The organism is Bradyrhizobium sp. USDA 3397 (assembly GCF_054060965.1).
In genome coordinates, this window is record NZ_JBSSDS010000001.1 from 3,201,944 (window position 1) to 3,663,316 (window position 461,373).

327 protein-coding genes, 1 tRNA gene, 39 pseudogenes, 1 riboswitch and 1 other annotated feature (1 of these 369 running past the window's edge) are annotated in these 461,373 nt (G+C 58.9%); of the genes and pseudogenes, 146 read left to right on the plus strand and 221 right to left on the minus strand.

The annotated features are described in order from the left end of the window. The first annotated feature begins 6 nt into the window (after positions 1-6). Both ACVWYQ_RS15095 and ACVWYQ_RS15100 read left to right on the plus strand, forming a co-directional pair. The gene (locus tag ACVWYQ_RS15095; RefSeq protein ID WP_404543572.1) at positions 7-912 is read left to right on the plus strand and encodes a helix-turn-helix domain-containing protein; all 906 of its coding nucleotides are present in this window, start codon (positions 7-9) and stop codon (positions 910-912) included. 346 nt (positions 913-1,258) lie between these two features. Then, positions 1,259-1,870, plus strand: a complete 612-nt coding sequence (locus ACVWYQ_RS15100) for a LabA-like NYN domain-containing protein (protein WP_036035558.1) — start codon at positions 1,259-1,261, stop codon at positions 1,868-1,870. 23 nt (positions 1,871-1,893) lie between these two features. Here ACVWYQ_RS15100 and pcaG read toward each other — a convergent pair whose 3' ends face one another. Both pcaG and pcaH read right to left on the minus strand, forming a co-directional pair. Beyond that, positions 1,894-2,520 (minus strand): protocatechuate 3,4-dioxygenase subunit alpha, encoded by a 627-nt coding sequence (pcaG, locus tag ACVWYQ_RS15105; RefSeq protein WP_404543574.1) that lies wholly within the window; start codon positions 2,518-2,520, stop codon positions 1,894-1,896. Positions 2,521-2,525: 5 nt separating this feature from the next. Further along, complete coding sequence (gene pcaH / locus ACVWYQ_RS15110; RefSeq protein WP_036026596.1) at positions 2,526-3,314, minus strand: protocatechuate 3,4-dioxygenase subunit beta; 789 nt, start codon at positions 3,312-3,314, stop codon at positions 2,526-2,528. Positions 3,315-3,404: 90 nt separating this feature from the next. Here pcaH and ACVWYQ_RS15115 point away from each other — a divergent pair, with 90 nt between their 5' ends. The 3 genes from ACVWYQ_RS15115 to ACVWYQ_RS15125 all read left to right on the plus strand — a co-directional run bounded on the left by ACVWYQ_RS15115 (position 3,405) and on the right by ACVWYQ_RS15125 (position 7,379). After that, complete coding sequence (locus tag ACVWYQ_RS15115; RefSeq protein ID WP_404543576.1) at positions 3,405-4,334, plus strand: LysR family transcriptional regulator; 930 nt, start codon at positions 3,405-3,407, stop codon at positions 4,332-4,334. 99 nt (positions 4,335-4,433) lie between these two features. Continuing rightward, entirely contained in the window at positions 4,434-5,738 is a 1,305-nt protein-coding gene (gene pncB, locus ACVWYQ_RS15120) for a nicotinate phosphoribosyltransferase (RefSeq protein ID WP_456725791.1), read from the plus strand. 327 nt (positions 5,739-6,065) lie between these two features. Then, positions 6,066-7,379, plus strand: a complete 1,314-nt coding sequence (locus tag ACVWYQ_RS15125; RefSeq protein ID WP_404543577.1) for a GGDEF domain-containing protein — start codon at positions 6,066-6,068, stop codon at positions 7,377-7,379. Between the two features lie 8 nt (positions 7,380-7,387). Here ACVWYQ_RS15125 and ACVWYQ_RS15130 read toward each other — a convergent pair whose 3' ends face one another. Next, positions 7,388-8,008, minus strand: a complete 621-nt coding sequence (locus ACVWYQ_RS15130; RefSeq protein ID WP_404546344.1) for a TetR/AcrR family transcriptional regulator — start codon at positions 8,006-8,008, stop codon at positions 7,388-7,390. A gap of 662 nt (positions 8,009-8,670) precedes the next feature. Between ACVWYQ_RS15130 and ACVWYQ_RS15135 the strand changes: the two genes are divergently transcribed. Continuing rightward, a complete protein-coding gene (locus ACVWYQ_RS15135; RefSeq protein ID WP_404543579.1) occupies positions 8,671-12,075 on the plus strand; it encodes an acyl-[ACP]--phospholipid O-acyltransferase in 3,405 nt (1,134 codons plus the stop codon). Between the two features lie 27 nt (positions 12,076-12,102). Here ACVWYQ_RS15135 and tcuB read toward each other — a convergent pair whose 3' ends face one another. Both tcuB and tcuA read right to left on the minus strand, forming a co-directional pair. Then, a complete protein-coding gene (tcuB, locus tag ACVWYQ_RS15140; protein ID WP_404543581.1) occupies positions 12,103-13,203 on the minus strand; it encodes a tricarballylate utilization 4Fe-4S protein TcuB in 1,101 nt (366 codons plus the stop codon). Continuing rightward, positions 13,190-14,581: an FAD-dependent tricarballylate dehydrogenase TcuA gene (gene tcuA / locus ACVWYQ_RS15145; protein WP_404543583.1), complete on the minus strand. Its 1,392-nt coding sequence runs from the start codon at positions 14,579-14,581 to the stop codon at positions 13,190-13,192. Before tcuA ends, tcuB begins: the two co-directional genes overlap by 14 nt. A gap of 140 nt (positions 14,582-14,721) precedes the next feature. Here tcuA and ACVWYQ_RS15150 point away from each other — a divergent pair, with 140 nt between their 5' ends. Further along, on the plus strand, positions 14,722-15,399 hold the full coding sequence (locus ACVWYQ_RS15150) for a GntR family transcriptional regulator (protein ID WP_404543585.1): 678 nt from the start codon (positions 14,722-14,724) through the stop codon (positions 15,397-15,399). Positions 15,400-15,416: 17 nt separating this feature from the next. Here the strand turns inward: ACVWYQ_RS15150 and ACVWYQ_RS15155 are convergent, their stop codons facing one another. The 7 genes from ACVWYQ_RS15155 to mobB all read right to left on the minus strand — a co-directional run bounded on the left by ACVWYQ_RS15155 (position 15,417) and on the right by mobB (position 24,033). Then, positions 15,417-16,502, minus strand: coding sequence for a HupE/UreJ family protein (locus ACVWYQ_RS15155; RefSeq protein ID WP_404543586.1), 1,086 nt, complete (start codon positions 16,500-16,502; stop codon positions 15,417-15,419). A 16-nt stretch (positions 16,503-16,518) separates the two neighbouring features. Next, complete coding sequence (ybaK, locus tag ACVWYQ_RS15160) at positions 16,519-16,992, minus strand: Cys-tRNA(Pro) deacylase (protein ID WP_157285465.1); 474 nt, start codon at positions 16,990-16,992, stop codon at positions 16,519-16,521. A gap of 226 nt (positions 16,993-17,218) precedes the next feature. Further along, complete coding sequence (gene fdhF / locus ACVWYQ_RS15165) at positions 17,219-19,987, minus strand: formate dehydrogenase subunit alpha (protein WP_157285464.1); 2,769 nt, start codon at positions 19,985-19,987, stop codon at positions 17,219-17,221. After that, positions 19,984-21,690: an NADH-ubiquinone oxidoreductase-F iron-sulfur binding region domain-containing protein gene (locus tag ACVWYQ_RS15170; RefSeq protein ID WP_456725792.1), complete on the minus strand. Its 1,707-nt coding sequence runs from the start codon at positions 21,688-21,690 to the stop codon at positions 19,984-19,986. Before ACVWYQ_RS15170 ends, fdhF begins: the two co-directional genes overlap by 4 nt. A gap of 268 nt (positions 21,691-21,958) precedes the next feature. Next, positions 21,959-22,192: a sulfurtransferase TusA family protein gene (locus tag ACVWYQ_RS15175; protein WP_157285462.1), complete on the minus strand. Its 234-nt coding sequence runs from the start codon at positions 22,190-22,192 to the stop codon at positions 21,959-21,961. Between the two features lie 47 nt (positions 22,193-22,239). Beyond that, positions 22,240-23,496 (minus strand): molybdopterin molybdotransferase MoeA, encoded by a 1,257-nt coding sequence (locus ACVWYQ_RS15180; protein WP_404543589.1) that lies wholly within the window; start codon positions 23,494-23,496, stop codon positions 22,240-22,242. Between the two features lie 9 nt (positions 23,497-23,505). Then, the gene (gene mobB, locus ACVWYQ_RS15185; protein WP_036011416.1) at positions 23,506-24,033 is read right to left on the minus strand and encodes a molybdopterin-guanine dinucleotide biosynthesis protein B; all 528 of its coding nucleotides are present in this window, start codon (positions 24,031-24,033) and stop codon (positions 23,506-23,508) included. Between the two features lie 209 nt (positions 24,034-24,242). On the opposite strand from mobB, the gene fdhD reads away from it, so the two are divergent. Beyond that, positions 24,243-25,133 (plus strand): formate dehydrogenase accessory sulfurtransferase FdhD, encoded by an 891-nt coding sequence (gene fdhD / locus ACVWYQ_RS15190; RefSeq protein WP_036026616.1) that lies wholly within the window; start codon positions 24,243-24,245, stop codon positions 25,131-25,133. Continuing rightward, entirely contained in the window at positions 25,114-25,770 is a 657-nt protein-coding gene (gene mobA / locus ACVWYQ_RS15195) for a molybdenum cofactor guanylyltransferase MobA (protein ID WP_456725793.1), read from the plus strand. Before fdhD ends, mobA begins: the two co-directional genes overlap by 20 nt. Positions 25,771-25,775: 5 nt before the next feature. Here the strand turns inward: mobA and ACVWYQ_RS15200 are convergent, their stop codons facing one another. Beyond that, complete coding sequence (locus tag ACVWYQ_RS15200) at positions 25,776-26,075, minus strand: hypothetical protein (RefSeq protein WP_157285459.1); 300 nt, start codon at positions 26,073-26,075, stop codon at positions 25,776-25,778. 110 nt (positions 26,076-26,185) lie between these two features. On the opposite strand from ACVWYQ_RS15200, the gene ACVWYQ_RS15205 reads away from it, so the two are divergent. After that, positions 26,186-26,416, plus strand: coding sequence for a hypothetical protein (locus tag ACVWYQ_RS15205; RefSeq protein ID WP_036011421.1), 231 nt, complete (start codon positions 26,186-26,188; stop codon positions 26,414-26,416). Positions 26,417-26,460: 44 nt separating this feature from the next. Here ACVWYQ_RS15205 and ACVWYQ_RS15210 read toward each other — a convergent pair whose 3' ends face one another. From ACVWYQ_RS15210 to ACVWYQ_RS15220, 3 genes are read right to left on the minus strand one after another with little or no spacing between them, the layout of a single operon-like run. Next, complete coding sequence (locus ACVWYQ_RS15210; protein ID WP_456725794.1) at positions 26,461-28,410, minus strand: molybdopterin biosynthesis protein; 1,950 nt, start codon at positions 28,408-28,410, stop codon at positions 26,461-26,463. 13 nt (positions 28,411-28,423) lie between these two features. Then, on the minus strand, positions 28,424-29,530 hold the full coding sequence (locus ACVWYQ_RS15215) for a molybdopterin-binding protein (RefSeq protein WP_456725795.1): 1,107 nt from the start codon (positions 29,528-29,530) through the stop codon (positions 28,424-28,426). 60 nt (positions 29,531-29,590) lie between these two features. Beyond that, a complete protein-coding gene (locus tag ACVWYQ_RS15220) occupies positions 29,591-30,418 on the minus strand; it encodes a substrate-binding domain-containing protein (protein WP_404653535.1) in 828 nt (275 codons plus the stop codon). Positions 30,419-30,699: 281 nt separating this feature from the next. Here ACVWYQ_RS15220 and ACVWYQ_RS15225 point away from each other — a divergent pair, with 281 nt between their 5' ends. Together ACVWYQ_RS15225 and ACVWYQ_RS15230 are read left to right on the plus strand one after the other, a co-directional pair. Next, positions 30,700-31,593: a helix-turn-helix transcriptional regulator gene (locus ACVWYQ_RS15225; RefSeq protein ID WP_271538656.1), complete on the plus strand. Its 894-nt coding sequence runs from the start codon at positions 30,700-30,702 to the stop codon at positions 31,591-31,593. 101 nt (positions 31,594-31,694) lie between these two features. Further along, positions 31,695-32,909 (plus strand): ABC transporter substrate-binding protein, encoded by a 1,215-nt coding sequence (locus tag ACVWYQ_RS15230; protein WP_456725796.1) that lies wholly within the window; start codon positions 31,695-31,697, stop codon positions 32,907-32,909. A gap of 68 nt (positions 32,910-32,977) precedes the next feature. On the opposite strand, the gene ACVWYQ_RS15235 is transcribed toward ACVWYQ_RS15230, so the two are convergent. Beyond that, positions 32,978-33,940 carry a TAXI family TRAP transporter solute-binding subunit gene (locus tag ACVWYQ_RS15235; protein ID WP_271538658.1) on the minus strand — a complete coding sequence of 321 codons (963 nt, stop codon included), beginning with the start codon at positions 33,938-33,940 and terminating at the stop codon, positions 32,978-32,980. Positions 33,941-34,047: 107 nt separating this feature from the next. Here ACVWYQ_RS15235 and ACVWYQ_RS15240 point away from each other — a divergent pair, with 107 nt between their 5' ends. Beyond that, entirely contained in the window at positions 34,048-35,022 is a 975-nt protein-coding gene (locus ACVWYQ_RS15240; RefSeq protein ID WP_456725797.1) for a Bug family tripartite tricarboxylate transporter substrate binding protein, read from the plus strand. Positions 35,023-35,358: 336 nt separating this feature from the next. Next, positions 35,359-35,434, plus strand: a tRNA-Ile gene (locus ACVWYQ_RS15245). Positions 35,435-35,448: 14 nt separating this feature from the next. Here ACVWYQ_RS15245 and ACVWYQ_RS15250 read toward each other — a convergent pair. The 3 genes from ACVWYQ_RS15250 to ACVWYQ_RS15260 form a co-directional block, all read right to left on the minus strand. Then, on the minus strand, positions 35,449-36,702 hold the full coding sequence (locus ACVWYQ_RS15250) for a tyrosine-type recombinase/integrase (protein WP_456725798.1): 1,254 nt from the start codon (positions 36,700-36,702) through the stop codon (positions 35,449-35,451). Positions 36,703-37,446: 744 nt separating this feature from the next. After that, on the minus strand, positions 37,447-37,650 hold the full coding sequence (locus ACVWYQ_RS15255; RefSeq protein WP_456725799.1) for a hypothetical protein: 204 nt from the start codon (positions 37,648-37,650) through the stop codon (positions 37,447-37,449). A 1,741-nt stretch (positions 37,651-39,391) separates the two neighbouring features. Beyond that, positions 39,392-39,574: a hypothetical protein gene (locus ACVWYQ_RS15260; protein ID WP_456725800.1), complete on the minus strand. Its 183-nt coding sequence runs from the start codon at positions 39,572-39,574 to the stop codon at positions 39,392-39,394. 1,525 nt (positions 39,575-41,099) lie between these two features. Between ACVWYQ_RS15260 and ACVWYQ_RS15265 the strand changes: the two are divergent. Together ACVWYQ_RS15265 and ACVWYQ_RS15270 are read left to right on the plus strand one after the other, a co-directional pair. Then, a pseudogene (locus ACVWYQ_RS15265) lies at positions 41,100-41,336 on the plus strand (septal ring lytic transglycosylase RlpA family protein); the annotation flags it as partial. Between the two features lie 157 nt (positions 41,337-41,493). Next, positions 41,494-41,733 carry a hypothetical protein gene (locus ACVWYQ_RS15270; RefSeq protein WP_456725801.1) on the plus strand — a complete coding sequence of 80 codons (240 nt, stop codon included), beginning with the start codon at positions 41,494-41,496 and terminating at the stop codon, positions 41,731-41,733. 794 nt (positions 41,734-42,527) lie between these two features. Here the strand turns inward: ACVWYQ_RS15270 and ACVWYQ_RS15275 are convergent. Together ACVWYQ_RS15275 and ACVWYQ_RS15280 are read right to left on the minus strand one after the other, a co-directional pair. Then, entirely contained in the window at positions 42,528-42,713 is a 186-nt protein-coding gene (locus ACVWYQ_RS15275; protein WP_157285449.1) for a hypothetical protein, read from the minus strand. 1,071 nt (positions 42,714-43,784) lie between these two features. After that, a complete protein-coding gene (locus tag ACVWYQ_RS15280; RefSeq protein WP_456725802.1) occupies positions 43,785-44,270 on the minus strand; it encodes a CBS domain-containing protein in 486 nt (161 codons plus the stop codon). Between the two features lie 439 nt (positions 44,271-44,709). Between ACVWYQ_RS15280 and ACVWYQ_RS15285 the strand changes: the two genes are divergently transcribed. Then, positions 44,710-45,708 carry an IS4/Tn5 family transposase DNA-binding protein gene (locus ACVWYQ_RS15285; RefSeq protein WP_456725803.1) on the plus strand — a complete coding sequence of 333 codons (999 nt, stop codon included), beginning with the start codon at positions 44,710-44,712 and terminating at the stop codon, positions 45,706-45,708. Between the two features lie 11 nt (positions 45,709-45,719). Then, positions 45,720-46,154, plus strand: a complete 435-nt coding sequence (locus tag ACVWYQ_RS15290; RefSeq protein WP_456725804.1) for an IS4 family transposase — start codon at positions 45,720-45,722, stop codon at positions 46,152-46,154. 147 nt (positions 46,155-46,301) lie between these two features. Here the strand turns inward: ACVWYQ_RS15290 and ACVWYQ_RS15295 are convergent. Further along, a pseudogene (locus ACVWYQ_RS15295) lies at positions 46,302-46,512 on the minus strand (transposase domain-containing protein); the annotation flags it as partial. Positions 46,513-46,763: 251 nt separating this feature from the next. Here ACVWYQ_RS15295 and ACVWYQ_RS15300 point away from each other — a divergent pair. Further along, positions 46,764-47,945 carry an IS110 family RNA-guided transposase gene (locus ACVWYQ_RS15300; protein ID WP_456727147.1) on the plus strand — a complete coding sequence of 394 codons (1,182 nt, stop codon included), beginning with the start codon at positions 46,764-46,766 and terminating at the stop codon, positions 47,943-47,945. A gap of 23 nt (positions 47,946-47,968) precedes the next feature. On the opposite strand, the pseudogene ACVWYQ_RS15305 reads toward ACVWYQ_RS15300, so the two are convergent. The 5 genes and pseudogenes from ACVWYQ_RS15305 to ACVWYQ_RS15325 all read right to left on the minus strand — a co-directional run. Further along, positions 47,969-48,183 (minus strand): annotated as a pseudogene (locus tag ACVWYQ_RS15305) (IS66 family transposase); the annotation flags it as partial. Positions 48,184-48,309: 126 nt separating this feature from the next. Further along, positions 48,310-49,860, minus strand: a complete 1,551-nt coding sequence (locus ACVWYQ_RS15310; RefSeq protein ID WP_456725805.1) for an acyl-CoA dehydrogenase family protein — start codon at positions 49,858-49,860, stop codon at positions 48,310-48,312. A 1,479-nt stretch (positions 49,861-51,339) separates the two neighbouring features. Beyond that, positions 51,340-51,546, minus strand: a complete 207-nt coding sequence (locus ACVWYQ_RS15315; RefSeq protein WP_456725806.1) for a cold-shock protein — start codon at positions 51,544-51,546, stop codon at positions 51,340-51,342. Positions 51,547-52,770: 1,224 nt separating this feature from the next. Beyond that, on the minus strand, positions 52,771-52,947 hold the full coding sequence (locus ACVWYQ_RS15320; RefSeq protein ID WP_456725807.1) for a hypothetical protein: 177 nt from the start codon (positions 52,945-52,947) through the stop codon (positions 52,771-52,773). Between the two features lie 725 nt (positions 52,948-53,672). After that, on the minus strand, positions 53,673-53,810 hold the full coding sequence (locus ACVWYQ_RS15325; protein ID WP_456725808.1) for a hypothetical protein: 138 nt from the start codon (positions 53,808-53,810) through the stop codon (positions 53,673-53,675). Positions 53,811-53,911: 101 nt separating this feature from the next. Between ACVWYQ_RS15325 and ACVWYQ_RS15330 the strand changes: the two genes are divergently transcribed. From ACVWYQ_RS15330 to ACVWYQ_RS15385, 12 genes are all read left to right on the plus strand, one after another. Then, a complete protein-coding gene (locus ACVWYQ_RS15330) occupies positions 53,912-55,387 on the plus strand; it encodes an acetyl-CoA carboxylase biotin carboxylase subunit (RefSeq protein ID WP_456725809.1) in 1,476 nt (491 codons plus the stop codon). A gap of 1 nt (position 55,388) precedes the next feature. Next, positions 55,389-55,892, plus strand: a complete 504-nt coding sequence (locus tag ACVWYQ_RS15335) for a biotin/lipoyl-containing protein (RefSeq protein ID WP_456725810.1) — start codon at positions 55,389-55,391, stop codon at positions 55,890-55,892. Between the two features lies 1 nt (position 55,893). Then, positions 55,894-57,501 (plus strand): acyl-CoA carboxylase subunit beta, encoded by a 1,608-nt coding sequence (locus tag ACVWYQ_RS15340; RefSeq protein WP_456725811.1) that lies wholly within the window; start codon positions 55,894-55,896, stop codon positions 57,499-57,501. A gap of 548 nt (positions 57,502-58,049) precedes the next feature. Next, the gene (locus ACVWYQ_RS15345) at positions 58,050-58,355 is read left to right on the plus strand and encodes a hypothetical protein (protein WP_456725812.1); all 306 of its coding nucleotides are present in this window, start codon (positions 58,050-58,052) and stop codon (positions 58,353-58,355) included. A 955-nt stretch (positions 58,356-59,310) separates the two neighbouring features. Beyond that, on the plus strand, positions 59,311-60,324 hold the full coding sequence (trpD, locus tag ACVWYQ_RS15350; RefSeq protein ID WP_456725813.1) for an anthranilate phosphoribosyltransferase: 1,014 nt from the start codon (positions 59,311-59,313) through the stop codon (positions 60,322-60,324). Between the two features lie 14 nt (positions 60,325-60,338). Continuing rightward, positions 60,339-61,157, plus strand: coding sequence for an indole-3-glycerol phosphate synthase TrpC (gene trpC / locus ACVWYQ_RS15355; protein ID WP_456725814.1), 819 nt, complete (start codon positions 60,339-60,341; stop codon positions 61,155-61,157). 480 nt (positions 61,158-61,637) lie between these two features. Then, positions 61,638-62,093 (plus strand): flavin reductase family protein, encoded by a 456-nt coding sequence (locus tag ACVWYQ_RS15360; RefSeq protein WP_456725815.1) that lies wholly within the window; start codon positions 61,638-61,640, stop codon positions 62,091-62,093. Between the two features lie 69 nt (positions 62,094-62,162). Next, on the plus strand, positions 62,163-62,462 hold the full coding sequence (locus tag ACVWYQ_RS15365) for a hypothetical protein (RefSeq protein WP_456725816.1): 300 nt from the start codon (positions 62,163-62,165) through the stop codon (positions 62,460-62,462). Then, on the plus strand, positions 62,462-62,656 hold the full coding sequence (locus tag ACVWYQ_RS15370; protein ID WP_456725817.1) for a hypothetical protein: 195 nt from the start codon (positions 62,462-62,464) through the stop codon (positions 62,654-62,656). The genes ACVWYQ_RS15365 and ACVWYQ_RS15370 overlap by 1 nt, the downstream gene beginning before the upstream one ends. Before the next feature lie 97 nt (positions 62,657-62,753). After that, on the plus strand, positions 62,754-64,289 hold the full coding sequence (locus ACVWYQ_RS15375) for a class I adenylate-forming enzyme family protein (protein ID WP_456727148.1): 1,536 nt from the start codon (positions 62,754-62,756) through the stop codon (positions 64,287-64,289). Positions 64,290-65,747: 1,458 nt separating this feature from the next. Then, positions 65,748-66,848 (plus strand): histidinol-phosphate transaminase, encoded by a 1,101-nt coding sequence (gene hisC / locus ACVWYQ_RS15380; RefSeq protein ID WP_456725818.1) that lies wholly within the window; start codon positions 65,748-65,750, stop codon positions 66,846-66,848. A gap of 188 nt (positions 66,849-67,036) precedes the next feature. Next, complete coding sequence (locus tag ACVWYQ_RS15385) at positions 67,037-68,065, plus strand: LLM class flavin-dependent oxidoreductase (RefSeq protein WP_456725819.1); 1,029 nt, start codon at positions 67,037-67,039, stop codon at positions 68,063-68,065. Between the two features lie 835 nt (positions 68,066-68,900). On the opposite strand, the gene ACVWYQ_RS15390 is transcribed toward ACVWYQ_RS15385, so the two are convergent. Beyond that, entirely contained in the window at positions 68,901-69,524 is a 624-nt protein-coding gene (locus ACVWYQ_RS15390) for a biliverdin-producing heme oxygenase (protein WP_456725820.1), read from the minus strand. 434 nt (positions 69,525-69,958) lie between these two features. Between ACVWYQ_RS15390 and ACVWYQ_RS15395 the strand changes: the two genes are divergently transcribed. Beyond that, the gene (locus tag ACVWYQ_RS15395; protein ID WP_456725821.1) at positions 69,959-70,258 is read left to right on the plus strand and encodes an LrgB family protein; all 300 of its coding nucleotides are present in this window, start codon (positions 69,959-69,961) and stop codon (positions 70,256-70,258) included. A gap of 704 nt (positions 70,259-70,962) precedes the next feature. On the opposite strand, the gene ACVWYQ_RS15400 is transcribed toward ACVWYQ_RS15395, so the two are convergent. From ACVWYQ_RS15400 to ACVWYQ_RS15415, 4 genes are all read right to left on the minus strand, one after another. After that, positions 70,963-72,156, minus strand: coding sequence for an MFS transporter (locus ACVWYQ_RS15400; protein ID WP_456725822.1), 1,194 nt, complete (start codon positions 72,154-72,156; stop codon positions 70,963-70,965). Positions 72,157-72,274: 118 nt separating this feature from the next. Then, positions 72,275-72,649 (minus strand): hypothetical protein, encoded by a 375-nt coding sequence (locus tag ACVWYQ_RS15405; RefSeq protein WP_456725823.1) that lies wholly within the window; start codon positions 72,647-72,649, stop codon positions 72,275-72,277. Positions 72,650-72,799: 150 nt separating this feature from the next. Then, positions 72,800-72,901 (minus strand): hypothetical protein, encoded by a 102-nt coding sequence (locus ACVWYQ_RS15410; protein ID WP_456725824.1) that lies wholly within the window; start codon positions 72,899-72,901, stop codon positions 72,800-72,802. A 322-nt stretch (positions 72,902-73,223) separates the two neighbouring features. Beyond that, on the minus strand, positions 73,224-73,769 hold the full coding sequence (locus tag ACVWYQ_RS15415; RefSeq protein WP_456725825.1) for a GNAT family N-acetyltransferase: 546 nt from the start codon (positions 73,767-73,769) through the stop codon (positions 73,224-73,226). 253 nt (positions 73,770-74,022) lie between these two features. On the opposite strand from ACVWYQ_RS15415, the gene ACVWYQ_RS15420 reads away from it, so the two are divergent. After that, the gene (locus ACVWYQ_RS15420; RefSeq protein ID WP_456725826.1) at positions 74,023-75,114 is read left to right on the plus strand and encodes a LacI family DNA-binding transcriptional regulator; all 1,092 of its coding nucleotides are present in this window, start codon (positions 74,023-74,025) and stop codon (positions 75,112-75,114) included. 237 nt (positions 75,115-75,351) lie between these two features. Here ACVWYQ_RS15420 and ACVWYQ_RS15425 read toward each other — a convergent pair whose 3' ends face one another. From ACVWYQ_RS15425 to ACVWYQ_RS15440, 4 genes are all read right to left on the minus strand, one after another. After that, entirely contained in the window at positions 75,352-77,625 is a 2,274-nt protein-coding gene (locus ACVWYQ_RS15425; RefSeq protein ID WP_456725827.1) for a CehA/McbA family metallohydrolase, read from the minus strand. Between the two features lie 533 nt (positions 77,626-78,158). After that, positions 78,159-78,401 carry a hypothetical protein gene (locus tag ACVWYQ_RS15430; protein ID WP_456725828.1) on the minus strand — a complete coding sequence of 81 codons (243 nt, stop codon included), beginning with the start codon at positions 78,399-78,401 and terminating at the stop codon, positions 78,159-78,161. After that, complete coding sequence (locus ACVWYQ_RS15435; protein WP_456725829.1) at positions 78,368-78,907, minus strand: MFS transporter; 540 nt, start codon at positions 78,905-78,907, stop codon at positions 78,368-78,370. The genes ACVWYQ_RS15430 and ACVWYQ_RS15435 overlap by 34 nt, the downstream gene beginning before the upstream one ends. After that, positions 78,850-79,482, minus strand: a complete 633-nt coding sequence (locus ACVWYQ_RS15440) for an MFS transporter (protein ID WP_456725830.1) — start codon at positions 79,480-79,482, stop codon at positions 78,850-78,852. The genes ACVWYQ_RS15435 and ACVWYQ_RS15440 overlap by 58 nt, the downstream gene beginning before the upstream one ends. Positions 79,483-80,165: 683 nt before the next feature. On the opposite strand from ACVWYQ_RS15440, the gene ACVWYQ_RS15445 reads away from it, so the two are divergent. Then, on the plus strand, positions 80,166-80,948 hold the full coding sequence (locus ACVWYQ_RS15445; RefSeq protein ID WP_456725831.1) for an enoyl-CoA hydratase-related protein: 783 nt from the start codon (positions 80,166-80,168) through the stop codon (positions 80,946-80,948). Between the two features lie 42 nt (positions 80,949-80,990). Here the strand turns inward: ACVWYQ_RS15445 and ACVWYQ_RS15450 are convergent. Beyond that, a pseudogene (locus tag ACVWYQ_RS15450) lies at positions 80,991-81,946 on the minus strand (cytochrome-c peroxidase); the annotation flags it as partial. A 1,026-nt stretch (positions 81,947-82,972) separates the two neighbouring features. On the opposite strand from ACVWYQ_RS15450, the gene ACVWYQ_RS15455 reads away from it, so the two are divergent. Continuing rightward, a complete protein-coding gene (locus ACVWYQ_RS15455; protein ID WP_456725832.1) occupies positions 82,973-83,380 on the plus strand; it encodes a hypothetical protein in 408 nt (135 codons plus the stop codon). Between the two features lie 1,208 nt (positions 83,381-84,588). Next, positions 84,589-84,909, plus strand: a complete 321-nt coding sequence (locus tag ACVWYQ_RS15460) for an integration host factor subunit beta (protein WP_456727149.1) — start codon at positions 84,589-84,591, stop codon at positions 84,907-84,909. 645 nt (positions 84,910-85,554) lie between these two features. Here ACVWYQ_RS15460 and ACVWYQ_RS15465 read toward each other — a convergent pair. Together ACVWYQ_RS15465 and ACVWYQ_RS15470 are read right to left on the minus strand one after the other, a co-directional pair. Next, positions 85,555-86,697, minus strand: coding sequence for an IS630 family transposase (locus tag ACVWYQ_RS15465; RefSeq protein ID WP_456725833.1), 1,143 nt, complete (start codon positions 86,695-86,697; stop codon positions 85,555-85,557). A gap of 99 nt (positions 86,698-86,796) precedes the next feature. Continuing rightward, entirely contained in the window at positions 86,797-89,052 is a 2,256-nt protein-coding gene (locus ACVWYQ_RS15470; protein ID WP_456725834.1) for a hypothetical protein, read from the minus strand. A gap of 847 nt (positions 89,053-89,899) precedes the next feature. Here ACVWYQ_RS15470 and ACVWYQ_RS15475 point away from each other — a divergent pair. Continuing rightward, positions 89,900-90,949: pseudogene (locus tag ACVWYQ_RS15475) on the plus strand (IS256 family transposase); the annotation flags it as partial. A gap of 760 nt (positions 90,950-91,709) precedes the next feature. Here the strand turns inward: ACVWYQ_RS15475 and ACVWYQ_RS15480 are convergent. The 3 genes from ACVWYQ_RS15480 to ACVWYQ_RS15490 form a co-directional block, all read right to left on the minus strand. Next, entirely contained in the window at positions 91,710-92,144 is a 435-nt protein-coding gene (locus tag ACVWYQ_RS15480) for a hypothetical protein (protein WP_456725835.1), read from the minus strand. Positions 92,145-93,871: 1,727 nt separating this feature from the next. Next, positions 93,872-95,617: a T3SS effector NEL-type E3 ubiquitin ligase NopM gene (gene nopM, locus ACVWYQ_RS15485; protein WP_456725836.1), complete on the minus strand. Its 1,746-nt coding sequence runs from the start codon at positions 95,615-95,617 to the stop codon at positions 93,872-93,874. A 683-nt stretch (positions 95,618-96,300) separates the two neighbouring features. After that, the gene (locus ACVWYQ_RS15490) at positions 96,301-97,443 is read right to left on the minus strand and encodes a hypothetical protein (RefSeq protein ID WP_456725837.1); all 1,143 of its coding nucleotides are present in this window, start codon (positions 97,441-97,443) and stop codon (positions 96,301-96,303) included. Between the two features lie 476 nt (positions 97,444-97,919). On the opposite strand from ACVWYQ_RS15490, the pseudogene ACVWYQ_RS15495 reads away from it, so the two are divergent. From ACVWYQ_RS15495 to ACVWYQ_RS15520, 6 genes and pseudogenes are all read left to right on the plus strand, one after another. Next, positions 97,920-98,531 (plus strand): annotated as a pseudogene (locus ACVWYQ_RS15495) (IS256 family transposase); the annotation flags it as partial. Between the two features lie 521 nt (positions 98,532-99,052). Further along, a complete protein-coding gene (locus ACVWYQ_RS15500; protein WP_456725838.1) occupies positions 99,053-99,214 on the plus strand; it encodes a hypothetical protein in 162 nt (53 codons plus the stop codon). 1,984 nt (positions 99,215-101,198) lie between these two features. After that, positions 101,199-101,888 carry a response regulator gene (locus ACVWYQ_RS15505; RefSeq protein WP_456725839.1) on the plus strand — a complete coding sequence of 230 codons (690 nt, stop codon included), beginning with the start codon at positions 101,199-101,201 and terminating at the stop codon, positions 101,886-101,888. A gap of 26 nt (positions 101,889-101,914) precedes the next feature. Beyond that, positions 101,915-103,369, plus strand: a complete 1,455-nt coding sequence (locus ACVWYQ_RS15510) for a type II and III secretion system protein family protein (protein WP_456725840.1) — start codon at positions 101,915-101,917, stop codon at positions 103,367-103,369. Between the two features lie 10 nt (positions 103,370-103,379). Continuing rightward, on the plus strand, positions 103,380-104,012 hold the full coding sequence (locus tag ACVWYQ_RS15515; protein WP_456725841.1) for a CpaD family pilus assembly lipoprotein: 633 nt from the start codon (positions 103,380-103,382) through the stop codon (positions 104,010-104,012). A 268-nt stretch (positions 104,013-104,280) separates the two neighbouring features. Continuing rightward, the gene (locus ACVWYQ_RS15520; protein WP_456725842.1) at positions 104,281-105,390 is read left to right on the plus strand and encodes an IS630 family transposase; all 1,110 of its coding nucleotides are present in this window, start codon (positions 104,281-104,283) and stop codon (positions 105,388-105,390) included. Between the two features lie 2 nt (positions 105,391-105,392). Here ACVWYQ_RS15520 and ACVWYQ_RS15525 read toward each other — a convergent pair whose 3' ends face one another. The 11 genes from ACVWYQ_RS15525 to ACVWYQ_RS15575 form a co-directional block, all read right to left on the minus strand. After that, entirely contained in the window at positions 105,393-106,433 is a 1,041-nt protein-coding gene (locus ACVWYQ_RS15525) for an EscU/YscU/HrcU family type III secretion system export apparatus switch protein (protein ID WP_456725843.1), read from the minus strand. Beyond that, positions 106,430-107,245 (minus strand): type III secretion system export apparatus subunit SctT, encoded by an 816-nt coding sequence (gene sctT, locus ACVWYQ_RS15530; RefSeq protein WP_456725844.1) that lies wholly within the window; start codon positions 107,243-107,245, stop codon positions 106,430-106,432. The genes ACVWYQ_RS15525 and sctT overlap by 4 nt, the downstream gene beginning before the upstream one ends. Positions 107,246-107,830: 585 nt before the next feature. Then, on the minus strand, positions 107,831-108,106 hold the full coding sequence (locus ACVWYQ_RS15535; RefSeq protein WP_456725845.1) for an EscS/YscS/HrcS family type III secretion system export apparatus protein: 276 nt from the start codon (positions 108,104-108,106) through the stop codon (positions 107,831-107,833). 1 nt (position 108,107) lies between these two features. Further along, positions 108,108-108,773 (minus strand): type III secretion system export apparatus subunit SctR, encoded by a 666-nt coding sequence (sctR, locus tag ACVWYQ_RS15540; protein WP_456725846.1) that lies wholly within the window; start codon positions 108,771-108,773, stop codon positions 108,108-108,110. After that, positions 108,766-109,821 carry a type III secretion system cytoplasmic ring protein SctQ gene (gene sctQ, locus ACVWYQ_RS15545; RefSeq protein ID WP_456725847.1) on the minus strand — a complete coding sequence of 352 codons (1,056 nt, stop codon included), beginning with the start codon at positions 109,819-109,821 and terminating at the stop codon, positions 108,766-108,768. Before sctQ ends, sctR begins: the two co-directional genes overlap by 8 nt. Positions 109,822-109,878: 57 nt before the next feature. Then, a complete protein-coding gene (locus ACVWYQ_RS15550; RefSeq protein WP_456725848.1) occupies positions 109,879-110,415 on the minus strand; it encodes a hypothetical protein in 537 nt (178 codons plus the stop codon). After that, on the minus strand, positions 110,391-111,746 hold the full coding sequence (gene sctN, locus ACVWYQ_RS15555; RefSeq protein ID WP_456725849.1) for a type III secretion system ATPase SctN: 1,356 nt from the start codon (positions 111,744-111,746) through the stop codon (positions 110,391-110,393). Before sctN ends, ACVWYQ_RS15550 begins: the two co-directional genes overlap by 25 nt. Further along, complete coding sequence (gene sctL / locus ACVWYQ_RS15560; protein ID WP_456725850.1) at positions 111,743-112,366, minus strand: type III secretion system stator protein SctL; 624 nt, start codon at positions 112,364-112,366, stop codon at positions 111,743-111,745. Before sctL ends, sctN begins: the two co-directional genes overlap by 4 nt. Continuing rightward, positions 112,363-112,983, minus strand: coding sequence for a nodulation protein NolU (locus ACVWYQ_RS15565; protein ID WP_456725851.1), 621 nt, complete (start codon positions 112,981-112,983; stop codon positions 112,363-112,365). Before ACVWYQ_RS15565 ends, sctL begins: the two co-directional genes overlap by 4 nt. A gap of 19 nt (positions 112,984-113,002) precedes the next feature. Continuing rightward, positions 113,003-113,857, minus strand: coding sequence for a type III secretion system inner membrane ring lipoprotein SctJ (gene sctJ / locus ACVWYQ_RS15570; protein WP_456725852.1), 855 nt, complete (start codon positions 113,855-113,857; stop codon positions 113,003-113,005). A gap of 17 nt (positions 113,858-113,874) precedes the next feature. Continuing rightward, positions 113,875-114,366, minus strand: coding sequence for a nodulation protein NolB (locus ACVWYQ_RS15575; RefSeq protein WP_456725853.1), 492 nt, complete (start codon positions 114,364-114,366; stop codon positions 113,875-113,877). A gap of 204 nt (positions 114,367-114,570) precedes the next feature. On the opposite strand from ACVWYQ_RS15575, the gene ACVWYQ_RS15580 reads away from it, so the two are divergent. The 10 genes from ACVWYQ_RS15580 to ACVWYQ_RS15625 all read left to right on the plus strand — a co-directional run bounded on the left by ACVWYQ_RS15580 (position 114,571) and on the right by ACVWYQ_RS15625 (position 124,865). Beyond that, positions 114,571-115,272 (plus strand): secretin N-terminal domain-containing protein, encoded by a 702-nt coding sequence (locus ACVWYQ_RS15580; RefSeq protein ID WP_456727150.1) that lies wholly within the window; start codon positions 114,571-114,573, stop codon positions 115,270-115,272. Between the two features lie 1,522 nt (positions 115,273-116,794). Beyond that, positions 116,795-118,573, plus strand: coding sequence for an HrpF/NolX family T3SS translocon protein (locus ACVWYQ_RS15585; protein ID WP_456725854.1), 1,779 nt, complete (start codon positions 116,795-116,797; stop codon positions 118,571-118,573). Positions 118,574-119,106: 533 nt separating this feature from the next. After that, a complete protein-coding gene (locus tag ACVWYQ_RS15590) occupies positions 119,107-119,427 on the plus strand; it encodes a hypothetical protein (protein ID WP_456725855.1) in 321 nt (106 codons plus the stop codon). Between the two features lie 54 nt (positions 119,428-119,481). Next, positions 119,482-119,778, plus strand: coding sequence for a hypothetical protein (locus tag ACVWYQ_RS15595; RefSeq protein WP_456725856.1), 297 nt, complete (start codon positions 119,482-119,484; stop codon positions 119,776-119,778). A 38-nt stretch (positions 119,779-119,816) separates the two neighbouring features. After that, on the plus strand, positions 119,817-120,083 hold the full coding sequence (locus ACVWYQ_RS15600; protein ID WP_456725857.1) for a nodulation protein NopA: 267 nt from the start codon (positions 119,817-119,819) through the stop codon (positions 120,081-120,083). 114 nt (positions 120,084-120,197) lie between these two features. Continuing rightward, entirely contained in the window at positions 120,198-121,088 is an 891-nt protein-coding gene (locus tag ACVWYQ_RS15605; protein WP_456725858.1) for a SctD/MshK family protein, read from the plus strand. 33 nt (positions 121,089-121,121) lie between these two features. Beyond that, a complete protein-coding gene (locus tag ACVWYQ_RS15610; RefSeq protein ID WP_456725859.1) occupies positions 121,122-121,661 on the plus strand; it encodes a hypothetical protein in 540 nt (179 codons plus the stop codon). A gap of 2 nt (positions 121,662-121,663) precedes the next feature. Next, a complete protein-coding gene (sctY, locus tag ACVWYQ_RS15615; RefSeq protein ID WP_456725860.1) occupies positions 121,664-122,086 on the plus strand; it encodes a type III secretion apparatus assembly chaperone SctY in 423 nt (140 codons plus the stop codon). A gap of 8 nt (positions 122,087-122,094) precedes the next feature. Then, positions 122,095-124,236 carry a type III secretion system export apparatus subunit SctV gene (gene sctV, locus ACVWYQ_RS15620; protein WP_456725861.1) on the plus strand — a complete coding sequence of 714 codons (2,142 nt, stop codon included), beginning with the start codon at positions 122,095-122,097 and terminating at the stop codon, positions 124,234-124,236. Between the two features lie 83 nt (positions 124,237-124,319). Then, a complete protein-coding gene (locus tag ACVWYQ_RS15625; RefSeq protein ID WP_456725862.1) occupies positions 124,320-124,865 on the plus strand; it encodes a tetratricopeptide repeat protein in 546 nt (181 codons plus the stop codon). Positions 124,866-125,001: 136 nt separating this feature from the next. On the opposite strand, the gene ACVWYQ_RS15630 is transcribed toward ACVWYQ_RS15625, so the two are convergent. From ACVWYQ_RS15630 to ACVWYQ_RS15650, 5 genes and pseudogenes are all read right to left on the minus strand, one after another. Beyond that, positions 125,002-126,191, minus strand: a protein-coding gene (locus ACVWYQ_RS15630) for an IS3 family transposase (protein ID WP_456725863.1) whose coding sequence is annotated in 2 segments (ribosomal slippage) — positions 125,002-125,942 and positions 125,942-126,191 — 1,191 coding nt in all. Because the reading frame shifts where the segments join, the coding sequence is not laid out codon by codon here. Between the two features lie 533 nt (positions 126,192-126,724). Next, positions 126,725-127,348 carry a host specificity protein gene (locus ACVWYQ_RS15635; RefSeq protein ID WP_456725864.1) on the minus strand — a complete coding sequence of 208 codons (624 nt, stop codon included), beginning with the start codon at positions 127,346-127,348 and terminating at the stop codon, positions 126,725-126,727. 575 nt (positions 127,349-127,923) lie between these two features. Then, a pseudogene (locus tag ACVWYQ_RS15640) lies at positions 127,924-128,102 on the minus strand (CCE_0567 family metalloprotein). Next, a pseudogene (locus ACVWYQ_RS15645) lies at positions 128,065-128,298 on the minus strand (transposase); the annotation flags it as partial. The pseudogenes ACVWYQ_RS15640 and ACVWYQ_RS15645, both read right to left, overlap by 38 nt. A gap of 2 nt (positions 128,299-128,300) precedes the next feature. Then, positions 128,301-128,705 (minus strand): annotated as a pseudogene (locus ACVWYQ_RS15650) (IS3 family transposase); the annotation flags it as partial. Positions 128,706-128,773: 68 nt separating this feature from the next. On the opposite strand from ACVWYQ_RS15650, the pseudogene ACVWYQ_RS15655 reads away from it, so the two are divergent. Next, positions 128,774-129,827: pseudogene (locus ACVWYQ_RS15655) on the plus strand (IS110 family RNA-guided transposase). 239 nt (positions 129,828-130,066) lie between these two features. Here the strand turns inward: ACVWYQ_RS15655 and ACVWYQ_RS15660 are convergent. The 7 genes and pseudogenes from ACVWYQ_RS15660 to ACVWYQ_RS15690 form a co-directional block, all read right to left on the minus strand. Beyond that, a pseudogene (locus tag ACVWYQ_RS15660) lies at positions 130,067-130,330 on the minus strand (transposase); the annotation flags it as partial. Positions 130,331-130,474: 144 nt separating this feature from the next. After that, a complete protein-coding gene (locus ACVWYQ_RS15665) occupies positions 130,475-130,621 on the minus strand; it encodes a hypothetical protein (RefSeq protein WP_456725865.1) in 147 nt (48 codons plus the stop codon). Beyond that, positions 130,618-130,884 (minus strand): hypothetical protein, encoded by a 267-nt coding sequence (locus ACVWYQ_RS15670; protein ID WP_456725866.1) that lies wholly within the window; start codon positions 130,882-130,884, stop codon positions 130,618-130,620. Before ACVWYQ_RS15670 ends, ACVWYQ_RS15665 begins: the two co-directional genes overlap by 4 nt. Positions 130,885-131,339: 455 nt before the next feature. After that, a pseudogene (locus ACVWYQ_RS15675) lies at positions 131,340-131,632 on the minus strand (efflux RND transporter permease subunit). Then, a pseudogene (locus ACVWYQ_RS15680) lies at positions 131,602-132,336 on the minus strand (efflux RND transporter permease subunit). The pseudogenes ACVWYQ_RS15675 and ACVWYQ_RS15680 overlap by 31 nt, the downstream one beginning before the upstream one ends. Further along, positions 132,224-132,556: an efflux RND transporter permease subunit gene (locus ACVWYQ_RS15685; protein WP_456725867.1), complete on the minus strand. Its 333-nt coding sequence runs from the start codon at positions 132,554-132,556 to the stop codon at positions 132,224-132,226. The pseudogene ACVWYQ_RS15680 and the gene ACVWYQ_RS15685 overlap by 113 nt, the downstream one beginning before the upstream one ends. Before the next feature lie 2,405 nt (positions 132,557-134,961). Continuing rightward, positions 134,962-135,204: pseudogene (locus tag ACVWYQ_RS15690) on the minus strand (IS256 family transposase); the annotation flags it as partial. Positions 135,205-135,463: 259 nt separating this feature from the next. Between ACVWYQ_RS15690 and ACVWYQ_RS15695 the strand changes: the two are divergent. The 4 genes from ACVWYQ_RS15695 (at position 135,464) to ACVWYQ_RS15710 (ending at position 141,184) form a co-directional block, all read left to right on the plus strand. Beyond that, a complete protein-coding gene (locus ACVWYQ_RS15695) occupies positions 135,464-136,681 on the plus strand; it encodes an IS110 family RNA-guided transposase (protein ID WP_456727151.1) in 1,218 nt (405 codons plus the stop codon). A 488-nt stretch (positions 136,682-137,169) separates the two neighbouring features. After that, positions 137,170-138,702 carry an IS21 family transposase gene (gene istA, locus ACVWYQ_RS15700; RefSeq protein WP_456725868.1) on the plus strand — a complete coding sequence of 511 codons (1,533 nt, stop codon included), beginning with the start codon at positions 137,170-137,172 and terminating at the stop codon, positions 138,700-138,702. After that, a complete protein-coding gene (gene istB, locus ACVWYQ_RS15705; protein ID WP_126259290.1) occupies positions 138,699-139,541 on the plus strand; it encodes an IS21-like element helper ATPase IstB in 843 nt (280 codons plus the stop codon). Before istA (ACVWYQ_RS15700) ends, istB (ACVWYQ_RS15705) begins: the two co-directional genes overlap by 4 nt. A gap of 143 nt (positions 139,542-139,684) precedes the next feature. Continuing rightward, positions 139,685-141,184, plus strand: a complete 1,500-nt coding sequence (locus ACVWYQ_RS15710) for an ISNCY family transposase (protein WP_456725869.1) — start codon at positions 139,685-139,687, stop codon at positions 141,182-141,184. 181 nt (positions 141,185-141,365) lie between these two features. Here the strand turns inward: ACVWYQ_RS15710 and ACVWYQ_RS15715 are convergent. Next, positions 141,366-142,431, minus strand: a pseudogene (locus ACVWYQ_RS15715) (IS256 family transposase); the annotation flags it as partial. 237 nt (positions 142,432-142,668) lie between these two features. Here ACVWYQ_RS15715 and ACVWYQ_RS15720 point away from each other — a divergent pair. Together ACVWYQ_RS15720 and ACVWYQ_RS15725 are read left to right on the plus strand one after the other, a co-directional pair. Beyond that, positions 142,669-142,823, plus strand: a pseudogene (locus ACVWYQ_RS15720) (tyrosine-type recombinase/integrase); the annotation flags it as partial. A gap of 357 nt (positions 142,824-143,180) precedes the next feature. Next, positions 143,181-143,342 (plus strand): hypothetical protein, encoded by a 162-nt coding sequence (locus ACVWYQ_RS15725; RefSeq protein WP_456725870.1) that lies wholly within the window; start codon positions 143,181-143,183, stop codon positions 143,340-143,342. Positions 143,343-143,351: 9 nt separating this feature from the next. On the opposite strand, the gene ACVWYQ_RS15730 is transcribed toward ACVWYQ_RS15725, so the two are convergent. Genes ACVWYQ_RS15730 through ACVWYQ_RS15745 form a run of 4 tightly spaced genes read right to left on the minus strand, consistent with a single transcriptional unit; the run spans position 143,352 to position 147,766 of the window. Further along, positions 143,352-145,130 (minus strand): FAD-dependent oxidoreductase, encoded by a 1,779-nt coding sequence (locus ACVWYQ_RS15730; RefSeq protein ID WP_456725871.1) that lies wholly within the window; start codon positions 145,128-145,130, stop codon positions 143,352-143,354. A gap of 30 nt (positions 145,131-145,160) precedes the next feature. Beyond that, positions 145,161-145,991, minus strand: coding sequence for a phosphoenolpyruvate hydrolase family protein (locus ACVWYQ_RS15735; RefSeq protein ID WP_260383744.1), 831 nt, complete (start codon positions 145,989-145,991; stop codon positions 145,161-145,163). Continuing rightward, positions 145,978-147,222: a Tm-1-like ATP-binding domain-containing protein gene (locus ACVWYQ_RS15740; RefSeq protein ID WP_456725872.1), complete on the minus strand. Its 1,245-nt coding sequence runs from the start codon at positions 147,220-147,222 to the stop codon at positions 145,978-145,980. The genes ACVWYQ_RS15735 and ACVWYQ_RS15740 overlap by 14 nt, the downstream gene beginning before the upstream one ends. A gap of 34 nt (positions 147,223-147,256) precedes the next feature. Further along, positions 147,257-147,766, minus strand: coding sequence for a hypothetical protein (locus tag ACVWYQ_RS15745; RefSeq protein ID WP_456725873.1), 510 nt, complete (start codon positions 147,764-147,766; stop codon positions 147,257-147,259). Between the two features lie 225 nt (positions 147,767-147,991). Here ACVWYQ_RS15745 and ACVWYQ_RS15750 point away from each other — a divergent pair, with 225 nt between their 5' ends. Then, positions 147,992-148,939 (plus strand): S1/P1 nuclease, encoded by a 948-nt coding sequence (locus ACVWYQ_RS15750; protein WP_456725874.1) that lies wholly within the window; start codon positions 147,992-147,994, stop codon positions 148,937-148,939. 1,946 nt (positions 148,940-150,885) lie between these two features. Here ACVWYQ_RS15750 and ACVWYQ_RS15755 read toward each other — a convergent pair. Beyond that, on the minus strand, positions 150,886-168,177 hold the full coding sequence (locus ACVWYQ_RS15755) for an amino acid adenylation domain-containing protein (protein ID WP_456725875.1): 17,292 nt from the start codon (positions 168,175-168,177) through the stop codon (positions 150,886-150,888). Positions 168,178-169,069: 892 nt separating this feature from the next. On the opposite strand from ACVWYQ_RS15755, the gene ACVWYQ_RS15760 reads away from it, so the two are divergent. From ACVWYQ_RS15760 to ACVWYQ_RS15775, 4 genes are all read left to right on the plus strand, one after another. Further along, a complete protein-coding gene (locus tag ACVWYQ_RS15760) occupies positions 169,070-169,936 on the plus strand; it encodes a Fe(II)-2OG oxygenase family protein (protein ID WP_157287969.1) in 867 nt (288 codons plus the stop codon). A gap of 700 nt (positions 169,937-170,636) precedes the next feature. After that, the gene (locus ACVWYQ_RS15765; RefSeq protein WP_456725876.1) at positions 170,637-170,807 is read left to right on the plus strand and encodes a hypothetical protein; all 171 of its coding nucleotides are present in this window, start codon (positions 170,637-170,639) and stop codon (positions 170,805-170,807) included. Further along, entirely contained in the window at positions 170,797-171,516 is a 720-nt protein-coding gene (locus tag ACVWYQ_RS15770) for a recombinase family protein (RefSeq protein WP_456725877.1), read from the plus strand. Before ACVWYQ_RS15765 ends, ACVWYQ_RS15770 begins: the two co-directional genes overlap by 11 nt. Next, entirely contained in the window at positions 171,512-172,201 is a 690-nt protein-coding gene (locus ACVWYQ_RS15775; RefSeq protein WP_338122905.1) for a recombinase family protein, read from the plus strand. The genes ACVWYQ_RS15770 and ACVWYQ_RS15775 overlap by 5 nt, the downstream gene beginning before the upstream one ends. Positions 172,202-172,368: 167 nt before the next feature. On the opposite strand, the gene ACVWYQ_RS15780 is transcribed toward ACVWYQ_RS15775, so the two are convergent. The 3 genes from ACVWYQ_RS15780 to ACVWYQ_RS15790 all read right to left on the minus strand — a co-directional run bounded on the left by ACVWYQ_RS15780 (position 172,369) and on the right by ACVWYQ_RS15790 (position 175,517). Next, on the minus strand, positions 172,369-172,836 hold the full coding sequence (locus tag ACVWYQ_RS15780; protein ID WP_456725878.1) for a hypothetical protein: 468 nt from the start codon (positions 172,834-172,836) through the stop codon (positions 172,369-172,371). A 48-nt stretch (positions 172,837-172,884) separates the two neighbouring features. Continuing rightward, positions 172,885-174,429 (minus strand): tyrosinase family protein, encoded by a 1,545-nt coding sequence (locus tag ACVWYQ_RS15785; RefSeq protein ID WP_456725879.1) that lies wholly within the window; start codon positions 174,427-174,429, stop codon positions 172,885-172,887. A gap of 461 nt (positions 174,430-174,890) precedes the next feature. Beyond that, positions 174,891-175,517, minus strand: coding sequence for a J domain-containing protein (locus tag ACVWYQ_RS15790; RefSeq protein WP_456727152.1), 627 nt, complete (start codon positions 175,515-175,517; stop codon positions 174,891-174,893). A 545-nt stretch (positions 175,518-176,062) separates the two neighbouring features. Here ACVWYQ_RS15790 and ACVWYQ_RS15795 point away from each other — a divergent pair. Continuing rightward, the gene (locus ACVWYQ_RS15795) at positions 176,063-176,410 is read left to right on the plus strand and encodes a hypothetical protein (protein ID WP_456725880.1); all 348 of its coding nucleotides are present in this window, start codon (positions 176,063-176,065) and stop codon (positions 176,408-176,410) included. A gap of 528 nt (positions 176,411-176,938) precedes the next feature. Beyond that, positions 176,939-177,235 (plus strand): hypothetical protein, encoded by a 297-nt coding sequence (locus ACVWYQ_RS15800; RefSeq protein WP_456725881.1) that lies wholly within the window; start codon positions 176,939-176,941, stop codon positions 177,233-177,235. A gap of 686 nt (positions 177,236-177,921) precedes the next feature. Here the strand turns inward: ACVWYQ_RS15800 and ACVWYQ_RS15805 are convergent. Further along, a complete protein-coding gene (locus ACVWYQ_RS15805; protein WP_456725882.1) occupies positions 177,922-179,070 on the minus strand; it encodes a TlpA disulfide reductase family protein in 1,149 nt (382 codons plus the stop codon). 959 nt (positions 179,071-180,029) lie between these two features. On the opposite strand from ACVWYQ_RS15805, the pseudogene ACVWYQ_RS15810 reads away from it, so the two are divergent. Both ACVWYQ_RS15810 and ACVWYQ_RS15815 read left to right on the plus strand, forming a co-directional pair. Then, positions 180,030-180,194: pseudogene (locus tag ACVWYQ_RS15810) on the plus strand (hypothetical protein); the annotation flags it as partial. Between the two features lie 116 nt (positions 180,195-180,310). Next, positions 180,311-180,454: a transposase domain-containing protein gene (locus ACVWYQ_RS15815; protein WP_456727153.1), complete on the plus strand. Its 144-nt coding sequence runs from the start codon at positions 180,311-180,313 to the stop codon at positions 180,452-180,454. 19 nt (positions 180,455-180,473) lie between these two features. Here ACVWYQ_RS15815 and ACVWYQ_RS15820 read toward each other — a convergent pair whose 3' ends face one another. Beyond that, on the minus strand, positions 180,474-180,743 hold the full coding sequence (locus ACVWYQ_RS15820) for a hypothetical protein (protein WP_456727241.1): 270 nt from the start codon (positions 180,741-180,743) through the stop codon (positions 180,474-180,476). Here ACVWYQ_RS15820 and ACVWYQ_RS15825 point away from each other — a divergent pair. After that, positions 180,624-181,135, plus strand: a pseudogene (locus tag ACVWYQ_RS15825) (IS4/Tn5 family transposase DNA-binding protein). The gene ACVWYQ_RS15820 and the pseudogene ACVWYQ_RS15825 sit on opposite strands and share 120 nt — an antisense overlap. On the opposite strand, the gene ACVWYQ_RS15830 reads toward ACVWYQ_RS15825, so the two are convergent. Beyond that, positions 181,080-181,487, minus strand: coding sequence for a hypothetical protein (locus tag ACVWYQ_RS15830; protein WP_456725883.1), 408 nt, complete (start codon positions 181,485-181,487; stop codon positions 181,080-181,082). The pseudogene ACVWYQ_RS15825 and the gene ACVWYQ_RS15830 sit on opposite strands and share 56 nt — an antisense overlap. 795 nt (positions 181,488-182,282) lie before the next feature. Between ACVWYQ_RS15830 and tnpB (ACVWYQ_RS15835) the strand changes: the two genes are divergently transcribed. Further along, positions 182,283-182,420, plus strand: coding sequence for an IS66 family insertion sequence element accessory protein TnpB (gene tnpB, locus ACVWYQ_RS15835; RefSeq protein ID WP_456727154.1), 138 nt, complete (start codon positions 182,283-182,285; stop codon positions 182,418-182,420). Further along, positions 182,356-182,790: an IS66 family insertion sequence element accessory protein TnpB gene (gene tnpB, locus ACVWYQ_RS15840; protein WP_456725884.1), complete on the plus strand. Its 435-nt coding sequence runs from the start codon at positions 182,356-182,358 to the stop codon at positions 182,788-182,790. The genes tnpB (ACVWYQ_RS15835) and tnpB (ACVWYQ_RS15840) overlap by 65 nt, the downstream gene beginning before the upstream one ends. 279 nt (positions 182,791-183,069) lie before the next feature. On the opposite strand, the gene ACVWYQ_RS15845 is transcribed toward tnpB (ACVWYQ_RS15840), so the two are convergent. Further along, entirely contained in the window at positions 183,070-183,639 is a 570-nt protein-coding gene (locus ACVWYQ_RS15845; RefSeq protein ID WP_456725885.1) for a VirK family protein, read from the minus strand. Between the two features lie 198 nt (positions 183,640-183,837). On the opposite strand from ACVWYQ_RS15845, the gene lptD reads away from it, so the two are divergent. Together lptD and ACVWYQ_RS15855 are read left to right on the plus strand one after the other, a co-directional pair. Further along, on the plus strand, positions 183,838-184,311 hold the full coding sequence (lptD, locus tag ACVWYQ_RS15850) for an LPS assembly protein LptD (protein ID WP_456725886.1): 474 nt from the start codon (positions 183,838-183,840) through the stop codon (positions 184,309-184,311). Between the two features lie 65 nt (positions 184,312-184,376). Further along, positions 184,377-185,417: pseudogene (locus ACVWYQ_RS15855) on the plus strand (IS110 family RNA-guided transposase). A gap of 157 nt (positions 185,418-185,574) precedes the next feature. Here the strand turns inward: ACVWYQ_RS15855 and ACVWYQ_RS15860 are convergent. The 8 genes and pseudogenes from ACVWYQ_RS15860 to ACVWYQ_RS15895 form a co-directional block, all read right to left on the minus strand. Continuing rightward, positions 185,575-187,431 (minus strand): phosphoenolpyruvate hydrolase family protein, encoded by a 1,857-nt coding sequence (locus ACVWYQ_RS15860; RefSeq protein WP_456725887.1) that lies wholly within the window; start codon positions 187,429-187,431, stop codon positions 185,575-185,577. Next, positions 187,385-188,497, minus strand: coding sequence for an ABC transporter ATP-binding protein (locus ACVWYQ_RS15865; protein WP_456725888.1), 1,113 nt, complete (start codon positions 188,495-188,497; stop codon positions 187,385-187,387). Before ACVWYQ_RS15865 ends, ACVWYQ_RS15860 begins: the two co-directional genes overlap by 47 nt. Continuing rightward, the gene (locus tag ACVWYQ_RS15870; protein ID WP_456725889.1) at positions 188,497-189,288 is read right to left on the minus strand and encodes an HAD-IIA family hydrolase; all 792 of its coding nucleotides are present in this window, start codon (positions 189,286-189,288) and stop codon (positions 188,497-188,499) included. Before ACVWYQ_RS15870 ends, ACVWYQ_RS15865 begins: the two co-directional genes overlap by 1 nt. Positions 189,289-189,306: 18 nt before the next feature. Continuing rightward, positions 189,307-190,077 carry an SDR family NAD(P)-dependent oxidoreductase gene (locus ACVWYQ_RS15875; protein ID WP_260380550.1) on the minus strand — a complete coding sequence of 257 codons (771 nt, stop codon included), beginning with the start codon at positions 190,075-190,077 and terminating at the stop codon, positions 189,307-189,309. Beyond that, positions 190,074-191,016: pseudogene (locus tag ACVWYQ_RS15880) on the minus strand (ribokinase). The gene ACVWYQ_RS15875 and the pseudogene ACVWYQ_RS15880 overlap by 4 nt, the downstream one beginning before the upstream one ends. Beyond that, on the minus strand, positions 191,013-191,873 hold the full coding sequence (locus tag ACVWYQ_RS15885) for a carbohydrate ABC transporter permease (RefSeq protein ID WP_157286210.1): 861 nt from the start codon (positions 191,871-191,873) through the stop codon (positions 191,013-191,015). Before ACVWYQ_RS15885 ends, ACVWYQ_RS15880 begins: the two are co-directional and overlap by 4 nt. 9 nt (positions 191,874-191,882) lie before the next feature. Continuing rightward, on the minus strand, positions 191,883-192,845 hold the full coding sequence (locus ACVWYQ_RS15890) for a carbohydrate ABC transporter permease (RefSeq protein WP_456725890.1): 963 nt from the start codon (positions 192,843-192,845) through the stop codon (positions 191,883-191,885). Positions 192,846-192,901: 56 nt separating this feature from the next. Next, positions 192,902-194,287: an extracellular solute-binding protein gene (locus tag ACVWYQ_RS15895; RefSeq protein WP_456725891.1), complete on the minus strand. Its 1,386-nt coding sequence runs from the start codon at positions 194,285-194,287 to the stop codon at positions 192,902-192,904. Between the two features lie 939 nt (positions 194,288-195,226). Here ACVWYQ_RS15895 and ACVWYQ_RS15900 point away from each other — a divergent pair. Beyond that, a complete protein-coding gene (locus ACVWYQ_RS15900; RefSeq protein WP_456725892.1) occupies positions 195,227-195,838 on the plus strand; it encodes a cupin domain-containing protein in 612 nt (203 codons plus the stop codon). A 908-nt stretch (positions 195,839-196,746) separates the two neighbouring features. Here ACVWYQ_RS15900 and panB read toward each other — a convergent pair. The 7 genes from panB to bioB all read right to left on the minus strand — a co-directional run bounded on the left by panB (position 196,747) and on the right by bioB (position 204,370). Next, entirely contained in the window at positions 196,747-197,619 is an 873-nt protein-coding gene (panB, locus tag ACVWYQ_RS15905; protein WP_456725893.1) for a 3-methyl-2-oxobutanoate hydroxymethyltransferase, read from the minus strand. Between the two features lie 649 nt (positions 197,620-198,268). Continuing rightward, positions 198,269-198,727, minus strand: coding sequence for a methyl-accepting chemotaxis protein (locus tag ACVWYQ_RS15910; protein ID WP_456725894.1), 459 nt, complete (start codon positions 198,725-198,727; stop codon positions 198,269-198,271). A 736-nt stretch (positions 198,728-199,463) separates the two neighbouring features. Continuing rightward, on the minus strand, positions 199,464-200,726 hold the full coding sequence (locus tag ACVWYQ_RS15915) for an adenosylmethionine--8-amino-7-oxononanoate transaminase (RefSeq protein ID WP_456725895.1): 1,263 nt from the start codon (positions 200,724-200,726) through the stop codon (positions 199,464-199,466). Continuing rightward, positions 200,726-201,358, minus strand: a complete 633-nt coding sequence (gene bioD / locus ACVWYQ_RS15920) for a dethiobiotin synthase (RefSeq protein WP_456725896.1) — start codon at positions 201,356-201,358, stop codon at positions 200,726-200,728. Before bioD ends, ACVWYQ_RS15915 begins: the two co-directional genes overlap by 1 nt. Positions 201,359-201,744: 386 nt before the next feature. Next, positions 201,745-202,881: an 8-amino-7-oxononanoate synthase gene (locus tag ACVWYQ_RS15925; RefSeq protein WP_456725897.1), complete on the minus strand. Its 1,137-nt coding sequence runs from the start codon at positions 202,879-202,881 to the stop codon at positions 201,745-201,747. 91 nt (positions 202,882-202,972) lie between these two features. Continuing rightward, positions 202,973-203,326: an aspartate 1-decarboxylase gene (panD, locus tag ACVWYQ_RS15930; RefSeq protein ID WP_456725898.1), complete on the minus strand. Its 354-nt coding sequence runs from the start codon at positions 203,324-203,326 to the stop codon at positions 202,973-202,975. Between the two features lie 51 nt (positions 203,327-203,377). Continuing rightward, a complete protein-coding gene (gene bioB / locus ACVWYQ_RS15935) occupies positions 203,378-204,370 on the minus strand; it encodes a biotin synthase BioB (protein WP_456725899.1) in 993 nt (330 codons plus the stop codon). Positions 204,371-204,483: 113 nt separating this feature from the next. Here bioB and ACVWYQ_RS15940 point away from each other — a divergent pair, with 113 nt between their 5' ends. From ACVWYQ_RS15940 to ACVWYQ_RS15960, 5 genes are all read left to right on the plus strand, one after another. Further along, a complete protein-coding gene (locus tag ACVWYQ_RS15940) occupies positions 204,484-205,122 on the plus strand; it encodes a GntR family transcriptional regulator (protein WP_456725900.1) in 639 nt (212 codons plus the stop codon). A gap of 96 nt (positions 205,123-205,218) precedes the next feature. Next, on the plus strand, positions 205,219-205,539 hold the full coding sequence (locus ACVWYQ_RS15945) for a Dabb family protein (protein WP_275497650.1): 321 nt from the start codon (positions 205,219-205,221) through the stop codon (positions 205,537-205,539). 128 nt (positions 205,540-205,667) lie between these two features. Beyond that, complete coding sequence (gene pabB / locus ACVWYQ_RS15950; RefSeq protein WP_456725901.1) at positions 205,668-207,062, plus strand: aminodeoxychorismate synthase component I; 1,395 nt, start codon at positions 205,668-205,670, stop codon at positions 207,060-207,062. Further along, positions 207,059-207,643 carry an anthranilate synthase component II gene (locus ACVWYQ_RS15955; protein WP_157286223.1) on the plus strand — a complete coding sequence of 195 codons (585 nt, stop codon included), beginning with the start codon at positions 207,059-207,061 and terminating at the stop codon, positions 207,641-207,643. Before pabB ends, ACVWYQ_RS15955 begins: the two co-directional genes overlap by 4 nt. A 445-nt stretch (positions 207,644-208,088) precedes the next feature. Then, positions 208,089-209,147, plus strand: coding sequence for a pyridoxal-phosphate dependent enzyme (locus tag ACVWYQ_RS15960; RefSeq protein WP_456725902.1), 1,059 nt, complete (start codon positions 208,089-208,091; stop codon positions 209,145-209,147). A gap of 78 nt (positions 209,148-209,225) precedes the next feature. On the opposite strand, the gene ACVWYQ_RS15965 is transcribed toward ACVWYQ_RS15960, so the two are convergent. After that, positions 209,226-209,738 (minus strand): hypothetical protein, encoded by a 513-nt coding sequence (locus tag ACVWYQ_RS15965; protein ID WP_456725903.1) that lies wholly within the window; start codon positions 209,736-209,738, stop codon positions 209,226-209,228. 2,308 nt (positions 209,739-212,046) lie between these two features. Between ACVWYQ_RS15965 and ACVWYQ_RS15970 the strand changes: the two genes are divergently transcribed. Continuing rightward, positions 212,047-212,976 carry a TauD/TfdA dioxygenase family protein gene (locus ACVWYQ_RS15970; RefSeq protein ID WP_456725904.1) on the plus strand — a complete coding sequence of 310 codons (930 nt, stop codon included), beginning with the start codon at positions 212,047-212,049 and terminating at the stop codon, positions 212,974-212,976. A gap of 912 nt (positions 212,977-213,888) precedes the next feature. On the opposite strand, the gene ACVWYQ_RS15975 is transcribed toward ACVWYQ_RS15970, so the two are convergent. The 6 genes from ACVWYQ_RS15975 to ACVWYQ_RS16000 are packed head-to-tail and all read right to left on the minus strand — an operon-like array spanning position 213,889 to position 221,848. Beyond that, on the minus strand, positions 213,889-215,226 hold the full coding sequence (locus ACVWYQ_RS15975) for a glutamine synthetase family protein (protein WP_456725905.1): 1,338 nt from the start codon (positions 215,224-215,226) through the stop codon (positions 213,889-213,891). After that, positions 215,226-216,512: an ATP-grasp domain-containing protein gene (locus tag ACVWYQ_RS15980; protein WP_456725906.1), complete on the minus strand. Its 1,287-nt coding sequence runs from the start codon at positions 216,510-216,512 to the stop codon at positions 215,226-215,228. The genes ACVWYQ_RS15975 and ACVWYQ_RS15980 overlap by 1 nt, the downstream gene beginning before the upstream one ends. Further along, positions 216,509-217,522, minus strand: a complete 1,014-nt coding sequence (locus ACVWYQ_RS15985; RefSeq protein ID WP_456725907.1) for an EamA family transporter — start codon at positions 217,520-217,522, stop codon at positions 216,509-216,511. Before ACVWYQ_RS15985 ends, ACVWYQ_RS15980 begins: the two co-directional genes overlap by 4 nt. Next, a complete protein-coding gene (locus ACVWYQ_RS15990) occupies positions 217,519-218,352 on the minus strand; it encodes a gamma-glutamyl-gamma-aminobutyrate hydrolase family protein (RefSeq protein WP_456725908.1) in 834 nt (277 codons plus the stop codon). Before ACVWYQ_RS15990 ends, ACVWYQ_RS15985 begins: the two co-directional genes overlap by 4 nt. After that, positions 218,349-219,404 (minus strand): dhydrorhizobitoxine desaturase, encoded by a 1,056-nt coding sequence (rtxC, locus tag ACVWYQ_RS15995; protein WP_456725909.1) that lies wholly within the window; start codon positions 219,402-219,404, stop codon positions 218,349-218,351. The genes ACVWYQ_RS15990 and rtxC overlap by 4 nt, the downstream gene beginning before the upstream one ends. Before the next feature lie 32 nt (positions 219,405-219,436). After that, positions 219,437-221,848 (minus strand): 2-aminoethylphosphonate--pyruvate transaminase, encoded by a 2,412-nt coding sequence (locus ACVWYQ_RS16000; protein ID WP_456725910.1) that lies wholly within the window; start codon positions 221,846-221,848, stop codon positions 219,437-219,439. Positions 221,849-223,625: 1,777 nt separating this feature from the next. On the opposite strand from ACVWYQ_RS16000, the gene ACVWYQ_RS16005 reads away from it, so the two are divergent. Then, entirely contained in the window at positions 223,626-223,871 is a 246-nt protein-coding gene (locus ACVWYQ_RS16005) for an LLM class flavin-dependent oxidoreductase (RefSeq protein ID WP_456727155.1), read from the plus strand. A gap of 79 nt (positions 223,872-223,950) precedes the next feature. Here ACVWYQ_RS16005 and ACVWYQ_RS16010 read toward each other — a convergent pair whose 3' ends face one another. The 4 genes from ACVWYQ_RS16010 to noeE all read right to left on the minus strand — a co-directional run bounded on the left by ACVWYQ_RS16010 (position 223,951) and on the right by noeE (position 229,720). Then, positions 223,951-224,151: a hypothetical protein gene (locus ACVWYQ_RS16010; protein ID WP_456725911.1), complete on the minus strand. Its 201-nt coding sequence runs from the start codon at positions 224,149-224,151 to the stop codon at positions 223,951-223,953. A gap of 1,245 nt (positions 224,152-225,396) precedes the next feature. Further along, entirely contained in the window at positions 225,397-227,283 is a 1,887-nt protein-coding gene (cysN, locus tag ACVWYQ_RS16015; RefSeq protein ID WP_456725912.1) for a sulfate adenylyltransferase subunit CysN, read from the minus strand. Then, a complete protein-coding gene (cysD, locus tag ACVWYQ_RS16020; protein WP_456725913.1) occupies positions 227,283-228,182 on the minus strand; it encodes a sulfate adenylyltransferase subunit CysD in 900 nt (299 codons plus the stop codon). Before cysD ends, cysN begins: the two co-directional genes overlap by 1 nt. Before the next feature lie 263 nt (positions 228,183-228,445). Beyond that, positions 228,446-229,720 carry a nodulation protein NoeE gene (gene noeE / locus ACVWYQ_RS16025; RefSeq protein WP_456725914.1) on the minus strand — a complete coding sequence of 425 codons (1,275 nt, stop codon included), beginning with the start codon at positions 229,718-229,720 and terminating at the stop codon, positions 228,446-228,448. 1,493 nt (positions 229,721-231,213) lie between these two features. Here noeE and groES point away from each other — a divergent pair. Then, positions 231,214-231,528 (plus strand): co-chaperone GroES, encoded by a 315-nt coding sequence (gene groES, locus ACVWYQ_RS16030; RefSeq protein WP_260380585.1) that lies wholly within the window; start codon positions 231,214-231,216, stop codon positions 231,526-231,528. An 85-nt stretch (positions 231,529-231,613) separates the two neighbouring features. Next, the gene (gene groL, locus ACVWYQ_RS16035; protein WP_456725915.1) at positions 231,614-233,254 is read left to right on the plus strand and encodes a chaperonin GroEL; all 1,641 of its coding nucleotides are present in this window, start codon (positions 231,614-231,616) and stop codon (positions 233,252-233,254) included. 688 nt (positions 233,255-233,942) lie between these two features. Here groL and ACVWYQ_RS16040 read toward each other — a convergent pair. Continuing rightward, complete coding sequence (locus tag ACVWYQ_RS16040) at positions 233,943-234,290, minus strand: hypothetical protein (RefSeq protein ID WP_456725916.1); 348 nt, start codon at positions 234,288-234,290, stop codon at positions 233,943-233,945. 485 nt (positions 234,291-234,775) lie between these two features. Beyond that, complete coding sequence (locus ACVWYQ_RS16045; RefSeq protein ID WP_456725917.1) at positions 234,776-236,890, minus strand: prolyl oligopeptidase family serine peptidase; 2,115 nt, start codon at positions 236,888-236,890, stop codon at positions 234,776-234,778. Positions 236,891-237,888: 998 nt separating this feature from the next. Between ACVWYQ_RS16045 and ACVWYQ_RS16050 the strand changes: the two genes are divergently transcribed. After that, positions 237,889-238,626, plus strand: coding sequence for a carbonic anhydrase (locus tag ACVWYQ_RS16050; protein WP_456725918.1), 738 nt, complete (start codon positions 237,889-237,891; stop codon positions 238,624-238,626). A gap of 1,251 nt (positions 238,627-239,877) precedes the next feature. On the opposite strand, the gene tnpC is transcribed toward ACVWYQ_RS16050, so the two are convergent. From tnpC to ACVWYQ_RS16080, 6 genes are all read right to left on the minus strand, one after another. After that, positions 239,878-241,356, minus strand: coding sequence for an IS66 family transposase (tnpC, locus tag ACVWYQ_RS16055; RefSeq protein WP_456727156.1), 1,479 nt, complete (start codon positions 241,354-241,356; stop codon positions 239,878-239,880). A 122-nt stretch (positions 241,357-241,478) separates the two neighbouring features. Then, a complete protein-coding gene (tnpB, locus tag ACVWYQ_RS16060) occupies positions 241,479-241,835 on the minus strand; it encodes an IS66 family insertion sequence element accessory protein TnpB (RefSeq protein WP_063980520.1) in 357 nt (118 codons plus the stop codon). Beyond that, the gene (gene tnpA / locus ACVWYQ_RS16065; protein WP_456725919.1) at positions 241,832-242,269 is read right to left on the minus strand and encodes an IS66-like element accessory protein TnpA; all 438 of its coding nucleotides are present in this window, start codon (positions 242,267-242,269) and stop codon (positions 241,832-241,834) included. Before tnpA ends, tnpB (ACVWYQ_RS16060) begins: the two co-directional genes overlap by 4 nt. 475 nt (positions 242,270-242,744) lie before the next feature. Then, on the minus strand, positions 242,745-243,392 hold the full coding sequence (locus ACVWYQ_RS16070) for an FkbM family methyltransferase (RefSeq protein ID WP_456725920.1): 648 nt from the start codon (positions 243,390-243,392) through the stop codon (positions 242,745-242,747). A gap of 1,107 nt (positions 243,393-244,499) precedes the next feature. Further along, positions 244,500-244,919, minus strand: a complete 420-nt coding sequence (locus ACVWYQ_RS16075; protein WP_456725921.1) for a DUF7694 domain-containing protein — start codon at positions 244,917-244,919, stop codon at positions 244,500-244,502. Beyond that, the gene (locus ACVWYQ_RS16080) at positions 244,901-245,086 is read right to left on the minus strand and encodes a hypothetical protein (protein ID WP_157286246.1); all 186 of its coding nucleotides are present in this window, start codon (positions 245,084-245,086) and stop codon (positions 244,901-244,903) included. Before ACVWYQ_RS16080 ends, ACVWYQ_RS16075 begins: the two co-directional genes overlap by 19 nt. 1,798 nt (positions 245,087-246,884) lie before the next feature. On the opposite strand from ACVWYQ_RS16080, the gene ACVWYQ_RS16085 reads away from it, so the two are divergent. Then, on the plus strand, positions 246,885-247,052 hold the full coding sequence (locus tag ACVWYQ_RS16085) for a hypothetical protein (protein WP_456725922.1): 168 nt from the start codon (positions 246,885-246,887) through the stop codon (positions 247,050-247,052). A 330-nt stretch (positions 247,053-247,382) separates the two neighbouring features. On the opposite strand, the gene ACVWYQ_RS16090 is transcribed toward ACVWYQ_RS16085, so the two are convergent. After that, the gene (locus ACVWYQ_RS16090; protein ID WP_456725923.1) at positions 247,383-247,637 is read right to left on the minus strand and encodes a hypothetical protein; all 255 of its coding nucleotides are present in this window, start codon (positions 247,635-247,637) and stop codon (positions 247,383-247,385) included. 839 nt (positions 247,638-248,476) lie between these two features. On the opposite strand from ACVWYQ_RS16090, the gene ACVWYQ_RS16095 reads away from it, so the two are divergent. After that, positions 248,477-248,782: a hypothetical protein gene (locus ACVWYQ_RS16095; RefSeq protein WP_456725924.1), complete on the plus strand. Its 306-nt coding sequence runs from the start codon at positions 248,477-248,479 to the stop codon at positions 248,780-248,782. 814 nt (positions 248,783-249,596) lie between these two features. Continuing rightward, positions 249,597-249,924 (plus strand): annotated as a pseudogene (locus ACVWYQ_RS16100) (anthranilate phosphoribosyltransferase); the annotation flags it as partial. Between the two features lie 2,665 nt (positions 249,925-252,589). Here the strand turns inward: ACVWYQ_RS16100 and ACVWYQ_RS16105 are convergent. Next, positions 252,590-253,066: an Lrp/AsnC family transcriptional regulator gene (locus ACVWYQ_RS16105; RefSeq protein WP_456727157.1), complete on the minus strand. Its 477-nt coding sequence runs from the start codon at positions 253,064-253,066 to the stop codon at positions 252,590-252,592. A 1,389-nt stretch (positions 253,067-254,455) separates the two neighbouring features. On the opposite strand from ACVWYQ_RS16105, the gene ACVWYQ_RS16110 reads away from it, so the two are divergent. The 4 genes from ACVWYQ_RS16110 (at position 254,456) to ACVWYQ_RS16125 (ending at position 258,524) form a co-directional block, all read left to right on the plus strand. Further along, positions 254,456-255,109: a hypothetical protein gene (locus tag ACVWYQ_RS16110; protein WP_456725925.1), complete on the plus strand. Its 654-nt coding sequence runs from the start codon at positions 254,456-254,458 to the stop codon at positions 255,107-255,109. A gap of 567 nt (positions 255,110-255,676) precedes the next feature. Beyond that, positions 255,677-257,260, plus strand: coding sequence for a hypothetical protein (locus ACVWYQ_RS16115; RefSeq protein ID WP_456725926.1), 1,584 nt, complete (start codon positions 255,677-255,679; stop codon positions 257,258-257,260). A gap of 14 nt (positions 257,261-257,274) precedes the next feature. Further along, complete coding sequence (locus tag ACVWYQ_RS16120) at positions 257,275-257,955, plus strand: HAD family hydrolase (RefSeq protein WP_456725927.1); 681 nt, start codon at positions 257,275-257,277, stop codon at positions 257,953-257,955. Between the two features lie 11 nt (positions 257,956-257,966). Further along, on the plus strand, positions 257,967-258,524 hold the full coding sequence (locus ACVWYQ_RS16125; protein ID WP_456727158.1) for an NAD(P)-binding domain-containing protein: 558 nt from the start codon (positions 257,967-257,969) through the stop codon (positions 258,522-258,524). 297 nt (positions 258,525-258,821) lie between these two features. On the opposite strand, the gene ACVWYQ_RS16130 is transcribed toward ACVWYQ_RS16125, so the two are convergent. The 13 genes and pseudogenes from ACVWYQ_RS16130 to ACVWYQ_RS16190 all read right to left on the minus strand — a co-directional run bounded on the left by ACVWYQ_RS16130 (position 258,822) and on the right by ACVWYQ_RS16190 (position 277,659). After that, positions 258,822-259,661 (minus strand): electron transfer flavoprotein subunit beta/FixA family protein, encoded by an 840-nt coding sequence (locus ACVWYQ_RS16130; protein WP_456725928.1) that lies wholly within the window; start codon positions 259,659-259,661, stop codon positions 258,822-258,824. A gap of 622 nt (positions 259,662-260,283) precedes the next feature. Next, positions 260,284-262,037, minus strand: a pseudogene (gene nifA / locus ACVWYQ_RS16135) (nif-specific transcriptional activator NifA). 238 nt (positions 262,038-262,275) lie between these two features. Continuing rightward, complete coding sequence (locus ACVWYQ_RS16140) at positions 262,276-263,064, minus strand: SDR family NAD(P)-dependent oxidoreductase (RefSeq protein WP_456725929.1); 789 nt, start codon at positions 263,062-263,064, stop codon at positions 262,276-262,278. A gap of 986 nt (positions 263,065-264,050) precedes the next feature. After that, on the minus strand, positions 264,051-266,381 hold the full coding sequence (gene metE / locus ACVWYQ_RS16145; protein ID WP_456725930.1) for a 5-methyltetrahydropteroyltriglutamate--homocysteine S-methyltransferase: 2,331 nt from the start codon (positions 266,379-266,381) through the stop codon (positions 264,051-264,053). Positions 266,382-266,484: 103 nt separating this feature from the next. Further along, positions 266,485-266,685, minus strand: a riboswitch (cobalamin riboswitch). Positions 266,686-267,290: 605 nt separating this feature from the next. Continuing rightward, on the minus strand, positions 267,291-268,280 hold the full coding sequence (locus ACVWYQ_RS16150) for a nodulation protein NodZ (protein ID WP_456725931.1): 990 nt from the start codon (positions 268,278-268,280) through the stop codon (positions 267,291-267,293). A 263-nt stretch (positions 268,281-268,543) separates the two neighbouring features. Continuing rightward, the gene (locus tag ACVWYQ_RS16155) at positions 268,544-270,616 is read right to left on the minus strand and encodes a carbamoyltransferase family protein (protein ID WP_456727159.1); all 2,073 of its coding nucleotides are present in this window, start codon (positions 270,614-270,616) and stop codon (positions 268,544-268,546) included. Between the two features lie 289 nt (positions 270,617-270,905). Next, positions 270,906-271,694: an ABC transporter permease gene (locus tag ACVWYQ_RS16160; protein WP_456725932.1), complete on the minus strand. Its 789-nt coding sequence runs from the start codon at positions 271,692-271,694 to the stop codon at positions 270,906-270,908. A gap of 3 nt (positions 271,695-271,697) precedes the next feature. Further along, positions 271,698-272,612, minus strand: a complete 915-nt coding sequence (nodI, locus tag ACVWYQ_RS16165) for a nodulation factor ABC transporter ATP-binding protein NodI (protein ID WP_456725933.1) — start codon at positions 272,610-272,612, stop codon at positions 271,698-271,700. Positions 272,613-272,619: 7 nt separating this feature from the next. After that, positions 272,620-274,329, minus strand: coding sequence for a nodulation protein NodU (gene nodU / locus ACVWYQ_RS16170; RefSeq protein ID WP_456725934.1), 1,710 nt, complete (start codon positions 274,327-274,329; stop codon positions 272,620-272,622). A 25-nt stretch (positions 274,330-274,354) separates the two neighbouring features. After that, positions 274,355-274,966, minus strand: a complete 612-nt coding sequence (nodS, locus tag ACVWYQ_RS16175) for a nodulation methyltransferase NodS (protein ID WP_456725935.1) — start codon at positions 274,964-274,966, stop codon at positions 274,355-274,357. A 33-nt stretch (positions 274,967-274,999) separates the two neighbouring features. After that, on the minus strand, positions 275,000-276,358 hold the full coding sequence (gene nodC / locus ACVWYQ_RS16180) for a chitooligosaccharide synthase NodC (RefSeq protein WP_456725936.1): 1,359 nt from the start codon (positions 276,356-276,358) through the stop codon (positions 275,000-275,002). Between the two features lie 12 nt (positions 276,359-276,370). Further along, positions 276,371-277,030: a chitooligosaccharide deacetylase NodB gene (gene nodB / locus ACVWYQ_RS16185; protein ID WP_456725937.1), complete on the minus strand. Its 660-nt coding sequence runs from the start codon at positions 277,028-277,030 to the stop codon at positions 276,371-276,373. Further along, positions 277,027-277,659 (minus strand): NodA family N-acyltransferase, encoded by a 633-nt coding sequence (locus ACVWYQ_RS16190; RefSeq protein WP_275513112.1) that lies wholly within the window; start codon positions 277,657-277,659, stop codon positions 277,027-277,029. The genes nodB and ACVWYQ_RS16190 overlap by 4 nt, the downstream gene beginning before the upstream one ends. A 684-nt stretch (positions 277,660-278,343) precedes the next feature. Here ACVWYQ_RS16190 and nodD1 point away from each other — a divergent pair. The 5 genes from nodD1 to ACVWYQ_RS16215 all read left to right on the plus strand — a co-directional run bounded on the left by nodD1 (position 278,344) and on the right by ACVWYQ_RS16215 (position 284,345). Then, on the plus strand, positions 278,344-279,288 hold the full coding sequence (gene nodD1, locus ACVWYQ_RS16195) for a transcriptional regulator NodD1 (protein WP_456725938.1): 945 nt from the start codon (positions 278,344-278,346) through the stop codon (positions 279,286-279,288). A 600-nt stretch (positions 279,289-279,888) separates the two neighbouring features. Further along, positions 279,889-280,902 (plus strand): LysR family transcriptional regulator, encoded by a 1,014-nt coding sequence (locus tag ACVWYQ_RS16200; RefSeq protein WP_456725939.1) that lies wholly within the window; start codon positions 279,889-279,891, stop codon positions 280,900-280,902. Positions 280,903-281,373: 471 nt separating this feature from the next. Then, entirely contained in the window at positions 281,374-281,583 is a 210-nt protein-coding gene (locus ACVWYQ_RS16205; protein WP_157286270.1) for a hypothetical protein, read from the plus strand. 120 nt (positions 281,584-281,703) lie between these two features. Continuing rightward, entirely contained in the window at positions 281,704-282,417 is a 714-nt protein-coding gene (locus ACVWYQ_RS16210; protein ID WP_456725940.1) for a MerR family transcriptional regulator, read from the plus strand. A 1,460-nt stretch (positions 282,418-283,877) separates the two neighbouring features. Then, a complete protein-coding gene (locus ACVWYQ_RS16215; protein WP_456725941.1) occupies positions 283,878-284,345 on the plus strand; it encodes a NolY in 468 nt (155 codons plus the stop codon). 1,174 nt (positions 284,346-285,519) lie between these two features. Here the strand turns inward: ACVWYQ_RS16215 and ACVWYQ_RS16220 are convergent. After that, positions 285,520-286,260 carry an outer membrane protein gene (locus tag ACVWYQ_RS16220; RefSeq protein ID WP_456727160.1) on the minus strand — a complete coding sequence of 247 codons (741 nt, stop codon included), beginning with the start codon at positions 286,258-286,260 and terminating at the stop codon, positions 285,520-285,522. Between the two features lie 901 nt (positions 286,261-287,161). On the opposite strand from ACVWYQ_RS16220, the gene ACVWYQ_RS16225 reads away from it, so the two are divergent. The 3 genes from ACVWYQ_RS16225 to ACVWYQ_RS16235 all read left to right on the plus strand — a co-directional run bounded on the left by ACVWYQ_RS16225 (position 287,162) and on the right by ACVWYQ_RS16235 (position 288,424). Beyond that, complete coding sequence (locus ACVWYQ_RS16225) at positions 287,162-287,380, plus strand: hypothetical protein (protein WP_456727242.1); 219 nt, start codon at positions 287,162-287,164, stop codon at positions 287,378-287,380. Continuing rightward, positions 287,347-287,499, plus strand: a complete 153-nt coding sequence (locus ACVWYQ_RS16230; protein WP_456725942.1) for a hypothetical protein — start codon at positions 287,347-287,349, stop codon at positions 287,497-287,499. The genes ACVWYQ_RS16225 and ACVWYQ_RS16230 overlap by 34 nt, the downstream gene beginning before the upstream one ends. Before the next feature lie 181 nt (positions 287,500-287,680). Further along, the gene (locus tag ACVWYQ_RS16235) at positions 287,681-288,424 is read left to right on the plus strand and encodes a hypothetical protein (RefSeq protein WP_456725943.1); all 744 of its coding nucleotides are present in this window, start codon (positions 287,681-287,683) and stop codon (positions 288,422-288,424) included. A gap of 268 nt (positions 288,425-288,692) precedes the next feature. Here the strand turns inward: ACVWYQ_RS16235 and ACVWYQ_RS16240 are convergent, their stop codons facing one another. Continuing rightward, entirely contained in the window at positions 288,693-289,436 is a 744-nt protein-coding gene (locus tag ACVWYQ_RS16240) for a LuxR family transcriptional regulator (protein ID WP_456727161.1), read from the minus strand. Positions 289,437-290,287: 851 nt separating this feature from the next. After that, positions 290,288-291,010, minus strand: coding sequence for a hypothetical protein (locus ACVWYQ_RS16245; RefSeq protein WP_456725944.1), 723 nt, complete (start codon positions 291,008-291,010; stop codon positions 290,288-290,290). Positions 291,011-293,107: 2,097 nt separating this feature from the next. Here ACVWYQ_RS16245 and hemN point away from each other — a divergent pair. After that, the gene (gene hemN, locus ACVWYQ_RS16250; protein ID WP_456725945.1) at positions 293,108-294,439 is read left to right on the plus strand and encodes an oxygen-independent coproporphyrinogen III oxidase; all 1,332 of its coding nucleotides are present in this window, start codon (positions 293,108-293,110) and stop codon (positions 294,437-294,439) included. 1,319 nt (positions 294,440-295,758) lie between these two features. Next, entirely contained in the window at positions 295,759-297,306 is a 1,548-nt protein-coding gene (locus ACVWYQ_RS16255; protein WP_456725946.1) for a carbohydrate porin, read from the plus strand. A gap of 712 nt (positions 297,307-298,018) precedes the next feature. Here the strand turns inward: ACVWYQ_RS16255 and ACVWYQ_RS16260 are convergent. Together ACVWYQ_RS16260 and ACVWYQ_RS16265 are read right to left on the minus strand one after the other, a co-directional pair. Continuing rightward, positions 298,019-299,011, minus strand: coding sequence for a pectinesterase family protein (locus tag ACVWYQ_RS16260; RefSeq protein ID WP_456725947.1), 993 nt, complete (start codon positions 299,009-299,011; stop codon positions 298,019-298,021). Between the two features lie 200 nt (positions 299,012-299,211). Beyond that, complete coding sequence (locus tag ACVWYQ_RS16265; RefSeq protein WP_456725948.1) at positions 299,212-300,507, minus strand: glycoside hydrolase family 28 protein; 1,296 nt, start codon at positions 300,505-300,507, stop codon at positions 299,212-299,214. Positions 300,508-300,931: 424 nt separating this feature from the next. Here ACVWYQ_RS16265 and ACVWYQ_RS16270 point away from each other — a divergent pair. After that, positions 300,932-301,600 (plus strand): annotated as a pseudogene (locus ACVWYQ_RS16270) (transposase); the annotation flags it as partial. A gap of 600 nt (positions 301,601-302,200) precedes the next feature. Here ACVWYQ_RS16270 and nolL read toward each other — a convergent pair. Both nolL and ACVWYQ_RS16280 read right to left on the minus strand, forming a co-directional pair. After that, positions 302,201-303,325 (minus strand): nodulation factor fucose acetyltransferase NolL, encoded by a 1,125-nt coding sequence (nolL, locus tag ACVWYQ_RS16275; protein WP_456725949.1) that lies wholly within the window; start codon positions 303,323-303,325, stop codon positions 302,201-302,203. A 2,076-nt stretch (positions 303,326-305,401) separates the two neighbouring features. Beyond that, positions 305,402-305,587 (minus strand): hypothetical protein, encoded by a 186-nt coding sequence (locus ACVWYQ_RS16280; RefSeq protein ID WP_456725950.1) that lies wholly within the window; start codon positions 305,585-305,587, stop codon positions 305,402-305,404. Positions 305,588-306,413: 826 nt separating this feature from the next. Here ACVWYQ_RS16280 and aepX point away from each other — a divergent pair. The 4 genes from aepX (at position 306,414) to ACVWYQ_RS16300 (ending at position 310,457) form a co-directional block, all read left to right on the plus strand. Next, the gene (gene aepX, locus ACVWYQ_RS16285; protein ID WP_456725951.1) at positions 306,414-307,406 is read left to right on the plus strand and encodes a phosphoenolpyruvate mutase; all 993 of its coding nucleotides are present in this window, start codon (positions 306,414-306,416) and stop codon (positions 307,404-307,406) included. A 303-nt stretch (positions 307,407-307,709) separates the two neighbouring features. After that, positions 307,710-308,513 carry a phosphocholine cytidylyltransferase family protein gene (locus ACVWYQ_RS16290; RefSeq protein WP_456725952.1) on the plus strand — a complete coding sequence of 268 codons (804 nt, stop codon included), beginning with the start codon at positions 307,710-307,712 and terminating at the stop codon, positions 308,511-308,513. Between the two features lie 7 nt (positions 308,514-308,520). After that, the gene (locus tag ACVWYQ_RS16295; RefSeq protein WP_456725953.1) at positions 308,521-309,126 is read left to right on the plus strand and encodes a CDP-alcohol phosphatidyltransferase family protein; all 606 of its coding nucleotides are present in this window, start codon (positions 308,521-308,523) and stop codon (positions 309,124-309,126) included. Positions 309,127-309,347: 221 nt separating this feature from the next. Further along, a complete protein-coding gene (locus ACVWYQ_RS16300) occupies positions 309,348-310,457 on the plus strand; it encodes a pyridoxal phosphate-dependent aminotransferase (protein WP_456725954.1) in 1,110 nt (369 codons plus the stop codon). Positions 310,458-310,643: 186 nt separating this feature from the next. Here the strand turns inward: ACVWYQ_RS16300 and ACVWYQ_RS16305 are convergent, their stop codons facing one another. The 5 genes from ACVWYQ_RS16305 to ACVWYQ_RS16325 form a co-directional block, all read right to left on the minus strand. Then, positions 310,644-311,120, minus strand: coding sequence for an Lrp/AsnC family transcriptional regulator (locus tag ACVWYQ_RS16305; RefSeq protein WP_456727162.1), 477 nt, complete (start codon positions 311,118-311,120; stop codon positions 310,644-310,646). Between the two features lie 333 nt (positions 311,121-311,453). Beyond that, positions 311,454-312,605 carry a hypothetical protein gene (locus tag ACVWYQ_RS16310; RefSeq protein WP_456725955.1) on the minus strand — a complete coding sequence of 384 codons (1,152 nt, stop codon included), beginning with the start codon at positions 312,603-312,605 and terminating at the stop codon, positions 311,454-311,456. Between the two features lie 46 nt (positions 312,606-312,651). Further along, positions 312,652-313,998, minus strand: coding sequence for an MFS transporter (locus ACVWYQ_RS16315; protein WP_456725956.1), 1,347 nt, complete (start codon positions 313,996-313,998; stop codon positions 312,652-312,654). A gap of 286 nt (positions 313,999-314,284) precedes the next feature. Then, positions 314,285-315,067 carry an enoyl-CoA hydratase/isomerase family protein gene (locus ACVWYQ_RS16320; protein ID WP_456725957.1) on the minus strand — a complete coding sequence of 261 codons (783 nt, stop codon included), beginning with the start codon at positions 315,065-315,067 and terminating at the stop codon, positions 314,285-314,287. Between the two features lie 13 nt (positions 315,068-315,080). Further along, positions 315,081-316,673 (minus strand): acyl CoA:acetate/3-ketoacid CoA transferase, encoded by a 1,593-nt coding sequence (locus tag ACVWYQ_RS16325; protein ID WP_456725958.1) that lies wholly within the window; start codon positions 316,671-316,673, stop codon positions 315,081-315,083. Between the two features lie 305 nt (positions 316,674-316,978). Between ACVWYQ_RS16325 and ACVWYQ_RS16330 the strand changes: the two genes are divergently transcribed. The 4 genes and pseudogenes from ACVWYQ_RS16330 (at position 316,979) to ACVWYQ_RS16345 (ending at position 321,089) form a co-directional block, all read left to right on the plus strand. Then, positions 316,979-318,028 (plus strand): LacI family DNA-binding transcriptional regulator, encoded by a 1,050-nt coding sequence (locus ACVWYQ_RS16330; protein ID WP_157287413.1) that lies wholly within the window; start codon positions 316,979-316,981, stop codon positions 318,026-318,028. 348 nt (positions 318,029-318,376) lie between these two features. Continuing rightward, complete coding sequence (locus ACVWYQ_RS16335) at positions 318,377-319,306, plus strand: dihydrodipicolinate synthase family protein (RefSeq protein ID WP_456725959.1); 930 nt, start codon at positions 318,377-318,379, stop codon at positions 319,304-319,306. A gap of 92 nt (positions 319,307-319,398) precedes the next feature. Continuing rightward, positions 319,399-319,925: pseudogene (locus tag ACVWYQ_RS16340) on the plus strand (aldehyde dehydrogenase family protein); the annotation flags it as partial. 144 nt (positions 319,926-320,069) lie between these two features. Continuing rightward, positions 320,070-321,089, plus strand: a complete 1,020-nt coding sequence (locus tag ACVWYQ_RS16345) for a LacI family DNA-binding transcriptional regulator (protein ID WP_456725960.1) — start codon at positions 320,070-320,072, stop codon at positions 321,087-321,089. Between the two features lie 168 nt (positions 321,090-321,257). Here ACVWYQ_RS16345 and ACVWYQ_RS16350 read toward each other — a convergent pair whose 3' ends face one another. The 7 genes from ACVWYQ_RS16350 to ACVWYQ_RS16380 form a co-directional block, all read right to left on the minus strand. Further along, positions 321,258-321,566 (minus strand): group II intron maturase-specific domain-containing protein, encoded by a 309-nt coding sequence (locus ACVWYQ_RS16350; protein ID WP_456725961.1) that lies wholly within the window; start codon positions 321,564-321,566, stop codon positions 321,258-321,260. Continuing rightward, positions 321,551-322,633: a group II intron reverse transcriptase/maturase gene (gene ltrA, locus ACVWYQ_RS16355; RefSeq protein WP_456725962.1), complete on the minus strand. Its 1,083-nt coding sequence runs from the start codon at positions 322,631-322,633 to the stop codon at positions 321,551-321,553. The genes ACVWYQ_RS16350 and ltrA overlap by 16 nt, the downstream gene beginning before the upstream one ends. A gap of 666 nt (positions 322,634-323,299) precedes the next feature. Then, positions 323,300-323,953, minus strand: coding sequence for a hypothetical protein (locus ACVWYQ_RS16360; protein ID WP_456725963.1), 654 nt, complete (start codon positions 323,951-323,953; stop codon positions 323,300-323,302). Next, a complete protein-coding gene (locus ACVWYQ_RS16365) occupies positions 323,950-324,564 on the minus strand; it encodes a c-type cytochrome (protein ID WP_456725964.1) in 615 nt (204 codons plus the stop codon). The genes ACVWYQ_RS16360 and ACVWYQ_RS16365 overlap by 4 nt, the downstream gene beginning before the upstream one ends. 63 nt (positions 324,565-324,627) lie before the next feature. Beyond that, positions 324,628-326,415 carry a PQQ-dependent dehydrogenase, methanol/ethanol family gene (locus ACVWYQ_RS16370; protein ID WP_338122878.1) on the minus strand — a complete coding sequence of 596 codons (1,788 nt, stop codon included), beginning with the start codon at positions 326,413-326,415 and terminating at the stop codon, positions 324,628-324,630. Between the two features lie 88 nt (positions 326,416-326,503). After that, positions 326,504-328,825 (minus strand): molybdopterin cofactor-binding domain-containing protein, encoded by a 2,322-nt coding sequence (locus ACVWYQ_RS16375; RefSeq protein ID WP_456725965.1) that lies wholly within the window; start codon positions 328,823-328,825, stop codon positions 326,504-326,506. A 2-nt stretch (positions 328,826-328,827) separates the two neighbouring features. Continuing rightward, a complete protein-coding gene (locus tag ACVWYQ_RS16380; RefSeq protein ID WP_456725966.1) occupies positions 328,828-329,280 on the minus strand; it encodes a (2Fe-2S)-binding protein in 453 nt (150 codons plus the stop codon). A 1,058-nt stretch (positions 329,281-330,338) separates the two neighbouring features. Here ACVWYQ_RS16380 and ACVWYQ_RS16385 point away from each other — a divergent pair. Together ACVWYQ_RS16385 and ACVWYQ_RS16390 are read left to right on the plus strand one after the other, a co-directional pair. Further along, positions 330,339-331,359: pseudogene (locus ACVWYQ_RS16385) on the plus strand (IS5 family transposase). An 84-nt stretch (positions 331,360-331,443) separates the two neighbouring features. Further along, positions 331,444-331,660, plus strand: a pseudogene (locus tag ACVWYQ_RS16390) (hypothetical protein). Positions 331,661-331,871: 211 nt separating this feature from the next. Here ACVWYQ_RS16390 and ACVWYQ_RS16395 read toward each other — a convergent pair. From ACVWYQ_RS16395 to ACVWYQ_RS16430, 8 genes are all read right to left on the minus strand, one after another. Beyond that, positions 331,872-332,294 carry a transposase gene (locus ACVWYQ_RS16395; protein WP_456725967.1) on the minus strand — a complete coding sequence of 141 codons (423 nt, stop codon included), beginning with the start codon at positions 332,292-332,294 and terminating at the stop codon, positions 331,872-331,874. Positions 332,295-332,391: 97 nt separating this feature from the next. Continuing rightward, positions 332,392-333,174, minus strand: coding sequence for an IS701 family transposase (locus ACVWYQ_RS16400; RefSeq protein ID WP_456725968.1), 783 nt, complete (start codon positions 333,172-333,174; stop codon positions 332,392-332,394). A gap of 84 nt (positions 333,175-333,258) precedes the next feature. Beyond that, the gene (locus ACVWYQ_RS16405) at positions 333,259-333,984 is read right to left on the minus strand and encodes an FkbM family methyltransferase (protein WP_456725969.1); all 726 of its coding nucleotides are present in this window, start codon (positions 333,982-333,984) and stop codon (positions 333,259-333,261) included. A gap of 865 nt (positions 333,985-334,849) precedes the next feature. Continuing rightward, positions 334,850-336,577, minus strand: coding sequence for an outer membrane beta-barrel protein (locus ACVWYQ_RS16410; RefSeq protein ID WP_456725970.1), 1,728 nt, complete (start codon positions 336,575-336,577; stop codon positions 334,850-334,852). Between the two features lie 807 nt (positions 336,578-337,384). Beyond that, entirely contained in the window at positions 337,385-338,887 is a 1,503-nt protein-coding gene (locus ACVWYQ_RS16415) for an alkaline phosphatase family protein (RefSeq protein ID WP_456725971.1), read from the minus strand. 847 nt (positions 338,888-339,734) lie between these two features. Continuing rightward, positions 339,735-341,144: an MATE family efflux transporter gene (locus ACVWYQ_RS16420; RefSeq protein WP_456727163.1), complete on the minus strand. Its 1,410-nt coding sequence runs from the start codon at positions 341,142-341,144 to the stop codon at positions 339,735-339,737. Positions 341,145-341,990: 846 nt separating this feature from the next. Then, on the minus strand, positions 341,991-342,125 hold the full coding sequence (locus ACVWYQ_RS16425) for a hypothetical protein (RefSeq protein WP_275519953.1): 135 nt from the start codon (positions 342,123-342,125) through the stop codon (positions 341,991-341,993). A 345-nt stretch (positions 342,126-342,470) separates the two neighbouring features. Further along, positions 342,471-342,794, minus strand: a complete 324-nt coding sequence (locus tag ACVWYQ_RS16430) for a hypothetical protein (RefSeq protein WP_456725972.1) — start codon at positions 342,792-342,794, stop codon at positions 342,471-342,473. Positions 342,795-342,943: 149 nt separating this feature from the next. Between ACVWYQ_RS16430 and ACVWYQ_RS16435 the strand changes: the two genes are divergently transcribed. After that, a complete protein-coding gene (locus ACVWYQ_RS16435) occupies positions 342,944-343,150 on the plus strand; it encodes a cold-shock protein (protein ID WP_260380644.1) in 207 nt (68 codons plus the stop codon). A 591-nt stretch (positions 343,151-343,741) separates the two neighbouring features. Here ACVWYQ_RS16435 and ACVWYQ_RS16440 read toward each other — a convergent pair. From ACVWYQ_RS16440 to ACVWYQ_RS16480, 9 genes and pseudogenes are all read right to left on the minus strand, one after another. After that, positions 343,742-344,134: a type II toxin-antitoxin system HicB family antitoxin gene (locus tag ACVWYQ_RS16440; RefSeq protein WP_456725973.1), complete on the minus strand. Its 393-nt coding sequence runs from the start codon at positions 344,132-344,134 to the stop codon at positions 343,742-343,744. A 52-nt stretch (positions 344,135-344,186) separates the two neighbouring features. Beyond that, positions 344,187-344,375, minus strand: a complete 189-nt coding sequence (locus ACVWYQ_RS16445) for a type II toxin-antitoxin system HicA family toxin (RefSeq protein ID WP_456727164.1) — start codon at positions 344,373-344,375, stop codon at positions 344,187-344,189. A 412-nt stretch (positions 344,376-344,787) separates the two neighbouring features. Next, positions 344,788-346,311: pseudogene (locus ACVWYQ_RS16450) on the minus strand (ISL3 family transposase). Positions 346,312-346,851: 540 nt separating this feature from the next. Then, a complete protein-coding gene (locus tag ACVWYQ_RS16455; RefSeq protein WP_456725974.1) occupies positions 346,852-348,075 on the minus strand; it encodes a hypothetical protein in 1,224 nt (407 codons plus the stop codon). A 20-nt stretch (positions 348,076-348,095) separates the two neighbouring features. Next, entirely contained in the window at positions 348,096-349,331 is a 1,236-nt protein-coding gene (locus ACVWYQ_RS16460; protein ID WP_456725975.1) for an ATP-grasp domain-containing protein, read from the minus strand. Next, the gene (locus ACVWYQ_RS16465; RefSeq protein WP_456725976.1) at positions 349,261-350,457 is read right to left on the minus strand and encodes a saccharopine dehydrogenase C-terminal domain-containing protein; all 1,197 of its coding nucleotides are present in this window, start codon (positions 350,455-350,457) and stop codon (positions 349,261-349,263) included. Before ACVWYQ_RS16465 ends, ACVWYQ_RS16460 begins: the two co-directional genes overlap by 71 nt. 3 nt (positions 350,458-350,460) lie before the next feature. Further along, positions 350,461-351,699, minus strand: coding sequence for an ATP-grasp domain-containing protein (locus ACVWYQ_RS16470; RefSeq protein ID WP_456725977.1), 1,239 nt, complete (start codon positions 351,697-351,699; stop codon positions 350,461-350,463). Further along, positions 351,696-353,591: a class I tRNA ligase family protein gene (locus ACVWYQ_RS16475; protein ID WP_456725978.1), complete on the minus strand. Its 1,896-nt coding sequence runs from the start codon at positions 353,589-353,591 to the stop codon at positions 351,696-351,698. Before ACVWYQ_RS16475 ends, ACVWYQ_RS16470 begins: the two co-directional genes overlap by 4 nt. Then, positions 353,588-354,850 (minus strand): lysine N(6)-hydroxylase/L-ornithine N(5)-oxygenase family protein, encoded by a 1,263-nt coding sequence (locus ACVWYQ_RS16480; protein ID WP_456725979.1) that lies wholly within the window; start codon positions 354,848-354,850, stop codon positions 353,588-353,590. The genes ACVWYQ_RS16475 and ACVWYQ_RS16480 overlap by 4 nt, the downstream gene beginning before the upstream one ends. Positions 354,851-355,528: 678 nt before the next feature. On the opposite strand from ACVWYQ_RS16480, the gene ACVWYQ_RS16485 reads away from it, so the two are divergent. Together ACVWYQ_RS16485 and ACVWYQ_RS16490 are read left to right on the plus strand one after the other, a co-directional pair. Next, entirely contained in the window at positions 355,529-355,798 is a 270-nt protein-coding gene (locus ACVWYQ_RS16485) for a transposase (RefSeq protein WP_456725980.1), read from the plus strand. Between the two features lie 214 nt (positions 355,799-356,012). Further along, positions 356,013-356,618: pseudogene (locus ACVWYQ_RS16490) on the plus strand (IS3 family transposase); the annotation flags it as partial. Here ACVWYQ_RS16490 and ACVWYQ_RS16495 read toward each other — a convergent pair. Together ACVWYQ_RS16495 and ACVWYQ_RS16500 are read right to left on the minus strand one after the other, a co-directional pair. After that, positions 356,588-356,983: a hypothetical protein gene (locus ACVWYQ_RS16495; protein ID WP_456725981.1), complete on the minus strand. Its 396-nt coding sequence runs from the start codon at positions 356,981-356,983 to the stop codon at positions 356,588-356,590. The pseudogene ACVWYQ_RS16490 and the gene ACVWYQ_RS16495 sit on opposite strands and share 31 nt — an antisense overlap. Positions 356,984-357,682: 699 nt before the next feature. Continuing rightward, entirely contained in the window at positions 357,683-358,366 is a 684-nt protein-coding gene (locus ACVWYQ_RS16500; RefSeq protein ID WP_456725982.1) for an effector protein NopP, read from the minus strand. A 916-nt stretch (positions 358,367-359,282) separates the two neighbouring features. Here ACVWYQ_RS16500 and ACVWYQ_RS16505 point away from each other — a divergent pair. Then, a pseudogene (locus tag ACVWYQ_RS16505) lies at positions 359,283-359,778 on the plus strand (DDE-type integrase/transposase/recombinase); the annotation flags it as partial. Here the strand turns inward: ACVWYQ_RS16505 and ACVWYQ_RS16510 are convergent. The 7 genes from ACVWYQ_RS16510 to ACVWYQ_RS16540 all read right to left on the minus strand — a co-directional run bounded on the left by ACVWYQ_RS16510 (position 359,748) and on the right by ACVWYQ_RS16540 (position 366,655). Next, the gene (locus ACVWYQ_RS16510) at positions 359,748-360,290 is read right to left on the minus strand and encodes a hypothetical protein (RefSeq protein WP_456725983.1); all 543 of its coding nucleotides are present in this window, start codon (positions 360,288-360,290) and stop codon (positions 359,748-359,750) included. The pseudogene ACVWYQ_RS16505 and the gene ACVWYQ_RS16510 overlap by 31 nt on opposite strands. A 565-nt stretch (positions 360,291-360,855) precedes the next feature. Then, positions 360,856-361,692, minus strand: coding sequence for an ABC transporter permease (locus ACVWYQ_RS16515; protein ID WP_275502975.1), 837 nt, complete (start codon positions 361,690-361,692; stop codon positions 360,856-360,858). Positions 361,693-361,734: 42 nt separating this feature from the next. Then, positions 361,735-362,667 carry an ABC transporter permease gene (locus tag ACVWYQ_RS16520; RefSeq protein WP_275502977.1) on the minus strand — a complete coding sequence of 311 codons (933 nt, stop codon included), beginning with the start codon at positions 362,665-362,667 and terminating at the stop codon, positions 361,735-361,737. Beyond that, the gene (locus tag ACVWYQ_RS16525; protein WP_456725984.1) at positions 362,667-363,665 is read right to left on the minus strand and encodes an ABC transporter ATP-binding protein; all 999 of its coding nucleotides are present in this window, start codon (positions 363,663-363,665) and stop codon (positions 362,667-362,669) included. The genes ACVWYQ_RS16520 and ACVWYQ_RS16525 overlap by 1 nt, the downstream gene beginning before the upstream one ends. Continuing rightward, the gene (locus ACVWYQ_RS16530; RefSeq protein WP_275502978.1) at positions 363,662-364,672 is read right to left on the minus strand and encodes an ABC transporter ATP-binding protein; all 1,011 of its coding nucleotides are present in this window, start codon (positions 364,670-364,672) and stop codon (positions 363,662-363,664) included. Before ACVWYQ_RS16530 ends, ACVWYQ_RS16525 begins: the two co-directional genes overlap by 4 nt. A 41-nt stretch (positions 364,673-364,713) precedes the next feature. Further along, entirely contained in the window at positions 364,714-366,303 is a 1,590-nt protein-coding gene (locus ACVWYQ_RS16535; protein ID WP_275502895.1) for an ABC transporter substrate-binding protein, read from the minus strand. 181 nt (positions 366,304-366,484) lie between these two features. Beyond that, the gene (locus ACVWYQ_RS16540) at positions 366,485-366,655 is read right to left on the minus strand and encodes a hypothetical protein (RefSeq protein WP_456725985.1); all 171 of its coding nucleotides are present in this window, start codon (positions 366,653-366,655) and stop codon (positions 366,485-366,487) included. A gap of 28 nt (positions 366,656-366,683) precedes the next feature. Here ACVWYQ_RS16540 and ACVWYQ_RS16545 point away from each other — a divergent pair. The 3 genes and pseudogenes from ACVWYQ_RS16545 (at position 366,684) to ACVWYQ_RS16555 (ending at position 370,173) form a co-directional block, all read left to right on the plus strand. Then, positions 366,684-367,882, plus strand: a pseudogene (locus tag ACVWYQ_RS16545) (pyridoxal phosphate-dependent aminotransferase). Between the two features lie 12 nt (positions 367,883-367,894). After that, positions 367,895-368,224 carry an isocitrate lyase/phosphoenolpyruvate mutase family protein gene (locus ACVWYQ_RS16550; RefSeq protein ID WP_456725986.1) on the plus strand — a complete coding sequence of 110 codons (330 nt, stop codon included), beginning with the start codon at positions 367,895-367,897 and terminating at the stop codon, positions 368,222-368,224. A gap of 812 nt (positions 368,225-369,036) precedes the next feature. Continuing rightward, complete coding sequence (locus ACVWYQ_RS16555; protein ID WP_456725987.1) at positions 369,037-370,173, plus strand: D-cysteine desulfhydrase family protein; 1,137 nt, start codon at positions 369,037-369,039, stop codon at positions 370,171-370,173. A 451-nt stretch (positions 370,174-370,624) separates the two neighbouring features. On the opposite strand, the gene ACVWYQ_RS16560 is transcribed toward ACVWYQ_RS16555, so the two are convergent. Together ACVWYQ_RS16560 and ACVWYQ_RS16565 are read right to left on the minus strand one after the other, a co-directional pair. Continuing rightward, positions 370,625-371,008, minus strand: a complete 384-nt coding sequence (locus ACVWYQ_RS16560; protein ID WP_456725988.1) for an ABC transporter ATP-binding protein — start codon at positions 371,006-371,008, stop codon at positions 370,625-370,627. Positions 371,009-371,561: 553 nt separating this feature from the next. Beyond that, the gene (locus ACVWYQ_RS16565; protein ID WP_456725989.1) at positions 371,562-373,103 is read right to left on the minus strand and encodes a hypothetical protein; all 1,542 of its coding nucleotides are present in this window, start codon (positions 373,101-373,103) and stop codon (positions 371,562-371,564) included. 2,131 nt (positions 373,104-375,234) lie between these two features. Here ACVWYQ_RS16565 and ACVWYQ_RS16570 point away from each other — a divergent pair. Further along, positions 375,235-376,413 (plus strand): MFS transporter, encoded by a 1,179-nt coding sequence (locus tag ACVWYQ_RS16570; protein ID WP_456727165.1) that lies wholly within the window; start codon positions 375,235-375,237, stop codon positions 376,411-376,413. Positions 376,414-376,893: 480 nt separating this feature from the next. Here ACVWYQ_RS16570 and asnB read toward each other — a convergent pair whose 3' ends face one another. From asnB to ACVWYQ_RS16595, 5 genes are all read right to left on the minus strand, one after another. Then, the gene (gene asnB, locus ACVWYQ_RS16575; protein WP_456725990.1) at positions 376,894-378,783 is read right to left on the minus strand and encodes an asparagine synthase (glutamine-hydrolyzing); all 1,890 of its coding nucleotides are present in this window, start codon (positions 378,781-378,783) and stop codon (positions 376,894-376,896) included. 280 nt (positions 378,784-379,063) lie between these two features. Next, on the minus strand, positions 379,064-379,666 hold the full coding sequence (locus tag ACVWYQ_RS16580; protein WP_456725991.1) for a CDP-alcohol phosphatidyltransferase family protein: 603 nt from the start codon (positions 379,664-379,666) through the stop codon (positions 379,064-379,066). Between the two features lie 759 nt (positions 379,667-380,425). Continuing rightward, positions 380,426-381,022 carry a hypothetical protein gene (locus tag ACVWYQ_RS16585; RefSeq protein WP_456727166.1) on the minus strand — a complete coding sequence of 199 codons (597 nt, stop codon included), beginning with the start codon at positions 381,020-381,022 and terminating at the stop codon, positions 380,426-380,428. 1,776 nt (positions 381,023-382,798) lie between these two features. Next, entirely contained in the window at positions 382,799-383,056 is a 258-nt protein-coding gene (locus ACVWYQ_RS16590; RefSeq protein WP_456725992.1) for a Y-family DNA polymerase, read from the minus strand. A gap of 205 nt (positions 383,057-383,261) precedes the next feature. Then, positions 383,262-383,510: a hypothetical protein gene (locus tag ACVWYQ_RS16595; protein WP_456725993.1), complete on the minus strand. Its 249-nt coding sequence runs from the start codon at positions 383,508-383,510 to the stop codon at positions 383,262-383,264. A 410-nt stretch (positions 383,511-383,920) separates the two neighbouring features. Between ACVWYQ_RS16595 and ACVWYQ_RS16600 the strand changes: the two genes are divergently transcribed. The 3 genes and pseudogenes from ACVWYQ_RS16600 to ACVWYQ_RS16610 all read left to right on the plus strand — a co-directional run bounded on the left by ACVWYQ_RS16600 (position 383,921) and on the right by ACVWYQ_RS16610 (position 386,009). Beyond that, the gene (locus ACVWYQ_RS16600; protein ID WP_456725994.1) at positions 383,921-384,877 is read left to right on the plus strand and encodes a toll/interleukin-1 receptor domain-containing protein; all 957 of its coding nucleotides are present in this window, start codon (positions 383,921-383,923) and stop codon (positions 384,875-384,877) included. A 3-nt stretch (positions 384,878-384,880) separates the two neighbouring features. After that, positions 384,881-385,360 (plus strand): hypothetical protein, encoded by a 480-nt coding sequence (locus tag ACVWYQ_RS16605; RefSeq protein ID WP_456725995.1) that lies wholly within the window; start codon positions 384,881-384,883, stop codon positions 385,358-385,360. Between the two features lie 12 nt (positions 385,361-385,372). Beyond that, positions 385,373-386,009 (plus strand): annotated as a pseudogene (locus ACVWYQ_RS16610) (SOS response-associated peptidase). A 149-nt stretch (positions 386,010-386,158) separates the two neighbouring features. On the opposite strand, the gene ACVWYQ_RS16615 reads toward ACVWYQ_RS16610, so the two are convergent. After that, complete coding sequence (locus ACVWYQ_RS16615; RefSeq protein WP_456725996.1) at positions 386,159-386,395, minus strand: hypothetical protein; 237 nt, start codon at positions 386,393-386,395, stop codon at positions 386,159-386,161. Between the two features lie 855 nt (positions 386,396-387,250). On the opposite strand from ACVWYQ_RS16615, the gene ACVWYQ_RS16620 reads away from it, so the two are divergent. From ACVWYQ_RS16620 to ACVWYQ_RS16630, 3 genes are all read left to right on the plus strand, one after another. Next, positions 387,251-388,450, plus strand: a complete 1,200-nt coding sequence (locus tag ACVWYQ_RS16620; protein WP_456725997.1) for a pyridoxal phosphate-dependent aminotransferase — start codon at positions 387,251-387,253, stop codon at positions 388,448-388,450. 12 nt (positions 388,451-388,462) lie between these two features. After that, complete coding sequence (locus ACVWYQ_RS16625) at positions 388,463-389,335, plus strand: isocitrate lyase/phosphoenolpyruvate mutase family protein (RefSeq protein ID WP_456725998.1); 873 nt, start codon at positions 388,463-388,465, stop codon at positions 389,333-389,335. A 359-nt stretch (positions 389,336-389,694) separates the two neighbouring features. Continuing rightward, the gene (locus tag ACVWYQ_RS16630) at positions 389,695-390,603 is read left to right on the plus strand and encodes a LysR family transcriptional regulator (RefSeq protein ID WP_456725999.1); all 909 of its coding nucleotides are present in this window, start codon (positions 389,695-389,697) and stop codon (positions 390,601-390,603) included. 219 nt (positions 390,604-390,822) lie between these two features. Here the strand turns inward: ACVWYQ_RS16630 and ACVWYQ_RS16635 are convergent, their stop codons facing one another. From ACVWYQ_RS16635 to ACVWYQ_RS16645, 3 genes are all read right to left on the minus strand, one after another. After that, positions 390,823-391,179 (minus strand): DUF2285 domain-containing protein, encoded by a 357-nt coding sequence (locus ACVWYQ_RS16635; protein WP_456726000.1) that lies wholly within the window; start codon positions 391,177-391,179, stop codon positions 390,823-390,825. Positions 391,180-391,409: 230 nt separating this feature from the next. Continuing rightward, on the minus strand, positions 391,410-391,604 hold the full coding sequence (locus ACVWYQ_RS16640; protein WP_157286709.1) for a transcriptional regulator domain-containing protein: 195 nt from the start codon (positions 391,602-391,604) through the stop codon (positions 391,410-391,412). A 173-nt stretch (positions 391,605-391,777) separates the two neighbouring features. Further along, a complete protein-coding gene (locus ACVWYQ_RS16645) occupies positions 391,778-392,056 on the minus strand; it encodes a DNA -binding domain-containing protein (RefSeq protein WP_456726001.1) in 279 nt (92 codons plus the stop codon). A gap of 428 nt (positions 392,057-392,484) precedes the next feature. Between ACVWYQ_RS16645 and ACVWYQ_RS16650 the strand changes: the two genes are divergently transcribed. Further along, positions 392,485-392,766, plus strand: a complete 282-nt coding sequence (locus ACVWYQ_RS16650; RefSeq protein WP_157286710.1) for a helix-turn-helix domain-containing protein — start codon at positions 392,485-392,487, stop codon at positions 392,764-392,766. A gap of 6 nt (positions 392,767-392,772) precedes the next feature. On the opposite strand, the gene ACVWYQ_RS16655 is transcribed toward ACVWYQ_RS16650, so the two are convergent. From ACVWYQ_RS16655 to ACVWYQ_RS16665, 3 genes are all read right to left on the minus strand, one after another. Then, positions 392,773-392,952, minus strand: coding sequence for a hypothetical protein (locus ACVWYQ_RS16655; RefSeq protein WP_456726002.1), 180 nt, complete (start codon positions 392,950-392,952; stop codon positions 392,773-392,775). Between the two features lie 266 nt (positions 392,953-393,218). Then, the gene (locus tag ACVWYQ_RS16660; protein WP_456726003.1) at positions 393,219-393,356 is read right to left on the minus strand and encodes a hypothetical protein; all 138 of its coding nucleotides are present in this window, start codon (positions 393,354-393,356) and stop codon (positions 393,219-393,221) included. 1,649 nt (positions 393,357-395,005) lie between these two features. Further along, on the minus strand, positions 395,006-395,656 hold the full coding sequence (locus ACVWYQ_RS16665) for a hypothetical protein (RefSeq protein ID WP_456726004.1): 651 nt from the start codon (positions 395,654-395,656) through the stop codon (positions 395,006-395,008). A gap of 1,083 nt (positions 395,657-396,739) precedes the next feature. Here ACVWYQ_RS16665 and ACVWYQ_RS16670 point away from each other — a divergent pair. From ACVWYQ_RS16670 to ACVWYQ_RS16710, 9 genes are all read left to right on the plus strand, one after another. Beyond that, positions 396,740-397,789 carry a class I tRNA ligase family protein gene (locus ACVWYQ_RS16670; protein ID WP_456726005.1) on the plus strand — a complete coding sequence of 350 codons (1,050 nt, stop codon included), beginning with the start codon at positions 396,740-396,742 and terminating at the stop codon, positions 397,787-397,789. Then, positions 397,702-398,394: a class I tRNA ligase family protein gene (locus ACVWYQ_RS16675; protein ID WP_456726006.1), complete on the plus strand. Its 693-nt coding sequence runs from the start codon at positions 397,702-397,704 to the stop codon at positions 398,392-398,394. The genes ACVWYQ_RS16670 and ACVWYQ_RS16675 overlap by 88 nt, the downstream gene beginning before the upstream one ends. 1 nt (position 398,395) lies before the next feature. Further along, a complete protein-coding gene (locus ACVWYQ_RS16680; protein ID WP_456726007.1) occupies positions 398,396-399,613 on the plus strand; it encodes an MFS transporter in 1,218 nt (405 codons plus the stop codon). A 24-nt stretch (positions 399,614-399,637) separates the two neighbouring features. Then, the gene (locus ACVWYQ_RS16685; RefSeq protein WP_456726008.1) at positions 399,638-400,996 is read left to right on the plus strand and encodes a lysine N(6)-hydroxylase/L-ornithine N(5)-oxygenase family protein; all 1,359 of its coding nucleotides are present in this window, start codon (positions 399,638-399,640) and stop codon (positions 400,994-400,996) included. Between the two features lie 8 nt (positions 400,997-401,004). Continuing rightward, on the plus strand, positions 401,005-401,346 hold the full coding sequence (locus tag ACVWYQ_RS16690; RefSeq protein WP_456726009.1) for a cupin domain-containing protein: 342 nt from the start codon (positions 401,005-401,007) through the stop codon (positions 401,344-401,346). Continuing rightward, complete coding sequence (locus ACVWYQ_RS16695) at positions 401,343-402,431, plus strand: NAD(P)/FAD-dependent oxidoreductase (protein WP_456726010.1); 1,089 nt, start codon at positions 401,343-401,345, stop codon at positions 402,429-402,431. Before ACVWYQ_RS16690 ends, ACVWYQ_RS16695 begins: the two co-directional genes overlap by 4 nt. 11 nt (positions 402,432-402,442) lie before the next feature. Next, complete coding sequence (gene alr, locus ACVWYQ_RS16700; RefSeq protein WP_456726011.1) at positions 402,443-403,594, plus strand: alanine racemase; 1,152 nt, start codon at positions 402,443-402,445, stop codon at positions 403,592-403,594. A gap of 11 nt (positions 403,595-403,605) precedes the next feature. Then, a complete protein-coding gene (locus ACVWYQ_RS16705; RefSeq protein ID WP_456726012.1) occupies positions 403,606-404,322 on the plus strand; it encodes a hypothetical protein in 717 nt (238 codons plus the stop codon). Between the two features lie 1,475 nt (positions 404,323-405,797). Next, positions 405,798-406,040: a hypothetical protein gene (locus ACVWYQ_RS16710; RefSeq protein WP_456726013.1), complete on the plus strand. Its 243-nt coding sequence runs from the start codon at positions 405,798-405,800 to the stop codon at positions 406,038-406,040. Positions 406,041-406,349: 309 nt separating this feature from the next. On the opposite strand, the gene ACVWYQ_RS16715 is transcribed toward ACVWYQ_RS16710, so the two are convergent. Together ACVWYQ_RS16715 and ACVWYQ_RS16720 are read right to left on the minus strand one after the other, a co-directional pair. Beyond that, positions 406,350-406,523 carry a hypothetical protein gene (locus tag ACVWYQ_RS16715; protein WP_456726014.1) on the minus strand — a complete coding sequence of 58 codons (174 nt, stop codon included), beginning with the start codon at positions 406,521-406,523 and terminating at the stop codon, positions 406,350-406,352. A 199-nt stretch (positions 406,524-406,722) separates the two neighbouring features. Continuing rightward, the gene (locus ACVWYQ_RS16720; protein ID WP_456726015.1) at positions 406,723-406,854 is read right to left on the minus strand and encodes a hypothetical protein; all 132 of its coding nucleotides are present in this window, start codon (positions 406,852-406,854) and stop codon (positions 406,723-406,725) included. Positions 406,855-407,794: 940 nt separating this feature from the next. Here ACVWYQ_RS16720 and ACVWYQ_RS16725 point away from each other — a divergent pair. Continuing rightward, positions 407,795-408,523, plus strand: a pseudogene (locus tag ACVWYQ_RS16725) (class I SAM-dependent methyltransferase). A 159-nt stretch (positions 408,524-408,682) separates the two neighbouring features. Here ACVWYQ_RS16725 and ACVWYQ_RS16730 read toward each other — a convergent pair. From ACVWYQ_RS16730 to ACVWYQ_RS16780, 11 genes and pseudogenes are all read right to left on the minus strand, one after another. Further along, the gene (locus tag ACVWYQ_RS16730) at positions 408,683-410,740 is read right to left on the minus strand and encodes a hydantoinase/oxoprolinase family protein (protein WP_456726016.1); all 2,058 of its coding nucleotides are present in this window, start codon (positions 410,738-410,740) and stop codon (positions 408,683-408,685) included. 2 nt (positions 410,741-410,742) lie between these two features. Next, positions 410,743-412,413, minus strand: a complete 1,671-nt coding sequence (locus tag ACVWYQ_RS16735; protein WP_456726017.1) for a hydantoinase B/oxoprolinase family protein — start codon at positions 412,411-412,413, stop codon at positions 410,743-410,745. An 89-nt stretch (positions 412,414-412,502) separates the two neighbouring features. Continuing rightward, on the minus strand, positions 412,503-413,819 hold the full coding sequence (locus ACVWYQ_RS16740) for an aspartate aminotransferase family protein (RefSeq protein ID WP_456726018.1): 1,317 nt from the start codon (positions 413,817-413,819) through the stop codon (positions 412,503-412,505). Between the two features lie 18 nt (positions 413,820-413,837). Continuing rightward, positions 413,838-415,033 (minus strand): annotated as a pseudogene (locus tag ACVWYQ_RS16745) (IS3 family transposase). Continuing rightward, positions 414,633-414,749: a sequence feature (AL1L pseudoknot), on the minus strand. Its footprint overlaps the pseudogene before it by 117 nt. 74 nt (positions 415,034-415,107) lie before the next feature. Further along, positions 415,108-415,986, minus strand: coding sequence for an ABC transporter ATP-binding protein (locus tag ACVWYQ_RS16750; RefSeq protein ID WP_456726019.1), 879 nt, complete (start codon positions 415,984-415,986; stop codon positions 415,108-415,110). Between the two features lie 4 nt (positions 415,987-415,990). Beyond that, complete coding sequence (locus ACVWYQ_RS16755; protein ID WP_456726020.1) at positions 415,991-416,971, minus strand: ABC transporter ATP-binding protein; 981 nt, start codon at positions 416,969-416,971, stop codon at positions 415,991-415,993. Next, a complete protein-coding gene (locus tag ACVWYQ_RS16760) occupies positions 416,971-417,837 on the minus strand; it encodes an ABC transporter permease (protein ID WP_456726021.1) in 867 nt (288 codons plus the stop codon). Before ACVWYQ_RS16760 ends, ACVWYQ_RS16755 begins: the two co-directional genes overlap by 1 nt. Continuing rightward, entirely contained in the window at positions 417,834-418,796 is a 963-nt protein-coding gene (locus ACVWYQ_RS16765) for an ABC transporter permease (protein WP_456726022.1), read from the minus strand. Before ACVWYQ_RS16765 ends, ACVWYQ_RS16760 begins: the two co-directional genes overlap by 4 nt. Before the next feature lie 13 nt (positions 418,797-418,809). Continuing rightward, entirely contained in the window at positions 418,810-420,474 is a 1,665-nt protein-coding gene (locus tag ACVWYQ_RS16770) for an ABC transporter substrate-binding protein (RefSeq protein ID WP_456727167.1), read from the minus strand. Positions 420,475-420,624: 150 nt separating this feature from the next. Then, entirely contained in the window at positions 420,625-422,058 is a 1,434-nt protein-coding gene (locus ACVWYQ_RS16775) for an amidohydrolase family protein (RefSeq protein ID WP_456726023.1), read from the minus strand. A gap of 224 nt (positions 422,059-422,282) precedes the next feature. After that, on the minus strand, positions 422,283-422,534 hold the full coding sequence (locus ACVWYQ_RS16780) for a hypothetical protein (RefSeq protein WP_456726024.1): 252 nt from the start codon (positions 422,532-422,534) through the stop codon (positions 422,283-422,285). Between the two features lie 1,005 nt (positions 422,535-423,539). Between ACVWYQ_RS16780 and ACVWYQ_RS16785 the strand changes: the two are divergent. Next, positions 423,540-425,072, plus strand: a pseudogene (locus ACVWYQ_RS16785) (MFS transporter). A 550-nt stretch (positions 425,073-425,622) separates the two neighbouring features. Here ACVWYQ_RS16785 and ACVWYQ_RS16790 read toward each other — a convergent pair. From ACVWYQ_RS16790 to ACVWYQ_RS16800, 3 genes are all read right to left on the minus strand, one after another. Then, positions 425,623-426,042 (minus strand): methyl-accepting chemotaxis protein, encoded by a 420-nt coding sequence (locus ACVWYQ_RS16790; protein ID WP_456726025.1) that lies wholly within the window; start codon positions 426,040-426,042, stop codon positions 425,623-425,625. 391 nt (positions 426,043-426,433) lie between these two features. After that, entirely contained in the window at positions 426,434-426,937 is a 504-nt protein-coding gene (locus ACVWYQ_RS16795; protein ID WP_456726026.1) for a hypothetical protein, read from the minus strand. 799 nt (positions 426,938-427,736) lie between these two features. Then, a complete protein-coding gene (locus ACVWYQ_RS16800; RefSeq protein ID WP_456726027.1) occupies positions 427,737-429,032 on the minus strand; it encodes an IS5 family transposase in 1,296 nt (431 codons plus the stop codon). Positions 429,033-429,434: 402 nt separating this feature from the next. Between ACVWYQ_RS16800 and ACVWYQ_RS16805 the strand changes: the two genes are divergently transcribed. Next, positions 429,435-430,460, plus strand: coding sequence for an IS110 family RNA-guided transposase (locus tag ACVWYQ_RS16805; protein ID WP_275503643.1), 1,026 nt, complete (start codon positions 429,435-429,437; stop codon positions 430,458-430,460). Positions 430,461-430,781: 321 nt separating this feature from the next. Here the strand turns inward: ACVWYQ_RS16805 and istB (ACVWYQ_RS16810) are convergent. The 11 genes and pseudogenes from istB (ACVWYQ_RS16810) to ACVWYQ_RS16860 form a co-directional block, all read right to left on the minus strand. Beyond that, positions 430,782-431,524 (minus strand): annotated as a pseudogene (istB, locus tag ACVWYQ_RS16810) (IS21-like element helper ATPase IstB). Positions 431,525-431,535: 11 nt separating this feature from the next. Continuing rightward, complete coding sequence (gene istA, locus ACVWYQ_RS16815; protein ID WP_456727168.1) at positions 431,536-433,074, minus strand: IS21 family transposase; 1,539 nt, start codon at positions 433,072-433,074, stop codon at positions 431,536-431,538. A 508-nt stretch (positions 433,075-433,582) separates the two neighbouring features. Then, positions 433,583-434,902, minus strand: coding sequence for an aspartate aminotransferase family protein (locus tag ACVWYQ_RS16820; protein ID WP_456726028.1), 1,320 nt, complete (start codon positions 434,900-434,902; stop codon positions 433,583-433,585). 59 nt (positions 434,903-434,961) lie between these two features. Continuing rightward, positions 434,962-436,509, minus strand: coding sequence for an aldehyde dehydrogenase family protein (locus ACVWYQ_RS16825; protein ID WP_456726029.1), 1,548 nt, complete (start codon positions 436,507-436,509; stop codon positions 434,962-434,964). 87 nt (positions 436,510-436,596) lie between these two features. Beyond that, the gene (locus ACVWYQ_RS16830) at positions 436,597-437,346 is read right to left on the minus strand and encodes an acetoacetate decarboxylase family protein (RefSeq protein WP_456726030.1); all 750 of its coding nucleotides are present in this window, start codon (positions 437,344-437,346) and stop codon (positions 436,597-436,599) included. Between the two features lie 27 nt (positions 437,347-437,373). Beyond that, entirely contained in the window at positions 437,374-439,161 is a 1,788-nt protein-coding gene (locus tag ACVWYQ_RS16835; protein ID WP_456726031.1) for an ABC transporter permease subunit, read from the minus strand. Continuing rightward, positions 439,158-440,261 carry an ABC transporter ATP-binding protein gene (locus ACVWYQ_RS16840; RefSeq protein ID WP_456726032.1) on the minus strand — a complete coding sequence of 368 codons (1,104 nt, stop codon included), beginning with the start codon at positions 440,259-440,261 and terminating at the stop codon, positions 439,158-439,160. The genes ACVWYQ_RS16835 and ACVWYQ_RS16840 overlap by 4 nt, the downstream gene beginning before the upstream one ends. Before the next feature lie 31 nt (positions 440,262-440,292). Then, positions 440,293-441,366: an ABC transporter substrate-binding protein gene (locus tag ACVWYQ_RS16845; RefSeq protein WP_456726033.1), complete on the minus strand. Its 1,074-nt coding sequence runs from the start codon at positions 441,364-441,366 to the stop codon at positions 440,293-440,295. A gap of 463 nt (positions 441,367-441,829) precedes the next feature. Then, positions 441,830-442,069 carry a hypothetical protein gene (locus tag ACVWYQ_RS16850; RefSeq protein ID WP_456726034.1) on the minus strand — a complete coding sequence of 80 codons (240 nt, stop codon included), beginning with the start codon at positions 442,067-442,069 and terminating at the stop codon, positions 441,830-441,832. Between the two features lie 257 nt (positions 442,070-442,326). Further along, positions 442,327-442,914: a hypothetical protein gene (locus ACVWYQ_RS16855; protein WP_456726035.1), complete on the minus strand. Its 588-nt coding sequence runs from the start codon at positions 442,912-442,914 to the stop codon at positions 442,327-442,329. Between the two features lie 515 nt (positions 442,915-443,429). Further along, positions 443,430-444,962, minus strand: a complete 1,533-nt coding sequence (locus ACVWYQ_RS16860; RefSeq protein WP_456726036.1) for a porin — start codon at positions 444,960-444,962, stop codon at positions 443,430-443,432. Positions 444,963-445,442: 480 nt separating this feature from the next. Here ACVWYQ_RS16860 and ACVWYQ_RS16865 point away from each other — a divergent pair, with 480 nt between their 5' ends. Then, complete coding sequence (locus ACVWYQ_RS16865; RefSeq protein WP_456727169.1) at positions 445,443-445,925, plus strand: MarR family winged helix-turn-helix transcriptional regulator; 483 nt, start codon at positions 445,443-445,445, stop codon at positions 445,923-445,925. Between the two features lie 247 nt (positions 445,926-446,172). Here the strand turns inward: ACVWYQ_RS16865 and ACVWYQ_RS16870 are convergent, their stop codons facing one another. The 6 genes and pseudogenes from ACVWYQ_RS16870 to ACVWYQ_RS16895 form a co-directional block, all read right to left on the minus strand. Beyond that, positions 446,173-446,769: an alpha/beta hydrolase family protein gene (locus tag ACVWYQ_RS16870; RefSeq protein ID WP_456726037.1), complete on the minus strand. Its 597-nt coding sequence runs from the start codon at positions 446,767-446,769 to the stop codon at positions 446,173-446,175. A 284-nt stretch (positions 446,770-447,053) separates the two neighbouring features. Next, positions 447,054-448,508: pseudogene (locus ACVWYQ_RS16875) on the minus strand (NAD-dependent succinate-semialdehyde dehydrogenase). A gap of 199 nt (positions 448,509-448,707) precedes the next feature. Then, positions 448,708-450,396, minus strand: coding sequence for a thiamine pyrophosphate-binding protein (locus ACVWYQ_RS16880; RefSeq protein WP_456726038.1), 1,689 nt, complete (start codon positions 450,394-450,396; stop codon positions 448,708-448,710). Between the two features lie 438 nt (positions 450,397-450,834). Next, positions 450,835-451,587, minus strand: coding sequence for an SDR family NAD(P)-dependent oxidoreductase (locus ACVWYQ_RS16885; RefSeq protein ID WP_456726039.1), 753 nt, complete (start codon positions 451,585-451,587; stop codon positions 450,835-450,837). A 112-nt stretch (positions 451,588-451,699) separates the two neighbouring features. Next, entirely contained in the window at positions 451,700-453,088 is a 1,389-nt protein-coding gene (locus tag ACVWYQ_RS16890) for an aminotransferase (RefSeq protein WP_456726040.1), read from the minus strand. Between the two features lie 8 nt (positions 453,089-453,096). Then, positions 453,097-454,611: an NAD-dependent succinate-semialdehyde dehydrogenase gene (locus ACVWYQ_RS16895; RefSeq protein WP_456727170.1), complete on the minus strand. Its 1,515-nt coding sequence runs from the start codon at positions 454,609-454,611 to the stop codon at positions 453,097-453,099. Positions 454,612-454,768: 157 nt separating this feature from the next. On the opposite strand from ACVWYQ_RS16895, the gene ACVWYQ_RS16900 reads away from it, so the two are divergent. Further along, positions 454,769-455,245: an Lrp/AsnC family transcriptional regulator gene (locus tag ACVWYQ_RS16900; protein ID WP_456726041.1), complete on the plus strand. Its 477-nt coding sequence runs from the start codon at positions 454,769-454,771 to the stop codon at positions 455,243-455,245. 495 nt (positions 455,246-455,740) lie between these two features. Beyond that, positions 455,741-456,730: pseudogene (locus tag ACVWYQ_RS16905) on the plus strand (MFS transporter); the annotation flags it as partial. 309 nt (positions 456,731-457,039) lie between these two features. Here the strand turns inward: ACVWYQ_RS16905 and ACVWYQ_RS16910 are convergent. Continuing rightward, a pseudogene (locus ACVWYQ_RS16910) lies at positions 457,040-458,099 on the minus strand (IS5 family transposase). 122 nt (positions 458,100-458,221) lie between these two features. Between ACVWYQ_RS16910 and ACVWYQ_RS16915 the strand changes: the two are divergent. From ACVWYQ_RS16915 to ACVWYQ_RS16925, 3 genes and pseudogenes are all read left to right on the plus strand, one after another. Continuing rightward, a pseudogene (locus tag ACVWYQ_RS16915) lies at positions 458,222-458,861 on the plus strand (MFS transporter); the annotation flags it as partial. Between the two features lie 830 nt (positions 458,862-459,691). Further along, on the plus strand, positions 459,692-461,113 hold the full coding sequence (locus tag ACVWYQ_RS16920; RefSeq protein ID WP_456726042.1) for an amidohydrolase: 1,422 nt from the start codon (positions 459,692-459,694) through the stop codon (positions 461,111-461,113). Between the two features lie 87 nt (positions 461,114-461,200). Continuing rightward, positions 461,201-461,373 carry the 5' portion of a hypothetical protein gene (locus ACVWYQ_RS16925; RefSeq protein WP_456726043.1) on the plus strand. The gene runs 94 nt beyond the window's last position, so 173 of the gene's 267 nt are visible here — the first part of the coding sequence; its start codon is at positions 461,201-461,203; the stop codon falls past the right edge of the window.

The window sequence follows — 461,373 nt, forward strand, 5'->3', positions numbered from 1 at the left end:
AGACCGATGGAGGGTTTCGCCTTTGTCTTGTACTATTCGAACATGAAAAGCGCGGCCCCCGCCCCGGCCATCCGGGTCTACAATCTGTTCGGCGAGTCCGGCGATCTGCCCGATGTCGTGCATTGCGAGACGATCGCCTCGCGTTCGGTGCTGCACGACTGGACGCTGGCCGTGCACCGCCATGCCCGGCTGCACCAGGTGCTGCTGATCGAGCGCGGCGGCGGCGAGGCGACGCTCGACGGGCGCGTGGTGCCGCTGAGGCCAATGCAGGTCGTCAACGTGCCGGTCGGCCACGTCCACGGCTTCCGCTTCGTGCCCGATACGCAAGGGTGGGTGTTGACCATCGCCGCGGAGATTCTCGATGAAGCGCTGCTCGCCGCCGAGGGCCTGCGCGGTGCGCTGTCGCGGTCGGCCGTGGTGCGCGGCACGCCGCAGATCCGCGCCACGATGAAGCAGATCTTCGCCGAGCACGCCGCGCGCGACTTCGGCCGTGCGCATGTGCTCCGCGCCTTGTCGTCGGCCATGATCGGGCTCGTGGCCCGCGCGCTCACGGGCGAGGCCGGCGGCAACGGCACCGCGGAAAGCGGGTTGTTCCGCCGCTTCGAGGCGCTGCTGGAGCAGCATCATCTGGAGCGCTGGAGCGTCGCCGACTATGCCGAGGCGCTGTCGGTAACGCCGACGCATCTCAACCGGATCACGCGGGCGGCGACCGGCGACACCGCCTCGCATCTGATCCTCAACCGACTGATCCGGGAGGCGCGGCGCAACCTCGTCTACACCAACCTGCCGGTCTCGACGATTGCCTACGCCCTCGGCTTCGAGGACCCCGCCTATTTCAGCCGGGTCTACGCCGCCGCCACGGGCGTTTCGCCACGCGCGTTTCGCGCGCGGCTCCATGGCGGCGAAGGCTGAGGCACCGGACAAAGGACCGGGGCATGTCTGATCGACGCGCCGCGCAGAACCGCGATGTCTCTCGTTGCCACTTACCTTCGTATATAGCGCCCCATCCTTTGGATAGAGGCGCTTTACCTCCGTACAATTGAGCGGGGCACGCCCTCGCCCTAGCGTCACAGCATTCGGCGCCCTGGCGCTGGTGGCATGGAACCTCCCTAACCTCGGCGCAAGGCGGCCAACCCTGTCCGGTCGTCTGCGCCGCTTTTTCAGCAAGCCATCGGCGCGCTCAAGTATTTCCCGCCGATACGCCGCGCCATTTCGGCTGGACGGTCGGCTTTCGTGCCGAACCTGGGAGTTGTGCATAATGTCTTCGCTTGGGAAGAGCGCGCTCTTTATCGACGGCTCCAATTTCCATGCCACCGCTAAGGCGCTCGGCTTCGAGATCGACTACAGACGCCTGCTCAGTGAATTTCAAAGCCGAGCTACGCTGTTACGGGCCTTCTACTACACGACGATCATCGAGGATCAGGAATATTCGTCGATCCGCCCCTTGATCGATTGGCTCGACTACAACGGCTTCACCGTCGTCACCAAACTCGCCAAGGAGTTCGTCGACTCCGCTACCGGCCGCCGCAAGGTGAAGGGCAGCATGGATGTGGACCTCGCCGTAAGCGCGATGGAGCTTGCCCAGCACGTCGATCAGATCGTGTTGTGCTCGGGCGATGGGGACTTCCGTTCGCTGGTCGAAGCCTTGCAACGCCGCGGCGTCCGCGTGACCGTCGTCTCCACACTCTCCACTCAGCCGCCCATGATCGCCGACGACCTGCGCCGGCAGGCGGACATATTCATCGATCTGGTGGAGTTGAAACCAAAAGTGGGGCGCGATCCACCCGATCGACCTGTATCGCGCGAAATGCGGCAGCCACCGCAATTCCTCGCGCGCGGAACGATCAGGCGCGACGACCGGGTGGAATGATCGAAGGACGGCGGCCCGACACCTCACACGTCGAAGAACACCGTCTCCTCCGGCCCCTGCAGATTGATCGTGAAGGAATACACGACCTTGCCGGCGCGGTCGGTGCGCTTTGCGATCAGCGTTGCGCGCCGGGCCGGCTGCTCGATGAGGTTGAGCACGGGATCGGCGGCGTTGGCCGCTTCCTCGTCCGAGAAGTAGAGCCGCGTGTTGAGGCCGATGTTGATGCCGCGGGCGACGATCCAGAGGTTGACGTGCGGCGCGCATTTGCGCCCCGTCCTGTCGGTGATCGCGCCCGGCTTGATGGTCTCGAAGGTGACGAGGCCGCTGTCGAAGTCGGAGCCGGCGCGGCCCCAGCCGCGAAACTCGTCCTCCAGCGCGCCGGCGGAGCGATCGGCGGGATGGTTGTAGCGGCCGGCCGCATTGGCCTGCCAGATCTCCAGCAGCACGTCGCGCAGCGGCGTGCCGGTGCCGTCGAGCACCTTGCCCTCCAGCGTGATGCGCTCGCCTTTGGTGTTCGGGCTCACCAGCACGTTGGAAAAATTCGTCTCGAAGATGTCGAAGCCGGCCATCGCAGGGATCAGGCCGATATGGACGTAAGGCCCGGCGGTCTGCGAGGCGGTTTCCTTGAGATAACTGAGCGGTTGCGGCATGGACGTTAGTTCCCCGCGGTGCGATTTTCGAAATAGGTGGAGCGCTGGCCCCGCAGCACGATGTCGAAGCGGTAGGCGAGCGAGTCGAACGGCGTCGAGGCGTTGAGATCGAGCGGCGCCACGAGGCGGTCGAGCGCGTCCTTGTCCGGGATCGTCGTCAGGATCGGGCAGACCGGGATCAACGGATCGCCCTCGAAATACATCTGCGTGATCAGCCGCTGGGCAAAGCCCGAGCCGAACACCGAGAAGTGGATGTGGGCGGGGCGCCAGCTGTTGACGTAGTTGCGCCAGGGATAGGGGCCCGGCTTCACGGTGCGGAAGTAATAGTAGCCGGTGTCGTCGGTGAGCGCGCGGCCGCAGCCGCCGAAATTGGGGTCGATCGGCGCCAGATAGGTGTCCTTCTTGTGCCGGTAGCGGCCGCCGGCATTGGCCTGCCAGAACTCGACCAGCGTGTTCGGAACGCCCCGGCCGGTCTCGTCCAGCACGCGGCCATGGACGATGATGCGCTCGCCGACGGGATCGCCGTCCTTGGCGTAATTGCGGATCAAATCATTGTCGAGCGGGCCGAGATCGTTGTGGCCGAACACCGGCCCCGTGATCTCCGAGATCGAGTTCTCCAAGGACAGCAGCGACTGGCGCGGCGAGCGCAGCACCGAGGACTTGTAGCCTGGCGCATGCGCCGGCGGATGGATCGCGCGGTCGCGCTGGAAGAAGCCGCCGTCGCCGAGCGGCGGCGTCAAGGGCTCGGGACGATTGAGGCGGGGATCCCGCAAGGCTGGCGCCTGGGCATTCATCGGCGTTGTCTCTCCCTGGGAGCCCGGGGTCGGGCGGCTTATCGGGAGAGCATGAGCCAGCCTATTCTCAAGATAAATAGATGAATTATAATGAATTACATGAAGGAAATCGATCATTTGGCCCTCGACGGCCATGCCCTCGAGCTGTTCCTGGCGGTGCTGGAGGAAGGCTCGGTGACGGCGGCAGCGACGCGGCTCGGCCTCACCCAGTCTGCCGTCAGCCACGCCCTGAACAAGCTGCGACGCATTGCCGGCGATCCGCTGTTCGCCAAATCCGGCCGTGGCATCGTTGCGACGGCCCATGCGCAGGCACTGGCCAGCAAGGCACGCGCGCTGATCGACGAGATGCGCAGCTTTGCCGGTGGTGTCAGCTTCGCGCCGGAGGAGGCCCAGCTGTCGCTGACGATCTCCGCCAACGACTTCCAGCGCGACCTGCTGTTGCCGCGGTTCTTCGATCACGTCGCCGCACAAGTGAAGAGCCTGAACCTGCGCGTGATCCCCTCGCAATCGCCCTCGCCCGCGATGCTGCGCGAAAACCGCTGCGACCTCCTGATCACGCCGCTGCCGCCGTCGGGCGTCGACATCGTGCAGAAGCGGCTGCTGAGGGATCACTACGTCTGCTACTACGATCCCAAAGCGCGCGCCGCGCCGGCCAGCCGAAATGCCTATCTCGCGGCGCGTCACATCACCGTGGTCTATACCGACAATGAGCGGCTCGACTTCGACCGCCGGCTGGCAGCGAACGGGCTCCACCGCGACATCGCGATCTCCGTGCCGAGCTTCTCGGGCGTGCCGTCGTTTCTGCGCGGCTCACAGATGCTGGCGAGCATGCCGAGCCTGCTCGCGTCCGACGTAATGCGCGGCTTTGCGCAAACACCGATCCCGCTGGCGTCCCGCACGAAGACCCTGGCCGAGCTGCCGATGTTCATGGTCTGGCACCAGCGCTACCAGAAGGACCCGGCCCACCGCTGGGTCAGGAGCCAGCTCGAGGCCGTCGCGGCGACGGCCGCCACGTTCTGACCTGCCGTTCTCATGGCTTGAGATCAGGCGCCGCGCTCCGCAAGACTGCCCTTCCCAAACCCACTGGTTGCGCAGGGGGAGCCGCGCTAAAATCCCCCCATGACAGTGACTGACATTGCGAACCGGACCTACAATCACAGCTGGCGGCTGGATCCCATTATCCGCAGCCTGCTCGATACCGACTTCTACAAACTATTGATGTTGCAGATGATTCGGGAGGACTACCCGAGTCAGAATGTGACCTTCTCGGTCATCAACCGCTCGCGCCATGTGCGGCTTGCCGAGATCATCGACGAGGGCGAGCTGCGCGCCCAGCTCGACCATGCCCGCACCATCCGCTTCACCAAGAAGGAGCTGATCTGGCTGGCCGGCAACACCTTCTACGGCAAGACCCATATGTTCTCGGCGGATTTCATCCGCTGGCTGGCGGAATTCCGCCTTCCCGAATACGAGCTGCGCAAGGTCGAGGGCCAGTACGAGCTGCATTTCCACGGACCCTGGACCCACACCACGATGTGGGAGATTCCGGCGCTTGCGATCCTCAACGAGCTGCGTTCGCGTGCGGCGATGAAGGGCCGCGGCCGCTTCGAGCTCGACGTGCTCTACGCCCGCGCCAAGGCCAAGTTGTGGACCAAGGTCGAACGGCTGCGCCAGCTCGAGAGCCTGCGGCTCTCCGACTTCGGCACGCGTCGCCGCCACGGCTTCCTCTGGCAGCGCTGGTGCGTCGAGGCGGTGAAGGAAGGCCTCGGCCCCTCCTTCATCGGCACCTCCAACGTGCTGCTCGCGATGGACAACGATCTCGAAGCCATCGGCACCAACGCGCACGAGCTGCCGATGGTGGCCGCCGCGCTCGCCAGGGACGACGAGGAATTGCGCTGGGCGCCCTACCGCATTCTCGACCAGTGGCGTCAGACTTACGGCGGCAACCTCCTGATCGCGCTGCCCGACGCCTTCGGTACCAGGACCTTCCTCCGCGATGCACCGGAATGGGTCGCCGATTGGACCGGCTTCCGCCCCGACAGCGCGCCGCCGATTCAGGCCGGCGAGGAGATCATCGCCTGGTGGCAGAAGCAGGGTCGCAACCCCAAGGACAAGCTGCTCGTCTTCTCCGACGCGATGGACGTCGGCTCGATCGAGGACACCTATCGCCACTTCGCAGGGCGCGTGCGGCTCTCCTTTGGCTGGGGCACCAACCTCACCAACGATTTCGTCGGCTGCACGCCGGACGGCTCAATCAGCCTCGATCCGATCTCGCTGGTCTGCAAGGTCTCATCGGTCGACGGCCGTCCGGCCGTCAAGCTCTCCGACAATCCGGAGAAGGCGACCGGCCTGCCCTCGGAAATCGAGCGTTATCTGCGCGTGTTCGGCGACGCCGGTCGCGTGCGCAAGCCGGTGCTGGTGTAGGACACACGTCCACGGAGAGTGTGTAGCGCCCGTCCGCCGCTACGTCGTCATTGCGAGGAGCTCTTGCGACGAAGCAATCCAGAATGATGCCGCGGAGGCAGGCTGGACTGCTTCGCTGCGCTCGCAATGATGAAGCATTGGTTCGCGATATCGCATCAGCTCCGATTTCGCGGCATTTGAAACGATCTGCGCGCATCCACGTCACATTACCTTCACCCTCCGTCACAATCCCTCGCGCGTTTCAGGTCGAGTTAAGCAACCATCTCGTCTACTTTGCGTTGCAGGCGCAACGCCCTCTAGGGCGCGTCGATCGACTTGGGGACTGGTGTGTTTCGCAGAACAGCGGCGTCGGCGGAGGGCGGCAACCTCCTTCACGTCATCAAGCTCGTCTCGCCTTTCGTGATGGTCGTCGTGCTGCAGGCGGCGATCGCCGGATTCAGTCTCGAGGTGATGTCGTCAGTCCGCGCCTATGTCGCCGGCGAAGCACTCTGGTCGCGCTCGCAGAAGAACGCAGTCTACTTCCTCAATCTCTATCTGCATTCGGGCGAACCGAGCCAGTTCGCGCAATATCAGGCTTCACTCGCCGTCCCCATCGGCGACGAGTTCGCACGCTGGGCGCTGGAACGCGATCCGGTCGACGTCGAGGCCGCCCGCGTCGGCTTTCTGCAAGGCGGCAACCATCCCGATGACGTCCCGGGACTGATCTGGCTGTTTCGCTATTTCAATCGCGTCAGCTTCCTCCAGGACGCAATCAGGGAATGGGCCGCCACCGATCCCATGCTGCTGGAGCTCAGCGTGTTCGGCGAGGTCATTCGATCCGAGCTGAAGAAAGGTCCCATTCAGGACGACGACCGCCTGCAATTCCTGTCGTCGCGGCTATCGGAGCTCAATGCCCAGTTCACGGTGCATGCCAAGCAATTCTCCACCGTCCTCGGCGAAGGATCCCGGGCGATCAAGCTGACGCTGACGGGCATCAACATCCTCACCGCCGCGGCGCTGATCCTGCTCCTGATCTGGCATACGCGGCGCCTGGTGCGGCAACGGCAGACCTTCGAAGACGCCTTGCATGCCGAGAAGGAGCGCTTGGCCTGGCAGGCATCGCATGATTGGTTGACCGGCCTCTCCAACCGCCGCGCCTTCGAGGCGCGCCTGCAAGCCGAGCTGGACAATGCCGCGGCGGGTGCGCTCGCCCTCATCCTGCTCGACCTCGACCAGTTCAAGAGCGTCAACGACAGTTGCGGCCACCTCGCCGGCGACCGCCTGCTCTGCCAGGTCTCGCGCCTGCTGCAGCAGGACCGGCATGCGCATGATCTGGTGGCCCGGCTCGGCGGCGACGAATTCGGCCTGATCCTGCCGCGATGCTCGCCCTTCGATGCCGTCGACATCGCCGAGCGTCTGCGCCGGTCGCTGGAGCTGTTCAATTTCGCCTGGGACGACCGTTGCTTTGCCGTGACCGCCAGCATCGGCGTCGCCTGCATCGCCGACGGCAACATCACGCTCGAGGATGCGATGCGACGCGCGGATGCCGCCTGCTACCGCGCCAAGGAAAAGGGCCGCAACCGCGTTCAGGTCGAGAATGGGCGATCGGACGTTGTCGTCGTTGCGCCGCGCCCGCGCGAAGCGGTCGCGGCACGAGGGTAATGGCGTCGTCACCGCAGGGGCCGAATTCCAAGTCCTGCGAGATGGGTGTCGATGAATTGTTCGATCTGCTGGCGCAGCATCTGCGACGGCACGGCCACCATGCGCTCCTCTAGGCCGAGCGAGATGATGCCATGCACGGCGGAAAACAGCGTGCGTGACAGCAGCGCGATCTTCACGTCGTCCGCATCCGGCAATAGCCGCACCAGGGGCGGATGCATCAGCGCGAACGCATCCATCACCATCTGGAGGATGTCGTCCGGATAGGGGCGATCGTCCTCCATCCGATGCTCGAACAGGGAGCGCAGCAAATTGGCGTGCGCGGCGAAGAAGTCGAGATAAGTCTCGGCGAGCCCATAGAGCTGGCGGACCGGATCCTCGGCAGGAACAGCACGGAGTCGGGCCGTGAGCGCCTGAACCGTTTCCCGGTTCACCGTCAGAATGACCCCGTCGAAGTCGCCAAACTCGTTATAGACGCTGCCGACCGAGCAGCCGGCAGCCTCGGCAACATCCCGAACCTTCAATGATCTCAACCCCTTAGCTGAGATGATGCCGCGGGCGATCTCGACGATATGGAGCCGGCGGCGAAATTTTTTCTGATCGCGCCGCGATTCTTCTTGAACATTGTTCATTTTCAAGCTACTCATGTGAACATTGTTCAATTTAACCTGGAGACCTGGAAAATGCAAACCCTTGCTGTCGAGATCGCCACCACCTTCGTCGATGACGCCGCCGCCCTTGTCGCCGGCTTTGGCCGGGCCCTGCTGCGGCTGGCCATGGCGCCGATCAATCGCATCGCCAATGCCTGCGACGTCGCAGGTGTGCTCGCCGAGCGCCGGGCGACCTTCCGGCTGTGGCGGACCAATCGTGCCCGTGCGCGTCAGGAGCAGCGCCGGTTCAGCCTGCTCGGCCGCTTCTCGCCGTTTCGCCACCTCGCCCATCTCACCTGAGGCACGTGCACGCGGGTCGGCTCGAATGCAAGCGCCGGCTGCAAGGATGGACTTAACCATGTCCGGACGGGCGTGGCCGATCCGGCGGATTTCGACGATGCGGGTCAGTCTTTCCTTCATCGCCCGGCGCCATATCCGGGCGAGCGAGGCCGCTCCGCCCGGCCTCGACCGGATATTTGCGAACCTAACGATGCCGATTGGAGACCAACAGGATCGGAGGAACCGAGGGGACAGAGCAGGCCAGCAACTTGGTTGCCGCGCAATCGTTCGCCCTATGCTTCCGGTCGTGACGTTTCACAGACAACGTAACAACCTCAGTCTGCCTTGCCAAAACAGGACTAGTCATGATCAGGGAATTGATGTCGTCACGCCGCTTCGCGCCGCTGTTCTGGGCGCAATTCTTCTCGGCGCTCAATGACAACGTGCTCAAGAACGCGCTCGTCATCATCCTGCTCTACAGCGCCGCGACGAGCCATGGCGATGCGCTGGTGACGGTGGCAGGCGCCGTCTTCATCTTCCCCTACTTCATCCTGTCCGGGCTCGGCGGCCAGCTCGCCGACAAATACGTCAAATCCGTCGTCGCAAGGCGGCTCAAATTCGTCGAGATCTTCGCAGCTTGCTTCGCCGCTGCCGGCTTCTTCCTGCATTCGGTGCCGCTGCTGTTCGCGGCGCTCGCGCTGTTCGGCACCATCGCCGCCCTGTTCGGTCCCGTGAAGTATGCGATGCTACCGGACCAGCTCGAGCTCGGCGAACTCGCGACCGGCAACGCGCTGGTCGAAGGCGCGACCTTCATGGCGATCCTGCTCGGCACCGTCGCCGGCGGCCAGTTCGTGGCCGGCTCCGCGCATATGGGCTGGGTCGCATCGGCCGTGGTCGGGCTGGCCGTGTTGTCGTGGGCGTTCGCCTCCCGCATCCCGCAGACGACGCCCTCCGCGCCTGAGCTGCCCGTCGATGCCAATCCCTGGACCTCGACGGTGAGCCTGCTCAGGACGCTTCGTGCCGACCATCGCCTCTGGGACGGCACCGTGATCGTCTCCTGGTTCTGGCTGGTCGGCGCCATCGTGCTGTCACTGCTGCCGGCGCTGATCAAGGACGTCGTCGGCGGCACCGAGGGCGTGGTGACGCTGTGCCTTGCGATCTTCGCGATCGGCATCGCCATCGGCTCGCTGTTTGCCGCCAGCCTCAGCCACGTTCGCCCGAACCTCGCGCTGGTGCCGATCGGCGCCATCATCATGGGCTTTGCGGGCCTCGATCTCGCCTTCGCCATCGGCGTCACCGCCAAGGGGCAGGACATCACCGCGCTCGGCTTTGCGACCTCGTTCGCCGGCTTGCGCATGCTGGCCGACTTCGTCGCCTTCGCGTTCGGCGGCGGCCTGTTCGTCGTTCCGTCCTTTGCAGCGGTGCAGGCCTGGTCGCAACCTTCCGAACGCGCCCGCATCATCGCCGCCGGCAACGTGCTGCAGGCCGCCTTCATGGTGGTCGGCTCGCTGTTCGTCGCGCTGCTGCAGGCGGCCGGTCTGCATATCGGCTGGATCTTCTTCGGCCTCGGCGTCGCCAGCTTCGGCGCGGTGTGGTTCGTGCTGACCAAGTGGGGCAAGGAGGGCGTGCGCGACGCCGGCGGGCTTCTGTTCCGTGCCCTGTTCCGTACCGAGGTGCGCGGCCTCGAAAACCTGCCGCCTCCGGGAACGCGCATGCTGATCGCGCCCAACCATGTCAGCCTGATCGACGGCCCGTTGCTGCACGCCGTGCTGCCGATCGACGCGAGCTTTGCAGTCGATACCGGCATCGCCAAGGCCTGGTGGGCCAAACCGTTCCTGCGCGCCGTCAAGCACTACACCATGGATCCGACCAAGCCGCTGGCCGCACGCGACCTGATCAAGCTCGTCGCCGCGGGCGAGCCCGTCGTGATCTTCCCGGAAGGACGGATCACCGTCTCGGGCTCGCTGATGAAGGTGTATGACGGCACCGCGATGATCGCGGACAAGGCCGACGCCGTGGTCGTGCCGGTCCGCATCGAAGGCGCGCAGCGCTCCTATCTCAGCTATCTCAACTCCAGCCAGATCAAGCGGTCCTGGTTTCCGCGCGTGACGGTCACGATCCTGCCGCCGGTCAAGCTTCCGGTCGACGAAACGCTCAAGGGCAAGGCACGCCGCAACGCCGCCGGTGCCGCGCTGCAGGACGTCATGATCGACGCCCTCGTCAAGAACGCCATGCTCGATCACACGCTGTTCGAGGCACTCGGACACGCCTATCGCGACCGCGACACCGGCAAGGTCATCATCGAGGACGCGCTCGGCACCAAGCTGACCTATCGCAAGCTGATCCTCGGCGCGCAGGTGCTGAGCCGGAAGCTGGAGAGCGGCACCGCAATCGGCGAGAATGTCGGCGTGCTGCTGCCGAACTCCGCGGGCGTTGCCGTCGTCTTCATGGCGCTGCAGAACAGCGGCCGGGTGCCGGCGATGCTCAACTTCTCGGCCGGGCCGGTCAATGTGCTCGCCGCGATGAAGGCCGCGCAGGTCAAGACCGTGCTGACGTCGAAGGCCTTCATCGAGAAAGGCAAGCTCGACAAGCTGATGACCGCGATCGCGGCGGAAGCGCGCGTCGTCTATCTCGAGGACGTCCGCGCCTCGATCGGCCTCGCCGACAAGATCAAGGGCCTGCTTGCCGGCACCATGCCGCGCGTGCCCCGCCAGGCCAACGATCCCGCCGTCGTGCTGTTCACCTCGGGCTCGGAAGGCACGCCGAAGGGCGTGGTGCTGTCCCATCGCAACATCCTCGCCAACGCGGCGCAGGCGCTGGCGCGGGTCGACGCCAATGCCAACGACAAGGTGTTCAACGTGCTGCCGGTGTTCCACTCGTTTGGACTCACGGGCGGAATGATGATGCCGATGCTGGCGGGCATTCCGATCTACATGTATCCCTCGCCGCTGCACTACCGGATCGTGCCCGAGCTGATCTACCAGACCGGCGCCACGATCCTGTTCGGCACCGACACGTTCCTGACCGGCTATGCCCGCTCGGCGCACGCTTACGACTTCCGCACCCTGCGCCTCGTCATCGCCGGCGCCGAGGCGGTCAAGGATCGCACGCGACAGGTGTTCATGGAGCGCTACGGCATCCGCATCCTCGAAGGCTATGGCGTCACCGAGACGGCGCCGGTGCTGGCGATGAACACGCCGATGGCCAACCGTCCCGGCACCGTCGGGCGCCTGTCACCGCTGATGGAAAGCCGTCTCGATCCGGTCCCCGGCATCGAGGAAGGCGGACGCCTCTCGGTGCGCGGCCCGAACGTGATGCTCGGTTACCTCAGGGCCGAAAATCCCGGCGTGCTCGAAACGCTCCCCGACGGCTGGCACGACACCGGCGACATCGTTTCGATCGACGCGGCCGGCTTCATCACCATCAAGGGCCGCGCCAAGCGCTTTGCCAAGATCGCGGGCGAAATGGTCTCGCTGTCGGCAGTCGAAGCCATCGCGGCGTCGCTATGGCCGCAGGCGGCATCCGTCGCCGTGTCGATCCCCGACCAGCGCAAGGGCGAGCGCATCGTGCTGCTGACGACCGAGAAGAACGCCGAGCGCAGTGCGATGCAGGCCCAGGCCAAGGCGATCGGCGCCTCCGAGCTGACCGTGCCCGCTGCGATCATGGTGGTCGACAAGGTGCCGTTGCTCGGCACCGGCAAGACCGACTATGTCACGGCCACGACGATGGCGCGCGAGCAGGCATCCCCGCCGGAGCGCGAGGTGGCGTAAGAGGTTGCGAGACGGGCGGCGCGCGGGTCACGCCGCCGTCCGCCGCTCCTGCGCATAGCGCACCAGCGCGGCGAAGCGATAAAGGCCGTGCACGAACTTGCCGTAGGGCATGGTGATGAACAATGCGAACACGGCACCGAGATGCAGCGCGAGCAGCGGCCCCATCGCGCTCGTCTCGCGCAGCACCAACAGCAGCATTCCGGTGAGCCCGGTCAGGAACAGCATGGCGATGAAGCCGACATCCATGCCGTAGCTGACCTCGTCGAGCAGCGCGGGGTCGCGCCGCATCCTGGCGGTGAACAGGCCGATCGGCCCGACGATCAGGCCGATGCCGCCGAGCGTGCCGAGCACCACAGGCAGGTCCCACCACGGATAGGGCGCCTCGCGGCCGAGCAGATAATGATAGAGCGTCGCCACCGAGGTCGCTGCGAAGCACAGCAGGAAGCCGTAGAAGGTCAGGTGGTGATAGAGCTTGCGCCGATCGGTGGGCTTGTCGTCCTCGTTGTAGCAGCCGACGCCGCCGCCATGGAGATAGCGCAGCTCGCCGGCGTCGCGGACCGCCTGAAAGATCGAGCCGCCGTCAGCGCGGCCGCCGATCGGTGTGCCGATGTCGCGCCAGAAGGCACGCACGCTCATGACGAGTGCGAGGATCGCGTAGAGGAATGCGGCGCCAAACAGCGCGACCATCGCGTTGTGCGGCATCAGCTTGTAGAAGGCGCCGGGGCCGGTATGCACGCCGAACAGCACGCTGCGGTCGTTCACGGCCACAAAGCCGAGGATGAAGGCAGCCATGCTGAGCGCGGCGGTGATGCTGATGACGAGGCCGTTGCGCGCAAATGTGCCGGAGAGCGCCCGCGGCCAGGCATAGGCCGCATAGGACTCCGCGCGCGCAACCGCCAGCGTCTTCGGGACGTTGACGTTGAATTCGTGAGGCGGCGAGAACTGGCAGTCGACATAGCAGGCGCCGCAGGAATGGCAGAGATTGGCGAGGTAGTTGAGATCGCCGTCCGAGAAGGCGCGGCGCATCTCCATGGCCGGAAACACCGCGCACAGGCCCTCGCAATAGCGGCAGGAATTGCAGACCGTCATCAGACGGTCGGCTTCGTCCAAAATTCTAGTTCCGTGCATGTTTCGCCGCTTCCCGTCCTGCGATCCGCCCGAAAACGCTGCCGATGGTCATGCCCATGCCGGCCGCATAACCCTTGCCGAGCACATTGCCGGCCATGATCTCGCCGGCCGCGAACATGTTAGCGGACGGCTTGCCGTCCTTCATCAGCATTCGCGCCTCCTTGTTCACGCGCGTGCCGAGATAGGTGAAGGTGATGCCGGGCCGCACCGGATAGGCGAGAAAAGGCGGCGTCTCGATCCGGCGCGCCCAATGCGTTTTGGGCGGCGTAATGCCCTCCGTCACGCAATCATCCAGAATGGTGTGGTCGAAGGTCCCGGGCCGCACCGCGGCGTTGAACTCGGTGATGGTCTTTTCCAGCGCGACCGGATCGAGCGCGAGCTTGCCGGCGAGCTCCGCAATCGTCTGCCCGGCGATAGGCGAAAACAACGTCGGCATGAAGCTGGTCACGACGGTGGAATCGAAGATGATGTAGGCGATCTGGTCGGGCTGCGCCGCGACCAGCCGGCCCCAGATCGCGTAGCGCTTCGGCCAGATGTCCTCGCCCTCGTCGTAGAAGCGCTGGGCGTGCTTGTTGACGACGATGCCGAACACGACGGAGTCGTGCCGCGTGATGATGCCGCCGTCGAATTTCGGCGCGCGGGCATCGATCGCGACCGCATGACATTGGGTGGGATCGCCGACCTCCTGCACGCCCTTGTCGAGCAGCATCTTCAGGATGGAGCCGCGATTATACGGCGTGCCGCGGATCAGGAAGTTGTCGGCGGCCTCGCCCCAATATTGCTTCAGCCATTCGATGTTGGCCTCGAACCCGCCGGCCGCCGCAACCAGCGAGGTAGCACGGACTTCGGTCTCGCCCTCGATCGGCCGCTTCAGGCGCGCGGCGAGGAACTGGCCGTCCTCGATCACGAGATCGGTCACCTCGGCGTCGTATTCGACGGCGACGCCGAGCCGCTCGGCGGTCAGATACAGCGCGTTCAGCATGGCCCGGCCGCCGCCGAGGAAAAAAGAATTGGTGCGGCCGAGGCCGAGCGTGCCGCCCAGCGAAGGCTGCCAACGCACGCCCTGCTCCACGATCCAGTTCAGGATGTCCTTGGATTCGCGGATCATATGGCGCGCCAGCACCTCGTCGGTTTGCCCGCCGGTGACGCGCAGCAGGTCCTCCCAGAACTCCTCCTCGGTATAGGGTCCAGTCAGGATTTCGGTCGCGGCGTCATGGGCGCAGCGCATGTTGCGGGTGTGCCGGGTGTTGCCGCCGCGGTAGAATTTTGGTGCGGCCTCGAGCACCAGCACTGACGCTCCGCCGCGCCGCGCGCTGATCGCCGCGCACAGGGCCGCATTGCCGCCGCCGATCACCAGCACGTCGTATTTGCTGCTCATCCCGTCTGCCCGATGCGGCGAAGTTGGAGACATTTTTCCCGCAATCGGCCTCAATCCGCCATTGCGCACTTTTGTATACAAAGATATACATTGATGGTGCAAGCGGCGTCTCTGCATGGCAGGATGCGCGTCGAGGGATAATGGCCAGGCGTCCGGCAGGCTCAAGTGGAACGATCGCACGCGGCGGCGGCGTTGCGCTCGGCGAAGCCGTGTTCCGCTCGCTGTGCGAGGCGCTCCAGGCCGGCAGCTACCGCGCCGGCGACCGGCTGCGCGAGGAAGAGGTCGCCCGGCGGCTGAAGGTCAGTCGCACGCCGGTGCGGGAAGCGCTGGGCCGGCTCGCCGCGCGCGGCTTCGTCGCGCCTGCCGGCGGCCGCGGGCTGATCGTGCGCAATCTGGACATTTCCGAAGTGCTCGAGCTCTACGCCATGCGCGAGATCATGGAAGGCGCCGCCGCGCGCCTGGCCGCCGCGCACGCTTCTCCGCCGGAGATCGACGCGCTCCGCGATATCGAGCAGGCCTTCGTCGAAGCGAACGATGCCGCCGAAATGGCAAGGCTCAACCGTGGCTTCCACGAGACCATCTGCCGCGCGGCGCGCAACCGCTATCTCGACAACGCCTCGCGGGAATTGCAGGACTGGATCGCCCTGCTCGGCCCGACCACGTTCACGGTCACTGGCCGCCCCAGGACGAGCCATGGCGAGCATCAGGCGATCATTGCAGCCATCGCCGCGCGCGACGGCGACAAGGCCGAGCAGCTCGCTCGCGCGCATATTCGCGAGGCGCTGCGCTGCCGGCTGAAATTGTTGCAGAAGCAATAAGCCGATCGCCGACGCGATCACGCCTCGAACACACGTATCAGGAGCCAATATCCGCCGAGCAGACCGATCCCGCCGGACATGGCGTACACCAGCCCCGCCGCCCGCGCCGGCTCCTCCCGGCCGGCCGCGGTCAGCCTGTCCAACAAGCCGAGCGCCGGCAACATCAGCGCGACGATCGCGATCTGCCCGATCTCGACGCCGACATTGAAGGCAGCCAGCGCTGGAACGATCGCATCCGGCGGCAGGCCGATCTCGCGAAGCACGCCGGCGAAGCCGAAGCCGTGGATCAAGCCGAACAGAAAAGCCACACGCCAGCGCCGGTCGACGTCGCGCGAAAAGAAGTTCTCGACCGCGACGAACACGATCGAAGCCGCAATCGCGGGCTCCACGATGCGGCTCGGGATGACCAGGATGTTCAACGCCGCCAGCGACAACGTCAACGAATGGGCGATGGTGAAGGCGGTGACGATCTTGATGACCGGAACGAGCCTGCGTGCCCACAAGACGACTGCAACCAGAAATGCGATGTGATCGTAGCCGAGGAAGATGTGCTCGATTCCGGTGACGACATAGCGCTGCATCGTCGTCCACAGCGACGGCGGCGCGGTTGAAAGCGTGACCGTCGTGTTGCCGACATCGAGCAAGGCCTGTTTTTCCGACCGGCCCTGGGCAATCAGCACGATCTGACGCGCGGCCGGGTCCTTTTCGGTCAGCACGGTGGAGCGATAGATGATATCGCCGGCGGCGGCGGCGCAGGCAAAGCTATTGCGATAGATGATACCGTCGCCGTCGGCCAGGATCGCGGCATCTCCAGCAACACAGGCCTTGGCACCGCCTGTAACAGCCAGGTGCGTCCTCATATAGGCGAGGATGGCGGATCTGGCCGCTTCCACCGCGGCAGGATCGACCGCATCCCGTCTCGCATCATAGATCTTCCTACCGACCAGACGATCGACATCGCTGCCCTTCAATCCGAGCTCGACGTTCACCGTGCGATCAGGGCTCAGCGCTACCCGCGCCGTGACGAGGTTGACCTCATGCGCCTCTGCCGGAAACGCAAGGCCGAGCAGCACCGCGAGCCACGCCAGAAGCGGCTGCCTCATGATCCTGCTCCATCGCTCATGCCAGCACATCCGCCACGACCGCCTTCAGAACATCCCGCACGCCGGTGGGCTTCATCCGCACCTGCAAGCCGCGCTGGCCACCGTTGAGATAGACGAGATCATGCGCAAGCGCGCTCTGCTCGATCACGGTGCGCACAGGCTTGCGCTGCCCGAACGGGCTGATGCCGCCGACCTTGTAGCCGGTGACGCGCTCGGCCTCGGGCGGCTTCATCATCTGCGCCGACTTGCCGCTCGCCGCCGCCGCCAGCTTCTTCATCGAGACTTCCTGGTCGGACGGCACGACCACGCAGACCGGCTTGCCGTCGACCAGCGCCATCAGCGTCTTCAGGACGCGCGCCGGGTCCTCGCCGAGCGCGGCCGCCGCCTGGAGCCCGATGCTCTCGGCGTCGGGATCATAGTCATAGGTGTGAACGGTGAAGGCAACACCGGCGGCCGCGAGTGCGCGTGTGGCGGGGGTGACTTTGGACATGGACGGTATTTACCACCGTCATTGCGAGGAGCGAAGCAACGAAGCATCGACTGTGTGGGACAACCTAGCACCGCAATAGCTGTCATCGCCCGGCTTGACCGGGCGATCCAGTATTCCGCGACGTCTGCGATTGAACCGAAAGGCCGCGGTGTACTGGATTCCCCGCCGTCGCGGGGAATGACACCCGTTTTGTGGCAAGCCTCGTGCGCGATGACGAGGCATCCCCTTATTCCGCGGCGTCCCGCATCTCGGCGCGCTCGGCCCGCGCTGCGCAGAACTTGAACTCCGGGATCTTGCCGAACGGGTCCAGCGCCGGGTTGGTGAGCAGGTTCGCCGCCGCCTCGGCGTAGCAGAACGGCATGAACACCATGTTCTCCGGCACGTCGCGGTCTGAGCGGACCTTGACCTCGACGGCGCCGCGGCGGGTCTCCAGGCGAATGAAATCGCCGGGCACCAGCTTCTTCTTGCGCATGTCCTTTGGCGACATGAACGCGACCGCCTCGGGCTCGATCTGGTCGAGCACCTGGGCGCGGCGCGTCATCGAGCCGGTGTGCCAGTGCTCCAGCACGCGGCCGGTCGAGAGCACCATCGGATATTCGTCGTCGGGAATCTCGTCCGGCGGGATGACCTTGGCCGGCACGATCTTGCCGCGGCCGCTCGCGGTCGGGAAGCCCGTGGTGAAGATGATCTCGTTGCCGGGCTTGTTCGGATCGTCGACCGGATAGGTCACCGCGCCTTCGCGCACCAGCCGCTCCCAGGTGATGTTCTTCAGCGACGGCATCAGCTCTGCCATCTCGGTGAAGACGTCGCCGGGTCCGGCATAGTTCCACGGCAGGCCCATGCGCTTGCCGATCTCCTGGATGATCCAGAGATCCTGGCGCGCATCGCCGGGCGGCTTGATCACCTGACGCGCCAGCTGCACGCGGCGGTCGGTGTTGGTGAAGGAGCCGTCCTTCTCGGCGAAGGCCGAGGCCGGCAGGATCACGTCGGCGTGGAACGCAGTCTCGGTGACGAAGAGGTCCTGCACCACGAGATGATCGAGCATTGCGAGCGCCTGGCGCGCGTGCTGCAGATCGGGATCGGACATCGCGGGATTCTCGCCCTCGATATACATGCCCGTGATCTCGCCGGCATGGATCGCGTTCATGATTTCGACCACGGTCAGGCCGCGGACGGGATCGAGATCCTGCTGCCAGAGCTTTTCGAAACTGCCGCGCAGATCGTCGCGGCCGACCGGCTGGTAGTCCGGCAGGAACATCGGGATCAGGCCGGCATCGGAAGCGCCCTGCACGTTGTTCTGGCCGCGCAGCGGATGCAGGCCGGTGCCGGGACGGCCGACCTGACCGGTGATCAGCGCGAGCGCAATCAGGCAGCGTGCATTGTCGGTGCCATGGACGTGCTGGCTGATGCCCATACCCCAGAAGATGATCGACGATTTCGCGCGCGCATAGGTGCGCGCCACCTCGCGCAAGGTCTGCGCGGGGATGCCGCAGATCGGCTCCATCTTCTCCGGCGTGAACTCCTTGATCTTCTCCTTGAGGTCCTCAAAACCCTCGGTGTAGCCGGCGATGTACTGGTCGTCGGTCAGGCCTTCGGTGATGATCGTGTTGATCATCGCGTTCAGCATGGCGACGTCGGACCCCGGCTTGAACTGCAGATGCTTGGTCGCATGCCGCGACAGCGACTGCCGGCGCGGATCCATCACGAACAGTTTTGCGCCGTTCTGCTTGACCGCGTTCTTGATGAACGTCGCCGCAACCGGATGGTTCACCGTCGGATTGGCGCCGATCACGATGATGACCTCGGCGTCCATGGCAGCAGAGAACGGTGCCGACACCGCGCCCGAGCTGAGGCCTTCGAACAGCGCCGCCACCGACGAAGCGTGACAAAGACGCGTGCAGTGGTCGACGTTGTTGGAGCCGAAGCCGGTGCGCACCAGCTTCTGGAACAGATAGGCCTCTTCGTTCGAGCCCTTGGCCGAACCGAAGCCGGCCAGCGCTTTCACGCCCTTCTCGTCGCGGATCTTGACGAGGCCCTTGGCGGCGATGTCGAGCGCTTCCTCCCAGCTCGCCTCGCGGAAATGCGTGAACGGATTCGCCGGATCGACCTGGTCGTTGGCGTCCTTCTTCGCGTTCGGCAGCCGCACCAGCGGCTTCGTTAGGCGATGCGGATGGTGGATGTAGTCGAAGCCGAAGCGCCCCTTCACACAGAGGCGATTGTGATTGGCGGGGCCGTCGCGGCCTTCCGCATAGATCACCTTCTCGTCCTTGACCTCATAGGTGACCTGGCAGCCGACGCCGCAGAACGGGCAGAGCGAATCGACCTTCTTGTCGGCATAGGTGACGCGCGTCTGCTTGTCGTCGAGCATCACGGCCGGCATCAAGGCGCCGGTCGGGCAGGCCTGCACGCATTCGCCGCAGGCAACGCAGGTCGACTCGCCCATGGGGTCGTCGAAGTCGAATACGATCTTGGCGCCGGCATTGCGGTAGGCCATGCCGATGACGTCGTTGACCTGGACCTCGCGGCAGGCGCGCACGCAGAGGCCGCACTGGATGCAGGCATCGAGATTGACGCGCATCGCCGGATGGCTGGCATCGGTGGCCCAGCGCTCGGCGGCGGGAAAGCGGCTCTCGGTGACGCCAGTAGTCTCGGCCCAATGCCAGAACTTCGAATCCGGATCGTGGCTGGTCTCGCGCGCCGGCTGGTCGGCGACGAGCAGCTCCATCACCATTTTTTGCGCAGCAGTCGCGCGGGCGCTCTCGGTCTTCACCTTCATGCCGACCGACGGCGTGCGCTTGCAGGATGCGGCGAGCACGCGCTCGCCCTCGATCTCGACCATGCAGGCGCGGCAATTGCCGTCGGGGCGATAGTCCGGCGCCGGCGAATAGCAGAGGTGCGGAATGTCGCGGCCCTGCCGCTTTGCGACCTGCCAGATCGTCTCGCCGGGCTTGGCCTCGACCTGCTTGCCATCGAGTTCGAACGTAATCTTGGTCATTCGGCCGCTTCCTTGAACTCGTCAGGGAAATATTTGATCACGGAAGACAGCGGATTCGATGCCGCCTGTCCGAGCCCGCAGATCGAGGCATCGCGCATCGCCTGGCTCAATTCTTCCAGCAAGGCACGGTTCCAGACCGGCCTTTGCATCAGCAGCGCCGCCTTCTGGGTGCCGACGCGGCACGGCGTGCACTGGCCGCAGCTCTCGTCCTCGAAGAACTTCATCAGGTTCAGTGCGGCCGACCGCACGCTGTCCTTGTGCGACAGGATCACGATCGCAGCCGAGCCGATGAAGCAGCCGTATTTCTCCAGCGTGCCGAAATCGAGCGGGATGTCGTCCATCGCTGCAGGCAAAATGCCGCCAGACGCACCGCCCGGCAGATAGGCGTAGAACTGGTGGCCGTCGGCCATGCCGCCGCAATATTCCTCGATCAGCTCGCGCACGGTGATGCCCGCGGGCGCGAGCTTCATGCCGGGATTCTTGACGCGGCCCGAGACCGAGAAGCTGCGCAGGCCGTGACGCTCGTGGCGGCCATGGCCCTTCCACCAATCGGCACCCTTCTCGACGATGTCGCGCACCCACCACAGCGTCTCGATATTGTTGATCAGCGTCGGCAGGCCGAACAGGCCAACCTGGAACGGGTAAGGCGGCTTGTGCCGGGGCAGGCCGCGCTTGCCCTCGATGCTCTCCAGCAGCGAGGATTCCTCGCCGCAGATGTAAGCGCCGGCGCCGCGCCGCAGATGCAGCGTCGGGCCGCCCGGCGGAAGCTTGGCGATCTCGCGCTGGAGGATCTCGCGCGAGGCCGGATATTCGTCGCGCAGATAGATATAGACGTCGGATGCCTGCACCACGTGGGCGCCGATCAGCATGCCCTCGATGAAGCGATGCGGATCGGTTTCGAGGTAATAGCGGTCCTTGAACGTGCCGGGCTCACCCTCGTCGCCGTTGATCGCCATCAGCCGCGGTCCGGGCTCGCCGAGCACGGCGCGCCATTTGCGCCCGGTGGGGAAGCCGGCGCCGCCAAGGCCGCGCAGCGAAGCGTCGTCGAGCGCTTTCAGGAGATCGTCCTTCGACAATTCGCCGGAGCGCAGACGATTGAGCAGCTTGTAGCCGCCACCGGCAACGTAGGAATCGTACTCGGTATACTTGGGCAGATGCGTATGAGTATCGCCGACCTTTGCCGCCGCCATCACATCGGCGACGGTCGCGTGGTCGACGAAATTGTGCCCGACCTCGGCGGCCGGCGCTGTGTCGCAGCGGCCGACGCAGGGCGCGCGCACGACGCGGATGCCGGGACCTGACGCGCTCTGTAGATCTTCGAGCAGGTTCTCGCCGCCAAGCATCGCGCAGGTGAGCGAATCGCAGACGCGGATCGTCAGCGGGGGTATGTCGGGCTCGCCTTCCTTCACCACGTCGAAATGCGCGTAGAAGGTCGCCGTCTCGAACACCTCGGCGAAGGCGAGCTTCATCTCGTCGGCGAGTGCGGCCAGATGCGCCGCCGAGATCTGGTGATACTTGTCCTGGATCAGGTGCAGATATTCGATCAACAGATCGCGTCGTCGCGGCCTGTCGCCGAGCAACAGCTCGATCTCGTGCGCGGCCGTGGGATCGACCTGCCGCCCCTTGGGAGTCGCCTTGGCGCGTCGGCGTCCCTCACCGGGATGCTCGAAGGAGCGGACCTTGTGCACGTCCTCATGGCTCATCGCTTCGTCTCGATCTCGTCCTTATCAGGACTCCACTTCTATCCCTTGGCATGCCAGATGCCAAGAAAATTATCACGCTGGCGGAAGTGGTTACGCTGCACGGCTCAACGGAGCCCAGCACGGCCCTGCGTTCTTGAGCAAGGCCGAGCCAAGCCCGAATTGGCCGGGAGATCAATAAAGGCGTCTCATGCTGCGATAGCGAAGTCCTATCGACTTCGCTTGAGGCGCGGCGGGAGCGCAAAGGCCGCCGCCGTGAACATTCGCCTTTCTACCGGGCGTCGCTCTTTTCGACCAGGAACACGATGCGCGCCTCGTTGCGCTCGGTGATCTCGACCTTGTCGCCGGTCTCGCGGATCAGATTGGGAATATCGATCACCGAGAGTGGATCGGTGCAGTGAACTTCGAGCTGGTCCCCTGCCTTGAGCGGCTTGAGCGCCTTGCGCGTCTTGAGGGCCGGCAACGGGCATTTCAGCCCGGTGAGATCGAGTGTCGTCCTGGTCATGGCCGCACCATGGCGAGGCGGAGCGGCTGCGTCAACGGCAGGAGGCGTCAGATCAGGCTGGCATAGGGCAGGAAGCCGACGTCCTGCCCCGGCTCGACATTCGTGATGTCCTCGCCGAGTTCGACGAGGCCATCGGTCTCGACCAGCGAGGATAGGAGCCCTGCCCCTTCGCGCGGGAACTTGATCGCCTCGAGCCCGCCGTCCTGCGCGCGCCGCAGCGAGGCGCGCACATATTCACGCCGGCCGGACTTCTTCTTGTAGGTGAACGCCGCGCGCAGCGGGATCGGCAAGAGCGGCTCCGGCAAGGCGCCCGCCAGCGCCAACACCGTCGGGCGCACCACGTGGACGAATGTCACGAAGCTCGCGACGGGATTGCCGGGCAGTCCGATCAGCGGTGTGCCGTCGATGATGCCCATCGCCACGGGACGACCGGGCTTGATCGCCATCCGCCACAGCACCAGCGAGCCGATGCTCTCCACCGCCGCCTTGACGTGATCCTCCTCGCCGGTCGAGACGCCTCCAGTGGTGAGGATCAGGTCATGGTCGCCTGCGACCTGCTTCAGGCCGCACGCCAGCGACGCTCGCTCATCGCGCAGAATGCCGAGATCGCTGACCTCGCAGCCGAGCCGCCGCAGCATCGCCATCAGCATGAAGCGATTGGAATCGAACAATTGCGAGGCGGCGCGCGGCTCGCCGGGCGAGGCGAGCTCGTCGCCGGTCGAGAACACGGCGACACGGATGCGCCTGACGACGTCGAGCTTCGCCAGGCCGAACGCGGCGGCAAGGGCGACATGCTGCGGCCGCAGGCGCTGGCCGGCGCGCAGCGCGACCTGACCTTGGGGAATGTCCTCGCCTGCAGGCCGCACATTTGCGCCGGGCTTCAGCCCCGGCGGCAGCACGATCCTGCCTGAAGCATCGATGCGGACGTCCTCCTGCATGAAGACGGTCTCCGCATCCGGCGGCATCGGCGCGCCGGTGAAGATGCGCGCGGTGTGGCCGGGCTTGATCGGCGCTTGCGCAAGGCCGCCGGCCTGGATGCGGCCGTCAAGCGGGAAGGCCTGCTCTGCGCTTGCCGGAAGGTCGGCGTTGCGCACGGCGTAACCGTCGACGGCGGAGTTGGTGAACGGCGGCAGCGGCAAAGGCGCGGCCACATCGCGCGCGAGCACGCGCCCGTCGGCATCGACCAGCGCCACCGTCTCGAGATCGACGATGGCGTTGACGCGCGTCGTGATGAGGTCGACGGCTTCGTCGACCGACATCATCGGGCCGCCAAAGGCAAAGCAATCGTCCGACAGTTGCGCCATGGTGCCTCGTCAGCGTGTCGCGGCGCTTCTTGCTACCGCTTCCTCGACCGGCATCGCCGCCCGTAGCATCAATGCCGCGGCGCCTTCGATATCGTCGAGATGGACAGTCGGGAGCCTCGTGTCAATCGCGACGTCGGTCGCAATCCCGGCAATTCCGGGATCGTCCGGAAACAGCAGCGGCTTGCCGTTGGCGGCACGATGCACCTCGATCTTGCGGTGCGGCTCGCGCTTGAATCCCTCGACCACGACGAGATCGACCGCAGAGAGCTTGTCGAGCAGCTCCGGCAGCCGCGGCTCCGCCGCCCCGCGCAGCTCATGCATCAGCGCCCAGCGTTTCGACGAGGCCACCAGAACCTCCGCCGCGCCGGCCTCGCGATGGCGCCAGGAATCCTTGCCGGGCACGTCGACGTCGAACTGGTGATGCGCATGCTTGATCACGGAGACGCGCAGGCCCTGCGCGTTGAAATGCGGGATCAGCCGCGTCAACAGCGTGGTCTTGCCCGCACCGCTCCAGCCTGCAAGGCCGATGACTTTCATTCCAGCTCTCTTTTCCAGCAACCAGCGCTCGCCGATGGAACCACCATCCCCTCCCCGTCATTGCGAGCGGAGCGAAGCAATCCAGACTGCCGCTGCGGAAAGATCCTGGATTGCTTCGCTGCGCTCGCAATGACGACAAGGCGGCATTTCGCTCTCTCCCCGCCATGCTTATATCGGCTTGACCCGAATGTCATGCTAACCTCGCCGCCATGATGAAGATCGACAAAGCCCCGGTGCCCCTGATCGTCCCCAATCCGGACGACCCGCGCCTGACCCAGAGCGTGACCGGCACCGACCAGACCGGCGCCAGGGTCGAGATCAAGGTGCCGATGGAGCGGCCGCTGACGCTCTATCTGAACGCGCAGGAGATCGTCACCATGATGACGATCGGCGACTATCCGGAATATCTGGCGCTCGGCTATCTGCTGAACCAGAACATGCTGAAATATAACGACGTGGTCACCGAGGTCGAGTACGACGACGACCTCCAGGTGGTCGTCGTGCGCACCTCACACCACACCAATTTCGAAGCCAAGCTGAAGAAGCGCACGCAGACCTCCGGCTGCGCGCAGGGCACCGCCTTCGGCGACCTCTTGGAGGCGGTCGAGAGCGTCGCGCTGCCCAAGGCGGAGCTGCGCACCTCCTGGCTCTACCAGATGACGCAGACCATCAACACCATGCCCTCGCTTTATCTGGAGGCCGGCGCGATCCACGGCTGTGTGCTGTGCAAGGAAGGCACCCCGCTCTGCTACACCGAGGATGTCGGCCGCCACAACGCCGTCGACAAGATCGCGGGCTGGATGTACCGCCACGGCGTCGACGCGTCCGACAAGATCCTCTACACCACGGGACGCCTCACCTCGGAGATGGTGATCAAGACGGTGCGCATGGGCATTCCGATCCTGGTGTCGCGCTCCGGCTTCACTGCCTGGGGTGTCGATCTCGCAAGGCAGGTTGGGTTGACGCTGGTCGGACGCACCCGCGGCAAGCGCTTCATCGTGCTCGCAGGCGAAGAGCGCATCGTCTACGACCAGAACCTCGCTTATGTCGAAGAGGAATCGGCCAAGCACAAGCGCAAGGGTGAAGGCGGTGACGACTGACCTGTCCGCGGCGCGTGTTCCGCCGACTCTCGGCGTGCTGCTCGCCGGTGGGCTCGCGCGGCGCATGGGCGGCGGCGACAAGCCGATGCGCACCATCGGCGGCCGCACCATTCTGGAACGCGTGATCGCGCGCCTTGCGCCCCAGTGCAGCGGACTGATCCTCAACGCCAACGGCGATCCCGCCCGCTTTGCCGCGTTCAGCCTGCAGGTCGTCGCCGACGACGTGCCCGGCTTCCCCGGTCCCCTGGCCGGCATCCTCGCGGCGCTCGACTGGGCCGCGGCGAACCGGCCGCAGATCGAATGGGTGCTCAGCGCCGCCGGCGACTGCCCGTTCCTGCCGCGCGACCTCGTCGCGCAGCTGCATGAGGCGCGCGCGCGTGAGAATGCGCAGCTTGCGGTCGCAGCCTCAGGCGAGCAGTCGCATCCGGTGATCGGCCTGTGGCGCGTCGCCTTGCGCGAGGAGCTGCGCCACGCGCTCGTGGACGAAGACCTCCGCAAGATCGACCGCTGGACCGCGCGCTATCCGCTCGCAACGGTGACCTGGCCGAACGAGCCGCTCGATCCGTTCTTCAATGCCAACACGGTCGAGGACATTGCCGAGGCCGAGCGGCTGGCGGCGCTGGATGACGCGTCCTAGCGGCTCTATGATTTCGGAAACTCGTTGAGGAGCTGCGCCCAGATGATCGCGAAGGCGATCAGGCCGCAAATGCCGACGGCAGTGGTGAAGCGCGGCAAACGGCCGATCGCAACCAGCACCCAGGCCGGCAGGAAGAACGCCGCGAAGACCATGCCCAGCGGAAACACCGCGAGCCATTGAAAGCCGCTGCCGTCCCCGGGCGGGACATTCGCGATGTAATGGAAGGTGTAGAGCCAGAACAGCGTGCCGGCCGCCGCGACGAGAGCAGCGATCTTGCGGAAATTGAGGGGCGTCGATGCAGTCATGACCTGGCTCATGTTCGTTGGTCGCTGCGGCGCCCCGCCAAGTTCATGACGTCTTGAACCGGACCTAGAACGGGAGCGACCACAGGTCTGGACATTCCCCGGACGAAGCCATGGCCGCCCCTCTCTTGAATACGATCTTCGAATTCGTCGATTTCGTCTTCGACCTCTCCGAGACGATCGATCGCACGAGGCAGCTGAGCAAGCCTGACATCGTCGAGGTGCCGCCGGATCCAAAGCCGCTGCCGCCCGCCGCGCGGCGCGCGCTTGCGGAGGCCGAGGATCGTGAACGCAAGCGGGAGCAGGCCGCTCAGGCGGCCAGCCGTACCGACCAGGCATCCTAGCCGTAGACCTCTCCTGGCTCGAACGCCGCGTCGTGGTCCCTCGTCTATGCGGGCCGGAAGCCCGCTCGCGCGAGCGACGCGCGTACCTCGTTCGAGCCGAGTGCGTCGAGAAAAGCCTGCACTGCCGATCGTTGCTTTCGCGCACTCACCAGGGCGAAATCGTAGTGCTCTTCGGCCAGCGGAATGAAACCGAGGCCGACGGCGTGGGCGACCGGCGCAATGGTCATGCCCCAATCGGCCCGGTGCTGCGCGACGGCCGCCGCGACCGCATTGTGCGAACGCGGCTGGTTCCAGTAGCCTTCCGGCCGCGCGCCGCCGAGCAGCCGGTCGATCAGGATGCGGGTGCCGGCGCCCTGGTTGCGGTTGACCATGATGCAGGTGGGGTCGGCGAGTGCTGCGGCAACAGCGTCCTTTGCGCTCAGGCCCTCGAAACGTGTGTCGCCCTTGCGGAAGACGATGCCCTGCATTCGCCGCCAGCCGGCGACCAGCTCGAGTCCCTCGACGAGATAGGGCGTGTTGTAGGTCTCGCTGCGATCGTCGAACAGATGGATCGGCGCGAGATCGCATTCGCCACGCTTTGCCGCCGCCAATCCTCCGAGGCTGCCGACCGCTATCGAGCGTACGGACAGGCCGGCATGCGCCAGCTGTGCCGTGACGAGATCGAGGCCGGTGCAATGGCTGCCGACGATGACGAGATCCGGCACGCGCACATGCGGCGTGAAGAGCGTCACCTCGGTTTCGGTGCCGGCCGGCATCTGGTCGGCAAGTGCATCGATGCGAAGAAAGCCGTCTGCCTGCGCAAAGGACGTGATCGCACCAGAGCCCTTGCCGGAGGGATAGGCGATGAGGCCCTCCCTGCCCTGGACCAGCGAGACCATGACGAATTCGGTGCGGCCGAGCTCGGAGGCGATGCGCACCGGCACGGTCGCGTTCACCTTGGCATCGGAGCGCGGCGACAGTCCGGCCATCCTGCGCAGCACCGGCACGATCATGTCGTGGAAGGTGAACATCGCCGATGTTGGAAAGCCCGGCAGGATCACGACAGGCTTGCCGTCGCACACCGCAAGACACAACGGCTTGCCAGGCTTGAGCGCGACGCCATGGGCGATGATGCCGGGTGCGCCGAGCCGGCCGATGATGCGATGAGAGAGATCGCCGGCGCCTTTCGACGTGCCGCCCGACAGCACCAGCATGTCGGCTTCCGCAAGCGCGTTGCGCATGGCGGCTTCGAGCCTGGGTTCGTCGTCCGGAACGGCGCCGAGGAAGACCGCCTCGCCCCCGTTTTCGTCGATCGAGGCCGCGACGATGGCGCCATTGGTATCGTAGATCTCGGCAGGCGCGAGCACTCCGCCGGGCTGAACCAGCTCATCGCCGGTGGAGATCACGGCAACCCGCGGCCTGCGCACGATACTCACCTCGGCGATGCCGCAAGCCGCCAGCATACCGATCTCGCGCGAGCCGATGATGGTGCCGGCGCGCAGCAGCGCCTCGCCGCGCGCGATGTCGGAGCCGGCATACGAGACGAATTGCCCCGGCGAGACGGCGCGACGGACGTCTATCGCATCCTGGCCGGCCGGCTGGGTGTGCTCGACCATGACCACGGCATCGGCGCCGCGCGGCAACGGACCGCCGGTGGCGATCGCCGTTGCGGTTCCGGCCGCCACCTGCAGCGTCGGCGCGGTCCCGCAATGAACGGTCTCGCCATTCAGCGCGAGGCGCACGGGCGCGCCCTCGCCGGCCGCCGCAAGGTCGGCGGAGCGCACGGCAAAGCCGTCGACATTGGAGCGGTCGAACGGCGGCACGTCGATCGCTGCCGTGATATCTTCGGCGAGGGCAGCGCCCAGCGCGGCTGCGAGCTTGCGCGTTTCAGTTCGAAGTGCGCGCGGGAACAAGGCCGCCTCGAAGCGCGCCAAGGCCTCTTCCCGCGAGAGGATCTTGAGGAACTGCTCCTGCTCGAGCGCGCTGCGGTCCGGTGATTTCGGGATCATCGTCATGCCAGAACCCTTATCACGCCCGCATCAGATACGCATCGATCGGCGTACCTGCCGCAAATCCCTCGTCGGCGGCGGAAATGAGCAGCCATGCGTCCGCACGGGCGATGGCCTGAAGCGACCATTCGCCCACGGCAAGCGGCATCCAGGCGCGATGTTCCTCAGCCAGCAAAGCGATCTCGGTGATGCCGACGCTGGAGGCGATTTTTCGCGCAAGCGGCAGCGACACTTTTCGACGCGGCCGGCGCGCCGACAAACCGTCGACGAGCGGCAGCACGAGTGCAAGCCAAGCTGCAAGCGCATGATCGGGCGAGCCGGGCAAGGCGACGACGGGAACCCGCCCCAGCCGTCCGACCGCAGCGGTGCGCCCCGGCTGCAGCGCAAGGCCGTGCGCCATCACCTCGCCGCGCCCGGCGAGGGCGGCGATGGCGGCGTCCTGGCGGCCGACGCCGCTACCGCCGATGGTCAGCAGGACATCGCAGGAGGACGCATCTAGCGCATCGGCGATCGACGCTTTATCGCGTGCATGCGCTTGATGCGTTTCCACATCCAATCCCGCTGTGTGCGCGATCCCGGCAATCGTCTGCGCTGTAACCGTTCCACCCGGCACATTGACGATGCGCAGCCGCGGCCGCCTTACGGCGAGTTTCTCCACGCCCGCCACACGCGCCAGCAACAGGTCCGCCGCACGGATGGGATGGCCGGCGTCCCCCACGGCCCTGCGCGCGGCGATGTCGCGGCCTGCACGCCTGACACCCTGCCCCGGCGCGCCCTCCGCAAGCACCTGGGCAAGCGGCCCCGACGTCTCCACGGCGTCGACATCGAGCACGCAGTCGCATCCCGCCGGCATCGCCTCACCCGCCTCGACCCATAAGGGGGCCATTGCCAGCGGCACAGGCGAGTAAGCGGACGCCCCGACGAGATCGTTGGCAGATAGCGCCCAACCGTCGACGGCCGCAACGTCCCGCGAAGGATAGGCGGCAAGCAGCGGCGCACCCGCCGCGATGCAGCCGATTGCGTCCGCCAGCGGCACCTCCACCGGCGCGACGGGATCAACGCCCCGCAGCAGCGCGGCGAGCGCGGTGTCGAGCGGCGTGAGCGAAGGTGGCAGGCGCTGGGTCATGCGCCATGAGGACCATGCATCGTCCGGTTTGGCAACCGCCGGCGGTGCCGGCCTCAACCCTCAGCCGCCCGACCTATCCGAATTGGGGAAGAACAATTGCTGTCCGTCCACCTTGTAGCCGGCGATCGCCGTCTGCCCCTCCGGCGACGTCAGCCAGTCGACGAAGGTCTGCGCGAGGTCCTTCTTCACGTTCGGGAACTTCGCAGGATTCACCAGCATCACGCCATATTGGTTGAGCAGCCGCCGGTCGCCTTCGACGACGATGTCGAGATCGCCGCGATCGCTGAACGCGATCCAGCTGCCGCGATCCGCAAGCACATAGGCATTGGCGGCGCGCGCGGCCCCGAGCGATGCGGCCATGCCGGGGCCGGCCTCGCGATACCAGGCGCCCTTGGCGCCGGCAATGTCGATGCCGGCGACGATCCAAAGCGCGAGCTCCGCGGCATGAGTGCCCGACCGATCGCCACGCGTCACGAACGGCGCGCCCTTGGCTTCGATCGCCTTCAGCGCCGTCGCGATGTCCTTGCCCTTCACGCCCGCGGGATCGCTCTTCGGCCCGATCAGCACATAGTCGCTGTACATCACGTCGTAGCGCTTCACGCCAAAGCCGTCGGCGACGAACTTCTCCTCCTGAGGCCGCGCGTGCATCAGCACGACGTCGACCTCGCCCCGCCGCGCACCATCGAGCACTTCGTCGGCGCGCCGCGCGATCACGGTGACGTCGATGCCGGTCTTGTCGCGGAAGATCGATAGCAGATAGTCGAGCAGCCCGGATTCCTGAGTCGCCGTCGTCGAAGCGAGGACGATGCTGCGTTCCTCCGCGGCCGACGCCGCAACGCCTGCGGCAAGGCCGCAGAGAAGCGCAAGTGCAACGGACAGGCGGCCCATGATCGGGTTCCCTCAGGTTTGACGCCGTCATGATGATGATCGATTGCGCCGCACTCGTGACGCGTTTTGCGCTGCCGGCCGGGAAATTTCGGCAACTTCATCGCGGCGCACCGCCCGCGCGATCTCTCTAGGATCGTTCACCAAAGCAGAGATCGCGCGTCGTGACGTGTTGCAAAGCAGCGAGATGATCGGGCATGGTTCCCCGCGACAAATATCTGAAATGCAGAATTCCACCTGCGTCGGACGTCAAAAAGAAGCAAGAATTTGCATAGGAATGCAGGATGGAATTCCTGACCACCAGCGAAGCCGCCGACTACCTTCGGCTCGGCGAACGCAAGCTTTACGAACTCGTCACCACCGGTGCGATCCCCTGCAGCAAGGTGACGGGAAAATGGCTGTTCCCACGGCACGAGCTCGACCTTTGGGTCCTGTCGGGCCTTGCGCGCCCGGCCGGCATGTTGATCGCCGAGCCGCCGCCGGTCGTCGGCGGCAGCCACGACGAACTGCTCGATTGGAGCCTGCGCGAGTCCGGCTCGGGGCTCGGATCGATGAACGAGGGCAGCGCGCGCGGGCTCGAGCGCTTGCAGCGCAATGAGGTGATGGCTGCGGCGGTGCACTTCCACGCGCTCGACGCCGGCGACAATGTCGCCAGCGATGCCAGCATCGAAGCGCTGCGGACCACGCCAGACCTGCATGATGCGGTGCTGATCGCGTTCGTGCGCCGCGAAGAGGGTCTCCTGCTGCCGCACGGCAATCCCAAGCACCTGCACAGCCTGACCGACGTGCTCGCAGCCGGGGCCCGGATGGCGATGCGGCAACAGGGCACGGGCGCGCAGATGCTGCTCGACGTGCTGCTCAGGCGCGCCGGCGCCTCGATGCGGGACTTGCGCCGGATCGAGCCGCCGGCGCTGACCGGCCCGGATCTGGCCGAGCTGGTTCGCGCCGGCCAGGCCGATTGCGGCATCGCGACGCGCTCCGCGGCGCGCTCGGCCGGTCTCGATTTCGTGCCGCTGGTCTGGGAGAATCTCGACCTCGCGATGCGGCAGCGCAGCTATTTCCGCCCCGCCATGCAGGCCTTGCTCCGCTTCCTGAACGAGCGGCGGCTGCGCCAGCGCGCGGAGGAGCTGACCGGCTACGATCCCTCCCCCGCAGGACAGATCCGCTTCGCAGCCTGACATTGACGCCAGCCCCCTAATAGTTGCAAAAGAAACCAATTCGACCGGGCCATACCCGGACAAGCAACACCGGCCAATGAGCCGGATCAGGGAGGAGAAACGTGAACCCAATCAGATTTGGAGTGCCGGTCGCGGCCGCCTTGCTGGCGACCCTGCTGTCCGGCGCGGCGTCGGCGCAGGTTTCCGACGACGTCGTCAAGATCGGCGTGCTCACCGACATGAACGGCCCGGCCTCGGCGCCGACCGGCCAGGGCTCGGTGACCGCGGCGCAGATGGCGATCGACGATTTCGGCGGCAAGGTGCTCGGCAAGCCGATCAGCGTCGTGATCGGCGACCACCAGCTCAAGGCGGACATCGGCGCTTCGCTGGCGCGGCGCTGGTTCGACGTCGAGCAGGTCGATCTGATCGTGGACGTGCCCGTTTCGGCGGTCGGGCTCGCGGTGCAGACCATCGCCAACGAGAAGAAGCGGCTGTTCATCACCCACTCCACCGGCACCGCGGACTTCCACGGCAAGTTCTGCTCGCCTTACGCGATCCAGTGGGTGTTCGACACCCGCGCGCTCGCGGTCGGCACTGCGGATGCGGTGGTCAAGCGCGGCGGCGACAGCTGGTTCTTCATCACCGACGATTACGCCTTCGGCCATTCGCTGGAGCGCGACGCTTCCGCCGTCGTCACCGCCAATGGCGGCAAGGTGCTGGGCTCGGTGCGGCCGCCGCTGGCGACGCCCGATCTCTCGTCCTTCGTGCTGCAGGCGCAGGCCTCCAAGGCCAAGATCATCGGCATTGCCGCCGGTCCCCCCAACAACATGAACGAGATCAAGACCGGCGCCGAGTTCGGCGTGTTCAAGGGCGGCCAGCAGATGGCGGCGCTGCTCGCGCTGATCACCGACATCCACGGCATCGGCCTGCAGGCGGCGCAAGGCCTGCTGCTGACCACCTCGTTCTACTGGGACATGGACGACAAGACGCGCGAATGGTCGAAGCGCTATTTCGCCAAGATGAACCGGATGCCGTCGATGTGGCAGGCCGGCGTCTATTCCAGCGTGATGCACTATCTCAACGCCATCCAGGAGACCGGCAGCGACGATCCGCTGAAAGTGGCAGCCAAGATGCGCGAGAAGCCGATCGAGGATTTCTTCGCCCGCAAGGGCAAGCTTCGCGAAGACAATCTGATGGTGCACGACCTCTGGCTGGTGCAGGTGAAGACGCCCGAGGAGAGCAAATATCCATGGGACTATTACAAGATCCTCACGACGATTTCCGGCGACAAGGCGTTCGGCCCGCCGGACCCGGCCTGCCCGCTGGTGAAGAAGTGAGATTGGCGAGTGGCGAATAGGGAGTGGCGAATGGAAGCTTCCATTCGCTATTCGCAATTCGCCACTCGCTACTTCACCACCCCGATCTCGCGGAAATACTTCAGCACGCCCGGATGAATCAGCTCCGGCCTCGGCGCGGCCGCGACCGTGTTCGCGGCTTTGGTCTCGCAGGCCTGCGCGAGCTTCCTGCAGAACGTCGCTTCGATACCGTGCAGCGTCTTGGCGAGGCGGTAGGCGACGTCGTCAGGCAGATCCTCGCGCGTGAGGATGAAGCTCCAGGAACCGAGCGAGGGGATCGGCTCGGTCTGCTTCGGGTAGGAGCCGGCCGGCACGGTCAGCGGCTTGAGAAACGCATGCTTGGCGCGGATGCGCGCGATCTCGTCCGCGCTGGGCGCGATGAAGCGCGCGCCCGACGCGCTCGCGGCGACCGCGGCAAAGCCGGGCCAGCCGATGCCGGCGCCCCAGAGCGCTGCGACGCGGCCGTCCTCGACCATCGCGGGGCCGTCGCCGGCGCGGTCGAGATAAACAGCCTTGAAGTCCTCGTCCTGCTTCAGGCCGAGACCATCGAGCACATAGCGCGCCAGGATCGGCAGGCCGGAGCCCCTGGCACCGAACGCAACGGGCTGACCGACGAGATCGCGGATGGTCGTGTATGGGCTGTCGGCGCGCACCACGAACATGCCGGGGTTGGAATAGATCGCGGTGAGGATCTTCAGCGCTACCTTCGCACGGCCGATGCCGGCGAAGGCTTCATAGGCCGGCTCGCCCGCGACCAGCGCGAGATCGAGCTCACCCTTCTCTAGAAGCGGGATGTTCTCGCTGCTGCCCTTGGTGTTGCGCGGGACGATCGTGATTTGCGGATCGGCCGCGTTCATCAGCTCCGCGAAGGCGTTGCCATAGAGCGGGAAGCCGCCGCCGGGTGTCGCGGTTCCCAGGCTGATCGTCGCGGTCGGAATGGCCGTGCCTCCGGTCTGGGCGGCGGCGGGGCTGGCGAACAGCGCCGCACCGAGAAGGATCATCGCGAATCTCATGGTTGTCCCTGACGGGCCTGCGTCAACACCGACTTGCGGCGATGTAGGCAGCCGCCGGTTTTTATGAAAGCATGCCGCGCAACGACAATAGAACAATGGGAGGTGTCATGTTGCGAATTTTGCGTCACGGTGTTTTCGGACTCGCAGTCCTGTTGGGTCTTTTCAGCGCCACCCCTCCCGCCGCCGCAGCCTATCCCGATCGTCCCGTACACTGGCTGATCGGCTTTTCCCCCGGCGGCCCAGTCGACATCGTGGCGCGGATCATGGCGCAGTGGCTGTCGGAGCGGCTCGGCCAGCAATTCATCGTCGAGAACCGCACCGGCTCCGGCGGCAACATCGCCGCGGCCGCGGCGATCAACGCCCCGCCGGACGGCTACACGCTGCTGTTCGTCGCGCCCAACAACGCGATCTCGACCTCGCTCTACAAGAAGCTGCCGTTCGACTTTTTGCGCGACACCACCCCGGTCGCGAGCATCATGCAGCTCACCAACATGCTGGTCGTCTCCAACGCGTTTCCGCCGAAGTCGGTTCAGGAGTTCATCGACTATTGCAAGGCCAATCCCGGCAAGATCACCTATGCCTCCTCCGGCAACGGCACCTCGGTGCACATGTCGGCGGAGCTGTTCAAGGTGATGACGAAGTGCGACATGGTGCACGTGCCCTATCGCGGCTCGGCCGTCGCGTTCCCTGACATCATCTCCAACAAGGTGCAGCTGATCTTCGACAATTTGCCCTCGGCGATGGAGCAGGTGAAGGGCGGCAATGTCCGCGCGCTCGGCGTGACCTCGCCGCAGCGCTGGCCGAGCGTGCCCGACGTGCCCGCGATCGCCGAGACCGTGCCGGGCTTCGAATCGGTCGGCTTCTACGGCATCTCCGCGCCGAAGGGCACGCCGCCGGAAGTGATCGAGATCCTCAACAAGGCCGTCGGCGAAGCGCTGAAGGACCCGAAGCTGGTGGCAAAGCTCAAGGACGTCGGCGGCCTGCCCAAGCCGATGGCGCCCGCCGAGTTCGGCAAGCTGGTCACGGACGAGACCGAGAAGTGGCGCAAGGTGGTCGAGTTCGCCGGGGTCTCGGTGGACTAGGCAGCGGCCGTGCCGCAGAGCGCAGCCGCACCATGTTCGAGGGGGCCAACAGGCCCCCTCAAACAAATTGCAAAAACAACCCCATGCACAGTAGACGAGGCCAGTGATTTCAATGGGTTACCGCCCACGTCGAAAAAACCTGCGAAAACGCGGTTTGCTTCGTCGGGCAAAACAGGTTTATACCGGCATCATCGCTAATTTCGGTTATTCGAAATTTATCAATGATGCCGTGCCGGCGTTCCCATCCACCAGCGCCAGCATTGCACCCCCGCCTCAGGCCCTGTAAACGAACCGCGCACCGTTGCCGGCCGCGCTACCTGCGGCCGCCTCGCGGCGGGGCCTGTAGCTCAATGGTTAGAGCCGGCCGCTCATAACGGTCTGGTTGCAGGTTCGAGTCCTGCCGGGCCCACCAATGAAATCAAAGACTTACGAAGATTCGTTTCGCTTCATCGGGATCACCGCACCAGTCACCGCACCAGAAACGTGCTCCTTTCGTTCGCCGGCTGGTCCCCGCTTGGCTATTTTCTCAACCGCATCGGACAAATAGTCGGGATGGTGATGGCCGTACGTGTTGAGTAGCACCTCGAGCGACATTCCGAGATAACCTGCGGCCTGCCAAGGATCCGCACCTCTCTGCATGAGCCAAGTCGCTGCGGTGTGCCGCAAAGTGTGAGGTGAGATTCCTGGACCAATTCCGGCAAGCCTAACGGCAGTCCTGAATGCCGTTTTTACCGAGCTCACAGGCTTTGAGTTGTACTCGACAAAGTGCTTTGCCTCTGGATCAATCCGATGCCAGCGCCGCAGGTGAGCAAGCAAGCGCACCGGGATCGGCACAGTCGGCTGTCGCTTGTTGGTTTTCGCGGCGCCCTGCTTCAGACGGTAATAGCGACCTCGCTCCAGATCCACGTATGAGCGACCAAGCGCTGGGATAGGAGATGCAGCTGCGATAGCGCCCGCACGGGTGCCGCTGTAAATTCCCAATAAGATGAAGCGAGCAAGATGTCGGAGTGGGCGTTTGCTCGTTGGGACCTTTATATCAATAAACGGCTGACGCGAGCCCTTCTGCATTTCGCGATAGCGCCAGCAGGTCCAGATCAGTTTGGCCGCATCGCTGCGCGTCAACCACTTGTCTCTCGGCTCCCCCTTCTCAGGCAGAGAGACCTTCACGATTTCCCGATGATACCCTTCGTCTGCATGGTGACCGATGGCGGCACGGAGATCTTCAAGGTCTCGGCGAGCACCGCCCCTTTGGCGACGTTTTTTGGTGTAGGAGCGACATGCTTCACCATTGACCTCGCCAAGCATTTTTGCGCCCCACCAATCATTCAATCGTTCGATTCGCTTCTTGAGCTTACGGACGTCGGGGATGGTATTTTCGTTTTCGAAGTGGACATTGAAGCGACTGCGAAGCTTGTCTAGTTGCGCATCCAAATAAATCGAGAGGACATCTGCAATTGCGATATCGTCTATGTGCCGAACTCGTCGCTTCGGGGTGTGCTTGGAGGTTATGTAGTCCCTTAGTCTTTCTTCTGCGACCGCAATCTCATCTGGAGCGCAGCCTGTGCTGACATCCCGTCCGTTGTCTCTGATGATCCATGTTGCTTGGTGAGTGACCTTTCCGTTTTTATCGCGGCGGGTGGCCTTGAGCTGGAGTCTGGCGCCCTTGCTTCTTCGCGGCATAGCTCTCGCATCCGTTCGATATACGCCAGCGTTGTAAATTCCTTGCCGGCAATCTTCTCGATGATCAACCGGCTACGATCACGCTCACGGCGCAATCCCGCGACAGTCATTCCTCCTAGAGGAAACGCTATCTTCACGGCATCAGCAAGGCGAAGGGGTGTATCAGGTGTAATTTCAGGTTGCGCTCGATCTGGCATCGATGCTTTTCAGCTGTGGTGGAGCTCATACGAGCAGACCAATCATCATTTGCAGAGACTTACATTCGCATAAAGTATCCACTCTCCTGCATCGCATGATTGGGCACGTCCTCGCTCAAACGATCAGGAAAGCGTAGAAGAGAGAATGGATCGGTCCCTGTGAAGGGGACTTGGGCGCCAGGGCTTCTTTACGAGGGAGTGCTCCCATTCACTTGTGGCTTTGGTCACCACAATCATCCCGCGGCAGGACGAACAAATTTCGACAAACGATGACTGAAATTCCACTCTTGGCCCGCCCCCTCGATCTGACTCAAACCTCTTGCCGGCCAAAAAGCGTCTGACTGGCATTCCCTCTGCCGTGGTCCCCTTCCTGGCGATCTGCCGACGAGGCCATTGCCTCGGTTCAGATGTAGACCGCGCCGCACTGACAAGATCGGTGAGAATCGCGCATGCCCGTTTATGCCTCCGCAAAACAGGTCCCTCAAATTCGAACTAGGCCGCTAAAGGTCGGAACAGATCAGCGCCGGAGCTGCCTGCTGAAGCGGCCTTACTGCCCCAGCTCTCCGAGGATTCGGTCACGGTCTGCGATGTGCTGCATATGAGATTCGTAGAAGTTATCGAGCAGCTTTTGGGCCTGGGTCGTATCATAGCCATTGCGGACAAAATTCGCGACCCTCTGCTCTTGCTCTGCAATGTGCCGGGTTACCTCGGGCGACATGCCGCTCGGCTTCGCCTGAATGACGAGCTGCATTGACCGATCCATGTGCTTTCCTCGTTTCGGTAGGCGGCAGCGCGATGGGTGGCCGCCAGGGCCTACGGGAAGAGCCTCGGCCGTTGATGCGCTCGTATGGCATTCTCCGAAGAACTACGGGCACGGGGGCGGCCGGAGGGTTTATTGCATCGCCTAAGGGTAATGGCTCTTGAGCCCTGTGCCCCAAGAACGTATCCGGCGGGTTATGGGTTTTGAGACCCTTCACTGATTCCGCAATGTCGTTGCGAGCTTCTTCGACGGCTTTCTTGTCGCACAGTTCATGCGGGCGGAAAAAATGAAAACTCCCGAAGGCGGCGTGGTCGCCTCCACGAGAGAGTTGGTGGACGTGCCTACACTAAAAAGTAAATTGGATCAGCAGAGTAGGCCAGGTGCCCAATGGTGCGTAAGAACATCCCGCGGAACCGAAACACAGGCTCGCCACCGTGAACTGGCGGGCCGCCCGTTAGTGCCTCACCTGGAGCTGCTCCAATCCCTCCTCGATCACTCGGAGATCATCAAGTAAAGCATCCCGAGAGTCAGTTGGATTAATGCCTGATGTGGACCGTAGCTGCTCGAGCAAGTGGCGCCGAAGGTCTCGCATATTTTCCAAGGCTTGCCGGTTCTTCAGACGAACATAAGCCGAAACGATCGATTCAATGCTTGTTGCCATGGGTAGGTCCAAATACAAAATTCTAAAGTAGGTTGCATCGTAGCCCATTGGAGAAAACCCGCAACCCGACGTCATTACAGAACTCGGTGATCATCAGGCCCAAGGTGTCCTTTGGGACGGGGCCGCGGGGGACATACGCGGCCTTGTCCTTTGGGAGAAGGCCGGCCCAGCGCCCAGAACTCGTAGCGCACGAGCCTGAATCGTTCTCTCGTCCTTAGCTGCCTGATAGCCTACCAGCCGCCACGCTTCGAATGGGCCACCGGCCGACGTGACCAATCTTTCTCTTCACTTGGTGATCACCCCGCCGACCAGCCGAAGGAAGAACAACGTCTCTTCGACGGTCGGATCGAAAGAGGTGATCCCGGTTAGAAGTGCCTGCTGTCGCCGCTGTGATCCATCACGATTTGCGTCGCCATGATGAGGCTCCCGATTGCGTCTAAAAGGAATGTGGAAGCCCAGAGCTCGTTCCTAACTTCGCAAAGACGCCCGTGAGACTTTCCATCGCGCGGCATCATCGGCCCGGGACGGCGTATCCGCCTGATGGATGTGGCGGGCGATCGCTTCTAGTCATTGCTGAAGTGGATATCTGCGATCGCGGCGGCGTGGCGGAGTAGTTCCGGGCCGAAACGATAGGCTATTGTTTTCTCGTTCCGCAGGCTTCGTCACCCGGGCAACATCATCCGAAGCGCCCAGTTGCTGCACGCAACGGAATCGTGCGGATCAATTCTGGAACGGGGCTCTTGCACTTGTCCCGGCTGCTACTATTCGTGTGTCTTGCTTAGTGAAACGGCAAGTGCAGAAGGTCGCTCTGCGCCATAGCTGATTTCATTCCCTGCAATGGCGTTATCTGTTATTTGAAGCGCACGCCGGAGCCGGAGTAATTTCGAGGATCGTAAGATGGGTGGGGCCGGCCTCCCCTAACCCGCAGAACATTCTGTCCGTCGGTCGTGGTCTCGTTACCTTGTCCGTGCCCTAGGAAGGAAGCATGGCTGCAGCGTTCGACTGTCCAACCCCGTGGTTTCATGCGGCGGTCATTTGAGTTAGATCAAGGGCATGGCGCCAACTAAGGCGTTACTCGGCGGCGTCCTGCACGGTTCGAATTTGCTCGGCGCGCTTGGCTAGTTCATCGTAACTCTGGGCAGCCTTGCGCAATGTTTCTCGGACCTGACTATGCTTGGCGTTGTCCGCCTTGGTGCGAAACTCCTCAGCGCGCATTTGCCAATATCTGGGCGTGTGCATCCGCTCGATACCCATGGCCACTCCCCGATTGGTTCGTTTACGCAATTAATGGACCTTCAGTCCAAGTGTTCCCTGCTAGTTCCTAATCGGGATGGGGTGAATCGCCCCAGGTGAGCTTCTGGCAATCGGCGCACTTGTAAATGCGAACAGGTTGTCGGAGCGAGCTTTCCACTCGGCTCAGTCGACCGCGTAGTGTCCGCAGGTGCGGAATTGATGGTGTCCGGGGATGCGGGAGCGAGGAAAAGCGGAGCACAAGCCGTTAGCTTCTCAACAATTAACCTAAGCTAGCTCACCGGCCGAAGGTTTCTTTGGAAGTTCATCAATTTTCACATCTGCTCCGCAACCCCTGCTCCCGAATGACATTGATCAACATGTGCTTAGGCGCAAGGCTATGCAGTCCATAGCCCGAGCGGCCCCAGCCCTGGGTCCTTGATCCAGGCCTGGGGTCGTTCTTTCTGCGCGCTCGGGCTTAAGGCACGCCGCGAGAGAGTGAGGTCGATCAGTTCGACATCTGCCGAAGAACACGTGATCTCCATGAAAGCGGACCTATGTACTTATGTGCGGCTGCTGGAAGGAAAAGACTTGCCTTGGGCGTGGACCACACCGGCCCAGGCTTTAAGGTTTTCGGATCGACAACGAGCTGGACCGAGTGGTCTGCCGCTGTCTGGTCGGCAAACGCCGTCCCCGTGCAAAAAACATCCCTTGCGCATTCAACTTTGTGAATCGGACGCAAGATGAAGACCCCAGCCGGGGGAACTGCGGCCTCGTTGGCAACATGTCCTTGCGAAAGTATGGGCACGCAAGACTGAAGCTTGAACTGGCTGCGAAGACGCTCGTTCCTAAGAATAAAGGATGCCCCGCCGGTCAGCCCTTCTTACGGCTGCTGCCCAGCCGGTTTCTTCAAGGCCAATCGGCGCGTCTTCTTCGCTTCGTACTGCACCTCATAGTCCTGTCCACCCGCGACGCGGGCACGAGCGGCGTGGCATTTAAGGTCGCCTCCGTTCTCGTCGCCCAGGCTGAGCTCCGGAACGTTCTGAGGGCGCGCGCTCGGGGAATAATGGCGAACTCCATCATCCTCATTCCCCCGCATGCTTAAGCCGCTGCGGCTCGCGCGCGTCTAACGGCTTTTTTTCTGACCGAGCGCCGAGATGGCGTATATCACCCAGGCGGCAGCCAACCGGCATGTTCGTTACGATTGGCGCAGAATATGGTTGAAGGTGGTTGGCTCGTAAAGCACGGGCAGCGCTATGAGTCCACGGAGCAGGGTCTGAACGCCGCAGAATGATCTAACAGCGCAAAGGCCTCACCGCTTGCACCGGGCTTCACGCGACCTCTGCTGTCGGGCAAACGTTCAATGACAGATGGTCCATCATCCCAAAGGCTCACGCGAGCCCGCTCCTGAAGGACTCGATGAGACAAAAAAGGATGAGCCGCAAGCCCAAGCTCCGAACGGATAAGGCCCTTGAATGATCGTACAGGCACTCCGTATTTCAATAGAGTCTTTTCCAGAAAGGCCTCATAGTATTGTTATACCAAACGCAAGACAGCGAGCGGTCCATCGTTTGATCGGAAGCTGCTGACCGAGGTGCACCGCCATCTGCCGTTCGGGACGAAAATCCGCGTCATTGATCTTGACAGGAATAAGTCGGTGATGGTTCGTATCACCGACCGCGGACCATGGGTCCATGGCCGCCTCCTCGGATATCTCGCTAGCCGCCGCGGGCAGCTTGCGGATTTGGATCGCGGCGTGGCTCAGGTTCGTGCCGAGGTGCTTTAGTGCACGTCGGTCGCCCTGCGAAACACAAGCAATCACCGACCGCGGACACACCGAATCTACCGTGCCTCTCAAGTATCCTGACGCAATCGCGGCCGTCGTATCGGCCCTTAGGCACGTCCATGGAGACGGAGTCGCGCGAACCAAGCTCGTGGAGGGTATGAGCCTTGCCACGCTGATGGACACGATGTTCTCCGCGCCGATAGCGCATCGCGATGCCGTTCGATACATCGCGACTGCGTTAGATGACCTCGCCATTACACCGGAACTCGGTCCGATCTGGCACCTTCGCTACCTGTATGATGACCAGCCGGGGTCATTGCGCGTCGTCGATATGGAGATAGCAACTCCGGCGGGTACGTTGTCCAGCAACGACGTTTGGCTTCGGCTGCCCGTCTAACGACTCACAGCCGGTAAGCAAGAACTAAGAGCACGCTATTCAGGCTGATAAATCGTGCTGAATGTGTCGCGACAACAATCCGCATCCTAACGCCTGTGAGCTCATGAACCTTTCCAGCCGGAGTATTAGTGACTATGCAGAAGCAGATCTCAATTGGCGATTGTTGACATGAGGCATCGCCGCGCGAACGAAAAAGATCGCCAGCAGCCAATAGATCCCTTTCCGGACGGCTGATGGTCTTCGCGGTGAGAAGCTCCTTCAAGAGGTTATCTCGAGCTAAAGAACAAAGACCCCAAGTAACATCAACGCGAAGAACGACACTTGACCGGCCAAGGCACTTTTATCTTTTCGCTGCCGCCTAGAAGGGCACTGTCCGGACTGATTAAGGCCAGAAGACAAAGCGCGGCGGTACCAAGGAATGTCAGCCCGATGCGCGTGAGTTGAGCGACGGTCTCATTTGTTGCCTTGCCGAAAAGATCTCCGCGATATACACAACGTTCGATGTGTTCGCGTTTATTGACATTCCCCAAGGCGTATTTACCCGTTCTGGACCGGACCCGCATCACGTTCCGCGTCCAGGACCTGACGAACAAGCTCAACGCGCCCTGGCTACACCAACAACGTCAACCGGGTCGTGAAGTTACGAGGCGCCAGCTTCCAAGCGGTAGGACACCGCGCACGTCTTGCGACCGCTCGCCGCTAACGAGGCGATCTACTAAGCTGACGCCGCCGAAGTTATTATGCACAAGAGGGAAGGCCACGCAGCCTACTCGCTGCGCAACTCCTCAGCTTTGTTAGCGCTGATGACCCAGGCCGATGCCCAATACGAGTGCCTTTTGACGAAGTGAGCCGGCAGTTCGCTTCATCTCCTTCGATATTCTCGAAACCGGTGTTCGATCCTTTGAATGCTTCTTGAGAACCCGCAGATCTGCGGGCGTCCACTCGCGTCGCGTTGGCTTCTTTTTGGTAGGACGTTTCAACTTGTTAGCTCCTTACTCCTCGTTAGGCGACGCTGTTAGCACAGCTAGCGGAATTTTCAACCAACGAGTATGTCATAGCGATCCATGTCTACAATTCGTGTAACCTGCAGACGCGAGCAAAGTTTCAGACTTGAGCGCGCGAATTAGTAGCTCTGTACGGCGACCGTGGTTCCATTCCGCGTCTCGGAAAGCCGCGGCTCCAGCTCGACGAAGGCTTTCATGAACGCCCTGCCGCGTGGCGCGATCTACAGCATTCCATAGGGTTGGTTGAGATGTTGCGCCGTGGACATCGGCGCTTTGCGACAGATGACGCGTCGCTTTCGCTCGAGAATGGGCCAACTTTCGAAGCGCTAAGGCCTGATCAACGATAAAACCATTGCGGCTCATGCAGTAGATCGCTTCGTTCGGGCGCGAAGGAACTGCGGAAGGCAATAGCGAACAGTGCACGCCGACAAGCGCTATTTCCGTCGCATAGCGCTTGCGCGTCTTATCTCCGCATCCAGCTCCGGTAGTGCAACGGTCCAGGAGGAGCACGCGGTAATTCTCAAACCGATGCGCGCCAAGCATGAGATGATTTCTGCGACGCGGCTTGACGATCACGTGCTAGCGCATGGCAAGCAGTTCCCGACATGGCGCTGGAATCGAACCGGCCAAATAGGAAGGTAGAATGTGAAGAGATTATGCTCGTTTGCGCGCCCTTTAGTCCTATGGCAGACGGAGCAGCACTCCCTCGCGCCAAGAGGAGAGCGTCAGTAGCCTGACGTTGGCGCCAGCGGCGACGGAGTGTTCGCTGATGCGCAGTGCTGCCAGCCACCAAGGCGGGGCTTCCGCTCGCGCTCGTCTCAGATGATTGCGATCTAGAACTCGGTCACCTCCGCTAAGGCGTCTCACGCCGCTGCGACCTCCCGTGCAGACCCAAGTCGGGCGTCGGGTATAACTTTGGACGGCCGAAGCTGTGCTTGTACACCCAAATCACTAGCGAAGCTGGTGCTAAGACACTGCGACTTGGACGCCATCTTTCTGGCCTTGAGCTTATAGAGTAGAGCTAAGTGTTTGCCTTAACTTGAATTGCTAATCGAGACCGGGTGAAGGTGAGCTAGCCCCGAGTTCAGATGCCTTTGACCAGGACTGCGCTGCTTGCGCGCAATCCTGGACGGCGTGCAAGACATCTTCCCGGGAAATAATGCCGGCGAGCCGCTGATCCGCCTCGAGCACCGGCACGCTCCTGAGATCATGGCTGACCATCAGCTCAAGTACGCGCGTGAGCTTGGTGTCCGGGGCAACATAGATGAATTCTGAGGTCATTACATCGGCTACCGTACGCTGCATCAGATCGGGGTATCTCGGAACCATGCGCGCGGCCGAGAAGATAAAGCAGGATAGGTAGTCGAACTTTGAGACTATGCCGAGCACCCGCCCGTCATCCGCGGCTGGATAAGCGTTGAAGTCTTCCTTCTTGAAGAGCTCGCCGAGCTCGCGCATCGTCGTGTCGCGCCTGACCGTCCTCGGCTGACGTGTCATGTAATCGGCAACTATTTGCTCGAGGAGTTTGTACAAGGCCTACGCCCTCGCTTTCGTTTAGCCTACATTCTAGCATACTTTGCGGCAGACGATATTGACCTATGTCAACACCCATCGTGCAACGAGCAACACTTGCCAAATGAGATGAGCCGATGCGTCACGTAACGAATGGCCTTCTTCGCAGGTTGGGAATGTCTATAGGTGCCAACAACGACGAGGCCGGCGCGAGTGGAGGCAATTTCAAGCTGCGGCACAGCTACGGTGCGTTCGACACGCCCGAGGCCCGTATACCATAGGGCGCCGGCCATGCCGAAACGTCGTGCAGGCGAGTCCAGGCAGATGCCCCCTTCTATGTACGCATACGACGAAGCTTACGATTACCCACATTCTTTGAGGTGTACTGAGCCGAAAAACTTGAGTCGCCAGAATCACTTGTGATTCTTTGATGGGCACCTGATTCGAGAAGAGGTGCTCTATGGGACTGACTTCACGCGCCCGGGATGAGAAGTCGCATCGTTTGGCGTCTGACGCGGTGACTTGGTTTGATCGTGAAGCTGCGCTGTGCGAATTCCAGGACGCTCGACTTGGCGAGAGATTTCGCATGCTGCTGAAGCAGATTGGTGGAGACATCGGACAGAGCATTCCGATGGTTTGCCAAGACTGGGCGAATACCAAGGCGGCCTATCGTTTCTTCTCCAATGAACGAGTAAGCGAGGCTGACATCCTGTCTGGTCATTTTAAATCGACGCGGGAACGTATCGCGGCTGCGAAAGGGCCTGTTCTTGTTCTGCATGATACGACCGAATTCACCTATCAAAGGGAGCGCCCGGATCTGATCGGGATGATTAAGCGCATCCCCAAAAGCAACTCTCGAAGATTGGACGGAAAACCCCAAACGTACACGACATGCGGAATATTGATGCATTCGAGCCTTGCGGTGACCCTTGAGGGGCTTCCACTGGGGCTCAGCGCCGTGAAGTTCTGGACCAGAAAGAAATTCAGAGGGGTCGCTGCGCTCAGGCGCGAGGTCAACCTGACACGGATCCCCATTGAAACCAAGGAGAGCATTCGTTGGCTGGAGAACCTCAAGCAATCCACGGAGCTTTTTGAGAAGCCATCGAAGTGCATCCATATCGGTGATCGTGAGGCCGATATTTATGAGTTGTTTTGCGCCGCCCAAGAGGTTGGAACGCATTTCGTGGTTAGGACCTGTGTCAATCGCCTGGCAGGCGATGGCGATCATACCGTTGCAACGATAATGGACGAGGTCGCGGTCAAAGGTCTCCACCGGATCGAAGTCCAGGATAGCAAGGGCAATCCAGACCAGGCTGTTCTTGAAATCCGGTATCGTAAACTCCGTATTCTGCCACCGATAGGCAAGCAGTCGCGGTATCCAGCTTTGACTTTGACAGTGATCCACGCTGTGAAAGAGGAGCGCCAAAGAACAGAAAGGAGATTGAATGGAAACTCCTGACCGATCTTCCGGTGCAATCGCGCGGGGACGCCATCGAGAAACTTGAATGGTATTCCCTGCGATGGAAGATCGAGGTCTTCCACAAGATACTTAAATCCGGCTGTAGGGCAGAGGACTCGCAACTGCGGACTGCTCAGCGATTGACGAATCTGATCTCGGTGTTCTGCATTGTGAGCTGGCGCATTTTTTGGATGACGATGCTCAATCGTTCAGCACCAAATGCCTCACCGGAATTTGCGCTGACCAAAGCTGAAATCCAATTGCTTGATCGGCTCGTCAAAGACAAGAATCCAGTCAGCAAACGAAAGACATTGTCGCATTATCTCATCAAGATCGCCAGGCTCGGCGGCTATCTCGCCCGCGCCAACGATCCGCCACCAGGGAATCTCATCATGTGGCGCGGATTATCGCGATTCATCGATATCGCAACGGGAGCGAAGCTCTGACTCAAAGATGTGGGTAATCGTAAGACGACGAAGGCCGCCTGATTGACGCATGTGCGCGGGCACAACGAGCTCTACGATCAGCTTTGTGAAGGTCAGGCGGCCTGCTGACCGGCGGGCTTTATCGGCCTGGCGCAGGAGCTTCTATTCCTAGGGCAGCAGTTCGTGCAGGCGTGTCGCGGGAAGGTCGGCGATCCGGACCAGGACCTCGGCGAGACAGGCCTTGGGCTCGACGTCGTTGAGGCGACAGGTCCTGATCATCAACATGATGGCGGCACGGTCGGCCCCCCGCCGGCTACCGCAAAAGGTCCAGTTGCGCTGCCAACGCGATGCCTCTCAATGCGCGCTCAGCGCAATTGTTAAAGGTCATGATGTTTTCAGCGCTCAAACCCGGTGGAGAGGACCGGTCGTCCGGATTAGTCTGTCCAAGCCGGGATAGGGGCGCTGGAGCACGAAACGGTGGCAGGCCGCCATGACCATGAGCTGTGAGCTCGCTTTGTTACTTGGCCGCCCCTACGACTTGCCCGGCTGCGCTGCGAGCGCGGATCCGTAGATGTCGTGCAAGCCACTGGCTCCTGAGACAAAGGAGAACCAAGCATGCAAATCGTCGGCATGGACATCCACCGATCCTTCGCCCAGGTGGCGATCTTGGAGGACGGAACAATAATCCGACAGCTCCGCGTTGATCTCGTCCACGATCGGCTTGTCGCCTTTGCCAAGACACTCAGCCTCGAGGATGAGGTGGTCATCGAGGTGACGGGCAACAGCGCGGCGGTCGAACGTATTCTGCGCCCGCACGTTAAGCGCGTCGCGGTCGCCAATCCGAGGCTCGTTCGGGCGATCGCCTATGCGCGAGTCAAAACGGACAAGGTCGATGCTGGGACCCTGGCAAAGTTGCATGCTGCTGGCTTCTTGCCGGAGGTCTGGGTTGCTGACGAGGACACCTACAGCCGCCGCCGCCAGATGGCCGAGCGCGCTGGCGTCTTGGCGCAGATCATCCGGATCAAAGGACGCATGAAGGCTATCCTGCATGCCAACCTCATCCCGCCCTACAAAGGCTATCTCTTCGGCAAGCGCGGACAGCATTGGTTGGACAGTCTGCCTCTTCCATCGGAGGAGCGTGCGATGCTCCAGCGTCTTATCACGGAACTCGAACGCGTGACGAAGCAACTGTGGGAAATCGACAAAGTCGTGGCCCAGCAGGCTCTGGACGATCCACGGGCTCTCAAGCTGATGACGATCCCCGGCGTGAGTTTGGTCGTCGCATCGAGTGTACTGGCCTCCATCGGCGACATCGCACGCTTCCAGTCACCGCATAAGCTCAGCAGCTACTTCGGCTTGACCCCTCGAGTTCGGCAATCGGGAGAGCATCCGGCACGGCATCGTCGTATCTCGAAACAGGGCAATCGTGACGCCCGCAAGATGCTGGTTGAAGCGGCTTGGTCCGCCAAGACGGCGCCGGGGCCGCTGCGGGCCTTCTTCAACCGCATGCAGAAGAAGCATGGGCCTGGAGTCGCGGCCGTCGCCACGGCACGTAAGCTCGCAGTGATGATCTGGCACGTCCTGACGACCGGGAAAGATTATGCTTACGCACGACCGGCGTTCACAGCGATGAAACTCCGGAAGGTGGCACTCAAGGCTGGAGCGCCTCGTGCCTATGGCAAGGCTGGCCCGGGTCGGGACTACTGGATCAAGGAACTGCGTGACCGGGAAGCTGGCTATGTCGCACGTGTCGAGCAGGCGTACGAGCGGATGGTGGCGGCCTGGAAGGAGAAGCCAAAAAAGTGGCATTGAACTGACGACAGGGCTTCGTTGCGGAAGCGGGCGAAGTCGTCCCAGCGCCTGAGCATGTTATTTCGTAGGCTTCAGGACCTCGGAGGAGGGCGAGAGGGTTTCGCGCCCCGCAACCACGTGCATGTGCTCAAGAAGCGGCTTGCTCTTTTCGTGGCGGACGGCCGGTCACGTCGGCGTCCCGGCCGTTGATGGTGAGCTGGATATCGAACGACGCATCGAGGTGTCTCACCGCGATTAGGTTAGGCCCTCATAGCAGCCTGCCGGAATTAGACGTGGCAGTGCATCAGGGATGCTTCGCCTTTCCGCGGTTGCATCGTCGCGCGCGGGACCACCAAGTGGAAAGACGTCCGGCATCGGCCAGATGTCAGACATACTGTACCAATCTAAGGTAATCGTCCGTGAGGACAGGTGAGCGAATCGAACAAGCCGCGTCTTCAAGGAAGGTGGTGAGAGTCCGACTAGCCCAATTGCGGACTTCGACAGATTGCCGGACCGGCGCGCGAGTGCGGAGAGTTGCAAGTTCGGAACTGACGAGGTGAGCCGCCGCTGCGGCGCAATCTGAGGCAGAGAAGCAGCCAGCAGACATGACAGCTTTTGCCAGCCCCAATGTGGTGAGCCAACCCGCATAGATCAGCACGGCACCGTCTGTCTCATTGAGCCCAGAGAGCTCCTCAATTGCAGCACCATGGACTGATGCCGCTCCAACTGATCGAAAGAGATCGGCTATTTCGTCGCGCGTGGCTTTAGAGAGGAGGCAGCGACCGAGATGCGATAGGAGCGCCTCAGTCGGACCTTCGAAGATGCGAAGGATGCGAGCGTCTCGATAGATTTTGGCTAAAGGTGCTCCCTCGTCGTAACCACGGCCACCTAACAGCTGGACGCATTGATCAGCGACAAGGCCGCACCACTCCGATGACAACACCTTCGTTGCCGACGCAAGGTGGACGTTTGGCGCGCCCTGCGCTGAAACGAGTTGGCATGATGCGGCCAGCATCGCCTTCACGACTTCCCGCCGCAGCACCATCTGTCCAAATAACTGCTCGATGTAGCTGTTCTCGATCATGCGCAGTTTACCGAGTCGGCGATGGCTTGCATAAGAGGCTGCGACCTGGATAGCGCGCTCAAGGGCTCCAAGACCCATAGCAGCCACACCGATACGGCCGCGGTTCATGCTAGATGAGGCAGCGCCCCAGCCGTCTTGATCGCGAGAGAGCACGTAAGAACGCGGCACCTCAACATCGTGGAACTCCAGGGTATTCTGAATGATGCCACGCAGACCCAGTGTGCGATGCTCGTGCGTTACCTTGAGGCCTGGAGCCTGCCTGTCAACGAGTACACCAACGAGCCGACCTTTCGCATCGGGTCCAGACGCGCGCGCAAAGCAAACGATCCAGCGAGCCCAGTCAGCGAGGCCGATCCAGATCTTGCGGCCAGAGATACGAACTTTGTCTTCGCGCATGAGCGCCGAAGCCTCTATGTGCCTCGGGGCCGAGCCAGCTCCGGGCTCCGTCAAAGCGAAAGCGCAGAGATCGCCGCGTGTTGCACCCCAAATGATATGCTTTTGTTTCGGGATGTGCGGTGCCGCTTGGATGCAGGGCAAGGCCAGGAAGTTATGGATGACGAGGGTAGAGGCAGCGGAGACATCGAAGGATGCAGTGGCAGAGATGAGGTTGATGGCCTCCTCTAGGGGAAGAGCTAATCCGCCGTGCTCTCCTGGTGTGGTGAGCCCGAACAGCCCATGCCTTGCCAATATGCTGTGTAGGGTTGGAGGGAATGCTCGGCGGTCATCCGCGTCGGCGAAATTTAGCTGACTGAGGTCAGCGATCAAATTGGAGTATAGTGCAGCTGCACGGCGTTCGGCCGTGCGTTCCTGCGCCTCCCGGAATTGGGCATAAACCTGAGTATACATGGCCATAAGGCCCACAATGAACCCGGTCGCGCTTCATGCCAATTCATCCCCGCGGCTATCTCGGTTACACATTGGTATAGTGTGGATGTAAGCCTTCTATTCGCGCTGCGCGTGGAGAAAGGCGCACAAAGGTTGTGCCGACTTCATGCGTCAGTCGAGGGTGATGTCCCCACGATGTCATTCTCATCCTGACTGGATGCGCCCGACATCGGACTCGAATTTCGCTACACGCGTGTAAACACGCAAGATAGCACCTATGCCCTTTGGGACCGGGATCTATAGTCCGAAGCAGGTCTGTTCCAGGATTGCCTGCTCTCGCTGCATCAAGCTTAATTCTGCAACTCGATTGCAGAGTCTCTGCGAACCATTACCGTCTTAGCGGGGGAAATTGCCGACCGGCTCCAGCCTAGGCAAAGTCGCCGCGCCAACATATTCGACGCGGCGCTTCGTTTAATTGCAGGCCGTTTCCATTGAAAAAGCAGCCGGATCACGTACAGCTCGGTCTCATGGAGGCGCACCGGCAACTCACCGTACAGCGTTCACAACATTCCGACGATCTTATAACTGCGACGCTCTTGAACCTTCTCGTGAAGATCGCATTTCTAACCGAGCCAACAGACTTCAAGCACGCGGAGTATCTTCAGACCGAAATCAACAGAGAGTTTGCAGAGCTTAAAGAGATTAGTGCATCGGCCAAATCCAACTGCGCACTTTCGCCGGATGATTGGCCGGTATTCCCCCGTAACCTAATAATCAGAACGTGTTGCGGCTGACTGCAACGACCCCGATGCTCAAGCGTGCATGTCTCGCGTACCCGCGCCTTCCCGGCGAGGAGCCGCCGCTAACGCGGCTCTACTAATCGATCTTTTGCCCCAGCGCAATTTTCGGCGGCCGCTGCGCGCCTCATGGTCGGCGGCACCGCAGCGCCCCCAGCGGCCGAACGCCAGCTGGTGATTTCCGGGCGATACGCCGTCCTCATTTGCGCTCCATTTCCTACGAGCCCTACTGGCAGGCTGGTGAGTTTTTCGCCCCGGAAGCGATAATCCCGAAAGAGGGCGTGGTCCGCGCGTGTACCAACCACCCAATCGCGCCGTCGAATTGGGGAAGGCACGAGCCTCCCGCACTGTGACGACAGCGCGCCAGTGAGTGTAACTTTCTTGCCCGCGAACCACCTCGCTTAGCGAGCGATGGTTTGCGAACAGGTGCGTTGTTCGAGCTTGCAGTGGGAGTTACGCGTCCCAAGCTTCGCTCGCTGGCGCCATGCTTGCACGGGCGCTGCATCTTCGCGCCGATCGCAATCAGGCTTGGGTTTTCCGGCGCCCGACTCAGAGGGATTGTCTGCAAGTCTTCGACGCCAATCACGCTCCCGCTCGCTGCCTATTATGCGGATCGCTGTTCATATTCTCGCTGCGACTTGCTACCGTAGCGCAGGCGCAATCCCTACCCATGCCGCGCGTCACCATCGAGGCCGCACGACAGCAGAGCTTAATCAGTGCGCAAGTTTTCGGCTGATGTTTTGCCATGGCGGCCGGTCACTGGTTCGTAGCTGATCTTGCGTCCTTCTGGCAGCTCGGTCAGTCCTGCTTTCTTCACCGCAGAGATGTGCACGAACACGTCAGGACCGCCTTCGTCTGGTTTGATGAATCCATAGCCTTTGATCGCATTGAACCACTTCACAGTTCCCATCGCCACTTCAGTCGCTCCTCAAAAACAACGCCTTAGTGAACATGATCGTTCGCTCGGCGTGACGGCGAGCCGATGGCTAAACACCGACGCACACTTCGTATAGCTACGTTCGCTCCATCGCAACGGAAAACCTAATTGGATCGGGATCGGGATCATAGGTACCTTTTCCCTCCGTTGTACGGATCGTCTCTGATTCAAGCCGCCGGTGTTTGAAAGCCGACGACGGCGATAACGGTCCGTCGATCGTGCGGTCAATATTCTCTTTCCATTTTCAATGTAGTGCCAACAGCCCAACCGAAACCGAACCGATCGTCGCGAGGCATGCAACATCGTTGTGGCAATCACAGCATCCTGTATGTGAAAATCGAGAAACCTGTCCTGATTTTCGGGCCGAAGTCACATTCCGCAGCCGCAGCAATTGTGCGGATCACGTCACGCAACAAGCTCGCTCACGTGAGCGACCGCTGTGTTGTGTAAACCCGAGCGTTATCCAGAGGGGCTCTCGGCTGGGATTTCGTCATGGCTGGCGGACAGTATTGCAAGCCCTGTGTCTCACTCGCAATGCAAAGAGGAGACGTGAATAGCGCAACACAAGACCCGGCCTTGATGGCGACCGCCCTGTTCGCGTGCAGAGTTCCGAAGCATCGCAGTCGCGGACCGCTTCAGATGTTTCGGTGCTTGCGGCGATCATGCTTGGCGGCACTGGTCTTCGGCGGTCTTCGCTTTTCTGCCGGGGCTCTATCATGAGGGAAAAGGCGCTGCAAGCGGCCGGACTTTGGATACGTTTGCCGCACTTACGAGTCGTACTGGGTCCTTCTCGCGCCGCAGATCGCCCTACCCGGTCCAAGCGCAGGCCAACGCGTCGCTATGCCAGCTCCGCGGGCTGTTGGGCAATCCGGCGTAAGCTTGGCTGAGACTCCAGTCCAGCGCGACAGGTGGCCAGCCAGCGCTGGCAGCACGGATCGGGCGTCTTCCGTGCACGAAGCTCGTCATGCCGGCGGCGCATTACCCAGCAAGCGATGATCAACTCATCGCTATACCGACCAATAACGCTATGGCCGCACGAGCCCCCCTTGCTCATCGGAACACTTTAGATCGCCGAGCTGCCATCGCGCCGTAGTCTGGCGCGGACATGGACGTCCTCGCCAGACCTGAAAGTCTATGCGTGCAGCTCGCCTGACACTTTTCTCGACGGCGATGAAGCGCCAGATCTAGCGATCAACACTCTGGCTAATTATCATTCCCCTGCCGCCCCTCCGCTAATCGGGCCAGCTTCTCGTATTCCTCGGCGATCTTGATGAGCCTGTCTCTGGATCTTTCGCTGTCAAGGGACGCGGCTTTCGTCCGCGTCGCTTCCGCGCGACGGCGCCAGTGTTTGGCATCGCAGAATGTTTTCTTTTCTTTCATGCAGACGAACATGCATTCGATATATCAAGAAAGTGCGACACGTGGCCTACGTAAGATCCCGTAGGTCGCGTTTCACAATGCAGCCCCATTTGTCATCGTCTGTCGATCACTTCCAAAGATGGCTTGGTATTTGGTAAGCCGCGTAGCAAGGGGTCAAGCGCCTCGAACAAGCTTTTTCGGATCCCGGGTCCGCTTGACCAACCGCTTGGACATCTCCGCGGCAACCAAGATGAGCCTCGTCTGCCGGTCTTTCAGACAATCGTCGTGAAATGTGCGAGTCTCGACATAAAGCTTGAATCGCACGTGGCGTCAGATTGTAGGGTTCTAATCAGGTGACGGCCGTGCCTGGCCATTCAACCGCTTCCGTCTAATGAGAATTGCGATGTCTCACAATCTTGCACTCACATTGCGCCCCGGTGCACCGGTTTTCTGGTTTCATGCCCCGGCGTCTGGCGAGTCTCGTCAAATGCTTCAGCCAGTGGCCGGACGCGGCTCTTCGCCAGTAGCAATCGCCGAGGAGCTTCTGCGCGCGCCTGTCAGATTTCCGACTTTAAAGACCAGGAGCTTGCGCATGTAGCGCATTTGTTTCAGCAATGCCGAGAAGAGTCATCTTCCAGCAATCATCGTGCTGCTTGCCGAGGACGCCGATCCCCAAGCCAACAAGACACAGAACAGGAGCGCGCGGTCAGTGGTTTTACCAGGTGGCCAGACGTAGCGAACTGTAATCAAGCTTCAATGGCCACCGGCGGATTGAGTGAGCTGCGCGACAGGACGTCTTGCAAATAGAGCGCCTCGAACTCGATCAGCCGGAGCCCCCCGAGTCTCTCGGCCACGTCAGCTCCGATGAAATTCAACTCTCCCAAGTGACCACTCCCCGGGCTGGCCTCCGTCGCGTCTGACGACAGCACCCCCGGCTTGCGAACGAGGCGATCGTGGGCTTGGTTTTTGACGAACGATCTGGAAAATGAAGCAGTTGCCCTTTGATACAGTTTTGATCGCCAATAGGGGCGAGATTGCTGTACGTATCATCAAGACCTTACACAAGCTCGGCCTTCGCTCTGCTATCGTATACCACGAGGTCGATGCGTGCACTCTCGCCGTCTCCATGGCCGACATCGCTATCCCCATTAGCGGGCGTACGCCCATTGCGGCTTATCTCGATATCGCCCAGATCATCGCTGCTACCCACAAAGCGCGTGCCGGCGCTCTTCATCCTGGTTACGGCTTTTTATCGGAGAATGTAGAGTTCGCCCGCGAGGTGATGAAGGCCGCCATCACGTTCGTGGGTCCAGCTCCCGAAAGCATAGCACTGATGGGCGATAAGATTCGGGCTCGCAACTTCGTCCAGCGGAACGGATTTCCGGTCGTACCTAGCGCAGTTGAAGAGGACGATCCGGGAACATTCTTAAGCCGAGCTCGAGCAGTTGGCGCGCCTTTGCTCGTCAAACCTTCGGCGGGGGGTGGTGGCAAGGGCATGCGGATTGTACGCGAACTCGTTTCGCTGGAGGACGCGATTGCACAAGCTCGCAGTGAGGCTCAACGGTACTTCGGAGACGGTCGGCTCTACGTCGAACGATACGTCGAACGCCCCCGGCATCTTGAAGTTCAGGTGCTCGGCGATACGTTTGGACACGTGGTGCATCTTTTCGAGCGCGAGTGCTCAGTCCAGCGACGATTCCAAAAGATTATCGAGGAGACGCCGTCGCCGGCGCTGTCCTCCGAGATGCGACAGCGGCTGTGCAACGCTGCGGTCGGAATCGCGCGTGCCGCCGATTATCGTAATGCTGGCACTGTCGAATTCATTTTCGACGGAGTAGACTTCTATTTTCTCGAGATGAACACGCGCTTACAGGTCGAGCATGCAGTGACGGAGATGATCACCGGCATCGATCTTGTTGCTGAACAGATCTATGCCGCCGCTGGTTACCGCCTCGGATTTGCGCAATCCGACATCGTGCAAAATGGGCATGCGATCGAAGCACGGCTGTGTGCGGAAGCGCCGGAACGCGGGTACGCCCCCACAACCGGCAGGATACTTATGCTCGATTACCCAGAAGGCGATGGCGTGCGGATCGACAGTAGCATCTTGGAAGGTCAGCGAATTACGACAGCGTTCGATCCCTTGCTCGCGAAGATTATCGTACATTCGCCCACCCGCATCGAAGCTGCGCAGAAGGCGTGTCGCGCCATACGGGAACTTGTACTTCTTGGCTGTGAAACAAACGCGAACTTCCTGGCGCGCATCCTAGCAGACGACGGATTTTTGCGCGGGCAAGTTCATACGGGATACCTGGACGAGAACCCTTCGCTTGCCGAGGGCGACTGCGCATCCGCACTCCCAGCTTTCTTGGCGGCAGCCGCTCTGCTGACAAGACCGGTCCGTGACTCGGCAGATGCCGTGCCCGAGCTTCACGCAGCGCTAGGCAGCTGGAGAAATTGAGGTGAAACACTGCTTTGAGATCGATGGCATCAGTTATCCGTTATGGCTGGTACGCTGCAAGGAGGGATATCGTCTTCGATTGGAAAATGGGGTGATTGCCTCATTAAGTTTCTCACGCCAAGGGGAGGGTCGCGGTACTCTCACCATCGCGGGCGAACGCGAGCCAGTCAGGTTCGTCATCGATGGTGAGACAATCCATTTGCATATGCGCGGACTGACGCGCAGTTTGCGTTATCGTGATCCGATGCGAGCTCTCGCTTCGGCAAGCCGGGAAGCCAATCATCTGATGGCTCGCGCGCCAATTCCAGGGATCGTGGTTTCGATCACCATTTCGCCTGGGCAATCCGTGTCCACCGGCACGGCCTTGATGACCATCGAGAGCATGAAATTGGAAACCACTATACGCGCTCCAAAGGACGGCGTTGTCAGCCGCATTCACTTCAAAGAAGGTGAAAGCTTCGAGCGTGACGCTTTGCTGGTTAGCCTTTCAGAGGAAGGAATCTAGAATGCAGAGGATCGCCTCTCTGGTAGACCCAAGATCGGAAGCGTTTCGGCTCAACGAACTTCACAATAAGCAGCTTGCAACCGAATTGAAGGCACTCCAGCATGCCATCCGCTTCGACCGGCCGGCGCGAGAAATCGAGCGGCTGCGGCAGCAGAACAAGATGTTTGTTCGTGATCGGATCGAGGCCTTGCTTGATCCTGATACGCCGTTCCTGGAGCTTTCGACATTAGCTGGCAACAGGGCGTACGACGGTGAGGTGCCGGGTGCGGCCCAAGTCGTCGGTCTAGGAATCGTTGCCGGCCGCGAGATCATCGTTCATGCGGATGATCCGAGTGTGAAAGGCGGGGCTTGGTATCCGCATTCGGTCAAGAAGATCGTGCGAGCTTTGGACATTGCGATCGAGAATCGCCTGCCCGTGGTTCATTTGTGTGACTGCGCCGGCGGCTTCCTACCGATGCAAGCGGAGTTCTTTGCAGACAAGTATCATGCCGGACGAATCTTTCGGAACCAGTCCATACTTTCGAAGATGGGAGTGCCGCAGGTCGCGATCGCTATGGGTCATTGCACCGCAGGAGGCGCCTACGTTCCGGCACTCAGTGACTACAACATTATCGTCGAGGGCACGGGAGCGATTTTTCTCGGCGGCCCTCCGGTCGTCAAGGCTGCCACTGGCGCGGTAGTTTCCGCCGAAGAGCTTGGCGGCGGTCGCGTGCACACCAGCGTGTCGGGGACGTGCGACTATCTCGCAAGGTCCGAGGCACATGCAATTGCGATCGCTCGGGACATCGTCGCTCGTTTCGATCAACCCGCGAAGACCCTTATCAATCGAGCCGCTTCGGAGCCTCCAGCCTACGACGCATCAGAACTTTACGGCATCCTTCCAAGGGATCCACGCGTGCAGCTAGACATGCGAGAGATCATCGCTCGTCTGGTCGATGGCAGTCGATTCCATGAGTACCAAGGGTGTTATGGCGAAACTCTGGTGTGTGGCTTTGCACAGCTCCATGGCTATCAAATCGGTGTCCTGGCCAACAATGGCGTGCTCCTGAGCGAAAGCGCACTGAAAGGTGCACATTTCATTCAGCTGTGCGACAAGAACCGAACACCCCTTGTCTTCCTGCAGAATGTCACCGGCTTCATGGTTGGCCGAGATTACGAAAGGCGCGGCATAACGAAGGATGGCGCAAAGTTGATAATGGCCGTCGCTGGAGCCTCTGTGCCCAAATTCACGCTCGTTTGTAACAGCTCCCACGGAGCCGGTACCTACGCCATGGCAGGACGGGCTTTCGATCCACGCTTTTTGTTTTCATGGCCGCAGTCTCAAATCTCAGCAATGGGCGCCGAACAAGCGGTGGGCGTGCTCACACATGTCAAGGCAAAACAACTGGCGCGCCACGGTAGACGCCTTTCGGACGAGGAGCTGGCGGCCATTCGCCAGCCCATTGTGGAAGAGTATCGAGAGCGCTCGAACGCCTACTATGCGACCTCCGAGATATGGGACGACGGAATTCTTGATCCGGTGGACACGAGGACTGCTCTTGCGATCGTTCTTAGCGCCTCACTGAACGCGCCGATCGAGGCACCCCATTACGGCGTCTTCAGAATGTAGCGGTGGGTACCAGAGATCAAGATCAGATGAAGGAAAAGCCACGGTGTTCCTCCGCTACATCAGAGCCGGCGTGCCATTCCCGTTCCAAAACGGGCTCATCCAAAGCACCGCGCTATCGGCACTCAAGAATGAGGACCTCGCGTCATGGAAAGTTTGAAACACCGTCGGGGTAACACTTGGATCGCGAGCTACCGTTACGGGCCACACATCGCCTTGCGCTCGGCTCGAGGACAGGAGCGAACACTCCCTTGGCTTACGGGAGGATGGCAGATCCCGTTTAATGACAATAATTCAACCGAACGTGGATCGACCTTTCTTAGCGCCGGTCCTTGACACTCCCTCCTACTTGCCTTGTTCGCGCTGGTTACTCACGCATCAAATTGGGAGACACGGCTTTCTCCGTCCGTTGGATTCCTACCGCGCTCGTCTCGATCGTGTTGTTCGTTCCTGGACCTGCAAGGTGGTTGTTCAATCTCAGCGCTTTCGCGGACGTAGAGCAGCTAAGCAGTCGTCCAGCTGACCGCCACATCTTGCGAAGTTCAGCCGTCATGGAATCCACGTCTATGCTGTGCCCGAAATGCCACGCAGATAAATGGTGCCAGGGCGCCTTGCACGATCCCTGGACTGGCCGGCCGGTGATCGCCTGTAGTGCTTGCGGCGAGTATGCCGATTACGACTGCGCGTCGCGCAACAAAGCGCTTGCGCTCATCGCCGGCGTGCTATCGGTTGACCTGAGTGAAGAGCACCAGGGCAGCCCGCGAGTGGTTGCAGGCAAGATCTTGGATGCTCTCGAGAAGGCCGGCCTGACGATCGCTCGCACGGAGACAATCTTGACACGTCTTTGGCGCAGTTAGGTCCCCTGCCCCCATCAGGCAGCGTTCTGCCCCGATGGACGCTGACCTCCAGCCGTCGCGCATGATGGCTCTTGCCATGTCCAGACCAGGATCGTCATTAGGCGCGCCGCGCTGCGGTACGAGTGAAAATGACGCGATGGCGGGATGTCGCGGCTCGGCACGGCTAATTCGCGTCATCTCAAAGGCAGCGCAAATGCCGACACCGTCGAATTTGCAAGCGTGGTTTGGCGAACCAAACGATTGCACCGGCACTCCAAGTTGAAACCAGGGTTCACCTCCGCAAGACGATCTAGCGCTTCTCGTTCTCACCTTGACGCAAAGCCCAACCTTTGTGCGCTCTGGCGCTATTCTCGGAAAGATCGCCATCGTACGACGATATTCCGGTACAGCCGATAGCCGCTTCGTCCGCGACGCCTAATTCTTCTACTTGCCCGTGGTTGGCGTCGGCAGCTGCATTGTTGGTTTGCGAATGTGAACGATCCTCCGGCAGAATAGACCGCTGAACGGCATCGCAGGACTTGAACCGCACGTTGCGTCAGGTCGTAGCCTGAGGGTGATCGTGACGCTAACCTCAAACCAGAGCGCCGACAGTGCCAGCGCGATTGCGCGCATAAGAGCCGCATAGAGGAAGAACCCTTGGGCATCGAACTAATAGCCTTGACACCGACAGACCGCGAGCACCGGCGCACTCTCATGAGCCAGGCACCGGGCGGTACGCCGCGCAACACACCGGAACGGACGCAGCCGAAAGCGTCACCTTGCCTGCGGGTTCGACGAGCTGCAGCAAGAACGAAAAGAAACGCCGCGAACAGATATCGCAGCCTGGCTTTCCGAGCGCATGTTCGGCTTTAGCCGATGAGATGAAGAGCTGACAACTCTCTGCGTGCACCCGACTGCCCAGATCACCCATCAACTTTCGCGACCAGCAGCAACCAAGGTACGGCTCGCAATCACCATGGATTCACTTAAGTCTATCATTGGGAAAGTCGCCACCGGCGCCGGGCTGACCCGCGAAGAAGCGGCGTCAGCGTTCGAGATAATCATGTCCGGCGAGGCCACGCCTTCACAAATCGGCGGTCTGCTGATGGCGCTCCGGGTGCGGGGCGAAACCGTAGAGGAGATCACCGGAGCGGTTTCGGCCATGCGCAGCAAAATGCTGCGGGTGAGCGCGCCCGCTCAGGCGATCGACATTGTCGGGACGGGAGGAGATGGTTCCGGTTCGGTGAACGTGTCGACCTGTGCCGCTTTCATCGTCGCAGGCGCCGGTATACCGGTTGCAAAACATTGCAATGGAGCAGCCTCCTCGCGCTCAGGCGCTGCCGATGTCCTCGCATCGCTCGGCGTAAAGCTCGATCTCGATCCTGACCACGTTGGTCGCTGTGTGCGCGAAGCTGGTATTGGATTTATGTATGCGCCCGTGCATCATCCCGTGATGAAGCACGTCCGCTCGACACGGGTGGAGCTTGCGACCCGCACGATCTTCAATATGGTGGGCCCGCTGGCCAATCCGGCAGGGATCACGCGGCAGCTGGTTGGAGTTTTTTCGCGCCGCTGGGTGCAGCCTTTCGCGCAAGTGCTGAAGGCTCTTGGCGCTGAGTCGGCGTGGGTGGTGCATGGTTCGGACGGGCTCGACGAGATCACTCTTACCGGCTCGACTTTTGTCGCCGCACTTGACGAGGGCTGTATCCGCACATTCCAAGTGACGCCGGAGGAAGCAGGCCTCACCCGCTGTAGCGAAGAAGACCTAAGGGGCGGCGATGCTGAGGCCAGTGCAGTCGCGCTACAAGGCGTGCTGGACGGCAAACCGAGTCCGTATCGCGACATCGCGACTTTCAACGCGGCCGCGGCGCTGGTTATCGCCGGCCACGCCAAGACCCTAAAGGAGGGCGTCGCCATTGGACAGCAATCGATCGATACGGGCGCTGCAGCGGCACGACTGAAACGTCTGATTGACGTGTCAAACGCATGACAGCGGGATAGCCAATGTCTGACTTTCTACGCAGGATCGAGACCTATAAGCGCGAAGAGATTGTCTACGCCAAGCGAGCGGTGCCGCTATCGGAGATCGAGGCGCTCGCACGGCGTGCTCCGGCGCCACGCGGATTTGTCAGCGCGGTTCGCGGCAAGCATATTGCGGGCGAGTACGCACTTATCGCCGAGATAAAAAGGGCTTCTCCCTCCAGAGGCCTCATTCGCTCCGACTTCGACCCGTCTTTGCTGGCGAAGGGCTTTGAGGCCGGTGGAGCGGCCTGCCTCTCAGTCCTGACGGATGGGAAGTCCTTTCAGGGACATCTCGATTTCATGACGGCAGCGCGAGCTGCAACAAGTCTGCCGATACTGCGCAAGGACTTCATTTTCGATACCTATCAGGTCGTCGAGGCGCGCGCCTATGGATCTGATTGCATCCTGATCATCATGGCAGCTCTCGACGACGGCGCTGCCCGCGAGATCGAAGCCGCCGCACACACATATGGTATGGACGTCCTAATTGAGGTCCATGGTCGAGAGGAGCTAGACCGCGCGCTAACACTTCGTTCGCCACTGATTGGCATCAACAATCGGAACTTGCGTACTTTCGTTACGACGCTAGCGACCACCGAAAGGCTGGCGCCGCTGGTTCCTGGAGACCGTCTAACTGTCTCCGAAAGCGGCATCTTTTCGAATGCTGATCTACACAGGCTCTCACGGGCTGGCGTCTCAACCTTTCTCGTCGGCGAGAGTCTGATGCGGCAGTCCGATGTCACGGCGGCAACCCTTGCGCTGGTATCACGCGAGCCTGCCGTTAAGCCCGGAACGCATTGATGGCGCGCAGACTGTTTCGCTCCGGCTTCATCATCTCCGGCTTCCGTTCGGCAAGACGGTCATCGGCCTTTTGGTGGCAATCTGCTCGACTCGGGACTCCATGAGTTGCCGGCTGTCGCGACGCGCCCTGGCCGATATGCATCGTCCAACCCACCTTGTCACAGATCACCCAATGATGAATCACACTGATTGCATGGTTCACACCATTAACCGGCAACCTCGAGCAACGGTGGTGCCTGCGCCAATTGCGGGTTCTTTGGAGCCGAGTTACGGTCGCAGACTCACCGTACCGATAGCAGCTGGCGCGCGGCTGTCGAGGGCGAACCGGGCCGGGTTTGAGACCCCTCGCGCGCCGATGCAGTCTCCCGCAGCGCAGTTGAAGAGGATGAAGAATGACTTCATAGGCGCGCCATGACTTGGCACTTGCCTTCGCCTCTAGGCGATATTCCGTCCGTCGACGCGAACGAATTTCGCCAAGCCATGCGGAATCTAGCGAGCGGTGTAGCCATTGTGGCTTCGGGTACAGGGCCCGACCGACGAGGGCTAACGGTCAGTTCTATCACCTCGCTCAGCCTGGAGCCCCCCTGTTTACTGGTCTGTATTGGTACGAGTTCCGAGACTTACACTGCCATACTCGCCAACGGCGGCTTTGGCGTCAGCCTTCTTGCCAGGGATCAGCAAGACCTTGCACTACGTTTCGCCGGCCGAGTCGGTGCCAAAGGCGTTCATCGTTTTGAGGAAGCCTCTTGGGATGAAGGCCTGATGGGCATACCGGTCCTATCAAGCGCAATCTGCGTGCTCGAATGCGTCTTGCATCACCATCAAATGGTTGGCACGCACGGAATCTTTGTTGGGCGAATCGTCGCGGCGCGAACGAGAGAGGGCCAGCCGCTGGTAAACTTCAGGGGCGCGCTCCGAACGTTGACCGAGTGCTGAGTACTATTTCGGCCGCACAGAACCACTCCCATCAATGACGGCCTGGCCGATCTTCCCACACACATCGCAATGATCATCGAGTACTCACCTAAACGTGGCCTACACCTGCGGGATCCCTTCGATTTCGATAAGCTTAAGCTCGCGTTCAACGCCGAAGCCACTGTTGGATCGCCTTCCTTAAGAGGGATTGTGATCGTGGACCGGGATAATGCACTGGTGCCTATTGATCTTATTCCTGTTTTGCCGGGCCGGCCGGACGACAAATCCTGGGAAACGTCCTACCGAAAGATGATCGCATCGGCTGCCGCGCTTAACTGGATCGATGTCGACGCAAACGCAATTCGCGTGCACATCGAGAGGACATTCTGATGATGAACAACGATTTCCGTACCGAGGCAGCCTATCCGGTAGACGTCGTTCCTACGGTTGCCGCAGGTATTCTGTCGCGAGCGGTCATTGGGGAGCAAAGAGAGCGGCCTAGTGGCGGTACAAACGGGATCCTCGACGGGCTCGCCGTCGCGGCCCGGCGATCGCCCGGAAGCCGCTCGTCAATCGAGCAATGAGAGCGCAATCGAGCCCTCGAAGCACGATCGGAATCTCACATTTTGAGCGCGTCGGAACGAAGACGATGTCAACGTCAAAAGGAGCGGGCGACTGATGATTAATCTTAGCACACTGATCGAGCGCAGCGCGGCGTTTGAAGGCGACAAAGCGGCAATCCATTTCGAGGGGACGACTTTGAGCTATGTCGCTTTCCTCCGTCGTATCGAACAGGCCGCGCGCGCTTTGAAAACCCGGCTCGGCGTCGAGAGAGGGGACCGCATTGCGATCCTCAGCTTGAACCGGCCCGATTATCTGGTTCTGCTGTATGCTTGCGCGCGACTCGGCGCAATTCTCGTGCCATTGAACTGGCGGCTTGCGATCGCGGAGCAGCTCTTCATCCTGTCCGATGCTGGTATCAAAGTCCTCGTGCTAGAACAGGCCTTCCACGGAATTCTGCCGACGGTGGCGGAGGAGTTGCCCTTTGCGGCCATTGTCGGACTCGACTTTGATCCCGTCGGCGGAAGCAAGTGGTGTGAGCTGCTCGAGGAAGCGCGCGGTGATGATTCCAACGCGTATGTCGATCTGTCCTGTCCACTCCTGATCGTCTATACGTCGGGGACTACAGGACGACCCAAGGGCGCTGTGCTGCGCCAGGAAGCGTTGTTTTGGAATGGCGTCATGAGTCGGCACATGCATGAGCTCAGCCCGACCGACCATATCCTATCCGTGTTGCCGTTGTTTCACGTCGGCGGCCTCAACATTCTGACCACGCCCGCCTTGCATTACGGCGCGACAGTTACGCTCCACAGCCGGTTTACGCCAGAAGCAACCCTTGCAGCGTTTGAGCGCGATCGGCCCACGTTAACCGTACTGGTGCCAGCTACGATCCAAGCTCTGGCCGATCATCCCCGATGGCCGAGGGTCGACGTATGCTCCCTGAAGGCCATCTCCACGGGTTCAACCATGGTGCCGCGGCACGTTATCGGACAATTGGCCGAACGCGGGATAACCGTGCTGCAGGTTTATGGCTCCACGGAAACCAGTCCTATTGCTCTCTATACAAGGCTACGCGGCGATCTCACGCGCGATGGCTCGACCGGACGAGCCGGCGTATGCTGCGAAGCGGCAATCACGAATGATGCCGGCGATAAGCTACCGCCCGGCACTGCGGGCGAGATTGCGGTACGCGGGCCCAATCTCTTCTGCGAATATTGGAACAACCAACACGCAACCCGCGAGGTTTTGCGCAACGGCTGGTATTATACTGGCGACATCGGACGAAGCGACGCGGATGGATATTTTTGGGTGCTCGATCGCAAGAAGAATATGATCATTTCCGGCGGAGAAAACATTTACCCGGCGGAGGTGGAGCGTGTGCTTACGGAGCATCCGGATGTCGCGGAATGCGCCGTTGTCGGCCGGCCCGATCCTCGTTGGGACGAAGTGCCGGTCGCCTACGTGGTCAAGCAGCCTGGAGCTCGGATTGAGGCGGACGTGCTGATCGAATATGTGAGAACGCGGCTCGCACGCTTCAAGGCGCCACGCGAGATCATCTTTACTGACGAGTTGCCCCGAACGGAGTTGGGCAAAATCCAGCATTTCAAGTTGAAGGACCTCGATGCCCGCTCGGGCAATCACACCGAGGCAAATTGATTGTCTAGGATTGGGCGCCACCGGTCAGTATCTACCTGGCGGGCCCGATCGGCCGCGACTCAAACCGTTATGACCCCGCGTCTGGCGTAGCGGGACACAAGATCGCGATATTCGGTTCGGATCTGATTGGCCGATGACGGCTCGACAGTGGAACGCCCTGGAAGCTCGCCTTTGATCTGCGGTCGCCACCCGCCGTTTCTGTCCTGAGATCAACACGCTGAGCTTTTAATCGGGCGGTACGTAGCCGCGATGGCCTTTGTCGCGGACCGCGCGCTCGATGGTATTTGATCAGCACCTCCATCTGGAGGATGACGGTTGCAAGTGTCGCCGTCAAAGCTATTGCACGGCTTCGCTTTCACATTGGCTACGAACTGCCCGTCCTGACGTGCGCCGATGGCGACCCAGAACTTGACGCCGAACTCGTACAATCGCTGTGCTCTGCTCCTTCTGACGGAGCCCACCTCCGGCTCGTGCAACGAGTAGACCTTCGGTGGGGCTCTGCTCAAGAACGCTTCGCGCTCGCGGCAGCCTCGCTCGAACGCTTTCGACCCTGTGGAGGCTAGTAAATCAGCGCTAGGGGCTTGAATCGCACGTGGCGTCACATTGTACGGTCTAAGACAACGAGGCGGTGGCGCAAGACCGGACGAACTCCGGCTAAGCCGCGGCTTGGGTCGCAGAGGCGCCACTTCGGCACTTCTCGACAAGAGGTGTCGGTGGAGCGGATGAGTCGTCGACCACCAGGATAATCGCCCACAAACTGCTCGGGCGCAAAGGATCGAGGAATGTACTGGACAGCGAGACGATGATCGATATGGCTCCAGTCTCTGGACGAGAGACTTCGCCGGACAAGCCATGCGGATCCGCTCGTCCGCGGCTGATACTCATTGATTCTGCCGGTAACAGGCTCCGCCTGCTCGTAACAAGCTGCCTTAGTCAAGCATCATTGTGCCGGACTGCTGGTACCGCGGCAGGAACGAGAAGGTTGACTGCGAGGTCTGCGCAACATCTGGAGCAACAAATGTCAGCTTTTCGCAAGTACCCATTCAGCTGACTGCCCTGTTCAGAGCAACGCATGGTCATCGTAGACAGCCGACGAGGATCAGCATTGCTTCCAGCTAGTCAACTGAAGAGCGCGTCACTCGTTGAAGAACTCGACCTCAGGATCCTTTCAGGAACCTGTCTGATGCGGGAACACATCGGTACGCTCAATCCTTGCCGAGCTCAAGACAACGGACAGCGAACGTGTCTCGACAGTCCAGATCAATTGAGAGTGTCGCCTCTGCTTACAACATTGGAGATAACTCGCCCGCCCAGGTGAATTCAGCCGACCTTTGCCGGCCCTGACCCGATGCGCGACCCCAACTGAGGCTGCTTAGTTCAAACACTCCAGCCGCCAGCTAGCCGCGCTTGCGGCGCCTCTCGCGCAAACACCTCTACCGATGGAAACGGGAAACAATCATGACGGACGCAAAATTACGAGATCTGTTGTCGTCGCTTACTCCGATGGCTCGCGAATTGGACGCTCTCCCGGCTGGCCGGCCAGCCCCGGATGATAGTTACGTGAAGCTAAATACGAATGAGAATCCATTTCCGTTGCCAAGCATCGTGATGCGAAGTGCAATTGCAGCCCTAGAGCGGCACTACCTGTATCCTGAGAATGACAATGTCAGCCTGAGGGAAGCAGCGGCCGCTGCCTATGGCATGTCCGCAGATCACGTCATGGCTGGTAATGGATCATCTGAACTTCTTAGCCTAATTTATAGAGCTTTTCTTGCTCCGGGTGACAGCGTCGCGATGATCTCTCCAGGGTTTTCGTTCAACCGCAAGCTTGCCATGTTGCAAGGGGCACAGTTTCTTGAAGTCCGCTGCAACGAACTTGGCCGCCTGCCGATCGATGACTTGCTGTTCGGCCCTGCTAAACATGCCAAGTTCATTCTGTTAGCTAATCCGAACAATCCAACGGGCGCCTTCGTGCCGGTAGCTGAGATCGAGCGCCTCCTAGCGCAATGTAACCGATTAGTCGTGCTGGACGAGGCCTATATCGATTTCGCACCTGAGAGCGGACTGCATCTGGTGAATCGTCATTCGAATGTTCTGGTGTTGCGTACGTTCTCCAAGAGCTACGCAGCTGCGGGCATTCGCGTTGGCTTCGCGTTCGGCCATCCCGAGCTGATCGGGAGGCTTCGGAACATCCAGAATGTGTTCAACATGAATGTGGTTGGTCATGCCGTCGGCATGAGCATCCTTCAGCATCGTCGCGCTTATGACGAGAACCATAGCCACATCAAGCATGAACGGCAGCGAGTTTCGGGCGCGCTCTCCGACTTCGGGTTCTCTGTAATGCCCTCGCACGCGAATTTTCTGCTCGCCCGTGTGCCTTCGGGTCAGGACGGCAGATGGTGGCATAGCGCTTTGGAAAGTCAGAAAGTCCTTGTCGCCTCCTTTCCGGATGACGGCCTGGAAGATTGCATTCGCGTTAGCATCGGCACGAGAGAGCACATGGACGCTTTTCTTACAGCCGTCGGCACGGTCCGTCGGGGAGCAGACCGCTCTTCTTGATGACCGACCACTCATCCGAGCGTCTGGCACGTGCGACGGACGATTTTGGGGCGTGCTTCGCTCTGGATCCATAGAGTTATCGCCGCAGGCGATGAATACCGGCCTGCATCATAAGCAACGCATTCCGTTTAGGGCCGCTACGGCGTTTGACAGTCAGCGGACCTCAACTTCTCGCTGGAGATAATCGAGTGACTAACATCCTTTCTTCAAATCTAACTTGCGGCATCTTCGATCATTTTGATGAGGATGGGCGCAATATCGCCGAACAATACGCGGACCGTCTGGTCTTGGCCGAGGCCTACGATCGGCTCGGTTTCTACGCGTATCATCTTGCTGAGCATCACTGTACACCACATGGACGAAGCCCCTCGCCGAACTTGTTTCTGTCCAGCGTCATACAGCGCACCCGGCGGCTTCGTGTCGGTCAATTGGTCATGCTGCTTAACCTCTATCACCCCTTGCGTGCGTTCGAGGAGATCTGCATGTTGGATCACTTGAGTAATGGCAGACTTGAAGTGGGTATTGGTCGTGGCTCCCTCCCGATGGAGCTGACTTATTTCGGGGTGGATGCGGAAGTGGCTTCTAGTCGTTACGAAGAAGCTTCCCAAATACTTGTTAATGCGATGAATGGCGGCCTTCTAAACTATCGGGGGCAGCATTTTGTTCTCGACGGTGTTCCTTTGACCCTTTCGCCTCACCAGCGTCCGCACCCCCCGACATGGGTCGCCACAAATCGGCCAGAGTCAGCCAGTTGGGCGGCGGCCAATGGCGCAAACCTTGCGTGTGTGGGGCCGTCCTCTGTTGTTCGCAAAGTCACCGACGTGTTTCGCGCCCATGGAAACACCAAGCGTCCCGCCGACGGTAGGGACCTGTTTATTGCTTTGCTCCGCATGATCGTGATTGGACGTTCTGAGGCAGAGGCCCATTCGCTCGCCGCACCTGCTTACGAACGCTGGCTCAGCAGCTTTAAGTTCCTTTACGAGTTGAACAACATATCACTGCCGGGCAACCTTCCCCCGACCTTCGAGGCCGCAATCGAAAGTGAACTGTGCGTCGTAGGAACGCGGGCTTCTGTACGGCAGACCGTTCTTAATCATCTGGAGGAGGCCGGCGCGAACTATCTTCTTTGTCAGCCCGCATTTGGAAATCTATCAGTCGATGCAGCCGTTAGTACCGCAGCTGCGATCCATTCTGAATTCATCGCGCCAGACCGGTGACTGGTTTCGATGTCCACTCAACTGGAACCTTTGGTGTGGGATACTTGACGAAATACAGGTGCTACTTACCGAGAGCGCTCCATGCATTCGCCAAGCCGTTCAGTCGGACCGGTAACGACAGATCGGTGAGATGTTTGTGGATCACGCGAGCCGCGTGAGGTCAGCGCGAGACCAACACGTAAAGATCCCGCATATTCTCGCGCCGGACCAAAATGATTGAGCCAGCCTGCGCCTGCATGCTGGCAATTCGGGCCCGACCGGATTATCGTGGGGCCTGCGGCGCGTTGAAGACGAGGCCGATATTTGAGCGTATCACCTGATATCGGCCTCTTCGTCATCCGCATGTAGTGGAGTTCACGCACTACTTCGAACGCCCACTCTCTGCAAGTGGACGCCGCGACCAGGATCGATCTCGCTGAGCTCGACGATAACTCCGCCGAGAAAAGCGCTCGCTCCATGTCTTGCTTAGTCGATCCTCCGTTTTCCTTGAAGGCTGATCACGTCGCATTTGCGATAAGGCCTGAGGGCTGGATGAGGCCGGTGTCTTGTGTACAGTCGCACAATCCTCTTCCTCTCCGTTCACCGGCCGTGTGAAGCCCATGCTCTCATAGAATGCGACGAGCCTCTCGGCGACGGCCGAAAGAAGAGATACCTCGACCACCGCCCCGGCGCTCGCGCTTCGCGGTCCGGGGCAGCCAGAAGCCGCCTCTCAGGTTGAGCCGAGCGATAGCGTGGATCAACCCGAGACTCCTGCAGGATGGGCCTGAAGCCCCGACAGCGGTGACTTGGGAGAGGCTTATGCTGATCAATTCGGCTGCCTGCAGCAAAGCTCCTGTCAAATTTCCGCCGCCGGTCGGTGCAGGTCGGACACCAGTTCCTGCACATGGGAGAAAGCGGCTCGCGCCCCGGCGACGGCGCGTTCGTCCTCGGAAACAGACAGGTCCACGGCGTCTAGCGCCCTCGTGAACGCCCTCCAATGCGCAGCGCGCCCCTCTCGGGCTGCCGCCAGATGACGCGCTCCGAAGGACTCCGACAGCCCAAGACTTCCGGCCGCTTTGAGTAGAGATGCGGCGCCGAGATTCGAGCCTTCCGCGACATAGAGCCAACCGATCGCCGTCGGCAGGTCGATTTCGGCGCTCTCGCAGCCGAGTTCGAACGTATGGCGAGGGCTTGCCGCCGCGATGCCAAGGTCGCAAAGGTCCTGCTCGATCAGGCCGAGGCGCCGGCGCGAGGAGAGACCGGGCAACCATCGGCCGAGCTCGTGAGAGACATACAGACCATCGATGGCCCGGTGGAATTCACGTTGCACGGTCACGAAGCGACCATACCGTTCGCGGTTCGCAAATGGGTTCTGTGCCATGATCTGTTTGTCGATGCTGTCATGCTGACTGCTCGTTGCGGCTTTCAGGCGTCTTGCCCGGCTGGCATCGAGAGGCTTTTCGACGTCGATCGTACTCATTGTAGCTAGTTCTCCGTGAAGGCTGGACTGATCCGAAACGAGAGTGGCTTGACGAGGTATGAGATCGCAGTGTGCTCGCCGATCTGGACACTGCAGGATCAGGACGGCGTACGAGATATTCCCTTCACAATTTCTGCCATATGCTTCTCTGCCACGAGTGATCTAGTCGCGTGCAAACTCGATCGCGGATCTTGGCAAAAACCTGTCGGAGCGCGCCTTAGCGCACAGAATACCGCGGGTTGGAGGGTCGGTGCTCAATCCTTGAGCTAATCTGTGTACCCGAGGCCAAGACTAACGTACATAAGCCAACACTTGCCATGTGCCATGCCCTCGATCAAATCACTAGGTCCGGTAGTTGACCAGCGCGGAAGCTTAGCAAGCAGCTAGAGAACTAGCATTAAAGGCTGTCCGGCGCTGACTTCCGTAATTCGCGAATGTCAGTTTCTGGAACGCGGCTGTCGCCCTCTTTCGCTCAGTTGGATCGCGAGCCAGCTAGGCCAATTTACGAAGCATCATTAAGTGCAACTCGGCGGAAAGAGATGATAAGCCGAAGCGGGATCAGTGACTATCGGGCGCGGGGCTTTCCGGCGGGCGTAGTGGCACACGGTATCGGTACAGCGCGCGCATTCCAGGTTGATGAGATTGCTGGCGTCTGTTCGAGCCTCGGCATGGGTATGAATGCACTTGTCACCTCGTTTCTGGTGCCGCTCGCGGTCACAGCGCCGACCCAATAATGCAGCCGTCACATCATCATTTGGCCCGAAGAGGTCGGTTGAATTGAAGTGATCAGGACGATCAACATGGCGATTTGGACGGCTGATTGAGCATCATTCAGTGGGAAAGGCGCTGCACACCCCAGGCTTGCTGAATTCATCGCGCCAGACCGATGACTGGTTTCGATGTCCACTCAACTGAATCTTTGGCGTGGGATGCGCGTTGAAATCCAGACGCTAAACCAATGGAAATCGCAGCATGCATTCGCAAACCCGTTCAGCGGGATGGTCGCGACAGATCGACATGTTTCTGGATCACGCCCGATTGAGACCACGATGCCAGATTTGCTCGCGCACCGGCCAAACATGATTGAGCCAGCCTGCGCCTGCACGCTGGCGATGCGAGTGGCCCAAGGGAATTCTCGTGGCGCCTGCGGCGGGTTCAAGAGGAGGCCCGATATTTGAAGCGTATGCCCTGGTATCCGGGCCTCTTCCTCATCCGAGTGCTTTCACGGACTACTTCGTACGCCTACTCTCAGCAACCGCCAACGTGGCGTCGGCGGCCAGACGTCTTAAGACATCCGACACAGCCGGCATTTTTTCGATTCCAGCGCGACGTGATCGCCGACTGTTGGGCGCCTCTTTGAGCGGCTGTCTGCGTTACGGAAATCTTCTGGTTTGGCAAACGGCAAAATCTCGCGCGCTGACACGCGTCCGCCACTCGTCTATCCTGTACATTCCCCACTCGCAGCTTTCGCCGGTTCTCGCACGAAGGCAACAGCAAGCCCTATGCCGACAAGGCCAATCAGGATGGACGCCGGGGCCAGGAATTTGACCCCACGGATCTCGACGATAACTCCGCCGAGAAAAGCGCCGATAGCGATGCCTGCGAAGGTTGTCGAGCTATTCATCGCCAGAACCAGCTTGGACCTATCCCCGGCTACGCCGAGGAGCCGGTGCTGGATGGGGACCAGATACATGTAGCTTACATTGCCCCAGAGGAAGGCGATGACCAGGGTGAGGAAACCATGTTGTCCGAAAGCGACAAGTCCTACCAACAGGAGTAGTTGTGCCCCGACCGCCGCGATGAGGACCATGTAGGGCCCGAAACGATCGGTCAGAAGGCCACAGGCTGCGTTTCCGGTCACGGCTCCGAATCCATAAGCAAGGAGCGCGGCCGAGAGCAGCGGGACCCCGGCAAGCAGAGAACCTGAGATGAAGACGCTGACGTAGGAATAGACGACGAATTCGGAGATGACGACGAACAGTGTCACGGAAAGGACACCATAGATGATCTTGGGGAACTCTTTCGAGGTAAGACCTTTTCCGTGCTCGGGCGCATTAGCAGGGATTCCAGACATCATGGGGGTGAAGATCAGCAATGCGAGAAGCCCCGCGATGACGACGAAGACGAAGGCATAGCGCCAGCCGATCGCATCTGCGATCCAGCTGGTGGCCGGAACGCCAGCAACCTGTGAAACGGTCATGCCGCCGAAGATGAGGGACAACGCGATCCCCTTGCGGGCGGGCAGCAGGAGCTCGGTAGCCAGCGCGGTAGCCGCCGGGGTGAACATGGCCGCGCCGTAGGCCGAAACGACCCGACCTGCCGCAAGGATTATGAAATTCGGCGCGATCGCGCAGACCAGATTGCCAACGATGAAAATCGAAACGGACAGGATCTGGACATTGCGGCGGCTCATGGTCCTAAACATCCAGGCATTCAGCGGCGCGAAAACGACGTAGCAGATTGCGTAGATCGAGATGATCGAGCCCGCCGCACCCGTTGAAATCGTGAGGTCACGAGAGATCACATCAAGCGCGCCAATGATGACAAAAGTGTCCAGGCCGATGGCGAAGGCACCAATGGTCAAAGCGACAAGGACGAGTTTCGTTCTTGCATCGGGAGGGGATGAGGTCATGACGGTCCTCTTCAGGTTCTTGTGAATTTTCAGGGCAGCGCGTCATGCAACTCAGGATAGAGACTGCGGATGATCGTACCGGAATAGCGGAGACGCGGGCCATATAGCAGCCAGGTCGTCACCACCTCGCCAATCTCCTGTATGCCTCGATCTCGTCGGGATGTTCGAGCGCCGATCTGCTGTAAGCGACGCCGGCATCATACACGCCTTCAAGGAGTTTTTTCTCAACAACCGGCTTTGTCGTTTCTAAAATCAGCTGATTCCAAGCATTCGTGTCGATATACCCCATTGTTGGTTCAGGAAGACCCAGCGTCCGAGGCTCTTGCACGTCCTTGCGTTTGAGAACCGCGATGCTCTGTGTGGGCAGTATGAAGGTGTCGACAACCTGCAGACGATCGCGATATTGCTCCGTCACGAGGTGGACATTCAGGTACGCGCTACATTGGAGGACATAGCTGTCTCGGCAATCCGCAGCCTCAGCCGCTTCAGCCACGAGATCGTCTACCAGTACGATGTCTCATGCCTCGAAGTTGCATGATGGTGACAGCTTCTCGCTGGGCCGAGCGTGTAGATGCGGACCATCAGGAGATGGCCTTTCGCTCGTCTATGATCATGGCTTCGAGCTCGCAGGCTTCTCCTATGATCAGCGCATAGAGATTTTCATAAAATCCCTGCGCAGCCCGCGTTCGGTCCCGATCTTGGCGCAACGAGCCTTTACCTCTGCAATACGAGACGGTTGCATCATCGCGATTCCGCGTTCCGTTTTGTAGCGTGCAACTTCAGCTCAGACGGAGAGTCTCTGGCTGAGAATCTCCACCAGCTGCTTGTCTAGCTTGTTGATGTGGTTTCGAAATAGAAGAAGGCCCTCATCAGGGCTGGAGACGTCAGTCATGCATGACTCCTGCCATCGAGGGATGTGTTCTGCGGTACGCCGAGCGCGGCATATCTTCTGGCAAGATCGGTGCTCTCGGGCTCTCGCGGATGAGGTCCACTCGTAGCGCCTTAAGATAGCCGGGATCATGAAGACTCATTAGAAGCGGCACCACGTTGTTTGTGACTTTGGTGAGCTAAAATGGACACCGGGCGAGCTCTCTAATCCGCTCCGTATCTTGCTTAGTCGATCCTCCGTTTCCGTTGAAGGCTTGATCGTCCCAGTCACACTTGCGAAAAGGCCCGGAGGGCTGGATGGGCCGGTGCCGTGTGTACAGATAGCCAGGTCGCACAATTCTCCGTCGTCTCCGTTCACCGGCCGGTGCGAAGCCCATGCTCTCATAGAATGCGACGAGCCTTTCGGCATCGGACCGGCCTGCCGAAGGAAGAGACACCTCGACCATCCACCCCCGCGCCCGCGCTTCGCGCTCAAGGGCAGCCAGAAGCCGCCTCCCATTTTGAGCCGAGCGATAGCGTGGATCCACCCAAAACTCCTGCAGGACGCCATATTGAGGCCCTGACAGCGGTGACCTGGGAGACGACAGCTCCGGTTGAAACGCACCGTCAGGCGCCTCGACGGCAATCAAATCCGCACCCAGATCTGCGAGAAACTGCGCGCCGACAGGGCCTATCAGGAAGTGATTGAAGCTCAGCACGCGAATGCCGCTTAGAAGATCGACCATGCTCTGTAGCCTTCAACTTTCTGAGGTGACGGTATTCTGTCATTGCATCTCTGAAATCGATTTCTAAAAAGACATTGTGAGCGGCGGAGTCAAGCGGCCTAAGAAGCGCCTACAACCGACGTGCCGCCGGATCGGACCAGCATTTGCGCACCGGAAAATGTCACCTGTCCGCACGCTGGGCTTGAGAAGTGTGGCAATCGGGTGGTTTATAGCGATCAGAGATCATGCCCTCTTTCGACTGATCGATGCCCAGATGAACAAGAAGCCAATAATCGAGCCCAAGGCCCGCCAACAAGCGCGTGTGAAGATTGAGGACGTCGCGCGCAAGGCAAATGTCTCGCCGGCGACAGTGTCGCGCGTCCTCAATCATCCTGAAATCGTCCGGCCGGAGCTACGCGACAAGGTGATGCGGCATATTGCCGACCTATCCTATACCCGCGACAGCGCTGCGAGGGCCTTGAAATCCGGGCGCATGCGTACGATCGGCGTGATCGTTCCGACGCTGGCGCTCGGTATTTTTGCCGAAGGCGTCGAAGCACTGCAGAACCGCCTTAGCGAAAGCGGCTACACCCTGTTCATCGCCAATTCCCAATATGACCAGCGTCGCGAATTGCAGGAGCTGCAGAGTCTCATCGAACGCGGCATTGACGGTATTGTGCTGGTCGGTGGCTCCCATGGACGCGAGCTGAGGGCGCTGATCGAACAAGCCGCTGTCCCCGTGATCACAACCTACGTTTCCAAGGCAGCTGGCGGCATTCCCGCGATCGGCATCGACAATGAAGGCGCCACCCGCGACATGACCGAATATCTCCTGGGGCTTGGGCACGTCCGTTTCGGAGTGATCGCCAATGTCAATTCTCCCTCCAACGACCGATCCCGTGCCAGGCTGGAGGGTATTCAGCGAGCACTTGCGAAAGTCGAAATCTCGCTCAAACCGACCCAGATCATCCGGACAGATTACTCGCTCGTCCAGGGGCGTAACGCGCTTCGTCAACTGCTCACTGACCATCCCGATACCACAGCGGTGGTGTGCACGACCGATACGCTCGCCATCGGTGCAATGGCGGAAGCCCGTAAAATGGGATCAATCGTCCCGGCGGCCCTTTCCATCACAGGATTTGACGATGTTGAGCTCGCGGCCCAGATGGACCCACCGCTCACGACAATTAGCGTTCCCGCGGCTGAAATCGGCCGGGGCGCAGCCGATTACCTCATCAATGCCATTGCGGGGACCCCGGTCCCCAGAAGTGTTCTGCTGCCGTATCGGTTGGTCATGCGGTCATCGACAGCGCCGCCAAGGCCGGGCGAACGCCCCGCAAGGCGGCAGCGGGCTCGCGGTCAGTGATCCTGCCGTCAGCGCGCCGGCAGCTGCTTGTGAAATCGGTCCTTCAAGGGCCGTTCATTGACGTTCGCCGAGCAATTCGAGGCTCGAACGAAGACTCAAGCTCCGCCCCGCACCTGCGCGTTTTGCTTACAACGATGCCTTGGCCGGGACCTGCTATGGCGCGGGTGCGCCGCAGAGCCGCAGGTTCAAGGTAGGCCGGAAGGGACCAGCAGGTGATTGTTCCAAAGCCTTCGTCATTTAATGCTCGCGTTTTACGTGAACGGAGTGAACCGGCGCATGTTCATGGCTGGCGCCGAGCTCGTGGAGCCGGTGATGCAGGCGATGATGTGCAAGCTCAATAGCAGCCCGTAGCCGCGAGTGCCGCGCTTCATCGGTCCTGGGAGCCAGCGTATCCATATAGGCTATCGATCCCTCGATCTGCGCGAGGACCGACACTGCGTCCGCGGTGGCAAAGATCGGTTGGTGACCGACTTGGACATACACCGCGCTGGTGTGGGCTGCGATGTCCGCCTCGCGCCCGGCGACACTGCCTCGAACGCGTATTGCGATCCAACAGGACTCGGTGAGCCGCAACGCGAGGTGACCCTTGCACGACAAATCGCCGCATCGAACTTCATCGACCACGGTGCCGTTGCGGATCAGCTCCACTCTTGTCGGGCGTACGCTGACCGACTCGATCCGCCAGCCGACGTCGACGATCCCGCCTGAAGGAGGAAGCGCAATCTTGCTCCCGGGGCGACGTCCTTCCACTGTCATGTCCACGAGCGGTCCGACCGTGATGAACGTGTCGCCGCTGCGTACGGCATCCATCCAGTTGCGATACGTGAAATCGCGCGCGCCCAGCTGAACATAGGTCCGCGATCCTCCGAGGAGCGCGGCCGCGTCCATCTTGTCGGACCCGGCGACCAGAGGCAGGTGATAACCGATGTTGAGGTAACGGTACCAGTCGGCCAGGCCAAATGCGCTGATCTGCGCCGTCCGCGGGTTGAACGACATCATTTCGATGGCGTCGACCAGGCCGAGCACGATATCGGCTGCTCGCTCGGCCTGCGGGTTGGGCGCGTGGGGCATCACGACAAGCCCGCGTTGCTGGCGGCAACGCTGCGCCCAGTCGGCCATGGTGGCTTCCAGGGGATCGCCTATCGCCGCTTCGTTGGATCCAGCGCAGGACAGCGGATGGATGATCTCGCCCTCATAGCCGAGAAGCGAGATGTGCCCGAGCACCTGCATCCGATTCTCTGTACCGACGCGGGCGAGGAACTCTCCATCCCCGCCGAAATCCTTCGCGCCGAGCGTCGTGCGCCCATCGAAATCGGCGACGTTGGTGAACAACTCGCCCCATTGCGCCGCGAGCAGGTTGACCACGTTGACGCCCTCCGCCTTGCCCTCCAGCAGGGCTGTCTGCGGGCTCAGGAAGTGGACGTGCGTATCCGAAGTGACCCAGCCCTGTTCGCGCCAGCGCAGCACCCTGTCCAGCTCGAAGGTGAGCTCGTCCGTGCTCGCGGTGATTTCAACGATGCGGCGCAGGGGCCGCACCTCGAAGCCCCTGCTGATCTCCACGAACACGGGCCCGATCGGCAGGTCCGCCATGCAGCTGCCATCCACATAGGCGTATTGGTTCAACCCGTTCGCAAACTCGCCGGCGAGGTCCTCGAACCTGCCGGTATTGACCTTGCGGTGGTGCCCCTTGGGCGGCAGATACTCCCCATCCGCGCCATGAATGTGCAGGCGCGCGGCGACAGGAACGCCATTGCCCTTGTCTACGATGCGAATCCTGACAGGCCTTGTCGCCGGCGCGATGGGCACCACCTCCAAGGAGCTGTCCGACGCGTTGCCGGCAGTCAGCGACCGTAGGTCGGCAACGTGCAAGCCGCCGTCCTCGGCGCGGAGGTACAGCCGTGCGTCGGGATGCGCGGAGTACTCGACGATGACCTCGTCCTCGGAGCGCAGGGGCTGCACGTCGTGCTCGTCACCGAGCCAGGCCGATCTCGTATAGTCGAGCACCGCGCGGGCGGAGATCACCGTGCCGAGATCGATGCCGATCTGTTCGCCGCGATGATCGACGTCGAGCTCGCCAAGCTTGTTCAGATGCACTCCGGGCGGCAGCCGCATCTTCAGCTTGCGACGACCCTGGAGGCGCAGCGGATGCTCGGTGAGGTTTGTCGTGGTCAGGGCAAAGACAAGCGAAACTTCTAGCTCGGCGCGCAGGTTTAGCGAGGTGAGCTCCTTCTGCGGATGCGGATTGGGGAGCGCATAAAGCCACACGTTTTCGCCTTGTCGATCCATCCGCCCCGATTCGGTACGGGTTTCGCCGTGGAAGAAGCTCTTGCCCGGCGCTCTGCCGAGCGTGAAATCTTCCCCGGTGCTTGCGTGCACGATGGGACCGCGCAACGGCAGGGCCGCAAACGCACTCGCGCTCCAGGAGATATGGTTCTGCTGGATCGCGAACCGCCGCAGCACCGGCACGTTGGCCTCGCTGCCGTCGGCGTAGCGGAGCACGTATGTCGCCATCCGATCTGCGAGCGAATTGCCTTCGGCGTCGCCGGCCCGACCTCCCCGAATCCTTGAGGGTTCGCAGGCCGATGGTCCCCCACCACTTGCACAAAGAGCACGTAGCTGGCCAAAGCGCGTGGCAGCGCGATCAGGACAGGAACCTCCCCAGGCCGCAAAGCGAGCACATCCGACCCGGCGTCGCTGCCGAACAAAAATGGCATGCCGCGATGCGTCTGCGGCCCCCGCAGGGAATCGATCCAGCCGTTATCGCCTGGACGGCTTTCGGATCCTTCGTAAAGCTCCAGGCGACTGGCGGTGAAATATCGCTGCAAGTCGACCGGTGTGAAGTGCGGCGATGATGGCGTTTTCATTCGATGGACTCCAATTCATGGACGTCATCGCCCATAAGCGGCCCGGGCTGCGATGAAGAACTGCTCACGTGTTCGGTGCTCGCGAAGACGCTCGCTCCGATCCCATGCTCCTTGCGACATGTTGTGCGTCTAATAATGAAAGCTCTGCGCGTGCCTTGGTGGCGCAAGTGGCAAAGGCGTTCAGTCACCAATGTAGACGCGGCCACGCCTCTTGGCGAAGTGGTAGACCGCTACGCTCAAGAGAGCTATCAACGATCCATAGACAGGAAACATCCAGGCCATGTGCTCGCGCTGCAACCACACAAGCAGATACGGCGAGGTCCCGCCAAACGATGAGACGCCGAGCGCATAGCCAAGAGCTACGCCGGTGGTGCGCACGGCACGCGGCATCAGGGTGGTAGCGATGAAGTTATAGAGGGCCATGTTGAAACTACGATGGCGCCGCCGAACACCGTGACAAGGAAGAACGTCGAGATACTCTTTTGCGAATAGAGCAATGTCAAAAAGAAGCATGGAATGAGCAGTAGGCGCAGCAGCGTGAATGCGCGCGAGGGGCGCACCTTATCCGCGAAGGCGCCGACAAGGGGGGCGGCAAGCATCCAGCTCAAGCCCATGAGCGTCATAATCCCGTATACCCAGGTGCTGTCCTCCTTGAATACGGTGTTGGCCATGTTGGGCAGGCCCGTATTCCATGCGTAATTGGCGATTTGCACCGAGCCGATCACCAGGATAACGGCGAGCAGCGAGAGCCGCACGCTCCAGAGCGTTTTCCACACACCGATGGTCGTTTCTTGAATGCGCGATAATTCATCTTGGCGATGCATAGCCCGATGGATCAAGGTCTCCGGCAAGCTTGTGCGCAAATAGATGACTAGCAGGCCGAGCACGCCACCGACAGCGAAGGGTAAACGCCAGGCCCACTCGCGCATCGCTTCTGGAGCACCGAGGCACTCACTAAAAAGGCGACCAGGCTGGATCCAAGGTAGCCTAGCTGAATGCACGTACCACCGATAAAACCCAGATAAAGGCCTTCCTTTCCCGGCGGGGCCAGTTCAATCGCGATGGCGTTTGCCACACCCGCCTCGGCTCCAGTGGCAAGCCCCTGAATGAGTCGCATGATAAGCAACGCCACGGCTGCCGTGAGACCGATGTCCTTGTAAGTCGGCAAGATCGAGATTAGCAGCGAGCATACGGCCATCGCGGTCACCGAGATCATCATCACCCGTTTGTGGCTAATGCGATCCGCGACCGGACCCAGCAAAGCCGCCCCCACTGGCCGCGAACAGAAACCCGCCCCGTACACCGCCAGCCCTGCGAGCAAAGACGTTGAGGGATCGTCCGAAGGGAAAAAGTGTGGCGAGAGAAAAGCCGCCATCACGCCGTATACACCCCAGTCGTACCACTCAAGGGCTACGCCTCCTCCGAGGCCGACAGTCATCCCTTTGAACGCAACTTGATTCTCAAGCTGAACGGATAGCGCACCGGGTTGAGCAATAATGTTCATGTGTTCTCGGGCTCGGTCAATGGCGTTAACGATGTGGCGGGTCGAGCAAGAGCAAGCAGTCGCTCGTTGGCTCTACTGCGCGAAGTGGTGCAGTGCCTATGGTATCCATCGAGTTGAGCGGGCGGCACGCAGCGATGGAGACGCAGGCGTCACGAGGCACCCAGAATGCCGCCCACAGGCTTGCTTGGTGGGCGATTAAGTCGCGCGACCCCACGGCCGGCTTTTGGGCCACCTTAGTCAAGTGATAATGAGCAGCGCTTCCGATTGGCGCGGCTGCTCAAGAGCAGACGCCGCAGAACGCATTGCGCATAAAACGCGTCCGAGCCTGTGTCCCATTTCCTTCCAGTTGATAAGCGCGCTTCTGAGAAGCTGTTGTTCTGTTGGTAGACGCCGCGCCGCCAAGAGATCCCTCAACAGCTGCACGCCCGGCGCTGCTGGCTAGCGGCCGCTGCCCACATTTATGAAATCGATTTCATTAACGTAGGCACATCGGATTAAGGAGGCAAGCCGCGAAACGAAGCGGTTTGGACTATATCAGCAGTAAAAGCTTGCCTTCGGGTGCTCAACGCAAAGCGCGCGCAGCAGCTGAAATGGATGAAATGAGCCGAGATAAGGCGCTATTGTGTCGAAATCGATTTCAGTCTAATCGCAGGATTTCTCATTTCTTTCAGGAGACACCCTCAATGACGGAGAAGTCCGATCTCATCCACTCGACCACTCCTAAGGCCCATGTGCGCGTTGCGACGTTGAACAGGGCGCCGAAACGAAACGCCTTGAGCAACGATCTGATCGCGGAGCTTGCAGCGACTTTGCGGCGTGCCGCGGCCGATCAGGATGTTCGTTGCGTCGTCCTTTGCGGGAACGAAGCGTTTTTCTCTGCCGGGGCCGACATCAAGGAGATGCAGCAGCGCGGGTTTGAGGCAATCGACAATCCCGCGCGACGTTCTGCGTGGCGGGACATCGCCAATTTTCCAAAGCCTCTTATCGCCGCGGTTGAGGGAATTTGCTTTGGTGGCGGTCACGAACTGGCCTTGCTTGCTGACATCGCCATTGCAGGCGAAGGAGCGCGGTTTGCACAGCCTGAGATCAGCATTGGGATTTTGCCAGGCGACGGCGCAACTCAGCGTCTAACGCGAGTGGCAGGGAAATCTATGGCCATGCTGATGATACTGACTGGCCAACCCATTTCTGCCCGTGCTGCGATGCAGGCTGGCCTCGTCGCTGAAGTTGTTGAAACCGGCATGGCAAAGGCGCGAGCGCTCGAAATCGCCGAAATGATCGCCCAGAAGCCGCCCCGTTCGACCGAGCTCGCCAAGGCAGCCGTCCTCGCCGCCTTTCAGACCACTTTGGATGCTGGGCTCGAATTCGAGCGGCAGGCAATTCGGTGCGCATTCGGCACGGCTGACCAGCAGGAAGGAATGAACGCCTTCTTGGAGAAACGATTGCCGAACTATCGCGGATATTAACCAACAATTATCGGCGCGCGGCGAGATGATCGGCACAGGCGGTAGCCTCGGAAACGTGGCAAGTGGCGAGGAAGCATTGAGGCTTTGAAGGAGGGCGACAAGGTCCTTCTTCTCGCCTGGCGTCAGAGACAGAGGTTTGATCGAGGGGGAGCGGCTTGGGCGGTCAATGCCACCCTTGTCGTAAAGCTCGATGACATCTTCCAAGGTCGCAACCGATCCATCATGCATATAGGGAGCGCGGCGAGCGACATCGCGTAACGTCGGCGTCTTGAATGCATACCGGAGCTTTTCGGACCGCGGGAACAGCCGTCCGGCCGCGCCAATATCGTGAAACGATCCGTCCGTGAAGGATGGTCCCTTGTGGCAGGTCGAACAGCCCGCCTTGATGGCGGTCTCGTCGCCGATGATCCAACGGTCAAACGGTGACTCGCCGGCCACGATGGTGCGTTGAAACGTTGCCAACGCCGCTTCGATCCGGGGCCGGCTGATAGCATCATCTCCGAACGCGCGAGTGAACGCCTCGCCATAGGCAGGGATAGCCGAGAGGCGCGCAATCAAGTCCGCTTCGGTGAGATTCATGTTCATCGGATTCGTGATCGGACCAAAGGCAACCGATTCAATATCGGCGAACTTCCCGTCCCACCCAACGGCTCAATGAAGGCCACATCGATCAGGCTCGGCGCACGAAGCGGCAGGCCTTTCGGATCCTCGCCGATGGCGTGCGCGAGGCCATCTCCCCAGGAAAGTGACGGGTTATGACACGTCGCACAGGAGCGCGTTTTCGACCGCGAGAGCAGCGGGTCGAAAAACAGCATTTCTCCCAGAGCAGCTTTCGCGTCCGAATAGGGGTTGCTGCTCGGAAATGGAATCACTTCCGGCCGACGATAGGTGGCGCGGACGGCCGCGAGTTCATCCGGCTGCTCTCCCGTGGTCAGAGCAAGAGACAGGCCCACCGGCAAAAATGCCACCAGATATGCCAAGCCGACCCAAAGCCTCATCGGACCCATCGGATGAGATGCTCGCTTATCACTATAACTAATCTTAATGCGCCGGCGCGCGCGATTGGCGCTCCGACCGAACCGGCGGCGAGATTGGCAAGCAGGCCACGGAGCCGTTACGCGGGACAAGCGACGGCTTCGGCATTCTCTTGTAAACGTTCTTACTTAATGATGCCCTAATTCAGGTCGCGTACTTGCTTTGACATTTCTGCACTAACAGAGGCCTGACGCGCGGCCGCCTGCGGGCATTCATCCGAAATCAACGTGGAGAGCTCGACGGTCCGATTTGCCGAGCTTGTTCGCGCCAAATACCCAGCGGGGCCTGTCCTTATTGGCTGCGGGAACCAAAACGAAGCAGTCGCCGCCAGGAAGTTCGGCAGGTTCATCCCAAAGCCGTATCGCGGCATTGCGCGGCTGATCGCAGCATCGATGCAATGAGGGCATCCGCTGTCGAAGCCGACCGTCCTGATGGTAGATTGCGACATACTGGTGCGCCAGCCGCTTGCCGAACACTCGCGCGGGTGCGGCTATCGCGTGCTGGCAGCGATCCATGCAGACGAGGCCCGCCAAGGATCGGGCCGAGGCGGGCAGATCGATGTTGCCCTCATCAAGGTTAGGCCGCGCCGAGCGAGGGATGGACGCCCTGGCGGGCTGGATCAGGTCTGGACACCCCGCCATCAAGGTCCTACTAGGATGAAGCACTGCAGCTCGCTGACGATCTTTGCAACGAAGGGCTAGAGGAACAATTTGTCCTATGCATCGGTGTTTGATGACATCCGGCGCCTTCTCACAGCTCGCAAGCAGGAATCGTTCTGATAGTGGCCTCCACACAGAAGATTCCGAGAGGGACGAACAGTGCGGCTGGGTGATTCTGACGCCCGCGAGCTCCTTTCTCGCCCAATCCTCGCGAATGTCATCTCATCTTCAAGCCGATCGAGCAGAAAGACAGCGGATGAAAGCGCCTCTACGCCGATTATCTCCGTAGCTGGCATGCTAACATCGGGTTGCTATTTATCCGGGGCCAGCATGTCATCGCAAGAACTTTCCACACCGTCGGCTGCTGCAGCTGATCGAGATCTGATCTTCGTCGTCATTCAGAAGCATCGCGAACTGTCCGCCTACTACGATGCCGCCGCGTCGGTATCGGCGAAACTTGAGAAAATCTGCGAATTTGAAGCCGCCGACGAAATCAGCGGCCAACGGAACTTGGCTCTGACGGAGCATGCAAATGTGCTCATTCGATCGGCCCCAACCACGATCGGGGGCGTTATCGCTCTCACCCGATACGTCGCCAGCCTGCGGGAGTGGGAGCTGCCTGATGATGATGCGTGGTATCAGGTCTTCTTACGAGGACTGGCGGACGCGATCGATGAAATCGCTATGGCGCAGCCGCATGGGCACCCACGCGGACCATATGTTTCGGCTCGGCCATGACACTGGTTTTCATAGTGCGGGGAATCGTTTTCTGGGGTGCCATCGCTTGGCTTCTCTATGTCCTTTGGAAATTGCCGTTCTGAAATTCGACGGTTCGTCAAAATTTAGCTGCCAGCTATCGGCAAGATGAACGCCACGTCGGCAAGCGTCGACCGGCCTAGCGAGTTCCGGGATATGGTGTGCATCCGGCCGATGCGCCCTTTGGCAGCGCGGATGATCTCGTCGATGCGAAGGCCGCTTTTAAGGCCAGCTCGGAGGGCGCATCTGCAAACCAAGACAGCCGCAATCCTTCGCATCATCAATATCCGGCGAAGTGGATGACCGGTGGGCAAGGGGCGGCCGATCGACGATCAGCTTGAGCTCGGCGGCCGACGCCTCGTGACGCTGGCAAGTATATCGGAGCCATGTCGGCGAAGGATCAGAAGGCGCTCCGTTTGACAGTGCGCCGAAGCCCCTGATCAGTTACGGAGGGCATCGCCCCCACCAACGCTCCTTCGAATTAGGATGATTCGCTCGCTCAATCTTGGCCGGCGACCGACGGCCCGATCAGCCACCGTGCCACGTTAAAAGCGCGGGGATAGTCGTCACCGACACAGGCCAGAAAACACCGGATCGCCTTGTCCCCAAAGTGGTGGCAATCGGGGCTGTCACAGGCGCGCTCAGATGAGACGACCCGAAAACCGAACTCTTCGGCGACAACGCTGGCTGCGCTTCGATTCGATACGTCGATTGACGTAGGGTTGAGATATCGCGCTCAATCGACCTTCCTGTTTGATTTTCGATTGCTCTGGATCCATCGATACGATCAACAACAGGTGCCGGTCGTCGCGGGCAATTTGGCATGCTGGCTTCGCACGTCAGACATCAGACTGTCCGTTCTCATTCCGGGGCCTCAACAGCACCAGCTCTCGGTCGTGAATATTTGGCAAGATTGTGCGATAATAGATGGAACGGCCTCCAAGTTTTGAGGATCAACGCAACACCACAACCACAAGCGAGCAAAAAGGAGCACAGTTCTAGCAGAGTCGTTGCAGGCACTTGGTAGATCCAAATACCAGCGCTACCTTGGTGATGCCAAATTTCAAATGCTTGTCATTTCAGCCGACTTGCGTTCGGCAGGTTCTGGTCGTTCGACCCAGCTGTGGCTTGACATGCGCCAGCGCTTTCGAGGAAATGATCGTTCATCAATGCTGTGGATGGTAGCGTCAATGATTAGGTCCGAACTCGTGGAGCGTATCGCCGGCCGACATCCGCACCTTTACCAGCGCGACGTCGAGAAAATTGTAGGCGTAATTCTCGGCGAGATCGTTGCTGCGCTCGAGCGCGGAGATCGGGTCGAGCTTCGCGGCTTCGGAATCTTTTCTACCAAGCAACGGCGGGCTCGCATGACCAGAAATCCGCGAACAGGCGAGCTCGTGCGAGTTGACGAGAAGCGCTTCCCGCACTTTAAGGCCAGCAAGGAGATGCACGGCCGCTTGAACGCGACGCGAGACCGAAAGTCGGCAAGTTTGCCGTCCGAGGCAGCCTAGGACTACGCGCATCAGCTGGCGCTGAACGCAAATTAGCTCTGCCTGACGCCACATACAGCTGCCCGTTGGCGCATGTCGGCCAACGTTCTTACTAGGCACGCACGATCGCCGTGCATCCGAATCGCATGGGCTAAGCTCGATCAACACAGGTACGTTTGGCGGAAGACTAACGACGCTGGTGCAGCGAACACGGTTGACGGAGGAACATTTCGGCGAATTGGTTGGTTACGAACCACTACCAGCTTGGGCATATCGTCCCACAAGCGCGGACCGCAATTACGTCATTGTTTTCATGATTTCTTCCCTTCAGGGTGCGATCAAATACCCCGACTCCAAGGCCGGGGCTAAGTTATGAAAGGAGGCAACACGCATGCGCCGGCGCGGAGGCCATCAGCGAAGCGGCGCCCGAAAGCCATGCGATGCGCGCCGACTTCATACGACCGCAGCGCTCCAATATCAGAGATCACTGAAAAGCTTTTGCTTCGCCGGCTTTCAAGGGCAACACTCCTGATATCTGAGGAGGCCTCGAAATGTTGGCTCTTCACGTCATCAGGATCCTGAATCGCTTATAGGCAACTCGGTCCCTGCGGCATTCCAGTTAGGCGGTATCTGCCCTAGTCGAGCGTTTCCTTGGTTCGAATCATATCAGGCGGCCTCGGCGAGTTTATAGGACCAGGTGTGGATGACCGGATGGCGGTTCACGTCGTCGATGCCGGCCATGATGCGTTGCTTCAGCTCGTGTTTTGATGTCACCCGGATGTGGCGCAACACCGAGCGAGCAAATTTGGAGAAGAAGCCCTCGATCAGGTTGAGCCAAGAGCCGTGCTTGGGGGTGAAGGTGAGCTCGAAGCGTCCGACGGGTCGGGCGTTGAGCCAGTCTGTGGTTTTTCTCGATATGTGCGCGGAATGATTGTCGAGGATCAGCTTGATTGCGGTGCCCCTCGGATAAGCGGCATCGAGCAGCTTGAGGAGTTCGATGAACTCTCGGCTGCGATGGCGATCTCTCACGAGAGCATGGACCTTGCCGGTCAGCAGATCGATCCCAGCCAGCAGACTGAGCGTGCCATGACGTTTGTACTCATGATCCCGCGCAAAGGTGGCGTGGACGCCAGGCTCGGGCGGCAAATCCGGCGCCGTCGTTGCGATAGCCTGGATTCCCGGCTTTTCATCACAGGAGACGATTGCCACCGGCTTGCCCCTCTTCGATTTGGCAGCGGCTTTTTTCAGAACCTCGACTTCACGATAGACACACAGAACCTCGGCCATCTTCTGTTCGAATTCGGCGTCGCGGTTCTCCAGATAGTAGCGCACCTTGTGCGGCTTGATTTCCTCTTTGCCGAGAATCTTGCACACCGTGCCCTGGACCAAATTGGCCAGACACTTGTGCCCGGCCGCCGGTCCGTGCTCGCGCGCATGGCGTGCCAGCAATCGCGTCGTCCACAATTCATGGGGATAGCCGTGATCCTTGGCCTTGTCGCACGCCAGCGACACCAGCCAGGCCTTGGCCTCCGGCGTGATCGTGGGCTCCTTGCCCGGCCGTGGCCGATCGTCGAGGGCTGCCAGCACTCCGTGGGCCAGCGCCCGCTCGACGCAGCGTTCGACGGTCTGGTGATGGACCCCAAGTCTGCGCCCCACGGCACAGAACGACCGATTGTCCCGGTAGGCCAGCAGCATCTGCGCCCGCGAGACCCGGCTCGATGGCTCGGTTCTCGACCGCGAAAGAGCCGCCAGCGCTTCAATCTCATCGTCGGTCATCGCCAATTCGACCGCTTGCCGCCATCCTGCCATGAAACCGCTCCTCGTTGCGCCAACCGCAACCGAGGAATCCGCCAACACTCAATCAGTTCCAGCGCAGGCTTCTTGGAATCGATCGTCTAGTGTATCGATTCAGCTGCGCGCCCCGCGCTCCGTTCCGGCAAAAGGATACCCTGGATAGCCGCTAAAAGCGGAACCTAACAGGGACTTGCAGAACGCAGGCGTGAGCTTGCCGCGATGGATCACGACGTCTTCGTGACCCTTTGCAGCTCGAGCGTTCTGCCAGAGGCGATTGTAGCCGCGCTGTTCGTTGGATTTCACGTGGCAAGCGGCGAACTCGGCGTCATCCAATGTCGTTAACTGCCACGCATAGACCGGCCGCTTCGTATGGATGTGCACCCACATCGGATTCACCGTACCATTGCGCAGTGGCGTAGGCTGCAGCTTGATCTCGAACAGCGTTCCTGGCTCACCCTTCAACGCGCGCGGTGACTCCAAGGGATCCAACTCCTCGGCCGCCTGCAACCGTTCGAGGTACTTCTGCGAGGGAAACGCATAGGTCTTCATGCAATCGATCTCGATTGAAGCCTTTCGCGCCTTCAAAGCATGTGCCTGCCCCTGAACCTCCGACAACATCGCCTTGAGGCGGACTATTTTGTCGTGCACTTCGGGCACTTGCATAGGCGTGAGTAGGCCGCGTCGGCGAGGTTCGTCCAGCGCGGCTACACAGGCCTCGATCTCCGCAGATTGGCTCTGCAGCCGCTCAACCACGGTGTCCACGACGTGGTCGGCATCTTCGGGCTTCATGTGACGCGCTTGCGAAATGGCTCTTTGCTCACGGCGCAGATCGAATTGCAAGAGTTCGTCCAATCGCGCGAGCAGGCGCGTCAGTGTCTCCTTCGATGGCGGAGCCTGCCATATCGCCAAGTGTTCCCTCGCCGACGAAGACATCCTCGTATGCGCCTCCTCCGCGCTCGCGAGTTTCTTCGTGCCCAGATCCGAGAGCACAATAACCTTGGTGGTTCGCGCCGTGTCGGCGTCACGCCTAGCGAGCTGCGGCTCGTGCTGCCCGGCTGCCGAACTCCCCACACCTCCGGCCTGCCTGCGCTTGCCCTTCCCTTTCCTGCGCGCTGGACTGCCTTCGGCCGCCGGGTCGTTGCCGGCAGCGTCGGCCGGTAACGCAAGGCCAGCCTCCGTTGGCGGTGCAATGATGGCTGGTATCTTCGGCTGCACTGCTAGGAGGCGCATGACCTCATGGGCAGTGACCCACGCTCCTTCCACGATCTGATCCAACAGATCCAACGGAAGCTCGGGACTTGCTCCCCTATGCCTTAGCTCGGCAACCATGTTCGGCAGTGCCGACGCAAATTCCGATAGCCGCTCCATGACCCCTTCCAGAACGGCGCAGTGCTCTGCGTCGAGGGCTTGTCCTTTGCTGTGCAGAACAGCGTCGCCCGTTGAGAGGAATGCCGGAACAACATCGCCCATGAAGGTTCCGAGTAGACGTGTCCGACCGTTCTCACCCAAGAGGATTTGCCTGACGGTCGGGTCGAGCGTGCTCGCGTGCGACTCAATCATGACCCGCGCGAGAAGGACTTGCGATTGCAGATGCACGCACCTCGTATTCAGTGCCCAGCCGGTATGCAGCCGTAGTGTCGCCTGTTCGGCCTGTCGCATTTCGGCCGTTGCACTTGACAAGTTGGCAGTGGCTGCGCAGACGGACTGCATCCGTTCAGAGCGCAATGCCTTCTTTTCCCACCACTCCGTGCAGGCCAAATAGTGTTTCGCCGCACTGGAAGCCGCTCGGATCAGTTGGTCGGGCGGAGCATTGGATTGGCGCATCCGCTCGAGTATCTTTCCCGCATTCTCCCTACGCTGCTCCAAGGCGTAGATAGTGGGTGCGGCCAGCGCGTTGCATTCGTCTCCCGCATACAGAGTCCGGTCACGAACTCGGCGGGCCTGATCTTCGGACAGAATGCTGCGCGCCACATTTGGAGACAGGCTCGCGTAGTAGTCCAGAACTGCTGCGCCTACTTTGACGACCTTATCGATCAGCTCTTGCGCCTCAGACGAGCTCTGAGCGCGCATGGCAGCACTGTGACAAGCATCAAGTTCCTCAAGCAGGTCGTCCATATTTTGCTTCGCTGCGTTGATCCCGTCACCGCTAGAGGAAATGGGGACAGCCACACCCGAACCTGAGGGCACGCTCGCGAGCGTCGCCATTCTATCTTCAGGCGCTAAGCACATCCGCTCCAAGACGGAGTTGAAAACTCGGTGGCCTTCCGCAGGGACAAAATTTGGCTCCGAATGCGGACTGCTCAATCCCGACGTGCTGTCGGCTCCTGCAGCCCCAACGTGCGGTTCGCCAGATCGGCCAATGCCCGTCATGTTCCATCCCCCATACGGTCAGCAATGCGCAGCGTCCCTGGATAGGCCGCCTGGCTGACGGTTGGCTGACGAAGGATGCTCTCCGGATGCACAATCCCGCCGTCCGAGTTCCAATTTCATGGAAGCTGTTGTGGTGCTGAGGTAGCAATATGGGATGGCCCATAAGGTGCGGGATGGTCGATTGTAGCGCCTGTCCGCATTCCGTTGCCTCGCCTTGACCAGTATGGAAATGTGCGCTGCCAGAAACAGCCCTGCCAAAGTCATTCCCGAATACCGAAAGCCGTCAGCATGGCGAACCGCAGGGTCGATTTTCAGACTTTCGGCAGCAGCAAAGCTCTTACTAACCGGGAGGAGATGCTATTGTTCGACCAAAGAGCTTCGGATCAACAATGCGTAGATCTGGCTCGATGTGGAACGTTCCGTCAAGACAACCTCTTCTTCTCGCGTTCGAGGAGCAGAACCTACGTTGCGTAAGTCTTTTTTCAGAATAGGACCTCGCCGAGGATGCTGCCCAGTTAAGCGCACTTAGAATAATAGCGCAGTAAGCGTGCCAAGCCCACCGAGCGCCAATCCGATATCGGCGAACCTTACCGTTGGCCCGTCTCGAAACAGCAGAGCGTGAGCATCGGTTCCACCACCAAAATTGCTCCCACCGATATCGCGAATATGCAGATAATTTCGAGCTGCATGTATCCCAGTGCATATCCGAAGACGAGAAGGATACCGCCGAATGGTATCAGCAGAAACATCGGCAAGAGCGTTGTCGAGAAAGTTGGTGACGGCGGGAATCGGAAAGGCGGCATATCGTGGGGGTGCTTGACGCCTCCACTTCTCCACCGAAGGAGCGATATGCCGTGTCCAACGTAGCGTCATCCAGCTGGTTCAGCCAGGAATCTTCGACGATCAACTCACAGAAGTCTTGCGCAACGGGGCGCGTGCCCTTCTCGCCAAGGCGGTCGAGGCCGAAGTCGCAGAGTTTCTCGGCCAGCATGCCGATTTGAAGACCGCGGACGGCCACCAGCGCGTCGTGCGCCACGGTCACCTGCCGGAGCGCGAGGTGATGACCGGCATCGGTCCGGCCGCCGTCCGCCAGCCGCGTGTACGCGATCGCGAGGCGGCCGCTACCGATCCTGGTCGCATCCGGTTCTCTCCATCGATCCTGCCGCCCGACATGCGCCGCTCGAAATCAATCGAGACGCTGCTGCCGATCCTTTACCTGAAGAGTATCTCCACCGGCGACTTCTCGGAGGCGCTGGCGGCGCTGCTCGGCAAGGATGCTGCCGGGTTGTCGGCATCCGCCATCGGCCGGCTGAAGGACGGTTGGATCGACGAGCACGCCGCGTGGCAGAAGCGCGATCTGTCGGCGAAGCGCTACATCTACATCTGGGCCGATGGCATCCATCTCCAAGCACGCCTTGAAGACGAAAAGCAGTGCATCCTGGTGCTGATCGGCGCGACGCCGGAAGGCCGCAAGGAACTGGTCGGCTTCACCGATGGCGCCCGCGAGAGCGCGCACGATTGGCGCAATCTGCTGCTCGACCTGAAGCGGCGCGGGCTCGACCTGGCCCCGCAGCTCGCCATCGCCGACGGCGCGCTCGGGTTCTGGAAGGCCGCCGGTGAGGTCTGGCCGAAAACGCGCGAGCAGCGCTGCTGGGTGCACAAGACCGCCAACGTGCTCGGCAAACTGCCGAAGAGGCAGCACCCGAAAGCCAAACGCGCGTTGCAGGAGATCTGGATGGCCGAAACCAAGGCCACAGCCGAGCTGGCGTTCGACGCCTTCATCGAGAGCTACACGCCCAAATACGAGAAGGCGGCCGACTGCCTGAGAAAGGATCGGGACACGCTACTGGTCGTAGCTGATTTGCCGAATGCAAAGCAGTGGCGCAGGAGTTCCACCAGAGCGAGAAAATCGCTCGGTGCCGGTGGTCGGCGTCCCGCCGCCGAAATGCACGTCGCTCACCGGCAGAGCGCACCTCTGTCGGGATTCGTGTTTTTTGCCGCTGGGCCCGGACTTAGCGCCGCCTCCGGATGAGGCTGTTCGCAGCGATAATCGGGGAATTCTAAAAACAGGCGTGCTCGTTCCTCCCTGTGCGGTATCAGTAAACGTGATGGTACAAGGTGACGTGAGCACCGGCTATTCAAGTGCGGTATCATGACAACTCTTGATGACGCTCGGCGCCGACTCATGGCAGCGAATGGGCGCGACGCGCTCCTGTTTCAGCACCACGCATACGGCACTGCCAACTAATGATGAAGCGAGACAATGAGGCAAATGAAGCGTGCAGGAGGGCGGTCGCCATGCAATTTGAAAGCTGCCAGATGTTGTCTCACATGCGAATTCTTGCAGGGCAGCGAGCCCCTGTATCCAAACTTCGCGTTGAATGAGTCGTTTGGCTCAATCGGGCTCACGCCGCGGTCGCTTGAGAGACTGTTGCTTTTAAACCTTTCGACCCAGGCTCGGCCCTGATGTACGGACAGCGGAGAGGTTGCCGCTTGAGAAAACTTACTGAGCCAACATCGCTATCGAGATCAGGCGTATATTCACGGCCCACTTCTGCGATCTACATCGATTGGGTGGATGGCCGGTCAAGCGCGGCGCGATAGAACATCTCGCGAGCTGCCCGCCGAGCATTTGGAATTGCAGCCAACTCGCTTCTTCACCGAGGTTCGGGGTAGACGTGAACGCGCTGGCGTCCTTCGCTTTCCACCAACTCGCCTCTATAAGGCATTCCGCGGATCTCGAAATGGGTCGGCCGCCCGGGCTGAGGCATGATGCGCTCGCCTTCCAAAACGCGCACGAGGTAAGGCGGCAGGAACCGCTCCCTATGCTCCCAGCCGCCCCGGATAAGATAGCCAAGATCGACTGCACCTTCCCCGGTTTGGCTTGCGCTTACGATTGGCGGTGGGCGATGCCGCGCCCGAGATGGCCCGGCTTCGTCCATCCCACCGGCGCGCGGGTGACCGATCAGGCGAATATCCCTGCGACCGCCCGGTCCAAATGTCGCCGAATAGCGCTCCCCATTGATTGCAAACTGACTTGGCCCGAATTGGTTTGGCAGCAGATTGAAGTTGCCCAATACATCGATCAGCACGTCCGAAGCCACCTGGGAGCCGTGACGTCAGTTGGCGCCAACGATCGCTCCAATGTCCCGGAGCTCCGGAGCCGCCGACGGCGGTCCTGCGAACGACGAGGCGGCCACAAATTCAGGTGCTGGCGCAGAGCGCGCATCGTCACGCAAGTCGTGGGGTGTGGGTGGATCCAGATCAACAAAGGACTCGAGATCACCGTAGATGTCTGACGATCGAGACCTCACGGACGAAGGCGATGCGGGTTCTTGCATCTGTTGCCCAAGCCAGGCCCAGGCTGCCCGACTCGGGGTGGCTGGAGTGGCAGGAAGCTCGAGCGGCGGGTGAGCTTGCGTTGCCCAGTGCGGCGCCGGCACTGGTGAGGCAGGTCCGTGGATTTGGTCGCCGAGCCAATCCCAGGCTCCCGCGCTCGGCGTCGCAGGAGTTGCGGGAAGCAGTTGGGACGAGCCGGCCTGCCATCCGCTTTGCGGCGCCGGCATCGTGAGCCAGATCCGTGCATTTGTTCTCCAACCCAATCCCAGGCTCCCGCGCTCGGCGTGGCTGGCGTTGCGGGAAGCGCCTGTGGCGAGTGGGCCTGGCGAGCAGCTTCCGCAGAAGGCTGACCGGGGGTCCTCTCAGGCGCGCGCTCAAATGGCGCAAATCGGCTGCCGCATTCTTGATGGTGCCGTCGCTGAGATTACCCGTTGCCTTGTTTCGGAACTCTTCAATGAGCTCCTCATCGGCCGCAGAGACCCCGCGCGTCCGGCCTGGCTGCCTGGCGTAATCAATTCGCAAATTCGTCGAAACGACGTCAGATTCCCCCGCATCGCGCGACGACCTTCCGCTACTGCTTCCGCCAGGGGCCTTGCTGATTCCCGACTTGAAACGCGACCATAATCCGCGGCTTTTTCCGCTCTTGGCCTGCTCGACCATCTCCTGCGGGGGCCGGATCGGGCGAAGTTGACTTGCTTTCATCAGACGGATCGAGATTCAAGTCCTGCAGCCGCCCTTCAAAGTCGCCCTGCTCGCTTGGGCTGCCCGCTCGCTGCCCAGTCCGCCCCTGCAGGGCGGCGTACTCCCGCATCCAGACTCCTGAATCGAAGAATGGGGTCAACCGGATCCATCCTGCTCTCCTCATGTTTATATAGACCCTGGAACAATCCATAGGGCCTGGGTTACGGCCAGATAGCAGCTCGTTCAGCAAGAATTAGATTCTCGATTCTTGTAGCCGCAACCTTTCGAAAAGCTGACGAGATCAGGATATTGGTGCGTGCGAGACCGGCCTCGCATCGGCACCCCCGTGATGACAGGACGGGAGATCGCTCCAATCTTGCCCACCTCTTCGCGGCCTCCAGTTCGAGCGGACGAAATTGGTCGACGGACGTAACAATGGATCGCTTGTCGATCGTGCGCCGAATTCAAGCATCCCCGCCCGAACAGTTAGCTGCCTCGTCAAAACGAGCTGGCTGGCTGCGGCAGCGCCTCCGCAACCGACGATTTCACCGCTGCTCGCCTTAATCTGCTCGACAACTTTTCGACCGAGGAGTCCCGAAGCGCCTTCGACTGGACGTAGATACGCCTCGCCTGTCACGCGCAAATTTTCGTCCTTCGGCAAGACCGAAAGACCCTCATCGACGGCAGCGCATTGCCAAAGCGCAAAAGCACCTTGGCAGCGATAGGCGAGGCGTCACGATCGATCTTTACGTACCGCCGCCGAGCAATGATAAGATATCTCTGCGGCGGCTTGGGAGCCTCATAGTTCGAGGCCACGCTCTGCGAGCACGCGGTGCATGACCTCGCCTTTGATCTCGCCAGCGATCTCGTTTCGGACCTGGGCTCCGAGCACCCGCTCGGCATCTGGATTGCCTAGAAGATCATGCTCGGCCAGTCGCTGACCCAAGCGCGTTTGAAACTCCTCGTCCATGGCTTCAACCACCCGGTCTCCCATCGCTGCATGTTCGTCCGGAGCGATGCGCCTCAGCACCGTGTCCCAGGGTTGCCAGCGGCTAGCCATGTAGTCGGTGAACTGGCTTGCTTCCCGCTCCCGGATCAGGTCGAGCGCCGCCTTCGCATCATCCTCACTTACGTGAGAGACCGCCAGGAAGCGCATGTCAGGGGCGAGATGACTGAGCTCCAGCGCCTCGCGCAGCCGATGTTGATAGGCCAGGTAGACTTCGATGTCGTCTACGTTCGGGTTGCCGCTGGCGAGCGAGTTGATCCTGTCGTGCGCGATCTCGTCCAACGCCTCCAAGCGGAAGGCCACGCGGCCGCGCTGAATCAGATCGCCAAGCCGATCGTCATATGCGCCGTCCTTGACGTCAGCGTTGATGCGCGCGGTCTGCAGACCATTCCAGTGCAAGGTCACGCGATCCTCGCAGCTCGTGTTGGCCTCGGAAGCCTGCGCAAAGAACTGCTCGCGTAATGTCGAATTGGCGGCCGCATGCCGCAGATCATCAGCCACTGCCTGCCCAAACTCGTTATTGCCGTAGTTCACGGTGCCTCGTAGCCTCACCAGGAACTGTGCGTAGTCTTGGGCGCCGGGCTCATCTGCAAAGTGCTGCCATTCGGCCAGCGTGGCCGGATCATCTGCGAGCCAGTGTGCGGCAGCCTCAGGCAGGGATTGCTGCGCAAGCTGCGGTGGCGCTTCAGCCGCCGCCAGATGAGCGAGGATGTCGTCAGGCAGCGCGTTATCCCCCAATTCGAGGCTCTCCAGATGCGGGTAGTAGAGGCTAATATTCGGCACAAGAGCATCTAAAAGACCTTCAGGCAGGCTGGTCAGCCGGTTACCGCTGACATTGAGTGATTGGAGCGTGCTGGGAAGAGGGTCGGGGAGGTTGGCCAACTGATTGCCGCTGACATTGAGTTCAATGAGCCACGAAGGGAGGGACGCGGGGAGCTCGGTCAGCTGATTGCCACTGACCGCAAGCGAGGTGAGCCCGCCCGGAAGAGCGTCCGGCAGGCTGGTGAGCCGGTTGTCGTTTGCGTTCAGGATCTGGAGCCCGGCCGGAAGGTTTGCCGGCAGGCTGGTCAAACTGTTGTCAGCGACCTCCAGCTCAGTGAGGGTCGCCGGAAGATCATCCGGCAAACTGGTCAAGCGATTATGGCTAATGAAAAGATGCTGGAGACCGGGTGGGAACATAGCAGGCAGGTTGCTTAGCTCGTTGTGCCTGGCGCGCAGTTCGAGCAACCTTGGCGGCAGGGCGGAGGGCAGAGCGGTCAGCGAGAGCGAGGACAAATCCAGCGAGCGCGAGCCTGTGCTATCCGAATTCCTGATTCGTCTGCGCCCCTGTCGCCTATTCTCGGCTTCGCCCTGCCCGCTTTCGGCAACCCAATTGTCCAGGATCTGCGCGCGCGCGGAGGCAGGGGTCCGATACCCTGTCACGGTTTCGACCAAATTCGCCACGGCACGATTGAAGCCGCCGAGGTAGCTTTCCTGGTCCGCGTGTTCAGAAGGCGCCGAGGAAGAACCTGCACTCCACCGTGCCTCTCCCGTGTTCATCAATTTCTCCATCGTCAGAACAAGAATACCCCCGCTTCCCAAGGCCGGGAAGCAGTTAGGTCCGCAGAGCAAATGATCATTCGAAGGCCTGTGCGCGCGGGCCGCGACTGCCGTCCAGCACCTCTTCGACACAGGCCGATACGAGCCCAACCTGGACAATAGATCGATACTGCTGCCCGCAGTCTGCCATCTCGTTGGCCAGATAAGTCCGGAGGTCCGTCAACGGTGGCAGCCTCCGCCCTTAGCAGGCCCACCTGTCGATCAGCTGACGAGTGTCGCTGCAAAAACACCCAGATCGTTGGGCTCGCCACCGAATGCGTCAATGCTTATTCGTTCCTGTGCCTTGCCAGAAAGAAAGTGGAGACATCGGCAGACACTATAACGACGAGCGGCCCCTGAGGGGTCGGCAGTCAACTCCGATTTTTTCTGCACGATCACCTCGCCGCAACCAGCCCGCAACGTGATGACACTGTTCACAAACAGGAAGGGGCCGTGGCTGTTCGGCTCAACAAGGAGCCGCTAAGCGATGGCGCCCGCAAGTTCGTTGGGGCCGGCAGTGCTTATCCGCACCGCCCTGAGCCCCACTAAGCTCGCAAGTGTCGCCCAAGCAAGCTATGGTCCATCACCAAGTCTGCTACCTGAGCTATCTGGAGCGGCCCCTGACGTAGCGATGTCCCTGGCCTCTACATTTGTGGATGATGGATGAGCCGAACGTCGTTGGGTCCTCCCGGCCCCAAGAGGGCGGTGTAACGCTCGCCGAGGAGGTCGTATTGCTTTATCGGCTGCGCTTCGTCCGGCAAGAGGCCCCAGCGGCCGAGCTTCGAAATCATCGTGATCGGGGCGGGTTGGGTGCCGTGCGAAAAGCCCTCAGGAACGGCGAATGATGCAGCGTAAACCTCGCGGGCCGCAGGCGCCGTCGCCGCAGCCCTGGCCGGAGCGGCTTGCTCCACCGTCCGTGCAAGCAGTGCTGGCGAGGGCAGATTCGCCGGTTGCGTGCTGGTCTGTGGAACGTCTTCCGGTCGAGATCCAAAACGAATGGGGGCGGCTGCGAGATTGAGTGGAGAGCTGCCCCTCATCGCCGCCGCGGGCACGAACAGCGCCGTGAAGCGGTCCTTATGAACTATGAAAGGAGCGGGTGGGGTGTCTTGGCTCGGCAGGCCGCTGCTACCCTCGAGCGGAGCTGACGCGCGTTGGTCGCCGTGCCGCGAGTGGACGGAACGAACGGTGGCTTCTAAATCCAGGGCCTGGTCATGACGCTCGGTTGGGGCGAGAGAGGACGATGAGCCGGCGTTTTCCAGCATCGCCCACAGCAGATCCTGATCGTAGCCTTCGGCAGGAAGGACCAACTGACCGCTCGGCTGAAACGATGTGCCGGCCTCTTCAATCAGCTCGCGAGCGGCTGATTTGGTAGGCTCGCTGGGCTGGTGCTCAATGGCATCGGGTTGCTCCTGGCTTAGTGTCCTCTGCCTCTTCGCGGGCCTCAACTGGCCGGTGTAGTCCTCACCCATCAGGGTAGCGGCGTCCTCGCGTCCGGTGACTGCGTGTTCAGGATGAGAACCGTGGGCCCTCTGGTGCTCAAGTCCGAAGGTCTCGGCGAGTCTAAGGCCTTCTTCCGAGAGATGAGGATAATAGGGATCAGTAGAAACAGGATCCTCTGCGATCGCAGAGGTGCCAACTTGCGGCACTTCATACAAGTACGGCTCAAAATCCGCTTGCTGCTGTTGCGCTTGCGGCACCGCGGCGCTGTAAGCAGAGAACTCTGGGTCGATTGGGTTGATGGTGTTAAATGGGTCCATTTCCGCCCCCGGTTCGAGTGTGTCGCTCACGCTCTATTAGGACCAGCTGTCGACAAGCTGACGCACTCAGAGAATTCTGTGAGCAAAATAGGCCTGCCCGATCGCCACATTCGGTCGAAAAACGCGCAAAAAAACGCGCAAGATGCCGGATTGCGCTTTATGCGGCACGCCTTGCCGCATTTCGCGGTATCCTGCTGGATCGAGGCCGGCCTGAACTAAAAGGAGTTCGAAACTTTGCCGGCCATAGCAGTCTTTAGGTCAAGGATCCTACGGGCCATCTGTTCAAATCGGACGACGACATGGTCGCGAGAAGTCCATTTGAGTCAAAGGCATAAGGGGTGGATCGCTCATCGATATGCCGCACTGGGCGGCGGCATTCAGCGGGTGTCTGATCCGCGCGAGTACCTATATCAAGCGGATCGATCGCAATGATCAAACACTCATGAACATGGTGAGCGGCTCGGCAACGGCGTCGTGTTCAAGCAACTTGGCTTTCTTGCGCGGCCGCCGTCCGCCAGCCGCGTGTACGCGATCGCGAGGCGGCCGCTACCGATCCTGGTCGCATCCGGTTCTCTCCATCGATCCTGCCGCCCGACAGGCGCCGCTCGAAATCAATCGAGACGCTGCTGCCGATCCTTTACCTGAAGAGTATCTCCACCGGCGACTTCTCGGAGGCGCTGGCGGCGCTGCTCGGCAAGGATGCTGCCGGGTTGTCGGCATCCGCCATCGGCCGGCTGAAGGACGGTTGGATCGACGAGCACGCCGCGTGACAGAAGCGCGATCTGTCGGCGAAGCGCTACATCTACATCTGGGCCGATGGCATCCATCTCCAAGCACGCCTTGAAGACGAAAAGCAGTGCATCCTGGTGCTGATCGGCGCGACGCCGGAAGGCCGCAAGGAACTGGTCGGCTTCACCGATGGCGCCCGCGAGAGCGCGCACGATTGGCGCAATCTGCTGCTCGACCTGAAGCGGCGCGGGCTCGACCTGGTCCCGCAGCTCGCCATCGCCGACGGCGCGCTCGGGTTCTGGAAGGCCGCCGGTGAGGTCTGGCCGAAAACGCGCGAGCAGCGCTGCTGGGTGCACAAGACCGCCAACGTGCTCGGAAATCCGCCGAGGCGAGCTGGAAACCGTGCGCTAAGCTGCTCAAAACGTGTGCGGAATCGGCTGTATTCTCTTTACTTCGGAACGAGATCGCACTTGCCGTGCAACAAGCAGCACGTTGGCCATCGGCGACCGACGCTGCCGTTGATCGAGATCGCGTATTCGACGACGTGGCGGGGTCGTCATATGTCACACTGCGGCGTTTTCAGAATCAGGATACTGATTGCAAGCCGCGCACGGAAGAAAACACGAGTGCAATATCTCATGTCCGCAACACGGCTCGGGATCATTCTTCCGTTGGATATCCTCTGGAGCGGTATCCCATGGACCGAGCCCGCCAAGCCGGCTGGCATATGCGAGGGAAGACAACAGCCTCACCCTTCGTATCGTTAGTCGAGGATCCGTCAAAACTCGTCGTCTCTCGCGATCCGTAGGCGAGAGCGATTGCCAACAGTGCGGACGCGCTACACACCTATACCGTACCGAAGACCACAATCTGGACCCCCGACGACGTGCTGAGTAGCATTGGGCTTGGAATGAACGCCGAGGATCAGGACAACATCGATGGGGACGTCGATTTGATGTGCTCACTGGGCAGAACGCCGACCCGGGAAACCGAGCGCCTGTTCCTTGAAGGCAATTTGGAAAGCTACCGCACCAGTAGCGAAGCAAATCCCTACAAGCGCGAGAGTCAATGAGTAGATGGTCGATCACGCCGTTTAGCAGGTTCGTTGGCGATCAAGCGCCACAACACACTGCAACGAAGAACTGAAAAGCGGCGCATGAGGTCCGCCTCATGCACAACAGATTAAGCGTAAAGGGAGCGACCGACGGCCCGGGAAGGCGCCGATCGAGCCGTACAGCGGTTGACAGTTCCGACGGAAGGTCAGAGGACACCGACCTTGTGCCCTTATCCCTTGCTCGTTCAAGCATCGTGGCATCTTGGATGCATTGTGATATCGCGAGGCAGACATTTATCAGCCCCTTCAGGGGTTGGCACGCGAATTTGGCGAGGTAAGCCGCTGAAGGCGCAGCATCCCTCGCGTTAGCTAATCCATTCTGATAATGATCGCGCGTCGACCAACAGTGTTTCGGCCGCGATCGCATCATTCATTCACTCACCAGTAGCAAGCGGCGCTATTGCATTACAGCCGATCCGTAACCTGGATGCGTTCCATCAAAACAATCGATTTTGCCGAGCATGCCTAAAGGCCTCATAGTCAATCGCAATGTATGGAGACCGCATTCAAGATGACTTCTGGCAATCGATTCTCTCCTCAGCCCCTTGCCGAACAACTTGGCTCGCGCGATCGGCAGTCTGCATTTCGGACGTTAGGTCCTGCGCGTCACATCGACGTCCCGCGCCGGCCCCGATTTTCCCACTAAATTGCCGAGTATGAGGCGGATCGGATTGGCCGATCTTTGGCGTCCTAGCCGAACGACTGCCTCTTCGCGCGCTTCAAGGCGTTATGGCGCTACGCTTGAAATGCTCACGACCTTGGACAGAGCGAGATTGACCTTCGCACAGCTCGACAGCATGGCCCGACTGTGTCGTCATTGCCTCACAAAGAGTCCGATGTTGATCGCGCCAATACAAAGAGCCCTTAAAGGCACTTGAATCTCACCCAGCGTCAGATTGTAGGATTTCCGACAGTCTCGCGACAAACTCCACTCGCGTGAACTCTTCCTGACAGGTAGCGACAATTGCGAACGTCTCAGAACCTCAATGCTCGGCCAATACGGCTTGTGACACCGCTCCACTGCTCCGATTCAGAGCTTACATCGTTAATCTGCTCTGTGATCGCAAGACGAAGCGCGCTCTTCGCAGACAGACCAGGATCAAGCGCGCGAGAACAAGGCGAGCAATCGCCGTACCGATCACAGGCTGAGTCCAAGCTCGAGACTAGATCGTTCTCGCGCCGTTCAACCCGTCTGATGAAATTGAGCCGGCGTCACCACCTCAGACGATGCGCCTTCCTTGGCAGCCCTCGCTCGGCTGGCGCGGAGAAGATCTCGGAGGCAACCGAGCTTCAAGACGGTTGACACCATGTTTGGCCATTATCACCGGCTGGCGAGACAATGTCTAACCCGCCGATGGGCGTGTTGATCGTTTCATCGCAGCTTGGCCTTTTACAGCCCGTCGTCCGACGCATAGCGCGTGAACTGTCTTAAACGCGGACAACTTGTATCGTAGTGACTTGACGACACTACAGGCTCAACAGCCTTGCAGGACTGACCGCGGATCAAGACGATTTGGGAGTTCCAATGTCGGTTTCGCAAGTCCGTTCGGCGAGAAATACAGCGGCTCTCGCCTGCGCTTTCCTTTCGCTCCGCCGGTTTGGCGCGATAGCCACTGGATGCGTTCGCGATGCAGCCACGGCTATGCTCGGCCCACAGCTGCACCAGCGCGTCGCCACGGCTCTCAGGCTCGTGAGGGATTGCAGATCTCTTGCCGGCATAAGGGAGATTTTGGGCCGCGCCGCGGGCTCGAACCATCCGCCGCAGACCGCCGCCTATCCGCTGACGATGGACGTGCAGAGATTGGCGGCCTGCCAACAGGCTCTTGCGTATCGCGCACGATCTTTCGAAATCACGCCAAAGCGCGATCCTCTGGGTTCCGCCGAACCTCGTGGTCAAGCGTGACACGCTCAAGTCCTGCCGAGGATTGACGAGAGGCGATGAATGCGAATTCTCCTGGTTGATCATCATGCGGACTTTGGCCGCGCCGTCAAGGAAGCGCTGCTGAACTGCGGGTTCGCCGTCGACGTGACGTGGACGCTGGATGAGGCGTCGGCCGCGTTGGATTGCGCGAACTACCACATGATACTGCTCGAATCCTTCTTGCCCGATGGAGATGGTTTGGACTGGTTGAAGCAGTTGCGGCGCGAAGGACGATCAATGCCGACTATGATGATGAGCAATCTCAATGATCTCAGTCGGCGGATTGCGATCTTCAACGCCGGAGCGGATGATTTTCTGCCCAAGCCCGTTTTTATCGACGAGCTCGTTGCTCGCATGCGAGCTATTCTGCGACGATCAACGCAGATGACGGCGCCGGTGGTGACATTCGGGAATCTGCATTTCGATTCGATCGCGAGGCAAGTCTCCGTCGGTGGACGAGTACTGAGAATTGCGCGCCGCGAAGTGTGCATTCTTGAACATTTGCTAAACCGCGCGGGCCGTACCGTGCCCCGCACAGCGCTCGAAGAAAGCTTGTATGCATTTGACGACGAGGTCTCGACCAATGCGCTGGAAGTCGGGATTTACCGCTTACGAGCGCATTTGAACCAGGCGGGGGCAACGCTCAGGATCGCGACCGCGCGCGGTGTCGGCTACACCCTTGAACTCATCGGCGCAGCATCGGCTGCCTAGCAGTCTCACTTGAAAGCAACAATCCCTTGAACGTCGTTAACAATGACGCCGGCGCCGATGAGCCGTCGCTGGCCGCCAGCAGCTCGCACTCTGCCGCTTTTCCCCGCCTCTGCTACGCCCTGTGCGCAGTCGCTCTGCTACTTCCGCTCGCTGCCGCAGCTCAGGTAAAGCGAGATGGCAAAGGAGAGCCGCCACGTGTGGCGCCTGGCAGCACCAGCGGCACGCTCAACCTTACCTCCTCACAGGGAAAGACAGTTCATCTGACCGGACCGGCTGCGAGCATTTTTATTGCCGACCCGGCCATTGCGGATTATCAGGCGCCGTCGAACACCACGATTTTCGTGTTTGGCAAAAAGTCGGGACGGACTAGCCTGTTCGCCCTAAACGACAACGGAGAGGCTCTCGCCCAGCTGCGTGTTGTCGTCACCCAACCGATCGAGGATCTGCGGGCCGCGCTGAAGGCCGAGGTCGGCGACTATCCGATTCAGGTCAGCTATACCCCGCGCGGCGCGATCCTTAGCGGTACGGCGCCTAATGCCGAGGTTGTCGAGACCGCCAGGAAGGTCACTGAGCAGTTTCTTGGGGCTGGCGCGCTGGTTGCCAACAAGATCCAGGTCGCCGGCTCATTACAGGTGAATCTCAGCGTACGGGTGGCAGAAGTCTCCCGCAGCGCCGTCAAGGATCTCAACATCAACTTCACCGCCTCGAGCCCAAACGGCGCTTTCCTTGTCGCCGGCAAAGGGGGAGGGTCCGGCGCAGCCGGCGGCGGTGGCACGATCGGGATTGGGTTTAGCGCCGGCAACACCAACTTGAGCGCTGTTCTGGACGCTCTCGCGAGCGAGCACCTCGCCTCAATCCTGGCTGAGCCGAATCTGACGGCGATGTCCGGCGAAGCCGCAAGCTTCCTCGCCGGCGGCGAATTCCCCATTCCGGTGATGCAGGACAACCGGCAGGTTTCCGTCCAATTTCGTCAGTTCGGCGTGAGCCTCGAGTTCGTTCCGACGGTTCTCAACAATAATCAGATCAATGTCCGTGTGAAGCCCGAAGTCAGCGAACTGTCGAGCGAAGGCGAAGTCAAAATCAATGGCATGGCGGTCCCTGCCCTCTCGACTCGGCGGGCGAGCACCGTGGTCGAGCTCGCCAGCGGTCAGAGCTTTGCAATCGGCGGCCTCATCAGGCGCAACTTCAACACTGATATCGGCGAGTTTCCCTGGCTCGGCGATGTGCCGATCCTGGGCGCGCTTTTTCGCTCCTCATCGTTTCAAAAACGTGAAACCGAGTTGGTCATTATTGTTACGCCCTACATCGTGCGGCCCGGACCGAATCCGAACCGGATGAGTGCGCCGAGCGACCGCATCTCACCGCCCTCAGACGCCGGGCGGATTTTGACGAACACGGTTGCCCGGCCGCCGCGAGAGCGCGATGCGCCTCGCGCCAGCGCACCAGGATTGACCGGCAGCGCCGGCTTTATTATGGAATGAGGATCGCCAAATGACTTTGCGACATCTGTGCTACCCGATCGCTATTGGAGCAACATTGGGGGGCTGCGCAAATACTGCCTCGATCCAGCCCGCGCCGGCTGACCAAGAGATCCAGGTCGAGCAGAAGAGTAGCGTGCTGTTCCTGCAGAGCCTTCGTGGCCCCGAACGGCATCGGCTGCGAAGCTTTATTGCAGCGACCAGTCGCGGCCGGCGGGATGCCCTCCATGTGGGTGTCATCGGCCCACCCAGACTCATTGCACAGGTGGCCCACGAGGCTCGCGCGATGGGCGTTGCCACCTACAACATCCACCTGTCCGCTTCTCGTGTAGATTTGCCGGCTCGTTCCGGGGTGAGGATCGAAGCGATCACCTTCGAAGCCCATCCTCCGGTCTGCCCCTCGCTCTCCATCGTCGGTCCTACAGTGAACGACAATTCGTTCAATCCAACCCTTGGCTGCTCAGTCCGGAATAACCTTGCGGTCATGGTCAATGAACCTGGCGACTTGTTAGGCAATGGCGCTGTCATGCCGACCAGTGGTGATCGTGCAGTGCTTCCCATCACCGCACGTGGGGCCACGTCGGCGGGCAACAGGAGTAATTTGGAGGATGAAACGCATAACAGGGTTGCGCCAGAAACCCAATAAGCGGCTCGTAAGTCCCGAGCAGCATGAAAGTCGGTTGGCCATTCTTGTCCATATCAGTCTTGGAATCGGCCGACGAGCCTCCTGGAGGCAAATCTTTGCTCGTCCTTTTTCTTGGGATCGTGCAGCTTGCAGATCAGGTTTTGGGACATTTGGGTCGTTGACCTGAGGTTTGAGCGCATCGCTGTTTTGTGCGACGCTAAACTAGTCATCCGGAACGCAAGTTCGTCACATTAGTTGATAGCTCGAATCTCGAGAGAGGAGAGCGCTTGTGGCGAATGCAGGTGGGAAAGGCCGGCCGATCGCGCCGTTGGTGCTGAGTCCGCAGGAGCGGGCGTACTTGGAGAGGCAGGTTCGTCGTCATCGTGTGGCCCGGTCGCTATCTGAGCGGTGCCGCGCGATCCTGCGGTGTGCAGATGGCTTGCCAAGCAAGTCTGTGGCTGCCGAACTTGGCCTCCATGAACACACCGTTGGCAAGTGGCGCCGCCGATTCTTGAAGGATCGCTGTGATGGCCTGCTTGACGAGGCCCGCCCTGGCCGCCCTCGCACCATCAACGACGATCGGGTTGCTGAGGTAATCGAGCGGACGTTGCGTACAACGCCGCCTGACGCGACGCACTGGTCGATCCGCTCGATGGCTGCGGAAACTGGCTTTTCTCACACCACGATCCGCCGAATGTGGACGGCGTTCGGCTTGCAGCCGCACCGCAGCCAGACATTCAAGCTGTCGAGCGATCCGCTGTTCGTCGACAAAGTGCGCGATATTGTCGGGCTTTACCTGTCCCCACCGAACCGAGCCGTTGTCCTCAGCATCGATGAGAAGAGCCAGATTCAGGCACTCGATCGCGAGCAACCGGTCTTGCCGATGATGCCTGGCGTGCCGGAACGTCGCACGCACAGCTACGTGCGGCATGGTACGACCACACTTTTTGCCGCGCTCGATATCGCTTCCGGGTTTGTCATTGGCAAATGCTACAAGCGCCATCGGGCGGTCGAGTTCTTGAAGTTCCTCAAAGAGATCGACGCTCAAATCCCTGAGGGGCTCGATGTCCATATCGTCATGGACAACTACGCCACCCACAAGACCCCCCAGATCAAAGGGTGGCTCGCCCGACGGCCGCACTATCATATCCACTTCACGCCGACTTCCGCCTCATGGATCAATCAGGTCGAGCGCTGGTTCGCTGAACTCACCAGAAAGCAGATCCAGCGAGGTGTTCACACCTCCGTCAGGCAGCTCGAGGCCGACATCCGCACCTTCATCGACCTGCACAACCAAAACCCGAAGCCCTTCAAATGGACCAAGTCCGCAGACCAGATTTTGGCTTCTGTCAAACGCTTCTGCCACAAAGCCCAGCAGACTTTATGTGGCGAACTTTAGTTTCACGTGACTAGGCCGGCGGCAAAGACTGCCTTTGCAACCCTCTCGAAACTCTCCATCGGAACGGCCTTGCCCATCGCACCTTTTCGGATCAGCTGACGCGCCAACACATGATCCTCGACAATGCTCAGACGTTGGGCGCGCGCCTCCGCCAGTAACTGTGAAGCCTTTTCGCCCTCGCCGCGGCACACCAGTACTGGGACGCCGGTCTCGCCCCGAACGTAGCGCAGCCCAATCAATGTCGCTCGCCCCGTCAGTATCAATGTCGCCCGATGGATGCCGAGCGGAGACTCGTTCGCCGACTCCCGGCGGAGCCTGCGGTGTTCACCCTTGATCTGCGGATTACCATCCTGTTCCTTGGACTCGCGCTTGGCTTCGCTCTGAGTCATGCGCATGTCGCGCAAGAACAACCAACGCTGAATGAGCAGATCGGCCAAGCCGCCAATCAGAAGAGCCCCGGCAGCAATCGCGATCAGCACTTTGAGCTCTCTAAAGACAAAACCAAAGCAGCTCAAATCGCACACGGGCAAGTATACCAGTGCCCCCCAACTTGCGAGCACACTGAAAACGAACGTAGCGCCAAGAACCAAAACTTTAACGATAGACTTTCCAAGCTCGACAACCGACCGCTGGGAGACAATCCGCTTCAGCCCTTTGACGGGGTCCAATTTCTCAAAGCTGGGTTTAAGCGGCTCAGCCGAAATCGTCAGCCCGCCGCCGGCCAAGACGCCGGCCAGAATCGCCGCGACAACCGCCGCACCTAGGATGGGAGCCACGGCTGTTATAGAAAGGTCCATTAATCCGACCAACGCCTGCCGGGCCGCACTGTTGAAGGGCTGTTCCTGCAGCTTGCCGGTGAGCCGCACGGCTTCGCGCCATCCGTCTTCGATCGGACCCGCCCTGAAGCACAGGCAGCCGAAACCAGCGCAAAGGCCTGCCGCGGTCACAAAGTCGGCGCTGCGCGGGCTCTGCCCTTTCTTACGCGCGTCCCTCAGCTTCTTGTGACTTGGTGGAAGTTTTTTCTCTTCGCTCGTGTCGCTCATTTCAAGAACTTCTCGAGCCACTCCAGCACGCCGTTGAACCGGATGATCTCTGCTCCCATATATTCGATCAGGAACACGGCGTAGCTGACCATAATGATGCCAAAAGCGGCATTCTTGATGGTCGGAGAGAGATCGTTCAGCTTGATTTGCGGCGCAAAGCGCCCGAGCAGCATGAGGGATACGTCGATCAGAAGCAGCAGAGCCAGCACGGGCCCGGCGACCACGAGGGTCGCATGCATGATATGGTCGAGAAGCCCAATAAACTCCATTGCCCCGTGGTGGGTCAGGGGCGGTAGCAGCCGATACACGGGCCAGATCAGATAACTTCCATAGAGGCATCTGACCATGGTCTGCAGACCTCCTGATACAACGAAGATCGTAACCGCGGCAGTCCCGAGAAAGAGCCCCATCGGGGCGGTTTGACTGCGTGTCGCAGGATCGTCCACCTGGCTGGAGATGCCACGCTGGGTATCAATGATGTCACCAACGGCCTGGATGCTCCAAAGTGGTATACTAAGCAGAAACCCGAACAGCAGGCCGATAAATATCTCCTTCAAACCGAGGAGCGAGACCGCAACCATACGGGTGCCCGGATCTAGTGTCTGCAAGCCGTTCCTGATCTGCGTCAAGCAAGGCAATCCAATCACAACCGTCGCGCTTGCGCGGATAATCCCGCCAATGTGCGGTCGCGTGAATACCGGAAGAACGAGCATAATGCCGAGGGCCCGAGCCGCGCCAAGACCGGCCGCAACGACGAACTCGACAGCAGTCTGAATCAGAGCTTGCGTCTCGGTGGGCGACAAGGCATCCATTTTGAGTTCAGCTCGTGGTCCCTTCAGCCAATGCAACCGTCGCACTCACGTCGCCATGATGTGAGACGTCAAGAACTCTGCAGATCTCGTGTCCCTGCGGTTGCAGAGCGACAGGCCTCCCAGGGCAGATGACTTCGGCTTCAACTATCCATATGACTACAGCCATCCGGCAGAGGTATGACCATTCGATGAGAGCACCGGCGAAATCGCGCGCGGCCTACAAGCAACGCTTCTTCCGCTCTCACCGGCTGCAGCGCGGTTTGGAGATCTGAGGGCCTCGAAGCTTCCATCAATTTCGCAGTCTATGGAGATCGGTCTCGAGCGGCACCTTCATTCGCAGGCTCATTCACCAGAATGCCAGAATCGTGGGGCCGCTTGCAATCAAAGCCGTTGCTCGTTCACTTGCGTCGTCCGAATACGGCAGGCTCATAGAGCCGAACAGGACAGTTCGGATGTCTATCCGTCCCATAATAGCGAGGCGAGCTTTCGATAAGCTGACGAACTCGCCCTTTTGTGGTTCGCAATGAAGGCTAACAAACGCGACCGCTATAGCTGACACTTAGACAGGCTTGCGTTCCGCGTGCACTAATACCTCGCTGTGAGCGCGGGGAACTCAGTGAATATACGCTGGGCTTGCTCGATCAGCGGCGCGCTCAGCACCGGAGCAAACAGAACGAGCACCGCGACGACGACGAGGAGCTTCACGGTAAGCGGCAAGGTTTGATCCTGAAGCTGGGTTGCTGCCTGCACGATGCCAATACCCAATCCGGCCACGAGGGCTGCCAGGAGCGGCGGTAGAACCCAGAGCATGAACAGGACTAATGATCGGCTCAGGTGGGTGAGGATGCTGGCCTCGTCCATCTCAGCCCCCCGGGGATGCGTAGCTTAAGACCAATCCGTGCATGAGGCGCGACCAGCCGTCGATTGTGACGAACAGAAAGAGCTTGAAAGGAACGGATATCATTGTTGGTGATACCATTGACATGCCCATGGCCATCAGAATTGTCGTCACAATCAGGTCGATCGTGATGAACGGAAGATAGAGCAGGAAACCGATTTCAAACGCACGCTTAAGCTCCGAGATCAAAAAAGACGGCACGAGGATCGCAAAATCATCGGCTGTTGCGTTGGCGCGCATCTCCTCCGACCAGATATGTTCCGTCGACGAGAGGAAGAACGTGCGCTGCTCCTCAGTGGTGAACTTTTTGAGATGGGCGCGCAGCGGCTCGCTAGCTTCCTTGGCGGCGGTCAACCAGTCATCGGCGGTTTGGTAACGAAGTTGCGTGTCGGTCACGCGGTTGTAGGTTTGCTCGAGTACTGGGGCGCCTATGAACACGGTAAGGATCAATGCAGCACCATACAGAACGATGTTCGGTGGTATGGACTGAGTGCCGAGCGCGTTGCGGATCAGGAAGAGAACGACGGAAACCTTGATGAACGCCGTTGTTGTGACAACTGCGAACGCCAGCAGGCCAAGACCGGCGGTCGCCGCAACAAGCGCAAGGATGCTCGGTTGAATGTCAACCATTGATCGCCAACTTGCTAAGTAACCGGATGCCCAACGCTTCGCCGACACGTACGATGTCGCCGCGGCCGATCAATTGACCATTGGCAACAATGTCGACCGGACCGTCCACCTCCCGGCCAAGCTCGAACACGTGCCCCTCGTTGATGCTTCTCAACGTACCGAGCGGGATGGGCCAGCGGCCGCATTCGAACACAAGCGTGATCTCAACACTGTCGATGTCGGCTTCCGAGGGCGGGATTGCTTGTTCAGCTTGGGGGCGTATTGTCATATTTGCATACCTTAGAGGATGGGACTGCAGGCGGAATGGTCCCCGAAGAATAAGTCTGTCGCCCGCGACCTGCGCCGGCGCCCACAACTTGTCCGCAGCAAGGATGAGCTGGCCATGGGCAAAGGGAATGACGTCGGGCAGCAGTGCGTCGCCGGGCTGTGCTTGGCGAAGAAGCTTGATGGGCGCGCGCAGCGAGCCGATCTCTCTCGCAACTACGACCGGCAATTCCGAAGAAATCTTACCTAAATCTCGTGGTAATTGGCCGATCAACTCGCCTAAGACACGAAACGCAGACGGAACCAGACCGTCAAGAGGCGCGAACAAGAACAGGCGAGCCTTGGCCGCCAGCGGCCCGAAAGTAACGTCGAACTCCAAATAGGGGTCTTTGGCCGCTGCGTCTTCGACGCGGATCAGCTGCAAATTCCGCGCGAGCACGATCTCTAATGCAGCGAGCCAGGGTTCCAGTGCAAGTTCGAGAAGGAGCGAGCGGGTTGGGTCGGAAGGTAAAGTAAGGCCATACTGGACCGTTGAAATCAGTGCCTCGACGAGAAGGCGGGGCAAGGACAACACAGCGGTCTCGCCTTCGGCGCAAAATACGCAGTCGAGCACCGATGTGGCATATGGCTCGGCCTGCCAAACAAGCCGGCTCATACGGATCGATAGCGGCTTATCGCCAATGCGGCTCTGCAGAACCGTGCGCGGTGCGGCGGTCTCGTTGAGCCAGGAGACCACTTCATGCGACAGCTTTGCCGCTGGCTGAAATAGTGCGGGTTCACCCATGGCATTTATCGACAGGTTCCGCGGGCGCAGCTCGCGATGTGATAAGAGAACCAGCCATTAGTTCGAGCCATCGACCGTCTGGCTGCGCGAACCGCCCTGATATCGGAGCAAAACCTCATCGTCGGCATCGATTTCGGCTGCAAACTCCGAACGGACAGCGGTAGTGCGCTGGACATCGCCCTCAATCTCCTGCCATTTCTGGCTCGCCGCCGAACGCTTGGCCCATATGGTCCGCGCCTCATTCACCGCCCGCTGGGCCTGCTCATGCGCGATGCGCGCCTGCTCACGGGCCCGGCGTGCCGATTCGATCTCTGCTGCCAGCCGCCCAAGGACGAGTTGACAGCGACGATCGAGCTCGGTCACGGACATCATCTCGAGCGACGCCAGCTCCTGATAAAGTTCAGCTTCGGCCTTGGCGCGACGATTCTCCGCGCCTTTAAGATTCTCAGACGCTCGCTGCAGCGCTGCGACCGCAATTTGGCGCCTGGCTTCCATGTTCGACAATTCACGAAGCGCGCTTCGCTCTCTCATGTCTTTCACCAGCCGCAATTTCGACGCTTGCACGAGATTCAGGCCGTTAGACGCGACATCCATGAAACGGTCTCCTCAAAGCTAGACGGCTCGTCCTGTCCCTGGCGCAAGAATGCGCGCAGTTCCTCGATTGACTCGATTGCCCGATCAGTCAGGGGATCGTTGCCCGGCTTGTATTCACCGACCTTGATCAGGAACTCAGCCTCATTGTAGCGCGAGAGCAGATCGCGAAATGCGGATGCCGCCTTGCGATGTGGACCAGAGGCGACCGCATCCATGACACGACTTCGGCTCGACAGCACGTCGATGGCGGGAAAATGCTCTCGCGAGGCCAGCGCGCGCGAAAGAATGATATGACCATCGAGAATGCCGCGCGACTCCTCGGCGATCGGATCGCCCGTGCCGTCACCTTCGACAAGCACGGTATAGAATGCCGTGATCGAGCCCCGCTCGCCCATACCGGCTCGCTCCAACAGACCAGGAAGCAGCGCAAAGACGGAAGGAGGAAAGCCGCGCCGGGTGGGGGGTTCTCCGGCGGCAAGACCGATTTCGCGCATCGCACGGCTAAAGCGCGTCAGCGAATCCATCATCAGAACGACCTGCAGCCCTTGATCACGAAAATACTCGGCAAGTGCGGTCGCCATATGAGCGCATTGCGCCCGCTCCATTGCCGATCGATCGGATGTCTCAACGACAACGATCGTGCGAGCGAGGGCATCTCCAATATGACGTTCGATGAATTCACGCACCTCGCGTCCACGCTCCCCTATGAGCGCAACCACGGTGACATCGGCGGCCGCGCCTTTTACAATTTGCGACATCAGCGTCGACTTACCGCAACCGGCATCTCCATAGATTCCGATCCGCTGACCTTCGCCACACGTCAGAAGTCCATCCAGCACGCGAACGCCGAGCGGAAACGGCTGCTCGATGCCACGCCGCCTCATCGGGTTGGGCGCCTTGCCGCGGAGCGGACAAGTGTGGACCGTCCTTATCGGCCCCTTGCCATCGAGTGGACGGCCGAAGCTATCGATCACGCGGCCGAGCAGGTCGGGCCCGACTGACACTTCCTGCTTGCGCCCGGTCGGGAACACTTCCGCGCGGTGGGACAAGCCTACCATATCGCCAATGGGCGTCAGCAACACCCCGTCCGGCAGCAAACCGATGACTTCCGCCTCAAGTGACCATCCGGAAGCGTGATCCTGCAATAGGCAAAGTTCTCCAACACGGGCCCCTGGCAACACGGCATGGAGCAAGGTGCCGATCGCACGCGTGATCCGTCCCCGCACGGCACGCGTATCGACATCCTTTGCTGCGAATCTCAGAGATGCTATCGCCGCATGCACATCTCCTTCTCCGCCGGCTTGATCATGGCCTGATTGTTGCGTCGTCACGGATAGCTTTCCTGAGACGATGGATTAAGGCCGAGACGCAATGTGCGGAGCTGCGCGGCAAGTCCTAAATCGACACTGCCGAACTCACTCCACAGAACGCACTGGTCCGGCCCCACGGCAGGGTCCGGAACAATTCTGACTTTCGGCCGACCATTCGTTCCATCGAACGCCAGGAATTCATGACTTAATGCATCAGCGTTCATAGGAGACACGTGAAGGCATACTTCTGCGCTGCCATATCTTTTCTCGACAGCGTGACGAACGGTCCTTATCAACATCTCACCCGGATCAAAGGAGCCCAACAAATCGGTCAATATCTCAATGACGAGCTGAGGTAACTCCTGTTGCAGAACGGCTTTTCGCGCGGCCACATCGGAAGCAGCTCGGGCAATCAGCTGTGCCACTTCGTCCGAGCCTGACCTTAGACCCTCGCAGTGCCCGCGCTCCCGCTCCTGCTGATAGGCCTTCCTTGCCCAACTGCGAACCTGCCGCAGGTAGCGCTCGGCTAGAGCGCGCGTCTGCACCGCATCGTACCAGATGCCAAGTTCCGCGGCTGGTATGAGCGGACCGAGCGGCCGTATCCGCGGGCTATATGGCAAGACTGTTTCATTGGCCGTCATGCCGCTGGCTCCTCCGTGGCCAAGTGGGCCACCACCAAAGACAGTAACTGACCCGCTGAGTTGTGGTGTTCGGCTGCTGGAGATTCGGCGGTGGTCCCCACAGGTAAGCGGAAAAGAACGCGCGCACGGTCAAGCTCTGATGCGTCCTTCAGCCAAGCGCCAAGGCAGGCAAATCCGTCATGTTCAATCTGGCTCGCCAGCTTCTGCGGATCGTCAATCGATGTGGTTGCGACGGCGCTGGATAAGTGTCGGATTGCGAAAGCATGTGCTTCGGCACCAATATTTTCAATCAGAATCGCTACATCATGCCTTGACACAAGCTTCAGCACCGAACGGGCATGCCAGATACTGCCAGCGAGCAGCGCCGCCCGACGCGGATCATGCCCGAGCAGAACGTCCCTACCCCAGTCGGTTCCGTTCGAAACCAGCTCACTACCTAGCAGCAATTCGACCAGTCTTTGCTGCAGTCTCGGAGACTTCTGCAACTGCAGCACTGTGGTGGCCGACAGGAGCCCATCAAGATGGCCGGCAAACCGGCTAGGATGGATCAAAGCCGCAAGCTCGCGCAGGCGATCGAAATGCGGGTTGAGCGAATAACTTGGGTTAGTGGATGCCATCGATACGGACCTGCTGCCGCTATTTCGAATCGGAGGAGAGCTTTTTGGCGGCGGACTGGACCGCTGGCTTGCTGGCATCTCTGCCGAAACTTGTCACTTTGAGCCAGGATTGACGAAGCCGTCGCCCACGTGTGCTCAGCAGCACGTAAGATAGAATGCCCAACGCGCCGAGCCCACCTCCTGCACCGATCGCAATGTGGGTTGCAATGAACTTGGTTGGTTCGGTGGAAGCTGCCGCTGGCACAACGGAGCCCTCATGCTGAGCCCGCTCAACCGGCACGAACACGACCGCCACCTTGTCGTATGATAGACCTTCGATGCTGTTGGCGACGAGCATCTTGATCTGCGGCAGCAAGGCTGAGAGCTTCGCGTTCGAGGCGTATCGAATGAACACCGACGCCGAAGACGGGGTTGCATCCTGTCGCAAAAGATCATTCTTCGGCAGAACGACATGAACACGAGCGGAGAGAACCCCATCGATATCGTTGATCGTGCGCGACAATTCTTCACTGAGAGCATAGACATAGCGGGCTCGCTCCTCAACCGGAGAGGCAACGAGGCCCGCCCCCTTGAACACCTCACCAAGGCTCTTGAAGGGTTGGCGCGGCAAGCCCTGGTCGTTCAGAAGCTGGATTGAGTAGGCGAGCTGCTTTTCTTCCACCTGAATTGTGCTGGTCCCATCCTTACCGACAACACGGATGGCATCGACGCCCTTGCTTAGGAGCAGCCCAAGCATCTCGTTGGCTTCGCGCTCTTGAACTTTGGTATACAGATCAGTTTTGCAACCGGCGAGGGTCAGCAAAAGCGGCAACAGGACGAGAGCATGAAGCCGCCTTCTTGCGGGACAGCCGTTACCGATCTTGTCTTTCGTCAAGACAACCAACGGCCCGCTCAGCCCGCCGATAGAAGCTTGTTCAGAGATGAACTGACAGAACCTGTGCCCTTGGAGAGGAGCGAAACCTGGATGACGCCGTTGTAAACATCCCGCAGATTCGCCAGCGCCGAATCGAAGAGATCCACACCTTCCGGTTTGCCCGCTGGATGTACCTCGACTTGCTGTACACGCAAGACTGGTTCCGCTGCCGGCCCAAGCTGGAGATCCTTGCTAGGATCAGGCTCGCCTGCACCCGACGGAAATGGTCTGCCCTGATGGATAGCAGAAATGCTCTGAAGGACACGATCGCCGAGCGGGCTCGGCGACATGACTGCACGCTGCACTTCCGGCAGCAATGGAGCTGGCGCGCGATCGGTTACAGAAGAGGCGGCACCTTGGTTCGAGGCCGCCTGCGCAAGACTCTCATCAAACTGGGCGTGTGCCGGCGAACAGCCGTTGGAGGCACACTCGACGCAGTTGCCAGGGGTCGACGTAATGCCAAACAACATGGAGGAAATCATTTCTGACACGTAGTGAGGTGAGCCATCAGTTCACACGAACCGGCCGGCACCTTAGAGAAGCAAGCTGACCAAAAACTGACGAGCAGCTGTCATCTAATGATCACGGTCAGCTTCCAATTTTCGACGAGGCAGCGGCTTCCAAATTTTGGGACGAATTCCAGTGCTTGTTCTCAAGTCGTAAAAATAGCAGGAATGCTCATTCCATCTACAAGGCGGCACATCTTGAAGAAACTTGTCTATGCTGGTGTTTTCATTTGCTTGGGCGTCGTCGAGGCGCTCGGCGCTCCCCTGGCGCTGCCGTCGACGCCTTATAGTTACACGGTTCTGGATCAGGACCTCGCGGCCGCACTGCAGGAATTCGGCAACAACCTAAATATCAGAGTCAATGTGAGCACCGGGGTGAAGGGGCGGATTCGCGGGCGAATGTCCGATCTCCCACCGCGAGAGTTCCTCGAACGGTTGATCAATCTCCACAATCTTCAATGGTATTACGATGGGCTGGTGCTCTATGTATCCGACGCGCATGAGGCGCAAAGCCGCATTTTGGTCTTAAGTCCAATCAGCTTTGATGCGTTCAAGGCGGCACTCGATGCGCTCAACATCTCCGACGAGCGTTACATCGTGAGAGCCGTACCGGGAGATGGCCTCGTCTTCGCCTCTGGTCCACCCCGCTTTGTCGCGCTTGTGGAGCAAACACTCAAAGGACTTGCGGCGGAGGCACAGGCACGGCGAAACCGGAGCGGTGACGAAAAGCCACCGCACGAGTCGGTTTTGATGCTGTTTCGGGGATCCTCCAGCGTGGTCGTTCGCGAAGGACGACCGAATGACGCTCCTTCGCCGGAGGCACCACATCAAGATGTCATGGTCCACCTACCCGATGCAGGTAAGAAATGACCTGATGACAATAGATCGCCTACGAAGAGGTGCAATGCGTCTGTTTATGCCCTCTGTCGGCTTTTCGAAAGCTACTGCTGCTATTGTCAGAGCGCGGATATGTAGATGGCCGATGCCGCGGGGCGGCGCAATAAACATCCAGGCCGGGGCCACGGATGCGAACCAGAGTCCTGGCCAGCAGCATGGGTGACCGTGCTTTGCCGCTTTAACGCCTCGTGCGAGCTTTTGAACAACTCTAAGAACTCTGCCATGCAAATGAGCTTCATCGCAAAAGCATGAAAGCCCCTCCGTTGTCCAAAAGGAGGAACAGGATGGACTTCAAACGCGCTAAGCTCGGCGGACAACAGCCCAGCGTCCCACTCGTCCTCGTCGCCCGCCGGTCCGGAGAGAGTCGCATTGCGTAAGATACCCGAATTCAGCCAGGACCTAATTTGGCAGGAACTCGGAGGTAGATCATCGCGTGTCGAGCCATCATTGAGCGGCGGCGAACGGACCAATTCCCAACAGCCGATCGCTCAGCACGCGTGGATGCCTCCGAGTTCGGCCACGATCTTGTTTGGCAAGATCCGGGTCACCTCACGCTGGACCGTCTCAAGCAAGAGCTCGCGTTGCGCACGGGTTGCTCCGCCGGAACTTGGAGATTTGCCATAGCGAACGGCCGTCGCGCCAGGGACGATTGGGTCTTCACTGGCCAAACCGCTACGCCTGCTCAGATCGAAATGCTAAAAAGCCGCGATCTCATACCGACCAGGGCTGCCCGGACAACCACGCTCACCAACCTGGGTGTGCCTCACAGGGCGGAATGGCGAGGAGAAGGTTTTATTCGTCTCAAACCATCGCTAGACTCTGACCTTTGGCCTGTAGGTTCGAGCGAACACTCGCCAAGCGGATAAGCATGATGACATAAAGAATGCCAGGCGCAGCTGAGCTTTGATCCGCTCGGGGCAACATGGTCTGCACAATACCGTCGGACTCTTTCGAGCATCTACGCCAGTCAATCTGATACGATCATTCTGTATCTGGCTCATCGGGCAGACGCCAACATTCTCGTTGGGCGCAGGCGCGAGGCCGCTAGGCGTGGGTGATTTCACCATAAGATGCTGCGGAGACCTGCGATGTTGTTGCAGGAATCAGCGCACGTGACCATCCGCAGAGCGGAAGACTCGGGTTCATTAACTCGACCTAATTGGCGTGGAGGCGAGCGATCGAAATAAAGCAGGCAAGCCGATTCCGATATCAAGAACCATCACCTCCATTCACACTGTCATTTCGCGACTCGTTATGAAACCCCTGAATGCCGTCAGCTTTTGGAAAGCTAGTCGAACTACCATACGGCGTGAATATCTAGAGGGCGATGTGCCTATAGATTGTAGCGGAAGAGTGCTGGGGCGCACTGAGCAATCGGAAGCAAGTGGTAGGTGCCATCGACTCCTATCAACATTTATTGCTCGTTGTTCGTCGCGATTCTCGGGCTGCGCCACATGACCGGCTTGTGGTGCGATCTCAAATCAGAGGACGTATAATGTCAGTCAACAACCTGTCGCTAATCGCCAGCTCCACTTTGTCCGGGCCGGCGCCCGGGCCCTCATCGGCGCGGGATCTTTCAAATTTCGAGGCGATGCTGGCTAGTTTCTCGTTGAAAGACAAGGTCGATGGCCATTCCGCACCGCGGGATCCGGCGGCTACAGTGTCAGCCAAGCAGCTGACGGAGGAACTCACGCAGGAGGCGCGGAACATCCTCCCGCCGGAGATCAAGGCCGCACTGGACGCATGTGAGCAGGCGCCAGAGCCATCCTCCACGGAGTCCTCCTCCGCTGCGAGCGCACCGAAGATTGCAGAGGCACCCGTACAAAGCTCCAGGATCACGTGGAACAGCGGCACGTTGACTGACGCCGAGCTGCAGATTGTGTCGGTGCTGAACCGACACAAAGACAAATGCCCGCTGGATTGGAACTCTCTTGGAGATTTGGCCAACGATCCCTCCATACCACCGGATCTAAAAGCGGCGATCGAGGCTCTGCAACAGGACCCAGAGCTCTTCTATGCGATAGGCTCGCAAGGTGACGGCCGCTGCGGCGGGAAGATTAAAGCAGATGATCTCTCCGGCTTCTCCGATCACCACCCTCAGGTTGGTGCGTTCCAGGAGCAGCGGGCAAAGAGCTATACGCAAAACTACATCCCTTCCGACGGCACCCGGAATGGCGAGCCATCGGTTATGACCCAGGCCGATGCATTGCGCGAGCTCTATCGGTATTCCGACAACCTGCCTAAGAACCTGAGCCTTGCGGATTTCAAGCGGATCGTCGACGGCGAAGCCAAAACCGGCAAATGCCCGCCACAGGTCCTCGCGGCCGCTCAATACTTCCTCGATCACCCGGATGAATGGAAGCAGTTGTATGGTGGCTCGATAGACAAGGTCCACAAAGAGGACTTCCTGCAGATTGCTTCATCATCGATGAATCTCACGCAAGCCGAGCTCGATACGCTCAATACGATCAACAAGAACCAAAGCGCTTTCTTCGGGAACGGTGATCTGACCCTGCAAAAGCTGGCGAGCATGGTCGATGATAAGAGCCTCACGCCCGAGGTGCGAAAGGCGGCCTCCCAGCTGCTCTCCGATCCTGTGTTGTTCGGGTTGATGAACAACGCGATTACGGGCTACAAAACCCACCATAAGTTCTTCGACTTCGGCGGCGGGCATACGGTCGATTCCGGCAACATCAGCAACAGCGACTTCAACCAGTTCTTCAACAACATGTCGGGTGCGAACCGCACCGTCCACCAAGTGAAGACGCATGCCGTCCGAACGCATGCCGAGCAGGACGCGGTCGCGGACATGACGATGGGCGTGGCAGACCAGCCCGACATCAAGTCTCCCAAAAAGAACGGTGGCGCCTTCATGCACGCACTTAATGACGCGCTCAAAGTTGGCTCTAAGGTATTCGACTGGGCCGCAACAGCAGTCGGTGTACTTGGCTTCATTCCAGGTTTGGGTGAATTGGCCGATCTGGCGTCAATGGTGCTCGAAGCCGAGGCGCAAGCTGCAAATCTTCTTCACACTGCCATCAGTGGCGGCAACATAAAGCAAGCGCTGGAAGAAGCCGGGCTGAGCCTTGCGGCACAGGCGGTGGGCTGCATCGCCGGACCTGAGGTCAAATTAGCAATGCGAGAAGGCTTGGTGAAGCAGGCAATTCAAGAAGCCGCGACGGCCGGCATCAACCTGCCGGTTTCGGTGGCCCAGTCCTACGCGGAGGATTATTTGAATAACCTGAAGGCTCGCATCGAGTCCGAGCGCTTGTAAACTGCAGGCGCTTACGCCTAGGCCGAGCGACGGCTATCCTCTCAGGATCACGCTGGAAACTGAGCTTGCGCGACCTGCCCGCGGTTGGGCCTCTCTGCCGAGCAGTAGGTCGCGCAAGCTCCACCAGCATACTTGAGACCGCACTCGATCCGAGGAACTTATTTCGGCCCTTCGCTGCGCACAAAACTATGTTGGCCGCACTCGATCGTCGATACCGACCTCAAACCCAGTCTGCCGCTGTGAAGTTCCATCGACTGCATACGCCGCCTGTCAACATCGCGATGCATTAACAATACCCGACAGACCGGCCACAGCCGCGGAGCCTGCCGGTTGCGCAAGGATTGAGAGCACATTGGTCCAGAGCGGTAGAGCCGAAGGGCTCTTTCTCGAGCAGCGGGCTCCTGCTCGGACTCCCTGAAATGGGTCGCGATTGACGGATCTGCCATGGGCCTGCCAGGTCCGATGGACCGCTCTGGCCGCTGAATCGGCCGTCACTCTGGCTTTCAGCCTCGCTACCGACGAGGTCAAGCTCCGTGCCGTATCGCCAGACCGCAAGCAAATTGTCGAAAGAGCTCGGAGGCATCGCAACAAGCCCGAGATTGCAGCACGTCGAGCCCAAAGCGCTTTTATTAGTGGCGGCTTTGACACTTCGGCAAATGAACGCTTTCGAAGCGATGAGCAACGTGCTCGCCCGATCAAGCTCCACGATTGTTTGTCTTAACCATCTGATCTCCGGCTTTCGCCGGCAATCGTTCAAATACGGTCTGCTGGTGAAGACGTTTAATGACGATCCAGCATCGGCTCATTGTATTTTCTACGACTCGTCAGCTTGTCGAAAGCTAATACTTGCATAGTGGAGGGTGGAAACTGCCTCCATTGGCACATCAAATTGACATAGGAGAAACCCGATGCGCGTTACGAGCTCTAGCGCCGCTGGGCACGTTGATGCTGACCTCCATGCGGCTGGCGGCAAAAGCGGCGTCAAAAAAGGATCTCACAAGCCTGGCGAGCGCGACGATCATGACCGATCGCCTGATGCAAACATTCCCGTAAACGGCGGCGCGTCCACTCCGGGCGGTAACTCGCATGAAGCCGCTATGCGGCAAGCGTTCAACGTCGCTCTGGGAGCCGTTGCTCTCCAATTTGCGAATAGTACAATGAGCCATTTCGACGATGTCATGGCCGAGACAGAGGAGGATTCCTGACGCCCGCATGTTGCGACGTTAGGAAATAGGAGCCGCACGTGGCGGCGAAATCGAGCAAACAGGAGAATACTATGCCTAAAGATGTTGGTGCGTCTCATACCTCGACTGCAGGTGGGGCAGCCGGCACCGTTACTGCTGCAGCAGGTTCCACGGCTGCTGAAGTTGCTGGAGAGGCGGCATTCCAACGGCAAATCGCCGCTCTGACTGCGACCAGCACAAAGGCTGCTGAGAGGGATGTGGAACTTCGCGTCGTCTCGACCGAGCTTTCGACTGTCAAAAAAGCGGCCGATGAGCGGGTGCAGTAAGGGATGAGTGGGGCGACGTCGCCGCCCCACTTTCCCCGGCTGCTTAGTCTGTGAAGTCGCAACGGGCCGTACGGTTTTGCCGTACGGTCCCGTTCGCTGTTCAGGAAACCGACCGTGAATGAACCAAATTGCCTGTATTTCGAAGTGCTGTCGGGGTGTTATTCCGGGCTGACAAGTAAAGTGAGGGGCGGATCGTGTCTGATTGGCAGCAGCCTCGATGCAGACTTAATCTTCGTCGAACAAGGCCTCGAACCGCGCCATCTTCGTGTCACCCCGCATTCCAATTCAATCGAGATCGAGGCCCTTGCGAGGGACGTCAGGATCGAGGGGCATGAGACTGTTTTAGCGAATGAGCCCATTGTTGTCCCTCTTCCTGTCGTTTTGCATGCCGGGGCGATGTCCATTCGCTGGACGATCGAGGACAACAAACAAGCTGGCTCCATCAACCGCCGGCGTATACCGCTCGCCGTTCTCACTTTTGTCCTGATCAGCTCTGCCGCGGTTGGCGCAGTCTCATCCAATTTTGTCCAGACCGACACCACCGTGGCGTCAAGTCGGTCGTCCCCTGCTACGGACATTGCACCCAAGCTGGCGCTCAGCGCTCCTGATGCTCTGGCCACCGATGCAGCTGCCGAGCGGCTGCAAGAGGAAGTCGACAGAGCGGGCCTTGTCAGCATCAAGGTCGGCTCTGGGGCCGGTGTTGTCACCGCCGACGGCACCGTTACGCCCGCCTCGCTCGCCACATGGCGAGACGTCCAGCAGCGGTTTGATCAAAACAGCAATGGCGCTTATACGCTGGTCAATGCGGTTGCCATCAAGGTCGAGAAGACGCCCCCCGCAATTGAGGTCCAAGCTGTTTGGCGCGGGAGCGAACCCTATATTGTCATTGCCGGTCAAAAGTATTTCGTCGGCGCGCTCTTGAGCAATGGATGGACCGTCTGCGGAATTGAGGAAGGGCGTGTTCTGCTGAGCCGGGATGGTCGGCTTGCCACCCTACCCTATTAGCGCTTTAGGCCGCAGGTAAGGAAGCAAAGTGCCATGACTAGGCTGCCCCCGAATCCCATCAAGACCGGCACCTCTTTTCAGGAGCCAAACGTCGATCATCATGCATCTGCCATCACGCCGCTTAGCTCTCGAGCCAAGTCCATCGGGATGGATCGGACGCGTGGCAATGATAACAAGAGCCACACCTCAATTTCTCGTCACAGCGACGTGCTGGATCCGTTGGTCGACGCCACGATCGAGAGCGCGCTCGAGCTCAGTTCGATCGATGCAGTTTCGCGCGTCAATCTCGACGAGGCGCGCGCCCCGCCAGGTCAGGTCGAGCCAGGTTCGGAACCCGCTTGGCTTAATGAGCCCAATCTCGCGCACAGTCTGCTCTCCTTCGTGACGCCGCGCTTACGTCATTCGCATGTTCTGCGTCCAGAGCAACACGGCCTTCTTCTGGAGCGTTTGGCTGATACGCTATCAGCCGCACCAGAGGATTTGGTTTCACGTGAAGGGGCCGCGCTTCTGCAACTGGAGCTGCAGCGATTAATCCTGCTCCGGCAGAGTCACAACGGCTTGATCAAAGGCTAGCGATGGCCGGGCCAGACAAAGTACAACACTTCACATCTACACAGCGCGTTTCCGAAGCCGGCGCTGTCGAGCTGATCTCCGGGCCGGAGCGAGATTTGCTCTGCGTTCTTTCTTATGTCTACCTTGCGTGCGGACAGAGCGCCAAGAGCCTGGCTCTGTTGCGGCTGGCCGCTCACGAACAGTCCCAAGATATCGGCCTGCTCCGCATCTTGGCCTACGCTCTCATCTTGGAGCGTCGCGGTGACGAAGCACTGTCGGTATTGGATCAGCTTGACAAGCTGGATGACGAGCCGTCTTCGTGTCTACCCTTGATGCTGATGCGCAGCCACGCGCTGCGTCACGCTGGCCGCATCACCGAAGCGCAAGCCGTCTTCAAACGCTATGTTTTGTTGCGGGGCAGCACAGCTGCAATCGAACAACAATAAGGCTTCTCATGGCCAACCATCTACGAGATCTCATCACGCGCGCGCCGACTCACCCGGATTTGATGGTCGCGTTGATGCTTCTTCTGGCGATCGGAATGATGATCATGCCGATCCCGATCATCGTGATCGATATGCTGATCGGCTTCAATCTAGGGTTTGCCATATTGCTGTTGATGGTAGCCCTGTATCTCAACACGCCGCTCGACTTTTCGTCCCTACCGGGCGTCATCCTGATCTCCACCGTCTTTCGTCTCGCTCTTACCGTTGCAACGACGCGACTGATCCTAGCCGAGGGCGATGCCGGCAGCATCATCCATACGTTCGGCGATTTCGTCATATCCGGCAACATCGCCGTCGGCATTGTCATATTCCTGATCGTGACCATGGTGCAGTTCATGGTTCTCGCCAAGGGCGCCGAACGGGTGGCGGAGGTATCGGCGCGCTTCACGCTCGATGCGCTACCGGGCAAGCAGATGGCGATCGACGCGGAGCTGCGCAACGGCCATATCGATCAGCACGAAGCCCGCAGCCGGCGCGGCGCGCTGGAGCGAGAAAGCCAACTGCACGGCGCGATGGACGGCGCTATGAAATTCGTGAAGGGCGACGCCATAGCCGGACTTATAGTCATCTGCATCAACATGATGGGTGGCATCACGATCGGATCACTCTCCAAGGGCATGTCCCTCGAGGAGGCGATGCATCAATACACCATCCTGACGATCGGTGATGCGCTCATTTCGCAGATTCCGGCCCTGCTGCTGTCAATTACCGCAGCAACCATTGTTACTCGTGTCAACGGTCCTTCCAAACTCAATCTCGGCGCCGATATCGTCAACCAACTTACGGCCAGCACACAAGCCCTACGCTTGGCCTCCTGTGTCTTGCTTGTGATGGGGCTCGTTCCTGGCTTCCCTTTGCCCCCCTTTGTCATACTGGCCGCGCTCTTCTCCGCCGCCAGCTTCCTCAAGGGTGGCGTGCGAGAGGGCAAGACCGCTCCCAAAGCCGGCGCCGGTCCCACCGGTTCGGCTCCCGCTTCCGCACAGGGTCAGAAGCAAGCCGTGCCCGCGGAGGCACTTCCAATTACGCTGTTGCTAGCGCCGAGCCTGATGCAGGCAATCGAGGTAGGGGAACTCGAGCAGTGCGTCGCTCGGGTTTCGGCACTGGTTTCAGCTGATCTTGGCATCACAATTCCACGCATTCCCGCCCAAAGCGCAAAGCACCTGGCCCAATTGCAATTCCGGGTGGATGTCGAAGGAGTGCCCGTGGAGGAGGGCGCCATTGACCCTACACAACTCTTACTTAATGACGACGTGGCAAACATTGATTTGAGCGGGATCCCCTTTTGGCACGACCCAGACACGAATCGGATCTGGATTAAACAAGTCCATGCGCCTGCTCTCAAAGCTGCCGGAATAGGGCACCACCGTCCGAGCGAAATCATCGCCTTACGCGTCCAGTCAACGTTGACACGCTATGCACAGCGCCTGGTTGGCATTCAGGAAACGCGTCAGTTGCTTGGCCGGATGGAGCAGGAATATGCCGATCTGGTGAAAGAGGTGCTGCGCACGACACCGATCCCTCGCATCGCGGATGTCCTACGTCGCTTGCTGGACGAGGGCATCCCGATCCGGAACACCCGTTTGGTTTTGGAGGCACTTGCAGAATGGAGCGAACGGGAACAAAATGCCGTACTGCTCACCGAGTATGTGCGCTCCGCTTTAAAGCGGCAGATCTGTCACCGCTACGCCAACGCCCATCGTGTTGTGGCGGCTTTTATCGTCGAGCGCGAGACCGAGGATATCGTGCGCAGTGCGGTGCGCGAGACCGCTGTCGGCCCCTATCTCGTTTTGGAGGATCGGCAAAGCGAGATGCTGCTTTCACAATTTCGCCAGATCCATTCGAGCATCGCACGCAGTCAGAACCAGCCAGTTATCCTGGGATCGATGGATATCCGGCGCTTCGTCCGCGGCTTTCTCACCCGCAATGGAATAGACCTACCTGTTCTCTCCTATCAGGATCTCGCCTCGGATTTCACCGTCCAGCCGATTGGCTCCGTCAAACTTGCGCCTGGGAAGGACAAGACTCCTACAGCCGGGCATCGTGACCTCCTCCCTGCCGGCCGGCTGACGAGCACAGGTTTGGGGTCGTGAGGTCACTTATGAACTCATGTAAGATTAACGTTCTGCGGCGCTGGCCTAACTTTCGTCGCCATTCGTGCTCGGCCTTTCTCCCCATGCTTGCCATCGTGCTGCTCGCAGGTTGCGCTAACTCGCACAAGTCGGGTCTTTCACAGCAGCCGACGTCTGCGGCAGAGCTGGTCGGGGCCAAGGAGGTCGATCCAGCTATGCGCGAGCGCATCGCTCTCGCCCTCGGTTGGGATGCTGACGAGCAGGCTTTGCGCGATGCGGTGAAGCAACGACCGGTCAATGTTGATGCCGCGATTCCTCTTGCACGGGCTTTGCTGGCACGCAAATGCTCGAATGATGCGCTTGAGGTGCTCGACGAGATCTTATTGGCAGCCCCTGGCGACCTGCGCGCATTGAATGCCAAAGCAGTTGTTCTCGATCACGAGGGCCGACATCGGGAGGCCCAAGAACTCTACCGCCAAGCTCTCGCAGCGGAACCCGCAAACCCAATGCTGCGCAATAATTTCAAACTGTCCCTGGCCCTTGAAGGTAAGACGGAGACCGGCGGCGCCAACCCAGCACCGCAGGCGGACGGCCCGCACTTTGCGGCGCTATCTCGAACGAGCCCATGCGGGAGCGGACCAGAGTTGTGACGTCTTGATGCTTAGATGTCAGCATGCCAACAGTTAGGCTTACCATCAACGCGGAACACTCAATCGGCGGCAGCCCCCGCGACCTCGCCGATGCAAATGGAAGGTTTCTTGTTTCAGCTGACCTTGCCCCCAAGTTTTATCCATTCCTGAGTTCGCCCCGGTCGTGGGAGTTGCCCCTTTGGGCGGTGGTAGCGACGGGAGCTGGCGCGGAGCCCTCAGCATAGCGCAGCGCCAGATCCCGTCGCGGGTTGCAGGTGGTGGCGAACTCGGACGGCGTCCTCCATCCGAGCCGTGAGTGTGGTCGTGTGTCGTTGTAATCGGCGCGCCAGCATCCGAGCGCGACGCGGGCCTGCGCCAGCGAGGTGAACAACGTCTCGTTCAACAATTCATCCCGCAGCCGGCCGTTGAAGCTCTCGATGAAGGCGTTCTGCATGGGCTTGCCCGGCGCGATGTAGTGCCAAGCGACGCGGCTCTGATCGGCCCACGTCAGAATGGCGTTGCTGGTGAGTTCGGTGCCGTTGTCGCTGACCACCGTCTTGGGCTTGCCGCGCCCGGTGATCAGGCGGTCCAATTCCCGCGCCACCCGGGCGCCCGAGAGCGAGGTATCGGCCACCAGCGCCAGACACTCGCGGGTGCAATCGTCGACCACGGTCAGAATGCGGAAGCGACGGCCGTCGGTGAGCTGATCCGACACGAAGTCGAGCGACCAACGATCGTTGGGGGCCAGCGGCGCCATCATCGGTGCCCTGGTCCCAATTGCCCGCTTGCGGCCACCACGGCGGCGTACCGCGAGCCTCTCTTCCCGGTAGAGCCGGAAGAGCTTCTTGTGGTTGACCAGATAACCCTCCCGCTTGAGCAGCACGTGCAGGCGTCGGTAACCGAAACGGCGACGTTCCTGGGCGATCGCCCTCATGCGCTGGCGAAGGCGGGCATCATCTGCGCGAGTCGCCTTGTATCTCATCGTCATGCGGCAGCAGCCGATGGCTTTACACGCCCGCCGTTCGCTCATTCCGTAGACGTCCACGAGATGGGCGACAGCTTTCCGCTTGGCAGCGGGCATCACCATTTCTTTCCCAGGAGATCTTTCAAGGCCGCATTGCCCAGCATGGCGTCGGCCAAGAGACGCTTCAGTCGTGTGTTCTCGTCCTCCAGGGTCTTCAGCCGCTTGGCCTCCGACACCTCCATCCCGCCGAATTTTGCCTTCCATTTGTAGATGCTGGCGTCACTGACGCCATGCTTGCGGCACAGATCGGCGACCGAAACGCCAGCTTCGTGCTCCTTCAAAATCCCGATGATCTGCTCTTCCGTAAAGCGACTGCGCTTCATGCTCTGGTCCTTATGTGGGCCAGAGCGAACTTCAAACTGGATTAAGCCCGTGGGGCAAGGTCACAGCGCACCAGCAATTTATCCCGAGGCCGATTAAAATGAGAACGAGCGCGACTGATGACCGGTACTACGCGCATCGCCAAGGATTCGCCGGATATACTCTCCTTCCTGAATTCGGCGCCATCGAGTTTCTCCTCTGAATCATTTTCGACTGCAATCCCGCCATACGCGCTGGTTGACGAGCCACCGCTGGTTGAGATCTCAAGATCTTCATTCGAGAACAAGCTGGCAGAGTTTTATGGCGGAGACATAGAGCATATTGCTGCGAATCCGCAGCGATACTCTAGGTCGGGTGTCCCGAAAAGCTTGACGTACAGCGGACGTTGCGTTTTGCTTCCGCACGAAGTCTAGTTCGGAGAAAGCGCAATATTTCAGCTAGGCGTGCGCCCCCTTTTTGGAGCAAGACCGTTGAGCCCGCGATAGAACGGTCAAATGTCCGTCATTTCAGGCCCGCTGCCGCTATTGCAGCCAATTTACTCCATGTGCATCCCCCTAAGAGCGCGCTCCAAGTAAAATGAAGGGTCATCGTCCGACGAGTCCGTTTGGTAGCTTCTCTGAGGACCGACATCACTGCCCCCATCTTTGGAAAGATACTTCGTAGGCTTGCCTACCCGCTGCCACTCGTCCTTCTCGTTCTTCGCCCATACATCGGGGCGCTGGTGAGGATCAAGCACCCAGTAGTTACGACCCACGTGAACAAAACCCATGTCCGTTAGACGAGGTTCCATGCCCGCTAGGGCCGGCCGCGACAAGATCAGCGGATGGTCCCCATCCTCTCGCAGTTGATGTTCTAGCAAGATATCGCCAGCGTTCTCGACAAGCGGATGAGTCACCCTAAGGTCTACGACGGATGTGATATCGTTGCGCCCAAACTGCTGCTGAAAATGGTCTCCTTTAATCAGAGCCGGGCCTCCTGCTCTTAGAAGCCCGACAATTTCGTGGCCCAACTGGTAGCTGTAAAATCGTGCTGGCTTATTTGGATCGTCGTACGTGTTGGCGTAACTTCCAGCAACCGTCGCTGCGCGCTCAGCCTTCTGGGAGACGAAGTCTGAGTACTCTTCTGGGTTCTCGGCGATGTGCCTGATATCGTTGCGCAAGAATCTCTCAACGCCGCGCAAGAAGGACTCTCGGTCGATCTCTCTAATGGGCGGTTCGGAAACGAGAGAGTATGACGCCGCTGGTTCGGATGACGACTCACCTCGCTCCAGTCCTGCAACTGTTTCCGCAAACCGGGGACTATCTCCCGCCTCTGCTGAATCGTCAGTTTGGTTACCGGTTGTGAACTGGCTGAATGAGCCAACACTTCTGCCATACATGAGAGCGTTCTCCTATCGGCAAAGTTTCCCGCGATCGAGCTCGTGCCGCGCAAGCTCTGTCGACTAGGATAGAATTCCTAGCTGACCACAACCTGACCAAAGCACTCTGCGCGCGTTGGCGTGACCACCCGACGCACTCTGCGGGTGAGTTACAGATACTCCCTGCGACAGGCCGCGTCCGTGGGGAATCGCAGGTAATGTCGCCGGCCGCCGGTCCGTGGCGAGGGACGGCGGCTCCGAGGGAATGGCTCGGCCGGACCCCATGATCAATTTTGCTGTACTTAAAGCACAGATCTCAAAGACACAGACGTCTGATAATGACAAGGAGGTCTCGTATCAGCAGATGGATAGCCCCTCTAAGTATTTTCCAGCGCCTTCAAGTCGAGGACTTGCGCTCAAGTTCGGCATAAGCATCGTCCGCCTTCTGCGCCACCACCATGATCGAGGTCCAGTTGATGGGCACTTCTTCCGAAAGGTCGCGGAGATCCACGGCGCTGCCTTGCTGCTCTATTTTTGCGGTGCGCGACCGCGGCAACCTTGAAGGGCCGTCTGGCGAGAAGCGCCTTCAGCCACCGCCGCCCCCGAGCGTCGTTTCGGACCACCCGCAAGACGGCCGTCGCTCCGACAACGAGCAGAGAGCGGAGTTCCGGATTTCACATCTTCGATCTTCCTCCCAGTCGTTCTTTGCCTCCGCTGGAATAAGGCCGCGGCGTCAATCCCAGCCAGGCGGCAAGAAGCGACGGCCATCGGTGAGCTGATCCGATACGAAGTCAAGCGACCAGCGGTCGTTGGGCGCCATCGGCACCGTCATCGGCGCCCGGGTCCCGATCGCCCGTTTGCGACCGCCACGGCGACCCACCGCGAGCTTCTCTTCCCGGTAAAGCCGGAACAGTTTCTTGTGGTTGACCAGATAGCCCTCCCGCTTGAGCAGAACATGCAAGCGCCGATAGCCGAAGCGACGACGCTCCTGGGCGATCGCCCTCATGCGTTGACGCAGGGAGGCATCATCCGCCCGGATTGTCCGGTATCTGATGGTCATGCGGCAATCGCCGATGGCTTTACACGCCCGCCGTTCGCTCATCTCGAATGCTTCTCGCAGATGGCCGACGGCTTTCCGCTTCCCCGCGGGCGTCACCACTAATGGGATGGTCCGCACCGTCCTCCTCCCTCATCATGGGGAAGGTCAGATCAATAGAGGAGAGTACGATGGCCCATCGCAATTTGCCGCGACCTGCGGCTGTCTATGGAATCGACATTGGCCAAGAACCTGTTCCACGTCGTTGGCCTGAGCTGCGACGGCACACCTGTTCAGAAAGTTCGCTTTCGACGGGACACTCTTCTTCAGTTCTTTGCTCGCGCACAACCAAGCATAGTTGGCATGGAATCCTGCGCCGGTTCACAGTGGCTCGCCCGGAAGATACAGGCACTTGGTCACAAGGTGCGCCTGATCCCCGCGCAATTCGTGAAGCCCTACGTGAAGTCAAACAAGAACGACATCATTGACGCCGAGGCGATCGCTGAGGCCGCGACGCGACCGACAATGCGCTTCGTCGCCGTGAAGGAGGAGGACCAGGTCGATCTTCAAGCGCTGCATCGAATCCGTGACCAGATGGTCGGCGCGAGGACACGCCTGATCAATCAGATGCGGGCTTTTCTGCCTCGAGTATGGCGTACCTTTGCGTCAGGGTGCTGTAAATTCAAGCTCGAGCTACCGCTCGCTTTGAAAGACGAAGGAAACGGTATATCACCGGTGATGCGGCGTCTGGTCGGCGATCTCTGCGCCGATCTCTGCCGCCTCGAAGAACGGATCCGCCAAGTGACAAGGGAGATCGAAGCGGTCGCTAACCGAGAGGACGTTACACGCCGGCTGATGACAATCCCTGGTATCGGCGCATTAGGTGCAACCGCTGTGCTTGCCGCGATCGGTGATGGGCTGCAGTTTCGCAAGGCTCGCGACCTTGCTGCCTGGCTGGGGTTGGTGCCCAGACAATACTGGACCGGCGGGAAGCAGACGTTGCTTGGCATCAGCAAACGCTGCAATCGTTATTTGAGAAAGCTTCTAGTGCATGGCGCGCGATCCTGCTTCCGGCATCTGGACCGAACGCGCGATCGCTTGGGAAGCTAGCTCGACGGACTCCAAGCTCGGATGCATCCGAATAAGGCCGTTGTCGCCCTAGCCGCCAAGATGGCTCGCATTGTCTGGGTGGTCTTGAACAAGCCAGGAGCACTCTACGAACGCAGGGATCCTGCTTTCACCTGACGACTTCTGGCGAGATTGCAAGGCTCGCGAACAGTGATGACGAAACAGTGGATCAACATGCCGTAAGCCCTGTGCAAAAAAGCGGGCTTCGTGCCCGAACCATTTATTGGGAACGGCGTGCGCGGATCTCATCATGGCCTGGCTGCAACAGCAGTCCACTCGCGACAGGCCGGATACATTTATGCAACTGAAAGCGTCATTTTCGCTGTTACGATCCCTTGCACGGACGGTGCGGACCATACATTCTTTCCCAAAAGATCCTTCAGCGCCGCATTGTCCAGCATGGCGTCGGCCAGCAATCGCTTCAGCCGTGTATTCTCGCCCTCCAGTGTCTTCAGCCGCTTGGCCTCCGAGACCTCCATCCCGCCGAACTTGGCCTTCCATTTGTAGATGCTGGCGTCGCTGACGCCATGCTTGCGGCACAGATCGGCGACCGAAACCCCGGTCTCGTGCTCCTTCAAGATCTCGATGATCTGCTCTTCCGAAAAGCGTCTGCGCTTCATGCTCCGGTCCTCGTGTGGGACCAGAGCGAACTTCAAACTGGATTAAGCCCGTGGGGCAAGGTCACGGCTTCTAGGAAATCAACAGCCTGTTCGATCGTGACGCCGGGCATCGGCACGGCCTGAAAGGTCGCGCAGTTGAGCTGATTATAGTGGGTGGGCGCGTTCGGCGGTCGCAGTCTCGGTTGAGACTACGGTAGACAGCGGAAGCATCGATCCCGTCGCAGTCTTCACATAATAGCTCCCGATTGCTTGCGACGCCATGCGTTCCTCTCGCGGCACCTGCGGGATCACCTGGTACGAGCGGCCCTGCAAACTGAAGCGGTTGACGTAGTTTCCCCCAAGCAACTGGCGAGCGCGTTGCCGATCGTCTGCATGGTAATGCCAAGCTCGCTAGCCTTGGACCAATCAACCTTGATTCCTACCACCGGCTGGTTGAACTCGAGATCGGAGTCGCTCACCACGAAAAGACCGCTCTTCTGCGCAGCATCCTTCAGCTTCGACATCTGCTCGTAGATGGATTGAAAGCTAAGCGTCGAATTGAGCACCATCTGCACTGGTAAGCCATCCGGACCGCCGGGAAGGGAGGTAAGTTAAAGGCAAACGCGTTGATGCCTTCGATTTTGGATAGCTCGGTCTGGACAAGCGACTTTAGTCCAATCGATGATCGCTTGCGCTCGTCCCAAGGCTTGGCATGCCGGCCATGCCACTCTGCTTTCCGGTAACGCCATTGAGCACGAAGCTCAAGTCAGTCTCTGGAAATTTCTTGAACACGTTTTCAAGCTTGGTGCCCTAATAGTCCAGGTAGTCGATATTGGCGTATTTCGGCGCCTGCGTTAGCGCGAATACGATACCTTGATCCTCCTCCGGCGCGAGCTCCTTGGATATTCATATAGGGAAAGCCGACAAGGCCCAGCATGGTCAGCGCAAACAGGCCCGGCAACTGGGCGATAGTCGAGCGAACGGTCGAGCTTGCAGCCGTACCATCGTGTTATGGCGCCGAAGCCGCGGTTCACAAGGCTTGCAAATCGCCCCCCTCGGCGCGCCTCAAGAATAGCGAGCACATCATGCGTGACAGCGTCAAAGCGATCACACCCGACACAATCACCGCTCCCGCTAGCGGGAATGCAAATTCGCGGAACAACGCACCGGCGAGGCCGCCGAGAACTCCGATTGGGGCATATACCGCAGCCAAGGTAATCGTCATGGAGATAACGGGACTGACTATCTCGCGTGCGCCGGTTGTGGCCGCCTGTCGGGCGGTGCACCTTCTTCTAAATGGCGATGAATGTTCTCCACCACCACAATCGCGTCTTCGACAACGAGACCGATCGCGAGTACCTCGCAAGGAGAGTCAGCAGATTAAACGAAAACCCGAGCGCCAGCATCATGCTGCAGACGCCAATGAGCGACAACGGAATGGTGACCACAGGAATGATGACCGACCGCAGCGAGGCCAGGAACAGAAAGATCACGACCACGACCGCGATGGCCTCAATGAGCGTCTTCTCTACCTCGTCGATCGATGACTGAATAGATGTGGTGGAGTCGTAGGCCACTTTCATCCTCACCCACGGTGGCAGGTTACGCTCAATTTCCGGAAACAGCGCCTTGCACTATGTTTAGCGGATTGCCCTGTGGGCTCGCCTGCACGCCGATAAAGACCGCAGCTCGCCGTTCATCGTGACGCTAGTGTCTGTCGTCTGCGCGGCAAGCTCCACCTTTGCAATGTCCTCCATGCGCACCAGTCCACCGTCATTGGCTTCGACGATCATGCGCGTGAAATCATCGACACTCCGCAGATCTGTATTTGCCGTAACATCAGAGATAGTGAAATAGCCTTTGGTCTGACCAACCGCGGTCTGGAAGTTGTTAGCGGCAATCGCAGCCGAAACCTCAGCCGGCGACACGCCGTGCCCAGCCATTTTCGCTGGGTCGAGCCATAGCCGCATCGCAAAACTCTGGCCACCCGGCGTCTCTGCCGTTGCGACCCCGTCGACGGTTGAGATAACCGGCTGCACCACGCGCGAGAGGTAGTCGGAGATCGCGCTCGCCGCAAGTGTCGGCGGTGGCACCAGGATAGGAAGTCGTGATATTGATGACCCTACTGGATAGCTTGGGATATTGCCGGATCGGCAGTAGGGTGGCGGCGCGCAGGCCGATCAGCAGGATCAGGAAACTGACGACGATAGACAAGACCGGGCGTTTGATAGAAAGCTCGGTAGTCATGTCGACTCGTCCTTCGAAAGTGAGATGCAAATTCGCCGGCAACGCACACCAGCGACGATCATCAATGCGGCGACTGTACCTAAAGACCCTAGCACAAGCGACGGGTCATTCGGCTACTCTAAGGGCTTACACACTCGCGAGCGCGGACGCCCTACTCTCCGCTTACAATTTCGTCGCTCGAACAAATGCCATTCCGCTGATCTGGTGGCTGATCGCGATCTCGATAGTGGCACCTTCTAGGAAGCTCTGGCCCTTTTTGCTGCAACGAGATGTTCGTCTCAACACATAATTGGAACGCGCCGACTTCTGGCAAGGCATCAGTTCAGACTTCGCAGTGAACCGCAGATCGAATGATCCAGGTTCGACATCGAAAGTACAAACGATCTAACCGGCGCTCAACTCTACCAAGGTAAGTGGGTGATATAGCATCGGCTACAAAGCACTATACAAGGTTTGTCGAATTGGCGGCTGATCGCCGCTGCAAGACTTGCGGGGCTTCCGAACACAAGGTTCCCGGCCCCACATATTCCGTGCGCACGCGCCGTCGCTTCGCTGACTCACGAACAAAGTCGTATCGGCGCTCGCCCTCTGCTACCATCTCGATACGCCTCTCGTAACAGTGGCTTGAGCGTTTCTTTCAGCTCGATATGCTGCGCACGGTTTGGCTACTCATTGTACTACCGAGTGGCCTCACAGACATCCTATTCGAACCACTTGCCCCCGCTGTGACCCCTCTAGAAGCGCGCGTATGCGCGCAGCGATCTGCCGTGCTTCCTTCGACCGCAGGTTGGGCTTCATGCAATCGAGTATGGCTAGCATCGCCTGAACTTCGTCGATGTTAAATGCGGCGGTGTTGCGATCTGATGGTTCCAGAGACTGATCGGCGGCACGGGCTTGATTGGCCGCAAGCACCGCAAGGGCTTGCGACCGCAAGGACGTGATATGCCGCTCGAATGTATGCATTTGTTGGCCTGTAGCTGCCCTGTGCGCATGGTGCCGCAGGCGCTGGCGGCCAACCCCGTCACGGAGACTGGAGCTGGCCACCTTTGCTCCCGAGAGGCTCAAATTCTCAAGGCTATCAACTTGTATCTTCTAGAAGTACCGAAGGGCACCTACCAAAATCGGTCGGTCCCATCCTCGTCGGCAGCTCTCTAGGTTGGGTCTTTGCCTGGGAGAAATTGGAGACACCAGCATGTCCAGACAGGCGCGCTTTGCATAAACAAGAATGACAGGCCAAACACGGACGCAAGAAATGTTGACGAAGTAAATCCAGACGGAACGCGATAGAAGCGGTCCCTTTGGAAAGATTATCCGAGACGCCGAAAGTCACGACAAGGAGTACCACGTCGAAGAATCGGCAACGCAGTCGGCGCCGTCGTCGCCACAAATGGCAGACACAATTGCACCAAGACAACAGCGGGCGGGCTTCGCAGGCAATCTCCTTCCCTTCCAGAGGGTTGGATGATTGTCACTGCCCGCCTCTACTGCTAGTTGCCCTTCGCACTCCGCGCTCGTCCCCCACGGGGCAGCGCTGTCCCTGCAACCCGCCAACCGGCTCCAAGCTCAGCTAGCGGTGGCAAGATGCTAATCGGGAGCTCCGCAAAACGAGTGATGCTGCCAGAACGAGACCTAACCCGAGTTGGAAGCAGTGCGAACGCGTCGACGCCTGACGGCCTGGGGGCAGCATGAGGCACGATCCCTGCCGCATCCGCGGTGCAATGAGTTTAACGGAAGCGCAACTCGGCCCATGGTGGTCCTTCAGCTCATGCGCTGTCCCGGCCACGCTCCCGTTAAACCCTGATTGTTTATCGGGGCTGGCTTACAGAAAGCTGACAGACCTGCGCAGCAATTTACATAATGAAAGCGGTCCATGTGGCCGCTTACCGCCGAGAGCAATATCGCGTTTACGCCTCATACAGTAGCCACTCGGCATGCTTGCGATCACCGACAGCCGCTCCGGGGCGACGCGCCGGATGGCGCGCAGCCAATCCACTGAACGTTTATAACTGATTGACCTAACGCCCCCCGGCTCGTGCGGCTCTTTGACCCCGCAGGACGGGCCATTCGGATCGCGCATCAGTTGCTTTCGAACCCCGAATACGTCGCGCCGCTTAGCAGGGCGCGCTCCACGCTGGGTTCTCGTACCGAAGACGATTGTGTTCGTTTCGTCAAAACGCGCTATCAAGCCTCATCACGCCCATTAGCGGTAGAACGTCAAAACTAGACTCAATCGGCGAGTTCGACAGAAAGCAGCGCGGATGCGACTCGGCGCCTATATTCACCCGGGGAGGGGTTGACAAATGCGCTACCTCTGCCGCATCCGCTTCGCCGGGCCAGCTAGCGGCGAGATGATTCAGCCCCATTGGAGGAGCTATCGCCACTTTTTTTGGCGACGAGCGGGCCGGTCAGGCGGCGGCGGTTGCGGGCTGACGGTCGGTCGGCTTGGCGATGACCTCGATCCTCTCGTTGAATGTCACACCGAGAACGAGTTTTGGCAACTGGTTGTGTCCGTCGAGCCGTCGCCAGCTTTTCTGTGCGCCCTCAAGCAATTTGAAGACCATTGCTAGGGCGGTCGTGTTGGACAGGCAGCCCTTCGATCGGATTGTGCGGTGGCGCACGGTGGCGAAGGTGCTTTCAATGGGATTGGTAACCGGTATGAGATGTCTCGGTGCCAACGTTCTGCCGCGGTGTCCTACACCGTAGCGTATGGTGCGACCATCGGGACAGAGGCACCGGGAGCACGAAGGTGCAGGCAGACCGATACACACGATGAGCCGATAGCTCGAGTTAGTAGCTGGCCGCCTCTGCGACTCGCCCGGTTGCGCCGAGAGCGCGAAGTAGTTGTCGTGTCGCCCGCAGCTCCCGTCATGTGTCAGGCAGGAGGTGCAAATGCGACGGGTGATTGGCATCGATGTCCACCGAACTTTCGGGGAGGTGGTGCTTTGGGAAGACGGCAGGCTCCGACGTGCGGGCCGCATTGATATGACGCAGACTGCGCTGGAGGGATTTGGCAAGAGCCTCTTGGCCAGTGATGAGGTGGTGGTTGAAGCGACTGCCAACAGCATGGCGGTGTCGCGGGTTCTGGCTCCGTTTGTGGCGCGGGTGATTATCGCCAATCCGTTGCAGGTGAAGGCGATCGCCCAGGCTCACGTCAAGACCGACAAGATCGATGCCGGCACGCTCGCCAGTCTTCAGGCGGCCGGGTATCTGCCGCAGATCTGGACGCCGGACGCGGAGACCGAACGGCAGCGCAGGCTGGTGGCACGGCGCTACCAGGTCGTGCGGCAGCGCACGCGGCTCAAGAACGAGGCGCATTCGATCCTGCACGAGCACCTGATCCCGAAGTGCCCGCATGCCGATCTGTTCAACGCCCGCGGCCGGGCGTGGTTGGCCGCTCAACAGTCGCCGGACGATGAACGCGCAGCGATCGATCGGCAGGTCCGTGAGCTTGACCGGTTGGCGGAAGACCTGGCCCGGCTCGACCGCGACATCGCGCAGGACGCAATGGACGATCCCGCGGTCAACAAATTGATGACGATAACCGGCGTCAATCTGGCGGTCGCCGCCGGGATCGTCGCGGCGATCGGCGACATCAGCCGGTTCAACAGCCCGCAGAAGCTGGTGAGCTATTTCGGGCTGAACCCGCGGGTGCGGCAGTCGGGACTGGGCGCCGCCCATCACGGCCGCATCAGCAAGATCGGCCGCAGTCACGCGCGCGCCATGCTGGTCGAGGCGGCCTGGGCAGCGGCCAAGGCGCCCGGTCCACTCCATGCGTTTTTCGTCCGCATCCGCGCCCGGCGCGGCCATCAGATCGCCGCGGTGGCCGTGGCTCGCAAGCTCACTGTGCTCTGCTGGCATTTGTTGACGAAGGGCGAGGATTACCTGTGGGCGCGCCCGGCGCTGGTCGCCAACAAGACCCGCGCGATGCAACTGCAAGCCGGACATCCGCAACAGAAAGGCAACCGGCGTGGAGCTGCCTATGCCTACAACATCAAGGCGCTGCGCGACCGCGAGATGGTGATTGCCGCCCAGGCGGAGCGAAACTACGAACAATTCGTGTCGCAATGGAAAGCGCGGCGGCCAAGAGCGGGCGGGCGGGCGCCTCAATTCGGCAAGACAACATAGGTAGTCCGGTGACGCTTGCAGCCGACGCGTCACGCTTCGCCACGAGGTCACCCGCGCCCGACAACCATAATCGCAGCTGACGGCCACTTCCAGCTTGGCCAGTCCCGTTCCATGCAGCGTGCCACCGTGGTCGGGCCGGTCAAGGCCAAGCCTTGCGGTGGCCGCAAGTGCGGCTAGCCTTGACCGCCCCTGTGGGCGGCGGCTGCAAGATTGATGGCCGGGACGGAAGAATGACCTGCGGCGCGGCCGAACAAAAGAATGGACGTGCAGCGATTTCCGCCAATCGTCGTCTCGGTGCGCGGCGGCGATCAGGGTGAGACTCCAGCGACAATCAAGGTGAGACTGCGCCGATGGGGACGGACCGAAGGGAGGGCGTAGCCCGACCGGAGGTCCGTCCCCATCGGCGTCGCGCGTTTTTGGACCCGTCTGGCGGCTGGGCGGGGCTGGTGCAAGCTTTTGATTCGTCTCGACAAGAGGGAATCGATGCCTTGCCTGGCCTTCACATCACCGACCACCAGATGAGGCTGTACATGACCTACCGACTGACATTGTCCCCCGAAGCGGCCGCGGCCAAGGCGGGGTTCTCGAAAGCGAGTGCGTATCGGATTGAGGGCGATGCGCGCCCGCCATCGCAGAAGAAGGCGCCGAGGGGCCGGCGACGATCCGATCCACTCGCGCCCTATTGGGACGCCGAGATCGTTCCGATCCTGAAGGCTGCTCCCGGCATCCGCGTGATCGGTGTGCTGGACGAACTGCGCCGGCGGCATCGCGACCTCAACCCCAACATCCGACGCACGCTGGAGCGGCGCATCAATGCGTGGCGGGCGCTCAACGGCCCCGAACAGGACGTGATCTTCCGCCAGGAGCACGAGCCTGGGCGGCTGGGTCTGTCCGACTTCACCGACGTGAGCGCGCTCGGCATTACCATCGTAGGTGAGCCACTCGATCACCGGCTCTATCACTTCCGGTTGGCGTTCTCCGGCTTCGAGCATGCCCATGTCGTGCTCGGGGGCGAAAGCTTCGTCGCCCTGGCCGAGGGCTTGCAGAACGCCCTGTGGGCGCTTGGCGGCGTTCCACGGGAGCATCGCAGCGACAGCCTATCGGCGGCGTTCCGCAATCTGGCGGCTGACGCGCGTGAGGATCTGACACAGCGCTACGCTGCGCTGATGGGCCACTATGGCATGGCACCAACACGCAACAATGCGGGCATTGCACACGAGAACGGCTCGATCGAGAGTGCGCACGGCCATCTCAAGCGCGCACTGGAAGATGCGCTGTTGCTGCGGGGGACGCGCGACTTCGCCAGTCTCGATGCCTACCGGGCTTTTGTCGACGAGATTGTCGGCCGGCGCAACGCCAACCTCGCCAAGCCGATCGCGCTCGAGAAGGAGGCATTGGCGCCGCTGCCGAAAGGCCGCACGACCGACTTCGACGAGAAAGTGATCCCGGTGACGTCGTCAGGCGGCTTCATCCTGCGGCGCGTGTTCTACACCGTTCCTTCAAGGCTGATTGGCCATCGCCTGCGTGTGCGCATCTTCGACGACCGGCTCGAATGCTTCCTCGGCGTCACGCCGGTTGTGACGTTGCGGCGCGGTCGGCCTGTGTCGGAGAGCCAGGGCGGGCATGTCGTCGATTACCGGCACGTCATCCATGCCCTGCGGCGCAAGCCGATGGCGCTCCTCAACCTCGTCTATCGCGACCAGCTCTTCCCGCGCGCCGCTTACAGACGCCTGTTCGAGACCTTGCGGGAGCACGGTGACGATCGGCGCGCCTGCAAGGTGACGGTCGAACTTCTAGCGCTGGCCCACGAGCGAGCCTGCGAAGCCGAGCTCGCCAAGGCGATCGCGATGGATCTGGACGCCGGACAGTTACCCGATCTTGCCGCGCTGCGCGACCGCTTCCGACCCGAGGCGGCCTCGATCCCGCGCGTCGCCGTCAAGCTGGCGCCGCTCGACGTCTACGATGAACTCGCCTCCGTCAGCGTCATGTCGGGCCGCTCGAACCTGGGAGAGGCAGCATGACCGGTATCGCCACCTCCGTCGATGCTGCTCGTGTCGAGTTGCTTCTCAATGAGCTCCGCCTGCCGGGCGTCAAGGCGATCTGGCCGAAGCTCGCTGCACAGTCGGACAAGGAAGGGTGGCCTGCCGCCCGCTTCCTCGCCGCCCTTGCCGAGCACGAGGCATCCGATCGCACCCGCCGTCGGATCGAGCGACACATGGTGGAAGCGCGTTTGCCCGCCGGCAAGACGCTCGCCACCTTCGACTTCGAGAGCGTGCCGATGCTATCAAAGGCACAGGCGATGGCGCTCGCCGCCGGCGACGCCTGGTTGAAGGCCGGCGCCAATTTGCTCTTGTTCGGTCCACCGGGCGGCGGCAAGACCCATCTCGGCGCGGCGATCGGCCTGGCTCTCGTCGAGAACGGTTGGCGCGTTCTCTTCGCGCGCACCACTGATCTGGTGCAACGGCTGCAGGTCGCGCGGCGCGAGCTGGCGCTGGAGTCCGCGATCGCCAAACTCGATCGCTATGACCTCCTGATCCTCGACGACATCACATATGTGAGCAAGGATCAGGCGGAAACCAGTGTGCTGTTCGAGTTGATCGCCGCCCGCTACGAACGACGCTCGCTGCTGATCACGGCCAATCAGCCATTTGGCGAATGGGGGCGTATCTTCCCGGACCAAGCAATGACGTTGGCTGCCATCGATCGTTTGGTCCACCACGCCACGATCCTCGAGATGAACGTCGAAAGTTACCGTCGAAAAGTTGCCCTCGATCGCAAGCGCGGTCCAGGCCGGCCGCCTGTTCACACTACCCCCAACGAACTCGACAAGACTGCGATTGACGCTGGCAGCGCCGCTTGATTGTCGCGCAGCGTCAATCAACGCTTGCCAAGCCGGCGGCCGCATTGCCTCACCTTAATTATTACCGGATGCTAAGCCGTTGCCTCACGTAAATTGCTCCCTTGGATCGGGAACGAGCGGGGGCGAAGGTGCGGCGGCTAAGCATGGCGACGCGGAAGGAACTGACGGCGGCGGCAGGCGCGCGCTATCGGACGTCGGATCGCGCGAAGAAGTCGCGGATATTGGATGAGTTCGTCGACATCACCGGATTCCATCGCAAGCATGCGATGCGGCTTCTTCGAGGTCAGGAAGACCCAGGCCCACGCCGGCGGGCGCGACGCCGGGTCTATAATGAGGCAGAACACAACGCGCTCGTGCTCCTTTGGGAGGCGTCAGACCGGATCTGCGGGAAGCGGCTGAAGGCGTTGATGCCTGCGCTGATTGAGGCGATGGAACGGCACGGCCACCTCGGCCTTGCCCCCGAGATCCGCGACAAACTTTTGGCAATGAGCGCTGCGACGATCGACCGCGCATTGGCGCGGGTCCGAGAAGGATTAGGTCGCAAGCGCCGACGGCACGCGACGCACTCGTTGCGTCGCAGTATTCCAATACGAACGTCGGCAGATTGGAACGATCCGGCGCCGGGGTTCGTCGAGGCTGACCTTGTAGCGCATAGCGGTCCATCGGCGCGCGGCAGCTTCATCCAGACCCTCGTGCTCACCGACATTGCTACCGGCTGGACGGAGTGCGCTCCTCTGATCGTGCGCGAACAAACTCTGTTGAGCACGGTGTTGACGGAATTGCGCAAACAATTGCCCTTTGCGCTGGTCGGCCTCGATACGGACAATGATACGGTGTTCATGAATGATACGCTGAAAGCCTACTGCGATGCGGCCAACATCGTCTTCACGCGCTGCCGGCCCTACCGGAAGAACGACCAGGCGTTCGTCGAGCAGAAGAACGGCGCCGTCGTGCGCAGGATGGTCGGCTATCGTCGGTTCGAGGGCCTGGAAGCGGCCAAGCTGCTGGCTGAACTCTATCGAGCGGCGCGGCTGTTCGTGAACTTCTTCCAACCCTCGTTCAAATTGATGACCAAGCAGCGCGACGGCGCTCGTGTGCGCAAGACATACAGCGCGCCGGCAACGCCACACCAGCGCTTGGCCGCCGACGCCCGCACGCCCGACGCGGTTCGCCACCATCTCCAAGAAATCTATGCCGCTCTCGACCCGGTCGCGTTGTTGCGCGACATCCGCGGCGCGCAGGAACGCCTCGCGGCGCTCGCGGATACCCAGCCAATCGCCAATCCTGCTGCGGCATCGCCATCGATCGATCTCTTCCTGGCAAGCCTACGAACCGCCTGGAAGGACGGAGCGTTGCGACCGACGGATCGGCCAATCGTGAAAGCGAAAAGAGGCCGGCGTCGTCCGGACCCGCTCATCCGGGCAACGCTAGATTTGCGAAAATGGTTTGAAGCCGAGCCATGGCGGACTGGTAGCGAACTGCTCTCCCGGTTGCAGGTGGAATATCCCGGAGCCTATCCGAACAAGCTCCTTCGAACGCTTCAACGTCGGCTTAGATCCTGGCGCAGCGAGCAAGCAAACGCGTTATTGTTCGTTCCTACGGAGAAAACGCTGCTGGGGCATGAGGTCACAACAACCCCATGATGTGCCAGGTGCCAGCGGAGGAGGCCGGGCGCTCCGAAACCTCGGCCATCTCCGCACCCGGCCTCCTCCTCAACCTCAAGCCGGGAGCAAAATAAATGAGGCAACCGATCGCACTCGGGAATATCGATAGGTGAGGCAATACGCGCTCTCATCCTGATTGTCGCGCTATATCTCGGTCAAAAAATCGCTTGTCCATCTCATCCGTCGTCCGCAGGTGTTTCCAGTGCTCGGCGGGGAAGTCGTAGAACGACCAGTAGCGCGTCCCGATCCTTGCTCAGGCAGTCGGCCGCTTTCTCGTATTTGGGCGTGTAGCTCTCGATGAAGGCGTCGAACGCCAGCTCGGCTGTGGCCTTGGTTTCGGCCATCCAGATCTCCTGCAACGCGCGTTTGGCTTTCGGGTGCTGGCTCTTCGGTAGTTTTCCGAGCACGTTGGCGGTCTTGTGCACCCAGCAGCGCTGCTCGCGCGTTTTCGGCCAGACCTCACCGGCGGCCTTCCAGAACCCGAGCGCGCCGTCGGCGATGGCGAGCTGCGGGGCCAGGTCGAGCCCGCGCCGCTTCAGGTCGAGCAGCAGATTGCGCCAATCGTGCGCGCTCTCGCGGGCGCCATCGGTGAAGCCGACCAGTTCCTTGCGGCCTTCCGGCGTCGCGCCGATCAGCACCAGGATGCACTGCTTTTCGTCTTCAAGGCGTGCTTGGAGATGGATGCCATCGGCCCAGATGTAGATGTAGCGCTTCGCCGACAGATCGCGCTTCTGCCACGCGGCGTGCTCGTCGATCCAAACCGTCCTTCAGCCGGCCGATGGCGGATGCCGACAACCCGGCAGCATCCTTGCCGAGCAGCGCCGCCAGCGCCTCCGAGAAGTCGCCGGTGGAGATACTCTTCAGGTAAAGGATCGGCAGCAGCGTCTCGATTGATTTCGAGCGGCGCATGTCGGGCGGCAGGATCGATGGGGAGAACCGGATGCGACCAGGATCGGTAGCGGCCGCCTCGCGATCGCGTACACGCGGCTGGCGGACGGACCGATGCCGGTCATCACCTCGCGCTCCGGCAGGTGACCGTGGCGCACGACGCGCTGGTGGCCGTCCGCGGTCTTCAAATCGGCATGCTGGCCGAGAAAGTCTGCGACTTCCGCCTCGACCGCCTTGGCGAGAAGGGCACGCGCCCCGTTGCGCAAGACTTCTGTGAGTTGATCGTCGAAGATTCCTGGCTGAATCAGCTGGATGACGCTACGTTGGACACGGCATATCGCTCCTTCGGTGGAGAAGTGGAGGCGTCAAGCACCCCCACGATATGCCGCCTTTCCGATTCCCGCCGTCACCAACTTTCAGCGATAGCTCTGAACTAACACTCCTGTCTTAGATCGAACAGATACCCGAGGTCGACGCAGGTCGGCTGATCCATGGTGAGCACTGCGATCTTTCGGATGATTTACGACTTCACTGCTTGCCCCTGCTTTATTCTGCTCGACCATCAGCCAGCGACCTACAAGAATGATCTCTTCGAGATCATCTGGACTGACGCCTGTTCTCGTTCAAGAACGCCTGCTCGGCCGAGATCGCCAATGCGGTCGATCTCGGCGGTCATACCGGCTTGCGTCTCGGCGATCTGCTTCGCCTGTCTTGGTCACGCGTCGCCGACGAGACAAGCGGATGCGCTTTCAATTTCACTTGGCCTTCTTGCCTCTTAGACACAGATGGCGCACCTTCACGCGAACCACCCATTGAGCGCATCGGCTCCGAGGCCGTTAAGCTGGGGTCCGCCACCGAGATGCTGATCGACGCTCCGGACAAAGCCCAATATCCAACCTGCGCCCGTTCCCCCATCCCTGCGTAGCCACCATCGGATTTGCCCAGCAACGAGTGCCTACAGCCGGACTGGCCGATGATTATGGGGACCAGCCGTGAGCGGGATCGTCATCGGCGTTTTTCGGCGGCTTGCCAACAGAGAGACTGTCCATACGCCCCATTCGCGAAGTTTCGCGCCTGCACTATAGCCTTGCTTGCCGAGGATTTCACGGGGCGCAAGGCCGCAATCAGGATCGCGTTACAAATGACGCGCATCTCGGCAATCAAGACGCTGGTTAGCGTCGACTTCTCGTTCCAACTGGCTTATCTGCGCCCGAACAGAGATCGCGCGATCGTGCCGCCAGGCCCCTGAATTTGACCATTAAGCTCCAGAAGCCGCAGCCTTTTGTCCCTGACGAGCCGAAGCGAGGATGCTATTGACAACGCGATATGCGAATACGATGGCAGGGCCAATTGTGATGCCTGCTCCGGGATAGACCCCACGCATTGGCGAGGTCATGTCATTGCCACAGGCATAAAGACCTGCGATTGGGCTGCCGTTTCGGTCCAAGACTTTGCCGTCAGTATCGGTTGCCAGCCCAGTCGCCGTACCTAGCGTTGCCGGGACGATCGCCAGCGCGACGAATGGGCCCTTTCTGATTGGTCCAAGATTTGGATTTTTCGTTCCCACGGCCGTATCGCCCAGCGTGCGATTGAAAGCCGATTCGCCACGATTGAAAAGCGGATCGCGCCCCTCGGCAGCGTGCGCGTTATGTTCCTCTATGGTCTTTTGTAGCTCAGCGGGATCAAGTCTCAACTGGCCCGCAAGCTCTGGAATGGTTTTCGCCACCTTGATGTAATCCAGGCGTGCATATTTGCTGATGCTCAAGGTCCAGGGCCAGGGGAGCAAATGTCCCATGCCTCTTAACCGGACGAATTCGCTGTCGCAAATGAAGTAGAATCGCTTGTCTGCCGGATATCCACCGTTGAACATTGCCAGGCAGATGTCATGGTACGAATTGGATTCGTTGACAAAACGCCTGGCATTTGGCCCCACCGCGATGACGCCGGGACGACCGCGGTCGAGCCAGCCGTACGGGACAGTGTGCGAGGCGCTGCCGCTCTTCAGAATTGACACGGGCGTCCAGAAGCCGGCAGAGGCCACATCATTGTCAATTGCAGCTCCGATCCTGGTCGCCATGCTGATGCCATCGCCCGTGACATCGGAATGGACCAGAGTGTCGTGATGCTGGTGACGGCCGCTTAGCTCGGCTCTCAAGCGGGCGTTACGAGCAAAGCCGCCCGTAGCCAAGATGACCGCATGCGAGGCGCGCACGCGAATGTCGGAATCGATCAGCTTGACGACTGCTCCCGTGACGCGTCCTTCTTCATTGATGAGATCTATGACGGAAGAGGCCGGCCATATGTCGACGCCATACTTGCGCAGGCTCACGAGCAGCCGCGCGATCAACGCGTTGCCTCCGCTGAGTTCGGTGCCACGCCTGTAAGCGAAGCGATCCCGCCCGTAACGGCTGAGACGACGCAAGACATGCTTGAGCGAAGCAAGAGATTGGAAAGGGTTCAAGAAGCTTCTCACCTCGCCAGAGGAGATCATCATCCCCCCGAGCACAACACGAATAGGATCACCGATAAGATCGAAGTCGGTGCCTAGAAGCCGTCCATCATAAGATGCAGGGCTGAGCGCCCGACCTCTATCGACGCCGCCGATCTGGCTCGAGTGATAATCAGGCGCAGACGCTAACGTAAACTCGACCTCTGTCCCGTTCTCAAGTGCTGAGAGCGCAGTTGGACCATCTTCAAGATAGGCCTCAACAAGGTCTCGTCGATAATGGGTGCCAAGTTCATGTTGCAGGTAAGTCCGGGCTTTCACAAGCGAGTCGTCGATTTGGGCGGACCGCGCCTGGGGCGAACACGGAACCCAGATCATGCCGTTCGACAGCGCCGTGGTGCCGCCAAGTCGCGGAGATTTCTCACACACCGTAACCCGCAGTCCGACCTTCGACGCATATAGCGCCGCCGATAGTCCGGCCGCGCCGCTACCGACCACAAGAACATCGGTCTCCCAATCATGGCCCGGACTTCTTCCTCGGGGCAATGCAATTGTCTTCTCATCGCCTGATTGACCAATCGGCTTGTCCATTCCATCCTCGCTGTAGATTTGCGATGAACGTCAGTGATTTTGCGGAAGCGGGACAGCTTTGAATTCCTCTGCCGCCCGCTTCACTGCGCGTTCGATGGGGACTCTTTCCATGGAGGAAGCGCCAACAAAGCCCACGCACTGCGTCGACCGGTAAACCTCGGCCGTATCCTGCGGCTCCGCGATCGCGCCGCCATGGCAAAGCAGGATGACGTCGGACCGGACGGTTCGCGCCGCCGTATTGATGGCATTGATGCGCCTGATCGCCTCTTGAATTGACTGTCCTTCCTCATGGCCAGCCAGGCCGCCGCGGGTTGCGCCGACATGTGGTACGATGCAATCGGCACCTGCACCTGCCATGGCTTTGGCGTCTTCGGCGCTTGCGACATAGGCAAGCGAGAAGATGTTCTTCTTGCGGGCAGTCGCAATCATCTCGACTTCGCGTTCGAAGCCCAGCCCGACGCGGCCACGGCGATCACGCCATTTTTCACCCATGGTGGAGATGGTGGGATAGTTGATGAGGCCGGAGAAGCCGGCTGCCCAGAACTTGTCGAGAAGCGCATCAAGGTCGAGCCGGAGAGGATCCCACGCCTCGACCCCGCCTATGACCGGCACAGAAGAGACGACATTGCGGATTTCCGCTGCAAGATTGAGCGTGCGTGCATTGGAATCGCCAATCCGGCTCGTCGGAAGCCCCATGAGGCGCGACAGCCCGGTGCTGTAGACCACCAGCATGTCGGCACCTCCGAGGACGGCACATTTGGCAACCAGGCCGCAACTGCTCCCGGCGGCAAGGACTGCCTTTCGTGCCGCGACCTGGCTTGCGATCTTGGACAGAATTTCGCCCCGCTCAAACATTCGCATCACGATCGGTCTCCGTGCCCAGCTGTTTAAGGATCCAGGTCGCTGCAGCCGCGGCAAACTCGGGATCGTTGATGTGGCAGTTCAGTTCGCGGACGGCGATCGCCGGCTCGAGACTGTCCTTGAGCGCATCGAGCCAAGCCTTGTCGGCCTCGGGATTGCGAAAAATGCCGCCCTCCCTGTCGTAATCGGAAACGCCCTTCGCAGGCCAAAGGACGACTGCAGGCCCCTTCGCGCGCGACAGCCGCTCCGCTGTGAGCCGGCCGATGCGCGCGTTCTCGGAAGGCGTCGTACGCATGAGCGTTGTGTAGGGTGTATGGGAGTAGAACTGGCGACCGCGAAATTGATCAGGGACGCTCGAGGGCGGCCCAAAATTGACCATGTCGACTGCACCAGGTGCGATCACTTGCGGGATCAATCGGTCTGACGCTGCTTTGAGCCGATCCGGCCCGGCGCCAGCTGTCCCCCCAAAGAGTTCGTCGGCGAGCTCTGTTGTGGTCAGATCAATGACTGCATCGAATTCGCCGGCCGCGATCAGCTGCTCCATTTTGCGGCCGCCCGCGCCGTTGGCGGGAAAGACAATCGCATCTACCCCGGACTCGGCAAGGTGCGCCACGCACTGATGTGCAGCGGGCGTCGTCACACCGAAGGCTGTGATCGCAATGATCTTCCTTTTGCGCACAGCTTGAGCCGGCCTATAGTGCATGGCCGCAACCGCCCGCCCTGCATTCTCCAGCACCCTTTCGGTAAAAGCGTTGATCCCGAAGAGATCGACGAGCGTTGGATAGAGGATGATGTCGTTATGAATCGCCAATTCGGCGAGTAGCGCAGGCCTTGCGCTGCTGACCAGCAGCTTGGGAAAGCCATAAGGCAAATCGGATACAACCGTGCCGAAAGCCGCACTCCCTTTCCCACCCGCAACGCCAACGATCGCGCTGATCGCACGTGATCGTACGAGATCACGAACCCGTGTGCGCGCTGTCGCCGCTATCTTCTTCAAGAGCTCGGCGGGTGAGGCGACGCGAGCGCTGCTGCCGGCGGTTCCGCCGGCCGCCCTCGATGTGCCGACGTCGATCAGGACGGTCTGGCGGCCGGATCTCGCAATGATATCGGCGAGGTGGGACGCTTCGCAGCCCTTGGTATCGAGCGTCGCTACAATCGCGACCGCGTCCTCAAGCTCGGGCGGATCACCATCGCGGACCGGCCCGTTGTCGCCCATGCAACGGTGAGACACGATCTTTCTCCCGACTTTCCTAATAGCGGGCGGTCTAGACCGAGCTGAAGCCGCGCATAAGATCGGTGAAAGGTGCAGGTGGGTAAGATTGGGTACCGCTAGAACTTTGGGTGCCGTCTGCGGATTTCTTCCGGAAGGCACCATGCTCCCCATGCTGATTTGACCGCGCTGGTCCGATCCGCGCTGACGCGCGCGAACTCAGCCGAAAACAAGAAAACTCGCAGATGGTCCAGGCCGCAGCACCGACCGTCTCGTCCTCGTCCTCAAAGCCGATGCCGAAGCGCGTGACCGCTGACTGCATGGCGCAGCCAATGGTGCGACGGCAAACGCAGGAAAGCTCGGCGCTTAAGATAACGATGTCGTCGACGTGACCAGCATGTTGTTCCTGCTCATGAACATCGGCAAAGGAGGACCGCCTTATCTGCATCTTTCGTGGGGGCTCGCACTTCGCCCTGTTTTCTTCAACGCGCCGGCCTCTTTTCTTTGCCCGACACGCAGCGGGATCTGGGCACTTTAAAAGCTGCGGCGTGCCCTTGACGGGCAAGTCATAACTCTCCATCAGCAAGACGCGCAGCGGCGTCGACTGCGGTTCTGGCAGAGCCTCCGTGTTGCCTCTCCAGCCAAATATTGTGGGCCAATTCACACAACCGAAGGCAGAATCGCGGATAGTATGCCTTCAAGCAGAGGCGACGTGTCATCAGCATTTCTTCCGAATCGTAGATGACGAGGAACAGATTCGGACCGTGGCCCGTACTCAAAGGAGATGAGCATGCGCTCCCTTGTCCATATCCCGGCACTCGCCCTGGCGTTGGCATCAATGGCTACGGAGGCATCCGCCTGGTGGGACGCCGGCCACATGCAAATCGCCTATGTCGCATACAAGAAGCTCGAAGGCCCGGTGAAGGACAAAGTCGACGCGCTCCTCAAGCTCAACAAGGATTATGCCAAGTGGACGGCAGGCGCGCCAGACGAGCGCACAGCAAAGCTCTACGCATTCGTGCACGCCGCAACATGGGCGGATGACATCAAAACAAAGGAATATAACTATACGCGCGACAAGGTCGACAGTCCGACTGCGGGACAGAACATCGGCTACACCGATCACAATCAGCACGCATACTGGCACTACAAGGATACGAATTTCTCGCCAGACGGCACACCGCTTCCACAGCCTGATCCCGTCGATCTCGTTACCCAGCTCAAGTTGATGATCGCGGCACTTCCGCCATCATCCGGCGCAACCGACGACGTCCGTTCGTACGATCTCGCCTGGACGTTGCATCTGGTCGGGGATGCGCACCAGCCACTTCATGCGATCGGCCGCTACACGCGACAAATCCCGAGCGGAGATGCAGGCGGTAACGCCGAGCAGGTGATTCCGGCCAACGGTGACACCATGGCGCTTCATGCCTACTGGGACAGCCTTTTCGGCGGGTATGTCTCTCCCTACGGCGCGGTCTTCGACGCCGACGATAAGGATGGCCTTGCGCATATCTCCGTCAACGAGGCTTCCGCGCAAATCTCCGATCCCCAGGCATGGATTGACGAGAGCGCGGAACTCGCCAAGCAATATGCCTATGCCGCCCCGGTGAGCCTGGGACCCAACCCGGTGCTCCTCACGCGCGACTACGAGACCAACGCTCGCAACATCGCACGAAGCCAGGCGGCGCTGGGAGCTGCGCGACTGGCGCGTCTCCTCAATGTTGCCCTGAAATAGCGGCCTTGGGGGCAACACGTGCGACACAGCCGCTCCGCCAGCGTCGGCGTACTTTATTTTCTCGGCGATGGCCGGACAAGAGCGGGAAGAGTGAGCCGAGCCGAACGCTCAGCGGCCGCTCACTGGGTGCGGAAGTCGTCTGGGACACAACCGTAAAGTGCCGATCGCACCCGACAATCGGCAACTTATCTAACCTGCCCCGCGATAAGCACGCCGCAAGCAAGCGGATCACGATCTGGGTGTCGGTGATGTCGACGACTTCCTTGCGCGTCCTGCCGTCATCGTACCGCAATTCGAACCTCACTTTCGATGCAGATGGGACAAAGGGCTCAGGCATAAGGCTTGTCCACCCCTCCCCAAAATCCAGAATGATCGGTCCGTCCGCCCTGAATCGGGCGTCAAGCAGCACGCCATCACGTGACCAGATACCCAGGGTGTGAGCGAACGTCTCCATGACGCCACCGTGACAGATCCGCCGGAAGACGGGTTCGTCGGCGGCTCAACGTGCGGCTCCAGTCTCTCCGATCGAACCTGGTGGGCAAGGATCGCCGCAGCCGCGCGGACCGCCCCACAAAGTCCCAGGTCGATCCCGCACGAGTATACCACGGTCCACGGATGCGGCTGATCGAGCCATGTGGTCCCGCTCGGCGCCGGCTCGAAGCGGCCACCGGCCGCGCCATCATTCTCCTCGCCCTGATACCAATAGCCATGACCGGCCGACGCAGGGCCGCTGTTCAGCAAGGCCACGCGCTGAGTTGTGAGACTTAGCGGAGACGAAGCATCGTTCAGCGCATGATCAGCAGCGCCCAGCCGCCCATTTGCGCCATGTAGGTCAGCGTATAGGCGTCGCCCGCAGCTCCACGATGATCGCTGCCTAGATAGTAATAAGCGGGTTGCAGCAAGGCAAGCGGCTCAAAAGCTCGGCTTCATTGCGAAGGGCATACGATGTCAAGGCCGTGCGCTGCAAAGGCCGCGCGCATGGCGCCAACATAAAGCATGACGCGCGTGAACCGAAAGATGATGGACCGCTGGAGATGTGGAGCAAGCGCCTGACGCACTGCTAGCCAAGTCGGCGCTGGGTTAGCACAAAGGCGTCGTCCCGGAGGATCTGGCAATCGTGTCGACGAGAGCTGGGGGTAACCCTGAGCTTTGTGACGAACAAGAGCCCGACGTCTTTAACCAGGGTTTGGATGCCTTGCTTGCGCAAAGAATCGTTAGGTGCGGGGAGGCGGAACACCCGATTATTGCGATTAATTGAACAGGAGATTTCTAAGCTTGTTCCATGAGCGAACTCCGACCGGGCCGCTGATTAAGAGTCGGCCCCGGGTTGAGAACAATCATGACTTACTGGTCGCACCACTGGGGCTTATCCGATCGAAAGAGGGCATTCGTCGCCCGATCATAGTGATTGCACTGCCTGATATCGCACCTGCGACCGAGCGGCGACGGACGCAGCCAAAAAAGGGAATCCGAGGTGTGAGGGTCGCGTGCGCAAGTGCCGGAACCGCGAATGCCGAGCCACCAGCTTTGTCCGCGACCCAGGCGAACGGTGGGCAAGCGGCCTCAGCGCACCAGCTGAAGCGGCTTCCGCTCGAGCGCATCATGAAGGAGATCCGGCGACCAACCCGTGTCGTCGGCGCCTTCCCCGACGGTCAATCCTGTCTCAACTTGGCGGCGGCCCGGCTGCGGCACATTGCCGGAACGGCGTGGTCGACCAAATGCTACATGAACATGCGACCGCTCTGTCAGCCACAACTCTCTGAAACAGGAGCCGTCGCCTGATCAAAAGTGCGAAAGATTCTGGACAGTACCGCCTGCTTCAGGATGAACGCCTTCTGGGCGTCCGAAAACTTCGAGGCCTTCATCGCCGTCGCTCCTCCCAGCCGGGTGGATTTACGCAGCGCAAACTCTAGCCAAAAATGGTCCAGTTTGCCGGCCTCAGATCATCACGTCGGTGAGCTATTTAAGGCTCTTGATAACGAGCGTGCCAGGACTTTGCGGTTTTCTGGAGTGTTCATCATCGTCGCGTGATTGCCTGGAATCGGTGTGGTATCAATGGCCGCTGCACTCAAAACCCTGTCCCAGCCTCGCATCGGCGAGCTCGTCTCTGGAGCTATTGAGCTCTTGTCTATTCGTGCGCGACAACTTACGGAAGAATCCGTCGCGTAAAACTGATGTACCTCAATTGGCAGCGACGGAGCCCGATATAGCTGCAGCGCCCTTTGAAACTGCTCAATTCTCTCGTACATCAAAGCATCATTGTGATCCGGAGGTATAGCTCCTATTTGATGAGCCTTCTCAAGTAGTTGAGAAATCGAACTGTGCCGTGCAAAGCGCTTTAATAGTTTAAAGTGCTCGTCCTCAAGGGGTTCAAGAGTTTCTAGCAGCACTTCGCATACCGTCTGGGTGGGCGTCATGCCGGCTGGCTTTGCGGGCAGCGTAACATCAATGAACGCCATAAATGAGACAGTTTCATTGAGGCTCAGTAACTGCTCGGCTATGGCGTAAGCCAATATTCCGCCTGATGAGTATCCAGCAAATCGATATGGACCTCGGGACCGTATCTCCCTGATCGCCGGAATGACTTGCGAGGCTATCGCTTCAAGAGTTGGTGAACAAACTTCACTGAAAGAAGGCCACGGTAGACCATAGATTGGACAGTCCGCGTCCATTTCCTCCACCAAGTTGAGGATATAGGAACAATCTCCTAAGCCCGTGGGAACAAAGAACAGCGGCGGCTGCGATCCGGTTGCGCGAACACAAATCACTCCCGGACTACTGGGCTGTGGCTCCAAATGAACCTTCAATGCAAGTTCCTTCAGAACAGGAGCTTGGAAGAGATCGGCGGCGGTAAACTTGAACCCGGCATCGAGCGCTCGACTGAGAAGCCGCACCGCTAGCAGTGAGTGCCCGCCCAGTTCGAAGAAGTCGTCGTGGCGTCCGACCCGCTCAACACCCAGAAGCTCGGCCCAGATCTGTGCCAGCGCGGTCTCGATCTCGCCTTGCGGCGGCTCATAGGCGCGATGCGCATACGCCTCATCGTCCGGCGCAGCCAGCGCCTTGCGGTCCAGCTTGCCGTTCACCGTCAGCGGCAGCGCCGCCAGCCGCACGAACGCCGATGGCACCATGTACTCCGGCAGGTGCGCACTTAGGTGCGCGCGCAAGGCGCCGGCAAGCTCGCTTCCCTCCAGCCCGTTCGAAGCTGCTTCCGGCGCGCACACCACATAGGCGACAAGACGCTGCTCGCCGCCGAGGCCCTCGTGCGCCACCACCACCGCCTCGCGCACGAACGGGTGCTCGCAAAGCCGCGCCGCGATCTCGCCCGGCTCGATCCGGAAGCCGCGGATCTTCACCTGCTCGTCGTTGCGGCCCAAAAACTCCAGATTGCCGTCCGGCAGGTAGCGTGCCAGGTCGCCGGTCCGGTACAGCCGGTCGCCCTCGACAAAGGGACTGGCGATGAACCGCTCCGCTGTCAGCTCGGGCCGGTTCAGATAGCCGCGCGCCACCCCCGCCCCGCCAATGTAGAGCTCCCCCACCGCGCCAAACGGCACCGGTGCCCCATGACCATCCAGCAGATACACCCGCGTGTTCGCAATCGGACGGCCGATCGGGACCACCGCCCCATCAAACCCATTGGGGCAACTCCAGGTCGCCGCACAAACTGTTGCTTCGGTAGGTCCATAAGCATTGATAATGGATGCTGGAGCTAGACTCCGGATGAGTTCTGCCTTCGGCAGCTCTCCAGCAAGAATGAGAACTTGCGATCCCAAGCCTTCCAGCTTCTGGCTTCCCTGAAGCAAGGCTGGAGGCAGCGTTGCGTGCGTGATGGCTTCGCTTCGCAGATAATCCGATAGCTTGTTACTCGATTGACGGAGCTCATCCGCAGGCAAATGCAATGCGGCTCCCGAACCAAACGCCATAACAAGCTCCGAGGCGCTTGCATCAAAACCGAAGGAGGCGAACTGCACCACGCGGCTGTTGCAACAAACGCCAAAAAGCCCGATCTGAGCCAAGCTGAGATTGACCAAGCCGCGATGCTCGACCATGACCCCCTTGGGGGTGCCTGTTGACCCGGAGGTGTAGATCACATAGGCGAGATGGCGCGAGGTCAGGCCGAGCGCACGCGGGTCCGGATCCGACGCCGGCAGATTTGCCCATTCCGGCGTCGCCGCCAGATCCACCAGCGTCAGATCGCGTAGCGCATCGTCGCCCAGCGCCGATCGCCCTGCTGCATCGGCCAGCAGCACTCGCGGCGCCGCATCGTCGAGAACCTGCCGCAGCCGCGCCGACGGATAGGCCGGGTCCAGCGGCAGGTACGCCCCGGCCGCCTTGAGGATCGCCAACAGCCCGACCACCATCGCCACGCTGCGCGCAACGCAGATCGCCACCGGCTGGTCCGGCTTCACCCCAATTGCGATCAGATGATGCGCCAGCTGGTTGGCCCGCGCATTGAGCTCGCCATAGCTGACGCGCTGGTCCTGACAGACCACCGCCACCGCATTCGGCGCCTGGCGCACCTGCGCCTCAAACAGCTCATGGATGCACTGCTCCACAGGATACGGCGCCGCCGTCCGGTTCAGCTCCTCCAGCAGATATGCGCGCTCGTCGGCTGGCAGCAGCTCAATCCGTCCGACCGGCTGCTGCGCATCGGCAACCATCGCCCGCAGCAGCGCCAGCAGATAACCACGCTGCCGCTCGATGGTCGCGCGATCGAACAGCGCCGTGGCATAACCAAGCGTGCCAGCGATCACCTCACCCTGCTCGCCAAGGCTCAACTCAAGATCGAACTTGACCTGATCGAAGCCGTCTGCCGCCGCCTCCACCATCAGCCCAGGAAGGTCGAACGTCCCAGCGGCGTTGTTCTGCCAGGCCAGCATCACCTGGAATAACGGCGTGTGATCAAGAGCCCGGGGCGGCTGCACGATCTCTACCACCTGCTCGAACGGCAGGTCCTGGTGCTCCTGCGCTCCCAAGGCCGTGCGCCGCGTCCGCTCCAACAGCTCCGACACGCTCGGCTCGCCCGACAGGTCCAGCCGCAGCGTAAGGGTGTTGACGAAGAAGCCGATCAGCTCTTCGATCTCGCGGCGACCGCGATTAGCGCTCGGCACGCCAATCGCAAGATCGTCCTGTCCCGACAGACACGACAGCACCGCAGCCCACCCCGCCAGCACCGTCATGAACAACGTCGTGCCTTGCTGCAGGCCCAGCCGCTTCAGCTCCCGCGTCAGCTCCGCATCAATAACGATCGGGACCGTCGCCCCCGCAAACGACTGCTGCGCCGGCCGCGGCCGGTCCGTCGGCAGCGCCAGACGGGCCGGCGCGCCAGACAGATTGTTGCGCCAATACTGCGCCTGGCGCTGCAGCCGCGCCCCCGACAGCCACTGCCGTTGCCAGGCGGCATAGTCCGGATACTGGATTGCAAGCGGCGGCAGCGGATCGCCTTCTCCGGCCACGAACGCCCGGTACAGCTGACTGAGTTCATGCGCCAACACGCCCAGCGACCAACCATCCGAGACAATGTGATGCTGCGTCAGCAGCAAGACGTGCTCCTCATCCGAGATCCGGATCAGGCGGCCACGGATCAGCGGGCCACGCGCCAGATCGAACGGCGTGCACGCCTCTTCCCTGCACAGACCCAATAGCGCCTCGTCCGCGTCCGGCCTGTCCCGCAGATCGTGCTCCACAACCGGCAGCCCCGCATCCTCCGGCAGCAGCTCCACCCAGGGCTTGCCCTCCGGCGCGACAAACACGCTGCGCAGCGCCTCATGGCGCGCCAACACACGGTCCAGGCTACGCTGCCAGGCGCTGCGGTCGAGCCCACCCTTGAGCCGCCACCCGAGCGGAATGTGATAGTTCGTGCTGCTCTGATCCAGCTGCGCCAAAAACCACAGCCGCTGCTGCGCAAACGACAGCACAAGCGGCGCGTCACGCGACACCGGCGCAATGGCTGGCAGGTCTTGCGCGCCGGAGCGGCTCAACTCATCCATGATATTCGCGGCCAGATCGGCCAGCACCGGTTTGGCAAACAGCGTGGTCAGCGGCAGTGTGAAGGCAATGGCCTGCCAGACCCGGCTCAACAGCTGCACCGCCAGCAGCGAGTGCCCGCCGAGCGCAAAGAAGTGGTCGTGGCGTCCGACCCGCTCAACACCCAGAAGCTCGGCCCAGATCTGTGCCAGCGCGGTCTCGATCTCGCCTTGCGGCTCCTCATAGGCGGCGCGCGCATACGCCTCATCGTCCGGCGCAGCCAGCGCCTTGCGGTCCAGCTTGCCGTTCACCGTCAGCGGCAGCGCCACCAGCCGCACGAACGCCGATGGCACCATGTACTCCGGCAGGTGCGCACTTAGGTGCGCGCGCAAGGCGCCGGCAAGCTCGCTTCCCTCCAGCCCGTTCGAAGCTGCTTCCGGCGCGCACACCACATAGGCGACAAGACGCTGCTCGCCGCCGAGGCCCTCGTGCGCCACCACCACCGCCTCGCGCACGAACGGGTGCTCGCAAAGCCGCGCCGCGATCTCGCCCGGCTCGATCCGGAAGCCGCGGATCTTCACCTGCTCGTCGTTGCGGCCCAAAAACTCCAGATTGCCGTCCGGCAGGTAGCGTGCCAGGTCGCCGGTCCGGTACAGCCGGTCGCCCTCGACAAAGGGACTGGCGATGAACCGCTCCGCTGTCAGCTCAGGGCGGTTCAGATAGCCGCGCGCCACCCCCGCCCCGCCAATGTAGAGCTCCCCCACCGCGCCAAACGGCACCGGTGCCCCATGACCATCCAGCAGATACACCCGCGTGTTCGCAATCGGACGGCCAATCGGGACAATGGCGCCATCAAACTCAGCCGGACAACTCCACGCTGTCACGTCGATCGCAGCTTCCGTCGGACCGTACAGATTGTGCAGGACCGTCCAAGGCAAGAGGCGCCGAACCTTATGCACACTGGCGGCTGGAAGCGCCTCGCCGCTGCATAAAACTCGTCCCAGCGATGTGCAGCGGTCAACACTCTTCGCATCCATAAAGCTGACCAGCATGGATGGCACGAAGTGAACCGTCGTAATTCGCTGGTTGATGATCAAGTCGACCAATGCGTCGGGATCTCTGTGCGCACCGGGCGGCGCCAGCACCAGGGTTGCCCCTTCAAGCAAGGTCCAGAAGAACTCCCAGGCCGAGACATCGAAGCTAAATGGCGTCTTCTGCAACACGACATCAGTTGCGTTGAGACCATAGGCGTTTTGCATCCAGATCAGGCGATTAACGATAGCCCGATGCTCATTCTGTGCCCCCTTGGGCGAACCGGTTGAGCCGGAGGTGTAGATCACATAGGCGAGATGGCGCGAGGTCAGGCCGAGCGCACGCGGGTCCGGATCCGACGCCGGCAGATTTGCCCATTCCGGCATGGCCGTCTCCAGATCCACCAGCGTTAGATCGCGTAGCGCATCGTCGCCCAGCGCCGATCGCCCCGCTGCATCGGCCAGCAGCACTCGCGGCGCCGCATCGTCGAGAACCTGCCGCAGCCGCGCCGACGGATAGGCCGGATCCAGCGGCAGATAGGCGCCCCCCGCCTTGAGGATCGCCAACAGCCCGACCACCATCGCCACGCTGCGCGCAACGCAGATCGCCACCGGCTGGTCCGGCTTCACCCCAATTGCGATCAGATGATGCGCCAGCTGGTTGGCCCGCGCATTGAGCTCGCCATAGCTGACGCGCTGGTCCTGATAGACCACCGCCACCGCCTCCGGCGCCTGGCGCACCTGCGCCTCAAACAGCTCATGGATGCACTGCTCCACAGGATACGGCGCCGCCGTCCGGTTCAGCTCCTCCAGCAGATAAGTGCGCTCGTCCGCTGGCAGGATGTCCAGCTCGCGCACCGGCGTGTTGGGGGCATGCTCCAGCGCCTGCGCCAGCTGCGCGAGCGTCTGCTGCATGTAGCCGCAGATCCGATCCGCCGAGATTGGCTCCACCCCCTGCGCCGTCAGCCCGAGCGCCTCGCCAAAATCCTCCACCGACAGGGTCACGGGATAGTTGGTGCGCTCCTCCTCGCCCAGCCATTCCACGCCGGACAGCGCATCATCGGCTGCGGAGGCGGTGACCGCCGCCGGCGTGTTGTGGCGGTAGTTCAACAGCGCGCTGAACAGCGGCGCCGGCGCCGCAACGCCGCTGCAGCGCTGCGCCAGCGCCAGCGAGGCATGCTCGTGCGCCAAGAGCTCGACCAGCCGGGCATGCGTGGTTCGCACGCTCGCCTCGACCGCGGTGCCGTCAAGATCAAGCCGCAGCGGCAGGGTGTTGATGAACAGGCCCATCGCGCGGTCGGCGCCCGCCCCGCCATGCATGCGGCCGAACAGCACCGTGCCGAACACCACCTGCTCGCGCCCGCTGCTGCGCGCCACCACCTGACCCCAGGCCAGATGGCACAGGCTGGCCAGGCTCACCCCCAGCCGCCGCGCCTGGCTGCGCAGCCGCGCGTTCAGCTGCTGCGGCAGCATCCGCTGCGCCTCTCGAACCCCGCCGCCGTCGCCGTAGACCTCGCTTAGCCCGAACGGCGTGGTCGGCTCGTCGATGTCGGCCAGCAGCTCCCGGAAGAACGCTTCATCCGCCTTGGCGTCAGCGCCGAGATGCGCCTGCGCCACCAGATTGCGGAACGGCTGTGGCTCGCTCAGCTCGTGCTCGCGTCTCTCCAGCACAGCCTGGACCTCGGCACGCATCACCTCCAGTGTCGTGTGATCCCCGATCAGATGATGCTGCAGCTCCAACAGCAGCCAGCGCCCGCTGCCGGGCTCGCGCGCAATCACAAACCGCAACAAGGGCGCTCGGCCAAGATCGATACGGTGCTGGCGCGGATCAAACCGATACTTAAGCTGCGCGGCGCCAGGACCAGCAGACCCGTCCAGCTCGACCTCGCTCACCTCCAGCGATGCGTGGCGCCAAACCACCTGGGCCGGCCGCGACAATCCCTCCCAGACAAACGAGGTACGCAGGATGTCATGTCGATCCACCACCCGCTGGACCGCGGCAAGATAGCGGTCCAACACGCCACGCTCGGCAAACGCCATCTGCGATACCAGCAGGTACGGATCGCCCTTTGTCGCCAACAGATGATGGAACAGGATGCCGTCCTGCAGCGGCGACAAGCCATAAATGTCCTGGATGTTGCCGATCCCGCCGGGTACCGTGGCGATGATCCGATCGATCTCGTCCTGCGCCAGCTCGATGAGCGGCAACATCTCTGGCGTGATCGCCGTACTCTGTTCGGTGATCCGATTGGCCGGGACCGCCACCTCCTGATGACTGCCCAGGCTTGCAGCCTGATCGGCCAGCACCGGCCTGGCGAACAGCGTGCGCACCTCAATCCCCAGCGACCGCCGCCGCAAACGCTCGATCAGTTGCACCGCCAGCAGCGAGTGCCCGCCGAGCGCAAAGAAGTCGTCGTGGCGTCCGACCCGCTCAACACCCAGAAGCTCGGCCCAGATCTGTGCCAGCGCGGTCTCGATCTCGCCTTGCGGCTCCTCATAGGCGGCGCGCGCATACGCCTCATCGTCCGGCGCAGCCAGCGCCTTGCGGTCCAGCTTGCCGTTCACCGTCAGCGGCAGCGCCACCAGCCGCACGAACGCCGATGGCACCATGTACTCCGGCAGGTGCGCACTTAGGTGCGCGCGCAAGGCGCCGGCAAGCTCGCTTCCCTCCAGCCCGTTCGAAGCTGCTTCCGGCGCGCACACCACATAGGCGACAAGACGCTGCTCGCCGCCGAGGCCCTCGTGCGCCACCACCACCGCCTCGCGCACGAACGGGTGCTCGCAAAGCCGCGCCGCGATCTCGCCCGGCTCGATCCGGAAGCCGCGGATCTTCACCTGCTCGTCGTTGCGGCCCAAAAACTCCAGATTGCCGTCCGGCAGGTAGCGTGCCAGGTCGCCGGTCCGGTACAGCCGGTCGCCCTCGACAAAGGGACTGGCGATGAACCGCTCCGCTGTCAGCTCAGGGCGGTTCAGATAGCCGCGCGCCACCCCCGCCCCGCCAATGTAGAGCTCCCCCACCGCGCCAAACGGCACCGGTGCCCCATGACCATCCAGCAGATACACCCGCGTGTTCGCAATCGGACGGCCAATCGTCTCAACGACAACGTCCCCCCTTCGCACGCAGATCCAGGTTGAGTACGTGGTGGTTTCAGAAGGCGCGTACAGATTACAAATCTTCTGGATCCGACTGCTCGCAAAGATCTTCTCGATCAGTTCCGCCGTCAGCCACTCGCCCGCCAAATTGACGACGCTGGTCGAAACCGGCACTGCTTTCCTGTCGACCAGAGCGGCGATCGCCGAGGGCACTGTGTTGATCAAAGAGATATCCAAAGACCTCTCGGCCAGCGCCAGCGCATTCTCGACAAGGTAAAGCGTGCTTCCTTGCGAAAGTGGAACGAAGCACTCATAGACGGACAGATCAAAACTGATCGAGGTGGCAAACAGCGTGCGGCTGATCTCTGATGCCGTAAACACGTCGCTGCTCCAATGCAGCAGGTTCACCGTGCTCGCATGCTCAATCATGACCCCCTTGGGGGTGCCTGTTGATCCGGAGGTGTAGATCACATAGGCGAGATGGCGCGAGGTCAGGCCGAGCGCACGCGGGTCCGGATCCGACGCCGGCAGATTTGCCCATTCCGGCGTCGCCGCCAGATCCACCAGCGTCAGATCGCGTAGCGCATCGTCGCCCAGCGCCGATCGCCCTGCTGCATCGGCCAGCAGCACTCGCGGCGCCGCATCGTCGAGAACCTGCCGCAGCCGCGCCGACGGATAGGCCGGGTCCAGCGGCAGGTACGCCCCGGCCGCCTTGAGGATCGCCAACAGCCCGACCACCATCGCCACGCTGCGCGCAACGCAGATCGCCACCGGCTGGTCCGGCTTCACCCCAATTGCGATCAGATGATGCGCCAGCTGGTTGGCCCGCGCATTGAGCTCGCCATAGCTGACGCGCTGGTCCTGATAGACCACCGCCACCGCCTCCGGCGCCTGGCGCACCTGCGCCTCAAACAGCTCATGGATGCACTGCTCCACAGGATACGGCGCCGCCGTCCGGTTCAGCTCCTCCAGCAGATAAGTGCGCTCGTCCGCTGGCAGGATGTCCAGCTCGCGCACCGGCGTGTTGGGGGCATGCTCCAGCGCCTGCGCCAGCTGCGCGAGCGTCTGCTGCATGTAGCCGCAGATCCGATCCGCCGAGACCGGCGCCGCCACCTGCGCCGTCAAGCCGAGCGCTTCGCCATAATCCTCCACCGACAGGGTCACGGGATAGTTGGTGCGCTCCTCGCTGCCGAGCCATTCCACGCCCGACAGGACATCATCCGGTCCGGGGCCGGGCGTGGCTGCCGGCCTGTTATGGCGGTAGTTCAACAGCGCGCTGAACAGCGGCACCGGCGCCGCAACGCCGCTGCAGCGTTGCGCCAGCGCCAGCGAGGCATGCTCGTGCGCCAAGAGCTCGACCAGCCGGGCATGCGTGGTTCGCACGCTCGCCTCGACCGCAGTGCCGTCAAGATCAAGCCGCAGCGGCAGGGTGTTGATGAACAGGCCCATCGCGCGGTCGGCGCCCGCCCCGCCATGCATGCGGCCGAACAGCACCGTGCCGAACACCACCTGCTCGCGCCCGCTGCTGCGCGCCACCACCTGACCCCAGGCCAGATGGCACAGGCTGGCCAGGCTCACCCCCAGCCGCCGCGCCTGGCTGCGCAGCCGCGCGTTCAGCTGCTGCGGCAGCATCCGTTGCGCCTCTCGAACCCCGCTGCCGTCGCCGTAGACCTCGCTCAAGCCGAACGGCATGGTCGGCTCGTCGATGTCGGCCAGCAGCCCTCGGAAGAACTCTTCATGCGCCTTGGCATCAACAGCAAGACGCGCCTGCGCCACCAGATTACGGAACGGCAGCGGCGCGGCCAGTTCATCGGCCCGCCCTGCCAGCATGGCCCGCACCTCGGCATGCATCACTTCCAGCGTCGTGTGATCCCCGATCAAATGATGCTGCAGCTCCAGCAGCAGCCAGCGCCCGCTGCCGGGATCGCGCGCGGTCACAAACCGCAACAAGGGTGCCCGGCCAAGATCGATGCGCTGCCGGCGCGGATCAAACCGGCGCCGGAGCTCATCGGCGGCGCAACCATCATAGCCCTCCAGCTCGACCTCGCTCACCTGAAGCGAGGCACGATGCCACACCACCTGGGCCGGGCTCGACAGTCCCTCCCAGACAAAGGCCGTGCGCAGGATGTCGTGCCGGTCCACCACGTGCTGAACCGCACCAAGATAGCGCTCCAACAAGCTGCGGTCGGCAAACGCCATCTGCGACACCAGCAGATAGGGATCACCCCCGCTGGCCAGCAGATGATGGAACAGGATGCCGTCCTGCAGTGGCGTCAGCGCATAAATGTCCTGGATGTTGCGGACGCCACCAGGCACCGTGGCGATGATCCGGTCGATCTCAGGCTGGGCCAGCTCGATCAGCGGCAGCATCTGCGGCGTGATCGCCGTACTCTGCTCGGTGATCAGGTTGGCAGGCACCGCCACTTCATGAGGACGGCCAAGGCTTGCGGCAAAATCGGCCAGCACCGGCGTGGCGAACAGCGTCGACAGCGGCAGTTCGACTCCAACAGCCTGCGACAGCCGGCTCGACACCTGCACCGCTAGAAGCGAGTGGCCGCCCAGTTCGAAGAAGTGGTCGTGGCGTCCGACCCGCTCCAGCCCGAGAAGCTCGGCCCAGATCTCTGCCAGCGCCGTCTCGACTGCGCCCTGCGGCGCCTCATAGGCCGCCCGTGCATAGGCAGCGTCAGCCGGCGGCGGCAGTGCCTTGCGGTCGAGCTTGCCGTTCACCGTCAGCGGCAGCCCCGATAGCCGCACGAACGCCGACGGCACCATGTAGTCCGGCAGCCGGCTACTCAAGTGCGCGCGCAAGGTGTTGGCAAGGTCAGGGCCATCCACCTCATCCGATTGAGCTTCGGGCGCACACACCACATAGCCGACAAGATACTTCTCGCCCGTGCGATCCTGTTGCGCCACCACCACCGCCTCGCGCACAAAGGCGTGTTCGCAAAGCCGCGCCGCGATCTCGCCCGGCTCGATGCGGAAGCCGCGGATCTTCACTTGGTCGTCATTGCGGCCCAGGAACTCCAGATTGCCGTCCGGCAGATAACGCCCGAGGTCGCCGGTCCTGTACAGCCGATCGCCGTCCACAAAGGGACTGGCGATGAACCGCTCGGCTGTCAGCTCGGGGCGGTTCAGGTAGCCTCGCGCCACCCCCGCCCCGCCAACGTAAAGCTCGCCCACCGCCCCGAACGGCACGGGCGCGCCATGCCCGTCCAGCAGGTACACCCGCGTGTTCGCAATCGGACGGCCGATCGGGACCACTGCCCCATTAAAATCAGCCGGACAATTCCAGACTGTTGCGCAGACTGTTGTTTCGGTCGGGCCATAAGCGTTGACAATTGATGCCGGGGCAAGACTTTGGATCAGTTCAGCCTTGGGCAGCTCTCCAGCAAGAATGAGAACTTGTGAAGTCAAACCTTCCAGATTCTTGCTTGCCTGAAGCATCGCTGGGGGTAGCGTCGCATGCGTGATGTCTTCGCTTCTGAGATAATCCGAGAGCTTGTCACTCGCTTGACGGATCTCGTCCGCAGGCAAGTGCAATGCGGCTCCAGAGCCAAACGCCATAACAAGCTCCCAAGCGCTTGCATCAAACCCAACGGAGGCGAACTGCACCACGCGCCTGTTGGAAGAAGCGCCAAAAAGACCGACCTGAGCCAACATCAGATTGACCAACCCCCGATGCTCGACCATCACGCCCTTTGGGTTTCCGCTTGACCCGGAGGTGTAGATCACATAGGCGAGATGGCGCGAGGTCAGGCCGAGCGCACGCGGGTCCGGATCCGACGCCGGCAGATTTGCCCATTCCGGCATGGCCGTCTCCAGATCCACCAGCGTTAGATCGCGTAGCGCATCGTCGCCCAGCGCCGATCGCCCCGCTGCATCGGCCAGCAGCACTCGCGGCGCCGCATCGTCGAGAACCTGCCGCAGCCGCGCCGACGGATAGGCCGGATCCAACGGCAGATAGGCGCCCCCCGCCTTGAGGATCGCCAGCAGCCCCACCACCATCATCGGACTGCGCTGCAGGCAGATCGCCACCGGTTGGTCCGGCTTCACCCCAATTGCGATCAGATGATGCGCCAGCTGGTTGGCCCGCGCATTGAGCTCGCCATAGCTGACGCGCTGGTCCTGATAGACCACCGCCACCGCATTCGGCGCCTGGCGCACCTGCGCCTCAAACAGCTCATGGATGCACTGCTCCACAGGATACGGCGCCGCCGTCCGGTTCAGCTCCTCCAGCAGATAAGTGCGCTCGTCCGCTGGCAGGATGTCCAGCTCCCGCACTGGCGTGTCCGGCGCCCGCTCCAGCGCCGCTGCCAGCTGCGCGAGCGTCTGCTGCATGTAGCCGCAGATCCGATCCGCCGAGATTGGCTCCACCCCCTGCGCCGTCAGCCCGAGCGCCTCGCCAAAATCCTCCACCGACAGGGTCACGGGATAGTTGGTGCGCTCCTCCTCGCCCAGCCATTCCACGCCGGACAGCGCATCATCGGCTGCGGAGGCGGTGACCGCCGCCGGCGTGTTGTGGCGGTAGTTCAACAGCGCGCTGAACAGCGGCGCCGGCGCCGCAACGCCGCTGCAGCGCTGCGCCAGCGCCAGCGAGGCATGCTCGTGCGCCAAGAGCTCGACCAGCCGGGCATGCGTGGTTCGCACGCTCGCCTCGACCGCGGTGCCGTCAAGATCAAGCCGCAGCGGCAGGGTGTTGATGAACAGGCCCATCGCGCGGTCGGCGCCCGCCCCGCCATGCATGCGGCCGAACAGCACCGTGCCGAACACCACCTGCTCGCGCCCGCTGCTGCGCGCCACCACCTGACCCCAGGCCAGATGGCACAGGCTGGCCAGGCTCACCCCCAGCCGCCGCGCCTGGCTGCGCAGCCGCGCGTTCAGCTGCTGCGGCAGCATCCGCTGCGCCTCTCGAACCCCGCCGCCGTCGCCGTAGACCTCGCTTAGCCCGAACGGCGTGGTCGGCTCGTCGATGTCGGCCAGCAGCTCCCGGAAGAACGCTTCATCCGCCTTGGCGTCAGCGCCGAGATGCGCCTGCGCCACCAGATTGCGGAACGGCTGTGGCTCGCTCAGCTCGTGCTCGCGTCTCTCCAGCACAGCCTGGACCTCGGCACGCATCACCTCCAGTGTCGTGTGATCCCCGATCAGATGATGCTGCAGCTCCAACAGCAGCCAGCGCCCGCTGCCGGGCTCGCGCGCAATCACAAACCGCAACAAGGGCGCTCGGCCAAGATCGATACGGTGCTGGCGCGGATCAAACCGATACTTAAGCTGCGCGGCGCCAGGACCAGCAGACCCGTCCAGCTCGACCTCGCTCACCTCCAGCGATGCGTGGCGCCAAACCACCTGGGCCGGCCGCGACAATCCCTCCCAGACAAACGAGGTACGCAGGATGTCATGTCGATCCACCACCCGCTGGACCGCGGCAAGATAGCGGTCCAACACGCCACGCTCGGCAAACGCCATCTGCGATACCAGCAGGTACGGATCGCCCTTTGTCGCCAACAGATGATGGAACAGGATGCCGTCCTGCAGCGGCGACAAGCCATAAATGTCCTGGATGTTGCCGATCCCGCCGGGTACCGTGGCGATGATCCGATCGATCTCGTCCTGCGCCAGCTCGATGAGCGGCAACATCTCTGGCGTGATCGCCGTACTCTGTTCGGTGATCCGATTGGCCGGGACCGCCACCTCCTGATGACTGCCCAGGCTTGCAGCCTGATCGGCCAGCACCGGCCTGGCGAACAGCGTGCGCACCTCAATCCCCAGCGACCGCCGCCGCAAACGCTCGATCAGTTGCACCGCCAGCAGCGAGTGCCCGCCGAGCGCAAAGAAGTGGTCGTGGCGTCCGACCCGCTCAACACCCAGAAGCTCGGCCCAGATCTGTGCCAGCGTGATCTCGATCTCGCCTTGCGGCGGCTCATAGGCGCGATGCGCATACGCCTCATCGTCCGGCGCAGCCAGCGCCTTGCGGTCCAGCTTGCCGTTCACCGTCAGCGGCAACGCCGCCAGCCGCACGAACGCCGATGGCACCATGTACTCCGGCAGGTGCGCACTTAGGTGCGCGCGCAAGGCGCCGGCAAGCTCGCTTCCCTCCAGCCCGTTCGAAGCTGCTTCCGGCGCGCACACCACATAGGCGACAAGACGCTGCTCGCCGCCGAGGCCCTCGTGCGCCACCACCACCGCCTCGCGCACGAACGGGTGCTCGCAAAGCCGCGCCGCGATCTCGCCCGGCTCGATCCGGAAGCCGCGGATCTTCACCTGCTCGTCGTTGCGGCCCAAAAACTCCAGATTGCCGTCCGGCAGGTAGCGTGCCAGGTCGCCGGTCCGGTACAGCCGGTCGCCCTCGACAAAGGGACTGGCGATGAACCGCTCCGCTGTCAGCTCAGGGCGGTTCAGATAGCCGCGCGCCACCCCCGCCCCGCCAATGTAGAGCTCCCCCACCGCCCCGAACGGCACCGGTGCCCCATGACCGTCCAGCAGATAGACCACCGAATTCCGGATTGGTCGTCCCAGTGGCACCCGCTGCTGGCCGTCGAAGCCAGCAGGCACCAGGTAGCAGAGACTGAAGGTGGTGTTCTCAGTCGGGCCGTAGCCATTTGAGATTCGCAGCGTCGGATGTCGCGTCTGACATGCTCTGATGGAACTGGCTGAGACCTCTTCGCCCCCGACTAGCAGTTGCTGCAGCCCACTGGTGCTCCGCCCCTCCCCGACATAGACGTCGAACAACCGCGCAGTCATCCAAGCGATAGTGATGCCTTGGTCTTGGATGATCCGGGCCAGCGTTGCCGTCGAGAGATAGCGTTCAGGATAGAGCACAACACTGGCGCCGTTCGCCAAGGCTCCCCAGATTTCGAACGTGGTCGCATCGAATGTCGGCGAGGAAGCGCTGAGAAAAACGTCCTGCGGCGAGATCTCGACGAAATCGTTCTCCGCCACCAGACGCACCACTCCGCGATGCTCGACCATGACCCCCTTGGGGGTGCCTGTTGATCCGGAGGTGTAGATCACATAGGCGAGATGGCGCGAGGTGAGGCCAAGCGCGCGCGGGTCCGGATCCGACGCCGGCAGGTTTGCCCACGCCGGCATGGCCGTCTCCAGATCCACCACGCTCACATCGACCAGCGCATCGGCGCCCAGCGCGGATCGGCCGGCCGCATCAGCCAGCAGGAGCCGCGGCGCCGCATCGTCAAGAACCTGCCGCAGCCGCGCCGGTGGATAGGCCGGGTCCAGCGGCAGGTACGCCGCGCCCGCCTTGAGGATCGCTAAAAGCCCGACCACCATCGCCACGCTGCGCGCAACGCAGATCGCCACCGGCTGGTCCGGCCTGACCCCGAGCCCGATCAGATGATGCGCCAGGCGGTTGGCCCGCGCATTCAGCTCGCCATAGCTTAGCCGCTCCTCCTCATGGACCACCGCCACCGCGTCCGGCGCACGGCGAACCTGTGCCTCGAACAGCTCGTGGATGCGCACGTCCGACGGATAGGCCGATGCCGTCCGGTTCAGTTCCTCCAGCAGATACGCGCGCTCAGCGGATGACAAGAGTTCAATCCGCCCCACCGGCTGCCGCGGATCTGCCTTCACAGCACATAGCAAATTTTGCAAATGCTGGGTCATACGGTCGATATGCTTGGGCTCCAAGCGACTTGCATCAAAGTGCCATCGAAAGCTGCCATCTAGAGCGCAAACCTCAAATGTTAACGCCTCACCGGGCAGGGCTGCCTCAGAAGTCGGGCTCGAAGCTAGGTCACCAGTCGCAGACTCGCCACTTACAGTAAGCATAACGCCAACGGGCCAGGGCCGGCGCAATCGTAACGCCTCCATACCGAGCAACGTTGGGCAGCGCGCGATAAGATCTCGCGCGAAGCTATCCTGCTCCTTCAGCTGAGCGAATTCGGCCGCCACCACCGTGCGCGCCTCTGCAAAATCATTCTCGAGATCGATGGTAATTGCCATCGGCACGACAGAAGCGACAAGCACCTCGAGCGCTTTCAAGCCCGCTCGCGATCCACTTGGCGCGGGAGTCCATCCCAATTGAAGCTCTAACTCTCCCGTGATGCGGGCTAGGTAGATCAGCCAAGCCGTTAGCAAGAATTCCGTGCGATTACTGGGAGACAGCTCAGCCAAAGCACCTGGAATTCGCCATGAACTCAACTGCCATTGAGGTGCAGCCAAAGCTACTGAAGACGACAAAAAGGAAAGCTGGGATGTTTTGAACTGTTCAAGCCGCCGTCGCCAAAAACTCTCACGAGGCGCCAACATTTCATGCGCAACCGTTATGCTCCGCGCCTCGTCATCGCTCAGAATCGGGAGGCGGTCGCCTACATCGGAATCAGAACGCCTCGCGAGTGCCCGCGCATCCAGAGCCCTACCATCCAAGCTGCTAAGCCAAATATCAACATCCTCTGTCTCTGTCGCCACACGCCAGTGGCTGGGGTGGATCTCAACTAAAGCCCCCGCAGCAAAACCCGAGCGCCGAGCCGTCACCTCCAAGCGCCTGACGACGACAACGTCATCGCCTACGAGAGCCTTGGACAACCCCAATGGATTGGTATGATACGGGCCAAAGTCTAAGGCGCGCGTCATCGCTTCCAGATCTTGTGCGGATCGATCCCATCGCAGACAGCCCGCAGCATCTGGGCGTCGACCTTTCGGGAAAAAGCTTCGGTCCGCTAGCGCTTGCGGACGAGCGCTAAGCTCTCCATTTGTTAAGCCAGTTAGAAGCTCGCGGAAGCCATCGATAGCAGCCTCATAACATTTGAGATTCAGCGTCAGCGCAGTATCGCTCGCCGCAATCAACACTCGGCGTTGGACGACCAGCTCACCAGTACCAATACCGTGATCGATACGATGCCACGTGATGCCATGTTCGGTCTCACGGGCAAGAAGCGCCCAAGACGTCGCATGAGTTCCGGCATATCGCGGCAACGGACCGTCGTGGTAATTGAAAGCGCCTCTACGCGCTTTCCCAAACACATCTGCTGGCAATATGAAAGGATTGGCAACGGAAAATATCCACTCGACTGGCTCGGCGTTGAGCAGCGCAGATAGCTCTTCAATGCTCGTCACACACAAGATATCGGCGAGAGCGGCCCAATCGCGGAATATGGCGTCGGCACACAGCGCCGCCCGGATCACGTGGCCCATCTCCATCGCTAGCTGAGCACATCTAACAGCTAGCGTACCACCACCAACAAAGATGCAAGAGCCAACCGGTGTAGCAAGTTTCATCTGAACTCTTAGACAGGGGTTACGATGAAGGCCGTAACGGATCACCCCGCATTTCAAGCAATCGCCATACCAATGACGTACTGCGAACGTTTCCTGAAGAAATAACGCGCGCCTCGCTCGGAATGCCGCCGTCGGACTTGGGACATCGACGTCCTGAACCAGACACAGCTCAGCACAACAATACGGATGTCATTGGCGACGATCACCGCATGGGCGTCCGCAAAGTCGTCGGAAGATCTGCAACAGCCGCCGTCATCACCGCGCGTACAGCAGACTCTCCTTGGCGCTCACGTTAAGTAGCGGACGCGCCCATGACCTTCTGCGAGCTCATTCTGAAGAAAACAATTCGCTTCTCGCCGGGCTGCCAGAATTTTGCCGTCATGCCGTCGGGCTTGGGACATTAACGCCTTGAACCGAACAGAGCTCAACACAACAGCACGCGCCGTCAACAGCGACGACCACTCAAGATCGGGCGCCCGCGCCTTGCCCGAATTGCCTTTGCGAGCCAAAATGCTCGCCGCTGCTTTCTCCAGGTGGTCTGCTCGTCGAGTGAGGGAGGGTCCTGCGGCAGGGATTCCGCTCGATGTTGCAAAGTTCGCCACGCATCGCGTTTTCGCAGATTGGCCGGGGCTCGGCACTAAGTAGCGTTTTCGCTTAATGCCCGCTGACGTCTGTGGCACGGCCCTTGCTCGCGAGGCGACGAATGCGACGAAGAACGGGTCCACGGCGAATGTCGCAACCGCAACTGACTCCTGATCTCTCACATCGGCGCATGCTGTTGACCCTTGGGTGCAGCGGCTTGGATGTGACTTGCGTGATCGAGGCACTCAGTCGAGACTGTGTCATTTTGATTCGTAATGTCTCACCGAGCGAGTCGGACCGCCTCGTACATCAAATTGCCGGCGAACTGGGATTGCAAAAAAAGCTAGAGCTGGAGGCCGGCTTTTCCGATTTTCTTGGTCATCGACGGCGGATCAACAAATACTTCATGAGCGTTAATTCCCGAGATGATTATCAGTTTGTCACCCCGCATTCCGAAGGAGATAGAATATCTAATATGCAGTTGTCGTGCTTTTATTGTTTCGAGAATAGTAAAGACGGAGGAGAAACAATCCTATTGAACATCGACGACACAAGTGAGGCATGGGGACTTTTACGAGAAAAAACGACAAAAATATTACCTGGATCAAAGCCATTGTCTCGGGGCATGATCACTCGTGCAAAAGCACTTTATCGTCTGAGCTCGCCGGATGACTATTTGGTACCAGATGACCAAATAGTAGCCGAGGTGAAATCCGAGATCCCGGGCCTTTTGCTGGCGATTGTTATGGCAAGACCGAAAAGAAGCTTTTCCCTTCTCCTAGGGCGCGATGTGAATGTCCTTTGGGATAACATTGGTAGTGTTGACCAAAGCTGTCTTCACTTTTTCGTTCGGATGTTGCAGGAGCGCGAACTTCTCAAGATCCCGCCGAACGGTTTTGAGTTGCACCAACTGGACCCCGTTAATGCAGGACGGAGCTGGTGTTCAGGCGCCGATTACGAAAAACTTTTTTGTGACGAGATTATTCTCAAGCTAAAACCAGGGGACCTTGTTATTCTGAACAACCTAACTTGGGCGCATGCGGTGAACAACTGGACATCGGCACCGGGGACTCGAAGGATAGCCGTGGCATTGGCCTAGCGTAGTCCCCACTTTTCCTGAAAGTTGAGTCTTACTTCAAGGGTGCATGAGCAGCATCCCCGAGCGACAGCGATTAGCCTGACGAATGGGTGACCTGCCACTGCTTTTCATCCAGTGGCAGTTAGAGTCTCGGGGGTTTTGTAGCGAGACCGAACTTTGGACCACCCAGAACTAGAGTTTTGCGCCTCTGTCACGTTGGCGGGCTGGTTGCGCCAACGTGGTGGTGCAGCAAAATCGGCGGTCAATTGCCGATCGCCCCATGGGGCCGTTCTTCGTTATACAACAAGGCTCAAGAACGCCCACAGGATCGTTCTTCGCGAGGTTCTTTATCGACATCATCCCTGGTTTGGTCGCCGAGTTTGCGTTCATGGAAGGGTCGAGAAGGCTAATGATGTCGCTTTCCGCTGCTCTCTTGATGGATCGAAAATAGATCGTTGCCTGGAAGTTCCAGCGTGGATGTTCGACCGGACGGCATGCCCTGACGCTGAGCCTTTGACAGCTCAGCCGTTTGTCAGCATTGACGCACTTGCTGCGCTCTCTGCGCTTCTCGATCTGGCGTTGAAGGATCGAACGCCATCAGCTGCCCTGCTTTCTGGCGCATCTAGCAGCCTCTCACGACCAGAATGGGGGAGAGACTCATGTCACGGCAGACGGCAGTGCGAGCGGATACCGACACAATCGACAACCGCGGCAGCAGCAGATGGATCTGTTCGGGAGTGGCCGGTCGAACGGCGCCATCGGCGCGCCCACATGGGTGGATCTGCCCGCAGAAGTGCGGGCAGCGCTCACGAGCCTGATCACGCAGTTGATCCCCGACCATGCAGCGATGACAGCGACGCCGCCCGCGAAGGAGGTCGATCATGATCTCTGACAAGATCAGGCCTCATCATCTGGAGAAGGCGATTCTGTACGTGCGTCAGTCTTCGGCCCATCAGGTGTTGCACAATCGCGAGAGCAGCGCGCTGCAATACGCCATGCGAGACCGGCTGACGGCCCTCGGGTGGTCAGAGTTTGAAGTGATCGATGATGATCTCGGTCGTTCAGCCGCCGGCGGCATACAACGTGCCGGATTCAAGCGAATGGTGGCGGAGGTCTGCCTCGGCAAGGTTGGTGCGGTTTGCGCCCGCGAGGTCTCGCGCTTCGCCCGCAACCGCCGGGCTTGGCAGCAACTCATCGAGATGTGCCGCCTGGTCGATACCGTTCTGGTCGATCAAGAGACCATCTATGCGCCAAGGCACGGCAACGACCGCCTGCTGCTCGGGCTCAAGGGTAGCCTCAACGAGTACGAGCTGGATCTGTTGCGCCAGCGCTCGCTCTCGGCCCGATACGAGAAGGCGCGCCGGGGCGAGTTGATTGTGACAGCGCCGGTCGGCTTCGGAAGGCCGGCGACCATTATGAGAAAGACCCGGATCGGCGCGTCCAGGAAGCAATCAACCTGGTGTTCGACGAGGTCGAGGAACTGGGCAGCGCGCGACAGGCGCTCTGCTGGCTCCACGAGTACAATCGATTTGCCGGTGCAGACCAACCGCCGACACGGCCTGACGGCGACCAAACTACTCCGCCATCCACCGGATCATTGAGAACCCGGTCTACGGCGGCGCCTATGCCTATGGTAAGACAGCTGTGGCGGCGGGATACAGCACCGCGGGCGTGAGCGTGAAGATCCGCCGGAAGGCGCGGAACGAATGGCTGACGCTGAAGCCCAACACTCACGAAGGGTATGTGAGCTGGGAGAAGTTCGAGGCGATTCGCACCATCAGCAGCAATGTTCCCACCGGTCGGCATCACGGCGCGCCCAAGCATGGTGACGCGCTGCTGGCCGGTCTGATCTGGTGCAAGCGCTGCGGCCGCAAGCTCACACTCCGGTACTCCGGCATGGCACTATATCACGCTACAGCTGCAGCCGCGCCTGGATGGACAATGGCGGGGCCCACTGCATCGCCTTCGGCGGATTGCGTGTCGATGATGCCCGCCGTGGCGGAAGAGTTCGTCACGAGCCTGCAGATAGCCCTGATCGCGTTGGCCGGTCGCGGCTTCTATCTGCTGCCGTCGCACGTGCATTTGAACATCTCGATCTCCGGGAAGCGGCCTCGCGTCAAGATCAACGAGAGCGGAATGGGCGACGGTACCGTGACAGTCGAGCTTGGAATTCGCGGAGAAATGCCCGGAGCGCACCTGCGTCGTTGGTCGTCCGAAACTCTCGCGCCGATCGCCGGAGCACTCAATTTGCTCTCGGTCGTCCCGATCGATCGTTGGAATCCATGACGAAGGAAACCTTTCTCGACGTCGCCGGCAAAATCCACGTCGCACTCCCTTAGCGCGAACTCCATCGAACGTGGGTCAGCCCATACTCAGAATATCTCTCGTAAAGTTGGCCGCACGCCAATTGCGCAAGCGGCCTTCCAATCGCACAACATGCCTCGTAATGCGGCTTACTGGATTTCCGCATGTCCGATCTCGAGTTGTGCGCCCTCTCCTGTTCCACGCGCCTTGTCAGGAACGACCTCGATTTTCAGCTTCACCGGATCAGCGGCCAGTTCCTTCGGAAGCGGGAAGCTGAACACTCTCGCCCGTGACGTCGCGGCCTTGAAAACCCTATCCGGAAACACGCCGAAGGTCCCGATCTCCTGCTCCGTCCCGTCAACCTTCTGCACCTTCACGACCCCGAGGACGGTGCCCTCCTGCGCGGGCTGGTAGCCGGTGACGTGAACCACGACGCGGGGCGGCGGCTTGTCCGCCGCAACAGCATCCGCCTGCGGCTTGGCCGCCGCCGCCGTCACGATCGCAGGTTTGCCGACGGTCGCGATCAATGGGTCACCCTCCGCGGGAAGCGCTGCGGTCACGGCAAAGATCGCGAGCGCACTTCCCGCACCAATGATCAAACTACGACGAACGTCCATGGCCCTGGTCCATCAGCTTTTGCGTCGCCAGCAATGCCTGATGTGGGATCACGCCGAGACGATTGCAACTTCCACGCTGGCCGGCTTGGCGCTGCCGTCCGCGTTGCCGCCCGCCCGCAGCGCTGCCGGCTGGATCTGCACCCGCAACTTGCCGGGGGGTGTCGCCGAGGGGCCGTAGACCCGCGAAATCGCCGCGGTGAGATCGACGCCGATGGAGGGCTTTTTCGGCTCGCCTCCGCCGTGGGCGTGGCCGCCGTGCGCGCCGAAGAAGCCGAACGATCCGACATAATGCCGGTCGGTGGTCGGCGTGCTCGCTGTCAGATAATCGCAGTTCAGGAACACGCGATATTCGATGTTGGTGTTCTTGCCGACATCAAAGTCGCGCAAGAAAGCAAAACAGCGCGGTCCATTGAGATAGTGCTGGCGAGCGCTGGCGAGGCTCAAAGTCTCGAAGCCGCTCGGCAGCGATGGGCGAGCGGCCACGGGCGCAAGCGCCGCGGCATCAACATCGACCGGGATCTCCAGATATTTCGCGACCGTCGCGGCCGGCTGCGTCACCGAAGCCGAATATGATGCTATGCCGGCAGGCCTGGCGGCACCCTTCGGCGTGGCCCAAAGGGCGGTAAATTTGTTGGATCGTAGAGCAAGCTCGGTCGACACGCCCGTGAGGGCTACCGTCGCGATGGGCGTCTCGACGTAGGTGTAACCAAGGGGCTCTGGCATCAGCAGATCAGACACCTGCGGCGAATAGCGCGAGCCGTCGGGATTGAAGAAGTTGTTCTGGAATGTCATGCCGCTCCACAGTGGATCGGGAGAATCCGCGCCCCCGCCCTGCTTCCATAGCCACCAGATGCGGTCGATATTGCAGTGGTGCGTCATGAAGATCGGGTCGCGCGATGAACCGACCCCAGCCATGATGCCGCCGACAAAATTGTGAACGTTGTTATGCGGGGTGCCCTCGAGCGTTCCCTGGATGCCACAGAACTCGCAAACGACCCATGACTGGTCGACATTATTCTGTCCGTCCGGGCGACTGGTACCAAAAGTCTCGAACGGCGACTCCCGGAGAATCTGGTTGATGACCCCCTGTCCTACGATGCTGTCCGGCAGGGCGTCGGCCGGAGTCGCATCGCGCTCCTGTTCAAACAGGGAATTTGGCTGGCCGTTGAACGTCTTGTCCGTGAACGCCTGCGGCATCTGCCGATCGAGGGTCCAGTCCCAGTAAGGTAAAGCGAAGTCGTTGTTGCCGGTGAGTTGGCGTACCGCGCGCTCGTACATGAGAAGGTAGGCGCGATGCCAGGGCAGGAAATACCAATTGCCGTGCGGACACAGACCCCAGCCTTCATCATTGCCATGAATCGCAGCAAAGCTGGCCCAACTGATATCGCCGTTGGCGGCCTTCAAGAGGCGGACGCCGTCGCGCCACGTCTGTAGGATCGGATCGTTGAGGGCCATGCCGTGAAGCGAGCGCCGCAATTTTGGCGCAGCAGGCGCGCCTTCCGCCCATGCTTCCATACCCGTAATGTTGGCCGCGATGACACCCGCACCGATCACGGCACCTTGCAGCAACACATCCCTGCGTGAAGTAGTCATGGCACCTCTCCCTGCAAATGCACCCAAAAATATATTGCCACACCAAACGCTACCCACGAGTGCACCACAAATTCACGCCGCTCACAAATAGAAATTTTGGATTCGTGCTCACTCGGATGATTTTCTGCGTAGCATTGGCATTTCGTGACGAAACTCATCTCAAGGTCGTGAAGCCAAGAGGCGCGGACCATCCCGGCGCAATCTCGATAGGAGCTTGCCAGCCTTCCGTTCATCTCAAAGGCACGCTTAGCGTCCAAACTTCCTTTACCGGCTCGAACCATCAGCCCGTAAGACAATCGCGCGGCGCTCTGCATGCCGATGACGCTCGCAAGACCCACAAAAGGTGACGGAAATCGCACCTCTACGTCGCCCGTTTGTCAGATCCATTTCAACCTCCCTGCTGAAGCGCGTCTTCATTTGAACGCTGTCGACAAAGGACACAACACTCTGGCTCAATAGGACTAGAGATCGCGCAGCACCGTCTTCAAGTAATTGTATGCCTTGATGATCTCGATCAGGCGATCTTCGGTGGAGCGGTCACCGCCATTGGCGTCGGGATGATGCCGCTTAACCAAGGCCTTGTACTTGGTTTTGACGTCGCCGAGCGTGGCGTTGTGGTCGAGGCCCATGATCTGGAGCGCCTTGCGCTCGGCATTCATGACCTTGCGCGTCTCGGCCTTGGACTGTGAGTCCGAGTCGTAGTTGGCAGGGCCATCTCTCTCCGAGAACATACTCGACGGATCGAAGGGACCGTCGATCGCCGCTTCCGCGGCCTTCTTGACGCCGCCAATTGCTCCCATCTTCCACGTCGGAAGGTGGCCGGTCAGCGCATCCTTCTGATAGCGCGCAATAGCTTCGGCATTCATGCCAGAGAAAAAATTGTAATTCTGGTTGTACTCGCGCACGTGAACCAGGCAGAAATGCCAATACTTGCCCGGATTTTCGCGGCCCTTCGGCGCGCGATAAATACCCTTGTTCTGGCAGCCGATCTTTTCGCAGGCGACCACAGTCTCGCGCGCCATGGCTTGCTGCTTGGCTCGCGGCTTGATGCGGATGGAGTCGAAGAACTTGGACGAATCGATCGGCATGCCTGATGGTCGAACTCCGCAAGGAACTATCAGCACCCCGTCGTCGAGCGCGGCGCGGTGAACTCGATTGCTGCATTCCGATCGAAATGCTCTACCTTCTTCGCTCGATGAACATTCTTTTAGTCGTGGCTCTATTTTCAACGTCTTCCTCAGCTCTTTAGCAACATGGGCGCCTTTGTCGCCTATCAACGCTAGCAATTGATTTGCATGGCAAGAACATGTCACATAATTGGTTATGAATGCCGCGCCTGCCAAAACGATCGCTTCAAGGGTTCGGCGTGCAAGATCAATCGCAACTTTTTTGATCAACCGCCTCCTTCGTCGCTTGCCACGCGGCAATTAAGATGAAGCGCGCGTTGGTTCACCAAAAGTGTTACGTCGTAACTTCCCTGTCATGTCCGGGACGGAGCCACCCGATTAGCTCGACGGCGGTTAGCAAGAAAGATCAGCGTCCGCGCGAACCGACAAATAACATCAGCCTCGCCAAGCGTTATCGAGCAGGCGGCAGGCTCGAGAAGGGATGGAGTACCGTTCGAGCTTTGCGAATGGCACGCCAAGCATGCGATCGGGCCCTTGTCAGTGAACAGATCATCGGAATTGGCCCGACCGCTGCGGCGTGCGGACCTTCCATTGGTGACGGAATGATTGTGCTATCGGACGCATCTGGCCGGCTTTGCTGCAGACGGCTCGTCACGATGATCTCGTTTCTTGGTCCCAGCCCTCGAACCGCACGGCAGATTGAAGCCTTTAGTCGATGTGCGGGTGTTGATTTGGAGGTGAGCGCGGGCAACGATCGCATCCTTCTTCAAGACGTTGAGGGCGCCGAGCCCTATCTCTTTCGCGGTGCCGAGCACATTCTTGACCGAAACAATGCATTGCTGCTTGAATGCTAGTGTCGCCGTCGTATTTGCGGATGGGCAGATATGATGGGAAGTTCATGTCCAACAGGAAGTTGCGACCGATCTCGATGTTCAACAAAGGCAACGCACCACCGCCGAGATGATGATTAGTTGCTGCTGCAGCAATTTTCTCTTCTCAAAGGCAATAAGCCGTGCAGGAAAGTCGCCCGCTGATGCATCGGCCGCGGTAATCCCGCGTCAAGAAGCGCGTAGAATCGGCGACCACAATGTGGATGTCCGCCTGCCAAGCGACATCCTTCACTTCGTCGTTCTCTCTCCGAGATGACGCTGTCCATCACTTCGGGGAGCTCGATATGCTCGCGGAGCTGCTTCAGCTGGCTCAGGCAGATTCAAACGGCGGCGGCGCGCCCGGTGCCCATGAAGCCGCCCCAACTGGTCTGCTTCGATCTTTCAGCCGGCTTCGAAGAAACCATCAGATCACAGGAATGTCCTTCTGCCGCTGCTCGGCGTCCTTGATCCTGTTCAAATTCCGTTGGCAAATACAAGAGAAACGATGAGCCTTTGCATCTCCTCGACTTCTCGATCGTGACTCGCCTCACCTTGCACCTCTCGCAGACTGTCGTGGTGATCGGAAGCGAACTCATGGATGTTTTGGTACCGCTCAACCTCTTATTGCCCGACCTTCAAGAGCGCAGCTTGTTTCCAAACATCAAATATTACTCGCAGAACCTCTCGCTTGAGCTGATGGTCGGCCAATGGCGGCCGCCGGTGCACCGCTTGCTCGACGGATTTCGCTTTGATCGACATCAATGGCCGAGCCCAAGAAAATGCTCGTTAGATGCATACTTCGGCTTTTGAACGAAAGTAGTAGCCCGCGAAGAGCCGCGATCGAGGCAAAGATTATAGGTAATTGAAAGCCCGGCTAAGCGCTTACAAATCAACGGCATGGACAAGAACCCAATGCGCTAGCCCGACGGGAGCTTCTCGATTCAGGGCGCCGCGGCTGAGCTTGGAGTGACCCGGATCGAGCTCTCAGACACAAATTACTCATCATCGCAACCGGGTACGAGGCACCGAGCGATCGAAGAACGAGGCACCATGAAGTCATCGGCTCTCCCATAGCTTTATGCCATGTATCCACGGGACTTGGCTGGCTACGATGGTGGAGGCATGGACATGGCGGTCCTCGAGCATCTTCAGTAGATCTCGCCGCTCGGCGGCGGTGAGCGCCGACAATCCACAATCGTCCAGTCACGTTGATCCTAACGTGACCCGACGACTGGGGACCCAAACCGCTCACCGCCGAACAGCGCCGAGATCTCCTCGAGATCGTCGATGATCGGCATTCTTCCGTTGAGGCCGTCGCCCTCGGCTTACGCCCACGCTTGCGCCGCGCCTGCCGAACCAAGCTTGTATGATCCTCTGCCATCTGCCGCTGTCGCGCTAAGCCTAAAAATAGCACTGCATCGTCGAGTACGGCGAGAACTCGCTCGGCAAAGCCCGCCTTCGCAAATCCGAAGGAATCACAGCCGGATCGAAATCACTCACTCATTTTCGGTCCGGCTCTCAGGAGGTTGCTTTGTTTGCGGAGCCGAACAAAACTCTCCGTAACAAGCTTTCTCACCCTTGTAGTTGGCCAAAGCCTGGACCAACCTAGGTACGTAGTCCTGTTTCCTTTCTTCCTGCATAGGATGCGGATCCTCCACTGATTTCAGTGCCAGCTCAATCAACTCGATCGCGCGTTCCTTGTTGCCGCTCTCGTAGTAATACTGAGCGACCGCCTCACATGCCCGGAACTTGTAGTAGTCGCCTGGCGGGGGTTTTAGGGCCAGCATCTGTTCGGACAGCTCCCTACCCATCGCAAAACGCTCGGCACGCGGGAGATGGGACGTGTCAATCGCCGGATCGAAGAGTTCGCTTATAGCTACGGTCATCCACTCCTGGGATTTTTGGTCGATCGCGTCGCGAACCAATTGGCGCATGGCAGGCAGGCCCGTCCGCATGTCGCGCATTTTGTGAAGCAACAGATTGACATGAAGCTGACGGAAGTCCATTCGATTGGGCATCAAGCCAAGGCCCTCTTCAACGGCCGAGAACGCGGTTTTCCAATCTTCGGCCTCCATCGCCGGCCGAAGTTTCGCGTAGATTGGCCCGATCACGGCTGTTTCGCGGGCAACGCGTTGGTCTGCGTCGATCCGGTCCGCATCGGCAGCTTTGGCTTGATCGCTAGTTCGCCAGATGCCGTCGAGAACTTTCGGCAAAACGCCGTCGAGTTGTCTCGGGTGTCCGATAAAGGCAATCCGGCCGTCACGGTCGACCACGAAGGAAGTGGGAATTCCGCAAGAAAAACTGGGCTCCATCCAGAGCTTGTCCATTTCGCCTGAGGAGTCGAACGCGATCCGATAGTTCAGCTTCGGAAACTTTTCGGTCAACCACGCGTCCAAACTGGTTCGGGCCTCTTTCGCGGTTGGAGCTCTTTCGCTCGCTGCGACTCCGACGACCTCAAGCCCCCTGTCTCTGTATTGCTCTTGCAGCCGCACCAGATGGGGCATAGCCTCCACACATGGCCCGCACCAAGTCGCCCAAAATTCGACAATGTACATCTTCCCGGATTGAAAGCTCTTCAGAGGTTGGCCACGCAGCCAGCTCTGCACTTTGATAGGTGGGGCCAGGGATTCCATGCGCAGCACCATGTTGCTCTCCAAAGCTATTGCTAAAGGTTGCTCGACATTCTCAGACTCGTTCTGCTCTCGCCGAAGGTGGCAAATGCTTCGGGATCAGTGCCCGCGCAACCAGCGCCTTGATCATGCAATAGTGGTAGTAACTGTGAGGAGATCCGGGGGCTCTGCGCCATGACAGCGACTGCCAGTTCCTCCTTAGATGAATCTTGAAGAACGTTCCGCCGTAGCCTGGATGCAAAGTTAAACCCGTCTTACCGGAAGCGTTGACGCCAACAGCATTACCCGCTGCAATCTTCGCCGGCTCTGTGGGGGGCGCGGTCACCGCCACATTGTTGTTCACCGCTCCCGCATTTCCGAGCATACACGAAGAGTTGCGTTGATCAGGATAAATCGAGCAAGTCTCATCGTGCAACTCTGGGGCGAAGTCGCCGGACCGTTTTGGCTGCGCGGCTCTTTGTTGCTCATACCAGCAATCTGCGTGCCACTCTCGGAGTCTGATGCCGTCTTGGTACAGGACAGTGAATTCCGCGTAGACCTCGGCCTACCATTCTGAAATGGCGGGCCGCCTTATTACGTTCCCCACATTGGCCGTCTTGAAGGTGACACGGACGACAAGAGAAGATCGAGCCTTAGCATAATGCCGGTCCCGTCCTCTAACCGTCTGCCGCATTTCGACAGAGGCGCGGCTCGCCGAAGGAGCGTCCGAGGATTGCAAGCCACCAGTCCTAGCCATGGGAAGCACTCTCGCAACAGCCCTTCGAAGGGATTGAACTCGCATGTAGCGTCAAGTTGTACATACCAGGGGAAGAACCTGTCCGCGAAAACATCGCCAAAGTGGCAAAGCCATTTCTTGCGACTGTATTATGTTCCGCTTTTGCTTAGTTGGGATGAGCGGGTTACCCTTGCTAACACAATCGGACGCTACAATTGCAGCGCTAGTAGCCGCTGCTCGAGAGTTGGTATGTGATCGAATGAACGCGACATTGTCGGTTTTCGATACATCTGTCGGCGCGGATGGGCTCTTGAACGAAGCCGTGCTTATAACCTCGAGCGGCTCGACGCTTGCTGAGGAAGTCCGCTACGCACCAATCATTGGGCCGGGACTGACGCAGTTACTCAATGACGGGCGTCTCGAGCTCGACCCCAATCCGGTTGAAAACGCGATTCGGCCGATCTGCATGATCAGAAAACAAGCGCGCTCTTCGCCGGTCACGAGGTCGGAGCCAAAAACTGGGCTTTGCTCGCATCCATCGTGCCGGCCTGCAAGCTCAACGACGTCAACCCGGTCACCTACATCGCCGAAACACTCGAAGCGATCATCGCCGGCCATTCACCAAGCAAAATTAACGACCTCATGCCATGGCGAATCCGCAAAAGGTCAAGCCGGCATCAATAGGGCTGCGGCTAACCTTCAATTACGCACATTTGACACCAGTTGTGAACGCCGCGCCGCGGGGGAAATCTCGAATCGGAAGAATCTGTGATTCGTTGTTGAGCACCTGATTCGCAAGCGTGGGGTGCTCGATGGGCTTGGTGAAGGACGCGCGGAGGCGCGTGCGCAGCGATTGACGACCGGTATTGAGACGTGGGCTGATCGGGAAGCTGCGGGATGCGAGTTTGAGGATGGGCGGCTTGGCCGCCGGTTCTGCAAACTGCTCGCACACATCGGGAGCGATATGGGACAAAGCATCCCGCTGGTTGTCAGGACTGGGCCAACACGGAGGCCGCCTATCGCTTCTTCTCCAACGAACGGGGCAACGAGAAGGGATCGAGCTTCGTTCTCCATCACACGACGGAATTCAGTTTTAAGCGCGAGAAGCCGGATTTGATTGGCTTTACGCGCAAGACGGCAGGGCGCACACAGTGCGGCATCCTGATGCATTCGAGCCTCGCCGTGACGACCGAGGGGCTTCCGCTCGGACTGGCGGCAAAGAAGTTCGAGGGGGACGACGGCGCCGAAGCGGAAGATCAATCCGACGCGTGTTCCGATCGAGAAGGAGAGTATCCGCTGGCTGGCGAATTTACGGCAATCTACCGACCTTCTCGCTGCCCCTGGACGATGCGTTCATATTGGTGATCGCGAGAGCGACATCTATGAGCTGTTTTGCTTGGCCGAGGAGGTTGCAACACATTTCTTGGTGCGAACCTGTGTTGATCGGCTTGCCGGCGACCCCTTTGATCCGATGTAGGCCTTTGACCGTAACCTCGTCCATTTCGTCGGCAATTGTATGATTGCCGCCTTGGAGCTTCCACTCGATCGTTTTTCGCCGCTTCGGCGTTGTCCGCTCTTGAGCATGGATCACGGTCAGAGTGAGTGCGGGATATTTCTTCTGCTTACCGACCGGCCGGCACAATTCGAAGCTTGCGGAAACGAATTTCGAGAAGTGCTTCATCCGGATCGCGTCTTCTGGATAACGATGCTCAATCACTCCTCGCCGAATGCCCTACCGCAGACGGCGCTGAGATCCCCAACTCAGTGCTTCTTGATCATTTGGTGAAAGACTGGGGTGGATCGCCGTCGACGAAGCACGCTCTCGCACTATGTCGTCAAGATCGCGCGGCTCGGAGGATATTTGGCCCGAGCAAGCGATCCGCGTCCAGGAAATAGCGTTAGCTGGCGCGGACTATCACGGCTGACTGATATCGAACTGGCAGCCGCGATCGAGGCAAAGATTGTGGTAATTGAGTCAGCCAACACCCTCGCTCCGGGGTTGGATAAGATGTGCGAAGAAGCCTCCGGCTTGAACGGAGGTTTGAGATGGGATTGGACGGCAAAAAAAGACGCGTGTTTGGACAGCTCATCAGTTGGATCTGAAGCAGTCAGCCGGCTTGAAGTGCTTGAAGGGCCGTCCGGGCGTCGTGTGCGTTCAGAGGCCGAGTGGGCTCGGATCCTCGGCGAAAGTCTGCTGCCCGGAGCTCAGACGCGGAGGCAGCGCGCAAGCACGGAGCGACGCGCTGGCAAATTTACCGTTGGCGACGACGCTTCCGACAGCGCGGCGAATTATCGTCGCGCGAGGCTCCGCAGCCGCCGTTCGCACCACTGGTCGTGGACGGGCCGTTAGAGAAGCGTCACGTTCCGGCAGTCAAGCTCGAGATTGCGATTGGCGACGTCGTCGTGCGAACGGATGCGGCGAAAACGGATGCGGCGATAGATGGGGAGCAGCTGTCTCGATTGATCCGCGCGGTGCGGGCGTCACGACATTGTCCTCGGCTCCGAACTGAAGATTTATATCGCGACGCGACCCGTCGACTTCCGCTGGGGGCACGATGGGCTTGCTGCGAAGGTGCAGGAGATGCTTGGTCTCGATCCGTTCAGCGGTACGGCCTTCGTGTTCCCGGTCGAAACGGGGGGACCGGATTAAGATTCTGGTGTGGGATCGAACGGACCTGGTGCGGGTGCAGAAACGCCTCGAGGCTTGCGAGTTCGTGTGGCCAAAACTTGCGGACGGCGTGGTGCGGATATCGCCGGCAATGTTCACCGCGCTGTTTGAGGGCCTGGATTGGCGGTTGGTCCGCCCGGAGGAAGCGCGGCGCCCACAGATCGCTCGATCAGTGCGGCAAAATGACTCTGTGCCGAGTTGTGCATGGCACCGTCAGCGCAGCAACGATGAACGTCTCCTCTCGGCGTGTCGCCGGGGATTCTCGGGAACGCCGTGCGCCTTGGTACAGCGCCCCCTACGGTCCGGCACTTGTCTTTCTTCGAGAGCCAACGACGGCGCTCCAGCTTCGTGATCACTTCCGGCCAATGCCGCTGTCACGTCAGACTTAAGCATGGGTCAAGTATAGATCCCTTCGAAGAGATCCCGAAACTCGCGTATCCCCATGTGCTGCGAGAAGTTTAAGGAAACGACGCTTAACTAAACACCTCACGGGCTTAGTAAAGGTGGTCGACCTGCTCGCAGGGCGACATCCGGCCAAGCTCCGCGTACAGGTTTCATGCCGAGGCTCCTCACGCCATAATTCAGTGGCGCAATGATTACCCAACTTTCTTCAACCGGCGAGACCAACTGGTTACCACATGAACTTCGCGCCCTCGGGAAGCTCGCAGACAAACTCGCCTTGATTCACGACATCGACTGTGCCGACCACAAGTTTAGATGCGCGCACGGTGAGTTTGCCCTCGCGGCTGAGGTTGTGCCGAATGTATTCCGTCACCGCGCGCCCCGAACTATCGAGGGTTTGATGTGTATTGGCGAAGCTGATGCCATTCTGGGGGGTCACCCGGAAAGCACTGATGGCCAACCCACCCTGCGTCGCCGGCCCTGGCTTTCCACCATCGGCGACTGTACAGCGACTCAGATCCATCACAACTCTCACGTTCTTTCCCGCCTGGAGGGCGTTCAGCACCTCGATGTATTTCGGCGAGGGCTCATCTGCCTTGACGAGCGTGCTCACGCTTACGGCCGCAATCAAGGACACAGCGATCGACAGGCGCGTGTTTCTAAACGTCCTGTAAAGTTCTACCTCTGATCGCTCAGCCACAAAGTTAGGCGCCAGGCGACTCTCTCGATGCCGCGCTGTAAACCACTTGCCGTTCTTGTGCGCGCTGGCTCGTGACTGTTCCGTTTCCACCTCGTCCACGCACCATTTTTCGATGGGCGAAACACTGCTTTGAATGCACATGCGATGACCGTTCTGTCTGCGACTTTGCGCGGCGTTGTCCGTCTATGGTCCTCGATAGTGGACCTAGCTGACGGCAAGCTGACACACACCTCGTCGCAAGTGGGAACTTGGCTTGGTTTGCGACCCACGAGTAGCGGTTCACATGAGCGTAAGCAGGTGCCGGTCGTCTATCCCGTGATCGATTATTCGGACGTGCTCAACTATCCGGCGTTCGGCGGCGGATTCAGCTTTAAGACCAATTTCGTGAAGCTGTCGCGTGACGCGGCGGTGTTCGATCCGATCACGACGCTCGCCAATACCAACAGCCTGTGCCACGACGGCATCAGCCCGATCCGCGCGGACGCCATCGCAATGCATGCTGCGGGGCTTCATCGAAGCCTCATCGCCGAAGCGCAGTGGCGCAAGTCCTTTACCGATCCAATCGGCCAGATCTGGACGCCGCTCGCCAGTCTTCGCGCCGACGCGATCAATTCCTCGAGCTCCAACCAGCTGGGCGTGTCGAACTACCCTTCCGTCGGCGACACCCAGGCGTTCCGCCTGATGCCGCCGTACGCCCGCCGTTCGCTTATCCCGTGGGCGTCCACGAGATGCGCGACAGCTTTCCGGCTCGCCGGCGGGCCTCACGATTAAAGGGAAGGTCCGCCCCGTCCTCCTCCCTCATCATACGGGAGGTCAGACTAATAGAGGAGAGCATCATGGCCCATCGCAGTTTGCCTCGCTCTGGGCTATCTATGGAATCGACATCGGTAAGAAACCTATTCTACGTCGTTGGGCCTGAGCTGCGACGGCACACCTGTTCAGAAGGTTCGCTTTCGAGGAGAAACACTTTTCAGTTCTTTACTCGCGCAGAGCCAAGCGTAGTCGGCATGGAATCCTGCGCTGGTACACAGGGCTCGCCCGGAAGATGCAGGCATCTTGGTCATAAGGTGCGCTTGATCCCCGCGAAATTCGTCAACCCCTTACGTGAAATCAACCAAGAACGATATCATCGACGCCGAGGCGATCGCAGAGGCCGCGACGCGGCCGACAATGCGTTTCGTCGCCGTTAAGGAAGCCGATCAGGTCGATCTCCAAGCGCTGCACCGAATCCGTGATCAGATGATGGGCTCGAGGACGCCTGATCAATCAGATGCGGGCTTTCTGCCGCGAGTACGGCGTATCTCTGCGTCAGGGTGCTGGGAATATCCAAAATCGAGTTGCCGCACGCTTTGAAGGACGAAGGGAACGACTTATCACCAATGCGTGCGGCGTCTGGTCGGCGATCTCTATGACGATCTCTGCCGCCTCGAAGAACGGATCCGCCAAGTCACGGGAGATCGAAGCAGTCCCTAACCGAGAGAGCATCGCACGCCGGCTGATGACAATTGGTGGTATCGGCGCATGAGGTGCGACTGCTGTGCTTGCCGCGGTCGGTGATGGGCTGCAGTTTCGCAAGGCCCGCGCCCGGCTGCGGTTGGTGCCCAGACAATACTCAACCGACGGAAAACAGACGTTGCTTGGCATCAGCAAACGCCGCAATCGTTATTTGAGAAAGCTTCTCGTGCATGGCGCGCGATCCTGCTTCCGGCATCTGGACCGAACCGCGATCGCCTGGCAAGCTGGCTCGACGCGCGCCAAGCTCGGATGCATCCGAACAAGGCCCTCGTTGCTCTAGCCGCCAAGATGGCTCGCACGTGTGGGTGGTCTTGAACAAGCCGGGAGCACTCTACGAACGCAGGGATCCTGCTTTCAGCTGATGCTTCTGGCTCGATTGCTAGGCTCGGGAACAGTGATGACGAAACAGTGGATCAACATGCCGTAAGCCCTGTGCAAAAAGCGGTCTTCGTGCCAAATTTGGCTCTCCAGTTGTAGATGCTGGCGTCACCGTCGCTGTGCTTCCGGCACCGCGGCAGCCTACTCCAGTATCCGCAGCTTCTTGATCTTGTTGTAGAGGGTTTTTCTTGAAAGCCCCAGAGAGCGGGCGGTCTTTCCGCGGTGAAGCCTGTTTCGTTTCAAGCCCTCGATGATCCACTCGCGTTCTGAGAATGGAGCTGTCGGCTTGGTGGGTGGCGACGTGTTCAAGAACGGCCTTAGGACCTCAGACGTGATGTGGGTGTCTGACAGTGTCACGAGCTGATTGACGATCTGGCGCAATTCCCTCAGGTTGCCAGGCCAATGATGGCCGGCGAGCGCCAGGAATGCAGAATTTTCCATTCCGAGCATTTGCGCGTTTGAATCTCCTTTCGCCTCCGCCGTGAAATGCTGAATGAGCTGCGGAAGATCCTCCAGGCGGTCCGGCAAAGCGGGCATCTCGATGTCTAGCCCAGCAAACAAGGCGAGAAGCCGGGGACAGATGACGCTTTGAAGACCTGCTCCGCGGGCAACGGTCGCGGTTGCAATGATCCGAGCAGTTGATCGCAAAACCGTTAGGCCGTTTAGAAGCGTGAAAGTGCCAGTCTCGAGATAATCGGCGAGACGCTCCTGCGCGTCCCGCGAAAGCTGATCGACATGCAGCAGCAAGACGGCAGTATTACTCGACGTTTCCAGGAGCGACAGTTGGCGCTTCGTGTTCTCATCGCGCTCGGCGCCGAACAGCGCACCCACGGTAGCGATTGCGGGACCCGGACGACAGTGAAATACCGCCGCCTTCACGTGCTTCCGGTCGCTGAAAGCATGAACAAGGCTCGCTATCCTGCGCTTCCCTGATCCCGCCTCGCCCCAAACCAGCACAGGATGGGAGCTGGCGCCCAGACGTCTTGCGGACTCCAGGGTACGCTTCATGACTGAGGACTGCGCGATCACACCATGTCTAAATCCACTCAACTGAAGCTGGCGCTCCAAGAGGTCTACCTTCTCGCGCAACAAGTGAATAGTTTTGAACCCCGACGTCACTTCCAGGACCGACATTTCTAGTGGGACGCGGTCGAGCGAAGAGCCGCCGATAAAACCCTGGACACCCGTGTCGCGGCAGATTCCCAAGAGTTCGTCGGGTTTGGTTACCGGCCCGCCCCCAAGCAGGCAGACCACGTTTTTGTTGAAAGACTGTGCGACGCGCGCAACTGCGCTGGTGCGCGCGGCGAGCTCCGCAAGACTCATCGATGGGTCAGATCCGTCTTCGATGCTCCGGTTAAGATTGAAGTTGATACAGATGGCCTCAGTGCCCGCTTCGACCATGCGCTTTGCCTCGGATCTGGTGCGGGTATAGGCGATCGTCATTAGTCCGCGTTTTGCCGCCTTCACCAGGAGCTCGATTTCCCGCTCGTAGCCAAGGCCGCACTTCTCAAGCAGTGACCTCCTGTAGTCATCGATGTGGATAACGGATGGGAAGTTGGTGACCCCGGAAAAGCCCCAGCTAATGATGCGCTCGAGCCACCGGTCGATGTCGAGCCGCGGATCGAAAGTACAAACCCCAACAAACACCGGCAATTTCGTACTGGTCAGGATCTCGGTCCGGCCGAAGCCGGCCACGAATTCGTTGCAGTTTCGGATCGGAAGAATTGAGGCCGGTGACGATCCGCCCATCGCTCGAAACCGACCGGCATTAAGTGCGAGCACGAAATCTGCGCCCGCGCGTTCGGCCGCTCTCGCGGTCATGCCCGATCCGATTCCCGCTCCCAGCACAAAGGAACGGGAGTTCCGGAAGAACTGCCTGATGCCGTCGCCCCTTACCTGGTCCGTCCGCGTGTGCATACCGGTCCCGCCTCCTGCACGGCAGGTCCGAAAATTAGCTCCAATTTGCGGGCGCGTGCAACCTTCGCAGCGACTTTCCATTGGTCATAAAGAGGTGGCAGTCGGCGGGCGAGGCTGCAAGACGAACCTTGCCGACCCCCTCGGGCGATCCGGCCTTCGGCGCCTTTGCAACCACTGATTCGTTTCTGGCGTTGCCGTAGATGTATGTGATGCTGCCGAGATGCTCGACAAAATCGACGTCGACTTCAATCACGATCTCCTTCCTCTCCGCCGAGGAGGGGGAGAAATCATCGGGCCGAATTCCGAGCGTGATCGGCTCGCCGACGAGCAGTTGATCCGGCTGAACGGGCACGCAGACCGTTGTCCCCGCTTCCAATTTGATGTCCAGGCCAGCCTCGTGTGCCGCCTCAATGTGGCCGTTCAGAAAATTCATCTTGGGTGAGCCAATGAATCCCGCCACAAACCGGGATGACGGATTGTGGTAGAGATCATGCGGGCTTCCCACTTGCTCGATATTGCCGTCCTTCAGCACGACGATCTTGTCGGCCATCGTCATGGCCTCGACCTGGTCGTGCGTCACATAGATCATGGTATTGCCAAGCTGCTTGTGCAGCTTGGCAATCTGGACCCGCATCTGCACTCGCAATTCCGTATCAAGGTTCGACAGGGGCTCATCGAACAGGAACACCTTAGGCTCGCGCACAATCGCGCGTCCGATCGCCACGCGCTGGCGCTGTCCCCCTGAGAGTTGTCGAGGTTTACGATCCAACAGATGATTGATCTGCAACAGCGAGGCCGTCTCAGCGACCCTGGTATTAATCTCGGCCCTCGCGGCCCTGGCCATGCGCAGGGGAAAGGCGAGATTTTCCCGCACCGTCATGTGCGGATAGAGAGCGTAGCTCTGAAAAACCATGCCGAGGTTACGATCGGCCGCGTCAACATCGTTCACGACTTCGTTATCGATCAAGAGCCGACCGCCGCTGATGCGCTCCAACCCTCCGATCATTCGTAGCAGCGTCGACTTGCCCGAGCCTGATGGCCCGACGAAGACGACGAACTCGCCATGATCGATGGTCAGGTCGATATTCCGCAGGATCTGGATCGTCCCGTAGGATTTATTCACGCCTTCCAGGCGAAGATTAGCCATCACCCTCTCCTCCGTCGCGAGCTGCCAAGCAACGCGGGCGCCACCTCGATCTCAGCCAGACTGGACACGACGAATTCGGGCGGCATCAGTGATGGATCGTCTCCAGGTGGCACGCCGGTGGTCACCAGCGCTGTCGGTAGCCCCGCACGCTTGCCGGCCTGAATGTCCGTCGAGATCTGGTCGCCAATCATCAATGTGGCATTGCGATCGGTGCCTAGACGCGCAAGTGCCGTCTCGATCATGTGCGGCTCCGGCTTACCAACGATCAGGGGCTCGACTTTCGAGGCAGCAGCCACGGCCGTGATCGCTGCGCCTGCACCCGGCTCGAAACCGCCCGCGGTCGGCAACAGGAGATCAGGGTTGGTACCGACGAACACCGCTCCGTTCAGGATCGCTTCGACTGCAATGCGCATCTTTTCATGCGTGATCTGGCGGTCTAGCCCCATGACCACGGCATCAGGCTTCTGATCGGTCACTTCGAACCCCACGTCGACGACAGCCTTCACCAGGGATGGGGCGCCGATCACAAATACACGCCCAAAATCAGGATATTTCGTGCGGAGGAGTTCGGCGGCAGCAATAGCGCTCGTAACAACGTCAGTTGGCGCTATGGCAAGGCCTACCGCCGCCAGTTTGCGGACGATGTCCTCTGGCGTGTGCGTTGAATTGTTTGTCACGAAGCAGAACGGCAACGCCGACGCCTGCCATTGCTTAAATACCTGGACAGCATCGACGATCGCAGCACTCCCGCGATAGACCACGCCATCCAGATCCGAAATGATCCCTTCCATTTGATGTGAGGGTCCGCGTCAGCCATTCATCAGCATCCCGCCATTCACGTGAACGATCTGCCCGGTCATGTAGGAAGCTGCAGGGCTTGCGAGAAAGACCGCAAGACCCGCGATATCCTCCGGCACCCCGACCCGTCCCAAGGGGATCCGGCCGCTATGGCGAGCTTCAGTCTCCTCACGCGGGCGTCCATGCATCGGCGTATCGATGATTCCGGGCGCGATTGCGTTCACATTGATGTTGAGGGGCGCGCATTCATAGGCAAGCAGCTTGGTCACGTCGTGAACGATTGCCTTAGACAAGCAATAGTCGGCGCCGCCGGCCTGGTAGTTGAAGACTGCCCCCTGTGCGGACAGCGAGGAGCCGACGTTGACGATCCGCCCCCCCTTGGCTTGCATGAAACGCTCGATCGCCAGTTTCGAGCATCGCAAAACGGCTATCGAGTTGATCTGGATCGTGCGCTCAATCTTTGCGGTGCTGCCGTTCAAGAGCGGCTGGGCAGATTTGATGCCGGCATTGTTGACCAGCACGTCGAGCCGGCCGAAGTTCTTGCCAATCTCATCGAGAACCCTGGTGACATCTTCCTCGCGCGCCACATCCATTGCCATGGGCACGACGCCGTTGCCATAGGGCAAGCTTGCCAACGTGTTCCTGAGGTTTGCCAGGTTGCTGTCGGTGGCAAGGACGTTCGCCCCTCCTGCCCGAAATGCATTCACAATGGCAGACCCGATGCCGCCTCCGGCTCCCGTCACGAGCACGGTTCTATCTGATACTGAGAACTGTTCAGTCATTCCAACTCCAAGATCGTTTGGGACTTCAGAAACTCGTCAACTGCCTCCGCGTTAGGCATGGAGCTTTGGGCGCCGCGCCGCGTCACACAAAGCGAGGCTACGGCTAGCGCCCTTCTCACTGCTTGCCTTAGAGGCAGCCGCTGGGCCAATGATGCGGCGAACGCTCCATTGAAGGCATCTCCCGCGGCGGTCGTATCGATCACCTTGACAGGGAAGGCCCGCAGCGAAAATGAGGTTTCCGTATCGGCATAGTATACGCCCTGTGCACCAAGGGTGATCAGCGCGGCACTTGGTCCGAGATCAACAAGCCTCATGGCAGCGTGCGCGGCACTGTCGAAATCGTACACCTCGATTCCCGTCAGCTCGAAAGCTTCCGTCTGATTCGGCGTCACGAAATCGACATTTCGCCAGGCCGCCGACGAAAGCCCCGGCCGCACCGGCGCCGGATTGAAGATGAGCTCAAAACCCTTCTCGGGCTTCATCTCGAAGAGCCGATTGAGCGCTCTGATCGGCATACTCCATTTCCGCAACGACGATGGTATCGGGCTCTATGAACTGCGCCGCGCTCTCGATCATATCTGGCGTCACGTTCAGATTTGCGGCAGGGTCGATCACAATCATGTTGGAGCCGTCGTCACCGACCATAACCATGGCCGACCCCGAAATCTCGCCGGCACAGATATCAATCGCATCCGCGCAAACGCCGGCTTCGCACAGCGACCGCAACAGGGTGTGACCGGCCTCATCGGCGCCAAGCCGCGTGTAGAAGTGAGGCTTGAGCCCGAGCCGGGCGGCGGCAACGGCCTGATTGGCACCTTTTCCTCCAGGGTTGCGGGTCAACGTGCCCATCAGGCTTTCACCTGGGGTTGGCAGTCGATCGACAGCGAAGCAGAGATCGAGATTTGTTGTTCCAAAGAACATTAATGGCCTGACACTCATTTTACCGCACCGAAGGTAAGGCCACGTTCGAGGTGACGCTGGCCGATAACGATCAGAATGACGGGAATGACCATTGTCACGACCAGGCCCGCGGCCATGACAGGGTAGAATTGTACGCCTGGGTTGAGCAGTTTAAGAAGGGCCACAGTCACCGGCGCCTTGGTCGAGCTGAGCATAAGACCGAGCGCGAAGTTGTGCCAGGCAAGCAGAAAGATGAGCAACGAGGCACCGATCAAGCCGGGCTTTAAGAGCGGCAGCACGATGTGCAACATGACCCGAAAGGGTTTGGCGCCATCCATCGCCGCCGCCTCCTCGATATCCTTTGGGATGTCTTCTATGTAGGAGCGGCTCAGCCAAACAATCATCGGCAGCGTGATGACCTGGTAGACCCAGATCATGCCGAGATAAGTGTCATACAGTCCGATCGTCTGGAGCACGCTGAAGAGTGGGATGACGACCAGCAGCACCGGCGCAAAGCGGAATCCAAGAATGAAGAAGGCGATGTCTTCCTTGCAGGGTAGATCGCGCCTCGCCAGAACGTATCCCGCAGGAACCCCCACCGCTAAGGAGACGGCAACGGAGCCGAGCGCTATTACGACACTGTTCGTGATTGGGGTAAGGAAGTCGACTTTTATGGTGCCGTAGCTCGTCGCACCCGCCTGCGCCACATCAAACAAGACACGGAAGTTGTCCAATGTCGGCGAGAACACGAAGCTTGGTGGCCAAGCCATGACCTCCGCCTGCTGCTTGAGCGACATCATCACAATCCAGACAAGAGGAAATGCCAGGATCAATGCGCATATACCGACGAGGACGTTTAGGACCAGATTGGCGGCGGCTGAACGTTTGAAGCGCATGTGTTCCTCTCAGCTGACGCGCTGCCGAACGAAGCGCCACAGCTTGACAGCGGCGAATGTCCCGACCAACACGACCATCCAATTGGCCACCATAATGGCAGCCCCACGCCCGAAGGCGAGATTCTGGAATGCAGTGATGTAGGCGCGCACTGAGAGCACGGCGGTACTGTTGCCGGGTCCTCCTTGCGTTGTGCCGAAGATGATGTCGAATTGATTAAGGGATTCGATCAACCGAAACACTGAGGCGATCAGGATGTAGGGAGCGACGAGCGGCAGCTCGATGTGCAGAAAGGTTGCCCATCCCTTGGCTCCATTGACGCGCGCCGCCTCCCTCACCTCATCATTTATACCCTGCAGTCCGGCAAAAATGATCAGCGCGAAGAACGGCGTGTAAGTCCAGACATCGATCAAGACGAGCGAAAACATTGCGGTCGCAGGGTCTGAGATCCAAGCAAAACGACTGATGCCGGCCAGCGACAGCAAATAGTTCATGATCCCGCTCTGTGGGTCCATCATCGTCGTCCACATCAGCGCGACGCTCATCGGAGGCAGGACGAGGGGCAGGAGAATGATGGGGCGCATCAGACGCGCAAGAAAGACGTCCGTGGCGAAGAGCTTAGCAAGTGCAAGACCAAACGCGGCTTGCACAACCACTGCCGATCCGGCGTAAACAATGGTGGCGCGGACGCTATTCCAAAAATCTGGCGTATTGACCAGAGTTACATAGTTGTCGAGGCCAATGAAGCGGACCAGCGGCCGCCCAAGTTTGAGATCAGTCAGAGATTGATAGACACCATAGAAGAACAAGAAAAGAAACCCGAGCAATATGGTGATAGCTGGAGCGATCGCAGCAATGCTCCACCAGTCGAGACGCGGCTCCTCAAGGCCAGTCGCCATCTGATGTTTTGCCGAGGCGAGTTGACTGGTCGAAGACTGCAGTCTGGCAATCCCGTCGGATCCGCGGAGGTCCATCGCATTTTCTCTAGAGGGCGAGAGGCGGCATTGGCACTGCCGCCCCTGCTTGTGCTTTACATTGAAGAACGGATCTCTGATGCGAGGTCGGCGAGGGTCGCCTTCACATCGGCTCCGTTGACCATCTTCTGCATGGCAACCGCCCAAGCATTCATTGCTTCAGCAAAGCCGACCCGGGGCGTAAAGGCTAATGCAGCCCTCTCCTGCACAGCTTTGAACGTGTCCACGAAATTGTTGAATTCAGGCTTGGCCGCGTAATCGAGCCAGGCCTTGTCAGTCCAGGTGGAGGCGCGCGGAGAGTTGACAAGCTTGCCGGAAATGGCACCGGTCAGCTCGACCTGCTTTGACGTTGCCCATTGGATGAACAGCCAGGCTGCACCTTTCTTCTGCGAAGCGGCGTTCATCGCGAGCGACCAGACCCAGATGTTGGATTCAAAATTATTGCTGTTCGGAGCACGCAAGGGCGGTGCGAAGGCGATCTTCCCCGAGGCCGGCTTGCCGGCTACGTCGTTCCAAAAACCGAACATGTTGGAATCGATTGCCATCGCTATTCGTCCTGAGTTGATGCCATCGACCACCTGATACCAGTTGTCGTTGGCAAAGGACGGTGCCGCACATTTCCTGATCATGTCCACATAGTCATTGTGGAACGCGATCGACTCTGGTGAGTCCAGACCTGTCTCGAGCTTGCCATCCTTGAGGAGGAAATCGTGCACTCCATAGGATTTGGCAATTGAGATCGCGGCGGTGTGGATGCTGCTCCAAAAGCGCACTCCGCGAACACCCAAAGGTGTAATCGCGCGGTCCGAAGCCTTCAGCTTCTCGCATGTCGCGGACATTTCCGGCGGGGTTGTCGGGACCTTGAGGCCGAACTTGTCAAGGATGTCCTTACGATAGAACAGTTGGATGTTCTCAAAGCCATGCGGGATCGCCCACACTTGCCCGCTTCCGGGCTCGATCTGTCCCTCCTTAACTCTCCAGGTCAGCGCATCCCGCAGGGCAGGGAAGAAGTCGTTGTAATCATAGCTGACAGCGGTGAGTTTGGGATCGTTCAGATAACCATCGAGCGGCTCAAGCAACTGGCCCGGCGCGAGATCCCAAGCGGGTTGAATCCCGGTGCCAACGACGTCCCAGCTTGGTGACTTTGTGCTGAGTTGGATGGTCAGCTTATTCCAATAGGCGTCGTCTGGATAAAGCTCCGGCGTTACCTTGATGCCCGTGAGCTTCTCGAACTCAGGCAATTGGACCGCGACGGCGTCGGCATACGGATGGATGTCGTAGGCCCAGACGATCGACGCACCTTCGAACTGCCGCCAGTTGACGTCGTCTGCCTTGGCTTGAGCAAACGTTATGGCCAACCCGGCCAAAAGCGTGGAACATATGAGCGTTTTTCCGGCAAAATTGGCCGAATGGCCGCGACCAGCGGCGAGCTTCCTTGACATGATTCCCTCCGATGGGCTCTTTGGCCCGTAAACCACGCGCCCCTCCTCTTCCGAAAGGCCGCAGTGGCAAGAAGGGTAGCCCTCATTCTTACGTCGTAACCGGCTTTTCGAACCAGGGTTGGGTAAGATTGGGTAACGTCGAAGAACGATGATTCAGGAGAGGAACTGCGGGCCGTCAGAAAGCTCCGCTGGCCGGCGGGTATATTGAACTCGGATGCATGGGAGCCAGCGCCTGCAAAACGGCAGGCCGCTGATCAGCTTGCCGCGCAAGCATAACACTGGTCGACTGACGCATCTATGATGGCTCCCACTCGACCGCTATGGCAATCCGCCGGTCCTTCCCATGAAGCAGCCCCGCGCTTGATGAACGAATCGAACGGGACATTTTGGGCCATATCCGTGCCTTATCGAAAGATGTGACCGTGCTGGCGATCACTGTCGAAGAGGTATTATTTCTGCAAGCGTCCTTGTGGTTGATCTGACCGGCTGCAGCTTGTCAGTGACATAGAATGGATCGGCAGCAATCCACGCTTGAAATCGCAACTGGTTGAGGAGCGGAATGCGACCGTGATCGCTAGAATTTCGCCTTCGGCACGAGAACTGGTCGCCCTGGGCCAAAGGCGGTTACCGAAACAGTCCACCTCGCCGCTGCGCGCACGCCGAGCTGGAAGAATTGCCGGCCATCCGGAAGCTGCAGTGTGCCAACGCCGGACTTGACCGTCTTCTGCCGCGACTCACTCTTCATTATGGGGCGCGGCGCCGCCTCCCGGCCCTCTAAGAACCGGCAGCACGACGGAGGTTGGCTTTCCTTCTAGATTTCTCCAGCCCAAATTTCGTCATGACGAAATATAGCTGGCAGTCACATGGTAGGATGCGCAACCTTTTCACTCCGACCGAAGCCCGCACCGCTGTGGCTGAGATGACGCATGGGAGAGCGACATGAATGGTCGCGGCGATACGAAGGATTCGAAGGACACCCCGGCGATCGAAGCCGACGATGCGGTCGACCAGCGCCTCGGCGAGACTGTGCGGCTACTGCGTCAGCGCGCCGGCCTCTCGATCCAGGACGTCGCCAACAAGACTGGCCTGTCCACCGGCATGATCAGCCAACTCGAACGCGCGCGCGTCATGCCGTCGATCCGCACGCTACGCCTGCTCAGCATCGTGCTCGATGTGCCCATCTCCTATTTTTTCGAGAGCAGCGATCCCGCTGATGGGCAGCGCTACATCGTGCGCAAGAATAACCGGCGGCTGCTGCGGCTCACCGCCAGCGGCGTGGTCAAGGAAGCGCTCACGCCCGACGGCAAGGGCCAGCTCGAGCTCTACCAGCTCACGCTCAACCCCGGCGCCTCCTCCGGCACCGACTTCCTGCAACACACCGGCGAGAAGGCCGGCTATATTCTCTCGGGCAGCCTGCGGCTGTGGCTCGACAATCAAGCCCATCTGCTGGAGGCCGGCGACAGCTTTCGCTTTCCAAGCATCGTGCCGCACATGTTCGACAACCCGACACAGCAGGCGGCGCGCGTGATCTGGGTGACGACGCTGCAGTAGCTTCGCGTCAATCGCTCCAAACAGCGACATTGATCGGCAGCTTGAGTGGAGATGTTCGAGATCCAGCTGATGAGTTCCCCGATCTCCTGGATTGCGAGAGAGGCTGCTTGGCCGAGTGGATACAGCGGCCTGATCTCGCCTTTAGCCGTTCGCAATCGCACGGAGCCAGTTATGGTCGGCCTCCTGCCGCTCTTTGAAACGAACCACGCATTTCTTGGAGCATAGGGCCGTTCGCCAGTGATAATAGCGGATGAGGCCAAATCCCCGACCGCACATTGCGCAGCACTGCACTGAGCAGTGCTGGGAACTATAGGGTCTGTCGTTCATTCTCGCCTCCCGTCGGCGTTACCTAGATGCCCCCTCCCCCTGCATTTCCTCCACCGCATCACCGGACTGCGGTTCGACGTGCCCGTCTCGCGACGGACGGTTGCCGCAAGCGTCCGAATCCGATGCGTCCTCCTTGGCGAAAACCGCACGTTCAATCGGTGGCTTGCCGTGACTGCTGACCCTAGCGATACTTCAATCTTAATTCATGCAATGAACAGCCCGTTAACTGTGAAATTCCGCGACTTGGCCCGCATTTTGGACGCAAATCAACACATTGGGCCGGCAGGAGGGCGTATGGCTGCGTTGCCTTGTGTGGTGAGTGCCGCCTCGCTTAAAGCGAACGATGTCCTTTCCGCCTGCAGTTGCTGTCATCCGGGCTATGAGCCGGGTGAGATGTAGATCTTACGGCTATTTGGCGAGACCGCGGCACCTTCTGCTCTTCAGAGAAGCGTGCGGAGCAGATCAAATGCCGCTCTGGGCGCACCTCCTATGCATTCGATGAGACAGGGCAGAATGGGCGAGCTTGCGATCGGCCAGGCGAACGGATGGTTACGGTCTTTGACCTTGGCGATCCCGTTATATTAGGTCGGGTTGGAAGGCGTCCAATTTGCGATCGTATCGCCCAGATCCTCGGGAAGCCGATATGACTCTTCGGATGCCGGGAAGGCACCGTTGCGGACATCCGCGGCCCAGCGAGACAGCGCCTCCTTTAACACGTGGAAGCCATCCGCATAGGCGCGAACGAATTTGGGGCGGCGGCCTTCAGTTAGGCCCAGCACATCGTGGAGAACGAGTACCTGGCCTGAACAATCAGGACCTGCTCCGATTCCAATTGTCGGAATCGTCAGGAATTCGGTCGCTCTGGCAGCGAGTTCGGCCGGAATTCCTTCCAAGACCAGAGCAAAGCATCCGGCCTCCTGCAGACGCTGGGCGTCGTCGAGTAGGCGCAAAGCGTCATCGGCTGTCCGCCCCTGAACCTTGAAACCACCCATGACATTGACACTTTGAGGGGTTAGGCCGAGATGGCCCATCACAGGAATCTCGCAATCGACCAAGGCGCGCACCATTTCTGCACGCTTGGCCCCGCCCTCCAATTTGACGGTATCTGCTCCACGCTGCAGGAAGCCACCAGCGTTGCGTATCGCCTCCTCTCGACTGACATGAAAGCTAAGATAGGGCATATCGGCCACGAGCAAGGCACGAGGCCTTGTGCGCGCAACCGCCTCAAGATGATGGTTCATCATCGCCACGCTGACCGATAGCGTGTTTTCGAATCCGAGACAGACATTGCCGACGCTGTCGCCAACTAGGATGATGTCTGCGACGCGGTCGGCAATGCGTGCCGTGACGGCGTCGTAAGCGGTGGTCATTACGGAACGTCGGCCCTCTCTTTTCCACCGGAGCAGGGTTGGAATCGTAATGCGTTCAATGGGCGTCTCCGCATTTTGACTCATCTCAGATCCCGATCGGCTGGCCCGCTACCCTCGTCCATCGCTTCGTAAAGAAGGCGACAGGAAACTGTCAATGCTGACAACAAAGAAACTTGCGCATCTTCGTGACGCAGTGGGTACACACGGGTTGGAGCACATCGCAGCTTCCAACACCGATCAATCCTTGCAACCGATCCTCCGCAAAAACCAACGGAGGGATTTGAGCGAGCTCAACCTTAAGCTCCCAAATGGCAACGTTGACGCGGCCCGATACGATCGCTCACGGTATCAGCGGGGCTTTTGGTGAGCTTTGGGCCGTCGCCAAAAGCCCATCGGCGGCCATATTAGGCATTCTGCCGCTCATCAGAATTGAACCGAACGGATCCGTAATCCACGATGATCCACTTGCTCATAGTGACCGCGCGCCCCAACTCGTTCTGTGTTGCCACCCGGGCTGATTCGAGTTTCATTTCAGCAACGGCCAAGTTATCAAATGCGCCAACCAGGGTCGTGTTCGGCAGCCGATACCACACATTGTTGGAGGCAAGAATCCAACAACTCCAGCCGTACGCTATGGCCCGCTTCAAAAAACGGAGTGCGGATCAGGACTGGTCTCCTTCAAATCGTACGACGCAACATAGTTAGGCATTCTAGATCCCCGACGAGCACACCTTCAAATGAGCACGACCTGACCGGCTAACATTCTCGACCTCGACTTTTGAACGATGCTGGTTGGGTGATGCGCATCCGCAGCCGTGAGCGCGGCGAGAATGAGTTCGAGTGCCGGCTGCCCGAGCGCCGAATGTCTGGTGCATGATGCGCATCTTGAGCAAGGCTTGATTGCCGCGGCCCCGCGCAACAGCACCCAGCGATAGAATCTGTAAGATCCTATCAATATCAATTGCTGATTCTGACGGTAGAGCTGAGCGACTGTTCGGCCGCTGCCTGCAATTTCGGAGTTCGTCTTCGCAGTCCGCTTTGCCGGCAGCTTCACTTCGCACGCAACCAGGTCAAATCGGCGACCATCATTGCCCGCGTGAGCAGCTTCGACGCTTGCAGTGAGCGCCAGTAGACTGGCTTTACTGGTAAAGCGATTCGCAATCGTTGAGGCTTGCATCACATTCCAGTGCATGCGCGAACATGGTCGGTGCGATTTGACCAGCGCGCTGAAGAACTGAGCTCTCGCTTGCCACCTAGTGATGATTAGCTGCAAGAATTGAACTAGGCCGCCGCCCAATTGAGCGGAGATGCGGCTTGGTAGTGCGCTGGAGCACAACCCGTGGGAGCACCACGGGCTAACAGCACGATATTAGGAACGGGATCCGCGATGCGCCTGGCAGCGCCGTCCTAAGCGGTGCCAGTGCCCCTTTTCCGTCCTCGCTGCAAGCTCTTGCATGTTAGTTCCGTCCAATGACCAACTTGGCGAACCAGAAGCCCAAGGGTATCACCGTTTCTTGCCGTAAACTTGCTAGACAGGACAAACGACGCACAAGTTCGGCGAATGTCGGTCGAACCGCGCAGGATTCATCCCACCAGGTGAACATGACACTTTAGGCGAGTAGCTGGCACACCGCGCCCGGCCACCGCCTCGCGTCCACGTTGCAGCCCAGGCATGGTCGCGCGGGAGGCCGACGCGCTGGCTACTTTTGCGATGTTGAGGAGTGGCGATGCTGCGCAAGCATCATGAGGATTGGGATGCCCTCTTCACGGCAAATCCGCGACGCGATGAATGTCCAAAGGCGGTGCGTGGTAACTGCAGCACCCGCTTTGATCATGTGCACTAAAGTAGATTTGCATAGTGCCGTCGCGACTGTTTGTCTGGTCAACTAGAATCAGGGCTTCGGGCCCCGGCTCACGGTTGAAGAGCTTCAGGCCAGCACATCGGCGGCTTCCCTGATGCCAGCGTAAATTTCATCAAGATCTGCCGCCGTGACGCAATAGGGAGGCATCACGTAAATCGTATTGCCGAGCGGCCGCAGCAGCAGATTTCGCTCTCTAAAGAAAGCTTGGAGCTTCGGAGCGATCTCGGCGAGATAACCCGCATCGCTCGTTATCAGATCGAGTGCGGCAATCGTGCCCAGGCGTCGGACGTTTCTAAAGCGGGCGTCTGCGCGGAATGGCCCAATTGCCTGCTCTTGCATGATGGCGACCGACGCCACGCGCTGACGAACTTCCGGCTCTTGCCAGAGGTCCAGATTGGCCTTCGCCGCGGCGCAGGCCACCGGGTTCGCAGTATATGAACTCGAATGGAAGAACGTGCGCGTGCGATCTTTCGAATAATGAGCATCGAAAATATTAGCGCGGCAGAGTGTCACTGCGAGTGGAAGCGCCCCCCCGGTAATTCCCTTGGAATAGCAGACGATGTCGGGCGTGACATTGGCCTGCTCGCAGGCGAATAATGTTCCAGTCCGGCCCCAGCCCGTCATGACTTCGTCCGCAATGAATAGGACGTCCGAGGCTTCGCAGATCCGCTTCATCTCCCTCAGCACCCAGGCTGGGTACATCAGCATTCCGCCTGCCCCCGATATCAGCGGCTCCACGATAAAGGCGGCCGGAATTTCGTTTCGACAAGCGGATTCTAGCGCATCGAGGGTCGCCTGCTCACGATCTTTCGCTGGGAACGGGATTGATCTAACGTCGAACAGCAGGGGTCCATATGACGCATTGAACACGCCTCGGGCACCAACCGACATCGCCCCAACCGTATCGCCGTGGTAGGAATGCTGCATTACGATAATGCGGATTCTCTGTTCGCCGATATTGTGCCAATAGCCGAGGGCCATCTTTAAGGCCACCTCGACACTGGTCGACCCACTGTCAGAGAAGAAGACGTAGTCAAGACCTCGGGGCGCGAGCTTCAAGAGTAGCGCAGCGACCTCCTCAGCGGGATCATGGGTATGGCCGGCAAAGACCACTTGGTTGAGCTTGCTTGCCTGATCTTGAATGGCGCGCACAATGTGCGGATGGCAATGACCGTGCGTCACGACCCACCAGGATGAAATTGCATCTACGATACGGCAGCCATCTGCGGTGTAGAGGTAGGCACCATCAGCACGCACCACCTTTTTCATCTCATGTTGAAGCGCATGTTGTGTGAACGGATGCCAGATCGGCGACATCGACTTCGGCATTACAGATTGAAATCGTCAGGGCGGAATGAGGCCTTGAACGCCGGCTGCAGCGTGTCGGAGGTAAGGGAAGAAAGCCAGGGCAAACGCCCCAACCAACGTACCCGCCCAATCTCGCGAATTGCGGTCTGAGCTTCAGCATTTCTTTCCCCGATGAAGGCAATTCCAAGAATACGAATCTCCCGCTTTCGCAGCGCCTCTATTGCCAGCAGCGAGTGATTGATAGTGCCAAGCGCTGTACGCGCGCAAAGAACGACTGGAAGCCGCCATCGCTCGAAGACATCAATGTAGAGCGTATCGCCCCTGAGCGGCACCATCAGCCCGCCGGCGCCCTCGATCACGAGCGGCCGATCCGCGGTCTCCGGCACATTGAGCGAGTCCGGGTCGATGCGAACTCCGTCAACTTCCGCAGAATGATGGGGCGAAGCAGGCGTTGGGAGGCGGTAACGCTCCGGCACGATGCGATCGTCCGACAGACCGCCAAGTCTTGCGACGATCTCGGTATCGGTCTCCCCTTCGAGGCCGGCCTGAATCGGCTTCCAATAGCTGGCGCCCAGGAGATCGGCGAGCCCCGCGCAAAACACGGTTTTCCCGACACCAGTATCCGTACCGGTCACCACGATCCGCTGACTCATCAAGCTACTCCCCCTCGTCTTCTCAGCGCGCGCATCGAGCATTGAACGCCTTGCCCTCGACTGAAGTTTTCATGTTCGCGTTCTTTATTGCCTGGACCGTAAGCCTAACGTGCCCAATATTGAGCCGCTTGTTGCCGAATTTCGGCACTCGATGAGGCCAATACAAAGGTTTTCATGCCATCAAGCCTCAGATCTGTGCGTTTGCACGAGCAAACCTCGAGAGGTGATGTGAGATTTGCAACGATGAAGGCTCGACATTGCCAAGCCGCGCGACGAGCTTGATGCCGATCTCTCCTTCGAGACCAGAATGAAGGGGTTCCGATAGCTCGCAGGAGCTCGGCCACCCTTTCGAAAACGGCCGTAAGCGGCCAACACGATTTGCCGGTTCATGGAGCCTGACTTGCTGTCTCCTCGACAAGAGCATCGAGCATTGCAAGCACATCCTCCTCGGCGACGTTGAGCGTCAGTGAAATGCGAAGACGAGCTGTGCCAGCCGGCACGGTTGGTGGACGGATGCCGCGGATGTCGAAACCGCGAGCCTGCAGTGCAGAGGCAATCTGCATTGCACGCGTATTGTCGCCAACGATATATGGCACGATCTGCGAGCTCGAAGGATTTTGCCAGCCGCGGATACGCATCTGCCGATGTGTAAACGTTACAAGGTTGGCCAGACGCTGCTGACGCTCGGGCTCCTGCTGCAGGATTAGCACTGCTTCCCGCACGGCGAGGGCCATCAAGGGTGAGGGGGCGGTGGCGAAGATGAAGGGGCGGCAGCGATTGACCATGAAGTCGCGCAGCACAGCTGGCGCAGTGACCAGCGCCCCGGCGGCACCGAGCGCCTTGCCGCACGTATGAACGACCAGAAGATTCTCGCGCCCCTCATAAGGCGCGGTAAGCCCCCGCCCCTGCTCGCCGTAGACGCCTGTGGCATGCGCCTCGTCCACGATGAGAAATGCATCGTAGCGGTCTGCGATCCCGACCAGGTTTTCAAGCGGCGCGAAATCGCCATCCATACTGTAAAGACTTTCGACTACGACCCAGACGCGGCCCATTCCGCCCTTGGCCCGCCAGTCGCGGATTATGTTTTCGACCGACTGGGGATCATTATGGGCACTCACTCGAAACTCGGCCCGACCGGCACGCGCACCTTCATGAATGCTTGCGTGCACCAGAAAATCCAGAACGAGTAAATCGCCCCGCTGCGGCAGCGTTGTCAGGATAGCGAAATTTGCGGCATAACCGCCGCCAAAGAAGAGTGCCGTCTCTGCTTTAAAGAACCTGGCAGCTTCTGCTTCGAGATGTTCATGCTCTTCACAATTGCCCCGCAGAAGCCGCGACCCTCCGGCTCCGATGGGTGTGCCAGCCTCGAGGCCCGCCAAAAGAGCCTTTTTCATCCGCGGCGCGCTTGCGAGGGCGAGGTAATCGTTCGACGCAAAATCGGCGCCGCTGCGCGGCTTCAAGCCGCGCAGGCGGCCGTCTTCTTTCAGGTCATGCAAAGCGGTCACATAGGCATGAAGGTTCATGAGGGATTGGACTCATCGCTCACCATGGCCGCCAAAAGAGGTGCCAAGCGATTTTGAGGGTTACAAGAACGAAACTGGACGATGGTAGCTTTCAGCCCGGCAAGATGCGATTTTCTCGGTCAACCAGCACAATCCGTGGCTTGAACGTTTTTGCTTCCTCCTCATCAAAGGAGGCATATGCAACTATGGTCACTTTGTCGCCGGGCAACGCGAGCCGCGCCGCCGCCCCGTTCAAGCTAATGACACCAGAGCCTCGGGGCGCCTCGACGACATAGGTTGCGAAGCGCGCTCCGGTTTCGATGTTATAAATCTCGATACGTTCGTTGATCACAATGCCAGCAGCGTCGAGCAGTGCACGATCGATCGAGACCGAGCCTTCATAGTGCAAATCGGCTTCAGTCACCGAGGCCCGATGGATTCTGCCCTTCATCAAGGTAATTTGCATTCTTACCTACACTGCCGTTTCGCGGAGAACGTGCAGGCCTGCCTGATTCACTCAGGCAAGCCCAGATGCAACGCCAAGCCGGCTCAACAAATTCATGTCTCGGTCACGCTGCGGATTCTTCGTGGTCAACAGCACATCGCCAATAAAGATCGAATTCGCACCGGCCAGAAAGCAAAGCGCCTGGAGTTCATCAGTCATGTACTGCCTTCCTGCGGACAACCGCACCACGCTCCGCGGCATCATGATCCGGGCGGCAGCGACCAGGCGCACCATCGCGATCGGATCGGGACGCTCTGCAGTCTCATTCACCGGAACGCCCTGAACCTCGTTCCACACGTTTATCGGTACGCTCTCCGGATGTTTCGGCAAGTTGGCGAGCAGAACAAGCATCGCCAGGCGGTCCTCGACGTGCTCGCCCATGCCCAGAATGCCGCCGCAGCAGATCTTGATGCCCGCATCGCGAACATGCGCGAGTGTTTCGATACGGTCCTGCAGGGTGCGGGTGGTGATGATCTTGCCGTAGAACTCCGGCGAGGTATCGACGTTGTGATTGTAGAAATCGAGTCCTGCGTCGGCGAGCCGTGCAGCCTGCTTCGGCGTCAGCATGCCAAGTGTGACGCAGGTTTCCAGGCCAAGTCCCTTGACCGCGCTGACCATGTCGCAGACCTGATCGAGATCGCGATCTTTAGGGCTGCGCCAAGCTGCGGCCATGCAGAATCGGGTGGCGCCGGCGTCCCTGGCGCGCTGCGCTGTGGCGACGACGTCGGCGCGATCGATGAGGCGCGTGGCTTTCAGGCCGGTGTCGTAGTGCGCGCTCTGCGAGCAATAGCCACAATCTTCAGGACAACCGCCGGTCTTGATGCTGAGCAAGCTCGCGGTTTCAATGTGGTTTGGATCGAAGTTGAGGCGATGAACGCTCTGCGCCTGAAACATCAGATCTGCAAACGGCAGATTATAGAGCGCCGCGGCATCGGCGCGCTTCCAATCATTGCGAACCGGCGCGCTGTTGCCGCTGTCGCTCCGTTCTCTCAAGACATCAACCATAAGCTCGCTCGGTCAAATCATAGATAGTCTGGAAAATTATCTATGACTACTGCTCTGGATTGATGCTAACTGAGGTCACCCACGAGTGCACTCGTTTTTCTGATAGATAATCTATGATGACTGATGGCGAGAACTTGACGACAGCTGGCCGCATCGCCGAGTCGATCGGCGAACGCATTATCACCGGCGCCCTGCAGCCGGATGCTCCACTCCGCCAGGATCATGTCGCGCGAGAATTCCATTCAAGCCACGTCCCGGTGCGCGAGGCATTTCGGCAACTTGAGGCTCAACATCTTGTCGTTGCTGCACCTCGTCGTGGCGTTCGAGTTGCCCCGCTCGATATCAATTCGGTGAAAGAGATCGCCGAGATGCGTGCCGCGCTAGAAGTGGTCGCGTTACGCAATGCAGCTCCAAGGCTCACATCGGCCCATTTGGCGCGGATCGAGCTCGCTATAATTGAAGGAGACAATGCCGAGACGCTCCAGGAGTTCGAAACGGCGAACCGCGCTTTTCACCACGCGCTCGTGGCGCCCTGTGCCATGCCGCGACTGCTGGCCAGCCTTGGTGGCTTGCAGCTTGCAAATTCTAGGCTGGTGTTCGCGATGGCGCGCAGGGCTGGGTGGCGACCGCGGCCCAATCAGGATCACCGCCTGATTCTGCAAGCACTGCGCGCGCGCAACATCGATCAAGCCTGCAACCTGCTTGCGCGCCACATTCAAACGATCGAGCGCCTTGTCCTGCCTGCGTCCTGACCAAGGATGGCCCATTTGTACGTGGCGTGCCGCATTGCGGCGGGCTGCGTTCCAAGATATCAGGCAACCAACTTCATATCACCGGTATGGTTAGCCATGATTCGTCACATCGTCTTGTTCACTGCCAAAGACAAAGCTCACATTGATCAAATGATTGAGGGCCTCTCGGTCCTCACGGCAATTCCGCATGCGCGCCGGCTGGAGGTCGCCCGCAACCGCAAGACCGACCAGCTCGGCAACGACGTCGACGTTGTCGTCTATGGCGAGTTCGACAGCGAGACGGAGCTCACAGCCTACAAGGAGCACGCTCTTTACCAGGAATCGATCAAGCGGGTGCGACCGCTCCGAGAACTGCGGTTCGCGGCCGACTACAATGTGCCGATTGGACGGTCTATCTCCATGTCGGAAACGGGCTAGTCACTCAGCGCACCCGGCGCATTAGCCTGACAATCCATCTTACGAGCGCGGCTTCAGAAGCATACCGCTCTCGCTGGGGCAAAATCCCAAGGTCCTTGCACTCCTACCGGCCGGAGACCGATAGCCAGATGCAGGTTCGTGAGCTGCCATGGATCGATCCTGTCACAGCGATGCGCCATCTGGCGCATCGACCCTACCTCACATTTCTCGACAGCGCCGCAAAGCATGGGTCACTGGGGCGCTATTCCTACCTGGCTTGCGACCCCTTCAGCACCTATATGGTCGCGGACGGACAGGCGAGTTGCGACGGAACAGCGATGAAGGGCGATCCATGGGAAATGCTCCGCACCCTTCTCGCGAAGTATTCCCAGGAGCATCGCCCTGATCTTCCGCCCTTCCAGGGTGGTGCCGCTGGCTTCATTGCCTATGATCTGAACCGGACGTTGGAGCGATTGCCAAGGCCGGAATTTCCCGGTCAGCGCCTGCCCCATTCTATCCTGCATTTCTATGACGTGATCCTCGCCCACGATCATCGTAACGACAGATGCTTGATCGTTTCTACGGGATGGCCTGAGCAGGATCCCGTATCCCGGAGTGCTCGTGCCGGCCGTCGCGCCGATGAGTTTGTCGCTCATCTTGCCGGCCCGACACCGCCGTGGGACGGCTGCGCCGGCACATCGGGAGGATGGCGCTCGAACTTCAGCCGAGAGGGGTACATTGCCGCAGTACAGCGCGTCATCGATTTGATCCTTGCTGGAGACATCTTCCAAGCCAACATTGCGCAACGCTTCAGCGCCCGGCTGCCGACTTCATTCGATCCGCTGGCCTTCTACTGCCGCCTGCGGTCATTGAACCCCGCCCCCTTTGCAGCCCTCCTGCGTTACGGCAAGTTGACTATTGCATCGAGCTCGCCAGAACGATTCCTGAAGCTTGAGGGGCGACAGGTCGAAACGCGCCCGATCAAAGGTACGATCGCCCGCTCCGCTAATCCCAGGAAAGACCGGCGCCGTGCTGAAATCCTTGTTGCGTCTGAAAAGGATCGGGCGGAGAACACCATGATCGTGGACCTTCTGCGTAACGATCTGTCTCGCGTGTGCACTGCGCATTCGGTGGAGGTCCCAGCGCTCTGCGAACTCGAATCCTATGCCTCGGTACACCACCTCGTCTCGGCTGTTTCGGGTGAACTTGCAGCAGACCAGGACGCCGTTAGGCTATTGCGGGCTTGCTTTCCCGGCGGCTCCATTACCGGAGCACCGAAGGTACGAGCCATGGAAATTATCTCGGAAATCGAGCGTGTGGCGCGCGAAGTCTATTGCGGGGCCATCGGCTTTATCGGATTTGACGGTCATATGGACACGAACATCGCGATCCGCACCGTAACGATCAGTGACGACTTGGCCGTGTTTCATGCGGGGGGCGGTGTGACGGCGATGTCAGACCCAGAGGCAGAATACGAGGAGACACTCGCCAAGGCACAGCGGATATTTGATGCATTCCGGGTCGAAACATCCGGTCCGCCATGATTGTGATCATCGACAATTACGATTCCTTCGTCTTCAACATCGCGCGGTATTTCAAGACGCTTGGTGCATCAACCGAGGTCGTTCGGAATGATGTGGTCAGCATCAGTGATCTTGTTGCACTCAAGCCGCGGGCAATCGTCATCTCCCCCGGTCCCTGCACGCCAAGTGAGGCCGGAATATCTAACGCCGTCATACGAGAGCTTACGGGGCACGTCCCAATTCTCGGCATCTGCCTCGGACACCAGTGCATTGGGAGCGTTTTCGGCGGACGTATCGTGCGCGCAGGTCGTCCCATGCATGGGCGTGCCTCGCACATAACACATGACGGCCGTGGGCTTTTCACGGGACTGCCATCCCCGCTTTGCGTCGGCCGCTACCATTCTCTTGTCGTTGAGTTCGGCGAGGTTTCCTCGCAGGATCTCATAGTGACAGCGCGTTCGGAAGATGGCGAGGTCATGGCCCTTGCACATCGTTCTAAACCGACTTATGGCTTGCAGTTTCATCCGGAATCAATACTTACCCAGCGAGGACACGTGCTGCTCACTAACTTCTTGCGGCTCGCACAGACTTCCTGCCTATGAGATACGAAGATCATTGCCCAGATCCGGTAACTAGGGAGCGGATCGTGAGCGTGAAAGCCAGCTTTCATCAGTGATCTACATAGAGGTTCTGGTCTGATGGATCCTCCGCCTTCGAGGCTCCGAGCGACAAGGCTATTGGGCGCTCAAGTTCCGAACGGTCGGAATATCGTGGAAGACATCTCGTGCGAACGCCCTCTACACTGTCTGCCCAGCAAGACGGTTGCAGCAACAAGTCTCACTTCCCGGTCTCATACCAAGCGGCATTCCTTACGGGGGAGGCTGCGCAGCAACGCCGAATGAGCCATCGAGGCGATCTGATGTCTTCCGTCTCCAGCGAGACCGGAGGGTGGTGTTTCACGCATAGCTAGTTCATAATCGGCGGAAACAATTGCTGTGCAGCACGCCTGCCGCAGCAAAGGGTCCGTTTTGCAGGCAAGATCAGCGCATGAGCAGTACTGCTTCCTTTCCTGTCGATGCAGTTGCAGCCGAGCTACGCGGCCTCGATCCCGCATACTCACCCACGCCACTCTTGAACCTTCCGGCGCTGGCGAACCGGCTCGGAGTGGCGCAGGTGCTCGCGAAGGACGAGGGCCGCCGCACGCTTGGTAGCTTCAAGTCGCTTGGTGGCACCTATGCCGGGTTGCGCGCGCTCGCCCGAGCCTCGCGTATGCAGGTGGCCGACCTTCTCGTGGCGCGACCCAAGGGGCAGCCGACCCTGATCTGCGCCAGTGACGGTAATCACGGGCTCGCGGTAGCTGCCGCCGCGCGCTTTGCCGGGGCGACCGCCCGCGTGTTCCTGCACGAGGGCGTGCCGAACGCGCGCGCGCGCCGCATCGAGAATCAGGGTGCCGAGATCGTGTGGGTGCCCGGCACCTACGACAATGCAGTCGATGCGGCCGCAGCGGCGGCCTGTCAAGGCGCAGGCATTCTTGTCGCCGACACGACCGACGATCCGAACGACCCCATCGTTTGCGATGTCATGGCGGGATACGGCGTCGCGGCGGCCGAAATCCGCAATGAGGTGGATTTCGCCGGCCATGGGCGTCCGACGCACGTCTTCATACAAGCTGGTGTCGGCGGGCTCGCCGCCGCCATCGCCGAGGGCCTCTCCGGCTGGCTGGCACCTCCGGGACATATCGTGACGGTCGAGCCCGAAACCGCGGCATGTGTCGCGCCCGCACTCGCGGCCGGCCGGCCGATTCGGGTGAAGGGCGATCTGCGAACGTCCGCGGAGATGCTTTCCTGCGGCCGCGCGAGCGCGCCGGCCGTTGCGGTGCTCAGGCGGCACGGCGCTCGGGCCATCACCGTGTCCGAGGCGGAACTGGTGGATGCTGTTCGCTTGCTCTCCGCCTGTGGCCTGGCCACCACCCCATCCTCTGCAGCAGGCTTGGCGGGGGCCATGACTGCCGTGGCAATCCCGAGCTACACAAGCTATCTCGGACTCGACGGGCGGAGCCGCATTCTCCTCCTCCTCACTGAACGCGCCCTGGACGGCCTAATGTGATCACCCCGATCTTCCCTCTAGCTCGACATGGTTTTTCAACGAGCCACGTCCAGCAGGCCGGAGGGCTTCACATTTGGATTATCGGCGGTCCACCTCGGAGGCTAGCGGCGCGCCCCCGACGGAAACCGGCCCTTCTGGTTTAGACGGGCGACTGGCTCTTGTTATCGCCTTCGAAGCGGCATGGGCCGCTGGCGGACGAGGATCTGCAGGAGGAGGCGCAGCAGTCGCTGGGCTCTGCAAAGCGTCAATTCTTGAAGTCAGGACTGCGATTTGATCCAACATCCGCTGCAAATCGGCTTGTTGCGCATTGATGTTGCGATTGAGCGCCGTGAGCTCTTCGCCCGCCTCCTGTTGCCGCAAGTGAATCTCCGAAAGGATTGCTTTGTCTTCAGATGACAAGGCCGGTATTGAGACGGTTTCAGGTGTCCCCGACGCTTCCAGGAATGTGTCGATATGAGGCCAGTAACGGGCTCCGCCAACCCATAGGCCCGTGAGGATGGCGACAAGTCCAAACACCCATGGAAGGCGTCTTGATGACTTGCGCAAGACGGCAGGCAGCTCCGAGCCGTTCGCTTGATCAATCACATCCATCACCCCTTGTCCTGCACCTCGACCTGTAATGGCTCTCGTTGACGCGATAGTCGATGACGGTCAAGACCTTCAGTGAGCCGTCCGCGCGAAACGAAATTGGTCATGCACAACGATATCGGGAAGATCACGCCGCTTCCGCGTCGACGTATCCAGCCTTTCAACGAACCGATGTTTTCCCGCGCCAACCGACCACTCAGCGCAGTAACGCTGCACAAGCAAGCGCGATATGATTGCGAGACAATCTAAGTTCACTCGCGGTGGAGGGGCGCTCCTCCGCGCTGGCGGCGATCTGTGAGGCTGTTGAAAGATGAACAAGCACGCTCGCAGAAGGCGGGCTCAGCTAACTAACGCCCGATCAACTCTGCGCCCCAATGGATGACTTCGGGCATGATGAGCTAATCGATTGAGGGACGACGAAGGGCGATCAACAAGAACGGACGTTATCTCGAAGAGATCAACGGCGACGCCTTTGACTAGGATCATGGGCCTAGATCCACCATCGCCTATGCCGGAATTCACCACTGCATGGGGCTATCATCTCGAGCTTGACATCGCATCACACCACGTCTTACCGCCAGAATGACATTATACGCGGGGGGCAGCGCAACGATGGCGTCTGATCGTGTACGCCCGGCATAATCCACTGACGGGAGGAGGAACAGATGACTAAAACACTTAGACGGATGCGTTGCACGATTGCTGCTGCTTTCCAGGTAAGAGCGCCTTTTTTAAGCGTGAGCACCCGGCAGTTCGCAGTTTTACCAGGAAACACCGGGGATATTGAGATATTGAGTTCTTAGGGGTAGGACGTTGCAGGCCGAGTAGCCTGCATCAAAGCGGCGGAGTTTTCCGCCAACCAACGGATCAGCCTGTCAGCCGCTTCATAATAGCGATGGAGCCTTCGGAGGAAGTGTTCGGAAATGCGTGGACTTCTGATCCTTTTTGTGGCGTTTGCGATTATGTTGGCAGCACGCGGCCGGCACCAGGATCGCTTTGTGCCGCGGCCGACCGCGTCTATGCCACCAGTCAACGTGCCCTAGCCTTTTCGCGCCATGAATCTCGATAGCTACGTCGATCGAGTTTCTCCTAATGCAATAAGGGCATCGAGATATTCAGGCGAGGAGAGCTGGACTACAATCTTCCGGACGGTCGCAATTGAATTTGGCACGTGCCGTTCAGCCGCATTGCCCGATCCCCTCGGTCTATAAATCTTCGAGAATAGTAGCTTCCTCGACGACTTGAGTGGCAGCTGTTGCTGTGAGTAAAGTCGTTCTCTCGCTCAACGACCAGAACCTCGCAAGCCGCGATGCGCAGCATTGAGTATGATGGCGCACCCTACCCCTCCCCGGTGGCCAGGGCGGACCTCGGATTTGGGTTCATGTCGCTCGTGCTCAATTGGCGCTGTGCTACCGCTGATCGGAGGAGGAGACGGCGCGTCGATGATCTCTGGCAGATCGGCTCCCCACCCGAGCCCTCCTCATTCGCAGTAGCCACGTGAGGTGAAGGTCAACTTCTCACCTCTGCCACAACCTGCCACGCGCAGCGGGAGGTCCCAAACCTTGACCGCGAAGCGGTTCCGTTCGCCGGTAACGTCTGGATACCACGTGCGCTTCTGACAGCCTCTTGTCAGGAACTACCGCGCATCCAGATCTTGTCCATGTCCTGACAGCTTACAAGGGTCATGTCGTTTTCGAAACAATAGGCATAAAGGGCCGCCACTCTTCAAGCCTGGTCAGGATATTGTGCGCTCCCGGCTCTCTCCAGTACAACGTGCGACGTAAAGGACCGACTGAGCTTTGAGAACGATCGCCATGGCTATTTCGTCGAGCTATCGAGCGATCCTGTGATCGCCTCGCGCCGGACACACCGATTCTTTGCGCTACTGCTCCAATGAAGCCTGCCAGAGTGGCGCCCTCGGCAACTGGCACGGAGATTGCTCGACATTCGTTCGTTAACGAGAGTCCTCCTATGAACACAATGCGAGCCCGCATCAGCACACATCAAGTGCTCCAGACTACTTCGAAGGATCGCAGTCGCATTACAATCACCGGGGCCTTTCGGCGAAGCAATAACCGTCGGGTATCTGATGACACTCCTCGAATTGATCAATACAGTCCTTCAGAAGAGGACAGGCGTCTTCAAGCGACATTCCATCGAAGATGGCACCGGATAAACCGCAATCCATGCGCAGCCGATTTGGCTCTCGCAACAAAATGCCCATTGCCGAGTGATGCGCATTGTAACTCCCCTTCTTCGTGAGTCGCGGAGGTGGATCGGCAAGGAACCGCATAAATTTGGAGGATGCCACATGAGCGAAACTGCTTTGGTGGACGATGGCATTCCCGATAACTCCGTCGTCAAACGCGCAGCTCGCATCGGCGCTGAAATCAGAGATATCAGACTCTCAGGCGATTTGTCGGACCAGGCTATCGCTGCAATCAATCGATTGCTGCTTCAGCATAAGGTAATCTTCTTCCGTGGTCAGGTTCATCTCGATGACGCCGAGCAGGAACGCTTTGCCGCACGCTTGGGACACCTTGTACCGCATCCGACGCTCGCTACGACCAGGGGAACGACGTCGATTCTGGAGCTCGATTCTTCCCGCGGCGGTGGCCGGGCCGACGTGTGGCACGCCGACGGGACGTTTCTGGATGCTTATCCCAAGATTCTGGTGCTGCGGGCTGTTGTAATCCCACAATTCGGCGGGGATACGATCTGGTCAAACACCGCAGCCGCTTATCTCGACTTGCCGCCGCCGCTGCAACGGCTTGCAGAACAGCTCCGGGCCGTCCATAGCAACGCCTTCGATTATGCTGGAATCGCCCGCGTACGTGCAGTCGATAAGAAGCATTTTGATGAGGTCTTTACGAGAACGATCTTTGAGACCGAGCATCCAGTCGTGCGAGTCCATCCCGAAACCGGTGAGCGTGCACTGATGCTCGGCTGTTTGGTGCAGCGCTTCATCGATATTCCGAAATTTGATGGCCAGAAGCTGTTCGATTTACTTCAATCGCATATCATTGCGCCCGAAAACACCATCCGCTGGAGCTGGAAGGAAGGTGATGTTGCGATCTGGGACAACCGCGCAACACATCATTATGCGGTAAATGATTACGGCGATCAGCATCGCATTGTTCGGCGCGCCACCATCCATGGGGACATACCCGTCGGTGTCGACGGGCGCTGCAGTTTAAAGCGTCTGGAAGTCGAAAAGCAGCTGCCCATTTCAGTTGCCTAGCGAGCCACTTTCAGCGTCTAGGTCGAACGGCCCCAGCGATTCGTTTGTCAAGCCTGAGTTGTCGGCGCTGGTTCCTACTTCAGATCCGGAGGTGCCCTTCGGTGAATTGGGCCTACATCACATGCACAGAAATTCGTGGGCAGCTTAGTGAGCTCGATGTAGAACTCTTAAAGCCAGATCTTTCGCCGGCTGAGCAGATCACCCGCGACCTTGCCCCACGGATTTAATCCCACGTTGAAGTTCGCTCTGGCCCAAGGAAGAAACTCAGCCTCGTCTTTTTGCTCATGGCACGTGATCACCTCGCTGGGCGGCCGGCAACACCTGTAGGTTTCGGCACGTCGACCATCGAACTCGCATTCGATGGAACTTTGGCTCCGCCATTCGCCTGCGGCCTATTCTGTGCAGACCGTGGTATGGTATCATTGCGCGGGTTGGTGAAACTGGCGTCGACGAATATTTCCTTGATCCCATTCCGCTCCCGAACACGACGCCACAAACATACAAGGCAACATTCAAGGCGGCGCGAAGCGGCGAACTCTTCCTCTACGTGAACGACGCGGTGATCGGTCTGCCATGGGTCTAGGACAGCTTCTGTCAGAACAATGGGGGCAAGGCCAAAGTGGCGGTCCGACTTCTGTGAATCATCCAGACGCAGGCAATTGCGACGACATTCGCGCGCAGCCGACGCTTCTATGAGCAAATGTGCTGCTCAAGACCAATGGTGATGCATGAGTCTCTCGCGCGCCGGGCACTATCCGTACAAATGGCCCAGCAAGGAGCGCTGGGACATTCCGATGGTCGCGATGCCGCCTGATTGCGCGACCCGATTCAAGCACGTCCGCCAGCCTCACTCGCGTCCTCACATGATACAGCAACGTGAACCGCAATTCGAACGGTCGCCCCCACTGGCGCCTAAATAGCCTCGAAGTACCGCTCGCGTTCACAGTCGGAGACTCGATGTTGAACAGCTTCCCACTCCCATCGCCGGGAACGCGAGAACGCTTTAACAAACCTGCCGCCGAACACGTCGATCGCCTTTGGAGATTTCGCAAACCGGAAAGTGGCCTCAGCTAAGTTTTGGGGAAGCCGTTCGAAAGCAGGATCTCTTTCGTCACTTGCATCACCAACAATTGGAGTTGCTAATACAGCTTTCTCTTCAATGCCCAGAATTCCGGAGCCGATGGCACATGCGAGCGCGAGATAGGGGTTTACATCTGCGCCACTCAATCTGTACTCAAGGCGGTGTGCAGACTCGTTTCCCGGAATGACCCGCACCGCACACGAGCGATTGTCAACTCCCCAGCTCGGACAAGTTGGAGCCCAATAGCCGGGCAGCAGCCTCTTATAGCTGTTCACGTTGGGCGCAGCGAGAACACAAAAGTCGTTCATGTATTTCAGCTGGCCGCCAACGAATTGGTTCATGATTCCCGAGATGTTGCGGCTCGCCTCGCTGTCGTAAAATGCGTTCTGACCATTTGACGACATTGAAATGTGAATATGTCCCGACTGTCCCGGCCAATTCTCCGAAACCTTGGCCATAAACGTTGCCATCATACCCCGGGTCTGAGCCCAGGATTTCACCATCGACTTGAACAAGACTGCCCGATCCGCAGCCTCGAGGGCATCACAATGACGAAGGGACGCCTCAATCACGCCAGGGCCGGTTTCAAAGTGAAGCCCGGCGAGCGGTAGTCCCGCATTGTCACAAAATGCTAGAAGCGCTTCGAACAGCTCATTGCTGGCGAGGGTGCGCGCCACTGAATAGCCGAAGGGGCCCCGCGTTAGAGGAACCCATTGATCATAGGGCTTCTTATGAACTGTCTCTGTACTCTCATTGAACAACATAAACTCAAACTCGAATCCAGCAGTGCAACCGTATCCGTGGCCAGCAGCTCTCCGCAGGACTTTCCGCAAAACACCACGGGGACAGATGCTCTCATGCGCACCTGCAAACTCGGCGAGGTAAAGATAACGGTCATGAGAAGTAGGTACGGGGCGCGCCGTGGCTGACAGAACACGCAGATCGGCGTCTCCGAATACTGATGGCAGCTCTTGCCCGAAATGGGCTGGTATCACTCGGTCCGAACAATCCCAGGCGAGCACGGCTTCGGAGAACTTGATGATCGGGTCTTCGGCCGAGACATCATCAGATAATACGTGCTTGCCCCGAAGAATACCATCGAAGTCGCATACCCCAATCAAGGCCTTACGCGATCCATTCGCGCGAGCCGGCCGATTTTCGCTCGCCATTAAGCTCGCCCCTGCGCCTTTAACTCGAATATCTGGTCCATACGCATTGCTCGCAACTTGCGATGGTCGTCATGAAGCTCAGTCAAGTTGTTGTTCACGAGATAAACGATTCCCGGAGTCGACGCTAAGTCGGTCGTCGGGACCAGGTTCTGACCTATCGGAACAAATGCTATCGCATCGGCGAAGCTCGGCAGCTTGCGAATTGCTTCGAGTCCGGGATAGCCATTGACTACACCGTGCATATCGGAGATGAGCGAGACGCAAAGTGCGTGAGCCTGTCGCCTGTAAGGCCCGCGTCCTCTCATATACTCGGTGAAGCCGACGGGATCTGCGTAGCGCCACGCCGTCATTGTTATATGATTGTGACCCAAAGCCATGGTCCTGGCTTTTGCAGACATCGTCCCTTGAAGCCTCGCTCCACAGTCCACTAGAACCGGCCCCTTGCGATCGACGATAATCTCGGCATGAGCAGGTCCGTTGACAATTTCAAGCGCCTTTAACGCTTGCACCAAGTAGTCGGACAGCTCTTGAACAACTGGTTCCTTGCCTCCCAGTAACTGCTCGACCGAACAGACTGATCCCGCGCCTTTGACGGGAACAGTGTCGTAAGTCCACACCTCCGTGACGAACGTTTCCCCGTCGACCGAGATAGCGTTCACGGTGTATTGTTGACCGTTTATCTTCTCTTGGCCAAGAGCAAAACGATTCATCGCTCCGAGGCAATTCGTCTTGCCGACAATAGCGTTCACAGCTCTGCGAACATCAGCATCGGTCGAGCAAAAGAACACGTCCTCGGTACCTGCGCTGTTCAACGGCTTTACAACGATTTCGTCGAAGCCCTGTTGACGCATCCAGCGTGTGACTTCATCCGCATTATCGGACACAACTTGTCGGATCGATCGCACTCCTGCAGACGTCAAAGCGTCAGACATGCGTGACTTGTCACGTCTTGCGGCTGACAACGCGGTGCCATTCGAAGGCAGCCCAAGCAGTTCGGATAACGAATCGGCAAGTTCAACGCCGGACTCGCATCCGGCTATGATGAACTCCAATTCTCTCGCTCGGAGAGCCTCCAGGTGAAACTGCACGACCTCCTCGTCACTCATGCGCTCGCCCGGCCGAAGGACTTCATCGTAGATGTCGGCGTTGAAGTGCGACTGAAAGATCGGTGGAATCCGCGCACTCGACATCGCGTGCACAGTTTTAATTCCGTAACGCTTGAACTCTTCCGGCAGGTATCGGCCTGTGGAGTATGCGTCGACTATGACACAACGACGTTCCTTCATGCGGATCTCCGATACTGGAAGTAGAGGTTACCTACGGCGATAGCCGTAATGAGAACATTTCCCAACAGCGTATATAAGGACGGCACGATGCGAGAATCGAAATACTGAAACAGAAACGTGATGATAGGGGCCGTGGATAAGACCATGTTGACCGTGAATGGTTCTACGCGGCGAATGCCCTCCTGCACCAAGAGCAAGGGAATAATGATCGTCGAGAGTGCAATCATTAGGATGGCGAGCCAATGCTGTGAGACCTCGTGTAAGACAGAGGAATGATCGCTCAATACCAGCAGCAAGAGAATTGCTCCGTAAAAGCGATGAGCCAGTACTTGCTGGCCAGATAACCCGCGGTCAAACAGCAGTTTCACGAGGATATTGGTCAGCGAAAGCGACAGCCCAGCTACAATTGCCAGGAAAATACCAAGGGATGATCGTGGCCCCCATTCGATTCCCGCGCTGCCGCTGGCAGCGATCCACACCATATAACTGCCGACAGCCGCGATCAGAACGCTCGCGATGATATCCGATTTCGGGGGACGCCCCTGTCTCCTGATCAGTGCGTTCAACCATGCTGTGGCAGTAGGTCCTAGTGCGACCATGAACGTGACCACGATAGCAGGTTCGGCATATTTCAGTCCGACAAACAAGCCGACCCAACTTACCGTGGTAACACAATTAAGGGACACAAAGGCCGGAACCGATGATTTCCCGACTCTCACTCCAACGCTTTCGCGCTGGGCCAAGACGTTGAACGTCATACTTACGATACCAAAGGATAGCAGGAGAGTGATCCACACGTTTGATTGCTGGAAATACGCTGCTGCATAGACGTCACCTGCGGCGCTAACGAGAACATAGAGGGCAACGAAGAGCACTCCTGCCGCGAATTTTGCGCTCGGCCTGTGCAAAGGCTGCAAAACTGATCGAGACCAGAAGCGCGTTTTTGACGACGTTTCAAAAGGATCTCCTTCTTTCCATCTTAAAGCACCGCGTTTCGATCGAAGCTTCACAAAACACCCCTGTCACTTTCCAAGCGGTACGTGAAGCACGCCGCTCCAAATGCGTTGAAAAGCTGCTTGCTCAGGGGATCAGTTTCGACGTGCCATTCAGGGTGCCACTGCACGCCAATCTGCAGCGTCGGCGCGCCTGTTACGGAGGCCGCCTCGATCAGACCGTCGGACGCCCAGGCTTCCGGTTTTAGCTCTGCCGCAAGCCTTTCTATACCTTGATTATGCAAGGAATTGACCTGTGCTTCGACCGCGCCCGCGATAGGACGGAGAACGCCGTCCGGACATAATTTCACGCTGTGCGCTGTATCGTACTGGCGATCCCTCGGCAAACCGGCCTTCTCTGCATGCATCTGTCCGCTTTCCTGCCTCCATTCGGATAAGGACTGGTGAAGTGTGCCGCCAAAATAGACGTTAAGCTCCTGAAGCCCGCGGCAAATGCCTAGGATCGGCATCCGAAGGGCAACGGCCTTCTTAATGGCTGCCGCCGACAACCTGTCACGAGGGCGATCCCTCACGCCGGCTTGAACATCGTGCTGACTTGCTAGCTTCGGTCTGCCCGAAGCCGACGAACTGAAAATGGCAGCATCGATATTCGATTCATCCCCCGTCAAAATCAGACCGTCGAGCCTGCCCATGATCGCCAGATCGTTATCCGGTTCAGCATCCTCAGCATCGATCGTCGGCAATATCACGCAAGCCACGCCCGCAAAGCGAACGAGGGCTTGAACGTATTTGCGCCGCAACCAGTCGCGGTGCACGCCATCTGTCACAAGACGGTTTGAGGTCACGCCCACCACGGCGCGGACCGCGTCTGTCCGCTGCGGTGTCAAGCCAACTTCTCCCTCGCATCGGAACTGGCCAGAGACTGCTCATACAGCCGCCGATTTCGCTCAAGCAACTGGGCAATTACACTAGGTTGACCTTGAGGTCCCTTGACGAAGAGCCCTCCCCACGTTGCGGCAACACTTGCGTATTGAGGATCCTGCATTCGAATTTTCTGCGCTTTGTGCAAGAGCCAGAAAGGAATGCCGGGCGAAAGGTGATGCTCGAGGTGGTATTCGTCGAGATTCTGGCCGAAAACGGCGCGCTCGATAAAGCTGCCCTTCCTATTCCGAGTCAGGTAGACGTTCTTTGTCTCGGTCTCGCACATAGGTGAGTGCTCGGCGAGCTCGATGAACCAGCCGAGAACTTGAAATGTGGTGAGATAGGGCACGATCCAGAACAGGACGACGATGTGGAGCACGCCAAGAAGATATGACCCACCGAGTATGACTATCCAGAAGAGATAGAAGCCATACTTGTCGATAAGGACACCCGACCGGCTCTGGTCCTCGACACTGACGGAAAATCGATTGGTCCACAGATACTTCAGATACGTGACTGTCGCGCCACCCAATATCGGCTTCCAGATTATGTTGAAAGCGTACTGCTTAGGAGGCTGAACGTCGTAAACGCCGCTGGCCAAGAAGAACTTCAAGTCGGGATCCTTCTCCGGATCGCCGAGATATGGGTGATGCAGGTATACGTGCGAAATCCGGTATGCCCAATGGCGCTGGAACAAGGGATATGACGCGAACAAAATGCCCAGGACATAGTTCCAGGTCGTATTCTTTGCGAGAGTGCGGTGCGCGGCATCGTGAGCGATTGTCGTCAATCCACGCTGGAAGGCTCCAATCAACAGAACTGCGAGGGGATAGAGCCACCACGAGACATGGACCGTCGCCAGGACGCAAGCTGCGATCACAGCGTAGTCCTTCACGATGTAAGCAGCCCCCGTTATGTTATCAGGTCTGAGCGCGGAGAGCTGCTGGTTGATCTCGCGTTCAAACTGAACCGCCTCAAAACGTGACGACCTCAATTTCCAAGCATCTGCCTGTTTCATGAGAACCCCTTCCTGGATCGACTTTCAGGTTGTCAGATTGCGGATAGCGCCTTTTCCAAGTCCTTGATGATGTCGGTAACATCTTCGATGCCGACGCAAAGCCGGATGGAGCCGCCGAATATGCCGGCCGCCTCGCGCTTTTGCCGTGGGACTGTGGTGTGGGTCGTAGAGACAGGATGGGTTACCAGCGTGCGGGCATCCCCCACGTTCGAGACGTGATACATCAAGCCGACGTTCTGGATGAACTTGCGGCCGGCTTGCTCGTTCTCCACCTCAAACATGACCATAGCCCCATGCCCGTAGCCGGTATTGAGTGTCTGATCGATGATTTCTCGGTCGGCACCTTCAAAGAGGCTCGGGTAGAAGACCCGACGTACTTTTGGATGTTTGCTCAGAAACTCGGCGACAATCCTGGCGTTCTCGCAGTGCTCCTTCATACGGAGATATAACGTTTCCAGTCCTTGAATGAGCTGGAAGCTTGCAAAAGGCGAAATGGCCGCGCCAGTATCGCGCAACCAAGTCATGCGCGCCTTGAGAAGAAACTCGCTCTTTCCGAGATCATCGACCTCCCCCAACGCGTTACGCCAGATGATTCCACCGTGCGCATCGTCTGGACCGTTGAACAGTGGGAAGCGCGACTTCCCCCGATAATCGAACTCACAATTGTCGACGATCAGTCCGCCGAGCGTCGTCCCATGACCGCAAATGTATTTTGTGGCAGAGTACGTCGTAATCGCGGCGCCGAGAGCTGACGGCTGGCACACCAAGGGAGTTGTCGTGTTGTCTACGACCAACGGGACGCCATGCCTTCTGCCGATCTCCGCCAGCTGCTGAACAGGAAGCGGAACCAGGCAGGGATTCGAGATCACCTCCCCAAACAGACATATCGTTCGATCATCGATGGCCCGTTCGAACGTCTCGGGATTTCGAGGATCTGCCGTCCTGACGCTGATACCGAGACGCTTCAAGGTGTTGTGAAGCAGATTCCACGTATTGCCATATAGATACGGAGAAGCGACGACGTTATCTCCCACCTCACCGCTTGATAAGTTGACGATTGCGAGAAACGTCGCCGCTTGACCTGATGCAACGGCCAGCGAGTCGCGTCCCATGTCGACCGCGGCATACCTCTTTTCCAGTGCGCGGGTCGTTGGATTGATGATTCGAGTATAGGTGAAACCATCAGCTTTTACGTTGTAGACGTCAGCAATATGGCTCAGATCACCGTCGAGCTCATAAGCCGTATTTTGATAGATCGGCACTGCTACAGCTTTCGTCACCGGATCACGACGGTATCCCGCGTGCAGAGCAGCAGTTGCGGTCGAATATGAATGCTGCGCGATGCTCGCCATTGGTTGCGAAATCTGTGCACTGCTGTCGCGTGTCTCCTGTGCCGAGACTTGTCCCGCAGACGGAGTCCGACCGGACCGGAAGTATGTGCGAAACGCACAACCCAACTGCTCGATCCAATCGTATCGAATCTCGCCAATACAGCCGACCCGGAAACTGCGCGTAGGAAGATGCAGCTTCGAGTAGACGTAAAGGTTATGGGCCGCCAGGTGGCGATATAATCCATCAAACCCGACCTGGTCGGAGATGCCAGCTGGAGCGGTGAACGCCACGCAAATAGGCGACTGCAGGTGCGCCGCAAGCAGTGGGGGCACCACTCCTTCCAGCTCCTTTATGATGCCGTCTCTTATCTTCTCATACCTGCGGCGCCTGGCATCAATGCCTTCGATGCTCAGGATCTCCAATGCCTTTGTAACTGCCTGAACAATGTGTGTTGGAGGGGTTGATCGCCATTCACCCGTGCGCTCAAGCGAGCGCCATTGATCTCTCACGTCGAGAACAAACGATCTTGGCTCTTGGATTGCATTCTCAAGGAGCTCGCGAGAGGCAATGACGAAAGCCAATCCCGGTGGACCTTCGATACACTTGTTGCTCGACGTAACCAAGACGTCTGGTCCGCCACGACTTAAGTCGATGTTGACGCCGCCGAAAGAACTCATCGCGTCAACGATGGTCTTCACGCCACGTCGCCTCGCCACTTCTATGATCGGCTCGAGCGGATTCACAATCCCCGTGGTTGTCTCGCAATGGACAACGCATAAGTGCGTGATACCTGACTCTCGGCTCAAACGCTCGGCGATTTCCTCAGGGTCCAAAGGCTCGGTGGCTCGCTTGATAAGCTTCACCGCCTCGACGCCCCACAGCCGCAGAATCTTGAGAATGCGCTCGCCATAAATACCGTTTATGCAAACGAGCGGCCGATCGGCCTGGGTGAGGAATGTAGAGAGAGCGGCTTCCATTCCAAAAGAGCCGCCTCCCTGGATAGGAACGACCGAATAGCCTTCCGCGTTGCCCGACACATTCAGCATCAGTCGCCTCATGCGCGCGGTCACTTCCTTGAACTCGCTATCGCGCGATGCAAGGTCGAGCTGCATCTCGGCTTTCACTGCCGACGATAACGACATTGGTCCAGGCGTCAGCAAAGAACGTTCTCTCGTCACACCATCCCCTTCTATGTTGTGTCCATTACAATTCTGCAGAGTCAAACCATGTCATTTGCCGGACGAAGGCCAAGCACCGGTGAACGGCGCGCTGGCCCTCGACGACAATTCAAACCTGTCTGCGTAAAGCCGGCACCGATATCATTTTAGATCCCCCCGGGAATTGGGCCGCACCGCGTTTTCCGAGTGCACAGTCACGGTAAGGCAGCAGCCTCCTTCTGGCATTTCGATTGCGGGTCGCCACTCGCGTCGCTGATAAGGCAGTTATCCAATCTGCGTACGTGTGACGGGCGCCTTACAATCCGACGGTGAGCCCGGTGCATCTGTCGGACGCGCATTGATATTGACCCAAACATAGCGAGCTTCACGATCGTCGCTGATGACCGGAGTCATCGTGCATGAGTCTAGGATTTTGGACATTCGCATTCTTTGTCCCTCGTTGCAGGCCGTGCCGGCGCCCGTCACCGCCTGTTTCACGACCCTACAACTTGACGTAGGGTTCGATTCAACCCTCTCAGATAGCTGACCGTGTGAAATTTTTCGGACAAAGCCACTTGTCGCATGTAATCCGAAGAGCCACCGAATGTGCACGATCTCAAAATGACTCCCATGAAGCTCCGAAGGTAAGACGCGCCCAACGCGTAAGGCGGGCAAGTGACCGTTGGGACCTCTGAAGGAGAGAGCTTGTGGCGAATGCAATGGTGCCAGGCTAGCCGAACGGGCCACTTATGCTGAGCCAGCATGAGCGGATGTACTTGGAGAGGCAAGTTCGTCTCATCATCATGTTGCTTCGGCTGCTACCTGAGCGGTGCGGCGCGGTCCGCGGTGAAGGCATTGCAAGCAACTCCGTTACTAGCGGACCTGCCCTCGATGAACACACCCTCGACAAATGGCGCTACCGATTAACGATTGTTGTGATGGCCTGCTTGGCGAGGTCGGCCCTGGCCGCCCTCGCACCATCGACGACCATCAAGCTGCCGCGGCGAGCCAACGAACGTTGCGGACCGACGCCATCAACGCGAAACACTGGTCGATCCCATCGAACATGCAAAGCGATGTGCGGCACGTGCCGTGCTTAATCTCGCCTCGCGCTTCGTGATCGGCAAAGGCTACAGGCGCTACCGGTAGTCGAGTTACTGAAGTTCTTGAAAAGGACCGACTCTCAGGTTTCTGAACGTCCGAATGTCCATATCATCATGGATAACTACGCCACCCGCGAAAACACCCAGGATCTGAGCGCGGATCGCCTACTCATGGCGCTGCACCGGAAAGACCGCTGCATTTTTCGGGCCCTCGGGCGCGAATGTCGCGAGGATGTGACCGCCAGGCGCAAGTGCTGACCGCAGGCGCTCGACATAGGCAACCCTGGCGCGGGATTCGACTAGGAAGTGAAACGCCGCACGATCATGCCTCAGATCGTACGTCTTAGGCGGGCGCCATTGTGCATAATTGGCGCGTCCTCTGGCTCACCATGCTCGATCGCGTCGCCCTAGATGCGTCACCCAAGCTCGCATTGACGGACACGGAGATTGCATTGCACGACTCATAAGCGGCGCGAGCATTTGTTCTGTGTGAGACACCAATCTCTCGAGCAGAGATGTCACAAACTGCGATGTGATCTCAGGAGGCCGTCTTGATTGGGGAACCGCTGAATCCGCTGCTCTGATCGAGATGCACGGCTTTGGTCGAGCAGACGGCCAATATGATGTTGATGCAGCCGTATCCAGAATATAATGGGCGCTTTTTTCAAAATGCCGGCGTCGTGCCCAAGTCAGTCCAGAAGCCGGATCCCCCGATTTGGATGGCGTGTTCGCGACGCGAGAGCATTTTGCGCGCAGTGCGTCACGGGTTGGGCGCGCTTGTTTTCCGCTTTGTCGAGGCGTCGCAAGCAAACGTATGGTGCGATGAGTACTACGAGATCATCAAGTCCCAAAACTGCGTCCCCATTGGGCGCTAACGCCAACATCGCGATTTCTGAAACGGCATGATAGTTCATGAAGGCGCCGAAGAAGCCATGCGCCGTGGACCCGCTGGCTTCAGGTCGCCGAAATAGTCCAATCCCAAAACGCATTGATTGGCGGCCTCAACGGATCGGCTTCGCGCGATGTCCCGTGCGCCGACATATTGATGCTTACGCTTGACGCAGCGGAGCCGCCGCAATCCGCCGGCCACTGCCGAAGATCGGCGGCAAACATCGTCGTGCCGAAGTCCACGTCATTCGCGCCGGCCGGGTCCATCGGGACGTTGACTCCGCTAATCGTCAAAATGACTGGGGTTAAAAAAACATTCGTCGATTTCGAGGCGAGCCCGAACGGATAGAAACGTCCTTAGCGCGCAATTCGATATCTCCACCGTCGCCCCAATCCGGCGGGGCGGTCGATACGTTCAGTCAATTCGACATGATCACGTCTCACCTTTTTGCGCGGCCTAGGCATTCCTCCGAACGCGCGGGGCTGTCTCTCTGCCCGGCATGTTAAGGCAGTGATATCCCCATGGTGCCACCGTGAGTCAAGGCTCCCACAATACCCCGCGCGTTCGAATGCGATCTAGTTGATTTGCCGAACGGTTGCTCTCTTCGGAGATAAGCGCTTGTGACACAAACGAACGCCACTCATCGTCCTCAAGGTCGATACATGCGTGCTTGCCACCCCGCCCGCAAACGGTCAACCTAACGGCACCGTTCGGGAGACGCGACGCACGGACGTGTGGGGCTGGGAAGTCGGCGTACTTCTGCGTCAACTCCGCGATGATTTTCATGGGCGCGCCTCTCGAATTGGTGGCCGGCGCAGTCCTTACCCCGGCCGAGGTGTGAAGATCTTCCAGAACATCCGCGCCGGGTGACACCGTCGGGTTGCGCAGACTCCCGATATCCGCGTTATGGCCTATGCTCTCGTGACGTCGGCGACGATCCACTCGACCACCGATGCGGCTGCGCCGAGTTGCCACATCATCGTGTCCACTTCACGCCCACCAGTCCGCAGCCCAGACCTGGCTTGCGTGAAACGGTCCTGCAACAAGGCCCCAAGCGGGCCTATGTGGCGAACGAGATTCACGTGGCGTTTCGGAGCTCGAGCTCAGAGCATACAATAACGACAGGACTCATGAGTCTGCGCGCATGCGGCAGCGGACCGCACCTCTGAGCCGTTCCGCTCTCGGTTGGCTCGCTTGCGGCACTTGATGGTCGCATCCGGCGCCCGTTCGATGTGGTCTATGCGTGGCACATCAACCCGGCGTTGCCTTTCCTTCCGGAAGCGGCTTTGGATCTGGCTCACGTCGCGCAATCGAACAGAGGCGTGACAATTCAGTGCGAGACGGTTTCGCCGACCAAGCCCGCATCGGCACTGTTGGGTGCGGGTCGCATCCCCTGCCATCATGTTGCCGCCCTGTATCGATCCCAGAGGTTTTAGTGCGGTCTTCTCCGCTAAGCGTCTGCTGATCGCCTTTCACTGGAGCGCAGCACATTAGGCATAGGAAAGGACTCCCTAGCGATCGCCAATGACAGCGCGGGCCACCAAGAGATTGACCACCGCATCCGCTAGCTGCTCGGCCGTTTGTCCCAAAGTCGTGAGATGCATTTCCGGCCTTAACGGCCTTTCGTATGGCGCATCGATGCCGGTGAAGCTCTTTATCTCGCCAGACCTCACCTTGGAATATAGACCCTTGGGATCCCGCCGCTCGCATTCTTCAAGCGGCGTGTCGACAAACACTTCGATGAACTCTTCCTCATCAAACAGATTGCGTATCATGTCGCGTTCAGCCCTGTAGGGCGCGATAAACGAGCAAATTACGATCAACCCGCTGTCTGCCATCAACTTGGCGACTTCCCCGACACGCCGAATATTCTCAGCGCGGTCGGCCTGGGTGAAGCCAAGATCCCGATTCAATCCGTGCCGGAGGTTGTCTCCATCCAGAATCATTGTGTGGCAAGACATTGCAAACAGCTTTTGATCGACGATGTTTGCAATGGTTGATTTGCCCGCGCCGGACAGCCCGGTGAACCAGATGACGCAAGGCTTCTGGTTCTTGAGTGCGGCACGCGCTGCTTTATCTACCGACAGCGGTTGCAAAGCGATGTTGGTCGCCCGCTGCACCGCAAAGGCGATCATGCCGGCTCCAACCGTGCGATTCGTATGGGGATCGATGACGATAAATGATCCCGTCTTCCGATTGCTATCGAAGGGATCGAACGCCACAATCACTGCCGTCGCCACTTTGCAAAACCCGATCTCGTTTAGATGAAGCGTCCGTGCTGCCAGGTGCTCACGTGTGTTGACGTCGATCCGGTGCTCGATTGCGGTGATGCTGCCGGTTTTGGTCTGTGACCCAACGCGCAGGATGTAATTGCGTCCAGGGACGAGCGGGTCCTTGTCCATCCAGATGAGATAGGCGGCGAACTGGTTGGCGACCTTGGGAGGCTCGCTCGGGCGCGCCAGAAGATCGCCGCGGCTGATGTCGATTTCGTCTTCCAGGGTGATGGTAACGGCATCGCCGGCCTCAGCGCGGGGAAGATCGCCCTTCTGGGTCACGATCCGCTTGATTCGGGTAGTTTGACCGGACGCTGCGGCAACGATCTCGTCGCCTGCCGAGATGCTCCCGGAAACCACCGAGCCGGCATAACCGCGGAAATCCTGATTGGGCCGGTTCACCCACTGGACCGGAAAACGGAAGGCAGTAGCCGCGTTGGGCTGGATATCGACGCTGTCCAAATGGTCGAGCAGGCACGGACCAATATACCACTTGGTATGATCTGAACGGCCGACAAGATTGTCGCCGTAGCGGGCGGAGATCGGGATCGGAACGATAGAGGTGAAGCCAAGACCGGCAGCAAAAGTCGAATAGTCGTCAACGATCCGATCAAAACTCTTCTGCTCGTAGTTGACGAGATCGATCTTGTTCACTGCTAGCACGACATGACGAATTCCGAGCAGGGAACAGATGAAAGAGTGGCGCTTGGTCTGGACCAGTACGCCCTTTCGAGCATCGATCAAGATGATGGCGAGCTCGGCATTCGAGGCGCCGGTTGCCATGTTGCGGGTGTACTGCTCGTGGCCGGGAGTGTCGGCCACAATGAACGAGCGACGCTGGGTGCTAAAGAATCGGTAGGCCACATCGATTGTGATGCCCTGTTCCCGTTCGGCTTCAAGCCCATCGACGAGCAGCGCGAAATCAATGTCACTGCCGGTAGTGCCGTGCCTAGCGCTGTCCCGTTCCAGCGCCGTGAGCTGATCTTCGCAGATCATCTTGCTGTCATGCAGCAGCCGGCCGATCAGTGTCGACTTGCCGTCATCCACCGAACCGCAGGTGATGAATCGCATCTGGTCCTTTGTTCCGGCCCCAACCAGACACTTGGTCGTCGCTATGAAAGTCATTAAAAGTAACCTTCCCGCTTTTTTTTCTCCATCGAAGCGGCTTCATCGGTATCAATTAAGCGTCCTTGGCGCTCAGATACTCTCGCATTCCGCATTTCTTCTACAACTTCCTGGATCGTCGTCGCGTTGGAATCGATGGCTCCGCTCAGGGGATAACATCCCAGAGTGCGGAATCTGACCATCCTCATCTCTGGTGTTTCATTGGGCTTAAGCGGAAATCGTCCGTCGTCCACCATGATCGTTGCGCCGCTTCGCCGTACGACTGGCCTCTGCTTTGCAAAGTAGAGAGGCACAACTGGGATCTGCTCGAGCATGACGTATTCCCAGATGTCGAGCTCGGTCCAGTTCGACATTGCGAACACACGCATGGTTTCGCCCTGCCGAATTCGGGTGTTGAAAAGATTCCAAAGCTCCGGCCGCTGGTTGCGGGGATCCCAGACATGCCCGGCCGAACGAAAGGAGAATATCCGCTCTTTCGCGCGACTCTTTTCCTCGTCACGTCGTGCTCCGCCGAAGGCCGCATCGAACTGATAGAAATCGAGCGCCTGCTTCAGGGCGTCTGTCTTCATCACTTGAGTGTGAAGCGCCGACCCCGAATCGATCGGGTTGATGCCGCGTTCGATGCCTTCCTTATTCACGTGCACGATCACCTTGACGCCAAGCCGCTTGGCTGTCTGATCCCGGAACGTGATCATCTCGCGGAACTTCCAGGTTGTATCCACGTGCAGCAATGGGAACGGCAACTTCGCGGGATAGAAGGCCTTGATTGCAATGTGCAGCATGACGCTCGAGTCTTTTCCGATCGAATAGAGCATGACCGGCTTACTGAACTCGGCGACCACCTCTCGCATGATTTCGATGGATTCAGCTTCGAGGCGGCGAAGATGTATTGGCAGCATAAGTTCTTTCCGATGAAAGGCTCTCTCTTGATTAAGGTGCCGCTTTGATTGGACCGATTCCCAGGCGGCTGAATAGCGCTTCCGTCGGCTCAAACGTCGCGGCGGCGAACAGCAATGACAGTCCAACACTCATGTGCCATTCGATCTACTGGTCGGCAATTAGCATGACACCAGTGCGCTCGAAAGCTTCTGCTGCCCTGATTTCTGTTCAATAGCAGGCTAAGAAGTACAGTGAGAGCAGGGCTTTTGCTCTGGCGTGCAAGTCATGGCACGCCATTGTTGAGAGCCACCTCAAGCCGAGCGATCTCGCCTCGGAGCGTCTCGATAACGGCATCGCGATCACGCCTAGCGTCTAGCTGCACGGCACGATCAAGCTCCGAGGCCAACAGCGCTTGGCTCAACAGAGCTGCCGTCGAATTTGCCAGTGGCACACCGTCCTCAGTTTCGGACCCAGACATATGTTGTGCTTCGGCGTTTCTCGGAAGCTCGGAGCTGCGGTAAGAGCTCTCAGTAGGCTCGCGGACACTATGGGTTGGCGCCCCAGCGCTGGAGGAATCCAGGTGCGTTGCGCCTACATCGGAGCAGCGCAAATTCCACCAAATTTCAAAAATCCGACGATAAAGTTCGGTTACCTCTTTCCCTTTATCCACAACTCCAGCTTGCTGTGCCTGTCGTAGTTCTTGCTCATATCCGAGCTCCACCAACAGATCTGCGCCGATTAGATCGGTTACTGTTTGCATCTCTTCGATGCTCAGTTGGTTTTGCCAGGCGTGGACAGAGCGGTCATCGACCGCCTGTCTATCCAGGATCTTTCGATCTCCGAAGCTACTTGACTGAAGATAGTGGGTTTGCTCAGTCGTGGTTGGCGCGGAGATTGTTGGATCAAGGCCAAGGCCCACGATCACGCGGCGGACTTCCGCTTCCGGCTGCGCGACAAGGCGCTCGTACTGCACTAGCTGCGTCTGCGGTCGAGCCCGGTGCGCTGCAAGCTTAGGAAGCCCCAGGACCAGATCAGCGAGTGCAGATGCAATGCTGTCGGGTACACGGATCAGAAGATCGGCGAGCGACGATATGCTGATGGAACAGGAGGGTTCTGCGTGGAGGGGGATGCCCCACGTCGACTTCAAGGAAGCGGCAATAGCATAGGGATTGCGCATCAGAAGGATGTGTGGCGTCTTTGGATAGAGAGTTTCCAGAAACTCAAGTACCATCCAATAGCGCGGCGACTTGTCTATGAGGATACGCTTGCCCGCCGCTGCCAAGTACTGGCCATACGCCGCGTCGGCAAAAGCGCGGCTGACGACCGTACGATCTATACGAGCCAAGAATTCAGAGGTCGCGGTCTTGATCATTGATGCGACTGCCGGGTGACGGTGGTCTACCCTGCCAAATTCGTTTAGGGCCAGCATTAGCCAGGGCTCGGGGGGAGCTGTGATGTCCGGATGCTGCTGTAGCAGGTGGGCAAGGAGTGTCGTCCCGGAGCGTGGAAGGCCAAGGAGAAAGCATACTGCGGGCGAATGATTAGTATAGTCGACCATGAGTCCCCCCTATGCGTGCACAAGCTGAGCGGCCATCGCCGCGGTCATCGCTCGAACAAAGTAACGGTAGCCCTGCGGTTCTATAAGGATTGAACCCGGGCGCGGCATGGTCATGTGAGAAGGAAGTCGCCTGCAACTCATCGTCTGAAACCTATCGAATTCGATCCATACGGCAGGATCCGGCGCTTTGGCAGCTCCAATTGGCCCCCCGGCTCCTAGCAGACGTGAGACAAAGGGTGATCTCAATCGTACGAAGATAAACAGCTGATTTGGGAAGGGTTGAAAAAACTATACTGAGGTTTATCGCCAGATGAGACGCTTATCGCGTCTAGGGCGCAGCTTCTTGTGCCCTGTGGTCCCTCGCACAGTGCAGAGCCAAGAGCTTCATACTCGTGCCTGATGCCAAATACCCATTCTAGTCCGACGGCAGGTCTTGTCTTCGTGCCATGAACCGGACGCGCTCACTTGGTGGTCTGCGCATACCCGGCCGGCGAAAGGTCGCATGGCAATGCGCGGAGCTCGTTCGCACCACTCTGTAGCTACTACGGCGAAGCGCAGTTTACTTCAAGCGCTGCGCCGAAGCTGGCACGAGAAGGAGGAAGTCGTCTGCAATGCCGAGCAGGAGCGCCGAAAGAACATTGCCGCCTGATGCAGCTCGAAACTTAGCAAGGTCGAACACCCCTGTGTCGCATTTTTGCGGCACCGTCTGGCCGCGGCCTGGCAGAACACCGCCCGTGATGCCAAAGCCCGAACATCTCTCCATCAAGCACGACCTTCAAGCTGTGATCTAGGCGCGCCTGATCGAGATCAAAGTCCAAAGAAGGTTTTTTTTCAGCTGATTATTCTAACGCCGAACTCGCACTGGCGGCTCGACAACTCGAGGCGGAGCCGCTGTCCGCGTGTATACGCCATCCGGCGAGATCGCATAAGGACGGGCTCTAGTGAGAGGAACATATGCCCGTTTCGTGGCGGCCTGAGACAGCTTCGCGCGCGCCAGACCGTCCATTTGCTCCAAAGTCAATTCCGCCGCAATGCCGGCAGAGGCACCCTGGCGTAAACCGGGCAGATCGGGCGCGAGGGCTAGCGGACCATCGATCCAAGCAGGCAACCCGATCTCGGCGCAGGATTCCAAGACCGCGCGATCTTGCGAATTCAGCTGACGGTTTCATTTGAAGCTACTCCAGATCGGCAGCGCTTTACCGTCTGGTATAAGATCATGGCTTGCAAGGCGGGGGCGAAAGGAATCGAACTGTAAAGCGATATTGGTAGAGAGACAGAGCTCACTCAGGATAGGTGCTCGGCGGCAAGCTCGCGAGGTTAACTGGCCCGAAGCGGATTCACAGCTCGGCGGTGAGTGAGGATTTTCCTCCTACAAACACTTGTTCCCCAACAAATCAGTCCTATTTCAGGTGCGCCTGCGTTGGCACTCACGGGCCTCGATTGCCAGCAATCGAGAAATACTCAACTTGTGTAACTGCTTAGGAGAGATCTGCATGGAATTCCGTCCGCTTCACGACCGCGTCGTAGTCAAGCGCATCGACGCAGAAGAAAAGACCGCTGGCGGCATTATCATTCCGGACACTGCGAAGGAAAAGCCCTCCCAGGGCGAAGTCATCGCCGTTGGCCCGGGTGGCCGCGACGAGTCCGGCAAGTTGGTTCCGATCGATGTCCAGGTCGGCGACCGCATCCTGTTCGGGAAGTGGTCAGGCACTGAGGTCAAGATCGACGGCCAGGAGCTGTTGATTATGAAGGAAAGCGACATCTTGGGCGTTCTCACGGATCCGTTCGCCAAGAAGAAGGCCGCCTAAAATACCGCTCGCAGGACTCATCCTGAGGAGCGCATGCCGCGCGCCGCCAAGGATGAGACCAAGTGAAACACTCAGGAAAACCCACATGTCAGCCAAAGAAGTTAAGTTCGGCGTAGACGCCCGCGACCGCATGCTGCGCGGCGTCGACGTTCTCGCCAACGCGGTGAAGGTCACACTCGGTCCGAAGGGCCGCAACGTCGTGCTCGACAAGTCGTTCGGCGCTCCCCGCATCACCAAGGACGGCGTCACCGTCGCCAAGGAGATCGAGCTCGACGACAAGTTCGAGAACATGGGCGCGCAGATGGTGCGCGAAGTCGCCTCCAAGTCCGCTGACGCGGCCGGCGACGGCACCACCACCGCCACCGTGCTTGCCGCTGCGATTGTTCGCGAGGGTGCCAAGTCGGTCGCCGCCGGCATGAACCCGATGGACCTCAAGCGCGGTATCGACCTTGCGATCGAAGCCGTCGTGGCCGACCTCGAGAAGAACTCGAAGAAGGTCACCTCGAACGACGAGATCGCCCAGGTCGCCACCATCTCGGCCAACGGCGATGCCGAGATCGGCAAGTTCCTTTCCGACGCCATGAAGAGGGTCGGCAACGAGGGCGTCATCACCGTCGAGGAAGCCAAGTCGCTCGAGACCGAGCTCGACGTGGTCGAGGGCATGCAGTTCGACCGCGGCTACATCTCGCCCTACTTCGTCACCAATGCCGACAAGATGCGCGTTGAGATGGACGATGCCTACGTCCTGATCAACGAGAAGAAGCTCTCCTCGCTGAACGAGCTGCTGCCGCTGCTCGAGGCCGTGGTGCAAAGCGGCAAGCCGCTGGTCATCGTCGCCGAGGACGTCGAAGGCGAGGCCTTGGCCACGCTCGTCGTGAACCGCCTGCGCGGCGGTCTGAAGGTCGCGGCCGTCAAGGCTCCGGGCTTCGGCGATCGCCGCAAGGCCATGCTGCAGGACATCGCGATCCTGACCGGCGGCCAGGCGATCTCGGAAGATCTCGGCATCAAGCTCGAGAACGTCACGCTCAACATGCTCGGCCGCGCCAAGAAGGTGATGATCGACAAGGAGAACACCACGATCGTCAACGGCGCCGGTAAGAAGGCCGACATCGAGGCGCGCGTGGCCCAGATCAAGGCGCAGATCGAGGAGACCACCTCGGACTACGACCGTGAGAAGCTCCAGGAGCGTCTTGCCAAGCTCGCGGGCGGCGTCGCGGTGATCCGCGTCGGCGGCGCGACCGAGGTCGAGGTGAAGGAGCGCAAGGATCGCGTCGATGACGCGATGCATGCGACCCGCGCGGCCGTGGAAGAAGGCATCGTTCCGGGCGGCGGCGTCGCCCTGCTCCGTGCCTCCGAGCAGCTCAAGGGCCTGCGCACCAAGAACGAGGACCAGAAGACCGGCGTCGAGATCGTGCGCAAGGCGCTGTCGGCCCCCGCTCGCCAGATCGCGATCAACGCCGGTGAAGACGGCTCGGTGATCGTTGGCAAGATCCTGGAGAAGGAGCAATACGCGTACGGTTTCGACTCGCAAACCGGCGAGTATGGCAACTTGGTTTCAAAGGGCATCATCGATCCGACCAAGGTGGTGCGCACCGCGATCCAGAACGCAGCCTCTGTTGCCGCCCTCTTGATCACCACGGAAGCCATGGTTGCCGAGCTGCCGAAGAAGAATGGAGCCGTGCCCGCTATGCCGCCGGGAGGCGGCATGGGCGGCATGGACTTCTGACCACTCTCGCTAAAAATGCGACCCCGGCAGCGAAATGCCGGGGTCGTCTTTTGGCGCAGAACTCTTTCCACATTGCGATTCTGGTGCGCTAGTCTAGTGCTCGCCGGATATGGCGATCAGCAGTTGCCAAAGCCATACAGACGCTTCGCTTAGGATTTCGCCGCCTGCGCGATAATGGCATCCGTCAAGTCAGGGCAGGCGGGAGGAACGGATAATCAATTGCATAGAACGGCAGACCTGGAAGCCGAAGGCACGGCATTTTGATGCGACTATCCCATCAAGGCCGGTCCTCCTCTGTGACGTTGGCGACCTCGGATCAGTTCAACCGTCCTGGAATATGCCGGGCTTGCGTCGTGCAACAAGCCGCACCGCAGGTGACGCGAGTCTCTCTGGAATGATTACGAACACAGCATGTCCTCAGGCACGATGAGAACTGGCGAAGCGGAAATGCCGCTCGTCCATCTATCTCCTCTGAGAAATCGGCACCGGAGTACAGAGCTGGCAAACCGCACTTAAACGAGCTAGCTAGAGGTTGGGCGCTAAGAGCGAACCGAACCGGCGATCGTCCGCCAACTCAAGGAGCGCCCTCTGCACAGGCGCTTACTGACCGACCTAAACGGATGACGCCTGCAAGAGGTAGTGGTTTCCGGGAAGACTGGAGCACGGTCGACAATCAGAAGCAAAGAGCTTAATCCAGTCGGAAGCGCTTTCGCCCGAGCGCTACGAGTTCCCGGTCGGTCGAAGGATTGCTTGTCTCGACTTGGATGGTGAGGTCCAGCCTGTTTGCTCTCAGAAAGTGCATTAGCTGAGTGTGCTCGGTCTCCGGCCCGATGATCAGCAGATCGGTGCAGCTACTCAGGACCCCACCTATCCTGACGAGAAACGTTGAATCATTATTCACACCGGAAGCTCCAATCGTACACGATTTATGCGCGCGCACGGTCGTGGCGCTGACGCCCGTTAGCCCTATGAAGAATATCTTGGCAATGAGTCGGTCGATCCACACCACCGCGTGCGAATGAATCTGTTCTGCCATTTTCTAACCCCTGAATGAGAGCGCAAGCCGCTCACGCAATTGCCTGCGGCTGATGATGCCGAACACAGCGTCGATGGACTGGCGGCAGATCGCGTTTACCCTGAGCATCTTGCTGCTCGGAAAGCAAAAGCTTCATGCTGCGGGCTGCGTCTTCATCACTGAAGGTTTGTGGACTGCGCTCCGTTGTCCAAAAATCATCCGAATGATCCTTGCACGGAGGAGAGCTCTTTGCTGAGAGGTCTCGCGGAGCTTGGGAGTAACTGGATAGAGTCATAGAGCGCAAGTAGCTCGATGGGGATCGCTGTTATAAGCGGGACAATCAAATCACGATAATCTGCCCTTCCGTGAACCTCGCGCGCTTCACCTGTCCGCCTTCTTTTAGGGTACAAACAGGCCCGCTCCGTGAGCTCTCCATTCAAACGCGCTGATGCCGACAGGCCACCAACTGCGCTGGCGGCCTCAACGAACTCCCTCGCTGACATTACTCAATCCACAAGCCGCTTGGATGCATAGGTGTATTCGAGTGCCAGCCGGCGCGCATGTTCCTTGAGATTGGCAGCCACGCTGTGTCCACCCTCGAAGTTCTCAAAGTAAAAATAAGGCTGGCCGAGGGCAGCAAGCCTAGCGGCTGCCTTGCGGCCGTGCGCCGGGTGCACGCGATCATCCTTTGTGGAGGAGAGAATGAAAGGCATCGGGTAGGTCTTGCCGGGGACCAGCCTCTGATAGGGCGAGTAGGCCTCGAGCCATCCGCGCTGCTCCGTAACGGCGGGATCACCATATTCACCGATGTAGGAGGCGCCCGCGGCCAACTTTGCGAAGCGAAGCATGTCGAGCAGCGGCACCTGCATGATTGCCGCATTGAAAAGGTCGGGTCGCTGCGTAATTGCGGTGCCTACCAGCAGACCTCCCTGGCTGCCGCCGACCACGCCCAATCGACGCGGAGAGGTGATCTTCCGGCGAATCAGGTCCGCGACGGCGATGAAATCGTCCCACGTCCGCTGCTTTGTGGCCCCCTGGGCAGCCTCGTGCCATCGCGGCCCAAACTCGCCGCCGCCGCGCAGGTTTGCCAGAACATATGCATTGCCCTGCTCAAGCCAGAGCCGCCCTATCGCTCCGTCAAACAATGGCAGGAGCGGTTCTTGAAACGCGCCATAGCCAGTGAGAAGGGTTGGGATCGGCTCCCCGAGCCTTGCGTTCTTCGGACGCACCAGAGAGTAGGGAATCTTTGTCCCATCGAGCGAAGTTGCCTCGAACTGCTCCACAACGTGGTTGGACGCGTTGAACTGAGGAGATGTCGTCGTCACCATTTTGAGACGTTTGGTCGCCGCGTCGAAGTACCAGCGGGAAGTCGGCACGAGATAGCTGGAGACCGTGAACAGCACCTCGTCCGTTTCAGGGCGAACGGCTGACAGGCTGACGTTCATGTTGACAGGGAACGGGATCGGCGTAGCCCGCCAGTCACCCTGGTCGTAGCTGTAGATGAAAGCCTTGCTCTGACCATTGTCAAGGATCGTCAGGATTAAAGCGCTCTTGGTGACCACGAGCCCGCTGAGCGCATGCCGAGCCTCGGGCTGGAAGACCACCGAGGGCATCGCGCGAAGCGGATCCTGCTTCCATTCGGCCAGGTCATATGAGAGGATCGAACCCGCAACAAAGTGGGTGCTTTCGGACAGCGCCCAGTCTTCGTCGAGCGTCACTAGCAAGCGGTTACTGGCGATGCCAACGATGTCCGCCATTTTTGGCAGGTTAAGCTTGATCGGTCCTTTGGGCCCGAGAAGCACATACTCCCGCTCGAAGGCGCTGATGGCGCGTATGGCGCCGATCGCATGAATCCTGCCTTCGCTGTCCCGCAGCACGAAGGTCGCCGTCATCGCATCGTTCGGCTCCCCACGGAAGACCTCCCGCGCTTGAACCAGCGGCTGAGCGCGCTTGAGCTCCTTCACGACGAAGGGATAGCCCGCCGGCGTCATGGTCCCTTCGCCCCAATCGCGCGCGATGAGTATTGTGTCGCGGTCGACCCAGCTGACGTCCTGCTTTCCCTCCGGAAGATCGAATCCGGTTGGTACGAAGGCCTTGGCATGCCGATCGTACTCGCGAATGAACACAGCGTCCTTCCCGCCGTCAGAGAGCTCGACGAGGCACAGGCGCTCTTCGGGCGGCAGGCAGCTACCGCCCTTCAAGACCCAGTTCTTCTTCTCCGTGGCCGCCGGCTCGTCAATACTAAGAATACTCTCCCAGAGCGGCTCCGAGCTGCCATAGCCGTCAGTGGTACGACGCCAGATGCCGCGCACGTGGCTCTCGTCCTGCCATAACTTGCCGAGACCCTGCCGCTCCGACGAAACATACGGGATCCGGTCCTCGGCTTGGAGGATGCTCAGCGCCTCCTCATAGAAGCGATGATAACGGGGTTCTGATTGGAGCACTCCGAGCGTCTTATCGTTCTCGGCGCGCGCCCAAGCGAGTGCGCGCGGTCCATCGATCACCTCGAGCCAAAGGAAGGGATCCTCTACCGCCGCCGCATGGGCCGGTTTCTGGGGTAATGCCGCAGATGACAAAAGCGCCATTGAAAGCAACGCGGTGGCGAGGAGTGAGTGTTTCATAGAAGTTATCCTGAACTGCTTGGGCCGCCCGGCTCGCGCAGTTTGGAGCTGGGCAGAGCGAACGGACGATGCGCATTGGGTCGCGACAACGGATATGCGCCGGACTGTGACCGGACCAACGAAGCAAGCGGCGTGCCGCCGGAAATTCCGAGGTCCCCCGGTGGCTCAGTGCTCGCCCGTCGGCACCTGACATTGCGGCGTTAGCTTCGGCAGCATTGTCATGAGTTCTACGCTTCTGTCGCACTTGCAAAGTTCGCCTCGCTCTGTTTGACAATAACGCTAATGATTGCGCTAAATGGGCTGGCGGCTTGCTTAGTGGCAAACGGCTCGTATTCAGAAACGGCAGTTATCCATTCAGTTGCAGCATTTTGTGAGAAACCCCACACTCCGGGGCTCGATGATCACTCTTTGCAATCTCACGGATGTTTTCTCGCTCCCGAATCAGGCCAACGTGCTTTAGTTGTTCATCAGGAGTGGCCGATTGGTGCGTTCGCTATTCACTGACCTCCGCGACGGGGTGCCTAGACCAGATTGGTCTTGGCCGCGGAGCACCGATTACCGCAACGGCAGTCGTGATCTCGTTTTCGCCAACCGAATTCGGCGGAATACATGCTGTGCTATCCAACTTTGTTCCGCACTCAGCAGGAACGGCGCTGCACAATAGGCCGCACAATACTGCATTGGAGAAAGGCTGCCGATGTCCTGGCATGCGGGCAAGAGTCGCACGGGATGAAATTACTTGAACCTCACGCTGCGTCAGGACGTAGTCTGGAAATCGTTATGAAGGTCGCGAAGACTCTTTAAATTCTGCTCGCGGCCATCTCGGACAGGCTCACAAGGGTGCAACGAAGAGCAGCTATAGATGTAAGGGCGAGCGCATCGATCACTTGCCTGTACAACTCGGTTGATTGCAGCTCAATTTGGTCAGGCGCGGGTTCTGCAGCGAAGCGAGGCCGAAATCACGCAACGCACTGGAGAAGCTCCCTCAGAGGAAAGACATGTGTGAAGAGTGCCTCCCGATCCTGCCTCGTCCGACGGTGCCATCCCGCCGCTCTCTGGTGCTATTCGCTGCTTCGGCGGCCGGCATGCTGCTTGGCGGCAGGATCGCGAGCGCGATCGAGCCAACAGCGCCGCCCAAACCAGATAACCTGCTCTCGCCAAAGGCTTCGCTTGAGCGACTAATGGAAGGCAATGCGCGCTATGTTCAGGGCGTATCGCGAGGCGGCGACTTCAGGCACGAACGCAAAGCTCTGGTCGGCGGGCAAAATCCATATGCGGCAGTCTTAACATGCGCCGACTCACGAATCGTCCCTGAGTATGTTTTCAATAGCGGACTTGGCGATCTGTTCGTTTGCCGTGTCGCTGGTAATTTCGCCAACGATGAGACCATCGCCAGCATGGAATATGCGGTGGCCGTGCTAAATACCCCCCTAATCCTGGTACTCGGCCATGATCGCTGCGGCGCTGTCGGTGCCGCGATCAAATCCTTGAAGGACGACACTACTCTGCCAGGGCACATTCCATCCCTTGTTGCCGCACTTGCGCCCGCGGTGAAGGCTTCTTCTCAGGAGAGCGGGGATGCACTCGCCAATGCGATCCGGCAAAATGTGGCTGAGAACGTCTATAAGCTCATTTCGGCAGCCCCGCTCCTGAAGTCGGCAGTCGAGCAGAACAGACTGAAGGTCGTCGGGGGTCTTTATCGGCTCGACACCGGCAGGGTCGATCTGCTGAGCTGACCGTCACCCGAGCGCTTCTCGAGCGGCCGCAGGTGAGCAAGATAATAAACCCACTGAGATCCATCCATAGCGCCCATTGGCCTCAACCTGACAAATCGCTTCAGGCCAGGTTGCAAGCGGACTGGCCGCTTCCCGGAGCATGCAGGCCAGCGAGCCGCTCGTGAAGTGCCCACTCCCGCAGTGCTGAAGACCGACATAGCATGGCAAGCTCCCGAACATCTGCATCGGTGCTGGACGGGCGCTGGGTCAGATCAGCAGGGCTCTGCATGTATCGAGCACGGCGCGGTCGTTCTGGTGATGTGGCATCCAGATGAGCAGCGCTCGACAGGCTCATCATGACTATTCTTCAATCAGGGACCTTGGCGGCAAGTCGCCTGGTTCGCTCGAACCAGTGGTTGTCGCTCTTGGGAAAATGGCCATGTCTCGTTTGAGATCGTCGAAGTTCGTTATACCTTTGGCTCAGCTAACGAGGAGCTCTCCGATAGAGTGACCTTAAGGTTCGTGTCGGCTAAGCTGACCACGCGAGCTTTTAGAGAAGATCGGCCCATCGGAGATCGCATCGAATGATGATGCGCAATTGCCTGAATCGCTTACACGGGGCAAGCCTCATCAGTAGACAGATTGAATTGTAAGTTACGAACGGTCTTGGCTGGCTGAGCGCTAGGAGTTTAGAGAATTTGTGCGACCGCTCGCGAAAGGCATTGAATCGCACGTAGCGTCATATTGTACGATCTTGGAATGAGGCCGAGATCTCTGGCAAACCAACGCAGGCTACCCCTTAGCATCTGGGGTGACGGCATACTTGTCTGTGGCATTCTCATGTCTTTGGCGTCATGGCTTTCGAGTTGCGTCCGCGTACCGCCATCCCGCTTCCGCATGGCCCACTCTACCAGCGGCGAGCGAATGCTGACCGAGTCATCCGCCTTGTCGCGGGCTGCCCGACCACGTAGGCCGATCTCATCCTCAGCAGAGGGACGGAGGCGATACCAGATTTAGATCGGATGTCGATCTCGTATTAGAATTTGCGGCACTCCTAGCCGCAAATATGCCGTTGGCAACTCTCCCTTTGCCGACGATTGGTGCGATGCGTAACAGCATCGCTCCGTTCCAGTCTGACTTAGCCCGGCTTCAGAGAATGAGGCCGGGCCTTTTTTCTCTGGCGGGAAGATGCTTGCTTTGTTGACGCGGCAACTGCCGCGACCATCTCGCCCTGGACCAAGCCGATGCGATGCCCATCCGTAAGCGTCGTTCTCAGGCCACGGCCTTGAGAGCTTGAGCGCGGTAGGCCCATGGCAGTAGCTGGTCGATGTCGCGGTTGAGATGACCTTTGACGATCCTGGTCAGGACGTCGGTGAGATAGGCGAGCGGATCGACGTCGTTGAGCTTGCAAGTCTCGACCAAGGACGCGACGACAGCCCAGTGTTCGGCACCACCGTCGGATCCGGCAAACAGCGCGTTCTTGCGACTGAGCTTGATACCACGGATTGATCGTTCGACGGTATTGTTGTCGAGTTCGATGCGGCCGTCTTCGATGAAGCGCGTTAAGCCTTGCCAGCGCGAGAGGGCGTAGCGGATGGCTTCGGCGAGCTTGATCTTCTGGCTGATGAGAGCCAGCTTGGCGCGCAGCCAGGCCTCGAAGGCATCGGCCAGCGGCCGGCTCTTCTGCTGCCGCACGAGGCGACGTTCCTCGGCGCTGCGGCCGCGGATCTCCTTCTCGATCGCATAGAATGCAGCAATGTGCTTCAGCGCCTCGCTTGCGATCGGCGCGGGGCCGGCTGTCGCGAGTTCGTAGAAGTTGCGCCGCATGTGCACCCAGCAGAAGGCGAGCTCGACCTCACCGCGGTCGGCAAGCTTTGGGTAGGCGATGTAGCCATCGACCTGCAGGACGCCCTTGAAGCCGGCAAGATGGCTGAACAGCCGCTCGGCTTTGCGGTCGGGTGCATAGACATAGGCGATGCCGGGCGGATCGAGGCCGCCCCAGGGCCTGTCGTCGGCGGCATAGGCCCAGAGCTGGCCGGTCTTGGTGCGCCCTCGACCGGGATCGAGCACCGGCACCGTCGTCTCGTCGGCGAACAGCTTGGACCTCGCGCGAAGCACCGTGAGAAGGCGCTCATGCAGGGGGCGCAGATGGAAGGCGGCATGCCCAACCCAGTCCGCCAGCGTCGATCGATCGAGAGCGATGCCCTGGCGGGCATAGATCTGGGCCTGCCGGTAGAGCGGCAGATGATCGGCATATTTGGACACCAGAACCTGGGCGACGGTTGCCTCCGTCGGCAGTCCGCCCTCGATCAAGCGGGCCGGAGCCTCGGCCTGCAGGACGCCATCTTCGCAGGCTCGGCAGGCGTATTTGGGACGTCGGGTGACGACAACGCGGAACTGTGCCGGCACCATGTCCAGCCGCTCGCTCTTGTCTTCGCCGATCCGATGTAGTTCGCCCTGGCAGCAGGGGCAGGTCTTGGCGTCGATGTCGACGACGACCTCGATCCGCGGCAGATGCGCCGGCAGTGCCCCGCGGTTGACGCGGCGCTTGCGCGCCCGTTCCGCCCGGCCTTCCGGGGCGGTCTCGTCCTGACCGGCCTCGGCAGAGGCCCCGACCTGCTCGACGTCCTCGAGGCCCAGCAGCATCTGTTCCTCGGGAAGCGACTCCGCCTTCCGGCCAAAGCGATGACGCTGCAATTCCTTGATGATCTGGCGCAGCCGCTCGCTCTCGTGCCGCTCGGCAAGCAGCATCGCCTTCAGCGTCTCGGGATCATCAGGAAGGTTATCGCTCACAGGCAAATCAGAGCATATTCGCGCCCGCCTGACGACGTGCTCGATGCCCCTGATTCACTTCGCCGCAGCGCGGCCCACAATTATCCGGCTTGCGTCGGGACGACCGTCTCCCGTGCCGCGTGCACACGCCGCCAATCAAGCCCTTCGAGCAGCGCCGACAATTCCGCCGCCGACAAACGCATCACGCCATCCTCGATCTTCGGCCAGCGGAAGACGCCTTCCTCGAGCCGCTTGGCGAACAGGCACAAACCCGTACCATCCCAGAAGATCAGCTTGATCCGGTCCGCCCGCTTGGCACGGAACACATAAACAGCACCCGAGAACGGATCGGCCTTCATGTGCTCGCGTACCAACATGGCAAGCCCCTCCATTCCCTTGCGGAAGTCGACCGGCTTGGTTGCCACCATCACCCGGACAGTGCCGGACGGGCCGATCACCGGCTTGCCTTCAGCGCATGGACGATGGCCGCAATCATCGCCACGTCCGCGCCTCGGCCAACCCGGATAGTGACGCCTTCGGCTTCGATCTCGATGCCCCCGACATCCGGCTTGGCCTTGCATCGCGCTGGCTTGCGCTCATGGCCAACCGCCACGGCCGGTACCACGGCGTCTACCACCGCCGGTACGAACGGCGGATCGTCAGCCATCGGCGTCGGCAACTGGCGTGCTTGCCGGCGCCAGGTGAACACTTGTTGTGGGGTCAGCCCGTGTCGCCGGGCAATCTCGGAAACGACCGCGCCTGGTACCAGCGTCTCCTCGACAATCCGGGCCTTGTCGTCCTTGGAGAACCAACGACGGCGTCCCGTCTCCGTGATCACTTCCAGCCGGCGCGCCGTCACGTCCGACTTAAGCGTATGGTCAAGCATAGACATGAGCCGATCCCTTCAAAGAGATCGTGAACCTCCCCTATCCCATGTGCCGCGAGAAGGTGGGAACGGAACGACGCTTACGCCCATCCGGCGGCAGATGAACAACAACCATGGCCCTGGTCTGGCTACAGCGGCTCGTCACGGAAGGTCCTTTCGTTGGCTTACGCGCGCCGACGAAGACTCGCGGACGGTCAAATGGACGCAGCTGAGCTGATCCGCTATTGCGAGCTCGCCTGTACCACGCAGCCTTTCACACCCAGCAGTGAACCGCCAGGGCGATCGCATCATCGAACCTCTGGCGGAGCGGTTTACCAACGCGGCGACCGGCACAATCACCTTGACTGGAGCGGGTCATCATTCCGCGCAACGTGAGCTACCGCCATCAGGGACGGCAGTCTCAAGCAAATTTTTCGGCCCTTCTGTCACACCTCGAGACATAGCGGCCACTTCCGCACCAGTGCAGATGAAGGGATTTGCCTCAAAAACGCGTATTCTTGAGCAAGACATCGCCTTCCACTGCGCGCGGGTAGTGAGTCGACACTTCGAAGAATGGTAATAGATTGAGGATGGCTCGCAAGGACAACTGCCCTTCGTAGAGCTCCTGGTCGCTATATTCCGTGTAGATGAAGCGCGTGTTGCTCAAGGTCTGCATTCCTCCAGCAATGACATCAGATTCGGCTCCCTGCACATCCATCCAGATCAAATCAATGTTGCTCAGACCCGCTTCGCTGCACCAGTCGTCCAGGCGTCGGGTTTCAACTGAGATGGGACGGTCGAAGCGGACCCAATCATATTCGGTAAGATGATTTTTCGGACGGCGGATTGAGCCAGAGAGGTCCCATTCTTTTGCATCTCCTTCTCCATTGCTTGGATGGAAATCGACCCTCCCGTTTCGATCGCTGATCGCGATCTCGAACAGACTCACCTTGTCAAGATCCGGACCCATGTTCTTCTTGAAGCGAGCGCTCGCTCGGGGATCCGGCTCAAAGCAGTATAGTTGGGCGTGTGGACACAGTTTGAGAAACTGTTTCGTATCCGTTCCATCGTTGCAACCGATGTCCAGGATAACCGGATTTTTCTTCTGAAGCAGCGAAAGTATGTGCTGATGTTCGTCGACTTTTTCCATTGGCGCGCAGATCCACTAAAGCTTCCCTCTTCTAGAGCGAAATCACACGCCATAGGTACCGCCGCAACGCATATCAACGTATATAGTTTACATCACTGGATATGATGCAAGCCGGCGTGACAGCCCAGGACGACCGGATGGAGAAGTCGTAAGCAACTCGAAGAAGGAGCTGATGCTTACCGGCGACACGTATCGTCCAAGTTCAATGATGCCCCTGAATCCCTGACTGGCCCACTCTCATAATTTGAGCGATGGGGCCGATTTTAAACTCAGATCGACTACCCCTGGGATCTACGCCATCAGTCTTCGAAACACTAAAGTCGCGTCGGATGCGCGTAGGCGATTTATGTATCGTGCTAACAAGTCATTGCCAGCACCGGATACTCACGCCCGACGGCCGCAGGAAAGGTTGGCCGACATCGTTCAGCGCCAGCGTCTGTGCCGCGCCCGAGGACTGGATCGAGGTGATGTCTGGGATCACCTCCATTTTGAAGGACGCGGGCCGACGCGCGATCCCCCACGTCCAAGAGCGATATGGAACACGCTCCCGAACGGGTCACCTGAGGCCGGCACACCGCTATTGGGCCGACCGCGGAAGCTTAGCAAGCGGACCGCGTGAACGACATCGGCCCGTAGCCGCTCGCGATTGGTGAAAGCGGGCATCCCGAAATGCCGCTCGGCATCAAAGATGATATCTGACATCGCCAAGTACCTTCCGGCTGCCTCGATACCGAGAGGTCAGCCAGTGCACCCTTGGTCTGGGCGAAACAGTCCATCATGACTGCCTGCCGGAGCAAATGCTGGCGCAAGATTCGATCTGATGCATTCTTACGGAAGACGCAACTTGCCCCGACGGAGCGGCCACTTAAAGCCTGCAGCGCCGGCTCCGTCGGGGTAGCGCGCGAAGGTGAGGCCAGCCCAGCCGTGGCCACCGGAATGCCAATATTGCCAGTTTGGCTCTTGGCGTAAGGCGAGACGTGCCGATTGATCGGCGACATCGCAATCGACGTCTGTCTTTGCCTTCCATCAAGGGCGCTTGCTTCGCCTATGGAACTATCGAAGGTGTAAGCGGAGCAGAAGCCCCTCCTCGATTATCCATGCAGCCCATCACGATATCGCTTGCATCTGTGCAAGCAAGGTAGCTGCCTCGGAAGGTCCCAGCCCAACGATGCCCACGAAGCCCGGTGGCGGCATCGGAATATCCCGATTGATGGGCTTCCAGAGATGCAGGCAGTACCGGCTGTTATTCACGTATTGCGAATGGGGCGGATGCAGCTGCATCACACATTCCTCTTCGTCCCAAAACAGGTCCTTGACGAAGCACATCTCTTCCCAGTTTGGACAACGCCGTAGTGTCGAGACGGAGACATGCTCCCAGCCTGGGCGGACGAGTGCGGTGATGTTGAGCTGACAGCCACAGGGCCCTTGCACAAGAAAGTGACCGCAAGGACCTGATCCAGGAGCGCTGGCAAGTCGGCCCGATCGTATGCGGCCCGCCTCAAGCTTTTCTATGATCTGCGATCGCACGCTGTCTCCTTTGCTCCGCGCATATCGTTGAAATCCACATAGATGACGTTGTTCTGCATCTCGTCAATTGGCGCCAGCTCGCTCCTGAGCCCCAAGCTCAAGCACCATGGCTCGGCATACTGATGCATCTTCACCCACCGGTTAAGCAAGCGGTAGACGTCGAGCATCTAGCGCACTCCACCGAGTTCTGTTGAACTCAATGGGCGCAGGCGGCCCGCCCATCTCGCCCACCGTTCAGGCTGACACAGAGAGACGCTGGACTATGTCGCTGCTCATATCCCATCCCCGGTGCATTGAGACCTGGCAACGTAATCCGGAGTGGCGAACAGCCTATCTAGCCCCCTCCCCGGGTTTGGTCGCAAACGCGATGATATCCCGATCGATCGTGCCTCCCGATGTACTACCTAGGCATTCGTATGCCGTCGCTGCCCGCCGAGCCTGAAACAGTGGCAATAAGTCATCTGTGTGGCGCCACGGACCAATTCTACGCCTAGCAGCCGACTAGCGCTGCCATCGTCTGGGTAGCCAATTAGCGGTTCATTGATAATTTGGACTGCCTTGACGCCGAGGCTCTCCATGCGATCCAGGGGCAGACTCATCTTGACACTTCTCGCCTCACCGACGACTTGCGACCCGATGTGACTCATGAGTCGCTCTGCAAATGCAACCGCTCCAGCTGTATCATCGATAACTTTAAAAGGACTAATGGACCGCAAGACACGGTGCAGGATTTCGGCCAATAGCGAATCGGTGGGATCTCGGCACCGCGCTTGCAATGTGACAGAGGCGCAGGTGGCGCATTCACAGGAGCAAGTGTTTCGGCGCGACTGATCGCTCTGCCCGCTCCCCGGTCGGGTCTAACTGGCCGTTGGTGCGCGCGTACGGCCTCAGACATTTAACTTGCATGACATGCTCAAACCGAGCGCGGCTACCTTTTTTGAAGGGCAACATCGCAACTGGCCCGATTATCGCAAGAGAGTGACTAACTGGTGGGGTGGACCGCTTTGTAGAGTTCGTGTCGGCTTATCTTGCAGCGATCGTCGATGCCGCGCCCAAACGTCACTTAGACCGATCTTCGGGGCGACAATGACGCCTCTGCGGCCACACAACACATCCAGTCCATTTCAATTCTCGCATCACGCTTCCAACTACAGGTGAACGACTGGCGATGACCCTTCACTTTCACCGAGCCATCGAGCATCTGGAAGTATGGAGCGCAACGGAGGATGGTTTCTCATTTGTGATCACCTATGAGACCCCGACCGGTCCCGGCTTTCACGGACGTTCCGGCTATGTGGCGTCTTGGCGACCACTTGGCGATTGCCGTGGCGCCATAAAAGTCGGTGGTTCGCCCTTCCGAACGTTCGCCACGGCTGAGGGGGCTTGCAACAGAATGCTCGAATATCTGACGGAGAAGAACTGATGTGAGGCTGAACGTCCACTGCGCCGCAGACCGCGGGTGCACCGTGCTACGGCAGCCTTGGCCAAGACAGTCCTGCCAGCCCTGGCCATGGAGAACACCTTCCTTAGTTGTCTCACCAGCCGACTTCTCGCCCAGCCGCCATAAAAAGGTTCAAGTTCATTCACGGTGCGCGCGTACGCACACGCAAACAGAGACTCTCAGCTGAAAAACATCGTCGCGTTGATTGAGCAATTCCGAGAATAGCGCCAGCGAATGAAGACACGCCAGCTCGTGCAGGCATGCTTCTGATGAGAGGAACGCGTTGTCGTGTCGGTCAGGTCGAAGACGTCAATGTTGCAAAACCGACAATGTCCTCGCTAAAACTACTCCCTGATGTGGCTCGGAAATCGGCTCAGCTCATATGCTTCAGCGCTGCGACCCTTTTTTTCGCATGGCATGCAGATTGCTGAGGATGACAGTCGCCGGCGATGCGACGCGGCTTTCGTTGAAAGCCGCTCCGAGGCAAATCTCGCGGCAGCTCTAGATCAGTGTAGGAAGAACGCGTGCCCATCAAACAGCCGATGCTCGAACGCAACACTGCGTATCGCAGCTCGCATATTAATGCTTCGCAACCGCGGAGGGTCTGGAACTACGGGCTGATTGCTGCGCTTCTTTTCAATGCGCTGCTCTGGGTTGGGATATGGTGGGCGGTCGGCACGCTCTTTTACTGAAATGCACTCGTCAAGGCATGCATCCCGGCAGCCGTGAACTGCCAAAAGCGGCCCGCCGCCCCGGAGGGGGTCGACGATCCCGCCTTTGGCGCATGCTGCGGCCTCAGGACTGGCTTTAGGCCTCTTAATAGAACGCGCGTACGTAGCTTGCAGACAGTCGAATTGAGCGCGGCATGGCTCACCATCCAGCGTCCGGCCGGAGAGCCCGAGGGCGCTACGCAGCTAGCGACGGAAGTCAGATATTCGGTCGATGCCACGGTCTTCAGCCAGGGAATAGACCTGCCTGCCCTTGGCGACCCGTTCGAGGTTCTGTCGAGAAGCTGCGGAGCACTAGAACTGCCGGCTGGCGACTGACTCGCGATCGTTCATGCACGCCCGCCACTCTCGGGCGCGCCGCGCCAGGTTGTCATACTCGTGGCGATGTTGAACAGCCGCCGCGCCAGCTTTTCCGTCAGCCAAAAATGCCCATTCGCGTTGCTTCCGCATGGCCTCGCCAGTGATCGGGATCGCAGAGATTTCTTTCGGATTCATCGCGCTGAACATGCAATCCGTATACTGCAAAAATGCGACCTTGGTGCTCCGCACATTTACTTAATCCGATTTGCCCGACCCTGTCCAACATGTCCATCTGCAAACACTCTCTCTCGTCGCGAGCCACCAACATTCTATCCCAGCGTCCTGATCAAACACAGACGCTACGTGCACTTCACGACGCTCCCGATTAGATCACGGTTCTTTTCAGACACTAACTCGCAAACACCGCGCCCGCCCCGCAGTCCTACATAGCCCCTAGTCGATCGCTGTTTGTCAAAACTGAGGCGATTCGTCCGGCACACTCCGCTTACGGTTCGCGCCAGAACGCACTCAAATGTACAAGTTCAGACAAATTCACACATCGGATTTCGAAAGGCCTTGAATCGCACGTAGCGTTAGATTGTAAGATCCTCGCAATTGGTGCCTCACCCACACTCTAGACCGCCCTGAGAGCTAATGAGAACTGCGCATGCCTCGCCCTCTACACTCACCCTGCAAGGATCAGTGGGCAACGCACTGTACCGAAATGACGCTCGTGTGACATATCTGGTCGGGGCCCGGCGAACACGCGAGATCTCGTCCAATGACCTCCGCATCTCTTCGGCGCGTTCGGAAAGCAGTTTGGCATCTTACTCTCAAACCTTAATCGCGCTTTTCTTCCGACAGCAGTCTCAGCAGACTGTTTCGGCGCAAACTCGCGGGATGACGACGATCTCATCATGCTGGCTGTAATCGTGGTCTCATGAATCCCTCGGTTCGCACGTACGAGACAAGCACTTCTCTCCGCCATTATCGCCTTGAATGTTCCAGCCTGTCTCTCTGGACAACAGGCTGGATCGCGCCTGGCGTACGATCACCAATAACGCCAATGTACTCTTGAGGAGGATATCGTGGCTCTCACACAAACAAAGCACTGGTATTTGCCGCCCAAAACTATCTGCTATGCAATCCTCTTTTTTGTTAGCGTTGGAACTGTATCTTTACGCACCGAACTCGCTGCTGCGGGAGATCAGCCACCGACCGACGCGGAGAAGGACGCTTGCATACAGGACGTGTTTCGCCTGTGTAGCAACCACATCCCGGATGCCACTGCGATCACCGCGTGTCTCAGAGCCAAGCAGGCAAGTTTGAGTCATCAATGTCGCTACGTGATCTCCGCTCGCGACACCGCCAGAGCAAAGCCAGATTTGAAGTGAGGTATGGCGAACCATCATGCACGTTCACTCGGCTCCCATACTGCGGCTTCCCTGACAAGATTCAGGCGTCCAGTTGCCCGCGGACACACGGATGATCATCGTCCGCATGTGGATGCCGACTATCATCGCAGTCACTGGAGACTCCACCTGCAGGGGGCTGTTGATGTAAGCATCGGTTACTCGATCATCTACCCACCTGCGCCTGGGTTGGAACGCCAATCGAGGAGCGGTCCCTTCAAATGAAGGCTGGGTCACATCGACCATCGATAACTTCTACCAGGGGCCATGCAACCCGTCACGCCCCTCACAGTGAAGGATTCAGCGCCGTGCGGCGTGTATCAGAAGAAGACGCGGTCAATTAGGAGACATTGCGCGCATGCGTTGCAGTCCAAATCTCCTGAATTAATCTCATAGAGATCTTGAATCTTGCGTAGCGTCAGGTTGTAGGATCGCCGAGCGAAGCTGAGCCGCGCAGACCTCGACGACGAACAGGAGGTCCGAGCGGAGTGAATAGCGGCGCTGCATGGGCCTACTTGGAAATCGCAGTCCTTTTCAAGTGCCCGGGTTTTTGAACGCAGAAAGGAGACTCCAAAGTGATGCCGATCTTATGGTGCTCGACTGAGAGCACCGCATCTAGCCGACGCCATCCCGCAACCGTCGAATTCGGATCGAGCCGACGGGAGCACAGCCTTTAGGTAGGCCATCAGCAGAGAACAAGCGTGGAGTCGGCAAGAAGATGAGGTGGACCGGCGGGTTGAGGCCGCACTCGCAAGCGCAACCGGACAATTGGACTACGACAAAGCGGCGCAGAACAATGAACGCCCTCCAATCGATCATTAACAAAGTTGCCACCCGCGCCCCGCTGACCCATGAGGAACCCGCGACAGCCCTCGACACCATGGTGTCGGTCCAAGCGCCCTCCTCGCAGATCGGGGGATTATTGATGGCGATGCGCGTGCGTGGCGACACCGTCGAAGAAGTGGTCGGCGCTGGTTGCGCGATGAGGAGCACAAATGGTCCGAGTGAGTGCGCCACCCGATCGCGTTGACATCGTTGACATAGGCGGAGACCTGTCGGGCTCGCTCAACGTGTCAACACGCGCCTCCTTCATCGTAGCTGGGGCTGGCGTGACCGTGGCCAAACCAAGATAGGCGCGCGGTTTCCTCAGGACCAGCGCCGCCGAGACGATCGGAAGCGATGGCCGAAGCTTAGGTTCTCAGCATAATGCGAGCGCGTCAAGGAATAAGCCATGACAACGTCACGAATGGAAGAAGCACTCGCCTCTGTGGCAAAGATAGAACACATTATTCGGAAATTTCGGGAGATGATCGATATAGACAGCTCAATCCCTCCAGATTTGCGGGATGCGCTGCACGCAACGCTTGATAAGCATCTTCTCGCTGCAAAAAGGCGAGCTCTGAGCCATTTATGATGGGGTGGACGCCTGCCGACGGCACCGATGCGTCAGTGGAGGCGTAGAGCACCACTTGAAGGAAAGCGGCCATCTCAAATGTTATCCCAGCCAAAGCACGTTCTTCACGCTCGCGGGTGGACCGAGGCGGTAACGTTGTTCAGGAAGCGGATCAGCCGAGGTTAGGTCTTGGAGTTGTTCGCAGCTCAGTCGAGTTGCACCGTCGCGTTGGAGGCATGAGGCGAGGCTCATAGGCTCGCCAACTACCGCCTTGACCACGAGCTTCGGCTGATCGCGCCGGCCTACGTAAATCCGTTCTGAAGCGACAGAAGAACGATGCGATCCACGTTGGGGCGATTTGCGAACCCGCTCAGCGGCCGAGCATGCATTCGTGGTCGCGAAGAACGAATGGTAACCCTGTTCTAGCGCGAAGAGCATCAGTCGATCTCGTTTGAACTGCGATCTGCCGCACCGCATGACTGAGAGCTGCGACTGTGCCCAATAATGGGCGCTACCGCATGCATCATCCCCACCCAGGCATGGTGGCAGCTTCTCGAAGAGACGCAGAACTTCGCTGCGCCGCCGCTTCCGAACTGGGTTCGCCCTCGGCATTCGCTCCGCGAACCTGGAAAACGTGCTTGGCCATTTCCAGGCCGAGGGTGATAACGTACCTCACGGAACGGCCCCTCCTTTGTGGCTTTCGAACACGACCACGTTCTAGCACTTTGATGCGGTTGGAGTGGGCCATTACACCACAACAAGTTTTCTGGCTTGTGAGATTGAACAGTGGGATCCCAAGGAATGATGGCGGCCGCTACTCTCCAAAGAAGTCACAAATCAAAGCCAAAGAAGGACTGTGATCTTGCAGGCGCCAAGGCGCTTTCCGCCGCTCCCTCGGGCAGTTCAGTTTTTCCACACAACGCTGGACTGGATCATCTGAACTGTGTGATGCAGAGAGTCTTACGTGTGGACAGCCGCGGATCGCATCGAGTGGCAAGAGATACAATCCGATAACGCTGAATGACTCCGAGATCTTGGCGAAGAGCGTGACGCATTGCGCAGTCATCTTCAGTATAAGTGACTCCTGTTGAAAACCCTTAAGGGTCTTGCACCGTTGACGAGCATGCCCATGCGTGTGCACGCGCTCGCTGTCGGCCCCGAATAGATGCGGTTACGAGGCCCTGATCTCGACCGGCTGACGAGCGTCATGGCGCTTTTGTCGTGGACTCGAGCCGCGCAACATCTACCGCCCCGAAGACATGGCAGGGCCGACTTCGTCTTTGAAAACGTCGGATACCGATCAACTCAAAGGCAACCGCAGTGAGGCGACTAACGCTGTTTCTGTGTGCTCGACCGCGGCTGAGGAGACCAGTTGCTCAATTGACTCGCGTCTCGCTCGCGCAGACTTGATGAGCGCTGCAAGTTGAGGCCATACTGCCGGTCGCGCGTATCGGCGTCCCTCACCAGCGAGTGCGATGATATCAGGACTACGGCCACAGGCTAAGCGCGCAAGATCGAGGCTAGTGCGGGCCATGATCGTTCCACCTCACTCATTGCTACTTCTGCAGGCAACTTGTCGGCTGTCGCGAGCGCGATCGGCGAAGGAAATGGTCGATGAAGCCGAAGGCGCAACTTCACTCGCGCAGCGCCAAGCGTGGATACGCGCGCACCGAGGCGTGGCGATTCCGATGTCATCACGTATGTGGAACGGCGGCCGACGCAAGAGCTTTTCAGTCGATTTTCGCACGTGGAACGATGCGGTCATATGTCCGGCCGTTGCGCGCGGCACATATGGCCGCTGGCCTCGATGAGATCGGCGGAACGAGAAGCTAACTCAGGTTTGCGCGGTTGAGCGCAAATGGGAGCAGTAGCTTCGTTCGTTTCGCGATTTCCGTCAGTGGGTTCATCGCCTGTTGTTGCACATTGCCCTCTACCGGCTTGCGCCGGTCAGATCGCTGTGCCGATCACTGCGTCACCGTTGTAGTCCCTAATCGGTCGGGACGACTTTCCGCCCTTGCTCACAAGCGCCCAGATCATACACGCCGTCTTATTGGTCTGCGCGACGGCGGCAATCTTAGCGGGGTGCCTGGCGAGAAGTCGCTTCATCCGCGCCCCCGAGCGTCGTTTCGGACAGCCCGCAAGACGGCTGTCACCCCGACAACGACCAGAGCGGACTTCCGGATTTCCCATCGATATTCGTCCGAGCCGCTCTTTGCTTCCGCTTGAATGAGACCGCGGCGTCAATTCCAACCGGCGGTGAAGTGGCGATTCGAGTTGAAGCACATTTAGCACTTTGATGCGGTTGGAGCGCGCCGTTCCACCACATCAAGTTTTTTCAGTCCTGCTCATTCCAACCAGGCCGCATCGACAGACTATCACAGTCTGAGCACGATTTGTCACCAGCAGGCCAGAAATCCCATCGGTAAAGTGAACCCGGCTTTGACTCGATCTAGGACGACTATAGTCTCAAGCCTCTTAATATCTGGGTTTTCGCTTATCAAGCGACGGGTGAAGTGCTCGTATTCTTCCATATTGTTCGCAGTCACTAGCAGGATGAAATCGGCTTGGCCGGTAACGTAAAATCCGCTCATCACCTCGTTCATCTTGCGGATGCCCCGCTTGAAACGATCAATGATGTCGGCGCGATCGCGTTCAAAGAAGATGAAGACAAGCATAGTCACGTTTCGGCCGATCGCTTTTGGCGAGATGATTGAGACATCTGACTCTATCACGCCTTGCCTTCGTAGGCGCTTAAGTCGGCGCTGAACTCCAGAAGCAGATAAGCCTACCTTCGCGCCGAGTTCTTCACTGCTCAGGCGATTGTTGCGCTGCAGGAGATCAAGTATACGAGCATCAATTCTATCAATTTCCATGGCAGCACTGCGGCCCGTCGAGTGCGGCTGCCTGGTGCAAGCGTGCGACATGCTTCCGTCAAGCGATCCCGTCATCTTTAAACCTCCTCCCTAGCACCTCTAACGGATCTAAGTCTTCAGCTGACGAGCGCCCTTTCGAGTTGGAAGTCTCAATACGGAGATGTGGTCGGCTCAGGGACCCAGACGGAACTCACGAGGATTGACCTCGCCGGTCGCCTCGATCAATCCCGCTTCGTGTGAACTTGCTTCGTGGGATGTCGCACCGCCTCAGACTTGAAAAGACCACCACCCGACGTCGAGCGCCTGGGGGCGACCAGGAAGATAGTAGGACCCAAGACCCGCCTCTGCATTGCTCCGGCAGCAACTGACTTGGCGAACCGATCATCGGCTTCGAGCCACCCTGCGGAGGAGCTTACTCTGGTCTCGTTTGCAGGCCGGTGCAAAGACATCGTGGTTGTTGTTGTGAGCATCCACCAGAAGCTGAGGACTGTGTTGGTTCAACTCATTGCCTTAGCCCCACTTTCTCATTCTTTTCCTGCGCAGAGTTAGTGGAACGAATCGAGCTGTCCTGCTTCCACTTTGGGCGAGGCCCCGCGTTCAATCTTCAGTATTCCAGATCGGTGTCATCGGTTGCCGGCTCCTGAGTTCAGCATCTGGGTGATCCTCGGCAAATGGACGTTGTAAGACCGCGCCCATCTTGCACAGCTTCATGTCAGATTCGGCGACTCACTTCTTGAATAGCGAGACGTTCGAGAGATAAACGGTATGATCCAAGAACAGATGCTGAGCGCTGCTTCGGCAATTGTCGAGCATCAGAGACTGCCAGTTGCCAAAGCACGCTTCTGAGCGAGGCCTGCTCTTGTTCGGCTGCGAGAGGACACGGTGCCTCTATCCCAGAGATGTTCAATTGCTTCCCGTGTTAATTGAGCTCTTTCAGAATCCCATCTCTGTTTGCGCGAAGCTTCTGTGGTGGCAAACGCACTTCAGCTAGCTCGCCACCTTGTGCCAAGAGGTGACTGACAGACTGATAGGCGCTCCCGCCGCCCCGTCTCGTTGCGATCAGGTGTCACGCGATTGCAATTTCTTGCCCTTTTCTCGGGGCGAGCACGATGCTGCGCTCGATGAGGTGCCCGCCAGAAGCAACATCGATCGACGATTGAGCATCCTCCCGCTGCGTTTCCGCTTGAACGCCCCCTTCCGAACGCTCACCACAAGCACCTCCGTGCCCAGACCGGTGAAAAACTGCATGTCATGAAGCTCAGGACCCGAATGCCCTTCGGAAGTTCAGGCTTCGCCTCACAGCAGCTATGGCATTGTCATACTTGCAAATGAAATCGATTTCAGGTTATGCGTTGTCCTAGCCAAAGTCAAGCATGCTGCAGACTGGGAATGACAATGCCCGGTCGTGCGGGTGCGTACAATCGGGTAGAAGCGGTGAAGGCCACATTTTTCGGTAAGCTGGCCACTCAGCTATCGGCTAAACCCGAAGGCGCGTTCCTGGAAATCTACGCGCCATCTTTGCGCAGCCTTCCGGCGGGCTCCATGCTCGTGATGGCAACCTTGCCTGTCGTCGATTGGAACGACTGCCTTTTGCAAAGCGTGCGCACTATTGATAAAACCACATCCGCACAGGTCTACGCAGCGATGGTGATGATCGATCCGTTCGCGTGCTGGCAAGATTTTGTCGACGCCCTGAAAGATGCCGGCATAACCGGCGTCATAAACTTCCCACCAGCGTCAATCATCGAATTATCGAATGCTGGAGAGCCGCATGAGGCCGGGCAGGAGCTCGAGCTTAGTCGTATGGAATGGTTCGGAAGCTCGGGCTTCAGGACAATGTTCGCGGCTACTTGCACTTGTGAGACGACAACCGTGGAGAGTCGGCTGGGGTCCTATCTCGACGGCATTCTTTATTTACCGCCAGAAGCCCTGACCGTGCCGGTCGGCTCCGACATGGAGTTGGTGCACATCAGTCACCGCCACGGATCGTCGGCGCCGAAGCTGGCGCTCTCGGAACGGATGGTTCTAAAGCGGCCGATGTAAAGCGGTGAGTTCAAGCGATTCGAGTAGTTGCACTTTTTGGTACAAGCTTTGTAGAGAGCCTCAGAGGCAGTGCAGTCCTTCTGCAGTCAATTTCGTTTTCAGCTTTTCCATTCCACTTGCGTTTCCACAACAGAATGTGAAGATTTGACTTCGCGCTCAGCAGTCGCCTCTGGATTCCGCGTGAAGATGATCCTCGAGGCTGTTCTTCGCGTTCTGCCTCGCACTGGCCACACACGGCACACCAGTGATATTGGTTCCAGCCTGGACGACAGAGCTTAACCGTCACCCCTGCCTGTCGGAGCGAAGATACTGCGACCACACACCGTCTCGCTTGTTCAGTCTCCAGATCGGCCGTTCCTTAGCCGACTGACGTAGCCTCACGCGCCATAAAGGGACCTTGGTACGCGCCTTGCTTGCCAAAGGTGCAAGACCATGTGCTTCGCGCCAGCCGAGCGGGCTACTTCCGCGCGGTGTTCGGTTCCAGACATGAATGTCTGCAACCGAACAGGAATGAAGAACAACAAGCCCCAATGGCCGCATCCATACTCACAGTCAAGGAGACATAGCATGTCCGGTGTTGCAGGCGCATTTGTGTTGCCTTCAAGCCGCTCACAGAAGACCGTTTATGATCAGCTCAAGCACATGGTGCCGAAGCTTGAAAACCGAGGACAGGCCGGGTTCGGCGTTGCCGCGTTTATGCATGAAGGAGGCTTTCAGTATACGAAATCATGTCGGCCACCTCGCAAACTGGCAGGGATTGATCATGATGAGCAGGATGCGCGCTTCAGATCGAATGCAGCAATTGCACACGTTCGCACCCCATCTTTCAGAGGCACGAGTTACGCTGACTTGGAGCCGCTTGACAATCACAAGGCCGGCTTCCGTCATTTGGCGGTTTGTTTGAACGGGGCTTTAGTCAACGCTGATGAATTAAGCGGAGAACTGCGCGCCGAAGGTCATCTGTTTAGCAGCAAGTCGGATGCGGAGATCTTGCTCAGGCTCATCGAACGCATTTGTCAGAGGGATTACTGGCAGCACGCTCTGCCCGTTGACTACGAGAAGGTCTTTCAAGAAATCGACGGCCTCATTGACGGAGCTGTCAGCGCACTCTTGCTGGATGGCCTGGGAAATCTGACCGCCTTCCGCAATCGCAGTGGTTTGCGGCCTTTGGAATTCATGCAAACCGAGGACGGCTTTCTACTTTTTGCCTCGGAAAACAGCGCTTTTTCCGGACTAAAAGGCCAAGTTGGCGAAATCCAGCCAAGTCACATCAAGCTTGTCAACGGCAGAACGGGTGTTTGCCTTGATCGCTTTGTGGGCCGTGCTCGACATAATCCCAAGCTTTGCGCCTACGAAACGCTTTACTTGGCAAACGCGAGAACGTTGGTACGCGGACAATCTAATCTGACAACTCGTCGCAATATAGGCATGACCTTGGGTCGCGTTCTCTGGCCCCGATTAACAGTCGAAACAAGCTCCGCTCCCATAATCATCGCTTCCATGCCGCGCACCGGTGGACCATATGCCGACGGTTTATTTTCAAGCCTGCTCAAACAGCAACCTGCCCTGGTCGAACGAGACGAAGTTATCGCGGTAAGTCGCTTTCAGCGGACGCTTATCGGCGCGCGTGGCCAGCGCAACTCGCTCATCTCGCAAAAGTACCGCCTCAACGGCAAAGACGTTACAGATAGAATCATCATCGTAGCCGATGAAGCCCTCATTCGTGGCGACACAAGCCGGGCAGTCACGGAAATGCTACTTGGCGCCGGGGCCAAGGCTGTGCATTGGGCAATCGGTTCGCCGCCTATCGTTGCGCCGAATTACTACGGAATGGGTATCGAGACGATAGATGAGCTAGCGTTCTGGAACGTATGGAAAACTCTACCATCCGAAGCGAGGCAGGAAAGCCTGCGCTTCCATAAGATCGCGCCGCAAACGCTCGGGGTAATCCAACACAAAATCGCTCTATCGATCAACGCTGCTACTGTCACGTATCTGCCCTTTCAAGCGCTCCTTTCATTGCTGCCACAGGGCCAGGATGGAATCGATCTTTCTGCGTTTACGTTCGAGATGCCGACTCCTGCTGGGCAGAAACGCGCAAATGAAAACTTGAACAGATTGATTGCCGATCACCTCTACGAAAACGTCTAGTGAATGAGACCACGATGAAACCTGCTCTTGTGTTCGATTGGAATGGTACCATCCTCGACGATGCCGACGCCTTGCTGCAAACCACGAACATCATACTCGGCCGCCTCGGCCGCGCTGCTATCGATATGCAGACTTTTCGAGACAGATTCGACGTTCCACTTTCCGTTTTCTACCGCAATCTAGGAATGTCGGATAGTGAGATCGAGACGGTTGATAGCGATAGCAGTGCCATCTTTCATGACACCTATGAGCCGCTGGCGGACAAGGCCCCTTTACGCAAAGGCGCGCGATGCATTCTGGAAACAGCACGTCAACAGGAGATTTCTAGCATTATCGTCAGTAATCATATAGTCGATCCCCTTCGCACCCAATTACGAAGACATGGCATCGACGATTGTGTCGCGGAGGTTCTGGCGTTTGAAAGCCGGGCTACTCAATTTAAGAGCATGAGCAAAGGGGAGCGGCTTCGTCGATATATGCAGGCATACAATCTGAACCCCGGGTCAACTTTCATCATCGGGGACATGCCTGTCGAAACGGATATTGCACGCGATCTTGGCTTGATCAGCATAGCCATTACGGGCGGATGCGTATCCGAGTCGCGTTTGCAAGCGGCGCAACCAGATTATCTCATTGAGGACCACCATACGCTACTGACCATTCTGCAGGACCGCGGTCTTTTTGAAACCTCATAATGAAGCACGCCATGACTCCCCTATCAACTGCAACACCAGCGACCGCAGGACGACGAATTGGCCTAATCGGCGCAGGACGCAGGGGTACCAGCATAGGAATCAGCCTTTTGCGTTACGGCGCCGAGCTGCCCGCCCCCGTAACACGAAGCCCTGAACAAGCAGAACAAGGGCATCTCAACGCCATCGTTGGATCTGATGAGAACACCTTTCCTGCCGCCGCTCGTGTTCTTACCGCATTTTGCGAGAACATTGTCCACGTGGGTGATATTGGACAAGGCCATAAGCTCAAGCTTGTCTACAATAGCATGACGATGGGCATAGCGGCGGTAGCTGCCGGAGCTTGCCAATTTGCCGAGGCCATCGATGTTGACTTGCAACCTTGCGCTCTTTGGTCAGTCGCGGCGCAACCAACAGCGAGATACTTCAGAATTTCCGGCCTTCTTGTTAGGCGAAAAGCCGGATCCTTTGGCAATATCGATCACAAATGCCAGGAAGGATATCGAGTGCGGCGTGCGATTGGCAAACGAGACCTGGTTCGGAGGACTCCCACAATCGATCACAGCACATAGCGCCACGGGAATGCATCTGGACTTGAGACCGACGCTGATCGTCCCGCGCGGATCTTGTGTACCACGGGCTCGGACAGTGCGCCTTCCCTCGCTTTGACTGACAACCTGACGCCTTCTTACGGCGAGGGTCGATGTACATCGTACAGCCCCCCACTTCCATTTCGCTGCGCACCGGTCGATCAAAGGCCTGGGTGCTTTTACCTTTGACTGCTCTGGCATCGATTTTTTGGGCTATGGCTGACTTCGTCGTGAAATGCGGGTGCACTGGCCGCCTGATTCATCGCAAAACGCTCTAGATTACTCGCGGGCCAGTGCGGCGAGGTCCGCTTCGAGGTTGGGCTGGTGCTCAAAAATCGCGTCGATCAGGGCTTGTGCCGGCTGCTCGGGAGCCTCCACCAGCGCCGCTTTCCCAGCCCGCGCCGAGGGAGCGAACACCCGCTTGACAACTGTCGGCGAGCCCTTGAGACCGCACTTGGAGAGGTCCTCGACGCCGGCGTCCTGCGCGCTCCATTTCAAGATCGGCGCGCGGGCGGCTCGCAGCGCATCCGCCATCCCGCCGCGGCGAATCTGGTTGGTGGCCTCGAGCATGGTAATGAGACACGGCAGTTTCGTAAGCAGAACCTGGACACCGCCTTCCGCTCGCCGTTCCGCTTCAAGTGTGCGCGCGATCAGATCCAGCGTTCTGATCTTTGCGACGTAAGTCAGCTGCAGCATGCCAAGCCGCCTCGCAATGCCGGGTCCGACCTGAGCTGTGTCACCGTCGATGGTTTGCTTACCGGTAAAGATGAGGTCTGGCGGCCCATATTCCTTGGCGATTTTTCGGATCGCGGCTGCCAACGCGTAAGTTGTTGCCAGAGTATCCGAGCCCGCGAAGCAGCGGTCGGTGAGCAGAACGGCTCGGTCGGCTCCAAAGGTCAGCGCTTTACGTAATGACTCTTCGGCCGACATTGGCCCCATTGTAAGCACGGTTATTTCGCCGTCAAACTTGTCGCGTAGCTCCAGCGCTGCCTCGAGCGCAAAGAGATCGTATGGATTGATGATCGTCGGTACGCCCTGACGCATGATGGTGTTGGTCACGGGGTGCACGCGAATCTGTGCTGAGTCAGGAACCTGCTTGATGCAGACGACAATGTGCATGTACTTCTCCATGTTTTGCAACAGTTGGGAAAGCGATCAGCAAGTGTCGTACCATAGCGCCAGTGTCGAAAGACGGCCGACCGGTACAAGAGCTTTTATGACGCTGGTGGTGCTATCCTGACGTTTGGCCGGCGATAGATCTCCGACATTCGTCGTGGATGCAACAGCAGCCAGCTTGATTTGTCGTTGATCTGGACCTAAGGGCGGGAGGGTATGGACTAGATGCGCTTTGCTTGAATCGACCGGCTGCGGATCCTTTTTCTGCAGCGGCGATAGCAACGTCTACGGCCTTGCTACGGCCAGTTCGCATTGGCCTACTTCTCCTGCGGCATCAGTTCTGGGATTGAGGGCCGTGGGTTAAGGGATGTGCCATTGTCGTTCCTAATGACAGTGCAGCCGTCGTGCTGCCATTGATGTAAACTAGCTTCAGGGGCGGCGAAGCGCCAATGTTTGACATCTGTTCGCGTGTTGCAAGATTTTGCCGTTCCGATGCTCGCCGACGTGCTCGGCTTGGCCGGCCATAGACATAGCTCGAGGCGCAGCCGCGATCGGGAACGGATGACACGCCGTTGCCGGTAACATCGCGTTGGCGTCGTGCTAAACGATGACCTGCCATCGTGCTTTAGAAGCGCTTGATTTCGATCCCGTATCTCCTCAGGCGTACCCTACCTGACGCGGCGTCAATCCAAGCAGACGCGCTGCCTTTGCCTGTACCCAGCCGGACCTTTCCATTGCCGCAATGACGTGCTCGCGATCGGCAATCCTGCGACTCCCTACGAGAGCTGCGCTGGCAGGTGCGAGCGGAGCGACCTCGCTGCCGACGGGCGGGGCCAGAGCAGCAGCTTCAGTCGCCTCCCTGAACGGCTTAACAGGCACCGGTACATCCAGCCCCCGCACAAGTGTTGTCTCGCGCGGCATGCTCTTCCACAGCTTCGCGGAAAGGCATTGACCTTGGTAGCACGCAAAATCACCTTTGGTGATTGACGGTCCGGGCGCCAGAGTCGCAGTCCGTTCGACACAGTTTTCAAGCTCGCGCACGTTGCCGGGGAAGCCGCAATTCATAAGCACCTCCATCGCACTCGGATCGAAGGTCAACGTACGGCCATTCACGCTGTTGAACTTTCGAAGAAACTCAGCAGCGAGAAGCGCAATATCATCACGCCTTTCGCGCAAGGGCGGAAGCAGCAACGGAACCACGCTAATGCGGTAGTACAGGTCGGCGCGGAACTCATTTCGTGCCACAGCCTCTTCAAGGTTCTTGTTCGTCGCGGCAACTACACGAACGTCGACCTTGATTGTCTGGTTGCTACCCACACGCTCGAACTCCTGCTCTTGCAAGACGCGCAGCAACTTGGCCTGAAACGAGGGCGATATTTCCCCGATTTCATCGAGAAAGAGAGTTCCTTGGTCAGCCAGTTCGAAGCGCCCCTTACGCGAGCTGAACGCACCGGTGAAGGCACCCTTCTCATGACCGAACAATTCCGATTCCAACACCGTCTCGGAAAGCGCAGCGCAATTTAGTTTTACGAATGGCCGCTTTGCGCGTGGCGACAGCTCATGAATGGCTTTTGCAACCAGCTCCTTGCCCGTGCCGGATTCGCCGCGCAGCAACACTGCGCTGTTCGATCTGGAGACCACCGCGATTTTCTCTAACAAGGCCCGCAGTGGCGGGCTATCGCCAATGATGCCCGGGATACGGACTTTCTTGCGCTCCCTCGCATGCTGCTTACGCTCGACTAAATACCCTTCCTGCCTGTCCTTCTCAGCCAGCAACCGATCGCGGTCACAGGTGAACAGGCGGTGCAGCTTAACTGTCTGTCCTACCAGATTTGCGATTATGGTAAGAAGCCGCGCGTCATGATCGAGTCGAACACTCGAGGTGTGGTCCGCGATGCGGTCAATAGTTAGCGCGCCTGCAACCTTCGCATCAATGTGAATGGGAACGCCGATGAACGATACCACGACCTCATTCGACGCACCGAGCATATCTATGTCCGCGGCAGTAAAGGCTGGCTCAATCGTCACGTTTTCGGCAACGAGCGGCCCGTCCGTCGCCACGATGTGATCGATTGCTTTTAGCGCCAGACGCATTCGGTAACGCTCGTCACTTCCCTCGCTCCAGCCAGAGCCTACGGTCATGTTTGGCATTCCATCATCGTCGAAGAGCGAGACGATGCCCTGCCGCATCTGCACAAACGATTGCAGACGATCGACGACGTTGGCCAACGTGACCTCTAGTCGGCACGGAGACGTGAGTACCTTCGTAATCTCAAGGATGCCTGACAGCGCGCTCTCGAGCGACGGCTCTATGCTCACCTCACGGTCCGCCTCAGATTGCGAGTCAGGTCTTTCGCCTGCGGGCACAATATGCAGCATGAGGAGGTCTCCCTTGTCATGATCGCCCTCCCTGGCGGCTTGTTCGGCTTCACGAGATTGGTGTTGCATGTCTTCTCGCTCTAAGCGCCAAATTGAGGAGATGACAGAGAAGGATAACAGGTCTTCATGGCACAACGGCGCTTACGGTACTTTTTTGCTCTTGCGGCGCACCGCGCCTAACCTGAATGAGAACACGCGCTCGACTGATTACCTCAGCCGCGGATGTCAGATACGACAACTACAAATGTTGCCCCCCGTTGATCGGAACCTCAGTGCCCGTGACATAACTTGCGGCGTCCGAGCACAGGAAGAAGAGGACCTTCGCGACCTCTTCGGTCGTGCCAAACCGGCGCAACGGAATACTCGGCAGGAGACGCGCTTCCGTTTCTGGTGACAACATGTCCGTTTTGATTTCTCCCGGCGCGATTGCGTTCACGCGGATTCCATGCGGTGCGTAATCATGTGCCATTTCACGTGTAAGAGATGCGAGCGCTGCCTTCGAAGTCGCATAGGCGCTGCCAGCAAACGGGTGCACCCTCGAGCCTGCGATTGAGGTCACGTTGACAACCGATCCTGACGCGGCTCTTAGCTCGTCAAAAAATCCCTGCGCTAGCAGGATGGGAGCCACCATGTTGAGGTGGAACACCTTCATCCAGGTCTCGAGTGACGTCGTCAACGAGGTCAACCGAGCGCCATTCTGCCCTTTTGGCGAGACGCCGGCATTGTTGATCAATGCGTGCAAGGGAGCACCTGCGAGGCGCTTCTTCACCTCGGCGATTGCGCGCGGCAGCATTCGGTGGTTACTAAGATCGACTTGGATATGGTCGTCGGGCCCTGAGTTCCATGGGCATCGCTTCTCATTAAACGGTTGGCGCGCGCAAGATATGATGCGCCAGCCAGCTTCCGAAAACAGCTTTGCGGTGGCGTGACCGATTCCACGCGTCGCCCCAGTCAGCAACAGTGTCTTCCGCTCTTTCGGCTGGAAACCGGCGTCAAAGCCCAAAAGCCTGCAGTCCACGTCCGTCACGGGGTGGCCATCTAGTACATCAAGACTCAACCGCGCCTCCTATTCTATCGCCTCGCCGGAGACTCCGCTGCAGGATTTGGGCCACACCGATGCAGCGGAACAGCTCTAAGGGATAGCGATCCAGCGGCGGGTTCGGGGACAGCTTGACCGCTTCCAAACATTGCGTGTGCGCTTTCTGACAACAACGCATATTCACGACAAGGCCAACATCGCCTTTCAGTGCGAGTGAACGCAATGTCATCCAGCGCATGTGGTCGGGCTTCCTGTTCAGGCATCATACTTTCCGCGACGACGACTAGAGTGTTGCAGACACCGGACGTGCGCGAAGACGATGTACCAGCCACACCATGATCCCGGTCGAATCGGCCCCTGGCTCAATTGCATGAATTAGCCGATCCACAGCGAAGCGCCTCGTTGGCACAGCAAGCGATACCTACTCAGGAGCCGCCGGGAAGATCTTAGCCGCACGCTCTTACGATCGCAAATCAGACGTAACCTGCCTCGTACGTCAGGTTCGTCTGCGACTTGCGTTTGACATCGTGTTCACTCTTCCTGGCCGGTCGAACAAAAGCACTGGGCGCATTGTGCATAGTGACGCGGTCAAGCACGTCCTTACTGCGGCGATCCCATGGCGCGGCCACGACTCGCCCCGTTTTCCGGAGGCGGCGTAAGCGGCGTTACTCGCTGGCACAAGGTCGGCGGCATGATTGTCGGCAATGCACCATCAAGGATTTGCGTCGCGTGTTCCTCAACAGCAGCACCGGCGTGGACATTCCCATCGCCGAGCTCGCGCGTCTGGTGTGCCACGCCTTGTGGCGCGAGACCAGCCTCGACGCGCCGCCCGCCGGCACGCCGCGCTAGTAGCTCCTATTCGGCCCGCGGCAGTATCCCGTTCACGTAAAGGCTCACTAACTTTCAAGCGGTATATGATTGCGAGACGCAGCGGCGTTCTCGTGAACGGAAGTTAACGTTGACGATCTCAGCGATCAAGTTGCCGCTCGTAGCTCCCGGGCAGCTGCGACCATATTTACCAACGCCGGACGCACCTCCTCCCATTTTCGGGTTTTCAGGCCGCAATCGGGATTGATCCAAAGTTGGGAGTCGGAGAGCTGTTGGCGCGCCAGCGTCACGAGGTTCTTCATCTCGTCCGTTTCAGGAACGCGCGGCGAATGGATGTCATAGACACCAGGGCCGATCTGTTTTGGGTACTTATAAGTTCGGAAGGCGTCTAGCAGTTTCATCTTCGAGCGCGACGTCTCAATCGAAATGACGTCGGCATCCATCGCTGAGATAGACTCGATGATGTCGTTGAACTCGGAATAGCACATATGAGTATGGATCTGCGTTTCGTCCGCGACGACTGAGGAGCAAATGCGAAAGCTGTCTATGGCCCAATCGAGATAGCTTTTCCACTGTGATTTGCGTAGCGGCAGTCCCTCACGCAACGCCGCCTCGTCTATCTGGATCATTTTTGCTCCAGCGTTCTGAAGGTCGACCACCTCGTCCCGGATCGCGAGCGCGATCTGTAGGCAAGCCTCGCTTCGCGAGATATCATCACGAACAAACGACCAGTTCAGAATGGTCACCGGCCCGGTCAACATTGCCTTCACCGGCTTCTCGGTCAGCGACTGCGCATAGCGCCACCAGTCGACCGTCATCGGCTTCGGACGGGAGACGTCCCCAAACAGAATCGGTGGGCGGACGTAACGCGAGCCATAGGACTGCACCCAACCGTGTTTTGTGAAGACGAAGCCCGACAGCTTCTCACCGAAATACTGCACCATGTCATTGCGCTCGAACTCGCCATGCACGAGCACGTCGAGCCCTATGTCGTCCTGCCATCTGACCGCACGCGCCGTTTCCGCTTTGAGGAAACTCTCGTATTGCGCGGCAGACAACGTTCCCTGCGCGTGGGACGCACGGGCACGGCGAATGTCTGCGGTCTGCGGGAATGATCCAATCGTCGTCGTTGGGAATGTTGGCAAGGCGAACCGAGCGCGCTGAAGCTCGGCACGGCTGGCGTACGGACTTTGACGGCGACGCATTGTTTGGTCAATCGTAGTCATGCGCCGGGTGACGTTGGCGTTGTGAACCTTAGACGACTTCTCGCGCGCTAGAGCCGCCCGCTTGGAGGCCGCAAGGAGGCGCGATACACGGGCATGCTTGCCGGCGAGCGCACTTCCCAAGGTCGTCAGCTCCTTGATCTTCTGGACCGAGAACGCCAGCCAGCTCTTTACATCTAAATCGAGATCGCTTTCGAGCTCGACGTCGACCGGGACATGAAGGAGCGAGCACGAAGGAGCGATCTGGACGCGGTCATGACCGAGCTTCACTACTGCTGGCGCCAGCTTGTTGAATAAGTCCGGCAGATTGGACCGCCAGACATTGCGTCCGTCAATGACCCCAAGTGAGAGAACGAGATCGCTGCGAGCTATGGCGGCGATTACGCCCAACTGATCTGAGGCCCGAACCAGATCGACGTGCAGACCGGCAACCGGCAAAGCCAAGGCAGTATCGAGGTTGTCGCCGACGCCGCCGAAATAAGTAGCCAGCATGACTTTGAGGCTGGGCACCTCCTTTGCCAAATGGGCATAGGCTCGCCGCAACGCGCCGCGGGATACCTCGTCGAGGTCAAGGACCAGGCAGGGCTCGTCGAGCTGAACCCACTCCGCACCTCGCGCGGCTAGTTCGCGAAGGACATCGACGTAGACCGGTAGAAGCTGGTCCAGCAGCAACACTGGATTGAATCCCGGATCTGCACTCTTGCCGAGTTTCAGGAAGGTGACTGGGCCAACCAGCACACAGCGCGTCTGGTACCCAAGGCTCTTTGCCTCCTCATATTCCTCAATCGGCTTACGAGAGGAAAGCTTGAATGTTTGGTCCTTGCGAAATTCCGGCACCATGTAATGGTAGTTGGTGTCGAACCACTTTGTCATTTCCTGCGCTGCCGGGCCCTGTTGATGATGGCCGTGCCGGCGATCCGCATCTTGATCCTCTCCTGCGCCGCGCGCCATGGCGAAGTAGGTCTTGAGTGACACTGGACCTGCGACCCAACCGTAAACGTCAGGAATCGCGCCGACCATCACACTGGTATCAAGCACATGGTCATAGAGCGAGAAGTCGTTCGAAGGAATGATGGTCGCGCCGAGCGATTTCTGCCGCGCCCAGTTGGCGAGGCGAAGTCCAGCCGCAGCCTCGAAAAGCTGTGCTTCGCTTGACTTACCGGCCCAGTAGCTCTCGAGCGCGAATTTGAGTTCCCGGCGCGGACCGATGCGTGGCATACCTAGCGTGGCAACGGAAAGTGAACTGTTAGACATCGCTTCAACCCCATGGTTTGGGGCAAGGCGATGGTGGATGCGCACAGGTAAAGGCCGCCGCGGCGGCGACTTCTTGACGCACCACCGGGACACCCCGCCCGTGGACGAAAACGTTGTCGGGGCAGGTCTCCTGGCTCGCGGGTCATGGCTGCTGTCCGGCCTTCCCGAAGCCGACCGGCTTCAGTGACACTATTGGACAGCGGCTCGCCGCTTACAGTTGCGGGGGCAGCGCCGGCATCACACCAGCTTCCCTCTTAGCTCCGGATCAAGCGGGACCCAGAGAACCTCGAACGAAAATGAACTACCTGCAAAACCACCGTTCCGTCAACCGTTGAATATCACCGCCTCATCCTCGCCGATTTGGCACACGCCAATGAGAGGCATCCCAATCCGAGGCATGCGCCGCATGGCCGGGCCTTTCGTGACCTGCGCACCGGTGGATCGTAGATATTCAGTCGCCCGTTTGTGCACGTGCAGGATCTTCACTCGGCTGTCTCCAATACGATTTGCGAGCGTCTCCCCGAGGCGACCGCCAAAGTATGATCCAAAGTGCGGTCGTGGCCGGAAACAGCGAGCGCGCAGGCGGAGGCGTCTGGACTTCGACTTCCGAATCTTGATCAAGTCGGCACGTTCGTGGAGCGGCTTGCCCGAAGCCGTGTAGGACCTCTTGAATGAGTTGACCAATTCAGGCGCAACAATCATCGATCACGTAATCGCCGCACCGCACCACGTTCACCGAAGCTTAGCGCCACCTCGATCGCGCACGGCGTCAGGCGCTTTGTCCACTCTTGTATTGCCTCAAGGACCGATTCACATCATCGACATCTACCCTCGCCACCAGATTGGCATCTGAATGGATGCTGGAATACCGATCGCCATAACGTCTAGCAGATGATGATCCGTTGACTTTCATGAGGCCGTCAGCCGTTCCGGCGATCCTTCAATAAGGATCAATCGAGTCGGATCCTTCAAATCGAACTCCATAACGCGTGGCGCAAAGAGGCGAGCATAGCGCGTGAAGGCGCTCGTCGGTGGAAACCGAATGACCGTATCGCACCGCCCGAGGAGATACATCTCAATCAGGGCAGAGAACCCGCCTTCGGCGCCAAGTTCTGCACTATGTAAAGGTCCAGCATGAGGTGCCTGGAAATGCTTTGGGATAGTGAAGAGATCGGGGAATACTCCAGATAGCTTTTCGACCATCAGCGTGCTGTCCGTGCACAAGAACAGCTTCACCGGGCTTGGATGCGGTAACGCTTTCGCCTTATCGATGGCAGTACATACCTGCCGAAAGGCGAGTTCCGGATCCGCCCAATAGGGCTTATGTCCCATGATATCTTCGCCGTTGCCGTGACGAACATGAACTCCGATTATGCTGTGTCCCTCAAAATGCTCTTGGTAAATGGCATCAATTCGAGCCCGAATTTCCGGTTGGGGTTTGATCGTCCGAAATATCTGCCGTTCGGCATCCTCATCGCAGCGCCACATTAAGCAGGCGTCACACACCACAGTGTTAGCATCGACATCTTCCGGACTTTGGAAAAGTTGGTCCAGCTCGTCACGCTCCTGGAAGATCTGTTCATCTGGCCGATAAACGCAATCTATCGGCGCCTTATTCCACCAAGGGGGGAAGAACGGGCCTGGAAATGACATTTGATTGATCTGGTCATCGCAAATGACCCGTACCCCGTCGATGGCTTGAACTGGCTCGAAGAACACTGGAAATGCGTTGGTGAATGGCCGATCGAGATAACACGAGCCACGCCAATCGATTGCCAACGTCCGCCCGGTCCGCTTTGCATAACGCCACGCTGATGCCAACGACCAAAGGCAATCACCGAATCCGGTCCGTCGTCGAGAAACCACGAACCGATCATTCATCGAGTCACTGACGAGCATTTCGCGTTGCCTCGTTTGTACCTATTGGTTGGGTCGGGAACTTGCTGCAGGAGGCCGATGTAAGGTGCCGTCCGACGGCAAACTGATACTCCGGATCTCGGACGCTCGCGGTGAGCGTTCTTCTAGCACCGCTCGCCTGGACGCATGAAGGCTGGCCATTCATGCATCGGATGAGACGTTGCCAACCACGCACTTGGTTTTGGTACGGCTGGCATTCCGCTCATCGCGCCGTCTCATCCTTTGCTGCGTCCGGATACGTAACGCTAGACGACACCCATAGTGGCGCGCTCCGGTTCTGCTTCGGCGTGCCCTGCACCGCCACCACTGGCGCGAGTAGCGCGAGGCGGATGTAGCCGAACGCAACGCTGCTCCCACAATCCCAACAATTCCTTCACAAGAGCTTCGCGTTTGGACCGATCTGGAGTAATGGTATCAAGAAGAGATCCAAGGACCGCCTCCCCGTCGATCCGCATCAGGAGATCGAACAAATCATGTGAGATGCGCACACTGTTGCGGTTCGAGTGTCCCCTGCGAATCTCGCATACAGTCTCCTGGCGATCTTCTGCAGTAAAAGCGCGGACTCGATGAAGGGATACATAAGCGGGCAATGAAATGGCGAGCGCAGTCCAGTCGTCTAGCCCTGTCGTCCTCTTTTTGATGAGGAACGGCCCAATCACGAGTCCATCCAAATCTGTCGTCAAGAACGTGGTAATCGCGTCAGACACGGAATCCACAATCGGCTCGGCATTGTTGTTAAATGATGTATTGAGCAGCACCGGAATTCCCGTCCGCTCTTTGAACGCACTAATAACGTCCCAGTAGAGCGGGTTTGTTTTGCGCGATACGGTCTGCAGCCGAGCAGTACCATCGACGTGCGTAATGGCACCGAGCACGCTACGTTTCGGGTCGCGCACGCGGACCACAAAATTCATGAATGGGAATTCGCGCTTGCCTTCCGGGAGCTCGAAAAATTCGTTCGCATACTCCTCCAGCACTGATGGCGCGAATGGCCGATAGCCCTCGCGCTTTTTGACCATTGCATTGATCCGGTCCTTGTTTGAAGCCGGTCGAGGATCAGCAAGAATGCTGCGATTGCCTAGCGCACGTGGCCCGAACTCAGAACGACCCTGGACCCAGCCGATCACGGCGCCATCAGCCATCCAACCGGCTGCACTTGCTGCTATGTCATCTTGACGCTCAACGTCGAGGTGCCCCGCCCATGCACTCAGCTCGCGTTCTACGGCTCGCTCGCTTCCGATATCGGGACCCCAATAGACATCCTGAAGTCGCTCAAGGGGGGCCGGCATGCCCAAATCGCTGGACACCATCAGGGCCGCGCCTAATGCGCAACCAGCGTCATGCGCAGCGGGTTGGACGAATATGTCTTCGAACAGTCCTGAGTAGAGCAGCTTACCATTCACGGTGCAGTTGTGGGCTACCCCTCCAGCCAGGCACAATCGCTTGATGCCGGTGCTCTTCCGATAATGCTGCAGGATGTGAAACATGATCCGCTCTAGCGCTTCCTGCAAAGAAGCGCTCACGTCTCGATGCTGCTGCGTGAACGGCATTCCCTTTCTTCGAACCTGGATGTTGCGGAGCAATGTCGGTCCGATTCGATCTAGGTGAACACGATAGCCGCCATTGTCCAAGAGTTCGTAGAACTGTCCGAAGAGCTCGCGGTAGGGCGCCGGATCTCCGTAGGGAGCAAGTCCCATAACCTTATATTCGTCGAACAAACTGTACCCGAGATATCGGATAGCCTCGAGGTAAAATAGTCCTAGAGAATTATTCTCCGGAAAACTCGCGAGTTCCGTGATTTCGGTGCCCGACCCTACCGCCAATAGCCCGGAGAGAAAATCGCCACCGCCATCCACCGCAAAAATCAGACTTTGCTCAAATCCCGACATCGCAAATGCGCTCGCTGCGTGTGCGTGATGATGGTGCACGAACGAGAGCCGCGACTCTTCGACCTTAGTGCCGAACTCTTGCGCCAGCAACTTCCTCAGCAACAGTTTGGCATCCATCGGAATGGAGATATCTGGCTGAGACACAAGCAGCCGCTCCAGCATGGCATTGCAATACGCCTCGGTAGCGTAGAACGCGATACGATCGATATCGTGGAGCTGCACTCCCGCAGTTGCAAGGCAGTACCGGATCGCGCTGCTTGGAAACTTGTTGGAGTGTTTGATCCGATTGAGGCGCTCCTCTTCGACGGCTGCTATGACCCGTCCGTCTCGGACAAGCACCGCAGCGCCATCGTGCAGAAACGTCTTAGGCAGATCGAATGGATTTTCATGGATTTTATCCAGTCCGCCGCTCAATCCTAGACACAGCATTTCGTTCTCCATTTGGTCATAATAAGACGACCCAAGCGCCTTCAAAGGCCGTACTTTCGCTCTTGCATATTCAACTCAGATTATTCGAGGTCCGTCTGAATCAATGACATCCGATCAGCCAAGGCGGTGTTGGCATTTGAACGCCGTAGTTCAGATTGGACCGCGGCTCCGTGACTGACGTCGTCCGCCTGACGACCGTCCGAAGCGATCATCGGATGCCCTGTCGTGTCGAGCCGTCACCATCGGGGATTGCATGATTTGTCTCCGCTTCGTTCTGCGCAATGCTGCGTCAGCGCATCAGACGTCGACGGAACAGTGCCGTCGATACGAAAAACGGCAATACCGTGTAAATGCAGAGCGCACCGATATGTACGCCGATGTCGGGCGTCGCGCGACCGAGCATCATTGGACGGATGAGGTCGACCGCATGAGCCAGCGGCAACAAGGCCGCCAAATGCTGAAATGAGCTCGGCATTTGGCTCACCGGAAAGACTGCGCCGCACAGAAACACCATAGGCGTAATGACAAGCATTTGGTAAAAGACGAAATAGTCATACGTGGGCGCAAGAGATATGACGACCATTGCCAGACTTGCGAAAGCGAGCCCAGTCAGGGCAATGGTTGGCATCGCACAGAGAATGGACGTCCACGGCGCATACCCCAATATGGCGGCGACAACGCCAATCGCCGTCCCGGCCAAAATGGCTTTGCTGGCTGCCCAGGCCAATTCACCTAGGATGATGTCTCCAAGCGTGAGCTGTGTGGACAAGATGGCTTCCCAGGTGCGCTTTGTCTCCATCCGGGCAAAAGCCGCGTACATGGTTTCAAAGGTCGCAGCCGTCATGGCGCCTGTCGCGACCATGCCGGCCGCCAGAAACGAGATGTATGAAGTACCGTCAACGCGCCCGACGATCATCCCGAGACCGAACCCGAGACCAAACATATTGGTTATCGGATCGGCGAGATTGCCGAGAATCGATGCAAGCGCGACTTTTCTCCATGCCAGGAAATTGCGCAGCCACACCGCGACCCAGTTGGACGCGTTGGCGGGCATAGCCGCAGCATAACCCTCACCCATCGCTCATTTCTCCATTTCGCGCCCGGTCAGTCGCAAAAAGACGTCTTCGAGATTTGGAGGGCGCTGCATAAGGCGAAGGCCGACGCGCCCGCGCAATTGCGCGAGGACTTTCTCCGGTTCGGGCGCATAACAAAATACCGTCTCGCCGCTTATTTCCAGGTGCCGCGCAAAGGGTCTGATCAATGCGCACAGCTCCTGTGGATTGCCCCCGTAAATCTCGATCACGCTACAGCCGATCTGCTCTTCGACCAGCACGTGAGGCTTGCCTTCGGCGATCTTGATCCCATTCTCAAGCACGCACAGCCGGTCGCATAACCGCTCCGCCTCTTCCATGAAGTGTGTGGTCAAAAGAATCGTTTTTCCGCGCGCCAGCAGCGATCGCAGGCGCTCCCAAATCAAGTGGCGCGCGTGCGGATCGAGACCGGTGGTCGGCTCGTCCATGACCAGGAGATCGGGGTCGTTGATCAGAGCACGCGCCAGAGTCAGCCGCCGCTTCATGCCACCCGACAGTTCGGAGACGCGGGTGCCCGCCTTGCTCTCGAGGCGAGCGAAATCAAGCAGCGACGGGATCAGGCTCTCGATCTTGCGCGCGCCCATTCCGAAGTAGCGGCCGAATACCAGGAGGTTTTCTCGGACGGTAAACTCGAGTTCAAGATTGTCGAACTGCGGGACCACACCGAGGCGCTTACGTGCCCAGCGAGCTCGACTCGGCACAGGCTCACCGAGTACTCTTATATCTCCTGCGTCAGGCGACATCATGCCAAGGATCATACGCGCGGTTGTGCTCTTGCCAGCGCCGTTCGGACCCAGCAATCCGAAGCACTCTCCGCGAGCGACGGTGAACGACAGCTCGTTCACCACGAGCTTGTCGCCAAATGACTTTTTTATACCGGCAAGATCGATTGCTGCAGTGGACATGTTTCTGTTACGCCGGAAGAAGTTGTTCGGCCGACGATGGCTCACTTACGGCCGTTTTGGTCCAGAGCAGGCCATCGCACCATACATGGTCAACACGCCCCCAATGGCACGCTGCTGCGGCATCCGGGAAGAACCCGCGTCCGTGGTGGTTGGCACTTGTGTTGCAAAGCAGTGGAATTCCAGTGATCCGCTCATACTCGACCAGGAGCTCGGCGACCTTGTGCGGAGACGTTCTGGCGATTGTCTGCAATCGCGCAGATCCATCCAGATGGACAATAGCTGGTATTATGTCCCGCCATTCCTCCCGTGTCTGGTGGTCGAACAGCATGTAAGGATCAGGCGTTCCAGGGCTGAAAATGGCCGGCGCCCGATCTTCCAAGCATATCGGTGCCACGGGTCGAAAGTGTTCGCGGCGTTTGATATCGTTGAGATGATCCTTCATTGCTGGCGAAGTCGCGGCTGCAAGAATACTCCTGCCACCCAAGGCCCGTGGACCGAGCTCAGCACTCCCGGCGAGAAAGATGACGGGCTTGTTGCTGGCGAGAATCGCAGCAAGTTCGCGCATACCGCATGGCTCGGACCACCATCCTTTTGGGATCTCGCTATCTTGCAGGGCGGGTCCACTGTAGACGGACCACTCAAGCGGTACGAATCCTCTCCGCGCCGCCATAGCAGAGCAAGCGGCACCAATCGCAGATCCGCTGTCATTGGGAAATGGCGGCACCCATACATCATCGAACAAACCAGTCGCGCGTAGTGCACTGTTCCATTTGATATTGAGGCCGCAACCACCGGCTATACATAGGTTGCGCGCTCCCGGAAGTGAGGAGTGCTGCAGCAGCACCAATGCGATTTCCTTGACAAGGAGTCGCTCTAGAAACACATGAAAAGATGCAAGTACATCTTCGGGCCGCTTGGAGTCCAGTCGCATCGCGCACGCAGCGAAGAAGTCGTGCATAGCTCGAAGCAAGGATTCCGCATTGTAGATTTCCGCACGGTAACGACGAGCCTGCTCCGTATCTGCTGCAAAGCACCTTTCATAGAGCTCCTGAAACACCGCCACGATGTTTTCATCAACAGATCCAAGCGCGATGTAGGCCATCAGCTTGCCGGCCACGCCGAGGTCCCAACTGGGGCGCTTAGCCTGCCTGTAAGGCCCGAAATGGTGCCCGGCGGCTGCATAAGCGTGACCGACCATTGGAAATAGGCATTCGATGAACCGCGCGCCCTGCCGTTCAACATAGTAAAGTCGTGGAAAGATCGAGCCGTCCCATACGAGGCAGAACGCGGGTTGACCCGCTTGGGCAAAGGGGCTCGTGCAATATGCTGATGCGACATGTCCCGCGACGTGCGGATAGCTGCGATACGAGTACGCCTTACTCCCGAGAATCAGGCCAAAGCCCTCGACGGCATCGAGAAGACCCTCGGCACGACGTTCGACATACGGTGCGCCTTTGAGGGCGATAGGCACCATCCCGCTGAGAACCTGGAAGGATGACTCGACCTCCCCGTCCCAACCATCAATAACAAACTGATCAATATCCTGGGGACCCAGACCATGCTCCGCCAAGGCGGCAACGATGGCATCGAGATTGTCAATGGCCTGGTACCGCTGATTATTGCCGCGCTTCTCCTGCTCAGTGCAGAAGAAAAGCCGCCCGTCATCGACAACAGCGATCGATCCGTCATGGGTTAGCTTGATGCCGCAGATGCGCATTCTCTCTCCTGCCTATAGCAGCAGGTCAATTGCTTGACGCTTGAACCGGATTCCGGAAGTGGACTAGGAGGCACTCCTCGTCATCCCGCTCCGCCCGGATTTGCACGCGCTCGACCTCAAGCAATTCTTCTTTGAAGATGTCGATGGCTGTCTCAGCTCCAGCAGGGTGTCCCCAGCGCCTGCATGTCTCATCGTGCGCCGATCCGAAAACCAGGTACCCGTCTGGCGCCAGCATATCAATGAGGTTCCGGATCGCAGCACGCAGTCCGGCTATGTCGCCGAGGTAGTAAAGAACCTCTGTGACCACGATTAGATCGAACAGCTCCGCGGTCCAAAACCGTTCAATGTCCGCGACGATCCAGGTGATGTGCGCCTTCTTCCTCGTCCGCTCGCGGGCTCGATTAATCGCCTGCCGCATGACGTCGATCACCAAGAGGCGCTGGCAATGGGGCGCAAGCCTTTCTGTGAACGTACCGGCCGCGCATCCCACTTCGAGCGCATTCCTGATGCTCTCTTTGGACAGCGACATCTGGAGCATCTTGGCGTAACGCTTCTGTTCGAACGGGTTGCTGTCGAGCCGCCAGGGGTCGTCGGCAGCCAATTCACGCTCTAATAACTCGTACTTTTTGTTCGGCATCTCGCTTGCGCCAACTGTGTGGGATGTGTTCTCTTACTCGCCGCCGCATGCGCTGTCGGCCGCAGGCAGCCTCCCAGCACTGCACGAAAGATCGGTCCGGCGAACTGCCCGAGCCAATTGCGCCGCTTCTGCAGCGCTTCGCCGACCGCTCGGGTTCTGGACAGCCGCCTGTTTCTCATCCCCGGCCGGTACGTTGGCGACTTTGCGCGACAACCAATCGCTATTGCTCAACGTACACAGCGCATACGCCTTCACGGGAAGTAAAAGAGCTATGTTGATTGGTGTGTGCAACGAAAAGCCGAAGAATCGCAATTGGCGCGCACGAAAAGCGGCCACACCGCAACGAACCATGGTCATTGATGCGATCGTGACGATTGTCCACCACGGCACGGTGGCCGTCACGGCGAGCTGCGCAACAGCCATTATGGACGACAAGGCGAGAAGCAACGGACCGATATTCTGCCCGACTACGTCGAGGGTGAGATAGCTATCAAGGTCTCGCAGCAGGCGCAGGCCGAGCAACGTGTCGCGGAAGGTGCTGCGCGCCCAACGCAGTTGTTGACGCAGGTAAGGTCCTAGCTTGTCCGGGACCACAGTTGCCGCAACGGCATCCGGGACGTACTCCGTTCGAAACCCTGCCTTCAGCATGAGGATCGTCAGATGACGATCCTCACCAAAGTCGCTCGGCTTGCCGCGAAAGAACTGCGATTCGTATTGATCTAGCAACAACGCGAGCGCGGACCTGCGATACATAGCACAAGGGCCGCAGCAGCACATGACGGCGCCAAAGCGAGCCTGTGCCGCGCGCTCTTCGTTGCATGCCAACCAGTATTCCATATCGATCAATCTGGTCAGCCAAGTGTCGCTCCGGTTGCTGGCAGTCAGCTGCCCCATTGCCGCTCCGACTTCCGGACTTTGCATCTTCAGCGCGAGCTTTGTGACCACGTCTGTCGCGATCATCGTGTCGGAGTCGACGTTGAGCACCAAATCTCCGGTTGAACGTCGTATCGCGGTTATCTGCGCCTTGCGCTTCCCAACGTTGCTTTCGAGTAGAATGAAGCTGAACCTGGCGTCGGTTGCGAAGATGCTGTGAACGGGTTCTAAAAGAGCGCGATTTGCCGAACCATCATCGATCACATAAACGCGCAATTCTCCGGTGTAGTCCTGGGCAGAAATGGATTGTAGACAGGCCGCGAGCGTCTGCGGATCCTCATTGAAACACGGCACGATAATATCGATGCTCGGCAGAGCGGCAGAAGTGTGCGTCAGGTCACCTGAGGGAGCCGGCGCATTTGGCGGCGTAGCATAGAGCGCCTGCAAGCTCTTGTAGACAGTCGAGAGCAGCGCATAACATGAGACAGCGACAGTGCTGGTGGTGGCGAGCAAATCCATTTGGTCCAGTGTTCAGTGAAGTTGAGGAAGGGAGGAGATTGCGAAACCACGCTCTTGCAGTGCGGGAATCAGCTGTGAAAGCGCCGTGAGCGTCTGGTCGCGCAGACCAGCGTGAGTGCACTGTCCCTGCTCGCTGGGAGGACATCCGTCGTGCAAGAGCACGATCGCACCCGGTCGGATGGAGGCCAGCACCGCGTTCACAATCGCATCAACGCCAGGGCGCGACCAATCTCGTGGATCCACCGACCAATGCACCATGCCAAGTCCGGCCATCGCTGCTGTCGCAAGCACTTCTTCAGTCCACCTTCCGTAAGGTGCTCGCACGTGCCGCAGCGACGCTTGCGGGCAGGCCGCACGAATGACGTCGCTGGCTCCCAGTATTTCACTCTGCACCTCGGCCAGTTTGCAACTGGACAGGTCCGGATGTGTCATCGTGTGATTAGCGACCTCATGCCCGTCTGCGATCATTCGCCGTATGAGGTCCGGCTGTTGCGCTGCGTAGGCGCCAATGACGAAGAAGGTGGCCTGGATCCTACGTTCTGCCAGCAGGTCCAGGATATCTGGTGTACAAAGTGGATTTGGGCCGTCATCAAACGTCAAATAGACGCAGCGACTTCCGTCGGCGTCAGCGTACTCGCTACGCACCGAGCGCAGGTTATCGGAATGCTTCACAGCTCTGGCCCGTTCCGATCGATAATCGTACCGGTCGGCCACTCGCCTATTGATCGCACAATCGGCAGCACCAACACGAGAGCATCGTCGATGCGGGTAGTCGGCAAATTCAGATACACATCTGGATGGGTTGATCGGACGCGTATGCCGGAAAGGAGTCTCGCGAGCCCCTGCCGGCCAAGCATTCTTGTGATATGTTTCTCCAGTGCGGGCCGCACTGTACCAAAGCCGAATGGAACACCAAGCTCATGCAGAACCGGGTACATAACGCGCATTGAATGGGTTATTCCGAGCCCCTCAAGATCGGGGCGTACTGCGTACAATCCCAATTCGCCTACGAGTAGATCGACTTCGCCGACCTTGATGAACCGGCGTAGTAGGCCGATATGAGCGGCTATACCGCGAGCATCATAACCTATCACCCGGACCTCGGGCCTCGCACCGGCCCAACTGCGATTATTCTCGAAGGGCTGCGCATTGAAGGCACCGGTTGGCCCGTAGCTCTTCCGGAAGAACTCGGAGAGCTCGACATGGTCGGCGAGGCACAGCTCACTTTCCCAGCGCACCCTCCACTGAACCTGCGGACGCATCGAGAGACCTTCTGCAGTTGTGGATACGGCAATGTTCATGGCAAGCCACCAACCGTTAGATGATTGAGGGGCTTGGCCTCGCGAGACACCCGCTCGCTCAATGGATGCTCACTGGCTGGGATGGGATTCTCAACGCGACCAGACCCGTATGGCGAGAGTCCGTCACTCTCGCCCAACGCGCAGCGATTGACGGTGGCAATCACATCAAAGGCACGAAACACCTGCACCGGGTCTACTAGCGTCTCTTGCATTCTCGACTTGCCTTCTAACGCGATGGGCCCGCGCGACGCCTCTAACAAGCCGCCGCAAGATCTGGCACCAGCAATCCGCATCTGCCGTTTCGTCGTGAAGCTAAGGGAAGATGGTGCAATGCCTCAATTGTACGCGGGTAAATCCCCGATATTGAAAGGAATCGAAGATCCATACAAAGGTATATCGCTCGCAAGGACCAACAAATCCGATTGAGCACTCGCAACTCCAGGCCCGCGCGCTGCAGCTCGTTCAGAGCAGAACGACACCGTGTCGCGATGCAGCTCGACTGACGCTCCGGCCGAACACGGCCACCGCACGTCCGCTGCATTCCGGAGCCAACGCAACGAATGAGAGCCATGGTGATATGCCTGTTTCAGTTTTCCAAACTGAAGTTTGCTATCCAATATTGCATGGTCAGGTAAAATCGATTGTTTCGATAGAACACATCCACATGATGGATTGACCCAAGCTATGCGGTTCAAGGGCCTTGATCTAAATCTTCTTGTTGCGCTCGATGCTCTGATGACCGAACGCAATCTCACGGCGGCGGCACGCAAAATACACTTGAGCCAGCCGGCCATGAGTGCCGCCGTTGCCCGGCTACGCACCTATTTCGGCGATGAACTATTTACGATGAGGGGCCGCGAACTTGTCCCCACTCCTCGAGCCGAAGGGCTAGCGGTCCCGATTCGTGAGGCTCTGCTGCACATTCAACTCTCTATCATATCGCGGGACGCTTTCGACCCGGCTCAATCGAGCCGCCGCTTCCGGATCATCCTCTCCGATTTCATGACGATCGTGTTCTTTCGACGAATCATAGACCGTGTCGCGCGGGAGGCTCCCGCCGTGCGCTTCGAGTTGCTGCCCTTCTGTGATGAGCACGATGAGCTTCTCAGGCGCGGCGAAGTCGACTTTCTTGTCTTTCCGGAGTTGTTCATGTCGAGCGCGCACCCCAAGGCGACGCTGTTCGAGGAGGCGCTTGTATGCGTAGGCTGCCGGACAAACAAGCAGCTATCACGCCAGCTTACTGTCGAGAAATACATGTCAATGGGACATGTCGCAGCCAAGTTTGGACGAGCACTGAGGCCTAACATTGAAGAATGGTTCTTGCTTGAACACGGCCTGAAGAGACGTATCGAGGTCGTTGTGCAGGGCTTTAGCATGATTCCGCCTGTCCTAGTTGACACTGTTCGCATCGGGACTATGCCGTTTAGATTGGCTAAGCATTTCGAGAACCAAATGCTCCTGAAGATCGTCGAACCACCGCTCCCGCTTCCGTCTTTCACCGAAGCCGTCCAATGGCCTGCTGCCGAGAATACCGATCCGGCAAGTATTTGGATGCGACGGATCATATTGCAGGAGGCCGCCAACATGGCTTCTGCGCATGAGGCAGCCCGACATCGTAGGCAATGCTAGCTAACTCACGAACACAACATGACACCCTCAATGCCTTACATTCGCAGGCAGTTCTTCTAGCGCACACATGCTCTAAGGGCTGCAAGGCACTTCAAGCATCGATGGCGCTTCGTTGCGGATAATGCCACGGGCGGGCCGCAGCGCTGGCGGCCTCGACCGATTTGGCACGGCATTCGGCGCGGAGGAATCACCAAGTGTGGCCTCACGCAGTTGAGACAGTCGCCAAGAGCCCCCGCGGAACAATTCGCTTGAACCTCACACTGCGTCAGGTTGTAGGCTCACATTCAGTGGGCCACGAGTAACGTACGCGGTCATGGACAACGCCTCGCGGATTTTCGCCTTGATGGCGCAACTCCCGGAGCTGCGCTGCTGCGAGTCTAAAAGATCGATGTGATGCTGCGAGCGATTGCGGGATCAGCATAATGGTCCGCTCCGCACCGCCGGCGAGTTCCACGCTGCGATCGTCCGCTTGCAGCGATCAAGCATCCGGGCGCCTCTACAGCGTCAGCACTCGGAGGGAGCCAGCCCAGGTGGAGGATAGATACCATCATAGATGCCGCGGGTGTTTAGAACCACCCAAGCGCCTTCAGTGGGATAAGCATGCGCTTCAAGGGCCTTGATCTGAATCTTCTGGTCGTACTCGATTCATTGATGACCGCGCGCAACCTGACCGCCGCAGCTCGCAGCATCAACCTCAGTCAGCCGGCCATGAGCGCCGCCGTCGCCCGGCTGCGCGCCTATTTCGGCGATGAGCTGTTTACGATGAGAGGTCGAACACTTGTCCCGACACCGCGTGCTGAAAGCCTCGCCTCTCCTGTTCGCAAGGCGTTGCTCGACATACAACTCTCCATTATTGCGCGCGACAAGTTCAATCCAGCCGAATCGTGTCGTCGCTTCCGAATCAGCCTTTCCGATTGCGTCACCCTGATCTTTTTCCGACAGATCGTAGATCGTGTAGCGCGAGACGCTCCAGCAGTCAGCTTCGAATTGCTACCGCTTAGGGAAGACCACGATGAGCTTCTCCGGCGAGGTGAAATCGATTTTCTGATCATGCCGGAACCATTCATGTCGAGTGCTCATCCGAGGGCGGCACTTTTTGGTGAAAGGCTTGTATGTGCAGGCTGCCGCACGAACAAGCGCCTGCCGCATCGGCTGACATTCGAGGAATATATGTCGCTTGGACAGGTTGCAACCAGGTGGAATCTTGCACACAATCCCTCGATTGAAGAACAGTTCCTGCTCCAACATGGGCTCAAGCGGCGCATCGATATTGTCGTGCAGAGCTTTTGCATGATCCCGCCCATGCTATCAGGCACTGACCGCATCGGAGTAATGCCGTTAAGGTTGGTTAAGCATTTCGAGAAAGCGACCCCGCTGCGTATTGTTGACCTGCCATTGTCACTTCCGGCCTTTACCGAAGCCGTCCAATGGCCCGCCTTTCACAACGCCGATCCGGCAAGCATATGGATGCGGGAGATATTATTGCAGGAGTCCTCCCGCATGGGCTCTTGGGGTGAAGAAAGGCAGACAGTCAAATCCCTTTTGTCATCCAATCTTCGCAGTGATCCGCTCTCCATCAAAGCATCGCAATTAGCCGAGCCGCGTTCGTCATAACGGCAACGTTGCCACACCCGTCTCTGCGCGTAAGTAAAGCAACTCACGTCAGTCCCAGCTTGGATTCACTGCCTCAAGCAATCCGGTACTAAGGACTCGCGACGGTTTGCAGCCTTTTTGGATCGCTCGTGACACTATTGTGCCGGCGATCGCAAATTGCTATCGAGCCCAGCCGCGCGGGAATGGCATCAAGTCGCCATTAGAGCTGCGGAAGGTATAGAAGACAAACTGCGACTTTCACACGTGCTCGAACTCTGCAGTGCGCGCGCACCGCTGACTAAGCGCGGAGAACGGTTACGCGTCACTTCGAGCCAGACTCGCCCGCGACGGTGTTGCACAACGGCATCACTAGATGCCCATGCACTTCATTGTCGGTGTGCGCCGCCAGTCCGCCTTCTTTTGGACCCAGCGCAGCCAAACACCTTGGCCACGTGCGCGCGCTAGCACAATGAGACTCGAGGGAGCTGAACGTTGCAACGAAAGCATCGCATCTTCGAATCAGAGGAGCTTTCAACCTTGGGAAGGATTTTTGACCGAGCAATCACGGCCTTGCCTGTAACAATGCGTACTCCAGAAAACCGAACGGCAATTGCACAGCTTGTGCTGCAGCTCGGAGTTGCAGGCGAAGCCGAGCTGGCTTCCCTATTAATTCTGATGGACGCCATCTCTTCCGCCGTTTGATAAAGTGCCACTCAGGATAAGCCCCTCGCGTCCGCCGAAGTTGTAATATGGTTCAGCTAGACCATTGAAATGGCTTGAATCTTACGTGGCGTTAGGTTGTAGGCTTTGAAATAGAAAATCATGACCAAAGCTACACCACGAAGGCGTCGATGGCGCATAGGCGAACTTGCAGGGGCTACCGGAGTAACGGTACGCACTCTGCATCACTATGAGCACACGGGGCTACTTGCCGCGTCGGAGCGCACCGACGGCGGTCACCGGATGTACGACCGTGAAAGCATTCAACGAGTTCATCAAATCCGGGCCCTCCGTGAGCTCGGCTTTTCACTTCAGGAGATCCGGAGGGCGATGGACGGTCGCACCTCTCTCACCGACCTATTGCGCAAGCACCTGCAGCGGATTGAGGTTCAAGTCGCCCGTACCACTCAGTTGCGAGATCGTTTGCGCAATATGACGACTGACGGTGACGTACGAGTGAGCGTTGACCAGCTACCCGCCGCGCTTGATGCGATGTCGAAGGTTGAGAAACGCCCTCAGCCTCGTCCATGCACATGCGCTCTAGCGGCGGACCGGGAGGAGCGGTGGCGGCGAATCCGCAACGACTTGCGCGATTGTATGGACCGGAACGAGCATCCGTGCAGCGACCGCACAAAGGCCGTGGCGCTTGAGGCACGCACGCTGATCAGCGAGATCGCCGGAAATGATTTGACCGGCTCAACCATCTTGAAGGTCCTGGCACGGTTGAGCGATCCTCGCAGTCTGGCCGGGTGGGATCCGCACCTCATGCAGTATCTCGACAGCGCTCTTGTTGCCCTGGGGGATCAGCCGCATTAACACAGACCCGCAGGGCCGCTCCGCACCTCGGCGGTCTGTTCCGAATGCACTTCTTAGCGTCGCTGACGATCGGCGGTTTTGTTTCAACTCGAATGGCTTGGTCACTCATGACGCTGCTACCCGCAGTGACCACGTCGATCTTCGGCTCTCGACAAATCATCAATAGCGCCCGTCGACTCAACGTCATATCCGCCGACATTGATCGCTAGCAATCGACCTGAGTCGGTAGGTTGGGCGGCTGTCGACGGCGCAAACCTCCGGTGCGTCGGCCCTCATCTGCAGTACAAGAAATACGGATGTCTTCTGCACTCATCTAGTCGGCTGCACTCACGTTGAAGATCTACGGATCGTTCCTGGTGTTGGTGATCGAGCGGTCTCACCAGCAGGCCTATGCTAGCGGCAATCGCTTGTCGTGAGCGAGGACTCAACAACATTCAGGTATCTTCACGCACTCAATGCCATTCTGACAAGCTTTACCTGCCACTGTCCTTCGATGCTGCACTCGAGAGTGAACTGTGCGTCGTCAACTTCGGTGCGACCGCTTCTAGCTAACTAGATTGAGGAGGCTGGTGCCAACTACCTGCTTTGGCAGCTTGCTAGAGACTTCCGTCTACGGCAACTACCATTCAAACTCACAATGATGCGACAGTGCTGACCCTTGGATGTCGCGCCCGTGCGATCAGGCGTTCGGCAGCGCCTCTCAGCGTGGCCCAGGACAGTACCCCTAGCCTGAAAATCGCAGGTACGCCTGGACAGCACGTCAGCCTTTGGCATCACTGCTGAGCGGCTCCACATCATTCAGCGGCAGTGGGACCTCGACCTCCATCGTTGACAAAGCGGCTTCGGCAAGGCGCTGATTCACCAAGCTCTTCATGCGGTTCAGGTCGCGGCGGCAGCACGATGGTCGAACAGATTCTTATATTGCCAAGTGCTAGCACCCAACACGGCCTATCGGCAGCCTGGATGGTTACCATAAAAACAATCGATTTTACCGGATCAGCCTCAATGCTCATATTCAACTGCCGGATTGGAAGCAGCGATCAGAAGGGTCGTATGGCAATGGATTTCTCTCTTTGCACCGCTTGTTGCACGAAGATAGACGAACTCATCGTTCAGATGTAGCGTCGTGCCCCATGCTAGTCGGCTGGCACGCTTCAAGCCCGGTCAATGGCAATCGGCGCCTGATACGTAAGCAAGGAGTACTGCCCCTCGCTACGCGTCGCGGGTGGACACTATGGCATTTGGGTTGACAAATCAGCACGCCAGAGAGCGGCTCTGGCCGCGCGACTTGGTTGCAAACCGCGATAGCGGCGGCACAGCCGTGTGGCGTGGATAGTCAGCGCTTCCTGTTACAGCCTCGTGTCTTCAAGCAGCTGAAATTTGGCTGGGGCAAGTACCCGTGAACGGGGTGACAACACGTCGTCCCTACATAATGTTATATTATCGAGAGAGAACGCGCTGTGGACTTTGAACATTGGAATTCGGGTGTGCCGTACCCTAAACATGGAATCGAGCAACAGGTCGAGGCTGTTGCAGGCCTGATCTGCGAACAGGAAAAACCGCTTGACGCGATTCAATTGCCCAGCAAAATCACGAGCACCTTGATATCAGAGCAATTGAAGAGTGACCTAAGCGGCGCGAGAGCCGGGACTGCAGCCGGACAACGGCCGACCACCCGACCTCCAGACATGGAAGCTGGTGTTTTCTATCCTGAGGACCTTCAGTTTTTGGGCCGACTTTTTGATCAAGCAGTTGCGGCCCTGCCATCAGCTATGCAGACACCTGACAACCGGACTACAATCGCGAAGCTTATTCTGACGCGTGCGGTGGCCGCTAATGGCCGACCAGAGGCCTTCCATGCAGTCAGCGATGCGCTATACCTGTGCGAATTGATCAGGCAGGGCGCTAATCCATGCTGCGGCGTATAATCGGTACTAGCTGGCAAGCTCCACAAAAAGCTCCAATGATCTAAGGCCGGCAAACTAGACCATTTTTGGATAGCTTTCCGCACCGAGTCCCGGCTGTGGATGGGCGAAGGACGATGAAGGCCTCAAAACGCCCAGAATGGCTTATTCTCAAGCAGGACCATGATTGGGGTCGTGGTGGCGGACATTGCTTCAAAGCCGGGATCATCCAGGCGACCTACGTCAATTGGAAGAAGAAGTGTGACGGCTTTTGCCGACCGATATGCGGCCACTGAAGCAGCTCGAGGACGAGAACGTCAAGCTGAAGAAGCTGGCGTATCTGTCGCTCGACAAGGAGATGCTGCAGGACGTGATCCACCGAAGGCTGTGAAGCCTGGCCGCAGGCGCAAGCTGGTCGACGAAGTCCATAGCGAGTGGCAGGTCTCGATCCGCAGGACCTGCGCAGCACTCAAGTTTGCCTGATCGACTACGATTACAAACTGCGTCGCTCAGGCCAAGCTGCCCGTCGAACATCGGATCAGGGAGATCTGTCGTGCCCGCGTTCGCTACGGCTATCGCCGTGTCCACGTTCTGCTCCGCCGCCAGGGGTGGCGCCACGGCCAGAACCAGACGCGAGTTGGCCCTGGAACTGACGCAACAAAACACCGACGCGCGGCGTCTTCGGTGTCATCAAGCCGAACTGCGCCTCGCTCCGCCATCCGCCCATCATTGGACACCTGAACTCCGACGGTCACCTCGGCCGCTGCTACCTCAAAGGCCGCTCAGGCCAACGGAGCCAACTTTATTCTCTCAGCTCCGCCGCGACCTCGCCTGGCTCAGAGAACTCTTGGGCCTTTTCCTGGGATTGTTATGGCAAGCGCTCGCAACTACAGCCCAGCTCAATCCGCCTTCTTCACAGTTGACTGACTACTCTCACGTGGTGGCGCCCCGCTAGCCAATCGCTCGTATCAGCTGACCAACTTCCGGGAGACACGCAGTGCGCTCGCCAAGATCAATTGGTATAAGACGTACTTTGAATGGCCTTAACCGCATTTGTATGCACAGTGGTCGACCGCGGCCGTATGAAGAACTGGTCTTGGCAAATGGCACGTTGTGTGACGTTGCGCCCGACTGATTTGCGCGGGAAGGAGCCCCGGCCAGGGCCGGGGCTCTCGATTGCCCTTTGAAGGGAAGATCGTTATTTGAGAACTAGGGGCCAGCCGAACTTGTAATTGAGCCGCGCGGTCAGGAGGTCAAAATCCTGACGGACGCGATCGTTCCCGACAGCGCCACCTCCGGCGGAGGTGAAGTTCACATTGCTGGTCGGCATGAATACATGGTCGTACTCAAGCCCAGCTGACCAGTTCGGCGTCAAATTGACCTCGAATCCGGCACCAACCACACCGCCCCAACGCGTCGTGTCCGCGCTCCCAAGCTGCGTGCCTGCGGAAACAGAGTTGACCTGATAGCTGCTGCCCACGATCGCGGTGCCACCTTTGGCGTAAAGCAGTACGTTGCTGATCGCATACCCCATCTGGCCAGTGACTAGGCCGAACGCGTCGATCTTTGTCTGGTTCACGTTGGTTGGAAAAGCGCTGCTGACATTGGAGCCGTTGAAATCGGCCCAATTGCCCTGGCCTTCGACGCCAAGCACCGTCTGGCCGATCTGCCAGCGGTAGCCGATCTGCCCGCCTAGCGTGCCGCCGCTTGCGTCGTGAGAGCCCTCAGGGGTCGTGCCCGCGAAATCCCACGAGGAATGAGCCGAACCCCAGCCCCCGTTGACGCCAGCATAGAAGCCGCCCCAGTCGTAGAACGCGACCGCGATCGGCGGAGGAGGCGCCTTGGTGTAGACGGGCTGTGCAGCGAGATCCACCGCGAATGCAGGCGCCGCAGCGGTGAGTGCGACGATGCTCGCAGTCATAAGCAACAAGTTTTTCATTTCGAGCTTCATTTCCTTGAGTGGCCCCCGATCGTGCGCCGTCATAGCAGCGCAAACGCGAATTGCTGTAACTGCTGCGCAACATTTACTTCGAAAGAATTGGCTTGAATCTGACGCTGCGTAAAGTTGTACACTTTGATTGTCAGCAACAGCTCGCGCATTGAGGCCTAAGAGTGCTCGCGCGCGTCAGCGCCGCGACAGAGTAGGTGGCTCCAGATCAAGGCTCGCTTCAAAAGAAGGTCACTTTTGCATCCCGTCGCCGATCCGAGTCAAGGAACATGAAGCGGAGAACTGAATGCATTGAATGTGTGCGCAAAGAGATGCCCTACAAGCTGTCAAGCGAACAATCGCGCGATCATAGCCGCGCTGATTGCAATTGGTCTGCGGAGCGGGACGCATCTGTCGGGTTTCTACCGCTGCGAGACTGCCGGTGGGCTGAAGGAGCCCCGACCTTGGTCGGGGCTTTTCCTTTGGAGTTCTCTCCGCGCATCACAGGTCGTTTTGCCTAAGCGCCGCCTTCCAAGTCGCGCAACAGACATGAGCCGCTGCCCAAGCGCCGACGCCCCGTCCGCACCCGTCAAGGCTGACGACCCGAATGTCGGATTAAAGATAACGATGTCCCCAAACTGACGCGCCCGCGCAAAAGAGGCGACAAGGACGATCGTTTTTCAAGCGGCACGCTGCTTGCTTCATTCGCACCGTCGCCCATAAATGGCAGCATCACGGCGCCTGGCCAAACCCGATGAGCGCAGTGGAGTGTTTGATGCGATCAGCGCCGTCGGCCTGGGCGCTTCATTGTTTGTGGTAATTCGCCCGCGGTTGCTCCGTTGGATCGATCCGCTACTTATTCACTCCATGCTTTTTAGAACACGCGAAAATGCTCCTTAAAGGGAAGAGGCTGATGGCAATTCGCTACATGCCACATATCGGGATGGTTGCGTTGGCCAGTCAGCAGTATCTGGCGATCGCGTTGATCTACTCGGCTGTTCCGGTGATCCTTCGAGCGAACGGCGCCAGCTTGCAACTGGTTGGGTTGTATAGCACGGCATTCCTTGCCTTCACTGTTAACTTTTTTGGACGCCCATCGTGGATCGATGGAGCCTCAATCGTCTGGGGCTAAGGCGATCATGGATCCTGCTGACACAAGTCGCCACGACCACTGTGCTGGCAGTGATGGCTTTCTTGAATCCGAAGACCGATTTGGTGCAGCTTTTTTTGTTTCTCTCCTTGCGAGCGTAGCCGCAACACAGCGGATCGCAACACTGGGCTACATTGCCGAAGCCCTCGATCCCGGCGAGCGTCCGCTCGGGGCCACGCTGGGCTGGGCTGGGGTCGGGTCATCGGCCACGTGATCGGCGGCGCGGTCTGCCTCCAGCTGATCGAGAGTGTCGGTTGGAGTCCGACTTTGCTGGGATTAGCGTTGCTGCTGGCCGTCTTCGCCGGATGGGTGTTCGCGATCCCCGAACCGCTCCTTTTCAAGAACCAATCGCGCTCACCGCAGCGCCAGTCCATCTTCCTGCGCAACAATGGTCTATTGACAACGGCCGCATTGATAGCGCCCGGCGTTGCCGGGATCGCGCTGGCGTTCGCAATGGTGCAGTTGCGGCTCGTTGATCTCGGGTTCGCCGCGGCAGACATTGGATGGATCGGAGCGATCTCGAACGTCTTAACGTATACTATCATTGCGCCGCTGACCACCGCGATCCTCGCACGAACGGCGCCGAATCACGGCGTGATCTGGAGCTGTGCAGTCATGGCCATCGGTTTCGGAGCATTTGCGATTATTGATCGCTATGCCAGCGTTCGCGTGAGCGCTGTCGCGAGCGTTGGGATCGTGTTCGCGGCCCTCGCAGTCCAGCACGTTACATTCACGAACTGGTTTCTCGCACTCGCCCGGCCAGGCAAGGCTGGAACAGATGTCACCTTCCTCACTTCGGTGATGTCGGCGTTCGCACTGATGGGCTTCGCGGCGAGCGGGTTTATCACGGCGAGATTTGGCTACAGAGTCACGCTGATCCTGCCAGGCCTCGGCTATGCTCTCAGGCTTGCTCGCTGCAGGATTCATCCGCGCCGCCAATCCGACGCCGCCACGCGTGGCGCAAGACTGATGATCGAGCCAGTCTTCCTCAGTCACAGCATCGTGGTCAACAGGACTCATACTTGAGGCAACTACGGAAGGACCCAGCAATTGAGGCCCGACGCGCGACCGTCGACAGCCATTGGCGAGCGCATCTTTCTCTTCCCCTTTGGGAGTGGGCTGGTGAGCAAAGTGAGACCCGTGTTGCAGCAAGCGCAATTGGCTGCAGTCACATGGTCGATTGAGGTTCCTCGATGACTTGGGAGAACGATTGCCCCTAGGATCAACTTTTATATTCAACAGCTTCCAGCCGCCAATTGACTTCGACACGATCATCAGATGCCGACAAGATGCCTTACGCTACATGGAAGTCAAAGATAAGATTGAGGCGGATCGCCACAATGGCGGCTTGGACCCGGCTGGTCGCGCCCAGCTTGCGCATCGCGTTCTTGAGGTGAAAGTTCACCGTATTTTCGCTAATTTGCAATATCTTTCCGATCTCCCATGAGGATTTGCCCGCTGCCACCCACCGGAGACAATCTTGTTCGCGCTCCGATAGGGCAACTCTTTCAATGCAGTTATCTTCCGCTGGACGTGTGATCTCCACACAAGCGGTGTGAAAATGCCAGGCTAGTGCGTTGAGATGGCCTTTAGATTGTTGAGGATCGGCATCGTCGAACCGAGAGGCAAACGATAAGACAGATATTCGACCCAATGGCCCAAACAATGGCACACTCATGCCGTGCTTGAGACCGGCCTCTCTGGCCTCATTCAGGACGCGCCTTTCGTCAGGCTGTAGTTGATATTGCTCTCCGAGTTGATCCCACAGAAATGGTCGCGCAACCATTGGTGTCCGTCGGACTACCGGATCAATCTTGTGGTACTCGCGTTCAAAATAGCGTTCGCACCAGTCAGGCGGCCACTTTACGGCCACCGCCGGCGGTGGATACTCCGGTAGGCGAAGTGGCTCCGCGAAATTGAGTGCTCCGTAAGAGACTTCGCTGAAGCCTTCGTCGCTTGCACAGCTCACAAGAAGTTCGAAAACCGATCTGAGGGATTGCGTTCGCGTCGCGCATTCGGTGAAACTGAAAAGATCCATTTGAGGCGCCTCAGCGGGCTGGCCCAAAAGGTCGGTATTGCCCCTTTCGATTGAGTTTGCATCAGGCGGAGGCAAGTTCCACTCCATCGGCGAGCCGCTCCGTGATGCCGAGCTCAACAGCGCGGTGTCACCGTCGATGTTCGGTTTGCCGGCGAGCATGAAAAGAGCCGGGTCACGATCTGCGCGATCCTACGAATCTGTATCCTCAGCCTGCAACTGGTCTTCACCGCGCCGGCAGCGGCGAGAGCGCGGTCGATGAGCAGCCCGAGATGGCCTTCGCGCAAGTCTCGCGCCATGCATGAACGATGCGTGGCGTCTACGTGCTTCAGTCGGGTATCTCCAACGCGAACACCTCTTGAGCGTTGAGGCTGATCGACCCTCGTGGCGGAGGAGGATGGTCGTCAGGGGGCCTCCCCGACATGCTCGCAGTTGGGGGATTTTCTTGGTGCGGCGGGTACTTTGCATGCGCAGCTCCGGAAGGGAAAACCTGCGGATCAGCACAGCAATTGTCGTACCAGTTCCATTCGTTCTCAAAATCGGGTTAAACGACAATGAGTTGAGAGATTTGAGATAGATCCTGCGGGTGCGTGTGTTGAAGACTCGCGACATCAGGAGGAAAGCCGACAGTGCCATTGGGGTGGGCTGTTCGCCCTAACTGCTTGAGTGGCTCCTTCTATTTGATGATCCGTGTACCTTGTCTGCAAGTTATCACTGAACCGGCCATTGTGGCGTCTCGCGTGAAACGCCGACCCGTCTGTGAGCCGACTCCAATCTAACCGCTCAGCACATCAAATAAGGCACGGATCTACGATGCACGAAAGCTCGACTGTCCACTTGCTCGCGGAGGCGTTTCAATTCGTCGCTGCGGCTGTCAGCGGCTTAGCGACGTTTCTCAGGACAGTGGCGCGGCAGTTGTCGAACATCTTCTTCGTATAACTGCCGCCGAAGTAATCCATTACGAAAGTGCCGGTATAATCCGGATCATCGCCCACGCTGCTGATTACGCTATCGAGAATTGCGCCGACGTCGGGGATGCGCTCGCAGTAACGGGCGCGAATAACATTGACGGCGTTCATCGAGTGAACGGCCTCGTCGGCAACCACCTCTCTCAGCCATCGAAGGAAATTGCTCCCAAGTCCGGCATAGAAGTCTCTATCCGCAGCATAGGCGCGACAAGTGCATATCTCGTCAAATGCGATCATAACGAGCAGAGAAAATTCGTCCTTTAAGTATTCATCGATGGCAGAGAAATCATGCGCTCGAGCTTCCAATCTGTCTCGAAGATCCCTTTCGGATTCACCAGCGACAAGCTCCATGATCTGGATGAAACTCTCGGTATGACGCTCTTCATCCGCGGCCCAGGCTCTGAAGAACGCCTCAGCTTCGCTGCTGGCGATTAGATGTCGCTTCGACAATTCTTGTCTTAAATGCCTCGCGTCGTATTCGGTATACAACTCTGGCCAGAGCTTGTTCCGGCGTGCGCGCACAGTCGCTGGTCCAGCCGTGAACATCGCAGGTTTCAACTCATCGAAGAAGTCTCTTGGATTCCAGTTCCGTCGAATCGGCGCAATCACCTGACTATCCTCCTTTGAGCGGCGTGCCAGACGGACGCTCGCAAAGCATTCTTGCTCAACACCAAGTATGCTGTCGCCCGCCTTCTGGTGGCAATTTCAGGAAGCCACTTGAACTCGCGTTCATCAACAGAGGCTCTTCGTGGCGTCGTCAAAGGTTTTTTTGCAGCGCGAGTGTCGGGTAGAGTGCGGCGTCCCTTCTCTTTCTGCTCTGCACCGCGCCTCACAAAGATGGCCGGTCCATCGAGTCTCGAGTTCCGGAACGGAAAGGTGATCCGGAAATTCAGGGACGTGAACGGCCCCTCCACTGTCGGCTGTATATTCCAGTCGGCACCTTCGAGGCTGCACTGTGCTTTAAGATACCAGTGCTCGAAGTCGGTCGGGCAGAGACTTTCGACAGTTGGCTCCGGAAACGAAGGAATGCAAATGCCATTGCTCGATTGCATGGCAACACCGTGATTATCTCGCTTGGCGGTCGAGACAAGCGGAAGCAAGGACATCAGAACCGCCAACCGTATGACCGAGGAGGCTTCATATGCCTCTTAAGGCAACCAAGTTCTACGTCCAGAACGACCTGAAGGCGCGGGATTAGCGGGCGGCCTATCTAGAAGCGGCACTTGCAAGCGAGGATCCTTCGTTGCTGCCGCGGTCGGAGATATGACCTGGTCTCTGAGAGCTTCGGACTTCTCCGACGAGACCGGACTGAGCTGCGAAGCGACCCCAAGACCTTTTGCGTGGGCGGCACTGCAACGCCAGGATACTTTGAACAAGTCGACCGACGTTCTGGGCTGCAAGCTCACTCACGGGCCAACGGAGAGAGTGGGTCAGCGCGCTGCCGCGACGGCAAAGAAGCTCGAGTAGCGGAGAAGCCGCTCCTCACGTCCCAGAGATCGCGTCCGGGGTCACGATGGCGCGACTATTGGCCGGTAGCTTTCGCGGCAACAAGCTGACTTCCAAGCCCGCTTTATCGACTTCGATATCAATATCGTAACCGCCCAACCGACTCTTAACCGCGGGCGTCGCTTGTCTGGAGCCATTTTCCGTGGCTGGTCTCAGCGATCGATCGCATAGGTGTCTTTGTCAGCATCCCTCGTACCGGCACGCCTTCATGCCTAGGCTGCCAACGATAACCAGTCCTAGATTGCCGCCCGGCGATCGCCTTTCATGGATTGTCCAAGGTACGTTCGTCTATTTGCTTGGAAGAACGAGCCAATCAAGGCGCGACCGTTTCGTTGCAAGAAGAAGCCGTCAAGACGCAAGCACACCCGAGCTCTGTGCAAGATGTGCAGCTTGATCACCGGCTGGCGTCACATGAGAGTGTCCCAAGTGACAATCATTGTTCGAATGTCCATGATCTGACATCCGACCAAGGCGCCCCGACGCACTCGACCGGGGGGTTAAAAAGTGCGCCGGGTCCACCCCAACATCATCAGTACATCCGTGATGACGCTCTCGAGAATGAAGCAAGTAGCGTGGCGGAATTGAGGCTCATCACTTCATCGGACTATCATTGACGTATTAGACACGCAGCACCACGGAGGCTTGAATCGAACGTTGCGTCAGGTTGTATGATGCGCTTGGCCCGTCATGGGGCAGCCAGATGCGGCGGAGGCTGCGAGGGATTTGCATCCGCGATGCAGAACAGCGATGACCTCGTCGTGGATATCAATCATTCCCGCAACTTCCTGAGCGTTCTTCGCTTTCATCGATTGAGCTTGATTTACTCCAACCTATGGGCCACGTGGTCCTTTAGCTCTCATACGTTGGCCACGTGCTCTCGTTCCTCGCGCAGCGCTTCAGGCTTCAGAAAGAAATGCCTGCATCCTTCTCCGTCAGTTTTTGCGGATCGCGCTGTCGAGCTTCTGCCATCAGCGACCGGCGACCAAATCCGTGAGACCGCCCTCGTGATTGCCAGTCGGACATCGAAGACTCGGCTCGTGCGCCCGCCAATAGTTTCAATAGTCATCCGCTCTCTCCCGCCCGATTGCGCTCACGCTGCCGAAGGAACTCAGGGCTGAAGCCGGTTCGATTGACATAGCGCAAAGATGCTGGCGAGCGCCGCGACTAAGATGAGTCTTACAGCACCATGGGACTGCGACGTTGCAGAGTTCACTCCTGAAAAAGTATTGCGATGGCCGGCTGCCTTGGTACACCATATATCCAACTGTACCTGAATTCTCGGAGACAGTCGGCGCGAACACTTGTGAAAAATGGCTGAGCCGGCTGCCGGACGAGTCCGTTTCGCTCTATCTTCACATTCCGTTCTGCCGATCGATCTGCTGGTATTGCGGCTTCACTACAGCGCTCACCCGGCGGGACGCCGCTATTCTCGGTTACTTGGAGGTGCTGCGCAAGGAGATCGACTTAGTTACAAAAAAGACGCCGCAAGCAATGCCTGTGAGCGACGTACACTTCGGCGGCGGCACGCCGACCCTTATCGAGCCAGCGCAGTTCCTGGCCCTGATGACACACTTGCGCGGCTGCTTCGCGTTCAAGAAAGCGGCGACGCTCGCTATCGAAATCGACCCACGCACGTTCACGATCCGAATGGCCGAAGCCTTAGGAGCAGCCGGATTCAACCGCGCGAGCATCGGAGTGCAAAGCTTCGATCCAGTTGTTCAAAGGTCGATCAATCGAACCCAGACTGAGGCGCAGACGACCAGGGCTGTTGAAACCCTTCGCCAGCATGGAATAAGCCGCATCAACTTCGACCTCATCTTCGGCCTTCCCAACCAGACGGTGCAGTCCTGCGTTCAGAGCGCTATGACCGCGGTGGCCATGCGCCCCAACAGGCTTGCGGTTTTCGGCTACTCGCACGTTCCTTCGTATATGAAGCGTCAGCGCATGCTTGATGAGATGGCGCTGCCGGACGATGCTGCTCGCGCTGAACAGGCTTCGGCTATGGCCGATACTCTGGTCGCCGCAGGCTACCTGCAAATCGGGCTCGACCACTTCGCCTTGCCGGACGACGAGCTCGCGCTGGCGCAGAAAGCTGGTCGCTTGCGGCGCAATTCCTTGGGCTACTCGGCTGACACCTGTAGAACCGTGATCGGTCTTGGCACATCGGCCATCGGACGTCTCAGTGACGGTTACGTCCAGAACGAACTCGCAACGAGCGTCTACAGCGACCATATCAGCGCCGGCCGTCTGCCGACCTCGAAGGGTTATTGTCTCAGCAACGAAGACCGCCTGCGAGCGGCAATAATTGAGCGCCTGATGTGCTATTTGGAGGTAGATGTTTCGGCAATTTGCACTGCCCACGGATTTGATCCAGTTCCTTTTCTTAGTTCCGCTGGACGCTTGCCGATGCTCGCCGAAGACGGAATAGTGGACATCCACCATGGAACAATCCGCGTAAAGCGAGAGCATCGTTTTGTATTGCGCGCTGTTGCTGCCGCGTTCGACGCTTATCTTGACCGCTCACCGTATTAGCACAGCCGATCGTGAACGGCGAATTCAGAAAGCCGCTCACAGTTGCAGCGACCTCGATCAACTCTTTCCGCTGGGCTTTGGCTTGAGACCGTCAAACGCGGCAGCCCGACATGAGCCGCCCCCCTGCGCTCGTCAGCGTGCCTGGTTTCCTTGAGGCTGTGGCTCTATGGCAGCAAATTGGCGAGAGTTTCCGCGGACGCAGCTGCGGCATTGGTGCCCCTTATATCGACCGAGCGTCACGTTGCAGGCCAAGCGCCACCTCTACAGTTCTCAGAGTATTTGATAGAGGGTCCGGTTTGCGAAACCGATGCACAGCTTAAGCGGCAGCTGTCTACCTCTAGCACTTTGAGGCGTCGCGAACGCTATTGAATTTGTCGTCCTGAGATCATTGGGTTGCCCGGGCGCAGATGCAACCGCCGAGGAGCTAGGCAGCAGCAGCAACGCGCACCGCGATTGTATCGGGTGATCGTAATATCACCAACATTCCTCTGACCCGGTGGAGCCTGCCAATAGCTCGGTCTCCGCAGATAGCCGTCGCGAGACAGTCAACTACCTACCTTGGCGATTGGTGGCGGCGACTGACAAATGGCAGGATGCCAAACAAACGTTGCGCGGACCGTACGTCGAGGAGTCAACATGCAATATAGATCGTGCCGCACCAGCGGATATCATGGATTTGCCAACTCCGCACTTAGCGCTATCAAATCCGCTCGAAGTGCGATCTCGACTTTCTCATGGAAGGCCATGGCTTTTGTCCTGGCACGATCGCCAGACATCCAATTGTCAGATGTTGCGGGCCTTAAATATCGCTGGTTTCGGGCTTGGTCTCCAACCACGAAATCGCCGCAGACGCCTAAAGCAGAGCAAGATACGTGGCGATGGTATTTTTTTGAAGGTTGCCAGCCTCTCGAACAGGTGCCCTTCTTTTGGGAAGGTTACCACCTTCTCGAACCAGTGCCCTTCTCTGGCCAGGATGCTCGGCATAGCCGAAATCCTCGCTCAAATGGCGGAAGGGAATGGGGTCCATCGCGGCGTATTGGTAGCGAAGATAGCAAGGAGCGCCCGCCGCCATCATCTTGAGGAAACGAGGACCGCAAAGAAGAGAACGGCACGCAGGTCGCCGACGCGTTTTAGGTGGCTCGACCGATGCCCAGCAAGCTAAGTGCCTCGCGGGGATCAGTCATTTCGCTCAGCGGCGCGCCGCCCCCTCACACACGCCGAAACGACAGATAGGCTCTAGACCAATCAGGCTGGAGCACAATCCAGAGGTCAGCGGTACAGATGCGGAGTTCACTATGCGGGCGTGCACTGCAGTAGCGATGTCGGTTCGATCAAAACCGACTGCGGCCCTCGTTTTGAGCTTTCGTCAACGTTCGATGAGACGAGAGCTTCCAATCGCACTCTTCCTCGCGAAGCTGCTCATCCCGGATTCGGCGTCGGCACAAACTCTCGACGTGCCTAAGGGAAACGACATCCCAAATGAGCTTACCAGAAGGAGGATTCATCAAGAAGTCGCTTCGCGAGCAACGCGCTTCAACGATAGCTCAACGATTTCTAGCACTACGCCTCTAGCAACGCGCGACAAACCGAATGAGGTTGCTAGGAAGAGAACTCAAAAGAAGGCGGACCCCTTCGCAAAGTTCGAAACTCTCCGTGAAAAAGGCATGTGGCTCATTATACCTGGCCCTGTCGATACGATAGATCAAGACAAAGGCGGCGTTAGATCGGCCTTGGCAGAGGTTGGGATTGGTTATGTGGGAGGAACAGTAAATAGTCTCATAAACAATCAATTGCCAAATGCGGGCAGAACCAGAGTCGCTAATCAACTCTATATGGGACAGAATCCGACATTTGGGACCGTGAATTTCATGATCATGACATACGATTTGAGCCGCTTTGGCGTGCCCGATGGTCAGATCATCGTGGGAGCCGAGCAGCAATACTGGTCTTGGGAAGCCGGCGGGCCAGACAGGCTAGGAATCAACATCCTTGCCTACTACCAGACGCTTCTCGGCGGTAAGCTCGAACTCAAAATGGGTTATCTTAGAAATCAAAATGAGTTCGCGGGGACTGTGGTCGGCGGCAGTGTAGCAGCAAGCGTTTTGGGACCCTCATCAAACATCTTGTATCAGGCAGGTATGAGCAACAATGCTGCGCCCACGCCAGCGCTTAACCTAAAGTACAATTTTGATGATCACCTGTATAATCGGGTCTCGATCCAGCGCTCGCTCAGTCCAGACGGTCAGTATGCGCAGATCACCGAGAACCCGACCGGCCTAAATTGGGATACGACTAACGCACGCATCCTTTGGCTCGATGAGGCCGGCTACAAGAACAAAGCTGCTCCGGGCACACCCGAGACCTGGCTGCGAGCCGGCATCGGCTTCAACACGAGCAGCTTTACGAACTTGGCTTATCCGAATCATCCGCGAGCTAATGAGAACAGCGTCTACTACGTTGCTGCAGACAGGCAACTCTGGCAGTCTGACGTTAAGGGCTCGGCATCTCGTGGAGTCTATGCCGGCTTCTCTGTGATGTACGCGCCGCCTGACTTGAACAGAATCAGTCAGTATTACGAGCTTCGTCTTTATGCGAAAGGGTTGTTCGATAGCCGGCCCAGTGACCAAATTGCTATCGTTGCCACTAACGCAGTCTGGAGTAACTTTGCGGTAGACGCTGCCTTGGTGAAGGGACATCTCGCGCACCACGATACTACAGCGATCTCGGGAACCTACACCGCGCATCTGGCACCTGGGGTTTATGCAAGCCTGGGACTAACATACATCAACAAGCCAACAAGCGTCATACACACGCGGGAGACAGACCATGCTTTGAATTTACTGGTGTCTACGTCCATATTTTTCTAAGCCCTAGGGGCCGACCTGATTTGGTATAGATCGTCGCTGTGGATGATTGAGCGCAGGTTCACCTGCCAGTGCAGAGAGGGCGAAGACCTAAATCAGTTCGCGATATCTAAACTTCATGTCGTGATGTGCGGGAACATGGCCGCTCGCCATGCTTGCGCCGATCGTGGCCGTTACAAACCGGGTAGCACGGGGTATCCGGCGGCTAGGTGGATCTTCCGCATGCGGGACAAGAAGATGACGGTGCTGTGTAGAACCTGCTGGGTGAGCTACCGCGCGCAACCCGGAAGCTGCCGCATCTAATGGCAGTGCATAGCGTGGAGGGTACGAGCGACGAGCGCCTTTGCAGACCCCACGTCGAAGGCCGTATTCTCGTCCACGGATAAAGTGTCCCGCCGTCAGAACGCTGCCGCCTCTTCGTATTGGTCTAGGCGACAGCGGGTTGTCCCATTTGCGGGTCGCGACCACCACGTCCAGCGCTGCGGTCGAACGTGGACAGACATGCGTGTGATCTGCAAACTTCCCGCTCGCGGACCAAGAGCTGGATCTTTCTTCATCGTTGCCAAGCGGAGCTCGATTTGAGCAGTTCACATTTGCGCCGAGATGTAGCAGATTGGGTCCGATCAAGGCCGGCGCGATCATCTACCTTGCAGCCATTATCATCAAGAACAGTGTGCATTTGATGGCACAATCTTCTTTTCACGAATGCCTCTCATTAGTTTTGATGTTTATGCGGCAGCCACCTCGTGTCTCCGAAGAACATTTTCAGTGACCACTGCCTGGTCTCACTGTCGGACAGTTGATGGGAGTAAGGCTCGCGCCGCGCGGAATCGGCTCCCCGCCCAGTGGATTTGTGCTCAGCATAGTAGGCTGTCCTCAGCGTGTCGGTCTTGCCCGGACTCCATTCGCGCCACCCTTCCGCGATCACCGGCGCATCCATCTTGGATGACAAGAAAACTACTGCAGCGAAGGAGCGCCAAGCACGGCCAAGAGCAATTTCGCCTATTCCAGGATCGGCAGTCAAAGTGCAATGATCGAACACAAAGGCGCTGTCCTCGTCCGGCGCTGCTTTTCCTTGTGCTGTATACACAACCGTTTGGTGAACGATGCCATGCAACTCACATTGCCGGAAATAGGCTTTGGCATTGCCGAATATGAAATCGACATGTCCCTCAATGTAGCAGTCCGCGAAGTATTGTCGCGACAAGCGGCCGTTCGGCCCCTTATTGGCGAACAGTGTGTCCTGTGCGCCAAGGAGGCGGACTCGAGTGAGAACGTCCCTGTCTCCACTAATGGACAGTGCCACAGCCTGCGAAGGCGGATGAGCCGGATCTAGCGAGTAATCGTTTTGAATCGTTAGATTGTCGAGCCGGAAATCGTCTCCGGACGCTTCCAACGTCGCGGAACGAGATGTTCCCCCCACATAGAGCGCGCCGTCGCCATAGACGACGACCGTATCATCGGGCCTCTTGCCGGTACCCTTGATATGAACACCAGGTTTGACGATCTTGACTTTCTCGCGATAGATGCCCGGCGCAATCAGAATATCGCCGCCATGCGCGGGTAGTGCATCTATGGCTGCCTGTACGGAGTGATAGGCCATATCGTTGGATTGTGAGACCAATAAGGGCTGAGCGAGTGTTTTCGGAGGACCGAAACACGCAGCTATTACGGCAGCGGAAAACACGTAAGCTTTCATCGTGGTCATACTTTCATCAAACCAAATGCAGTTTTGACGTGATGGAACGCGCAGCTGGTTACGCGGAATCGTCGCGCCCTGCAGCGATCAACGGTACGAGCTCGTCGACCTGCTGCGAAGCAGTTTCAGTTTCAGTGCTGCCGAGTTCTGGCTTCCACCCGCATGGTTCCGGAAATCGAGATAGTGCACCACTATGTTCTGATTGCCCTCTACCGGCTGGGGAATGCTTTTGCACACCTCTCCCATCCGCTGGGCAGAGGAGCCTCGGCTCGACCATCCGGCAGCGGCGGCGACACGCCGGACGGTCCTACGGTCACATTTGCGTTCTCAATGTACCAGGTCGCGGAATCGGCAAATCGTACATCGTCCAGAGTAATCTCGAGAGCATGCGACCCGTCGAGCCCGCGCATCAGCAGCATCCCCGTATTGCCGCGGACATGACGAAGGACGATTTGGCGATAGAGTGGAATGCGATCACCCCGCGCACTGGAATCGTATTTTGTGTCAAACATGATCGGCCATCGGTTATTGCGCAGACAAACATCCTCATAGGTCACCCGCTCCACCAAACCGCCTCGGCTGACATCGCTCTTGATGCGCAGGCCTGAAGTGGTGCCGTCTAGGGTAAGGCCGCGGACCAGGATGTCGCTGACACCGGAGTTCACCTCGCTGCCAATCGATAGCCCATGGCCCCAGCCAAAATAGTTATCGGTAATGGAGATATGGCGGGTGGAACCATTGTTGCCCGCCTTCATCGCGACATTGTCGTCTCCAGTCCGGATCACGCTGTGGGAGATTGTGACGTCCTGGCTGGCCCCCGGATCAATTCCATCTGTGTTGCGGGCGTCGGCTGGTGCATCGATGGTGAGGCCCCAAAAGGTGGCTCCCTGGACTTGGTTCATCGCCACATGGAAATTTGGCGCATTGCGCAAGGTCACACCGTACAGCGTAACGTCCTGCGCACGGTCGATCTGGATCAAACGCGGCGCGTTCTGATTGCCTCCCTCAGCCTGTGCGCGGCGTGCCAGCTGCCACCAAGATTGGTCGCTGCCGGCCATAGGCGCGCCGCCCTGGCCATCGATAGTGCCGGCGCCATAGATGCCGCCGCCCCGCGTTTTGGAAAAGCTAATGAACGGCCGGCAACCGTCGCCTTTGCCAGCGATACGACCACAATGCCCCCAACCCTTGTCATAAGCCGTTGGTTCAGCGATCGCGATTAGCGTGGCACCGCGTCCGATCCATAAAGTCACGCCTGATTTCATCTCGAGTGGCCCGGACAGGAAGTCGCCACGTATCAAATAGACCGCTTCGCCGACGGGGCAATGGTCGATGGCGTCTTGTAAGTTGGCCGTATCGTTCGTCCCCGACGCCACCGGACGATCGCAGACAGTACGAGGCGCAACGGGTTCGGCGACCGTGCGGCGGTCTTGCGCTTGGCCGGCCGGACAAAGCGCCACGGAGCCAATTATGGACAACAGTGTCCAATCGCGAAAACGCCCTATCATCGACTACCTCGTGCCTACTGCGCGCATCTTTGACGCTACTTGTATCGAGCTGAAAGTTGGCCAGATCGGCCGTCGCCTACTGGCTTGCGCAAGATGACATTTATAAGACCGCAAGGCCGTTGGCGTTACGAACGGCAACAGCACTTTGTGCCCGGGAATAACGTTGAATCTTCCTTCGGCACGGTCGGGTGGCGTATGATTCAAGGTCATGACCGAACCAAACGCTTCATCGCTCACGTACGTGTTCGATCGAAATCCCGACAGCCCGATAAAACTCTGTGCCCCGTCTGGACGCACTCGTTATGCAGGGGCTTCTTCGTTTCTTGCGACGCACCAAGCTTGGCAACATGATTTGCCCCTCTCGAATGCGGGGCTGTGTTGAATTTACTGAAAGGGTCGGCTTTGCCCACAGCCGGTAGACTTGGGTGAAGGCAACAAGGATCCGGCGGCTCTGGTGGGAGGAGCGACCGAGAATGCTGCAACGGTTCAGACCCTGCTAGAGGACCTGGTCATCCCGACGGCGCGAAAGCATTGTCGAAGGTGATCCGCCGCATCTTTCCAGCGGTTGCGATCCAGCGCTGCTAGATCCGTAAGACGCGCAACATCATGGAACGGCCGCGGAAACACCATCGTGCAGCGACCCCGCCGGCTGCTTTCGCCAGGCCTGGGAAATCGATGACGCCGATGCGGCTGAAGAATTGATCCGCAATCTGGCCTGTCGACCCGACCGGCAATGGCCCGGCGCAGCGGCCAACATCCTCGAAGGCCTCGATGCGATCCTGATTGTCGTTCGGTCGAAACTGCCGAGCAGCTTCGTCGATCGCTCGCCCTGTACCAAGATCGCCGAGAACATCATGGGCACCATTCGCCGCGTTACCCACAATGTCAAAGGCTGGCGGGAATCGGTATGGCCTTGCAATGGTCGCTGCCGGTATGATCGAGGACAACAAGCTTCCGGCGATTGAACCCGCATAACCAACCGTCTGTTCTGGTGCGTGCCGTGCAAGCTCGCCACGATCGCATGACGATCAAGCCTTTTGCCCAAGGAGGGCCGCTTGACATTCATCTCGCAACTTCGGTGCGACGTAGTTAAACGCCGATCCGGACACCCCCTGTCCGCATTCTCCGACTCAAACTTTAATAGCGCGATCGATGCCAAAGCGCCGAAGCTGACAGAGAACCGCAATCAATATAGGCCTTCAGTAACGCTGGGGCCGCCCACCAATAATTAGCACCCTGCAACGAGAGGGCTGGCATCACCGAATGAGTTGCTGCTGCTCAGCGGTGTTAGGCTGTGCCGGCTTGGCGCCCGAAGGACCACATAAAACGCAGCGCCTTAAGTGCGATGGCGAGCACTTTCGTGATCTGGCCGGCTCGTGCGCCATCTCTACGAGCGGCCATAAGATTACCGAAGCGGCCCCTCATGTGGGTGACTTAGCACGAGGATGCGATGAAATGACCGCCAGCTGTGACGCCTCCCGTCAGGAATCGACAGATGCCGATGAATGATCAGTTCGCTCGCCTCGCACCAGCAAGTGCTGGCCAGGTGCAGGTGGGCAAGTTTCGATGGAAGCTCTTTCGCGAGACAGGAATGGAATATCTAATCGGCGATGATAGCGTTTGCTCCACGCGCGTGCGGCTTCGCATAGAGACTTGTTCATTTGCAATGACGAGGCTTAGAGGGGTCAGTTGGTTAGTGATTGAGCTTTGAGTAACGCGAGCGGGGCGGCGCCCCGAGAACAATCCAGGACACCCATCCAAGGTCCTGCACAATCCGCCGAATTGTCGCGGCGATCACAACAATCCCCAATCCGAGCATGCCGGCGACGGCGACTCTGATCGACAAATCCCATGGCTCTCCTAACGGGATCAAATCCATAAGACGAAAAACGGCACCCTGGATCAGATAAAGAAGCAGCGTGCCCTGGCCAAGCTCAACGGCAACAAAGCGAGCCACTCGATTTGGAGAGCCAAAGCTCCAGAACTGCAGCACTAATTCCATCACGATTGCAGAAGCCGCTGCAGAGCCGAGAAACATGAGCAATACTTGCTTAGCGGACGCTTTGTCGTGAATTAGAACAAGATTGTTGTAGACATAAGTCTCTTTGCCCCAGCTAAGATAGCACGCGCAAGTAATTGCAGCGAGTGAGAAATTCAAGAGAAGTCTGTGACGTGAGATTATGTGCGTCCGCCATTCGCTCGATTGAGCGAACAAGAATCCCAGGCAGAAGAACGGATAAGTGTATCTTAGCAAAGGCACGATCGAAAATGTCACGGGCACCAGTGCAACCACGATTGCTGAAATGCATATGACCCACATCCATGAGCGACCGCAAACCGCCAGAAGAAGCCTGATAGCAAGGAAGGAAGCAAATGTTGCCCATATGAACCAATATGAGCCGGTGAGATCCATGGCAAAGTCCGACAGCCCACCAGTTACGCTGTTCAAAGACGAGGCTCCGGCCAACTTGAGGGCGGCCAACTTAGCAGTCTCCATCAACGTGCACCAAAAAAGCGTTGGCAACAATAATTGCATTGCACGATCGCTGACGCTGCGCGCGAGCGATTTTCGCAGGAGAGCTTTCGACGATAGATATCCGCTTATCGCCATAAAGAGCGGCATATGAAACATGTAGATCGACTTGAAATAGGGCGAATACCAATAGCCGTTATCTCCGTAGATGACGTACTGTGTTAGATGTCCGCTAATCACCAAGATGATGAGCATGCCCTTGGCAAAATCGAACTTCAGGTCTCGGCTGTCTGCTTCGGCTGACTGCGAGCGCTGCCTGGTCGATCGTGCGGCGTAACAGAACATGAAGCCTCAACATACGGTTGTGCGCCTGCGCTGTCGGCGGACTGTCCGGTTCTTGCGCAGGGTGATTGCGCGATCTTGGTACGGGCGAAGATGCGCAAGTGCTAGCTACGTCGGGGTTCTTCGTCAATACAGGACGCTTCGCTTCTCGGTCCGATCACTTATCCGGCTTCGAACCGCCCTGGGTCTGTCACAGGCTCGGTCCTGCGAGAATGGAGCCATGACAAGCAAGACTACAAACAAGTTTTCACCGGAGGTCAGGTCCGAGCACGACTGGATCCAGAAGACCGATGCCGACAGCGCGGCCTCAGGCGACGTTCCGACGGACCTGGCCGAGAGTCTGAAGACCTCGAGGGGAGAACTGCGAGCTTCGAGCACTGGTGCGCGGAGTAGCGACTATCGTGCCCGCGAAAGCCCTTGAGCCATTCACCGCGGGAGTTCATTGCATCAGTTAACAAGTCGAGTGTCCGTCTAACTGGCTTTCTGCGGCTGATTCCTAGCGGCTCAAAATCTCTTTGGCAGAAGACCTGCCGGAGCTTCAGCTATGCCAACGTATAGCTATCCACGGAACGGCTCCCCTGGTATTCTTTTTCTGGTCGACGATAACCAGGACAGGCGAGGAGCAGCTTTGGGACTTCCGTTAATGGCATGGACCGGCTGTTGCTTCCCCGCGAGCATCGTTTCCGAAGCCTAACTCCCACAGCATCTTGGCGATCCTGAGAGCCGCCAGGACAAGATATTGCGAGGATTGCGCGGCTCATGCTGGCCTCTACGAAGACTGGATATTTCCCAATAAGCGGATCGAAGGCGCTGACGGCGAGATCGTTCAGTCGGCGAGAAGGAAGCTAACTGCTTTCAGCCATGGGCGTTCCCGGCCTCGGTCGGCTGATCTAAATCCGATTGTGGCCGCGATCAGGGCCAACGAGGCGCTGTCTTGTGGCCCAAATCGTTGCTCGCCAACCTGATGCGGCCCAACGATACGTGCGTTCCCTACGTCGCACGGCCCCAGCGAGTCAATCAAACCGGCCACTCATATCAGGAACGAGGGAGCCGCGAATCTCGCCATCCGAGTTGGGACTGCACTGCGACTTCCAGAACACAAAAGCGTAGATCGCAGACAAAGCTTGTCAACGCGGTTAGCACGGCTGAGGCCCCCCAGCGCCTGGCCGGAGGATAACTGTTCTCGAGAATACTACAAATCAAGAAGGAGTTCGCTTGAACTTGATTCCCCACTCCTCTCGCTGGACCAAACGAGAGGACGACCTGCTCCGCCAGCTTGTTGATGCAGGCGCGTCTGTGAAATCCATTTGCGAAACGCTCAACAGGTCCGAGCCAGAGCTTCGCAGGCGCGGCTACTACATTGGCCTACCGAGGAAATGGTTTAAGCAGGGCCGGCCTTAAATCTGAACGGCGCGATCAGAGGGGCTCCTGCCTGGCGGAGAGCATGATTGACATCCGACTTTGGGCAGAAGATGAGCGGGCGAGCACTTCGGAACCACACACCGGATTTCAAGAGGAAGGTGGCGCTGGCCGCCGCCAACGGTGATCGCACGTTAGCTTTAGCGGGCGGACACTCCGGCGTTCACCTTCAGATCTAATCATGAAAGGCGAAAATCGACGACGCGCTGCCATGCGTTCAGCCCAAGCAGGAAGTCGGATCGCCGAGCGCACCATGAAGTCACTGCACGTCCGAGATCGGCACGTTCAGCAACAGGCACAAGGAGGGCGTCCATGAACGCGTGCATATTGAGCGCAAAGCGAGTAACAGCCAGCGCACGCACCGCTCGTCAGCCTGTCGTGCAGTGATAGGCGGGTGACGTTCATCCGATCGGGCGTTTACCGCGACCTTGTAAGATCAATGGCACCAAAGCAGCGCCTTGCCGGAATGCTGCAGCTCCGCTAATTTGCACAAGACGAACAAGACGCCGTCCTGGACACGTCGACCAGAACCCTTCTGGGTATGGTCGACATCCGTCTTCACGCAGCCGACGGAGACGATCAATGGAGTTCGCCCCGTCGCGGCTTTCGGCCGCCCGCCTTCGACGGACTGTTCTCGGAAGATCGACAACTCCAACTTTCTCATGGTGGCTTCATACTGAGCAACAGCCGATCATTGGGTGAGCGTGGATCATAGATCGCCTCCTCAGCGACGATCATTTTACGGGTAAAAGTCGCGAATCCGGCAAGTGCGCACATCAATGCCGTTGCGGGCAAGACGCATGCCTTGAGCGATACCGGCTCCAATTCGTTCTGGACGAATTGCATCAGTGGCTTCTCGGAGCTGTCATTCGGCCTCGCATCCAAGTGTCGATTAACAACCAGTTCTGGTAGGTACTCCGCAGGCTGCCTCGAAGATACACTTCAACACCATGCTCGCTATCTCACTGTGGCGGGAGTGGGCTGGTCAGTTTTGCAATCAGGGCAGTAAGGCTGGCCAGTGAAATTGGCGGCGCGTGACCGCCAGCGCCTCACGTCGCCCCTTAGCGGGCGTCGCGTTGCCGCCAATTTCAGTTCATGGGTTAAGATCGCCTCAGCCCGGCTCGCAGAGCTGGCGATTTTGAAGGGTGCGCGCGAGCTAACCAACAAGAGGAGCAAACCATGACGCATGACGCTGCCGTTTGATCGGCCAAATCCGTCGACGCGTCGAGGTACATCAAGTACCATCTTTCGACTCAGTAGTTGCCTTGTGGTGGGTTCTGACATTCATGCGGACCATTGCGATCGTCATATGTCGCGAGTCTGTATGGAGACCGAGAGCATTCAGCCGTCACAACAATAGTTTGCTGAAGAGCTCGCTTCTAGCTCGACAGCGAGACAGCGCTCATGTCGGCATGCCATCGTCGCGCAGCGCGCAGCGTAATGCATATCGATTATGCATGTGTCGCCGCATCCACCGTCGGTGCGCTATCGAGTTGAGCCCTCCCAACGAGGCTCGAGCGCAGCCAACTTTCCTGAGGCACTCCGGGACGAAGTATGTAAGGCCAACTCAACTACCAACCCTCGCAATTGATCTAGACGAAGCAGCATGTCACGTATCGACCGATGAAATCGTCCGTCGACACAAGGCGGTCCGTCATCCCAAGGAATCGGCATGCAAGATCAATCCTCAGGCGTCCTCGCCGACGCCATTCATCAATCCACCCGCTCCTCTGTTGCTGAGATCTTGCGTGCTGAAATCTGCAACAGCAGAGAGCTATCGTTTCTCATGGAAGCGCATGATGGTCTCTCTGCCGCGATCGCTAAACGCGCACGCTTCACAGGCCTCTGGGCATCGGGCCTGTCTATTGCCTGCTCCCTGGGTTATCGCGATGCCAACGAAGCGTCATGGAGCCAAATCGTAGACGTGGTCGAGCGGATCGTGGACTCTAGCGAATTGCCAGTGCTCGTTGACGGAGATAGCGGCTTCGGTAACTTCAACAATGCGCGTCTGGTGACCCGCAAGCTCCGTCAGCGTGGAGCTGCTGGGGTCGCGATCGAGGACAGTTGTTTTCCAAAGCTGAACTCGTTTGTTGGGGATCGGCATCCCCTCGCCGATATCGACGAGTTCTCTGGCCGACTTCGGGCCGTGAAGGATACAGCCGCGGACGACTTAGTGCTCGTGGCAAGGACCGAGGCGTTGATCGCCGGTCATGGGATGGACGAAGCACTTTCGCGCGCTCACGCCTATGCCGACGCGGGAGCGGATGCGATCATTATTCATTCGCGAAGGAGCACCGCGGACGAAATCCTTTCGTTCACTCGCGCTTGGCAGAACAGATTGCCGGTCGTGATCGTTCCGACGAAATACTACAGAACACCGATCTCTACATACCGTGAAGCTCGCGTCTCCACGGTCATTTGGGCCAACCACACCATGCGAGCGGCAATGGCGGCAATGCGTGAAGTCTGCCGTCGCATTATGGCTGAGGAAAGCACTGCGAGCATTGAACCGAATATTGCCACACTCGAGGAAGTCTTCGAATTGTTCGAATACGACGAACTCGCACGTGCGGAAGCGGAATACTGCGGCCAAATGCTGAACCTCGCAAACAGGGGCTCGTCGAAACGGGATCATGATTCTTTTTCGAGGACTTTACGTCCCTGACTTCCTTCTAATTGGCAAGGTCCTACTGCGATCTCAAATGTCTGTCATTGCCTGACATGTCCTCAGATGACGTAGCAAGCCTCACTCAACCGGAATGCGGATTTGGCATCTCGGGCAGCTTGAGGCGCCGGATCCGAGGTCTCCCTTTTCTTGGAAGGACCGGCGCGGGACCGTTTGCCTGCTCTCACGCTTGGGCTTCAGGCCAATGGCTGTAGCGAACCTGAAGTCGCTTCAGCAAGCGTAGGCCGCGGCGAAAAAGCTGGTCGGTTTTTCACCTTAGCGGCACGATGAAAAAGGAACTAAATGGTGACCGTTGCTCCCAAGAACGCCGTCATTCTCGCCGCTGGCCGGGGCTCTCGCCTGCGTCCTCTGACAGATCTGCGACCGAAGCCGCTGGTCGAGGTCAACGGCACTTCGATTCTTCACAACGCTCTGCGCAATCTGGAAGCTGTCGGCGTGGAAGAGGTCACGATCATCGTGGGTTACCGCAAAGACGCCATTCAATATGCCTGCGGCAGCCGATTCGGCCAGATCAATATCAAATATGTCGAGTCGACCGTCTTTGAGCGCACCGGTAGCGCCTATTCCTTGTGGCTGGCGCGCGACGCTCTTCTCTGCGGAGACTGCTTCCTGCTCGAAGGCGACGTCTTTTTCGAAGAGGATGCGCTACGCTACTTGATAGGCTGCGGCGGGACCGACGTGGCTGCAGTCGTTCCCTTCGATGATTCAATGGAAGGATCAGCCGTTCTGCTGTCGCAGAACGGGTTCATCACAGGCTTTCGATTGAAGCAAACCGCATCAGATCTGGTTGCGCATGGTCCAAGGCTTTTCAAGACGATGAACCTGCTGCGTCTTTCAGCGCCGACGCTCAAGGCGACGATCGTTCCCACGCTGGACGATATCATCTCCGCCGGAGCCAGGCAGACCTATACCGAAGAACTTTTTGGGTATCTGATAGCAAAACGAGATCTGCGTCTCTCAGCGGCGCGATGCGATGGTCTCAGCTGGTACGAAATTGACAATGCTGAGGATCTGCAAATTGCCGAACGCATTTTCAGGGGCCGAACCAACGCCTATACGCCGAGACGTGATTTGCAGACGAGGTGAGAGTCCAATGCTAAAATACCTATGGGATCCAGCGAACGCCATAACTATTACGGGGCTACTCTTTTCCTCCGCCAGTCTGTTTCTTGCGCTATCGGAGCGGTTCGAGCTATCTGTGGCGGTAGCGCTTTGGGCTGTTCTAGCGGACCATCTCGACGGGTTTGTGGCAGGTCGCACGACAGGTCGCGATCCAAATGTTGCAAAGATCGGAGCGAGCCTCGACGGGTTTGCGGATATCGTCTATGGAGCCGTTCTGCCTGCGGTAATTGTGGTACAGGTCAGCCAAGGCTCACTTCTCGCCCTTGCGACCGCAACCACGCTATTGCTGGCTGGAGCATTGAGGCTTAGCTACTTTGCGAACTTCGGCAGGTCGCGCGATGGGCGGTTCTTGGGCCTGCCCTTGTCGTACGACGTGCCGCTCCTGGCGCTTCTATTTCTTCTTAAGCCTCTTATTCCTGCTGAAGCGTTTTCCGACGTCGTGAACATCGGCTTCTTGCTGCTCGCTTTGGCGCATGTCGCGCCTGTTCGTGTGCCACCACTCAGCGCATCAATGTATACGGCATTAAGCATCTTCGCCGTCGCATCATCGGTGGCTTTAGCTAGTCGCTCCTTTTGAATGTGGATAGAAGTATGATTCAGCGACTGCCCTTCTCCATGTTGCCAGCTTCAGTACCATGCAAGTCATAGATGAGTGGAATCTGCCGACTGCAGTGTGTACCAGACTTGTTGTCGGGCACATTTCCGCACGAATGGGCACCGCTCGATGCTTGACGCCGAGAGCTCGCGATCCTTTTCGGAATCTGCCTTGCCCCTGAGACGTTTCAGTTCAGCACAGTCATGAACAGCCCAGCACAAGTCGACGTACCCCTCAAACCTGATGGCGTCCCTGATCTCGTCAACCGATTCCCGGGCGGCTATTGGAAATATGACATCACGGACTTCGTCCTTCTGATGAATCCTTATTTTCCGCCGCAAAGGTTTCTTGACGAACTTCGGGAGGCTTTGCCGCGGCTTATTACCTGCTATCCCTCTCCTAATGAGCAGATGGTCCAACTTCTTGCGGATGCGGTGAAGACTCCGGCGGATAACCTTGTCGCTTGCAACGGCGTGGCTGAACTGATTCCCATCCTCCTTGGTCGACTGGGTATGAGGATTGCTGTCCCGGTCCCAACCTTCAATCCCTATGAGACGACCGCCCTGCCGGGGCGGTTATCACGCTTTTTCCTGCCATCGCCAGATTTCGAACTCGATGTGCAACGCTATGCAGCATTTGCGCGCACAAATGGTGTCGACGCGGCCATCGTGATATCGCCAAATAATCCCACTTCGCGGATGGTTCCCTATCCCGATATGCTATATCTCGCTTCCGCGCTTCGATCTCAACAGCAACTCCTATTGATCGATGAGTCATTCATTGAATTTAGTGAGGTCGGACGAAGTGCGAGCCTGGAAAACCATTTGCTCGAATTTCCTAATGTGATCGTTCTCAAGAGCCTGGGAAAGATCTACGGGACATGCGGTTTGAGGATCGGGTATGCGGCATCCGCAAATGAACAGATGATAAAGGAAATGAGAGCGGCGCTCCCCACGTGGAATGTCAATACGTTTGGCGAGTTTTTTCTGAGCAAGCTCCCTCACCTCGCGCACGCGGCACAGCAGAGTTGGATGAGGGTAGGCAGCGACAGAGACAAACTATACGCAGACCTGCGCAGCATCGGCGGAATGAGAGTTCTAAAGCCTGACGCGAACTTTGTGTTCTGCGAACTGCCGCCTCACTGGCCGGATGGGGACGTGATCGCCTCAAGGCTCTTAAACGACAGACGCATATTGATCAGGCACAATGGCGGCAAGACGCTCCAAAATGGCAGACGGTTCTTGCGCATCGCATGTCGCACTGAAGCAGACAATAAGCTCTTGGTGGAAGCACTGAAAGCAGTCGCTGATTAGAGCAACTCTTTTGGCCTGGTCAATTGTGGAGCGGCCTTTGAGATCCGCGAGGGCCTGGCGGGTTAGAACCCGGCTTTAGCGTTGAGGAGCATGCGTCGAGCATATGCCGGAAAAACGGCCTGATTCGAATCAGTCCGCATAGACACCTGACCCAAGATCAGTCCGTCACGGGCACTATAAGATAGGTTACCAGCACGCCAGACGTCCCATTGGTAAGGTGAAACCGGATTTGATGCGATCCAAGACGACGGCAGTCTCAAGGCGCCTTATATCTGGATTTTCGCTTATCAAGCGCCGGGTGAACTGCTCGTATTCCTCCATATTGTTTGCAGTTACTACAAGGATGAAATCGGCTTGGCCGGTAACGTAGAAGCCGCTCATGACCTCAGGCATCTTGCGGACAGCTCGCTTAAAGCGGTCGATGATGTCTGCGCGATCGTGCTCAAAGAAAATGGCTACTAGCATAGTCACATTCCGGCCGACCGCCTTCGGCGAAATGATCGAAACGTCAGACTCTATGACGCCTTCCTTCCGTAGCCGCTTCAGTCTGCGCTGAACTCCGGATGCAGATAAGCCCACCTTCGCGCCGAGTTCTTCACTGCTCAGACGATTATTGCATTGAACCAGATCGAGAAGACGAGCATCGATTTTGTCAATTTCCATTGCGGCTTTGTGAACCATGGAGTGCAACCGTCTAGTCCACGCGTAGGACCGCTTCGTTGTGCGACTCTGGCAATTCAAACCTCCTCCCGAGCACCTCTAGAGGTCTACGTCCTCAGGTCACAATGTGCGCACTGACGGTCCGGCGACATCTAGCGAGCCGGCTCGAACCGCGTGTTCATGCCCCGGCCGGCTTGCGTCGAGTGGCCTGTCATCGTTTAAATCGGCCGCTGAAGCTCCTTTCCCACGACCGCTGTTTGTGAGCCTGATTAGTTGAAAAGTCGGTTTACCGCACCTCGCTTCCTCACCCGCTTTTTGCGTAGTCAGCCCGTCCTACTAGATCCGGCCCATAGGAACGAGACCGGTAAGGGTTCCAAGAGACTCAAACAGGAAGTAGCTAGCGAAAATTAGTTCTGCGTCTGGCGCCGTGTCGATATCGCGTGCGGAGGCATTTCGGGTGAAGCATCCGCCAGTGAGCATTCCAAGCGGGCGCTGGTCGGCGGGGCCGATTGGCGTCAGATATCGCGACGCCAACTCGGCCACGGTACGTTCTGCGAAGTCCTGGTACTTGGCACCATCAACCGGTCCGAGTGCGGACGCAAGTCGCAAGGATGCTGCCGCTGCGATAGCGGTCGCCGCAGTATCCCTGCTGGTAGCCGGAATCGCCGGGTCATCGAAGTCCCAGTACGCAACGAGGTCCGCGGGAACGTGGTGGATCCACCAGTCCAGTACGCGCACGGCATATTGGCGCCACAAAGCCTGCTTTGGACGAACCATGGCAGCGTGAGCGGTATAGAGCATCGCCCATCCCTGCGCTCGTCCCCAAGTGCTAACATCACTATATCCCTTATGCGTATGCGTTCTCAGCACCTTCCCTGTTTGCGGGTCTAGCGTTGAGGATTGGATCACCGAATTATCTGGGCGCACATGGATTTCCAATACCTTCCGCATATGTGCGTTGGCCACCTCTTCCATCCGCGAGTCATTCAGTTGGTCCGCGGCCCAGTAAAGCAGCCCGGTGGCCTGAAGGGAGTCGATGCTGCTTTCGGCGATACCCACCGCGCTGGCCTCCTCAGCATCCTGGCCTAGCGGGATCAAGCCCAGTTTCGGGTCGAACATCAGCTCCAGAGACCTAGCTACCCTGAGCGCGGCATCACGGGCCGTTTCATCACCAAAAAGGATACTTCCAAGCGCCGCACCGTGGTAGAAGCCGAAGCCCTTGAAGGCCGTCCGGCGCTCGGCGCGAGGCAGCATCCTGGCCAGCGCAGCATGCGCGTCAGATATCGGGAAGCGTAGCGGATCGGCCAAATGGGCGAGCCAAAGTTGGCCGACGAACGCTCCGCCGGTCCAATCACCATCGGACGTGAACGTCCATTTTCCATCTCCGCTTCGGGCCCAATGCGGCAGGCCCGATGTGGAAGCATCCCGCGTTTGCGCTATGCGCACCAACATCCGCTCGCATGCGGATAAGAAATCGCTTCTCGACATAGTTTCTCCCAAGAAAGCTCTCGCGCTCCGCGGAGCAGCTAACACATCACTCGCCGATGTAGACGTGGCCTCGCTTTTTCGCGACGTGATAAATAGCAACGCTCAGCACCGCGACCACCGATCCGTAGACGGGAAACATCCAGGCCATCTGCGCATGCTGCAACCACACCAGCAAATAGGGTGATGTTCCGCCAAACAGCGACACCCCGAGCGCATACCCGACAGCGATACCGGTCGTACGCACCGCCCGTGGCATCAGCGTCGTTGCGATGAAGTTGTAGAGCGCCATGTTGAAGCCGACGATTGCGCCGCCAAACACCATCACGAAGAAGAACGTGGAAATACTCTTCTCGGAATAGGCCAACGTGAGGAAGAAGCACGCGACGAGCAGCAGCCGCAGCAGCGTGAATGCGCGTGAGGGTCTGATCTTGTCTGCAAAGGCGCCCACCAAGGGCGCTGTGACGATCCAGATCAGGCCCATGAGAGTCGTGATCCCGTACACCCAGGTGCTGTTCTCCTTGAACACCCCGTTGGCAAGGTTTGGCAAACCTGCATTCCAGGCATAGTTCGCGATCTGCACCGCTCCGACGACCAGGATGATAGCGAGCAGCGAAAGCCGTACGCTCCAGAGCGTCTTCCACACGTCGCCTGTGGTCTCCTGAGTTCGCGACAGTTCATCGCGATGCATGGCGTGCTTGATCAAGGTCTCCGGCAGTTTGCTACGCAAATAGATGATCAGCAAGCCGAGTGCTCCGCCGAAGGCAAAGGGCAGCCGCCAAGCCCATCCGTGCATTGTTTCGGGAGCTACAGAGGCACTCACGAGAAAGGCGACCAAGCTGGATGCGAAGACGCCGAGCTGGATAAATGTGCCACTGATCAGCCCAAGATACTGTCCCTCTTTGCCCGGCGGGGCAAGTTCGATCGCAATCGAGTTCGCAACGCCAGCTTCAGCGCCGGTGGCGAGCCCTTGGATGAGCCGGACGAGCAGCAATATCACCGCCGCTGCCACACCAAGCTCGCTATAGCCAGGCAGGACGGAAATGAGCAGCGAGCACAAGGCCATTGCGGTGATGGAGATCATCATCACCCGCTTATGGCTGACGCGGTCGGCAATAGGACCGAGTACCGCAGCTCCCACAGGTCGCGCGAAGAAGCCGGCGCCGTATACGGCAAGTGCGGCGAGCAGCGAGGTCGTGGGATCACTGGAAGGAAAGAAGAGTGGCGACAGAAAAGACGCCATCATTCCGTAGACGGTCCAGTCGTACCACTCCAGGGCTACGCCACCCCCCAGGGCAATGGTCATGCTCCGAGTAGCAACCTGTTTTTCACGTGACGCACCCGGCGCCACGGCTTGCTGCGCGGCTGAAGCGATGGGCTCAACGATACTGGTCATTCCTTCCCTCCGTTTTGTTGAAAACGTTTACATTTCGGCACAAGCAGCGCCGTGAAGTGCTGCCGCGCGGCCAGCTGCTGAGTCATGGGCGATCTGAGTACTGCCCGTGCGTCAGCGTCTAGTGAATGGCGGCGGCCCATTCGACGAAGGCAGCCATGCTCTCCTTTTGATCATCGGTGGTGAACACAAGTCGGATTGCGAGCCGCTCGATAGCCAAGCCTCCCGACAGCAAAGTTTCGCAACAGGCGCTTCGACGGTGATGAGAAACTCGGGAACGTGGTTCAGATTATTCCTTGCGAACAACTTCGGCGCCGGCGGTCTTCTTCGGGAGAAAGCGTTGCAGACTCGTTCGTGCGGTCTCATGGAGGATGTCCTGAGCGAAGTAGCGATTGGCCAAGTCGTCCATCACTTCTGCTCTCGCGGTCACCGATGTTGAAAAGAATTGTTTCGTGGTCAGCACCGCGTGAGCCGGCATTGCCGCGAGGTTTTTGGCGTAATGAAGCGCCACCTCGCGAGCAGTTTCCGTTGGAAGCGACAGGATGTCAGCCAGCCCCAACCTGTGAGCCTCCACGCCGTCGATCGCGGTCGGGCTCCAGCTCAAGGAGCGAGCTGCAAACGGTCCAACGCGTGCAGCTAAAGTATCCAGCCCGAAGCCCGGCAACCAGCCTAGTGAAACCTCCGGCAAATGCCAGCGCGTTACTGGAGCTGTTACGACAACGTCGCACGAGGCTGCGAGCATGAAGCCGCCGCCCAAGGCAAACCCATCAACAGCACAGACGACAGGCTTTCTGACAAGAGCGAGAGAGCGTACAAACGCGCCCAGTCGGCGATTGAGGTCGAAGGTGTCGTTGATGTCGCTGGCCGAAAAATCCTTTAGGTCTGCACCGGCTGAGAAACCGGGACCGTTTCCGGCGAGCATTATCACATTGACGTCTTTATCGTTGGCCGCCCTATCTACCGTTTCATGCAGATCTTTGAGGATATCTTCACCCAGAGCGTTGCGCCGCTCTGGCCTGTTCATTGCGAGAATCTCGACCTTGTCCACGTAATCTCTTGTAACGAACTTCACGTCGGCCTCTCCTTTACGCCGGTGCGCGAGCGTGGAATCCGGCGGCCAAATTCATTGGCTCATCCTTGAAAATCCTTGCATCCATCAGCTTTAGTTGCGGCGACACGGCTATCTCGAATTCAATGTTAGGCAGCACATGCTTTTCGACCGATATGCCAGGCGCAACTTCGGTTAGCATCAGGCCGCTGGGCGTAAGCTTGAACACGGCTCGCTCGGTAATGAATACGACCTCTTGCTGTCGCTCTTTCGCAAACGCGCCACTGAACGTGATCTGGTAGACGTCCTTCACCCATTTTCTGACCTTTCCCTCATCCGCAATAACGAGAGAACCGCTCTGCGGGAACGCCTTCAATCCCGACGCTGTGAGGGTACCGGAGAACACGACTTTTCGAGCGCCCTGACTGATGTTTATGAACCCGCCAGGACCTATGATCTTGTCGCCGAAGCGGCTCACATTAACGTTGCCGTGCCGATCAACCTCCGCAGAAGACAGGAATGCGATGTCGAGCCCGCCGCCGTCATAAAAATCGAACTGATCCGGTTGCGGCGCTATCATGTCGTAGTTCGTGCCAGCTCCGGCATCCTGTCCGGGGGCAGGGATGCCGCCGATCACCCCCTGCTCTGCCGTCAGTGTGACTGAGCGGTAAATGCCTTCTTCGGCGGCGATGACCGCAATCCCGTTCGAGATACCATAGCCGATGTTGACGGTCGCTCCGGGGGTCAATTCAAGCGCCGCCCGGCGAGCGATTACCTTTCTCACGTCGAACGGCAGAGCGGCGATTTTGCCGTCCGGCACGCGCATTTTTCCCGCATAGGCCGGACTATACTCCGTCGCATAAGTCTGTCGCTGCTTGGGATCGACGACAAGGTAGTCGACCAGGACACCAGGGATTCTTACTTCTCGTTGATTTAGCGTATTGGAGGCGGCGACCCGCTTGACCTGCACAATGACTATTCCACCCGACCGCCGCGTTGCAGCTGCGATCGACATGCTTTCCCCGACATATGCCTCGTCCTCGAGTGAGATATTTCCCTTCTCGTCCGCAATGCTGCCCCTCAGGATCGCGACTTGGATCGGGAAAGTCTTATAGAGCAGGTGCTCTTCTCCCTCGATATCGACGACAGCAACCATGTCCTCTTTGCTGCACTCGCTCTGCCTGCAACCGCCGATGCGAGGATCGGCGAATGTCCGGAGCCCAACTTTCGTGATTACACCGGGGCGCCCAGCCGCGTTTTCACGAGCAAGCTGCGCCAGGACTCCCTGGGGAAGAGTGTATGCTTCAATTTCGTTGGCTAGCGCCCGGCGTCCAAGCGCTGGGCAATTGTTCAAACCGCTCGCCACAACCCGGCGAACCAGCCCGGGGGCCGCCAATTTGTTGAACCCGGTCGTGGCCCAATCACCGATGGCCACTGTACCAACCAGCATCAAGTTCTTAGGCGAACCCTGCTCGGAATGAATGTCACGGAGCGCATCGATGATTAGCTCCGGGATAGCGACCCCGGCTGAACCGCCGAAATAGACGCAATCGCCATCGGAGATCAGTGATACGGCTTGCCTAGCCGTAACAATTGGCACCTCGCCCGTCCGCCTGTTCTTCGCTTGCATACCTTCTCCAATGCCCGAACGCAGACTCATTACGTCTGACCGCCCAAGCTTTGCCTCGCACACAAGGCCGGATGCCGAACGCACCCGCCCGGACGAGCTCGATTTATGAAAAGGTTTACATCAACGACTTTCGTTGCGCAAGAGGAATATTGATGCAATGACGAACTTGGCCTGTTTGGCCCCAACTAACCGGCATTCTCGCTCATTATTTCAGTTCACTCGGTCGCCGTATTATGGTAACGATTTCATACAATGGATGTCACGCGCAGCGTTCAAGGGCTCGCGGCGAGGAAGAAATAGGCTCAATGGCTGTGGAAAAAATCGCTCGTGTGGAGCAAAGGCAATCACCGACCGTGGTGGAGATAGCTAAGCGGGCCGGCTGTTCTATCGCCACAGTTTCCCGAGTGTTGAATCGACCCGAAACCGTCGCGATCGGTTTAAGAGAGCGCATTCTGCGGATCGTTGATGAGCTCGGCTACGTTCCCAACGGATCAGCACGCGCGCTGCGATCCTCGCGCTCCCGGCTGATCGGCTTGATAGTTCCGACACTAGACAGTGCGATTTTCACTCGAATGCTGGAAGGCCTGGAGAGCCGGCTAGCGCCCGCGGGTGCGTCGCTCGTCTACTCTGCAACGGGTTACGATCTCGACCGAGAAATTCGCGTTGTGCGCAATCTCATTGAAAAAGGCGTGGATGGCATTGTTCTCGTGGGCACTTGTCATCGAAAGGAAACCCTCAAGCTGCTGCGCGAACATAAGGTAAGATTTGCCGTCACCTATGCCCTCTCGGAAGATGCTTCGATTCCCAGCATGGGTTTTGACAATCGCAGTGGCGGGGCTCTGGCAGCAAACTACCTTGCAGACCTCGGTCACAAAAATCTTGCAGTCATAGCTGGTGTAACGCGCGAGAACGATCGTGCATCTGGTCGTCTTGAGGGCTTCCTCGCAATGGCTGAACGTCGTGGGATAGACCGCTCCAGCATTATCGTAGTGGAATCGCCGTACGAATTCAGCCGCGGCCGAGCCGCAGCTAAGATCATTCTCAATCAAAATAGAGATGTATCGGCGATATTTTGCGGCAGCGACGTGCTTGCCGTCGGAGCTTTGCGCGGCTGCAGGGATGCAGGACTGCGCGTACCTCAAGACATATCGATGATTGGTTTTGATAATCTCGATATCGCCGAATACCTCACGCCCGGTCTTACGACAGTAGACGTTCCGGCTCGAGTGATGGGCGAACAGGCAGCTAACTACTTTTTGGCAGACCAAAATTCGCTCGACATACATTCCAGAGTGGAGCTCGAAACGCGCTTGATCGTCCGAGAATCAACTGCGCCCGCGCGAGGTCGGCAATGACAAAAGACGCATGCGCATGTTGTCTGGTCGGCAGAAACGGAGACTACGTGCCATTAAGCCCACAGCTCGAAGGACAGTCGTTCGTGGCGCTTCGCAAGCTCCTTATCGGTGTTCGCACCACCCGCGGCCAATTGCGGCCGGACAGCAGGGCTGACACCGGTATTCGCCCAAATATCATAGCCCCCTATCGCCCACAGTAATGCGTGGCGGATTGCTCGGGGCCAATGCTTGACGCCATTTTTCACATACTGCTCAAAAGCCATAGGAACATTCACGATCCCGGATCGATGTGCCCTACACCAGCTGCTCGTCCCAATGCTCCTCATCCGCAAAGAGAGATCTTGACTCATGGAATCCAGAAAAAAGGAGCTCTATCAGGGGCTGTTTCCCGTCGCACCAACGCCATTCACGGACTCTGCCGATCTTGATGTTGAGGGACAACGGCGTGTTTTGGAATGCATGATCGATCAGAAGGTCGACGGAATCTGTATCCTGGCCAACTATTCCGAGCAGTTCCTGTTGTCAGACGAGGAACGCAGATTGCTAGTTGACCTCTGTCTATCACATGTGGCCGGCCGCAAGCCGGTCATGGTGACCTGTAGCCATTTCAGCACTCGTATCGCGGTGGAGCGCGCGCGCTATGCAGCCGAAAGAGGCGCAAGCATTCTCATGCTGATGCCACCTTACCACGGCTCAGGACTCGGGGCTGACGAAGCCCACATGATCGAGCATTTCGCTCGCGTTGCTGATGCGGCTAGAATCCCGATCATGGTTCAGGATGCGCCGCTCAGCGGGGTAACGCTTTCTGTACCTTTTCTCGTGCGGCTAGCCCGAGAGGTGCCGCTCGTTAATTATTTCAAGATCGAAGTTCCTTTTGCTGCAGCGAAGCTGCGAGACTTAATTGACGCTGGAGACGCCGCCGTAGCTGGTCCATTTGACGGAGAAGAAGCCATTACCATGATGGCAGATCTCGAAGCTGGCGCTACCGGGACGATGTCGAGCGCGCTCTGTCCCGATTTGTTGCGGCCAGTTATCGATAATCATAGGGCGGGTCGGAGCGCGGACGCGGCTGCAGCTTATGCAAAAGTGCTGCCGTTGATTAACTACGAGAACCGTCAATGTGGCCTTCGGGCGGCCAAGAGCGTGATGAAGGAAGGGAACGTCATCAGATGTGACGCTGTGCGGCATCCCTTGGCTCAAATTCATCCCAAAACGAAAGCCGGGCTGATCGAGCTTGCACGCGGGGTCAACCCGTTAGCCCTCTGCTGGGGACGCTGAGTCGCTCTGCTGAAGTCACTTACTCTGTGACATGATCTGCAAGGCGGACGCTTATGCACATACACTATTGAATCCGAGTTTAAAGCTTATCGATGACAAAGAACTATATTGCCGGCGAGTGGCTTGCTGCGGCCGAGGCCTGTCCGAACATCAACCCGTCGAACACCAACGACGTTGTAGGCGAGTATGCCCTCGCCTCAGCCACCGAGACCGAGCGCGCAATTGCCGCCGCTTCTGATGCTTTTCCCGCTTGGTCGCACTCCACCATTCAGGCTCGGCACGACATCCTAAAGGCGGTTGGCGATGAGATCCAAGCTCGCAAGAACGAGCTCGGCCGGTTGCTCTCCCGTGAGGAGGGAAAGACGTTGCCGGAAGGCATCGGCGAGGTCACGCGCGCCGCACAAATTTTCCAATTCTTCGCCGGCGAGTGCCTCCGCGTGGCGGGCGAGAAGCTGTCATCGGTACGGCCATCTGTGATGTGGAGATCACCCGCGAGCCGGTCGGAGTCATCGGGCTCATCACCCCGTGGTCAATATACCGACGGCCGGCGTGGACTATCCCGTGCCATTCGGCGGCCGCAAAGCCTCAAGTTATGGATCCGGCGAGCAAGGCCGCTATGCGCAGGAATTCTATACAACGGTGAAGACCGCCTACACTTTCGAGGGCAACGGTCCATAGACTCACAAGGACACCTGAAGGAGTAAGCAAGTTAAGCGGCACGTTCCCATTCCGAGTTGACCAAAGTCAGGCCGGAGGCAGGCATTTGAATAGTCCGACGATCAGAGACATTGCGCGAGAAGCGAATGTCGGGACTGCAACCGTCGAGCGGGTTCTCAACGACCGCGGCGGCGTCAGGACCGAGCTAGCTGAAAGAGTCATCAAGGCCGCAAAGAAACTAAAATATGGCGATCGGCGATTGAGGCCTCACAGCGGCATCATTCGGATCGAGGTGCTTGTGGTTCAGCCGCAGGCCGAGATGTTTTATGCGGAGCTGAACGCTACTTTCCAGCGAATTTCTGCCTCGCTGGACCCAACAATCTTGGTACACCGAACGTTTGTTCGCGAGGACGATATCGCCGCCATTGCCCAACATATTGCAAAGCCCCCAATTCGCCGAGCCGGTCTCATCGTTCTGGCTCCAGACCATCCGAAGATTACAGAGAGCATCCGCCAAGTCCGCATGTCGGGCGTGGAAGTTGTGCAGTTACTGACGGGAAGCGCCGGCGAGGATGTGCCCTATATCGGTATTGACAATTATGCGGCGGGACGGACTGCCGCCTACTATATGTCTCACATGCTACAAGGGCGTAGCGGTACCTTCCTCGCCATGTGCCACAGCGGAGCCTACCGGGCACATAGGGAGCGAATAGGCGGTTTCTCCGACTATCTGACCCAGCACACGGATGGCCGTCACCATTTCCGCCTTGTCATTTTCGGACACGACGACAATTTTCTCTCGGCAGAAAGGCTCACGCAAGCGTTGCGGGAGGACAATCGCGTTATCGGACTATATACTGTTGGCGCCGGGAGAGAGGGAATCGCGGCGGCTTTGAATGCGCATCCTGCCAAGGTATTTTGGATCGGCCACGCTCTCAGTCAGGGCACCGCAAAATGTCTCCGGTCCGGTTTGATGGATATCTGCATCGATGGTGCGCCAGAGACCCAGGCGCGCCGCTCGCTAGATACGGTGCTTCGCCGTCTCGGGCTAATCGACGTCGATGTGAGCAATGCTCCTGTTGAGTTTCTCACCATCACCGCACAGAATCTGTCGATCAGCATCTGATCGTTTCGACGACGTGCTCCGCGCGCAAGAGGAAAGGCCGTCGTGCGGCTCGAAGGCTCGCTCGTCGTACACCCCGGCCCGGAGGACAATCGGGATAGGGGGGAGCCTCACAGCTCCGCCCCTCCCACACCACCGGACATACGGGTCCGTATCCGGCGGTTCAGTGGATTATGCGGCTTCAGGTGCCGCGACGGAAGCCAAGCCGAGTGAGCTGAAGAACGCGATTGGCATGGCGATGGTGAGCGCGGGACTGTTCGCGAGCCGCCAAGGGCCATGTGGGCTTCCGGCGGTTCTCGCCGCCCGATCCCGACCGACGCCGCGGCGTCGCAGCTCCGCAAAACGAGTGCTTCCGCGCTTCCATTGTTTCCAGGCGATGGCGCGCAACCGCCGCCTGAGCCATTGATCAAGGTCGCGCAATATCGACGGGGTTTGGCAGAAGCCAAAGTAGCCGCGCCATCCAATCAGATAGACGGACACTCTTTGATAATCTGCGCAAGGCTTCGACCACGCGTGCGCCGTGTCAGCTCCCGAACTTTCGCCTTGAAGCGAGCGAGCGCCTGCGGCGCAATGCGCCGTCGTGGTGCTCGCCCACCGGTGAAGCTAAAGCCCAGGAACTTGCGGACACTCGGTCTGGCGACCGCGCTCTTGGCTTTGTTGATCTTGAGCTTGAGGCGCGTTTCGAGGAACTTCTCGATGCCGACCAGCACCCGTTCGCCAGCCTTCTGACTGCACACATAGATGTTGCAGTCATCGGCGTAGCGTACAAAGTTGTGGCCGCGCTTCTGAAGCTCCTTGTCCAGCACATCCAGCATCAGGTTCGACAACAGCGGCGAGAGCGGACCGCCCTGTGGCATGCCCTCCTCCGTCGAACTGACCAGTCCTCCTTCCATCACACCCGCGTTCAAGAATCCACGGATGAGTTTGAGAAGGCGCTTGTCAGTAACCCGCTTGGCGACCAGCCCCATCAGGATGTCGTGGTTGACCCGGTCGAAGAACTTTTCCAGGTCGATGTCCACGGCGACGGCGTGCCCGGACGCGATATACGCCTGCGCCCGTTCCACCGCCTGATGCGCCGAGCGCCCCGGCCGGAAGCCGAAGCTCGTCTCGGAGAACGTTCCGTCCCAGTCCGCCTGCAGCACCTGCATCATCGCCTGTTGGATGAGGCGATCGAGCACCGTCGGGATGCCGAGCGGCCGCAGGCCGCCTGACGCCTTCGGTATCTCGACCCGCCGCACCGGCTTCGGCTTGTAGGTGCCCTCAAGCAACTGGGCTCGGATTGTGAGCCAGTGCCTCTTCAGGTAGAGACCCAGGTTCTCGACAGTCATCCCATCGATCCCGGGCGCTCCCTTGTTGCGCTTCACTTGCGCCAACGCTTTCTTCAGATTCTCACGCTCGACAACTGCTTCCATCGACGATCCTGCGACCGCCGGGCGTTCGAGGCTGGCCTTCGCCGCGCTTGCTTCGGTCTCTCGGACGGCGGCGCCTTGGGCTTCACCCTCCGCTCCGGTGCCCGAGTTCAGTTTGATCTGATTCTTCTGCCGCATGGCGTGCGCGAGATTACCGCTCTAATGACCACTTCCACCGTTCAGGCCTTCGGCGGCGCGCTGCCGCCTACTATGCCCTCTGCTGACTTCTGCTCTGTGATCAGGCCGCCTTACGGCGGCCTCAGTCCCGTTACCGGGACACAGCGCAGACCTCCCGAGGTAAGATCGACCGCCTTCTCCGCACACCCGCCGGATTTACCACCCCGACCCTTGATGGCCCTGGACTTCGCGATCATTCGCTCGCTCGTCCGGTCGGGTAGGCCTCGTTATCCGGTTCTTGTCCATCGGGCCGCGGATTTGCTCCACGCTTTCTTCAGACCCCATCTTGCGACGACGCCCTTGCGCTTCACTAACCCTTCGCCACCATCAGGCTGGGTAGAGGACTTCCACCTCCAAGCTGTCGTTCATACTCGGCACACAAAAAGAGGCCGCTGCTGGTCTGGCCAACAGCGGCTAGGTGCAGGGAGGAAGCAGACAAGGCCGGTCTGCCAGCGGATCGTTGCGATCGGACGCGATACGCTCCCGGGTCGGCGCCTCATAAGCGACCGGTAATAGCTCCGATGCTGGCTCACGACCTCCGCTCATCACTCCACCGCAAAGTCTTGGTCTGACGGAGGTGCCGCAGATCGCCCGATACATTTAACCTCGTTCCTTCGAATCCTTGCGTCATGGGTCTATCGTCTGTTCGATGATGAATCGGGTGACATTGACAAAGTCTGACAGAGGCTGCCCGGCACGGCGATAGACTTCCCGATCTAAAGCCAGGCGACGACGGCCTGCCCGCTTCTCGCAGTGCTCCTTGATAAGCAACCCGCCCACCGGAGCTTCTCCTTCGAGAGGCTCCGCCTCTCGGCAACTCCACCCGGCCTCCCCATATCGAGCTTTCACTATGAGTGCCAACAAGTATGCTTTCTTACGCCAGAAGGGACGTGCGTTCGGATCCGTGTCGATCCGAATACCTTGCAAGGCACCCCCACTGTCCACCAATCCCGTCAGCAGCACGGGATGACCACCGAGCTTCGTACCCTGATACTTATCGCTCAGCGCCGCCAGTGGATTGAGGTCGTCATTGAAGCGAAACGAGAGATTGTGCAGACCCTTTTGATCAGCGGGACACGCTTGGAAGTCGTTCCAGCCAGCCAGCTTGGCCCCTTCTTTGTCGGCGCACCTAAGGTTAATATACTCTTCAGGGGGAATGCTGGCGACCGACATCCCAAGACTGAGGTCGCGCAAATCGGCCGCCTCGTCCGCTTTAACGTCGCCGCTAGCGAATGACAGAAGCAACAGTGGCAGCAGCCAGATCGATGATGTTCGGGTCATCGCTTCTTTTCCGCTTCGATCGCCTGCGAGTTGATCGATATGTTCTTGTAGACTTCGCAGGCCCTCGAGCTGTCTCCGTAGAAGTCAATGCAGTCTTGATAGCTTGTCGGCCCCTTGCCCTTGATATGCTTCAGAACATAGTCAACGACCTTTTCGATCTCCATCGGCCGGAGAAACGTAGCTGCATCCGGAGGCAGATCCTTGCCGATATCGTCAGCCGAGATGCCCGAATAGCACCGGTAGTCCTTGTAGGCCTCACGATCAAAACGCGGCATTCCCGTTCCTGGCCGCCCACAATGGACGACCTCGACGATTTCATCGCGGGTGAGCTGTGTTGCTCGCAACGAGAGCGCTGCGCCACCATAACCGCCGCCTCCGTCGCCGTGCCATTTGTGGCAGCCGACGCAGTTTGCCTTTTCGTAGATGCGCTGCCCTTCATCGAGCGCACGGTGCGCTCCGTTGATAACGGGCCCCGGTACGGGTGTGCCGCCTTCGCCCAGCGCCAATTCTGGTAGCGCGAGAAACGCCCAGCCACCTGCCATCAAGCCAATTACGCCAAGGCGCAGCGCGCCATGGGCCCTTTGATTCACGCGCACAACTGTCAATTCCATTCGTTCCTCGAACTATCGACGAAGTAGGGCGCGCTGGGGCGCCCCACTTCGCCACGGGGCGGATCACAATGCGAAAACGTACAGCGTGGAGCCTGGCGGGACCTTCTCCAAGCCCTTTGTAGAATCGAGGTTCCACTTGTCCCAGGCGCCGCCCAGCCCTACGAGAATCGCGATGTATTGTTTGCCGTCGACCGAGAACGTCATGGGGGGCGCGTTGACGCCGCCGCCCGTGTTGAACTCCCACAACTTGTTGAGAGTCTTGGCATCGAGAGCGTAGAGCTCTCCGGAGGGATGGCCGGCGAATATCAGCTCTGGTGTTGCAAGAAGCCCGCCCAGCATTGGATACTTGGTCTCATATTTGCCCGTGACATTACCTGTTGTCGCGTCGATAGCGGTCACGCTTCCTGTTATGGGCATCTTCACCACTGGACCACCTCCTGTGAAAAATTCACGAGCTTTCCAATCACCAGGCTTGGTCTCCTTGTTATCTAACTCGTCACAGCTCTCGATGACCGGGATATACCAGGTCTTCAAGTCCGGATGGTATGCGGTCGGCGGCCAGTTCTTGCCGCCGTTGTGTCCGGGACAAATGGTGACGTGCGTGTTTTTCCGGTTCAGCGTCGCCTGAGGATCGTAGGTCTGCACGCCTTTGCCGGGATCATACTCAATCGGCTTTCCCGTTTCAGGGTTGATGCCCTTGGTCCAGGTGACCTTCTTCACGAACGGGGTGGCCCAAAGGAATGAGCCGTCGGTGCGGTCGAGTGCATAAGCGAAGCCATTGCGGTCCGCTTCAAGGACCACCTGGCGCGTCTTTCCCTTGAACGGGAGGTCGACGAGAACTCTCTCCGCAACACTATCATAATCAAATGGATCATTTGGTGTGTGCTGAAAGTGCCATCTGACCTTGCCAGTGTCTGGATCCAACGCAAGGGTACTATCGGTATAAAGGTTATCGCCTTGACGGTATTCGGAGTCGAAATCCGGCCCGGGATTTCCGACGCCCCAGTAGATCAAGTGAGCTTGCGCATCATACGACCCGGTTACCCAAGTCGATCCCCCACCCGTCTTCCACGCCTCATGACCATCCTTCCAGGTTTCGTTCCCCGGTTCACCCTTTGCTGGAATCGTATAGGTTCGCCACACCTCCTTTTGAGACTTCAGGTCGGTGGCAGCAATCCAACCTCGAATACCGTACTCGGCACCCGCTACACCGGTGATGGCCATGTCCTTGACGACTAAAGGGGCGCCAGTGATCACCTCGCCCTTGTCGGGATCGGCCACTTTACGTTCCCAGGCGACCTTGCCATCGTCCTTATTCGTTACAACCAAACGCCCATCAAGGGTATGGGAGATCACAAAATTGTCCCATAGCGCAGCGCCTCGATTGTTGACGCCGCAACAAGCAATCGCCCCGGCCCAGTCATGGTCGGTCTTCGGGTCCATTTTCCAGACTAGATTTCCGTTTCCGCCGTGCAGATCGATCTTGTAGACGGATCCCCATCCGTCGGTGACATACATGAATCCGTTTTCGACAATCGGAGTTCCTTCGAGACCGCCATGGCTCCAAATGCCGCCACCTTCGATGCCACCCAGTGCCATTGTCCAGGCAACGCGCAGCCCCTTGACGGTATTGCGATTGATTTGGCTCAGCGGTGAGTAACGCTGTGCCGTATAGTCGCGGTGGTGATGCAGCCAGTTGCTCGTTTCCTGGGCCGCATTGAGAAGGCGCTTTTCGGTCGTCTCGTCGGCAGCCGCCGCCGCACTGCCGAGGCCTCCTCCCATCAGGCCAATCCCCACGATCGTGCTGACGATCTCCCATACTCCAGCGCGCGCCCTGCTAACCTTGGACATCCCTTCGCTCCTCTAGTGGCCAACTATTTTTGATGACTGTGCTCGAGCTCAATCGCCGCTCTGCACGATAGATAGTGACGTATAGTCGCTAGACGCGGATCTGATCGCCTGCCGGAAGCGAACGAATGCGTTTGCCCGTCGCGGCGAAGATCGCGTTGCAGAGCGCCGGCAGAAACGGCGGCACTCCCGGCTCCCCGACCCCGCCCGGGGGAACGTCAGAACCATTCGGAACGATATGAACACGTACATTTATCGGTGCATTGTCGATGCGTGCGACCGGATAGCTATCGAAATTACTCTGCTCGGCACGCCCCTTGGCGAAGGAGATCTCGCCGATGAAATTGCTGAGCCCCATGACTGCTGCACCCTCGATCTGGGACCGGATCCGCTCGGGGTTGACGGCAAAACCGCAGTCGATCGCGGTCTCCACGCGTGGGATGATAAGCTTTCCTCGGCCATCCACGCTAACTTCGACAACGGTCGCCACGTACGAGAGGAAGCTGCGGTGCACCGCAATTCCAAGCCCGCTGCCCTTAGGGAGCGGGCTTCCCCAGTTCGCACGCGAAGCCGCCAAGTTCACCACGTTCGCGAGACGTCCCGCATCGATGGGGTAGGTCGAATACGGATCGCCATAATTCCAAAGCGGATCCGTCACCCCGAGTTTCTCTAGCTCAAGCCTTCGTGGGGGTCCGATGATCTCGAGGAGGAAGTCTTTGGGATCTTTCCTCAGGGCTCGCGCGATCTCTGCAATGAAAGATTGCACGGCAAACGCATGAGGTATGTTGTTGACTGACCGAAACCAACCGATCCGGGTCAGCGCTGCCGCTTCACCGGTCTCGACACGCACATTCGGGATGTCCAACGCGACATCTGCAAGCCCTAACCCGAGTTCAACAGCCTGCTCGCGCTTTGGATCAGGCTTGAAATTCGCAAACAAGGTTGGCGCGACAGAACGGTGCCGCCACGCAATCACGTTTCCCGATGAGTCAACGCCTGCGTCCAAACGCGAATAGGTGACAGTATGATAGAAGCTATGATGGAGGTCGTCCTCTCGCGTCCAGGCCACCTTAACCGGCGCGCCATCGAGTGCCTTCGAGAGCAGTACGGCTTCCTGCGCGAAGTCTGATTGGCACTTCCTGCCAAAGCCCCCACCAAGAAGAGTGACATTCACCTTGACCCTTTCAATCGGAAAATCGAGCACCTTGGCGAGTGCTTCGCGCGCGCCAAACGGGGATTGCAACGGTGCCCAGACTTCGCACTCACCATTGCGAATGATCGCTGTCGCAACCAGTGGTTCCATCGATGCTTGAGCCAAGTGTGGCACGTAATATTCGGCCGATAGAATTTTTGACGCTGCGGCGAACGCCCGGTCGAAATCTCCTTGATTGCGCTCGACGCGCCCCGGTCTGTTCGCAACTTCCGCCATCTGCAGTCTATAGGCGGCGGAATCATAGCCGCTATTTTCGCCGGCTTCCCAATCGAGCTTCAGGGCCTCTCGACCCTTTATGGCCGCCCACGTGTTGGTGGCCACCACAGCGATCCCACCAAGAGGTGAGAATGCGGCGGGCGGCTCCCAACTGACCTTAAGCTCAAGCACCTTTTCGACACCTGGAATCTTGAGCGCATCGGTTGCATCGTAGGATTTTATCCTCCCACCAACAACGGGAGGGCGAGCAATCACGGCGTATTTCATGCCGGGCAACCGAACATCATATCCATACTGTGCCCTGCCGATGGTGATGTCGAACAAGTCATAGATTTGAACGTTGCCGTACCCGATATATCGGAAAGCGTCGTCGGATTTGAACTTCAGGGAGTCCACTGGCGGGGTCGCCAAGTCCATCGCGGCGCTTGCGAGTTCGCCGTAACCAAGCTTGCGGCCGGTCTGTCGATGTATCACCTCGTGATTTGTGGCTTGAACCTCCGACAAGGAAACTCCCCATCTTTCTGCCGCTGCATGCTCGAGCATCTGACGCATCGCCGCGCCGACCTGTCTCATCGGCTGGAAGAAGTGACGCATGCTACGAGACCCGTCGGTGTCTTGATTGCCGTAGCGCGGCTCGTCGGCAAGCGCCTGGACTATACGAACCCTCGACCAGTCAGCCTCTAATTCATCTGCCACTACCATCGGAAGTGACGTTCGAATTCCCGTACCCATCTCGGAACGATGGGCCGTAATCGAAACAATTCCCGACGAATCAATCGAGACGAAGACATGCGGGTCGGTGACAACCCCGTGCGGCATCTGGGCGGCGCCGGTTTCGTAGGCGAGACTCGGCTCAAGGCTCGAGATCTCGACGGCGAGAGCGAAGGCAGCCAATCCAGCCGTCGAGCGAAGAAATTGACGGCGGCTAACGTTCTCGATTTTGACGCAAGGAGCGGATGAGGTTCGCAGCGCATTCATGGTCATCGCTAGACCCCTCTCGAGGCTGCGCGCACCGCAGACAGGATGCGCTGGTAGCAACCACATCGACAGATATTTCCCGCCATTGCATCGCTGATTTGCTGATCGGAAGGATTCTTGATCTCAGCGAGGAGTGCGGCCGCCTGCATGATCTGTCCTGCCTGGCAATAGCCGCATTGCGGGACGCGCTCCTCTCGCCATGCCCTCTGAACGGGGTGATTGCCCTCGGCATCCAATCCTTCGATTGTGGTAACCGGTTTCGTAACGTCACCGACGGCCGTGATGCATGACCGGACTGCGACGCCACCCACGTGCACCGTGCAGGCGCCGCACTGAGCAATTCCGCAACCATATTTGGTGCCGGTGAGCCCGATCAGATCGCGAAGCACCCATAGCAGCGGCGTATCCGAGGGCGCGCCGACAGTGTATGATCTCGTGTTTATCGTAAGCTCAACACTCATCGCTAGACCTCCTCCAGATCTTGCTGTTGGTGCTTTGCAAGCCCAGCAAGCGACATTGTGGGCGACAGGTCACGGCGAGCGCACAGCGCCTCCCCGGCTCCAAGACCTGCCGTCTCGCAGCTATTCGCAGCAGTCAATTGGGTGAATAGGGAGCAAGGCTCCTCGCTGGAACATCGATCTGCCCCGCACGGCATTCCGCGTCTGTCGCTGCCCTCCCCATTCCTTGTTTGAGTCGTCTCGCCTCTTCCGAAGATCGAAAGCGCCAGCTTTGGTGATACAGAAGCAGCGGCTTACAATCGCGTTCCGCGCTGATCAAAATCCATCAAAGCAATTGAAGGGGCCGGCGGACAAAGACATCAGACCCCGGGGGAGGCGCTTGGCGCGGTGGTCTTTAAGCGGGTGAGGACGACGGTAAAGGCAAGCGTGCGGATCGGCATCATTGATCCCGCGTGGTGGGGACCAAGGCGCGAAGCCCGGCAACCTCCTTCATCGGAACCTGTAAACCTCGGTCGTGGAGACGATTGCTATCGGGCCGGATCTTGCGCTCAGCAGGGTTGCAACAAGAACCGCCCGTCTTCGGAGTCGCTTGTCAGACCGCCTCATCGGATTAGGCGATAGACAATTTCTTTGCTGACCTTAACGCTGGCCGAAGATCTTTGCAGATTGTCGGCGTCGCGAAGCTTTCTTGACAGCATGAGCGGACGACTGCGTTCGTTGCGCATGCGTAGCCGCTCCTGTGGCGCTAGCCTATCTCGCGCTCGATGGCACACCGCTGATCGATGCCTTTGACCGCGCCGATCGCATCGACGCATTGGCGAGGGCGATCAAGACCGAGATCGAAGCGTCATACTGCGCATGCGCCACTCCCGCAAATTTTCGCGCAACTGTGCTGCGAATTTTCCCAGCCGCAGATTCGTAAATGATCTACGCTGCGATGGAAGTTTCAGAGTGTTGGTGACAGCCGGTTGAGCTAGGCGGCTGCTCTAGCTCGAAAAAGGCGCTCGCCGCCGACCGGCGACCATGATTCATTGGCCTCAGAGGCGATTCGAAGATGGTGCGTGCGCGCCGGCGACAATCGAACAGGGGAGCTGTTTAGCTACGTTGATCTGGAGGCGCGGGCGCGGCGTGATCATCCGCTGCCAGCGATCCGGACCATCGTGAACGAAACGCTGGCGGTGCTGGAGCGCCAGTTTGCCGCGCTCTATTCGCCGATTGGGCGGCCGTCGATTCCACCTGAGAAGCTGCGGGTATCGCTGTTGCCGGCGTTTCATTCGATCCGGTCCGCGCGGCTTCTGATGGAGCGGTTGAGATATGACCCGTTGTTTCGCTGGTTTGCGGAATTGGCATCGACGATACCGCGTCCGACCATTCGGTGTTCTCGAAGAACCGCGACCGGCTGCTGGAGGGCGACATCGCGGCGAAGTTCTTGGCGGCGGTGCGGGCACTGCCAAGGTGAAGAAACTTCTGTCGAGCGATCACTTCTCGGTCGATGGCACGCTGATCGAGACCTGGGCCTCGATGAAGGTCGTCAAGCCCAAGGACGGCTCGGGGGGAGCCGCCGGCGCAAGGCGGCGGGCACAATGGAGGCGGACTTCCACGGCAGAAACGCTCCAGCGACACCCATGCTTCGACTACCGATCCTGATGCCATGCGAAGACGAAGCTGTGCTTCATCGGTCACGGGCTGATGGAGAACCGCCACAGCCTGCTGGTCGACGCCTGCCTGACGCAGGCCGATGGTCCTGCCAAACGATTGGCCGCGCTGCACATGGTCGAGCCCTATGCCGGCCGGCCGACAGCGATCACACTTGGCGTCGACAAAGCTATGACGCAGAAGATTTGTCAACGAGATGCGCTCGATGAATGTGACGCCACATGTTGCGCAGAACGCGAGCCGCCGCAGCGCTACGATTGACCGGCGAACGACCCGGCACGGTCGGTTATGCCGTCAGCCATCCCATCCGCAAGCACATTTAGGAGGCATTTTGGCTGGATCAAAACGATCGCCGGGCACGAGAGGACCAGGTGCCGTGGTCGTGAGCGCGTCGGATGGGCCTTTACCGCCTACAATCTGGTGTGATTGCCCAAACTGATCGCGGAGACCAGCTGATGGCCAAGGCTCGGGTTCGCCAGGGCCTTTGTCGGCCGCTGGCGCATCCTCGTGATGGACAACAGGGACACCGACTTCCTCGACTCAGGGTCAGAGGCAAGTCCGATGGCGAAAGCGCCTTTGGGACCCTGAAGGGCCTTCTCGCAATCCGCGACGGTGCGAAAGACGGTTCGGCCTGTGGGGGTTCCCATGGGAAAAGCACGACGAGAATGCCCCCGCCTGCATTCGCGGATGGGCTATGATCGTCACTGCCGGTCGGCTCACCGGCTAGCTCTACATCCACAGGAGTGGCCACGATTCAGCCTTCGTTTGCGAATGCGGCTGAGTTCTTCAACAGCCTGCTAGTCTTACTGCGTCACAAATTTCGATAGCCACTTTGACTTGAGATTGCCCTGATGCAACAAGGGCATCGAGATAGTGTGACGACGAGAGCCGCGCTCAATCTTCGTCGGACGGTCGCAATCGAATTCGGAACGTGCCGTTCAGGCCGCAATGGCGGATCCCCTCGGCCGATAGCTTTCGGGAATGGCAATTTCCTTGAAGAGCTTGGTGGAGGCTGTTTCTGAGGGGGGAATCGTCTCTCGCTCGGAGACCAGGAACCCGTAGGCGGCAATGCACAATGTTGCGTGGTGGTGGAAGCCACGCCAGCTTCGCCCCTCGAAGTGACCAAGGCCAACCTTCTGTTTGAGTTCGTGGTAGTCGCGCTCGCTGCGCCAGCGCAGCTTGGCAATATCGACGAGCTGACGAAATCCAATGTTGGCCGCAAGCGTTGAAAGCCAATATTTGGTTGGTGCTGCTTCGCCCTCTGGCCATTCGATCAGAAGCCATTCCTCGGGCCGGCTTTCGGCGAGCCAGTAATCTCGATGCGCCGGACGGACGCGCACACGGGCAAAACGCGAACACAACGGTTCTGCCGTACCCTCACGCCACGTGATCTTGTGCCAAGCATGCGCTGGCAGACCGATCGCAAGCTTCTTGACCGAAATCGGTCGGTGTTTGCTATCACGCCGTAGCAGTTTTGGAGCTCGTCCGTTTCCCCGACCATTTCTTCGGGTGGCCGCGGTCCAGTTCCGGGCGCCCATACCGAGGTGGCAAGATGCCGGCCACATAGCTCAGGCCCAATTCGGTAATACTCTCACGCAGAGCGGTGTCGGTGCCGTAACCGGCGTCCATCAGGATCACGCCGCGCGGCAAGCCCTCCGCACAGGCCCAGCGCAAATGATCAAGTGCAATTGCCGGCTTGGTCTTGAAGGTGATCTCCTGGGGAACTCCGGCCTTGCGCCGACGTGTACGGTCCGTCACCCACTCCTTTGGGAGATAGAGCCGATAGGCCACCGGCAAGCTCGCATGATGGTTCGCAAGCGAAAGAGATACGGCCACCTGACAATTGTCTTGCTTGCCCAACTGGCCGCAATATTGCCGCGCAACGCCGACCGAATGCCGCCCCTTCTTGGGAAAGCCCGTATCATCAATGATCCACGCTTCGATCGGCCCGCAGCGTTCGATGCCCGGCAGCACTAACTCACGGACCTTGGCCAACACCTGCCGATCCGACCAGTCACCTTGACCGACAAAATGCAACAACGACTGATGTTGCGCCGCTGTCCGCTCAGGAGCCGTGATCGCCGCCATCGGCTCGACGCTCTTGCGATCGCAAGGCATCATCAGACCGGTGCAGTAATCGCGAAGCGGTTTGGCTCGGCCCACGTGCCCGATCACGCTCGCAAGGCCATCAACATATGCCGAAAACCGCGACGCTACGTCCCGCGATTTTGTCAGACCCATCTCAGCCTCCCCACGCTGAAAAGTGAGTCTTCTCAAATATATGATTCCTGTCGACAAAGGCCGCGACACTCTGACTCAGTAAGACTAGGTCACTCGCTCGAAGATAACGTTGTTATCAGTGATTGCAGCAAGACGATATGATCTGCATTCCATCAGATTGATAATTCGAGCTCTGTTACCCTTCAGAAAATGCTCACTAGGCTCGCACTGAATAATGCTCGGCCTGATGCGCTCGTACTCAATGGCCTTGATGAGATCGTGGTCAAGTCCTTCACAATCGATCGACAAGAAATCGATCTTGTTGGCATAGGCATTCAATAGCTCATTTATACCAACAGCGCTTACCTCGATATGTTCTCGTACGCCTCCCAAGCCGTCGAAATCCCCGAAGCTCTCAATATGCGCTTCATCCACTGAGGAAAGCTCATGCGCGTTTCCGATGATAAGCGTGGCAGACGGCTTCGGCGCAGGCAAGACAACTGATGGCACGAGAATGTCTTTCGGTCGCGCAGTCCTGATCAGTGCACCAAGTTCAGGATTGGGTTCGACCAAAACACCTCGCGCGCCTCTTTGGTACATGAGATACGTGCTCGAGGTAGAAATGGGGTGATTAGCGCCGATCTCGACATAGAACACACTGTCCCAGGTCCTTTGGCTTTTGCAGAGCCTTGCAGCCATGATCCCTTCAACAATCACGTCTTCTCCGCCTTGTGCGTAGCTAAGTGGGGCGAAGTGCTTGATCCGAGAGTTCGGAAGCTTCAGCCTGTCGATCTCGCGGTTTATGCACTGATTTTCACACTCGGACAACATGGGATGGCTCACCCCCTCAACATTATGTGTGATCTTAGGGCACGGCCGCCCAGGAACGGTTTGCCTGGGACGGCTCTCACTGGTCATCGTAGCAATCGGTGTGCCACGAGTAGATGTGATGCCCGCCTGCCTAAAGTGCGTGCTCGACCGAATGTCTCATCGAATGGCAGCCGCTACACTTTGTCCAGTTCGCGACATGCACGCCATCAACCTAACGTCCGCGGTCTGATAAACATCTTGACAGGACGATGTCGTACGCAATGACGATGTCACATGAAAGAGCTCGTCGTTGCGCTTCAAACACTGACATGCAGTTAAGCCCATCTACGAACGCATCTATCACTTGAAGCGTTTTCCGGACATCGGTTGCTCGTACCTTGCGTTCGCACGGCGATCTCCCCACACCGCCGCCGAGATGCGGCATGCTCTGACTAACAGAACCTGTGTGAGCGACGCTGTTCAATCATACAACCGCATCAGGGCGCAGCGACCGAACCTGGAATGGCGTATCCGACCTCAAACACGCTTCAAAGACTCGCACGCGCATCTGGCCTCCTATCCGTTTCATGCCGATAACGTATCGCAAGTACACGCAAGTCTGCCCCAGTTGTTGCATTACAAACTGCGGCAGCAACCAAACAGCTGATTCCGGCGCCATCTACATCAGCGCCGATGGAAATAGCCGAGCAGGGCGCTCGCACTGATTCAAACAAAACTCGCGCAATCGTAAATTGCCCGTGCAGATACCGTGCTGACCGAAGGATCTAAGATGCCGCTGTAGGCAGCCATAGCAATTACCAGATCTTCGCACGCTCGACGTTGGATTCTAGATCAACGTCGAGCGGACGAAGCTGGAGCGCGCAGTTCAGTCAAACTTGTAGGAGGCCTGGAAGAACGTGCCCCATCGCTCCATCCGGTAGTTTGAAGAAAAAGGCCCCTCTGTTACAGGATTGGAGTTCTTCGCCTTGGCTTCGGTCTGGAACAGCTCACTTGGGTCTGGAGTCCACATTGCCCAATAGCGGCCGCCGATGCCAACGCTAACGTTCTTAGTGATAGAGTAGGATAGGACTGCCTCGAGCTGCACACCACCGCCACCACTCCCGCGTTGATCGGCGAAGGTCGTGGGACCGCGCAGCAGATGGTTGTCTCGCCCGCGAAACTCTGTCCATGGCAAGTAAGCAACGTCAGCGCTAATACGCCAGCGATCAAGCAAGGTGGTCTCTGCGCTGATGCCGACGCGCAGCGCATTCCAATCAGTGTCTTGGCTGCCGATTATCCTTCTATCGCCCGCCGCAAGGCAACGTCCATCGTTGGAGGAGGCCGTCTGCACACATCCGATCGAGTCGGACTTCTGGCCGTAGTAGCTCCAGCCCATGAACCCGCCAACCTTGTAAGTGCTGCCGCGCAGGAAATCGTAACCGGCATCGGTGGTGTAATACGTGAACCTTCCGTTGGCCTGCCCGGACAGTGTGTTGCGATAAGTGAGCGAGTGATAAGGAGGCGCAGACATGCCCCAATCTTCATCGTTCATATTTCCATTGTTGAAGCGTCCGAACCCGATATTGCCCTTCAGGAAGATTCCCCAGGGGCTATCCAGCCGTTCGAACAACTCACCGGAAAGCGCATCCAGCCCATGATAGGTGAGCCTTGATATAATATCGGTATTCCCGGCGTCCCATTGAAACCTCCCTCGGCTTAACCACACTCGTGTGCCGCCTTCCAGCGACCACCCGTCAGCAAGTCCACTGCGCGAGGCGCTGACGGTCGGCTTCGTTGTGTATAGCGACCGATCTGACCATCCTGGCGTCCCTGGATGTGCGTCAAAATGGTAGTTCAGTCCAAGCTTTCCGATGTGATAGCTGCTCGATAGGCCGGCGGTGTTGGCGGGGACGGTTTCGAACGGCGGACCTTGTAGGGTCGGAGGAGTCGCAACACTTGGTCCGTTGAATCTCAGGTAATCGTACTCAAGGCTGACGGACCATGCGTTCGTGAGTGCTTGCTCGACGCCTAAGCCGACTGTGCCACCGACACGACCATAGTCGAAATGGGTGGAATTCTGTGTCGCCAAAAATGGGTAAGCGCGCCTAACGAGTTCGCCGTTGCTGGCGATAGTGCCGCTATTGTGCTGCCAGGCCACCCCCCCCTTGAGATAAAAAAGTGTTTTGCCATGCGGGCCGAACGCATACCCAACGCGACCTGTCCCGGTAGCAAACACGTTTGGACCGGCGCTGCAGTTCGCGCTGATGACAGAGCTGGACGCTGCAAGACAGGTGTTTGTACCGTCTGAGACAGCGCGACTAGCATCCAGTTCAACGCCGAAAACCCAGCGCTCGCTCTGCCAGTTATAGCCGATCTGAGCTCCGGCCAGGAACACAGGGGTGTTGACAACGTCCCCATAGAGTGACTGGCCATTGGGGTTGCTGAATGATGTTCGCCCGTAGCCCCCGCCGACGTGCCCGCCGATATATCCTCCGGTCCAGCTCCACACGGCGGGTGGGACCTTTACCCACTGCTTAAGGTCGGCCGAATTGACGGCACTGCCTGTAACGAGCGCAGCTGTTATGACGCCGCAGAAAAGAAGTTGGGATCGCATTTCACCTCACGAACACAGACGCGCGCCACCTTGCAACGACAACCAAATGGTGGACGTTGTTGGCGCCTCTCCACAGCGGTTGCGGTTTGCAGGATCTAGGCCAGCGGACGCAATGCGCGTTCGCTGCGGTTTTCGACCTCGATGTTGTCATCGCAACAAGATTGGTGGATTTTGAAACGGGCCGAGCGTCTGAGGTCGGACACGAAACGCATGCTGCACGCCGGCTCCGGCCGATCGGATAGGTGGTGAATGCTCCGGTGAAGAGCCCTTTCTCTTGCTCCACGCTCCTCGGCTGGACGGCTCGTCGGTCCCCTGACGACAACGGGGAAGCCGATGAGGACGTCCACATCGCTGGCGACGAGCTCGGAGACGGCGACGCAAGGGCGCTCAGGAAGACCGCAGAGTACCTTGCTGTTTCGGGGCCTCGACCCGCAAACGTTCTAGGAGTTGTCAGATGTGCGGTGAGCGGCTCTCCTTCGTGTTTCTCGGACGTCTCTTCTCACACGACGTCGTACTCAATCGGCATGTCTGAGCGAAGGATCGTCGACTCGAGCGCCTCCTTGTTCTTATACGCGCGAGGGTCTCGTCAAATGACAGCGGCTTTATTCCTCAGCTCATCCGCTATCTCTTCTAAGCGTCGGAGTTCAAGCGGCGGTACGCCACTTTCTTGCGCGTCTGTGACATGGCGACGCCTGCGCGCCACGCTTGCGCATGGCGGCCGATCACGATCGAGCGATTCGCTTACGAGCAAAGAGACAATTTTCTGCGTGTTATCCCCCCGATGAAGCCTGGGGATCGACGCTCTGTTTATGTGAGGTTGTTGGGACGACCCACCACGTCAGCAGAATCAAGATAGACTGCGTCACCGACCTGCACACGACGAAGGTGCTGGTGGTATGCGCCGCTCTTGGTCTCGTAGACCTTTTCAATGGTCCGAGGCACGTCTCCTTCCTCGTCGATGAATACCTCAGTGAGGGCACGACCCGTCATCGTTGCCGGCCGTGAGATGCCCAGAAGACCGAGCACTGAGGGCGCAAAATCGCAGATATTTGAGGGGACTTTTGAGACGAAGCCGTCTTTGACGAGCGGTCCTGCCAAAATGCCGACAGACGACATCTCCTTGGCATGCAACCCGCCGTGCACTCCGAAGCCGACTGGCCCATCTGCACTCCAACTGCGGCCGATAAGACCAAAGGGATCGAGGCCGCCATCCGAGCGAAACGAGAACAGGATATCCGCCGAGCGGGCATGGTCGGCGAACACCAATTGGCGGGCGAAGCTGCCGGGTGCAATGCCATTGACCGCCCCGCCCGCGGTGAACACCGGACCGCACCAGGGCCTCTCGATCATTGCCCCGACGGCTCGGCGGATAACGCTCTGCGATGGCTCGGCGAGGTAAATTGCTCCAACTTGCCCAGGTATGACGATGGCATCGATCCCGGTCGCCGGCGCCGGGCCACAGCGCAGCCCCACAGCCCCCAGCGTTTCGAAGAGATCGGCTCGCCCATGCACCGTCACGTGCCCATGATCGGAGGCTGCAATCAGGTGCACGCCTTGGTACACGCCTTCAGCTTCCCACCAATCGAGTACGCGGCCAAACTGCCGATCGACAAAGCTGATCGCTTCCAGCGTCTTTCGCGCGCCTGTTCCACTAACGTGCGAGGAATTATCAGGCTCGCCGAACGAGAGAATTGTGACATCGGGCCGAATTTGAGGCCAGATGACGTCGAGGAACGCTGAAGTTAGAAAAGCTTGAGAGGCAAGATCCGGGGTGCCGGGGGGTGGCGTCGCAGGCGTCGGCCCGAGCAGGCTCTCCACCTGCCTGAGCATCTCGGCCGAAGTCGCGATGTAAGGGAAGTGGCCCGAGAGCGTCACCTGGCCGAGCTTTCGGGCCTTATGGTTCAGCAGACGGGTTGCCCCCGCCGAGTTGGATGCCAGGACTGACAATGTCCTGCCGTTCGCCGCGAGGATCTCGCCAAGTGACGGCACACCGAGTAGATGGCCCTCGCTCGCGGCATCGAGGTCCTCGATCAGACGCGCATTACTTGTGTCGACCAAGCGCGGTGCCGGAAGGTGCCGGTCGAGATACTGATTGCCAACAATGCCGTGGCGATCCGGCGTTGCGCCCGTGATGAGGCTCGTGAGCGCTATTCGTGTTTCGCTGGGATAAACGGTGCGCTGCCGGGTCAGCACCGCACCGCGGCGCTGAAGCCTGATCAGATTCGGCGTCAGCGATGGTTTGACGAGATCCGGCCGAAGCCCGTCAAACAGCACGATGAGAACCCGACACCGGTCCGGTCGGTTGAACATGAGCGTAAGCTTTCGGTCTAGCTGGAAGGTAGCGGATCGGCCGGAGCTTGGCTGACCCGACGCAGCCCAAGGCCATTGTGCTGGGGTCGGACCCCAACGCCTGGCCCGCGTGCTGATCGGCACCGTGCCGAGATCAATGGCGTACGAGCGCCAGCAGCTCTCCTCAGTCGTAGACTGGGCTGGGTGAGATTGGGCAGCGACTTCAGCGCTAGCGGCTTCTGAGTGAGGACGTCAGGTGAGACATCCAGCCAGCCAAGGGCAGCCTTGCCTCGCAAACAAAAATAACAAATGCTTCGTCGAATCGAGCCTGCTCCGCGCGCTGGCCGATCCTGATCTGGTCGGCATTGCGGTCGAGCCCGGCGTCGTGGCTGCTGCTGCCGGGGATCGTGTGGCAGCTTGATTCCGGCGATTGCGATACATCGCGGGTACTTGGCACGATTTCCGCGGCTGCGGAGCTCGCAGTCAACGGCCGGCGTGTGGAAAGTTAGGCCCTGATTGAGAGTCATCGCGTCAGCGCGTTTTGCATGTGGCTACCTGTCACAGCAACGCTTTCGAAGGGAGAACCCGTTGAGCCATTCGGCCGGGGGTGACAAGTTGGAAAGCTCACGAACTGCGAAGGACGCCTTGAGGAGTCCTACTAGCTCCCGAACGAGCTAACCACTTCGGTTAACCGCTTTTTGAAATGGAATTATCGAATAATGCGATGCTAGGCATCTCTTTACGCTTGCAGTCGCGCCATCAGGAGCAACGTCCAATTTTCGGGCAATCTCAAATTTCGACCCGCTCGTATCGGCCAGTGCAAGTAACCTGACATTCGTCGCCGTTTGGCATCAGCGCTACGCCCGCGTCAGTGAGCGCGGCTTGTCAAGTTGCGGAACCGCAGGACGAGAAGCGCCGCATAGATTGTCGTTCCGGTCGACAAGCCGATCCATATACCAGGGGCGCCAAGACAGACCTTCAAACCGAGCCAATAGCTGAGGGAAAAGCCGATCAGCCACCAACCAATGATCGCAAACAGAAGCGGCATTCGCGAGTCCTTCAGTCCGCGCAGGCCGCCTGCCGCAATGCACTGGACAGCGTCAGTGATAAACAGTGTTGCGCCGACCACGAGGAGGTCTGCAGCAAGGCTAATCGTTGCCGCCGAACCGGCCGATCTGCCCAGAAACAGCTCGACGATTTCAAAACGCGCGGCGACCAGTGCGAGCGTTAACGATGCAGCTATGACAATACCGATCAGCATCGCTGCCAGATATGCCTGCTTGGCGCCTGCAATGTCGTTGCGGCCGGCCGCATAGCCAACGCGCACGGCTGCGGCCGTGCCAACGCCCACATAAATCATGAACAGGATCGCGGCGATCTGTACAGCGATCTGATGAGCGGCCAGTGCACTGGTGCTGATCAAGCCCGCCAGAATCGATGTGGCCCAAAATAGTCCCGACTCGATCCATGAAGCCATTGATATCGGCACTCCGATTGCGATGAGCTGTCGCATTGTGCGCCAATCGAAACGCCAGAGATGTGCAAGTACATGGTAGTCACGGAACGGACGACGCCGTGCAGCGAACCACAAGCCGGCTAAAAACATGCTGCAGTTCACCAGCGTGGTCGCAAGACCTGCCCCCAGCAGCTCCAGCCGAGGCAGTCCAAGCTTTCCGTAGGCCAGCATATAAACCAGCAAAGCATTCAGGGGAGTCGCTGATAGCGTAATCCACAAGACCGGCTGTGGCCGATTGACCGCGCCCATGAAACTGCGGATGGCCAAGAACGAAAGTGCCGGCGCCGCGCAGAATCCTAATCCGAAGAGGTATTGCTGGGCGAGCCGCGCAACATCTGGGGCTTGGCCCAACGCAAGCAGTATTTGCTCTGCTCGCAGCGCCACAGCAATGATTGGGAAAGACAGGATCATGGCCGCCCATAGTCCCATGCGCAGCGCACCCCGTACTGCGGCTAGATTATTTGCCCCAAACGCCCGCGCCGCCATGGGCGCGATGGCACTGAGTAGCCCCGCGCCGAAGGCGAAGCTAATGAGATAAAACCGGCCTGCCAGCGCGGCCGCAGCAAGCGCCTCGGCGCTGATCCGACCGATCAAGGCAAGATCAGTCGACATCATCGCGATCTGCCCAACCTGCGTCAGCACCATTGGCCACGCGAGTTTCGCGATTTCGCCAAGCTCGACAGCGAGACAATGCATGGCCGCCCGTCTCGTCACTTCTGGGCGCAAATTAGATGTCGGGTTTGTCTCGGCTATTTTGTCCATGTCATCATGCTGCCGCTTGCCTAGGCGAGCGAAGCACTGCCTCTTTCTCGAAAGCATCACCTGCTGACGTGAACTCGTGCTCAGTCCGCGATACTGCTTCAACTGCAGCCTCGTGCGGCCGCAAGTTCAAAATGGAACACAGCTGGCGCTGGGCTTCGATCAGCGCGGCCACGATTGTCGCATGCGAAAAGTAGAGGAGAGCTTGCAGATGCCGTCTCAAACTGATCGGCCGATTACCACTCGCTGCAATGGTGACGGCGCGCATTCGAGTCGAGCTAGGTCGATCCAGGCGAATTCATGCGGAGGCCCCTGAGTTGATGCCAAAGGTTGGAGGACCCGAACTCGGACCTAATCAACCCGATGAACTGAAGGCTCATCATCTCCTAAGCCATTCCTGCACTCCTGAGCAATCGATAGAGATCCCAACCCCTTCAAGGCTTGTGCCAACTGCGACAGCTGGATGCTCGCTTTCATCCCAAACCGACTTGTCGGCGGATCGACAGCATGTCGCAAATAAGACGATCGGCATCGCACGTTCAGCCTGAGTGGGCGCAATGCGACCACACAGTGAGTTGTGATTTTCATCGGTTATGAAGTCCTGCCGGGATGATCATCACGAGCTCTGAATGTTTGCGCTTGCTCGACTGGATCACAGATATCGATATGCAGTCATATCGATGAGCTGCGCGGCCTCGCTGACGGCCCATCGAAGGCTAGCAGGCGACGGGTCTTGTCAGGGCGAACCAGACCTTCCCTGTCGTCAATCGCATCGTATGGTTGGAAGCTGTTGAACGGCATGAGCCATCGGTGCTGCTGGCCAAAGCCAGCGGCTCCAATGCGCGCTGTTCACGCTAAATTGGTGGTGCCCCTGTCCGGGTCTATGCCAAGCAGTTGCTTGAAATCGACCATCTTGCCATTGGCTTCGAGCTTCTTTTTCTGGGCGGGTCCAGTAGCGCTTGCTGCAATGGCGGCATGCTCCATCGCGCCACGACGATCTCGCGCCGGTCAGCGATGCCATGCGCCAGCTTGCGGGTGGACTGCCGAGGCCACGAGAACATATTGCGAACGAAAGAGTCGGGTCCCGGATCGGCAGTCTCGCGAGGCGAGCCCAGCTCGGCTCCGACAAGCAGCACGATTCCGAGCGGAACGCTCGAAAGCTGCACATGAAATGTGGTACTCTGGCCCGTTGGTTAGCCTACCCGGCAAAGTTTTTTCCGTTGAAAATCGATGATGTGCGCTACCTGCGTCGGGTAGCGGCGGCATTGTCTTGCTTTCATTGAGTCGTTACGTGCCCAGATGAGCTTTCAGCTGTCCATCCTCAAGATACTAGCCGGGCAGCCCGGCGGCCGAGCCAGTCTTGAACTCGTCAAACAGCACTTGGCGATCTTTTACAGCAGCGGGCCCGAGTGGCCGGCGCGCATGAAGCGCATTGCGAGCCGCGAGCCGAACCTCGATATCTTCGGGCAAAGGCTGATCGCGCGAGAGGAAGGATATTGGATCATCACTGCGCAGGGACGAAAGATCCTCGAGAGGCTTGAGGTCCTTGACGCCACTGAGAAGCTCGATCAGTTCGTTGCGGGAGGCCAGCCCGAGACACAGGCCGAAGAGCCGGCGGGCGATGAGCGACCGCCTCTGCCGGCTGCGCCGCAAGGACTGATCGCCCGCAGGAGCCATCCTCGACGGAAGCGATTGTGGACGCGTGAGGGACGCTCAGCGTGAGATGCAACTATCGTGCGGAAGTCCTTGTGATCGGTCAGCTCTTCCATAGATTCACAGACCTTCAATTTGGAGATTATGCAGTGGCTATGGGAATTGTGAAGTGGTTCAACGCGACAAAGGGATACGGTTTCATCAGGCCGGAAGATGGGGGAGCTGACGTCTTCGTTCACATCAGCGCGGTCGAGAAGGCCGGCTACACTAATCTCGCGGAAGGCGCTCGAGTCAGCTACGAGCTGGTGGCTGATCGTTCGGGCAAGATGAGCGCCGAAGATCTGCGCATCGGCTGATCGACTCGCCTTAAGGAAAACCGCCGGATCGTTTGGTGTCCTGATTAGCTCCTTGCTTTCGCGAGAAGCATCGATAGCGCCTCAGCGCGTTCCTTTGTGCCGCTGAGGCCGCTTCCTGTCCGACACTCGCTCGGCGCTGTCGTCCGCTCCGAGCGTCGTCCGACATTGCAGCAACGGACGCGACAAACCTGTCGCTTCGTTAACGCGCGAATACTCGATTAGCTCGTCAATCCATTGGCCGAGCAACGATCGATCTTAGAATATAGGCAGTAGGCGTCGCGAAAGCGACGGCAGATCAGGCGGAAAGTCCGATGAGGAACCGGATAGCGAGCAACGCGCCGCTGACGACGACCGCCGTTGCCGCGATCGCGAAAAGAACTCTCCAGCCCTCATCCATGACTCTCAAAGCCCGCATAGCTCCTGCAGCTGCGCCTCCTCAGTATAGCCGGCCGCGCAATTGGGTGAGGGTAGAGCGGATCCTCGCCCGTGCGGCCGTGTCGTTCGATCGAACGGAACGCGGCGATGGCGGTAAGCCGAGCAAGGCGCCACGCGCCCAGCACAAGAGGCCGCTAACATCAACGTTAACGCTCTTTAGGCTGCCAACGCCTTCTTCGCTGCCTGAGCAAGGAAGCCAGAACGCGTGAAGCCTTGCTGCTCCGCGTGTCGGTCAATCTCGCTCAAAACGTCCGCGGGCAGGGTGATGTTCACGCGGACGCTCTTTACCTCTTCGGCTGGGGCCGGGATCAAGACGGCAACGCCATCCTTGTTATCTGCATTGGCCATGATCTGCTCGAGAGACGAAGGCTCTGGAACGGCTTCACCATCCTCAGCCAATCCTCGAAGATGAAGGGCCAAAGCTTCCGCCGCCATCTCGCGAGCTTCGTCCAAAGTGCTTCCTGCGCTGATGACGCCAGGAAGATCAGGAAACGAGACGCCGTAGTCGCTATCTGCGTCCTTGTGAATTAGGGCGATGTAGTATCGCATGATGCTCTCCAGTGAGCCCCAGTGGCTCTCGCGGACGCTATCCAGCGCCCGCTTATCTCAGCTTCAGTGCGGACTGCTTTTCGATGCTCCGGACCGTTCCAATCGGAATGTCCTTCTTAGGGTGAGGGACCGTCACGCGCCCCGGTTTGATCGGATGCTTGAACTGAACGTGGCTGCCTTTCTGGGCCACCTGCGTCCAACCATCGGCTTTCAGGGCTGCAATGATGTCCGTCGACTTCATTGGTGTATAAATACACACTTTATGTTGATTGTCAACACACAAATCCACACGCGCGGCGTCTGCCGGCATGGTCTCGACGCAAACTATCAGGCCTAAACCGATCGCCAAGGGCGAAGCGGCCTGGGCTTAAAGCGCAACGTGCTGCGGTCGCTATCTGCGCAAAAGATCAAGGCGCCGCTCTGACCAAACAATTTAGCCATAGGTGTAGGAGGCCACCGGCGGGCATGCCGGAGACTTCCTTGGAGGTAAACGTCAATGCATAGAGCCTTTTCTCGTATCTCCTTTTGCTGCCGTTTGGCTGAGACTCACCAGTTGCGCTGAGCGCGGAGCAGCAGTGTCAGCGTGTTCTGGTCTTTTAACGTGTAGGTCGCAGCTGGTTTGGGCTCTGACGCAATCTTGGTGCAGCTCCACTCTATTCTGCGCCGATTAGCCTGGCTTGGAGCAGATCGATTTTGCCGCGGTGTACATTTGCCGCCTGACGAGTTTGAGGCGGGTGATCTGCCCCTCTCTCTGTCCGTTGGACCAAGGTAAGTTGATCGCCGGCCGAACTGCCGCTTCGTCATTCGTAACGCCGGGGGCGAATGAGGCAACGAGACTGGCGCGAGCGCGCTCGATCCACGGTGACAGCTCGGGGGCGGCTCTGCGCCGCATCATCAAATGGAATTCGGCGATGATCTCGCGTGCCTCGACCAGGGTTGGTACGCCAGCTTCGATCGCCGCGACGGTGACCGTCTCTGCCTTCGAGAGCGTATCACGTCCAATCGTCATGAGACGAGCGATCGTTCTGGCCCATGGGATCCGGTGAAGGTTTGTGCGTCGGCCCTTTTCGGCCCGCCGCCTGTGTTGCCCATTCTGCGACGACACGAAGAGAGCCTCGGAAGCCGCGCGCCTTTGGACCCCGCCAAAGTTCACCGGCCCATTGGTCGTCGAGCCATGGGCTGATCGAGCGAACTCTGCCGGGCCCGGAAGACATCGTGGCGTTCGCCACGGATCACCTGACGAACCAGCTTCCTGCTATGACCAGTCTTGCGCACGATCTGCTTAATCGGCGTTCCGCTTTTCGACAAGCCCAAGATCGTCGCATTGGTCTCTTCGCGGCGAAGATATCCTTCATACTGCAGGCGCTCGGCCGCATTGGCAGTTTGGGATCGATGGTTGTCGCCCCGATTGCGCTGCGGATCTGGCGCACCGATTTGCGGACGGCGTCGAGGAGGGCCCGACTGGCGTTCTCCATCAAATGGCTGCGACCTGTACCGCGTGCGGGAGGGCCCTTGCCGCAGCTTTGCCATATCCCCCGAAGCGATCGCGAGCGACGATGGTGATCGTGGGATGAGCGGCGAGCCAGGCTTGGGCTGTCGCGGTCTCACGATCTGGCACCAGGGTGACGATCCGGCGCCTTTCCAAGTTGCAGATGATGCTGGCGTATCGGTGATTGCGCCGTCGTCAGGCCCAATCATCAATGCCGATAACCTTCAGCGGGTCGGCCGGGGGACGGTGACGGCGTCGGACCACGCGCAGCAGAGTATCCTTGCTCACCGGTAGCATCAGCTGCCTCGCGAAGTCTGCTGCCGGTCGGCGCAAGCGCCAAGCCGAGGTGATGAACGATAGAGTCCAGTCTCGCCGTGCGTCGCGCCGATGGTGCCAGTACCCCTTCGGCGAAGCGCTCTGTGAAGATTTGGCGCCCGCACAGAACGGCGTCGCAGCGGACGCGGCGGACGACTACCAGGAGTTGGACGATCCGCCCCGAGAGCGGCAAATCAGTCACGCGTCTTCGATAGCGGCTATGGACGCGCGGGGATACTGCTCCGCACGATGGACATAGACCAACGCTTCCGGACGCCCGGACCACAACAATGACCTTATCACCCTCGTAGTACGCACTCTCTACAACAAACCCACGCGGCACCAGACTGGAGCGGTGGAGTGCTTGCAGCATGGCTGCTGATTCTCCCCAATCAAAGCGCCAGACATCCCTCAAACTGCATCAAAAGTGATTCAGAGCCAAATTTGCAAACGATGACGTAATTGCGGTCGGCCGAGCGGTTGTTGCTTGTTGTTCCCGCGGTTTATTTCGTCGTTGGGCGCGGTTTCATTGCGATGATGGCGATTGGATCCTGCCAATCGAGCCTACAACGGGCGGCCTAAAGTGTTCTCCTATTTCCCTATCCAACTTCTTTCTTGCTGCGTGATCAAACGGAACGAGCATCCAGTGATCGCGCCTCCGTGGAGCTGCACGAGCTAGGTAGAAGCCGCTAACGTGCTTGACAGGTAACTGCACACCTTACGAAGAACGATCTTTGTGTTCGGATGGGGATGCCCATCTTCACAAATAGCGCAATGGGAGGCCACCACGGAACGATAGCAAATAGCCGCCGTAGAAATAGCTTTGCGCAGCGACTGGGGGCCGCTGCGCAGCAGGACCATGTGCTTGTCGCGCCGATCGTTGAAGTCCAGGCCGGCGGTGAAAAAGCGTTCTCTAGGATCGCTCGACGTCAATGCCATCCTGCGTGGCCTTCCGGCCACCAATATCCAGCATCTTGCTGCGAAAACGGTACAGCCACATCGCACCCAGACCATACACGGCGGCAATTCCCGCGAAAGCGAACGTGTTGTGAAGCTCCGCGCTGCCGAGCACAGCGCCAACAAAGTTGCCGAGTGCTTCTCCGAGACCCATACCGATGGCGTTGATGCCTAGCAAGGCGAGGTGATCCCTTCCCGGGGTATTCTGGACAAGCAACACCGCCAACGACGGCAGGGCGACAATCTCCACGACCGTCAACAATGCGACGGCGAGGTAGAGCGTGAACAGGTTCACGAACCCTGATAGCAGCGCGAAACACGCCAGGACCAGGACCGCCGACAAGATCAGCGACCCGACGTCGTCGACATGCGCGCGCTCAAGCGCCTTCATCAATGGCATCGATGCCCCTACCACCAAGACGGCATTGAGGCCGGCAATCGTCCAAACGGTTTCCGGGCCGGCCAACAAACGGCCTAGCACGATCGGCGCAAACGAAAAGATCTGTGCCAGGGCGAACCACGTGAAGGTAGTCGCCACGAATACCAAGCGAAGGTCGGACCGCGTTGCGCTGTGCAGCAGCGACTTCCACCAGTTGCCGCCGCGGTCCAGTACTGGCAGCTCGTTCCCCAAAAAGGCATGGCAGACCAACCCACCCGACACCATCACCAAGCCGGTGACGAGGAAGGGGGCGTTCGGCGCCATTTGCACGTACAGCAGGCTCGAGAGCAACGGTCCCAGCGTGGCAGCGATATTCGTGCCCACGGCGAGCTTCGCTAGCATCAAACGGAGAGATTGATCCTCGCGCAGCCGGACCGTAATTACGCGCAGCAGCAAGCTGCACGATCCGTAAGCGGTGCCGACCATAAACAGTCCGAGCGCGGTCCCGACAAACGCGGCGCTCTCCGCCACGATGATATAGCCCGCCCCCATCACGAGATAGGTTGTCGTCAGGGCATAAAGCGTGGGAATGCGGTCCAGTAGTGGAGCGAATAAGGCGCGCGACGCTCGGCCGGAAGCGGACAGGAGCAGCAACAGAGTACCGACCTGAGCCGCCGAGAGCGATCGGTCGAGAAGATAGAGGCCGAGCACAGAGAGCGGCGCAAAGTAGCCGTAGTTATTGAGACAATTCTGAGCGAACACGTTCCAGAACATACGCTGCGCGGGCTTCAGTTGGAGCATGGTTGCGCGCGGGCTGTTCATCATTGAACGGTGATGGCGACCGCCATGATCATGCGCTCGAGCCGGTCCTTAACTTCGGTGGCGCTCGCCCCGGTGGCAAGCACATGACCAACGCGGTCGAACGAGTGGCGGACGGGCTTCACGGTGTCACCGACCTTGATCAACATCGCGGCACCGGCATACCCAGGCATTTCGGACAGACGATCATATCCGGTGATTTCCGTCACCCTGCCGGCGGGCGGGACGAAGTATCGGATGCCGGCGGCTCCGCAGCGGGCCGCGGGAAGCATCACCAGGCCGGCATCAGCGCACAGCATCTGGGCAAACACACTGCCGTAATAAGCGGTCCCGGTCACGTGCTGTGTCAGGTGCGTAATGTAGTCGCCTCCGGGTCGGGAGTGAATTTCCCCCATGACGATCTCGCCGGCATCGCAAGCCCAGAACTCGGCATGAAACATGCCAAAAGTCAGACCGACGGCATGCACGGCGCTCTGCACGACCGTGATCGCGCGCTCACGCAAAGCAGGCGGAAGATCGGCCGGCGCGACATGGCCGCACTCGACGAAATTGCCACCGCCGATCACGAATTTTTGCGTCAAGCTCAAGACCCTCGGCAAGCCACGGACACACAAGCCCTCCGCGCTGAACTCCCGGCCCTCGACGAACGATTCGAGCAAGAAGGGCCGCTCGCTTGCTGGCCTGAGCTGCGCAAGCGCAGTGGCAAGAGCCGTCGCGCTATCCACCAGAAAGACGTTCTCGCTGCCATACCCGATCATCGGCTTAAGAATGAGTTTGCGATGCCGGCGCGAGAGCTCGGCAAACGCCTGATCGATTGCCTCGCCGGATCGGCACAGCCTGGCTTCCGGCTGAGCAAATCCGGCCGCCCGCAAGGTGTCTCGGCAGACAAACTTGTTGGTGGTGCACTCATGCGCACGCTCGCTGGGGCCCTTGAATCCAAAGCGGCGAACGAGCGCGGCGATCGCCGGCTGCGCTTTTTCTTTGAAGCTGAATGCTCCGGCAAGAAGCTCGCGTCGGGGATATTTGCCAACCCACTTGAGACAGGCGCTCACATCCTCGAAGTCGAGGGGATGGACCTCATCGGCGAGATCATGCAATTGAATGGCCTGCTCGAGACGCTTGGGCGTGTCCGTCAACACCACCCGCATGCCTTGCGCCCGCGCCTGATCATAGAGGTGACGGGACTGAATCTCGCTCGCTCCCCCCAAGACCAGCAGTGCCTTCTTCCGCATCGTCATCGTATCTGTCCATTGTTATCTCGACACCTCGACGCGCGAGCCAGTCGAGCATGACCGGCGCTATCTGCGGGGTGATAATGGTCTCCGGATAGTGAAATCCGCCAACGGCTTTTCCGGCGCCCGTCAGCCAGTTGACCAGGAACACCACGGGCAAGCAGGTGGCCAGAGCCATCGAGCGCACGTCGACGCGGTCGGTGAAGGTAAGCCGCAAACCCTGCACAGACCGCCGCCCGTGCAGACTTCCGGCGAGCTCGATTGCCAGAAGCGTCTTTGTCTGTTCGTTCTCCGCCAAGCCGAAGGTGCGCTGGGTGGCCCGCTCGAAAAGCTGCTTTGGGGTGAGGCCCGTATTTTCGTCCACGGCATCCTCGGCCAAGACGCCGAGTTGATCGAGCAATGCGACCAGTTCGACATATCTGGTCCAACGCAATGTGCGTTGGTCGGCATCGACACCCGGCCGCGACAATTTCGGATGCTCCGAGAGCCGCGGCTGCATCCCGTCATGCCAGTGCTCGAGCACCCCGATGCCGGGCCAAGCGAGTTGTTGAACATCGGAAAACCGCGGAACGACGCAAAGGGCGCCATCGCGGATGCAATAGGCGTCGCGCTTGGCGAGGGGGAGGTGCGAAGTGCCGAAGAGTCTTTTGTAGCCGAGAGGATTGGCCGGGCGTGGCACTACGATCCCACCGCAACAGATACGAAGCGACTGCACCTCCTCAGTGGATTCCAGCAGATAGCCCGCCAGGATCTCCGTCAGCCCCGGCTCCAGCCCGCAGGGCAGAACCGTCGCAAGACTCGGAGCTTGGATCAGCGCTTGCTGCACGCGTGGCACGTCCTCGGCAGCCGGCCGGCTGATACTCACCAGCAAACCACGTGTAGCGCGGCTCGCTAGGCTCTCGATCACACCCAACGTGACCGGCCAAGTCGCGGCACAGATCACCACGGGTGCGAGTTCTGCCTGCTGCGGCTGGTCGGTGCACAAGATCTCACATTTCCAAGCCTGGCGCGCAGCCGTGAGCGCGCTCATATCGCGGTCGATGAGGCGGACCGTCCAGTGCGGAAAGGCGTCGCGCAGCAGCGCCGCCATTCCCTTGCCCATCGCACCCGCGCCTATGACGTCCGTCTGCATGTTTCACTCGAGGGCGAAGACTGGGGTGATCGTCTCCGATACCCAATCGAGGTGCTTCGTGAGCAATGCTTGGCTCGGCGCGGTGCTGATCACCGCGATCAGACGTTGAAGACGGAAATCGCTCGGCGGAAGCACAATGTGTGTACCGATGGATGTTTCGACGATCGCCTGCTCGACCCAAGGGTGATCGAGAACCGCCTCGAGGCCGCGATAGCCGAGCAGCCGCCCTTCCTGTTTGGCCAAGACGTAATGGATCCCGGCCACCCGCTGCGGCGCGGGCGGAGGCAGAGGTGCCGTGCCCACCGCAATGCGAGCAAGGTTTTCGTAGAAGTCATAGTGCAACGCAAGCGGAACCAGATGCGACGCGATGTAATCGCCTCCCGGCCGGGCAGCAACCTCAATGAGCGCGAACTGCGAGCCGTCGTACTTGCCTTCGAGGTGGAAGGATGCATTGTCCAGGCACAGCGCCAGCACGTAGTCTTTGGTCTTTGCTTCAATCATGCTGCGCATCTCACCATCGAGGTCGGCAGGGAAAATATGCCGCACCTCCAGGCAATAGGGATCCGAGGTGAGCTTGTGCGTGATCCCGACAACGGTGACTTCACCGCTGCAAACGTACCCTTCCACACTCACCTCCTGCCCGCCGATATAACGTTCCGCCAGGAACGTAAGCGTTTCCCGGCGCAAAGTCAGGTCGTACGACGGATTGCCGATCTTCTTGCGAGTGGAATGAAAGACATTCAGGTCGGCAGGCTCGCGAATGAGGTAGATCCCGGTGCTGCCCGAGGCGTTCACCGGTTTCACGATGACCGGAAGTCCCGCCACACTGATGAACTCTTCCAGATCACTATCATTCTGCAAAAGGCGGTGCGTGAGGCCGGAAACGGATTGAGTTCGCTCGCGCAGTATCGATTTGTCCCGCACCGCGGACACGCATGCGTGCGGCAACCCGGGCAGCCGCAATTTCGCGGCAACGATGGCGCAGGCTTCCACAGCAGTTTCCGTAAAGCAGACCACACCGGCAATTTGGATACACTTTCTGATCTCCTCGACGGCGCTCTCGAGCGAGACAAGGCTTGCGGGATTACATTGGCGCCACTCGTCGACGTAGCAGGCAAGTTCCGGTGGCAGCGGCTGACCAAGCACAGCGACGCGGTATCCGAGCCGATGTGCCGCTTCGAATGCACGAATGCTTTCTCGTATGAGTCGGCGATAATTGATATAGAGGAGAAACTCCGTCATACAGTCCAGCCTCTGGTGTCGAAGGATCGCCCCGCCGGAACCCATTGCAAGGCGTGGTTCAGATATGGCGCTTCTCGAATCCCAAGGCGCGCCAGGAGTGCGGTGCAGAGCCCGGGCATCACCGGCCAGGCAAGCGTCGCCCACAGCCGCAGGCCGGCAACGCTGAGGGCGCAGGCGGCGCGCTCGATGCCCGGGTGATAGCGCGCGCCAAGCGCTTCTGTTGCGAATCCATCAAGGTCGTGAAGCAAGCGGTCGATTAGCTCCGCGATCCGCCGCGGGTCGAATCCTTCGACCGAGAATAGCCGCCGGCCCTCTTGCTGACGCTCGCAAAGGTGTTGATAGAATGCGCGATGCAGGCGTTCCCAAGTGCCGGCCTCCGGGACGGTCCCGCCGTGACGCGTTTCAACCGACTGGCTGATGTGATGAATGACGGATGCCAGCAGGCCGCGGCGCCGTTCGATCCAGTCAAGGGCCTCGCGAAAGCTAAAGCTCGTCGAGGCAACCGATGGACGGGTATGGCAGACATATAGGCGCAGCCAGTCGGCCGGAATTCCCTGGCGGGTGAGATCGTCGGCGTATATGACATGGCCGCGCGAGGTGGAGAGCTTACGGCCGTCAAGCTGGTAGAATTCGTTGCCAAAAAACCCCACGATGCGAAATCTGCTCGCGTCGTAAAGGTGGAGCAGGATTGGGAAGGTGATGCAGCGCAGATACGCGTTGTCGGAGCCAAAAAAGAGCACGAGCTCGACCTCGTCCGAGCCGAGCTCCGCACGGGAGGCAAGCATATCCTGTGCCGTCAAGAAGCGGGGGGCGAGCTCGACGGCCGAATAGAGGTTCTGGTCCTCTTGCCCGTGCAGCGGGAGAGCAAGTCCGTCCGATGAACAGATTCCGAGCGGAATGTCCGGCAGCTTGCGCTGCAACACCCGGGCGACGAAATCCGGCATTTTGCCGACGTAGGCCCCCGACATCAGGTATCGCTCGAGCACTGCGCGATGCGGCTCCAGCGGCACGAACATGCGCTTCAGCGGCCGCCACGCTGCCGGCCGGTTGCAATGATTGCAGACCGGATCCATCAGCTCTTCATCCGGCACGAACAGCGCGCAGTTCTCGCATTCCGAGCTGATCACTTCGCCACAGTGCGGACAGGAGCCGCGCACGTGGGCTTCGAACAAGTATCCGTGCCCGTGCTCACAATACGGAACGCGGGCAGTTTTCTCGATGAGATGGTCGCCGGCGTCCAGCGTGGCTAAGAACTCGCGAGCGACCCGTTCGAAACGCGGCAATTCGTCGAGCGTCGCGAACACATCGAAGTCCACCCCCAGCAGACGGTAGTTAGCGAGAAAATCATCCGAGTAGGCGCGCGAGGTTTCTTGGTAGCTCCGCCCTTCGCGCGCAGCGGTGATCGCCACATGCGTCTGAAAACCCAATGTCCCACAAAGCTGGTAACAGTCGAGCCCAAGTGTCCTTTGCGCTCGCGTAAACATGTCGGCAGCGACCACCGGCCCCGCCAGATGCCCAAGATGCATCCGCCCGTTCGGCGTTGTAAAGCTCGGCAGAACGAGGCGCGTGCGCGGCGCCTTGGTGGGGGCTTTGACGCTTTCGTCAACGGTCTGCCGATCTTCCCACCAAGCATTTCCCACGACCAGGAGTTCCGCCCCATCGTTCTTGATAAGATGGGTAGTGAACGGAGACATCAGCAGCATGTCTCCGGGGCCGAGCTGTGTGGTAGAGAGCGACCCGTCGCCATAGGTGAGCGAGCCGGTGCCGGAGAACACGAACAACATCTCGCTGTCGGCGTGGCAATCCAAGCGCGTGGACTCGCCACTCTCGAGGGCAAATTTAGAGGCCCTAAAATGGCGTGCCACGATGTTATCGCGCAGCTTTCTTATCATTCCTCCTCCAGTTCAGCCAGACGCGACAACATCGATGGATCCATGTCCACCGGATAGAACTCCTTTCCCATGATGCTGTTGACGATCGTTGCGTTGCGATAGGCGACGAGAGACAGATTCGCGTTCTGCAAACCATGCTGGATGCGGGTTCTGTTCTGGAAGTAGATCTTGCCTGGCAGGGCTATCCGGCTCTCCAGTGAATAGTCCGATCTGATCCTGGGCAAACTATCCTCAATGCAGGCGAGCTGCATGATGCGGTCGAAGAATGGCGGCGTGTGGGGGACAAAACCGGTGGCCAAGATCACACAGTCGACCGGCGCCCTGCGTGTTGCTGCGGTCTCGGTGCACTTGAGCGTAACTTCGAAGCCCGCTCCATTCTGCCGCAAACCTTCGAGGCAAGCACTGACGATCAACCGGACGCCGTCGTTCTCACTGTCGACGAAGCGACGTTCATAGATTTTGTCGAAGAGTTGATTTGTAAGATCCAGCGATACGCCGTCGCTGCTCAGCCTCTTGACCTGCACCCATTCGCGCCGACGTGAGAGCGGCTGAGCTTGAAAGTGGCGGAAATAGGCAGGCGTATAATACTCGTTGGTGAATGCGCAGTCGTCCCTCGGTTCAAGGTTGTCGCGGGGCGTAACCCAAAGTATCTGCTTCAGGGGTGGGCCCGCGAGTAGCTGTTCCATCACCTCGCTGCCGCTTTGCCCCCCGCCGACGAGCAAGACTCGTTCTCCTGCGGCCGGAGGCGCCCTATTGAGATAGTCTGCCACGTGATAGACGCGTTCGCCCAACAAAGGACGCGCGCAATCCGGCACGTTGGGGCAGATTCCGAGCCCAAGTACGACATGTCGGGCCTGATATTCCGCCTCAGTGGTCGTGACGCGGAAATGTGATATTTCGGGCCGCACATCCAGTGCCTTTTGCCCAAATCTAAGATACGGAAGCTGATCTGCGACCCAGGCGAAATATTGAGAAAACTCCTTGCGAGACACTGCACCGGACCGTCGATTGACGAACGCGTGGAGCCGCCCACTTCGGTGCAAAAAGTTGAGAAATGAAAACGTACTGGTTGGATCTACGAGCGACACACAGTCTTTGACATGTGACACTTGTAACTTAGCGTTCGAAAATGCCATTCCGGCGTGCCAGGCAAAACTCGGCTTATCGTCAATGAATAGGCACCGTAGTCCGGTCGGCTTCATGAGAGCGGCAAGGCTGAGGTTAAACGGACCAATTCCGATACCAATTACGTCATACATGCGACGAAGCTCCCATGTGCCGGTCCTCTTCACGGCCAACTAGAAATGGTGCGGGCTGTGCGTGCTGGGTACACGCGCTCGGTCCGCCCCTACATCATCGGTTGCTTCGTGATGCTCCTTGCATGAAGCAAGCGGCGTGCCGAACTGAAATCGCGGCGCTTCTGCAAGCGCTTGATGCAACTATCGGCGAGACGCTTGAATCGAGCGTCGCGTCACGTGCACGAATTGTCTCAAGGCTGACGATCGGGGCTGCGTCATATCCGACAAGGGCGGTGTGAGTTCGGTGGCCTGCACAGCCCGGCAATCGTTGGCTCCGGGATTCGCGCGGTGCGGGCGCGGTACCGCCGGTTGATCTGCCTCACCTACTCAGTGAGGCTTCTGCATTCCCTTTTTGGGCCTCGCAGCTCACGTTGCCTGAGCGCCGTCGCCAACTCCCGCTTCTTCGCGCGCGATAAACTCTGCAAGTTCGTTTCTGTCATACCCGCGAAGTCGCCCGGCTTGCCGACCTCCTTGCGGTTAATGAACATGCCCGATTCTTTGCCGAGCAGCTCGAGCGCGCGGTTCCCGACGTTCCTCTGGTACTGGTATTCGCCCTGCTCTTCTGAAGTGGACCCCGAATTTTGGACCGGCGGCTTAGGTGGTGCGGATGCCGTTCCGTTTTGGTAAACGGAGTGGACCATGAAGAAGACGAGACAGAAAATCGATGCGGGGCAGAGGGCAAAGATCGCCTTGGAGGCGCTGCGAGAACCATCAACGGTGACGGATCTGGCGCAGCGCTACCAGGTGCATGTGAACCAGATTTATGCGTGGAAGAAGCAGCTTCAGGATCAAGCGGTTCGGGCGTTCGACGCGGGCGCTGGTCGGGATGGCGAGGCGGCCCACGAAGTGGAGGTCGAGAAGCTCCACGCCGTCGAGAGAGATTTCTTAGCCAGGAGGTCCGGAAGATGAGCGCGCCGGATCGCCGAGGATTGCTTCAGCGCGATCATGAGAGTCTATCAATCGGCCGGCGATGCCAACTGCTGAGCGTTGCGCGATCGAGCGTGTATCGGCCGCCGCGGCCGGCCAATGACAACGACCTTGAGCTGATGCGACGGATCGACCAGCTGTTCACGGCCTGGCCGTCCTGGGCTCGCGGCGGATGACGGCAAGGCTCAATGGCGAAGGCTGTCGCATCAATCGCAAGCGCGTGCAGCGCTTGATGCGCAAGATGGGCATCGCGGCGCTGGGACCAAAGCCCAGAACCACAAAGCCGGCGCCGGGCCACAAAATCTTCCCGTATCTCCTGCGCCATATGTTGATCGACCGGCCAAATCAAGTGTGGGCGGCCGATATCACTTTATGCGCCGATTGGCCAGGGCTTTCTATATCTGGTGGCGATCATCGATTGGGCGAGCTGTGCGGTGCTGGCCTCGCGCCTGTCGAACACGATGGACACATCGTTCTGTGTGTCTGCGCTCGAAGAGGCCTTGGCGCGCTTCGGCCGGCCTGAGATCTTCAATACCGACCAGGGCAGCCAGTTCACCAGCGCCGCCTTCACCGGCACGCTGTTCGCCACTGGTGTCAGGATCTCGATGGACGGTCGCGGCCGCTGGATGGACAACGTGTTCATCGAGCGGCTGTGGCGCTCGCTCAAATAGAGGACATCTATCTCAAGGGTTATTCGGATGGCCACGAGGCCAAAGCCGGAATCGCTCGATGGATCGAGTTTTACAACCGCGCATCAGAACACCCATTTGTCTATGTTGTTGAAGAGAAGAGACTTTGCTGATTGGGATGCGATCCTGCGGGGTATCTTGGGCTCTGCCGCGCTCGTTCGGTGATGGATGTGGCGGCATCCGTGGTCAAGGCCGCGCGCGCGAAGATCCATGGCCCATCCGGCAGAGGGTGGACGGCTTCGATCTGACCAGCTTCTGTGGCCAAGCGCAGCGTCTTGGATGCGACCTTGAGAAGCCTGGCGGCGTCGGAGAGATTGAGCCAAGGCTCGACGCTATCCTCGGCCCGCCGGAAGACGGGGATGTGATGATAAGATCGCGTGGTTGTGACGCGCTCGCGGGTCCAACGGTTGCCGTTGCCCGTCTTGAGGCCGTTGCGGTTGAGCAGGCCCGCAATCAGGTCGTCGCTGGCGATCAGCACCAGTTTCCGGATGACTGCGATGATGTCGTCGGAGGTGCTGTTACGCTGCCCCCGTCAACGCTTCGGCAGCCGCATCTCGCTGTGAGCGCCGCCTGCCCAATGCACGACGAGAACGATTTCGGATGCTTCGTCATCGATGTCGGCAACGACCTCGTGGATCAGCGTACGGACGATGCGCTTCTACAGCCGCGCATCGATGGTCGGCCCTGACCAGATTGACTTGAGGTCTGAGGCCAGCACGCTGAGCATCGTTGAATCGATCGCTGTCGGTGCGGTCGTCGCATCATGCGCGGCAATCTTGCTCTCTACCTCCGCGACGCGGGCAAGCGAGCGATTCCAGCGCGCCTCAAGCTCCGCGGCAACCAGGCGGTGATCCCTTCAAATAGATTGTGAAACTCGCCTATCTCTTGTGCCCCAAGAAGGTGGGAGCGGCCGACACATCGAGACGTATCTCAAGTAACGACGATATTGCCGCCTCTGCCCCGATAGTTAATTCCGAAATGATTCTTGTTCTGCTGAGTGGCCATGAAAAGCCCCGGCGCGAAGCCGGGGCTTTGTTGACGTATTTATGCCGGGCAGCTGATAAGCGCCGCGGAGCCGCACTCACAGGGTACTCCATCCACTCGAGGTGATCGGTTTCGCTCGGCTCAATGCTCGGCCGTGAGCCGACCATCTCGAAAAAGTCCTTGCCGATCTGCGCTACATAAAGTCCCCATCTTCGTCGGACTCCTTTGCCACCTCATCATCACTGTCAACCTTACATAGATAACGCTGAGACCCAGTTGCACGCTGCCATTCACCGTCGTCGTTGAGTTTCCACTTCCCGGACCGGGCTGCATCGAGCACCATGTCGTCCTCGTCGACTTCAACGAACCCCATGCTCTGTGCCCGGGCTTTCGCTTCTGGATTGGCAGGTCGCCAGTTCACCAAAGGCTGTTTGTTGCCGTCTTCTCGAAGTGCATGTTCGAGCAAAATATCGCCAGCATTTGTGACCAGCGGATGAGCAACCTGGAAATCGACAATTGAGGTAACCCTATCTGCTCCGGGGAACTGTTCTTGCCACCTATTGCTCTCGAAGTCAGTCATGCTGAATCCGGGCTCCGTTCTTTGAAGCCCGACGCTCTTATTCCCCAGTTGGTAACTGTAATATCGCGCTTCATCAGAATCTTTTCTGATACCATACTCCCTGGCAACCTCTGATGTGCGCTTAGCTCTATCCGATACAAACTCGGAGTACTCGTGTGGATTGTTGGCGATTCGGTTGATTTCATCTCCATGGAATTTTCTAACTTCTGTCCTGAACGTCTCTCTGTCGATCTCGACTACAGGAGGCCTTGAAGCCAGAGAATAGCGCGAAGATGAGCTACCAGCTGTATCCTGCAATCGCATCCGAGCGAACGTATCTGAAAAGTCTTGGGTTTCGGAATCCGAGTGCTCAGAATTTTCAGTTTCATAGGACTGACCACCGGACCAATAGTTTATTCGGCCGTACATAGTGCCCCACTTTCCTTGCATCATACGAGTTGAGTTGTTTGCAGGTCATTGTGACCTAAGCTCCGCTTAGATAGCTTACCTGTCCACAAGCTGACGCGGAGCAAATGGAACTCAGTGACTGATCGTGCAAGCGGGCGTTCGTGCGACTCCTGCTTGGCCAGCTCCGGAGCCCGCTAGATTGGCACATCACTCAACAATGCATTGGCACCGAGTCTATCCGTTGGGGCCGCGGGTCCGAGATTGTCGAATCCGTCTTCTCTGAGAACCGGAGCATGTGTACGAAGTACAGGATGTCCCGCGTCGTGGAAAACTGGCTCCTCATGTTGCCTCAGATGACAATGTTACCGGAGCGCCTCCTGCCGTCGCCCGAATTGGACGCCGCGAGTCCGAGCAAGCCGCTCGCGAAGCGCGCCCTCCAGAGCGCCGGAGCGAGCGAGCGGCTTGCGGTGATCCGGCGAAGCAACCCGTGGGATTAGACACCGAGGCACGAAGCTTGGATCGATAGTGTGGTTTCTGTGCTGCTGATGAGCTGTCGCGCGGCCTTTGATCACCTATTCTTCATCAACCTCTGCACCGTACGCCGCTGATGGCCACTGAACTGACCGAGCGCATGCGCTTCCAGCCGGGAGAGAAGATCGACCGCGGACAAGTGCGGGGCCGCGGCGAGCCATTTCTCAATCATGGGAATGTAAGGATCGAGCATCGATGGCCGACGCGGCACAGGTTTGCGCCGCAGATAGCGGCGCCGATGAATTTCCCGCTGCTCACCTTGTTTCCAACCATCATCGGCGGAAAGCACGTGGGCCAAGTACGAGAGGACCGAACGGAAGCAGGTCAGATCAATAAGACCTGGGCGATGGACTTCGTTCATGACCAGCTCGCCACCGACCGCAAGATCCGCGTGCTCACGATCGTGGATACTTTCAGTCGCTTCTCTCCAGCGGTCGATCCGCGTTCAGCTATCGAGGGAGGATATCGTGCCGACTTTGGAACGCGTCTGCAAGGGCGTCGGCTATCCCAAGACGATCCGCGTCGACCAGGGGTCGGAGTTCGTCTCCGCGATCTCGACATCTGGGCCTACCAGAAGAACGTCGTTCTAGACTTCTCCAGGCCCGGCATGACGACGGACAACAGCTTCATCGAGTCCTTCAATGGCAGCTTCAGAAGCGAGTGCCTGAACACGCACTGGTTGCTGCGCCTCGACGACGCACCGCAGAAAAATGGTGGATTGGCGTAGAGACTACAACCGCGCATCAGAACACCCATTTGTCTATGTTGTTGAAGAGAAGAGACTTTGCTGATTGGGATGCGATCCTGCGGGGTATCTTGGATTCTGCCGCGCTCGTTCGGTGATGGATGTGGCGGCGTCCGTCGTCAAGGCCGGGCGCGCGAAGATCCATGGCCCATCCGGCAGAGGGTGGACGGCTTCGATCTGACCAGCTTCTGTGGCCAAGCGCAGCGTCTTGGATGCGACCTTGAGAAGCCTGGCGGCGTCGGAGAGATTGAGCCAAGGCTCGACGCTATCCTCGGCCCGCCGGAAGACGGGGATGTGATGATAAGATCGCGTGGTTGTGACGCGCTCGCGGGTCCAACGGTTGCCGTTGCCCGTCTTGAGGCCGTTGCGGTTGAGCAGGCCCGCAATCAGGTCGTCGCTGGCGATCAGCACCAGTTTCCGGATGACTGCGATGATGTCGTCGGAGGTGCTGTTACGCTGCCCCCGTCGACGCTTCGGCAGCCGCATCTCGCTGTGAGCGCCGCCTGCCCAATGCACGACGAGAACGATTTCAGGATGCTTCGTCATCGATGTCGGCAACGACCTCGTGGATCAGCGTACGGACGATGCGCTTCTACAGCCGCGCATCGGTGGTCGGCCCTGACCGGATTGCCGGTTCCGAGGCGATCGCGCGCACCGTTCCGATTTGATCGCGCGCGGCATTCCGAAGTGATGGCGCGCAGCATTCCGAGAATTGTCCGCGCAGGATTCCGAAGCGATCGCCCGCGCGCCAATGGCGTCTGGCGGGCCGGTGTCACCGGCGCATTCCGCGAAGAGGCTGTGGATATGAAGCTTCCCGCAAGAGAGAAGCTTGGACAACGCTGCGGGTTGCCCACATCCCCACAGCCACAACAGCAGCAAGCAGGAGTAGCGTAAAGTATTGGGAAGAACGAGCGGCAGCAGCGCCTCTTGAGAAACCGGATCCGGTAGTCCTCAACATAGGGTCCACTTCATGGCGCTTCTCTTGCCTTGCCATTGCAAGAACAGATCACGTTGAGACATGAAAGGTCCGACCAAGTTATGAACTTGTCTGGTATGTTGCCGAAAGAGTACGATCGTCTCCCCTGCGAGCAATGAGATATCTTCGATCTCGCTTTTCAGAGTCTCACGATAAGGTTTTGTCGATCCGGTCGCGCAACCAGTCGCCAACCAGCGAAATCGACAAGGTCGTAAGCGAGATGACTAGCGAAGGCAGAACAAGGATCCAGGGCGCACGGGTCAGATAGTCACGACCATAGCCGACCATATTGCCAAGGGAAGTCAGCGGCGGCTGCACACCAAGTCCAAGAAAGCTAAGGCCGCTCTCGAGCAGAATGATGTCTGGAAAGGCAAGCGTCATGGTGACGATCAAGGTCGACGCGATGTTCGGCATGATGTGGCGCAGGTAGAGACGCCATGGACTTGCGCCAAGCTGGCGTACGGCGATCACATAGGCTTGCTCGTTGGCACTCATGGCAAGCGCGCGGGTGACGCGGGCGTAGCGTTCCCATCCGTGGAGACCGATGAGCCCCACGAAAAGGAGCAAAGAATTGCCGAAGAAGGCAAGCACCGCGAGCGCCAAAACGAGAAAGGGCATGCTTGCCTGAAAATCGACACAGCCGAGAATGAGCTGCTCTACCCAGCCGCGGAAGTGAGCAGCCAAAAAGCCAAGCGTGATGCCAAGGATGGCGCCGATCATGGTCGCCGCGAAAGCAATAAGGAGGCTGATGCGAATGGATATGACCAGCCGTGCCAGTACGTCCCGGCCGAGCTCATCTGAACCGAAGGGATGTGCGATGGTTCCGCCGAGGCCAAGCGGTGCAGCGAGGCGATGATGAAGGTCAAGGGCTGCATAATCATAAGGAGCGAGGTGATCTGCAAATATCGCGACGAGAAGCATGAGAAGCAGCCAGGCGACTGCTATTCCGATCGCGCGGTCGCGCCACCGCCACACCTTTGGCATCTTTGAGGAGGGCAGAACCCGGTCTGCGGAAATGCTCGACAATTATCGTCTCCCAAAGTGCAACTGGCGCAAACGTGGATCGAGCATGCCATAGAGCAGATCGATCGTAAGATTGGTGGTAATCATGGCGGCGGCCACGACGAGCAGGATGCACTGGACGACAGCCAAATCGCGACTGGCGACTGACACGACCAGCAGGCTGCCAAGGCCTGGCCACGAATATACACTCTCCACAAGCACCGTTCCCGCGATGAGATTGCCGACCATGAAGCCGACGATGGTCAGCACTGCTATCCCGGCGTTTGGCAGAGCGTGACCGGTCACGACGCTGGCCCATGGCACGCCCTTGGCGCTGGCCGCACGAATATAGGGCTGTCCAAGCACCTCAAGCATGGCGCTGCGGCTGAATCGCGCCAGAACGGCCGCGCCGCCCAGACCGAGCGTGATGACGGGCAGCACCACATGGTGCCAAGTGCCCGCGCCGCCCGAGGGGAACCAGGGGAGCTCGACGGCGAAAGCGAGTATGAACAGGAGGCCGAGCACGAAAGATGGCACGGTGAAGCCCACGACAGCGACCATCATCACCAATCGATCCGCCAGACTATCCCGCTTGAGGGCCGCGTAGATGCCGGCCGGAATGCCGATCATCAGGTTGAGGATCAGCGCCGGCGCAGTCAGCATCAAGGTGACCGGAATGCGCTCGGCAACGACGGCAATCGCGGCACGCCCGTCACGCATCGACTGGCCGAGATCTCCATGAACGACCGCAAAGAGGTATTTGACGTATTGCACCCAGAGTGGTGCATCGAGCCCCCAGGCCTTTCGGAAGGCCTCGACCGCTTCCGCCGGTGTTTCCGGCGACAACAACGCTAGGGCCGGATCGCCAGAGGCGCGCAGCACCACGAATGCGAATGTGACCACAACTCCGATGGTCAGGAACGCGCGTGCGAAGCGGACCAGAATGAAGCGAGCCATCATGTCTCCTTGTCGAGTTCGGCACCATGATCGCCGATCAGATGGCAGGCGACGCGCCGCCCGTCGGAAGCGGATCTGAGCTCTGGGGCGAACCGCGCGCAAAGCGGAAGGGCGACCGGACAGCGAGGATGAAATGCGCAGCCGCCCGGCCGCGCAGCCGGATTGGGCGGATCTCCTTGAAGGATGGTGCGAGAGCGATGTCGGCCGGGCCTTGGCACCGCGGAAATGAGCGCCCGCGAATAAGGATGCAAGGGATCCAGAAGAACCGCCTCAGACGATCCTTCCTCGACGATGCTGCCGAGATACATTACAGCAATCCGATTGCTGATCAGCCGGACCACTCGCAAATCATGGCTGATGAAAATCATCGCCATACGTCGTCGCTCCTGCAGGTCGTGCAGAAGATTGATCACTTGCGCCTGGATCGAGACGTCGAGTGCTGATACTGGCTCGTCGCAGACAATGAGATCCGGATCTGTGGCCAGCGCACGAGCCAGGACGGCACGCTGGCGCTGGCCGCCTGAAAGCTCGTGCGGATAGCGCCCGACGTGGTCGGTCCTGAGCCCCACATCGGTAAGAAGCGCATTGACCCGCCCCTCTCGTTCCGACTTGCTGCCAAGCCTGTGAAGTTCGAGCGGCTCGGCTATTTGCGCGCCGATCGTCAGTCGGGCATCGAGAGCGGCCAGCGGATCCTGGAACACCATTTGGATTCGCATCCTAAGGCGGCGCCATCGACGATCGCCGATAGCAGGCAAAGCTTCGCCGCCGAAGGTCACCTTGCCGGCATCCGGCTGGTCCAGGCCGATCAGGAGCCGGCCCGCAGTCGACTTACCGCAGCCGGATTCGCCAACCAGTCCGAGGGTCTCGCCGGGAGCCAGCTGCAGGGAGAGCCCATTGACCGCCTGGACCATCGCTGGAGGTTGGAAAAGACCCTGTGGCAATCGATAAGCTCGGACAAGCCCATCGGCCTCGAGGATCGGCGGAGCAGTCCTGCTCATGCAGCCACGACCTCGCCCGCGCGCGCTTCGCTCGTGACATGCAAGCAGGCAGCCCTGTGTCTGATGTCGCCATCCAGCGAAGCGAGCTCAATTGCCCATTCATGACAGCGTCCGATCCGCCGATTGCATCGAGGGGCGAAAGGACAGCCTGGCGGAAACGCGGCTGCGTTTGGCACGACACCGGGAATGGCTAAGAGGCGTTGCCGCGGCCCATCCAGACTTGGAAGAGCCGCAAGAAGACCTCTCGTATATGGGTGAGCAGGTCGGTCGAAGAGACGGTCGGCGGGCACTTCTTCGACGATGTGCCCCCCGTAAAGGACCATGACACGTTCGCAGATCTCGCTGACGACACCGAGATCATGCGAGATCAGGACCAGCGCCATGCCCGTCTCGCGCTGGATCTGCCCCAGAAGCTCAAGGATCTGCGCTTGAATAGTGACATCCAAGGCGGTGGTAGGCTCATCAGCGATCAAGATGTCGGGCTGTCCTGCAAGCGCCATGGCGATCATGACGCGCTGGTTCTGCCCACCGGAGAATTCGTGGGGGTAGGAGCCAAGCCGGCGCGCTGCATCGGGGATGCCGACCTGGTCGAGCAGACGTCGCGCTTCCGCCTGCGCCGTGCGGTGGTCCATGTCACGATGGAGCCTCAAGGCCTCGATGATCTGATCGCCCACCCTGTGCACAGGATTGAGCGCGCTCGCCGGGTCCTGGAAGATCATGGCGATCTGCCCGCCCCGCACCTTGTCGAGGCGAGAGGCTGGTGCATGGAGCAGCTCCTCTCCAGCCAGGCGTACGCTGCCCGTTACTTTAGCGCGCTGCGTCAACAGTCCAAGCGCAGCAAGCCATGTCACCGATTTGCCGCAACCGCTTTCACCGACCATGCCTAGCGACTCGCCGCGCGCGAGCGTGAGATTGATTCCGCGCAGCGTCGGCACACCGTCGAACGCAACACGCAAATCTTCGATCTGAAGAAGCGCCTCCGTCCGAGGCCCCTGCTCGTCCCTCATCATACAGGCCGCATCGGCTTTAAGCCGATTTAAGGTATGCGTCATCGCGATTCTGTCCGGATCAGAGCTCTGTTGAATGGGCCGAAATTGAGGTCGAGTGTCAGTCCCGGCAGCCATGGCACATCGCGGCGCTTGCCATAGAACTGGCCCGACACGTGCAGGATCACGCAAGGCGGATCGATCTCGTTGATGATCTCGAGCATGCGACGAATGATCGGCCGGCGCTGTTCGCCCTGGATGGTGTCCTGGAGCTTTGCGCCGAGCGCGAAATATTCCTCGTTCTTCCAGATTCCAATTGACTTTGGCAGCGTGCCGCTCGGACCGTATTCACGCCAGGGATGGCCAAGATGATCCAGAAAAAGTGCCGTATTGGACGTATCGAAGATGGCACGCACCGGCTGACGCTGAATTTGCGCGAAGTTTTCCATCATCTGGATTTTGACGTTCAGGCCAACCGCGCGCCACATCTCGATCATCGTTTGCGCACCAGAGACTTGATTGGGGTAGTAATTGTTGAGCAGACGATAGGTGATCTGCTCTCCCTTGTAGCCAGCATCAGCCAGCAACTCCTTGGCCTTGCCGGGATCGTAGGCAAGTGCGGGGAATTCGCGGATGTAGCCTTCCCCGTAGCTCGGCAGCTGGTAGCCGTTCGGAATCGGGACCCGGTTCTCCCACAAGCTTTGCACGATCAGCTTGCGATCGAGCGCAAGGCTCATTGCACGGCGAACACGCGCATCCTTCAGAACGGGATCAGTCTGATCGAGGGCGAGCGAGCGGATATTCTGCACGGCACCACCCACGACCTCGAGATCAGCCCGCTTCTGGATGGTCGCGAACTGGTCCGGCGGAATGTCAGTGGCGACGTCGAGCTCGCCGGCGAGCAGGCCGTTCACGCGCGCGGAAAGCTCAGGAATGATGCGGTATTCGATGCCATCGAATGGCGGCCGCCCGCCCCAATACGCATCATGGGCGCTCAATGAGACACGAATATCGAGCTTGTGATCGACGAGCTTGTAGGGACCGCTTCCGACAGGGGCAGTGGTCCAGCGCTGCCACGAGCCCGCTGCCAGGAAGGCGCGCTGGCTCACGATCTCAGATCCCCATGCGGCCAGACGCTGCTCGAGGAGCGCGTCGCTACCCTTTACATGCACAATGACGGTGTAAGGATCGACGATTTCGACCTTCTCGATCCGATCAAGCGACTGAAGCGCCTCGGACATTCCGCTGCGTCCAGGTCCCAGAAGATGGTCAGGACCAAGGCTGAAGGCAACATCTTCAGCCGTCAAAGGCGTCCCATCGTGGAAAACGACGTCCTTGCGCAAGAACAGCCGCAGCGACTGCGCGTTGATCCGCTCCCAACGCTCGGCCAAGCCCGGCCGTAGCGTCATGTCTTGGGCATGGTCTACTCTGATAAGCGTATCAAAAAGCTGCGGCATGACCCGACGAATGGCAGTATCGGTCGCGATAGCCGGATCAAAGGATCGCGGAAATCCGGACATGCCGACCTTGAGGCCGCGACGCGGGGATGTCTTAGGCTCACTCTCCGCACCGCCGGCGCCTGTGCTGGCCAGCACGCTTGCGGCAAGGCTACCTGCGATGGCTTGCCGTCGCGTCAGATCGATACCGGTCATCACCGCCTCCGCTTCCACGTCCATTGATGCGAATGCCAGCCCGCGAATTGTTCGACCGGCACACTCTCGATCCCGAAATCGAGCGCTTGTGTTGCGCAATTTCGCGATTGTGCGCGACCTTAGAAGCCTGAACTGCTACGCCAGAATGACACACATCGAATAAATCGATATGTGCTTACAACTATGCGATGATCGGCAGGCCGATGATGAGGAGGAGCTGCACAAACGACTCATGCGAGTGCCCAACAGAGCCGCACGAAGAAGCGATACGGTTATCGTAATCTTCGATGATTATATCCAAAGCCGCGATCACCTGGCTCGTCTGGTCGCTCGGGTTCGGATAGTTGCCCAATCGCTCATTCGAACGCGTAGGATGTGTCTTGTCTCTCGTTTCAGAACGGCTCAAGGTCGTCCGTCCCTCCCAAATCAAGGTCATGACGGCTCGCGCCGCCGAGCTGCGAGATCGGGGAACTGATGTAATCACGCTCAGCCAAGGCGAGCCGGATTTCGATACGCCGTCCATTATCTGTGAAGCTGGCATCCGGGCCATCCGTGCCGGGCATACGAAGTACACGGCGGTCGCCGGAATCAAGCAATTGCGCGCAGCAATTGGCGAGAGCCTCCGTCGCGATCATGGCCTCAACTACGGTATCGACCAGATCACGGTGGGCTGCGGCGCCAAGCGGGTTGTGTTCAACGCTCTATTTGCCAGCCTCGATGCGGGCGATGAGGTTGTGATCCGACGCCATGCTGGGTCTCCTATCCCGACATGGTGGCGCTTGCAGGCGGCAAGCCGGTGCTCGTCGCCTGCAGTGAACGCGATGGCTTCAAGCTGCGCCCCGAGGCACTAGACCAGGCGATCACGCCGCGCACCAAATGGTTGATGTTGAATTCGCCATGCAATCCGACCGGTGCGGTCTACAGCCGAAGTGATTTGCTCGCGCTCGCGGCGGTACTGCGCAAGCATGCCCAGGTGCATGAGCTATCCGACGACATCTATGAAAAACTCACCTATGACGCCGACTTTGCAACAATGGCAGCAGTTGCACCGGGCCTGTGCGAGCGTACTTTAACGGTCAACGGGGTGTCCAAGGCAGACGCGATGACTGGCTGGCGCGTCGGCTACGGTGCCGGACCTTTGGCGCTGATCAAGGCCATGAACCTCATCCAGGGCCAGACCTCTTCGCACACCAGCTCGGTTTCTCAATATGCCGCGCTGGAGGCGCTGTCAGGGAGACGCGACCATATCACAGAGTTCGCGCGCGCATTTTTAGAGCGCCGCGATCTTGTTGTCGCCAAGCTGAAGCAAGCCAAAGGGCTTGCTTGCCGTGTGCCGGACGGTGCCTTTTATGTTTTCTCCTCCTGCGCGGGGGTCATTGGCAAGCGCACGCCAGACGGCAACATGATCGAGACCGACAGTGATTTTGCCATGTATCTGCTCGATGCTTTTGCCGTGGCTGTCGTGCCTGGCAGCGGCTTCATGGCTTCGCCCTATATCCGCATCTCCTATGCTTCCTCGCCCCAGGACCTCACGCGCGCCTGCGACCGGATCATCGCCGCCTGCGCGAGCCTGTCCTAAAAGGATCTTCCGATGTCCTCTGCCAAACGCCTTCGTGCCCGCATGGCCGAGACCGGCCTTGTCCACGTCATGGCCGCCCATAGCCCATTTTCAGCGATGCTCGCTGAAGAAGCCGGATTCGACGGAGTGTGGGCGTCCGGTTTCGAGCTGTCTGCGCTTTATGGGCTGCCCGATATGAGCCTGATCTCAATGACACAGCATCTCGACATGCTGCGGGCGATCGCCGGACGCACCAGGCTTCCGATCGTCGCGGACATCGATACAGGCTATGGCAATGCAATTAACGTCATTCACGCTATCACGGAATATGAGCAGGCTGGCGCACGGTCCTGCCTGCGGTAATTGTGTACAGGTCAGCCAAACCTCAGTTCTCGCCCTTGCGACCGAAACCGTGTTACTGCTGGCTGGAGCATTAAGGCTTAGCTACTTTGCGAACTTCGGTATGTCGCGCAATGGACGATTCCTGGGCCTTTCCTGGTGGTACGACGTGCCGCTCCTCGCGCTCTTATTTCTTCTTAAGCCCCTTATTCCTGCTGAAGCATTTTCCGACGTCGTGAACATTGGCTGCTTGCTATAGCACATGTCGCCCTTGTTCGTCTGCCACCACTCAGCGCAACAATGTATACGGCACGACTCCCCTTTCAGGCAGCTTGTAAGGCTTTTCCGAAAAGAAGTACTCAGCAAGCAAATCACATCGAATAATTTGATTTCCCCCTCTTTGAAATTCGATGGATAGGCTTGCCTTGCAGGCCGGGGCAGAGTTCATGCTGACTGCTGTGACACTTGCAATGGCCTTGTAGCGCCGAACCGAAGCACACTCGTTGAGCGGCCAAACCCGGCGGGGCTTTTCATGTTGGGTCGAAACAAATGTAGACGGTGGCCATTTCGAAGAGAGGACCGCCGTCAATCACATGAACCGCCTTCGACGGCCAGACCGAGAGCGTGCGACCCTTCTCACTCCATCTCGTTCCTGCGCGAACTTCAAGCGCCTCACGCTCACGCCACGACTGCCTACCTCATACTTAGGGACCAAGCAATCCTAGTCGACGGATAGCTGAGGCGCGCATTCGGAACGAAGAACGCTAAACCGACGTGCTTGGTCGTATGACGTGTTCTCAATCGATATGCGTTTGAAAGGAAGTTTCTTGACAAGAATGCAAGCAACACAGGGCTTCGCGATCGGCCACGATCGGCTGGAAGGTTTTCCACGTGTGGCACTATCCAATCTGCCGACACCATTTGAGGCCTTGCCACGATTAACCAGATATATCGGCAAAACGCCTCTCTTAGTGAAGAGAGACGACCTTACAGGACTGGCGTTCGGCGGAAACAAAGTTCGTAAGCTTGAATATGAACTTGGACGATGGGCGGGCGGGAATTACGATACGTTGGTAACTCTCGGGGCCGTCCAGTCGAACCACGCGCGTCAAACCGCTGCTGCGGCAGCAAAGCTAGGAATGGGCTGCACTCTCATACTTGAAAACAGGTTGCTAGAGTCTCCCTGGAATTACTCGCATTCCGGAAATGTACTGTTGGACCGTCTGTTTGGAGCGGATATTGCGTTCATTGAAAGCGGAGAAGCCGAGAGATCCATTGAAGACGTATTGATCAAGTTGCGCGAGGCCGGAAAGAGACCTGTTTTCGTGTCAACCGGCGCTTCAACCGCCTTTGGCGCACTAGGGTACGTGAGATGTGCTTTCGAACTGGCAGCACAAGCCCAAGCACAACAGGTTCGGCTCAGGCATGTCTTCCACGCAACAGGTAGTGGCGGCACTCAAGCCGGACTGATAGCGGGGTTCAAGCTCGTGGGTTTGCCGGTCAAGGTCTGGGGTATCTGCCATGGGCATCCATCGGATAAACGGGCCGTCGTTCACGGCATTCTGAGGGAGCTCGAAATTCTTCTCGACGTCAACTTTGGTACGAGCATGTCAGAGATCACGACGCTTGGAGACTATATGGGGGCAGGCTATGGAATTCCATCTGAGGCGATGTACGAGGCTCTCGAACTTGTCGCCCGATTTGAAGGATTAGCGCTCGATCCAGTCTACACTGGAAAGGCGATGGCGGGCCTCATTGACCTGACTCGTAACGGCACCATTCCCAAGGATGAAGTTGCAGCCCTTGTTCACACAGGGGGAACGCCGGCTCTCTTTGCATATTCGGATGCGATCAGCGCCAGAGTATCTACGCATCGAGATTCGAATAACGGCCTCGAGAGGTGGCTTGACTCACCAAGCACTTCGCTCGATGACCCTGGACGTCAAGTCGGGCGAGCGAGGCGTCATATGTAGCTCTCGGCTTTGGCAAATCGACCTTGGTTCGTGGCGCCAAGCCACTGGAGCACAAATTCTCTGGGAAGGAGGTAAGCGTTCACTTCCGCCACTCTCCTGCGCGAACCTAGATGAAGCGGCTTTGGCGGCTGGTGGAGCTATTAGGACCACCCTGCTCGACCATCGGCCTTGCTTTCTCGATTTCGAGATGCATCCTGTGGACGGGTCGAGCGACCACCTGATGTCGACCTCACAAGTTCTGCCATGGATGCCGCGTTCGTGGCTCCGCCGATCCAGAGCGGAGCGACAGGTCGTTATTGGTCTGCTCGAACGCATCGTCGCTGCTCTTTCGAGAACCATCCGCCGGCAGGTTGCGATGTGCTTCATTGGGACGAATTGAGGCACAGAATCGTTTTTGTGGTCACATCTGGGTCGGGGACCAGGCCGAACGTCATGATCGCCCGCGCCAAACTCACGGCTCGCAGCATCGCTGCGCCTCTGAGCGGCGGGCGTCGCCTCGGCGGTGACATGCAGGACATGAAAGCTGCATGATGTTTCTCCCCGACTTTGGGGGCGGCTGCTCGGCAGCAGCCCGGTCTGGCCTCATGGCAACCCGGTGGAAGGCGCAGCCTGCCGATCTGTCGACGGGGACCGGCGGATCGTCTGGTAGCAGGATCCGTCCGGTCCGGCGGCGCCTCGGATGTGGGATTGCCGAGACGAGCGCCTGTGTGTAGGGGGAGTAGCGCGTTGTAGACGTCATCCGGCGTCCACTTCCCGACGATGCTGCAAGGTAAATGACCGCCAAGCGAAGGCTGACCTGGCGCGCGGCACGAAGATCGTGGCCGATGATAAGCATGGCCAAGCTCTACCTGCAGCTTGCCCAAGGGGTTGATGCCCCTGACTTGATCGGTACGTGGAGAGCTGAGATTGGCTCTTCGGACACAACGAAGTCCTGCCGCGGCGCCAACGCGCGCACGGCTCGTTGAGGCTACCCGCTCATGAGTTCGTACGGATCGCCTGCGGCACGATCAGTGCCGAGGCGATGAATGCCGAGGGTCTCGCCAGCCTGCTCGCGGATGGTCAGGCGGCGAGTCGCGCACGGCGAACGAATCTTGAAAGACAGAATGGGCTTGTTGCAAGACAAGGACACTAACCACAGGCTTGTCAACGGGGCTCATTTGCGGGGCCCCGTGGCATAAGAGCTACAGCGCAATTTCGGCTTCGGCAGTTAACGCCCAATTTGGCAGAGTCGATTCTGTCGAATTCGACGTCGCCATCCGATTTGCGCCGGTACATATTGGTTTAAGCCAGTAGGGCTCGGTTGAGGGGACCCGATATCGGCGCTCTGAATGGCCAATCGGGCCTCCCCTCGCTTGGCTTGACGCTTGCGTGACTTCGGTCGCGTTATCCTAACTTATGCGGTCATGTGTTGCATGCCATTCCGCAAAACCGTATTGGCCTTTGAACACCGGCCCGAGATGTTCTTTGGTGGTACCGCCCAGCCGAACCTTTCCACTGATGGAGCCGTCCTCGGCGAATTCGCCATCGAATCCGTAAAACAGCGAAATTGGTACTCGGTGGTGCACAGCCTCGAACTGGATGTGGCGACCACGAACTTCACCAGATATGACTCCGGATGACGATGCAGTATGATGAACGCCCGATACAAGTTCGCCGTTCTGCTGAATGTTGATCTCATGTATCGCAGAACCATGAAGGAATTGCATTTCGGCACGCCAGTTGCCCGAGAAATTGACTTCTGCAGGAAGGTTGCAGGCAGGTTGGGCGATGGATTGGGGCTTACGAAATGCGGTCGCCAAAGCGCGGCCCACGATCTCGGCCTCGTCGTCGGAGAAATTTACAGGATCCAGTATGATCGACGTCGGCGTGGACCAAAAATCGTGGATCAGGATCCGCGGCCGTTGTTGCAACAGCGCAAGCCTTAGGTCTTCCGCATCAAATGGAATAATGCCTGGATCCCAAATGACTTTCAGCCGAACAGCTGTCGCAAAACCGGCCCACGACAGCACTTCCGTGGTGACACCTGGCAGCAGTCTGAGGTAACTCTCAATCCGCTTCAATCGTAGAAGCCACTGATCGCGCTCCTCTTTCGCAGACTGGAAATTGATCCAGCGGTCGAACGCGAGTACGGCCCCGACCACCTCCTCCTTGCCGACCTTCATTGGCCGGCCAAATGCCTGGTGAGGCGCTGCATTCCACCAGATCGCCTTGCAAAGCCGTTCCTTACCAAGCACGATTGCGGTGGATTGTGGTCCGCGGATGTACTTGCCGCCCGCGTAAACAACTAGGTCGGCTCCATTCTCGATCCAGCGATCCGGCTTTTCTGGCGAAAGGCCGGCGGCGTCGACGAGAATCGGCACCCCCTGCGCGCGTGCCAAGGGGAGGAGTGAGCTTAATGGCAAAACCGACGCAGCGTCCATGCGACCGAGCAGACAGATCATTGCGACACTTCCATCCAATGCCAGCGCCAACTCCTCTGTCGTGGCAATGTTGACAATTTCGGCGCCTGCGATGCGGATCGGCTGTTCATACGCAAAACGTTGATCGGAGGGAATCAACGCTTTGTTGCGTAGCCCCGACGTGTCCGGTAACCGCAACATTAGCTCGGGATTATTCCCCGCAATGCACGCTGCAGTGGCCAAGGCAAGTGCCGCTGCGGTGCCGGCGGTGATTACACCCCATTCGGCACCGGCGAGTTCAGCTATCCTTTCGCCTGCGGCTTCAGCGAGCTCATCCAGGTCGACGAAAGCCTGGGCAGCCGCGTTCATTGCCGCGATGACCTCATCGCTCGGATTGCTTCCTCCATAATTCGTGCGGACACCGGCGCATTGAATGAACGGCTCGACGCCGAGCTTTCGGTAGATCCAGCCGCGCCCGTGGTCCCGTTCGGACAGAGCGCATTCCTGGAGGAATTCAGGCCGAATACTCATGCACCCTCATTGCAAGTACGATGGATTCCCTAACGCAAGATGCGATGACGACGAGGTGGACGACACCATCGATTTTCGGAGCCGGCAGGGGTGTGATCCGCAGGAGAGTTAGTTCTTCGAGTCCACGATGCGCTCGACAACGTCGACGAGTTTGTTCCATGATGCTCTGGTGGGATCCTTGGCCTAGACTGGAGGCAATTGACAGGGATGTCGAGAGACCCGTGAAACCGACGCGCTTGGTAATCCCGCCGCAGAGCGCATTGTGAGCTTCCATGAGGAAGTAGAGCGCGCTCTTGGAGGAGATCTTGGCACGCAGCATTTCTTGCGACCGAGCAGCAGCGCGCCGATTAGGACCGCTGGCAAAAGCAGGGTGTGCTTGACGCTGCATGCCATCCCCCTGCAGTGTGGTTTGATCGGCGCGACATTCCTCAATCAATTAGAGCCAGCCTCTGTCGTCGAGATCAATTACTGGCCTTGGTAGTTGACCGGGCGGCAAATTGCTGCTCATCGAACTGGCGCGAGAGTCGTGGCGACGCCTGGTCAACGATAGCGCGTTCGCTCGTTTGGTCGCAGAAGCGAAACGATTGCTCTTGTCAGCGTGATCTGCACCAGCCCCCCAGGCGTTCAGGATCAGGCGCAGCAGAGCCTTGAACCAGACAAGGACGGACGGAGATTGTGGCGACGGGCAGAGTCGATGCCAGAGTCCGGTACACCAAGCTGGCCCAGTCCTCGTGATCCAGCACGTCATAGGAAGGTGCGCACGTTCCTGAGGATCATGAGTCGCAGCACCATCAGCATTCATCCCGTTCGTCGGCAGCCCTTGATCGCTTGATGCATCCAGACTGCCTGAAGTGCGTCTACCTCACCAGAAATCCACCATTACCGAAACTGACTTTGTCTGCGTCGCAATTTTTTATCACGCTTCTTCTTTCCGCCGTTGGAAGCAGCCGTTTCCGGACGCAGCAGGTCGCGATCGCCTCGATCGCCTCCTTCTCCTGATAACTGGCCCGCTAGGCGACCCCAGCAACTCGCGACGCCGCGGCACCGCCGCGTACGTCGATCAGGATACGTGCGCCCCCCGCGCGCAATTCGGACAACCGCTCTAGTGGCGAACAATGCGCTGAAGCAACGTGCTGCGAAGTAGCTAGCTGGTCCATCAGATCTGGTAGCTGCCCAAGCGACGCAGCCAATGGTCTAGTTCGTTTTGGACCAAGAGAGCCAATCGAGCCGCCCGAACAATTATACAGACCTTCAAATTCGGTCAGATATCGTCAACCGCCCGACGTGCCTACTCATTCATGCGATCGGGTTCGCATGACGCGGACGGAATGGAGAATGAAATGCAACTGCGGAGCGCACTCTCCGATGGCCGCCGGCCGAGCGGACACTTTCGAAACAGCATCTGCGCCATCAACGAGAGTATGAAGTATTTCGACAAGGACCACGCGGCTGCCAAGGACGTTCACCGCCGGACGCTTCTTTGCTTTGGGCACTAGCCAGCATGACAGGGAGCTCGGGTATGAATTTCGTCCGGTGCTCCTACCTGGCCGGTCAATCGTCGTTGGAGCACGAGCTGCAATTCCGCACTCGGGCGGGTTGATCGTGAATGCCGCGTTTTCCTCGTCCTTTTCCGATGGTGCAGGACGTGGTGTTCGCAATGGTGTTGGTGCATGTCGTTGTCAGTCTTGTGACCGGCGTTCTCCACAGAGCACCTACACCGAGCGTTGGTCGATATGCCTGATCTTGTTGTTGCCGATCAACCAGCAACCAGGCTTGGCGCTTTCGCTCGATGGCCTTGCACTGACTTGAGCGGTGCGACGAGCCTGTCCTCTACGGTCGCCGTGCTCGATGTCGGGCGTCAGTTAACTGATGCCGATCGCACAAACCTCGCTTCGTCTTGCTTACCTCACTTCGAAGGGTTCTTCAGACGGCAGCGCCTGCGATCACTTCTAGTTCGAGCAACTACATACGGCCGTTCATCGCGAGATGGTAGCCAATCCAATGTATCTGGCGCGGCAGGTGATTCTATAGCACGTCAGTTTTCAAGCCGGTGATTCAGCAGATGCGACCACCAAATATGAGAACCCAACCGAGGAGCAGGCTCGCGGCCATCTGGAACGATGACAACTTGGTGCTCGCGGCACTGGCCGTCGTAGAAATCATCAGCTACGGCACTCTCTACTATTGCGTCGCTGTTGTTGCCAACGAGGCTGCTCGCGATCTTGCAATCACAGGGGAATGGATATTCGCCTGCTTTTCCTTCGCTCTATTTGCCAATGCGCTGATGTCAATGATAGCCGGTCGTATTATGGACCGATATGGTGCCGGCAGAACGATGAAAATCGCCTCGGTTGCTGGAGCCGTTTGCCTAGGAATGGCAGCAATATCTTGTAATGCGGTTGTATTCGCCATCGCGCTATTCGGCATGGAAATAGCGGCAGCCTTTCTTCTCTATGAAGCTGCATTCGTGTTCTTGGTCCAGCGAGACGCGGCCCATGCAAAGCAACAAATCACCCTGTTGACGTTGATCGTTGGGCTTTCGTCAACACTATTCTGGCCGCTCACGTCCTTGTTGATCACTTTGATATCCTGGAGAGAAGTCCTTGCGATCTATGCAGTCTGCAATGTTCTCGTTGCCCTCCCGTTGATCGTCTTGGCTCTTCGGAGGAGCTCCGTAAGCTGCGGAGATCAGGATAGCATCGAAGACTTGCAAGTCAACTCGCAGTCCCCTCCCAAGGCGATTGATCTCGTATTAATAACGATTGGCTTTTCGCTCACCACATTTGCCTTTTCAGCGTTCCTTGTCCAGATGATCCCAATTGTCTCAACGATTTGCTCAGGACTGGAGGGAGCTTTGGTTTCAGCGCTCTTCGGACCGTCACAGGTTTTGATGCGTCTTTTTGCAGCTTCGGTCATCGCGAGAGCTTCCGCAATTCAACTCACCATTTTCTCATCCGTTCTGCTCTCCATGGCTACAGTCATCGTTGCGCTAGCTTCTCACTCTGTCCTTGGAATGACGATCTTCGTGGTCTTGCTGGGATTCAGCTCCGGTCTAAACAGCATCTGTCGTGGAACGCTGCCACTGTCGATGTTCGGGCAGGACGGGTACGGAAGTCGAGTCGGCTTGATAAGTGGCTTCCGATTGTCTACGGCATCTTTTGCGCCATTTTTCTTCAGCTACATCAAAACTCAATATGGCATCAGCGTTGCATTGGCGTCTCTTGCGGGCTGCGGAGTGGGAAGCATGCTCACATTTGTGCTCGTAGGCATGAGGTTGAAGAAACGAGGCGGGGCATCAATCAAGACCTAAGTTCCACGCGATCCGACAACGAACGGGTTTCGCAGCGGCTAAAACAATGTACGCGCTCCGCTGATCGCTCGCAGGCGGACTAGTTCGCTTGGCGCCGGCAGAGTACACTTTTCGGCCGTCAGAACTCCGCAAGAGCTCGAAGTTCCAGGCAGGGTGGCAATCGAAATTGCAAGCTTTTGGGAGTCAGAGCGTGCAGCTCGCTCCTGCGTCTCGCTCGACTCAAGTCGCGGTTCCGTCGTGGCGGAAGGAGTCACGAATCCTGTGTCTAGACGGTCGCAAAGTTTAGCCGACGTTTCGGCTACGCCCCGCAGGAAGTCTTCTCGGACATTCCATCTCTTAACGCCAAGTAGAACGCCCGCCTGCCGCGAACACGGGGTTGTAGATCAAATGCGAAAGCGCTGAAAATCGGTAGCACGATCAGGCGTAGTGAGAGCTACGGAACGGCGCGTGGCATTTGTATCGCCTCCTACAGCCCCATGACTATAGTTGACAAAGGAAAATCTCCAGATTGCAGATCAACCAGAGTTGTCTTCCGAATGTATCATTCACGGCGGCGCGAGAGCGGTCCGCATACCATCGCCGGAGAGCACCTATGTCGAGATAGTCAGCGATCGCGGGGGATCCTTTGAAGAGTAAGTCGCGAAAGGGTGCTGAGCTTTCGTCGACCGCCCAGTTCCCCAACGGCAACGGAAACCCGAGCTTCTTCCTCGTGATCACGCTAGCGGGTAGACGATTTTTATAGAGACTTCGTAGCGCAGACTTGGAAACGTCAAGTGTTTCGCTGAACGCCGGGATGGGCGTGAAGGCCGCACGGACGGGCGACAACGCATCCTTCCAGCGCAGGTGTTCTGAGGGCAACATGCCGAGAGCCAACGCAACAATTCGATGGTCTGTAAAAGGGACTCGAGACTCCACGCCTGCCGCCATTGTGGTGTTGTCGACCATTTCGAGCAGCGCCGGTAGATGATGCTGTACAAAGAATAGCCTAATGCGGTCGTCAGGAGTTGCGCCGCTCGAATGATAGGCCGTATTCATCCAAGTGAGCAGCTCCACATCGTCGACGACGTCCTTTCTCCACGCAGATGTCGCGAGTTTCAGCTTCTCGGTTTGGGGGAAGTAGGTGTATCGCGAGAGGAAGAAATCGAACTCCTTCGCTTCGACCGTCGGAAGGCCAAGACGACGGCGCGCCGGGCTGGCAATGACGTCGGGCAAGACGGACAGGAACGCCTGGCGTCGAAGGTCAAATGGTAGTCTGAATATCCGACTATATCCCGAGAAAATCTCGTCGGCGCCCTCACCGGTTAAGAGAACTTTATGGGAGTGGGCGACCGACCGAGCAAGTAAATACATCGCCGCTTCGTTGTGCATGCCGATTGGGTGACCTCGTAACGCGGTGAGGCGTTTGATGATCTCGAGGCTCGTTGCGGCGGGCAGCTGAACCAAGACATGGGGGAGCTTGAGATATTCCGCCACCTCGATAGCAAAATGGCTTTCATCGTACTCATCGCCACATACGACTCCTGTGAAACATGTTGGCTTTTTTGCAGCGCGCCTCGATAGCTCTAAAGCCAAGACACTGGAGTCCAAGCCGCCGGAAAGTAGCGCTGCGACGGGGTTGTCGGCCACGAGATGCTCCTCCACGGCACTGCCGATCAGCGCTTCGAGTGAAGAGCAAGCATCGTTATCATCGGGTCGCGCTGGATCCCACCAACGCGCATCCTCGTGCGATTGGGCAGTTATCCTCATCCAGCGGCCGGGTTGCAGCTTTCGAACGTCTGCAAATAAGGTTCTCTCGCCGAAGACGGAACGAAAAGAAAGAAAACTTGATAGTCCAACTGGATCGAGCTTCGAGCGAACGCCCGGCCAATGCAGGATGGCGGACGGCTGGGAGGCAAAGACAAAGCCGTTGTCAAGCCGAGCGTAGTATAGCGGTTTGATTCCAAGCCGATCTCTGACGAGGAACGCCGTCCCGCTTTTTTGATCATAGATTGCGAAAGCAAACATTCCCCGCAGGCGTTTGAGGCTAGCAATGCCCCAACAAGAGAATGCCTTGCATATTACCTCTGTGTCGGATTCAGTGCGAAACCGGTATCCGCGCCGGAGCAAATCCCGCCTCAATTCACGGTAGTTGTAGATCTCGCCGTTGTACGTGATTGCGAGGCCGAGCTCCTGATCGAGGAAGGGTTGATTCGACCGAGGGTTCGCGTCGATAATGGCAAGCCTTCGATGCGCAAAGGCAAAGGACGCAGTTACGCAAATACCACTCGCGTCAGGTCCTCGATGGGCGAGCGACTGAACACAACGGGCGACGTTCCGCTCGGTCGCCGCCTCATCAGTTACCCGCCCGACGAACCCGAAAATCCCACACAAAGCCTGTCCTCCTGGTCATGCTGAGCTGACTGTCTGGTCCTCTGCGTTGAAGTCTCGCTCGCCCTTCTGTATGGATTTGAATTGCTTGAACGACGCCGTGCAGCGCCAAGGTCCGCGTTCAGAGGGCGGGCTGCGGTCTAACGGCAATCCTGCTCCACCGTCGCCCAGAGCCTCTCCGAATCAAAATATCCGGCAATCCCGACCTCATCTGCGAATCCTCGGGTTTCGGAAAATTCGAGCCCGTCACTTAAGATCGACATTTCTCGACCTCATGGCATTCTCAGCGCGTGGTAAGCAGCAAGCTGACGGACCCAATGATCGCAATTGAGATTGTGAGCAGATGAACGAGAGTGCCTGCGGCTTTGATCTTGAAAGGTGCGATGTGGAGCAACGATAGTGGCGCAAAGATCGTCGGAAGAATGACAGTTAGCTCGAGTGGTGTGACGATACGGTGGATTAGGAAGACCACCGCCAGCACTGGCAAGTCGTATGAGAGAGGTAGACCGGTCGAATAATCCTGATCGCTCAGGCCGAAATAGTCGAAATATGCTAGCCGAAGGGCGCCGATCAATAAAAGGAACGCCGAGAACACCGCAGAGGCTGGAGAATTGATCACCGATGCAATCACAATTGCCGGGATAACTGATCCGAACATGAGGTCCGAGAACCCATCGAGGGATTTACCGATGGCCTTGGTGGCCATTGTTCGATTCAGTGTGCGCCGGGCAATTGCGCCATCCACGTCATCAGCGATTATCGCCCAAAGCCCGAGAGCTATACCCGCCTCATAGTTTCCTCTCACAATCAGCCCTATCGCCGCACCAGAACATAGTATTCCGAGTGCTGTAACGCTATTAGCGCGGTCGGATAGGTACGCGATCATTGGGTGCCTCGATCCAGTGCAATGTGACAGCGGTCCTCACAATTCGCCGTCGAGCCGCTGCCATAGAACTCCATGCAGCTTCTCGAAACGAGATGGACTGGCCAAAACACGCTCTCGACGTGCTGATGGAGCTTGCTGCAACGATGCGCGCGTTGTTGAAATTGCGAAGTCCATGTCTGCATCCACTAGTGCCCATAGGTTGTATCGGCCATGCGTTCGATGGCATCGACCAGTTCGGTCCAGGATGCTTCGTGCGCGTCCCGATAGCCAACCGCCGGAGAGATCGAGAGACCGAGGTCTAGAGTCCCCCTCCTCTCGGCGATTGTGGCCGAGAGAGCATAAACGAGAGCTCGTGATTTGCGCGGATCAAGGCGTGAGTGGGCCGAACTCCCCATGCTAACATCACCATCAACCTACGTTGGCGCGTTCCAACGCGTCGGTAAACTACTAATTCTAGCCATTGTGACTTAAGATTTCTCATGGATGGGCTGGTGCTCCTTGCTTTTCCGAGCTCGGGCGCATGCAACGAGTAGACCTTGGGTACGCCCTGACGCACAACTGCCCGCGCACCTGTTGGACAACAGGATGCGTCAGAGCACGATCTCCCCACCAGCCGTCCTCCACCTGCGAGCGAATCGCGAATGACAGGGCGCGAAGCGGAAGCCGCCATGCTGGTGATCGTTGCTACCGCCAACAAGATGAGGCGCATTGGAGATTTCGCGAGTACACTCGCTGTCCTTCGGAGGACGATAGGCTGTCTTACGAACTCCAGACAGGTCGGAGCGCTGATTGAATTCTGGACCCGCTGACCAAGCCTTCCTGATGACGATCGTTCCGAAAGATGTTATCTTTCTGCCGGAACCCACGACGAATATCCCGGCCGCCTGGGTCGCGATGATCGTCTTCTCCCGCACCGCCTTGGGGAGTTAGTAGCGATGGTGGATTATCACTACACCCGGGACGATCTGTTGAAGGCGATCGAAGCGATCGGCATCCGTCCGGGCGATACTCCTTGGAATCAGGAACGTCGGCGACGTCGGTTCCTATACGGATGAACTTCATGCCATAGTCCGCGGCCATATCGATTTGCCCTAAGGTCGCGACCCGGGGATGCAGAACATACCCCACTTGGCGCGCTTCAACGTGTCTGCGGCGGCGGCTCAAATAGGCCTCGTCCGTTTCCGCGGCGCGGTGGCAATGTCGCTGCGAGGCTCCAAGACCAACCCCGTGTCCGATCTCGATTAGTTCGAAGCCAGCAGCCTCGAGCTGTCCAGCGATGACGGCCGTATCGCGCGCGGTGAACTGGAAGTTGATAGCATAGCTACCGTCCCTGAGCGTCGTCTCCAGTAGGCGCAGCCATTGCGCTCATTCGAGTATCCTCTTGACCAACCCCAGGATGGAATTGCCTGAAGCAACCACGCGCGTTTCCGATGGGCCTCGGGCAACTTCACAAAGCAAGTCGCACCATCTGTATAGGCGAGCAGGTCCAGGATGGACACGACATGTCGTCCGAAAGCTCGTTCCGCAGTAGGTCGGGATCGCCAATTACGGATCCGAACCGCGGTTCGCAGATCGTCATAACGTGAGAACGGAAGTCGTGCCTCCCGCGCAATTTCCCTGCCAAAGCAGCGAGTCCCGGTTGGAATCTTGCGCAAGGTAATTTCGGTGATGATGTCGCGGACGACCTTACCCGTTAAGCTCCGACAAATGCGACTACCGTCCGACGTCAATCTGTAAAGCTCGTCAACTGCCACGTCTGACAGTGGCAAGCCAAGCTGCGGAAAATCCTGGATGCGGGCCATCAACGGGGAAGACCTCATCGAGACGCTCCCTACGAACTCTGGCCGCAATCTCCGGGACTTGAAGCTCGACATTCAGGAGTTGCCACAAAAACTCCTCGTGATTGTCTCGCGTAGCGCCGGTATTGAGGATGGTCCGGTGCTCGTCGACCAGCCGGGCAACCTCCGTCACCTCGTAGATGCCTCGCTGCCGGCAAAGTGCGAGAGTGTACGAGATCGGGCATTTGCTCGACAGCCGTGCCGTCGAACCAAATATGCGCGGCCGCGCTCCAGCCGGGCTTCTCGATGAGCGTCCTTGTCCTCTTCGCCAAAAGGGCTTCGTGCAGCAGTCGCTTGGTTCAGCCGCGAATTTTCCTGCTGCCCGGCAGCCGAAGCATGAATTTTACCAGCCTGCTAGCACGGTGACGCGCCATACGAATGATACTGGCATGAGAAATTGCTGGGCCCACCTTCGCAACCTTCACCGGGCGCGGGCTGGACTTGTAGATGCCACACACTTCCAGACAACTCGCATACGAACTACTTGCCACGATCTCGGCCGCCACACCATTACGGCTAAGCATTGAGGGACACCGGCTCTCATTTGCGCCCTCGGCGCATGCTCCTATCACCACTCGGCTTACCTAGAGCGCGCTACGAAGTGGGGTCTTGTCGATACCATTGTATGTTCGTCTAGATCCCGAGGATTTTCTGCCGCCCGTCGGATAGCCAAAAAGCGAGCATCGCTTCCACGCTGCCTCGAAAAAGCCAACGGAACCAATCTCTCTCCTATCCTGAGGATGATAACCGGATGCTGCACTATCGCCTCGTTCATTTGTCAATAGTACCAGCTCCTCGAGCGTTTCTGTTACACGACACATCGCACTAATCACCGCAACGATTTGTTCTTCATCAGTAGCGTGTCTGCTCATCGTGTGCGTAGAGACGGACGGACCGGTGTTCCACAAGCGAAGATCCGTCGAACTTCAAGCACCTGCCGTCACGCCTAGATTGCCTCGAACGGAGTGCTTGGCCTAGGTCGTTGTGGTTGACTATCTGATCCGCGAACTATCAACCATACGCCGAAGATCCACGCACCTACCAGGACCGGGAGCGCGCTCGGGAGCACGCTCAAGCAGCCCAAACCGGGGTCCGACAAAGCAGCGATAGATGTTCTCGCCGAGAAATACCGCGCCGAGTACGGCCCGGTGTGCGAATGTCCGTCAGGGATCTCGACGCGCTGCCGGTCCTCCACGACTTCCCTGCCGAACATTGAGATCACTTGTGCACGAGCAATCCCGCGAGAGCGTGTTCGTCACCGTGCGGCATAGGGACGTGCGCCCCAAGGGCTCTTCTAAAGCCTGCATGGCGTTGCGTTGACGACGCAGAGATCAGGCAGAAGCGTTTGCGCGTGCGTCACGGTCATGCCGACCGATAGCCCGGCACGGCGCGCCGCTTCATCGGCCGCCGCGAGGATACGCCGCTGCCCTTCCATCGTCGCCGTCACGAGAGGCTTATCCCTCGCAGCGATACCCGGACTCATTCGCTTAACCGATCGTTCGGCCAGTACGGCAGGAAGAGCGAGATAACCCTTCGCATCGCACGCCCCCATGATCCAACTCCGCGATTCGCCCCCGCGCGCGCGTCACAATTCAATGCGCCAATGCTGACGCCCCATATCCTCCATGTTCTCCGGCGAAGGGCACGGAGACACGCGCCAGCGCGTATCGGACGCGTTCGCCTCACTGGTTAGGCTTTTCTCGGGCCTATTGCGCCAGCGGCGGATCGCCAGCGCCGTTACACCTGTTTCCTCGGCGCTAAGCTGCAAGCGCCGGGAAGCGTTCAGCGAAAAGACGCGTGACTTCCCCGACGACGGCAGCCAGGCCCTTGCACCGCAAGCCATCTTCGATGGCGAGCAACACGTCGCGGTCCTTCCAGGTCTCGCAATAGATGACGCGATCAGAATCCAAGCCGACGCGCGCAAGGGCAGGTGCAAAGAGATCGCGCCCGCGCAGGCACCACAGCACCGGCCCGCGAATACGGGCCGCGATTCCTGCGGTGAACAAGGTCGCAAGCCAGGTCCATCACCTCGTGAAGATGGCCCAAACGAAGCCCGCCGCTCGGCAAATGCCGTCGAGTTCCGAGACTTTGACTCCGCCGCATGCCGACGCCCTTCCGCCCGCTCCAGCAGGCGGCGCAATTGGCGGGCTGGCATTCCCCATCCATGGGCCTCCTCGACGGGTGAATGCGTCCGTTCTATATTTGTTCTAGTCACCGAGAGAGAGTCAAGGGTATTGAGATTCCCCCAGTTTTTACGGGGTTCCTGACGGCGTCGGCACAAAAGTCCGCCCTGAATTAAAGGATGGCTCGGGAACTTGGGGCTGGGAGCCGAAAGGCGCATTATCGGGGCCGGAATCAGTCTTTAAATGATACAGACACTCTCACCCAAGGTTGAGGAAGCTGGTACAGAGCGATCATGCCGAGCGTATTTTTTTCTTATTCCCACTCCGATGAAGCCTTGCGCGACCAGCTCGAAAAGCAACTTGCATTGCTCAAGCGCCAGGGCGTGATCGAAGTCTGGCATGACCGGCGGATCGGCGCAGGTCAGGAATTCGCCGCCGCGATTGATCAGCATGTCGAGACCGATGACATCATCCTCCTTCTCGTCAGTTCCGATTTTCTCGCCTCCGATTACTGCTATGAAAAAGAAATGCTTCGTGCCATGGAGCGTCACGAAGCGGGCGAAGCCATCGTCATCCCCGTGATCCTTCGCGCCTGCGACTGGCATGGCGCGCCATTCGGCAAATTGAATGCTACGCCGCGTGACGGTAAGCCGATCACGCAGTATGCCGATCGCGACGAAGCTATGCTCGAAGTTGCGCGTGCCGTGCGTGCCGCCGCCGAACGCCGAAGCGGCTCGTCATCCCCTGCACCCAAGGCACGGGCGAAATCTCCCGCTGCACCCTTGCAACCAGCAGGACCACGCAGCAGCAACCTGCGCCTTGCGAAACAATTTACCGACCGGGACAAGGATCAATTCCGGATCGAGGGGTTCGATTACATTGCGCGATATTTCGAGAACTCGATTGCCGAGCTCGCCGCGCGAAATCCCGGGATCGAAGCCACGTTCCGAAAAATTGACGCCAATCGGTTCACCGCGAAGACTTACAAGAATGGACAGAACGCCGCGCAATGCACGATCTTCATGGGCGGCGCAGCCATGGCTCACGGCATCGCCTATCTTTCGAAAGAGACGTCCGAAAACAATTCGTACAACGAAATGCTGACCGCCGAAGCTGATGATCAGTCTCTCTATTTTCGCTCAATGGGCCTGTCGATGACACGAAGCAACGAGCGGGAGAAGCTTAGTCCGGAAGGCGCAGCCGAGCTTTACTGGTCGATGTTCATTGAACCCTTGCAACATATACGGTGAACAATGTTGTCTCCTGATGAATTCTCGGTTGGCTGTCTTGCTGACGCTTCCGGCTTGAGCCTCGTTCTACCGCGCACCAAGTATGAGCGCGGCTGCCTTGTGACTTCGGCACAAGGATCTCCGATAGCCATCTGCCTTGATGGCGATCACCGCTTCTGGTCATTGCCATGCACCAACAACACGGCATGGAAAGGGGTCATTATTCCCAATGTGCGCATCGAGTTAGATGAGAACACCTTGTTTGATGCCGAAGACAGATACCCGGCGCTTGGCGTCATGGTCCGGCGCGAGAGCGAACTGACTATTGTTGCCAAAGGCGAGCGCGGCAGTTTTCACGGCAACGTGCATTTTCCGGTAATGACCGGCTTGCCGCCCAGCCGAGAAAACATGGCTGCGGGATTCTCACGGTGGAACGTCGTCCTGTGGCGGGGCGAAGAAAAACAGGTCCTTGCCAAGGTCGACATTACTGTTGCTCCTACCTAACTTCGTTCAGGCATGTGTAATCTCTACTCCGTCACCAAGGGGCAAGCTGCCATCATCGAGTTGGCGCGCGCCATGTGCGATCAATCGGGCAACTTGCCGCCGATGCCTGGAATCTTTCCTGACTATCCCGCGCCGATCGTGCGCAACGCTCCCGATGGCGTCCGGGAATTGATGCTCGCGCGTTGGGGTATGCCGGGGCCGCCCCAGTTCGGCGGAGCGCCGATCACAAATATCCGCAACACGAAAAGCGTGCATTGGCGAGCGTGGATAAAACCCGCAAACCGTTGCGTCGTGCCGTTCAGATCGTTCTGCGAATACGCGGACACAAAACCGCGCAAGATACCGACATGGTTTGCGCTCGACGATACGCGACCCCTCGCGTGTTTCGCAGTCATCTGGACGACGTGGCACGAAGGCCAATCCTGTCGAGGGCGAACATCAACTGTTCGGATTCCTGACGACAGACGCCAATGCAGAAGTAGGCGCCATACATCCCAAAGCCATGCCCGTCATCCTGACCAGCGCGGACGAAATTGAGTACTGGTTGACCGCAGACGCCAAGGACGCGCTCACACTCCAAAGACCTTTGCCAGACGGCGCGTTAAAGATTGTCGCGACAGGCGAAAAAGAGGACGGCGCTTCTGGGTGACAACAGTGGCTACATGTTCGCAGCCGTCGTCCGATCGGGCGTTCTTGAGCGGCCGATGAAAAGCGAAACGCGTTTCGATCCTCCCATGGCGAGTTCACGTTGATCGCGATCTCCCCGACCGGTGCCTTGCCCCTCCAAAGGGCGTTCCGCTATTCCATGTTGATAGGGTGTGACGGCGGCAGACCATTTATGAGATTGCAGCTCACACGGTAGATTTCGTGAGTCCCGATCTTATCGAAACGCTCCTCAATCGGCTCAGCCCAGAAGCGCGCATCGAAGTAACCCTTTCCGTGCCAATAGCCTTCGAGACGCTTCGCCAAATCCATCGCGCCGCGACGGTTAAGGTTGTCCCGTAAAAATTCGGCTAGATGCTTCTCGGGCGGCATCGGCGAGCCACCCCTCACTCACAATATTCTTCATATCGTTCCCCCTGAAATGCACATCCCTCGAAAATATCTTGATTGAGACCTAGCCTGATTGCCGCATCCTCATTCACTGAAATTGACTCTTGAAAGAAGGTGAGCGGAACGCTCATCGCGCAAACGCGCGACGTTCTTCCTTGCAAGAGAATCTCACGTTGAAACTTCCCCGTGCGCTTTGGCGAGGCACGCCAGTTTGAAGGCGGCGGTCTTGAATGAACCACAGCGCGGCACCGAGATGCCTGGACGATTGCTGAAAACCGCCTTGATCGCAGGTGCCGCCCGCGCGCTGTCCTTCTGTTGATCATGCAATCAATAGTAGCATGGCTTGGTGAACGAACTCGAAATTCAAGAACTTTAACCAGCGGAGCGCCGGGTTTCCGTGCCCTCGTGGAATCCTCGGTGCATACGCAACTATGCGCAACATCCACACGTATGCAGTATCGCCGACTACCGAGCGCCGTCGGATGGCTGGTTTAAGCCTTATCGACCGGCACACTCTGGATCCCGAAATCGAGCGCTTGTGTTGCGCAATTTCGCGATTGTGCGCGACCTTAGAAGCCTGAACTGCTACGCCAGAATGACACACATCGAATAAATCGATATGTGCTTGCAACTATCCGATGATCGGCAGGCCGATGATGAGGAGGAGCTGGACGCAAACGACTCGTGCGATCGCCCAACAGAGTCACACGAAAAGTGCTACGGTTATCGTAATCTTCGATGATTTTATCCAAAGCCGCGATCACCTGGCTCGTTTGGTCGTTCGAGTTCGGATAGATCCCATGTAACCGCTCATTCGAACGCGTAGGATATTGTGTCTTGTCTCTCGTTTCAGACCGGCTCAAGGTCGTCCGTCCCTCTCAAACCAAGGTCATGACGGCTCGCGCCGCCGAGCTGCGAGATCAGGGAACTGATGTGATCACGCTCAGTCAAGGCGAGCCCGATTTCGATACGCCGTCCGTCATCTGTGAAGCTGGCATCCGGGCCATCCGTGCCGGGCAGACGAAGTACACGGCGGTCGCCGGAATCAAGCAATTGCGGGCAGCAATTGGCGAGAGCCTCCGTCGCGATCATGGCCTCAACTACGGTATCGACCAGATCACGGTGGGCTGCGGCGCCAAGCAGGTTGTGTTCAACGCTCTATTTGCCAGCCTCGATCCGGGCGATGAGGTTGTGATCCCGACGCCGTGCTGGGTCTCTTATCCCGACATGGTGGCGCTTGCAGGTGGGAAGCCGGTGCTCGTCGCCTGCAGTGAACGCGATGGCTTCAAGCTGCGCCCCGAGGCACTAGACGAGGCGATCACGCCGCGCACCAAATGGTTGATGTTGAATTCGCCATGCAATCCGACCGGTGCGGTCTACAGCCGCAGTGATTTGCTCGCGCTCGCGGCGGTACTGCGCAAGCATGCCCAGGTGCATGTGCTGTCCGACGACATCTATGAAAAACTCACCTATGACGCCGACTTTGCAACAATGGCAGCAGTTGCACCGGACCTGTGCGAGCGTACCTTAACGGTCAACGGGGTGTCCAAGGCAGACGCGATGACTGGCTGGCGCGTCGGCTACGGTGCCGGGCCTTTGGCGCTGATCAAGGCCATGAACCTCATCCAGGGCCAGACCTCTTCGCACACTAGCTCGGTTTCTCAATATGCCGCGCTGGAGGCGCTGTCAGGGAGACGGGACCATATCACAGAGTTCGCGCGCGCGTTTATGCAGCGACGCGATCTTGTTATCGCCAAGCTGAACCAAGCCAAGGGGCTTGCTTGCCGTGTACCGGACGGTGCCTTTTATGTTTTCCCCTCCTGCGCGGGGATCATTGGCAAGCGCACGCCAGAGGGCAAGATGATCGAGACCGACGGTGATTTTGCCATGTATCTGCTCGATGCTTTTGCCGTGGCTGTCGTGCCTGGCAGCGGTTTCATGGCTTCGCCCTATATCCGCATCTCCTATGCTTCCTCGCTCCAGGACCTCACGCGCGCCTGCGACCGGATCATCGCCGCCTGCGCGAGCCTGTCCTAAAAGGATTTTCCGATGTCCTCTGCCAAACGCCTTCGTGCCCGCATGGCCGAGACCGGCCTTGTCCACGTCATGGCCGCCCATAGCCCATTTTCAGCGATGCTCGCTGAAGAAGCCGGATTCGACGGAGTGTGGGCGTCCGGTTTCGAGCTGTCTGCGCTTTATGGGCTGCCCGATATGAGCCTGATCTCAATGACACAGCATCTCGACATGCTGCGGGCGATCGCCGGACGCACCAGGCTTCCGATCGTCGCGGACATCGATACAGGCTATGGCAATGCAATTAACGTCATTCACGCTATCACGGAATATGAGCAGGCCGGCGCTAGTAGCGTTGTCATCGAGGACAAGACTTTTCCAAAAGTAACGAGCCTTGCTGCCGAGGGCCGCCAGGACCTGTTGCGCATTGAAGAATTCCAGGGGAAGATCGAGGCTGCCATCATGGCAAGATCAGATCCGGATTTCCTCGTCATCGCCCGCACGGAAGCCTTGATCGCCGGCCTCGGCGAAGTGGAGGCCCTGCATCGGGCACACGCTTATGTAGAGGCTGGCGCGGACATGATCCTGATCCATTCGAAAAGCAAGACTCCTTGCGAGATCGAAAGCTTTGCGCGCGCCTGGACTGGAACGCTGCCGCTGGTGATCGTGCCGAACGCCTACCCTGACCTCGATGCCAAACGGGTCAAAATGCTCGGCAACATCCGCATGATGATTTATGGCAATTACGGCATTCGTGCTGCTGCAACCGCCATGCAGGAGACCTTCCGCCGGATCATCGCGGATGGTGGCGTCCAGAATGTCCACAAGGATATTCTGCCGGTCGATGAGATCTTCAGAATCCAGAAGATGGAAGAGGTCAAGGCGGCTGAAGCTCGCTTCCTTCGCTGAACGCTGAACTGATACCTGCCAGCGAGATTTTGAGACGGCACTCAGCAGCGAGCTCTGATTCAGGCGCAATTCTGAACGCTCTTAAGACGTCTCGGGCCTGCCAGCTCGACGGCCGTCGATGTCGACTGCGACATCAACGGTCGCTCCCTTCCCGGCATGTGGAGATTACCTCTTAGAAGGCCGTCGACAGCAATCGAAGTGCCGAACCAGTTTGCTCGAATCCTCGAGAAGGCAGATTTTGAGCGCGAGATGCGTTTATAAGCGGCAATCCGGCTATAAACATCGAATAATGTGATGGAGCTTCTGGCAATGGCCCGCCGTGACAATCTGCGGAGGCCCAGAAGCTACCGGAGCAGAAAATGGCTGCCGAACACAATGAAGTGCCCCTCAATGCTATCCGGGTCTTTGTGACAATTGCGCGCGAGGGGAGCGTCACGCGTGCGGCGAGCACATTGGGAACGACACAGAGCTCGGTCAGCCGCTATTTGGCTGTGTTACAGGACTACTTTGGCACGGACCTTGTCCAACGGCGGGGGCGACGCAGCGAATTGACAGAATTCGGAAGGCTCTTTGCGAACGCCGTGGCCGAGCCCCTTGATACAGTGTGTTTCACTGCGAAGAGAATGCGGCGCAGGAACCGAACGGACGCCAATCGAATCGTAGTCCACACCTCTCTTTCCACCTTCGCCTACTCCTTCCTGATACCCAACCTCCAAGCGTTCTCCGCCGAGATGGGCGGCGTCGTCGTCGACGTGATCAGCTCATTGTCTCCGCCCAGATCCTCCGACAATTTCGACATCCTGCTTACGCGCGATCTTTGTGTCGCTGAACCGGCCGACGATTGGGCGATCTACAATGAGATGCTCGTATGCGTAGGCGCTCCAAATCACGTCATGGGAAAAACGCTCTCAACTGCCCGCTCACTGCCGATTCTGAATATCACATCGCGGCCCGACATACTCCCCACCTGGCTCAGAGCCATGAACCTGACCGCGAAGGACATCAAGTCGGGGGCGCGATACGATCATAATTACCTGGCTTTGCCGGCTGTCATCAGCGGGAAATGCCTGCTTGTGGCGCCCGAAATCATTGTCAGCGATCTCGTGCGTAAAGGGTCTCTCCATGTCATACCGGGATCGCGTACTTCAAGCGGCATGCAATATCGGGCCTATGCGGTGGACCGCAGTGACAATCCAGAAGTCGCTCGCGCCTTTTGCCGATGGGTCGCGCGGCTCTGTAAGAAGGCCGCGATTCCGGAGGCTGCCTAATCGCGTGTTGGCGTGATAGCAGACGTTTGATCGATCTTTGGAATCTTAGCGCGTCCATTTGCACATGCAGACTGTTCCGATCGCCGGCGAGCCCGTCGTTGAGCGAGCACCGCGGCCAGCCCGCGAAGTGAAGACGTTAACCGCGCCAAAACCCTCTTTCGCGTTAATCGGCCGACTACGATGGTTTTGTCAGATACGGGCTAGCCGATCAGCCAAAGCTCAGGAGGGGTCGTCCTCCCCTTTACGCTTGCGACGGAGCAAGGCGCGATAGCCGCCTCGCACCAGATGCAGCCCAGTCTTGACCAGGCGGATGGTCCGGCTGCGGAGATCGTGCGTTTTCCAGGTGCGATCGGGAATGCGATGCTTGCCGAACAAGCCTTGCGCGATTTCGCGATAGCTGTGTCCTTCCAAAGACCCATCGACTGCACGCAAGGAGAGGATGAGCCGACGACGAGTCAAGATTGGCAGCGTCAGAGGGCGGTGGTCCGATGGGGCGCCGTTCGAGCGCCAGCCAAAAACGATGTGCTGCCCGCAAACGAAGCTCGAAACTGCCGTCGAACGGCAGGTCAACGGCAAGCGATGAGCCGCTCGGTGGAAGTTCTGTTAGCCACAGGCGATGCTTCGCTCCTCCGAGCGCCACGATGGCATGCCATCCATCCGGCGCATAACGAAGCTCGCTACCCGCCAGTTTGCTGAAATCCAGATCGTACCACGCTGCCGGGCGGACAGCCGTGCGCAAGGGCAGCACGGTCGCGAGCACTTCGGGCGCCCAGAAGATGGCTTGTTGGTCGAACGTCTTTTGCGGATCAGCTGCGAAAACACAGTCCCCACTGCTGCCGGAAATGGTCCGCCATCGCGCGGGATCGTTCGCTCATGGCGAGGGCCATATAGTCCCGTTGGTACTCGCCATTGCGGCGCAGCCACTCCCACGCTATGTCCGCAGCTTCTGCTTTGTTGGCTTCGAGATAGGCCTTCTCTGATCTCCAGTCTGCACCCGGCATCGCACCACTTTCCCCGTATGTTCATAACGCACACGCAGAGAATTGCAGCCCCACGAATGTGACTATTTCTGGTTGCGCGAATGCAGATGGTCGCGATTGATGCAGTTTGCGCGATATGACGATCTAATTTTGCGATCGGTCATCACCAGAAGTGACGTCCGTTTCGAACGCACTTATTGCTCACTCCTGGGCCAACCGCGCTGCAGGAGGTGCCGAAAGCCCTGGCGCGCCGCCCACTTGGCGCGAGCGAGATGGCTTTCAAAGGTACGGCGGGAGCGATCCGGCTCCAGGGTGGGATCAATACCAAGCACAATGCGCGCAACTTCCCGCCAATCAGCGTTATCGGCCTCGGCATCCAGCAGACGCATATACGTGACGGCATGTTGCTCGTCATATGGCGTGAGCTGCGGCGCATTAGGCGCGAAATCTGCGACCTTGGGATCGGACGGCACGGCCTGAAAGTCCTAACAGATTGAGAAGCCTCGATTTTAGGGACGGTAGCCGATTCAGAACCTTTTCGTAGAGAGCCGATTGTCGCGGCCGGCAGGAGCATTCTTGCCAAAGTCAATGAATACCAACAGCGCTGAGTGCCGTCGTTCCCCTTGAATTCGTTCGCTCCGACCATCGTCCGAATTCATTTGATCGCAGTCCGTTCCGCTCGATCAGCAGAACTGTCGTCCAGCCTTTCGAATCAAGAGACCCAAATGGGACGCAGCGTAGCTTGTCAGCACAGGCTGATTCCGCGCGCGATCTGAATCCAGTACCGCTGCTTCATTCGAATTACGCGCGAACTCTGCTCATCTGCATGTTGGGCGAACGTACCGCAATAGTATGGTTATAGCCAGTGGTTTGATGGCCATCGGAATGGCTGCTTTAGCGCATGAAAGCTCGTGCGCTTGTCGCCTGGAATGTGCGCCGGATCCGCGTAGATCGCGGTGTTTCGCAAGAGCGATTGGCATACGATGCCAGGATCGACCGCTCCTATATGGGCGGTATCGAGCAGCAATCGGAGAACCCGACGATCGATCTTCTCGACCGTCTCGCGGAAACGCTTGGGGTTCATTTGTCTGAATTCTTTCTTCAGCCACCCAAAGGGGCGACGGCTCCCAAGCCGTTGCGTAAGGGTCGAAAGCCCTTACCCCCACGTAGCAGAAAGAAATAACACTCCTCACGCACGCGCTTTGTACTTGCCGCCCAAGCCGCTCACATCAGTTTCGCAACTGGCGCAAACCTCACCCGGGGGGCGGACAACGGATCTACCGATGTTACCGCTTGAGGAGTTCAGGTTGTTCTTGTGTATCCTGATGAGCTCCACCAGGTTCTCGCTGCCGTAGTCGGTGAACGCCATGATGTTATGGTCACCGAGACCGAAGACCAGATGAGGCCGTCCTCTGGGTCCATTCTAAAAGCGGCGTCTGACAGCCAGTCCTCCACTTCGCAGAGACCTGCCCCGGTTGAGATCGATGGTCGGCCAGCATGTCGCTGCCGCCCTCCCGGTACCCCCCATACCAGTGATAGAATGTGGCACGTGGGATACCAAGCCTGCCCCGCCTGGCCAGACATGCGATTGCTCCACCAGCTAGATGATTCGGTTTTCCTCGGGCGCAGGAGATCTCATGCCTCGTTCTCCCCATCCCCGTTCACGTTTTTGGGCGACCGGCTCTCCAGCGTAAAGTCGGCCGCCATTTCTTTCAGCGCCGTCGTCTCACGACGCAGATCCTTCACCGCGCCAGAAGTTGCCACACGCATCATATCGCCGCCAGGCGACGTCTATCGGTCCCGAGGAAGTCCTTGGACCCGCCATGTACATTGAGGCGGCAATACCTCGGCCGGCTGAGCTCTAAAGATATTCTCGTCGCCCTGCAGTCCTTCCTGGACGATAGCGTCTTCTCTTCGGAGGGATATTCCGGCGTGTTCTGGCGCTGAATGTCTTTTGGTACTCGTTCTGCTGGCACTTTGCCCGGTCCGGATTTCTGTTTCATCGATGCTTCTGGCGGCGACGATGAACCAGAAATCCCTCATCGGCGAAGCCGTCAATTTGCTGTGACGGCGAGCCCTGATGAACCAGAGCCTTCCTTTTCAAAAAGGCTGATCAGTCCTCAGTCCTCAGTCCTCAGTCCTCAAGTCCTGGCGCCGTACACTCCGGGTCGGCCATACAGAAAATTAGGTCGCAGAACCCTTCCAAGGGCATCTCATCGCATTGAGGGTAGTGATTGGCTACCCGCGCCTTGGTGTCGACCGGTCGCGCGGCAACGTGAGGGAAAGTGGGTACCGCCGTTGCAAGCGCCACGGCGCTCGCAGTTACAAAAGCCAATTTTTTCATTCGAGAAGTCGCTCCCTTAGATTGGCCCCAGCCGCCCTTAACCTGTCCTATATGACGGCCCCACGAGCTGTAAAATGCATGCTTTTGATGGGTTGCATCTACAGTATGGATGAGTATCGCGCGGAGCACCCGGACGGCCGGCTACAGCCGATTCTGCAACCTCTACCGGAGTGGAGCGAGATGATCTCGCCGAGATGCGGCAGGCGCTTGGGCCTGGAGAGAAGCTGTTCGTCGGCTTCGGGGGCGAAACAAGGTGCCGGTGTTCGACGCCGGAACTGGCGCGCAGCGGCTGGCCCATGTCTTCGTCGCCTGCTGGAGCATCCAACCGCACGTTTGCCGCGGCGCGCTGGTCGCAAGCGGTAGCTGATTCGGACTGCGATGCACGTTAATGCTTGGCGGGCGATCGGCGGGCCGACGGCGATCGGCTGGGACGCTCTGAAATCCGCGTAACCGCCATCTGTCGCTATGAGCTCGCCAACCTAACGAGGAGCTGGCCAAGATCACGCCACCTTTATCCTGCCTATGCGTCCGCGCAAGCCGCACGATAAGGCGAAGGTGAAGGGTGGCGCTGCAAATCATCCCGCGGTTTTACTGGCAGCCTGCGGAACTTCACAGATCGCCGACCTCAAAGCCAAGGTGATGCGCAAGCTGGCGTGAGCCGTAGCGAGCCGTTCGCTCACAGATCGCCACGTGAGGCTTAAAACCCTGCCGCTAGAGCATTATCACAACCATCCGGTGACGATTCGCAGCTTCTCGTCATCCGACCAGCACCGCCGCGACGAGTCTCGATCACCTCAAGCTGTTCGAGGTGAGTACTGCGCTTACGGCTCTCCGAGGCGTATCAACCGAGCTAAGCCCTCCAGTTTCGAGAAGCCGAGGTCGATGATCCAAACGCGCTCGCGAATAGATATCGAGAGCTGGCCTGCCGGACGTCGTGCGCCGGCTAAAGGCGATCGTCCTGAAGTCTAGAGAAGAACCGGCCCCATTCAAGGGAGCAACGTCCTCGTTCACCGCAGCTTCAGGTTATAGTTCTCATGGTGACAGCCAGGTCGCTACGCCAGGGGCGGCCAGTTCCCATTTACGGAGCCCACCAGGTCCCCACGTCCGTCCATAAAGGCGACTTCGACGGCTTGATGAAGAATGAGATGCATCCCGCATTGTCCTTGTAGAGCCACTGATACTGACGCGGGAGGGCGAGGACTGCATCGTTCACGGAAGAGAACAGCACCCTGTCACCTTGGGCCTGACGTAAGCAGACATGTTCTTTACGCGCCCGCCGGGTCCGGCTCCAGGAAGTCCACTTCGCTCCGAGCAGCCCGTAGCGCGCCACCGGCTGGGACCAAGCGTGGAAATAGTAGCCAAAGTGGCAAGATGAGAATGTGAACAGCAGTCTCTGTCCAGGAGAGCTGGGTGCCGTCACCCTGATGGTAAAAGGTCGAGTACCCTCTTGCGTCCGTCTCAACGCACCGTTTGCTAGAATCGAGGTTGCGGTCGCCGCGGTGACTTTGCAGGTGTCCTTGCTGGTCGCATAATCCTTGTACTGCCTGGCAAGGCTGCCGGATCGGGGATTGGTCCAGACATAGTATCGCTCAAGACGAGCGACCTTGTAGCCCGTGGCAAAGCAAATATTGGAGGTCTCAAACGAGACCAGCGCACCTGCATCCGGGATGCTGGCGGTTCTTCGTCGGCTTGCAAAAAAGGCCAGCTTGATCCACGGCTGTGAACACAAGGCGGTTGCCCACGGTGATTCCTAGATAAGCGATGGCAACGACCGGAAGCGCTGGACACATGTAATGGGGCCATCCCGAACGCAATCCCCTCAGGATGAGGTCACGTCTATTGGACGCTGAGTTTTGAGCAATATTGAGAGCGCGAAGCGTTGGCGCGATGGCTCTGCGCCAAAGCGCTGTCATTCTGTCATCAACTGCATGAGCGACGCGCTTGCGCTGATGATCAAACCTCCCATGATGCCCGCCAGCAATAGGCACGTCGCGGCATATTGAGCATAGGCGCCTGATGACTGAGACACCCACGATGGCAGAAAGCAGCTCAGCGCTCGAACAACGTCGAATACATTAGAGCGCATTTGCAGTTTCCCAAACGTATCGCGGCTGCCGGTTAAAGGCGGCGACACCATGTGGCTGCCAAGCGGCATATTAAGTTCATTTGTTCTTGAGAGGAAGAACAGCCAAGATGTCTCGTGCTGCTTATTGCGCGAGCACTAGACTGTACCTGTTAACACTCTGCCTTCGCAGGCGCGTGGAGGTGGACTCGGAGCCGCTGGACGATTGGCTCAGACCGCTCATCAGCAACGCAATCCTGGCTCCGACGACGGAACACTCAGCCATCTTGGCTACAAATAGAATTCAACAACACAATTCCTCCAGTCGTAAGGAGCCATCGCAATGCCGGTCGGCGACTGCAATATCCTCCCGAATTCCCTGTCAAACGCTCTTAGCAGCCGCTGGGCGGGTAGAACGAGCCCGTCAGGCGATCTCAGGACGCCGAGAATCTTTGAAGATGCACCATGCAGTTGACCGACTCTTGACGATGGGTGCCTGTCAGTTCTGAAGGCGCCCCATAAGGGAGGGAAAGCCGCCGCCCCGACTGCACCTTCGTCACCAGATACGCTCCGATCAACTACCAACCCTGGTAATTGATCTCAAAGCGAACGCTGGTCCATTTACGCCGTTACGCCGTCTGCTACGAAGAAACGATTTGCATCGAGCATCTGACGTATGATGGTGACGGCTCTCACGCCGCTGGCACGCGTCAACATGTCTTCGCGGAGTCATTTGTGGGATGAATGAACATGAGCAGAAGCCCACCTATCCCACGGATAGATGTAGCTAATCCGCATCCTGCTGATGTATATATTTCTCCCGTCAACTTGACAGCGAATGGCAGAGCACATCTTGGGCACGCCGCTGGACCATTTCTCAGAATGGATGTTTTACAGAGACACCTGAAGCGGGCAGGGCATCATGTCCGTTCTGGGCTCACGACCGATGGTTTCGAGAACCATGTTCTGGTCCGAGCGGCTCGTGAGAACATTGACCCGTCGGACATGGCACATGGTTTCCATGTCAAGATTCTTGACGATCTCGCCTCGGTCGGGATCGTTTTCGATCATTTCGACGATCCAGCGCATGGCAGCAATCTGCAGCGATTTGAGGATGTCAGCAACGCCCTGATGGATGCTTTATATGCAGCTGGCTCCCTACATTTCAGCGCAGTGCGCTTGCCAATGGACGATGCGGGTTCTGCTACTACACCAAAAGAAGAGCGATTTTGCATTGGGGGCTGGTTTGGTGCAACTTGTCCTCTCTGCGGGGCATCTGCGGGTAGCTTCTTCTGCGAACAATGCGGCCATCATTTCGAACCTGATGAAGCACTGAAACCAGTATCGAGGCGAGGGCGGATCGTAGAATGGACGGACAACATTTCCGCCTATCTTTCGATTTCGGGAACAGACCGGCTTCTACGGACGTGGCACGACGCGGCCGTCGAATCCAGCTTTCTGGAGATAGGAAAGCGGTATGTCGCACGCAAAGGGCAGCAAATCCGGGTGACTGTACCGGGATTGCACGGGCTGGCTTGGAAATCGCGGCATTTCGACACTCGGCAGATATTGTTTAGCTACTCCTCTCTGCTCTACGCGCATTCTCTTTATTGCGGCGACCAAGATACGGCGGGTCCGGGAAGCCAAGCCCGTTTTCTCGCGATTCCGATGCGTTCCTCATTAGCGCTACCGGCATCGATAACACGGTTCCGATGCTTGTCGGCGTTGCCGGATGCGCATTGGGCCAGAACTCGTTTCGCCCATTTGATCGGATCTTCTTTAATCACTTCCTTCGGCTGAACGGATCAAAGTTCTCCACCAGTCGGGGGCACGTGATCTGGGCGGGTGCAATCGCTCGAATTCCAAATCTTTCCATCGATATTCTTAGAGTGTACCTGTCCGAAATTTGTCCGGAAGACACCGAGACCAATTTAGTGCCAGGACAGTTGGTCGACCGCTACAATGCACTTCTGGACAAGATATCTGCAGCCATCGATCGTTGCACCGCGTGCATAAACGCAATGCCGGCACTCACGGAGTGCTCCGTTGATGGCACGATGATGACCACGTTGGATCGGCTCTACGGCAAACAATGTGCCGCCCTTTCGCTAGATAACTTGCGAGTATCGCGAGCTTCGAGGTCGGTTCTCGAATGGGTCGATTGTCTCGACGCCACGCCGGACCCTCAGACCGTTTATACATGGTTGATGGGATTCAGCATACTGGCTTGGCCACTGATGCCCAGAATAGCAGAAGCCCTGTGGCACTGGCTCGGTCATGACGGGCATCCCCTTGCCGCATGCGCTTCGACGCCCTCCTCCCAGCGAAGCGGACCAGTACCAAAGATCGATGGGCGCAGGTTGGCGACTGTAGAATTGAGCAAAGCCCTCCAGGAACGGTCGTAGCATGACACCCTCCCCGGAAACCGCCCTCGTGGAGAAACTGCCCAGCGCAGTCTCATTGGAGGTGTCACTCCCCTTCATGCTTGGCAGTGCCAGCTTGGCCGCTTCCTATGGCTCGAGCTTCTTCCTCGTTGAAGCTTTGCGGTCCATTGGACAAAGCGCCACGACCGCCGGGGCCGTTATTTCAACGGGTACGATCGCGACAATCCTGAGTTCCCTTGTAGCTGGTCGCATCGCGGATTTACTAGGCTTGATGCGAACCATCACCTTTGCCGCGGCGATGATTGCAGCAGCGATGATATGTTTCGCATCCGCATCGATTTCGCCGCTATTCGCCTACATCGGCGGACTTCTTCTCGGCATTGGATGGTCTGTATTCTATATCCTGGCGCCGCTTCAGGTCATGTGTCACGTGCAAGCTGAAGCCCGTATCAAGTATCTCACCTTACTTTCAGGATCTCAAATGCTGGGCATCGGGCTCGCTGCCCCCCTTGCCCGAACCGCTGCGGAGGCCATTGGATCCTACATTGCAGTTTACGCTCTATTTGCCGTTGCATGTATCCTTGGTACGATGCTTTTGGACTTCGCTGGGAGGGCACTGGCGCAAGCTCCTCACATCAAAATGCCTGCTGTACGACTGACGTTTAAAGGCGTGGTAAGAGCCTTCAAGTCGAACGCGCGATATCCGATCATCATGATCGGCATTGGCGCCTGCGTTTTCGCCGGGCTTTCCACGTTTCAATCGCTCTACGCCACATCGCGAGCACAGTCTCCCGATACGTTCTTTATAGTCTTCACCGTGACAGCCGTCTTCTTCCGGTTCGCGGTTGCGCCGATAATTGGAAGATTTCGCCTTGAACGCGTAGCCGCACTTCTCCTTGCATGCACTGTTGCAGGGCTATTCATTCTCTTCTTCAATGTCGAAAGTACGGCCATTTACATTCTCGGGGCGGCCTTCTTCGCGCTGGGATACGGCCTCAGCTATTCGACGCTAAATAGTATGATCGTCCACATTACAGACATTGATGAGACAGCTTTCGCCATTTCGTCTCAGGTATTCACGCTCTCCTACTTCATTGGCCTGTTCGGCTTTCCATACGTCGCTGGGCAAATTGTGAAAGCCAGCAATTTCGATTGTCTTCTGATCGGCATGATGATGCTTATCGCAGCGAATGGCATCCTTCTTGCAGTTCATACGTTCTCAACCAACCGGAAGCATTGAGCGGCTCCTCGTAGGGATCATGCGATGCTGAAGCACAGCGACAGTTATGGCGTCATCGCAATCGGTGCAGGGCCGGCAAATCTAAGCTTGGCAGCGCTCTCGGCCCCGATTCCGGAAATTTCTCTGCACATCCTCGAAAAGTCAGAGTCGGTTAGCTGGCATCCCGGTCTGCTCGTAGAAGGCGCCGTTATGCAAACCAGCCCGCTAAAGGATTTGGTGACACCGGCTGACCCGACGAGCGCATACAGCTTCCTCGCCTACTTGCATGAAAAGCGGCGACTCTACCAAGCGATCGTCCGTGGGCTGGAGCATGTTAGCAGGAGCGAATTTGGCGATTATTTGCGATGGGCAGCGGAAAAGCTGGGCAACGTTCAATTCGGCGAACAGGTTATTGCAGTCGAATTGCGTGGCAAGTCCTTCAATATCATAACCAGCCGCCGCGAGTATCAAACGCCTACGGCCGTCATTGGCGTGGGTCGAGTGCCCTCTATTCCTGATTGGGGCAGGAATGCACCGCCGAACGAGGTGTTTCACGCAAGCACCTTTCTCACTCAACGTCGCGAACTTACGGGCAAGCGCGTTGTGATCGTAGGTGGCGGCCAAAGCGGCGCCGAAATCTTTCTTCATCTCCTGACGGGCGCATGCGGCGCGCTGGGATCCCTGACTTGGGTGACGCGCCGCGCAAACATATTTGCGCGCGAGGACAGTCCTTTCGTCAATGAATGGTTCTTTCCGCAATATGGTGGCTGGTTCTTTGAGCAAGTCGGCTCTACTCGGGCGCGGCTTCTCGAACAACAGTCGTTGGCGAGCGATGGCGTCAACTGTTCGACGCTTCGCGCCATCTACAACGCACTTTACGATCGCGAGTTTCATCGAGGTTCCTACCCGACTCACGTACAAATACGCGTCGACACCACCGCAGACAAGTTGAGCGGCGCGTCTCCCTTTCTCCTGGGCTTGCGTCAACAGATGACAGCCTTTTGTTCAGAACATGTTGCTGATACTGTCGTCTTAGCCACAGGCTATCGCACCGAAATCCCCTCGTTCCTGGAGCCGATCGCAAACCGCCTCACGGTTGTGAGTGCGCCTGGTCGCTCTCAAGAGATCCTGGTTGAGAAGGACTTTTCAGCTCGTTTTGATGGCCCCGAAAACTGTCGTTTGTACGTACAGAATGGCGCGCGCTTTCAACATGGCATCGCTGATACAAATCTCAGTTTGACTCCTTGGCGCGCTTCGACGGTCCTCAATTCTATCATCGGCCGCATAGCTTACGATTGCGGGCCGGCACGGGGCGTCGTCGACTGGTATAGCTCGGGCTTCGAGGACTCCCATTCATCGGCGAGCAAGCAGCCAGCGTGCCGCGATCAAGCCCATGTCGATTGAGAGTCCCTATGAAGAATGCACAGCTGATTACCTTAGGTGACATCACGGTCTACAGCCCTGGTGTACTGATGCAGACTGTCAAAGAAATAGGTGATCCCCAGACCACTTGTCCTGTCCAACTCATTGAATTCTGGCTGGATCCGTTCGCCGCCTCGACACCCCATTCCCATCCTGCCACGGAGATCTGGCGCATCACGAGCGGCTACGGCCAAGTCATAACTGACGATGGCGCTTTGCCAATCAAGGCAGGCGACCTTGTGTTTCTGCGACCAGATCGAACCCATCATTTGGAGAATCTCGCCAACGAGATTCTAAGCGCCCTGTCTATCTCCTGGATGGCAACTCGATGACGAACGAGATTTACGACCTCGCAATCATTGGCGCCGGCGTCATGGGCCTCAGCGCTGCCTTCATCGCAGCGAGCAATCGACCGCAGGACAGACTCGTCATCTTCGAACGAGATATCGTTGGGGCAGGCGCCAGTCGGTTTGCGCCGGGCATCCAAATCAACATCTGTCGTAATGAGAGGGAAAGACAGCTCGTCAATCATAGTTCGAAATTCTGGCAAGGGATCTATCCCCAAGGGCTTTGGCCCGTCGGTCGCGACTGTGATGTGTTTTGGCTGACACGTAATCCCAAAGAGCTCGCGCGTCTGAGCAGCGTGGGCGGCACGACCCTATCAACCTCTTGCGCACTGAAGCAGAGGCTTTCCTCTCTGCCGCATTTCTTTGTTCCCAGCGATACTGCCGTGGAACTGGATCGGGGTTCTTACAGTCCAGTAGATCGCATTGTTCAGGATCTGGCCCAAAGGCTCAAGGCAGCCGGGGTCTCTCTGTACGAACGGACATCTATTGAAAGGATATGGCAGAGACCAAGCAACATTCTGCTTCAAACCTCGGATTGTAGAAAACATTTGGCGAGACGGGCCGTCCTGGCAATTGGTCCATGGCTACCAGATTCACCGTTGATTGCGCATCTCACAGACACACCGCGATTGCGCGTTAAAAAAGTCGTCGCGCTTCATCTCGCGGCACGCCCTACCCCCAAATGTCCAATGATTGGCTTGTTCGATGACTACGCTTTCCTCGTTCCCATGATCGAGGGAGGATATTGGCTGTTCAGCTTTACCTCGCAGGAATGGGATGTGCGGGCGGACACCGATGAGCTGCATGTCAGCTCGGATGATCTTACGCGCGCAACCGCGATCTTGGCCAAGTGGTTCTCGTGCGACGTGCCCGCGGTGGCATCAGCACGTGTGTTCTGCGATTGCTACTCCGACGATGGCGTCCCGTTCTCCCGCCCAGCCAATACTGTCGCTGGTCTGCAAATTATTGGCGGTGGTGCGGGCAATGGGTTTCGTTTTGGGCCCGGATGTGCGGAAGAGGCAATAAGGTCCCTGTATTCCCCGCATCGCGGTGACGTCACCACGACATGATGTGAAGGCTTATGCCTGATACGATCAATATCGAAGCAAACCTCCCTCATGATCTTGCAGAGATCGGTTATGGCGAGACCTCGAGATCGACCATGATTGTTGATCTGAGCGCCATTCGATCCAATTATCGGAAACTTCAGGCGCTTGCGCCCCGCAGCAGTTGCGGCGCAGTTGTCAAGGCGGACGCCTACGGTCTCGGCGCGGGACGTATAGCGCCGTTCCTTGCTGAACTTGGCTGCACGCATTTCTTCGTAGCCGATGTCGAGGAAGGCATTGCCATACGCTCTGTGCTACCATCATCTGCTAAGATCTACGTACTTCACGGCGTGATGCCAGGTATGGAGCCGGCTGCCGAGCAGCATGATTTGTTGCCCATCCTGAACAGCAGGCAACAGTTGGATGCATGGCTGCGGCATTGCCGGCGTCGCAATCGAGCGTTGCCGGCTGGTATCCATGTTGATACTGGCCTGTCTCGGCTGGGATTTCCCATGGATGAGTTGCAGACACTCGCCGAGAAAGAAACGGGGTTGTCCGAACTAACCACAGCGCTATTCATGAGCCAGCTTGCTTGCGCAGAGTGGAAAAATGAGGTCAGTCGTCATCAATTACGTCGTTTTCGCAAACTGACCCATTTGTTTCCGAAAGCTATTCTTTCTCTTTCGAACTCGGCAGGACTATTCGCCGGAAGCCAATTCCATTTCGGCCTCATAAGACTTGGGGGAGGAATTTTTGGCTTTTCCACATCCGATCACCCCTGCTTCAAGCCGTCGCAAGTCGTCCGTCTGCGAACGCAGATCATTCAATGCCGTGAACTGACGCAAGGAGAAGCTATCGGATACCATATGTCATACAAGGTGAAGACGCGGATGCGTGTGGCCACCGCATCTATCGGTTATGCCGGTGGATTTCCGCGTATTCTGGGCAATCGGGGGCATGCCTTCATACGTGGCACTCGTGTGGCAATCGTCGGCTTCGTGTCCATGGACCTTATGACCATCGACGTAACGGAGCTGCCCACAAGCTGGACTCTGCCCGGCACCTTGGTGGATCTGATCTGCCCAGAGCAAACTGTAGAGGATTTGGCTTCAGCCGCGAATATGCTGAGCGATGAACTGACCACCGGGATCGGACCCCGGTGCCGCAGGCTTTATGTTCAGTATTGACGAGATGACCGATGACCTCCTCCGCCCCTCAATCCAAGCAATTCAATCGATCAATCTATTTGGCCGCCGAAGGCATGCGCCTCATGCATCCGGACTACTTCACGCCTGAAGTACGCTATTTCCATGAGCGGGAAAGACTTTTTCTTGAAGATCTCCTTCGCTCGACCCCGTACGATTTGATTATCGAGGTTGGCTGTCGTTCCTACCGCCTCATCGATATCAAGAACGATGACAATGATTACCTTGGCATCGACATAAACCCACCTCGGGCACGACGGTCAGAACATGGGGACGGAGCAGTTATCCGCTGCGATGCAAATAAATTCTTCAGAAGGAAGCGGCTGATCAATGAGATCGTGAAGCGATACGACGGAAGGATACTTTGTATACTGCCATTCAATTTTCTTGGTACGATGGATGCCCCATTAGAGTTTCTTGCACTGGTCTGCCAATCGCCCTTTGATCTCGCCTTGTCGCTGTTTTCAACCAGCGAGAGGGCAACCGTAGCACGTCTGAAGTACTATGATCTTTGTGGCATCGAGGTTCAGAGTGTGGCGCGTACCGATGAGTTTGTCCGCTTAGACTGCTCCAACGGCTTCCAGGCGTTCGCTTTCGATCCGATCTTTCTCAGAAATCGCATATCCGCTTATGGCTTCCGCCTGAACAATGCAGAGCATCATGACGTCTGCAACTTCCTCCATTTTTCAAAAGTTCTGAAGGATATATAGGATGAGAGGCGCTGCTCGCGCAAAAGTACGTCCGGCCGGCCTCAGCACACTGAACCCTCGGCTTCTGAGTACGGATTTAACGCGACAATCAAACGAAGTGTGGCATGACTTAACACCACTGACGGTCATACTCTGAAGGCTTCTCAAAGATACGCTCGCAAGGCAAACGGACATAGGCGACGGCATGTGGCTCGTCGTATGGCATGAGCTGGGTCGCGTTAGCCGCAAAATCTGCGATCTCGGATCGGGCGGCACGGCCTGAAAATCGTACCGGATTGAGATATCGATCCGAGTTGAAGTGGCGTAGGTTGCAGAGTGATAGGCTTGCCAGAGAGCAGAGAATGCTTTTCTCTTAGCGTTCCGCTCAAGATCATCCGCGACTTGGCTCCCGCCCTCGGCCTACTCATTGTGGTGCTCCGGTGTGAATTCGCAAGGCGCCAAGCCAACCCCACCGTTTTCAGTTCTTGGACTGGCATTAGCATCTTAAGCGGGGCGGCGAACATCAGCAGACCCGACACCGCGAGGGACCCATCGAGAGCTTTGGACGAGAACTGGACGCAGAGGCCTCGCCGGACAATTTCTGGCTATGAAACCCTGAGGCTAACGGTACGATCCAAGCGGGCCTACGAAACACCTTGGCGCCCCCGCTGAACACGCGAGCTTTAGCTGATTTCTTTACCATCTTCGGCGAGGCGAGCACGCGGTCCAGAGAGTCTTGCGCATATTCCAAGGTCCTCCTTATGCATTCGCCAGCTTACAATCCTAGTTCGCTCATTCTCTGGAACGTGTTGATGAAGAGAAGCACGGACGTGTGATGGGGTAGGTACATTTATTCATTTGCAGCAAAAAGCGAAAGCGACCTGCCTCCCTAGAATTGGTAGCGCGACTCGCCCGGTATTTGCTGTAGATTTAGCCTTCGCGACGAATGGTTCGCGACTAGGAGCGTCGCAATTAGTTGCCGCGATCTGCAATGATCACGCGAGATGGCCGTGACAGTTCTCTAAGCGTGGTACGGATCCCGCCATTCCTGAAGCGCCCAAGAACGGAGCTGCAGATGCCAAGCCCGACAGATGATCCACTTATCTCGCCAACATCCACAAATTCCACGTGCAGGTGTCTCGCCGGAGCGGTGCAGTTCGCGCTTGGAAGCAACAAGCGAGCTAGGCCGACAATCCCGACCTTGACCTGTTTTGCGCTTGGCACCGCTGCGGCGACGAACGTTCAGTGTCGTGCTCGCTGCGCACCTTGTGGGTGCAAGAGAAGTGTAGCAGATCTAAACAGCCGCAGACCCATGGTGTCCTGCTGCTCGAAGCTAGCGGATAACTCAAAGGCGGGCACACTGGTAAGCCTCCCCAGCTATTTGTCGCATCCGAAAACGGCGAGCTCTCCACCAACTGCGCATGCAGCGACCGATCCGCTCATGACGACCCGATCGATTGCCAGATGATGACGCCGCAAACTCATGGTCAATTGTTATGACGCTCGTTGAATATCCTTCCAGAAGCTGCACCGGACCGAGGATCCTTGTTGGCAAGAATCGTTTCGGGAACTGGGTCGTCCGCGAACAGAACGACATTTTTGGTGGCTTGTTCGCGAGCCGGGAGCAAGCGCTCAAATACGCACTCCGCCAGAATGGCCAACATCCAGAAGCTATCATCGAGGTATCTCGCGAGATCGAACTCGATATTCCCCACGATCCGCAGAGGCGCGTGGTCTGATCGATCGGCTTTATTGAGAATGGTTGTTGGCTTTGCTGCAGAGCGCGTAAGCAGACCGCCACGCCCTTATGTGAGGATGCAGATTGGCTGTAGGCGATCACAGCATTGAAACAGGGAGGTCGAGCTCGCGCCTCGAGGAGGGAACCAAGTCGGATCTTTGTTGGCCGCTGTCGTCGCCCGGGTCACGCATGGCTATAGCCCGGATCGAGCCTGAATACCTTCTTTGAGCCTCGCCGCGAGTTGCGGCGAACATAGGCTCTGGCCAAAGATCATTTAGCGGCATGTTGCCGAAAAGCACTGCCGTATCGTTCACTTGCGTATCTTTCTCGTGCCCAATATGTTTTGATGGCTCTCGAGAGCGCCTGCGAATACGTCGACGCTGAACTCAGCGTCGGCACGCTTCATCGGTGACCAAATCGATGCGGCAGCACCATACGGCAGGATGATGCCGTTCTCCGCAAAGAAGCGTGGGAGCTCCTTCATTAGAGTCGCTCCGGCAGGCGTGGGGCAGATCTCGCGATAGTCGCTCGGATTTTCTGCCCTCGGATGAATGCGGAAGAGTGAGGCGGCAAGGGTGACACAGAGCGGAGCGCCCAGGTTCGACAATGTCCCCAAGGATCTCCAGATGTGCAAAAGCCGCATGATCGAGATGACGCATCACAGCCAGCCCCGCGGTCATGAATTAAGGATTGGCAGAGAACGTACCGCCTTGCGGAAGCAATGGCCGCCCCGTTGAGGCATCGAATACCTTCATTACGTCCTCGCGGCCGCCGATTGCTCGAATCGGCAAACCTCCGCCGATGATCTTGCCCATCGTCATGACGTCCGGAACAAGGCCGTAACGTGCGCAAGCACCCTGAAAGCTCTACCTAGATCGAGGACCTCATCAGCGATCACAAGAATCCCGTTCTTGCGGGCAGATTCCTGCACAGCCGTGATTAATTCAAGGTTCGGCGCAACGACTCCCCCGCGGACAAGCATAGGTAATCTAATTATTGCCAACCCGTATTGGTTTATCCGTAAATTACATACAACCGCAAGAACTTACACACCAGCGGACCTTAGTCGATTAGACGAGGCAGACCTTATTTCAACAAGCCTAGCAACGAGATCATAATCCGCGAGGCGCGAAATATGATCTCTCGCGCAGCCCCTAGATAAAGGCAAAGGCCAGCAGACTTGAGCAAAGCAACGCGAAGCCCGCCGCCGTCAGCGCCAGGAAACTACCGGAGACAAGGTCATGATTGCGCATGAATCATCCTCGCGTGCAGCGTAGACGTGCCTAGTCGTCGCCTCGCCCGAAATCGGGACTGGTGAATACACAAATCATTACTCAAATTCGCTGCACTATTCCTCCTGTTGCTACGAAAGAACGCAGTTTTGCAGCGCGACGGTCGGACAGTCCGCCGTCTTACGGCGAAGTCTGGGACTATCCACATTGGAAAAATTCAGGCGGGAAAAGGCCAGCCTTTCGGCGCCAATCGGTTGGAGCGCGCCGGCGGGCTGCAGGTGTGAGCCGTTTCATAATTGCGCAACAGGTTTTCCGAGTACTTTTTAGCAATGGGTGGCCTTATGATCATCTTTTTGGCGTTTTCGATTATGTTGGCGGGACGTGGCCGGCACCAGGAGAGTTTCGTGCCGCGCCCGACCGCGTCGATGCCACAGGTCAATGTACCCTAGCCGAAGGATTTGGCTCGAGCGGCCCGGAATTTGCGCTAAAACCCGCTTAGTCTCTCATCAAGATAGTGAGCGGCATGGCGCAGAATATCTACGATAATCCCGACTTTTTTGCTGGCTACAGTCAGTTGCCCCGACCGGTCCATGGGCTAGACGTCGCTCCTGAGTGGCCCGAGATCAGAGCCATGCTGCCCGATCTTGTTGGCAAGCGTGTCGTCGATCTCGGCTGTGGCTTCGGCTGGGCTTCACGTTAGATGCGTAAGCAAGGTGCCACGTCTGTCCTAGGTCTCGACTTGTCGCAGAACATGATCGAGCGCGCAAAGGCGGATACAGCGGACGCGGGGATCAGCTATTGCATCGCCAATCTGGATTCTTTGGAGTTGCTCGCGGGGTCTTTTGACCTTGCTTACAGCGCGCTGACCTTTCACTATGTTCAGGATTTTCCCCGTCTCACGCGGGTGCTTCGCAAAGCCCTGATCGTTGGCGGAGATTTGGTCTTCACGATCGAGCATCCGATCTTCATGGCAGCGACGAATCCGCACTGGATCAGTGATGAGGAGGGTCGCAAGACGTGGCCCGTCAATGGATACGCCCTTGAGGGCGAACGTCGAACGGATTGGTTCGCCAAGGGCGTTCTAAAATACCACAGGACGATTGGCACGACGCTGAATACGTTGATTGATGGCGGCTTTCAAATTCTGCGGGTCAAAGAGTTTGCTCCAACGTCCGAGCAGATTCAGCAGATGCCGCAACTAGCGGAAGAACTGGAGCGCCCCATGATGCTGCTTGTTTCTGCGTCGGTATAGAAGGCTGGCGGAGCTTCGTTGGTATCCCGCTGACTAACGGGCCCAGCCCTAAATCCGTCATCTCGAGCGAGCACTTGGCTTCGGGTCAGTTAGGCAGACCACTGGGGCTGGGCCTCGACCAGGTTGGTACCAAGGCTGCCAGATCGGCATTTCGCCGCCCTACGCTTTCGCAGATCCAAGTTCGATATCTAGCCATCCGAGTGGATTGACCGTTGCGCGATCCCCACCATTGATGACGATTGTCGTCGTCTCCGCCTCGATGATCGCGGGGCCTTCCAGCACGTGCCCGGAACGTTGTTTCTCGAGCGCATAGATCGGCACCTCACGCCAAGCACTGAAGAAGGCCTGCCGTCTGCCGGTGGGCGATGCGATCAGCTCAGCTGCGGGCATCGCCGTGTTAGCTCCCTCAATTCGAGGAACCGCCCCAACAGCGGCGAGCCGCGCATTGACGAACACAACCTCCTGGTCGCGGGACGCGTAAGTGTAGAGCTCTTCATGACGACGATGAAAGCGCTCTTCGACCTCGGCGACCGAGGATGGCGCTGTGAAGTCGACGTCGCTGAGCGGTACATCGACCTCGAACACCTGCTCGCCATAACGCATCTCGGCAGAGCGCTCGGTCATGATAGGCCCGTCGAACCAGCTGCGAAGCCGCTCAGCAGCCTGCTGCTCCAGATCAGCAAAAATGCCGCGAATGTCGTCTGCCGTAGTCCGAATGCCTGTCTCGAAGTGTGTGCGGCTGACCTCGTAGCGCAAATCGCTGGTCAGCATACCCCACGCCGAGAGGACGGAGGCTGTCGTCGGGACGATGATGCGCGTTATCTCCAGCTCACGCGCGACTTCCGCAGCGTGCAGGCCCGCGGCGCCGCCGAAGCTCAGCAGCGCGAAGTTGCGCGGATCGACGCCCCGACGCAGGGTCATCAATCTGATGCCATCTGCCATTTTCAGATTGACGAGCCGATAGATTCCGGCAGCGGCCTCGATGCGTGTCACGCCAAGCGAAGCTGCGAGGCGATCGATTGCTGCCTCCGCCGCCGCAGGATCGAGCGGACGCCGTCCTCCCATGAAGGCAGCAGCGTCGAGATAGCCCAGCACGATATTTGCGTCAGTCACGGTCGGCTCTGTACCGCCGTTGCCATAAGAGGCTGGGCCCGGCATCGCGCCGGCACTTTCAGGGCCGACGCGAAAGATGCCGCCAGCATCGATACTGGCGATCGACCCGCCGCCCGCCGCGATGCTGGCGATGTCCAGACTGCGCAGTGCGATGCGCTGGTCCGCCAGCCCACCGTCCGCCGACAACGTCGCGCGTCCTTCCGCAATCAAGGAGATATCAGTGCTAGTGCCGCCCATATCGAAGGGCACCAGATCCGGTATTGCCAGCAGCTCCGCGCAACGCCGGGAACCGGAGATGCCGCCCGCAGGACCCGATAACACGGTCCCAGCCGCAAGACGCCCCGCCTCTTCAACCGGCGCCATGCCGCCATGGGAGAGAATGATGAACAAGCTTCCCGCGAACCCCGCTTCAGCCAAGCGGCCCTCGAGCCGGGTCAGGTAGTGCCGCACGGCAGGACCGACATAGGCGTTCACAATCGTGGTGGAGACGCGCTCGTATTCCTTGATTTGCGGAAGCACGTCACTGGAGCGCGACACGCTCACTTCGGGCAGCTCGCGTGCAAGCCGCGCTGCTGCCGCGATCTCATGGGAAGGATTACGATAGGCATGCAGGAAGCAGATCGCGACCGAAGTGGCGCCAGAGGCGCGGATCGCCGCGATGGCCTCGCCGAGCGAATCATCGTCGAGCGCTAGGAGCACATCGCCGTTCGGCCGCAGCCGCTCGCGAACGCCGAAGCGCAGTTCGCGGGGCACCAGCGGCTCTGGAGGCGGGGACCGCAGATCATAGCGGTTGTTCTTCAATCCCTCGCGCATCTCAATGATGTCGCGGTGGCCCTCGGTGGTCAGCAGTGCAACTTTTGCGCCCTTGCCTTCGAGCAGCGCATTCGTTGCGACCGTGGTCCCATGTACAAGCCGCTGCGTCTTCGCCAACATATCACCGCGCGACATGTCGAGGCGCCGCGCGAGCTCGTCGAGCCCGGTCATCACACCGACCGACTGGTCCTGCGGTGTGGAAGGAGATTTCGCGAACACGGTGCGTCCGGTCGCGTCGATCGCGACCAGATCAGTAAACGTGCCGCCAACATCAATGCCAATCGTCAACATCTCTACTTAACCACTTCTGTCGTTGCACCTGAAGTTACGAGACCCTGCATCTCATCGCGCTGACGCGCCTGCTGAGTACGCCGCTCGGGAGCGCCCCATCCTCCGCCGCCGGCCGAACGCACTTCGAGGCAATCTCCCGGTTGAATTTCGATCCCGACCTCTTTGGTTCGCAGCACACGCGACGGCCTGTCGGCCGAGAGCAGGCGATATTGATGCGGGGCGCCGTCCTTGCCGCCGAGCATGCCGCAGGCCCCGTGCCGGGTTCCATCACCAGCGGTGTTGGCAAGCGCCGGCTTCTCGGTTTCGAAGACGAGATCGAGGTTGACGCCGAGACCGCCGCGGAATTGACCGTCACCGCCTGAATTGGGCCGATACTCATGATGGCGGAAGTGAAGGGGAAAGCGTGCTTCAGCGACCTCGATGCTGCCGAACTTGAGGCCACCGACCGTGTGCCATTCGCCGATCGACGACCAGCCGTCACCGCGTGAGGAAGCGCCACCGCCGGGACGCGCCTGGAACATATGCCAGATGAAGCTGCGCCCGGTTCGCGGATCCTCACCCTGCACCGCGATGCGGAAGCGCCGGCTCCAGCCACCCATGGCCCGGTCCGGACAAGACGCTGAGAGCGCCTTGATCACCGCCTCCACAATCTCGTTGGATGGATGGCTGGTGCACAGCGTCACCGGCCGGCCGGGATCCGCCCACACAATCGTGCCCTGCTTGGCAAGGACGGTCAGCGGCCGCAGCGCGCCGGCGTTCTTGGGAATTTCCGCATCAATCAGATAGGCAAAGGCCATCACGACTGCCGCATGCATATTGGCATGCGACGAATTGACAAAGCTTGTGCTCTGCGGATCTGACCCCGACAGGTCGACCTCGATCTCGCTCCCCATTTTCGTGACCTTGGCAGCAATTCGAATATCGCTGCGACCATGGCCGTCGTCGTCGAGGAAGGCCTCGCCGTGGAATACGCCGTCCTTCCAGGTCGCGACCACCGCACGCGTCTGCTGTTCGGCAGCATCGAGGATGGATTCGATCGCTGCCTCGACCACCGGCGCGCCGAATTCTTCGAACAGCCGTCCCATTCGCCGCCCGCCCATGTGCGCGGCTCCGATCATGGCGGCAAGATCACCGCGGAAATCGTGGGCGTTGCGCACATTCAGTGCCAGCATGTCGAGAATGTCTTCGCGCAGCCGTCCGGCCTCGTAGAGCTTGATCGGAGGAATGCGCAGCCCCTCCTGCCAGATTTCGGTCGCGGCGGGGTTGTAGGCGCCATGCGTTGCGCCGCCGATGTCGCTCTGGTGTGCGCGCACGATGCTCCAGAACAGCCTCCGCGCCCCGTCGAATATGGGTATGAACGCCGTCAAGTCTGGCAGATGGCTGCCGCCGTGATAGGGGTCGTTCATCAGGATGACGTCGCCGGACGCGACATCCTTGAAGCGCCCTTCCACGGCTCGCGTCGCCCACGGCAGCGCGCCGACATGGACGGGGATGTGGTCGGCCTGAGCGATCAGGCGGGACTGAACGTCGCAGATCGCCAATGAGAAGTCGCGGCTCGAATTGAGGATCTGCGAGTAGGAGGTGCGAAGCATTGCTTCGCCCATTTCCGCAACGATCGAGCTCAACCGATGCTGAACGACGGACCGCGTAATCGGATCAACCTTGAGGGCCATTCTCGCACCTATTCAGACAATAGTGTTTCGTGGCGTGACGGCCCCAACGGCCCCACGCGAGACTTCCAACTTCAGAACTCAAGTGCGCGTCAGGTCTTGGACGCGACCTTAGCAAGCGCATCCGAGGCCGCGCGGACGATGCTTTCGACATCCGCGTCCGTCATCGGCAGGGACAACGCCATCAATCCGTAGCCAGCGGCGAGAACGCCGCGATTGAGGAACTCGAGGTTGAACACGCTTTGGCGCTTGGCCTCCACTTCGTTCATGTAAGCAGAGCGATAATCGCGGATCGGACGGTCGGCAAAGTGCAGTTTCAGGAGCGATCCAAGACCGACCGCGGTGCCCGGCACGCCATGGCGGCGGAATGCGTCGTTGATGCCTTTTCTCACCTCTTCGCCAATGGCATCGAGGCGGGCAAACGCGTTTCGGTCCAAGAGTTCCATCGCCGCGAGGCCCGCTCTCATCGTCACGGGATTTGCCGAGAACGTACCGCCATGGGGCAAGGAAGGCTTGCCATGGCGCGGATCGAACACAGCCATGATCTCCCTCTTGCCGGCAATTGCGCCGACCGGAAATCCACCTCCGATGATCTTGCCAAGCGTGGTGAGATCGGGATCGATGCTCCAGAGCCCCTGGGCGCCGTGATAGCCCAGACGGAAGGAAATCACCTCATCAAATATCAACAGCGCACCGGCTTCGCGCGTCGCCTGGCGCAGCGCTTCGAGATAGGCCTTGTCGGCAGGTACGAGGCCGGCGCGGTTCGGCATGGGATCGACCAGCACACAGGCGAGATCGCGGCCATGCTGGCGGATCAGGCTGACGGCGCCCTCGATATCGTTGAATGGAATTGTGACGACGTCGGCGAGCACCTTGTCCGGTGTGCCTTTGGCATAGGCAACAGAGACCGGTGCATTGCCGCCCCAGTCTGCCGGCTTCGGATCGAGACTGACCTCGGCATAATCGTAGGAACCATGGTAGGCGCCCTCGCATTTGGCGATCTTCGGCCGGCCCGTAAACGCACGCGCCGCCTTCAGCGCCATCATCACGGCTTCCGTGCCAGAGTTGGCAAACCGAACCCGGTCGACTGACGGCAAGCGCGCGGCAAGCAGCTCGGCCAGATCGATCTCCGATTCCGTCGGCATGCCGAATGCAGAACCGAGCGCGAGCTGCCGTCTCGCCGCCTCAATGAGCGCCGGATGGGCGTGACCGTGAATCAGCGAGGTGAAATTGTTGATGCAATCGATCAGCTCATTGCCATCGACATCGAAGACCCTGCACCCCTCCCCACGTGCGGCACAGATCGGATAAGGCTTCATGAACACCGTCGTTCGGGTGTTGCCGCCTGGCAGGCTCGTCAGCGCACGATCGTACAGCGCTTTCGACTTTGAATTTGTGCTAGGATACATGTTTGTTTCCTTGAGAGATCAACGTCCCAAATAAGCTTCACGGACGCCCGTGTTCTGCTTGAGGTCCTCGGCGGTGCCCTGATTGAACCAATCCACCCATTCCAGCGTCGCGAACTCGACGGCCTCGAAGCTGCGCCATGGCCCGCGCCGATGGATCACCTCGGCCTTGTAGAGGCCGTTGATGGTTTCGGCGAGAGCATTATCATAGGAATCTCCGACACTGCCGACAGAGGGCTCCACGCCTGCTTCAGCCAGGCGTTCGGGTGTATTTGATCGAGACTGGGCTGCCCCTATCGCTATGGTGCACGAGCCCTCCACGATGGACCGGCCGTCGATCATTCAGTGCCTGCTCCATCGCGTCGAGCACGAAGCCCGCATGCGCCGTGCGCGAGGCCCGCCAGCCCACGATCCTGCGGGCATAGGCGTCGATGACGAAGGCCACGTAGACGAAGCCGGTCCAGGTCGCGACATAGGTGAAGTCGGAGAGCCAGAGGACGTTCGGCCTCGGCGCCTTGAACTGGCGGTTGACGTGATCCAGTGGGCATGGCGCAGCCTTCGCTGATCGTGGTCTTGACGGGTTTGCCGCGGGATAACCCCTTGCAAACCCATGTCCCGCATCAGTCGCGACACCGTGCAACGGGCTACATCGAAGCCTTCGCGCTTGAGCTGGCGCCAGACCTTGCGCACGCCGTAGACGAAGAAGTTTTGATCGAAGACGCGCCGAACCTCGATCTTCAGCGCGGCGTCGTGCCTTGCGCGCGCCGACCGCTTGGCCGGATCGCGCCGTTTGGCCACATGGGCGTGGTAGGTCGAGGGGGCGATCGGCAACACCTTGCAGATCGGCTCGACCCCATGCGCCCCACGATGATCGTCAATGAAGGCGATCATGGCTTGGACCGGCGGTCGAGCTCCGCCATCGCAAAATAAGCGCTCGCCTCGCGCAGGATCTCGTTGGCCGGTCGAAGCTCACGGTTCTCCCGTTCCAGGGCCTTCAGCTTCTCGGCCATGTCGGACGGAACGCCGGCCCGCTGCCCGCTGTCGATTTCGGCTTTCTTGACCCAGTCATGCAGCGTCTGCGGCGTACAGCCGATCTTGCCAGCAATTGATGTCACTGCCGCCCAGCGCGAAGGGTGCTCGCCGGCGTGATCCAGAACCATCCGAACCGCACGGTTCCGGACCTCAGGCGAAAACTTGTTCGTCGTCTTGCTTGTCATGGCTCCATCCTCTCAGGAGTTGGAGCCTCCGGCAAACCCGGGGCGGTTCAGAATAACCATCTCAAAATTCGCAATCAAGTCAGCATCGCTTGATTCAGTCCGCTGGCTTTCAACTTCCGAGTCACCCTTCCTTCTAAGGCCTCATCGAGGGTTGGCGCAGAGGCAAGAAGCCGCCGGGTGTAGTCTTCGCGCGGCCTTTTCAGGACATCGGTTGGCAGGCCGGCTTCGATAATGCGCCCCCCGCGCATGACCGACACGCGGTCGGCAATGGCCGCTGCCAAGTGAAGGTCATGCGTAACAAAGATATAGGCGAGTCCCCGCGACGCCCGAAGTTCGAGCATCAGCTTGATGATCTCAGCACTCACTGAAACGTCGAGCATGCTGACAGGCTCGTCGGCGATCACCAATTCGGGCTCCATCACTAGCGCGCCAGCGATGACGGCCCTTTGCCGCTGGCCTCCGGACAGCTCGTTCGGGAACCGCTGTGCAAATACCTCAGCCGGACGCAGGCCCACAGATGCCAAGGTACCGTGCACTTTCTGGTCCAGTCTCTGGGCACCGCTATTCATTCCGTTGACGATGAGTGGTTCGGCGACATGGTCGAAGATTGTCTGCGAAGGATTGATCGACGAGAAGGGATCTTGGAAGATCATCTGGACCCGCTTCCGGAAATCGCGCAACTCCGCCCGAGAGCGCAAGAACGTCACATCCTCGCCGTTCATCAGGACGCGCCCTTGAGTGGGTATCTGAAGCCTCGTAGCGACCCGGGCAAGTGTGGATTTGCCAGAGCCAGACTCGCCAACGACTGCATGGATCTCGCCGCGTTCGACCGAGAACTTGACGCGGTCCATTGCACGGATTTCCAGATGCGGCCGTCGACGAAGCCAGTCCGACAGACCGCGTGGCACCGGAAAGTGCACAGAGACATCGCGGAATTCAATCAAAGGTGCCATGGGCTTACAGCTCACCCACGAGGTGACAGGCCACGGAGGCGCCGCCGTGCCTGCGCAACTGGGGCTGATCGATCCGACAGATGTCACGGGCGGATGGACAGCGCGGAGAGAACGCGCAGCCGCAACGCGGCTCGTCTGGCCGCGGCGGTGCGCCTGGGATCGGTTCGATCCGCCGGAAATCTTGGTCGGTCCTGGGCGCGGCCATCACCAGCGCCTTGGTATAGGGATGGCTCGGGTGACTCAGCACCTCTTCTACGGTGCCGAACTCGATGATGCGGCCGGCATACATGATGGCCACCCGGTCGCAGGTAATCGCGAGCGCGGCGAGGTTGTGGCTGATCATGATTGTCGTCAGGCCTCGCTCCTGCTGCAGTCGGATCAGCAGGTCGAGGATCTCGCCCTGCACCACGACGTCGAGGGCGGTTGTCGGCTCGTCCGCAATGATGATCTGCGGATCCGCTGCCAACGCCATCGCGATCATCGCGCGCTGCCGCATTCCACCCGAGAATTGATGCGGATAAGCTGAAGCACGACTACCGTCGATGCCCACGCTTTCCAGAAGCTCCCGTACCCGATCTCGTGCCCGAGTCGGGATGACAGTCCTATCGCGGCGAACCGCCTCGAGGATTTGGTCGCCCACTGTGATCACCGGGTTGAGCGCATTCATCGCTCCCTGGAACACGTAGGCCACTCGGCGCCAGCGCACCTTGTCGAAGGCCCCTTCATCGAGGTCCAGCACCTCCTCGCCGCTGATCCGCACCGAGCCGCTCGCCAATTCGAGCGCGGGGTTCAGCAGCCGCATCAGCCCTAGCGCCGCGGTACTCTTGCCGCACCCGGATTCCCCCGCAATGCCAAGCGACTCGCCGCTGCACAGGGTCAGATTGAGATCATCCACGACGGGAGCCGCACGCGGCAAGGCGCGCAGCTTCACCGTGAGGCCGCTGACTTCCAGCAAGGGCACGGTTTGATCAGTTGTCACACGCATCAGGTAGTCTTCCTTCTTCGCGCCAGCAGGCCGGCGTGGCTCAGCGAATAAAGCGAAACAACCACCAGTACGATCGCGAAACCCGGGGTGACGACATACCACCAAGCGCCGGCACCGGCGGCCCCGGCCTGCTGGGCGTAGAACAGCATCGTTCCCCAAGACGGCTGGAACGGATCGCCCAAACCGACGAAGGACAACGCGGTTTCGATCCAGATGGCTGCGACAATCGTGAGGATTGTATTGGCGACGATCAGTGAGATGAGGTTCGGCAAGATGTGACGACAGATGATCCGGCGATGCGAGGCGCCAATCACCCGCGCGCGATCAACGAAGGGACGGCTGCGCAACGACAAAGTCTGGCTGCGAACGATGCGCGCCGTCCCGGCCCAGCTGGTGATGCCGATTACGATGACCGTAACCATAAGCGTCGGACGTAGCCCCAAGATGGTCCCTTGGGCGCCTCCCATTTCGATTGCCAGGGGCGCAAGCACTAGGGCCAAAACGAAGGCGGGCAAAACCAGGAAGAAATCCGCAACCCGCATCATCAAGGCATCAGTGGTGCCGCGCGTATAGCCTGCGATCACGCCGAAGGCGGTTCCGAGAGCCATACTGAGCGAGCTGGCAAACAGGGCGACCAGCATGGTGATTCGCGCCGAGTGCACCGTCAGGTTCAGAACGTCGCGCCCAACTTCGTCGGTGCCGAGCCAATGAGCTGCCGAAGGAGGCGACATCGGTGCGCCTGTTGCCGTCACGATGTTATCAAGCGGCCCCACCAACGCAGTAGGGACCAAGGCCGCCACTATCACCGCGCCGAGCACAAGCGCCGCGATGATCCGGCCGAGGCCAAGTTCCATCAGGCAGATCATCGCGACACCCTTGGATCGAGCCGCGCGTAAAGCAAATCCGCTACCAAATTGGCCAAGACGATCGACACCGCAAAGATCAGGAATAAGGCCTGCATGACTGGGTAGTCTCGTGCGCGCATGGCCTCAACCGTCAGAAGCCCAAGACCTGGCCAGGAGAAGACCGTCTCAACGGTGATCGCACCGGCGAGGATGAAGCCAACGTTCAGCGAGATCAGCGTCACTATCGGCAGCCGGGCGTTGGGTGTCACGTGGCGCCGGAGAATGGCGTTGCTGCCGATTCCCTTCGCGCGCGCCGTGATGACAAAATCCTCCTTGGAGACTTCTACCACCGCAGCGCGCATCAGCAAGACGTACTGCCCGGTCTGCGCGATCGCCAAGGTCGCGATGGGCAGGACGCTGCGCCAAGCGATCCCGAGCCACTGCTGAAAGTTGTTAGTCTGCTCGATATTGGCTAGGCCCGTCACTGGAAACCATGAGAGCCAAGCGGCGAAGACAATCATTAAAAGCATACCCAGCCAGAAAGTCGGCATGCCGTAGGCAGCGAGGGCAAGCGAGCTGCCGAAGCGGTCCAATATCGATCCTTGCCGCCAACCCGCGCGCGACCCGATCCAGAGACCGACCGCAATGGCGATCACTTGCGCGGTGCCAACGAATAGCAGCGTCGGCATCACACGAGGCCCGATCACGCCCAACACGGTCTCGCCGCGGAACTTGAAACTATAACCGAAGTCGCAGCGCGCGAGCGACAAGATATAGGATAAGAACTGATCGGGAAACAACGGGGCGTCCAGGCCCCAACGGGCCCGGATCTGTGCAAGCAGCTCCGGAGTAATGCCCTGCGCGTCGCCGATCAACATCCGCTCGGGGTCTCCGGGCATTGCCCTGAAGATGAAGAAGCCAAGCGCCGAAACGACAAGGATGGTCAGTACGGCGCTTGCCAGTTTTCGTAAGAGAAACATCCCTGCTGCTTTCTTACTGCTTGACCTTGAGCTTGGTGATGGTCGGATTGGGAAAAATACCCGTCATCAGTGGTGGCACCGCGCTGTCTGGCCATCCAGAAATCCGGTCAGTCCGGTAGGCGTGCAGAGTCGCAGGATAATACAGCGCTATGTAGGGCCCTTCGGTATAAAGCTTGCGCACCATCTTCTCAGCGATTTCTGCACTCTTTTCAACCGAGAGTGTCCGCCGGAGGTCCTCATACATCCGATCATACTTCGGGTCAGACCAGAAGCTCCAGTTCAAGCCGCCGATCTGGCTAGTCTGAAACACGCTCAGCGGGAACGTGGGCTCGGCGGCTTCCCAGAACCAGATAAGCATGTCGTAGTTGCCGCCGCCCTTGGCAGGATCCGCCACATTGGACAACAGGGAGGCTTCGCTCACAACTGAAGTGGTGGTTTCCACGCCGACTTGCCGGAACCAGGCTGTCAGGAACTGCGCAATGGCCGGATAGGTAGTTTCGACGTCGGGAATGTACAGACGCAGATGAATGTCGCGGCCTTGCTTGTCCTCAATCAACCCATTGCCGTTGCTGTCAACGTAACCGGCGGCAGCCAGTTTTTTCTTGGCGAGAGCGGGATCGAACGGATGAACGATGTCAGAGATGTCGGGATAGAGCGCACCATACGCTGGGACCAGCATGCTCGTCGCGGGCGTGCCGTAGCCCTGCAGCACGCGGGCGACGAGTGCCTGCTTGTCGACAGCGTAGCTCAAAGCATCACGGAACGCCGGATCGGCCAGAGCCGGAGCAGATCCGGCACCCTTGCCCGTCGAGGTGTTGAAGCCAAGATACACGGTGCGGTAGCTCTGGAACGGCTTTGCGACGATGTTGGGCACTTCGCCCAACGCCTTCACTTGGTTGATCGGAACATCTGTCATGTAGTCAATTTCGCCGCTGCGCAGGGCCTGCACGGCAGCATCCGGATTGGAAAAGTGAAGAAGGCGCACTTCCTTCAAGAACGGTCCCGGGCCGCGGTAGTAGGGATTGCGTTCCAATGTGACCGACTGGCCCCGTGTCCAGTTAGTCAGCGTAAACGGACCGCTGCCCACTATCGGCGCCGGGTTCTGAAAGTCGGTGACCTTGTCATACCCGATATTCCCCCATACCTTCTGCGGAAGAATCGCGATATGGTTTAGAATGCTTTGGGTCGGATATGCCGTGGCGATCTGGATCGTGTTATCATCAATCGCGGAGATCGATTTCACGACACCGTCGACGATTGCAGTTGAGTTGAGAGCGACGCCCGCGGCCTTAGAACCCATCAGAAACTTCCAGGACGCCACTACGTCGGCGGCGGTCAGCCGCGAGCCATCAGCCCATTTCAGCTGGGGCTTCAATTTCACAGTCCAGGTGAGCCCGTCGTCGGAGGCAACCCAGCTCTCGGCCAAGGCGCTATTTGTTGGCTTGCCATTCAGGTCCTTGCCGACGAGCGCCTCGTAGAACGTTCCCATAATCTCGCCGGCGATAGCAAACTGATAGATGTGAGGATTCGTCGAGTCGGGCTCCTGACGAACGCCGACGCGCAGCACCCCGGAGGCTTCATCTTGCGCAAATGAAGCGCCCGATAGCAGAGCGGCGGCGCAAGCCGCCACCGCGATTAGCGAGTTTCGGAGATTTGCACCCTTCCGTTCATTGAACATCTTCACGTTCATCCCCTGTTTGAATTATTGCGGATATTCACCAGCGACGCGATGCCTGCCCCGAGAGCAAATCGCAATCGCCGCTGATCCCCTCAGGCAGGCTAGGTTGAGGTTTCAGCCAGCGATTGAGACCCGGGCAGGACCCTTCGTTCAAACGTTACTCAGATTGTAAAGAAGGCGATTGTTCTTATGCAGGATCATGCGGGCCGCTTCGATAGCTTCCTCGAAGGTGAGGCTTCCTCCGATCACGTAATCGGTTAGGGCCTTCGACAGATACCGCTTCCCCCAGCGCCCCGCGAGCCAGAATAGTTCGGGAACGTGATAGTTGTCGCTGGCGAACAGAATCTTGGAAATCGGCACTGCCTCAAGAACTTGCTTGTATCTTGTGTAGAGACTCTGATGGACATGCGGCGTCATGATTGACAGTTCGAAATAGCAATTTGGATACAGATGGCTCAACCAGGCCGCCTTGCCGACCGAGGGATAACCGGCGTGCAACGGAATGATTTTAGGCATCCGCATCATGTTGTCTTTGTCGAAGCGGACGACTTCCTCGAGGTAGAACGGATCTTGATTGCGCAGAATTACCTCAGGCGCTTCCCCATCACCGGTATGGATCTGCATCGGCATATCTCGCTTGAGACATTCCTCGAGGGCAAGCGTGAACGTGTACCTGCGAAGATCCTTGGTAATATTGAAAGCGACCTCTCTTTCCATTTTCGGAATCTCTGAGTACGATTTCCTCAATGCACTCCAGGAGTCAGCAGCAGGCTTGCGATCATAGAGCGGCCGTATCAGGCCGACATACGGCAGGAGGTAGGATTTCATCCCGACGGACCTCTTCCCGTAATTACCCGCCCCGTCCATATTCTCAATCAGCCGGGCGATGAAGCGCGCCTCGAATTCGTCGAACGAGATATCGAGGTTGAAGAATTCAGCCTGAATTTGCTCTATTCGTGCGATACGATGTGTTCGGCAAGGCAGAATGGCCTGCTCGAAGGCATCGATGGCCGGACCTCCGGCGCTTTCGTTGTAGCCAGTATCGAGCATGATATTTTCGTATTTGACGTCTCGAAACAGACTGTTGATGTAGGACCAGTAATCTCGCCCTTTGTCGTTCCTTGCCTCGATCACTGCATCAAGAACGGGTTCGCAATCGAGAAACTGCGCCAATTCCTTTGTCAGGAACTTGATAAAGACACTCTGCGACAGGTGATACGTCATTCCATCAACTTTCGCTTGGATGTCGTACTTCCTGTTGAGTTCGTATTTGGTGGCTTCGTCTCCGTTTAGCCACCGATGATATACTCCTTCGGGAAAGTATTTGGGAAACGGATACCCTGCCAGCGAGATGCGCTCGAGGAATCTCTTTGTGGAGGTGATGGCGTCGCGATCGGTAACGAGATGACAATGCGTGTCATCGAGAGGCAGCGCATCTACCACCTCAAACATTTTCGTGAATTCCGGCTGCTGCCGATCAAGGAAAATGGGCAGATGTCTCAGCCGACCCGCAACAGCCGGCGACGCTCCAGCCGCCACGGTCGAACTCGTTGCACGCGGGACGTTTTCGTTAGTGCCGATCATTGCGTCAACTGCGCTTTCTCGTAAGGGATCGAGCGAACGAAAGACCTAAAGAGGTCGTTGGGCAGTTTGTATCAGGCTTCGTCACACCCCTTTCGCCGACAACTTTTCGCCCCATGCACCGGCAACAACCTGACTTACCGTTGCAATGCATCCCGCTCCGAAGTGCGGATGTCATGTTGACTCGCAGTCCAATCTCCGAGCGTGCTCCTTCAAATAACAACTTCTCACGTTGTATTTTCATCTATCTTGCAGGTCGTCGGCTGATTTTCTGCAATCACCCGCCGCTTCTTGCAGAATTTCATCATTGCGTTTGTCAGCGTCGCCTTATCCAGGCCGACTTCAGCTTGCCATGCCCCCAACTCCAGCAAGACAGATTCGACCGTAGAGCCATTCCGGCGACGCTTAAAATTGGTCGAGTAACCGCATGAGGCATCTAACTCGCGATCCTGCGGATTGCTTGCAATACAGCTCGGCATGAGCTGATCGGTGGAGGTTGTGGAAGTCGTCGCGCGTAACAGTCGGATAATAAATCAGCTGGTAGCGCACGAAGTCGCGAGCAACTCGTCGCTCGGGAGTCTTCCGTAGTCATCTCGCCAAAGGCGAGGCCGGACGCGGCGGCAGCCATGCAGCAGCACGACATTTTCCAAGCGCAGGTAGGCTTGGGGATCCTGATCACGCTCAAGAATGGCGCAAGTCCGGCGCCGGTTCCGATTAGATAGAGATTGCACCCGCGCGGAGAATGAGCTGCCTGTTGACCGCGCCCTGACTTCTGCCCCTCACCTGGCGGACATGCGCCAACCATTGTCGCCTCGAAGCATAGGCGTCATTTGGCAGGGGTGATCGAGGCACTAACGAGTGCGCTGCTTCGATCCTGAGACAGCGATCGCTCGTGTGCTCCAGACGAAGCCAAACAACATGCGAGCTAAAGCATGACTAAGGCGCTCCAGATACTCGGCTTAGCCGCCATAATCGCTGTCCAAATGGGGCGCTCGGAAGGCCGTGATGACGGCCGACATGCAAACTCGCCCCTTAAACTATGGTTCGAAGCCTGCAGAGCAAGAACGGCGAGAAATGCTGCGCGGATGCCGACGGCCGCATCCTGGCGGACATCGATTGGGAGATGCAGCGCTTTCCGGAGGATGGACCTTCTTGCACGCGCTTTTTCGTCGCTCCATCAAATTATTACGCTGAATTTCTGCCCAACTACTGCAGTAACCTAGGATTGCGGAGAGTCCAGCGCTCTTGAAAGAACGATGCGAGCGTCATTTCAGTGAGTGATCCATCTTCCCAGCTACATTGACGGGCTCAAACGCTGAGCAACCGTAGCTTATAATGTCCAACTATCGTGCGATCTCCAGCGACTCTTTTCAGAACGACGTCCCCTTCTGCGCGGGGAAGGCATTACCTGATCCTCGCCAGGAACTGCGCCTCATCGTGCTTCCTACTGGCGTTCGGACTTCTCAGTTTGGGCAGGCACTGATATGATCCATCCACGTAAGCCAGAGACGTTTCGTGGCGATGGTATCACCGCGCCGCTCCGCCACGTCACCTTTCGTCGCGTTTGGCTGGCAGGCCTTTTCTCTAACACGGGCGCACTGATTCGGAGCGTCGGGGCTGCCTAGGCGATGACGCAAATGACGTCTTCGGCAGACATGGTCGCGCTCGTTCAGACCGGCTGACGATTCCGGTAATCTTGCTGGCGTTTTGCTTTGTCGTAGGCACCGGCGTGGCGCTGATGGATCCGACGTGGCAATCTTCGATAAGTGAGCAAGTGCCGCCCGACGCACTTCCTGCCGCTGTCGCCCTGAACGGCATCAGCTACAACATCGCGCGCAGCGTCGGCCCAGCGCTTGGCGGTATCGTCGTTGCCACCGCTGGCGCAGTCGCTGCATTCGCGATAAATGCGCTTCTGTATCTACCGCTGATGCTCGCGCTGTTGTTCTGGAAACGCGTCACGCAGCCTTCACGGCTGCCGCGTGAACAGTTCAGTCGTGCCATTGTGTCCGGCGTTCGATACATCACGAATTCTTCTTCGATCAAGATCGTCTTGGTCCGGTCCATGGTGACCGGCTTAGTCGGAGGCTCAATCATCGCCCTGATGCCGATAGTTGCGCGAGATCTCCTCCATGGTGGCGCGCAGACTTACGGCGTTCTGCTAAGCGCCTTTGGCCTCGGCGCAGTCATCGGCGCGCTCTACATCCCCGAAATGCGTAAGCGCTTGAGTGGCGAGCCAGCTATTCGCGCCTGCGCGCTGTCGATGGGTGGAAGCCTTCTCGCCGTGGCTCTGAGTCGCAGCCTAGTCTTGACCGCGGCCGCGCTGGTGTTGGCGGGGGCCGTGTGGATGATGGCGTGGGTGCTCTTTAACGTCGGCGTACAGTTGTCGGCGCCCCGGTGGGTTGCCGGACGCTCGCTGGCGGCTTATCAGGCGGCATTGCCATTGGCAGTTGGGGGTGGGGCAACCTGGCTGACGCTGCTGGTGTCGAAACTGCGCTCCTGGCAGCGGGCGCACTGATGCTGCTTTCGCCGCTATTAGGGCTCTGGTTGCCCATGCCGCGTATAGGTGCGCGTGGTGAAGAAGCCGAGCCTCTCGAAGATCCCGACGTGCAGCTGGAGTTGGCCGGCCGAAGCGGCCCGTTGGTAGTCGAGATCGAATATCGAGTTGCGCAAGAGAATGCGCGAGCGTTTCATAATGCCATGCAAGCGGTGCAACCGTTCCGCCAGCGCACCGGCGCTTATGGATGGTCGCTCGCGCGTGACATTGCGGATCCGGAATCCTGGAGGGAGCGCTATTACTGCCCGACGTGGTTCGATTACCTCCGTCAGCGTAATCGAGCAACGCAATCGGAGCGCGCGCTGGAGCGAGCGGCGGCAGCGTTTCACATCGGCTCCGAGCTGTACTGGTTCGCCGTATGCTGGAGAGACCGTTTGGCTCGGTGCGCTGGGGGGATGATAATCCCAGCCATTCCGAGAATGCCGTCCTGCTCCATGAGAATATCCCCGGCAGGGGCCGTTAGCCGCGACCTCTTGAACAAAGGCAGTGAGTGGCAGCTTTGGCATTCGCCTGTCGGCAACATGATGGCGTGGACTGCGGTCTTTTTCGCTGCGCTGAACGACTCTCCGCACCATGAATGGCTCGGAAACCGAGCCAGGGGAAGAGGCCGCTATTATCTTTTAGGTTTCTCTGGTGTACTAGAGTTGATCTTCTTGGAAATGCGAACTCTCGATAGAGAAGGCAAGCTACCGGGGATTGACAACTTCGACGCTCGATCGGGGTCCGCCGCTAGGATCTGATCCTCTCTAGGGACGGCTTAACGAAGCTCAGACACCGACGCCGGCGACACAAGAGGACAGAACGATGGCGCCTCGGCGCGGGCTCGGGAATGTGCTAACTAGGATGCTAATCACGCAGCGTGAACTCTCCCAAGGAACTTGTCCAGCCCTTGCTTCAGCCGGGCGCTTTCGTGGGAGAGCATTTCAGCGGACCTCAGCACCTGCATCGACGCTCCGCCCGTTTCCTTGGCACGATCTGTGACATCACTGGCGCTTGCCGCCACCTGCGTAGTCCTATCGGCCGCTTCCTGCAAATTGAACGCGAAATTCTCGCTCCTCGTCTTCTGCCTGCCGATAGAGGTAACAACACTCGCGGCAATCTCCGAGATACGACCAATGATATCCTGTTTCCGCAATCGCCCCGACCGCTTCAGTCGTCACAACCTGAGTGCCGCCAACTTGTTCGCTAATCTCAAGAGTCGCTTGCGCAGCTTGCGTCGCGAGAGATTTTACCTCCCGCGCTACGACCGCAAACCCTTTGCCGCGATCGCCGGCGCGCGCGGCTTCGATTGTGGCATTCAACGCGAGCAAGTTGGTTTGCCGTGCGATTGCTGCAATCAGCTGAACGACGCTGCCGATTCGGTCCGCTGCAGCGGCCACCCCAACCATGCGCCGATTGCTGAGTTCAGTCTTCCGAACCGTTTCCCGCACCATATTGGCCCTTCTCGCGAGCTTTCAACTTGAACTTCTCGACCGCTTCGGCCATCTCGCCAAGCTCATCTCTCCGCCCAAGACCTAGCAAAACCACGTCGAACCGTCCCTCGCCAAGCTGGTCGCACGGCCGCCGTCATCAAGGCGACAGTTCTTGCAATGCGTTGACCAAACAGCAAGGCAAGCAGGCCTACGAGTTGCGTTGCTAGCCCGATGCCCCAGACCAGCTTCTGCCGAATGTCTTCCGCCCGCCTTTCGGCACCCTGCGAATATGCATCAGCATCTGTCATGGTTCTCACAGTGGCCGGGCGAATGCGGTCATAGATCTGTCCGAGATCGCTGACCTAGTCCGCCAGCGCTTACTGCTCACCTCTAACGACACAAAGTTTTCATTTTAGCCGCGAACAAGCTTAAGGATCTCAGATTCCGTATCTGCAGGCAGGCTAGCGTGAGCAAGCTCGGCTTCGAATTCTGCCTCCCGACCGGTCAGCTGATCGCCATACTTGTCATCTCCTCGTAAAATGAAGTCTTTTCGTGCCGGCGCATCATCAGCATCAAGATTGTAAGCCGCGGCTGGTTCACTTACGTCAGCCGCTGCTCGACAGCATGCACGGCCTTGCGCAATTTGCCTGAAAGCCATCGTCTTCGTTGAAGCCGAGGTTGCGCTGCGCTGCGACCACATTCTGGAAGCGGGTTGCATAATATTTATGACTGGCTGCAGGGCGGCCACCTGCCTGAGCGGGCTATCGTCCGGTAAAGCCGTCGCCAATGCTTGCAAATGGTCCAAGCTTGCCAGCTGACGCTCGTGATGATCCGCATGTCTTTCGATCAACGTTTCAGTCGGCTTGCGGAGGAAGTCGTTTGTGATTTGGCCGGATTCCAGGAAGCTTTGTGACAAGGATACGACAAGGTCCTTGACTTCGTTGGTGGCGATCGACTCTCACCGGCCTCAGCCGCAACTAACAATGCACACCGATGAGACAGCATCTACATAGTTGGGTCTGGCAGATATTACTTAAGCCGCCAGCTAACAGGATCCGGCAAACAACGAGTACGAAGCTCAGCAGCGGAGCTTCACCTCAACAACAAAGGTGAACCGGTGGCTTCCTGAGGCAGCGTCTCAGTCTGTTCCAGAGCTTCAACTCGTTGCAGTATCAAAGATATAACCAGTCTTGCACACAGGCAAAAGCTAGAAGGATCGTGAAGTCCGCCAGTTCATCCCGCGCTCTTGAATGTAGTCTCGGTTGGATTTTCCGTCATGAGCGCTTGCCGCCCTCCGGATAGAGTCCTTGAGGACGAGTTTCGCGGCGTTCTCTGGGTTCATGGCAAGCAGCGGACGGAAGTCAGCCGGCAGATACTTGACCTGATTCAACGTTCGGCGAGGGAAAGCCCGTTCCCGGAGTAAACCCAACCGAAATTTTGAGCACGATTCAAGGCCAGGAGTTTGTGCGCGTTGCAGCCTGGCGGTTGACGCCCGTCGTACGCGACACTCATCGAGCATTCCCGGTTGATCAAGAGCTGTGTCGACTCCCCACCGCCACTCCACCAATTCGTGATATGCGGTTTGATTTCATCGAGCTTCCTGAACGAGAGCAGGCTCGGGAAATTTGGACAGCGGGCTAAGTGGTCGTTCGTGAAGAACGTCCCTGAGCACCGTTTTACGCAAGGTGTGGTTGCGATAGGTGGCGACAGAGTATTCATAACAGGCCGCATAAAAGTTCGGTGAGCCAGCGGCGGAGCAGGCTGAAGTTGTAGCCGGCGGCGGCGAGCACGGCGTTGGTGCGGTCGCCGTCGCGACCCTTGAGATGGTCACGGCGCATTCGGTGGTCGTCCTTGAGATGGCCGATCACAGGCTCGACGGCGGCGCGACGCCGCATCTCGCGGCGGATGGCTTTGGTGACACGGCGAACCTGGTCGTTGATCCAGACCTTGAACCGGTCAGGATAGTTGTGGCCGCGGTAGCCCTTGTCGCCGTGGATGCGGCGCGCTGCAACACCAGTGAGCTTTTCGAGGTCGGCGATGACGGGACCGAGCGTGTGGCCGTCATAGGGATTGCCGTGCAGGGCCTTGGCATGCAGTACGAACTGCCCGCCTTTGGGCGCGCTGGCAGGCGTGGCAATCGAGACTTTGCAGCCAAATTCGTAAGGTGCCCGGGCCTTGCCTTTGCCGATGCACTCCACCTCGGCGGCGTGCAACGAGTAGACCTTGGGACCGCGCTGACGCTGCTCTTGATGGCGAACCCGGTGGGCGAGATCGAGCAGCGGACCAAAGCGATCCTCAAGCGCAGGGTCGCCCTCGATCTTGCGTCTGATGTCACGGATGATGCGGCCAAGCCGGGTGCGCAGGAATTTGAGCTCTCGCCGGGCACGCTTGAACTGGTGGGCATGCGTGTAGCGTCCCACCATGATGGCGGCGCGCCTGGCCACGCGCAAATAGCTTTGGCGCAGTTCGACGCTCTCGCGTTTGGCCAAATCGACCAGCTTCTCGATCGCCCGGTGCATGAGCCGCGCATCGCTCGGATGCGCGATCGCCTTCTCCTGTACAGTGGTATCCACAACGAGCCGCTCGAGATCTTTGGTCTCGATTGCCCCAGTTCGATGCGCCACCGAGAGGCTTTCTTGCAACAGCGCGGCGATCTGCTCCTCACCCAGCCGCTGGCGCCAGCGGGTCAGCGACGAGCGATCGAATGGCAAGTCGTGCCGGAACACCACCTCGCCGCAGAAATACTGAAAATACGGGTTCTCGACCCACCTGTCGCACAGCGCCTCGTCAGAGAGATTGTGCATGTGCTTGAGGATGAATAGTCCGGCTACCAATCGTGTCGGCAACGGTGGCTGCCCCGGCCCGAGGCGACAGACCGAACTGAAGCGTCCCGCCAGGAAATCCCAATCGATCTCCGCCGCCAGACGCACCAACGGATGGCGAAGCTTGATGATCTTCTCCAGAGATGGACGAAACAGATCGTCCTGACGATCGTCGCGCGGACGGCTCATGGGTTCTCCCCCAACAGCGAATCTCGCCGTCAAAGGAATCACGAAGCCGCCCAATCCGGAATCCAAAAACGCAAGAAAACCAGGACCTACCCACGGCTTTCTTGCAAAATCGAATACTTGCTCGTGCGGATTCCGATGATCTCGCCCGGGTGTACCGATTTGATCTCGCCCAGGATTCCGAGATGATCTCGCCCACCCCTCCGATTTGATGTCGCCCGGGGCGCGAGGCGTTCTGGCTGTCTGGTTTCTGGCATCGGCGAAGCCGCGTGGTCAATCTTGAATCGCGGCTCGAAGGACTTGTTTTTTGCTGCTTCTGCTGTGATGGGGTGGACGCCCCCTCGACGGCATCGATGTGCCAAAGTGAAGGGTGTGGAACAGCCATCACAGAGAGAGGAAGCGTCCGTGAACGAAGTGAGCACGATTGGACTAGATTTAGCGAAGTATGTCTTTCAGGCCCATGGAGCCGATGCCACCGGAAAGGTCGTTTTTCGCAAACAGCTGCGCCGGAATAAGCTGCTGGCATTCTTAGCCGAGCAGCCGGCTTGCCTCGTGGCGATGGAAGCCTGCTCGGGCGCGCATTACTGGGCTCGTGAGATTGGCAAGCTCGGCCATGAAGTGCGGCTAATCCCACCGGCTTACGTGAAGCCCTTCGTCAAGCGGCAGAAGAACGACATGGCCGATGCAGAGGCGATCTGTGAAGCAGCGCAGAGGCCGACCATGCGTTTCGTGCCCGTCAAGAGTGAAGAGCAGCAAGCGAGCGCGGTGGTGTTTCGGACCCGCGACCTGCTGATCCGGCAGCGGACCCAGGCGATCAATGCTTTGCGTGGTCATCTCGCTGAATACGGGGTGATCATGGCAAAGGGCACGGCCCATGTCGGAGAGCTTGTCGAGCGCGCAATGGATCCAAAAACCAATGTGCCCGAAGCGGCACGGTTCGTACTCGACATATTGATCAAGACGATGGAGACGCTGGAAATGCAGATCAAGAAACTCGACAGCGAGATCACCCGTCGCGTCCGAAAAGAAAAAGATGCCCGCCGTTTGATGACAATCCCAGGCGTGGGACCAATGACGGCGACGGCGTTGCTTGCCCTTGCGCCTGCCGCCGGAAGCTTCCGGTGCGGACGCGACTTCGCCGCATGGCTGGGGTTGACCCCGTTGCAGCGGTCCACGGGCGGCAAACAGAAGCTGGGTGCGACGTCGAAAATGGGGGAGCGAACGTTGCGACGGTTACTTATCATCGGCGCGACTGCGGTCGTGCAGCAGGCACGGCGGCGAGGCACTTCACCGTCATCGTGGCTCGGGCGCATGATTGCCCGCAAGCCACCTATGCTGGTAGCCACCGCTCTTGCCAACAAGATGGCCCGCGTCGTCTGGGCTCTGATGGCCAACGGTGGGGTCTATAAAGCTCCGGCTGTGGCGGCATAGCCGTCCGGTCAGAGGTCGTCGAGATGTAGGAAGGTCAAACGGAAGGTATGGCGCAACAGTCGAGAGACGGGGTTGGGAAAACCAGTACATGCCCAAGTGCTATCCAAGCACGCCGCTGTGATTTGGACCTGATCCGCGAACTCCCATACGGGCCCGCGACAAATGACGGTCGCATCAAAGGCCGGACAGATGTCAGCACCTGACTACAGCGCAGCGCTTGACGAAAGATTCTTCTTGCATCCCGGGGGCGTCCACAGAGGGCATGTGGGCAACGCCCTTCGCGTTGTCCAAGCGCAGCGGCATGTCCACAGGGCCACGGGCTCAGGCCTTTCGGCCGGGCTTACGGGTTCGCCGCAGGCTCTCGCCGTTGAGATCGATCCGGTGGGCGTTATGGACCAGGCGGTCGAGAACGGCGTCGGCGTAGGTGGGGTCGCCGATCAGCGCGTGCCATTGATCGACGGGAAGCTGGCTGGTGACGATGGTGGAGCGGTGGCCGTAGCGGTCCTCGAGGATCTCCAGGAGGTCGTGGCGGGCCGCGGCGTCGAGCGGCTCGAGGCCCCAGTCGTCGAGGATGAGGAGATCGACGCGGCCGAGCGCGCGCAGTAGGCGGGGTGGCGGCCGTCACCGCGCGCCAAGGCCAGATCGCTGAACAGTCGCGGGACGCGCTGATAGAGCACGGAGCGATTGTCGCGGCAGGCCTTGTTGCCGAGCGCTGAGGCGAGCCAGCTTTTGCCGACGCCGGAGGGTCCGCAGATCAGCAGGTTGGCGTGGTCATCGATCCAGCGGCCTTCGACCAGCATCGTCAGCAGGCTGCGGTCGAGGCCGCGTGGAGTGCGGTAGTCGATGTCTTCGACGCAGGCCTCCTGGCGCAGCTTGGCGTATTGCAGCCGCTTCGACAGCCGCTTGTCGCGTCGCAATGACGCTTCGCGTTCGAGCAGGAGCGCGAGCCATTCGGCGTGGCCGAGGCTTGCGGCGTCGCCGCCGGCTTCGATGTCGGCGAAGGCCTTGGCCATGCCGTGAAGGCCGAGCGCGAGGAGCTGATCGAGGGTCGGATGGGTAAGCAAGATGAGATCTCCTAATTGTAGTAGCGCGGCCCGCTGATGTTGGGATGAAGGATCGGCGCGTCGTCCGCGGAGCGCTTGGGTGAAGGACGCCGATCGAGATTGTTGGCGAGGATCGATTTGACCGAGCCGTAGGTGCGCGCGCCGATATCGATCGCCCGCATGGCGGCGGCATCGAGTCGCTCGTGCCCGTAGGATCGGGCGAGCCGGATGATGCCGAGACAGGCGCGGAAGCCCTGTTCCGGATGCGCGCGCTCGTCGAGGATCAGGTCGCACAGCGCCGCGGTCGCCGGCCCGATCGAGGCTGCGTCCCTACGGATGCGCTCGATGGTCCAGCCGGCGTAGCGCCGATGACTGGATGCCATGTGCTCCGGCACGGTCGTGTGCTTGTGGTTGCCGCCCATGCGCTGATGCGCGGCGATCCGCTCACCCTTGTGGAATATCTCGACGGTGCGGGCCGTGAAGCGCACCTCGACCTCGGCGCGGACGAAGCGATGCGGAACGCTGTAATAATGCGCCTCGATCTCGACGTGATAATCGATGCTGACCCGGCAGATCCGCCACTCAGCGAACACGTAAGGGCTCTCCGGCAAGGCCTGGAGTGCCGGCCGGTCGATCTCCTCCAGCAGCTTGCGGCGAGTGATGCCGAGCCGCCGGATCGGCCGCTCCTCGTTGAGCCGGGTCAGCAACTCGGCGATCGCCGCGTTGACCTCGGCAAGGCTGTAGAACGTGCGGTGGCGCAGCCGCCCGAGCAGCCAGCGCTCAACCATGAGGACCGCCTGCTCGACCTTGGCCTTGTCCCGTGGCCGTCGCGGCCTCGCCGGCAGAATGGCGGTGCCGTAATGCGCCGCCATGTCGGCATAGCTGCGGTTGATCTGCGGATCGTAGAGGCAGGCCTTGATCACGGCGACCTTGGTGTTGTCCGGCACCAGCAGCGCCGGCACGCCGCCGATCGCCTCGAAGGCACCGACGCGGCCGCTGATCCAATCGGCGAGCCCCTGCGTCCAGGTCGCCTGCGCGTAGGTGAAGCTCGATGCGCCGAGCACTGCGACGAAGATCTGCGCGGCGCGCCGCTCGCCGGTGAGCCGGTCCATCACCACCGGCACGCCGTCGCCGGCATAGTCGACGAACAGCTTGTCGCCGGCCGCATGCGACTGGCGCATCGTCACCGACAGCCGGCCTTCCCAGGCCCGGTTGAGCTCGCAGAACCGCGAATAGCGATACCCGCCGGGTTCGCCCGCGATGTACTCCTCCCACAGGATCGACAGCGTCACGTGCTTGCGCCGGAGCTCGCGATGCACCGCCGCCCAGTCCGGCTCGGCCTGCCGCCGATGGCCCCGCCGGGTGCCCGGACCGGCTCCGGCGCTGGCGAACAGCCGGGCCTCCAGCACCGTGTCGGTGACGTCGTCTGGCAACGGCCAGGTCAGCCCCGCCGCCTCGAACCGGCGGATCGTCAACCGCACCGTCGAAGGGGCCGTGCCGACCCGCCGCGCAATCTCGCGGGTCGGCATCCCGGCCGACTTCAATCTGATCACATCGCGCACATGGCGCATCGCAAACCTCTCCGACGGCATCCAGGTCCCCCTTCGCAAAGCCGAAAGGCGGGACCGTAGCGGAGCCAGAAGAGGCCTCGTCACCCCGGGCGACATCATCCCGGAATGGTGGGCGAGATCATCTCGGAATGGTGGGCGAGATCATCTCGGAATGGTGGGCGACATCAAATCGGAACGGTGGGCGAGATCATTCCGGAATGGTGGGCGACATCGAGCGGAATCAGCACTTGCTCGCGTCAAATCACTGCGACAGATCAATCGCTTCCGAATTCTTCACGGCCGACTAAGTGGAGTTTCTGCCTGAGAGCAGCCAGAATGGCCGCCGAACAGGAGAAGCAATGAGCAAGAGACCCCGCCGCAATCACTCACCGGCTTTCAAGGCCAAAGTGGCCCTGGCGGCCGTGAAGGGCGAGAAGACCATGGCCAAGTTGGCGCAATAGTTTGATGACCAGCGGCAAGGGACGTGAGGTCCGAGCCCGTCCCGCAAGGGCCCGGAACGTACGAACCGTCACGACAACGACGCGATCTGTCTCAGCGTGTCATCGATGGCTGCGAGGATGGTCGAGGCATCCGCGTCGGTCATCGGGGTCGACAGGGCAAAGAGGCCGTAGCTGGCTGAGAGAACCCCGCGGTCGAGCAGGCCCCGGTGCAGGAGATTCAGCTTCCGGTGTTCGGCGGCGGAGGGATAGACCGACCGGTAGTCCACAATGTCGTTGCCGGTGAAGTGGATCCTGAACAGCGACCCGAGGCCGACGCAGCGGCCGGAGAGGCCGTGGCGCTCGAAGGCAGCGTTGGTGCCGTCCCGCAGGAAGGCGCCGAGATAGTCGAGATGAGCGAAGGCTTCGGACGTTAGAGCCCGCATCGCGGCGAGGCCGGCTCGCATCGTGACCGGGTTTGCCGTGAAGGTGCCACCGTGCGGCAGGGCGGGTTTGCCGCGCGTTGGATCGAACACAGCCATGATCTCGGCGCGCCCGGCGACGGCGCCGACGGGGAAGCCGCCGCCGATGATCTTGCCGAGCGCAGTTAGGTCCGGTGCGATGTTCCACAGGCCCTGGGCACCCGCATAGCCAAGGCGGAAGGAGATCACCTCATCGAAAATGACGAGCGCACCGGCAGTGTGCGCGGTTTCGACGAGCGCTTCCAGATAATCGCGCCTGGCAAGGATCAGGCCGGCACGGTTCGGCATGGGATCAATCAGGACGCCGGCAATCTCGCATCCATGAACGTGGAATACGGCCTTGAGAGCCTCAATGTCGTTGAAAGGCACGACGATGACATCGGACAGCACGCCCTGCGGTGTTCCCTTGGCATAAGCGGTAGAAGCCGGCATGTCGCCCCAGTTCTGCGGCGAGCTGTCGAGGCTCACCTCGGCGAAGTCATAGGAGCCGTGATAGGCGCCTTCGATCTTGACGATCTTGGGACGATCCGTGGAGGCACGGGCGGCCTTGATCGCCATCATCACGGCTTCCGTTCCGGAGTTGGCGAAGCGAATCTGCTCGACGGAGGGCAGCCGGGCCACCAGCAGTTCGGCGAGGTCGATCTCGCTCTGCGTCGGCGCCCCGAACGCCGTGCCGAGGGGAAGCTGGCCCTGCACGGCTGCGACGGCTTCGGGTTGGGCATAGCCATGGATCATGGCCGTAAAGTTGTTGATGCAATCGTAGTAGACGTTTCCATCCACGTCCCACATCCGGCATCCTTCGCCGCGCTCGGCATAGATTGGAAATGGGTCAATGAAGACGGTGGTGCGGGTGTTTCCGCCGGGCATGACCTTGCGGGCGCGCTCAAAGAGTTCTTCGGAGCGGGGGCAGGAAGCAGGATAGGTGGACATGTTGGTGGGTTCCCAGGAGAGCGGGAGGCGCGAGGCGGCAGGCGCCTCGCGTCCGGTGATCACTTGGTCATGATTGTGTGGCTCTGCTCGCGCATGAACTGGGGCAGGAAATAAGCCCCGAGTCCACCCTTGCCGCTGACGCCGGTCCCCTTCCAGCCGCAGAACGGCTGTGCGCCCGGCCAAGCGCCCGTGGTGGCACCGCTGGCGCGGTTGGCGTAGAGAACGCCAGCCTGGGCGTTCTCGAGGAAGTAGCGCAGTTCCTCCTCATCGCGCGTGAAGATGCCGGCGGAGAGGCCGTAGGCCACGTCGTTTCCTTCGGCAAGGCCGGCTTCGAGATCGTCGACGCCCCGGACGACCACGAAGGGCATGAATAGTTCATCGCGAGTGAGATTGGACGGGCCGCTCATCTCCACGATGGCCGGCGTGACGTAGTTCTCGGGCTTGCCATCGAGGTGGCTGCCGCCGAAATGAACTTTGCCCTCCGCCCGCGCCTGGGCCACGGAGGCATCGAACCGCTCGACGGTCGCAGGCCCGTAAAGCGGGCCCATGAACGTCGAGCGCTGGCGCGGGTCGCCAATGGAAAGGGTCTGGGCAAAGGCGACGCAACGTTTGATGAACTCGTCTTTCACTGCGTTGTCGACATAGACCACCGAGCATGCGGAGCACTTCTGTCCCTGGAGGCCGAAGGCGGAGCGCATGACGCCCTGGGCCGCGCGATCAAGATCCGCGTTCACCGTGACATAAGCTGGGTTTTTCCCGCCCATCTCGGCAACCACTGGCTTTATCCATGGCTGGACCGCCATGTGGCGGAAAATGCCCATGCCAGTCTTGTGCGATCCGGTGAAGGCAACACCGTCGATATTCTTGTCCGTGGTCAGGATGTGGCCGACCTCGGCACCGCCGAGAACGATGTTGAAGACGCCCTCCGGCAGTCCGGCCTTGCGCAGCGTTTCCGCGATCAGCAGGCCGGTAAGCTGGCAATCCGGCGAGGGCTTACAGACGACGGCGTTGCCGCCGAGCAAGGCGCCGGCGATCATGCCGATCGACAGGGCGAGCGAGAAGTTGAACGGCGCGACCACGGCGAACACGCCGTAGGGCCGTAGGACGCTGGTGGCCGTTTCATGCTCCACGAGCTGGTTCATCGCCCGCACATATCCGTTGTTTTTCCGCAGTTCAGACGGGTAGTAGTCGAGCATGTCCACGGCCTCCTCGGCTTCGCCAATGGCCTCGAGACGGGATTTCCCCACCTCATAGAGGGCCGCGAGACCGAGACGGTATTTGCCGTCCGCAAAAACGTCTTTCCAGCGGGTCGCGAAGGCAAGGCGCTCCTCCAGGGAGGATACATTCCAAATCTTTGCGCCCGCACGCGCCGAGGCGACCGCAGCCTTCACGTCCTCGGCCGTCGAATCGGGAAACCTCCCCAGTGAGATCGACGGATCAATCGGGCTCCGGACCTGTCGTGCGGGACCGGTCGCAAACGGCGTGCTCCAAGTCTGGGCAAGGGTCGTGGCCTCGAAGTCCGGCATGAGGGTATCGAGGAAATCGTGAACGGGTGAGAAATCGACGCCAATGTTTGAGTAGGTGACGCGCGGGAGCGACTGGATCATGACCTTAAATCCGATTTATGAGATTTGTACGCAGGGTTTGGGAGACAGCGACATGTTGGAAACTGCGCCACTCTGAGCGAAATCGCATCAGTCAGGCTTCAGCTTGTCATGGAAGACGCGCCCGTAACCGAGCTTGAATTCTACAACGACATGTTCCGCGCCCATGACGCAAGTACTACCTAACTCCATCAAGGGGTCCATTTCTGTGCGCCCACCCAAGGTGACGGACCCGGTGCCGCAGGTCCGGCTGACAATCTTCGCGTCGGATAGTTCGTTGAGGATGATCTGGTCGACATCGAAGCCCCGACCATCCGCGCGTAGAATGCGCTTAACCTGCAAACGCGGATGAAGGATTGGCTTTTCGAACTCGGCCTCTGTAGGGCGGAAACCCAGACTAATTAGCGCTTGTCCCAGCCGCGATACTTTCGCGGTGATGCTGCCGTCGGAAGTCTCATCATAAGTGACCTGTCCGAGCTTCTTGGGATATCCCCAGACCTCCCGGCCGCCAGCCATCGCGTCGTCAGTTGTGACATACTCGCAGAGCACATGACCACCGGTGACGCCATGATAGCCAGCTTGGACGACAACACCACCTTCTAGATAGGCCCGCGGTCCCATCGCAGGATTGTCCCGATCATGAACTTCCGGGCAATCCATAACAAAGACTTCAATTCGGTTTGAGACGTACTCGAGATCCGCAGGCAGGGCCTTGCGGATGCCCTCTGGCGAAGCCCCGCAAAAGACCGAGAGCTTGCGGTAACCGACGTAATGGCGCGGCAAGGCTTTGAACAGAGGTGTGCTGTCTGGGACAGTGAACGGCCGGTCGAAGGCAGTCATGGCAGTCTCTTCTTTGCAGGTGCGATATTATCCGCGTAGCTCGATAGCGGTCGAGCCAGAGCGGCGCTGATAGAGAGCAGTGAGGAGGAGGATTACGGTCAGGCCGATAAGGATGACGGTCGAAACCGCCGCCAAGCCTGGCGACACCTGATTGATGGCGTCCTCCCACATCTGCTTCGGCAGCGTTGCGGTCAGGCCGCCCGTGACAAAGAGTGAAACCGTCAGCTCGTCGAAGGAACTGATGAAGGAGAAGATAAAAGCAGAAATCATCCCGGTGCCTATGAGGGGCAGCGTCACGGTCCGAAACACGCGCATTGGTCGTGCACCAAGAATGGATGCGGCTTGATCGAGCCGCTGGTCGTAATTGCGCAGCACCGAGGAGACGGTAATGACGACGAGCGGAATGGCCAGCACTGCGTGGGCAATAATCAAGCCAACGGCAGATCCCACCAAACCGAGCCTCGCATAGAGGGCAAATAGCGCAATGGCCAGCACCATATGCGGCAGGATCATCGGGATGATGATTAAGCTCATCAACGCGGGCTTCCCCGGCAGGCGACTTCTGACCAGCGCGAAGGCGGCCGGCGTGCCGACAGATGTGGCAATTACGGCAGCCCCGAGGCCCACGCCGAGCGAGCGCAGGATCGCCGATGTCCAGATTGGCTCCAGAAGATAGCCTTCATACCAGCGCAGTGTGAAGAACTCCGGCGGCCAGCGCATAAAAGAGGAGGTCGAGAATGAAACCGGGATCAGGAACAGCACAGGTCCTAGCAGGAAGGCTACGACGAGTGCGACGAATGTCATCAGAATGATACGCGTACTCCCGGCGCGCGGCTCGATCTTGGCGGCACGCATCAGCCCTTCTATGCTTTTGCCGATGCCCGACAGCACTTGACCAAGAGCTCCGTTCAGTCGCATCGAGCCCCGCGAAACCAGGCTGCGCAACCGGCCATGGCTCTGCCTGGATTCCATACCAGTGACAGCGGTCATCCCGAATACGTTCTGGTAAAGCGCAACAATCGCCAGGGAAACGATCAGCATTAGTACGCAAGCCGCTCCCGCGAAGCCCCAGTCTAGCGAGGTGCTAAGCTGATCAATGATAATTTGGATGATAACAGTCTCATGCCGGCTGCCAAGCAGCGCTGGGTTAACGAAAAAGCCGAGGCAAATGATAAAGACCATCAGCGCCGCAGCAGCAACGCCAGGCATCGACAGAGGCAAGTAGATCCGCAGGAAAGACTGCGCGCCACGTGCGCCGAGTATTGAGGCTGCTCGACTGTAATGCGAGCCGATGTTCTGCATCGTTGAGAGCATCGTCAGGATCGCCAGCGGCAACATAGCGTGGGCCATCGCAGTGACGACAGCGAAGAAGTTGTATGAGAGCTCGAGCGGGCGGTCAATCAAGCCGAGGCTCATGAGTGTGCTATTGATCGTTCCGCTGCGCCCGAGCAGGATGATCCAAGCGAAGGTCCTCACCAAGTAGCTCGTCCAAAAAGGCAGCACGACGAGCAGGATAAGGCTCGATCTGGCTCGCGTCGTCGCTATCAGGTAGGCGACGGGGTAGCCGATCACCAGGCACAACGCTGTCGTGGTTGCGGAAAGCTTGAGCGTCGTCACAATTGTGGTTACATAGGTCGCGCTACCGAACAGCCGGCTGTAGTTTTGAAGGCCGATGCTTCCGTTGCTGCCTACAAAGCTGGAGGCGAGGAAATAGACAACGGGCCCGACATAGACGAGTAGGAGCAATAACAGAGCAGGCGCGAGCGGAGCGGCTTCGCCCAGGACAGCACTGCGGGATTCAGAGCGCACCATCATGGAGCCTCCGGCACAACGATTACATCATCGGCAGCGACATAGAGCGCGATATCCTGGCCCGCAGAAAGCCTTGTGACGGCGCGGCTGGTTGGCACCTTTGCCAGAATGGGGGTTCCGTCTTCACAGACGACGTCAAGCCGTGTCAGGGGGCCTAACATAGTGACGTCGACCAGCTTTCCGGTCAGGCAGTTGCTAGACGGCCCGCTGGATTCGAGCGAGAAGCATTCGGGTCTGATCAGAAGCAAGAGTGCCGCTCCAACCGCGGGAGGACTACTTCCGATCCGGATTGTCGTGACGGCGGTGGTCACCTCTTTGTCGCCAGACCTTCGACTAGCCTGGAGAATATTGGCTTCGCCCAGAAAATTGGCAGCAAACAGATTGCATGGCGCGAAATAGAGCTCGTCAGGGCGGCCGAGTTGGACAATGTTGCCATTGTTCATCAGGCAGATGCGGTCCGACATGGACAGAGCTTCTTCCTGATCATGGGTGACATAGATGATGGTCACGCCGAGTTGTCGGTGAAGCCGCTTGATCTCGATCTGCATCTGCTCCCGCAGGCGCTTGTCAAGTGCGCCGAGCGGCTCGTCCATCAGAATGATCGAGGGCTGGTAGACCATTGAGCGAGCGATAGCGATGCGCTGCTGCTGTCCGCCCGACAGTTCTTTAGGAAGTCGCTGTGCCAGATGGCCGAGTTGGACAAGCTCGAGCGCCTCACGGGTGCGTCGTTCGATTTCGTTCTCGCTAATCCCTCGCACCCGCAGCGAGAAGGCGACGTTCTCGAAGATGTCGATGTGCGGAAACAAGGCATAGTTCTGAAAGACCATACCGATGTCACGATCATAGACTGGAATGTCTGTACTGTCGCGACCGTCGATCACGATCCGGCCTCTATCCGGGCGAGCCAGGCCCGCGATCGTCATCAACAGCGTCGTCTTGCCAGAACCAGAGGGCCCAAGCAGTGTCAGAAACTCGCCCTCGTGGACTTTGAGGTCCGTGGGAGCGAGCGCCACGACGCTGCCGTAGCGCTTCTCAATGCCTGCAACATCCAGCTTGACAGCGGCGAATTGGTTCGCCGCCGCCACGGTGTCGAATTTCGTCATGTCAGCATATCTGATCATCAGTGCCCGCATCTCACCTGACAATCCACTCGTTGAAACGAGCCGCGACCTTTTCAAGGTTGGCCGCCCAATAGGAGCCTTTCTCCATGACCATCTTTTCCACCCGTCCCGGCGCGGTGGGCAACAGGTCGATACGGGCCTTGTCGATGAACTCGTAGGCTTTCGGATTCGGCGGGCTGTAGGGAACCCACTTGGAGAACTCGGCTTGGCGGTCGGGCCGAGCGCAGAACTTCAGGAAATCGCGGCAGAGCTTTGCCTTTGGATTGCCTTTGGGCACGGCATAGCCGTCCGGAGCCCAGATACCCTGGTTCCAGACGATCTTGAAAGGTGCACCATCGTCAATTGCTGCCTGTACTCGACCGTTGTAGGTTGCGACGATATCAACCTCTTGCGACGCCGCGGCCTGCGAAGATTGCGCGCCGTTGCTCCACCAGACAGTGACACCGGACTTCACCTGATCGAGCTTTTTGAAGGCGCGGTCGAGATCGAGCGGATAGACATTCTTGACGTCGACGCCATCGGCCATAACTGCGGCCTCGAGAGTGTCAACCGGGTACTTGCGCAGGGCGCGCCGTCCCGGGAATGCCTTGAGATCGAAGACGTCCGCCCAGGATTGGGGGCCTTTGTCGCCATAGGTCTTGGTGTTGTAAGCGAAGATTGTTGCGTAAGTCTGGATGCTGACGCCCCACTTCGATTTCGCCTCCGCCAGGATATCAACTATCCCGGGAGCGTTCGGATCGACCTCATCGAGGTAGCCGGCCTTGCCCAAAATCTCTTGCGCCTGAAGCGAGAGTAGAGCGACGTCCCAGAGATAGGATTTGCTCTCAACGATGGTGCGAATTTGGCTCAGGGGCTCCATTTGGGAGGTAACACCGACCACTTCGACGCCGGTCTCCTGCGCAAATGGCTTGTAAAATGCCTTTGTCGCTGCTTCGTTCACGACACCACCCGGATCGCGAACGACGAGCCGTTCGGCCGCGAATGCGCGACCGATAAACGGCGTCACGAACGGTACCATAGCGCTCGCGCCCATCACCTTGAGGATACGGCGGCGTCCAAGATCAACTCTTCTACTGTCGTCTGTCATCAAATCCTCCTCGTGCTGGCTACCAGCGGCTGAAACAATGGAAAGTAACATTAGGCCTTTCCACTCGCGCAGCAGACTCGGCCTCAGTCCATCTTGTAAATCTTGATCGCAAGTCGTTCGATATTGGCCGAAATGAATAGGCTTACCGTTTCGCCGGCACGATAGCTTCGCTTGTCGCTATAGCACCACGCAGCAGAAGTTCCGCTCCTCTCCGGTATCTCCACCCCAGATACTCTTTCGACGCCTCACCGGCGCCGGAGATTTTGCGAGGAGGCCAAGCCCCGACAGCGGGACGCACCCCAGCTGTGCCTTTCAAAGTATTCGACATGGCGGATAGCTCGTGCCTTCTTAAGATTAGAAAGGAGTTGTTGCGCTTGGCCAATATGGTCTAGCGCTCACGTTCATAGCGACGAGGTGCCTGTCAGCAGTCCAGCAATTCAGTTATTCGCACCACTGTGGACCTTCAGGTTCTGACTTTTATCCATGACGGGATAGGATCGAGTGGAGTTCGATATATTTCAGTGCTGTCTGCGCTGGTCACGCGAACCGAACAACCACTGGACTTGAGGTCAGGACGCGCAACAGAGAGCTCGACCGCAAGCTGCTCTGCTCGATCAGCGGCAACATCGATGTTCTCGAGAATGAGACCGCCCTGATTCTTGAATTCGTCGCCAACTACAAGATCAAAAGAGTAGTACGGCATCCAGCTGTCTCCCATTTCGTCGGATTGGCGATCGAGCGACGGATCGCAGTTGCCAGTTGGTCTAATCCCAAAAGGCGCATCGCGTCGATCAGCCAACGCCCGATAGCGTCAGCGTGTTGTGGCAGATTAACCGCGCCCGCATGCCGAAATCCGTCAAGCTGAGGCGCCGCATTGGTGGAAATCTGCACCATTCTCCGTCAGAGGCAGCTTTTGCGCGGGCCGGCTGAATCAAGGAGCGGTTCGCACATTGTACGACCTCATAAATGAATGTAAGTAGCCCCTGCGGCTCGGGTCGACGTGGTAACGCTTATGAGCAAGTGCCGGCATTGCCGGGAATGGATGAAGGCAGCATGAACCCGCTGCAGCCCATCAAGCGCGGCAAATGCTTGACCCGTAATGTCCATCATTTCGCCGACGGCGAAGGAGCCGCCGTCTACGACCCGCTCGTCGTACCCGACCAACGTGTATGAACCTTCGTCTGCGAGAAGCAAGTCTGGCGTCGAGGTGGCGCTCCACATCGAATCGGTGGGTCCGCGATCAAATGCGTCGTCACGATCTGGCGCAACTACTAGCTTGCCGCGCATACCGTTGTAGGCGATCAAAGTCGGCAAGAAGCACGACGGGACAATATTTTCGATCGAGTGATCCACCACGCGCGCTTCACCCCATCCAGTGCCGGTCCCGTCACGGGCACTTGCGACAAGGCGTAGCGTTCGAACAGGATGCCACGAGCCAGAACATGTGCCGCCACTGTCAACTTTCGCCGAGAAACTGACGGTGGCGTCGAATTCGACCTCTACCTGCTCGCCGGCAGCAACACGGACAGCAAGGACGTCTATCTTCACGCCGCTACCCGAGATCGATAGCTCTACGCTATCGGAATCAATTGCCGCTGCTCCATGGGCTCCCCTGAGTCGGCAAGGAATGAGTGGCGTGAAGCCATGTTCACGGCTCCCTGAGACGTAATGACACGGCGGTCAGGGAGATTGCTATCCGCCGCTATTTGGCAGAGGTCTCCTCGGAGAGGCCGCCATTGCGTGCTTGCAGGACTAACGCAGCTTCCCTGCCGGGCAGCGCCGTCAGTGCAGCGCAAGTCGGGTTACTCCCGACGCCGCGAGCTTGCTGCAAAGCTGCTCGCGCACTGGAGCTGCTGTGCGAGCATAAGATGTGTCTCCTCATCGACACCATGCCTGGCCGGGCCGGCTGTATTGCTCCCACACCAGAATTCCTCGCCGCAATTCAACCTGTCGAAAAAGCTTCTCTCGAATCAGAAAGGCCTCCGGCGGGCATGCCGGAGGCCTTCTTGGAGGTTAACTTAGATTGATAGAGCCACTTCTCCTTTGCTGGTGCGACAGAAAACTTAGAAGTTGCGCTGCGCGCGGAACATCACCTGCAGGCTGCTCTGATCCTTCAGCTCGTAGGTTGCCGCCGGCTTGGCGATGCCAGCCTGCACCGGCAAGGCGACCGTGCTTCCGCTCGCATATTTCTGGTCGAGCATCGTGTAAGCAAGTTCGGTCGAGAAGGTCAGGTTCTTGACGGGATTCCAGCGCGTTGCCACGCCGACGACCGAGTAGTTGAAGTCGGGATTGCAACCAGGAAGGCCGCTCGACAACGCAAGCGTCGCAACAAACGCGCCGCAGATATATCCCTTGGCTGTGTTGTTATAACGCACGGCACCCCAGCCACCGAAGATGGCGCTGTTCCAGTACGGATTCCAATTGTGAGTGTACGCACCGTTGAAGCCGTACGTCGTCGTCAATTGCTGGCCGGCGCCTACCACGAAGACGGAGTCAGATACGCCGCCGAGACCGACGCTCTGGTAGCCCCCCCCCAACCCCGTGCCTCCGTAGATCGCATAAGTGAACGGGGTATATGACTGGAAGTTGTAAATGCTCGCGCCATTCGTGTAGACACCCTGGATGTTGATGGTGTCACCGGCACCGGTCGGGATATTCTTGATTGACAACGCAAGCTGACCAGCCCAACCCCACTTGTCGCCCGGATGCCCGGTCGTTTCATCGACGCCATAATAGCCAGCGTGATTGTCATGCGCGGCGACAGATGCCTGGAAAAGACCCCAAGCCTGGTCGACCCGCAGCATGGCTACGAGATCGGGAGCGCGCGAGCCGCCTGTGTCGTACACCCCGTAAGTTCCCGTTGCAAGGCCTGCAGCAGTCGCACCGCTCACGTTCCAGATGCCAGTTGTACGTTGAACCTGATCCTCGGCCGAGAATGAAGCCGTAATGCCCTGGCCGAAGTCCGCGGTATATGCGAACTGGTTGACGGCCTCCCACCCGCTGCCACCCGGCATGCCATCGAAGCTATTACCTGGATAGTTACTCCACGGAGAGGAGAACTGCGACTGCGCTCGACCGAAAGTGAAACCGGCAAACTGTATAAAGGCGTAGTACACGGACAGCGAACCACCTGAAACCGACCCGCTGCCACTCCCAGCCGGATTGCTTCCGTTGTAGGAGGTCGCGCCATTGATCAGGTTGCTTCCGGCGCCGCCATATCCGCCCGCCGTCCAAGTGAAGGCCAACTCGGCGTACGTGCGAAGGACGCCATACTCCGTCGCGGTCCGCGTATCGGTACTGAAATCGAACCGAGATTGCGCGGTGTAGTAGTTGCTGAGGCGGTTGTGCGCACCACCGAGACCGCTGGCCGCCGCACCCCAGACGCTGTTCGTTCCCAGCTGCGTCGAAGCACGCACGTAACCACCGAGCTTGATGCACGTGTCGGTGCCGGGAATGTAGTAAAAACCAGCGCCATACAGCGAGCAGATTTTCACGTATTCGATTGCCTTGGCCTTGACGGGAAGATCCGCCGCCTGAGCCTCGGCGCCAGCGAGCATTGCGGCCGAACCGAGGATAAAGCTTTTCATCAATCTCATTGTTGAACCTCTAAGTTGGAAACGTCGTTTCCGTCCTTCAAAGATCCGCCGCGGCTAGCCTCACCTACTGGGCGGGTGCTTGACGGACGACGTCGAGGCGCCCCCTCTCCGTCAGCCTAAGGTCTAATTCGTCGTATCAATTACTTCAATTAATTAATGTTACGAAGCGTTATTTTCGCAAGCCGCCGTTGCAGTTATGCAACAATCCCTTTTGCAACGCGCCCCGCGAAGGAGTTCTCGCAAAAAAAGAACCTTCGAGGGGCATCCCGGAGGCTCTCCTTGGAGATTTTACATGATCGCTGAAGAGTTCCCTCGAACGATCTAAGCAAAGCGGCACCAGAAGTAATTGTATATATCAATTGATTTCTTACATGGCATCCATGCTCGATGGCGCCTTTCAGGGACGACTGAACCCAGATACCAAGGGGAATGTCGCAGCGGCTTATCGGGCGTCGCTGGGGATTTGGCGGAACGAACAACATGGCTGAAAAACCAACAATCGACAGGGCCGTTAGGGATTTCATCTGGAACGTTGTGGAGATCCATTCCCAAATCGAGGAGATACATAAGAGCTGGGCAGAGCTACTGGGCTTGACCGAGCCTCAGTGGCTGATTCTCATGGCGATCGACGAACTCGATCAAGGCAGCGGTGTCTCGGGGATAGCAGTTGCGAGCAAACTCCGAATTCATCCCGCGTTCGTTACCAACCAAACGAAAAAGTTAGAGGCGACGCAGTTTCTGATGCGCGAGCCGTCGCCGGATGATGCGCGATTCGTTCAAATGTCCCTGACTGAGAAGGCTCGAGCAGAAATCTCAAAGCTGTCGAGCAAGAGGGAAGCTCTGAATTCCGCGCTATTGGAAGGGCTGGACCAGGCATCGCTTGACTACCTCAACAAGCGGCTGACCTCGATCGCGAAGAATAGCCGATTGGCATCCCAAAAGCTGAGTATTGGTGCGTTGTAGGCCTGAACCAGTGAAGGCCGCATCAGCCTAGCCGTTTCCTTCATTCGGCCCCCGACCAAAATGGACGGCTTCACTGCAGGTAAGGCTCGAGGCGGACGTACGCACTTGAGTCCATCTAGGTAGGTCCCGTCGTCTTGCACTGAGCACCCATCCAAGCCCCGTACAAAAATCGATTTCGCCTACAACCCTACAACTTACGGCTTAATAAGAGCTTCTGCGAAAAGATCGAGAGAGAACCGCAGCGCCGCTAGCACACGACTCGCTCTGGAGTCGGTGCGAGTTTTTGCAGCCAGCTGAAGATGCAGCCATCTGAGCTAACGAAGTTGTCAACCCCTCCGCGCAGACCTCCACGAATGAGCTGCGGCATGACCAAGTCCACGTCGATGCGCGCTGCCATGCAAACAGTCTGTAGTTTGATAGCCTCGCACACGCTGACGAGGCCGCGCCCACCGGCTTCCACGAGTATTGGACAGTTCGGCAGTCGAGCCAGCCGTGAGTGATGCCCTGACACCATGTCCCTATCGACGCTGTCATCGGTCGATGTCATCCAATCGATGGATCTTAGGGAGCGCGTCCAATTCCAAATGCCACCATCACAAACCGCCGCAGCGATGCGGCGATCGTAGGCGGCACATTCAGTAGCTAAAGAGGCCGATAACCCATCTCCATAAATGCCGATCCGACTACTATCAACATCAGGACGAACCGACAAATGATCCAAACAATGGGACAATACGATTTCGGAGCCACCGCGTGCGTGATTTGCGATGTTTTCGTGAGAGACCACCACGAGAGACATCCCCAGGCCAATTACCACAGGCAAGAGCCTGCCGAGCAGCGTCACTCCCGTCTCTTCTTCGTTGCTGACGCAAATGACCGCCGGGGCACGCGAATTCGGAGTCCCTGCATAGCAGGCGAGAAACTCCCCCAGATCGCCACACGCATCCGTGCGCTCTCCACCTCATGGCCGAAGGATAGTCCGATCTTTTAAAGGCCAGGCCTCGACTTTGGCTGTAACGTGCGCCCTTCGCGGATCATCGTCCGCGACTAGCCGCCTGGCGACCTCGAAGGTAGTGAGCGCGCATAGGACTCCCTACCAAAGCAGGGCTCGTATGCCTCTCGAGAATGTCAGATACCCAAACACAGGTACTTCAACTCAGTGTAGTCATCGAGACCATACTTGGAGCCCTCACGTCCGATTCCGGATTGCTTGGTACCTCCGAACGGCGCCACTTCCGTCGAGATCAGCCCTGTATTGATGCCAACCATGCCGTATTCGAGCGCCTCTGCCACGCGAAAGATCTTCGAGACATCCTTCGAGTAGAAATAGGAGGCGAGCCCGAATTCGGTGTTGTTCGCCAGTTCGACAACTTCCTCTTCAGTGTCAAACTTGAACAGCGGCGCCACTGGTCCAAACGTTTCTTCCGTCGACAGCCTCATATTGGCAGTAACGCCCGTCAGAATGGTAGGCTCATAAAACAGCCCACCTTGAGGGGCGGGGTTGCCACCAATCGGCACCTTTGCGCCTTTTGAGACGGCATCGGACACATGTTCCTGAACCTTCTTCAGAGCGCTTTCATCGATGAGCGGGCCCGTTGTGACACCGTCGGCGAAGCCATCGCCGACTTTCATCTTCCTAACCCGCTAGACGAGCTTGTTCGCGAAGGCTTCATAGACACCGGCCTGGACGTACAGGCGATTAGCGCAGACGCAGGTTTGGCCAGCGTTACGGTACTTTGATATCATCGCGCCTTCGACTGGGGCGTCGAGGTCTGCATCGTCGAAGACAATAAAGGGTGCGTTGCCGCCAAGCTCAAGGCCAAGCTTCAATACCTGATCGGCTCCTTGACGCATTAGGATCTTGCCGACATGGGTCGATCCTGTGAAGGTCAGCTTCCGGATCTTGTCATTCCGACAGAGTTTCTGACCGACCATGGCAGCGTCAGTCGCCGTCAGTACTGAGAAGAGACCCGGCGGAAGCCCTGCGCGCTCGGCGAGTGTGGCCAGAGCGAGCGCGGAAAGCGGCGTCTGGGCAGCGGGCTTGGAAACTATGCTGCACCCAGCTGCAAGAGCAGGCGCCATCTTCCGGGCCAGCATCGCATTCGGGAAGTTCCAAGGTGTGATAGCACCAACGACTCCAACCGGCTGCTTTATCACGATAAGGCGCTTATCTGCCTGATGACCGGGTATGGTATCGCCATAGGTCCGATTCGCCTCTTCGCCAAACCATTCAACGTAGGAGGCTCCGCAGAGGATTTCGCCCCGGGCCTGCGGCCACGGCTTACCCAACTCCATCGTGAGGATCGTCGCAAGATCGTCGGCATTAGCAACCATCAAATCGCAGAGCTTACGCAAGATGGCGGCCCGGTCTTTGCCGGTCCGCGTTGCCCAGGCTTTCTGTGCAGCAAAGGCAGCGTTTACGGCGCGATCTACCTCCTCTCTGCCCATGTCCGGCAGGGTCGCGATCACCTCGCCGGTCGAAGGGTTGGTGACATCAAAGCTCGTCCCAGTCGAGCTGGCGGACAGCCACTCCGCGCCGACAAGAGCTTTGTCGACTGCAAGAGACGCATCCTTTAATTTCATTCGCAACGTTTAGGAGATAGTCACTGATGGTCCTGCTTTAGGTTTCGTCGAGGCGGCAGGTCTGCAGCGTAAGTTAGCAAGTTGCCGCTTTGTCATCTGCCAGTAATTGCCGGGTCAAAAGATCCGGCAATACGGATTACTAATAGGCGAGTACATTCGGCCTGCAGGTAGGCACTGAGATTTGGACTGTCGCCCACTCTTAGTGTTGCGCGTCGGCCGGCGCGGATGCGAAGGTGCTGATCGGGGGGCGAGCCTCCGCTGGCACCACCACGTCAATCAGCAGCGGACGCCGCAAACCTCGCGCACCCTGAAGGGCATCCTCGAGCTCGGCCGGCGTCGTCACACGTATACCATCGCAGTTCAGCGTGCGCGCCAGGTCAGCGTAGTTGACCGGGGTGAAAGAAGTCTCGACCGTCTTGCCGAAGCGGTGCTTCTCGTAGTGCTGCTGGAAACCTAGAATGCTGTTGTTAAGTACAATCACACAAATCGGTACCCCATAGCGCGCTGCCGTCTCCATCTCCATTGCAACGTAGCCGAAGCCTCCGTCGCCCGTCACGCAATACACGGCCGAATCCGGTTTTGCGAACTTGGCTCCAATTGCTGCCGGGACGCCCCATCCGAGACCGGCGAAGCCACGAGGCGCGAGGAACTTACGCCCTGCTTTCTTGTAACGCAGTAAGTCCATCCCCCAAGCCGAGGAGTAACTGGCATCGGTCGTCACGATGTCATCTTCGCCAAGTAACGCATTAAGGGATCGATATATCTGGCGTGGATCGATCGACCCTTTATTAAGGTCCAAAGCTTCGAAGGTGGCGTTCCAATCCGCGAGCTTTGACTGCAGCCCTCTAGTCCATGCAGATGGCTCTGTGCGTTGTGGAACTGCCTGGACAAGTTGATCAAGCGCCAGCTTTGCATCGGCGGCTATCTCGAGAGCAACGTAGGTCCTTCCGAGTTCCACCGGATCGATGTCGATGTGGATGATCTGCTGGTCACGCGAGGGAATCGTGTAATCATTGGTCGCAATCGAGTCGGTCTTCGTCCCCACGAGGACCACCAGATCCGCTTCTCGCACGGCTTGGTTTGCGAGCCACCCGCGTGCACCCTCGCCCGCGGTGTAGGATCCGACGACTCCGGCGGCCAGCGGGTGCGTTTCGGCAATTGCGCCTTTGCCCAGCGGCGTCGTCGCAACAGGAATCTGCAGCTGTTCGGCCAGCGCTTGCAGCGCATCGTAGCCCTGTGACAGGTGCAGCCCACCGCCGGCGATCACGATCGGGCGTGCGGCCGCCTTGATCTGCTGCGCGGCCTCCTCAATCAACGATGGATCTGCTGCTATGCGCACCCGTGGGTACGCGGCGGGTTCTGTGATTTGTACGTGGTTTACCGGCCCGTTGGTCAGGGCGGAGTCCGGAAAGGCGATCACCACTGGTCCCGGCCGGCCGGTCGTTGCCACACGCATTGCATGGGCAACGTAGTCGGCCGAGCGTTCAGGCGCATCAACCCGCCTGCCCCACTTGGTCATTTGCTCGAACAGTCGAACGTGATCGATGCCCTGTATGGGGTTGCGGTCCATATTTGGCGTAGCAATGTCATTGACAAGAGCCAATACTGGCGTTGACGTGTTATACGCTTCCGCTAGTCCTGAGACCAGGTTCGTCGCACCGGGGCCACGTATCGCGCTGCATACGCCGACCCGTCCCGATACCCTGGCGAATGCATCGGCCATGACGGCACCGGCACGCTCATCGTGGACCGTGATTGCCCGTATGCTCGGGTCCAAATCGATATACAGAGGCTCAGGCGTGTCCATGCCGAAGATGTGAGTGACACCGAGCTCGACAAGCACGTTACTTACAGCTTGAGCACCAGTTTTGGTGTTTTTGGTAGACATAGCGTTCCTCACGAATTGAAGTTTCGATGGTGGTGACCCGGTTGTGTTAGGTCCATTCAGACACACCCGGGTTCTATTGTGAAATGGCAAGACGATTATTCTTGCTCACCTTCGACGGTCAGCTCATTGGCCAACATTGCGTCCTCCCTGCAATCGCGACCATTGGGCTTTGTCGTCGACGCGGTGCATCGTCGCCGATCCCTTGCGCACAGCGCTGGATACAGAGACCTAGTACGAGCTGCTTTATAGCTGCCGCGATTGTTGCTCTGAACTGCACACGAGTCATGAAACGACTCTCGTCCACAAGTGACGGGATGCGTGGATCCCATGTCGAACGGAGCAATTTCTTCCAAAGAAGATCTGTGCTGAGCCACACATCGGACGAACGCCCAGAGGGAATACCCGATGGCGGACCGGAGGATGTGGCCGTGAGCGCACTCATGTGATGACGAAGCCACCGTTCGGACTCAGCACCTGGCCCGTGATGAAAGAGGCCTCGTCGCTTGCGAGAAAAGCGATAGCTTCCCCCATTTCGTGGGGCTGTCCATAGCGACCGAGTGGGATCGTCTTGGCCTTAGCGGCGCGCAACTCAGGCGGGTCGTTGCGGGACGTCATCTCGGTCTCGGTATGGCCTGGCGCCACGACATTGACCCGGATGTTCCAGGAGGCCAATTCCTGGGCCCAGCCCTTGGAGAGCGCCAAAATCGCGCCTTTAGCCGCGTTGTAGGTCGCGCCTTCGGTCCAGCCCACGAGCGCTTGGATCGAGGACAAGTTGACAATACTGCCGGAATTGCGGCGCTTCATGCCAGGAGCCACCGCTTGTGTCGTCCATAGCGTACCACCAAGATGTACACCGATTGAGCGCTGGAACATCGCTTCGGTGACCTGCTCGATCGGACATCGGTCAGACGCAATGCCCGCATTATTGATCAGCACATCGATCTGGCCGAAGCGATGTTCGATAGCCGCTACGCCATCGCGCATCGCGTCCCGGTCGGAAACGTCGGCAGCATAGCTTTCCGCCTCGACACCAAGTTCTCGAACCAGCGCAGCGGTCTCGGCCGCCGTCGTCGCGTCGATGTCGTGCACGGCGACGTCAAAGCCGCGTTTGGCAAGAACAAGAACGGTCGCCTTGCCAATTCCGCGGCCTGCCCCCGTTACCAAGGCAACTTTCCGTTTATGATCAGACATAATATCTTTCGCTCCGAATTCACTGCTCAGCAGCGTCGATCGGGTGGCAGCTTGCTCCCGATGCCCTGAGCAACACGCTTTTGCATGACGGCCCCATTGAGCTTCAAGGCGCCTACTTATTCGCCAGTTCGTCCATCACCTCTTTGGTTGCTTGATAGGCCAGCTCCACGATTTCGTCGATCTCAGCCTCGGAAACAACCAGAGGCGGTGCAAAGCCAAGAATCTCTCCATGCGGCATGGCTCGTGCAATAAGCCCCCGATCGCGAGCCGCCTTCGAGATGCGGGCACCGACCTTCAGCTCCGGATCAAATCGCCGCTTCGTCTGGCGATCGGCAACATACTCGATCGCCCCGAGCAAGCCCACGCCTCGAACTTCCCCGACGATTTCCAGCTGTGCAAACCGCTCCTTGAGCCGTTTTTGAAAGTGAGCGCCGACGGTTCGGGCTCTATCGCTCAGTCGCTCCTTCTCGACGATGTCGAGCACCGCGTTGGCGGCTGCTGCCGCGATCGGATGGCCGGAGTAAGTATAGCCATGAGAGAATGCTCCGACGCGATCAGCGGCTTCCTCCATGACCTTGTAAACTCTCTCGCCGACGATGGCTCCCGACAGCGGCATGTACCCGGATGTCAGCCCTTTGGCGACTGTGACAAGATCTGGTTCGATTCCATACAGCGTGCTCCCGAAGTCAGCGCCGGTTCGACCAAATCCACAGATGACCTCGTCGGCAATCAAAAGGACGTCGTACCGCCTTAGCACCGCCTGGATTTCACGCCAGTAACCCGCAGGCGGCGGCGTGATACCACCCGTGCCGAGCACCGGCTCAGCGATAAAAGCGCCGACCGTTTCTGGACCCTCTTTCACGATTAGCTGTTCGAGCTCGGCCGCTCGCCGGCGAGAAAAGTCCTCTTCTGTCTCGCCCGGTTCAGCACCCCAATAATGATGCGGCGTGCCCGTATGGAGAACCCCCGGGAAAGGCAGGTCCATATGATCGTGATAAAATGACATGCCAGTCATCGAACCGGAGATCACCGAGCAACCATGATACCCGCGCTCACGCGAGATAATCTTCTTCTTTTTAGGCTGCCCACATAGATTATTGTAGTACCAAACGAGCTTTGCTTGAGTCTCGTTGGCATCCGATCCCGAGAGCCCGTAGAACACTTTGCTTGCCTTGCCAGGCGCCATGCGCACGAGGCGGTCCGAAAGCGTGGCCAGTTCTTCGGTCGTGTGCGCTGCATATGTGTGGTAGTACGCCAAGCTGTAGGCTTGCCGCGCAATCGCTTCGGCCACTTCGGTGCGACCGTAACCGATGTTTACACAGTAAAGGCCAGCAAAGCCGTCGATATAACTGCGCCCCTCTGCGTCCTTGATATGGATCCCCTTTCCGCCGGTGACGATCGTCGGATCACCAATCTTACCAGTGGCGAAATCCTTGAGCTGAGTGAAAGGATGCAGAACACTTGAGCGATCCCGTTCAGCAATGGTCTTGATGTCAATCATGCGCTCTCCTAAGCTGCCAGGTCGCCGAAGCAGACGTATTTCAGCTCCATAAATTCCGCTAATCCGTGGCGCGACCCTTCGCGACCGAGCCCAGATTGTTTCCACCCGCCGAACGGAATGGGTGGGCCAGTAAATGAAGCCGTATTGATACCAAGCATGCCGCATTCGATCCGCTCTGACAGTCGCATCGCTCGACGTAGATTGTCCGTATAGACGTACCCAGCGAGCCCCATTTCGCTGGAGTTTGCTCGAGCGATAACCTCTTCTTCGGAGTCGAACGGAAGCACGGCTGCCACAGGCCCGAATGTTTCCTCGCGAGCGATGAGCATGTTCTCGGTGACGTCGCTAAGTAACGTCGGAGGAACGAAATTGGGACCCAAGCTCGCGTCCTGCTGCGGCGAGACAACGCGCGCTCCCTTCTTCACCGCATCATCGATGTGAGACCTGCATTTGTCGGCGACTGACAACTTGGTCATTGGCCCGATATCTGTTGTCGCCTCCAGACCATGGCCAATTCTAAGTTGAGCGATCCCAGCGGCAAACTGTTCAACGAAGGCGCCATAAATGCTTCTTTGCACGTAGATGCGGTTAGCAGCCAAACAGTCCTGACCAGACGTAGCAAATTTTGCTACCATCGCACCCTTGACGGCCTTCTCAAGATCGACATCGTCAAACACCAGAAAGGGAGCATGGCCACCCAACTCTAGTGATACTTTCTTGACGCTCTCGGCCGCCCCTTCAAGAAGCAAACGGCCCACTCCGGTAGACCCCGTAAACGAAAGAGCGCGTATTCTCGTATCGCTCAACAGGGGCGTCGAAAGTTCGATCGGATTGCCGACGAGCACCTGAAACACGCCCCGTGGAAGCCCTGCCTGCTCGGCTAGTCTGGCCAGGGCTAGCGCAGAGAGCGGCGTCTCGGGAGCAGGCTTAACAATGATCGGACATCCGGCAGCGAGGGCGGCCCCCGCCTTCCGTGTGATCATCGCTATAGGAAAATTCCACGGGGTTATCGCCGCCGCGACACCTACTGGCTGCATTCGCACGTGAAGCAGGCTTCCAAGCTTATGGCTTGGGATCGTTTCCCCGTATGCCCGTTCCCCTTCTGCTGCGAACCACTCAAGAAAGCCGGCACCATACGCTATTTCCTGACGTGCCTCAGCGAGCGGCTTCCCTTGCTCGCTCGTCACCAGGATCGCGAGCTCCTCCTCGTGCTCAATCATCAATGAGGCCCAACTCCGGAGAGTGGCGCCTCTCCTTGCCGGCAGCAATTCTCGCCACACGGGAAAAGACCGCTCGGCGGCAGCTATCGCCACCTCCATCTCTGCGGCCCCGCAACGAGCAACATCCGCGATCTCCTCGCCCGTCGCGGGATCGATCACACGGTCCCGCTCGCCGCCGGACACCCACTGTCCATCGACGAGCGCCGCTCCAGACAGAAAATCACGACGGCGCAGATTCTGTAGATACCTGCTAGCCAGACCGACCGAGTGCGGACGTTTGTGCCGGCTACTTTGAAACACCATTTGGGGGTCCCACGCGGTCATTTTGTTGAAATTGCCCACGCATTCAGGATACTCATAGTGCATAGAGATTTGCGTCGCATTTCCCCATCGCTCGGACGACTTCCTGCAACGCAGATGCACTTGGCGACGGAATGCACCTGAAGGCTGGAGCTCAATCATGCAATACGACCGGATAGACGCCCGCATCCTGGAGATCGTCCAAAAGAATAACCGGCTGACTTCCGACGTCATCGGTGAAATGGCCGGGCTTTCCCCTACGGCATGTCAGCGCCGGCTGAAGCGCCTCCGCTCGGACGGAATAATTGAAGCAGATGTCTCGATCGTTTCCGCAAGGGCGGTGGGAAGGCCCATCCAGATGCTTGTGCTAGTGAGCCTCGAACGAGAGCGTTCAGACATCATCGACAAGTTCAAGAAGGCCATCAAATCCTCTGCTGAGGTCGTCAACGGCTTTTACGTCACCGGCGACGCCGATTTTGTTCTCTACATTACCGCCCGAACCATGGAGGACTATGAGCAGTTCACGCGTCGCTTCTTCTATGAGAACTCGGATATCAAAGGCTTCAAAACAATGGTCATAATGGATCGTGTGAAGACAGGTTTTGCCATTCCGATTGAGTCTCCGTCGGAGGAGTGAACGTGGCGCTCCTCCCTCTGGCTAAGTCTTTCGTGCGGTTTTTCATCGCTCATTCCCATACAACGCCAAAAAACAATCGCCTCGAAGCTCTACTTTACACGCTGGCACGCTTTCTGAAACGGTTTCCTTTCGGGATTGATTTTCCAAGCAGCCAGCTCGACCAAGTGGCTCGTCAATCGATCGTATGAGCCATCCACTCTGACGAGACGATGCAAAAATAAGAAATCGGTCAGCCGGCTTACTGAGATAACGACACATCTAGCCCACCTCACTGCTTTGTCGCAGGTTGCCGTCACGATACGAGAGACGGCTTCTCTCGCGCGAGGCGGGAAGTCATGTTCTACGGCAATGTCAGGGCGTTGATCATTGCGGTAAGGCCTTCACACACGAGCTGCGCAAAACGGACGAAGTGTCTGACCGATTCCCAAAGGCGAAGCTTTTTGGACCATAAACGGCCGTCGCAATCCAATCATCGGATGCTAAGCAGGGGCCGAGATGACCAATTCGTCGAAGCCGAAGACGGTTAGCGCTGATGGCATCACCTCACCGCTCCGCTTTCTCACCTTCCGACGCACCTGGATAGCGAGCGTGCTTGCCTAATCTAGGGGCTCTCATTCGGAGCGTCGGAGCCGCTTGGGCAATGACCCAGATGACATCGTCGGCCGACAAGGTCGCGCTAGTGCAGACCGCTCTGATGTTGCCGGTCATGTTCATCTCAATGCCGGCCGGTGCGATCGCCGACATGCACGACCGGCGTATCGTTGCACTGGTCTCTGTCGGGATCGCGCTCGCCGGCGCATCCACGCTGACGGCGCTCGCTTGGCTTGACTTGATCACTCCGAACTTGTTGCTGGCGTTGTGCTTCGTAGTCGGCAGCGGCATGGCCCTGATGGATCCGGCCTGGCAATCCTCGGTCAGCGAGCAAGTGCCGTTGGAAACTATTCCGGCGGCAGTGGCGCTGAACAGTATCAGATACAACATTGCGCGAAGCGTGGGGCCGGCCATCGGCGGTATCGTGGTCGCAACTGCAGGTGCGGTAGCTGCATTCGCGCTCAATGCCTTGCTTTGTCTTCCGCTGATCGGCGCGCTATTCCTATGGAAGCACATCTCTGTACCGAGTCGTCTGCCGCCTGAGAAGCTTAGTCGCGCAATCGTTTCAGGTGTGCGCTATATCATCAATTCGCCGTCGATCACGATCGTGCTGGTGCGATCCATGGTGATGGGTGTGATCGGCGGCGGGATTATCGCGCTCATGCCCCTTGTAGCGCGCGACCTGCTGCATGGTGGTGCACAAACATATGGCACGATGCTCAGCGCTTTTGGTCTTGGCGCGGTGGTCGGATCACTCAATATTACCGAGGTACGCAAGCGCCTGTCTGGCGAGGCGGCAATCCGAGCCTGCGCTCTTTCGATGGGCGGGCCGTTACCGCGGTAGCGCTGAGCGGAGCGCCGGTGTTCCTCGCTGGCGCCGTGTGGATGATCGCCTAGCAGGCTGTTGAAGAAGTCTTTGAACGGCGCGCGATGAATGGGATGTTATCGCCGTTGAGAAGGCAGATCTCCCCTTCGAGTGAGCCGTATCCTTTAGTTCGGCCCAGCCGTCCCCCTCGGCCGGCGCCATTTCGTCGTTTCCCTGCCAGCCGAACGCGACGGCATCGCCGTGGCAAGCTCCATGAATGGAGCCTGTGAGGCAATCGAAGGCGAATTCGCCGCCGGCCTCATTGAACAGGATGTAGGCGCTCGCCAAGGCCATGTCATAGCCCGGTGTCTCGACAACCTGCCACCTGCCCCGAATGCTTATGCCGGGGCCGCCAGAAGCTTGGGAAGCCGGATCAAATTATAGGCCGCAAGCGCCAGGACGAAGGCGGCATCCACCCGGTCGCGGCCTCGCAGCTTGACCTTGGCCAAGCCAGCTGAACTCTTGATCCAGCCGAAGACTTCTTCGATGCGTTTGCGGCAGCGTTGGCTGATGTCGTAGCCGCTGTGACGTGTGATACGCGCGTCGATTGCCGTCTTGCGCCGCTTGCCGGTCTTACTCAGATGTCCATCAATCGCGATATGCGGAGTAACCGATCTATCTCTCAGGTCGTGGACGAACTGCGTGACATCATAGGCCTTATCCGCCCCCAGAATGATCCGCTTCGCGCACCCGCGCCTGTCGACCATGGCAAGCGCAATCTCCCGTTCGGCGGTGCCCGTCGCTTGGCTCACCCCACCCAAAACCGCTAAACCATTGCGGTTCTCCATCAGCGCATGGCCCATATAGCTCAGCTTCGCCGGCTGGCCGTCACCCTTCTTGTAGAGCCGCGCCTCGGATCGGTCGTGCTCGCATGGGTCTCGTTGGATCGCTTCTCCTTGTGGAAGCTTCGCTCGGCATTGCGTCCCGGACCGTCGTCGTCGTTGTCGCTGCCATCCTTCTTCCGGAAGCTCTTGATCGAAGCCCAGGCTTCAATCAGCGTACCATCCACCGAGAAGTGATCGCTCGATAGCAGACGCTTGACCTTTGGCTGCGCCAAAAGCGCGATCAGGAACTTGGCTGCAATCTCGCCCTCAAGCAGCCGGTCGCGGTTCTTCGAGAAGGTCGAATGGTCCCAAACCGCATCGTCCACCCCCAGCCCAACGAACCAGCGGAACAGAAGATCGAACTCCATCCGTTCCATCAGATGCCGTTCCGAGCGAACCCCATAAAACGCCTGGAGGAGCATCGCCCGAAGCAACTTCTCCGGTGCGATCGAGGGGCGACCGAATCCGTATAGAGCTTGCCGAACTCCCCAGAAAGGTCGCCCAGCGCCGCATTCGCCAACTCTCGGATCACCCGTAGCGGGTGGTCGACGCGAACCCGAGCCTCCAGATCCACATAACTGAAAAGCGAACCGGACCGTTCGTCACTCCCCCGCGTCGCGCCCCCTAGTTAAATCCCGGTCCTAGACAATCACGATACCAAACGGTTCGCTACCGACTTCTTCAACAGCCTGCTAGGCGTTGTTTAACATTGGGGTGCAGTTGGCAGCGCCGCGCTCGGTCGCCGGTCGATCGCTCGCGGCCTACCAGGCGGCGGGATCGGGCGGAATTGCCATTGATAGCTGGGCCTGGGGTTATCTGGCCGATGTCACGGGTGTACAAACAACTCTCCCGACTTCAGCCGGTTTGATGCTGATAACGCCCAGTTTGGGCTCTGGCTGCCGATGCCGCGCATCAGCACTCGAGAGCAAGAAGCCGAGGTGCTGGCCGATCCCGAAGTTCGGCTCGAACTTTCCGGCCGCAGCGGCCCGCTTGTCGTCGAGATTGAATACCGCGTATCATGGGAGAATGCACAGGCGTTTCACAACGTGATGCAGGACGTGCAGCTATTCCGCTAGCGTACTGGCGCCTATGGCTGGTCGATTGCGTGGGACATCGCCAACCCCGAGCTTTGGACTGAGGCCTATCACTGTCCGACATGGCTGGCCTATCTGCGACAGCGCAACCGCTCTACTCAGTCGGAGCGCGGCTAGTGGAACAGGCCGCGGCTTTCCACGTTGGCCCTGAGCCCATACGTGCCCGTCGCATGCTGGAGCGCCCGTTCGGATCAGTGCGCCGAAGCGAAGATGAGCCAGATCGCGCTGCGAAGGAATTGGTGCGCGGTCAAGGGCTGATCGCAGTTGAAGAGTTGGCCGAAGCGAGGCACCCGACGGGCAAGCTTGAGCAAAAGCATCCGGCGGTGTTGCTACATGACCACGACCGCGATGGTTGCTCAGTATCATCGGGATTTTGAAGGAGCACGAGGCTGGCATGCGCCTGTGCTCAGTAGCAGGTGTCGTTGGCATTTACCGCCTATCGGCAGGCGCAGCGGTTGGCGAGGCAAGATATCGTTGTCGACCGCGGCACGCTCGCCTTCTGGTCGGATACGCCATAGGATGAACGCGTCTGATGGCAATCGACAGGCATTGGAGCTCACCCATCGCCGCTCACTGCCTGGGCTCCCGAAGCGTCCCAAAAGGAGCATTTAACTTCGGCGTCCTAAAGAACGGGGGTCCTACAGAGTTTTTGAAGTTGTTGCGCTTACTGTAACTCAGAAGCAGGTTTGTGAAGACCATGGAATGGCTGCGTGAGCGGCCCGGCGGTCAGACTTGGCTGCTGAAAAATTCTGGGCTCACCAGCAGATCGTGCGGGCAATGCAAACGCGGCAAAGCGGTACGCTTCAGACCAGTGATGGATTTCGGCACGTCAAGCGCTGTCTACGTCGCTTTCCGTCTCAGGCGGAGCGCATTTGCCGACGATTGTCGTGGCAGATCACTCAATCTCGCACAGAGAGCGTCTCCTGGGAAACGCGGTCGCAGGAAATTCAAAGATCGTATTGCCGTCTCTGGTTGACCGATGCAGGCTTCCCAATGTGGGGCTCGGTGGCTGTGTGTATGGGCGGAAATGCGAAGAGTAAGTAAGTAATCGGATCTTAAGCGAGGAGTTTCAATGCTCAGGAACACGAAGCCGGTTTGGGAGTGCGTTGAATCTCACAAAACGAAGTTTTTCGGTTTGAGCGACCTGATTTGGGGGCGGCCCGAAGAGAACTATCAGGAATTCTTCGCATTCAGCGAACATCGCCAGACGCTCGCCTCGGAAGGCTTCACGGTCTCCGAAGCGTTGGCGGGAATACCAACAGCGCTGATGGGTGAAGCGGGTAAAGGCGGCCCGGTTATCGCGATCCTTGGTGAATACGACGCGCTGCCCGGTTTGAGTCAGGAAGCAGGTGTGGCGGAACAGCGGCCGCTCGTTCCGGGCGGTTCGGGGCACGGCTGCGGTCATAATATGCTGGGCTCGGCCTCGCTCTTAGCTGCGGTGGCGGTAAAGGATTGGCTGGTGCAAGCTGGGCTCCCCGGGCGAGTGCGTTACTATGGCTGTCCTGCGGAAGAGGGCGGATCTGGCAAGAGCTTTTTGGTTCGCGCGGGCGCGTTCGATGATGTCGATGTGGCGATTTGTTGGCACCCCTCAGCCTTTACCGGCGTGTGGCCTGCGGCTTCGCTCGCGTGTGCGGAATTTGAATTCACGTTTCATGGTCGCGCCGCCCACGCCGCGGCGGCGCCGCATCTTGGGCGAAGCGCGCTCGATGCCGTGGAGCTCATGAGCGTAGGGGTGAATTATATGCGCGAGCACATGCCCTCCTCGGCTCGCGTCCACTACGCTCTCGTGGATGGTGGAGGTATTGCGCCAAACGTAGTGCAGCCGCGTGCCGTCGTCCGTCATCTCGTGCGGGCCCTTAAGCTCGGTGAAATGTGGGGTTTGGTCGAGCGGGTCAAGAAGATCGCAGAGGGCGCGGCGCTGATGACAGAGACCAGAGTGGAGATGAAACAACTCTCGGGCGAGGCGAACCTGGTTCCCAACGCTCCCTTGGAACAAGCCATGCATGCTAACCTGATGCAACTGGGCGGAGTTGATTTCGACAGTTCTGATATGGAGTTCGCCCGACGCATCCAAAGCACTCTATCGCTGGACGATATTCGCTCGGCATATGGTCGGTATGGTTTGCCGGTGAGTTCAGACCCTCTCAGCAGCCAAATCTACTCGCCGGACTGCAACCGCACGGACGGAATGGGCTCCACCGACGTGGGAACCGTGAGCTGGGTCGTTCCGACAGTGCAGTGCTTAGTCGCGAGCTATGCGGTCGGTACGCCTGGTCATTCCTGGCAGCTCGTTGCCCAGGGCAAATCCCCCGCTTCTCACAAGGGAATCGCCTTCGCTGCAAAAGCTATGGCTGGCGTGGCCGCCGACGTTCTTTTAGATCCCGCTCTCCTGGCAGCGGCGAAAGCAGCGCTTGAGGATTACCGCAAAGACAATGAATTCAAAATTCCCGTGGGAGCTGAAACCGCTCCCCCGCTCTCTATGGCGGCAAAATGAAGGTGAACTAGCTTCCACATAGACTGGGGGAGGTGAGCGATCACACCTCCCTCAACATGCACCCCCTTAGAATGCTGGGAGTCTCCCTTGCTCACCGATGTCCGCTATGCGGAAGTCGGGCTCTCGCTCTCGGATAGCAGGGGGGATGACAACAACGAGATTAGTCTTCCTTGGGAGCTCGCCGCTCAACTCGGAATCGCGTCATCGACGAAGCTGAAAATGACGTTTCCAAGCCATCGGCGATTGATAAAGCTCGCGAT

Coding starts and splice junctions, on each gene's coding strand:
- ACVWYQ_RS15095 (WP_404543572.1), top strand. CDS start 7: ATGGAGGGTTTCGCCTTTGTCTTGTACTATTCGAACATGAAAAGCGCG.
- ACVWYQ_RS15100 (WP_036035558.1), top strand. CDS start 1,259: ATGTCTTCGCTTGGGAAGAGCGCGCTCTTTATCGACGGCTCCAATTTC.
- pcaG (WP_404543574.1), bottom strand. CDS start 2,520: ATGCCGCAACCGCTCAGTTATCTCAAGGAAACCGCCTCGCAGACCGCC.
- pcaH (WP_036026596.1), bottom strand. CDS start 3,314: ATGAATGCCCAGGCGCCAGCCTTGCGGGATCCCCGCCTCAATCGTCCC.
- ACVWYQ_RS15115 (WP_404543576.1), top strand. CDS start 3,405: ATGAATTACATGAAGGAAATCGATCATTTGGCCCTCGACGGCCATGCC.
- pncB (WP_456725791.1), top strand. CDS start 4,434: ATGACAGTGACTGACATTGCGAACCGGACCTACAATCACAGCTGGCGG.
- ACVWYQ_RS15130 (WP_404546344.1), bottom strand. CDS start 8,008: ATGAACAATGTTCAAGAAGAATCGCGGCGCGATCAGAAAAAATTTCGC.
- ACVWYQ_RS15135 (WP_404543579.1), top strand. CDS start 8,671: ATGATCAGGGAATTGATGTCGTCACGCCGCTTCGCGCCGCTGTTCTGG.
- tcuB (WP_404543581.1), bottom strand. CDS start 13,203: ATGCACGGAACTAGAATTTTGGACGAAGCCGACCGTCTGATGACGGTC.
- tcuA (WP_404543583.1), bottom strand. CDS start 14,581: ATGAGCAGCAAATACGACGTGCTGGTGATCGGCGGCGGCAATGCGGCC.
- ACVWYQ_RS15150 (WP_404543585.1), top strand. CDS start 14,722: ATGGCCAGGCGTCCGGCAGGCTCAAGTGGAACGATCGCACGCGGCGGC.
- ACVWYQ_RS15155 (WP_404543586.1), bottom strand. CDS start 16,502: ATGAGGCAGCCGCTTCTGGCGTGGCTCGCGGTGCTGCTCGGCCTTGCG.
- ybaK (WP_157285465.1), bottom strand. CDS start 16,992: ATGTCCAAAGTCACCCCCGCCACACGCGCACTCGCGGCCGCCGGTGTT.
- fdhF (WP_157285464.1), bottom strand. CDS start 19,987: ATGACCAAGATTACGTTCGAACTCGATGGCAAGCAGGTCGAGGCCAAG.
- ACVWYQ_RS15170 (WP_456725792.1), bottom strand. CDS start 21,690: ATGAGCCATGAGGACGTGCACAAGGTCCGCTCCTTCGAGCATCCCGGT.
- ACVWYQ_RS15175 (WP_157285462.1), bottom strand. CDS start 22,192: ATGACCAGGACGACACTCGATCTCACCGGGCTGAAATGCCCGTTGCCG.
- ACVWYQ_RS15180 (WP_404543589.1), bottom strand. CDS start 23,496: ATGGCGCAACTGTCGGACGATTGCTTTGCCTTTGGCGGCCCGATGATG.
- mobB (WP_036011416.1), bottom strand. CDS start 24,033: ATGAAAGTCATCGGCCTTGCAGGCTGGAGCGGTGCGGGCAAGACCACG.
- fdhD (WP_036026616.1), top strand. CDS start 24,243: ATGATGAAGATCGACAAAGCCCCGGTGCCCCTGATCGTCCCCAATCCG.
- ACVWYQ_RS15200 (WP_157285459.1), bottom strand. CDS start 26,075: ATGACTGCATCGACGCCCCTCAATTTCCGCAAGATCGCTGCTCTCGTC.
- ACVWYQ_RS15205 (WP_036011421.1), top strand. CDS start 26,186: ATGGCCGCCCCTCTCTTGAATACGATCTTCGAATTCGTCGATTTCGTC.
- ACVWYQ_RS15210 (WP_456725794.1), bottom strand. CDS start 28,410: ATGACGATGATCCCGAAATCACCGGACCGCAGCGCGCTCGAGCAGGAG.
- ACVWYQ_RS15215 (WP_456725795.1), bottom strand. CDS start 29,530: ATGACCCAGCGCCTGCCACCTTCGCTCACGCCGCTCGACACCGCGCTC.
- ACVWYQ_RS15220 (WP_404653535.1), bottom strand. CDS start 30,418: ATGGGCCGCCTGTCCGTTGCACTTGCGCTTCTCTGCGGCCTTGCCGCA.
- ACVWYQ_RS15225 (WP_271538656.1), top strand. CDS start 30,700: ATGGAATTCCTGACCACCAGCGAAGCCGCCGACTACCTTCGGCTCGGC.
- ACVWYQ_RS15235 (WP_271538658.1), bottom strand. CDS start 33,940: ATGAGATTCGCGATGATCCTTCTCGGTGCGGCGCTGTTCGCCAGCCCC.
- ACVWYQ_RS15240 (WP_456725797.1), top strand. CDS start 34,048: ATGTTGCGAATTTTGCGTCACGGTGTTTTCGGACTCGCAGTCCTGTTG.
- ACVWYQ_RS15250 (WP_456725798.1), bottom strand. CDS start 36,702: ATGCCGCGAAGAAGCAAGGGCGCCAGACTCCAGCTCAAGGCCACCCGC.
- ACVWYQ_RS15255 (WP_456725799.1), bottom strand. CDS start 37,650: ATGCAGCTCGTCATTCAGGCGAAGCCGAGCGGCATGTCGCCCGAGGTA.
- ACVWYQ_RS15260 (WP_456725800.1), bottom strand. CDS start 39,574: ATGGGTATCGAGCGGATGCACACGCCCAGATATTGGCAAATGCGCGCT.
- ACVWYQ_RS15270 (WP_456725801.1), top strand. CDS start 41,494: ATGAGCCTTGCCACGCTGATGGACACGATGTTCTCCGCGCCGATAGCG.
- ACVWYQ_RS15285 (WP_456725803.1), top strand. CDS start 44,710: ATGGGACTGACTTCACGCGCCCGGGATGAGAAGTCGCATCGTTTGGCG.
- ACVWYQ_RS15300 (WP_456727147.1), top strand. CDS start 46,764: ATGGACATCCACCGATCCTTCGCCCAGGTGGCGATCTTGGAGGACGGA.
- ACVWYQ_RS15310 (WP_456725805.1), bottom strand. CDS start 49,860: ATGGCCATGTATACTCAGGTTTATGCCCAATTCCGGGAGGCGCAGGAA.
- ACVWYQ_RS15320 (WP_456725807.1), bottom strand. CDS start 52,947: ATGAAAGAAAAGAAAACATTCTGCGATGCCAAACACTGGCGCCGTCGC.
- ACVWYQ_RS15330 (WP_456725809.1), top strand. CDS start 53,912: ATGAAGCAGTTGCCCTTTGATACAGTTTTGATCGCCAATAGGGGCGAG.
- ACVWYQ_RS15340 (WP_456725811.1), top strand. CDS start 55,894: ATGCAGAGGATCGCCTCTCTGGTAGACCCAAGATCGGAAGCGTTTCGG.
- ACVWYQ_RS15345 (WP_456725812.1), top strand. CDS start 58,050: ATGGAATCCACGTCTATGCTGTGCCCGAAATGCCACGCAGATAAATGG.
- trpD (WP_456725813.1), top strand. CDS start 59,311: ATGGATTCACTTAAGTCTATCATTGGGAAAGTCGCCACCGGCGCCGGG.
- trpC (WP_456725814.1), top strand. CDS start 60,339: ATGTCTGACTTTCTACGCAGGATCGAGACCTATAAGCGCGAAGAGATT.
- ACVWYQ_RS15360 (WP_456725815.1), top strand. CDS start 61,638: ATGCGGAATCTAGCGAGCGGTGTAGCCATTGTGGCTTCGGGTACAGGG.
- ACVWYQ_RS15365 (WP_456725816.1), top strand. CDS start 62,163: ATGATCATCGAGTACTCACCTAAACGTGGCCTACACCTGCGGGATCCC.
- ACVWYQ_RS15370 (WP_456725817.1), top strand. CDS start 62,462: ATGATGAACAACGATTTCCGTACCGAGGCAGCCTATCCGGTAGACGTC.
- hisC (WP_456725818.1), top strand. CDS start 65,748: ATGACGGACGCAAAATTACGAGATCTGTTGTCGTCGCTTACTCCGATG.
- ACVWYQ_RS15390 (WP_456725820.1), bottom strand. CDS start 69,524: ATGAGTACGATCGACGTCGAAAAGCCTCTCGATGCCAGCCGGGCAAGA.
- ACVWYQ_RS15395 (WP_456725821.1), top strand. CDS start 69,959: ATGTCAGTTTCTGGAACGCGGCTGTCGCCCTCTTTCGCTCAGTTGGAT.
- ACVWYQ_RS15400 (WP_456725822.1), bottom strand. CDS start 72,156: ATGACCTCATCCCCTCCCGATGCAAGAACGAAACTCGTCCTTGTCGCT.
- ACVWYQ_RS15410 (WP_456725824.1), bottom strand. CDS start 72,901: ATGATGCAACCGTCTCGTATTGCAGAGGTAAAGGCTCGTTGCGCCAAG.
- ACVWYQ_RS15415 (WP_456725825.1), bottom strand. CDS start 73,769: ATGGTCGATCTTCTAAGCGGCATTCGCGTGCTGAGCTTCAATCACTTC.
- ACVWYQ_RS15420 (WP_456725826.1), top strand. CDS start 74,023: ATGAACAAGAAGCCAATAATCGAGCCCAAGGCCCGCCAACAAGCGCGT.
- ACVWYQ_RS15425 (WP_456725827.1), bottom strand. CDS start 77,625: ATGGCGACATACGTGCTCCGCTACGCCGACGGCAGCGAGGCCAACGTG.
- ACVWYQ_RS15430 (WP_456725828.1), bottom strand. CDS start 78,401: ATGGCCCTCTATAACTTCATCGCTACCACCCTGATGCCGCGTGCCGTG.
- ACVWYQ_RS15435 (WP_456725829.1), bottom strand. CDS start 78,907: ATGCGCGAGTGGGCCTGGCGTTTACCCTTCGCTGTCGGTGGCGTGCTC.
- ACVWYQ_RS15440 (WP_456725830.1), bottom strand. CDS start 79,482: ATGAACATTATTGCTCAACCCGGTGCGCTATCCGTTCAGCTTGAGAAT.
- ACVWYQ_RS15445 (WP_456725831.1), top strand. CDS start 80,166: ATGACGGAGAAGTCCGATCTCATCCACTCGACCACTCCTAAGGCCCAT.
- ACVWYQ_RS15455 (WP_456725832.1), top strand. CDS start 82,973: ATGTCATCGCAAGAACTTTCCACACCGTCGGCTGCTGCAGCTGATCGA.
- ACVWYQ_RS15460 (WP_456727149.1), top strand. CDS start 84,589: ATGATTAGGTCCGAACTCGTGGAGCGTATCGCCGGCCGACATCCGCAC.
- ACVWYQ_RS15465 (WP_456725833.1), bottom strand. CDS start 86,697: ATGGCAGGATGGCGGCAAGCGGTCGAATTGGCGATGACCGACGATGAG.
- ACVWYQ_RS15470 (WP_456725834.1), bottom strand. CDS start 89,052: ATGACGGGCATTGGCCGATCTGGCGAACCGCACGTTGGGGCTGCAGGA.
- nopM (WP_456725836.1), bottom strand. CDS start 95,617: ATGAACACGGGAGAGGCACGGTGGAGTGCAGGTTCTTCCTCGGCGCCT.
- ACVWYQ_RS15500 (WP_456725838.1), top strand. CDS start 99,053: ATGAACGCCGAGGATCAGGACAACATCGATGGGGACGTCGATTTGATG.
- ACVWYQ_RS15505 (WP_456725839.1), top strand. CDS start 101,199: ATGCGAATTCTCCTGGTTGATCATCATGCGGACTTTGGCCGCGCCGTC.
- ACVWYQ_RS15515 (WP_456725841.1), top strand. CDS start 103,380: ATGACTTTGCGACATCTGTGCTACCCGATCGCTATTGGAGCAACATTG.
- ACVWYQ_RS15525 (WP_456725843.1), bottom strand. CDS start 106,433: ATGAGCGACACGAGCGAAGAGAAAAAACTTCCACCAAGTCACAAGAAG.
- sctT (WP_456725844.1), bottom strand. CDS start 107,245: ATGGATGCCTTGTCGCCCACCGAGACGCAAGCTCTGATTCAGACTGCT.
- ACVWYQ_RS15535 (WP_456725845.1), bottom strand. CDS start 108,106: ATGGACGAGGCCAGCATCCTCACCCACCTGAGCCGATCATTAGTCCTG.
- sctR (WP_456725846.1), bottom strand. CDS start 108,773: ATGGTTGACATTCAACCGAGCATCCTTGCGCTTGTTGCGGCGACCGCC.
- sctQ (WP_456725847.1), bottom strand. CDS start 109,821: ATGGGTGAACCCGCACTATTTCAGCCAGCGGCAAAGCTGTCGCATGAA.
- ACVWYQ_RS15550 (WP_456725848.1), bottom strand. CDS start 110,415: ATGGATGTCGCGTCTAACGGCCTGAATCTCGTGCAAGCGTCGAAATTG.
- sctL (WP_456725850.1), bottom strand. CDS start 112,366: ATGACGGCCAATGAAACAGTCTTGCCATATAGCCCGCGGATACGGCCG.
- ACVWYQ_RS15565 (WP_456725851.1), bottom strand. CDS start 112,983: ATGGCATCCACTAACCCAAGTTATTCGCTCAACCCGCATTTCGATCGC.
- ACVWYQ_RS15575 (WP_456725853.1), bottom strand. CDS start 114,366: ATGTTGTTTGGCATTACGTCGACCCCTGGCAACTGCGTCGAGTGTGCC.
- ACVWYQ_RS15580 (WP_456727150.1), top strand. CDS start 114,571: ATGCTCATTCCATCTACAAGGCGGCACATCTTGAAGAAACTTGTCTAT.
- ACVWYQ_RS15585 (WP_456725854.1), top strand. CDS start 116,795: ATGTCAGTCAACAACCTGTCGCTAATCGCCAGCTCCACTTTGTCCGGG.
- ACVWYQ_RS15595 (WP_456725856.1), top strand. CDS start 119,482: ATGCGCGTTACGAGCTCTAGCGCCGCTGGGCACGTTGATGCTGACCTC.
- ACVWYQ_RS15610 (WP_456725859.1), top strand. CDS start 121,122: ATGACTAGGCTGCCCCCGAATCCCATCAAGACCGGCACCTCTTTTCAG.
- sctY (WP_456725860.1), top strand. CDS start 121,664: ATGGCCGGGCCAGACAAAGTACAACACTTCACATCTACACAGCGCGTT.
- sctV (WP_456725861.1), top strand. CDS start 122,095: ATGGCCAACCATCTACGAGATCTCATCACGCGCGCGCCGACTCACCCG.
- ACVWYQ_RS15625 (WP_456725862.1), top strand. CDS start 124,320: ATGCTTGCCATCGTGCTGCTCGCAGGTTGCGCTAACTCGCACAAGTCG.
- ACVWYQ_RS15685 (WP_456725867.1), bottom strand. CDS start 132,556: ATGACTACCGAGCTTTCTATCAAACGCCCGGTCTTGTCTATCGTCGTC.
- istB (WP_126259290.1), top strand. CDS start 138,699: ATGACCGGTATCGCCACCTCCGTCGATGCTGCTCGTGTCGAGTTGCTT.
- ACVWYQ_RS15710 (WP_456725869.1), top strand. CDS start 139,685: ATGGCGACGCGGAAGGAACTGACGGCGGCGGCAGGCGCGCGCTATCGG.
- ACVWYQ_RS15730 (WP_456725871.1), bottom strand. CDS start 145,130: ATGGACAAGCCGATTGGTCAATCAGGCGATGAGAAGACAATTGCATTG.
- ACVWYQ_RS15735 (WP_260383744.1), bottom strand. CDS start 145,991: ATGCGAATGTTTGAGCGGGGCGAAATTCTGTCCAAGATCGCAAGCCAG.
- ACVWYQ_RS15750 (WP_456725874.1), top strand. CDS start 147,992: ATGCGCTCCCTTGTCCATATCCCGGCACTCGCCCTGGCGTTGGCATCA.
- ACVWYQ_RS15755 (WP_456725875.1), bottom strand. CDS start 168,177: ATGGAGATGGGCCACGTGATCCGGGCGGCGCTGTGTGCCGACGCCATA.
- ACVWYQ_RS15765 (WP_456725876.1), top strand. CDS start 170,637: ATGGATCTGTTCGGGAGTGGCCGGTCGAACGGCGCCATCGGCGCGCCC.
- ACVWYQ_RS15770 (WP_456725877.1), top strand. CDS start 170,797: ATGATCTCTGACAAGATCAGGCCTCATCATCTGGAGAAGGCGATTCTG.
- ACVWYQ_RS15780 (WP_456725878.1), bottom strand. CDS start 172,836: ATGGACGTTCGTCGTAGTTTGATCATTGGTGCGGGAAGTGCGCTCGCG.
- ACVWYQ_RS15785 (WP_456725879.1), bottom strand. CDS start 174,429: ATGACTACTTCACGCAGGGATGTGTTGCTGCAAGGTGCCGTGATCGGT.
- ACVWYQ_RS15790 (WP_456727152.1), bottom strand. CDS start 175,517: ATGCCGATCGATTCGTCCAAGTTCTTCGACTCCATCCGCATCAAGCCG.
- ACVWYQ_RS15795 (WP_456725880.1), top strand. CDS start 176,063: ATGGCACGCCAAGCATGCGATCGGGCCCTTGTCAGTGAACAGATCATC.
- ACVWYQ_RS15805 (WP_456725882.1), bottom strand. CDS start 179,070: ATGGTGCTGCGCATGGAATCCCTGGCCCCACCTATCAAAGTGCAGAGC.
- ACVWYQ_RS15860 (WP_456725887.1), bottom strand. CDS start 187,431: ATGGAAAGTCGCTGCGAAGGTTGCACGCGCCCGCAAATTGGAGCTAAT.
- ACVWYQ_RS15865 (WP_456725888.1), bottom strand. CDS start 188,497: ATGGCTAATCTTCGCCTGGAAGGCGTGAATAAATCCTACGGGACGATC.
- ACVWYQ_RS15870 (WP_456725889.1), bottom strand. CDS start 189,288: ATGGAAGGGATCATTTCGGATCTGGATGGCGTGGTCTATCGCGGGAGT.
- ACVWYQ_RS15875 (WP_260380550.1), bottom strand. CDS start 190,077: ATGACTGAACAGTTCTCAGTATCAGATAGAACCGTGCTCGTGACGGGA.
- ACVWYQ_RS15885 (WP_157286210.1), bottom strand. CDS start 191,873: ATGCGCTTCAAACGTTCAGCCGCCGCCAATCTGGTCCTAAACGTCCTC.
- ACVWYQ_RS15890 (WP_456725890.1), bottom strand. CDS start 192,845: ATGGACCTCCGCGGATCCGACGGGATTGCCAGACTGCAGTCTTCGACC.
- ACVWYQ_RS15895 (WP_456725891.1), bottom strand. CDS start 194,287: ATGTCAAGGAAGCTCGCCGCTGGTCGCGGCCATTCGGCCAATTTTGCC.
- ACVWYQ_RS15900 (WP_456725892.1), top strand. CDS start 195,227: ATGAATGGTCGCGGCGATACGAAGGATTCGAAGGACACCCCGGCGATC.
- panB (WP_456725893.1), bottom strand. CDS start 197,619: ATGAGTCAAAATGCGGAGACGCCCATTGAACGCATTACGATTCCAACC.
- ACVWYQ_RS15910 (WP_456725894.1), bottom strand. CDS start 198,727: ATGCACTGGAATGTGATGCAAGCCTCAACGATTGCGAATCGCTTTACC.
- ACVWYQ_RS15915 (WP_456725895.1), bottom strand. CDS start 200,726: ATGCCGAAGTCGATGTCGCCGATCTGGCATCCGTTCACACAACATGCG.
- bioD (WP_456725896.1), bottom strand. CDS start 201,358: ATGAGTCAGCGGATCGTGGTGACCGGTACGGATACTGGTGTCGGGAAA.
- ACVWYQ_RS15925 (WP_456725897.1), bottom strand. CDS start 202,881: ATGAACCTTCATGCCTATGTGACCGCTTTGCATGACCTGAAAGAAGAC.
- panD (WP_456725898.1), bottom strand. CDS start 203,326: ATGCAAATTACCTTGATGAAGGGCAGAATCCATCGGGCCTCGGTGACT.
- bioB (WP_456725899.1), bottom strand. CDS start 204,370: ATGGTTGATGTCTTGAGAGAACGGAGCGACAGCGGCAACAGCGCGCCG.
- ACVWYQ_RS15940 (WP_456725900.1), top strand. CDS start 204,484: ATGATGACTGATGGCGAGAACTTGACGACAGCTGGCCGCATCGCCGAG.
- ACVWYQ_RS15945 (WP_275497650.1), top strand. CDS start 205,219: ATGATTCGTCACATCGTCTTGTTCACTGCCAAAGACAAAGCTCACATT.
- pabB (WP_456725901.1), top strand. CDS start 205,668: ATGCAGGTTCGTGAGCTGCCATGGATCGATCCTGTCACAGCGATGCGC.
- ACVWYQ_RS15955 (WP_157286223.1), top strand. CDS start 207,059: ATGATTGTGATCATCGACAATTACGATTCCTTCGTCTTCAACATCGCG.
- ACVWYQ_RS15960 (WP_456725902.1), top strand. CDS start 208,089: ATGAGCAGTACTGCTTCCTTTCCTGTCGATGCAGTTGCAGCCGAGCTA.
- ACVWYQ_RS15965 (WP_456725903.1), bottom strand. CDS start 209,738: ATGGATGTGATTGATCAAGCGAACGGCTCGGAGCTGCCTGCCGTCTTG.
- ACVWYQ_RS15970 (WP_456725904.1), top strand. CDS start 212,047: ATGAGCGAAACTGCTTTGGTGGACGATGGCATTCCCGATAACTCCGTC.
- ACVWYQ_RS15975 (WP_456725905.1), bottom strand. CDS start 215,226: ATGGCGAGCGAAAATCGGCCGGCTCGCGCGAATGGATCGCGTAAGGCC.
- ACVWYQ_RS15980 (WP_456725906.1), bottom strand. CDS start 216,512: ATGAAGGAACGTCGTTGTGTCATAGTCGACGCATACTCCACAGGCCGA.
- rtxC (WP_456725909.1), bottom strand. CDS start 219,404: ATGAAACAGGCAGATGCTTGGAAATTGAGGTCGTCACGTTTTGAGGCG.
- ACVWYQ_RS16000 (WP_456725910.1), bottom strand. CDS start 221,848: ATGCAGCTCGACCTTGCATCGCGCGATAGCGAGTTCAAGGAAGTGACC.
- ACVWYQ_RS16005 (WP_456727155.1), top strand. CDS start 223,626: ATGCAGCCGTATCCAGAATATAATGGGCGCTTTTTTCAAAATGCCGGC.
- ACVWYQ_RS16010 (WP_456725911.1), bottom strand. CDS start 224,151: ATGGACCCGGCCGGCGCGAATGACGTGGACTTCGGCACGACGATGTTT.
- cysN (WP_456725912.1), bottom strand. CDS start 227,283: ATGACTTTCATAGCGACGACCAAGTGTCTGGTTGGGGCCGGAACAAAG.
- cysD (WP_456725913.1), bottom strand. CDS start 228,182: ATGCTGCCAATACATCTTCGCCGCCTCGAAGCTGAATCCATCGAAATC.
- noeE (WP_456725914.1), bottom strand. CDS start 229,720: ATGGTCGACTATACTAATCATTCGCCCGCAGTATGCTTTCTCCTTGGC.
- groES (WP_260380585.1), top strand. CDS start 231,214: ATGGAATTCCGTCCGCTTCACGACCGCGTCGTAGTCAAGCGCATCGAC.
- groL (WP_456725915.1), top strand. CDS start 231,614: ATGTCAGCCAAAGAAGTTAAGTTCGGCGTAGACGCCCGCGACCGCATG.
- ACVWYQ_RS16040 (WP_456725916.1), bottom strand. CDS start 234,290: ATGGCAGAACAGATTCATTCGCACGCGGTGGTGTGGATCGACCGACTC.
- ACVWYQ_RS16045 (WP_456725917.1), bottom strand. CDS start 236,890: ATGAAACACTCACTCCTCGCCACCGCGTTGCTTTCAATGGCGCTTTTG.
- ACVWYQ_RS16050 (WP_456725918.1), top strand. CDS start 237,889: ATGTGTGAAGAGTGCCTCCCGATCCTGCCTCGTCCGACGGTGCCATCC.
- tnpC (WP_456727156.1), bottom strand. CDS start 241,356: ATGCTGCTTGCCGAGCGGCACGAGAGCGAGCGGCTGCGCCAGATCATC.
- tnpA (WP_456725919.1), bottom strand. CDS start 242,269: ATGTCTATGCTTGACCATACGCTTAAGTCGGACGTGACGGCGCGCCGG.
- ACVWYQ_RS16070 (WP_456725920.1), bottom strand. CDS start 243,392: ATGGAAAAAGTCGACGAACATCAGCACATACTTTCGCTGCTTCAGAAG.
- ACVWYQ_RS16080 (WP_157286246.1), bottom strand. CDS start 245,086: ATGCTCGACGTCTACCGCTTGCTTAACCGGTGGGTGAAGATGCATCAG.
- ACVWYQ_RS16105 (WP_456727157.1), bottom strand. CDS start 253,066: ATGGAAATTGATAGAATTGATGCTCGTATACTTGATCTCCTGCAGCGC.
- ACVWYQ_RS16110 (WP_456725925.1), top strand. CDS start 254,456: ATGACAATGCCCGGTCGTGCGGGTGCGTACAATCGGGTAGAAGCGGTG.
- ACVWYQ_RS16115 (WP_456725926.1), top strand. CDS start 255,677: ATGTCCGGTGTTGCAGGCGCATTTGTGTTGCCTTCAAGCCGCTCACAG.
- ACVWYQ_RS16120 (WP_456725927.1), top strand. CDS start 257,275: ATGAAACCTGCTCTTGTGTTCGATTGGAATGGTACCATCCTCGACGAT.
- ACVWYQ_RS16125 (WP_456727158.1), top strand. CDS start 257,967: ATGACTCCCCTATCAACTGCAACACCAGCGACCGCAGGACGACGAATT.
- ACVWYQ_RS16130 (WP_456725928.1), bottom strand. CDS start 259,661: ATGCACATTGTCGTCTGCATCAAGCAGGTTCCTGACTCAGCACAGATT.
- metE (WP_456725930.1), bottom strand. CDS start 266,381: ATGTCTAACAGTTCACTTTCCGTTGCCACGCTAGGTATGCCACGCATC.
- ACVWYQ_RS16150 (WP_456725931.1), bottom strand. CDS start 268,280: ATGCTCGTCAGTGACTCGATGAATGATCGGTTCGTGGTTTCTCGACGA.
- ACVWYQ_RS16155 (WP_456727159.1), bottom strand. CDS start 270,616: ATGCTGTGTCTAGGATTGAGCGGCGGACTGGATAAAATCCATGAAAAT.
- ACVWYQ_RS16160 (WP_456725932.1), bottom strand. CDS start 271,694: ATGGGTGAGGGTTATGCTGCGGCTATGCCCGCCAACGCGTCCAACTGG.
- nodI (WP_456725933.1), bottom strand. CDS start 272,612: ATGTCCACTGCAGCAATCGATCTTGCCGGTATAAAAAAGTCATTTGGC.
- nodU (WP_456725934.1), bottom strand. CDS start 274,329: ATGCGCATCTGCGGCATCAAGCTAACCCATGACGGATCGATCGCTGTT.
- nodS (WP_456725935.1), bottom strand. CDS start 274,966: ATGCCGAACAAAAAGTACGAGTTATTAGAGCGTGAATTGGCTGCCGAC.
- nodC (WP_456725936.1), bottom strand. CDS start 276,358: ATGGATTTGCTCGCCACCACCAGCACTGTCGCTGTCTCATGTTATGCG.
- ACVWYQ_RS16190 (WP_275513112.1), bottom strand. CDS start 277,659: ATGAACATTGCCGTATCCACAACTGCAGAAGGTCTCTCGATGCGTCCG.
- nodD1 (WP_456725938.1), top strand. CDS start 278,344: ATGCGGTTCAAGGGCCTTGATCTAAATCTTCTTGTTGCGCTCGATGCT.
- ACVWYQ_RS16200 (WP_456725939.1), top strand. CDS start 279,889: ATGCGCTTCAAGGGCCTTGATCTGAATCTTCTGGTCGTACTCGATTCA.
- ACVWYQ_RS16210 (WP_456725940.1), top strand. CDS start 281,704: ATGACCAAAGCTACACCACGAAGGCGTCGATGGCGCATAGGCGAACTT.
- ACVWYQ_RS16220 (WP_456727160.1), bottom strand. CDS start 286,260: ATGAAAAACTTGTTGCTTATGACTGCGAGCATCGTCGCACTCACCGCT.
- ACVWYQ_RS16225 (WP_456727242.1), top strand. CDS start 287,162: ATGGCAATTCGCTACATGCCACATATCGGGATGGTTGCGTTGGCCAGT.
- ACVWYQ_RS16240 (WP_456727161.1), bottom strand. CDS start 289,436: ATGGATCTTTTCAGTTTCACCGAATGCGCGACGCGAACGCAATCCCTC.
- ACVWYQ_RS16255 (WP_456725946.1), top strand. CDS start 295,759: ATGTCGGTTCGATCAAAACCGACTGCGGCCCTCGTTTTGAGCTTTCGT.
- ACVWYQ_RS16260 (WP_456725947.1), bottom strand. CDS start 299,011: ATGACCACGATGAAAGCTTACGTGTTTTCCGCTGCCGTAATAGCTGCG.
- ACVWYQ_RS16265 (WP_456725948.1), bottom strand. CDS start 300,507: ATGATAGGGCGTTTTCGCGATTGGACACTGTTGTCCATAATTGGCTCC.
- nolL (WP_456725949.1), bottom strand. CDS start 303,325: ATGTTCTGTTACGCCGCACGATCGACCAGGCAGCGCTCGCAGTCAGCC.
- ACVWYQ_RS16280 (WP_456725950.1), bottom strand. CDS start 305,587: ATGCAATTCGTCCAGAACGAATTGGAGCCGGTATCGCTCAAGGCATGC.
- aepX (WP_456725951.1), top strand. CDS start 306,414: ATGCAAGATCAATCCTCAGGCGTCCTCGCCGACGCCATTCATCAATCC.
- ACVWYQ_RS16290 (WP_456725952.1), top strand. CDS start 307,710: ATGGTGACCGTTGCTCCCAAGAACGCCGTCATTCTCGCCGCTGGCCGG.
- ACVWYQ_RS16295 (WP_456725953.1), top strand. CDS start 308,521: ATGCTAAAATACCTATGGGATCCAGCGAACGCCATAACTATTACGGGG.
- ACVWYQ_RS16300 (WP_456725954.1), top strand. CDS start 309,348: ATGAACAGCCCAGCACAAGTCGACGTACCCCTCAAACCTGATGGCGTC.
- ACVWYQ_RS16305 (WP_456727162.1), bottom strand. CDS start 311,120: ATGGAAATTGACAAAATCGATGCTCGTCTTCTCGATCTGGTTCAATGC.
- ACVWYQ_RS16310 (WP_456725955.1), bottom strand. CDS start 312,605: ATGTCGAGAAGCGATTTCTTATCCGCATGCGAGCGGATGTTGGTGCGC.
- ACVWYQ_RS16315 (WP_456725956.1), bottom strand. CDS start 313,998: ATGACCAGTATCGTTGAGCCCATCGCTTCAGCCGCGCAGCAAGCCGTG.
- ACVWYQ_RS16325 (WP_456725958.1), bottom strand. CDS start 316,673: ATGCAAGCGAAGAACAGGCGGACGGGCGAGGTGCCAATTGTTACGGCT.
- ACVWYQ_RS16330 (WP_157287413.1), top strand. CDS start 316,979: ATGGCTGTGGAAAAAATCGCTCGTGTGGAGCAAAGGCAATCACCGACC.
- ACVWYQ_RS16335 (WP_456725959.1), top strand. CDS start 318,377: ATGGAATCCAGAAAAAAGGAGCTCTATCAGGGGCTGTTTCCCGTCGCA.
- ltrA (WP_456725962.1), bottom strand. CDS start 322,633: ATGCGGCAGAAGAATCAGATCAAACTGAACTCGGGCACCGGAGCGGAG.
- ACVWYQ_RS16360 (WP_456725963.1), bottom strand. CDS start 323,953: ATGACCCGAACATCATCGATCTGGCTGCTGCCACTGTTGCTTCTGTCA.
- ACVWYQ_RS16365 (WP_456725964.1), bottom strand. CDS start 324,564: ATGGAATTGACAGTTGTGCGCGTGAATCAAAGGGCCCATGGCGCGCTG.
- ACVWYQ_RS16370 (WP_338122878.1), bottom strand. CDS start 326,415: ATGTCCAAGGTTAGCAGGGCGCGCGCTGGAGTATGGGAGATCGTCAGC.
- ACVWYQ_RS16375 (WP_456725965.1), bottom strand. CDS start 328,825: ATGACCATGAATGCGCTGCGAACCTCATCCGCTCCTTGCGTCAAAATC.
- ACVWYQ_RS16380 (WP_456725966.1), bottom strand. CDS start 329,280: ATGAGTGTTGAGCTTACGATAAACACGAGATCATACACTGTCGGCGCG.
- ACVWYQ_RS16400 (WP_456725968.1), bottom strand. CDS start 333,174: ATGGGTCTGACAAAATCGCGGGACGTAGCGTCGCGGTTTTCGGCATAT.
- ACVWYQ_RS16405 (WP_456725969.1), bottom strand. CDS start 333,984: ATGTTGTCCGAGTGTGAAAATCAGTGCATAAACCGCGAGATCGACAGG.
- ACVWYQ_RS16410 (WP_456725970.1), bottom strand. CDS start 336,577: ATGCGATCCCAACTTCTTTTCTGCGGCGTCATAACAGCTGCGCTCGTT.
- ACVWYQ_RS16415 (WP_456725971.1), bottom strand. CDS start 338,887: ATGTTCAACCGACCGGACCGGTGTCGGGTTCTCATCGTGCTGTTTGAC.
- ACVWYQ_RS16420 (WP_456727163.1), bottom strand. CDS start 341,144: ATGGACAAAATAGCCGAGACAAACCCGACATCTAATTTGCGCCCAGAA.
- ACVWYQ_RS16425 (WP_275519953.1), bottom strand. CDS start 342,125: ATGGAGCATGCCGCCATTGCAGCAAGCGCTACTGGACCCGCCCAGAAA.
- ACVWYQ_RS16440 (WP_456725973.1), bottom strand. CDS start 344,134: ATGCGATACTACATCGCCCTAATTCACAAGGACGCAGATAGCGACTAC.
- ACVWYQ_RS16445 (WP_456727164.1), bottom strand. CDS start 344,375: ATGAAGTCGACGGACATCATTGCAGCCCTGAAAGCCGATGGTTGGACG.
- ACVWYQ_RS16455 (WP_456725974.1), bottom strand. CDS start 348,075: ATGCTCCAACTGAAGCCCGCGCAGCGTATGTTCTGGAACGTGTTCGCT.
- ACVWYQ_RS16460 (WP_456725975.1), bottom strand. CDS start 349,331: ATGACGATGCGGAAGAAGGCACTGCTGGTCTTGGGGGGAGCGAGCGAG.
- ACVWYQ_RS16465 (WP_456725976.1), bottom strand. CDS start 350,457: ATGCAGACGGACGTCATAGGCGCGGGTGCGATGGGCAAGGGAATGGCG.
- ACVWYQ_RS16470 (WP_456725977.1), bottom strand. CDS start 351,699: ATGACGGAGTTTCTCCTCTATATCAATTATCGCCGACTCATACGAGAA.
- ACVWYQ_RS16475 (WP_456725978.1), bottom strand. CDS start 353,591: ATGATAAGAAAGCTGCGCGATAACATCGTGGCACGCCATTTTAGGGCC.
- ACVWYQ_RS16480 (WP_456725979.1), bottom strand. CDS start 354,850: ATGTATGACGTAATTGGTATCGGAATTGGTCCGTTTAACCTCAGCCTT.
- ACVWYQ_RS16485 (WP_456725980.1), top strand. CDS start 355,529: ATGAAGAAGACGAGACAGAAAATCGATGCGGGGCAGAGGGCAAAGATC.
- ACVWYQ_RS16515 (WP_275502975.1), bottom strand. CDS start 361,692: ATGCCAAAGGTGTGGCGGTGGCGCGACCGCGCGATCGGAATAGCAGTC.
- ACVWYQ_RS16520 (WP_275502977.1), bottom strand. CDS start 362,667: ATGGCTCGCTTCATTCTGGTCCGCTTCGCACGCGCGTTCCTGACCATC.
- ACVWYQ_RS16525 (WP_456725984.1), bottom strand. CDS start 363,665: ATGAGCAGGACTGCTCCGCCGATCCTCGAGGCCGATGGGCTTGTCCGA.
- ACVWYQ_RS16530 (WP_275502978.1), bottom strand. CDS start 364,672: ATGAGGGACGAGCAGGGGCCTCGGACGGAGGCGCTTCTTCAGATCGAA.
- ACVWYQ_RS16535 (WP_275502895.1), bottom strand. CDS start 366,303: ATGACCGGTATCGATCTGACGCGACGGCAAGCCATCGCAGGTAGCCTT.
- ACVWYQ_RS16550 (WP_456725986.1), top strand. CDS start 367,895: ATGTCCTCTGCCAAACGCCTTCGTGCCCGCATGGCCGAGACCGGCCTT.
- ACVWYQ_RS16555 (WP_456725987.1), top strand. CDS start 369,037: ATGCAAGCAACACAGGGCTTCGCGATCGGCCACGATCGGCTGGAAGGT.
- ACVWYQ_RS16560 (WP_456725988.1), bottom strand. CDS start 371,008: ATGCTTATCATCGGCCACGATCTTCGTGCCGCGCGCCAGGTCAGCCTT.
- ACVWYQ_RS16565 (WP_456725989.1), bottom strand. CDS start 373,103: ATGAGTATTCGGCCTGAATTCCTCCAGGAATGCGCTCTGTCCGAACGG.
- ACVWYQ_RS16580 (WP_456725991.1), bottom strand. CDS start 379,666: ATGATCGCGTACCTATCCGACCGCGCTAATAGCGTTACAGCACTCGGA.
- ACVWYQ_RS16590 (WP_456725992.1), bottom strand. CDS start 383,056: ATGGGGGCGTGCGATGCGAAGGGTTATCTCGCTCTTCCTGCCGTACTG.
- ACVWYQ_RS16600 (WP_456725994.1), top strand. CDS start 383,921: ATGCCGAGCGTATTTTTTTCTTATTCCCACTCCGATGAAGCCTTGCGC.
- ACVWYQ_RS16605 (WP_456725995.1), top strand. CDS start 384,881: ATGTTGTCTCCTGATGAATTCTCGGTTGGCTGTCTTGCTGACGCTTCC.
- ACVWYQ_RS16615 (WP_456725996.1), bottom strand. CDS start 386,395: ATGCCGCCCGAGAAGCATCTAGCCGAATTTTTACGGGACAACCTTAAC.
- ACVWYQ_RS16625 (WP_456725998.1), top strand. CDS start 388,463: ATGTCCTCTGCCAAACGCCTTCGTGCCCGCATGGCCGAGACCGGCCTT.
- ACVWYQ_RS16630 (WP_456725999.1), top strand. CDS start 389,695: ATGGCTGCCGAACACAATGAAGTGCCCCTCAATGCTATCCGGGTCTTT.
- ACVWYQ_RS16640 (WP_157286709.1), bottom strand. CDS start 391,604: ATGCCGGGTGCAGACTGGAGATCAGAGAAGGCCTATCTCGAAGCCAAC.
- ACVWYQ_RS16650 (WP_157286710.1), top strand. CDS start 392,485: ATGAAAGCTCGTGCGCTTGTCGCCTGGAATGTGCGCCGGATCCGCGTA.
- ACVWYQ_RS16655 (WP_456726002.1), bottom strand. CDS start 392,952: ATGGCGTTCACCGACTACGGCAGCGAGAACCTGGTGGAGCTCATCAGG.
- ACVWYQ_RS16660 (WP_456726003.1), bottom strand. CDS start 393,356: ATGATGCGTGTGGCAACTTCTGGCGCGGTGAAGGATCTGCGTCGTGAG.
- ACVWYQ_RS16670 (WP_456726005.1), top strand. CDS start 396,740: ATGAGCAGAAGCCCACCTATCCCACGGATAGATGTAGCTAATCCGCAT.
- ACVWYQ_RS16675 (WP_456726006.1), top strand. CDS start 397,702: ATGCTTGTCGGCGTTGCCGGATGCGCATTGGGCCAGAACTCGTTTCGC.
- ACVWYQ_RS16680 (WP_456726007.1), top strand. CDS start 398,396: ATGACACCCTCCCCGGAAACCGCCCTCGTGGAGAAACTGCCCAGCGCA.
- ACVWYQ_RS16685 (WP_456726008.1), top strand. CDS start 399,638: ATGCTGAAGCACAGCGACAGTTATGGCGTCATCGCAATCGGTGCAGGG.
- ACVWYQ_RS16690 (WP_456726009.1), top strand. CDS start 401,005: ATGAAGAATGCACAGCTGATTACCTTAGGTGACATCACGGTCTACAGC.
- ACVWYQ_RS16695 (WP_456726010.1), top strand. CDS start 401,343: ATGACGAACGAGATTTACGACCTCGCAATCATTGGCGCCGGCGTCATG.
- alr (WP_456726011.1), top strand. CDS start 402,443: ATGCCTGATACGATCAATATCGAAGCAAACCTCCCTCATGATCTTGCA.
- ACVWYQ_RS16705 (WP_456726012.1), top strand. CDS start 403,606: ATGACCTCCTCCGCCCCTCAATCCAAGCAATTCAATCGATCAATCTAT.
- ACVWYQ_RS16710 (WP_456726013.1), top strand. CDS start 405,798: ATGACGCTCGTTGAATATCCTTCCAGAAGCTGCACCGGACCGAGGATC.
- ACVWYQ_RS16715 (WP_456726014.1), bottom strand. CDS start 406,523: ATGAAGGAGCTCCCACGCTTCTTTGCGGAGAACGGCATCATCCTGCCG.
- ACVWYQ_RS16720 (WP_456726015.1), bottom strand. CDS start 406,854: ATGGGCAAGATCATCGGCGGAGGTTTGCCGATTCGAGCAATCGGCGGC.
- ACVWYQ_RS16730 (WP_456726016.1), bottom strand. CDS start 410,740: ATGTTGACGATTGGCATTGATGTTGGCGGCACGTTTACTGATCTGGTC.
- ACVWYQ_RS16735 (WP_456726017.1), bottom strand. CDS start 412,413: ATGGCCCTCAAGGTTGATCCGATTACGCGGTCCGTCGTTCAGCATCGG.
- ACVWYQ_RS16740 (WP_456726018.1), bottom strand. CDS start 413,819: ATGTATCCTAGCACAAATTCAAAGTCGAAAGCGCTGTACGATCGTGCG.
- ACVWYQ_RS16750 (WP_456726019.1), bottom strand. CDS start 415,986: ATGGCACCTTTGATTGAATTCCGCGATGTCTCTGTGCACTTTCCGGTG.
- ACVWYQ_RS16755 (WP_456726020.1), bottom strand. CDS start 416,971: ATGCGTGTGACAACTGATCAAACCGTGCCCTTGCTGGAAGTCAGCGGC.
- ACVWYQ_RS16760 (WP_456726021.1), bottom strand. CDS start 417,837: ATGATCTGCCTGATGGAACTTGGCCTCGGCCGGATCATCGCGGCGCTT.
- ACVWYQ_RS16765 (WP_456726022.1), bottom strand. CDS start 418,796: ATGTTTCTCTTACGAAAACTGGCAAGCGCCGTACTGACCATCCTTGTC.
- ACVWYQ_RS16770 (WP_456727167.1), bottom strand. CDS start 420,474: ATGTTCAATGAACGGAAGGGTGCAAATCTCCGAAACTCGCTAATCGCG.
- ACVWYQ_RS16775 (WP_456726023.1), bottom strand. CDS start 422,058: ATGATCGGCACTAACGAAAACGTCCCGCGTGCAACGAGTTCGACCGTG.
- ACVWYQ_RS16780 (WP_456726024.1), bottom strand. CDS start 422,534: ATGCCGAGCTGTATTGCAAGCAATCCGCAGGATCGCGAGTTAGATGCC.
- ACVWYQ_RS16790 (WP_456726025.1), bottom strand. CDS start 426,042: ATGGTGCGGGAAACGGTTCGGAAGACTGAACTCAGCAATCGGCGCATG.
- ACVWYQ_RS16800 (WP_456726027.1), bottom strand. CDS start 429,032: ATGAGCCGTCCGCGCGACGATCGTCAGGACGATCTGTTTCGTCCATCT.
- istA (WP_456727168.1), bottom strand. CDS start 433,074: ATGCGCCATGTGCGCGATGTGATCAGATTGAAGTCGGCCGGGATGCCG.
- ACVWYQ_RS16820 (WP_456726028.1), bottom strand. CDS start 434,902: ATGTCCACCTATCCTGCTTCCTGCCCCCGCTCCGAAGAACTCTTTGAG.
- ACVWYQ_RS16825 (WP_456726029.1), bottom strand. CDS start 436,509: ATGATCCAGTCGCTCCCGCGCGTCACCTACTCAAACATTGGCGTCGAT.
- ACVWYQ_RS16830 (WP_456726030.1), bottom strand. CDS start 437,346: ATGACTGCCTTCGACCGGCCGTTCACTGTCCCAGACAGCACACCTCTG.
- ACVWYQ_RS16835 (WP_456726031.1), bottom strand. CDS start 439,161: ATGATGGTGCGCTCTGAATCCCGCAGTGCTGTCCTGGGCGAAGCCGCT.
- ACVWYQ_RS16840 (WP_456726032.1), bottom strand. CDS start 440,261: ATGACGAAATTCGACACCGTGGCGGCGGCGAACCAATTCGCCGCTGTC.
- ACVWYQ_RS16845 (WP_456726033.1), bottom strand. CDS start 441,366: ATGACAGACGACAGTAGAAGAGTTGATCTTGGACGCCGCCGTATCCTC.
- ACVWYQ_RS16850 (WP_456726034.1), bottom strand. CDS start 442,069: ATGCCGTACTACTCTTTTGATCTTGTAGTTGGCGACGAATTCAAGAAT.
- ACVWYQ_RS16860 (WP_456726036.1), bottom strand. CDS start 444,962: ATGAGATTGATGAAAAGCTTTATCCTCGGTTCGGCCGCAATGCTCGCT.
- ACVWYQ_RS16865 (WP_456727169.1), top strand. CDS start 445,443: ATGGCTGAAAAACCAACAATCGACAGGGCCGTTAGGGATTTCATCTGG.
- ACVWYQ_RS16880 (WP_456726038.1), bottom strand. CDS start 450,396: ATGTCTACCAAAAACACCAAAACTGGTGCTCAAGCTGTAAGTAACGTG.
- ACVWYQ_RS16885 (WP_456726039.1), bottom strand. CDS start 451,587: ATGTCTGATCATAAACGGAAAGTTGCCTTGGTAACGGGGGCAGGCCGC.
- ACVWYQ_RS16890 (WP_456726040.1), bottom strand. CDS start 453,088: ATGATTGACATCAAGACCATTGCTGAACGGGATCGCTCAAGTGTTCTG.
- ACVWYQ_RS16895 (WP_456727170.1), bottom strand. CDS start 454,611: ATGGTGTTTCAAAGTAGCCGGCACAAACGTCCGCACTCGGTCGGTCTG.
- ACVWYQ_RS16900 (WP_456726041.1), top strand. CDS start 454,769: ATGCAATACGACCGGATAGACGCCCGCATCCTGGAGATCGTCCAAAAG.
- ACVWYQ_RS16920 (WP_456726042.1), top strand. CDS start 459,692: ATGCTCAGGAACACGAAGCCGGTTTGGGAGTGCGTTGAATCTCACAAA.